The sequence below is a fragment of the Terrisporobacter mayombei genome (assembly GCF_020748465.1).
GTDB classification, from domain to species: domain Bacteria; phylum Bacillota; class Clostridia; order Peptostreptococcales; family Peptostreptococcaceae; genus Terrisporobacter; species Terrisporobacter mayombei.
In genome coordinates, this window is record NZ_JAHZMP010000001.1 from 922,608 (window position 1) to 1,304,880 (window position 382,273).

The following is a 382,273-nucleotide window of genomic DNA, read 5'->3' on the forward strand; positions in this document are numbered from 1 at the left end:
AGTAGAAATTAAGGAGGATCACAGGGATGTCATCTCAAGTGAAGCAACAGCATAATAAATTTGATTTAAAAGAAACATTAATAAAATACAAGAGCTTAGTAGGTCTACTTACTCTAATCATGGTAGTATCAATACTTAGCCCATCATTTTTAAGTACAAAAAACATATTCAATATATTAAGACAAACTTCAGTAAATGGTATAATTGCAGCAGGTATGACTTTCGTTATATTAACTGGTGGAATTGACTTATCAGTAGGTTCTATTCTTGCCATAAGTGGTGCCGTTTGTGCCTCTCTATTAGTTTCAGGTAATAATCTATTTATAGCAGTTTTAGCTGCTTTAGTAATAGGTGCTTTAGTAGGATTTTTAAATGGTTTCATAATAACTAAAGGTAAATTACAACCATTTATCGCAACTCTTGCTACAATGACAGTTCTTAGAGGTTTAACTTTAGTTTACACTGATGGTAAACCAATAACTCTTGGAAGTGGTGAATTAGCTTTAAACTTTGGTCAAATTGGTGGAGGTAAAATCCTTGGTATACCTACTCCTGCTCTAATTATGATAATAACATTTGCAATATGTGCTTATGTGCTTAAAAACACTAAAATGGGTAGATATACTTATGCTTTAGGTTCAAATGAAGAAGCAACAAGACTTTCTGGTTTAAACACAGACAAAATAAAAATATCAGTTTATACTATAAGCGGTATACTTGCTTCTATTGCAGGTATAATAATAACTTCTAGATTATTCTCTGCTCAACCTACTGCAGGTAATGGATATGAACTTGACGCCATCGCAGCTGTAGTTCTTGGAGGAACTTCTCTTACTGGTGGTAAAGGTAAAATAACTGGAACAATAGTTGGTGCATTAATAATAGGTGTCTTAAGTAATGCCTTAAATATATTAGACGTATCATCATATTATCAAATGATGGTTAAAGGTGCTGTTATATTAGTAGCTGTACTTTTAGACAGAAAAGGTAACTAGGAGGTAGTAAAAATGTCAAAAAAAGTAACTACCATAATGATATCATTAATGTTATGTACATCATTACTAGTTGGATGTAGACAAAAAAGTGTTGATAATACTAGAAAAATCGGTCTTATAGTCTCTACTTTAAACAATCCTTTCTTCGTAGATTTAAAATCTGGTATAGAAAGTGAAGCAAAAAAATTAGGATATGATGTAGTTGTTTTAGACTCTCAAAACGATCCTGCCAAAGAAGTTTCTAATATGGAAGATATATCTGTTAAAAATGTAGATGTGATTTTATTAAATCCTGTTGATTCAGACTCTGCCATAGCCTCTGTTATGGTAGCAAATAATTTAGAATTACCTGTAATTACAGTTGATAGAGCTTCTAATGGAAGTAAAGTAGTTTCTCACGTTGCTTCTGACAATGTGGAAGGCGGAAAAATGGCTGCCAAGTATTTAGCTGAAAAGCTAGGCAATAAAGGAAACATAGTAGAACTTGAAGGTATCGCTGGATCTTCCGCAACTCGTGATAGAGGTGCTGGATTTGACAATGAAATAAAAAATAGTAATTTACAAATAATAACTAAGCAAAGTGCTGATTTCGATAGAACTAAAGGTCTTTCTGTAATGGAAAACATAATTCAATCAAAAGGTGATATTAATGCTGTATTTGCTCAAAATGATGAAATGGCTCTTGGTGCCCTAAAAGCTTTACAAGATGCCAATATGAATGATGTTTTAGTTGTGGGGTTCGATGCTACTGATGATGCTGTAACATCTGTTCAAAAAGGTGATATGGCTGCAACCATAGCTCAACAACCCAAATTAATTGGAGAAACTGCAGTAAACTTAGCACACAGATTTTTATCTGGTGAAACAGTTGAGAACTTTGCTCCTGTAGAGTTAAAATTAATAGAGAAAAAATAATAATAAAAGGTCAACATATAAATATATGTTGACCTTTTATTATTATTTTTTCTCAAAAATTTGCTTCTCTTCTATCTTTATCCATCCATATCTACCTTGTTCATTCACTACCTTTATGCATTGATTACCATCATAATTATACAAAGATACTAACTTAATTTTATCACCCTTTAAGAGAGTATATGCCTTTACATCCCCTACATTTGTTTCATATACTATAGTTTCATCTTTTACTATATATTTATTTTCTTTACTAATACCTACAACTTGAGCTTCTTTTTTATCTATATTTATAAAATCACAATCAAGTTTTCTTTTGTAAACATAATTTATAAAAATAGGTTCTCCTCCAATAACTTTACTATAATGATTATAATTAGCTGAATCATCTGTCGTTCCATAAGTGATTTTCATTGTTCCATTTTTATCATCATTATTTATAATTCTTCCATTTGTTTTGAAATTATATTTTTTATTTTTATTACAATAGGTAAATATGTTTATTTTACTGTTTTCAAGCTTATCTCCTAAAATCACATATATTTCCTTTTTATTATCCATCTTATTAAAATCATATATATGTACACTTATATTATTTTCATCTTCGTATTTTTCTTGTAGTTTATTGTTTATATATAAATTTACAATAAAATTATCTTGTTTATCTTTATATGATTCTAGTTTTATTTCTTCACGCTCTCCATCCCCATTCAAATCAAAAAAATATTTTTCATCATAATTCAGATGATTTTGTGATAAATTCATTTGAAAAAAAATCTCATCTATTTTATCATAATTAAAAAATATTACTACTGCCAAAACAATTAACACTATAATCTTTTTCATCTATACCCCCTGCACACTTCGGTAACTGTTTATAAACAATTGTACACTAAAAATATATTTTATAGGTTACATATATTTTTTTTTATATATCATTGAATTTATTCCATTTTATAATTAAAAAAAGCGAAATTTCCACTGATAAAGGAAGATATATTCATTTGATAGGAATAGAGTGCACGATTATTTCTTTAATTTAGGTAGCATCGCTACGAGCTTATATTTAAGTTTGGGGTTTTATAAATATTTTTAAATGATTTGGAAGTATATTAATGAATGTTATGTAATGTTCTCTTATTAATGAAATGATTTTTTTGCAAAAAATATTATGTCCCCACAAGTCATAATTGAAAAAGTAAATAGACGTTTTCCAGATGCTATAGTAGCAACTGATGTCGGTCAGCATCAAATGTGTAGAGTTTTTGATATCACTATCATTGGCTATGAAAAAGATAGCTTAATTTTGGAATCTGTACATACAGAGTCTAGAAATGATGAAATTATTAAACTTATTTAAACTCAGTACCCACGTATAATAGTAGTACATGGGGGAAGTGTTGCAATTGGCTATATTTCTGTTTTTTAAAGATAATTTATAATTTTTATTACAGATTAAAAAGTAAATCTTTATCTTATCTTCAAATAATTAAATAAAATCCCCTTATAATATGATAATATTATAAAGGGATTTTATATTATATTAAGCAACTACTTCAGATACGTTATCTGTTGTTTCTTCTAATACTCCTAGTTTTTTCGCAACTAGTTTAGTAGTACTTGCTTGTACTATTAACGTCACAAGTATAGTCATAAATACTACTGAAGATATTATTTCATAACCTGGCACTTTCATAGCCACTATTATTCCTGATACTGCAGCTGGTATAACTCCAGTTTCTCTAACCCACATCATAAATAACTTATCTTTAAATGTCCACTGTGCTTTTCTATCAAATGCAGTAGATACTAATACCACTAGAGGTCTTCCTACAAACATTAAAACTAATACTGTTATTAATGATGGTAACCAATATTGAGCTAATGCTGATATATTTACTTGAGTACCTAGTAAGACAAATATAGACATACGACATATTGTGGCTATACTTTCTGTAAAATGTACTGTTGGTTGATAATCCGCTTCTTCCAACCAAATACCAAACATTTTTTTATTTCCTGAAATTAATCCTGCCATAAATACTGCCATATATCCACTACCATGGAACATTGTAGCTAGCTCATAAGCAAGAGTAACTGTCAACATTGACATAATCGGAGCATAAGAATGGAATATTCCCACTCTTTTATCTGAAACTAATATTATTAATAAATATCCTACTAATATTCCTACACCTATTCCTACCGCTGCTGAAATAAGTAATTCTTTAATACTGTCTACTGCTGAGAACTGACCACTCATAACTATACCTAATAATGCAGAAGATAATATAGCTCCTACTGCATCATTAAAAGCAGATTCACTTACAACAGTTTGTTTTATCTTGTCCTTTATTCTGACTTGTTTAAATACAGGTATAAGGGCTGCTGGGTCTGTTGAAGCTATAACTGCACCTAGAAGAAGAGCTGTCATCATAGGTAAATTAAATATCTTAGCTGCCACAACACCTACTACAACTGAAGATATTACAACACCTACTGTTGATAACATACCTACACTTACTTTTACCTTATTTAGTACTCTTAAATTAATTTCTTTACCACCTTCATATAATATAAATGCTGATCCAAAAGTAAGTATTAAATTATTTTCTACTGGAAAAGCCCCTATACTTAAAATATTTAAAAAGGCTGGTCCTATTATTATCCCTGATATTAAATATAGTATTACATCTGGAATTTTTAATATTTCACTTACCCTTCCCAGTGCAATACCCGTAATTATTATCATCGAAAATATTAACAATAAATTATTGGTAGCAATTGCTTCTATGCTTCCTTCCATACTATTCATCTCCACTCTCTCAATTTTGTTTTTAATCTAATAATTATCCATTATATACTCCTCATTATCATAAGTCAATGCTAGTGAGCGTTGTCGAAATATAAAATTTTTTTAACATTTTTTGAGATTTATGGAAATTTTATGATTGCTTTAATTTTTATAGAATTGCACTTAATTATTAATACACTTTTCTTTTTTTTAAACTAAAAAAGCTATAAGATTTAATCTTATAGCTTATCTTTAACAGAACTATCTTCTGCCTTTGTTATTTTGTTGTTTTCTAGATTGTCTACATTCTGGACATCTAACTGGCTCGTTATCAAATCCTTTTTCTTTGTAGAATTGTTGTTCTCCTTCTGTGAATAAGAACTCAGCTTTACAATCTTTACATATTATCTTTTTATCCATTATATTAATCCTCCTATAAAGACCATATAGCAATAATTCGTCTTTATAGGAAAAAATTATTATCTAAATTAATCTTTATTTATTCTTATTCTAAGAATAGCATATTATCTCAATAAATACAAGTATTTCATAGATTTTAAGTGTTTTTTATTTTCCTATAAAGGTAATATTATTACTGTTTAAATACTCCAAGTAACCTTAACTTACTTATCATCATAAAATATAATAAGTAGTTTAATATAAGGGGGCAAAATATGAGTATAGATAATCGAGAGCTAATTATACAAATAGGACCAGTTCCTATATCACCACCTTTAATAAGCCCAAGACCTGGTCCATCTATTTCACCATTTCCACCTGAAACAGAATCTGGAGCAGCCATATCTCCAGGTCTAGATATTCCTAAGGTAAAAATGAAATCACTGTTTTCAAATGCATTTGTAATAGTAGGATATAACGACGTTTTATATGCCGTTGCTGCTATTGCTCAACAAGGAGAAACTTTCAAAATAATTCCTATTAATAACTATCAGGTAAAACTTAGAATTGTTGGGGGACAATTTGTAAGAATCAATTATAATGGTACATTAGTTGCTGATGTTAATAAAAATAATGCTACTATTTTTAATATTTTACGAACTGGATATATGGAATTTAGTTTAATGGCACCACAAGGAAAGTACGTTAATGTAAGACAAGGAGATAATATGTCAGTTGTTAAATCAGAATATGCTAGTCCTAAAACAAAGTTTAAATTTTAAAATGCTAAATAAAAAAAGGAAGTGTAATAAGTCACACTTTCCTTTTTCTTTATTTAGCTATTGCTTTTTATTTCCTTTTTAATTTTCTTTAAAGCTTTTTTAGATCCTCTTTCTATATCCCTATCTAGCTTTCTTTTTTCAAAACTTATAAACAAACTATTTAAATCATACCCTTCAGGATATAAGTCTTTAGCTTTAAATTGTAATTTTAGTCTTCTAGCATTTATATTAATAAATTCATATTTATATAAAACTTCCACGTTGTTAAATTTGTCAATTGGCTTATACACTATACCAAAATCATTAAAATCTAATAGTTCTACCTTATCTCCCATTTCAAAATTGGGAAAGTCTATCAAAACTGAATTTTCTTTTTCAACAACTTTATTTACAATTTTATTTTCTTTTACTAAAGTGAAATCATAATTTTTATTGTCCATGTAAGTTTTGGCCTTTTGCAAAACTTTATCTTTTATTCCCATTTTTTTAGAAATAAATAGTGCATTGCTATCTTCTGATTTACCAATAACAAGCTTGTACAATGGCTCTAACGTTTCCTTATTAAACATCATTCCTGCATTTTTAAAATGAGGATGTTTATTGGCAAAATGTTTAATCTCTTCATAGTGAGTCGATGCTATCATAATACAGCCCATTTGATAAAACTCTTCAAGAAGTGCAATAGCTAAACTTGCACCTTCGTTTGGATCTGTTCCAGAACCTATTTCATCAAATAGTATCAAAGTATTTTTATTAGCTTCTCTCATAATATCCGATATATTTTTTATATGAGAAGAAAAAGTGCTAAGTGAATTTTCGATACTTTGATTGTCGCCTATATCAACAAAAACTTTTTCAAACACGCTAATTTCAGTATCTTTCATAGCTGGTATATCAAAACCACACTGTGTCATTAAAGTTAAAATACCTACAGTTTTCAAAGTTATAGTTTTTCCACCTGCATTAGGTCCTGTTATAATTAAACTTCTATATTTATTGCCTATTTCAAAATCCAAGGGCACTACATTACTTTTTAACAGAGGATGCTTTCCTTTAACAATCTTAGAATATCCATTATTATTTATATTCGGTGTAATACATTTATTATTTTGACTAAATTTAGCCTTAGCAAATACCATATCATACTGAGATACTATTTCCATATTCAACTTAATCTCTCTAATTTTGTAATAAATCAATTCTGTAAGATATGATAAAATCTTATATTCTTCTATAGATTCTTCACTCTTTAATGTAATTAACTCTAAAGAATATTTGCTTATGGATGCTGGTTCTATAAATACTGTTGAACCCTTTGAAGAAGTGTCTAAAATTGTTCCATCAACTTCATTTTTAAAAGATGATTTAATAGGTACTACAAATCTATCATCTCTCTTACTTATAATAAATTCTTGTATATACTTTTTATTAGTAGAAGATGTTAAAAATTTATTTAGCTTCTCCTTTATTCTACCTTCGCATATATCTATACTTCGTCTAATTTTCTTTAATTCTTTACTAGCTTCACTGTAAATTTTATTATTTTTAATAGAAAATTTAATTTCTTCTTCTATATTTTCGCATTCTGTTATATTTAATGCATAAGAACTTAATGTAGGCGAATAAAATTCCTTATCCAACATAAATGATTTTATCTTTCTACATCCTCTTAAGAAATCTTCACAAGAAATAAGTTCTGCAACATCTAAAATTATTCCCTTTTCTACTTTATCTATTACAGGGTATATATTAAATAATCCTTCTAATGGTACATGATTACTACTTTCTAATACTCTTCTTGCTTCTTTATTTTCCTCTAGCTTTTTCTTAACAACAGAATAATTCCCACTAGGTTCTAATTTATCTATAATACTTTTCCCAAGTGAACTTACACAGTATACTTTTACTAATTCTTTAACTTCATTTAATTGTAACTTTTCAAATGTATCTAAATTCATTTTAATCTCCTTTATTTATATATCAATCTTATATTGAAAAAGACTTCTTTATAAATAAGGATAGTATTTTGTAGTTACTCCTTATTTATAAAGAAGTTCTCCCACAATGCTCTTATTATTTTTCAAAAACAACTCTCCTTTTAATTTTTATTTACAATATTATATTATCATAAAAATAAATAAAAGTGTAGATTTTGAACTGCATACAAAATCTACACTTTTTTATTCACTTTACATTACAATCATTGTATCAATCTTAATTTTGGCAAAAATCAAATAAGCAATTTTCATCAAATTTTACAAAAACCTTATCTCCAACTTTTAGAGGGTCTATATTCTTATTAATTTCTAATTGTATTGCACTAGAATTTTCATTTTCTAAATTTTTTACATAAACTATATATGTAAACGAACTTTCAAAAACTTTTACTACGGAAAGTTCAAACAAATTTTCTCTACTAAATTGTAGATTATTTTGAACTATCCTCATATGATGAGCTCTAATGCCAATATATTTTGCTTTGTCTATTGCATAATGTGATAATGTACATTCGATTCCCCAGTCTTTGGCAAGTACTCTTTTTTCATCAATTCTATCTATTTCAGAAATATTTTTACAACCTGTAATAATTGCTTCTGTCATTGACATAGGATGCTTAAATAAATCTTTTTTAGATCTTTTATTTATCGCCAAGCCTTTATTAAATACAACTATATCATCACATATACGATAAGACTCACTTATATCATGAGTAACATATACAATATGACCTTTAAAATCATTAATAATATCGATTAATTCATTTTCCATATTACTTTTCAAATGATAATCTAATGCAGAAAATGGCTCATCTAAAATAAGTATTTCTGGATTACAAGCCAAAGCTCTAGCAAATGCTATTCTTTGCTTTTGTCCACCTGACAACTGATGAGGATATCTTTTTTCAAATCCTTCTAGTTTCATTTTAGCAAGATATTCTTTTACTATTTTATTTTTTTCCTCTTTACTAAGATTAGCTAATCCTATTTCGATGTTTTCTTTTACTGTCATATGAGGAAACAAAGCATAATTTTGAAATAAATAACCTACTTTACGTTCTTGAGGAGGAATATTTATCTTTTTTTCTGAATCAAAAAATACTCTTCCATTTAGAATTATTTTACCTTTATCTGGCTTAACAATACCTGCTATACATTTCAAAGTCATACTTTTTCCACAGCCTGACTCTCCTAAAAAACCTAAAACACCATTTTCTTGTTCTATATTAACTTTTAGAGAAAAGGAACCAAAGTCTTTTTCTATATCTACTATTAATGACATACTCTAACCCCTCTTCCCCACAATTTCTTGTTGCTTGTCAGACCATTTATTTAATATAAATATCATTACTACTGAAATAGCTACAATAGTGATTACCCAAAGCATGGCTCCTTTATAATCCATAGCTTGAACTTCAAAGAATATGGCTAAAGGCATTGTTTGAGTTTTTCCTGGTATATTTCCTGCTATCATAAGTGTAGCACCAAATTCTCCTAATGCTCTTGCAAATGATAATACTAACCCACCTATGATTCCTGGCCAAGCAAGGGGTATTGCAATTTTATAAAAAATTTTCCAATTATTAAGGCCTAGTGTCTTAGCTGCTGAAATTAAATTTACATCAATTTGCTCAAAAGCTGATCTTGCACTTCTATACATCATAGGAAATGCAACAACCGTAGCCGCAATAACAGTAGCACTCCAGGTAAAAATTATACTTTTATCCATAAGTAACAATAATTTTCCCATAGGTCCATTTTTACCAAATAAAAGAAGCAAAAAGAAACCTAATACTGTTGGAGGAAGTACAAGGGGTAAAGTAAATAAACTATCAATTAATCCTTTCCATTTTCCTTGATAATTTGCTACTAAATAAGCGCTTCCTATTCCTATAAAAAATGTTATGAATGTTGCTACTAAAGATGTCCTTATTGATATCCAAAGTGGTGTTAATCCTGCATTCATTGTACTTCCTCCAATTCTATAATCTAATTAGCTTTTTTAAATCCGTATTTTTCAAGAATAGCTTGTCCATCATCACTTAATAAGAAATTCTCAAATGCTTTAGCTTTGTCCTGTTTTTTACTTTCTTTCATTACAGCAATTGGATAATTTATAGGTGAATGAGTGTCTTTGTCTGTAGTTAAAACAATTTCTACTTTATCAGCACCTACAGTATCACTTAAATAAACAAATCCAACATCAGCATTTCCTTGTTGTACCCAAGATAAAACTTCTTTTACATCTTTAGCTAGAACAAGCTTATTTTCTACTTTATTATATAACTTTGTATTATCTAAAACTTCTTTAGCATATTTACCTGCTGGAACTGACTGCGGATCTCCTATAGCTATATGTTTTACATCATCCGATGCTATACTATCTAAATCTTTAACTGTTTTTCCTTTAGCAGCAACCAATACTAAATCATTAGTTAATAAAGTTTTATTTGTTCCCTCTAATAATAAATCCTTCTCTTCTAATGCCTTCATTTGCTTCTCACCTGCTGATATAAACACGTCACAAGCAGCACCTTGCTCTATTTGTTGTTGTAAAGATCCAGAAGATCCTAGATTAATTTCTAGTTTTACATTTGGCTCTAATTCTTTAAATTTTGTTTCTAATTCAGTCATGGCCTCTTGTAGAGATGCTGCTGCAGATATATTTAAAGTTACTGTCTCTTTACTTGTTGTATCATCCTTCTTACTTTTATCTTCACTCTTGCTAGAGCATCCAGCTACTCCTAGTGTTAATCCTAAAACTAGTCCCATTATTCCTAATTTTTTTAATACTTTCATAAATATCCCCCTTTATTGTGTTTTATTATGTTTCGTAACATTATGTCATGTTTTATAATTTATATTGTATATATTTGATACTTTTATATCAACAAGTTTATACATTTTTTAGAATATTTAGTAAAAAAAATATTTTATGTTACAATATTTCTAGGGAGGTGTTTGTTATGAATTCATCATTAAATGCAATGGAAGTTGCTCAAATGTTAAACATTACAAAAAATACAGTCTATGAAATGATAAAGAGAGGAGAGCTTCCCTCTTATAAGATTGGTAGAAAAATAAGAGTCGATAAAAGTGATGTTGAAAATTATATAAATAGCCAAAAAAATACATTTATAAGTAATTCCATGGCATCATTTGAGTCTACTATTAATATGAAACCTTCTTCTGTAAAAAGTGGCGAAATTATAATTTCTGGTCAAGATATTATTTTAGATATATTATGTAAAATGATAGAGAGTAAGACAAAAAATATAAGAACATATCGTTCTAATATAGGCAGCTATAATGGATTATACGATATGTATAATAATAAAGTTTCCATGTCATCTTGTCATCTTTGGGATAGTGAAACAGATACATATAATACTAGCTTTGTAAAAAAATTATTACCAAGTATACCTTGTATTTTAATTAATATTGCTTATCGAACACAAGGCTTTTATGTTAAAAGAGGTAATCCTAAAAATATAAAAAATTGGAATGATTTAAGCAGAAGTGGCATTACTATGATTAATAGAGAAAAAGGCTCTGGGGTTAGAGTTTTACTTGATGGTAAACTTAATTCATTTAACATATCAAATACTATAAATGGATATAAAAATGAAGAAACATCTCATCTTAGCGTAGCTAGTTGTGTTGCTAGAGGTGGCGCTGATGTGGGAATTGGTAATGAAAAAGTTTCTAAACAAGTGGATAATATTGAATTTATCCCTCTTCAGAAAGAACGTTATGATTTAGTAATAAAAAAAACTGATTTAGATAATCCTGTTTATAAATCTATTGTTTATATTTTATCTTCAAAGGAGTTCAAAGATGAACTTGAAGGTCTTGGAGGATATGATTTAAAAGATACTGGTAAAATAGTTGGACAAACATAAAATTTCAAATAATGATTTGACTCAAAATAATATTACTTTAAATTAAAAAATAATGCTCCTCTAAAGGAGCATTATTTTTATGGTTCAATTAATCCGTATTTTACCTTTATTCTATCAAGCTTTTCTATCATAGGTTTACTAAGTACAAACAAAAAAAATATTGTTGATATGGCATGAACCATATTAAATGGTATACCACTTATATATACTGATATAGCTCCTGCTTTTGTTATGTTTTTTTCTGAAAACATAATTATAGATGCAGTATCTAATAAAAAACCATATATTAAAAATGTCGAAATCCCTCCATATATACATAAAGATAGTTTTTTCTTTTTTAACATTCCTTTTTTAAATAATACTCCTGCTATAAATCCTATTATACCAAAGGCAAACATTTGCCATGGAGTCCAAGGTCCCTGTCCAAAAAAGAAATTAGACACAAGGCCAGATACAGCTCCCACTAAAAAACCAGCTTCTCCTCCAAAACAAACACCTGCTATTATTACTATAGCTACAACAGGTTTAAACTGAGGAAGCATAAAAAAGGCACCTCTTCCGGCTACTGCTATAGCTGCTAACACCGATATTACAACAAGTTCCCTAGCCTGCGGATCCCTATCTTCAAATACCATAAAAAATGGTATCATAGTTTCTACAACTATAACAAGACTGGTTATATAATAATTTTCTCTTTGATTTCCATGAAAGACCGCCCAATATATAGTAAATGGTATAGCAAGTAATATTATAAACATGGCTACAAAAGTTCTTTTACTTAATTTATAATCTTTTGCTAAAGTCCTTTTTGCAACTCTATTTCTAGCAAAATAATAACGTCTACTTCTTTTTTTTCTTTTCTCTTTTTTTTCTTCTTTTATATATATTTTCTTCTTTTTTTCTTCTATAGAATTAATATTCTCACATATATTATCTACTAAGCTAATGTTTCTAGCATTGCTTCCTTGTTCCCATTGCATAAAGTTATCACATCCTCACATGTTACAGCATTTTCAAATACCTGCCTACTCATTCTATTTGCTACAGTTGTATAGAAACTATTTCCCGAGAAAAACTTATTTGGTGTATTACTAGTTACAATACTTCCATCAAAGAAAAGAGAACATCTATGAGCATAACTTGCACAAAATTCTATATCATGAGATACCATAACTACTGTTACTTTGTTTTCTATTAATTTATTTATTATTTTAGCAAATTTAACTTTAAAATGAGCATCTAAGCCTTTTGTTGGCTCATCAAGTATTAATAACTTAGGTTCTAAAAGCAACACTTTTGCCAAAGCTGCTCTCTGCTGTTCTCCTCCACTTAAGTCATATGGATGGTGATTTAATAAATTTTCTATTTCAACTAATTTAGATATCTTTGCTATTTTATCTACCTTTTCCTTTTTACTCATTCCCAACTTAGGAAACATTTCATATAAATCTTTTTCTACTGTATTTTTCACAAATAAAGATTGAGGATCTTGAGGAAGAATAGCTATATTGTTATTAAATAGCTCTTTATTTTTATATTCTTTTATATTTTTGTCAAAGAGTTCTACTTTACCTCTATAAGGTTTGTTTATTCCGCATATTAATGAGACTGTTGTGCTTTTTCCAGTACCATTTCCTCCTACTATACAGAAAAACTCACCTTCTTTAACTTCAAAGTTTAAATCTTTTACAATGTCATTGCCATTTTTCTCATATTTAAACCAAACATCCTTCATTTTTATTGCTGCTTTATCTGAATATATATTATTATTTTCTTTATCATCTTCTACCCTTGTATATGCTACTTCTTCATTTACAAATAATTCATTAATAAAATATCGTCCCTCTTTTACAGTAATCGGTGTTTCATTTATATTTAAAGAAGAAGCTATTTTTATAGGAGATGGCATCGCCTCAAACATATCTGGCATTAACTGCTTTACCTTTCTTCCCACATTCTTTGGCTTATCATCAATAATTACTTCTCCTTCATCCATAAGTATTATTCTATCAGCCATATTAAAAACTTCTTCTAAATCATGTTCTACCATTACTATTGTAATTCCCAGTTCTTCATTAATTTTTTTTATAGTCTTTAAAAAATCACTAGCTGTTATAGGGTCTAGTTGACTAGTTGGTTCGTCCAAAATTAATACCGATGGTTGCATTGCCATAATTGAAGCCAAATTTAATAATTGCTTCTGTCCACCTGAAAGCTCTGTTACATTTTTTCTAAACCAAGTTTGTATACCAAAGAAACTGGCCATTTCAGCTACTCTAAGTCGAATTGTATTGTTATCATAACCTAAACTTTCAAGCCCAAAAGCTAATTCATGCCATACTTTATCTGTTACTATTTGATTTTCAGGACTTTGCAATACATACCCTATTTGCGATGACTGAGTTCTATCATCAACTAGATCAAGTAGTTTTCCTTGAAAATATATATCACCTTCTCTTTTTCCATAAGGTGTAAGCACTGTTTTTAAATGTCTTATTAATGTACTTTTCCCACAGCCTGACTTTCCACAAATAACTACAAATTCGCCAGATTCAATAGTTAAATTTATATTTTTTAAAGCTAGTTTTTCCATATTAGGATAAGAAAAAGCTAATTGTTCAATTCTAAATATCTCCATTTTATTTCCTCCTTAATATCAAGAATCACTGGGGTAATACATAAAAGAAAATATGCAGTATAATCAATTACGCTAAATATTGTAATAGGGACCATTTTTATAGCTGGAAAGTAAATCATAGTATTTTCTCCCCTAGAATGACCTATTAAAATTATTATTGTAAAAAAAATCATTATAGTCATTACAATTTTATCCCTATCATCAAATCTATAATTGGAAAAACTAGTTCTTCCTTTAAGACCATAACCCCTTGATTTCATTGAATCAGCTGTTTCTATCCCATTTTCCAATGCCCAAGTCATCATTATAGATAAAATTTTTATTCCATTCAGAGCCTTAGTTATTATATTTCCGTTACTAACATCTCTTCCTATGCATTTTTGTGAATTAGATATTACTTTAATTTGAGCCTTATACTTTGGTACAAATCTTAATACCATAGATATAATAAGTGATAATCCTGGTATTACTCGTCCAAATAGATATATAAATTTATCTGAACATACTACTGCATTATAGCAAGAAAACCAAAGAATCATGGATATAAACATAGTTGCTGCCGCTATCCCATAAACAATAGATTCTAGTGTTAATGGGTTTCCTGTACTAAAGTATCCAAGAATAGTTACTCCTGCATGACTAAAAGCTGGATTTATTACTGCACAAAATACTAAAAATGGTATCATATATACTATATTAAACTTTACAGCTTTTCCTCCATTTAAACAAATAGAGTAAATAAATGATGTAATAAAAGATATACCTAAAAAAACAGGATGCATAAAAAACATGCTAAATAATATTACTACTGTAAAATAATAAAAATTTACGATTGGATGATAAGATTTAAAAGAATTTATCATTTTTTATTTGCCATCCAATCACATCCAACATCTTGTCCTAAATCACAAGTATATCTCCATTTTATGCTGTCACCATTTTTTAATTTATATCTACTACATCCGTAATTAGGATACCATCCATTAACTTGATACATCCATCCACTTAGCTCTCCTCCGTCAAACTCATATAAGTTATGAATACCTTCTATATAATTACTGTTATAAATTGGAGTCATTGAGAATTCCATATGAATTTTATTAGCTTTTACTTCTCTTAATAAAACATCGAACACTGTTTCATTTATATAAAACTTAACTTTTTTAGTTTTATATATAATTCCATCTGATGGAATCATATCTCCTTTTCCATTTTCTATTGCAACCTTTCTATTTGCAGGTTTTAATAAAGTCTTACAATCTATTGACAAAGTCACATATCCTGCTACTTTACTTTTATCAACTTTATTTCCACCTTCATTCCATTCAAATGGTTTAGGTTTTCCTGCTGGAGTTGGATCTGTTAGATATTTATCCTTTCCATCTTTTCCTGGAGTTCCCTCTTCTACATTAATTCCCATTTGCTTTTTATATTCTAAACTTTGTTTTGCTTTGTCACCCTTACTATCATCACTACTTCCACCATTTGAACTATCTGAACTACTTCCATCAGTATCTGCATCTATTGCTGCTTGTTTTGGATCACTTCCTACAATATAAAATGTTCCTTCTCGATCTTGTATACTAAAGTTAATAGTTGTTTTGTCTGATGAAAAATCTACAGTAGCTGTAGTTACTTTTTCTAATTTATCTGAATTTAACTTGTATATATCAGCTGCACTACATTTTAATTTACTATTAAATATAATTGATAAAGCTGTGTTACTTTCTAAACTTGAAGTTTGTTCAAAAGAAAATCCATAAACTATATCTGATTTAGATTTTTCTTTTACTGAATCTATATTTTCACTTACTGAGTTAACTTTTAAGTTTATATCTTTAGGCTCTTTAATATCACTAGCTAAAAACATCCATTCATAAGAAAAATCTTTATTATTACCTTCAAGTAAAGCCATCTCTCCACTATCTTTTATTTTTTCAAATGTTTCTGCAGTAACTATTCCATTGTCTGGGATTTTGCTATTATCCCCAGAAGCTCCACTTCCTTCACCACCACTAACTACATTACATCCTGTAAGAGCAAAAACCATAATCAGAAATAATGATATGACTATTTTTTTTATCTGCTTCATCTTTCTCATCCCCCTCACAAATTACTCTATTTTTATATTACAGTCTTCAAATTTAATGTTTTTATTTTTTGTTGATAAACTTGAATTATCTTTGTCCCCATTAACAGTTGCAAAAACTGCATCTTTTATCTTAAAGCTTATATTTTCTCCACTTTCTACATTATCTTTTAATTTAAATTCTAATATTAAAACATTATTTTTTTCCTCTGATACTATGGATTTACTAGTGAATGATTCTTTTCCTCCTGTAGAATCCAGATACATAATATTAGCTTGCCCCCTTTTATTACTTGCTTTTACATCATATTGCCATGATGGTGAATTAGATGAGAAGGTTGATATATCTCCCTTTTTTATATCAATAAATTCAACTTTATCTTTATCAAAAGAAATAGAAAAACTTGCGCTTGAATATATGTTAGAAGGAATCTGTGACATCTTTAACTTTAATTTAAAAGCATCTTTATTATTCATAGATAAAACGCTATCTCCATCTAGTGACATTAATACTTCTTTTTTTATTTCATTATTATTATCTATATCATTTTTAGTATTTTTTTCTTGTGAGTTTATAACAACAATGTAAGAAATTCCTATTACAATTACTAAAATAGAAAGCAAAATTAATATGGTATATTTTTGTTTTTTATTCAAATCATTTAACATTTAAGATTCCTCACTTACTTTATCAGATTCTTTGTCTTTTTTATTCTCATCTTTGTATATACTAAAGACTTTATAATCTTTATTACTTACAAACTTATTTATTATGCTATCAATATCTCCATTATCAATTTTAGAATCCATTGTCACATTTGCAGCAATAATTTCTTTATCCTTGGAAATTTTCACCTTTCCATTTAGAACTGATTGTAAATTCAATATATCTTGTCCATTAACTATTTTGTCACTATTCAAATCTCCGAATATTATTTCTTCTCCTTTTTCTTTCATGAACTTATATTTTTTCATATTTATTAAATCTTCTTTTTTACTATCTTTGCTAATAAGACCTATATATGTAGGTGATTTACTTAGTTTTGATAATTCTTCACTATAATACAAACTGTTTTTTTCATCATATACTACTCCTGCTTGATCATCTCTTTTAGGGAATTCTACAACTATACATTTTTTATTTTCAGGAATTAGACCATCTTTTTCACCTTCGTAAATAATTTTGAAGTTTATAGTAGCATCTTTATTGTTTTTAGATGAATTGCTTGTGTTACCTGAAGTATTTGAACTGCCTGAACTACTTGAGTTATTACTTGATGATGAATTACTATTTGTATTACTATCCAAGTTATTATCCTGGTTTATTATTCCCCCGGAGGAATTTTGATTATTATTATCTTTGTTATTGTCTTTATCATCATTAGGTTTAACTAAATCAGAATTTTCACCAGTGGATAATGTTTCTTTTGCATCTGTCATATCATAAAGTCTGTTTTTACCATCTAAAAATCTTTGGTATGCGACTAATGCATACATTCCTTGATCAGTAGCCATTGCGTCGATTTCCATATTTTCCACATGTTTAAATCCGCCACCTTTAACATAAAATCTCATTAAGTTAGATATTAACCAGCAATCACCTTTAATAAATCTTTCATCTTTTCCTGGGTCTATTCCAAGTGCGCATAGTGCCACTATAACCTGATCAACACTTTCACTATTTGTAGTTCCCCAGCTAGAGTATCCGCCCTTATCATTTTGTAATTTTGATAATACTTTAATAGCTCTATTAATATATGGCTTAACTTTTTCTTCATTTTTATATGGTGCTAATGATTGTAAAGCCATTGCTGTAATGTCTGGGTCTGGAACTTTTCCACTAAGTGCCCATCCACCCCCATCAATTTCTTTACTTAAAATATAATCAATTAGTTTTTCTCTACTAGTTTGAACTTTTACACCATCAACTATTGGTATCTCATAATTATTAGTATCAAAAGCTATAAGAGCAAAAATAGGGCCATTTATACCTTGTTTTATTACTTTATTAAAGTCTGCCAACTTTTCAAGTAAGTTATATCCCCCAACATTTCTTGGGTCTTTTCCTATGGATGTTAAACCTAGAATAACTCTAGAGTACTCTGTATATTTCATATTATGTAAAACACCATCACATTCTTTTAGCGTTTTAACTACATTCGAATAATATTTATCATAATAAGACTGTGGTATTTTAATTCCACCTCTCGCTAAACATAATATGGACCATTCACCACTAAATGTTCCTACATTTGGATTAGGCGTATTTTTGTGAATCAATATACCTGTATTATTTATAGCCTCCTTAACACTTGGATTGGGAGTTTTTAGCGATAATGCATAAGATCCACTTAAGCAAGTAGTTACCATTACTACAAAGGTCAATATGCATATTATTTTTTTTAATATTCTATTCCTAAACAAAATCTTTCCCCCTTTTTAAAAATTTTAGAATCATTATTTCAACCTATCTAAATGGTAAATTTTATTTTATTTATATACAATAAGATAAAGTAAAGAGTATACTTAAGTTACTACAGTAGTACTACCTTGTATACTACTTCTAAATGCATTTTTATTAAAAAAGTTAGGATAAATATGATGATAAATATCCTATTATCCTAACTTAAAAATATTATTTTACTGTAATGGTTTTTTCTAATCCTAGCGTTTCAGTTTTAGTCATTTTTATAGTAATCTTAGTATTTTTCTTTTGTTTAGGTATGTCCACACTAAACTTGTTATTTTTAGATACTTTAATAGTTTCTCCTATTTGCTTTCCATTAACATATGCTCTTACTGTCGCACCATATTGTCCTTTTCCTGTAATTACCTTCGATCTAGATTTTATCGAATTTACACTTAATTTTTTACTAAATACTTTTAAAACTGTTGTTGTTTTACTTCTTGTATAATATCCTGATTTAGACATTTTTACAGTTACAGATTTGCTGGCAGCTTGTTTTGGCGCAGATATAGAGAATTTTCCTTTTGAATCTACTTTTACAGCACTTCCTATTTGTTTTCCACTTTTGTCATATGCTCGAACATAAAACCCAACATTTCCTGTACCTGTTATTTTTTTATCTCCAGATTTTACTTTGTCTACTGTGAATTTCTTTATTTCCTTTAAAACTGATTTTTTTACTTCTTCTGTTTTGTATCCTTCTTTTTTCATTTTTACAGCTATCGTTGTTCCGCCACTTAACTTGTCAGTTTTAATAGTATAAGTACCATCTTTTTTAACTGTTGATGATCCTATTAATTTAGAACCAATATATGCATGAACTTCAGCTCTAGCTTCACCTTTTCCAGCTATAGATGTTGAATTATATTTTATATTATTTATTGATAATGCTTTTTTAAACTCTTTCTCTATTGGTTTTTCTGGCTCATTTGATATTTCTAGTATAATTTGATCCAAAATATTTTTAGCATTTTTTACTTTTAAGTGTTGTTGTAATTCACTGTCCATATTAGAATAAGCCCCAGCAGCATATATTACTTTATCAATAGAAGTTTCAGTTGTTGGTCTTTCTATTTTAGAAACTAAATTTACAAAATTATCTATTTCTAATTCTTTTATTTTCTCTATTGATATATTTAATTTTTCATGTAGTTCTTTTGGTACTAAAGATTTTTGAGTTTCACTTAATTTATCAAATTCATTCTTAGCATTGTTTACTTTATTTTTTTCTACTGAGCTGAACCCACTAGTTAAATCTATTGCTTCTATTTTTTCACTTACTTTTTGTACCAATACTTTGTCTGTTGTTTCTTCTTCTACATTTGTTACTTTTATAGTTATGTTAGGCAATTCGTTTTCACAGTACTTTTTAGTGACGGCTGGTGCCAATTCAATTGGCATATTAGGATGTATAACAGATCTCCAATATGCTTCTATGTATCCATCTGATAAAGTATATTCTCCTGCTTTTGTATCTTCTGGAACTGTAAATTTAATAGTTTTTATTACTTCACTATTTGTTATTGCATTTTCAGATTTGATTTGTGAAACACCTGGCATATTAGTATTAAATATAAGATTAAATCTTTCTAATCTACTGTTACCATTGCCATCATTACTTATATCTGGTACTTCTAAGCCAGTAAATTTTATGGTAACTTCATCTCCTGCCTCAATTGTTTCTGGAGATATAGTTGCATTTATTGCTTTTTTAAGATTATCTATTGCTTGTTGTAAGTCCTTCGTTGTATTATTTATTTCATTTATTAAAGATTTCTCATTATTATAAACTTCCTTTGATATTTTTAATTGTTCTTGTAATTTTATCCAAGTCTCTTCTGTGTATTTACTTTCATCAATTGATTCTACTTCTTCTATTAAGGATTTTAATGATTCTCTCTCTTCCTTAGTAGCCGGTTCCTCTGGTCTTACCTTAACAGTTATAGAATCCGTTTTATTTGAATCTTTTGCAGTAACTGTTATTGTAACATTTCCTTCTTTTAATCCTTTTATCACTCCATTTTCATCAACAACAGCTATTTCTTCATTATCACTTGACCATGTTATAGTTTTATCTGTAGCATTTTCTGGAAGTACAGTAGCAGTTAATTTAGTCTCCTCCGTAGCTTCTATAGATATATCTTTTTCATTGATTTTTACACTTTCAACTGGTTTATATTCTGCTGATGCTACATTTATTGTAAAGTCTGGCATCGAAGAGAAATATCTTGAATTTTGTGGAGCATTTAAGTTGGGATCTCCTGAACCTTCTTGTCCTTTATCAGCCCCAAGCTCACTTCCCCACCATTCACTAAATATTTGTCCTGAATTAAATTTGTACTCTCCTGATTTATCAAAAGTTACCTTAATAGTATTTACCGTAGCTAGATCCCATTGATTACAATATCCTTTTACAGTACCTAATGAATCATTTTTATACTCAACAAAAGTACCTTTTGATGCCCAGGCTCCTGTACTTGCCCAAGTTGGATTGTATATTGTTGCTAATTTATACACTGGATGAGTTATCCCTTTAAAACTTATTTTAGCAGTATCGCCAGCTTCAAATGTAGCACCAGGTCTAGAGCTATTAACTATTGACATTTCTATTTTTCTAGCATCTACAACTTTGTAATAACTCTTAGTTCCTTTTGAATTAGTTGCTTTTATGCCTATAATGTTACTTCTATTTTTTAATTTTGCAGTATATTTACCATTTTTTTCAGTAACTACATTTCCATTACATGTTACTTCAACAGAATCAGCACCTGTGATAATTGGATTTATTTCATAGTCAACTGTTGAGCCTTCTTTATAGTAAATTGTGTCGTAAGAAGTTTCTTTAATATTTGAATTTATAGTTATTCCTGTATCACTATCTCTTACTACATCATATACAACATAAGCCGTATTAACTATTGAAGATGCTCCATAACTTCCATATGCATCATATGTAACTTTTACTATGGAAGTACCTTCTTTGACTGCTGTAACTGTTGCTTTATCTGTAGATTTTGTTGTATCTAGACTTATGCTATCACCTGATATTATTTGAAAATTAAAGTTTGGTCTTGTTACATTGTTACTTATTGGATTGTCTATTATTTGAGGTACTCTTCTTGGATATATAGTAGCTGTGCCATTAACTTTTAATTCTTTATAGTCATATTGCAACCACAAATCATTTTCGAAATCATCTGGTACATTACTTGGTACTTCTACATCTCCGCCATAGTCTGTATCTTCTTTCTCCAATGTGGTCACTGAATCATTTATTTCTTTAATGTGTTTACTTACTATTAACTCCTTGTCAGTGTCTTTGCAATTATATTGTTCATCTGAAGTTATTACTTTAGCATCTTTTATAGCTGTGTTAACTTTAGCTATAGATTGTGAAGTATAATTTCCATTTTTAATTGTATCTTTTGCATCTTCGATTAATTCTTTTAAATAATCTACAAGTGGATTATTTAATTCTTCACTTCCTACTGTTATACAATATCTTAATCTTACTGTGTCATTTACTTTTAACTTATAAGCTGATAGGCCTACATCTGGGAATACTCCATTTACTTCATATTTCCATCCGCTTCCTTGTCCATTATCAAACTCTCCATCACCTGCGATAGAAGATACATAAACAGAGTTATAAGCTTCATAATGAGTGTATTTTAACTCTATTCCTCTAGCATCTGCTTCTCTTTTTAATACATCCCAAGCAGTATCCCCTTCATACATATCAACTTCTTCCATTGACAAAGTGTCACCTTTGCCAATAGTTCTTTTTTCTATTGATAAATTCACTTTTCCTACTGGTTGTTCTTTATCAGATTCTACTGTAAAAGTTATATCTGGTAATCTTCCAAAATATCCTTCTGTTCCTATTCCTGGTATACCTGGACTCCACTCATTTGCTTTTTCATATATAGATCCATTTGTTAAATGATAAGTTCCATTTGTTAGTCCTGTTATTTCCAAAGTCTTAAGATCATAATTTTTAGAAGTTATTTTTGCTTGACTTTCTATATCTGTCTCATAAGATATTTTTGTTTCTCCTGCATAAGTCGAGTTCCATTGACCACTTACAGAACCTATAGGTGTATTAATACCCGTAAATGCTATAGTGGCTTTATCACCTTCAACTTTTATATTCACTGTAGTCTTTTTGTTTTTTAAGTTTAAAGTTTCATCCCCAGCTTTAATTTGGTTTTCTGATATAAACTCTACACTTTTACCCTTATAAGTATAATTTTCATTTTCTACATAGTAATATGTTTCATATTGATTACCATTTAAGTCGTCCTCTTTTATTTCAATAGAATTACTTTTTGATTTTGTACTATCTGCAAATACATTTGTAGGTGCGAAAGAAATTATCATCATAAATGTCATTAATACAGATAAAAATTTTGATATTATTTTGTTTTTCATTCTACTTCCCCTTGTAACTTAATTATTTTGTTTTTGTATATTTCATACTACTGAATGAACTATAAACTTTATTTCCATCAACAGTTTTATATGCTCTAACTTTGTAATAATAAGTTTTGTTTTTAGTAAGTTTACTATTTGTATATGATAATGTAGACCCCTTAGTTATTGTATTTATTTTTGAATATTTTCCAGATTTACTAGTTGCTCTATAAACTTCATATCCACTTGCATTTGTTATCTTATTCCAAGATACTTTAATTTTTTTACTTCCTGCGCTTAATTTAATACTTGGAGTTGATGGTTTTGTAGTTATTTTTTTTACATCACTAAAATTGCCATAATAAGTCCTTCCACTATCTGTTGTGTATGCTCTCACTTTATAAGAATAGCTTGTTGCTGGGCTTCTTTTTGAATTTGTATATGAAGTAGTGCTATTTTTGCTTACAGTAGATATATGGTCATAAGATTTAGTTTTAGAATTGTATCTGTAAATTCTGTATCCACTGGCTTCTGGTACTTTGTCCCAAGTAAGTTTAACTAATGAAGTTGTTGTAGAAGCTTTTACGTTTTTTACTTTTTTAGGTAAAATTTTAAATGTTACTTCTTTTCCAAATTTTTCATAATAATTTTTACCTGTTACTTTTACTTTACCTGTTCCTACTTTTTTATTATTACTATAAGATAATACATAGTCTGTTCCTGATTTTAATGTTTTATTTCCATCTTTTACTGTTACTGACGGTTTTATCTCTTTTCCTGTATATTCTTGATTTGATATTGAAGATACCGTAAATTCTTTTTTCTTTACAATTTTAAATGTAGTTTTTCCTACATAACCTTTATAATTGCCTATACCTGTTACTCTTACTGTAGCCGTTCCTATATCTTTATTATCACTATATGATAATGTATAATCTGTTCCAGATTTTAATGTTTTATTTCCATCTTTTACTGTTACAGATGGTTTTATTTCTTTTCCTGTATATTCTTGATTTAATACTGTACTAACAGATAGCATTTTAGGAGCTTCAACATTTCTTAAGGCTTTATTTAAAGTATCCAAAGCACCATCTACTTTATTTTGTTTAGATTCCATGTTTTGTAATACTTTGTACGCATTATCATAAGCTAATTTTACATCTTTATCTTGCAAAATATATTCCTTTTCATCTGAGCTATTTATTTTAGCAACAGCTGTAGTTAACTCATCTTTATTAGCTGCTTTTACTAATGCATCCGTACCACTATCACCAGACATAAATGTCGATCCTAAATCAGCGCCATACCCCCAAACAGTATATTGCCATCTCATCACATCTCCATCTTTTAATTTATATTGTCCTGATCCATAGTTAGGAAACCAATTATTTACAGCATACATCCACCCTGACATAAATGTATAATCAAACTCACCTAACCAGTCTTGCTCATCTCTTCCATAGGGCTCATCACACACATCTAAAATATATTTTGGTATTTTAGCCTCTCTTTTATCTCTATCTTTTACACTTGCTAAATAAAATGATTGTCCCACTACACCTGATTGATCACCTATACTTCCAGTATGTTTATAGCTACCTTTTCCCAAATTTTCATCTATTAGCCTCGTTATAATCTTCGCACCAGTATCCCCCTCATATATGGGAACTCTTACTGGTTCTATAATATAACCAAGTCCCAAAGTAAATTTTTCCATACTAACTGTAACGTATCCTTTTGGAGTAGAAGCTGCTTCAGCATTTTGTGGCATAGAAAAACACATAACAAAAGTTAAAATAAATGCCATTAATACTGATAACATCCTACCTATTTTAGATTTTAATCTCTCCATGAAATCACCCCTTAATAAAAATTTTCTAACTACTCATTTGATTATAGTTATTGACAAATTCCTTATCAATAAATTAACAATAAGATTACACTAAAGTTACTTTGGTAGTACTACTTACCCTTACTACTATTTATATAAATAAATCCTCCAAATATGGAGGATTTATTAAAAAGGGTAAATTTTATATTAAGCAAAATTATTTGATGACTTTTAATTATTTTACAACTATCTCTTTATATACACTTGTTGTAGCCGTTTTGCTCATTTTTATAGTGATTTTAGTATTTTTCTTTTGTTTTGGTATGCTTATTGAGTAAGTACCATTTTTACTAACCTTAACTGATTTACCTATTTGTTTTTCATTTACATAAATTCTAATCGTTGCTCCAGGTTGACCTTTGCCGCTAATTTTTGTTGATGTTGATTTAATCGAATTTGCAGTAAGTGTTTTAGAGAATACATTTAAAACTGTTGTAGTTTTTCCTTCTGTATAATATCCTGCTTTTGAAATTTTAACATTTATTTTATCATATAATTTTTGAGTAGGTATTTTAACAGAGTATTTTCCATTCTTATCTACTGTTATTTTTCCTACTTCTTTATTATTTGAGTATACTCTAACTATAGCTCCTGAAATACCTTTACCTGTTACTAATTTATCATTTGGTTTTATTCTATTTACTGTAAAAATTTTTATTTGTTTTAATACTGTTTTTGATAATTTTTGTGATATGTATCCATCCTTAATCATTTTTACAGTAATCTTTGTTCCTCCTGCTTGCTTGGGTACTTTTATAGAGTAAGTTCCATCAGCTAAAACAGTTGAGGATCCTATTAGCTTATTTCCAACATAAGCTTGTACTTTAGCACCACCTTGTCCTTTACCTGTAATTGTAGTTGCATTGTATTTAATATTATTTATAGTCATGTTATTGTCAAACTCAACTTTTAGTTGACTTACTGCGCTATTTAACTTGTCTATTTTTTCCACATAATTTTTTTGTTCTTTGCTTAATTTATCATAAGCCAATTTTACTTCTTTTACCTGCTTATAATCATTTTCTGTTATTTTTGATGGTATTTTGCTTATTAATTCGTCTACCTTAGTAGCCACTTTTAAATCTGACTCACCTTTTGATACTAAATTTTTTAAATTATTTATTTTATCTACTGTTAATGCATAATCTTGTACATCTTTACTAAGCTTATCAAAATCACTTAAAATTAATTTTGCTTCTTCCAATTGTTTTTTATTAGTAACTATTACAGAAGCATCTTTTACTTTATTATCAAATTCATCAGCTTTTTTAATTAATTCTAGATTTGCTATCACTTTGTTATAAGATTCTTTTGCTGAATTATTTGCATTAAAGTATTTTTTAGATTGAGAATTTAGTGACTCATATCTATTTATTAACATCTTCGCTTTTTCAACAGTGCTTCTATCTGATTTTAACGGTAGTTGTAAATCTAAAAAATCCTTTGTAAGTGTTGAAGCATTTTCTTTATTTACATTGTCTTTTCCTATTTCTAGAACTATCTCATCCAATGTAGCTTTTGCAGTTTTAACCTTATCATTATTTTTTGCACTATTATCCATATTTCCATGTGCGCTTATTGAAGTTACTACTTTATCCATATCTTCCTCTAATGCTGGTCTTTGAATTTTTTCAACCAAACTTACAAAGTTGCTTATTTCCAATTCTTTAATTTCTTCTAAATATTTATTTAACTTTGACACTGTTGAGTTATCTATTAATAATTTTTGATTTTCACTTAATGAGTCATACATTGATTTTGCTGATAATATGTCTGTTTTATTTTTATCACTATACCCATTACTTAAATTAATACTATTAATAGCTTTTACAACATTATCTACAAATGCTTTATTAACTGCTTTTATACTAATAATTGTATTTTCTGCATTTTTTATTTTACTTATATTGTTTGTCAAATCAGTATTTAATAGTTCTTGTTGCTCTTTTCTTAATGAATCATATGCTTTTCTTGCTTCCTTTATTGTATCTTCATCATTTAAAGTTATTTCATCTGGGATTTTTGAAATAATAGTTTTTACTTTTTCTATTTCTAAGTTACTTATTGTTTCTTCAGCTTTAAGTAATTTATCTAAATTAGTAACATATTTCTTTTGCTCATCTGTTAAAGAATTATATGCATTTCTTATTTCTTCAATTTCTTCTTTGTTCTCTAAAGTAACTTCTACTATTGTATTAATCTTTTCTATAACAGAACTTGCTGTTTCTTCATCTTCACCTATAACAGTTACTTTACAGTAAGCAGATTTTCCACCTACTTTACCATATATATTTGTAGTGCCAGACTTTTTACCAGTTACTACACCATTTTTATCTACTGTTGCTATTGAACTACTAGAAGTTGTCCAAGTGACTGTTTTATCTACTGTTGAATTTTCTGGTTCTGTAATTACAGAAAGTTTTATAGTTCCATTTATAGCTATTTTAGCTGTACTTGGATCTATAGTAACTTTTGTTATAGGTATATTTACTGTAACGCTACATTTAGCAGTAAATTCTCCTATTTGCGCTACTATATTTGTTTTTCCTGCTCCAACTGCTGTTACTAAACCATTTTTATCAACCTTCGCAATTGATTCATTCTCTGATTTCCATATTACAGTAGTATCTCCCATAGAGTCTACTGGATCAGGATTCGCAATCAATGTAGATGTTTTATCTAAATCTAAAGATAATTCATTTTTACTAAGTTTTACTCCAGTAAGTTTTGACTCAACGTTTACATTACAAGATATAGTTTGTCCATTTACATATGCATGTACTTTAGTAGTACCTACACCCATACCTTCTATTGTTCCATCTTGAGAAACTGTCGCTATTTTATCATCATCTGTAGACCAGTATATATCTTTAGGTGTAAAGCCTCCATTTATATTTAATTCTAGTTTTTTGCTTTCATTTTTTTGTAAGGTTACATCACTTAGCGACATAGAAATTACATCTGTCATATCATAAAGACTATTTTTACCTTGTAAAAATCTTTGATAAGCCACAAGTGCATACATTGCTTGATCTGTAGCCATGCCATTTGCTGTGCCATTTAATATGTGTTTAAATCCTCCACCTTCACAGTAAAATTCCATAATTGCTGTCAATAACCAATTTTTTTCTTTTATAAATCTTGTATCTGTTGTTGGGTCTATTCCTAGTTCACATAAAGCAACTATAACTTGAGCTATGCTTTCGCTATTTACAGTTCCCCAACTTGCATAACCACCATTTTCTTTTTGTATATTAGAAAGTTTAGTTAATGCTCTTTCTATAAAAGGAGCCACTTTTTCATTATCTTTATATGGTGCCAGCGCTTGGAGTGCCATAGCTGTTATATCTGGGTCCGGTGTAGTTCCAGATAATGCCCATCCTCCTGCTTCATCAGTACCAGTCTTTATTTCTTTACTTAGTATATAATCAATATATTTATCTCTTGTAGCTTGTTCTTTGCCTTCTTGTACTGTTGGTATTTCATAGCCTCTAGTGTCTAAAGCTATAAGTGCAAAAATAGGTCCATTAATTCCTTGCCATATAACTTGTTGATAATCTGCCAAAGGAGCAACCATATTATAGCCAGCTACATTTCTTGCATCCTTGCCTATGGAAGATAATGCTAATATTAACCTTGAATACTCTGTATATTTTCTCTTGTCTAATACACCATCTACACTTTTTACTTTTTCTTCTATTCTTTTGTAATAATCTCCATAATAATTTTCTGGAACACTGATATTTCCTCTTGCAAGAGAAAGAACTGTCCATTCTCCTGCACCTGTACCAAAAGCCGGTTCAGGTACTGTATTTATCATAAATTTTCCAGTAGAACTTATTGCTTCATCAACTGATGGTGATGGTTTATTTATATTATCATTTATGCCCAATTGTTTAAGTGAGCTTTCCAATAATTTCAATGCATTATCTACTTCATCTTGCGTACTTTCCATGTTTGTTAATACATTATTAGCTTTATCATATGCTTTCCTTACTTTTATATTACTTAGTAATGATAATTTATTATCTCCACTATTTATTTTTGCAACTGCTGTTGTTAACTTATCTTTATTAGATGTTTTAATAGAACCCCAAGATGAACCTAAATCTTCACCATATCCGTATACAGTAAATTGCCATCTCATTACATCTCCATTTTGTGGATTATATCCAGATACACCCACATTTGGAAATTCATTGCCTACCGTATACATCCAACCAGACATTTGAGTATAATCAAATGCACATAACCATCCCTCTTTCTTCCTTGAAGTAGGATCACTTGATAATTTTTCTAAAATATATGTTGGTATGTTTTCCGTCCTATAGTCATTGTCTCTTATACCAGAAATATAAAAAGTGTTTTCAATATCTCCTGTTGCTTGATAGTTTTCTGACCCAAGAACTCTGTCTACAACTTTAGCTCCATTATCACCTTCATAATAAGGAACTATAATAGGCTCCTGTATATAACCTAGTCCAAGTGTGAATTTCTCTATACTTAGAGTTACATACCCTTGAGGAGTTTTTCCCTCAATATAGCCTAACTTCTGATTAGTTTGATTCTCAGCACTTGCAAATACTGGACATAATACATTAAATACAAACACTAAAGACATCAATAGGGATAAAAATTTCCCTTTGAGTTTTTTCATAAAACCCATCCCCCTTTTAAATTTTATCAGTGAAATTTTTACAATATGTTGTTAAAATTGCTATATTCTGTTCTATATAAAATTATATAAAAAAAAAGACTAAAACATAGTCTAGTCTTTTTGTATTAGCATGGTAGTACTACTCGAAGTAATACCATATAAATATTTTTATTCTTTGCTTTGCAATTTTACATAAGAAATTGCTTCTTTTCTATTTCGAAGATTTAGTTTTACAAAAATATTGCTAACATGCTTTTTAACTGTACATTCTGTAATATATAATTTATTTCCAATTTCTTTATTATTACATCCATCTCCAATTAACTGCAAAACTTCATCTTCTCTTTTAGTTAGCTTGTTTCTACTATGCTTTTCTTCATGTTCAAATAATTTTTCAAGTAAATCTAAATCATAGTACTTTTTACCTTTGATTACACTATGTACAATAGAAGAAAAATCATTTTTATCAGGTATGTCTGCAACATAACCTTCTACACCATTTTTTAAAGCCCTCTTAAAAATAGCCCCTCTTTTTCTAATATCCAACACAATAACTTTTATTTGATCATTGATAGACTTTATAGATTCTATAAAACTTAATAATTCCAAATAGTCATTTCTAATATCTATTATTATCATTTCAATATTATCGTATTGCATATTGCAAATAAGTTCTAATTTTTTCACAGAAATAACTTCAATTTCATCTTCACTATTATTTAGTATATCTTCTACTACCCCAATAATAATATCCGATTCTGAAATAACCAAAACATTCATTTCGTTACACCCCTTACTAAAACACAAAAAATCAAGCAAACCGACATTTTAGTTTTAAATTTATTTCCTCAATCTTGAAAAAATTATAACCTTAACCCTAATAAATTACCTTTATAAGTTAATTATCTGTATTTATAAAGAAGTCTATCATCTAATTTAAATACTGTCAATTAAAGTAGTACTACTTTATTAACCTTAAAAAATATCTATTTAAGGTAACCAGAGCTATACTTAATCAATAATTTTAAAATATTTCATAGCATGTTCTATTCCATCTTCATCGATATGTTTTGTAACAAATGTAGCCTTTTTAAACAAATCTGGATTTCCATTACCCATAACTATACTATTTGAAGCGCTATCTAACATAGGTATATCATTATTACTATCTCCAAAAGCAAATGTATTTTCTTTATCTATATTAAAATGATTAATTAAAAAATCTATACCACTTCCTTTTGAATGTCCTTTTGGTATTAATTCTCTTGTTCCCTTTCCATGATCTATATAATCAAATGTTTCTTTTATATCTTCACAAAAATCATCTATATATTTGTTATCATCATATCTAATAAACATCTTATTAAATGTCATATTGTCTAAATCATAAGGTTTTACTGGATAATTTTGTTTTCTTAAATTAGACAATAAAAAGTCGTCTTCTGCATTTTCATTCACATATATGGCCTCTTCACCTTCTAAAACAGCATTTAGTCCATATTTTTTTAATGAGTTCAATATAATATTATGCTTTTCTTTATTAACTCTATTAACATAAAGTACTTCATCATTAACTTCTATATAAGTACCACACCCACAAACATATCCATCAAAACCTATTTCCTTTATATCGTCACCTATTAGCGATTTTGTTCTTCCTGTATTTATAAAAATTAAATGACCTTTTTCCTTTGCTCTTTTAAGTGCGTTTTTTGTACTTTCTGGTATTGTGAAAGTTTTGTGAGAAAGCAAAGTTTCATCAATATCGAAAAATAAAATTTTTCTATTTTCCATGTTATAATCCTCCCTAATGTCTTTTTATTTACATATAAAATATATCCTTAAGTTATATTTTTTTCAATTGCATTTTTCTATTACACAACTATTTTTATGATATGTAATTATTCAAGTATTAATATTTTTTAGCTAAGAAAATTTATAAAAACTTCAAATTTTGTATGTTTTTGTTGAAATATAACAAACTGTATTATAATAATATATAAATTTTTCAATATATTATAAAAAAGCCAGTATAAAACTGGCTTTTTTATTCATCTTTTATGCTATAACTAGCATCATCTATTATGTTTGGATCTTTATATACTTTTTTACCGCTTCTCTCATGGGGATCTTGAGGACCTTTATATTTAGACAACTCTTCATAAATTATACCTATCGCCCATATTATCATAAAGGCATCATCGAAAAATCCTAATGGACCAAACAAAGCCTCTGGAATGATATCTATGGAAAATACAAAGTATATTAGTGTAGCTACAAAAGAAAAGAATATTTTAGCCTTTCCTAAAAAAGATACATTTCTATCACTAAAATAATCTGCAACTTTAGGCAGATTTTTTATAAGTCCTATACCAAATCCAGCCTCTTTAAATCTTACTAATACCCTCTTAAAACTATCTAAAAACCTGTTGCCAGTATTCATAGTCTTGTTCATTATACATTCTCCTTAAGAATAAGATATTTCCACATAATTGTTTATACAATATATTAAAACAAAAATCGACTATATTCAAGGAAATTTTTTATGTATTAGTATAATTTACTCTACAATTAGCCCTATTAATCTCACTAATTCTAAACCTTGACTAGCATTTACTTTAGCCTTGTATAGTTCTGGTATTCCAATTTCTATTCCATCAATCTCACAATTAGATAAATTTACATCTTCTAAATATGTCCTTGTAAAAACCGTCTTTTTAAAATCACAATCATCAAAGTTCAAATATTTATTTTTTACTTCCATAAATACACTTGAAGCAAAAGATGAACCTTCTAAGCTTACCTTGTTCAATTTGCTAAAAGCAAAACTACTGTAGTCTCCTAAAATATTTTTAAATAAACAATCTTTTAAATTTGCATCTTCTATTTTGCATCCTACCATCTTGCAATTTACAAATTCTGTCCTAAATATACTTCCTTCTGAAAAATCAATATTTGATAAATCACATTTATCAAATATTACATCTAATAAGTCTATATATCTTAAGTTGCAGTTGTCAAAATTCACATTTTTAAAAACACAACTATCAAAAGATAACCTAGACTCATCCATAGTTGGAATATCAATATTTTCGATCAATTTATCACAGATCTTTTCATCTTCTTCTATTAATTCCAATAACTGATCTAGAGTATTTATTACCTCTAAATTAACATTAATCTTAGGCTTTTGAATTTTTTTCAACTTACTCATCTCCATTCTTAAAATTCCTCCATATCCTTTGGAAAAATAATTATTTTTATTTAATTATATTACTATTTATTTATTTCTTTACATAAAATTTTTCCATCAGCATATTTTTCTAAATATTCGCAAGCCTCATCCATATATTTATCTAACTCTTCATCACCATTAAATGAAATTATATTCATTAGAATATGCTTAGCATCTGTGGTTATCATAGCTCTTACAGAATCAGAAGTAGTACTCCCAAACTTTCCTTTATTATCATAAAATACTGGTAAATTAGCAATATTCAATTCACCCTTCCCTATACCTGCATAAGTTTCTCCTTCCTCTGCAATTGTAAAATGTATATTTCCACTTATCTTGTCTAAATCATAGGTTCCAACAGAATATGCAGAATTTAAAGAAATTAAATTATTTATATCCACCACATTATTAACCTTATATAAACCAAGTCCCCTAACTATTCTTCTATATAGTGCCTCAGAAGATAATCTATATCTAGATGGATCTTTTCCAAAGGCTTTATAAGCCACCCTAGAGTCTGCAATATTTTTTATTGTATTAATTGCCTTAACAGGCACACTATTTTCTATTTCCTTTGCTTTTTCATCAATTATATTCCATAGTTGATTATTATTCTCTGTTACATTAACATAAGCTTCAATAGAACCGATTGCTACTTTATTACATTTTTCATTAATTTTATCATCAATTATTATTTTCATTTCTTAAACCCCCTTTTCTATTTAGATATAATTATACTATAAAAATATATATTTATCATTTTTAACCAAATTTTTGTTTATATCCACATTTTTATATTTCAATAATAATATTTTCTTAATATAAATTTTTTTTATGGCCAAAATATTCCATAAGCTATGTTAAAATGATAATAGTTAAAATATTATATTAAGAGGTGTAAGTATGTTAAGTGAAAAACTAGAAAAAAGTTTAAATGATCAAATAACTTTTGAATTCTATTCTTCATATTCTTATTTAGCAATGTCTGCTTTTTGTGAGTCTTCTGACTTAAGTGGATTTGCTAATTTTTTTAGAGTTCAAGCAAAAGAAGAATTAGATCATGCCATGAAATTATATGATTATGTATTCCAAAAAGGTGGTAAAGTAGTTCTTGAGGAAATAGAACAACCTAAAAAAGAATACGATAACATGGTAGACGTATTTGAAATTGGTTTGGCTCATGAAAGAATGGTAACAAGTAGGATTTATGCTATTACTGATATAGCTACTGAAGAGAGAGAACATGCTACTATGAGTTTCTTAAAATGGTTTATTGACGAACAAGTAGAAGAAGAAAATAACTTTAATTCTTTACTAAAAAAAGTTAAAAGATGTGAAAATAATCCAGCTGCTCTTTATATGCTTGATGATGAATTAGCAAATAGAACTTACGTAGCACCTGCTACAAATTAATTTATAAAGTTACCTATAGTGGCAATCACTTTAGGTAACTTATTTTTTTTAAAATGTTAATTAATATTTTATTTAAATAAAAAAAACTTTCCAAATTAGAATATAGTATTATAATAGTGTTAAATAAATTCTAATTAAAAGGGAGTATTGATATGAATGAATTAAAAATGCAAACCATAAGTGATATGGAGAAAAATATATTAAAAGTATCTACGGAGCTATTTTTAAATCAAGGCTATGATAAAACAACTATTAGACAAATTGCTGAAGAATGTGGAATAGGAAGAGGTCATTTATATTATTACTTCAGAAAAAAGGAGGATATTTTAATTCATATCTTTAAACAAATCCTAAATAAAATTTATGATGATGTTATAGAAAGTAATGATGATAAAACAGAAGTATTGTTAAGCTATGCTATAATACAATGTGTTTACACCTATACTTTAGTTTTAAATGAAAAATTATTTAGAATTTATTTACAAGGTTCCAATATAGAAATTGTAAGAAGAGCTGCTCAAAATATTTTAATAGATTTGTGCAAGAAAAAAGCTGAAGATATGAATTACGATGTAAAAGAAAAGGATATATGTTTTAGTGTTACTATCGGATATGCCGGTGAATGTGAATTATTAAAAAGATATTATCATGGTGAAGAGGACTTTGACATAGATTCAATTGTAAGAAGTATTATCTCTACTCGTTTACTATTGCTTAATATTATAGATCATAAACAGGTAGATGAAATCGTTGATAAAGCGATGGTAGAAGCCAAAAAATTTGATTATCATGACATAATTGCAAAATTCCACTATTTTAAATTTTAAGATGAACAATGTAAAGTTGTTCATCTTTTTTAGTTTGATTTAATTGGTAAATTTTAACAAAAATAGTTGACATTGCATTGGCCACGCCCTATAATCTTGTTATGAATTTGGGCACGCCTAAAAGTGCTAATATTTTGGAGGGGTAAATATGGAAAGAATTGCAAAAAAAATTGCAAATCACAGTAAGTTAATCTTACTATTGGCAGTAATCTTATTAATTCCATCTGCATTTGGTTATTTTAACACAAATATTAACTATGATATCTTAAGTTATTTGCCAGACAATATTTCTACTACAAAAGCTGAAAAAATTTTAAAAGATGATTTTGGTTGTGGCACTCTATCCATGCTAATTGTAGAAAATATGGATGATAAAGACGTTTCTAAAGTTAAGGACAAAATTGCTAAGGTTGATGGTGTATCTGATGTACTATGGGTAGATGATTTTATGGATTTATCAGTACCTAAAGAGATTTTGCCAAAGGATATGACTGATCTTCTATACAACGGGGATAAATCTACAATGATGATAATAAAAATGGAAAAAGGCACTGGGGATATAAAAACCCAAAATGCAGTATCTTCCATAAGAAGCATCGCAGGAAAACAAGCTTTTTTAAGTGGAATGTGTGGAATTCTTAAGGATACTAAGGATTTAGCAGATAAAGAAGTTCCTTTGTATATACTAATCGGTGGTCTTTTAATTTTAATTATTTTAGGTCTTTCTTTAGAATCGACAGTTATACCAGTAATCTTTTTAACAAGTATTGCCATGGCTGTAATCTATAACTTTGGTTCAAACATTATCTTTGGAGAAATATCTTATATAACAAAGGCCTTAGCAGCCGTTCTACAACTAGGTGTTACTATGGATTATTCTATATTCTTATTCCATAGATATGAAGAGGAAAAACTAAAATTTCCAAACAATAAAAAAGATGCTATGGCACATGCAATTAAAAATACCTTTATATCTGTTATTGGAGGATCCGTTACTACTTTTGCAGGATTCTTGGCTCTATGCACTATGGACCTAGGTATAGGAAGAGATATAGGTTTAGTTATGGCAAAAGGTGTTTTTTTAGGTGTTCTTTGCACCATTACTGTTCTACCTTCTTTCTTACTTGTGTTTGATAAACAAGTTGAAAAATATAAACATAGAACCGTAATGCCAAAGTTTAATAAAGTATCGAAAATTATAGTTAAAAATTATAAGAAATTAGCCATTTTATTTGTAATCATATTTATTCCATCTTATTTTGGATATAAAAATGCTAATGTTTACTATAATTTAGATGAAAGTTTGCCAAGCAATTTTCCTTCAATTATTGCTACAAACAAAATGAAAACTGATTACAATATGGAAAGTACCAATTTTATTTTAGTAAAAGATACTGTTGCTCCAAATGACTTAAGTAAAATGATTAAGGAAATTGAAAATTTAGATGGCATTACTTCAGTTATTGGTCTTGAAAAATATATAGGCCCAAGAGTTGACCAAGGTTTCTTACCTGAAGATATTCTAAGCGAAGTAAAATCTAATGGTTATGAACAAATATTAGTCAATTCAAAATATAAAGCTGCTACTGATGAATGTAATGCTCAAATCGAGGAAATAAATAAAGTAGTTCACAAGTATGACAAAGAAGGGCTTGTAGGTGGTGAAGCACCTCTTACTTTAGATTTAATAAAAATAGCGGACTCAGACTTTACAAAAGTAAACTTCGCCTCTATTGTTGCTATATTCATTATTATTACTATATTATTTAAATCTGCTTCTCTTCCAGTAATACTAGTTTCTACTATACAGTGTGCTATATTCCTTAATTTAGGTCTTCCTTATTATACAGGAACTGTAGAACCATTTATAGCCTCTATTGTTCTTGGAACTATACAATTAGGAGCTACTATTGACTATGCTATTCTTCTTACATCTAGATTTAAAGAAGAAAGAAATGAAGGATATGAAAAATTTGAGGCTATGGAACGTTCAATAAAAAGCAGTTGTCCTTCTATTATAACTAGTGCTCTATCATTCTTTGGCGCTACTGTCGGTGTAGGATTAATTTCAAAACTTGATATGATTAGTGCTCTTTGTACTCTAATGGCGAGAGGTGCCATAGTTAGTATGTTTATAATTATTTTTATACTTCCTGCAATACTATTATTATTTGAAGGAATCGTTGTTAAAACTAGTAAAAATTTTATAACTGAAAAAGAATTATGTGAAGAAACTAATTAATAGGGGGGTTTATTAAAATGAACAATAAAGAAATAAAAAATAAATCTGTTGCTCTTGCAACTGTAGTACTGATGCTTGGTAGTTCATCTTGTGTATTTGCTGATAACAATATAAGTAAAGATGAAACTGTATACTCCATCTTAGATGAAAATGGTAATGTTAATAAAAATATAGTATCAGCTTGGATTAATAGTTCGTCTTCTCTTGGAACTATCCATGATGTAAGTTCTCTAAGCAATATAAAGAATGTTAAAGGTGATGAAAAACCTGAAATTAGTGGAGATAAAGTAACTTGGAATGTTAACGGTGATGATTTATATTATCAAGGTGAAACTAGCAAGAATTTACCTATTAATGTGAATATCAAATATGAATTAAATGGTAAAGAAGTAAATCCTCAAGATATCCAAGGAAAAAGTGGTCAATTTAAAATTACTTTATCTTTAAAAAATAATGAAAGTCGCCAAGTAACTATAAATGGAAAAAACAGAACTATTTATGTTCCTTTTATAACAGCTTCAGAAATTGTTTTAAATAGGGATAATTTTAAAGATATAAAAACAAGCACTGGAACTTTACTAGATGAAGGAAGTAATTGTGCTATTACATTTGTATCTATACCAGGTTTCAAAGAATCTCTTGATTTAGATAGTAAGTTCTCTAGTTATCTTGATTTAAAAGATGAAGTTGTTATTGAAGGGAATACTACTTCTTTTAAAACTCCAAATATAATGATTGCTGCTACAAGCGATGTATCAAAATATCTAGAAGATATAGATGATGATACTAACTTTGGTGATTTAAAAGATTCTTTAGATAAATTGCAAGAAGGTGGTAAAAGTTTAGTAGATGGCGCTAAAGAAGTTAGTAATGGTGCAAATACTTTAGATACTAATTATAAAAAATTTAATAGTGGAGTTAAAACATTAGACAATGGTATAACTACCCTTAATAATGGTTCCTCTCAACTTGTAAGCAAATTACCTGAATTAAATAATGGAGCTCAAAGTTTATCTAGTGGTCTTAATACTTTAAGCTCTTCTTCTAAAGACTTAAGTAATGGTGCTAGCAAAGTTGATTCTGGTGCTTCTAATTTATCTAGCGGTCTTAGTACTTTAAATTCTTCTTCTAAAGATTTAAATAGTGGCGCTAAACAAGTTAACGATGGAACTTCATCCCTATCTAGTGGCCTTAGCACTTTAAATTCTTCTTCTAAAGACTTAAGTGACGGTGCTAAACAAGTTAGTGATGGGGCTTCTAAATTAAATAGTAATTATTCTGATTTAGATAAAGGTATTAATTCTTCTTATAGTGGTGCTAGTGACTTAAAAAAAGGTGCTAAACAACTACAAGCTGGTGCTGACAATTTGGAAGAAGGACTAAGCAATGGTTCTAGTGGAGTAAATGACTTAATATCTTCTACAAATGTAATTAGATCTCTTGCTTCGAAAATAGAAGATATTGCTTCGAAATTAAGTGCTGGAAGTAGTAGCAAAATCCAATCTAACCTTTCATCTATAGCTGCTAGAGCATCTGAAAATGGTGACGAAAAAACATTAGCTAATGTACAAGAAATTAGTGATTCACTTAGCAAACAATCTTCAAGTATTAGTAGCGCTGCCGATGGTTTGCATAGTATTGCCAAGGGATTAAATGATTTAGCTGATAAACAAGAAAGTGGTCTAAAGTCTTTATCAAAAGGTATTGATTCTGCAATAGCTGGTGCTAAAAAACTTTCTTCTGGCTTAGGTGATCTTAATAGTGGATTATCTGATTTAAAAACTGGTTTAGGGGAAGTAAGCAAAGGTTCTAGCTCTATTTCTAGTGGACTAAAAACCATAAGTGATGGTAGTTCAAATTTAGCAAGTGGTTCTTCTCGACTTGCTAAAGGTGCTTCTGATGCTTACTCTGGTAGCAAGGATTTAACTTCTGGTGCTTCTCAACTTGCTTCAGGTTCTTCTCAACTTGCTAAAGGTGCTTCTGATGCTTACTCTGGTAGCAAAGATTTAACTTTTGGTACTTCTCAGCTTGCTTCAGGCTCTTCTAAGCTTACTAAGGGTGCTTCTGATGCTTACTCTGGTAGTAAGACTTTAGCTAATGGTACTTCTTTATTAGAATCTAGTGGCAAAGCATTAGCTGGTGGTGTAAATACATTAAAAAATGGTTCATCTGAACTTGCTAGTAATTCTGACAAGATTTTAGCTGGAATAGGAACTTTATCTAGTGGTACTGACCAACTATATTCAGGCGCTAAAAAGCTTCAAGATGAAGGTTTAAATAAACTTACTGAAGAAGGAAATACTTTAATAAGTTCTTTAGATGGAGCTATGGAAGTTAAAGACAAATTATTAGATGTTGCTGAAGGATATGATAATTTTGCTGGCATAAGTGATAGTATGGATGGTAGTGTGAAGTTTGTGATGAAAGTAAAAGCTGAAGACTCGCAGAAAGATTCCGATAAAAAAGAAGTTTCTGATACTAAAAATGATGATTCAAAAAAAGTAGATAATAGTAAAAGTTCTAGCAGTAATTTTATTGGCTGGATAAAGAGCAAGTTTAATAAATAGATATTACCATTTTACCTCTTTATGGGGAGCAAGGGAAAATAATTATAACCTTGCTCCCTTTTTAATTACATACTTTTCTCTTGTTTGTGAAAAAATGTATGTAAAAGTATAATTTATATTATAATAAATCTATGCTTTACATAAAACTAAAATTGAGGGATGGTTAAATGAATAAAGACATAATATTGAAAGAAACTAAATCATTTGTAAAAGATAAATTATATAAAGAAGGCTCTGGACATGATTGGTTTCATATAAAAAGAGTTTATAATCTGGCTACTTATATTTGTGAAAAGGAAGGCGGAGATGAATTCATTATTAAAATGACTTCTCTACTTCACGATATTGACGATTGGAAATTTAGCAATAATAATAATACAACAGAAAATTTTTTAAAATCTCTTCATGTGGATGAAGAATCTATTTCTAAAATAATAAATATAACCACTACCATGTCCTATAAAGGCGGTGTAGCAAATTCTGATCAAAACAGTCTAGAAGGAAAAATTGTTCAAGATGCTGATAGATTAGATGCTATGGGTGCAATAGGCATAGCAAGAGCTTTTACATATGGTGGCAGTAAAAATAGATTAATGTATGATCCCCATATTAAACCTAAAAATTTTCAAAACTTAGATGAAGTAAAAAATCTTGATAACCACACAATCAATCATTTTTATGAAAAACTACTTAAACTTAAAGACTTAATAAATACAGATACTGCTAAACAAATTGCTGAAGAAAGACATAGATTCATGGAAATTTATTTAGATGAATTTTATTATGAATGGAATTTTAATAAAGAAAAATAATCAATAAAAAGTCCTATAAATAATATAGGACTTTTCTTTTAATAAAATGGTTTTACTTTTTCCATTCCTCTATTTTTCATTATTTTTACAGAGTCTGCCTTAATAACTAAGTTTCCATCTTGCTCTTCTAACTTACCTACAACTTTTATCCAATCATTTTCTTTTGGTAAATCTCCATCATAATCAAATTCTAATCCACACATAGTTTCAACCTCTTTATACTCTTCATCTTCATGTTCAGAGTCATCATCATGGTTATGTTCTACTGTATCAGTTAATCTATAAACATATAAATGATTTTTATTATCTTTATTTTTTAATTTTGTAAACATACCTTCTAATTCTATGGTTTTGCCCACATATTTGCTACTGTCTAAATAAATATCATTTATATAATCAACATATACATTTTCCATTATTTTAATTATTTCTTGAGAATCTTCATTTTTATGTGTTTCAGCACTTTCACTAGATACTTTTTTATTACATCCAGTCATAATAATTATTGTGCATAAACTAATTAGTATAATACCAAATACTTTCTTCACTTATTGACCTCCAAAATATGTATTAAATATTTTGTCTTATCTTATCATGAAGAAAAAAATGTGTCAATTATTCTTCCTCAGTAGTAGCCGACTCTAATAAAAGTTTTTGCGACTTCATTTTATTACTATACATTTCACTAATAAAAGTAGATCCTAATATTAATATACCTCCAATAATTTGTAATAAACTCATACTTTCACTTAAAATTATAGATGACATAATTATTGCAGAAATGGGGTCCACATATGAGTAAATAGCCACAGTCTGACTTTCTATTTTTTGAATAACAGTAAAATATAATAAATAAGCTATCCCTGTATGAACTACACCTACTACTAATAATATAATTATTGACTGGATAGAAATACCTGATAAACTTATTTTTTCTGTAAACATCACGTAAGGTAACAGAAATATAGCTGCTACTGATAATTGTACTATGGCACTATCTCTCCCTGAGATATCCTTTAAAAATTTATTTAAAATTACCACACTTGCATAGAAACATGCGGCACTTAAACCATATAGTATTCCAACCATGTTATTTTCGCCCATACTACTTTTATCAATTCCAACAGTACAAAGCATTCCTATCATAGCTGCAACTATACAGGATACTTTTACTGAGTTTAATTTTTCTTTTAATAAAAAGGGTGATAAAAGCACTACTATTATTGGTGCTAAGTAATAACAAATTGTTGCTGTAGAAATAGTTGTATAACGATATGCTTGAAATAAAAAAATCCAGTTAAAACCTAAACATACTCCACAACATATTAATACTAATAAGTTTGATTTTATCTTTTCCTTTGATAATTTTTCCTTTGATATCATACTGAAAATTATCAAGAAAATACTTCCTACAATAGCTCTTACCAATGCTATTTGGCTGGACGTAAAATTAATATACCTAACAAATATACCAATACTCCCCCAAATTAACATGGCAATGATAAGGCCTAATTTATATTTTTTCATCTACTCTCTCCTTTTTAATTATAAGTCTTTATATATACTTTCAATATACTCTGCCACAACTTTAGATAGTAATATCCTTTTATTACTGTAAGAATGATCCGTACTCATAAAAATTTCCTTTACATTATTTTCATTATATTTATAGATTTCTTTCATTAAAGGTATGTGATGAAGTTTATTAGGTCCTACAATATCTCCTCTGGCTGCAATTATTAGAATATTTTCTTTTGACAATTGCTCTGCTTTATTTGATAATTTCCAATCATCACCATTAATTATAGTTTCTCTAATTAATGCCATTGTATCTGTATCGTTTAATGGTAAAATAGCTGTAGAAAACATATTTATCCCATCTCTTAATTCCTCTTCATTTTCCTTCATTAAACATCCTTTTAAACCAAAGTCATATGGGCTAATTGAAACGGATGCTTTTATTCTTTTATCTGTACAATTAATTAAAGTAAGAAATCCACCCATACTATGGCCAACAAGAAAAATATTATTTCTATCTATGTCATAAGTTTTTATATTGTCTTCATTAGTTACAAAATCAATTGCTTTATTTACATCTTCAATACAATTTGAAAATGTAAACTTTCCTCTTACTCCCCAACACCCCCTATAATGAAATGTAAGTACATTTAAACCACATCTTCTAAGGCTATGTGACAAATCATGATTATCTTCATATCCAGGAAATCCATGCAATAAAATCACAGTTGGATTCGGCCCCTTTTTACCTGGAGTTAGCATGATCCCAATTAATTTTTCTCCATGACTATTTATTTTAATATCATGCAAATCAGGAAAATATTCATCTCCCCATTCTACCTCTGGATCCATAAAAATCATTTTACTATTCATTTAACTCTCTCCCTCAATAACAAAACTTATTATATAAATTATAACTAATGAAAAAGATAATTGGTTTAATATTCTAAATTTTTGTGAAAGTTTTTATTTTAGTCACATCTATTAGACTTTTCACTATATAATATTATATAGAGTAATCTAAATTCTTAATTAAAGAGGACGAGTATAATGAGGAAAGTAAAAAAAATTAACATTATGGTTAAGGCTTTTTATGATATATTTGGTACACTTCCTTTGTTAATAACACTATATATATATCCATTAATCCCCAACAAGATTCCTATTCACTATTGGATGAATGGAACTATCGATAGATGGGGAAGTAAAAATGAATTATTTATTGTTCCAATAATAATTTTTTTATTATTTGTTATTTTTAAACCTAAATTCTTTTATTTAAGTTTTAATTATGAACCCGAAGATAAAATAACAAGATGGAACAACTATTATTTTTTGATAATCTTAAATATTTTAGTATATACAAATATATATATATCTTTAAACTATGAGACTTGCTTAGACAATTTTAACTTTTACAATTTCTTTGCTTGCGCTATTTGTTTTCTATTTGGATTTTATGGTAACTATATTCCTAATTGTAGTAGAATCTCTAGCTTTTCTATAAGAAATAAATATACCTTAGAAAATCATATTATTTGGCATAAAACTCATAGGTTTTGTGGGATACTTTGGTTTACTGGTAGTATAATGTTCTTTCCTATGCTTTTGTTTAACAGTAACTATTATCTTTTAGCTATTGTAATCTTAATGTTATGTATTTTTTTAATATCTCCCATTATATATATGAAATATCTTCATAAGAAATATATTAAAGGTGAGTTGAAAGATAATACTCGTAGAAAAAGAGTTCAGCATTCTCATTAATTAAAAGAGACTGTAGATAATTATAACATCTACAGTCTTTTTTAATTATTTTATGTAAAATTATAAGCTTTTTATTTATAAAACTCATAAATTTATTCTCCTTTTAATCCACATGGATAACCGCTTCCATCCCATCTTTCATGATGATAGTGAGCCATATCTTTTGCTATATATAAAAAACTTTCTCCGCTAGTTTCATTTATCATTTTTTGTAACGTTTGCCCACCTAACTATGCATGGTTTTTCATATATTCTGCTGTACACTTTACATGTTCCCCCGTGTTCTCATCTCTACATTCCACAAGTTCAGCCAAAGATAACATCATTACATCCTGTAAATGCTCTATAATGTTTACAATATATTACATTTGTACCCCTATTTTTATATGATATAACTATATAAAAATTTAATAAAAAAATCCAACCATTATTATGGAAGGATTATAGTTTTAAAGATTATTTATTATATTTTACATGAGTCCATTGTATATTATCAACATATTTATTAACTAAATCATAACACATATCTGGATGAATAGTTTCTTCTGTTGATATAGTTATAGTTGACATAGAAATAGCAAATTTAAGTGTCTCTATTAATGAAATATTTTCCATGTATCCATGAGCTATTCCTGCAACAAAAGAATCTCCAGCTCCTGTCACATTTACAACTTTAACATCGTTAGCTTTTAATTTTCCTTCTTCTACTCCATTGTTATAGTATATTCCGTCTTCATCTAATGTAATAAATACATTTTTTATTCCTAGGCCAACAAAGTATTTTCCAGCTTTTCTTACGTCTTCATCATTTTTAATTTTAAATCCACACATTATTTCAGCTTCATATCTATTTGGTTTTATAGTATGGAAATATTTTATTAAATGTTTTACACCTTCTGCTTTTGCAGCAGATACTGGATCTAATATGAATTTAGTTTCTCCACTAAAATTTTTAAGTATATGCTCTACTATGTCCGGTCTATCTGAATCTAATATCATATATTCAGAGTTTCTTATTGTTTCTGCCTTAGAGTCTATAAACTCAGTAGTAAATTTATCTATTATTTTCATATCTACTACTGCTGATACCATCTCACCTTGATGGTTAAGTATTGCCATATATGTTGGTGTATGTCCACCTTCTATAATTAAAGAATCACTCATATCGTAATTCATAAGTTTTGAATGTTCTATCATTCTATTTCCAGTTTCATCATCACCTAAGATTGATATAAACTTAGTATTAACTCCTACTCTAGACATACATTCAGCTATGTTTCTGCAAACACCCCCAAAAGAAGTCTTAACCTGACCTGGGTTAGAGTCATTGCATCTATAATTATTATCCGTAAATCCACAAATATCAAAAACTGATACTCCGAATACTAGCGCATAGGAATTTGTATTATTCATAATATAATCATAACCTTTCTAAGAAATTATTTTTATATTTTAACATATTTTTAACGTAAATTTCTACAAATTTCAACATTTTTGCAATGTATTTTTTTTACATCTTATATAAAATTATTTTTCCACCCATATAATAACTTATTAGTGACGAAAATATTACCATAATTATTACATATAAAAAAGGAGTAATAAAACTCCTTTTTTATATATTTTATTCTATTTTCCTAGAACTTTATTAAATATTTTACTTTTATAATTTCTTATTTTTTTCAAATCATAACTCTCACAGTACAGTCCAAATAGTATTAATATTAAACCTAAACTTATGGAAAAACCCTCTAAAAATCCTTTAATGAAATCTGGTAAAATAATATAAAATATATGAAGCTGACCTATTAAAAATGAAATACCACTAAAAATCAAGCCAATACAAATATATTTTTTATTACTATTCATATTTATCATCTCCTAATAAAATTTTATTTATCGCCCATTTTTTCATTCATTATCTCAAGACCTCTTTTTATCCATAGAAAAATGCCCCAGAACAATACTGCTTCAATACCAATAATTATATTCATATGTTTTATTGCTATAAATGTATATATCAACGCAAAGCTAAGCTCTACTACAAATATAAATTTACCTAATTTACACCATCTACCTAACATTTCTCTATATGAAGAATGATCTGTGTATATTTCATATTCACTGGCATCACTATTTTCATCGTATTCTTTTCTAAAGTAATTCCAACCATTATAAGTTGAATTTATATATTGCCATCCTAAATCTTCAAACATTTCTATATATCTTTTTTTCTCTAAGGATTCTCTTATAGTTTCTGGATTATAGTCTATTTTATATACATATTTTTTTGAATTGTCTTTTTCATATACACTGTGGAAACACCCTCCCTTTATAAGTTGCCATCCACCATTACTATTCTCATTTATAAAATCTTCCTCTTTTTCATAATTCCAAGCCATATATGCTCTATATGATCTTTTTAATTCTTTTCCCACTTTTATTATCCTCCTATTTTTATATCTTATTTTCTATTAACTTCGCACTGTTCAATAGCTCTTTAAGCCTTTCTATTTCACCATATAATATATCTGTTCCCTCTTTAGTTATTTCATAAGTTCTTCTTCTATCATCACTGTCATCTGCTGTTATGCTATCTCTTATCCATCCTTTTTTAATCATTTTGCTTACTGCAGTATACATTGTTCCTGACCCTATTTTCACCCTATTATTTGAAAATTTCATAGCATCTTGCATTATTCCATAACCATGATTAGGTCCTTTATATAAACAAAGTAAAATATAGTAATAACTTTCTGTTAAGGGTTCATATTTCTTTGTCATCTATCATCATTCCTTCCTTTGTTATGTTGTATGTCGATATGTCGCAATACGATATATCCAACTTATTTATATCGTATCACGACATATATCGTAGGTCAACATATTTTGGGATTTTTTCCTATATTTTCTTTTATTAATTATTCGCAATGCAAAAAGACTAGAGAGTTCACTCTAGTCTAATCACTTAAAATATATTTTTACTTTATATTTCTTTCATCTTTTCAATAATTTCACCATATAACTTATCTTTATGACTTCCTCTAATTTCATGAGCTATCAATCCATCTTTTAACCATATTACTCTATTGCAATAGCTGGCTATAGCTGGATCATGGGTTACCATTATTAAAGTTTTTTTAAGTTCAACATTTGTATTTATAAGAATATCTATTATAGTTTTACCTGTCTTTGAATCTAAATTTCCTGTAGGCTCATCAGCATAAATAATGCTTGGATCATTTATTAAAGCTCTACAAATTGCTGTTCTTTGTTTTTCACCACCTGATATATTAGATGGCTTTTTATTTAATATATGCTCTATACCAACTTTTTTAGCATAATAATTACATTTTTCAAACATAATTTCTTCTTCCTCTTTATTTATTATCATAGGAAGCATAATATTTTCCTGAACAGTTAAACTATCTAATAATCTAAATTCTTGAAATACAAATCCTATGTCATTTAATCTAATTTCTGAAATTTCATCACTGCATAAGCTTTTACTTTCCTTACCTTTATAATAAACTTCTCCATATGTAGAACAATCTATAAGACCTAATATTTTTAATAATGTGGTTTTTCCACATCCAGAGTTTCCCATAATTGCAATTCTTTCGCCTTCTTCTATTCGGAAGTTTAATCCTCTTAATACATCAACACCTCCAAAAGATTTTTTTAAATCAACTACTTTGATAATTTCCATGGCTATTTCCCTCCAATATTTCTAATTAAAAAATGAGATATAATAAAAGTCGATACACTATATATAACTAGAAAAACTAACATAATACTTATATAAATTTTTCCGCTTGATATTATTTCTAAATAAGTAAATCCACGCATATAAACTGTGGTTATAATAAATATTAAAGAAGTCACTATTGCTAATATACATGGTAAAAAAGCAAATGATGTTATTTCTCTTCTTATTATAGAATTTGACTTCTTTTTCTTTTCTCCTAAATAGCTAAGTAATTGATAACGATTTTTATAATAAGATATATTTCCAAAAGCATGTACAAAAACAATTATTATACTTGCAATTATAAATGTTAATAGTATGGATATATTAATAATTAATTTGAATATTTTTTCGCCTTGAAAACCGTCATTTAAATCTTTAGAATTATAAATATGCTTCACATTACTATCAAGATTACTTTCTTCTTTATGTGTTTTTCCATAATTACTCATATAACTTTCTAATGCTTTATCATTATTTGTATTACTATTAACTGTCATTAAATACTTGATACCATCACTAGTATTATGTTTATTCTTAAAATATTCATCAGAGAAAACCACTATATTTTCATACATTACATTTGTCAATCTTCCAAATAGTATTTCTCTTTTTTCACCGACTACCTTATAATCATTGCTAAATATAACCTTTCTTAACCCAAAAGGATAGCGTTCTCCCTCACCTATTTTAATTAATGGCTTAGATCTTATGACATAAAAATCCAATGGGTGAGCTTTATTTGATTTATCTTCTTGATATAAAATATAAATTTCTTTGTCTTTTAAATTTAATTTTTTGCCACTTATCTTTTCATAAGTGCTTTGAGAAATACCAAGATGATGCCCTATAGGAATTGTTTTATACATATCTCCATAGCCACCATCTTCTCCTCCTGGTACAGTAACTCTTACCACAGGATACAGTTCACTATTTACATCAAATTTATTTTCTATACTTTCCAGCTCACTTTTATCCTTTTCATATCCTAAACATACATAATCATAAGGATAGAGCTCTTTAGTTTCTAAAGGAAATAAAGCAGCTATTTGAAAAATACTTGTGAAAAACATTACAAAAATCAAAGTATATAATGTTAAAGAATTTTTTAAATAGGTTCTAGATTTATAAAGCGCAAGATTAAGAGGTAAAATATTTTTTAAATAGTATTTTTTATTTTTAATTTTATTAAGAATATAACCTGATCCATAATAAACAAATATTACAAATATTATTATCCAAGGATAAATTATATGTTTTGATTCAGCCCAATGAGGATCTGAATAAAATTTAAATACTACTAAAAGTAATATTGGCAATGTAAGTATTATCTTTTTATATTTTGGAAGTTTTTCTTCCATATCTGAAGATGAAATATTAGTAATGCTCCCCTCAATAGCTAAATCTTGAACTATTGCCATAATAAATCCTAAAATTACTACACATCCTATAAAAGATAACTCTGTAATAAGTACTAAATCAACATTTGGTATATTAGTATTTTGTAAATAGAATTCATATACTTTTCTAAAAACAAAAATCATTCCATTACCTAAAATAGCACCTATTACATAAGAAATTAATAAGCTTACAATTAGTAAATATCTCATGCATTTGTATATTTCTTGTTTTTTAATACCTAATAATAATAGCGTTTTAAAATCATACATTCTGTTTTGTATATAGTTTTTAAGTGAATAAAATTGAATTAATATTGTTACAATTGAAATAATAAATAATGCATTTATTACAACTGATGTAATTCCTTCAGTAATATATGCAATACTAGTTTGTTGCATATCATGTACAATAAAAAGGTTTCCTAGGAAGCCGTAAATATATGTGACTGTCAACACCGCACTTATTATAAAAACTATATAATTTTTAATATTAGCTTTAAAATCCTGTAATAAAATTTTATAAATCCATTTATTATTCTTTTTCTTCTTTATTTTTTTATTATTAGACTCTTTATTTAATCTCTTTTGTTCCTTTATTTTTTTATCTATATCTGCATCTTCATAGCTCAATTGACGGAAAATAATAATTGCTACAGCAATTATTAATCTAAGAAATAATACTATAGGTATTATTTTTACACTATTTTGTTGACCCAAAATAAATAATGCTGCATATGTAGCACAATGAACCATTATACTCCCAACTACAGATAAATATATTAATACATTCTCATATGTCACATTTTTTTTATCTTTATATACATAGATAAAATGTATTAAATATAAAAAAGATACTATTAAGTGAAATCCAAAATAAAATAATACAACTCTTTTATCCACTTCATAAAATATCATCGATGGAATTATCCATAAAAAAATGCCACAAAAAATTAACACATTAAACAAAATTTTTTTCTTCATAACTTCCTACCCTTTTTAATAAATTTTAATATTCTGTCTAAATTATTTAGCTTTATATATTTACTAACTTGATACTGTCTAATTCAATAGTATGGAATAATGTGTTAAAAGTAAAGTTAGATAATCCATTAAAATATTTTTCCATAACAAAATTTAAATTTATACAATTCTGTATATTCCAATAAAAAAGAACATAGATATATTTATTTTTATATAAACCTATCTACGCTCTTTTCCATTAAAAATTTTAACTTTTGTCTAAATACTTATTCTAATTTTTATTTTTAATTCATAATAATTCTTTTTATTTTTTTTATTTCTACACATTTATGTAAATCATCATTATTTATATATCGATTGTATATTCTTTATAAATTTGTTCCTCTTCAGAAGAATTCTCTACATCTATTTCTTTTATTTTGTATTTTACTTTTTAATTTAAAAGCTAAAAAAGTACACACTATTATAAATACTATAATTAAAACTTTTTTAGTTTTTTTATTCTTCATTAACCAATTCTCCCTTTCAATTTTATGATATTGGTCTTAGTAAATAAACAACTAATGCTGAAATAGCTATATATATTATTACTATCGCATTATAAAGAGAGAAATTGCTAGTTTCTATCATCATTAAAGCAAAAATCACATTTAATGCAGATCCTACAAATATAAGAGTAATTGCCAGTTTTTTTCCTTTAAAACAAAAGTATAACAATAAAAATGATATTGAGGCCGAGATAATTAAGCCTAGAAAAGTATTGTTAAAACCAAATGTAACACTTCCTGCTAAAGTCTCATTATTAACATTAAGCATTACAAAGTTTCCGAAAATATATGAGTATAAAGCATATATTATTAGAACTGTCTTAGCCACGATACTAAGTTGATTTTTATTTTCTATATCCATGTGTCTTTCCCCCACTTTTTTATTGTAATTAATCTATTTAAATATAAAATAATATTTTTTAGAATTACCTAAAAATTCTCCATATATTTTATCGTTCAAATTTTCTAATTTAGATATATTATCTATTTTTAAATTAGCATATTTACTTTCTTTAGCTTTTAATTTAGTTTTAAATTCAACTGCATTCACTGAATTTCCTATATGTACTTCATCTAGACTTATTTCCATTGTCTCATTACTCTTGTTCTCTATATATAATCCATACTCCGCATTATTATTAATTATAGATATATTTTTTACTGTAATCTTAAAATCTTCATTATCTATAAATACTGGCATCATATCACTAGAATATAGTTGGAAATTTTCGCTGTCTATTTTTTCAAGTCTCTTTCCATTAATTTTATATTGCATATGCTCTAACTCTTCTTTGTCTTCATTGTATTTAATGAAGGTTAGAATTTTTGAAGATTTATCATACTGAGTTTCATAAATATATCTTTTTTTATCTACCAACTCTTCTCTAGTACCTATCCAGTCTGGATAATTCCATAATCCTTCCATATCTGCTCTGTCTGCCATGGCTAGTTCATCTATGTATTCTTTTTCAACATATTCAGTTGTTACTTCACATTCTCTTCCTATACTTTTTACATAAGATTGTGCTTGCTTGTTAATATCCTTTAATAATCTATCTGTGTAATCACCATTCAAAGCTTCATTCGCTTCCTTCTTAGGAAACATTTTAAGTACAGAATCTTTGTAATCTGATCCATCTTTTGCTTCTTCACTTTCTAGATAATAATATCCAGCTTTTGTTGTTAAAAATTCTCCTTCTTTTACCTTAGAAAATTTTATTCTTATTGGTATATTATAACTTGCACTTGTCATACTAAATATGCCATTTTCAAATTGATAATGACCATAAGTTGCCATAACATAAGCTTCAACTGAATCATCATCTTCCTTCTTTCCTAATATTACATGATTTTCAACATTTAATTCCCCACTGAAATCTACACCATTCCAATTTTTTATGTAATTATCTACTATTGCTTTTGATATAGCTTGATCTAAATCCTGTAAATCATTTTTTTCTGTGGCTAACAATTCATTCCTATCTTCTTTATTTATAACCTTGCCATTAGTAAGAAGAACGCCACATAAAACAAATAAGCAAGTTATCCCTGTTAAGGCAAATATTCTTTTTTTCTTTGTAAAATATTTTGAGTTTTTAATTAACTCAACTCTCTTTTTTATAGTTTTTTTATCATCTGTCATATTCAAACCTACAGGTAATCTTCTATTCTGATTAACTTTTTCTAATACAGTAAGCATAGTAAGACCATACTTATTATGCTCTTTTTCATTTAAAACTGATAAAACTCTTTCGTCACAAGCCATCTCCATATCATTTCTCACATGTTTAAATAAATACCAAACTAAAGGATTAAACCAGTGAATACATTGTAAAACAACTAATATATTGTCAACATAAGTATCTTTACTTTTGAAATGACATAATTCATGTAAAAATATATGCTGTAATTCTTCTCTACTCAAATCAACCAAACTACTTGGTATAATAATTCTAGTCTTAAATAATCCAACTAAAGATGGTGAATTTATCATATCATCAACTACAAGGTTAATTTTTCTTTTTATATGTAATTTTTCTTTACATTCCTTTAAAGTATTTTCCAAATAATAACATTTGTAATCTTCTTTTTTTCTAATATTTTTTATAAAATGTAAATAAATTATCATGTAAGTAGTTAAAGTTAAAATTAAGCCACTTAGCCAAACAATTGGTATTATACTTTTAAAAATACTTTTTTCACTTCCAGTATTAATAGCAGAAGAACTTGAACTATTAATAATATTTTCTTGCACCGAGCTTTCACTTGAGCTACTTTCATAATCCTTATCAATAGCATAATTTATATCTTCACTGATATTCGGCATATTAACAGTATTTACATCAACTTGATTATTTATTTTAACAGGTATTTTATTAAATAAACTTAAACTACTTTCTGGCCCAAATGGAAATGCTAGCTTAATAATTAGTATCATCCATAATAAATAAGCATACTTTTTATTAATTCTATTTTTCAATAAGCTTTTTATAAGTAATATTACAACTCCCGTTATGCTACCATAAATAGTAGCATTTAATATATACCCCCATATATTGCCCATACTCCACCTCTTTTCTATTCATCCCTTAATATATCTTTTAACTCTTCAATTTCTGCTTTAGATAATTTTTTGTCCTTTACAAAACTAAGAACCATTTTATTTATTGACCCATTATAAAGTTTCTCTAAAAAAGACTTGCTTGCATAATTTTTATACTCTTCCTCGCTTATACTAGCACTGTAGATATAGGACTTTTTATTGCTTTTATCTACATTTACAAAATCCTTTGATACAAGTCTTGTTATAAGAGTTTGTATAGTTTTTGGTTTCCACTCACTTTTACCTTTTAAATTTTCTATAATTTCAGCACTTGTTGCCTCTTTAGATTTCCATAAAACTTTCATTACTTCTAATTCAGATTCAGAAATATTTTGTTTCATTGATTAACCTCCTTTTAAAACTTACATTTGTAATCTTTAATTAAATCTTACAAGTGTAATCCAAAAATGTCAACCTTTTTTTAAAAATAGGAAGTGTTAAGCTTACCTTCTATTTCATCAAGTGGAATTTCAAATTTTGGGATACCTACGTAGTAAGGTGCTATTTCATATAATTGAAAATAAATTATTAATTTGTCATTTTTTAGATAAAACCCCTGATTATCATCTATACCTTTAAAACCTTCTTTTCCTGTAAAATATAAATCCTTATTTTTTTTAATTTCTTTTTTTATATAAGTATTTATAATATTTTTATAATCTACATTATCCTTGAAAATATTGCTTAACTTTAACTCTTCCCCACTTTTTAAATTATAATTAAAAGACTTTAATACAGACATTCCATGAGCCCCACCTGTAAATTCATAAGTTAAAATTGGTATGCTTACCAAATTATTCTCATTGTAAGTTACATTATATTGGCTATAAGCTTCATATACAAACTTAGGTAAAGATGAGTGTTTATTACTAATTTCATAATCTTTTTTATATTCTTCAGATTGTTTTTCTATATTACCCTTAAAATTAGCTATATAGTTATATATCTCGTTGTTAATTTTATTTATTGATTTCATGTTTTCTTTTTCTTTATCTTTATATTTTTCTTTTATTTGAAAATAAGGATAATTGATATGTGCCTCGAAAAATTCGCTTTCTTCTTCAATTTTTTTAAGTTGAATATTATATAGATAGTTTATTTCATCTCTATCTTTTCTAAAAATTAATGGAAAAGACTCCTGTCCTACTGAAACACTTGTACTAAAAAACATAATAATTAAAACTAAAAATGATATTCTTTTTAAATTAGTCATATTAATAAATCTCCTCATATTTTTATATAAACTTATTGTTTGCAAATAAGCAAAAAAAAAATGTGAATTTAGTAAGATTTGAAATTCACATTTTTCTTATAAATAAACTTATTTTTGATCGCTATTAATCAGACCTTATTTTTGATTCACCAAGTAAAAAACCTATAGAGGTACACATAAAATCCCTAAATTGTGATAGTATAGCAGTATCTGTAGGAATATTATTTTTATATATAACTAGTATTACAACTGCTGATACTAATGTAGTAATAAGCGCTATAAATATTTGAACAGAATTTCCATTTCCATAATCATAATTTCTTATTCTTTCACATACTTCTTTATACTCATACTTATGTTTATTTTCTCCTATTCTTGTTAAAAGCTTCTTATTCATATTTTTTTTATTATTATTTTTTGTATTAGAGCTTAATATAAACCCCAAAATAGATGCTAATGAAGATCTAAATATCACTTCAATATTTTTTGATATTTGTAATGAAACTACATCTACTACTGAAAAATAAATAATTATTCCAAGTTATATAGCTCCAATAATAACTAATGATTTAGCAGCTAAATTAAGTTCATCCCAATCATGTTTTAATTCAGACTTTAAAGCCTGCACCCTATCACTCAAAATTCTCCCTCCTTTATCACTTCTTCTTAGTGAATATTATTTATATATGCACAAAAATGCACCTAAATCATTAGATTCAGGTGCATTTTAACTATTTCCATATACAAAGTCCTATTGTTCCTGCTCCAGTATGAGAACCTATACTTGGACCTATTTTAGTTTCTGTCATTTTACTAAAATTTAATTCACTATTAATTGCTTCTTTTAGTTTTTCGAATTCAATTTCATTATCCCCATGGGCAATGCCTATTCTCTTATCTTCTATATTATCTTTAACATACTCTTTTGTCATACTTATTAATTTTGATATAACTTTTTTATGACCTCTAGCTTGATCTATGTTAACTATAAATCCATCTTGCATTTGTAATATCGGCTTTATACTTAACATACTTCCTATTGCAGCCTTTGATGCTGATAACCTTCCACCCTTTTTTAGGTAGTCTAAGTTATCAACTGCAAATAAAACCAATATATTATCTCTTATTTCCTCTAATTTTTTTATTATTTCTTCTATTGATTTCCCCTCTTCATTCATTTCGCAAGCTGTAACGACTTGAGCCCCACAACCATAAGATAAATTTAAACTATCAAATATATGAATTTCTCCTTGTAAATCATTTTTTGTAATCATAGCTGATTGATATGTACCAGTAACCTTAGATGAACCACTAATATATAATATCTTTTTTCCTTGTTCCAAATATTTTTTAAATATTTCTTCAAATTGAATATAAGTAGCTTGAGATGTTTTAGGTATTTCGTCACATTCTTTTATAAGCTTATAAAACTCCTCATTTGTAAGATTTTGACCATCTTTATATTCAATATCGTTGATTATTATTGTTAAAGGAATTACTTCTATATCATATCGTTTAACTAAGTTTTCTGGAACATCAGCTAAACTATCGCATATTATTTTTAAATCACTCATTGTGCCTATTCTCCTGTCTTTATTCTATCTTATTTCTCTCTATTGCTTTAATAGACATCTGTTTTATAGTCTTAAATACTATATTTAATGTTTCAGTATCTATATCCTTTGTTATACAACTATTCCACTGTTCAAGCAAATCAGTTAATCTTCCTTGTACTTCTATACCCTTTTTTGTTAATTTTATTCTGTTAGTTCTTTTATCATTTTCATCTTTTATTCTAAAAATATATTCTTTCTCTTCTAAAGATTTAATAGCTCTTGCTGTAGCTGCCTTATCAACTATTAAAGACCTTGAAAGTTCTTCTTGACTCATATTATTCTTTCCATACATTTCCATTAAAAAAATATATTCTGATGCACCTATTCCTAAGTCTTTTGTGTTGTTGTTTATATAAGTCTGAAATTGTCTATATAAAACTGAGATACATTTTCTAATTTCTTTCATATTTAATATCCTTAATCACTTATTTTATATTTTATACCAGTGAGTTTCTAAAAGAGCTACCACTTCTTCACTATCATTTATTATTTCATGATAGGCACTAACTTTATCGTCATTATGTTTTATTTCAGTCTGCACACTTACTTTATCTCCATAAGTTAATTCTTTTTGGTATTTAATTTTAACTGAAAAAATTTTATAATTAGTCATAACATCAAAAGGTATGGTTTCTAATATCCACCCCAAATATGTAACATTTCCTACATGTAAATTCAAATCTATGTCAGAATACCTAACATTAAATTCTTTTTTATAATCAATATTTTGGCATTTTGAAAGCTTCAGTTTATTCCTTCCTATAGTAGGGTTCTTCTCCTTAACACCATATGCCATATAATGTTCATCTGGTATTGACAATGGTCTTCTTTTTTGTGCATCAACTAATATTACTAAGGTCTTCCCCTGAATAATTAAATTATTACTATCATCATATATTTTGAAATGTCTAACTGCATAAAACTTATTCATACCTTCAACGTGAGTTGTTGCCCTAAGCTTTTCCTTATATTTAACATATTTGCAAATTGTGATTTCATAATCTACTAGCATCCAGGTATGATTTTCCTTTACCATATCAGCTATAACAAAGCCATGTCTTTCGTCTTGGCTTAAACCACAATCTGCCATAAAATTCATGTAAGAAGTTAAAAAACATTCTCCTCTTGCATCTGTATCTCTATATGTAACTTCATATTCTTTAGTAAATATTTTTTCCATAGCTTATACCTTCTTCCTGTTACATAAATAATTTTATTTATCTTGTATATAATTAGTTGATATGTCAATTATTTTAATCATATTTAGTTGATATGTCAATTATTTTAAAACTTATTTCAATAAAAAGCCATAGCAAAGAGTTTAAATATTTACTACAGCTTTCATAATTATATATTATTAACTCTTAGATTTTATTTTTGCTTCACCAAGCAAAAAACCTATAGAAGTACACATTAAATCTCTAAATTGTGCTATTATGACTACATCTTTAGCAATATCAAAAACGTAAATACTTAATATTACTAGTGCAGCAATTAACGTAATTAATAAAGCTACAATAATTTGTACAGTATTTCCATCACCATAATAATACTTAATTGTTTCTTTTTTTATCTTACATTCTTCAGTAATAGCCTTTTCTCTATCCATACTAATAGTCATTTTTTCCACATAACTATTTTTATTTTTATCTTATTTCCTTTTCGTATTAGAACTTAGTATAAATCCAAATACTGAAGCAAGAGAAGTCCTAAATATCACTTCAATCCTGTTATATAAATCTATGTCTTTTGCATCACAAATAGCTATAAATATTGTAGATAATACTAAAAAAATCCAAGATAAACTAAGAGTTTGGCTGCTAAATTTAATTTATCCCAATCCATTAATAACTCTTCAATTAAAGCTTCTACCCTACAAAATTTCATAGATATCACCACCTCAAAGGTCTAAATCTACCTTACTCTTCATAATATTACATAAATAGATATTTTGTGATAAAAAAGAAGAATTGTTATAATAATAGCTATTATCTTAACAATTCTCCTAATATAATTATTCTCTTTGTTTTCCATAGAAATTAATCAATAGTGTACCTTTTCCACTATGAGCTCCTATTACAGGGCCTATCTTTGAATATATAATTTCGCCAACTTCACACTCTTTTTTCAGCATTTGCTCTAATAGCATTGCCTCATGCTCACAATCTGCATGTGAAATAATTACAGTATCGTATTTATCCGGCAAATAATTATCTTTTAATTTATTAATCATATGATGCTCACAAGTTTTAGTTCCTCTTATTTTTTCTACCAACTGAAGTTCTCCATCATTATTCATGTTCAGTAATGGTTTTATATTTAAAGCCGTTCCAAATTTAGCAGCCACAGAACTAATCCTTCCACCTCTTTTTAGATGAAATAAATCATCAACTTTATACCAGTGACATATATTTAATCTATTTTCTTCCACCCAATTATATAACTCTTCAATAGATTTGCCCTTTGACTTTTCTTTAGCTGCTAAATAAACTAAAAGCCCTTCTCCCGAAGATGCACATAATGAGTCAACGGACATTATCTTTCTATCAGGATAATCTTCTTTCAAGTTTGATATGGCTATTTGTGATGAACCATAAGTTCCACTTAAGCCTGATGAAAAACAAATGTAAAGAATATCCCTTCTTTTTTTTAATATAGGAGTAAAATATTCTATAAATCTTGCAGGCGTAATTTGAGTTGTTGTTGACATTAATCCTTCTTGTGACATATTGTAAAATAATTTACTATCTAACTCTCTTTCATCAGGATAATGTGAATACACTTTTCCATTCATTTCAAAATCCATAGTAATAACTTTAATTCCAAGTGAATCTATTACTTCTGATGGCAAATCGCTAGTAGCATCTGTAAATATTTCATACTGTGTCATATATTTTTCCCCCTTTTTTATAAATAAAGTATGTATGATTTCTAATTATATTGTAATTATAGTAGTCTTTTATTCAATTTTCAATTGCTATGCATATAAAAAAAATAGAGGTACATACCTCTACTTTTTCATAAATAGTTGATTAGTTATTGAAATCTTACAAATGTACTTCCATCTAAAGACTGTATCGCTAAAAGATTTGGTGGATTTCCAATCATATAAATAGTATATACCTTTTGGCTTTTTAGCTCAGCATTCAAAGTTAACACAGTGTCTTTTGTATCAGCAAGATTTACTGTTAAATTGTATGTCCCTGAAGGTAGTTGAGCATAACCTGTTGCATCCATAAATCCTATATCTTTAAATGCCAAATTTCCATCTACTAATACATCTACATTTGGTGCATCAGGTGACAAGTGTATAATTCTTAATCTGCTTTCATTTTCAGGTAGGTTATCTGCATTGCCTTCTATATATGCTATTAATTGAAGATCTTCAAAATTTCCTGCTACAGCTATGGTTATTACTTCTTTTTCTGGTAGTTTAATATTTTGTATAAGTATAGGAGTTTCTTTTTGCCCAGCTGGAAATACTTCTATTTTATATTCTCCCATTGGTAGTTGAACATACTCAGAAAAATTCTTGAAAGATAGGTTTTTAAAAGCAAGTCCTCCATCAATGTAAATATCTACTGAAGGTCCATTTGGAGAAGCATGAAACATCCTCACATAAGATACATCCATATCATTTCTAATAAACATAAAATTATCATCCCCCTTATATAAAACAATAAGAAATAACCTTTTATTAATAATTCTATGTTAAAGATTTTTTTTTGCTACAAAGCAAAATACATTTGACAAAATATGTAAATTGATATATTATAATATTAACAATAAGATAATTAATAATTATATTTTGAAGATATAAATGAGTCAGAAGGCTTTAACCTTCTGACTTTTTTTGTTTTCAAATATTTTTAACCCTTAGATATAGTAATTAATTAACTTAAATTGTATTCTTACTTTCCCCGAGTATGAATTATAAGTTTAAAGATGGTTTTTACCATCTTTTTTCTTGTTTATATATTTTCAAATAGATCAATAATTTCTTCTCTTGTTAGTTTTTTCAAAGATGAACTATTTTCTAAATTAGAATTTATTATATCTTCAATAAGTTCTTTTTTATAATCTTGCATAGCTATCACTTTTTCTTCTACAGTATTTTTAGAAATTAGTTTAATAACATCTACCACATTTTTTTGTCCAATTCTATGTGCCCTATCGCTAGCTTGATTTTCACTTGCTGGATTGAACCAAGGATCAAAGTGAATTACCATAGACGCACTAGTTAAATTAAGTCCTGTTCCTCCTGCTTTCAATGATATTAAAAATACCCTCTTTGTATTACTATTGTTAAATTCTTCTACTAACTTTATTCGATCCTTCGCATCTGTTTTTCCATCTAAGTAAGAGTATGAAATATTTTCTTCTTCTAATCTTTTTTCTATAATTCGAAGAACTTTTGTAAATTGAGAAAATACCAATATTTTTCTATCGCTTTCTTGTCTTATAAGGTTAATTAATATTTCTAACTTTGAATTTTTACCTTTATAGTTTTTAACAATTATTTCTGGAGCAATACTTAGCTGTCTTAACTTTGTTAAATAAGAAAAAACAGTCATATTATCTTCATTGTTTTCTAAAATTCTTTTTTTTATTAAATTTACAAAACTTCTATATGCTCTTTTATGATCCTTATCCAACTCAACATAAAATTTATGCTCTATTTTATCTGGTAATTCATTAATAACTTCTTTTTTAGTTCTTCTAAGCATAAAAGGTTTTATTAAATTTTTTAGCTGACAGTGATTTTTTTCATTATTAACAAAGATAGTTTCAAATTTCTTCTTATTATATAAATATCCTGGCATGACAAAATCAAAAATTGACCAAAGCTCCATAAGGTTATTTTCTACAGGTGTTCCTGTTAAAGCAAATTTCACATTAGCATTTACTTCTTTAATTAATTTAGTAATTATAGAATCTGGATTTTTAATATTTTGTGCCTCATCTATTATGCAATAATCAAATGTGATGTTTCTATATTTTTCCATGTCATTTTTATAAGTTCCATAACTGGTTAGTATAACATCATACTCCTTGTAGTTTTCTAATATTTTTTCCCTTTGAGTTTTACTTCCATAAGCTATCCCTAATTTAATACCTGGTGTAAATTTTTCAAATTCACTTTCCCAGTTAAATATTAAAGAAGTTGGAGTTATAACTATTGATTTTTTATTTTTTTGTGAGAGTAAAAAAGCTAAAGTTTGTACAGTTTTACCAAGTCCCATTTCATCTGCCAATATTCCACCAAAGTTATAATTTGATAAAGTATTGAAAAATTCAAATCCTTCCACTTGATAATCTCTAAGATTTGCTTTTAAGTTATCTGGTACTTTTATATTTTTATTTAATTTATTATATTTTTTTATTACGTTGTCTACATATTTTCTACCACTTATTAAAGTATCACTTTCACTTTCTAGCAATTTTCCTAAAAATATTGCTTTGTTATCTGGTATTTTTATTTTTAGAAAATCACTATAAATACCCAATACATCTATAATTTGAAATATTTTTTCTAAGTCATTATCCTTTAGGTCAATATAACTGCCATCTGGCATAAGATGATACTTATATTTATCTTTATATGAATTATATATATTGGCATATTCATTTTCATCTATTCCATCAATATGTAAACTTGCACCTAAATTTCCACCTCTAGATTGACTTAATTCAAATATTACAGTAGGGTTTAATATTACATCTCCTTCTTCAAATTCTTCTTTAGTTTTGTCTCTTAGTTTTTTTATTCCTTCAAAAACTGAAGCCACCATGTGGGGACATACTTGAGTCCCCTTATTATTAAATACATTTTGGCAATCACAGCTAAGATTAGAAATTGTCCTATTTTTAATATTTATACTTATCATAGAAGTATAGCTTCGTCTATGATGTTCATCAAATACTGTGGCATAAAACGTTGCTTCATTTCCTCTTGTATTTACATAGTTATTGCTTACATAATTTCTCTTATATGATGCAAATCCACTATTGTATTTCAACTTATCTGTATATAATCTTAATATTTCACTAAGTTTATCTATTTCCATTTTTACACCTTTTCCTTAAATATTTATTGTAATTTGTCATAAGCTAAATAGTTTATAATTTTTTATAAAAACAAAATATCATGAGATATTCCCCATGATATTTCAATTTCTATAAAATTTAAATTTCCCTACTTTAATATTCGTTAATTTAAATTATACTCTTATTATTTTAAATCATTCAAGTAGTTATTATATTCTTTTTTCTTTTGACATCTCTTTAATTCATTGTTCATATGCAAATCAAGTAATTTATTCCTTTGGTTTTTTTATTAATGCTAATACTCCTGCAATAATTAAAACTCCTGTTCCTATCCAGATCAATACTTCACCACAACTAGCAAAAGAAATGTCCCTTATACAAAAATCCAATATATTTTTCATCTTTTGACACCTCCTTTTAGCTTATTGTAAAAAATGTTTTTAATTATTTAATTTAACTCTACTATATACTATGAATTCCATAATAAAAAAATGACACCTGCATATTTTAGGTGTCATCAATTTTCATATATTATCAAAATCTTCATCATTTGCTTCATATAATTCTTCCTTATTTCTATAATGTCTATATTTTGACATTTCCTTATAAATTTTTATTCTTCCTTCATTAATATCTCCTATAGGCTTATGAGGAAGAAGACTATGACCTGGTGAAAAAGACATTCTTTCTGCCAAATCAAATCTTTTCTTAGTCGTAAATCTTTGTTTGGGAATTCTTATTTCTCCCAGCTTAATAAAAGGTGATTTATCTTCTTCCCACTCTATTGAAGCATCATTTATTGGTGTATATATATCATTTTTATAAAATTGTACCATAAAATCAAACACTGCTTCTTCCCTATATAGATGTTTTTGCATATTTTCTGTAAGATAATTTTTTCCAAGTTTTTTAGGAAGCTTACTCTTATACATGGATCTTGGCACTATACTATATTTTACTATTTTATTACCAAACATATATGGGGTAGTACTGTAATATCTAATATCTAAAGGACTTGTATCATGTTTCATATTTTTTATAATATCAGTAATTACTTTGATATTTTTATCTTTTATTAATTTTCCCATAAAGATTATAGGTCTATATTTTGTTGTATAATATATGGCGTCATAAATTAATTTTAGGGTGCCTATGGGCATGGTTTTCATACTAACTAATAGAAAATCTTGAGTAAATTTTTCATCATTTACACATTTATCTCCATAAACATTTAATAATTTTATTGAAAATCCTCTAATATCCCTATATTTATCACTTCTTATTTTAGGACTTGAGTTAGATACTCTTATAAAAGCTTTGTAATAATCTCTGTTAAAGATACCTTCTCTATACTGCAAAGGTAAATTTCTATCCACAATGAAATAGCCTTTTAGAAGCCCTAAGCATTTTGGATGAGCATCTCTTCTTGTTAAACCTTTTGTGTAATCTTTATCTAATTTTTCTTTTAATAAACATATTATTTTTAAACTTAATTCATCGTTACTATATTTTCTCAATTATTTTACTCCTTTACTAAAATTGTAAATAATACTTATTATTCCAATAATAGAAAAGAATAATTACAAAAAAAGAAGGTATTTTACCTTCCTTTCTATTTAGCTATTGCAATACTATTAAATTTAGCTTCATTATTCAAATCACTACTCTTTAGTTTTCTTGTATATATTATTATTCCAAATAAAGTGATTGCTTCTGTAATAGGTACAACAAACCATAAACTAGATCCACCAAATGCCATTGGTAAACTTAATACAAGAATGATGTTTAATAAAAACCCTCTTATAGCTGATATAAAAATGGATGGTTTTTCTTTTCCCACAGATTGAAAATAATTACAAAATAATATATTAATATTCATAATACAGAAAGCACTTAAATAAGCTCTCACTGCTGGTACCCCCATAGAAATAATATCTGCATTAGCTTTTACAAAAGCATATATTACCTCTTCTGTAAACATAAATACTACTACATATAATAAACATCCTATTGAAATAGTAGTAAACATGGCATATTTTAAAACTGTATTTACACGCTTACTTTCATTAGCACCATAGTTAGTTGCTATTATAGGTTGACTAGCCTGACCAACACCATTAAATAATGCCGTTCCAACTATTACGCAATTTGATATAATTCCATAAACTACTATTCCCATATCTCCTATATATTTTAAAATTTGAATATTGAATATAAATATTACAAATCCAGCGGCAACTTCCATTAAGAAACTAGATCCACCACAACCGACTATCCTTTTTATTCTTTTTATTGATGCTTCTTTGAAAGATAGTTTTATTCTATTTTTCTTTGGCATAAAATGAGTCAAAAGAACTGTAACTGTTATTAAACTTCCTATAACTGTTGCTAAAGCTGCACCCATCATGCCCATATTCATAGGGAATACAAAAATGTAATCTAATACTATATTTAATCCTGCTCCTACAAGTACTGATATCATAGCTAATTTCGGAGCTTTTTTATTACGGATTATTGGTGATAAAAAATTAGTTGCTATAAATACTGGCGTAAATATTGTTATACATCTCCCATATTGTAAAACTAAATCAATACTTTTTTCATTTGCTCCAAGGAAGTAAGAGATATTTTCTAAAAATATGTTTGTAAATATTGTAAATATTAGTCCTATTATTACTACTGCCACCAAGCTAGAAATAAAGTATTTATCTGACTCTTCTTTATTTCCCATCCCATCTTCCATGGAGATTAATATTCCCCCTCCAAGCCCAAACATAATACCTATACCGTTGTATACGGCAAAAAAAGGTAGGAAAATATTTAATGCAGAAATACCTTCTGCTCCAACACCTTGGCCTATTATAAGAGTATCTGCCAATATGTAAATTGCTGTTACAAGTGTAGAACATATTGATGGTATTAGATAGTGATAAAAAACTTTTTTTTCATCATCTTTTAATAAATTTAATTTTTCCATTATAACTCCTCCTATTTTATTAACAATAAAAAACCAAATAAGCATGCTAAGTATACTTATTTGGCTTGTTGTTTATATTTTATTTTTTGAACCATTAAATTATCTTGCATTGCGATTATACGTTAAATATAATTCGCCACTTGTAATGGCTCTTTTAACAAAAACTATTCTAATATATTAAATTAATAAAGTCAACCTAAATTTTCCTTGTTAATCGTTAATTTGTTTTTTTCACCTTATTAAGTACAAAAGCTCCAAATTAAAGAAAAGTAATAACTATAATATTAATAATTTAGATTCTAATCTCTTAAAGCTTTTATCTTTGCTGAAGTATTAAATCCTATGGCTAATGGTAAAAATGCTGACATTGGAATAAATACAAAACCTAAATCAACATTATTTATGATACAAAAAATTATATATGCCATTATACTCACAAGAATTAATTTTAAAAATACAAATAAGTCACCTGCTAATAGAAATGCTTGTTGTTGATTCTTTTTATTTTTTATATTCCCTATCCCCCATAAAGATGGATTTAAAAATACCATAGTAAACACTGCATATATTCCATAAGATATAGCCAATTTCCATAAGATACTTGTTTTTGATCCCATACCACCTATTTTTCCAGTAATCCCAAAAGATGTTGCTACCTCTTGTGGTATTCTCCCCCACATGACCGCCACATAAATTGATATTGCTATTAATGTAAATATTGTAAGTCCTTCAATCATTCTTTGCTTTTGTGTGAAAGCCATCTTCATATTTTCATCCCCCTCAATTTTATTTAACATACAAGTATAATTTTACATTATATTATAAGTTTTAAAAAGGTGTTTTATTACAATATTACTTTTTTATATGTTGATTTTTTAAGATTTGACTAAAAATATTTTTATAGTTTGTAAAACATAAAAAGCTAGATAGTATTATTACTACCTAGCTATATATATTAATTAATATTTCCACTATTCACAATAGGTTGAGCATCTTTATTTCCACAAAGTACTACTAATAAATTACTCACCATTGCTGCTTTTTTCTCATCATCCAATTTTACAATTTCATTTTCATTTAAAGAATTAAGAGCCATTTCTACCATACCAACAGCACCTTCTACAATTTTTTTACGTGCTGCAATAATTGCCTCAGCTTGTTGACGTTGAAGCATTGCAGCTGCAATTTCTGGAGCATAAGCTAAATGAGTTATTCTAACTTCGCACACTTCAAGTCCTGCCACATGAACTCTCGATTGTAGCTCTTCTTTTAATTTATCTGCAACTTCTTGAGAAGATCCTCTAAGTGTTTTTTCCTCTGATGCGTCATTAACGTCATAAGGATAAAGTCTTGCCACATTTCTAAGTGCCGTATCACATTGAATTGATAAATATGTTTTGTAGTTATCCACATTAAATACTGCTTTTGTAGGATTTATAACTTTCCAGATTACTACTACTCCTATCATTATAGGGTTTCCCATTTCATCATTTACTTTTTGTATCCCATTATTTAATGTTAATGTTTTAAGAGATACTTTTTTTGTTGTAGATGTTATTGTAGCTTCAGACTTATTTTCATCCTCTTTTCCCTTAGCCATTCTTAATGTTGGTGATTCATATGTTGGATTTATAGCGCTACAAAATGGATTTACAAAGTAAAAACCTTCCTTTGAAATTGTTCCATAGTAATTACCAAACAATACCAATACCATTGATTCATTAGGATTTAATATTTTTAATCCGCAAAGCATAAAAATGCCAGCTATCAAGCATATAATTCCTAGTATTGTTGGAAATACTATATCTTTAATTATAGCAAAGTAAATTGCCACTGGAAAAATCAATATTAAAATTAAGCCAATAAGTAAACCCATCCAACCACTCATAGGTTTAAGTTCTTTTTCATTAAATTTGATTCTTTCTTCTATCATAAATTTCCCCTCCTTAAAATAAAACGATATCCTGCAATCTTTCTTTGTTTTCATTATTCTTTTACAAAAAACAAGTACGCTATTGTAAAAGCAATTTGCCAAAAGGTTAATACTATCCCTGTGGCATAATGTTTTGATATAAATAATTCATATATCCATACAACTATAAATAAAATTGTAAATATAATATATAAGAATAAAATAAAATTATTGCTAGAAGATTTCTTTTTCCTTAAACTCAATCATATTGCCCCCTAAATACAAAGTAACTTAAAAGTTATGTTGCAAGATATCATTAATTATATATTATACTATATTACTTACCATCGCAAATCTGCTTTAATATGGTTTGGAGTTAAAAATAAATTTAATGCTTCTTCTATACTCCTTGTTACTATATCACTATTTATAATTAGTTTACTGCAAGTACCTTCTCCTTCAATAACTGCAACAGAAAGTTTAGATTCTTTAAACATATCTATATCATTAAAACCATTTCCAATTGTTGCAGTAACCTTTCCTCCTAACTTTTTCACTAAATCACCTTTATGCTTTCCTACACATCCTGTTGGTACTGTAATTACTTTTAAATTTACTTTTTCACACTCTTCTTGTGCCATTCCATATGTATCTGCTGTAATAACATATATATTTATTATCTTTGACAATTCAGTTAGTTGATTTTTAATATTTTCTAAAATTCTTCCATCTACAGCTATGGTTCCATTAAAATCAAAAACTAGATTCTCCAATTCCAAACTTTCTCTTCCTGGTATATCAATATTAATCATCACATCATCCCCACTTTTTATATTTTATGTCCCCATATATTGAATATATTCTTTGCTCAAAGTTTTTTTTGGAGAATTAAAAAATTCTTCTGACTTTCCTATTTCAATAATTTCTCCATTATCCATAAAAATAATATTATCACCTATTCTTTTGGCTTGAGCTAAATTATGTGTAACTATTACTATAGTATATTTATCCTTTAACTCCTTCAACATTTCTTCAATAAACATGGTATTTTTCACATCTAAGGCAGAACACGGTTCATCTAACAATATTATTTTGGGCTTAACGCTTAAACATCTTGCAATTGATAAACGTTGCTTTTGACCACCTGATAATTTTCCTGCAAACATATGAAGGTTATCTTTTACTTCATCATACAACTTAGTTTGTTTAAGTAATTCTATTTTTCTTTTTTCTATTTCTTTATTATCGTAATTATTATGATATTTTAAAGCATATGTAAGATTTTTTTCTATGGAAAAAGGAAAAATCGTAGGATTTTGAAAAACTAATCCAATTTTAGTTCTTAAACTTTGCAAAGGTATATCATTAAAATTTATTCCATCAATAATAATATTCCCTTCTATTTTCCCGCCTTCTTCTTCAATAATTCTATTAAGAGATTTTAATAATGATGATTTTCCACATCCTGACTGCCCAAGAATAACTGTTATTTCTTTTTCTTTTATACTAAAATTAATATTCTTTAATATTCTTTTTTTCCCAAAAATAACATTTAAGTTTTCAACATTTAAAACATCTTTTTCCATGATGCACCTTCTCTCCATATTCCTATTAACCTACATAAACCATTTATTATAAGTAATAATACCATTAATACAAAAGCTGTTCCATAAGCATTTTCCAAAGATAACCCTTCATTTACTAAAATATATAGATGATATGGAAGGGCCATTACAGGTGAATTAATTTCACTTGGCAAGCCAGAATATATAACTGCTCCTGTATACATTATGGGTGCTGTTGCTCCCATAGCATAAGCCATTCCTAAGGTTATACATGTTAATATATTTATCATAATATTTGGAAGAATAATTTTAAATAAAACATATGACTTAGATACTCCAAGGCATAGTGAAGCCTTCATTATTTCTTCTCCACTATCCATTAATAGCTTTATTATTCTTATAGATATGAAAGGTATTATCATAACAGAAAGCGTTATTGAAGCGCATAATAATCCTCTTTCCATTCCAAACTTACATATTAAAATTGTATAACCAACTAGTCCCAATACAATAGATGGTACGCCTGACAATCCATAAAGAAATGATAATATTATATTTTTAAATTTAATAGAAGCACAGTAAAATACTAAATATATTGAAATTGAAATTCCTAAAAAACCTCCCATTATTCCTGATAATAATCCCATAAGCAAGCTACCAACAATTGCAGGAAAAATTCCACCCTCTGTTCCAAGAGGCGATCCTTTTGGACTATCAAAAATAAAATCCACAGATATTACATTAAAACCTTTATACAATATATAAATAAAAATACCAAAAGTAATACTTATAACTAGTATTCCAGATACAAATATCCATAACTTCAATAAATAATCTCTTTTTTTCATAATTTACTCCATTCTGCTCTTAATTTTTAAGTATTTTGCTAAGGCAAAAATTATTATAAGTAAAAATATTAAAACCACATTAGCTCCATATAAGGCAGAGGAATGTAAACTACCATACTGCACTGTTCCCATTTCTAAGGCTGTCAATGAAGGTATAGTCTCTCCCCTTGAAAATAGTCTAGGCATTATTGGAGAGTTACCCATTACCATCATTACAGCCATGGTTTCTCCCATAGCTCTACCAAACGCCATCATTATGGCTGAGTAAATACTGTTTTTTATCGATGGAAGTATGACTTTCTTTATAGTATATTCTTTAGATACTCCTAAGGATAAAGACTCTATTTCAAATTTATTTTTAGCTTCATCTATGGATTCACTACAATTTGATATTATATATGGCAGTAACATAATTGCTAACAATATTCCTGCTGCAAATACACATTCTCCTGATGTCATATTAAAAAATACTTCGAAAGATTTTACTATTATTACTAAGCCGATAAATCCAAATATGACAGATGGAATACCAGCCAATAAATCTATGCACGACAATATAGTCTTTGAGATACTTTTTTTACTATAAAAACTTAAGAAAATAGCACATCCTAGCCCTATTGGAAGTGCCAAAAATACCGCTAAAAAAGAAACATATAGCGTGGCTAAAATCATAGGCAATAAAGAGTAACTTACTTCTGATTTTAAAGGATTCCATCCTCCCGAAATAATAAATCCCCTAATACCTATTTCTTTAAAGAAAGGAATGCTTTCTATTATTACACATGCAAATAAAGATATTACTATTGATAAAAACAAAAGTACTGTTAAAAACAAAACATATTTAATAAAACTGTCTTTTATATATTTCAATAAATCACCTTCTTATTATTTATTGTTAATTTAATTGTAATAAATTTTAACTAAAAAAGAGCTCAAATACAAAATAATAAGCTCTTTTTAGAAAATATTTATATTTTTTATTTATTCATTGGAATAAATCCTAATTCTTCTACAATAGCTTGTCCATCTGTCCCTAAAACATAGTCTATAAATGCTTGTTGTTCAGCAGTTGGGTCTCCACTACCTAATATTAATAAAGGTCTTTGTATTTTATAATCACCACTTAATATATTCTTTGCATTAGCTTCTACACCATCAACTTTTAATTTAGATATTTTACCTTCATTTTGATTTGCTACACCATATGAAGCATATCCTATAGCATATTCATTTTCTATTACTTTAGATACTAAAGCTCCCATAGAAGCCGCTTGTATAGCATCAGCTTTTACTTTTGTATCCCCCATTATAGCTTTTTGGAATACTTCATGAGCTCCCCCGCCGATATCTCTAGTTACTACAACTATTTCTTTATCTGGTAAAGATGAATCAACATCTTCCCAAGTTTTATACTCTCCTGAGAATATTTTTGCTATCTCTTCTGATGTTAAATTATCTTTTACTTTCAATATAGGATTTTTAGGATTAACAGCTATTGTTAATGCGTCTATACCTACTTGGTATTCTTTTTCATTTTCTATTTTTTCTTTTTCTTCGTCTTTTACTTTTCTTGCAACCATACCAAAGTTTGCTGTCTTATCAATTACAGCTTGTACACCTTGACCTGAACCACCTGCTGATACATATATTTCTATATTATCTTCTGAAAAGTCTTTATTTACCTTGTTCCAAGTTCCATAAGACTCAATAAATTCTAATGATATTTTTGACATAACTGGAGCTAAAGTTGATGAGCCTATAAACATTATTTGTGATTTGTTCTTTGATTCACTTTTATCTTCTCCTCCACTACTACAAGCAACTAATGATAACATCATAGCCATAGATATAAGTATAGCCCAAAATTTCTTTTTCATTTCTAATCCCCCTATTTACTTAAATTACTTTTAGATTTTATCCAAATTAATTCTATCATAAGTTTTATGGAAATATTTGTAATAAAAATCTTTTGTGTATTGAAATATCAAATACTTTTTATACTTTTATAGTCTTTATCTATAAATAAATTTTTATTTTTACTAATATTTGTAGATATTTTAAATTTGTAATACTATAATGTAACAAAGATATAAAATAACATACAAACTTAATAAAATTAGGAGGGGTAATATTATGATCACAAGTGAAAGAATAGAAAAATTTAGACAAAAATATGTTTCTACTAAACCAGCTATAAGTACTGAAAGAGCTAAAATTTATACTGAATCATACAAAGAAACTGAAGGGGAATCTATGTGTATAAGAAGTGCAAAAGCTTATTTAGCGACTTGTGAAAAACTTCCAATAACAATATTTGAAGATGAAATTGTGGTGGGTACCGCTGGTGAATTTAAAAGAACAGGTATACTTACTCCTGAGTTTTCATGGAAATGGGTAGATAAAGAAATGGATAAATTCTCTACTAGAAGTCAAGATCCTTATGAAATAAATGATAATCAGAGAGAATTTATGAGAAAAGAGATTTTCCCTTATTGGGATGGTAAATCTCTTGAAGATAAGTTTTTAAAAAGGGTTCCAAAAGACACTGCAAAAATATTAATTGATACGGGAATTATAGATAATGACTCAAAATGGCGCCAAGCTGTTGGTGAAGTTACTCCTGATTATGAAGATATATTATTCCCAAAAGGATATGCAAAAATAAAAGAAGAAACTTTAGAAAAAATAGAAACTTTAGATATAGCAATTCCTGAAAATATAGAAAAAATAGATTTTTATAGATCTTTAGCTATAACTTGTGATGGAATTATGACTTTAGCTAAAAGATATTCTGATTTAGCATTTGAAATGAGTAAAAATGAAGAAAATGAAACTAGAAAATCAGAATTAATAAAAATAGGAGAAGTATGTAGAAAAGTTCCTGCTAATCCTCCCCAAAGTTTTTATGAAGCAATTCAATTTGTTTGGTTTGTTCAATTAGGTGCAATCATAACTGAAAACCCTTTAGCTTTAAATCCTGGACGATTTGATCAATATATGTATCCTTATTACGAAAATGATATAAAATCAGGTCTTATTACTGAAGATGATGCTTTAGAATTAATAGAAGCTTTATGGTTAAAATTATCTGAATGGGTTTGGACAATCTCAGAAAATACATCTGGTTATTTTGCTGGATACAACCAATTCCAAAACTTAACTGTAGGCGGTAAAAAACGTGATGGCTCTGATGCAACTAACGATTTATCTTATCTTTGCTTAAAAGCAACAAAAGATATAAAAACTCATCAACCTGGTCTTAGTGTAAGAATTCATCCAGGGGTTCCAGATGATTTTATAATGGCAGTTTGTGATTTAGTTGCTGGTGGAAGTGGATTCCCTGCAATCCACTCTGATTCTTGTGGCTGCCAAATGCTTCTTCAAAATGGATATGATCCAGAAGATGCAAGAGACTGGAATAACTGCGGTTGCGTAGTACCTCATTTTAGAAAAACTGGTCAATGGACTTCTGCTGTAAACGTTAACTTCTCTGCCGCTTTAGAATATGCCATGAATCAAGGTTATTCTAGAATCACTGGAGAAAAAATGGGATTAGGTGAAAAACAAATTACTTCTTTTACTTCTTTTGAAGAATTAATGGACGCTTTCTATAAACAATTTGCTTACTTAATAAGACATTCTGTAATAGGAAGTACCATAGCTCAAACTGTTCATACTGAAGTTGTTCCAAGACCATTTTTATCAATATGTGTAGATGGATGCTTTGAAAAAGGTTTGGATTTATCTAAGGGCGGCGCAAAATATAATGTAGGTCCTGTACTTACTGGAATAGGTCTAGGTCAAGTATCAAACTGTTTAGCTATAATAAAAAAATTAGTATTTGAAGACCAAGTTACCACTTTAGATGAAATAGATAAAGCACTAAATGACAACTGGGAAGGTCATGATGAGCTAAGAAAATTAACTGATACTGTTCCTAAATACGGAAATGATAATGATTATGTGGACCAAATAGCTTTAGAAATATCAAACTTTTATTATCACCAAACAAGACAATACAAAGATATATTTGGTTCTCCATTTAACTCTGCTTTTATGGGAATATCAAATTATATTCCCACAGGTAAAATAATCGGAGCCACTCCAGATGGTAGAAAAACTGGTGCTCCCCTTACAGAAGGAGTTTCTCCTTATGCTGGAACTGATACAGATACTCCTCTTGCTGCAATGAAGTCAGCTGCTAAAATAAACCATGATCTACACTCTGGCGGTACACTACTTAACTTAAGATTAAATCATGATTTAGTTTCTACACCTAGAGGTCAAAGAAACTTAGCTTCTATGATACAATCTTACTTTGCCCTTGGAGCATTCCATGTTCAATTTAATACTGTATCAAATGAAATTTTGTTAAAAGCACAAGAAAATCCAGATGAATATAGAGATTTATTAGTTAGAGTTGCTGGATATTCTACTCAATTTGTTAACTTATCAAGAGAAATGCAAGATGCAATTATAGCTAGAAATGCTCACTCTGAGTTTTAGTTGGTGATAATAATGACTACTAGTGGAAAAGTTGTGCGTATACAAAAATTTTCAGTTAATGATGGTGATGGAATAAGAACTACTGTATTTTTAGAGGGCTGCCCTCTAAAATGCAGATGGTGCTCTAACCCTGATTCATGGAGCAAAATTGTAAAACTAGGTGTTTCAAGAGAACATTGTATAGATTGTAAAAAATGCATAAATATTTGTCAAAAAAATATTTCTTCTTTATTTAATAGAAATGAAATAAATGAAAAATGTGATTTATGCGGTGAATGTGTTAAGAACTGTCCTCAAAATGCCATAAGTCAAATGACTCATATTATGACTGTTGATAATGTTATAAAATCTATTGAAAAAGACTTAATTTTCTTTTTAAATTCAAATGGTGGAATAACATTTTCCGGTGGGGAGCCTACTTATCAACTTGAATTTTTAAGAGAGCTGGTTTATCATTTTTATAATAAAGGAATTCATACTGCCATAGAAACTTGCGGAGTTTTTAACTTTCAAAAATGTGAAGATATTTTTCAAAAGCTAGATCATATATTTGTTGATATAAAAAATATGAATAGTAATAAGCATAAAGAATACACAGGTCTTGGCAATGAATTAATCCTCGAAAATATAATAAAAATGGCTAATATAAACAAAAGTATGGTTATAAGAATTCCTGTTATTCCAGGATTTAATGATGATATTGAAAATATTACTTTTACATCGCAGTTTGTAAAGAAAAATATTAAATCACCTAAAATAGAACTTCTTCCTTATCATATGTTTGGTATAGATAAATATAAAAACTTAGGTTTGGAGGATTATATTTATAAATATAAAGTTCCAAATGATAAAGCTATGAAAAAGTTAGAGGAAGTGGTTAAAAACTGTGGTGTTGAAGTTATGAAATACAAATAGCCATAATAAATTACGGAGATGAATTTATGATGACACAAATCCCAAAAGTTGGGCAAAATTTAAGAAAAATACGAAATGATTTAGGACTAAGCTTAGATGAAGCGTCTAAATTAACTAACGTTAGTAAGCCCATGTTAGGCCAAATTGAAAGAGGTGAATCTAGTCCTACAATCTCAACTTTATGGAAGATTTCATCTGGCCTTAAAGTTAACTTCACTTCTCTTTTAGATGATAACTCTGGAGAATTAATTCTTGTAAAGAAAGAAGATGTTGAAGTAGTTCAAGAAGAAGATAGCCATATGAGACTATTTCCTATCTTCCCCTTTGATTCCAAAAGTGGAATAGATGTATTTATTATAGAATTAGATGTAGATTGTAAACATACATCTGCAACGCACAAAAATGTATTGGAAGAAATAGTAATGGTTACAGAGGGTTCCTTAGAACTTACTATTGAGGATAAGACTTTTATATTAGAAAAAGATCATTCATTAAAGTTTGATGGTGGCTTAAATCACTCTTATAAAAATTGTGGTAATAATAAAACAGTTTTTTATAATATAGAAATTTACAAGTAATATTTTGGAGTAACAATTTAAATTGTTACTCCTTTCTATATTTTAAAATCCAAATTATCATTTTATAATAATATTTAAATTTTAGGAAACAGTAGATAAATAATATGTAGATATTATAAAAATCATAGATTTAATCTAGTAAATATCTTTCGTATTTTAATAATTCTTCATATGGATTTCCATTTAAATTAAGTATTTTTGCAAAAGCAGATTCTGTTTTTATACCTTCTTTTTTTAATTTAATTATACTTTCTCTAAATTTTTCTCCATATAAATTTAATAATTTATATTCAATTATCATGTGTCTATATCCATTAGTTTTATGAGATTCTACATTTGAAGCATATATTTCTATTTCAATCTTTTCCACAATAAAATTACATACAATAATATTTTTTTCCTTATATTTAATTCTAAAATCTTCATATTTGGTAAAATTATCAAATAGTATATTCTCAAATATCTCAAAATCATCTACTTGACAAACTATATCTAAATCACTATTTTCAATATCTATATTCAATGGTATTGTTCCAACTAATATTGGCATATAATCTTTTAGTATATTAAACATATTTATTTTTGTAAGTATCTTATAACATTCCTTTTGCTTATTACTACCGTTTCTTAAATAAGACATATCCTTAAAATTTACTATATTCGCTTTATTTTTCATATATATAACCTCTTAAAATTATCTAAACTTCACCTTATCATATTAATAATAATAACATTTATTATCAATTAATATCTTAATTATTTTTTTATAGTATTTTAGTTTTTCAGATGCATATCTTTGTTCATTTATGAAAATAATAAAATTGTTACATAAATAAACAAAGGAGTGTAATGAATGAAAAAATTTATTTGTACTGTTTGTGGATATATACATGAAGGAGATGCTCCTCCTGAAATTTGTCCAATTTGTAAAGTTGGAGCTGACAAGTTCGTAGAAGCCAAAGAAGAAATGGTATGGGCAGACGAACACAGAATAGGTATTGCAAAAGATATAGACTCTGAAATAATTGAGGGTTTAAGAGCTAATTTTATGGGTGAATGTACAGAAGTTGGAATGTATATTGCTATGAGTAGACAAGCTGATAGAGAAGGGTTCCCTGAAGTTGCAGAAGCTTATAAGAGAATAGCTTGGGAAGAGGCTGAGCATGCTTCTAAATTTGCTGAAATTTTAGGTGAAGTTGTTTATCCTAGTACTAAACAAAATTTATCTGCTAGAGTTGAAGCTGAATTCGGCGCTTGTTCAGGAAAAAAAGAATTAGCTACAGCTGCTAAGAAAGCTAATTTAGATGCTATTCATGACACTGTTCATGAAATGTGTAAAGACGAAGCTCGACATGGTAGAGCTTTTAAAGGTTTATTAGATAGATATTTTTCTAAATAGGAGGTTTTGAAATGGCGAAAATTAATTGCAATGTAACTAATTGTTCTCATAATAAATCTAGTGTTTGTTATTCAAATATAGTTAATATTAAGGGTGGTAAGGCAGAAGATTCATGTAATACTTGTTGTGGAAACTTCCTTGATGAAAAAGATTATTCTACTTTAACTAATAATACAAATGCTGGTGGAGCATGTGATTCTCTAGTTTGTACAGTTCAAACTTGTGTATACAATAGAAACCTAGCTTGTACTGCTGAAACTATTAATGTAGATGGAACAAATGTTAACATATATACTGAGACAAATTGTTCTACATTTAAACATGCATAAATTATTTTCCAAAATTATATAAATAGAAAAGTGGGTAGTTATAAGACTGTCCACTTTTTTATTATTTTACTTAAAATTTAAATATTACTACAAAGCTTATTTAGCAAATTAATTAAAGTATCTGATTCTTCTTCACTAAAATTTTTTATTACTTTTTCATACCATTTTTCTTGATATCCATTAATTGATTTAAGAATTGATATACCCTCATCTGTAAGGCATAAGTCAAAAAATCTATTATCATTTAATCTTTTAATTTTTATTATATAATTCAAATCTTCTAACTTTTTTATATTTCTAGTAATAATAGCATTATCCACATTCAGTGACAGTGCTATATCTTTTAAATTACAAGTTTTATTACTTTCTATTATCATCATACAACGCCACATATTAAGGGTTAATTCATATTCAGATAATTTTGATTCTGAATGTTTAATAAAATCTCTATTTAAATCTTATAAGTATTTCCCTAGTGTTCTATATGTCAAATGCATTCCTCTTTTCTTTTTTAATTAATTTTTTCATAAATTATAGGATCACTAAAACCAAAAGTTACTTTCCCATTTTTTCTAAATACTTCACTCACATACATTTTATTATTTTCAATTTTCTCTTCTAAAGTAAATTCCATTTCTTCAGTAAACTTACTTACGCTTTTACCTCCATAAGATCCATTATTTTCTGTATATGTCATAGGATTAAATTTTGATGAAATTTTAAGTTCTTTATAATCCATAACTAAATTTTTATTATCATTTCTAAACTCTGCTTTAGGAATATCAGTTGGAATATCATAAGAAGTTAAAACTATATTATTGTTTTCATTTAGTGTAAATAAAAATAAATGAGGAAGAGTATTCTTATGGTTACCTTGCTCATAATAGCTTTCTTCTATAACAAAATATCCCTTAAAATCACTTGGTAAATTAATTATTTTGTTATTACAAATTCCATTAATGTGCTTTGCTTTAGGGTGTTTTTGCTGACCTAATTTCATTTCTTCCTTTATTTGATTTTCATTGCTAAATACTCCACATAATTCTTTTATAAATACATCTAGTTTATTCATAAAATCACTCCCTTTAATATTTGATACTGTCAAGTATATAACAATTAAATTATTAATTTCTATTTTATATCTGTATCTCTTATTTCTATTTCTGTTCCCTCTGGAGCTTTTATTTTAAATAAACTTTCACCTTCTACCTTGTAAACTATTTCTCCATTTTTAACTTTAAAATCTGTATATCCTAAATTTTTTATTCTATCATATTCTTCTTCAGCATTGTCTACTATAAATCCCATATGCACTGGCCCTGCATTTAAATTACTCCATTTGTTGAAATTATCATTACTTTTAGGTGTTTGTAATTCTATCATAAATTTATCTAATTTTAACCATGTGTTATAATCTCTTCCATGAAAATTCTTTGTTTCATTTATTACTTCAAAACCTAAAATATTTTTATAAAAGTTTAATGACTCTTTATAGTTTTCTGTTTGAATACAAACATGATGTATAATTTTTATGCTCATAATATTCTCCTCTTTCATTTAATATATTTTGAAATCATATATATATATTACACGATTATAAAAAATATAGTAACCAATATCATCTCTTGCCATAAAATGTACTACAAATATTTAATAATATATATGTATTGGAGGTTAAAACATTGAATTATGTTGATATTTTATATAATGTTAATGAAATTATTGTTGATTTAGGACTTGAAAAATCTTATAGAGAATTTTCTTGTAATCTAGATACTTATTTATTAAACAAGTATGGTGAATACTATCTAGGATTACAACTATATGAAATCAATGAAAGACAAAATCATTTCTACGTTGTGGCTAGTTATGACAATGATTATGGCTTAGGTTTGATAATCGGTGATATCCAAAAATACATTTATGATTACAAATGGAAAAACTCTGTAAAACGAATTTCTGTATTTTCATTTACTACATCAACTAGAGCTGTTCCTCCTCTTTATTAAAGTATAAAAGGCTAATCTATTTTTAGATTAGCCTTTATCATCTATTTCTCTACTTTAAACCTTTTTAATCTTAATGCATTCAATAAAACTGATGTTGAACTAAATGCCATGGCAAGAGCTGCAATTACTGGGCTTAAAAGTGGACCTCCAAATAAATATAAAACTCCTGCTGCTACTGGTATACCTATTACATTATACCCAAATGCCCAGAATAAGTTCTCTTTTATATTAGTCATTGTACTTTTACTAAGTCTTATGGCAGTAGGTACATCTAATAAATCACTTCTCATTAAAACAATGTCTGCTGATTCCATAGCCACGTCTGCACCACTGCCTATGGCTATTCCAATATCTGCTTGAGCTAAAGCTGGTGCATCATTTATACCATCACCAACCATGGCAACAAATTTACCTTCCTCTTGAAGTTTTTTAACTTCACTAGATTTATCTTGTGGTAAAACTTCTGCTAAAACTCTATCTATTCCAACTTGAGAAGCAATTGCCTGAGCTGTCTTTTTATTATCTCCAGTAATCATAGCAACTTCTATTCCCATGTTATGAAGCTTTTTAATAGCTTTTGCGCTGCTTTCTTTAACTACGTCAGCAACAGCTATTATTCCACCTATTTTATTATTAATTGCAATGTACATAGGTGTTTTTCCTTCACTTGCTAGCTTGTCAGATTTTTCTTCTAAATCTTCAAGGTCTATATTCTTATTTATCATTAACTTTTTGTTTCCAAGTAAAATATCACTTCCATTTATAACAACTTCAATACCATGACCTGGTATTGCCATAAATTTATTCAATTTATAAAATTCAAGATTTTTTTCTTCACAATCTCTAACTATAGCTTCTCCTAAAGGATGCTCTGAAGATTTTTCTGCACTTGCAGCTACTTTTAATAATTCTTCTTCTGTAATATTTCCATGTGTTATTATATTTGTAACTACTGGTTTACCTTCTGTAATTGTACCTGTTTTATCAAATACTATAGTATTAATTTTGTGAGTAGTTTCTAGAGCTTGCCCACCTTTAATCAAGATACCATTTTCTGCGCCTTTACCTGTTCCAACCATTATAGCTGTAGGTGTTGCAAGACCTAATGCACAAGGACAAGCAATAACTAAAACTGCTATAAATACTGTTAGTGAAAATACTGCTCCTTTACCTGATATAAACCAAGCAAGTCCTGCAATTATAGCTATAACTACAACAACTGGAACAAAATAACCTGCAATTATATCAGCTAATTTTGCTATCGGTGCCTTTGAACCTTGAGCATCTTCTACTAATTTAATTATTTGAGATATTGCTGTATCACTACCTACTTTTTCAGCTCTAAATCTTATAGTTCCATTTTTATTTATACTAGCACCTACTACTGAACTACCCATATTTTTTTCTACTGGTATACTTTCACCTGTCAACATTGATTCATCTACAGAAGTATGCCCTTCTATAACAGTGCCGTCTACAGGTATCTTAGAGCCTGGCTTGACTACTATAATATCTCCAACTTCAACTTCTTCTATCGAAATCTCTATTTCTTTATCATTTTTTACTATTATAGCCGTTTTAGGGCTTAGTCCCATTAATTTTTTAATAGCCTCGCCTGTTTTTCCTTTAGCACGAGTTTCAAAATATTTTCCAAGTAATACAAGAGTAATTATTACACCTGCACTTTCAAAATACATATGATGTACAGCCATTTTGTCACCATTATATACTAGATATAGTGAATATAAACTATATATAAGAGCTGCACTTGATCCTATGGTTATTAATGAATCCATAGTTGGCGCTTTGGCTATCATGGATTTAACTCCTTTAGAAAAAAAATTATTTCCTGCTATAACTATTGGTATAGTTAAGAATAATTGAGTAAGTGCAAAATTTAAGGGATTTATACTAGGGTCTATTATTTGTGGTAGCGGTAATGGTCCAATTGGTGCTGGTATCATATGCCCCATTGCTATATAAAATAATGGAACTGCAAATATAGCTGATATTATAAATTTATTAAACAAAATTTTCATTTCTTTTTCTTTTCTTAATTTATCATCATCAACTGATACTTTCTTTTCCATTTCCAAAACTTTAAATCCTGCTTTTTCAATAATATCTTTTATTTCATATAACTTTACTTTACTTGGTATATAATTTATTTTTGCTTTTTCTGTTGCTAGATTAACTTGAACATTTTTTACACCACCTAGTTTTTTAACTGCTCTTTCCACAGCTTTTACACAAGATGCGCATGTCATTCCACCTATGGGTATTATTACTTCTTTATCTTTTTCTTCTTTTGCTACTGTAAAGCCAACTTTCTCTATAGCATTTTCTATATCTTCATTTTTTACTTTTTCTTTATCATAAGATATACTCAATTTTTCTGTTGCCATATTAACACTAGCTTCAACGCTTGAGTCTAATTTTTTCACTGCTCTTTCTACGGCTTTTGCACAAGATGCACATGTCATTCCACTTATTTTTATATCATCAACATTTATTTTAGTATCCATGATCTTTCTCCTTTCATAAGTCATTTTTAGCTTTATTACCTTGCTACAATAACATACTATAATAGCTTTATGAATATTTTATGAATATAAAAATTTTTAAGCAGGAAGAGTAATTATAAATTCACTTCCTTCATTTATTTTGCTTTTAACTTCTATTTTTCCTTTATGCAAATCAATTATAGATTTGCATATGGTAAGTCCTATTCCTGTTCCTCCTGTATTTCTACACCTAGATTTATCTACTCTATAAAATCTTTCAAATATATAATCTAAACTTTCCTCTGGTATTCCTATGCCATTATCTTTTACAGTTATTTTAATAAAATCATCTTCTTTATATAATTTAATAATAATTTTCCCTTCTATTTTACAATTACAATTTGTATATCTTATAGCATTGGACATTAAATTAACTATAACTTGAGTTATTTTTTCTTTGTCAACTCTTGCTGTAAGTTCTTCCAAATCATACTCTATTTCTATATTTTTCTCAAATGCAAAACTTTGATTATTATATATAATGTTTTTAATTAATTGTTTTAAATCAACTTCACTTACCTCCAGTTTATTTTTTTCACTATCATATTTAGTAAGATTTTTCAATTGATTTACTAAGTGGTTAAGCCTAATTACTTCTTCGTTTACACTGTTTAATCTTTCTGGTGATGGTTCCCATATTCCATCAATCATTGCCTCTAAATGTGTTTGTATACTTGTTAAAGGAGTTCTAAGTTCATGAGAAATATCTGATGTTAATTTTTTTCTCATATTCTCCATTTTATATAATTCTTTTGATAGCTCATTAATAGAATTTATTAAATCATCTATTTCTACAATAGAACTTTCATATTCTAATGTTTGGTCATATCCTCCTCTTTTTATAAAGTCTGTCATTTTTGACACAACAATTATAGGCTTTGAAATTTTTTGAGATAAAAAAATAGAAATTGATATTGAAATTATAATCATAAGTAAAGATATTCCTATGATTAAGTTAGTAATATCTTGTAAGAATAATTCTCTATTTTTAGTTAAAGATTGTTTAGACAATTCCACCATATTTGAAAAATAATATATAATTTTCTTTTCAACTGATAAGTTAATACTTACAGCCATTATTAGGATGATTCCTATCATTACCATAGCTAAATAAAATATTAACTTCTTATTAAGGTTTAGTTTTTTCTTGTTAAATTCCAAATTTATACCCCACTCCATAAACTGTTTGTATTATTTTTGGTTTTTTAGTATCTTCTTCTATTTTTTGTCTTAAGTTTTTAATGTGAGCATCTATAATTCTATCAAATTTTTCATAATAATCATCTGTAACTAGCTCTAATAATTCTTCTCTTGTAAAAATTCTTTTTTGATTATTTACGAATAGCAATAGTAACTTATATTCTGTATTAGTTAAATTTACATCCTTATCTCTTATTCTAACTTCATGTGATAATGTATTAATTTCTATTTCATCATTAACTTTTATAATTTCTTCTTTTCTTATTTTTCTAAGTGCTGCCTTAACTCTTAAAACTAATTCTTTCACATTAAATGGTTTACAAACATAATCATCGCATCCCAAGTTAAATCCATCTATTTTATCTTCATCTTCAGTTTTTGCCGTTAACATTATTATATGTACTAAAGATATCTCTCTTATTTTCTCACAGATTTCCTCCCCACTTATATCCGGTAACATTCTATCTAAAATTACTAAATCAAAATCATTATTACTAAATAAACTTAATGCCTCATTACCATCATGTGCTACCAAAGTATTATAACCTTCTTTATCTAGATAAGCTTTTACAACTTCTGTTATTTTTTTTTCATCATCAACTAATAATATATTAAACATAATTCCTCCTAAAATTTCCTTATAATTTTACAATATCATAGAATTATATATTTTTTATGAATTTTTTAACTTAAGCATTACTATTCTTCATTATTTTTTCATAATTTTAAAATATAATATACATGATATAAACTTATTTTAAAATTGAGGTAAAATTATGAGTAAAATTACTAAATTCTTTCATGTCTATGGAATGAAATGTCACTCTTGTGAATTGGCAGTTGAGGAAGAAATTAATAAACTACAAGGTATCGTAAATATAGAAGCTGATCATAATAACTCTATGATCATAGTTACTTATGAAAATGAATTATGCAATGATGGTAAAATCAAATTAGCGATTAAAAATTCTGGCTTTTCATCAAACAACAATATGCTAATAAAAGTTTTAGGTTTAAGTATTGTGATAATATCTATGTTTTTCCTGGGAAATAATCCTTTAACAGGATCAAGTGCGTCTTTCATAAGTATTGAAACTTCTTTTATTATGTTATTTGTACTTGGTTTTTTTACATCATTTCATTGTGTTGGAATGTGTGGAGGTATTTTACTTACACAAACCATAAATAAAGGTGAAAATATTAATGATAAAAAATCATCTTTTAAAATTGCATTACTTTATAATAGTGGACGTATAATCTCTTATACTATTATTGGTGGAATTGTTGGGGCTCTTGGTTCCATTTTCTCAACCACTCTACAAATTCAAAGCTTTATAAAAATAATTGCTGGTGCTTTTATGATAATTTCTGGACTTCATATGGTTGGAATTAAGGTATTAAATAATATTAAGGTTCCCATATTTTTCAAAAAGAGTACTTGCGTGAATAATCATAAAAATCCATTTATAGTCGGCTATTTAAGTGGATTTTTACCATGTGGTCCCCTACAAACATTGCAACTATATGCCTTATCTAGTGGTAGCTTTATAATGGGTGCTTCCTCCATGTTCGTTTTTTCATTAGGAACACTCCCTATTATGCTATCATTTGCTTATGTTTCATCTAGAATGTGTAAATCATTCAACGAAAAAATATACAAATATGTAGGAATTTTAATTGTTATACTTGGTATTCTTATGATGAACCCCAGACTACATTTTAAATAAGCAAATAAACCGATAAAATATAATGAAATATTATCGGTTTATTTGCTTATTTAAATTATTTTTTCAACAATTAAAATTAAATCTGAAATTATTATTTGATTCAAAACTGTTAAATCAAATCCAAATTTCTTTAAAGAAATATTAATTTTATAAGGGAAATTTTCTTCTACAACCTGTAATTTAGTACCTTGAATTGTGTTACTTATTTCTTCACTTTCTTCATCATCAATACTTGGCACAATAATTGTATTGTCTATTGAAAATATTTCTTCATTATTTCCATTTATCTTAAAATCTACTCTAAATATATTTCCTTCTTTTGCATTTTCATTAAATTTAAAATTATATTTCAAAGAAACATATATAGAATAAATTCCCAATTCATTTATTGTTAAAGTATCATTAGGTCTTTGAATAACACTTGATTCAATTTTATATGATGATGTATTTATTTCAAGAGGTGCAGCTGTAAGATATAAATTTTGATTATCAGTTATTATCTGAAATAATTTTGGATCATTAACCTGAGCTATACATATATCCTTTGGTTGTAAATAACAACAATTTTTATTGTTATAAGATAGTTTTTCACATTTGCATATACATATTTTTTCACAGCCACAAGGACAAGTTTTTCCACATTTTTTACACTCCTCACAACTACTATTTTTTGAGTTATCTTTCATATCCATTTTATTATCTCCTCCCATATTTTAGTTACTATCTTATTTAACACACCTCTTCAATATTTTATTCTTTATATGTACCTTTAGTGACATTGTTAGATATATTTTTATTTATAAAAAATTTGCTATCCTCATATATACAATGCACAACCTGGCTACCACTTCAGGCAACTGAGTTCTCAAACTCCTAGAATATAAAAAAGATATAGATAAGTTTTGTAATTAAACTTATCTATATCTTTTTAATGAATTTTTTCAATTATTATATTTTCCAATATATTATCTGCATCTTCTGAATTGAAGTTCCCCGTTGAAAAAGTCATTGCATTAGCAGCAGAAATTGATACAGCATATTTTAAACTATCTACGTTTGAATATCCCCTTTCCATTGCAACTGCAAATGCAGCAACCATAGAATCTCCACACCCTACAGTGTTAACAACATTTATTTTAGGAGGTTTTCCATGATAAACACCGTCTTTACAAACTAATAATGCTCCATCCTTTCCAAGGGAAACAACAATTATCTCTATTCCCCCCTCATAAAGTTTTACTGCACTATTGATTACTTCTTCTCTATTATTTATACTAACGCCTAATAAGTTTTCTATTTCTTCACTATTAGGCTTTATCATGGTTGGTAAAGCTTTTATGCCATCTTTTAGCAAATAACCCGATGCATCTAAAATAACTTTTTTATTTTTATTTTTTATCATTTTTATTAAAGTAGCATAAATATCAGTAGGAACACCTTGAGGCACACTTCCAGAAATCGTAATAATATTACTATTATCTATTATTTTATCAAAGTCACATATAAATTTATTTATTTCATCTTCACTAATAAAAGATCCTTTTTCTAAAAGCTCTGTAGATATGTTATTCTCATCTAATATATTTATGCAATTTCTAGTTTCACTTTTCACATGGGTAAATTGATTTTTTATATTATCTTTTTTCAGTAATTCTTCAGCCAATGCTCCACAATGTCCACCTAAAAATCCAGTAGCTAAAACTTCTTCTTTACAAAGAGAAATTACCCTAGATACATTTAAACCCTTTCCTCCAGCAGTATTATTACATTCTAATATTCTAATAACCTTTCCTGACTCCACACACCCTTTTATTTGATATGTCTTATCAACAGATACATTTAAAGTTACAGTTGTAATCATTTAACTCTCTCCTTATACTTCTTCACTATCTATTAATACTTTTCCTTTGACTTGGTTATTTTTATACATTTGAAAGGCACTTGATATTTCTTTTAAAAGAATTTTTTTATAAATTAATGATTGATTAAATTTTAATTCTCCAGTTTTAAAATAATGAGCAGTTAATTCCCACTCTTTTCCTGGAAATGGAGCACTATAAGACATCCAAGATCCTGTTAAATTAAATTCTTTTCTATTCATTTGCTCCCATTCTTTCACTGAAAAATTAATTTCTTTAGTAGGCGTTCCTATAAAGCATACATTAGCTTTATTAGCTGCTAATTGAAAAGCCATTTTCATTGTTATTGTATTTCCTGCTGTTTCATAAACATAGTCGAACCCTCTATTATTTGTCAATTGTAGCGCATTTTTCATAAAATTTTCTTCTAAAGTATTTATTCCATCATCTGCACCTAAAAATTTAGCAAGTTCTAATCTTTCATTATTTATATCAAATACTACAACTTTCTTAGCTCCAAATATTTTAGCCCATTGCATTGTGAATAATCCAATTGTTCCTCCACCTAAAATTGCAACAGTTTTTCCACCTTCATAAGGTACTCTTTGTAACCCATGTAGTGCAACTGTAGCTGGCTCAAAAAATGCACCTTGCTCAAATGTAACTTCATCCTCAAATTTTACTGCATTTCTTTCTGGAACAACTACATATTCTGCAAAACTTCCAAATTCTCTCGAACCTATAAAACTATAATGCTTACAAAGAGCATGATTTCCACTTTGGCAATCTTCACACTTCATACAAGGAACTAAAGGAACACCTGCTACTCTATCTCCAACTTTTAAAGAAGTAACTCCTTTACCAATTTCTTCTATTACACCAGAAAATTCGTGACCCAACACATTAGGATAAAAATGACATGCATCTGCATTTACCCTTGGTACATCAGATCCACAAATTCCTGTATATTTTACTTTTATTAAAACTTGTCCCTCTTTTGGAATAGGTTTATTTATATCTTCAAATCTTATATCTTCTCTACCATGAACCACTCCTGCTTTCATCATAGCTATTTCCCTTCTTTCTTATGCTTTATCTATTGAACCACACATACTAATTCTATTTTTTACTAAGTCTTTAACATTTTCCATAGCAGCTTTTCCATATTTTTTTGGATCTATTGTTTCTGGATTTTCTTCTAATGTCATTTTTACGCCTTCTGTGTAAGCAATTCTTAATTCTGTTGCAAAGTTCACTTTGCAGATTCCTCTATTTATACTTTCTTTTATAGCTTCTTCTGATAATCCAGAAGCTCCATGTAAAACTAAAGGAACATCTACAAGTTCTCTTATCTCGCTTAATCTATCTAAATCTAATTTTGGAATCCCATCATAAACTCCATGAGCTGTTCCTATAGCTACTGCAAGAGAATCCACATTTGTTCTTTCCACAAATTCTCTTGCTTCTTTAGGATCTGTGTATCCTCCACATCCACCATCTAAATCATCTTCTTTTCCACCTACTTTTCCCAGTTCAGCTTCCACAGGAATAGAGGAAGGCTTACATGAATCAACAACTCTCTTTGTAATTTCTATATTTTCTTCAAAAACACTATGAGATCCATCAATCATTATTGATGTATATCCGCCTCTAAGTGCCTGCATAGCTAAATCAAAACTACTTCCATGATCTAAATGCATTGCTACTGGAACACTAGATTTTTTTGCTGCAGAACTTACATTAGATAAATAATAATCAAGACCTGCATATTTAACAGTTGATGGTGTAGTTTGCATAATTACAGGTGAATTTAATTCTTCTGCAGCTTCTATTACAGCCATAACCATTTCCATATTTTCCACATTGAAGGCACCTATAGCATATCTTCCTTTTTGTGCCTTTTTTAATATTTCTTTTGTCGTAACTAATGGCATTATACTTCCTCCTATTTATTAAATTTAAGCTTAAAAGGTATAAAAAAATATATGTTATACTAAGCAATAACTAAAATATTAGTTATCACTTAGTGATTATATATTTCTTGAGCTTAAGCTATATTTTCTTCTTTTAATGCTTTTGCACGCTCTTTAGATGTTCTAACAGCAAATACTAAGCATAGTGCATATATACCACCTACTATTAACATTCCTGGTATATTGTCTCTAGTAAATATTTCTGTGAACACATAAGTTATTGGTGCTCCACCTTGGTCTAGTGCAGCTAATTGAGATGCACCATTCATAGAGTTTGTAGTTTCTGCTAACTTTGTTACCCAAGGTATAGTTTGGTTTGCTATCCATATTGTGAAATACATTATGAATGAGCCTGAAATTATAGTTCTAAATATATTTCCTTTATGTACTGCTACTGCAATTGCTATAAAAAATCCTATTGTTGCTAAATCACCAAACGGTAAGATAACGTTTCCAGGAACAATAACAGCTATTAATATAGTAAGAGGTATAAAAATCAGTCCTGCTGTTACAACTTGCGGATCCCCTAGTAATATAGCTGGATCTAATCCTATATAGAATTCAGAGTTATCATATTTCTTAGATAATATTTCTTTTGATCTTTCTGATATTGGCATTAATCCTTCCATTATACATTTTACAACTTTAGGCATTAATACCATCACTGCTGACATTTTTACACCTAATTGTAATGATGCTGAAAAATCATAACCAGCTAAAAATCCTACTAAAGCGCCTAGTATACCACCTATTACTATTGGCTCACCAAGAACTCCAACCTTTTCTTGTAAAGAATCTGCTGTTATATCTATATCTCTTATTCCTGGTATTTTTTCTATTATCCAATCTATAACACAAGCTACGGGTGCTAAGTATGCAGATGTACCATGTGGCACTGTAAGTCCATCTAATTCAAAATAATCTGTCATTAAAGGTGCCCAAATATCACCCAATTTGTACGCTATAGCTGCATGAACTATTACTCCCAATATACCTATCCAGAAGTTACCTGTTGCTACATATGCTATTGCTCCTGTAAATGTCATGTGCCATATATTCCATATATCTATATTTACAGTTTTTGTCCATTTTAAAGCTAACATTATTATGTTCACTGCTATTGCTATTGGTATTGCTACTGTTGCTATATTAGATGCCCAAGTCATAGGTGATGCTCCAGGCCATCCTATATCAACTACGCTCATTGAAAGACCAAAGTTTTTAGACATTGCTTGTGCAGCAGGTCCAAGTTGAGCATTCATCATGTCTACTATAAGTCCAAGACCAACAAATCCAACACCGATCATTAAACCTGATCTAACTGCCTTACCAACTTTAACTCCAACACATATACTTAAAACTGCAATTACAAGTGGAAGCATAACTGATGCCCCAAGACCTATGATATAATTGATTATATCACCAAATATTCCCATGGTAATTCCTCCTTAGTTTTATATAAATATAATTTTTAGCATTGTAGTACTTCTAAAATTGCTTTCTCAGTTTTTTCTACACCTACACCTGATATAAAAGGCATTCCTGTTATTAGGGGTATACCATAATCTCTTTTTACTTTAGATGTTGTAACTATTAAACTTGCACCACTTAAGTTTGACTCTATTTCAGATATTCTAACTTGTGCTATTTCTATATCTATTCCATTTTTCTTCCCTAATTCCACTATTTTATTTGCTGCTATTGTTGATGTTGCAACAGCTCCACCACATGCTACTATCACTTTCTTTTTCATAACTATTCATTCTCCTTATTTTTTATTATTTCTATTACATCTTCTTTGTCTTTTGCATTTGATAATTGGAATAAAACATTTTTATCTTGTAAAATTCCTAATATATTCTGTAATGTTGATAAATGTTTTTGAGGATCATCCACAGCTAACATTACTACAACTTTCGTATATACTTCTTCATTATCAGTTCCCATTTGTATGAATTTAACAGGTTCTTTTAATGTAGCTATACCAATTCCTGCCTCATTAACATGTGATACATCTGTGTGAGGTATTGCTATTCCAAATCCATCAACATCTATTCCTGTTGGAAATTCTAATTCACGGTTTATAAGAGCATTTATATAACTGTCCTTGCATAAACCTTCTTTTATAAATGTGCTCCCCATCTCTTCCATTATTTCTGAGCTATCTTTAACTTCTAAATCTGGAAATATTAAATTTTCTTTTAGTTGTTCCCAAACCAACTTTTTCACCTCCCTAGATGCTATATTCATATCTTCTTATAATTTCTGATAATTCATATTCAGTTTTAGCATTTTCCATTGCTTCTTTAAATTTATCTTGACCTAACATGTTTACTAAATTGAAAAAGGCTTTTAAATGTGTATTATGGTCTATTGCGCTTAAGCAACAAACAAACTTTACTTCTTCTCCTTCTTCGCCATCACCAAACATTATAGGATTTTTTAACCTAATTAAGTTCATTCCAACTTTTTTAGTTCCAGAATCTATACCTTCATGAGGCATAGCAAATCCTTCTGATATTACTACATAAGGACCATTTTCTTCTATATTTGCAATCATGCTATCTATGTATCGTTCTTCTATGTAACCATCATCTAGCAATTTTTTTGCTGAAATTTTAATTGCATCTCTCCAATTATCACATTCCACGTCTAATTTAATGTTGGAGCTTGGTAAAAGGTGATGAAGATATGGTTTTGTATAATCCAATTCTTCATGGCTTCCATCATCAAAATAATCTAAGATTGCATCTGTGACTTTTTCAGTTAGTTCTACTGGTATTTTATCTTCAAATTCCATAAAAACTGATTTTAATTTATTCAAAAGCCCCTTTGCGGTTACTTCTTTTTTCTCAATTCTTGGTGGAATATTTCTAGCATTTCTAATTTCATCAATTTTACTTCCTAATCTTATGTAATCTTCATCTGTAAAAAGCGGAGATACTATTACATAATCACTTTTTATATTTTCTAATGGCACCGTTGATATGACCAAATCAGCATTTCTGTTATTTATGTTTTTTTCATCATGAGATGATACAATATCGACTATTTGGAAGTTATAGTGTGTCTTTAGCTTGGCTAAAAGCAATTGTGAAGTTCCTATACCTCCGTTACATACTAAAATAACGTGGAAAGCTATCTCTTGATTTTTCTTTCTTTCTATAGCTGCACAAATATGAATCGTTATATAAGCAAGCTCTATATCGTCTATTTCTTTTTGTGCATATTTCTCAATAATATCTATATGTTTTCTAGCTGCCATAATGACATTAGGATTTTTTATTACCACCGCATCTATAAATTCATTAGGTTGTAAATTACTATTTCTTGATCTAAATATGGATTCTAAATGATTAGATAAATTTTGATAAAAATCATAATCATCATTTAAGTTCATTTTTAACTCATGTGATACACCTTCTATAAATTGTCTTGTTAAAAGCTGAATTTTTACCATACTTTCATTTTCATTATCCCTTTTTAAATATCGAAGTCCATTTAATACTCTACTTAAAAACATTTCTTCATCTACTGTTGTCATAATATTGCAATATTGAGAAATATATTTGAATATATCTTGGGCCATGGAAAGCTTGGTTTTGCAAGTAATATTTTGCTTTTCTATTAATTCACCCTTTTTAAGCCTTAATATGGCTATAGTCAAATAAGACTTTAATTTTAAGTAAGATGAGTCAGTAAGATATTTTTCATGTGCATGTTCCTGCTCATTAATAATCCTATGTATTTTATCCATATCACTTTTTAACAATAGGTTTTCACTATTTATAGATGAGATTAAGTTTTTATTATCTTGATCTGATAAAATAATGCTTAATAAAAAGCTTCTTTTATCACTTTCCAATCCATCAAGTCTTAAACCTTTATTGGCATGAGATATGACAGTTAGGTTACCAATCTTTAAATATTCTTTAACCCTTCCTAAGTCATTTATTATGGTTGCTCTACTTACATAAAGGGTATCTGCAATTTTTGAAAGTGTAATATATTCTGAAGACTCTATAAGTATAATAGCTATCATTATTTTTCTTTCTTCCTTTGATAACTTATATGTATAAAAATCTCTATCAGAAATTAATTCATATGCATCTTTAATGTCATCTTTTTTTTCAATCTTACCATTACTACATAAAGATAAAAGTGAAATATTATTTTCTTTAAGAAAATCATTAATATCATTTAAATCATTTCTTATTGTCCTTTTAGATACACTAAAGTTTTCTGCCAAAGATGATATTGTTATGTCATTTCTATCTATAATTTCCAAGAGTATTTCTTTTGTTCTCTTCTTCATTTTTCTCCCCCCAATTGCTATGATTAAATTCTATCAGCATTATTAAATATAAAACAGTCAAATGTCTTTCACTGTTTATTGCAAAAAAATATAACAGTATAAATCCCTTCAAAAAAACTTGAAAAGGTTTATACTATACGTTCTATTGTAAAGTAATGTATAATTTTTATTAAGATTAAAATTGCCAAAATACTGTTTAAAAGAACATCATGATATAAAAGTAAACTTAGAAGATTTAGAATTTGCTATTGGTATGCCTGGAGATGAAGTTTTTTCAAATTTTGGTATCAGTGATAATGAATTTAGTTATAGCAAGTGGGTTAGGTATATCGATGATTATAAAGATGAAATTAAATTGTTTGATGAAATTGAGGATACTTTAGAATACTTAAGAAAAAATAACGTTATTCTTGCCATAGCCACTTCTAAAACTAGATTTGAATATGATACAACAGTTAAGCACTTCAATATTAACCATTATTTTGATTATGTAGTTTGTATAGATGAAGTTGAACATCCAAAACCAAGTGCAGATCCACTTTTAAAAATTATTCAACAGTCAAAAATCTCAGCTGAAGAAGCATTATTTGTAGGCGACACTTATTTTGATATAGAGTGTGCTAGAAATGCACAAATGGATTTTGGTTTAGCATTATGGGGAGCTCATGAAAAATGCAAATCTATGTGTAATATTCATTTTTCAACTCCGAAAGAATTGCGCAAAACTAATGCATTAGATTCTAATAATGTTTAAATTATAAACTTAGCATATAAAAAGCTGGGCATATAATAAATATGACCAGCTTTTTTTAATTGGTTCTTTCTATATTAGTTCATTATTTATATCTTTTTTCTACAAAGTCTATTATCATCCTCACAGCCTCATCTATGCCCATAAAACTAGTATCTAAACATAAATGGTAGTTCTTTGCATCTCCCCAGTAAGAGTCTGTATAATATTTATAATAAGATGCTCTTTCTTTGTCTATTTTTTTAACAACAGAAGCACTTATTTCTTCCTTTACATTATGTTCAATTATAGCTCTTTTTCTTCTAAATTCAAAGTCCCCATGAATAAATATATTAAATACATTATCAAATTCTTTTAATGCATAATTTGATGCTCTTCCTACAAATATACAAGATTTTTCACTGGCAAGTTTTTGTATTAAATTAAATTGTTTTAAAAATAGTTGGTGATTAATAGGTAAATTATTTGATCCATAGTCATATCCAAAGTAACTCAAAACTTTTAATGGTTTTTCATCATATTTCTCAAAATATTCCTTACAGTATCCACTTTCTTTGGCAACCATAGTTAGTAATTCTTTATCATAGCATGGTATATCAAAATACGCAGCTAATCTTCTTCCTATTTCTCCACCACCACTACCATACTCTCTACTAATAGTAATTACAAATTTATCTTTCATAAGTATCCCCCATTTTTAAATAAATGTTAGAGCAATAAATAACATCTTCTATATAACCTTTAGTATAGATGATAAATTATTTACTATCTTAATATTATTATATTCTTTAAAATCATTTTGTGATGTAGTTCCAGTAGTAACTCCAACAAAATCTATTTGTCCATTTTCTGCTGCTTTAGCATCTATATAACTATCTCCAACATATAATACATCTTCTTTTGTGCAATTAAAGTAATCTAGTGCTTTCATTAAACCTTCTGGATTTGGTTTATGAGTTGTCACATTTTCATAACCTATTATATAATCAACGTATTTTCTACAATCTAAGTGCTCTAGTATTTTATCTATTCTAGCTCCCATTCTACTAGAAACTATACCAACTTTTATTCCATTTTCCTTAAGAGTTCTTAGCGTATCAACAGTATCTTCAAATAAAACAGTATTTTGAATTGTAATCTCATCTGATTTAACTCTATAAATTGATACAAGTTCTTGAACCTTTTCTTCATCCTTTATTCCTGTTAGTTCTGGAAAGGCATTATCCAATGTCATACCTATAGTTTTAATAGCTTTTTCTCTATCAAAACCATCTATATTCATTGTCTCAAAAGTATGCCTAAAACATTCTACTATAGGCTTAGTTGTATCTGCTAGAGTATAATCAAAGTCAAATAAGCATAATTTATATTTCATATTTGTCCCCCTAAATTTGTCATTTATTATTAATAATATCATAAATACAAATTTATTTCTTCACATAATTAAAGAGGGCTTACACCCCCTTAATCATTTTCATGCTCCTTCCAATAGTTATCCCTCTTGGCACAATAATATTTATACATTTTTTCATTACCCAATTCTTCATAGCAACATGCAATGTCAAAAAAGAAAAATGGATTATCTCCATATAATTTTGTGATTTTCTTTAAAGTCTTAATCGCATCTTCATACTTTTTAGCTTCTATCTGACTTTGTGATTTAAGATATTGTATATATTGATCCTCTTTAATTTCCGCTTCCATTTCTTCAGCAATTTCAAAATATTTAATTGCTTCCTCATGTTCATTTATTTCTGCTAATATATCAGCTTTCAATAAGTAACTATCTGGAAATATTGGTATAAAATCAATAAGCTCATTGGATATTAATAAAGCCTTTCTGTAATTTTTTTTCTTTTTATATTCTTCACACATGGTATATAAAACATCATACTTATCTTCTAAATAATCAAAATCCTTTATGGATGAAATCATTTCAAAAGCTTCGTCTACTCTATCTATTCTTTTTTGTGCAAGGAACAAAATTGAATCATCTATACTTAATTCATCATAATATTTTTTCATCAAATTGAAATAAGATTCCTTGACTTCCTCTTCCGAAAAATCTCCTTTTATATTAAGTTCTCTAAAAATATTTTTCATCTTGCCCTCCCTTGCATATCAACTAATTTTCTTATTTTAATTATAGTACTTAATTACTAATTACAATCCATAAATTACAAATATTTTTATCTGCCAAATATATTTATAAAGCTATGAACTAATATACAAGAGTATGAGTTTTTTATCCTATACCTAAAAAAACCTATGAAAAATCCATAACTTAGCATTAGTGAGCATTTAATGAAGATAATTAATGCCATATGATTAAATCCACTTGTCATAATAATTGTATCAATATATCCAATATGATAGACAGAAAATAGAACTGTAGTCAAAAAGTAGATTTTTATTTCATCCATATTTTCCTTTTTTAAAATATTCCATATGTATGACCTAAATATAAGTTCTTCATATATAGGTGTCATTATAGCTGTATAAAGCAAAGGTAAGATGGTCTCTATTGATATTTTTGTCAAAAAAGAAGGAGATGTAAAAATTAAAAGTAATACAGCTCCAGTTACAATAACGTAATAAATTTTTGATTCTTTGTTTTTCATATAAGAGAAAATATCCAAAGAAACTTTTTCTTTTTTTGATTTATATATTACAAATAGCGTAAGTAAAAACATTATAATCATAGATATTAATACATCATTAAATTTGTTATAAGATAAAAATAAAAATGCACTTTGTTTTAGTACTATTCTACTTATCTGTAATCCAATTAGTAAAGCTACAATTTTTATCATTGTGTAAGAATTTTCATTATTATTTAATTCACTAATATTATTCATTTTATACTCCTTTGTATTAATATAAATAATCACTCACTTTAAGTTTATTATTGTTTTAAATAATAATTACATATATTCTCCTGTTTTAATTAAATTGTGTTTATTTTTAGTAAAATAATGTATAAAATGATATATTAAGGAGGGATAGATTTAATGAAAAAATTATTTCTTAATATATTAACATTCATATGTATAGTAGTAATTTGTATATCTGGTTATAAGATTTATACTACTTTAAAAGATTATAAAAAAGCTGATGATGTTTATTCTCAACTTAGAGATACAAAAGAAGATTCAAAAAATATGAGTGAAGCTACAAGGAATTTATCATCCATAAATTCAGATTATAAGTTTTGGATTAATGTTGAAGGCACAAATATTGATTATCCTGTAGTCCAAGGAAGTGACAATGATTTTTATCTAAATCATGATTATAATAAAAATTACTTACCAGCAGGCTCTATATTTCTAGACTATAGAAATAATCTTGAAACGGATTCTAACTCTGTTATTTATGGACATCATATGAGAAATTCAACCATGTTTGGACAGATGGAAAAATTTAAAGATGAGAATTTTTTTAAAAATAATAAAATCATAACTATTAAAACAAATAATACTACATACACGTATGAAATATTTGCCATGGGTGTTTATGATGCTGATTTTGGATATAATAATGTAAATTTCACCCATGAAAAAGATTTTAATGACTTTCTAAATAAAATCTTAGGTAAATCTATGTATAGCAGGGATATTGTAACTTCCAAAGATAAAATATTAACTTTATCAACTTGTAGTTATGAATATGATAATGCTAGAATAGCTATTTTTGCTGTAAAAAAATAAATATGCAATTAAAAGAGTTGTAGAAACTTCTATAACTCTTTTAATATAAGGATATTATAATTTAAGCTCTAAGTTAGCTATATTAAGAACTTCTTCTCTAAAAGTATCTATACTAATTCTATCTATAAAATCTCCTAATTTTTCACCTAGTTTGGCTGTATTTTTATAATGATAAAGTATGGTTTTAACTAAATTAAAAGCCTCCTCTTCTGATAATCCTTTAGTAACTATATCTGAACTTCTTGGATGATACCCTGCACTCCCACCAGCAGTAATATAAAAAGTGCTATCTAAATCAGCTATTACTCCTATATCTTTAGAGTATACACTTGTACATGCATTTTTACATCCTGCCACACCTATTTTAGTTCTGCATGGAAGTTCCATACCATGAAATTTCCTACTAATTTTCATTCCTATTCCAATAGTAGGGTATTTTGAACGCTTACAATAGTTTGATGGACACATTTCCACATTTTTAAGTGAATTTTGTACTTTTACAGCTGGTTCCATTCCTAATTCGTCCCATATTGCAGGTAAGTCCTCTTGTTTCAAGTTTGTAATTAAAATTCTTTGACCAGAAGTTATTTTCAAAACACCTTTGTATTTTTTAGCTACTTCTCCTATTTTTATTAAATTATCCGGAAGAATAAATCCACCTGGAATATGTGGTGTTATGGCATAAGTTCGTTTTCCATTTTTTATCTTTTGTAAATTTCCATATACACTCATTTACATATATCTCCTTTGTCTAAGTTAATTAATATTTTTAGTATACAACAATACAATTTATTTTATCTACTTTTTACTTAACTTCAATATAATAACTTACTTCAAAACTATCTCCAGCATTCAATTTGTTAATATATTTTTTATTTTTATATATCTTGTTAGAATCAACACTATCTGCCAATCCATACCAGGGCTCTATAGAAATAAATGGTGCAGTACTATTGCTATCTTTATAATATGGCGTCCATATTCCTACTAATGGAAAATCTTTGAAGTTTATATTAATATAGCATTCTTCTTTTGTAGATTTTATTGAAATCTCATCTATATTAGTATAAATGATGGCATCATTTTCAAATATACTAGGATTTAGTTTCAATATAGATAGGGAGTTTACTTCCTCTATTTCGTTATAATAAGGACCTTCTAAATTAATTCTTTGGACATTTTTTCTGCACTTAAATTCAATATAGTACTCCGATAAGTTTTCTGGTGATGAAATATTAAATGCTGGATGAGCTCCTATGGAAAAATATATATCTTGTGAATCAATATTTTGTACATTCCAAGTAATCTTAACTTTTTCCTCTACTATTGTGTATGAGATGAATAGATTAAAATTATATGGATATATTTCTCTTGTCTTTTCATTAGATGTTAACTTATAGATTATGGTATTTTCATCTTTATTTATTAAATCAAAATACATGTCTCTAGCAAATCCATGTTGGTCTATATTATATATTTCACCTTCTATTAAAGTTTTATTTTCCTTTAACTTTCCTACAATGGGAAATAGTACAGGAGACTGTCTTCCCCAATATTTTTTATATCCATTCCATAGAATTTCTTTCTTATATTTTTTTGAATATATTCTTGTTAATTCTGCTCCACTACTTTTAGTCTCTATTATTAAATTATTATTTTCTAAAATATGCATATACCCTCCAAATTTATAATTTCTTAGTATATAAAAAGCTATCTTATACAAGATAGCTTTTTTCTATTATTTAAGTTAATTATTTACTAAAAGTTTTTTCTACATAAGCTTTTATTTCTTCTGCTGTTCCAAGAGATAATACTTCCTCTGAGAATTTTTTCATGTCTTCAAAGCCTAATGAATTTATTAATTTTCTAGCAGGTAATATTGATATTGGACTCATTGAAAATTCATCTAATCCAAATCCAAGTAATATTGGTATCATTAATTGATCTCCTGCAGACTCTCCACACATTCCAGCCCATTTACCTTCTTTGTGCGCATTATCTATAACCATTTTTATAAGTCTAAGTACAGCCGGATTAAATTGGTTGTATAAGTAACTTATTTTTTGGTTCATTCTATCAACTGCACAAGTATATTGTATTAAGTCATTAGTTCCTATTGAGAAGAAATCAACATGCTTAGCAAGTACATCTGATATTACTGCCGCAGATGGAACTTCTATCATCATACCAACTTCTACGCCCTCAGAATAAGCTATTCCTTCAGCTTTCAACTGAGCTTTAACTTCTTCACAAACTTCTTTAGCTTGTAATAATTCTTCTAATGAAGATATCATTGGGAACATTATTCTTAATTTTCCATGTACACTTGCTCTATATAAAGCTCTAAGTTGAGTTACAAATATTTCTTTTCTATCTAGGCAAAGTCTTATAGCTCTGTATCCTAAGAATGGATTCATTTCTTCGTCCATTGGTAGGTAATCTAATTTTTTATCTCCACCTATATCTAATGTTCTTATAACTATTGGTTTTCCAGACATTCCTTCAAGTACTGCCTTGTAAGCATTGTATTGTTCTTCTTCACTTGGGAAATCATTTCTGTCCATGTATAAGAATTCTGTTCTATAAAGTCCTACACCTTCAGCATCATTTTTTATAAGACCTTCTACATCTCCTGGAGTACCTATGTTACCTGCAAGCTCCACATGTCTTCCATCAGTAGTTATTGAAGCCTTACCTTTTAATAATTCTAATGCTTTTTTATACTCTTCAAAATCAGTTTTTAATTTTGTATATTTAGCTATAGTTTCTTCATCTGGACTTATTATTACTTCACCAGTATCTCCATTAAATGCTACGAAATCACCGTCTTTTATTTCTTTTGTTGCATCACTAAGGCCTACTATAGCAGCTATTTCTAAAGTCCTAGACATTATAGCAGTATGAGAAGTTCTTCCTCCTATATCTGTTAAGAATCCTAAAACTTTTTTCTTATCCATTGTTGCTGTATCAGATGGTGTTAAGTCATGAGCAACTAATACTACTTCCTCAGCTAAGTCAGCTAAGTCTACAACTTTTACACCTAGTATGTGTCTAAGAACTCTATTTGTTACGTCTTTTATATCAGCAGCTCTTTCTCTCATATATTCATTGTCCATAGATTCAAACATACCTACGAACATTTCTTTTATTTCATTTAATGCAAAGTCTGCATTAACTTTTTCATCATTTATTTTACTAACAGCAGATTCAACTAATTCTGGATCTTCTAACACTAATAAATGTGCTTCAAATATTTCAGCTTCGTGCTCACCAAGTTCTGCTAAAGCCTTTTCCTTTACTTTTGTTAGCTCTTCTTTTGAAACTTCAACAGCAGTTCTTAATTTTGCTACTTCTGCTTCACAATCAGTTATTGCTTTTCTTTCTATTACTAACTGCGTATCTTCAACTACTAACGCTTTCCCCAAAACAATACCTGGAGATGCTCCTATACCCTTTAACATGTTGCTTTCCTCCTAAAGATATTATTACATTAAAACCTGGGTAATTTATACCCAGGTTTATATTGGATTATTCACCAAATCCAGATTCTACTAATTCAACTAATGCATTAACTGCTGCTTCTTCATCTGCACCAGCTGCACATATAGTTACTTCTTCACCTTTTCCAAGGCCTAAACTCATTATTCCCATTATTGATTTAGCGTTTACTACTTTACCTTTGCATTTTACTTCAACTGTTGAAGTGAATTCTGATGCTTTTTTTACAAACATACCAGCTGGTCTTGCATGTAAACCTGTTTCATTTTTGATTACTACTACCTTTTCCATTTTACAACCTCCAGGCAAATTAAAAAATTTAATTAAATAATTAGCTTATTTTTATTTATTAAAATCATAAATAATCAAATTAGTGATTATTTTCGCTAATTTACTAGTTGAGTGAGTGACAAGTAACTTGTCGTCATTCATTTGTTTATTACAAATTTGGATGACTTTATTAAAATCATAAAGTTCAACTCTATTTATATTATTTTCCTCAAGCTTTCTCTCATATATACTGTAAAAAATATCTTTGTAAGAAGAGTTTTTGTCAATATCTAAAACTTCTATAATTTTAGGTATAACATTTTCCATTAGTGTTCTACGATTTATATCCTTTTTTATATTTAATAAATAGCATAAATCATTTATAGTATCCTTACTCAAATTACAGATTTTATTAAAACAATAATCCTCATTATATTTACAGTCAAGATTGAAGAAATAATTAACTCCATCATATCTTTTATAAGCTTTCATAGTATCGAGATATCCAAGCCTTATATTTGATTCAATATGATCCTTATCTTTATTAAGAGAACCTCCCAAACATTGAGACGGTACTATAACTTTTAAATTCAAATCTTGATATCGATTTATTATCATTTTCCCAAGAAAATCATCCACTAATCTAATTACTACTATATCATCATATCCTTTTTGTGCCAACATATTAATTGGTATATTGTCTGAAAACATTCCATCTAGATAAAGTTTATCATCTAGCTTGTCCAACTGAAATATTGGTAGTGATGAACTAGCTATTAAGTAATCTATCAATCTTCCTTCTGGTATATCCTCTGTATATAGAAGTTTCGGAAATATCTTTCCATCCCAATATGCTGTGGTTATACCAAAATCAATTTTAGATTTTCTAATTTTCTCTTCATCAATTTTTTCTTCTAGTAATTTTCTAAGTGGGCTTATATCTATTCCTTGATTTTTTCTAGCTTTATTCATAAGCTCAACCACATCATGAAAGCTCCTTACCTTCATTTCAAGATTTTTGTATCTTTCATATGTATCTTCATCTATATTCATAAAGCTTTTATAATCATAATTTACCCAAATATCTTCCATAGCATCGAAATCTCCCTGAACAATAAGCGCTCCATTTAATGCTCCTATGGAAGTTCCTGCTATGCCAGTAAATTGCATTCCTAAATCTGTTAAGGCTCTATATGCACCTATTTGATAAGCGCCTTTTGTTCCCCCACCTTCTAATACAAGACCTTTTTTCATTTTATCACCTAACTTTTCATGGAGAATATATATAATATAATACATTCTCCATATTTTTTACATGTTATTTTATAGCCCCTTTAGTATTTACAACTTTTACTGACTTTAAAAATAATTTCTTTTCAATCGGTTTTAGTGATAAGTTGTTCATTATATAATTTTCTTCATCAACGAGATAAATTTTTTTATATCCTGTTTTTAAGAAAGCCATACATACTGTTCTGATATCATCTTCATCTTCGCATTCGAAAAAAGATGGAGAAACTACTAGTTTATACGATGATGATTTTTTATTTTCCATAGTTTGCTTATAAGTATTTAAAAAATTATTTGCTTCTCTTTTACTTATAAAACCACTTACATCAATATAAACTTTCTTTTCTTCTTCATTTATATTCATATTTATCACTCATCTCACCCCCAAATAATTCATTATTTTATTATATGAATCAAATTGAGTAAACTTGCTATAAGTTAAGTGATTTATTAATTAATTCGTTAACTTTATTTTGCAGGAAATGGCTTTCATTTTCAAGGTAATTAATTTCCTTATTAATGGCATTTTTTTTACCTTGCAACTTTTTATTATTTTTAATCAATTCAACTTCTTTTTTTATTGAAATTATTTTTTTACTAAGAGACTCTACTTCGCTATAATTCTCATCTTTAAATATTTTTAATTTCATTACTTTATTTGGATAATAATCATATATTTTATTTCCCATACCTTTTCCTATCATTTTAAAATATCTATCATAGATTTCACTGTTTAATATTCCCACTATATACTCATAAGAAAATACGTTTTCATATTCTTCTTTAATATAGAATGAGTATACGTCTGCACTACTAAAATTATTATTCTCATCTATGGCAAACTTGTTATTAGAACTCTTGTATGGATACATGATTTTTTTTCTTTCAAATAAACTAGTATCTCTTCCCCATTGAAGTTCATACCATTTTCTAACTTTCTTAATGCATTCTCTTCTTTTCTCCAATTTATCTCTGTAAGGTTTGAAGCAATTTTCTTCTATGTAAGGATATTTATGAATTTCCTTAATATCATTTGCATAAATTAACTTTTGATTACCTTCTTCTATTATATATTGATTTACATTTCTATTTTTTATCCATGACTTTAAGAGCTTTTCGTCAATATGTTCTATTCTTTCATCTTCAATATTTAATATAAAGGCTTTATCACAACCAGTAATTATACCTTGAAAACTTATACAAATATCTTCTAAATCATATTCACTTTTTTGCACTATTCTTTCATAAAGCATTTTGTCTTCATAATTAAGTATTATCCAATTATTCTTTAAATCTACTTGATTAATACTTATTTTTTCACATTTCTCACTATTTAATAATATTTTTAAGTCTTTTATATTTTCAATATTTGTATTGTCTCCTATTTTGTATGCAGCTAATATATTATAATTGGTTTTTTTCTCCAAAATTGCTATAAGAGGTGCTATTCCTAAATTTTTAAATATATTAACATTTTTTAAATCTATAATCTTTTTTATGTCACAATTACTCCTAAGATAACCTCTAAGAAGTTTGCCAGATGGACTTTCTAAAAAGTATCTCGGTGTAATAAGTCCTATTTTACCTTCATCACTTATTAAATCTAAAGCTTTTTTATAAAAACAAAAATACATATCAGCTTTATCTTTATAAACGTCTTTATACTCACTTAATAAAAATTTTTTATATTCCTTATCTAGCATCTTATGCCCTATATATGGTGGATTTCCTATAATATAATCAAATTTCATATTATAATTCTTTTTTAGAGCATCTTCACAACTTATGTTATTTATTGTTGCTTGATTTTCTTCATTGTGAATATATGATTTCTTTTTATTTAAGGTTTCTTTTAAAATATTTATTGCATCTTTATCTATATCTACTCCATAAATACATTTATTTATAATATGATCACTTATATTATTAATATAATTTTCACCGTATTCTTCATTTATCTCATCTATATTATTTTTTATTAATTTATATATCATATAATATGCTTCTATTAAAAAGTTCCCACATCCACAAGATAAATCTAAAATCTTAGGCTCTGGATCTTTAATTATATTATGACTTTTAAATACTTCTTCTAATATATAGTTCACAATTATTTTGGGTGTATAATAAATCCCCTTCACTTTTTTGTCATATAAAGACAAACTTTCTTCATATGACTTTGACAATTCATAGTTATCTATTTTTCTCCCCCCCTACAATCTTTATCCCCTATGTTGAAATTATAGCATATTTGTTTTTTGTATAAATATGTAAATTACAAAGTCTTAATAATTTTAAAACTCTTCTTCCATTAACGAAAGCTTTTAAGTAATAATCACTATCTAATTGTGAAATTGATACTTTACCCTGGCTAGAAGATGCATGTATAAATTGATTATTTCCTAAATAAATTCCCACACGAGAAATAACATTATCCATAACTCCTAAAGTATCAAAAAATACTAAGTCTCCAGGTCGTAGATCCTTTTTGCTAATATATGTTCCATACGCTCCCTGCTCCTTTGATGAACGTGGTAAAGATATTCTTGCTACGTTTTTGTATACATACCAAGTAAATCCAGAACAATCAAAAGTATCAGGACCTTCATCTGCCAAACATACTTTTTACCAAGTAAGCTTTTAGCATATTCAATTATATTCTCTGCACTTACTGAAATTGTTATTTGGCTAATATCTGATATTTTATTGCTTAAATAGATACTTGCAACATATCCTTCTTTGCCATTATATTTTATTTTTGATCATCCATATGATGTTGATATTACTTCTACCTCGCTTCCCTTGGATATAGTTCCTATAATAGAAGCTTTTGTTGATGAACTACTTCTAAAATTTAATACACTTACATTGACATACTTTTTCACCTTTCTACTACTTGTACTGTTCTATCACTTAAATATTCGATAGATAAAAATCCAAGTATATCTTTATATCTAACTAAAATCCATCCATCTGACTGTGGTAATATTTCAACCTGAGTATTTTTAGGTAGAGATTGTATTATTTCATAATCAGTAGAAGGCCCCTTCCTAAAATTTAAATTATCTATATTAACTATTTTTATTTTATTATTTATGCTTGCAATCATACTTTCTCTTATAACTTAATGTTATAATATTATCAACTCCTGTTGATAATTTTAATAGAAAAACTCTATTATTGTAAATATATGCATGTTTGCAATAATTTGTGTTTGTTCAAATACTATAAAAAATTTTTTTAAACAAAAAACTACCTCTAAAAATAGAGGCAGTTTTTAATTTATAATACTCTTCTAGCGTTTACAAATGCTCCATTGTAATAAGAACTCATTTGAGAAATTACAACTTTTCCTTTACTTGATGACGCATGTATAAACTCATTATTTCCTAAATATATTCCGACATGACTAACATTACCATCATTTGATCCACTTGTATCAAAGAATATTAAGTCTCCAGCTTTTAAATTACTTTTACTTACATAAGCCCCATAATTACTTTGATCCTTAGATACTCTTGGTAAACTTACATTTGCTGCATTTTTAAATGCATAGTAAGTAAATCCCGAGCAGTCAAAACTGCTAGGTCCTTGAGCTCCCCATACATAAGGCTTTCCAAGTAAAGTTTTAGCTAGAGATATAACTTTACTTACTGATGAAGATGTTGAAGTAGAGTTATCAGAAGCACTACTACTTAAATACTGGCTTGATACATATCCTGTTTTACCACTATACTTTATTTTTGACCATCCATTTGATGTCGATATTACTTCTACCTTAGTCCCACTTGATAGTGTTCCTATTACTGAATAACTTGTTGATGGCCCACTTCTAACATTTAAAGTTGAAGTATTTACATATTTTGTTGTCGTAGCACTTGATTCAGGGGCACTACTACTTAAATACTGACTTGATACATATCCTGTTTTACCATCATATTTTATTTTTGACCATCCATTTGATGTTGATATTAATTCTACCTTAGTTCCACTTGATAGTTTTCCTATTATTGAGTAACTTGTTGATGGTCCGCTTCTAAAGTTTAATGATGTAGTGTTTACATATTTTGCCTTTGTGCTTGACGTATATTTTCCAACGTAATCTCCATGAACATATCCTGTTTTATTAGAATATTTAACTTTTATCCAGGAACCGCTTTCTCCTAAATATTCTACTTTATCACCTTTGTTGAACTTTCCAATTGATGAATAACTTGTTGATGGTCCACTTCTAAAGTTTACCGTGTCTGCTGTTATAACTCTATACTCAGTATCTGCAAATGCTGTGGTCATTCCTGTATGTAACATAATTGACGATGCTACTAATCCTGTTAAAACGTATTTTTTATCAATACTCATAAATATATTATAACTTCTTACAGTTATAATTTACTCAACTCCTCTCACAGTGCTATTTTCTATATTGTCAATTTTTAAAGATAACTTTCTTAATAATTTTAAATATTATAATTAGTATTATTACAAAAATGTAAGTTTTTGTCCATAAGTTTAAATGTATTTACATTATTTACATGAGTAATCAAGTAATTTTTGGATATAATAATAGACCAACTATAAATTAGTTGGCCTATTATTATATAAATATATTATTGTTTGCCTGTGCTTCCAATTCCGCCTCTATCTTCTGCTTGAAGCCTTTCTACTTCATTAAAAGCTATCTTTGGTTGATTTTCTTGTATCCTAAATTGGCATATTCTATCATTTATTTCTATTACTGTATCTCTAAGAGCAAATGCTGGCATAAACCACCAATCATTTGATCCACAATATGTGTTATCTACTATTCCACAATGATTAGTTTGAATTATTCCAAAGTTTTTAAAAGTACTACTTCTTGGTACTATATGAGCTTCATAACCTTTAGGCAACTCCATAGCCACCCCTAAATGAATTAATTTGAATTCTCCTGCTTTTAATTCAACTTTTTCAGCAGATCTTAAATCTATCCAGTCAGACTTTCCATCTATGTATTCTAATCTTTTTATTTCATCATTAAGATATTGAATTTTTATATTTTTCATGCTGTTATCTCCTTTTAAACATATTATTTTTCATCTTATTTAAAGCACTTTTATATTTTACTACAATATATAATATTATGTAAGAGTATAAGAATTTAATTTCCAAATACTTGAGTAGTTCCAATATATATGGTAATATTGTAATGTTCAAAAGGAGGTATGAAATGAAACTTATTTTAGCAGAAAAACCATCTGTTGCTAAGACTATTGCATCCTTTTTAGGTGCAAAAACTAGGCACAACGGATATTTTGAAGGAAATGAATATATTGTCACATATGCAGTTGGACATTTAGTATCTCTGTATGATATGAAAGATTATGATAAAGATAAATATTCTGGATCATGGAAGATGGATAGTTTTCCATTTATCCCTCAAGATAGATTTAAATTTAAAGTTGAAGCTTCTAAAAAAGATCAATTTAATGTAATTAAAACCTTGTTAAATAGAAATGATGTTGAATATATAATAAATGCAACAGATAATGATAGAGAAGGTGAGCTAATATCTTTTTTAATTTTTCTTATGGCAAAAAATAAGAAGCCTGTAAAAAGAATATTAGTTAATGAGTGGACTCCTCAAGATATTACAAAAGGACTTCAAAATCTTAAAGACGATGAAGAAATGAGAAACCTACAAGCTGCTGGTTATACAAGGCTAATCACAGACTGGCTAATAGGTATAAATTTTACTTCCATAGCCACTCTTAAATATGGGAATGGTAAATTACTAAACATAGGACGTGTTATACTTCCTACTGTAAAACTAGTTTACGATAGAGACATGGAAATTAGAAACTTTGTTCCAAAAACTTATTATGAAATAGAAGGAAGTTTTAGATGTAAAAACGGTGAGTATAAAGGTAAGTTAGTTAAAAATAAAAATAGTAAATTTGATACACCTGAAGAAGCTAAAGTAATAATTGATAGTATTACTTCTAAAGAAGGTACGATAACAGATAAAAAAGTTACTACTTCTAAAGAATATTCTCCTAAATTATTCTCTCTGACTTCACTTCAAGGTTTTATAACTTCTAAATATAGTCACTTTACTTCAGATAAAGTTCTTAACGTTTGTCAGTCTTTATATGAAGGTAAAGGAAAAGGTGGATATATTACTTATCCAAGAACAGATTCTATTTATCTTGAAGAAAGTTTAGTAGATAAGACTGCTCAAACTTTAGATAAATTAAAAAAAGGTCTACCATATGAAGGTAAAATTAAATTTACAAAAACAAAAAGAGTTTTTGACTCTTCAAAAGTTGATAGCCATAGTGCCATTACACCTACTTACATAATTCCTACAAATCTAACATCAGATGAAGCTATTGTTTACAATGCTATCAAAGATAGGTTTATTGCTAACTTTATGCCACCTGCAGAGTATGAAAATACAGAAATTAAAACTGATGTGGATAAAAATATCTTCCTTACTAAAGGAAAAGTATTAAAAATTAAAGGTTATTTGGAAGTTTACAATAAGGAAGAAAAAGACGATTTACTTCCTATGATGGATAAAAATGAAGTGGTAGATGTTATTGAAGTAAAACCTATAAGCAAACAAACTACCCCTCCTAAACCATATACTGAGGATACTTTGCTTAAGGCCATGAAAAATTGTGGTAAAAATGTATCTGAAGAAGATACAGCTGTATTATCTGGTTATTCCATAGGAACTTCTGCAACTCGTGCTGATGTACTTAAGAAAATCGGTCAAGTTGGATATGTAAGTAAAAAAGGAAAATCTTATTTTATAACTGACTTAGGTCAAAATCTAGTAGAAATCTTCCCTGTTAAAGAACTATTTGACGTGGATTATACTGGTAAACTAGAAAAAAGCCTAAGTGATATTCAAAAAGGGCAGTTTACTAGAAAAGAATATTTAAACAATATAATGAGCTTTATTTGGAATAGTGTAAATCGTATTAAATATGATAGACAAAAAAAGATCTCTACAGAAAGTTTCACTTATAATGCAAAAACTAAAAAGTTTGTAAGCGATAAAAAAAATTCAACCTCTAAGAAATCTACAAAGACTGCTACCAATGCATCTAAATCAATTGAAAATACTTCCCTAGGAAAATGTCCAGTTTGTGGTGGCGATGTTATGGAAAGCGAAAAAGGATTCTTTTGCACAAATTATAATAATTGTAAATATGGTATTTTCAAAGATGATAAATACCTACAATTATTTAAAAAGAAGCCAACAAAAACTATGGTTAAAAGTTTACTTAAAAAAGGTGAGGCTAAAGTCAAGTCTATGACTGGTAAGGACGGCAATAAATTTGATGCCATACTTAAGTATGAAAAGAATGATAAGGGATATTATGGTTGGCTAATAAAAAAAGATTCATAATAAAAATAGGGGAATAAATCTCAATATTTATTCCCCTATTTTTTAATTAACTATGTAAAAATAATTACATTTCTGCATATATTTTAACTAATTCAATAGCTATATCAACAACTTTATCCATACCTTCAACACTTATATGTTCACAAGCTCCATGATAAGCTGCTCCACCAGTTCCTAAGTTTGGACAAGGAAGTCCTTTAAAACTTAATTGAGCACCGTCAGTTCCTCCACGTATAGCATCTACAGTTGGCTCTAAACCTACTGCTTTTATAGCTTTTTTAGCATTGTCTATTAAATGCATGCATGGCTCTATTTGTTCTTTCATATTTCTGTATTGTTGTTTTATAGTAAGAGTTACTACACCTTCACCGTATTTTTCATTCATAGTTTTTTCTATGTTTTGTAAAAATTCATTTCTTGCAGCAAACTTATCTGCATAATGATCTCTAACTATGTAAACTAATTTAGAATATTCAACTGAACCTATAGTTTCCATTAAATGATAAAACCCTTCATATCCTTCAGTAGTTGCTGGAGTTTCATTTGGTAACATTGAATTTATCTCCATAGCTAATAATTGAGAGTTTACCATTATATCTTTTGCACTACCTGGATGAACATTTATACCTTTTATTTCAAATGTTGCTCCTGATGCATTAAAGTTTTCATATTCTATTTGTCCTTCTAACCATCCATCTAAAGTGTATGCAAAATCAGCTCCAAATTTCTCAACATCAAAATTATGAGCTCCTGTACCTATTTCTTCATCGGGATTAAATCCTATACATATCTTTCCATGAGGTATATTCTCTTTTTGTATTATTTCTATTGCAGTCATTATTTCTGCTATACCTGCTTTATCATCTGCCCCAAGTAAAGTAGTTCCATCTGTAGTTATTAAAGTTCTTCCTTTAAAGTTTTTTAAATGTGGAAAATCTGAAACTTTTATAACTCTTCCACTCTCTCCTAAAACTATATCTTCTCCATCATAATTTTCTATGATTTGTGGGTTTACATTTTGTCCACTTATATCTTCTGCAGTATCTAAGTGAGCTATAAATCCTAATTTAGATTTGTCTTCATATCCTTTTGTTGCAGGTAAAGTTCCATAAACATAACATTTATCATCTACATGAGCATCTTCTATTCCTAGTTCTTTCATCTCTTCTACTAATAATTTAGCTAAATCAAATTGACGAGAAGTAGAAGGTACAGTTTCGCTACTACCATCACTAGTAGTCCATACTTTTACATAATTTAACATTCTTTCATAAGCTCTCATAGTTTCAATCTCCTTCTGTTGAAAAATTTATTTTAATTTAATAAAAAACTGGGTTCTGTAACAGCTCAGAACCCAGTTGTAATATTTTTATTATGATACTGTATGATAATTAAGCTACTTTGTTTTCACCATTTTCATTATCATCAGCAACTAATTTGCTTAAGTTTTTATCTAGTGCAAATAATGCTACTGCACAAACAAATAATATTACTGGTATTACAGTATAAACTGTTATCATATCAAATTGCTTTGTAAAGTTGTATATTGCTCCATGAGTTTTACCAGCTATAAATGTAGCAAAAGTCCAAACTCCCATTAATACAGCTAAGTATTTTTTTGGAGCATATTTACTTACAAATGAGTTTCCAAGTGGAGAGAAACACATCTCCCCTAAACTTAAGAAGAATCCAAATGCTATTATCCACATTATAGAAGCTTTTGCAGTTTCTGGAGCACCTATTCCTCTTGTAAATTCAGCTCCAACTAACATTAAGAATGCAACTCCTAAGAAAGCCAATCCTATACCTGTTTTCTTAAATAAAGATAAGTCACCTTGTGGTCTTTGAGATAGTTTGTACCATAAAGAACCTAAAACTGGTCCAAGAGCAATACATAAGAATGCATTTTCTGAGTCAAACCATAATAATGGCACTTGGAAGTTACCAATTGACATATCAACAAATGCTCCACCATAATCATAAACTGCTAGGTAAGTAACATACCAGAATAACCAGAATATTACTGAGAAAGTAGAAACTAAAACTATAGCCATTACTCTTTTCTTTTCCATTACAGTTAATGGTTCTTTGCTATCATTTTTAGTACTATCATCTTTTTCTTGACCAGCTAAGAATGGCTTTTTACCATGTTCTCCTAATAGCTTCCATCCTAAAACAAATATTATTGCTCCAACTATCATTATGGCTGCCGAGAATTTAAAGCATGCTGTATATCCTAAAACGCCACCTTTATTAAATAAATACATATAAGCAAATCCAAAGAAAGTTGTTCCAAAGAAACTACCTATATTTATGAAACTATATTGTGTTGAGAAGGCTGAGTCAAGTTGATCTTGATCTTTAAATAAAGTACCTGTTAATGCAGATAAATTACCTTTAAATAAACCTGTACCTAAAGCAACTAAAGCTATCATTATATTAATTCCTGATATATCTGTAGCATTAGCCCCTATAAAATAACCAGCACCCATTATTAACATTCCCGCTGGTATGGCATATCTAGCTCCTACCCATCTATCACAAACCATACCACCAAATATTGGTGCCAAGTAAGTAAATGCTACTAAGTTAGATACTGCTAAAGCTGCTTGATCTGATGTAAGTCCTAGTCCACCTGTTGCAACGCTTGCTGCAATAAATAATAACAATATTCCTTTACTTCCATAGTATGCTGATCTTTCAAACGAAAAAGCGCCTGAGCATAAATAGAAAGCTAAAGGTTTCTTTTTTGATTTAACTGTGTTTTCCATGTTGTCCCCCATATAATGTATTTTTTGTGTATCTTCCATATCAGTCATTTCCTAAGCTGTTAATAAATATGGCTGATTGTCCGTACACAGTTTTATGATAACTATCAAAGATATCTTAATAGATATCTTTGATAGATTCAAACTCCTTAAGCTTATTTCAAACTTTTATAATTATTATTTTTTTAATTTTCAATACTATATTGCTCTTGTATATTCTTTTAACCAGTTTCTTTCTTCTTCATTTAAATAAGGACTGATTGTTTCGTATACGTTTTTATGATAATCATTTAAATACGATTTTTCTCTTTCAGTCATTAAACTTGGATTAATTCCATCTAAATCTATTGGACACATAGTTATTGCATTAAATGCCATGAATTGTCCATTTATATTTTTCTCTAGCTTTTTAACAACTAGTTGGTTTTCTATACGAATTCCATGAGAACCTTCCATATAAATTCCTGGTTCATTTGTTATAACCATTCCTTCTTCGAAAGGAGTTGTTTCATGTTTTGCAGGTACAATATACCATCTGAATCCAGCTGGTCCTTCATGCACACTTAACATATATCCAACACCATGTCCTGTTCCACATTTATAGTCAATTCCCATATCCCACATTGGTCCTCTTGCAAGTATATCTAAGTTATATCCTCTACATCCATGTAAGAACTTAGCCATGGAAAGGTTTATCATACCTCTTGCTACTGCAGTATAATGTGTTTTAAATTCCTCAGATATTTCTCCCAATATGTATGTTCTTGTTACATCTGTAGTTCCCTCTAAATAATGACCTCCAGAATCTACTAAGAACATATGCTCTGCTTTTATTTTGTAATCGCTTTCTTCAGTTGCTGCATAATGCATCATAGCAGCATGTTCTTTATAACCTGCTATAGTTTCAAAACTTAAATCAAAAAATCCTTCTTGTTCTTTTCTAAGCTTTAATAGCTTTTCTGATGCACTAAGTTCACTAATTTCAATTTTACCTACGTTAGTTTTTAACCAGTACATAAATTTAGTACACGCTATGCCATCTTTTATATATGCATTTTCTATATTTTTCAATTCAGTTTCATTTTTCATTGCCTTCATTAAAACTGCAGGATTTTCTATTTCTACTTTTTTAATATTTTCTGAAATATTATTATATAAAGAATAGTTTACTCTCTCCGGATCTAGCATTATAACTTCTTTTTCATCTAATCCTTTTATGAAATCATAAACATCATTATATGGTCTTATTTCTATATTAGATTCATTAAATTCTGACTTAACAGAATCCTCAAGTTTATTCTCATTAATAAATAAATAAGCTTTATCAAGAGTTATAGCTGCATAAGCAAGCACTACTGGTGTATAACTTACATCATTTCCTCTTATATTAAATATCCATGCTACCTCATCTAAAGTTGTTACTACATGAGTTGTCGCACCATTTTCTCTCATTACATTTCTTATTCTATTTATTTTTGATTGGAAGCTTTCTCCAGCATATTTCACATCTAATGCGAAAGCCTTTTCTTCTGATAAAGCAGGTCTATCTTCCCAAATAGAATCAATAAGATCTTCGTCATACTTAATGATAACGTTTTTCTTCTCTAATTCTTCTTTAAGTTCTAATCCTTCACCAGCTGCTATCAATCTTCCGTCAAAGCCTAATTTTCCACCTATCTCTATATTTTCTATAACAAATTCATTAACAGTTGGTACTCCTTCTTCTCCCATTTTGAATAGGTCTATACCACTTCCTGCTAACTCTTTTTCAGCTTGAATAAAATATCTTCCATCAGTCCATAATCCAGCTTTCTCTTTAGTTACTACTACAGTTCCTGCTGAACCTTTAAAGCCTGAAATAAATTTTCTAGATTTAAAATATTCCCCAACATATTCACTTTGGTGATTGTCTGCAGAAGGAATAATGTAAACATCAATGTTTCTATCTTCCATTATTTCTCTAAGTGCAGATACTCTACCTGCTATATTCATATACTATCCACCCCTATATATAATATTTTGTTAAACATTTGATATTAAGTTGTCTACAAGTCATATACGTTTGAATATAATTATTTCATTTGTAATATATATTTGCATTTAACATGTCTTGTCATCTGTAATTATAATATAATCTTAGAATAATTACACTACATATTATTTTTTTTTTTTATAAATTTACAATTATTTGCCACATTACTTCTTATAACTACATGCCAACAGTAATATTATTAATTTATTAATAATTTAACGCACTTTAAATGTTTTATTTTTTTATTTTTTTAAGTTTTGAATGACTAATATTGACTTTATTAGACATGAATATTACAATAATCTTAGTTAATTTAAATAAATGAATTTTTAGATTAATTAATTTGTACTTTACAATAGGGGGATTTATTAATGGATCAAATGAAATTACAAAGAATTATTACATCAATGAAGGAAAACGATGTTCCTCAATTAATAGTAGCTGATCCAGCTTCTATATGTTATTTAACAGGCCGTATGTTAAATTGTGGCGAAAGAATGCTTGCTCTTTATCTTGATGTTGAAGGCAATCATAAGTTTTTCATAGGTAAATTATTCCCACAGTCTACTCCAATTGAAGGAGCTGAAATAGTTTACTTTGATGATATTGATGATTATGTAGGAATGTTAGCAAACTGCATGAGACAAAGCACTATAGTTGGTATAGATAAAGTTTGGCCAGCTAAGTTCTTATTACCTTTAATGAGCAAATTAAATGCTACTAAATTTATTGATGGATCATTCATAATAGATGACATTCGTCAAATTAAAAATGAAAAAGAGCAAGAATTAATGAGAGAAGCTTCGAAATTAAATGATAGCGTTATAGAAAGATTAATGCCTCTTGTTAAAGAAGGTTACACTGAATTAGAAATGGCAGACAAAATTTTAGAAATGTATCTTGAAGGTGGAGCTTCAGGTCACTCTTTTGATCCAATTATAGGATATGGTGCTAATGCTGCTGACCCTCACCACGAATCAGACAACTCTAAAGGTAAATTCGGAGATTCAGTTGTTCTTGACTTAGGTTGTGTAAAAGATGGATACTGCTCTGATATGACTAGAACAGTATTTTTAGGTGAAGTTTCTGAAAAAGGAAAAGAAGTATATGAAATAGTTAAAGAAGCTAACTTAAGAGGTATAGCTGCTAGTAAACCAGGAAATAGATTCTGTGATGTAGATAACGCTTGTCGTGACTACATAACTGAAAAAGGTTACGGAGAATACTTTACTCACAGAACTGGTCACTCTATAGGAATGGAATGCCATGAGTTCGGTGATGTATCTTCTGTAAATGAAGCTATATTAAAACCAGGTATGATATTCTCAGTTGAGCCAGGTGTTTACTTACCAGGTGAAGTTGGAGTTAGAATAGAAGACTTAGTATTAATAACTGAGGATGGTTGTGAAGTATTAAACAATGTAACTAAAGATTTAATTGTTATAAAATAAATATTACTTTAATTATTTATTATAAAATCGGAGTTCTTATGGCTCCGGTTTTTTTATGCAAATTTTTAGGCAATGACAATATCACATCTATCAAAGATATTTCATCTCTCATATGAATGTAACCAATCTTAATACTATTTTAATGCTCATCCTATAAGTCTTAATACCTTTTTAAAACATCAATTCTTATAATTGAATTATAAAAAAAGGAGGTATAAGAAATGCAAATAATAATTTGGACGATTGGTCTAGTTGCAATAATTTTATTAATTTACTATTTTGTAATTCTTATGGGAGGAGATAAACAATGACGTACACAATTTTGCAGTATTTAATTTATTTAGTAATTCTTATAGTGCTTGCCATACCGCTTGGTTCATATATAGGTAAAGTAATGAATGGAGAAAAAGTATTTTTATCAAAACTTTTATATCCATGTGAAAAATTTATTTATAAAGTAATAAAAGTTAAAAGTGATGAAGAAATGAACTGGAAAAAATATATTTGTTCTGTTTTAGTGTTTAATGGAATAGGTTTAATGTTTTTATTTTTTCTTCAGTTATTTCAAGGTCGTTTAATTGGTAATCCTCAAAAGTTACCTGGTGTACCATGGGATCTATCTTTAAATACAGCTATAAGTTTCATAACAAATACTAACTGGCAAGCCTATAGTGGTGAGTCTTCTTTAAGTTATTTAACTCAATCTATTGGCCTTACAGTTCAAAACTTTGTTTCAGCTGCAACAGGTATCGCTATATTATTTGCTTTAATTCGTGGATTTGTGAAGGTCAAGTCAAAAGGGCTTGGTAGCTACTGGGTTGATATGACTAGAATAATACTTTATGTATTGATACCTTTGAATATAGTTATTTCTATTGGACTTTTATCTCAAGGTGTTGTTCAAAACTTTAAGCCTGCTGAAACTGTTCAGCTAATTGAACCTATTGCTGTTGATAATAATGGTAATATTATTGAAAATGCAAAAATTGACTTAAAGACTAATACAGTCTCTGTTAATGGAAAAGTAATTAATAATGCAGAAATTGTAGACGAGGAAATTATTCCTCTTGGACCTGCTGCCAGTCAAATAGCAATAAAACAAACTGGTACTAATGGTGGTGGATTCTATGGTGTGAACTCTGCTCATCCTTTAGAAAATCCTACAATAATTTCTAATTTACTTGAGATGATTTCTCTTCTACTAATACCTGCAGCTTTATGCTTCACATTTGGTAGAAATGTTAAAAACAAAAAACAAGGTATTGCAATTTTTATGGCCATGTTTATAGTTCTTATAATAGCTCTTGGAGCAGTTGCTGTATGTGAACAAAATGCTACTCCTCAACTTTCACAAAATGGTGCTGTTGATATGACCACTGTAGGTCAATCTGGCGGAAATATGGAAGGTAAAGAGTCTCGTTTTGGTATAGCTGCTTCATCTACATGGGCTACATTTACTACAGCTGCTTCAAATGGTTCTGTAAATTCTATGCATGATAGTTACACTCCTATAGGTGGAATGGTAACCATGTTACTAATGCAACTTGGTGAAGTAATATTTGGTGGTGTTGGATGTGGATTGTATGGAATGTTAGCTTTTGCCATACTAACTGTATTTATTGCAGGACTTATGGTTGGTAGAACACCTGAATTTTCAGGTAAAAAAATTGAACCTTACGAAATGAAATGGTCAGTTCTTGTCTGCCTTGCTACTCCTATTGCTATATTAATTGGTAGCGGTATTGCAGCAGTTTGGCCTGGTATTACAGATAGTCTAAACAATGCTGGTACTCATGGTTTTTCTGAGATACTTTATGCCTATTCATCAGTAGGCGGAAATAACGGATCTGCTTTTGCTGGTTTTGGTGCAAATACAGTATTTTTGAATCTTACTTTAGGATTGTGTATGTTGTTTGCTAGATTTATTCCAATGATAGGCATTATGGCTATTGCTGGTAGCTTAGTTCAAAAGAAAAAAATTGCTACTACAGCAGGTACATTGTCAACTACAAATGCCATGTTTGTATTTTTATTAATTATGATTATTTTATTAATTGGTGCCCTTAGCTTTTTCCCAGCATTATCACTAGGACCAATCGCTGAATATTTCAGCTCAATCTTATAGGAGGTGACCTTAATTGAATAATAATACAAAAACTGCTCTTTCAGATAAAAACATGATTAAAAGAGCTATAAAAGATTCATTTATAAAGTTAAATCCAAAAACACAAAAGGAAAATCCTGTAATGTTATTGGTCTATATATCTGCTATATTAACTAGTTTGCTTTGGGTAGCGTCATTGTTTGGTATTAAAGATGCTTCACCTGGGTACACATTGTCTATAGCAATAATTCTTTGGTTTACAGTAATATTTGCAAATTTTGCAGAATCCATAGCTGAAGGTAGAGGTAAAGCTCAAGCAGATACTTTAAGAGCAAGTAAACATGATGTAAATGCATATAAAATTCCATCTTTAATTGAAAAAGATAATATAACTGTAGTTCCATCTGCTACTTTAAAAAAAGGCGATATAGTGATTGTTAAGGCTGATCAGCAAGTACCTGCTGATGGTGAAGTAATTGAAGGTGCTGCTTCTGTAGATGAAAGTGCTATAACTGGTGAATCTGCACCAGTTATACGTGAAGCTGGCGGAGATAGAAGTGCCGTCACAGGAGGAACTACAGTAATTTCCGACTGGATAATAATAAAGGTCTCTAACGAATCAGGAGAAAGTTTCCTTGATAAAATGATTGCTATGGTTGAAGGCGCCTCAAGAAAAAAAACGCCAAATGAAATAGCTCTTGAAATATTTCTTGTAGCTCTTTCAATAATATTTATTTTAGTTACTATGTCACTTTATACCTACTCTGATTTTGCCGCAAATCAAGCAGTAATAGATAATCCAACATCTATAACTACATTAGTAGCTTTGCTTGTCTGCTTAGCTCCAACAACAATAGGTGCTCTACTTTCTTCCATCGGTATAGCCGGTATGAGCAGATTAAATTCCGCAAATGTACTTGCAATGAGCGGCCGTGCTATAGAGGCAGCTGGAGATGTGGATACATTAATGCTTGATAAAACAGGAACTATAACACTTGGTAATCGTCAAGCCAGTGAATTTATTCCTGTAGATGGTACTTCTCCTAAAGATTTAGCTGATGCTGCACAATTATCATCTTTAGCTGACGAAACTCCAGAGGGTAGAAGTATAGTAATTCTTGCTAAAGAACAATTTAATATAAGAGGAAGAAATCTTAATGATAAAAATATTAATTTCATTTCCTTCTCTGCTAAAACTCGTATGAGTGGTGTTGATTATAATGGAGATGAAATTCGTAAAGGTGCTGTAGATGCAATAAAAGACTATGTCTCTCAATTTGGTGGCATATATAGTGATGAATGTGATGAAGTTGTAAGAAAAATATCTAACCAAGGTGGTACTCCATTAATAGTTACTAAAAATCATAAAATACTTGGGGTAATACATTTAAAAGATATTATAAAAAAAGGCGTAAAAGAAAAGTTTGCTGATTTAAGAAAAATGGGTATTAAAACAATAATGATAACTGGAGATAATCCTCTTACTGCAGCTGCCATATCTGCCGAAGCTGGAGTTGATGATTTTCTTGCAGAGGCTACACCAGAAGGAAAACTAGAATTAATCAGAGAATATCAAAGAAAAGGTCATTTAGTCGCTATGACTGGTGATGGAACAAATGATGCTCCAGCCCTTGCTCAAGCTGATGTTGCTGTTGCTATGAACTCTGGTACTCAAGCTGCAAAAGAAGCTGGTAACATGGTTGATTTAGACTCATCACCTACTAAACTTATAGATATCGTTCGTATTGGTAAACAACTTTTGATGACAAGGGGTAGTCTAACTACTTTTTCTATAGCAAATGACCTTGCAAAATATTTTGCCATAATACCTGCTCTATTTCTAGGCTTGTATCCTCAACTTTCTGCATTGAATATTATGAACCTTCACAGCCCACAAAGTGCTGTTTTATCAGCAATAATATACAATGCTTTAATAATTATTGCTTTGATTCCATTGGCATTAAATGGTGTTAAATATCGTGAGGTATCTGCTGGCAAATTACTTTCTAGAAATTTATTGGTATATGGACTTGGTGGCGTAATAACTCCATTTATATTTATAAAAATAATAGATGTGTTATTAACTTCTGTTGGCCTAGTTTAATGTAGAAGGAGGTATTAAAATGAAATCTATTTTTTCTAAAGGACTATCATCCTTTATAATTTTCACCCTACTTTGTGGGGTTATATATACAGGAGCTATAACAGGTATTGCTCAAATATTCTTTCCATCTAAAGCTAATGGTAGTATTATTGAAGCTGACGGAAAGAAATATGGTTCAGAATTAATTGCTCAGCAATATACAGATGAAAAACATATGTGGGGACGTATAATGAATATAGATACAAAAACATTTACTGATGAAAATGGTAATAAAGTATTATACTCTACTCCATCTAATTTAAGCCCTGCTAGTGATAAATATGAAAAACTTGTAAAAGAAAGAGTTGATAAAATAAACTCTTCTCATGAATATAATAAAGATCAAGCAATTCCTGTTGATTTAGTAACATGTTCTGGTAGTGGTCTGGACCCTGAAATATCTTTAGCTGCTGCCAAATATCAAGCTAAAAGAATTGCTGATAACAATAATATGACTGAGTCAGAAGTCAATGATATTATCAATAAATGTACTAATAAACCATTTTTAGGAATACTTGGTGAAAGTACAGTAAATGTACTAAAGGTGAATTTAATGATAGATGGTATACTTTCATAAATTTAAATAATAAAAAGCAAAGCTTTTAAATAAAATCGCTTTGCTTTTTATACTTTAAAATATGCATCTATTATTTATGTAAATTTAATAAATTAGAATTTAACATTATTTTAATATGAATCTTTATATAATTTTAATACAATTATATAAAACTATAATACATTAATAACAAATATTCTGTTAATATTATAGCATAATTACATTTTGAGGTACTTATTATGATAGATAGAAAAATTAATCCAGATGAAATATTAAAAAAAATAAATTATGAAGAAAGATTAAAAGGAAGAGGTCATCTTAAGATCTTTTTTGGATATGCTGCTGGTGTTGGTAAAACATACGCCATGTTAAAAGCTGCCCATAAGGCAAAAGAGTCTGGCATAGATGTAGTTATTGGATATATTGAGCCTCATGCAAGACCCGAAACAAAAGAACTTTTAAAATGTCTAGAGGTTATTCCAACACTCAATGTAAAACATAAAGACATTAGTTTGAATGAGTTCAATATTGATTTAGCCATAAAAAGAAATCCACAAGTTATATTGGTAGATGAATTAGCTCATACAAATGCTACTGGATGTCGCCATTTAAAAAGATATCAGGATATAAACGAGCTCCTAAATTTAGGATTTGATGTTTATACTACTGTTAATGTTCAACACATAGAAAGCTTAAACGATATTGTATCTTCTATAACAAAGATTACAGTTCGTGAAAGAATACCAGATTATGTCTTCGATAATGCAGATCAAGTAGAACTTGTAGATATAGAACCAGAGGAACTTATTGAAAGATTAAATGAAGGCAAAATATATGCTCCAATACAAGTTAGAAATGCATTAGTTAACTTTTTTAGTATTGAAAATTTAACTGCTTTAAGAGAAATTGCTTTAAGAAGAAGTGCCGATAGGGTTAATAAGATTTCAGAAAAAGTAAAACAAAATGACACAGCTAGTTATTTTACTGATGAGAAAATATTAGTTTGTCTCTCTTCTTCTCCTACTAATAGTAAAATTATTAGGAGTGCTGCTAGAATGGCTTCTGCATTTAGGGGTGAATTTATTGGCTTATTCGTTGAGACATCTGATCTCGATAATATGAGCGAAGAAGACAAAACTCGTTTAAGAAATAATATTCATTTAGCAGAACAACTAGGAGCTAAAATAGAAACAGTCACTGGAGATGATATAGCTTTCCAAATTGCTGAATTTGCAAGACTTGCAGGTATTTCCAAGGTAATACTTGGTAGAAGTAGTAGCAGAAGAAAATATTTTTTTGGAAAATCACCATTAACAGAAAGACTTACTTCTTATGCTCCTAACTTAGATATTTACATTATTCCTGATTCGGCATCATTTAGTTATTCTTCAAATACAAAGATTAATATTAAGTCGAAAATAACATTAAAAGATTTATTCATATCTTTTTGTGTTTTAATTTTAGCAACTATTATAAGTTTTGTATTTTCCTTTCTTGGATTTAGTGAGTCTAATATTATCACTGTATACATTTTAGGTGTTTTAATTACAGCAATACTTACTGAAAACACATTACAAAGTATTATTTCTGCATTTATAAGTGTCCTTGTATTTAATTTTTTCTTTACTGATCCAAGGTTTACTTTTAATTCTTATGATGCTGGTTATCCAGTAACCTTTGTTATTATGTTCATATCAGCATTTTTAACAGGTTCTCTTGCTTCTAAAATAAAACGTCAAGCTAATCAATCTGCTTATATGGCATATCGTACTAAGATTTTGCTTGAAACTAATCAGCTTTTACAGCAAGAAAGTAAAAAAGAAGGAATTATAAAAGTTACGGCAATACAATTGGCAAAATTATTAAATAAAAATATCATATTTTATAATTCAGAAGATAATCAACTATTAGATCCTATTATCTTTTCACCTGCTGAATACACTTGTGATACTTCTAAATTTATTACATCTAATGAAAAAGCTGTAGCTCAATGGGTATTCAAAAATAATAAACATGCTGGTGCAACTACAAACACACTAGGAAATTCTAAATGTTTGTATTTAGCAATAAGGGTTGGTAAAAGAGTTTACGGCGTAGTAGGTATTGCTTTAGAAAATTATTCTTTAGATGCTTTTGAAAATAATATTATGTTATCCATATTAGGTGAATGTGCTATTGCTTTAGAAAATAATTTTATAAGTAAGCAAAGAGAAGAAGCTGCTACTTTAGCAAAAAATGAGCAGTTAAGAGCTAATTTACTACGTTCTATTTCTCATGATTTACGAACTCCTCTCACTAGCATATTCGGTAATTCAGAAATGCTATTAAAAGACGAAGAAATTATTTCTAAAGAAAAAAGAGTTCAGCTTTATTATGATATCCATGAAGACTCTTTATGGCTAATTAATTTAGTGGAAAATTTACTTGCTGCAACAAAAATTGAAGATAATACCATGATTCTAAATATGAAGCCTGAACTTATGGAAGAAGTAATAAATGAGGCTCTTAGACATATTAAAAGAAAAAGCATAAATCACTTTATTGAAGTTACTAGCTCCCATGATATAATTTTTGCAAAAATGGATGCCAAATTAATAATACAGGTAATTATAAATATTGTAGATAATGCACTTAAATATACACCAGAAAACACTCATATTAATATTCATACACTAAAAAATAAAGATATGGTTCTAGTAAAAATTAGTGATGATGGTAATGGACTGTCTGATACAGATAAAGAAAAAATATTTGATATGTTCTACACTGTTAACAACCAAATTGTTGATAGTAAGCGTAGTTTAGGTTTAGGATTAGCTCTTTGTAAATCTATTATTTCAGCTCACGGAGGATATATATATGTAAAAGATAATAAGCCTAGTGGAACAGTATTTTCATTTACATTACCATTAGAGGAGGTGAACTTACATGAATAAACCATTAATTTTAATAATAGAAGATGATAAAGCAGTTAAGAATCTAATATCAACTACTTTAGAAACACATAATTACAATTATCATACCGCTTCAAATGGTGAGTCTGCCATATTAGATGCAACCTCTAATAATCCAGATGTTATTTTTCTTGACTTAGGACTTCCTGATATAGATGGTATTGATATTATAAAAAAAATTCGCTCCTGGTCTAGTGTGCCTATTATTGTAATAAGTTCAAGAAGTGAAGATAAGGATAAAATAGACGCTTTAGATGCTGGTGCTGATGATTTTATAACTAAACCTTTTTCTGTTGATGAACTTCTTGCAAGACTAAGAGTTACTTTGCGTAGATTAAATAACATACAATCTACTACTATAGAAAGTTCAATTTTTAATAATGGTGATTTAAAAATTGACTATGCTAGCGGATGTGTTTATAAAAATAATGAAGAATTGCATCTAACTCCAATTGAATATAAATTACTTTGTCTACTTGCTAGAAATGTTGGCAAAGTTTTAACTCATACTTATATGACAAAGGAAATTTGGGGAAGTTCTTGGGATAGTTATGTTTCTTCTTTAAGAGTTTATATGGCCACACTTAGAAAAAAAATTGAGACTGATACTTCTCACCCTCAGTATATTCAAACTCATGTGGGTGTTGGCTATAGGATGATAAAAATATAATAAAAAGGTCAAAGTACTTATACTTTGACCTTTTTTTATTATATTTTATTGTTTATCTATGTGTCTATTTTGATTTTTTCTTAATAGTTGCTTGTGCAGCTGCAAGTCTTGCTATTGGTACTCTATATGGTGAGCAAGATACATAGTTTAATCCTGTATTGTAGCAGAACTCTACTGATGTAGGGTCTCCTCCATGCTCTCCACATATTCCAAGTTTAATATTATCACCTTTTTCTTCTCTTGCTAGTGTTGTTGCCATTTTTACTAATTTACCAACACCATTTTGGTCTAATACTTGGAATGGATCTTTTTCTAAGATTTCTTCATCCACATATTGGCCTAAGAATTTTCCAGCATCATCTCTAGAATATCCAAATGTCATTTGCGTTAAATCATTTGTACCAAATGAGAAGAAATCAGCTTCTCTTGCTATCTCATCAGCTATTAAACAAGCTCTAGGTATCTCTATCATTGTACCTACAGTATATTTTAAATCTATATTGCTTTCTTCTATAATTGCATTTGCTGTTTCAACTATAATATTTTTAACTACTTTAAATTCATTTAACGCACCAACTAATGGTATCATTATTTCCGGCTCCATATTTAAACCTTCTTTATTCACTTCTATAGCAGCATTTATTATAGCTTTAGTTTGCATTACAGCTATCTCTGGATAAGTAACTGCAAGTCTACATCCTCTGTGACCAAGCATAGGGTTAAATTCAGCTAAGTCTACTATTCTTTTTTTGATTTCACTAGCCTGAATATTCATATCTTTAGCTAGCTCTTCTATTGTTTCATCATCATGTGGTAAGAATTCATGTAGTGGTGGATCTAATAATCTTATATTAACTGGTCTATCACCCATAACCTTATATATATCAACAAAATCTTGTTGTTGCATAGGTAATAACTTATCTAAAGCTTCAACTCTATCTTCCACAGTGTTTGATAATATCATTTTTCTAACAGCAGGTATTCTATCTTCATCGAAGAACATATGCTCAGTTCTACAAAGCCCTATACCTTCTGCACCAAAATCAACAGCAGCTTTGGAGTCTCTTGGATTATCTGCATTAGTTCTAACTTTCATATCTCTAACTTCATCAACCCAGTCCATTAACTTTTCAAAATTACCTGTCATAGATACTTTTGTTTTAGCTACGTCTCCTAAGTAAACAATACCTGTAGAACCATCTATAGATATAAAATCTCCTTCTCTTAGTACTAAGTTATCTTTTCTTACTTCCTTAGCTATTTCATCAACTTTTATTTCTCCACAACCAGCGACACAACATTTACCCATACCTCTAGCAACAACAGCCGCATGAGAAGTCATACCACCTCTTGCAGTAAGTATACCTTGAGAACAAATCATTCCCTCTATATCTTCTGGAGATGTTTCTTGTCTCACAAGTATTACTTTTTCTCCGTTTTTTGAAGCTTCTACAGCCTCTTCAGCTGTAAAATAGATTTTACCACTTCCAGCCCCTGGTGATGCTGGTAATCCTTTAGCTAAAACTGTAGCTTCTTTTAATGCTTTATCTTCAAACTTTGGATGTAATAATTGATCTAATTGCTTAGGTTCAACTCTCATTATAGCTTCTTCTTTAGTTATTAAACCTTCTTCAACTAAATCTACTGCCACATTTATAGCAGATGCAGCTGTTCTTTTACCATTTCTAGTTTGTAAGAAGAATAATCTACCTTTTTCTATAGTAAACTCAACATCTTGCATATCTTTATAATGATTTTCTAATGTTTTAACAGTATCTATAAACTGTTTATAAATTTCTGGCATTACTTTTTCAAGTGTAGCTATAGGCTCTGGAGTTCTTATGCCTGCAACAACATCTTCACCTTGTGCATTTATTAAGTATTCTCCTAGTAACTTATTTTCTCCTGTAGCAGGGTCTCTTGTGAAAGCAACACCTGTACCAGAAGTATCTCCCATATTACCAAATACCATTGATTGTATATTAACTGCAGTTCCTAAATCATTTGGAATGTCATTTAATCTACGATATATTATTGCTCTTGGGTTATTCCAAGATCTAAATACAGCTTCTACTGATAGCATTAATTGTTTTTTAGGATCTTGTGGGAAATCTTCTCCAACTTCTTTTTTATATATTCCCTTATATTCTTCTACTATTGATTTTAAATGGTCACATGTTAAGTCTGTATCAAATTTAAAATTATTCTCTTCTTTATATTTATCTAAAACATTTTCAAATTTATATTTTGGAACTTCCATAGCAACATCAGAGAACATTTGAATAAATCTTCTATAACTATCATATGCAAATCTGTCATTGTCAGTTGCTTTTGCCAATGCTTTAACTGTATTATCATTTAATCCAAGATTTAATATAGTATCCATCATACCTGGCATTGATATAACTGCACCTGAACGAACAGACACAAGAAGTGGATTTTCTTCACTTCCTAATTGTTTGTTTAAATCTTTTTCTAAAGAAGATAACTTTTCTTCAATTTGGTTTACAATTTCTTGTTTTATTGTTTTATTGTTTTCATAATAATCGATACATGACTCAGTTGTTATAGTAAACCCAGGAGGCACAGGAAGTCCTATTTTAGTCATTTCTGCTAAATTAGCTCCTTTTCCTCCTAATAATGATTTCATTTCTTTACTTCCTTCATTAAAGCTATAAACGTATTTAAAACTCATATCACGAATCCCCTTTGAAATATTTATTTATGCAAATCTTAAAAAGATTTTAATTAGCTGTGTGTATTTTTTTCTTTAAACCATTTTCTTTCATAATATCTATAATTAATCCAGCTGTTTCTTCTATTGCTTTATTTGCAACATTAATAACTGGACAAGATAACCTCTTCATTACTTCTTCAGAATAATCTAATTCCTCCAAAATCCTATCTAGTTTAGCGTAATTTGCACTGCTTGATAATCCAAGAGCTTTAAGTCTTGCTTGTCTTATCTCATTAAGTTTTTCTGGTGTATTAGTAAGCCCTATTATTTTTTTAGGATTTATTTCATATATTTCTTTTGGTATTGGTATTTCTGGTACTAAAGGAATATTTGCCACTTTTATATTTCTGTTTGCTAGGTACATACTAAGTGGAGTTTTTGAAGTTCTTGATATACCAACTAATACTAAATCTGCCTTTAATACTCCTCTTGGGTCTTTACCATCATCATACTTAACAGCAAACTCTATGGCTTCTATTCTTCTGAAGTATTCTTCATTCATCCTTCTGATTATACCAGGCTCTCTCTTCGGAGATGCTCCTATTTTTTCTGTTAATATATTTAATATTTGAGACATTAAGTCTACACAATGTAAATTTTCTTTTGAACAGAAACTTTCAACAATATCGCCTAAATTTTCACTTACTAAAGTATAGACAACTATAGCATTTTCATTTTTAGCACTTTCTAATATTTCAAGAAGAACTTCCTTGCTAGACACATAAGGAAATCTTCTTATGTCATAAGTTTCTTCTTTTATATCAAACTGTGATATAGCTGCCTTAGCAACTTGTTGTGCAGTCTCCCCTATTGAATCGGATATTGCATATAATATAAAACTCTCCATATTCTCCTCCTTAATTGTCTACGATCTCTAAGAATAACTTTGTAATATTTGTTTTTGATATTTTTCCTATTACCTTAATTTTATCATCTATATTTTCAACTACTGGAATAGAATCTATTTCATGCTCTATTATCTTTTTGGCTACTAAGATAACACTATCTTCTTTTTCTACTGTAATGATATTAGGAGTTCTAGTCATTATCATTCCTATAGGCATTTTATTCATATCTGCACCACCTATAGTTGCCTTTAATAAATCTTTTCTTGATACTATACCGCATAAGCTTTCATCATCATCGATGATAAAAATACTCCCCACGTCTGATAAGAACATATTTACTATTACTTCGTATAAGCTATCATCTTTTTTGGCTATTACAGGAATACTCATGATATCTTCAACCTTTTTATTTTTCATGTCGCTTCCTAATAAGTTAAGTTTATTTATTCCAGAATAAAAGTAACCTACTTTTGGTCTAGCATCTAATATTCCCGTCATTGTTAGGATAGCTAAATCTGATCTTAATGTAGCACGAGTAACATTTAACATGGAAGCAATCTGCTCACTTGTTATAGGTTCATTTTCTTTTACTATTTCTATTATCTTTTGTTGTCTCTGATTTAGTTGAATGACAATCACCTTCTTTCAATATGCTATACTTTTTCTCCGTTACACCTTATATAGTATATTATATATCTATATATGCTATTGTGTAAATAGATTTTTTCATTATTTATGATATATTTTTTAATTATTTTCATCATGTATACACTTAGTTTTTACTGTACCATTAATATTAATACACACTATATCAATTTATACATAGTATTTATGTTACACTAAATATTCTAAGCAAAAAATGCCTTCCTTTATTTTGGATTCAAAAGGAAGGCCAGTATTTTTATATAATTGTTTATTTATAAACTATCTTAGATAAATCACAAATAGTAAGCATTGTACTATAAATTTGTTTTAGTAATCCAAGTCTATTTTCTTTTATTGTTTCATCTTTATCCATTATCATTACATTATCAAATAAATTATCAACTAATGGTCTTAGTGTAGCAAAAGCATCTAAAGCTTCATTATATTTTTTATCTGCTAATAAAGTATCCACATTTAATTTTATTTCTTTAAAGCCATTATATAATTTAATTTCTGCATCTTCTTTTAATAATTCTTCTTTAACTATATCTGCAGCTGCCTTCTCTGCTAAAGTAGAAACTCTGTTGAAAGCAGTTAACATTTCAACTAACTCATCTTTTTCAAGCCATCTATTTAATTCAAGAGATCTCGTATGTATATCTGATATATCATCTAAGTTGTTATTTAATACGGCATCTATAACATCATATCTTATTCCTAAATCTTTGAATAAGTTTTTAACTCTTTCAACGAAAAATTCAACTATTTGAGAAGCTACTTCTTCTTTATTAAATTCTAAACTAGAGTAGTTATTTAGTGATGCATTTATTAAATTATTTAAGTTAACAGATAATTTTTTATCTAATAATATAGAAAGTATTCCTAAAGCTTGACGTCTTAAAGCATAAGGGTCTTGAGAACCTGATGGCTTAATTCCTATAGCAAAGAATCCTGCTATTGAATCTAGTTTATCAGCTATAGATAAAGCTATACCTGCATTAGTTTCTGGTAATATATCACCAGCAAATCTTGGTAGATAATGCTCAAATATACCTTCGCATACTTCTTCATTTTCTCCACTTACTTTTGCATAATCTTTACCCATTATACCTTGAAGTTCAGTGAATTCAAATACCATATTAGTTACAAGGTCAGCTTTACAAAGTTTTGCTGCTCTTGCAGTATTTTCAGCACTCTCAGCCATATTTAATTCATCAAGTATAACTTTAGATAATTTTTCTATTCTTAAAGTTTTATCGTAAACTGTACCAAGTTTAGCTTGGAATACAACTGTATGTAATTTGTCAACAAAGCTTTCTAAAGAATTTTTAGTATCTTCATTGTAGAAGAATAAAGCATCTGCAAGTCTTGCTCTAAGAACTTTCTCGTTACCTGCTTTAACTAAATCTATTCTATTAGAATCACCATTTCTAACAGCTATAAAGTTTGGTAATAATTTTCCATCTTTTAATACTGGGAAGTATCTTTGATGTTCTTTCATTGGTGTAGTTACAACTTCTTTTGGTAACTTAACATATTCTTCGTCAAACTCACCATAAAAAGCTGTTGGATATTCTACTAAGAATGTTATTTCTTCTAGTAAATCATCATCAAATTCAACTTCTCCACCTAAAGAGTTGGCTACTTTTATAGCCTGCTCTTTTATCATTTCTTTTCTTTTATGTTGATCTAATATTACAAAGTTCTTTTCTAACTTTTCTAAATAATCTTCTATTGAGTTTACTTCAAATTCTTTCTCTCCTAAGAATCTATGACCCTTAGTAATATTAGAAGATTTTATACCTTCCAGGTTTACATCTAATACTTCATTATTTAATAATGTAACCATCCATCTTATTGGTCTAGCAAATCTCATGTTTTTACCACCCCAACGCATTGCTTTAGGGAAAGTTACATTTTTAATAGCCTCAGGAATTATATCTTTTAATACTTCTTTAGTATCTTTTCCTTCTTGCTTAATTGTACCAAATAAGTATTCAGCATTACCTACTTGCTTAAAGTATACATTTTCTGGGTCTAAACCTTTACTTTTCATAAATCCAAGAGCAGGTTTTGTAAAGTTTCCTTCATTATCTACTGCTATTTTTTTTGCAGGCCCTTTAACTTCTTCTTCTAAGTCACTTGCTTTATCAGCTAAGTCAACTATAACAAAAGTTAATCTTCTTGGCGTTGCATACTTTTCTACTTTATTAAAATTTACTCTTTCTTCTTTAAGTAATTTACTTAAATTATTTTCTATTTGATCTAATGTAGTTTGTCCAAATCTTGATGGTAATTCTTCTACCCCAATCTCTAATAAAAGGTAATTATTCATTATTTGTCACCTTCCTTTAATAGTGGATATCCCATTTCTTCTCTTTGCTTAACATAAAGTTCAGCTACAGCTTTTGCCATATTTCTAACTCTACCTATGAATGACGCTCTTTGACTAACACCTATAGCTCCCCTAGCATCTAATGTATTAAAAGTATGAGAACATTTTAACACATAGTCATATGCTGGCACTACAAGTCCTCTTTCTATTATTCTTAATGCTTCTTTTTCATATATATCAAATAAGTTAAATAACATATCTGCATCGCACTCATCAAATGAATATGTACTATTTTCAAATTCAGCTTTTTTAAACACGTCACCATAAGTTATAGTATCGTTCCATTTTAAATCATAAACACTGTCCACATCTTGGATATACATTGCAAGTCTTTCTAGACCGTATGTTATTTCTCCAGTTTCTAACTCACACTCTATTCCTCCAACTTGTTGGAAATATGTAAATTGAGTAACTTCCATACCATCTAGCCAAACTTCCCATCCAAGTCCCCAAGCACCAACAGTAGTTGATTCCCAGTTGTCTTCAACAAATCTTATATCATGTTCTAATGGGTTGATTCCTATAGTTTCTAAGCTCTTTAAGTATAGTTCTTGTATGTTTTCTGGAGATGGCTTTAGAATAACTTGGAATTGGTGATGTTGATATAATCTATTAGGATTTTCTCCATATCTACCATCTGCAGGTCTTCTTGATGGTTCTACATAACAAACACTCCATGGCTCTGGGCCTAATGATCTTAAGATAGTGTTTGGATTCATTGTTCCTGCACCTTTTTCCACGTCATAAGGTTGCATCATGATACATCCTTGCTTAGACCAGTAACTTTGAAGTGCTAGTATCATATCTTGAAAATTCATATTAATACCTCCTAAATTTAATTTCTTAACTATTTATAGCAATAAGGCCTTTCGTATCCACGAAAGGCCTTTTAATACTTCGTTTATATTTGTAAGAATAACAAAACATAAAAAATTTGTCAATAAACTAGCTCATTATTTGTTATTCTTCATCCTTTTTTTCTCTGTAGTCATCTTTATTAAGGTCAATTATAACTTCGTCATTATTACATTCATTTTTATCTTCTGTATTTTTATTTTTCTTATCAACAGCTTGTTTTACATCTTTAGCAGCTGAACTTACCATATCTTTAATAATATTTAATTTTTCTTCGCTAAATTCACCTAAATCAACTATTGTGCCTTCATCTTCATTTTCAATTTTTATTCTATATTTTGCAAGTACTGATGCTGATAAACCTATTAATGATAATATTGGTGCAAATACTACTCCAACAACTCCTACTGTAATAGGTATATTCATTATTATTTTTCCATTTTTTTCAATAACTATACGTATAACATTGCTTTTTCTTAAAAGTTCTGTAATTTCTTCTTTTATTTTATCTGAGTCTTTTCCAAATATATCTTCAAATGATTTTTTTTCTTTATTTTCTTGTGCACCTGTAGAATTGCCTTGTAGTAAAATTATAGCATCAACCACATCTCCATCACATTTTTCAAGAGCTTCTTTTACCTGAGCATAAGTTGCTCCTGGCACTCTTTCCATCACCTGATCAATGGCTTCTATAGTTATTTTACTCATTTATTCCACTCCCTTTTTATTTAGACTTTTTAAAACATTCAATGATTTTTCATTCATATTTCCTAAATATTCATTCATGTAAATTTTTAAAATCTTATTTAGCTCATTTATTAGATATTTAGATACCTTAGCTTTAGAACATAAAAGCATATCATTTTTTAATATATAATCCATAAGTTTTGCGGTAGTTATATTTATCCTTAAGTTATGTTGGAAATTATCACTACACTTTTCACATAATATTCCACCTTCATATATATTAAATACAGGATTTTTAAAATTATTGTTATAACAGCTTACACATTTATTAACAATAGGTTTAAATCCTACATAATCTAAAAATTTGAGCTCAAAGCATAAACTCACATATTCCATGTCTATATTCTCTTCGCAAAATAAGTAAAGAGATTGAGCAAGTGATATAAATAGTCTGTTGTTAGATTGATTATCAATACTAAAATTGTCTATTAATTTTAGTATATGAGTTGCATAAGAAAAAGCCTCAAAATTATAAGATAAGTTATAAAAACTTTTTATAATTTCACTTTGGGTTACTCTATACATATTTCCTTCTTTTTTTAATGTAAAGTCAGAATATGCAAATATTTGCGAAGAGGATAATAAAGAACTTTTACTTTTCTTTGCTCCTCTAGCTATTGCAGCTATTTTTCCCAGCTTTCTAGTGTATATAGTTAATATTAAATCGCTTTCTTTATAGGTAACTGATTTAAGTACTATACCCTGGGTGTTTAATATTACCATTACTTATCTCCCTTTTATTCTTTCTTTTTAAGTAAGGCTTTGTGATTATTAATATACAAGTAAGCTTCTATACTTCCACTTTTTTTAAAAAATTGCCAACATATATGGTGCATATTATTACCCCCTTCTTACATTCTTTATAATATTTTTCGTAAGAATAGAGGAAATAATTCATATCTTTTAAAAACAATTTTTTACAGGAATATAGTTATTATTAAGAAAAATATGCATATTCCTATAAAATCAAGCATTACAGAAATTAGAGGCGCAGATACTATGGAAGTATCTATATCTAATCTCTTTAATAAAGCAGGGACAAATGCTCCAATAGTAGCCCCGAATATCATATTTATCAATATTGCCACTCCTACAAGTAAAGCAATACTTTGATTATTAATTATAATATATGTTCCAATTCCTCCTATCATTCCACATAGTACACCTGTTATTATCCCGACTAAAACTTCTTTTAGTGTATTATTTAAAGATGTCATATCTTTACTTGATAAGGTCATTATTGTTATAGATGAGGATTGCATACCTATGCTTCCCCCTAAACATAATATAACAGGTAAGAATAAAAGTATATTTACATAGGTTGAATCTGCTCCAATAAAATCTAACTTTGTTAAAAGTATTGTTGATAACAATCCCATTATTAGTATTATTATTAACCACGGCATTCTTGCTCTAACTGAAGATGTTACTTGTTGAAGTGGTGTGGAATTTTGATCTTCTGCCACATCTCTTTCATGTTCTGAAGAACCAGCCAGTTTATATAAGTCTTCACTTGCTTCTTCTTCCATAACATCTATAATATCATCTACTGTTATTATTCCTTTTAATACTCCTTGTTTATCTATTACTGGTATGGCGATTAAATCATATTTTGATACTAACCTAACAGCTTCTTCTCTATCTTCATCTACATCTATTGAAATAATATTTTCACTCATTAAATCTTCTACAATAACTGAATCTCTTGCTGTTATCAATTCTCTAAGAGATAAAACACCAACTAGTTTTTCATCGTTATCTACCACGTAGATATAATATATTGTCTCTGCATCTAAAGCATTTTTTCTCATGTGATCTATTGCTTCTTTTGCAGTCATATTTTTATTTATTTCAATATAACCAGGAGTCATTATACCACCAGCCGAATCTTCATCATATACTAATAATTCTTTAACATCATCAGCATCCTCTTTGCTTAAAAGATTCATTATTTTATGTCTTTCCTCTTCTTCTATTTCACTCAAAATATCTGTTAAATCATCTAATGACATTTGTTCTAAAATACTTCTACCATGTTCTTGATCTATATTAGATAATATTGATTTAAAGAAATCTGGACCACTTTCTTCTAGAATAGAAGCAGACATATCTATTGGCAATACTTCAAATAATTTTATTTTCATATCTTCATCTAAGTTTTCCATTACATCAAAAATATCCATAATATGATATTCTTCTAGCAATTCTATTAGATCTAATAATTTATTATTTTCAAGTAGGGATATAACATCCCTTAACAAATCCCTGGAATCTTCTTGTTTCTTATCCATATAATCCACCTTTATTTATCATTGTAACCAAAATCACTTATGTAATTTTGAGAGTTTCTCCAATTTTCTTTTACTTTTACCCATAATTGAAGATTAACTTTAGCTCCTAAAAGCAATTCCATGTCTTCTCTTGCTGACTTTCCTATTCCTTTTAGCTTTCTACCATTCTTTCCTATAATTATACCTTTATGTGAACTTCTTTCGCAACAGATAACCGCAGAAATATCTATGATGTTTTTATCTTCTCTAAATTTCATTCTTTCTATTTCTACTGCCACACCATGAGGAACTTCATCATGGACAAAGTGTAATACTTTTTCCCTAATTAGTTCAGAAACTAAAACTCTTTCTGGCTGGTCAGTTATCATATAATCTGGGAAATACTTTGGTCCTTCTTCAAGGTAACCTTCTATTACTTTTAATAACTCTTTTACATTTCTACCTTTTAATGCTGATACTGGTACTATTTCTTTGAATATACCTTCTTCATTATATAACTTCATTAAGTTAAATAAATCAACTTCTTCTATTAAATCCATTTTATTTATTACTAAAACTACAGGAGTTTTTATATTTCTTAAATCTTCCATGATTTTTTTATCTCCTGGTCCTATTTTCTTTGATTCATCAACAACAAATAATACTACATCTACATTTCTAAATGCATCTGTTGCTTGACTTACCATAAACTCACCTAACTTAGTTTTAGGTTTATGAATTCCTGGTGTATCTAAAAATACTATTTGGCAATCTTCATTTGTATAAACTGCCTGTATTGTATTTCTTGTTGTCTGAGGTTTATCGCTCATTATGGCGATTTTTTCTCCTATTACATTATTCATCAATGTAGATTTACCAACATTTGGTCTACCTACTATACTTACAAAGCCTGACTTAAACATTTATGATTCTCCTAACTTTTCTTTTGATTGTTTATATTATTGTTCATTTTTTCCTAGGTTTATATATATATTCATTTCACTAATATTTTTTATAAAAATTAAATAAACATCTAATATTATAACACATTTTAGTAAAAGTTAATTATTTTTAATTGGAAAACTAACATAGCCACTAAAATACCTAACAATGCTCCTGCAACTGCCTCCCAAAATGTATGTATCTTTCCTTCTATTCTACTTTGTGCTACTAGTAGCGCCATAACATAAGCTAAGGCTGATACTAAAGGTCTTTCAATTAACATTGTTATGGATGTAGCTACAGCAAAGGCAAGAGCTGAATGCCCACTTGGCATTCCCCCTTTTAGTGGTGTTCCTGTGGATGTTAATGCTTTTACTACTACTACAGATATTAATACCAATACAATACATATTAATGTAACATGAGGGTCTGATTTTCTTATGGTAAATATTAATGATTTGGATAAATCTGCAAATTTATCATAAAATATAAGGTAGCCAACAGCTACTGCATTTAATGCTGATATCAATACTCCTCCTGCTGCCACATCTTTTGCTATTTTAGCTAGCTTATGATATTTATCTGTAACCAAATCTACTGTATTTTCTATAGCAGTATTAAACATTTCAGCTATTATAACTAAAGAAATAGATAATATTAATATCATCATCTCCAATTTGCTTAAATCAAAACGCAAGCTTACAATTAATACTGCTACTGCTATAAAGTAATGTATTTTCATATTTCGCTCATATTTAAATGTATATAAGATACCCTGAATAGCTGCATTAAATGCTTCTATAATACTAGGGCGAGTTTTTTTATCTTTCATAAAAATTACTCCCTTGTTATACCAAGCTTATTTAAGATATGTTCTTCCTTTTCTCTCATTTCTTTGGTATTTTCATCTGTATCATGGTCGTATCCTAATAGATGGAATACACTATGACATACTAAAAAGCACACTTCTCTTTCAAAACTATGGTTGTATTCTCTACTTTGTTCAAAAGCTCTTTCTAGAGAAATTACTATATCTCCTAAAGATTCTTCTCCAAAATCTACATCAAATTCTTCATCTACTAAAAGAGGAAATGATAATACATCTGTAGGTCTATTTACTCCTCTAAAGTCTCTATTTAATTGATGTATTTCTTTATTATCAACAAATGATAAACTTACTTCGTAGTCATCATCGTAACCTTCATAATCTAAACACTCAGATATGATATCTTTTATTTTTTCTATTAACTCTTCTTTTACTTCTAATTTATCTTGTCTATTGTCTATTATTAATTCCATGCTTCCACCTTCTATTATCGTCTTATTTTTTTGTACTTTTATCTTTTCTTTTCATCTCTTGTTTTTTATTTAAATTAAAATCTTCTTTTTTCTCAAATTTTTCATAAGCTCTAATTATTCTTTGAACTAGCTCATGTCTTACAACATCTTTTTCGCTTAGTGCAATACTACCTATACCACTTACATTAGAAAGTATTTTTGTAGCTTGAACTAAACCACTTTTTTTATTGCTTGGAAGGTCCGTTTGAGTTATATCCCCAGTTACTACAGCCTTTGATCCAAAACCAAGTCTTGTTAAAAACATCTTCATTTGTTCTGGTGTAGTATTTTGAGCTTCATCTAATATGATAAATGCATTATCTAAAGTTCTACCTCTCATAAAAGCTAGTGGAGCAACTTCTATTGTTCCTCGTTCTAAGTATTTATTAAATCTATCAGGTCCTAGCATATCAAATAGAGCATCGTATAAAGGTCTTAAGTAAGGATCTACTTTGTCCTTCATATCTCCAGGTAAGAATCCCAAACTCTCTCCTGCTTCAACTGCAGGTCTAGTAAGAATTATTCTGCTTACTTCATCATTTTTAAAAGTTCTTACTGCCATAGCCACAGCTAAATAAGTTTTTCCTGTTCCTGCTGGCCCAATTCCAAAAGTTATATCATTATTTCTAATTAAATTTACATATTCCTTTTGACCTAAAGTTTTAGGTTGTACAGGATTTCCTTTTTTAGTTAAAACTATTACATCCTCTAATTCTTTTATCTTTCTTTCGCTTCCTTCAAATAATAGTTCTAAAGAGTAAGTAATACTTTGTTTATCTAAAGACTTTCCTTTGGATACTGAATCATGCAATTCATTCATTAATCTAAGTGCCAAGTCTACATTTTTTTCTTCCCCCATTAATACTATATTGCCTTCTCTGAGTATCACATCTATGTTTAGAGCATTTTCTATTAATTTTATATTTTCATCAAAATTCCCAAACAGTTCTCTTTCAAACTTCTCTTCTGACACTATAAATTTTTTTTGTATAATCAATTGAAATATTCCTCCTTAAGTGATATAGGGTTTATTGGTTTTCTTCATCTTTATTATTAGTTTTTATATCTTCTTCTTTAAATTCATTTCTTATATCATTAATAGGTCTGTTTTGTGGATTAGAACTCTTTTGTTCTCCTTCTTCTTGCTTTTTCTTTTTTAAATTAGACTTAATTATAGCTTCTGCCTCACTTTTACTTAATATATCAAGCTGAGCTATATCTTCACTTGTAGTTACCGTTACTGCATATTCTACCATACTTTTGTTTACATTATATTTATCCTTTGAATCTACTATTCTTGCTGATACTGGAATTGTATAATCTAACTCTTTTAGTACTGCTGTAGATAATTCTTCTTTTATTTTTTCAACATCTATTTTATTTTCAACCTTTTTTACTTCATAAAAAGTGCTTTCTATTATTTTCACAGGAAATGTATAATCTCCTATTTTAAGTTCATGTGTTTTATTTTCAATTTCATAGTCCTTATATTTTATTTTTCTCAATATTTTATATTTTTTATCATAGAAACTTATGGTATAAACTTTTTTCTTATTGTCAGTTCTTTGATTTTTAATATCTATGTAATTTGAAGATTTTTTTGCTTCATAAAAAGTGGTTGCCCAAACTTCTGGTAACGCTGTAGTATTAGCTCCATTGACTAAAACATCTCCCTTTTTTACTATGTCGCCTTCTTCAACAAGCGCTTCACCACTTCTAGGTACTACTTTTTCTATTATACCATCTTTTGTTGCTATAATATTACAATAATTAGAGTTTTCCTGCGAATTTTGACTTTCATCTTTTTTAGTTATATTTACAAAAATATTAGTTCCTTTAACGTTTATTGATACATAGGCAATTTGATTAAATTTACCCATTATATTGTCTCTTACAATTTTTCTATCTATGCTCTTTTTGTATACTCCTGGTTTAACTCCTTGTATGTAAAGCTCCTTCTTTAGAGCCGCTTTGTCTATTCCCTCTGGAGCTGTAATATACACATCTGTTACAAACTGTGATGTTGACATTAATATGATTAAGGAAATTATTGCACAAATAACCATTCCTCTATAAGTATATATTCTTTTAGCAATAAAAGGAATGCCTGTCTGTTTTTTAACCTTAATATTAAACTTGTTACTTCTGTGAATTTTTTTTAACTTTTTAAAATTCTCTCTATTAATATTAAATTGAATTTTAGTTTTTTCTATCCTATTTACATTGTAAACATATATTTTATTTCTTATAAGGTAATTTAAAAAGCTTTCTGTATCTAGTCCCTCTACAACAATTGTATAATATCCTCTTATGAAACCTATCACTACTATCTCCTCCTAATCAACATACTCTAGGGAGTATATAAGTCCTTTTATTCCAATTTCTTCTGTTTCTATATACTTTAATAAAAGCTTATCCCCAGTTATTTTTATTGTTTTAACCTTAGTCTTTATTTTAATTAAATTAGTGTCATAAGTTATAATTGATAAATAGTTTTCTATCTTAATAAATGTATTGCTTACTAAAGTAACTGTTGGTTGTGTTACTTTCAAATCTGGTGATATATCCATCATGAAAATCCCCTCCTCCTTGTATATTCTATTAATGTACCTCCTTAAAATTTCATGATTTTTATATCTTCATACAAAAAAAACTGAGAATACTCTCAGCATTTTTTATTTCATTTCTCTACTTATTTATGAACCATATAAAATAATTGAGAACTATAGCGTAAATCAACCAAAGAATGTATGGTATGTTTAAATAAGCTGCAATTGGTTTAATCTTATAAAACTTATAAACCATTATTAATACAAAAGCAAAAAGTAATATTAAATCTACTAATGCTGTTAATCTGAGTTGAAATCCAAAAAACAAGATAGACCATAAGAAATTTAGTCCTAGTTGAGCCCAAAAATAAAACATGGCATCTTTTATTTTTGTTTCATTTCTCCTTTGTGATAATATTATGTAAGACGATGTTCCCATTAATATGTATAACACAGTCCAAACAACAGGAAATACTATACCTGGAGGTGCAAATCCCGGTTTGATAAGTTCATGATAATATGTTATTGTATCTACTCCACTTATAGCTTGGGCTAAAATACTACTTAAGTATCCAACAAGCAATGGAATTAGCACACAGCATATATACTTTTTAACTTCTTTTACTGATATAATCAACTTCTTCCCTCTCTTTCACTTATTATTCTTATGTATTTCTATTAAATAAATATGAACAACAATAAGTGATTATGATTATTTATTTATTACAACACAAAAAAACCTAGAGATTACTCTCTAGGTTTTTATCTATTGTAAATTTTTCTTTACTAACTCATTTATTAGTTTTCCATCAGCTCTGCCTTTCACTTTAGGCATTATTGATGTCATAATTTTTTTCATATCTTTCATAGAAGTAGCTCCTACTTCAGATATAGTAGAAATTACAATTTCATTTAATTCTTCTTCGCTTAATTGTTGAGGTAGGTACTCTTTTAAAACTTCTATTTCTGCTTCTGCCTTGCTCACTAAATCTTCTCTCCCAGCTTTTGCAAACTCTTCATGAGAATCTCTAGTCTGCTTCAATTGCTTTGCAATAAGATCTACTATTTCATCGTCTCCTAATTCAACTCTATTATCAACTTCATATTGTTTAATAGAAGCTCTAATAAGAGTTATAACAGACTTCTTAATAGTATCTTTATTTTTCATAGAACATTTTAGATCTTCTTGTAACTTTTGTTTAAGGGACATTCCCCTCACCTCTTTATTTCTATTTACTATCTCTTAGCGTTTTTTCTTCTAGCTGCTTCAGCTTTTTTCTTACGTTTAACACTTGGCTTGTCATAGTGCTCTCTTTTTCTCACTTCTGACATTATGCCAGACATTGCACATTGACGTTTAAATCTTCTTAAAGCACTGTCCAATGATTCATTTTCTCTTATTCTTACTTCTGACATTCTTTTTCCCTCCCTCCGATTGCGCGAATTATGCTGGGACTGTAATCTGATTATATCTGCATCACTGCATTACAACCTCACACTTTGTTTATTATAAACTAAAATTAAACTTTTATCAAGTATTTAATTATTTATAATTTCAAATTATTTACTAAAAAATTATTTCTTATCATCTTCATAATTAGGTAATTTTTTACCTGCTAATATATGATAGTGAAGGTGTTTTACTTCTTGACCTCCGTCACTTCCACAGTTATTAATTATTCTAAACCCAGCATCACTAAAACCTTTATCTATAGCTATTTTATTTATAACAGAGTGAATGTGTGCAACAATTTCAATTTCTTTATCTGAAATATCTATTATACTATCGTAATGTTTTTTCGGAACAACTAATATATGATATGGTGCCACAGGATTTATGTCATTAAAAGCTAAAACTTTATCATCTTCATATACTTTGTCACAAGGTATATCTCCATCTATTATTTTGCAAAATAAACAATCCATTTTTCCACCTCCTCACTATTGATTATAACCCTAAAATTCTACATGTTATACTAAAATTCCTTCTACATATTCATCTTTTACTTCTGTAATTTTAACTTTCAGTATTTTTCCACAAATATCTTCATTACAATTCACAAAAGTTTTTAGGTAGTTAGGAGTTAATCCTTCATATTTATTTTCTTCAGTTTTTTGTTCAAATAATACTTCAAATTCTTTGCCCACCATTCTTGATGCAAATTTTTCAAAGTTTTCTTTATTTAACTGCAGAAGTTTTTCACTTCTTTCATGTTTAATTTGTGGAGAAATTTGATCTTTCATGTCTGCCGCTTTAGTCCCTTTTCTTGGTGAATACTTGAATATATGCATTTGTGATAACTCAATATCTTTTAGGAAATTGTAAGTTTGTTCAAACTCTTTTTCTGTTTCACCAGGGAACCCAACTATTACATCAGTAGTTATTGTTACATTAGGAATTTCTCTTCTCAATTTATCAACTATTTCTTTATATTCCTCAGTTGTATATCTTCTGTTCATTCTTTCTAATGTCTCATCACATCCACTTTGTAGTGATAAATGATAATGAGGCATTACTTTTTCCATTTTTGATACTTTATTTACAAATTCATCTGTGAATAGTATAGGTTCAACAGAACTTGTTCTTATTCTTCTTATTCCATCTATTTCATCTATTTTCTTAATTACGTCTAAAAGGACCACTTGTTCTTCTTTTAAATCTTTTCCATAAGAAGCTACATGTATACCTGTAAGTACCACTTCTTCGTACCCATTTTCAGCTAAAGTTTTAGCTTCATTTACTATGCTTTCCATATCTCTACTTCTTACTTTTCCACCTCTAGCGTAAGGTATTATACAGTAAGTACAGAATCTATCACATCCATCTTGTATTTTCATAAATGCTCTAGTTCTTCCGTTTGATTGGCTTATTTCTATATCTTCGAAAGCTCTAACCTTCATTATGTCATCAACTGTAGAAGCTTTTTTATCTCCTTCTACAACTTCTAGTTTTTTTATTTCATCAACTATAGTTCTTCTCTCATTAGTTCCCATTACAAGGTTTACTTCTTCTATTTCAAGTATTTCTTCTGGCGAAACTTGAGAATAACATCCAACAACAGCTATTATAGCATTTGGATTTTTCTTTTTCATTCTTCTTATATATTGACGCGATTTTCTATCACTCATATGCGTTACCGTACATGTGTTTATAACATAAACATCTGCATAATCTTCGCTACCAACTTGCTCATATCCATCTTCTTTGAACATTTCAAGCATAGCTTCTGTTTCATATTGATTTACTTTACAACCTAAAGTATAAAAAGCTACTTTTTTCATTATATATTTCCTCCTAAGTCACTTAGCTCATATAAAACTATGGATGAAGCAACTACAGATGCAGTTTCTGTTCTAAGTATTCTAGGTCCTAGAGAAACTACTTTTCCATCTATATTTTGAATTTTTTCAATTTCTTCTTCTTCAAATCCACCTTCTGGTCCAACAAAAATTCCAATTGTATTTGCACTAGAGTCCTTTAAACCTTCTTTTATAGAAATTGTTCTTTCATTTTCATAAGGACAAAGATTTAAATCATTATTTTTCATATCTTCTAGGGCTTCCTTAAAGGTTAAAACTCCTGTAAGTTTTGGTATTTTACCTCTTTTACTTTGCTTAGCTGCTTCGTAGATGATTCTTTCCCATCTTTCAATCTTTTTATCTTCTTTTTTATTGTCAATTTTAGTTACACTTCTTTTGGTTTGTACTAAAACTATCTCATTTACGCCTATTTCTGTTAGTTTTTGAAGTATTAACTCCATTTTGGTTCCTTTAGGCATACCTTGATATAACTTGACTTTTAAATCAGATTCGCGTTTTATATTTGCTTTTTCAATTATGTCTAATAATATACTGTCTTCATTTATTTCTTTTATTTCACAAATATACTCATTATTGTCCATATCACACACTTCTAATTTATCACTTTCTTTACATCTAAGAACTCTAGAAATATGCTTAACGTCTTCACCTTCAATAATACAAGTATTTTGTTCTAAATTAATGTTATTTTTAGGTGTGAAAAATCTATCCATAATTTCACCTACTTAAGTTTTGATACTATAGCTGACCATTCACCAAGTTTCACTATCTCAACTATTTCAAATCCATTTTTTTCTAAAGCTTCTACGACTTCATCTATCTTAGCATGAATTATTCCTGATGATATAAACACTCCATCCTCACTTAAGAATTTACTTACGTCATTAGCTAATATTTTTATTATATCGGCTATTATGTTAGCAACAATCACATCTGCTTTTCCTTCTACAACTTCAAATAAGCTACCATGTTTTACAACAACGTTGTCTGATACATTATTTAGTTCACAGTTTTCTTTAGAAACTCTCACTGCAACTTCATCTAAATCTCCTGCAACAACTTCTTTTGCACCAAGTTTAGCTGCAGCTATAGCAAGTATCCCACTTCCACATCCTATATCAAATACTCTCTTAGTTTTATCCACATATTTTTCTAATTCTCTAATACACATTGAAGTCGTTTCATGAGTCCCCGTACCGAAGGCCATTCCTGGATCTAACTCTATTATTAAATCACCTTCTTGCTTATCATAATCTTCCCAAGTAGGTTTCACTACAATTTTTTGCCCAATCTTTGTTGGTTTATAATATTTCTTCCATTCATTTGCCCAATCTGACTCATTAACATTACTTAAACATACAGTTCCTTCTCCTATGTCTAAACCGAAAGATGGTAGTAGGGATATTTTAGCTTTTATAGTTTCAACAAGTTCTAATACATTTCTCTCTTCTGGTATATATGTTTTAATTAATACACCATCTTGATTACTTTTGTTAAATACTTCTTCTTCTACATAATCCCAATCTAATTCATTTTTCTTCTGGAATAAGAAATCTTTAGGGTCTTCTATCATTACCCCTCCACATCTTTCTTCTAATAATATATTACTTATAGCTTCAACAGCTTCTGTCGTCGTTTTCACTGTTACTTCTGTCCAATTCATATGTAAACCTTCTTTCAATAATTTAATACTTTTTCATGAATTTTATTATATCATAATTATTCTCTTTTATAATATTGTTTTATACATATAATAATCATAATCACATAAAAAATCCCTCCAATGCGATATAATTGGAAGGATTTTTTATATATTTTTACTTCTTTTTTAAATTCTTAAAGAAACTATCTATTTTATCACTTAAACCTTTTTGCCTTTCATGCACCTCTTCGCCACATTCTTTAGCAAACTGTCTTACTAATTCTTTTTGTTTATCATTTAGCTTTTTAGGTATCTCAACAGTTACTTTAACATATTGATCTCCTCTAACATTAGATCTTAATTTTGGTATACCTTTACCTTTTAATCTAAATACTGTTCCTGTTTGAGTTCCCTCTGGAACTTGGTATTGTACTTTTCCATCTAATGTTGGGACTTGTATCTCATCTCCAAGAGTAGCTTGTGCAAATGTTATCGGCATTTCTAAATAAACATCATAACCTTCTCTTGTGAATAATTGATGAGCATTTACACTTACTTCAATGTATAAGTCACCTCTCGGTCCACCTCTAGTTCCAAGCTCTCCTTGGCCAGAAAGCTTAATCATTTGACCTTCATCTATACCTGCCGGTATATCAACTTCTATAGTCTTAGCTTTTCTTATACTTCCTTTTCCGTGGCATTTGCTACATGGCGAGTCTATAACTTCACCTTCACCGTTACATGTAGAACATGTTCTTGTACTTGCTATATTACCAAAAGGAGTTCTTTGAACTGATTGTACTTGACCGCTACCATTACAAGTAGGACAAGTTTTCTTTAAAGTTCCTGGTTTTGCACCACTTCCATGACATTCATCACATTCTTCACTTCTATTAATTTTAACTTGAACTTTTTTACCAAAAGCAGCTTCTTCGAAAGATATATTTATCCTTTGTCTTATATCAGCTCCACGTTCAGGCCCTCTTCTTCTTGGTCTTCCACCACCAAAGCCTCCACCAAACATATCGCCAAATATGTCTCCAAATATATCATCAAATCCACCAAATCCTTGGCCACCGAAACCTCCAGCACCACCAAATCCTTGGCCATTTACACCTTCATGACCAAATTGGTCATAATTTTTTCTCTTAGTTTCATCTGATAATACTTCATAAGCTTCATTTATCTCTTTAAATTTTTCTTCCGCTTCTTTGTCACCTGGGTTTTTATCTGGGTGATATTTCATTGCTAATTTTCTATAAGCCTTCTTTATCTCCGTTGCATCCGCACTTTTGCCCACGCCTAAGACATCATAGTAGTCTCTTTTAGTACTCAAGTTTTGTCACCACCTTTATATTACAAAACAATAGCTTGTAGAATATTAAACTACAAGCTATTATTAATTGTTTTAAACAGATTAATATCCTTAATTTATTATACACAATCTGTATGTTTTTGCAATTAAATCTTATACTTCTTTAAAATCTGCATCTACTACATCATCATTTGATTGATTTTCTTGTGCTTGTTCTCCACCTTGAGCTTCTTGCTCAGCTTGAGCTTGTTGATACATTTGCTCAGAAACTTTGTGGAATTTGTTCATTACTTCATCTATTGCAGCTTTTATTTCTTCAGCTGTAGAAGCTTCTTTCTCTTTTACTTCTTTTAATGAAGCAATAGCTGCTTCTATCGCAGATTTATCATCAGCACTTACTTTATCACCAAGTTCATTTAAAGTTTTTTCTGTTTGATATATAGTTGAATCTGCTTGGTTAAGAGCTTCTATTTTATCTTTTTTAGATTTATCAGCTTCAGCATTCATTTCAGCTTCTTTAACTTTCTTTTCTATTTCGTCTTCACTTAAGTTAGTTCCTGAAGTTATAGTAACTTTTTGCTCTTTTCCAGTTCCTAAATCTTTAGCAGTAACGTGAACTATACCGTTAGCATCTATATCGAAAGTAACTTCTATTTGAGGTATTCCTCTTGGTGCTGGTGGTATTTCAGATAATTGGAATCTACCTAAAGTAGTATTGTCGTAAGACATACTTCTTTCACCTTGAAGAACGTGTATATCAACAGCAGTTTGGTTATCTGCAGCAGTTGAGAATACTTGTGATTTCTTAGTTGGTATAGTAGTATTTCTTTCTATTATTTTAGTCATTACGTTACCCATAGTTTCTATTCCTAGAGATAATGGAGTTACGTCTAATAATAATAAGTCGTTAACTTCACCAGTTAATACACCAGCTTGTATAGCAGCACCAGCAGCAACACATTCGTCTGGGTTTATACCTTTGTGAGGTTCTTTTCCTATGAATTTCTTAACAGCATCTTGAACTGCTGGTATTCTTGTAGATCCACCTACTAGTAATACATCATCTATTTCTGATACAGAAAGACCAGCATCAGATAAAGCTCTCTTAGTTGGTTCCATAGTTTTTTCTACTAAACCATGAGTTAATTCATCAAATTTAGCTCTTGATAAATCTATATTCATATGTTTTGGCCCACTTGCTGTAGCAGTTATGAATGGCAAGTTTATATTTGTTGTCATTGTTGAAGATAGTTCTTTTTTAGCTTTTTCAGCAGCTTCTTTTAATCTTTGAAGAGCCATATTGTCTTGTCTTAAGTCAACACCTTCAGCTTTTTTGAATTCTTCAGCTAAATAATCTATTACAACTTTATCGAAGTCATCTCCACCTAATCTATTGTTACCAGCAGTAGCTAAAACTTCGAAAGTACCATCACCTATTTCAAGTATAGATACGTCGAAAGTACCTCCACCTAAGTCAAATACTAATATTTTCTTATCTTGATCTAATTTGTCCATACCGTATGCAAGAGCTGCTGCAGTTGGCTCATTTATTATTCTCTTAACTTCTAACCCTGCTATTCTACCAGCATCTTTAGTTGCTTGTCTTTGAGCATCTGTGAAGTAAGCTGGAACTGTTATAACAGCTTCTTTAACTGGTTGACCTAAGTAACTTTCAGCATCAGCTTTTAATTTTTGAAGTGTTATAGCTGATATTTCTTGTGGCGTATATGATTTTCCTTCTATATTAACTTTATAATCTGTACCCATATGAGTTTTTATAGAGGTTACTGTATTGTCAGCATTTGTAACTGCTTGTCTTTTTGCAGGCTCCCCTACTATTCTTTCTCCATCTTTTGTGAATGCAACTACCGATGGAGTAGTTCTCATACCTTCATTATTTGCTATTATTTGTGGTTCTCCATTTTCTAAAACAGCAACACATGAGTTTGTTGTTCCTAAATCTATTCCTATTACTTTTGACATAATTCATTTCCTCCTTAATTCTTCATCTATTTAAATTTTAATAATTTGTTATTTTAATTAACAAGAAACTTTAACCATTGTAGGTCTTATTACTTTTGTATTTAGCTTATAACCTTTTTGTAGTACCATTACGACTTTGTTTGCTTCTACTCCATCTACACTTTCTTGCATCACAGCTAAATGTAAATTGGGGTCAAAATCTTCATTTAATGCATTGATTTCTTCAACCTCAAATTTTTGTAAACAGTCAATTAACTGTTTATGTACAAGTTCAATACCTTTGTACATATCATCTTCTTTATCTGTACAAGCATCCATAGCTCTTTCCATGCTATCAATGACAGGTATTAATTCTGTAATTATTTTTTCATTGGCAAATATACCTACAGTTTGCTTCTCTTCTTGAGTTCTTCTCATATAGTTAGAATACTCAGCTTGGAGTCTTTTATATTTGTCCTCTTTTTCTTCTACTTGTTTTTCAAGTTCTTCTATTTTGTTATTTATTTTTTTTTCTTCTAATTTAGAGTTTATATCTGTTACATTTTCTTCACACCTAGCTTCTGTTTCTAAATTTCCTTCAGATGTTTGTGTTACTTCCTCTTCATTAGAAGTGCAATTTTCTTGTATTTTTTCATCCTGATTCATGTTATTTTCCAAGATTTACACCCCTCAGCTTAAAATTTATTTGATTTATTATTTAATAATATATTCATATAATTTATTATAGAATATATTCTAGAATAATCCATTCTTGTTGGTCCTATGAAACTTATACGCCCAATCAAATCCTCATCTACCTTATAGGTAGCTGTTACAACGCTACATTCTTGAGCTTGTTCACAATCATTGTCACTTCCAATAATAATCGTAGCATTCTCCTTTAATATTCCCTTTGACTTAACTATTTGGGCAATTGTTTCCTTTGTACCTAACATGTCTAAAAAGGACCTAGCCTTTAACACGTCATTAAATTCTGGATAATTAAAAATGTTAGTAGCCCCATTTAAAGTCATTGAAAGCTCTTCCTCAGTAGGATTTGTATTTAACATATTAAGTAATTGGTCTATTATAGATGAATATTCTCCAATCTCATATTTTATATATGCTATTAATCTATCATCTATTTCTGTTATAGTTTTGCCAGAAAGCTTTCTAGTTAAATTATCAGAAATTAAATTCAACTTAGCTTGATCTAAATCAATATTAGCACTTAAGCTGGATTTTTTTATATCGCCTTTTTCTGTAACTACTATTAACAAAATTTCACTTTCATGCATTCTAACCAATTGAATATGTTTAATTTCACTGAAAGTAGCCAAATGTTTTGTCATTGCAACAGTAGTATAATTAGTAAGTTGGGATAACATTTTTGATGTTTCATGTATTAAATCTTGAATATGATTCATATTACCATCTACACATCTTTCAATTACCTCTTTATCACTATCACTAAGTTCTATAGTGTTCATAAGAGAATTTACGTATAGCTTATAACCCTTTTCTGTAGGAACTCTTCCTGCAGATGTATAAGGTTGAACTAAATATCCTAGTTCTTCTAAGTCGGCCATTTCATTTCTAATAGTTGCTGCACTAACACCAAGGTTATATTTTTTTGATATTGTTCTAGACCCTACAGCTTCAGCTGTTTCTATATAATCTTTAACTATTGCTTTGAGGATATTCATTTTTCTTTCATTCAATTCCATTTTTAAATACCTCCTTCGCTGTTAGCACTCACTAAATCCGAGTGCTAAAAAGATTATATATATTATATACCACGTTAATTTTTTATTGTCAATAGGTTTTAAATAATTTGTTTTCTTATTTTATAAATTCTACAAAGACACTGTTCGATATTTCCCTACCTTTTTGAGTTAATATCATGCCTTCATCACTAATTTTAATCAATTTCATTTTCTTCAATTTATTAATTTCTTTTTCATATACTTCTTTAAAATTAATATTGTATTTTTCATTGAAATCCCTAAATTTTATGCCTTCATTCATTCTTAAGCCTAAAAATATACTTTCCTCTATTTTATCTTTAATACATAGTTTTTCTTCCCACTCTATAGGTTTTTTGAAACTATTTATTATATTTTCATATTTATTTAGTTCACTCAAGTTATTATATCTTGTTTCATTTAAAAATCCTGATGCTGAGGCACCTAATCCAAGGTAATTTTCACACTTCCAATATAAAATATTGTGCTTACATTCAAATCCTTCTTTTGAATAATTGGATATTTCATATTGATTATATCCATGTGATTTCAAGTAATTTATCGTATACTCATACATTTCAATATCTGTATCTTCATCTAATAATTTGAATTCTTTTCTTTCATACATCTTAAATAATTCTGTATCTTCTTCTAGTATTAAAGAATATGCAGAAATATGAGTAGGATTTAATTTTACAATTTTTTCTAGCGACTCCATCCAATCCTTTTTGCTTTGATTTGGAAGAGCATACATAAGATCAATATTTATATTTTTGAAACCAACTTCTTTTGCTTGATAGTAATTTTTTTCAAATTCTTCATATGTATGTATTCTTCCTATATATTCTAAGTGATTATTTTGCACCGCTTGTAAACCAATACTTAACCTATTCACTCCACATTCTTTCATTGTTTTTAATTTATTTAAAGTTAATGTGCCAGGATTACATTCCATGGTTATTTCTGCATTATTTTTTATATTAAAATTATTTTTTATATTATCAAACAAAAACCTTATTTCTTCCTGATTTAATATACTCGGCGTCCCCCCTCCAATAAATATTGTATCAATCTCTTTTCCTCTTATTTCTTCTTCATAAAACTTCATTTCTCTTTGCAAAGCATTTAAATATTTTCTTTTTTCATCCAAGTTTAATTTGTATGAATTAAAATCACAATATTTGCACTTTGATATACAAAAAGGAATATGTACATATAATCCCAACATTTCATCACCTCTTTTATTTTTAAGTATCTTTATATTATTACCATTACTTATTAAATTTAAAAAACCTCATTTATTTTCATAAATGAGGTTTAATATCTATTTATATTTAACTTGGTATTCTCCACGTCTTCTATAGTCTGCTCCACCAGTTATTCCTTTTGATTTATCTTTTATTATAGTTTGAATAGATCCATAAAAAACATTAGAATCATAATAAGTTACTGAGTATCCTTTTGAGGCCATTTCATTAATAGTATTATCAGAAAGCTGTCTTTCTGTTAATATTTCCGTATTATTTCTAAATACAGTTCTAGGCTCATCTATAGATTCAGATATATTCTCACCAAACTTAAGGTGGTTTAATAACACTTCAGAAATAGCTTGAGGTATAACATTACCTCCTGGAGAAGCAATCCCCATGATAAAATCTTTATCTTTTCTTATTATAGTTGGAGCTATAAATGTTCTCGATCTTTTTCCTGGTTTATAAGCATTTATAGAATTTGCATTTTTATTAAAGTGACCTACTGAATCATTTAAGAAAAATCCTCCTACCGTTACTTGAGAACCAAAAAAATCACCTAATGTATTTGTGCAAGAGACTACCATTCCATCTTTATCAGTTACAACAAAAGCTGTAGTATCTTCACTTTCATCTTCAGTTATATCTTCAATATACTTTTTCTCATATAGTTTTTTTACATAATTATCAGTTACATATTTTTGAGAATCAACATTTTCAAAATTAGGATCTGCAATATGTGCCTTTCTATTAGTGTAAGCAATGTTTACTATTTGAGACATTTTTTCTAAATAATCCGCTTCATTGGTAGCAAATTTTTGAACATCAGCATATTCGGACATTTTCAATATTTGTAGTAACGTGGCACCACCAAATGGCGCTGGAGCTGTTACAACTTCATATCCATTAAATTTACCTGTTAACGGTTTTACAATTTCCGTTTTATAAGCAGATAGATCTTCTGATTTTAGTAAGCCACCTAGTGTTAATTGTTGAGCAATCACTCCATTATAGAAAGCATTCGCTCCACCCTCTTGGATAGTTTTTAAAGTAGTTGCTAATTCCGGCTGAACTATGGTCGTTCCCTCACTCTTTGGCTGACCATTTTCATCATAGAATGTAGTCAAACTATTCATATCTGAATATCCTTTAAAAATATCAAGTCTATTATATAGATTTGTATTCATTTCAAATCCATTTTCAGCATAATCAACAGATGGCTGTATAAGTTCTTTCATTTCTTTTGTACCATAAGTACTGTTTACTTCTTCCATACCCTTTACAAAACCAGGCACACCAATACCGCTAGTTTGAGTTGCAGAACTTATAGGAGCTGTTTCTCTGTAATTAAAGAATTTGAAATCATCATCTTTGGGTGAATAAACAAGCATCGCTCCTCCTCCACCAATTCCTGAACCATAAGGTTCAACAACACCTAATACATATGATATTGCTACCGCTGCATCTGCAGCATTTCCTCCGTTTTTCAAAACGTCCATCCCAACCTTAACAGCTAAAGGATTAGACGAGCTTACTCCATACCCTTCTAGACCATCTCTTTTTAATACCTTATTCACACCTACAGTAAACATAGTCTGAATATTATCATAGAAAACTAAGCTTAAACCTAATGCAAGTGCTAACAGCACAGATGCAATTTGTTTCCATCTTGATTTTTTCAATCCATTCTCTCCTTTTTGATATTAATTTTCGTTAGTGATAAAGATTAAATTATCCCCTTTTAGAATATAATATCCAAAAACATATAACTAAAGCATAAAATTAGTGATAATATCAATAAATTAAAAAGTGTTATTTCTTTTCTATTTTTTATATAAATTTGGATTTTTTCCTTTAAAGTCAAACTTTTATCCATATTTCCATCTCCTTAAACTAATTGAGCTACATTTAAGATAACAAAAGCTGCAAAAGAAACACCTAAAGTACTTACCGTTGTAAGTTTTATGCCTTGCTTGTAGAAGCAGTTTGCGATTAAACCTGGTATAACTATTCCAACTCCCTCAAGCACTCCTAACGACATCCCCATAGACATATTTAGGCTGTCTAATGCAATTTTCAATAGCATACATACTAAAAGCATCGCTAAAAATCTTCTTCTTCCATACAATATAATAAATTTATTTAATCCAAATTCAACAATCATATAAGTTAATACACTTAACAGTAATATAACTATCAAACTCTTAGGATTATTCATCGTAAGCGCTAAATATCCAGGAACCACAAGCCCTCCTGGGTTAATTCCGAATTTTTCTTGAAATAATAAGCTTAGAGTTAAACCTAAGATTATCGCTACATATAAATCTGTCAATACCATTATAGCCTCCTAAATTTTCTAGATTACAGCTTTTTGCTTCTCACTATAATCAGTTATTGTTTCATCTTGACTCATACTTAAAAGTCTTTCTATAAATGGTTCACCCGTACCATGTATATTTCCTACACCATAAATTACTCTGTTTTTCATTAAAGGATTTATAACCTCTAATATTTCATCTGGTGTTGCATTTTCTAAATCAATATAATTTTTTACATTTGGCAACATTCCATTTTTAAATGCCGTAGCAACAGGCTCAGTTACCTCCCCTATACCAACAAGTGTATGAGTTTTAATATTCGGAAACACATCTCTTACAAAAATTTCGGTTCTATCAACTCTATCTTGTCTACAGTTCATAATAACTATTGGATCATCTGAATCATAGTCCATTTCACATATTTTTATCCAAATATTTAGTGTTGACTGTGGGTCATTTGCTGCAAATCCATTTACAAAATGACAATTTAGAGATTCTTTTCCTATTTTAGTAACTCTCATTGCCCCTGGATCTGGATGAGCATTAAGCATCCCCCTCATACATACTTCTTTATCTAAACCTAAAGCTTCTCCTACAGCTAGAGCTAAAGATGCATTATCAGGGAATACCATATAATCAAATTCAGATAAAAATTCACTACTTATTTTTGAATTATCAGCTACTATTACCTTACTATTTCTCTCCTTAGCAACTTCTTTAAAGTAATCTAGATAAGGACTTGGTATAGTAATTAAGTATCCATTATATGGTATAGTTGCTGCAAATGCTTGCGCTACTTCATTTAATGTTGGTCCTAATACATCCATATGATCTTCAAGTACATTAACTATTAAAACAATGTTAGCTTCCAACATTCTAAATTGATATACCTTTTGATAGTCTGGGTTTACTGCCATACACTCACATACTAAAGCTTCTGCTCCTAAGTCTGCCGACTTCTGTAATACCTCTAATTGCTCACCTATGTTAGCACCTTGAGGTTTTCTTATTATAGGTTCTTCTTCATCTTTGAACCAGTAAATCATTCTAGCTTCTGTTCCAGTTGTTTTTCCTACTGTCTTATACCCTGCCTCAGTTAATATGCCAGTTATTAGCCTTGTGACAGTTGATTTTCCTCTTATCCCATTTATATTCACTCTTATTGGTATTTTTTTAACATTTCTCTTTTGAGCAAGTTGTTCTCTTATACCAAGTATAAGTAGAGTGACTATACACAATACTATAATAATAATGGTTCATCCCTCCCTAATTAATCGTCATTATATGATTGTTTTCATATACTAAGGTTTCATACAAAGTACATTTTTGTTTTACACAATAGTATAAAATTTAGATTATTATCATTTCTTGTCTAACAACTAGTCAATTATATCAAAAATTATCGAATTCTAAAAGTATTTATTTCAATTTCTTAATAATAAGTTTTATTCTTCAAATCGCCATTTACACAATATTCCAAACTTTATACCCTAGTGTATAGTATTTTTAATTATATTTCAATAAATTACAAATATTAATTTGTTAAAATTTGTAAATTTCTACCATTCCATAGTCAAAATATAAAGTCAGTTAGTATATCCATTATATAAGATAGATAACTAACCACCTTTTCTTCTTTATTTATACAATTTATTCATCTAATTTAAGAACTGACATAAATGCCTTTTGTGGTACTTCCACGCTACCAATTTGTCTCATACGTTTCTTACCTTCTTTTTGTTTTTCAAGAAGTTTCTTCTTACGAGATATATCTCCTCCGTAACATTTAGCAAGTACGTCTTTTCTAAGAGCACTTATTGTTTCTCTAGCTACTATTTTATTTCCAACAGCTGCTTGTATAGGAACAGCAAATTGATGTCTTGGTATTTCATTTTTAAGTTTTTCACACATTGCCTTACCCCTCGAGTATGCTTTACTTTCATGAACGATAAAGCTAAGTGCATCAACTTGTTCTTTATTTATTAATATATCTAATTTTACAAGTTGAGAAGGAACATATCCCTTCATCTCATAATCTAGAGAGCCATATCCTCTGGTTCTAGATTTTAGTGCATCAAAGAAATCGTATACAACTTCATTTAGAGGTAAATCATAATGAAGCATAACTCTTTTCTCATCTATATATTCCATGTGTAACATTGTTCCACGTCTTTCTTGACATAGTTCCATAACTATACCAACAAAATCTTTTGGTGCTATGATATCAGCTTTTACTATTGGTTCTTCTATCATTCTTATTTCTGAAACCTCTGGTAAATTTGCAGGGTTTTGAACCATAACAACTTCTCCATCATTTTTAGTAACTCTATATATAACAGAAGGAGCTGTTGTAACTAAATTTAGATTAAATTCTCTTTCTAATCTCTCTTGTATTATTTCAAGATGTAATAATCCTAAGAATCCACATCTAAAACCAAATCCTAAGGCTGCAGAAGTTTCTGATTCAAACTCAAGCGCTGCATCATTAACTTGTAGTTTTTCTAAGCAATCTCTTACGTTTTCGTATTTTTCACCTTCGCCTGGATAAATACCACAATAAACCATTGGAGTTGCTTTTTTATATCCTTCTAAAGGTTCTTGTGTTTTATTGTTAGCATCAGTAATAGTGTCACCTACGTGACAACTTCTTATATCTTTTATACTTGCTGCAATATATCCAACATCACCAGCAGATAAACTATCTAATTCTGTTGCACCTGGAGCCATAACTCCAACTTCTGTTACTTCGAATTTCTTCTTAGTATTCATCATTTCTATAGTCATACCTTTTTTAACTTCACCTTCAAATACTCTAACATAGGCTACAACACCCTTATAAGCATCATAGTATGAATCAAATATTAAAGCTTTTAATGGTTTGTTTATATCTCCAGTAGGCGCTGGTACATTTGCAACTATATCTTCTAATACGTCTTGTATATTTAAACCACTTTTTGCTGATATTAATGGCGCTTCACTTGCATCAAGACCTATTATATCTTCAATTTCTTCTTTGACCTCGTCTGGTCTAGCACTTGGTAGGTCTATTTTATTTATTACTGGTAATATTTCTAAATCTTGATCTAGCGCTAAATATACATTCGCTAAAGTCTGTGCTTCCACTCCTTGAGCGGCATCTACTACAAGTAATGCCCCCTCACATGCTACTAAACTTCTTGATACCTCATAGTTAAAGTCCACATGACCCGGAGTATCTATAAGATTTAAATAATATTCATTTCCGTCCTTAGCCTTATATATTAACCTTACATTTTGCAGTTTGATAGTGATTCCTCTTTCTCTTTCTAAATCCATGTTATCTAATAACTGGCTTTTCATTTCTCTATCACTTACTAAACCTGTGTACTGTATTAATCTATCAGCTAAGGTAGACTTACCATGATCTATATGCGCAATTATACTGAAATTTCTAGTTCTATTTTGTTTGTCCACCTTTATTCCTCCTTAATAAGTTGTTATCATAGACTTTATTTTATAATATATCTGCTTTTATGTAAATAAGTAGTATATAACAAAAAAATAAGACTTATTTTTCAAGTCTTATTTTTTCTAATATTTTGGTTTATTTTCGAAATTTGTATTCTTTAATATCATATAAAAATTAAATGTTATAGTTTAAAATATATCCATTATATATTTTATAATATCATTTTTACTATCGTTGTCTAAGACCTCATTAATTCTATAATCTATTATTAGTATGCTACTAGTAGTAATTACTAGCATCATAAACATAAATATCATTCTACAAATTGTTTTATATTTCTTTTTAGAATACTTTTCTTTTTTAGATTTTTCTAAACGGCTCATAATTTTTACCCTAATTATTTTATATCAGAATAATACTCATCGAGTATTTCTGCTAAATATTTGCATGTAGCCTGAGCTTCTTTTGTACTTGTTGCATTATTACCTATTTCTATTAATAATCCATTGTCTGCCATATATTGATTAAATCTACCATATTGTTTTGGAACTACTGGAGAAACTAATCCTGGATATTTCTTTTCAGCTAAAGCTGTAATTTCTTCTGCCTGTTTTTTTAATTCTCCCACATTTTGATTTCTTTGACCAACTACCAAGAAAAACTTTGCAACAGTTTCTCCATTTATTTTAGTTGTATATTTATCGTGTACTGCCTTTTTCGCCTGTGCAGTACTTACACTTTGCCCATCTCTATGTAAATCTATACTTACTTTAATAGAATTATACTTAGATAGAATAGACTTCATTGTCTTAGCACTCGTTGCATAAGCATCGTTGTAAGACAAGTCATTATACTTAGTAGTATGAACTACACCCCATCCCTTTTCTGACAACTCTGTAGATAAAATACTTCCTACAGACATAACTGAATGTTCTATATCTGTTGAATGATAGTTATTCTTTGGTGAATCAGAATAAGTTTCACTACTATGAGTATGATAGATAAGCATTTGTGGCTTGTCCTTTGTTACCCTTATATCATTAGTATAATTTGAATCAATAATATTACTAGTTTCTTTTGATTCTTTCGTCTCTTTTTGTTCTGGCTTATTTTCTTCACCAACGTAAACATTAACATATTCTTTGCCATCTATATTATTTGTATTGCTTTTTATATTATCTGTAGATTTTGAGTTATCCTCATCTTCTTTGTTATCCTTATCTTCTTTGTCTATAACTTTTACTTCAGGATAAGATGACTTCACCAAATATTTTAATATATCTTCTTTATCTAATGCTTGAGAAATAGTAGGCAAAATACAAACTATTAAAAATCCAATTTTTATAGCTTTTATTTTATTTTTAATCATTAAAATTCCTCCTTATTACGAAGTTCTCCCTGGATGAAGAGATCTATTTAATCCTTCACTAATTATTATTGATAAATTTTCTATAGTTTCATCTATATCCTTAGGAGTAACAATTAAATTTTTATCATAAGGATCTAGAGAGTCTTTAATTAGTTGATATTTTTCTTCTTCCTGTAATTTTTGAAGCATTTTATAAAATACTTCACCTTTGCTAGATTGTTCCATTAAATTATCGATTGCCACGTCTAGTACATCACTAGTTAAAGTAGCTGCATCTACTACCGTTGGCACACCTATAGCTATAACATCTACTCCCAAATATTCTTTATTTAGAGCCTTTCTTTTATTACCAACTCCTCCACCTGGAGATATTCCAGCTGTAGATATTTGTATAGTAGAATTTACCCTATCCATTTTTCTTGAAGCAAGGGCATCTATGGCAACTACTCTATCTGGTTTAATAGTATCTACTATTGCTTTAACAGTTTCACTAGTTTCTATTCCAGTAATACCCATAACCCCTGGGCTCAATGCAGCAACCTCTGTAAAATCGTCATCATAATCCTTATTGTAATTTTTAAATATATGACGTGTTACAAGAGTTTTTGATACTGATTTTGGGCCTAGTGCATCAGATGTTATATTCCAGTTACCAAGTCCAATTACTAAAGTCTTCTTTTGTTCATCTAAACCAAAAATATCTTTAAGTTCATCAGTTAAATAATTTATTATTTGTTCTCTAGATTCATCGTCATCATATTTCATCAATTTACTTTCTAATGTTACGTATGTTCCAATTCCTTTATTCATTATTTGAGAACCTTGCTCATTTAATACTTCAACTTTTGTAACTATACAGTCATCAAGTTGTTTGTTTATTGTTTTAACTCCTGGTATTTCACTACTATTACCGCTTTCTTCTATTATCTCTCTTGCTTCTAGAGCTAGGTCAGTTCTAATTTTTATCATAGTTTCCTCCAGTACTCAATAAAATGATATTATTGATTATTGACATGTGTTAACATTTTAAACATTATTTATCATTTTTTATTACTTTTATGAATAAATAAATCTATTATTGTGAAATATTTTTATATGTGATAAAGTAAGTCATGCACAAAAAAAACAGTTAGCAAATTATATTTAACTAATAAATATTAACTCTTGATTTTTATATTTATTTCTGTTAAAATCTAATATGTTGACGATGAGAATAATTATATTTACGAGGAGGTGTTTTTCGTGGCAAACATAAAATCAGCTAAAAAGAGAATAAAAGTTATCGATAAGAAAACTGCTTTAAACAAAGCTAGAAAATCTCAAGTAAAAACTGCTATAAGAAGATTCGATGAAGCTGTTACTGCAGGTAATGTTGAAGAAGCTACAGCTAGATTCCAATATGCTCAAAAGAGAATATACCAAGTAGCATCTAAAGGAACAATACACAAAAACGCTGCAGCTAGAAAAGTTGCTAAATTAGCTCAAAAATTAAACGCAATGAACGCATAATAACAGTTTAATTTTTATAAATTTAAACCCTTGATTTTATCAAGGGTTTTTTATTGCGTTTATTTTAACATTATTTTACTACTTCTGCCCACAAATAAAAAAGTCTTAGCATTTTAACTAAGACTCTTAACTAATATTTCTTTGGCAGTATTTACTCACTAGTATTTCTATAGCCAAAGTATCTCTTATTAATCCATTTTTAATTTTAAAATCATTTTCTAATATAAAGTTTAACATATCTATTATAATATCATCTGAGAAGTTACGACTTTGTTTTAAGGCTTTATTAACAACAAATTGTCTCAAACTTAATTTTTCACAAATTTCATTTACAGACGTTCCATCAATTTGCAGACTTCTAACCTGTAGAACAATTTTAAATTGTCTGCTTATCATAGCAAATATTCCAAGAACAGATTCTCCTTCACTAATCATATCATTTAATATTTTTATGGCAGATGAAGAATTCTTCTCGCCCATATAATCTATAAGCTTGAAAATATCATTTTCTATTTTCTTTTGAGATAATCTATCTATAATCTCATTACTTACTTTATTTTCTTCACCTACAAAGGAGCTAATTTTAATTATTTCATTTTCCAAATCTGAGAGAGTCTTTTCACTATTTTTATCCCTATATCCTTGAGATTCAATAAAATACATAACTTGCGTGTTTTCTATTATTACCCCAAAACTTTCAAACTTTCTTTTTGTCCATTTAAATAAATCCATATCAGAAATTTTATCACAGTTAAATACAACACCTTTTTCTTGTATTTTTTTTACTATCTTCTTTCTTTTGTCCACTTCTCCGTACACGACAAATACTAAAACTGTACTTTCTGATATATTATCTAAATAATCTATAAAGAATTTTTCATCACTCTCAGAAAAATTCTTTCTTTTTCCTTTTAATAGTTCAAAATCCTTTACTATGGTAATTTTTTTATCATCCATAAAAGGTAGAGTCTCTATAGAACTTAACAATTGATCTGAAAAAACTTCTTTACCGTCTATTACATCTAAATTGAAATCAATCATAGACTCATTAAGACTTTCCTTAAAGTTTTTTATAGCATTATCAATTAAGTAATATTCTCTACCATATAAAAGATATATATTTTCAAAGTTTTTATTTTTAATATTCCTTATAATATCCTTGTAATCCATTTTCTTGCTCCTTCATAATTTTTAACTCTCTATATATCATATACGAAAAAATTAAAATGTAATAAAAAGTTACATAAAATAATTTAGGATTGTTAATTTCAATATATGCTAATTTATTCCCTGCGAGTTTGTCTAATAAATAATATACCATAATAATAATGCTTTTGCTTAAATATGCTAAAATTTTTGATATTAAAATACTAAATCTAAATAAAATTACACTAATTATACTTAAATTCATTATTATACCAATTACAGGAACAACAATAATATTCCCAATAAGAAATAATACCGGTATTCCTTCGAACACATAATATATAATTGGCAAAGTTAATATATTAGCGCTTAAACTTATGGATATAATACTTATTTTTAAATACTTATTTATTATTTTATAAAAATATATAATAGATAAAGTGGCTAAAAAAGATAATTGAAAAGATGTATTATAAATTATATAAGGATTATTTACAATCAAAAATACACCTATCAAAGATAGTGTGCATACTCCATCTCTTTTTTCTTCCAAGAATATAGCCAGATACATAATTACAACAAAAACTATGGATCTACTTATAGATGGTGAAAATCCAATCATTATACTGTATAAGATCATTACAATAGTTAAAATTATAAGTTTATAAAATTTATTAATCCCTTTTATAATTATTGCTATCATGGTACATAGTATGCCTGTATGAAGTCCAGATATAGCTATTACATGACTAGTACCAGTTTTTGAAAACATATCTTTTTCTTCTTTACTCAAGTTTTCCTTTTGACCTAAGATTAAAGAATTAATAAAATCAGATTTATCTTTATATAGATATCTAAATGTATCTCTCAAGTAAGCTTTTGTATTACCTATAAAAGTATAGAATTTACTATCTCCTTGTATTTTATAATATCTTACAGTTATAATACCTTTAAATCCCATACTTTTTACATATCTGCCATAATTAAAATCATCAAAGTTCATTTCATCTAAACTTTTAATACTTCCATTTATTTCAACTATTTTACCTATTTTTATGTCTAGCTTTTTACTGTAATCATTTACTAAGTATTTTTCTATTTTATATTGATCATATTTATCTTTTTCAATTTTGTCCTTTATCACACCTTCTATAGTTATTTTTTCTTTATCCGCCATTTCATCTAAGGATTTGTTATTTGTATAAATAAAAGATATGAACAACAAAAATATAAATAATATTAATATTGGCCTTCTCATTTTTCCTCCATAATTCTTTTTATTTATTTTTATTATCATCATCTTAAATTTTTTCAAACATATTATACTGCTCTCTTAAATAAAAAATTTGCTTAATTTAATCTATTGTATTGATGCCATGAAATTCCAAGCAACTACGTTGTTTAAATCAATCAATTAGAAAAGAAGCATATCTTCTTCTGTGAAGATACGCTTCTTTTCTAAACTTCAACAGTTTCACTTACTGCTTCATTTAAAACTATTCCTAGTCTTTTTATTCCTTCAATTATTTCATCCTCTTTACAGCTAGAATAATTTAATCTAAAGTAATTTTCCTTATTTCCACTTGGAAATAAAAACCCTCCCGGAACATAAGCAACATTATTTTCTACACATTTTTCCATAAGTTCTTGTGCATTTAATTTCTCCGGTAATTTAACCCATGTAAATAATCCTCCACTTGGATTAGTAAAGCTTACGCGCTTACCTCGATATTTTTCAGGATTTTATAAATATTCATAATAGTAGTCCTTTTTATTATTTTTTTCAACTGTTGTTTTATATTCTATATACAAAATATAATTTTATAACACAAGTTCTTAATACTTTTTTTCAAAAGATTAAATTTTCACCTAAAAAAAGACAGCCTTTCGCTGTCTTTTTACACATATTCATTTATATAATTTTCTTTTTTAACAAAAATCAAATTTAAAAATTTTATAACTTCTTTATTTTCTTCTAAGTTATTTAATAAATAGGCTTCTTTTCCATTTATATAAGAAAACGCTAGTTGAGATATAGTGTTAATATCAAACTCTACATCATAATCAAAATTTCCATCTTCCAAAGTCAACTTGTTATTTTCTAAGCTAATTTTAAATATTTTATTATTTTCCTTTATATAATTATCCTTAATAGAAATAATTATACTTGATTTATCGTTGCCTTCTATATATAAGCTTTCTAAATATTTTTTTAAATTAATAACTCTTCCCATCATAAAAGGTTTTAATTTCATATTAACAGTTCTAGGATTTGATAAAGCAAATCTTATCTTATCATCTAAAGGCGATGTTATATTTACTTTTTTACATTGAGTATTGTGATTGTATATAAATCGCAACATTCCCTTAAGGGCATTCATATTTTTATAATATAACTCTCTAACAAAAATATCGTCTCCATTTATAAAATATATTATATATCCATCACTTTCCTCATTTTTATGAATATAAATATGTCCATCTTCACTTTCTATTTCTTTAAACAAATTTTCATAGTAATCTTCATCCCTTATTACTCTTCCATTTAAATTTTCTAAGAAAGATTTTTCTATATTTATCATTTCATTAATATGATCTGAATTAGCCTTTATTAAACTGCCCGAAGATTTAAATCCACCTAAATCTTCTATATTAATTTCATACTCTATTTGATCATAACAATGCTCGTATCCATATTTTCTATACAATCTATAATCTATTGGCATCAATATTGATATAAGCTGTTCTTTTTTGTATAACTCATTTAAAGTAAAATCCATAATATGTTTCATATAGCCCCTACCCCTAGCTTCTGGCAAGGTGGATACTCCTACAACATAAGACGTCTCATATTCTTTATCATTCAATTTTATCTTATATTGATTTAATTGAAGAGAAGAGACTATATTTGTCTCTTCCTCAACTACTATTGTGTTATAATTTTTATATTTATTATTAAAATAATAATCTGTAAATTTAGGTCCATCATTAAAACAATAGTTCCAAATTTCCATTATATTATTTTGATCACATTCCCTAGCAAACCTAATCTTCATAAATCTTATACCTCTCTAACAGTATACTTTTCTACAAATCTAACGGGGTGATAAGAAAGCTTAGCCTTTCTAAGTCCTTCTATTCCTAAATCTTCTTCTCTATTTATAAATTCTGCATCACTAAACTCATTAACTAAAAATTGTTGATTTATAAATGGATATAATCCTCTTATGATTGGATTAGCTTTTTCTATATGAATTAAGGCCATATTAGGATTAATATACTCTCCCATTGTAAAAGCTTCTAATTTCCCGTCTATAAATATTCCAGCTATTTTAAGTTTATCTTTTAAAATACTGTAGTTTTCAAATAGTTTCTTAATTCCAATAAGCTCTTCTTCCATCTCTTCATCTACAGCATCATTTTCTTCTTTGTTGCTAGTCCATTCTTGTACTAGTTCTAAACAAGCATCAAAATCTTTTTCATCAAGTAATCTATATTCGTATCTTCCTTCATATTCTTTTTTGAAGTAATTTATATGATTTCTTTTTTTTACGTTCTTTCTACCCTTTAATTCTCTCATGCTTTCCCCATCATAAACATAATCGAATAGATCTCTCTCTTCAATATAATTGAATTTTCCTGGGTAATTTTCCTTTAAGAAGTCTACTACTTCCTGTGTTATCCCTCTAAAATATATCTTCTTTTGCTCTTTTTCAAAGTAATCAACAACAAATTGTATAACTCTTGGCATATCTTCTTTTTTAGCTAACGGTAATATTGAAAATGTATTTCCTTCATATTCTGCAACTATTACAGCAAATCCATCTCCTATATAGTAACCAGTTTTATATAAATGTTGCCACATATATAATGTATTGAAACAATATTCACATGCTTCATAATCTACTAAATCGAAATATGGATTAAGCATTTCTCTACATTCCATATTTATATCTTTAAAAATCATAATTTCCTCCTAATTTATTGCTATAAATTCTATGTTAAATAGTAATTTTACATTTGTATTTCATTATTAAATATTTTCGCTCAAAATTGAATTTAATATATATAATACCCTAACAATGCATATATAAACATTTTTATTTGAATTCAAATAATTTTTTAATTTTATTCATTGTATATAATATCACTTTTATCCAACGTAAACAAAAAATTTTATTTTTTTATTTTTTAAACGTATAATAACTCCTATTTTAATTAATAATTGTGAATAAAATATGAAGAGTAATTATTTGGAGGATTTATTTTTGATTAAGAAAATTAAATGTATGATTATAGTCTTACTTCTTATTTTATGTTGTGGTTGCGATAGATATAAAGAATTTCTATCTGTACATATTATAGACGTAGGACAAGGAGATTGTATTTTAATAAAAACTCCCGAAAATCAAAACATATTAGTCGATGGCGGAGATGATAATACTTATAAAATCATAAAAACTTATTTAAAATTGAATAAAATAAATAATTTAGACATAGTTATAGCCACTCACTTAGACAAGGACCACATTGGCAGCTTAGACGAAATTATTAATAATTTCGATGTAAAAAAAGTTTATACACCGAATCAAAAAGATGATTCTTCTCATTATTATGATCTTGTAAAAGCTTGCCAAAATAAAAAACTTAATCTCAATCATTTAAGTAAAGGTGATTCCATAAAAATAAACAATACTACGATTCTAAATGTACTTAGTCCTTCTTATATACAGGATAATAACAATCAAAATTCTATTGTATTTAATTTAGAATATAAGAACATGGATTTTTTATTTACAGGCGACTGCGAAGAAACTAACGAAATTGAAATGACTAATTCATTTGAACTTGAAGATGTTGATTTTTTAAAGGTTGCTCACCACGGAAGTAGTTCTTCTTCTACTGATAACTTTGTAAAGGAGGCCAGCCCTTCTATTGCAGCAATATCTTGCGGTTACAAAAACCAATATGGTCACCCTCATAAGTCAACCTTAGATACTTTAGAAAAATACGGCGCTAAAGCCATCCGTACTGACGTTAATGGTGATTTAATATTTTATAGCAATGGCTACAAGATTTTTAGCACTAAAAATTATAAATAATAACAAAATAAAGAAGCTACATTTCAAAATGTAACTTCTTTATTTTATATGATAGAAAATTTTAAAGGAAGCTTAAACAAGTCTCATTGAATATAAAGTTCTACTTTTCCTCCTTGAATATTTACTAGACTTTTTATTATGCTCAAACCTAAGCCATGACCTTCTATATTTCTTGATTTATCTCCTTGAACAAATCTTTTCCCAATTGTATTAACATTGACATCTATATAATATTTACTAATATTTTTAAATATTATTTCAACATCTTCTTCATTTTTAAAGTTACCTAAATTTATATATCTTATAAGCTGAGATTTAACTCTAGCTATTAATTCCAATGGATAAAATGGTTTTGTGATATAATCATCTGCACCTATGTTTAAACCTAGAATTTTATCACTGTATTTAGATTTGGCTGTTAACATTATTATTGGAATATTTTTTTCTTTTCTTATTTTCATAGTTGCTTCAATACCGTCCATATTAGGCATCATTATATCTATTATTACTAAGTGTATTTCTTCACTATCTATAATCTTCAAAGCTTCTTTTCATCATCTACTACTAACACATTTTGCTTGCTCATTGCGCCAACGAGATACCTTTGTCATTACTTCAGGCAACTCTCTTGCTTAAAATCCTCTTTCATCATAAAAAATATTATACATTAAAAAAAGCCCCTAAAAGGGCCTTTAATATATTATTTATTAATTAAATCATTTACAACAACTGAAGCAATTATTAGTCCTCCTACAGACGGTACAAATGAAGTACTTCCTGGGGTAACCTTTCTTCCATTCATTATTTTTTTCTTTAGCTCTTGTGGCTGTTCTTCAGAGTAAACCACTTTAAGTTTTTTAATTCTTCTATCTTTTAATTCTTTTCTCATTACTTTCGCAAGGGGACAAGTATGAGTTTTATGTATATCCGTAACTACTATTTTTGTTGGGTCTAATTTATTTCCCATTCCCATAGAAGATATTAGCTTTAATCCTTTTTTGTTACATTCTTCTACTAATAAAATTTTAGATGTAACCATATCTATTGCATCCACTACATAATCATAATTTTCTATTAGTATTTCATCTGTAGTTTCTTTATTATATTTTTTAGCTACAGCTCTTATATTTAAATCCGGATTAATATCTAGTAATCTTTCTTTCATTACATCTACTTTTAATTTTCCTACTGTTGAATGTAGAGCTGGTAGTTGCCTGTTTATATTTGTAACATCCACATCGTCAAAGTCTACTATAGTTATATTTCCAATTCCAGCACGAACTAAAGCCTCTGTAGCAAAGCTTCCTACTCCACCTACTCCAAATACTATAACATTTGATTTTTCTAATTTATCTATTCCTTCGTCTCCAACAATAAGACTTGTTCTCATGGCAAAATCTTTCATATGTACATTCTCCTTGATTTTTAAATAAATATTATTATAAATTATCTTTTATAATTTTAAAAGATAATTTATGTAATTAATTTTTAATATTACATAAATATCTCTTAATTATAATTTATTATACCTTATTTTCATATTTTGTATGAAGTCATATTAATAGAAATAAAAAGAACGAATTATCTATACAATAGTTAATTCGCTCCTTTCTATTTATCTATTTAAAGCTTCCAATCTAAGTATTTCTGCTTTATCAATTTTCTCCCAAGCAACACCTAGGTCAGTTCTTCCAAAATGTCCGTATGCTGCTGTATTTTTAAATACAGGCTTTCTAAGTTCTAAATCTCTAATTATTGCACCTGGTCTTAAATCAAAATGCTTATTTATAAGTTCAACTAAAACTTCATTGCTAACTTTACCAGTTCCAAAAGTATAAACAAATATAGATAGTGGTCTTGCCACACCTATAGCATAAGCTAGTTCTATTTCACATTTATCAGCAAGTCCTGCTGCAACTATATTTTTCGCCACATATCTTGCAGCATAAGCAGCCGATCTATCAACTTTAGTTGCATCTTTTCCTGAGAATGCTCCTCCACCATGTCTTGAATATCCACCATAAGTATCTATTATTATTTTTCTTCCTGTAAGGCCTGTATCACCTTGAGGTCCACCTATAACAAATCTTCCCGTTGGATTTATATATATTTTAGTTTCTTCATCTAATAAATTACATGGTATTACTTCTTTTATTACTTTTTCTATTAAATTTTCTCTTATTATTTCAGATTCCACATCTTCGCTATGTTGAGTAGATATAAGTATAGTGTGAACTCTAAGAGGAGTATTTCCTTCATATTCTACAGTTACCTGAGTTTTACCATCAGGTCTTAAGAAATCTAAAATTTCGTTTTTTCTAACTTCTGTTAATTTTCTTGATAATTTATGAGCTAAAGATATAGGTAGTGGCATTAATTCTTCTGTTTCGTTACATGCAAAACCAAACATTATACCTTGATCCCCTGCTCCTATAGCTTCAATTTCATCTTCACCTTGTTCACTTGTTCTATTTTCTAAAGATTCATCTACTCCCATGGCAATATCTGATGATTGTTCATCTATGGCTGTTAACACACCGCAAGTATCACAATCAAATCCATATTTCGCTCTATCATATCCTATTTCTCTTATTGTTTCTCTTACAACTTTAGGTATATCAACATATGCATTTGTGCTTATTTCTCCTGCTACCAATACAAGGCCTGTCGTAACAGTAGTTTCACAAGCAACCCTTGATAGAGGGTCCTGTTTTAAAAGTTCATCTAATATGGCATCTGATATTTGATCACATATTTTATCTGGATGTCCCTCTGTAACTGATTCTGATGTAAATAAATGTCTCGTCATTTTTCTCTCCTTATATAAGTTTATTTTTTTCTTTTTTTTCACGATTTTTTATTAAATTATGTGAGGCAACTAAAGATAATTCTCTTAGTATTTTGCATGCTACAATCGTAGATACGTTACTTCTATCATAATCAGGACTAAGTTCTACTATGTCGCAACCCACTAAATTTATATTTGAATTTTTTAGTATTTTAAATATTTGTTCAAACATTCTATATGTTATCCCTCCAGGTTCTGGTGTACCTGTTCCTGGGAATATGGATGGATCTAATACATCCAAATCTATTGTTAAATAAACATTTTTACCGCCTAATGTGGATACTATCTTCCAAAAAGTATCTATGGTATGAGTTTCCATATACGTGTGTCTTTCTCTTAAAGCAAAATCAAACTCTTCTCTTGTACCAGATCTTATTCCAAATTGAAATATTTTCCCATCACCTGTTATATCCCAAATTCTTTTTATTACTGTTGCATGAGAATTTTTGTTATTATTGTACTCTTCTCGTAAATCTGTATGAGCATCAAAATGAAGTACATATACATCATTATATTTTTCGCTAATTGCTTGAAATGCAGGAAGGATAACTAAATGTTCTCCTCCTATCATAAATGGAAATTTTTCATCATTAAGTATTTCTTTTGTACCTTCATATATTTCATTTAACACTTTATCAGTGTCACCTATACTTAACTCTAAATCACCCATATCACATATATTAAAGTCTTGTAAATCCAACCCCAATAGTGGACTATATGTTTCAAGTCCATAAAATTCCCCTCTCATGGCACTACTTGCAAATCTAGTTCCCGGTCTATTAGAAGTAGTTCCATCAAATCCAGCACCAAATACTATTACATCTGACTCTTCATAATCACATTCCATTTCCATAAACTGACCAATATTATAAAATCTATTATTTTTCATTTAGCATATCCTTTACATATTGAGGTAACATAAAAGCTCCCACATGAATATCGCTATTGTAATACTTAGTTTTTAATTCTAAAGCTTCCCATTTATCTCTTTCTTGGTCTTTTATAGGATCATATTTTTTCGATGCAAATCCAAATAACCAATGTCCAGATGGGTATGTTGGAATATGCGCTTGATAGACTTTAGCTATAGGGAATAAATTATTTATTTTTTCATAAGCTCTTTTCATTTCTCTTGCATTAAAGTCAAAATAAGGACTTTCATTTTGATTTACAAGAATTCCTTCATCAGACAATATTCTATAACAATCATTATAAAAATCAACTGAGAATAATCCTTCTCCTGGCCCTATTGGATCAGTCGAGTCAACTATTATTAAATCATAAGTTTGATCTTTAGAGTTTTTTACAAAAGCAACTCCATCTTCATAATATAAGTTAACTCTTTCATCGTCTAATTTACATGCACAAATATCTATAAACTCTCTAGATACATCTACTACCATTTTGTCTATTTCAACCATATCTATGTTTTCAATTTGAGGATATCTAGTAAGCTCTCTTACTGTTCCACCATCTCCACCACCTATAACTAATACATTTTTAATATTCATATTAGTTGCCATTGGAGTATGAACTATCATATCATGATAAATAAACTCATCTTTATAAGTTACCATCATTAATCCATCTAATGTTAAGAATTTCCCATATTCTTCACTTTCAAAAACATCTACCCTTTGAAAATTTGACTGTCCACTGAAAAGTTGTTTATCAACTTTTATGGAGAAACGTACATTTTCTGTCCACTCTTCTGTATACCAAAATTCCATAATTTCGCCTCCACTTTGTTATTTTATAACTATCTATTTTATCTATATATCTGTATTTGTATAATTTTTATTTTTATGTTAAAATATTATTTCGATTTTTATTTTATATTTTTATTTTATATTTAGGTATTAATTTGCTTATATAGCCTCAGGCTTATGGCTAATTTTGCCTAAATCTTTTTTTGCAAATTTTTGTATTTTACTTGTTAACCCTCTTGGTATTTCTGTTGATTCACTTCTTTCAGCTTCTAGTAATTCTTCTAATAATTCAAAACTTTTCCACGGATCTATATCTCCACATGTAAAGAAATCTGCTGCTGCATATCCATACTCTGGCCATGTATGTATTGTTAAGTGCGATTCAGCTATTATAACTGCACCTGATACACCCCATGGATTAAAATGGTGGAAAACTGAATCAACTATTGTTGCTTTTGCATTTAATGCCGAGTTGTTCATATACTCTTCTATAAGTTTTGGATTTGATAACATTTCCTCATTGCAGTTATAATATTCTACTAATATATGACGACCTAATGTTTCAAATTTCATATTGTTCACTTCCTTTGCTCTATTTTTCTTTTATTACCAAAATTGTATTTAGTTCTTTATCTAGCATATCTGTTAAGTGAGCATTACTACTTTTAAGAACTTTTATATAGTCTATAATTTCTCTAGTTATTATTTCTCCTGGTGATATTATAGGAATACCTGGTGGATATGCCATAATATTTTCTCCACAAATTCTATTTGTAGAATTTGCAAGATCCAAGCTTTCCTTTTCGCTATAGTATGCATCTCGTGGATTCATCTTTACAATAGGATTTATTTGCTTCATAGAAGCGCTCTTTAATATAGTTTCTTTTTTGTGCATCTTAGAAATTATATCTAAGGCCTTTATAAGTCTATCCACATCTCCCTTAGTAGTTCCTAAGGATATGAGAGCTAAAATATTATACAAATCTCCTAGCTCTAGCTGTATATCAAATTCTTGATACAAGATATCATATACTTTAAATCCAGTTATATTTAAATTTTTAACGTTTATGCAAAGTTTTGTTTCATCAAGAAGGTACATTCCTTCTCTGTTGCAACTTTTGTGGCTAATAACCTTTATTCCTGGTATTTTATTAATTTTATATTTAGCATATTGAGAAATATTCAAAGCTTTAGATAATTGCAACCTGCCCTTATTAACTAAATTATATCTAGCTCCATCAATGCTTGACATTAATAAGTACGATGCAGATGTAGATTGTAACATATTTAAAGTTTGACTAACTTTCTCTCCATGGATATTTTCTTCATTCACTAATAACACAGATGCTTGAGTTAATGCACCTCCTGTTTTATGCATACTAACTGCTGCCATATCTGCTTTTAACTTCATTGCTGAAGGTGGTAGATCATCATGAAATGGAAAATGTGCTCCATGAGCTTCATCTACTAATACTAGTACTGAATAGCTTTTACATAAGCTAATTATTTTTTCTAATTCACAACAAGCTCCATAATATGTTGGGTTTAATAAAAATATAGCTTTTATATCATTATTCTTTTCCAATTCATTTTTAACACTTAAATAACTTACATTTAAACTTATACCTAATTCTTCATCAAATTCAGGTTGAATATATACAGGTTTACCTCCACTAAGTATCAACGCATTAATAACTGACTTATGTATATTCCTAGGTAAAAGTATTTTATCATTAGGATTTATTACACTTAAAATCATAGTTTGAATCGCTTGTGTAGTTCCGTTTGTTACAAAAAAGGCTTTATCACATTCATAGGCTTGTGCTAATAGATCTTGTGATTTTTTTATAATTCCATTGGGTTTAGATACATTATCCATATATGGAGACGAATTTATATCCATTTTCATTACGTCGTCTCCTAAAAAATCATTTAATATCTTGACTCCTTTATTTTTAACATGACCAGGAACATCAAAGCACGCTATATGTCTGTTAGAATAATCTTTCAGTCCTTGTAACAAAGGTGTATTATCTTCACTCAATCTCACACTATTCTTTTCAATAATCATATTTTCTCCCCTCCTTTCAATGCAGATCACATTAACCAATTGATTATTATTTCTAATTTTATAATTTAGTTTTATTAAACTTACGAATCAAATTATATAAATATTTTTATAAAATTGCAAGAACTTTTTTTATTTTAAAACCCTCTATTTTTCAATAAATATTCAAATATATTTTAATTATGTTTATATTATTTTATTTAAAATTAAGTATAAGTAAACATACTTTTTTGAGTATCAATCCTGAAAACCTTTTAATCATTCAATTTAAGTCCTATAGTTAGTAATAGTATATTTAATATTTTTAATTATTAAATATACTATTACTAAACTTATAACTTTAAATTTATGGCATAAAAAAATATAAAAAAACCTTAAGATGGTTGTCCACCTTAAGGTTTTTATCTATTGAACAATATATATATCTATTGTTCTTTTACCCCAGTTATTACACTGGGATTCACTATTCATAAATATATCGATTTTATTACCTTTGATTCCTCCACCACAGTCTTCAGCTATAAAATACTTATCAAATTGAGGTATATATACCTTTGTTCCATATGGTATGACAGTTGGATCTACTGCTATAGTTCCCCATTTAGGAACTGTACCTGTGGCTGTTATAGTATGTCCACTGTAAGCTGTTGCTGACACTGTTACCTTCTTCCCTAAACTACTTTTCGCACTACTTGCATTTTTGCTAGCACTTTTAGCTTCTTTCTTTTCTTTTGTACCCTTTTTAATTATCTTATCCTTAGATTTTTCTATTGTATTTTCTTCTACTAAGGTTTTACTTACTAATTTACCATTTTGGTGTATAACTTCGTATATAAGCTCTTTCGTACCTTCTTTCCCTTTTTGTGATACCTCTGTTTTACCTTTTAATAAAGAATTATCTTTTTTTATAACTGTATTATAAGGTATGTCTTCTGTTTCAGTAATAGTCTTTTTTTCAACCTGTTTAACTTCTATCTTCATTCCATTCTTCAAAGAAGTATCCAAGTCTTGGCTAATTATATCGTTTTTGTCATAATCTATTTCATTTTCTTCTAGTACACCTTGTACATTTGGTTGAAATGAATTCACTTCAATTTCTTGTCCATCAACTACTAAAACAACCTCTTTATTAAAGGCAACATAATTTGCTGTTACAATCCCCATAGATAATAGTCCCGATAACATAATAGATTTTACTTTTCTATTTAGATAACTCAAACTATCTCCTCCTAAGTTTTATTTAACTTTAAATCATTTTCCAAAGTCATTTTGTAACTAAATTGTAAACTATTTTTCATCACCTGTCAACTTGACAAAAAACTTAAAAAGTGCCTACCTAGTTTTTTCAACTATTTAAGCACTCTTTCATCAAAGTTCAACAATTAACAAAAATGTTACCTTTTGTTTAAAATTATTTATATAGTTTATATTTGTAATTTTTTATTCCATTAGCAAGACTATACACATTATTAAACCCATCTAGTAGAAGAACTTTGCCCACTGTTATGCTTTGATTTCCATTAGCACAATATAGCAATATACCTTCATTTGTAATACTTCTAATATGTTCTAAGTTGTCATTTATTTCATCTGTAGAAATATTAACTGCCTCTGGTAAATGTCCTGCTAAGTAAAGTTCTTCTTCTCTTAAATCAATTATTAACTTAAACTCATTATTTTTTACCATTTCACTAATTTTTTTACTATTTAATATATTAACCTTCATAATTAACACCTTACCTCAATATAAGATATTACTTTTTTGGATAAGGTGTTACAAAAAAACATATTATTTTATATATTTGGTATTTGCCAATCGATAGGATTTTTCCCTAACCTTATAAGTATGTCATTTATTTTAGAAAAATGTTTACAACCAAAGAATCCTCTATGAGCAGATAATGGACTTGGGTGAGGAGCTTCTAAAATATAGTGTCTATTACTGTCGATAAAAACTTTTTTCTTTCTAGCATTTCCTCCCCATAATACAAAAATTACAGGCTCTTCTCTTTCATTCAATTTCTTTATTATTTCATCAGTAAATATTTCCCAACCTTTATTTTGATGAGAATTTGCCTCTCCAGCTCTAACTGTAAGAGCTGTATTTAATAATAAAACCCCTTGATCTGACCAAGGAATTAAATAACCATTGTTAGGTATAAAACATCCCAAATCATCCTTCAATTCTTTGTACATATTTAATAAAGATGGTGGAGTCTTAACTCCTGGTTGTACAGAAAAAGCCAATCCATGAGCCTGATTTTCTCCATGGTATGGATCCTGTCCTAAAATTAATACCTTTGTATCCTTATAAGATGTATGTTTTAATGCTTCGAATATATTGTACATATTTGGATATATAATCTTACTTTTATATTCTTCAATTAAGAACTCTCTCAATTTTACGTAGTAATCTTTTTCAAACTCTTCTTTTAGTAAATTATCCCAATCATTTCCTAAGTTAACCATTTTATCCTCCAATTCTTAATTTGATATAACATCTTCTTCATTTTTATCATTTTCCTTGTTCTGTGTTGTTATTTTTATATGAACCTTGTTTGGTAGACATACTATACTTTCACTTGGTTTCGTAATAAATCCAGTGTGAACACATACTTTATCTGGACAAGATGCATCTGTAATTTCAACTCCATGATCATGAATTTTAATTATGTTATATCCTTCTTCACTTTCTATCTTTATTTCTTCCTCATCATCAATACTATAAGTTTTGTATAACTTATTATCCACATATATTTCTATATTGTCTCCACTTTTAGTATTTACAAAGTAGTTAATCCCAAAAGTAGAGGCTATAACTATTAAAATTACAATTATTAATATAAAGTCTTTCTTTTTCAACCTTTTACCTCCTAATCATAAATATTATTTGTAAATATTTATGATATAATTATAAATATTAAATTAAATATAACACAAAAAATTGGAGGAATCATTATGAATAAGAAAAAACTCCCATCAATTTTAATTTTAGTTGTAGTTATAGTATTTTCTCTTTTTATGATAATTAAAAATAAAAAAGAAGATAAGTATTCAAATACCTACTATAATTTAGGAACTATAAATGAAATAACTTTATATGATATTACAAAAAAAGATGGGGATAGGATATTAAAGGAATGTGAAGCAATATTAAAAGATATAGACAATAAAATGAGTTGCCAAATAGCTTCTAGTGAAATATCTAAAATAAATAACAATGCCGGAAAAAACTATGTTAAAGTATCTGAGGATACTTACTATGTTATTAAAGAATCCATAAAATTCTCTAGTATGTCTAACGATACATTTGATATTAGTGTAGGTCCTATTATTGACTTATGGGGAATAGGTACAGAAAATGCGAGAATACCTAGCGAAAAAGAAATTAAGGATAATCTAACTTTAGTTAATTACAAAGACATACTTTTAGATGACGAGAGTAATTCTGTAAAATTAGCAAAGAAAAATATGAAAATAGATTTGGGCGGTATTGCTAAGGGTTATGCTGCAGATAAAATATACGAACATTTAAAAGAAGAAAAATTAGAGAGTGCTTTAATTAACTTAGGTGGTAATATATATGTTCTTGGCAATAAAGAAAATAATCAACCTTTTTCCATAGGAGTCCAAGACCCAACTAAACCTCGTGGCAATTCCATAGGAAATATTAAGGTTTCTAATAAATCTGTTGTTACTTCTGGAATTTATGAGAGATATTTTGAAAAAAACAATAAAATTTATCATCATATGCTAGATCCTCACACAGGATATCCTTTTGATAATAATTTAAGCAGCGTTACTATCGTTTCTGATAAATCAATTATTTGCGATGCACTATCAACTACAACATTTGGTTTAGGAGTTAAAGATGGTATAAAACTAGTAGAAAGCTTAGACGGCGTTGATGCTATTTTTATTACAAAAGATAAAAAAATATATTTAAGTAGCAATTTAAAGAATAAGTTCAACTTAACTGATAGTAGTTTCACTATTATTGATAATTAAACTTTTTATAAAAAAATTCTTCCTAGTTTTAGATTCCTAGGAAGAATTTTTTATTTACTAAAATATTATAATCTCATTTTACACATATTAAATCTTTCATGTCTTCAAACTTTTTATCTCCTATACCATTAACATTCTTAATCTCTTCAATAGATTTAAAATCACCATTTTCACTTCTGTGATTTACTATTTTATTAGCCGTAGCCTCTCCCACACCTGGCAAGGTGTCAAGCTCTTCTATTGTAGCAATATTTATGTTTATTTGAGATGCTTTCCACGATTTATTTTGATTAATATTATCATCACTTATAACCTGAGAAGTATTTTCTTTAACTACCTCTCCTATTTTAGGAATTATATAATGCATTTCATCCTGTACTTTAATAGCCATATTTACACCACTTAAATCAGCTTTTTTAGTCGTTCCTCCAACCTTCTCTACAGCTGTTGCAAGTCTATCTCCCTCATTTAAAGTTACTATTCCTGGCTTACTTACTTCACCACTAATATATACAGTTATGTTTTTATTAGTAATATTTTCTTCTTTTTTTATTTCTTTCTCTTGTGTAGTTTCTTGAAATGGCTTTTCCTCCTCTGTCAAAACGTATATATCTTCTTTTGATTGAAGCTTATCTTTAATAACCAATCCAATTGGACACATTAACAGTATAAATATAAAAACAATTATTTTCTTATTATTCACTATTTTTATCCCTCCTTAATTTAATTATTAACAAAAATATGATATACTAAAAGACGAGACTAAAATTGGGAGGTTACCTATGAAAAAGTTTTTATCTTTTTTGCTAGCATTTCTTCTTTCTATAACAACTTTTTCAGGTCCAATTTCTGTATTTGCTGATAGCAAAGATGTATCTATTTCTTCACCTAACTCTGTAGTATTAGACTACGAAACAGGTACGGTACTTTATGAGAAGAACGGAAATGGGAAAATATATCCAGCATCAACAACAAAGATATGGACTGCTTATTTAGTTATAAAAAATGTAAAAGATTTAGATGATTCAATAGAGATTGATAATGATCTTTCTGTAGACGGTTCATGTATGTATTTACAAAAAGGGGAAATATTCACTGTTAGAGAATTATTACAAGGATTGCTAGTACATTCTTCAAATGATGCCGCAGAAGTATTAGCTGAATATGTATCTGGATCTAAAGAAGCTTTTGCAGACTTAATGAACAAAGAAGCAAAGGCAATTGGGGCAAAAAATACTCATTTTAATAATCCACATGGATTACCTGACAAAGAACATTATACAACTGCTTACGATATGGCTTTAATGGCAAGAGAAGCTATGAGTAATGACCTTATTAGGGAAATAGTTAGCACAAAATCACTAACCTTTGAAAAGCGAGATACATCTACTAGCAGACGTTTTATAACAAGAACTTTCTTTAATACCAATAAGTTTTTAACTTCAACTGAAAAAATTAAATATAAAGGAAAGTCTGTAGATATAAAATACGATATAGTAGATGGAATAAAAACAGGGTATACTGATGATGCAGGAAGATGCTTATTATCAAGCGCCGTAAAAAATGATATGAGAGTCATATCAGCAGTCTATAAAGATACCGGTACCGATGTATATGCAGATTCTAGAACTCTTATAGATTATGCCTTTAATAATTACTACACTCAAACAATAATTAACAAGGCTGATTATACTAAGAGCAAAAGAGTTCTATTTACTGAAGAAAAAGAATTACTTTACGAACCTGAATCCAACTATAAAATTGTTTTAGAAAAGGGAAGTAAAGCATCTGAAAATTATAGCGCAAAAGTCAATTTGGATTATAACTTGCCTATTAAAAAAGGTGGTAAAGTAGGTACTCTTGACGTATATAACGATAAAACTTTAGAAAAAACTATAAATTTAGTAGCAAAAAATGATTTAAATAGTTTATTTGGATTTATTACAGAAAATACTACTGTAAAATATTCAATTAGACTGATTTTAGCTTTAATTTCTTTATTTATTATATTTATAATTTCTAGAATAATAAGTAAAAGAAAATCTAGAAGAAGAAGAAGAAAATCAAACAACTTTAAGAGAAAATAAAAAATAAGATGGATGATCCATCTTATTTTTTATTTTTTTAAATTTTTCTTTATACCTTTATTTAAGATATTTTCATAATCAATAAAATCATATATATCTTCATCAAAAACTGGAGAAAATCTCTGCAACTCATCTAGATACAAGTCCTCTATTGATTTATTATTATCTTCACAATAAATTACAATTCTCCCCACAATACCATGAGCATCTCTAAAAGGCACACTTTTATTTACTAAATAGTCTGCTACCTCTGTAGCATTTAAAAATCCACCTTTAACAGCTTTTTTCATATTATCTTTTCTAATTTTTAATGTAGCTATCATTCTCTCCATTATTTGAAGGCACATGGAAATAGTATTTACACTATCAAAAAAACCTTCTTTGTCTTCCTGCATGTCTTTATTATAAGCCAGTGGTAATCCCTTCATCACTGTTAATAGAGATACTAAATTACCATATACTCTTCCCGTTTTTCCTCTTATTAATTCTGCACCATCAGGATTTTTCTTCTGTGGCATTATAGAACTACCAGTTGAATATAAATCATCTAACTCAATAAATTTAAACTCTTGAGAACTCCATAGTATTAGTTCTTCACTAAGTCTACTTAGATGCATCATTATTATGGAAAAATCACTCATAAGTTCCAATAAATAATCTCTATCACTTACTCCATCCATAAAATTATCTACTGGCTTTTTAAAACCCAATATCTCACAAGTAATATTTCTATCAATATTATGAGTAGTACCAGCCAAAGCTCCACACCCTAAAGGTGATTCATCTAAAATTTCCAAAGCATTATTTAGTCTTTTACTATCTCTGTCTAGCATACTGTAATAAGCCATAAGGTGATGTTTAAAAGTAACTACTTGAGCTCTTTGTAAATGAGTATATCCAGGCATAATAATCGGATTATTGTCCGCTACTTCTTTAAGTGTATTTTTTAATTTATCTACATGCGAAATAATTTCTTTACATTTTTCCTTTGCAAATAATCTCATATCTATAGCAACCTGATCATTTCTACTTCTTCCAGTATGAAGTTTTTTACCAACATCTCCAACTCGTTCAATTAAATTTATCTCAACAAAACTATGAATATCTTCATAATTTCCGCTAAGAGACAACTTGCCGTCTTCTATATCCTTCTCTATAGATTTTAGACATTCAATTATTATTTTCCCTTCTTCTTCACTTAACAAATTAACTTTTACTTGCATATGAACATGAGCTAAACTTCCTTCAATATCCTTTTTATATAAAAGCGAGTCAAAACAAAAGGATTTATTAAATTCCTCCATTAACTTATTTTCATCACTTCTAAAACGTCCTCCCCAAAGCTTCATCTAAATTGCCCCCTTTAACACATAAATTGTCCTATTAATTTACATTTCTTATAATGGTAGCATAATTATTAATTAAGCAGTAACAACTTTTTGTAAAATCAAATCATTTATAGCCTTTGCTACCCCACTATTTCCATTTTTATCGGTTATATGATTAGCAATTTTTTTTACATCTTCTTCTGCATTTCCCATTGCCACACCTGTTCCTGCAAATTCAATCATAGATAAGTCATTATAATTGTCTCCAAAAGCCATAATTTGTTCTCTATCTATTTTTAATAGCTTTGATAGGTACTCTACAGCATTTCCTTTATGACTTCCTTCACTCATAATTTCTAAGTTTCCTTTCCATGAAGATGTAATTTCTATATTATTTACAAATTGCAAATCAGCTCTAACTTCATCTAATAAATCTTGCTTTTCTATTTCCATAACATTAAACTTTAACACATTGCTATTTTTAACATCTTCTCTTAAATCTTTTTTAAATATTATTTCAGCCTTATCAGAGAAATTTTTTTGAATAAATTCTTTCATAAATTTCTTTTCTTCTTCAGTTTCATACTTTTGAAGTATCTTTTCGTCTGTATAAACTTGATATCTAAGATTATATTCATCTATAATATCCATTATTTTCAAACATATATCTTTATCTATAAATTTAGAATATAAAACTTCATTTGTTATTGGATGTTTAATTATAGATCCATTAGAAGATATTATTGGCATTGTATCATCTAAAAAAGTCACATGTTCTTTAGCTGAATCATGAAATCTACCTGTAGCAAAGACTACTTTAATCCCCATTTTTTCTGCTTCTTTTAATGCACTCTTATTTTCCTCTGTAATTTTATGGTCTTCACCTAAGACAGTTCCATCCATATCTGTAACTATCAATTTATAATTTTTCATACTCACTCTACCTCTTTTTATTATTTAGTCACTTTATATTTTATCATATAAATAAATACCCTTAAAACAAAAAAAATATAGCATAAATATAAATAATTTATACTATATTTTCTATTCTTAATTTACTGTTGCCTCTTCACGTTCTTCCTCTTCCATTTCTAGTAAACCAAGTTTTTTAGCTACAAGCTTAGTTGTACTTCCTTGCAGTATAAGTGTTATTAATATTGTCATAAATACTATAGATGATATTATTTCACTTCCAGGCACCTTCATAGAAGTAATTATACCGCAAAGAGCTGCTGGTATAACTCCTGTTTCTCTTACCCACATCATAAATATAAGTTGATTTTTATTCCATTTTGCTTTTCTATCTACTAAAGTACATGCTAGTATACATAAAGGTCTTACTATAAAGATTAAACCTAAAACAGATATTAATGAAGGTACAAAATATTTAAACAATACATCTAGTTGAACTTGACTACCTAATATTATAAATATACACATTCTACAAATTGTACCTAAAGTTTCTGCCACACTGCAATCTGCATCATAGTGTTTTTGGCTAAGCCACAATTTAAAGTTCTGTTTATTTCCTGTTACCAAACCAACTATAAAACATGACATATATCCACTACCACCTAAATAAGTAGAAAGCTCATATGCTATTATTACAGACAATATAGATATTATAGGAGTATAGTCTTTAAATATACCTTGTGGACTATCATTAACTAAGAATAATAAAACCAGTCCTGTTATTAATCCTACTATTATTCCCACTATAATCATAATACAAAGATTATATATATTTTCCTCTACAGAAAAATGACCTCCCATAATTATGGATAAAACTGCTACTGTTAATATAGCTCCAGTAGCATCATTTAATGCAGATTCACTAATTACTGTTTGTTTTACTTTTTCATCAATTTTTACTTGGTTAAATATTGGCACAATTGTTGCTGGGTCTGTAGATGCTATTATTGAGCCTGCTAAAAGACACGTCATGAAGCTAATTTGAAAATTCAATCCTATAATTTTTGCCATTAAAAATGATGTTATAATAACGCCAAGTGTAGATAAAAGAAATACACTAATTTTTACATCTTTCAGGACTTTTAAACTAACCTCTTTCCCCCCCAAATACAAAATAAATGCTGATCCAAATGTTAATATTAATTGGTTTTCCAGTTGAAACTGAGTAATATCAATAATTTTTAGAACGGATGGCCCTAAAAAGATACCAACAATCAAAAACAATACTACATCTGGTATATTTATTAATTCACTTCCTTTGCTGCATATTATTCCTGTAATAGCTATAGTTGCAAATAGAATTAATAACTTGTTACACGCTATTGCATGAATGGATGTTTCCATGTCCCCATCTCCTTTTTCATAAGTGTTATTTTATACCATAATATTAATTATAAATAAAAAATGACCATCTGTGATGGTCATTTATGTTAAATTTATGTTATAAATTTTACTATTCAACTACTGCTATTATTTCTATTTCAACTTTAACGTCTTTTGGCAATCTAGCAACTTCAACACAAGCTCTAGCTGGTTTATTTTCTCCGAAATATTCAGCATAAACTTCATTTATTTGAGCAAACTCATTCATATCTTTTATGAATACTGTAGTTTTAACTACATGTGAGAAGTCAGCTCCTGCTTCTTTTAATATAGCTTGAAGATTTTTTAATGATTGAGCAGTTTGTGCTTTTACATCTCCTTCAACTATTTCCATTGTTTCTGGAACAAAAGGAACTTGTCCTGATATAAATAATAAGTTTCCAGCTTTAACAGCTTGAGAATATGGTCCTATTGCAGCTGGTGCATTATTAGTATGTATAACTTGATGTTTCATGTTTTTTACCTCCTAAAAAAATATATTGATTAAAAACATTTTCCTCTCTATTATACTACTCATAAAAAGAATTGTACATATGGTTTTTATAATTCTTTTTATTTTCACTTTATATATTTAAAGCAGATTCTATTTAACAACTATATTTACTAATTTTTTAAGAACAGCAATAACTTTTACTACATTTTTTCCTTCTATTGCAGTTTTAATTTTTTCACTTTCTAAAGCTACTTTTTCCATATCTTCTCTAGCTATATTAGCATCCATAGATATTTTATCTCTTAATTTTCCATTAACTTGAACTATTACTTCAACTTCATCTTGAACTAAAGCTTTTTCATCGAATTTAGGCCAGTTGATATCAAATACGCTACCTTCTTTACCTATCATAGTCCATAATTCTTCACCTACATGAGGTGTAAACGGTGCAAGTATAGTTACTATTGTTTCGATACCTTCTCTTATTATTCCATCATTTCTAGTATCTAATTCTTTGTATTTGTACATTTCGTTTATTAATTCCATTAATGCTGCTATAGCAGTATTGAATCCGAATTTTTCACTTAAATCAGCAGTAACTTTCTTAAGTGTTGAATGTATTACAAGTCTCATAGCTTTATCTTCTTTAGTTACAGCTTTAGCTTCTGCATTTGATTTTGCTACTTCAGCTAATTCATCTACCAATCTATAAACTCTGTTTAAGAATCTAAAACATCCTTCAACACCTTGCTCTGACCAGTCTAAGTCTCTTTCTGGTGGAGCCGCGAATAATACGAATAATCTAGCTGTATCTGCACCGTATTTGTTTATTATTTCTATAGGTGATACAGTATTACCTTTAGATTTACTCATTTTACTTCCATCCATTAAAACCATGCCTTGAGTTAATAAGTTTTTGAATGGTTCATCAAAGTCTAACATTCCCATTGATTTGAATGCTTTAACAAAAAATCTAGCGTAAAGTAAGTGCATTATAGCATGCTCTACTCCGCCTATATATTGATCTACTGGCATCCATTTGTTTACTAATTCCTTACTGAATGGTTCTTCAGTATTTTTGGGATCTATATATCTTAAGAAATACCAAGATGAATCAACAAATGTATCCATAGTATCAACTTCTCTTCTTGCTTCTTTCCCACAGTGTGGACAAGGAGTTGTTTTAAATGCTTGAGAAGTAGTAAGTGGAGATTCTCCTTTTCCTGTGAATTCAACATCTGTAGGAAGTAATACTGGTAAATCTTTTTTATCTACTGGCACTATTCCACAATCATCACAGTAAACAACTGGTATTGGGCATCCCCAGTATCTTTGTCTAGATAATAACCAGTCTCTAAGTCTGTAGTTAGTAGTTTTCTCTCCTCTATTGTCTTTAGCAAGTTTTTCAACTATACCTTCAAATGCATCTGAAGCATCCATTCCATTGAATTCTTCTGAGTTTATCATTTTGTTATCTTCATCTATAACAGGTATTATATCTAAATTAAATTTCTCAGCGAAATCTCTATCTCTATCATCATGAGCTGGAACTGCCATTATAGCTCCAGTGCCGTAATCAGCTAATACATAGTTTGCTATCCAAACTGGTATTTTCTTATTGTTTACTGGGTTTATAACGTATTTTCCTATGAACATACCTTCTTTTTCTACATCAGAAGCAGTTCTTTCTATTTCTGTTTTAGTATGCATTTTTGCTATGAAAGCATTAACGTCAGCTTCATACTCAGTTCCTGTAACTAATTCCCCAGCTAATTCACTTTCTGGAGCTAAAACCATGAAAGTAACACCATATGTAGTATCTGGTCTAGTAGTGTAAACTGTCATAGACTTGTCAGTTCCGTCTATATCAAATACTAATTCAGCACCATTAGATTTTCCAATCCAGTTTCTTTGCATTGTTTTAACTTTTTCTGGCCATCCATCTAAAGTATCTAAGTCATTTAATAATTCCTCAGCAAATGCAGTAGTTTTGAAATACCATTGTTCTAAGTCTTTTTTAACAACTACACTATCACATCTATCGCAAAGTCCTCCAACAACTTGCTCGTTAGCAAGAACTGTCTCACAAGATGGACACCAGTTAACGAAAGATTTTTTCTTATAAGCAAGACCTGATTCTAAGAATTTTAAAAATATTTCTTGTGTAAATCTATAATATTCTGGAGTAGAAGTGGCTACTTCTCTTTCCCAGTCGTAACTTAATCCTAATAATTTTAATTGACCTTTCATGTCCTCTATGTTTGCCATAGTCCATTTATGTGGATGTACTCCATGTTTTATAGCTGCATTTTCAGCTGGTAAACCAAATGAATCCCATCCCATTGGATGAAGTACATTGTACCCTTCCATTTTCTTAAATCTAGCAACTACGTCACCTATAGAGTAGTTTCTAACATGTCCCATATGTATGTTTCCTGATGGGTAAGGGAACATCTCTAAAGCATAATAACTTGGCTTTGAAGAATCTGTTGTGTCAGTTTTATATTGATTATTTTCTGTCCATGTTTTTTGCCATTTGTCTTCAATCTTTTTAAAATTGTAAACGCTCATGATTTACCTCCTAAGTATTTTCTGTAATAATTTCCATAAGTATTATTTTATCCAAGTTAAGAAATTCTAAAATTTCTTAATAATATTAAAAAAATCCCCGTCCTAAACTTTACGTTTAGGGACGAGGATATATTTTCGCGGTACCACCCTAATTAGTTTACAAAAGTAAACTCTCTTAGATAGTCTTTATGCCAACTACGGCCAAATAATTTTGTGTTAGCAAGTTCAAAAATAGTTTATGCTGATTCACACCAAATATCAGCTCTCTGAAATAAACAAAGTTTCCTACTACTCTAACTTATTTGATTTCAATCTTTATTTTTCTATAATATTAACATCTTTATGCTAAAGTGTCAACATCCACGTATGGAGCATCTTTCCATAGTTTTTCTAAGTTATAGAACCCTCTATTTTCTTCATCAAATACGTGAACCATTACATCACCATAATCAAGTAATATCCAATTTTGAGTTTCATATCCTTCTTTTGATCTTGGTTCTATTCCGTGCTCTGTTAAAGCATCTTGTACGTTATCTGCTATTGCTTTAACTTGTCTTGTAGAACCAGCAGTTGCTATAACAAAATAATCACATAGAGAAGATACTTTCCCTATATTTATTATTGATATATCTTGACCTAATTTATCATCAATTGCATCGTAAACAATCTTTGTCATTTGTTCAACAGTCATGTTTGTCATATTCCGTCTCCTTTCAATTTTAAACCTACCTAGTTATTATATCATAAATATTTGTATTATTACTATTATATATACAAAATTAAATATTCGCGACTCTTATTACACTCCTCTTCATCTCACAAAGAATTATCCTAGTTAGAGCTACGCAAAGTTAACTTACCTAGAATATAGTTTCTAGCTTTTACAGTTCTTGGGTGTATTAACTGGTTGTTATCTATTACAAATTTTATAGTGTTATTGAAAGATAAAATTAATGCTTCATCTAGTTTACCACTATAAGTTAGTTCTCTTAATTCTTCTACTCTTGGAAAGTTTCTACCTTCTTCTATTAAGTCCGACATATATATTATTTTTTCTAAAAGAGACATATTTTCTTTGCCTGTAGTATGATACTTTATTGCATTTATAATTTCATCATCATTAATATTAAATACATATTGTGCCACATAAGAACCTATAACACTATGAGATAGCGCTATATTATTTACTTCTAAAGGATCTAGTTCTATATTAAATTTTTCTATACAATCTTCAATTTGTTCATCTGTAAAATATTTAGCACAATCATGAACAAGTCCAGCAATCTCAGCTTGTTCTTTGTCACACTTATATATTTCACTTAACTTTACTGCACATTTTGATACATTTAGAGAATGTTTTAATCTTATCTCAGGTAACATTTCTTTTAGTGTTTTTTGTATTTCTTTTAAATCCATTTACTCAACTCCAAAATTGTATAAACCCTTTTCCTTTATATATGATTCCACACTTTCAGGTATTAAGTACCTAACTGACTTCCCTAAATTCAATTGGTCCCTAATATATGTGGATGATATATCTAAAGAAGGTACATATACATTTATAATTTTTGCATTATATTTGTTTTCTAATTTTTCTATATAGTCTTGAGCTCTAAGCAGACTTATACCCGGTCTTGTCGCTGCTATAAATGTGGCTAATTTGAAATTTTCCGCCACATCTTTCCATGCTTCTATATCACATATGGCATCTGCCCCTGTAATAAAAAATAATTCGCAAGTTGGATAAGCCTTTTTTAACTCCCTCAAAGTATCTATAGTATAAGTCTTTCCAACTTTCTTAATTTCCATATCAGAAACTAAAAAATTTTCATTTTTCACAGTGGCAAGTACTACCATTTCATAACGATCTTTTTTATCAGTTATATTCCAAAATTTATGAGGAGGATTACCAGAAGGTATGAAAATAACTTTATCTAAATTATATTTGCCTCTTATAAACTCCACCGTTGCTAGATGAGCATAATGTATAGGGTCAAATGTTCCTCCTAATATTCCTATTCTTAAATTATGAGCACTGTCCCTAAACTTTGCCATCTTCTCATTATTTTTCAATATAGATTCAATAACTATATCTTCAATCCTCATTATTATTCTCCTTTTTACTCCCTTTTTTCTATAACAATTAAGTTTATAATATAAAAACCCTTTTTTTAGTATATAATCATAAATATATATTTTTATTAACTAAATTATCTATATTTATACTTTAATTGCAAAAATTTGTTCACTATTAATATATATAATAATTTCAATTATATAACAAGTGATTTTTAACATTTCTTTAACTTTAAGCAATAAATTTAATTTAAAGGAGACAAAATATGTCTATAATAACAAAAATTGAGGTTCAAAAGAAAAACCAAGACAGAGTAAATATTTATGTTGATGAAGAATTTTTCATGGCTATTTATAAAGAGTTAGTATTTACTTTTAATTTAAAAAAAGGTGATAACATTGAGGAAGATCATCTTAGACAAATTTTAAAAGATGAAATGTTTTTAAAAGGGAAAAATAAAGCTTTAAATATTTTATCAAAAACTAGTCAATCTGAGAAAAAAATCAGAGAAAAATTAGAAAATGATTTTGAAGAAGACGTTATAGATGAAGTTCTTGATTTTTTAAAAAAGTACAATTTTATCAACGATAACGAATTAGCTTCTAAAATTGTAACTACCAACGTTAATCTAAATAAATATGGTAAAAATAAAATAAAACAAAATCTTTATAATAAAGGCATTGAAAAATCAGCCATTGATGAAGCCATTTCAGAAATTGATGTAGATGAAGAGTTTGAAAACGCTCTTTATTTGGCAGAGAAAAGATATGCACGAGTAAAAAATGAAGACCCCAAAAAAGCTTATGCTAAAGTTGCAAATCACCTTGCTTATAAGGGCTTTAATTATGATATAATTAAAAGCGTATTAAATAAGATCTTTAAAAGTGATTACAATGATGATTATTAAGATATAAGTATATACATTATACTTTAGGAGGTAATATGAAAACTGTTATAGCCATACTTTGTGTACTATTATCAATTTACAATATTAAACAATTATACAAAGAAGATAGATAAAAGGAGATTATTTAATGATCTCTTTTTTAAATAAAATATATTTTATAATATATTTTGTTAAAACTATAATTATAATTAGTAATTATTATTTTAAAATAAAAATATACATAAGGAGAATTCGTATGATAGATTTAGTTTTGCTAGGATGTGGTGGAAATGTTCCCATGCCTAATAGAAATCTTTCCTCTTTATTTATTAATTATAAAGGGAAAAAAATTTTAATAGACTGTGGTGAAGGTACTCAGGTATCTATGAAAATGAAAAATTGTGGTTTTAAAGATGTAGATTTAATTTTAATAACTCATCTCCACGGTGATCATATAATAGGCCTTATTGGCCTTTTATCTACTATGGGCAATAGCGGTAAAACAGAAGACTTAACTATTGTTGGTCCTAATGGAATTATAGAAACTATGAAGGCTATAAAAGTCATAGTTGAGTATTTACCTTATAAGTTAATAATAATAGAGAATCCAGATAAAAACTTCACCTTAGAAGATCACCATATTTTTAAAGATTTAGAAATCTCTACACTAGAGCTAGATCACTCCACTGAATGCTTAGGCTATAGCTTGTATTTCAAAAGATTTCCTAAGTTTAACGCAAAAAATGCAAAATCAAATAATGTTCCTCAACATTTGTGGAGTAGGCTACAAAAATCTAATTCTGTTTTTTATGATGGAAAAATGTATACTTCAGATATGGTTTTTGGAGATGATAGAAAAGGTATTAAAATTAGTTTTGTTACTGATACTAGATTCTTGCTTACTATACCTGACTTCATTAAAGATAGTGATTTATTTGTCTGCGAGGCCATGTATGGAGATGATATGGATATTTCTAAAGCTGTAAAAAACAAACACATGACTTTTACAGAAGCTGCTAACTTAGCAGCCTTAGGAAAAGTTAAACAACTACTTTTAACACATTTTAGCCCATCTTTAGAAAATCCTCATGAGTACTTGGAAAATGCCACAAGGATTTTTCCAAATACTATAGTTGGAGAGGACAGATTATCCTTATCTTTAAATTACGAAGATTAAAAATAGTGCTCAATATGATGAGCACTATTTTTATTGAATATTTTCCAATTCTAATACCTTATTTACACAAGGGTCTATTTTACGTATACCATACCTTATAGTATTATTCACTTCTATATCTGGAGTAACTTTTTTCTCTTCGTCACATATACCACTTTCTGTTAAATACATTGTAGATGACATTCTAACAATAATACCGCTATTATTTAGTTTAAAAAGCACGGGATCATATACATATCCATCCCCACCTGTTTGGGATCCTATTATAGTCGCAAATTTCTGTTCTTTACAAAATATAGCAAATGACTCTGCTCCAGAAAATACATCACCGTCTACTAGTAAATATATTTCCCCTTTAAAAGGCATTTTTGCTTTTCCTTTTACAACTTCTTCATTATATTCAAAATGTGTAAACATATTCGTAGCTTCTTTTGGTGCATTACTTAGCATAGGTAATTCCTTAATATCATTAAGTTTTGAGTTTCTCGCTTTTGTATAGTTTTTTATAATATTAGAAGAATTTCTAAATAAACGATATCCTCTACATTTATAATTCTTATCAGAAATATTAGATACCAAGTCTACCCAGTATTGATCATTCCCTCCCATATTTCCTCTTATATCAATAATAAGGGATTGATAATCTTCTATTTCCTTTATATAGGAACTAATTTTTTTCATATCATCGTCAATACTTCCACTTGCTGAGTTCATTTGAGGTATATACATATATCCCACTTTATCTTCAACTAAATCTTTTAGCTCTATATTTTTACCACTTCCCATTCCATATGCATTACTTTTTTCTTTATCATTATATAAGTGGTTTAAATCTTTATCATTAAAAAAATCATACCATCCTAAAGGTTCATAAACATCTTTCAACATATTAAAGTATGAAGCATCAGTAATCACTTCTGTATGCCCATTATGCAATTTTCTCATTATGGAATTTAATTCATTTGCAAAATCCTCATCTGATGATGTTTTTTCAATTCTCCTTCTAAAATCCTCTTTATTTGCTAGCCAATCATCTTTATATAGTCTTTTATTAACTTCTAAATAAGGATAACCCTCTTTGACTTCATTGTATAATTGTTCAAAATCAGCCACTTTTTCTTCTAAAGTTAAAGTACTAGTATTAGAACATCCAACTGTAATCAAACATATTAATATAGATATTATTAATATCCTCCACTTCATAAATTTTCCCCCTAGTTATACTTCCTCGCCTTCTATATACTCAAGTATATCCCCTGGCTGACAATCTAAAACTTTGCATATCTCATTTAGAGTTGTAAACCTAACAGCCTTAGCTCTGTTATTTTTCAATATAGATAAATTGGCATTAGTAATATCTATTTTTTCTGCTAAATCTTTCAGTGACATTTTCCTTTTTGCCATCATCACGTCTAAGTTAACTATAATAGTCATAATAATCTCCTATACAGTAAATTCATTTTCCTCTTTTATTGTGATAGCTTGATCAAAAGCATCAGCAATTACAAAGCATAAAAGGCCTGCTATAAAATATATAGCCATACCCGGCGTTATAAAAACACCTGGAGCTAAGTCCAAAAATCTAAGACCACTCACTCCATCTATTATTGTAAGAATATAGTCTAATATTAAATTTGCAAGTAATAAATAGCCTATATTTTTAAATTTTTTTACATTTGATTTTACAAATATATTTACTCTTGAAGTACTTACTATATCCAATAAAAAAACGATCATTATTAAATAAGTTAATCCAATAATAAATACTCCAATATAAAATACTAATGTACCTGTGTCCTTACTATTATTAAAAATAAATGGAATTCCCATAAATACTGCCATTATCAATATTAAACCCAATGCGAAGAATAACATTATTAATGAAGAACTTAATATACTTTTTGTTTTTGTTGTATTTTTTAACATAATACACACTCCCCCTTTTGTTTTTATAATATAATGATAGCAGTTATAATATCGTTTTTCAATAAATTAATATTGTATTTTAATATATTTTTATCATAAAAGATTAATATATCAAACTTTTGGTCACACAAAAATAGAGGTAGACTAATCTACCTCTATTTTTATTGTTCATCTGATTTTATTGCAATCCACGCTTTATCATACATTTTTTTAACATCCAGTGGGAAATCTTTGTAAATTTCGCATCTATTCATTATTTCTGTAGGCATATATGCATTCGGATTATTTTTTACACTTTCTGGTTGTTCTTCTCTTGCTTCTTTATTAGGAGTCGTATATCCTATTTCATCAGCTATCCTAAAGGCACTTTTCTTATCACTTACAAAGTTTATAAACTTTTCAGCACCTTCCACATTTTTAGCATTTTTAGGTATACATAAACTATCAATCCAGAAGTTTGCCCCTTCTTCAGGCACTACATAAACTAGATTAGGATATTCATCCTGTAAGTTTAATCCTTCTCCAGACCATATCATGTTTATATCTGTCTCTCCTGCTGGAATCATTGTCGTTCCGTTATCTACACCATATAACGGTTTAACCAATTTTCTTTGTTCTAATAGTAATTCTTTTGCTTCTTCTATTTCCTTTGGATTAGTTGAATTTAAAGAATACCCTAATTTCTTTAATGCTACACCTATTGTGTCTCTATATGTATCAAACATAAATATTTTGTCTTTATATTTTTCATTCCATAATATGTCCCAACTTTTTACTTCTTCTTTTATTACATCTTTATTATAAATAAGTCCTACTGTTCCGAACATATAAGGTACTGAGTATTTGTTACCTGGATCTATTTCTAAATCTAAGTATTCTTTGTCCATTTGAGATATATTGGGTATATTATCCTTGTTTATTTTCTGTATAAGCTTTTGGTCTATCATTCTTGGCATTAAAGCATCTGACACTAAAATAACATCGTATTTTCCCGCTCCACTTTTAACCTTTGAATACATAGCTTCCATATCATCAAAAGTTTCAATATTAACTCTTATATCATATTTTCTCTCAAATTCTTTTACTGTTTCATCATCTATGTTTTCACCATAGTTAAAAAAGTTTATTTCTTCAGGATAATTATCCTTTTTGCTACAACCTGTAAATAATATGCTTCCCGTTGTTAAGCATATTATTAAGGTTAATATTTTAGCTATTTTTTTCATATTTGACTTTCCTTTCATATTCTATTTTTAAGTTTATTTATGAGTTATAATACCATATTAAATATAACTTATTATAATTATATTTTAAACAATGAAGTAATAACACAAATTCTAATTTTCTTTTATTATAAATTTATAATAGTCCAACCTTATAATCTTCTTTAATTCTATTAAAGAAAACTACTTTATAACCAGAATTTAATTATTTTAATCCATATTAAAGTTATTATCTTCTGCCTTGAATGTGGTGAATTTATCTATTGAATTAATATTTTTTCACAATTTATATTTCAAGTTAAAGTACCATTTTACAGTATAGCATATTTTATATAATAATTAAATTTTAACCATTATAATAATCTTTCTAAGAATAATTATAGGCAATATTTTAAATAAAATAATAAAAAAAGCCATCATAAATGACTTTTTTAGTCAATTAGTAATAGCTTATTTTTATATACTTCTGAAATTTATTTCTTATAAGTTGTATTTCATTATATTAAAACTACTATCTTCTTTGAGATCTTTTAGTTGGTTTTCCTTTTTTAGTCATACCTTCTTCTGCTACTTTTTTAACTGAAGCTTTTTGACCTGGGAATAATATTTTTGGTTCTTCTACATTTTTTCTGTATAATGTAAATTTAAAACCTATAGCTTGAACAAATTCAGCTCTTAATGCTTTACATATAGCATTAGCTGCTTCTTTCGTATCTATACCAGCAGTTTCTAATATAGTTACTTTAACTAATTCTTTTGAGTCTAGCATTACATCTAATTGTTCTAAGAAACCTTCAGTTACACCGTCTTTTCCTATTTGAGTTATAGGCTTAAGACTATTTGCTAAAGATCTTAAATACGCTCTTTGTCTTCCGTTTAACATATTGTCACCTCTTTTATATTAAATTTTAATCATAGAATTCAAATTCTATTTCGTATATCTTAACTGTATCTCCATCTTCAATACCCATTTCTCTAAGTTTGTCAAATACACCTTGACTTTCCATAGATTTTTGGAAGAATTGAATAGATTCCATATCTTCAAAGTTAACAGAGTACATAATTCTTCTAAGTGCTTTACCTGTAACAACATATACTCCATTTTCTATTTCTACTTGTAGACCTTCTTCTTCTTCAGAATCTAATTCAGGAACATACAGTTCTTCCTCAGATACAAGTTCTATATCTTCAGCATCTTTTAATACTTGAGAAACATAAGTTATTACATCATCTATACCTTCTCTTGTTGCTGCAGACATTTTGAATACTTTATATCCTCTTTCTTCTAAAGTTGTCTTAAACTCTTCATAAACTGATTCATCTTCAAGTATATCTATTTTATTAGCTACTACAACTTGAGATCTTGTAGCTAGTTTTTCATTGTATAATTTAAGTTCACCATTTATACTATCAAAGTCTTCTAAAGCATTTCTACCTTCTAGCCCTGAAATATCAACTATATGTATTAATACTTTAGTTCTTTCAACGTGTCTTAAGAAATCATGTCCAAGACCAACACCTTCAGCTGCACCTTCTATAAGCCCTGGTATGTCAGCTAAAACAAAACTATCTCCAAATTTTGTTTGTACCACACCAAGATTTGGTGTTAAAGTTGTGAAGTGATAGTTTGCTATCTTTGGTTTAGCTGCAGTAACAACTGATAAGAATGTAGATTTACCTACGTTAGGAAATCCTAATAGTCCCACATCAGCTATCATTTTAAGCTCTAATATAACCCATTTTTCTTCACCATCAGTTCCTGATTTTGCAAAGTTCGGAGCTTGTCTTACTGCGTTTGCAAAATTGTGGTTTCCTTTTCCGCCTCTACCACCTCTTGCAACAACAGCTCTATCTCCTTCTTCTTTTAAGTCTGCTATTATTTTATTTGTAGCTTCATCTCTGATTATTGTTCCAGCTGGTACCTTTAGCACTAAATCTTCACCATTTTTACCAGCTTGTCTTTTTTTACTTCCATCTCCACCTGTAGTGGCTACATATTTTCTTTGGTATTTAAAGTCCATTAGTGTTCTTAAGTCGTTATCAACTTCAAATATAACACTAGCGCCTCTTCCTCCGTCTCCACCATCTGGCCCACCTGCAGGAACATATTTTTCTCTTCTAAATGATACTGCACCGTTTCCACCATTTCCAGCTTTGACAAATATCCTTGCCTTATCTATAAACAAAAGTGGCACCTCCTATTGGAATTTGCATTTTATTCAAATTCTCATTATTTAAAAAGAAAAGGAGTGTAAATACACTCCTCTCCCTTTATTATTCAGCAACTTGTACTGGATATATACTTACTTTTTTTCTTTTTTTGTCTTTTCTTTCGAATTTAACAGTACCGTCTATTAATGCGAATAAAGTGTCATCTCCACCTTTACCTACATTAGTTCCTGGATGTATTTTAGTACCTCTTTGTCTTACTATTATACTACCAGCAGTAACTATTTGTCCGTCATATCTTTTAACACCTAATCTTTTAGCTATAGAATCTCTACCGTTTTTAGATGATCCTACCCCTTTTTTAGATGCTAATAATTGTAAGTTCATGTTTAACATTTGGAGTCACCCCCTACTTTTTTAAGATTTTTATATTGTTTCGATAATCCTTTTGGATTGATTTCATTGCTAATTCAAAATGTTCTAGTAATAAATCAGTTTTTTCATTTAAACTTTCTTCGTGAACTAGACATTCAATAAAACCTTCTTGGCCTATTACAGAGTCGAATTTTACTTTTGCTAATGTATCTAATGAATTGATAACACCAATGGCATTAGAAGTCACAGCTGAACAAACAATATCTTGTCCTATTGGAGCAAAATCAGCATGTCCTTTTATTGTAAAACCTTTACGTCTGAATTCGTCTGTATAATGATATTTTATCTTTATCATTTTGTTAACCTACTACTAAGCGTTTATTTTTTCAACAACTATCTTAGTGTATGGTTGACGATGACCTTGTTTTCTTCTGTAGTCTTTTTTAGCTTTATACTTGTAAACTACTATTTTCTTAGCTTTTCCTTGCTCTACTACTTTAGCAGTAACAGAAGCACCTTCTACAACTGGAGCTCCAACAACTAGTTCTCCTTCTGCATTAGTACAAGCTAATACTTCGTTTAAAGTTATTTCTTCACCAGCTTGCGCTTCTAACTTTTCAACGAATAATACATCACCTTCAGCAACTTTGTATTGCTTTCCACCTGTTTTAACTATAGCGTACATTAATATACACCTCCTCGGTCTAAGAACTCGCCATCAAGGTATTTCCAATGGAAAGTTTGAACCTTTTCTGTGCGGCATTACAGTTATAAATAATACTACTTATTGAACAAAATGTCAACTAGCTTACAAAAATAATTTTATATTTTTCATAGGATATATCTTTATTTTCTTCTAACAAAATGTTCATTTCGTATTTTCCACTTATTTTATTAATTAGGCCCATGTAATTAACTTTAATTTTGCTAAGTGCTATTGGGTTAAATTCGACAGTGATATGATTATAGCATGTATGATGTTTTATTCTACTTATTTCTTTTTCCAAATCATCCATAATATAATTCATTGATTTTGTAGATGAATCTCCATTACATGAACCACATTCTTCTAAATAATATTCATTTATGGATTTTTTTTCTCTTCTTCTTGCAACTTCTACTAGTCCTAGTCTTGTAAGTCCTAATACTTCAGATTTTCTTTTATCTTTTTGCAACTCATGAGTTAAGATTTTTAATAAGCTTTCCTTATTTTTCTTTTTAATCATATCTATAAAATCAATTATGATTATTCCACCTATATCTCTAAGTTTTAACTGCCTTGCAATTTCTATACATGCCTCTTCATTAGTTTTATATACTGTATCTTCTCTATTGGAATTTCCAGTGAATTTTCCTGTGTTAACATCTATTACAGTTAAAGCTTCTGTTTTTTCTATAATTAAATAGCCACCACTTTTTAACCATACTTTTTTGTTTAGAGCTTTAGCTACTTGAATTTGTACTTTATATAAATCAAAAATATCTACATTATCAATTATTTTTAGTTTGTTTAAATAATCATTATTAATATTTTTTAGAATTCTTTTTATTTCTTCATATTTATTATTATCATTTACAACAATTTCGCTAATATCGTCATTTACATTGTCTTTTATGTATTTTGTAGATGCATCTAGATCTTTATATAAAAGTTTAGGCCCTATGCCTAACTTAAATTCTTTGCAAATTAAATCATACTTTTCTTTTAAATCAGCAAAATCTTTTTCTAATTCTTCTTCACTGCATCCATTAGCTTCTGTCCTAATTATAATTCCACAGTCTTTTCCAACAAGTTTTTTTATAATCTTTTTAAGCCTAAATCTCTCTTGTTCATCTTGTAGTCTATTAGATATGGTTATTCTATCGTTACTTGGTATATAAACTAAGTAACGACCTGATAAACTTACTTCTAAGTTTAATTTAGGACCTTTTGTACCTACTGCTTCTTTATTAATTTGAACCATAATATCCATTCCAGATTTTATATCTGAATCCTTCTTAAGAGGAAGATAAGCTAACTTTTCCATGCCTATATCTACAAAGCAGGCCTCCAGACCTGCTTTTACATTTTTAACTATTCCTCTATATATATTGGATACTAATTTATTATTTTCATTTTCATCAATTAATAATTCCACAAGTTTATCATCTTCAACTATGGCAGTTTTCTCTGATGATGCTAAAGTTTCAATTATTATTTTTTTCATTATTATCCTCACTATAATGGAGTTACTAATTCTCCTTCTTTTACTGCATAAAGATCTCTTCTTATTGTTTCAGCTTCTTTTGGATCAATATTTATATCTAAAATCTCAAGCAATATTGGTATAAGCGTATTTATGTTTAAATTAGCTTTTGAACCTGTAGCTATTATAGCTTCAAAGGTTGCTCTATTGTCATCTAATACAACCAAATCAAAAGTTTTTATTAATGGTCTTATATTACTTTCTACCAATTTACCTTTTTTATTTTTCTTAGTTATCATTATAGATTCACTTTTTATAAGCTCTAGTACTCTAGTTTTAACTAGTTCTTTGCTTAAAGGCTTATCTAAATCTATATTAAACAAATATTCTCCGTATTCTATCTCAGATGATAAGGACGGAGTCTGAGAAGTTATTTCTTCTCCTTTTATGAATTCTACACCCTTTGGAAGTTGTTCGTTTATTCTTTTTAAGAACTCTTCTACACTTATATCATCTTCTATCTCAATATCAACGTATTCTCCTTGACTTTCTACTCCTAAAGCTAAGGCATTACCATAACTCATCTTTGGATGAGGGTTAAATCCTTGAGAATAAGATAAGTTTATTTCTGCTCTTCTAAATGCTCTTTGCAAAAGCCTTTGTAAGTCAAGATGTGATATGAATATCATATCGTCTTCTTTTTTGTATTTAGCTCTAATTAACTTACTCATAATTAGCATAACCCCCTTCCTAAGTCCGTTATATTTATTCCACAACCATTACATTTATGTCTACAGTCTGGTGTTACTGCATCTTCTTTTGCTTTGTCATTTTCTCTCATTAAGAATTTTTTAGATACACCTACGTCTATGTGGTCCCATGCAAATACTTCGTCGTAGCTTCTTTCTCTATGAGCATACCAGCTTATATCTAGTCCGTTTTTCTCCATAGCTTCAGTCCATATGTCTAAATTAAAGTATTCTGACCATCCATCAAATTTAGCTCCAGCTTTGAATGCATCGTAAATAACTTTACCTATTCTTCTATCTCCTCTAGATACAACAGCTTCCATTAAACTAGTTTTTGAATCATGATAGTTATATCTTATATCTCTATTTTTTAGAGCTTTAACTAAGTATTGTTGTTTTTCTCTAACTACATCTCCTGTGTCCTGTGGATGCCATTGGAATGGAGTAAATGGCTTTGGTACAAATGTTGATGTACTTACTGTTACTCCGAATTTTCTAGATAATTTTCCGCCATGCACTTCTCTATAAGTATCTATTACATTGTATGCTAAATCTTTTATTCCATCTAAATCTTCGTATCTTTCTGTTGGAAGCCCTATCATGAAATAAAGTTTTACACTATGCCATCCCATTTCAAAAGCTTTTGTAGTAGCATTTTTTAAATCTTCTTCACTTACACCTTTATTTATAACATCTCTCATTCTTTGAGTTCCTGCTTCTGGTGCAAATGTAAGTCCTGATTTTCTAACTTGTTGTATTTTTTCCGCAATTTCCATTGTGAAGTTGTCTAGTCTAAGCGAAGGCAAAGATATACCTATGTTTTTACTTGCGTATTCTTCTATTAAAACATCTGTAAGTTCACTTAGTTTAGAATAGTCACTAGTTGAAAGTGAAGATAAAGATATTTCATCGTATCCTGTACTTTTTATTAGTTTGTCTAAAGATGATTTTAGAGTATCTATACCTTTTTCTCTTATCGGTCTATAAATCATACCAGCTTGACAGAATCTACATCCTCTAGTACATCCTCTAAATAATTCTAAAACTACTCTTTCGTGAACAGTTTCTATATATGGGACTATTAAGGCTTCTGGATATGGAACTTCATCCATATTCTTTATTATTCTTTTTCTTGGGTTAGTAGGTATTCCATCTCTATTCGGCGCCGTTTCTTTTACTGTTTTATCTTCGTTATATGTAACATCATAGAAACTAGGTATATAAACACCTTCTATTTTAGAAGCTCTCATTAAGAAATCTTCTCTAGTTGTTTTGTTTTTCTTCCACTCTTTATACTCGTTTAGTACTTCTAAATTAACTTCTTCGCCTTCTCCAAGTATTACTATGTCCACAAAATCTGCTAAAGGCTCTGAGTTGTAAGCACAAGGTCCTCCAACCATTATAAATGGATCATCTGACTTTCTATCTTTTGCAAATATTTCTATATTAGCTAAGTCTAATATGTTTAATATATTTGTATAAGAAAGTTCATATTGAAGGGTAAATGTAACAAAGTCAAAATTTGTTATAGGTTCTCTAGATTCTATTGCAAATAGAGGTATATTCTTTTCTCTTAATATTCCTTCCATATCTACTGCTGGAGAATAAACTCTTTCACAATAAACATTCTCATCGCTATTTAATACTCTATATAAGATTTGACTTCCTAAATGGCTCATTCCTACTTCATATAAATCTGGGAAACATTGTGCATATCTTATTAAACCTTCTTTGCTAGTATCTTTATGTATTGAATTTATTTCATTTCCTAAATATCTAGCTGGTTTTTCTACTTTTTTTAAAATTTTTCTAAATTCTGCTTTATCCATCTAATATTGAAACCTCCGATAAACTAATTGTAATTAACATAAATTTTATTATACACTATAAAATATTCGGTATCAAAAATTTTTACTTTAAAAATCCATATATTAACTCATTACTTATATTATCGCGTTATTATTATTCATTATACTTATTTTACAACAACTTTATCTATATAAATATTAATTTGTAAAATGTTCCTTAAAATAATATAATTTATTTAGTGAGATTATTTACACTGTTTTAGTTTTTTCTTATTTCTTGAGTAAAAATAACAAATAACTAAAATAATAATCTTAATCATATTTTTAGTTTAATTTTGAATCAAATTGGGTATATACAATTTGTGCTATGATTTTTTATATTTAGGAGGTTTGCAATGAGCAATGTTTTTGAAATTAAGCCAGATATATTTTATACTGGCGTAGTAGATAAGGATTTAGAAATATTTGATATTATAATGGAAACAAAGTATGGAACAACTTATAATTCTTACTTAATAAAAGATGAAAAAGTTGTTTTATTTGATACTGTAAAAGATTGTTTTAAAGATGAATTTTTAAGTAATTTACAAGAAGTAGTAGATATTAGAGATATTGATTGCGTGGTTGTTCATCACACTGAGCCAGATCATTCTGGTTGTTTGAAGTATATATTAGATATAAATCCAAACATAGAAGTTGTATGTACTAATGCAGCTAAATTATACTTAAGTGACCAAGTTAATAGACCATTTAATTGTACTACTGTTAAAACTGGTGACAAATTAAACATAGGTAAAAGAAATCTTGAATTTATTCAGGCTCCTTTCTTACATTGGGCAGATACAATGTTTACTTATGTTCCTGAAGACAAAATTTTATTAACTTGTGATGCTTTTGGATGTCATTACTCTCATTATGATGCAGAAGCTATCCACGGTGAAGGATATTTAGATTCAGCAAAATTATATTATGATTGCATAGTTAAGCCTTATGCAAAATATGTTTTAGATGCTGTAGACAAAGTTGTTGAATTAGGATTAGACTTTGACACTATATTAACTTCTCATGGTCCTATTCTTTCTGAAAAACCAATGGAGCAAGTTGCTAGATATGTAGAGTGGTCAAAAGAAGCTTTAGAAGCAACTAATCAATGTGAAATGGCTATATTCTACTTATCAGCTTATGCTAATACTTTTGAAATGGCTAAAAAAATACAAGAAGGTGCTCTATCTCAAGATGTTAAGGTTAAGCTATTTGACTTAGAAAAATTATCTTTAGAAGAAATGCACACTGCTGTATTAAATGCAAAAGTAGTTTTAGTTGGTTCTCCAACAATTAATAGAACAATGGTTAAGCCTATGTGGGATTTATTCTCAGCAATAGATCCAATGGCTAACAAAGGAACTATTGCCGGTGTATTTGGTTCTTATGGATGGAGTGGTGAAGGTATATCTATGGCTGAGAATATATTCAAAGCTATGTCATTTAAAGTTCCTCAACCAGCTCTTAAAAAGAAATTCTTCCCTTGTAATGATACATTCAAAGAATGTTTAGATTACGGTGTAGAATTTGCTAGTTATATTAAATAAAAAAAATTAAAAAGGTTAATGTGTTGAAAATCAGTTCTTCACATTAACCTTTTATTTTAAACTCTCTGACTTGTAGTTTTTCTTACTTCTCTAAAAGAGAACTCTCCCCTATCCAATGCTTTAATAAAAATTTCCGCACTAGCTAAGTTTGTTGCAACTGGCACATAATACACATCACAAAGTCTAATCAATGCTTGTATATCAGGCTCATGAGCCTGAGAAGTTAGTGGATCTCTTAAAAATATAACTAAATCAATATCTTGATTAACAATTAAGGAACCAATTTGCTGATCTCCACCAAGAGGCCCAGATGCCAATCTATTTATTTTTAAGTTTGTTTCATCCATAATTCTTTTACCAGTAGTTCCTGTTGCATAAATGCCATATTTCTTTAATATGTTTTCATAGGCAATACAAAAACCCACCATAGTATTTTTCATCTCATCATGTGATACTAATGCTATATTCATTTTCATATTTCCCTTGCACCTCTACTTTCTCTAGAAGTTTATTTTCTTTCTTCTCATACAAACATTTAATATTAAGCCTAAACTTGCCATAGATGTTAAAACAGAACTACCACCATAACTTATAAATGGAAGGGTCACTCCTGTTACTGGTATTAAGGATACGGTCATCCCTATATTTTGGATAATTTGGTAGGCAAACATGGAGGTTACTCCAACTGCTATCAACGCTCCGTATTCATCCTTGGATTCAGCTGAAATTTTTAACATTCTGAATAAGAAATAAGCAAATAAGCTTATTAAGGCTACCATCCCTATTACGCCTAATTCTTCTCCTACAACAGCAAATATAAAGTCACTATCTTGTATAGGTAAGAAGTCTTCTTGGTTTTGTGTTCCTTTATAAAGACCCTTTCCAGTAAATCCACCTGATCCTATCGCTATATTAGACTGCATAACCTGATAGTTTCCTTGTATGCTTGTGTCTTCTGGATGTAAGAATCCTGTTATTCTATCTTGTTGGTATGGATCTATACATAGGTATACAATAGGAAGGGCTACAACTCCAACTATTATTGCTTTTCTTAATATTTTGTAATCAATTCCAGCTGTAAATATTATTCCTGCAATTATACAACAAAATACTATAGCTGTACCTAAGTCTGGCTGTGCAATTAATAGGCCAATTATGGGCGCTGCATACATTAATAATCTTACAATATCTTTTGCATTATCCATTCTTCCTTTTTTAAGCTCTACAATTTTTGCATAACTTAATATAAATGTAAACTTAACTACTTCTGCTGTCTGTAAATCAAGTGGACCAAATGATAGAGTTGATCTAGCTCCTCCTCTAATAGCCCCTATTCCAGGGATTAGAACAATGGCTAATAATACAACACTTGCCACATACAACTCTTTGTAATATTGCCCTAAAAAGTTGTAATCAAAAATCAGTATGAACATAATCACTCCTAAACCTAAAACAAAAGCTACAGTTTGTTTCATTAGTCTAGAATAATTTCCAGTTTGATTTGCATGAGTAGCACTACTTAAGATAACAATACCAAAAGTAAATATTACAAAAAGAGTGGCTATTAACTTCCAATCTAACTGTTTCAATAACTTTAAACTATTTTTATATTTAAACAATTTATCACCGTCTTTCTGGTATAGAGATCCATATTAAAATGTCATGAACTAAATAGGGAATATACCTTAAGTATATCCCCCTTTATTAAGACTAATTTATATTTTCCTGTCTCTTAAATTCTTAAGTGGTATATTTGCAACTAAGGCAGATACTGGTCTGTCTCCATTCTCACTTCTAGTTTTAGACATCTTTATCTCTAAACCATCTTCTTCTATATCAGCGTAGTTAGATATAACTTTTAATATGTCATCTTTAATCATATTTAAAAGTTGTGGAGAGCAATCTACCCTGTCATGTACAAGAACTAATTTTAACCTTTCTTTTGCTACGTTTTTGCTAGTCTTATTTTCGCTTGAAAAAGCCTTAAAAAGATCAAACATGAACATCCCCCTATTCTATTTAGCTACGCCAAACATTTTTTTGATTTTTCCAAAGAAGTTAGTTTCTTGTTCCATTTCCATAATAGGAACATTATTACCTAGTATTCTTTGGGCAATGTTTCTATATGCTTTACCTGCATTTGATTTAGAATCAAGTATTGCTGGTTCCCCTTTATTTGTTGATACGATTATACTTTCATCATCTGGAACTATGCCAATTAAGTCTATAGCTAATATTTCAACTATATCCTGCTTGTCCATCATATCTCCACGTTTAACCATATCCTGTCTTATTCTATTAATTATCAATCTAATTTCACTAATTTCATTAGCTTCTAATAACCCAATTATTCTGTCTGCATCCCTAACAGCAGATACTTCAGGATTTGTAACAACAATAGCTCTATTTGCTCCTGCTATGGCATTTCTGAATCCTTGTTCTATTCCCGCAGGACAATCTATTATTATATAATCAAAACTTTCTTTTAGTTTTTCGCAAAGTTCAGACATTTGTTCCACAGATACTGCATTTTTATCTCTTGTTTGTGCTGCTGGTAATAAGTATAGATTTTCAAATCTCTTATCTTTTATCAATGCTTGCTTTAACTTACACGTTCCCTCAACTACATCTACTATATCATATACTATTCTGTTTTCTAGACCCATGACCACATCTAAGTTTCTAAGACCTATATCTGCATCTACCACAACAGTTCTTTTATTTTCTAAACTAAGTGCTGTGCCTAAGTTAGATACAGTTGTTGTTTTACCAACTCCACCTTTGCCTGAAGTTATAACTATGACTTCGCTCATTATACTACCCCCTATATATTTCCTTGTTTTTTAAAGTTTTAGGTAAAAAGCTTTCAATAACAATCCTGTCTTTACTCACAAAGGCTATCTCCGGAATAATTTTTTTATCATCCTTAGATTCTTCATAATCATCCTCTGGTGCCTCTGCAATATTATCTGCTATTTGCAGTATTTTAGGATTCAAATTATTTGCTATAACATAAGCCGAATTATTTCCTTTAGCTCCTGCATGAACAAATCCTCGCACTTCACCCATTACTACAATATTCCCATTAGCAACTACTTTAGCTCCAGAATTCATATTACCCATAATAACAACATTTCTAGTGGAACTAACTTGTGAACCAGGGTTCATATCACTCATTACTACAACGTCTCCATCAAAGACTACATTTTCCCCAGATCTCATAGCATCCACATACTTTGTTTCAAAAGTGTTAATATAAGTTTCTTTATCTTCTTCGACAAACTCTATATCAAATTTTGATGTAATAGATTCTTTAATCATCATCATGTAAATATCATTTAGATAGTCACAATTAATTTGATAAATTTTTGCCCCATTAAAAAATCCAACATTTTCTTCTAATCTATCTATTATACTTTTTTCTACATGTTCAAAGGGTGCTACTTTTTTAATATTAATAATAATCCCTTTTTTATTTCCTTTAAACTCTATAAGCTCTTCTGTGGAATATTCACTAAAAGACATAACAACCTCCAGAGTGATATTAGTTTATTTACTATATTCTTCATAAATATCTTAATCACCTTTTATTTTTTCAATTGTGTCGAAAAATTTATGCTATCTTCTTCTGAATTATTGTTGTCTTCTTTGTCTTTGTTGTCTGTTGTATTATTTGTATCATTAGAAGATTTACCTCTTAGACCCATGTAGTGTCCTATAATATCCTTCATAGGTAATGTTGCATAAGTCCCTGAGTTACCTTGAGGTATTACAACACATATTGCTATTTCTGGATTATCTGCTGGAGCATAAGATACTGCCCAACCAAAATCTCCATATGTTTCTTTAAATGCATCTATCTCTTCATCTGTTATTTTATGATTAAGCTCTTTTATTGCTCTTCTTAAATAAGCTGCATTTATTCTATCATTATCTTCAGGTAGTTTCTCAGAAACACCTTCCTTTAACTCTTTTTCTAGTGTTTCCTTAGTTTCATCATCAATATCTTTACTTGCTAATTGTTCTTTAATTTCATCGATTCTAGCTTTAGTTAATTCTGCTTCTCTTTCTCCTCTTAACTTATGATATACATCTAACACTTCATCTTTGTTCACATTGTATGATGATAAATGACTCATTAAATATTTGTACTCATTATCTGTTGGTATCTTTGTACTTTTTTGTGCAGTACCAGTCTTAGCTGCTATCGGTACACCAAGATCTCCTAATACTTTATTAGCAGTACCTTCAGTAACAACTCTCTTCATACCTATAATTAAATCTTTTAGGTTATCATCATCTTTAAATGCTATTTTTTCAGATTCAGGTTCTTTTATATCTACTTGGCTATAATCAGGCGATATAGACTTTTGAACAAGATAAAGTTGATTTAAAGTCCCTCCGTTTGCTATAGCAGAAATATATCTAACTATTTGTGCTGGAGTATAGGCATTTTCACCTTGTCCAATAGCTAAGTTAAAAGCATCTGATGTAGTCCATTTAGAGAAATTTAAATAAGTATATACTATTTGATCAGCTAAAGGTTCTAAATCATCTTCTTTTACTTTAAGCTCTTCTAATCTTTTTAGAACTTCAGCTTTACTTGGTGTAGTTTTTTCTTCACACCAATTTGCTATTTGCTGAATTCTTGTAGCAAATTCTTCAGGATTTTTATCCTTAGTTATGTCAGTAAAACTATTTTTCATAACTTTATTTAAATATGTTTTTAACATAGATTTTGTAGACTCAATTTTAGCTTCCTCACTAGGTACTGTACCTTTACTTTCACTACCCAAATCTTCATATAATCCTGTATAGTCATCTAAACCAAATAGTTTAGCATAATCCATTACTTGCTCTGGTCCTATTTTTGCATTAGGATTAGCTCCACCAATTCTATTTTCTCCTGTACCTATAGTGTAGAAGTAAATATTACAAGATTCTTGTATAGCTTTGTAAAGATTTACAACCCCATGATTAGCTCTACTTTTATTCCATATGGCATCACCATAAGATTTTTTTGATGAACCAGAACCCATCCAAATAACACCTGTATCATTTATACTGTATTCTGGATTTAAACCATTTTCTAAAGCTGCCATACCTGTAATCATTTTAAATGTTGAACCAGGTTGGAATACACCTTGAGTAACCAAGTTTAACAGTGGTGCTGGTGCAAGAAAGTCATTTGTGTTTTTAGGCTGTAAATCATTATAATCCTTTGAGGATATCCCAGATACAAATAAGTTTGGATCATATGATGGATAAGATGCTGAAGCTAAAACTTCGCCAGTGTTTACATCTGTAACTATAACAGCACCTGATTTTGCATTTGGATTCCCTCCTGCAACACTTACATTACCATAGTCACTTTCATAGACTCCACCATCACGTAATACTTTAAGTGTCTTTTCTAAAGCTTTTTCTGCTACTTCTTGTAAATCTTTATCAAGTGTAAGATATACTGTATCTCCTGAAACAGGCTCAGTCACCTCTAGGTTCTCTGTTATATTTCCTACAGCATCAACTTTAACTTTTTTATACCCATCCGTTCCATGTAGTTTACTTTCCTGAGTTTTTTCCACTCCAGCAAGCCCTACTATGTCATCTTTAGAATATTTTTCTTCTTTATTCTCTAGATATTGTTTTTCTTGAGTTGAAGGTATCTTCCCTAAATATCCCATAACATGAGATGCTAAATTTCCGTTAGGATACGTTCTAACAGGTTCATTAGACACAGATATTCCAGGAAGTTCAAGTGCCATCTCCTCAATTGTTGCTATTGTATTTTCACTTATATTTTTTGCTATTGTTACTGGTTTATATTTTGTATAACCCTGAGATTTTATAAGATCCCTAACTATAAGTATTTTTCTAGCTTCTTCATCACTTAAACTTGAATCTATTAAGTAGTAATCTCTTATTGCTTTAAATGCTACATCTGCATCAGGTTTAGTAGAATTTATTTTCTTTTCTTTCATCCATTTATCTACTTTATATCCTTCAATCCAGTCATTCTTTTCCCTATCTTCTGTGAATATCCATTTTGATACAAGTATTGGAGGATAATATCCTGCTTCATTTACTTTCTTCTGTAGATCTGATGGTTTTAAATTTCTATTTTCTTCTGTCAACTTTCCATCTGCTATTAATTGATCTACTAAGTAATAAAATGTTTCCTTAGCATTTAAGTCTTGTGGAATATTATTTTGTTCCTTATATTGTTTTATATTTTCATCATAAGTATAATAATATTTCCCATTTTCTATTATTATTGGAAACTCATCTGTATACTTTTCTTTATTTTTTTCTAATAAATTAATAAGTTTTAGAGAAATATTATTTCCTTCTGACTTATCTTCTTTTGTATCATTTTTTGTTAATTCATTTATTGATACTTGAACAGTAAACTGATTCTCATTTCCTGCTAATATTCTTCCATATCTATCTCTTATTTCCCCCCTAGCCGCTTTTACAGTAATTTCTTTATATGTTTTATTATCGGCTAAATCAGTATAATAATCATATTTAATTATATTCATATATAAAATTTTAATTATTATAGCTGCAAAGGCAAAAAGAAATACATTTTTTATTATCCTACATCTTTCATTAATTTTCTTTTCATCCATTAAATCACCAACTAATCTTCTTTAAGTTTTAATATTGACTTATCAAAAGCCTTATATAAGATTAAGGCTATTATACTATTTAAAATTGGTAATATTACTATACCTCTTATTATCAATCTTGTAAAAGTAAAACTATTATATACAACAATTGATGCTAATATATTAAGCACTGAACTAAATATAGTTGTTGCTAAAATTAGTGTAAATATAGTAACTTTACTTTCTTTGTATATTTTTTTTCTTGAATAACTAATTATATAACATATTAAAAAGTAAACTAAGCCGTTTATTCCAAATATCCCACCAACAGTTATATCTTTCAATAGACCTAATATGGCTCCTATAATACCAATCTCAAGTTCATCTAAATACAAAGATATAATTGTTAGAAAAATTAAAAGAAAATCTATTGTTACTCCAAATATACTTATATAATTTGTTATACTATTTTCTAATATCAGTATAGCTATTCCCAAAAGAGAAAGGTAAATTTTTTTCATTGTATATACCCCCTCTAGTTTATATTTCTTGGCTCAACGATTACTACATCGTCTATATTTTTGAAATCAACATTCGGTTTTATTATTACATATTTTAATGAGTTATTTTTATTTTCAATTACTTTTTCTACTTTACCTATTACAATTCCCTCTGGAAATAGTGCAAGGCCTGATGTTGTAACTACGTCACCTGGTAATACATCATAATTAGAATCAAACATATATCCTTGTAGCAACCCATTATCTCTATAATCTGTTTTTTCGTCTACACTTTCACCATACGTAATAATCCCCTTAAATTCAGAGTTCTTTGCTAACTTAAAACTTACTGATGATTTTGTATCTAATAAAGAAATAACCTTACAATAATTTTCAGATACTTCATATACTATACCTACTAAGCCATTACCATTCATAACTAAACTATCTTTTTTCACGCCATCTTTACTACCAGCAGATACAACAAAACTTGAATACCAATTTCCATCATTCTTGCTAACTACCTTAGCGGATAAAGTTTTAGCAACATATTTTTCATCTACAAAATTTAATGCAGTTTTTAAACTTTGTAGAGATTGAACATCATCTAATTTGCCTTGTAGATCAATTACTTCTTGCTGTAATTTGTTATTTTCTTCTTCTAAACTTTCAGCTTTTTTAGCATTTTTTTGAAAATTTATTATATTTTCAAATCCACTTTTTACAAAGGTAAATCCACTATTAATTGTACTTCCTATGGTAGATATTGTAGTCATTCCTACATTTGAACCTGTAGGGTTACTCCCACCTGTCCTTCCCATAGACATAGCTACAATTCCAATTAAAGTGATAGCAACTACGCCTGTTGCTATCACTTTAAAATTAACCTTTTTCTTGTTTTTATTATTCTTTTCAAACTTCAAGGTCAGCACCTACTTCATTACTTTTTATTGTTCATCATTAGTACTTTTTCAAATATTTCTACATCTTCTACTGATTTACCTGTACCTATAGCAACACAGTCTAGTGGATTTTCTGCTATTTTAACTGGCATTCCAGTTTCTTCTTTAACTAATTTATCAAGCCCTTTAAGTAAAGCTCCTCCTCCAGTTAACATTATTCCGTTTTCCATAATGTCTGAAGCTAATTCTGGTGGAGTTTTTTCTAATGTAGATTTTATTCCATCTACTATAGAATTAACAGGTTCTCTTAAAGCATCTCTTACTTCTGATGAAGATATTTGCATAGTTTTTGGAAGACCTGTTATTAAGTCTCTACCTCTTATTTCCATTTCAACTTCTTCGCCTTCTTTATAAGCTGAACCTATTGTAATTTTTACATTTTCAGCAGTTCTCTCACCTATCATTAAGCTGTATTCTTTTTTTACATAACTAACTATAGCTTCGTCTAATTCGTCTCCACCAAGTCTTATAGATTTAGCTGTAACTATACCACCTAATGATATTATAGCTATTTCAGAAGTACCACCACCTATATCCACTACCATGTTTCCTTCTGGTTCTTCTATTCTAAGCCCAGCTCCTATTGCAGCTGCCATTGGTTCTTCTATTAAGAATGCATCTTTAGCTCCAGCTTGTCTTGCTGCTTCTTCTATTGCTCTTTTTTCAACTTCTGTTACACCAAAAGGTACACATATAGCTATTCTTGGAGATACTACTCCTTTTTTAGCTGCAGCTTTTTGTATGAAGTAACTTAACATTGATTGAGTAACATCAAAATCAGCTATAACTCCATCTTTCATTGGTCTTATAGCTACTATGTTCCCTGGCGTTCTACCTATCATTCTTTTTGCTTCTTCACCAACTGCTAAAACTTGTTTGCTATCATCTCTTATAGCAACAACAGATGGTTCTCTTACTACTATTCCTTGTCCTTTTATATAAACTAATGTATTTGCAGTACCTAAATCGATACCCATATCCTTAGTCATTTTTCCAAATCCAAATAAAGATTTATAACCTTTTTTTTCCTTCTTTTCCTTTGCCATCTTAATACACCTTCCTTACTTTATTCTTATTAAATCAACAGATTCTCTTTAAAACTGAAATAAACTCCGTCCCCTATTATGATATGATCTATAACTTCTATGCCCATAATTTCACCACAATCTTTTAGCCTACTTGTTACGTTTTTATCTTCTTTTGAAGGCTCACAGCTTCCAGATGGATGGTTATGTAGTAAAATAATCTTATTACTACTTCTTCTTATTGCCTCTCTAAAAACTTCTCTAGGATGAACAAGGGATGAATTTAGAGTTCCCACAGAAATGTCCACATCAGTTATTATTTCATTTTTTGTATTTAAAAGAACTACCTTAAAAATTTCTTTATATTGATATCTTAAACTCTCCATATAGTATTTATATATGTCCCAAGGGTTTTTGATTTTATACTTTGCAGGCTTATATGATGCTATCCTACTAGCTAATTCTAAGGCTGCCTTAATTTGAAGTGCTTTAGTTTGTCCTATACCATTAATGCTTTTTAGCTCTTCAAACGTTAAGTCTTGTAAATATCTGATATTATCAGATTTGTCTATAATAGCTTGGCCTAGTTGAATTGCATTTGATTCTTTAGTCCCAGTTCTTATAAGTATAGCTAATAATTCTGCATCAGATAAACTATTTGCGCCATTTAGAATCATTTTTTCTCTTGGTCTTTCTTCTAATGTCATATCTCTAATTGTCATTAATGAATTAGAAGACTTTTTCAGTTGAATCAACCTCCGTAAAAAAGATTTATTTTAAAGTGATCCTTTAAGCAGTCACTTATTTTTGATATTGGAAGCCCTACTATATTAAAGTAGTCGCCTTGAATATTTTTAACTAATAGTCCTCCATACCCTTGTATTCCATAAGCTCCAGCTTTATCTAAAGACTCTTTTGTATTCAAATAATCTTTTATACATTCTTCGGATAATTCTTTAAAAGTTACTTGACTAACCTCACAATCAATAACTTTTTTGTTTAAACTTAAATTTATCAAAGCGAAACCAGTGATTACATAATGAGTTTTCCCTGACAATAACTTAATCATGTTGTATGCTTCTTCTTCGTTTTTAGGTTTTCCCAAAATTTGGCCATTTATGACAACGATTGTATCTGCACCAATTACTAGTGATTCTTTATTGTTATTTGCCACATCTAATGCTTTTTCGTATGCAAGTCTCATTACTGTTTCTTTTGGTGATTCATCTGCTTTGATAACTTCATCAACTTGACTTTCTTTTACGGAAAATCTCACCTTAGTATTTTCTAAGATTTCTCTTCTTCTAGGTGATTTCGATGCTAAGATTATATCCATTCTCTCACCTCACCTTGTACTATTATTTTGTACTAATTAAGTTTATCATTATATTGTAAAAATTTCAATGTTAATGTCGAGTCTTTTGATTACATAATTGTTATATTTATAATTTTTTTATTCTAAAATAATCAGAAAGCTTATATTATTTGATTTTAAACAAAAATAAAGGTATGGATTATTTCCATACCTTTATTTTAACCATATTTAAAATATTTTAACATCTATTTTATAACATGTCTTATTAGTTAGTTGCTTTAATCTCTTCATCAACTAAACTCATTGCACCCTTTTTACATTTTGGTAAACATAAATGGCACCCTTTACATTTATCTTGATCAATTTTGTGTGGTTGTTTCTTTTCGCCTTCTATTGCACCAAATTTACATGCTCTTGCACAAGCAGTACATCCTATACATTTTTCTTCGTCTATAGTAACTTTTCTTCTGTCACTTATATCTCCTGATATAACTTTTGTTGGACATTTTGCTACACAGACTTTACAACCTATACACTTTTCTTGATCTATTACTGCAAGCTTATTATCTATAATTATAGCTTCAACTGGGCAAACTTTAGCACAAGCTCCACATCCAATACATCCAGCTGAACATTTTACTTTTACTGCTTTACCAAATTCATGGCTATTACATTTTACAAATACTTCTTTACTAGCTGGCTTTTCTACTATTAACGCCTTTGGACATGCTTCTTTACATTTACCACAATTTACACATTTTTCTTCATCTATTACTGCTACACCATTTTCTATTTTAATAGCATCAAATTTACATACAGAGACACAAGTTCCAAATCCTAAACATCCTGCACTACAAGCTTTTGAGCCACCTATTAAAGCTGCTGCTGCTCTACAATCTTTTAATCCTTGATGTTCATATTTATCTTTTGCTTTGTCACAAGTACCGCTACATTTTACTGCTGCTACCATTTTTTCTGAACTATCTACTGCTACACCCATTATTTCTCCAACTTTGGCAGCAACTGCTGCTCCACCAACTGGACATCCGTTAACTGGTGCATCTCCTTTAGCTATTGCTGCAGCTAATCCTCCACATCCTGGGAATCCACAACCACCACAGTTAGCTCCTGGAAGTACTTCAAGTATTTTTTCTTCTTTTTCATCTACTTCAACTGCAAATTTTTTAGATGCATAGGCTAATATTGCTCCGAAGATTAATCCTAATCCACCTAAAATTATAATTGCTTTAATTATGCTCACAAAATCACCCCCTGTTTTATAGTTTTATTAATCCTGTAAATCCTAAGAAAGCTATTGACATTAACGCTGCTGATATCAACGCTATCGGATATCCCTGGAATGATTCTGGTATATCTGCTAATTCTAGTCTTTCTCTTATTCCTGCGAACAACACTATTGCAAGTGTAAAACCAACACCTGCACCTGCACCATTTATTAACGTCTCAACTATATTGTAGTTGTTTTGTACGTTAACTAATGCTATACCTAGCACAGCACAGTTTGTTGTTATAAGTGGTAAATACACACCTAATGCTTGATATAATGAAGGACTTGATTTTTTTATAAACATTTCAACAAATTGAACTATCGATGCTATTACTAGTATAAACGCTATTGTTTGTAAATATCCTGAAGTACCTGTTAAATCTAACAATTTTTGTATAAAGAAAGTTATTACAGATGCTAAAGCTAGAACGAAAGTAACTGCTACCCCCATCCCTGCAGCTGTATCAACTTTTTTAGAAACACCTAAAAATGGACATATACCTAAGAATTGTGATGTTATAACATTATTGACAAGCACAATACTTAGAAATAATAATATATAATTCATATGACTTCCCCCTTAATTACGCTTTTTTCTTTACTACTTTATTAAATAGTGCCATTAAGAATCCTAAAGTTAAGAATGCACCTGGAGGTAGTATAAATAATAAAGCTGGCTCATAAGAAGCTCCTAATATAGCAAAGCCAAATATTGTTCCTGCTCCTAAGATTTCTCTAACTGCCCCTAATATTGTAAGAGCTAAAGTGAATCCAAGACCCATTGCCATTCCGTCAACTGCTGATTCTACTGGCCCATTTTTTGATGCATATGCTTCTGCACGAGCAAGTATTATACAGTTAACAACTATTAATGGAATATATAATCCAAGCGCCTTATCTAACGAAGGCACAAATGCTTTTAAAACCATTTGCACTATTGTAACGAATGTTGCTATTACAACTACAAATGCTGGTATTCTTATTTTATCTGGTATTACTTTTCTAAGTAGTGATATAGCTATATTTGAACACGCCAAAACTACAGCCGTTGAAAGACCCATACCCATACCATTTATGGCAGAACTTGTTACAGCTAGAGTTGGACACATACCTATAACTTGAACAAAGGTTGGATTCTCGTCTATAATACCATTTTTAAATATTTTTCCTAGACTCATATTATTGTCCCCCTATCCTATTTATTAATGCTATCATATACTGCTACTGCTGCATTAACTCCAGTTGTTACAGCTGTAGATGTAATAGTAGCTCCTGATATTGCTTGTATTTCTGTCTCTCCTGGAGTTCCACTTTTTATAACACTAAGTTCTGTTGCTGGTTTTCCTGAAAATTGTCCATAAAAAGCTTCCTCTTTTGCCTTAGCACCAAGTCCTGGTGTTTCAGTCATATTACCTATATTAATACCTGATATAGTTCCATCAGATTTTATACCTACCATAATTTCTATACTTCCACCATAACCACCTGGAAGTGCTTTTATAGTATAACCTGCCACATCAGATCCATTTAAACCTTCGTAAACTTCTACAATTTCTACACTACCATCGCTTTTATATTTTGATTTATCTAAAGCTTTAAAATCACTTACTCCTGGTAATACAGTTTGTCTTGCTTCATTATTAGCTTGTTCATTTCTTTGAGCTATTATTGGCTCAGTTATTTGGTTTGTTCCTGCTAATAAACCGGCAGCTATGGCACATATTACAAATAAGTTTAATCCTAATTTTAATATATTATTCACTCTTAGCCACCTCCCCAAATACTCTGTTATTAACATATTTATCTATTAATGGTGTGGCAACGTTCGCTAATAATATTGAGTATGAACATCCTTCTGGATAACCACCATATAACCTTATTACTGTTGCAATAACACCAGCTAAAATAGCATAAATAATTTGTCCTTTTTTCGTCATAGGCGACGTTGTATAGTCAGTTAACATGAAGAATGCACCTAACATAACACCACCTGCTAATATTTGGAACATTGCAAACTCAAAACTAAATCCACCTAATAAGAAACTTAATATAAATATTGTACCTAAATAACATACTGGCATTATATAAGAAATAATTCCCTTATAAATTAAATAAGCTCCTCCTAGAAGTATTAGTATTGCACATGTTTCACCTATACTTCCTCCTATATTACCTAAAGCCATATCTAAAAGTGATACTCCATTTTGTTTTAATGGTTCAAGTCCAGCTGCTCCAGATTTTAGGAAACTAAGTGGTGTTGCAGTAGATACTGCGTCTAAACTATTCATAGTTACCCAGTTTACACCAGTTTTAGTCCAAGCAGTCATTGCTACTGGAAATGATGCTAGTAAGAAAGCTCTACCTGCAAGAGCTGGGTTAACAAAGTTATTCCCAATTCCGCCAAATACCATTTTTACAACTATAATAGCAAATGCGCCACCTAATATGCACATCCACCATGGAAGTGCAGCAGGAACGTTAAATGCAAGTAATAATCCTGTTACCACTGCAGAAAAATCTCCCACAGCACTTTTTTGTTTAGTTATTTTTTGACATAAAAATTCTGACCCAACTGTACCCAGTATACAAAAGAACATTACGAATAAAGCATTAATTCTAAAAAAATACACTGCAGCAAGTGCTGCTGGCACAAGGGCAAGTACTACTTGTTTCATTATATAAGACGTATCTTCATTGCTTCTAATATGAGGTGATGATGATACAATAAACTTGTTTTCCATATTTTTTCCCCCTAACTACTATTTGCTAGCCGCTTGTTGTTTTCTTCTCATAGCTTGAATTTGTCTTTTAGCATTTCTTATTGATTCTACTAATGGTCTTCTTGCTGGACATATAAATGAGCAAGATCCACATTCTATACAATCAAGAGCTCTATGTTCGGCTGCTCTTTCAAAGTCACCTTTTAAAGAATTCGCACTTATATATAAAGGTTGTAAAAATGCTGGACATACATCTGTACATCTACCACATCTTAAACAGTTACTTGGTTCATCTATCTTAGCTTCTTCTTCAGATATACATAGAATTCCAGAAGAACCTTTATTAGTAACTACATTTGTTGTATATTGAGTCATACCCATCATAGGTCCACCCATTATAAATTTACCTACTTTTACATCTTCCTTAAATCCGCCACATTGATCAATTATTTCAGAAACTACTGTACCTACTTTTGTTATTAAGTTTGCCGGCTCTTTTATGCAACTTCCTGTTACTGTTGTAATTCTTTCTATTAAAGGCAATCCAGTTTTAATAGTTTTTGCTATTTGAGCAGCTGTTCCAACGTTGTCAACAACAGCTCCTGCAGCTGCTGGTAATGCTCCTGATGGAACTTCTCTTCCTGTACAAGCATATATTAATTGTTTTTCTGCTCCTTGAGGATATTTAACTTCTAGGCCAACTACTTCCACATCGTTAAATCCTTTAGCAGCATTTGTTATAGCTTCTATAGCGTCTGGCTTGTTAACTTCAATACCTATATATCCTTTTTTAACGTTTAGAGCCTTCATTATTACTCTAATACCAAAGACTACGTCTTCAGGATTTTCTACCATAAGTCTATGGTCAGCTGTAAGATATGGTTCACATTCCGCCCCATTTAAAATAACAACATCAATATTTGCATCTGGTGGTGGTGAAAGCTTAACATGAGTTGGGAATGTTGCTCCACCCATTCCAACTATACCTGCTTCTTGGACATATTTGATTATATCCTTTGAGTCCAATGTTTCTAGCTCACCTTTTGGTCCTATACTTTCATCTAATTCTTCTTTAAAGTCATTTTCGATCACAACACAAAGACCTTTTCCTCCTGGAATTTCATGTTCTTCTATACTAATAACTTTTCCTGAAACAGATGAATGTATATAAGTTGATACAAATCCTTGAGGTTCACCAATTTTTTGTCCTTTTTTTACCTCTTGTCCTACTTCAACTATAGGTTTTGCTGGCGCACCTATATGTTGTTGTAGAGGTATATAGACTACTTTTGGAGCCTCTGCTTTTTTTAAAGCTATTTGATTTGTATACTCTTTATTATATGAAGGATGTATTCCTCCTTTAAATGTTAAGAGCTTCATTTTACTACCTCCCCAAACTGTTTTTAACTTTTATGCTATTAACTATAGTATACTATAAAATTTTTAAAAGTTAATAATTGTTAAAAAAATATCCCAATTTACTAATTAGGATAATCATTTTAAACCGTTATTAATATATCAATTTAAAAAATTAAGAATTTATAAATCATTCCATTTTGGCATGTTTCATTTTTATTACATAAAAAAAGGTTGATATAACAACCTTTTTTTATGTTAACTATTTCATTGATTGTACAAATAAGTAATACTGTTGAACTGAAGATAATAACAAACCTTGACTCACATAACCTTTATTTTCATTGGCATTTTTTGATGAAGTCAAAATGTTATTTTGTGTGTCATCTATGTAAGAAATTAAATTATTTTTAAATTTATCCATTTTTGAATAATCAATTTTTTGTGTATTTTTTTTCAAATTTTCTAGTATTGTCTTTCGATTTGTTAAAATTTCATTGTAAGTGGCTAAATCATTTTTGTTTCCATCCCAATATTGACCTTCTTTTTGATAATTTTCAATCAAATCATTTAAACCACTTGCTATATCTTTCATATAAGAATATCTATCTGTATATTCTAAAGATAGCATTGGTACTTCTATTTTTGTTAAAAAAGAGTCAGAAAAGTATGTTCTTGTCTTTTCCAAGCTATTTCTCACCTTACCTTCATCAAAAGAAGAGTACACTTGAAGCTTTTCAGATTTATCTATTGTCATACTTGATGATGGAATTTTATATTGATTCATAACTTCTTCTATTTTTTTCAAATCATTTTTATCTTCTAAAGATGCTACCTGTATTGTATAAACTACCATCTCATTTACACTTGCTACCTGTGAATTTTCTTGCTTTTCATCTTCATCACCTTTTTCCACTTCTTTCAACTGTGACTCAATATTTGATGAAGTAATAACATTACTTTTGTCAAATATATTTTTAAGCCCATTCCATATTGATGCATTTTTTATTGCACTTACTACGTTGACCTTTCCTAACTTGTCCATAAAATCCTTGTCCTTTAAATTTATGTATGTATAAGCCCCCACAATACATAAACATAAGGTAACAGTTATTACTCTCGTTCCATTAAACTTTTTTCTTTTATTGAAATTTTTGTAAAATTTTCTTTTGCTCATAAGTTGCCCCCTCCTAAATGGTTTTTACTAATATATATTTAGAAGATGTCCAATTTATGATATTAATTTACTTATAAATAATTATTATTAAAAAAAACTATGAATTTAGATATTCTCTAACTTCATAGTTTTTTAGCATTATTAAAATCTTCTTGCTCCTAGTAATACTTTTCCATAATATCCCGATAAAGAGTCTATTTTCACCTTATCTGGCCTTGTTTGAGAACCACTGGCATGAATAAATTGGTTATTTCCAATATATATACCCACATGTGAAGTTCTTCCAGGTGTAACTGTAGCAAAGTGTAATAAATCTCCCTTTTTCAAGTTACTTGTTCCTACAGCAGTTCCTACTGTTGCTTGTTCATAAGAAATTCTCGGTAAGTATACCCCCCTCGCATGAAGATATACATAACTTGTAAATCCTGAACAGTCAAATGAATTTGGACCATTTCCACCCCATACATAAGGTTTGCCTAGCTGAGCCTTAGCAAGATTTACTACTGCTTCATCTTTAGATTCACTTGATGTATTATCACCTGGTAATTCTGTTGTAAGATTTATATACTTAGAACTTACCCATCCAGTAATATTAGAACTTGTTTTTATTTGGTTCCAAGAATTAGAACTATTAGTTATGGTTACTACTTCTCCTTTTTTTAAAACGGTTTTAACAGAGTAGTTTGTTCCTGGTCCACTTCTCACATTTAAGCTACCTGCAGATTTTCCATAAGTATCCGTCTTTGATATATAAGAAGATGAAGCCCATCCTATGGTATCATTTGATAATTTTACTTTGTACCAACCATTTGATTCACTTAATAGAAGTACCACTTGACCAGGTTTTAAATAGGTTTTAACAGAATAATTTGTACCTGGACCGCTTCTTACATTTAAGTTTACACTACTGGTTACTTTTCCATTTAAATTCACTTCTGATTCTATAGTATCTTCAGGTTTACTTGAATCATTATTAGAGTTATTAGAAATATTATCCATTGTCTCATCAACATAAGATCCATATATCCAACCACTAGTTCCATTAGATAATTGTATTTTGTACCAACCATTTGATTTATCAGTTATTTTATGTATTGTTCCATTTTTGACAGTAGTTTTAATCTCATAGGATTTTCCTGGACCACTTCTTACATTTAATCTAACTTTACATTTAATTTTTGCATTTAGACTAGCGCTTTCTATTTGAATATATTTATCACTGACCCATCCAGTGCCCTTATTAGGTAACTGAACTTTTAACCAACCATCACTTTTTTCTAATATTGCGACAACATCACCTTTATATAAGCAACTTTTTATGCTAGTATCTGTCCCTGGTCCACTTCTTACATTTAATGCACTAACTGCAACTGTTCCTTTTTCCTGTGCATTAACACTAGACTGACCTAAAGATAATGCTAGCGTTCCAACTCCTATAGCTGCAATTACTTTTGTATTCACAGTTATCTCCCCCAAATTTTATCATTCTATTTTTTCTTTGGTAATATTTCTACCCAGTAATTATCTGGATCTGCTATGAAGTATATTCCCATAGCTTTATTTTCAAAACATATACATCCCATTTCTTTATGGAACTCGTAAGCTTTGTCAAAATCTTCTACTTCTAATGCTAAATGGAATTCGTTATCACCTAAATTGTATGGTCTTTCCCAATCTCTTAGCCAAGTTAATTCTAGATTATGAGATGTTACTCCATCACCTAAATATACTATAACAAAACTTCCATCTTCTGAATTTATACGTCTAACTTCCTTTAAACCTAATGCTTTTTCATAAAATTCTAAACTTTTTTCTAAATTTAGTACGTTAAAGTTATTGTGGCAAAATGTGAATTTCATATTATTTCCTCCTTATGTATTACAATACCCTGTATTTGTGTAATTATATATTGTTACATTTTTTTGTACATTACTACAATATTTTATTATTATATTCTCAATTTTGCAATAATCGGATAATGGTCTGACAATTTTTTTATAATAACTCGATAATTTATTGGTACAATATCTTGTGACACAAAAACATAATCTATTCTTTCTATACCCAAAGAAAAGGTAAGAGTGTTTGATTTATCTAATTTTTTAGCTACATCTATACAGTTACTATCAAGATTTATATCTGCAGCATTAAAATCTCCTGCAATAATATAAGGTTCATCACCAAGTCCATCTATAAACGTTTGTAATTCTTTTAATTGTTCTGCTTGTTCTTCTTTATTTGTTCCTAAGTGGACATTAATTATATTTACATTCTTTCCCCTAACATCAATAACTGTATGTAACATACCCCTTTGCTCCTTAGAGCTACTCAGGTATACATGATTTTGTCTAATTATTCTATATTTCGAATAAGTTACCAAACCGTAATTCGAGTTTAGATTTACTACATTTGCACCAAAGTGAGAGTTCATTCCCAATTCTTCCTTTAGACTGCTCACTTGAAATCCTACCTTTGCAGATTCATTTACTTCTTGTAAACAAATTATATCCGCATCACAATTTTTCAAAAAATCTATAATATCAAAAAGAGTCGGAAACATATCCTTGTCTACTCCACTATGTATATTGTAACTTACAATTTTTATATTAGTATTTAAACTACCTTCACCTTTGTTAACATTGCTTACTACTGCACTAGAAATTATAATTAATATTAATAAAAAAAGTTTTTTTAATTTAATATATGACCAACTCCTTTTACACAACTTATTATATATTCTTATCCAAAAATTAAAGACGCCAATAGCGCCTTTAACTTTAATGGTTTTTCTTTGCAACCTTCTCTTTTATTATATAATTAATGACCTTTTTTCTTATATCTTCTGCAGAATCTTCTTCCACTATTTTTATATTTAGAAGTTTTGCTATTGATTTCATATCACCTCTAGTTTTTGATTTATAACTTTCTATTAAATCCTTTTTTATTTTTTCAGGCTCTAACACATATTCTTGACTATTTCTTTTATAAAAAACATATTTTTTAGAGTATGACCCCCTATTGCCATAAATATGCTTTGAAACCTTTTTTAATATTTGATTGTAAGAATTCTTTTTATTTACATCTACTCCCAAGTAGTTAGCAAACTTTATTAACTCTCCTTTTGACTTAAATAGTTCTTGATTTCTAATAATTTTTGCTACTGAAACCATATTTTCTTGATATGCACCATGTTTTAATACTTTTAAATACGTTTTTTGAATATTTGAGTCTTTGCTTATTTTTTTTATATAATCATTTATGATTTTATCTATATTTCCCTCAAAGTATTTTTGTGCTCCTTTTTGAGATACATAATTTTCAAGTTCTTTGCGGGCCATATCAAGTATCATATCTTTCAAATCATCTTTATAATATCTAGATTCCATGATACCTCCCCCTTATTATCAACAATTTTATACTTATTTATTATATTCAAGTAATTTAAAATTGGTGAATTGGCTAAATATTTTCTATTTATGGTTTAATTAATTATATGATTTTTATTTAAAATTATTAAATTGTTTTAAATTTATGTATAAACTATTTTGTTTTGGTAAAACTAGTACTATAAAATCAAACATACTCAATCTCCCCCATTTAGGCTTCTATTTTCCCCATAAATAGAAGCCTTTTTTTACTTAAAACAAAAGTACCTTACATAGTTAAGTTAAGCTAAATTTAACTAGATAAGGTACTTTATTATTTTATATAGAATCCTGTAAGCTTCATATCTTTATTGTAACTTATAGTAAATTGGGCATTTCCATTTTCAAATTTAGATATAATTACAACTGTAGCTTGATCCCCATTTCCTACTACTGCTTCTTTATCAATAGAATCAAATTTTCCTAAATCTTTAGCCATAGGCTCCCAAACTTCTTTTATTTTGTCTGTTACTCCTGCATCTATTAATTCTTGCCCTGACATTTCTTTTATTTTGTCATATTCCTCATTACATAACATTTGAATAACTTTTTCTGTAGTAGTCTTTAACTCTTCTTCATTAAAATCACCACTTAATTTATTTGAAGAGCATCCTGCTAGAATTGCGCAACCTAAAGTTATCATTAAAAATAATCTTAATTTTTTCATTTTATTCCTCCTCAATATTTTTATTTTATATTCTCTAATTTAGTAAATTTCAATTTTAATCTATATATTAAGTATAAAAATCCTAATCCCCAAATTAGTACATATATTTCCATACCTATAGTTCCCATATTAAATATTTGTGGTAAAATACCGATTCCTGCGTCTATTATTCCATGAAGTATAACAGCAGCAAACAAGTAAGTAATTTTATTTAGTCTTACTGAGTACAATACAATCATTGAAAGACCTACATGTACACTTAGTACAAATAACCTTTCCATTCCCATCATAAAAGCATTTATTGTACTCAATCCTGAAGTTTCAAGTAAATTAGGACTAAACAAAAGTGCCACTGCATTTATTCCTACTATAAGTAAGGCCTCCACAGCCCAATGTCCAAAACCAAAGCTTAATCCATCATCATATTTTTGATTATTTTTCAGGAAATATTTGAATCCTATATATCGTCCTACTTCTTCAAAAATGCCGGCAGTTAATCCTAAAAAAATACTATACAAATAAGGATTTAAACTTAACCTCATGTACCAAAGTTTATTTGGTAAGACATAGGATAATAATGGTAATCTTAATATAACTTGAGATATAAAAAACACAAAAACACCTATTAAAAAAGGTTTTAATCTTTGTTTTTTATAAATTATATAGTAAATAAACATTAATATTGGAGTCAAAAATGAAATTACAACACTTAGCACTAATCCTATTTTAGTTCCTATTTCAATCACTTTATTCACTTCCCAATTCTTAATTTGGAATTACAATATTAACTTTAAATTCATGTTCATCAAAATCAATTACTAAGCTGCCTTCATATTTTTCTAAAGTTTTTCTTATATTTTCTAAACCTAATCCATCATGATCAGCCTTAGTACTTTTAATTTTTTTATTTTTCATAATTGGTTTTTCTTTCATAGAATTTACTATATTTATAACTATAAAATCATTAAATTTGTTAAGATGAAATTTTATGTAACTATTATCCTCTGCTTTTTTTGCTGCTTCAATAGAATTATCTAAAATATTTGAAAATATTGTGGTAATATCTATTTCTCTTATAAAATCAAGATTTAACTCTCCTATTTTACAATCAAAATATATATTAGCATTCTTTATAATATGATATTTGTCATTTAAAATAATATTTAATATTCTATTGCTTGTATAATACTTTTGATTTAGTTCATTTAGCATTAAATGAATATCATTTGTATATTTTTTTGCCAAATATTCTTCCTTATTTTCATATAATCTTTCTATGGATTGTAAGTGATTTCTTACATCGTGAATTAGTTTTCGAGATTCTTTATATTTATTTTCCAAATTGTCATAATACTTGTGCTGTAATTCACTTTGTTGGTGATATAATTTAACTTCATTTTGCAAAGTATTATTCTTTGATACAGTATCAAAAATATGAGTTACATATATATTTAAAATTAGTATTAAAACTACGTTTACCACTAACAAAATACTTTCCACAAATCCAGTATATATTTGTAACAAGAAAACCAATGTCATTATATAAATTACACTAAATAGAGGAATAACCAAAAAAGTAAAACTTTGAATCTTACTTATAATTTTTGCTTCACGTCTATTTATAAAGTTTGTAAAAAGTTTTATATAAACATATTCTAAAATTCTAATTAAAAATACGACGGTTATTTGCAAATAAGCTAAACTGGAAAAATAAAATCCACCATAAGATATGACAAAAGATATAAAAAAACTAACTAGCAAATCTACAAATAAAAAACAAAGAGCAAATATACAGTAATATAGTAAATAAAGTTTCGAATCATTATATAAAAAATATCCTATTAGCAATATTCCACTTAGAAATGTAATCATATTTACTAAAACACTTCCTGATGAGGCGCTAAATAATAAGGCAATATTAAATAATATAAATGCAAATATATAAATCATCTTTTTTCTATATATATTTCTATCTACCTTTTTCATAAAATCAAAACAAGCATAAACAATAAACAAACTTCCTATAATTGGCAATATTAAATATGCAACTACGTCAATATAACTATTAATCTCCACTACCCCCTTATCTGTTTCTCAATATGATTACTAAGATAAATATTGAGAGCATTTCTAAATTCGCTGGATTTTTTTTGCGATAAAGGTATTATACTTTCGTCCATCATGTAAATATCATAACCTTTGATGGATTTTACATTATACAAATTTACTACAAAGCTTTTATGGGGCATTTCAAAACCTAAGTCTTTCATTTTATCACTTATCGCTGAAATTTTATCTCTTATAATATAAGTTTTTTCACTTGTTTTCATGAGTATCTTTCTAGATATATATTCAAAGTAATATATTTTCTTTATGTCTACTCTTACCAATTCACCTTCTGTAATAAAGTCTATCAAACACTCTTCATCCTCTTTCATATAAGATAACGCTTCATCAAGTTGTTCATGAAGATTTTTTTCTTTAATTGGTTTTATCAAATAGCCAAAAGCGTGAACACTAAAAGCAGAATATGTGTAGTCTGTGTAATTTGTTACATAAATTATTTTTACTTTTTTATCGTAAATTCTAATTTTTTTAGCTGTTTCTATACCATTAATACCATTCATATCTATGTCTAAAAATATAATGTCAAACGTTTCTTCACTTTCTAGTAACTCTTCTCCATTTTTATATGAGTAGATTTGTAAATCTTTTATCTTATAACTTTCTATTATTTCCTTTGTATGATTAAGGATGATTACATCATCATCACAAATAGCTATTTTAATCATTAATAATTCCCTCTCCCCTTGCTTATTTTCATTATATCTTCTTAAAGAGTATAATATCAATAACTCTGCATAAGGTATAGTTTTTTATTCATAAGTTACGGTTAAATTGTCAATTAAAAAATCCCTTAGTTATAAAAACCAAGGGATCACATTTCCTTTATTATCAGTATAATATCTTAAAAATATATACATCTGATATCCTTATATTACTTTATATTGTTAAAAAGATGGTGGCGTAACTGCAAATATTACCTGACATTCTTTATTACTCATATTTTCCCATTTATGTTGAGTAAGTGTTGGAATCTTAACACTATCTCCACAATTCAACTCTATAACTGTATTCATCATATAAAGATTTACTTTCCCATTTATTACATAAGCAACTTCTTCGCCTTTATGACTAAATTGCTCATTTGATGAGGATTCATTTGGTGGTATTGTCATAAGAACGAATTCTATATCACCTTGTAAATTAGGGGTAAGCAACTCATAAGCCAAATTCTCACCATCTTTAAATACCATTTTTTTCCTTTTATTTTTCCTTACTACTAAATTTTCTGTATGGCTATCATTAATAAAAAAATTAAACAAAGGTATATTTAAGGCGTTGGAAATTTGCTTAATTGTATTTAATGATGGGTTTGCAGTTCCTTTTTCTATTTGACTAAGTAAAGAAGATGTTACACCTGTAAGATTTGCTAACTCCTTTATAGTTAATCCTTTTCTTTTTCTATATTCACAAATTTTTTTTGAAATTTCTACATCATTCATTGATTTTACCTCGTTTTTATTTATTATAAAAAGATCTATTGAATAATTATATCAATTATAAATATAATATGCAATTATCTTAAATTATATTTAATTTTTTTCGTTTTTATTAAATTTAATTGACATTATATTTTTTGTATAGTATATTTTAAATAGAATTAAATATTTCAAACAAAAATTTAATTTAATTAAACAGAAAGGTTGATTTATTATGATAAATTCAAGCACATGGGCAGAAATAAATTTAGAAAATATAAAATACAATGTAAATAGCGTAAAAAGTGCATTAAAAGATAACACTAAGCTTTGTTGTGTAATAAAGGCAAACGCTTACGGGCATGGTGGCGTAGAGGTTGCTAAATTCTTAGAAAAGGAAAATGTAGATTTCTTTTCTGTTGCTAGATTAGAAGAAGGTTTAGAGCTTTCTCAAAATAATATAAAAACTCCTATTTTATGTATGGGTTATATTGATAGTTGTAAAATACAACATGCTATAGATAATAATATAAGAATCACAGTATATTCACTTGAAATGGCTAAAAATATTAATAACTTTGCTAAGAAAATAAATAAAAAAGCTTATGTTCATATTAAGTTAGATACAGGTATGAGTAGAATAGGATTCTTAGTAAACGAAGATTCTATTAATGATATAAAAAGAATATTCAATTTTGAAAATATAATTGTTGAAGGTATTTATACTCACTTTGCAAAAGCTGATGAAGCTAATAAAGATGCTACTTTCAATCAAATTTCAAAATATAATAAAGTTATAGAAGCATTAGAATCTGATAATTTAAACGTTCCTATAAGACATGTTTCTAATAGTGCTGCCATACTAGATTTAAGAGATTGTGATTTTAATATGGTTAGATTAGGTGTTTCACTATATGGATGTTATCCATCAGATGATGTTAGTAGAGAAATAGATTTAAAAACTTGCCTTGAATTGAAAACTAAAATAAGCAATATCAAAACTATAGAAAAAGGAACTAGTGTTAGTTATGGAGGTACTTATACAGTTGATAAAGACACTAAAATAGCTACTATACCTGTTGGCTACGCTGATGGATTCCCTAGAACTCAAAAAAATCCAAAGGCATTTGTAAATGGTAGGTTAGTTAATATTGTTGGTAGAATCTGTATGGATCAAACCATGTTAGAAATACCAGATGACCTTGATGTAAATATGGAAGATGAAGTTATTTTAATTGGAGATATTGATGGTATACGAATCGGTAATATTTCTCAAAATGTAGATACTATAGATCATGAAGTTCTATGTAATATAAATAGAAGAGTAAATAGAGTTTATTTAAGCAATGATGATAAATATACAGTAAGTTACGCCCTCTAAAATAATTAACATATAAAAATCAGCTTTGCTCTACTTGAGCTAGCTGATATTATAAAGAAAATACCTAGAGAACTTCTCTAGGTATTTTCTTTATAATATCAGCTAAAAATTATTTATTTGCATAATATATATTTTTAGTTGAATTATTTTAATTTACTTTTTATATGTTGTGCTACTTTAACATCTTCTCTTTTTATGTGATTAATTATCCAATTGCCGACTTTATTATTGATTTCTCCCACCAAAACAATATTTGAACCCTCTGCTAAAAGTTTTTTATGTATATTTTCAACTTGTTCTACAAAATATTTATGATATTTTTTATGATTATTGTAATCAGGGTAATTATATTTTATTTGTAAAGCCTCTTCATGAGCAAAATGTGTTTTTGTATAAGAAGATAAAAATTTCACTGTTCTTTCTAATTCAGTTCTACCTTTCCCCTTGCTACAAGCGTCTAACAAATCATTAATTGCTTTTATTAATTCTTTGTGCTCATTATCAATTTGCATATTCCCTGTTAGTAAATCATCGGACCATTTATATGCCATTTCTCTCCCTCTCAATCTACAATTATTTTGTCAAATGTTACCAAAATAATAGCATTATATTATAATAAAGTCAATTATAAGTCATAAAGTTGCCCTCTTTTACATTATAATTACAGCTACTAAAAATTCAATCTCCAAAAACTATAATATTAATATACTCACTATTTATATATTAATATTATCAATGCATTTTTAATGTAAATTATAAAATAAAAAACTATTTTGAATTTTACCCAAAGGAAATACATTCAAAATAGTTTTCATAATGACTAATTTTTATCTAAATATTTTTATATTCTCTATTAATCAGCTATTACTTTTATCCAACCTTCTGGTGCTTCAATTTTACCCATTTGTATTCCTGTTAATGTATCATATAATTTTTTACAAATTGGTCCCATTTCAGTTGTTCCATTTGGGAAGCATATTACTTCATCCTTATAAGTTACCTTTCCAACAGGTGATAATACTGCTGCTGTTCCACATAAAGCACATTCTGCAAAATCCTTTAATTCTTCCACATGTACTTCTCTTTCTTCCACTTCTAGTCCAAGATATTCTTTTGCAACGTGCATTAAAGAACGACGTGTTATTGATGGTAGTATAGTATCAGATTTTGGTGTAACTATCTTTTCATCCTTTGTTATAAATATAAAGTTTGCTCCACCTGTTTCTTCAACTTTTGTTCTTGTTTCAGCATCTAAATACATGTTTTCATCAAATCCATTTTCATGAGCAACTTGAAGTGCATGTAAACTCATAGCATAGTTTAAGCCAGCTTTTACATGACCTGTACCATGTGGTGCTGCTCTATCAAAATCACTTACGCATATACTAAGTGGCTTAACTCCTCCCTTAAAGTATGGCCCAACAGGCGTTGTGAATGCTCTGAATTGGAATTTAGTATCTGGTTTTACCCCTATTACTGATCCACTTCCAAATATATATGGTCTTATATATAATGTTCCTCCACTTCCAAATGGTGGTACAAAATCAATATTAGCCAATACAACCTGCTCTATAGCATCTAAGAATTTTTCCTGTGGTATTATCGGCATATGCAGTCTTCTTGCTGAATCTGCTAAACGTTCAGCATTAAGGTCCGGTCTAAATATAACTACCTTTCCCTCCTCTGTTCTGTAAGCTTTTAAACCTTCAAAACAAGTTTGTGCATACTGTAAAACCCCTGCACATTCATTAATTACAACATTTGAATCTTCTGTTAAAATTCCTTCATCCCAAGTTCCATGCTCATAATTAGATACATATCTTTTAGCAGTTTGTCTGTAATCAAACCCTAAGTTTTTCCAGTCTAGATTTATTTTTCCCATGTTACCCCTCCTAAATCTATTTTTAAAGTCCTTTATATTATAATACACCTAGCCTTTTAATACAATTCTATAGATTTTTAAAAATAGAAAAAGGAATATTATATAAATATTCCTTTTTATCAGATATAAATTATTTTATTTGTATCAATTTATTTTATTTTTAATTTATTCTACGCTTATTAAGTTAAAACCTAAATCCTCTATTAATTCTTTAACTTTTTCAATATCTACACTATCCTCCATATTAACAATAGCATACTTTCCATCTAAATTAACTTCTAAGACCTCTACTCCCGTAATATCTTCTGTTAGAACATCTTTTAAATTTGCCACACAGTGGCTACATCTCATTCCTTCAATAGATAACTTTCTTTCCATGTAGTTTTTCCTCCTGTTAATTAGTTTATTTACTCATTTGTAAGTTCGAAATTCCTTTATAAATATCAAAATCGTTAGGATGAATAGTTCCTTCAAGTCTCTTATTAGATACTACAAAATTATCTAATATTCCTAAAGATATAAACGAAGCTTTTTCAGCCACATATTTTTGAATTTGGTCATATATCTTTTTTGTTTCATCATCTGATTTAGAATTCCCTAAGGATTTAATATAAGTTGATAATTCCTTATCTTTTATATTACATGCTTCTAATATACCTCTAGCATCTGGAATACTTGATAAAGAGTAACCAACTACTGCTAAATCATAGTCTTTAGAATCGATAGCTTTCGTTAAATCTTTTTCATTTAATTCTTTTACCACACTTTTAATTCCTATTGAGGCTAAATTTTGTCTTATGATATTTGCAACCTTTATTCTTTCACCATTACTGTCAGATACTACTATATTTAATTCTACTTGATTTAACATTGCTTTCATTTCTTTTTTTGAAATCTCTGAGTTAGCTGATATACCAGTAGAATTATCTTCTATTATACCTTGTGAGCTTTGTTTACTTGATTCAGCTTGTTTTTGAGATTCTAAAGATTCATTCACTGATTTAAGTCCTTCAGTTAAATATTCTATTGCCTTCTCTTTATTAAATGCTAATTTATCAATATCTTTATTATAATATTTGCTATTTGTGTTAAGTGGGAAATATGATAAGGTTGCATTTCCTACATAAGCTTCTTTTAAAAGTTTCTCTCTATCTATGGCAGATATTATAGCTTTTCTAAAACTCACATTGTTTAAAAATTCATTATTGTAATTAAACATAACCATTTCATAATCTCTACCTTCGTAGTTAGTTATATTAAATTCTTTCTTTTTCTCGAACTTACTTAATTCTGATAAATCTATACTTGCAATATCACTGTCTAATGCAAGTACCATCTGTGTTTGAGATTCCTTATCAGGAACTAATTTTACAAATATCTGTTTTCTATTTTCTGGTAGATTCCCAAAATATTCTTCATTTCTCTCAAGAATAATATATTTTCTATCCACATAATCCTTTATTTTATAAGGTCCGTTTCCTAAAAGGTTGTATTTATACTGGCTTACCTCATCGGTTTTTAGGTTACCTAGTCTTTCCTTTGAAACAATAGGGAACGTTAATTTATCTATTGCAAAAGGATCATTTTCTTTCAAATTAATAGTAAAATTTTTGCTGTCACTTATATGTATTGATTCAATATTTTTTACTAAGTCTGCATAAGGACTATCATTAGTTTTTTTGATTAAATCCACAGTAAAGCTAACATCGCTAGAAGTTACCTCCTTGTTATCATGCCAAGCAGCATCAGAATTTAATTTAATATTTATACTTTTTCCATCTGAAGACTTTGTATATTTTTCAACTAACCTTTGCTCCACGTTGTAATTTTCATCAATTTCGAATAAACCATCATAAATCAAATTCATTATATATCCTACTGACTTATCTTTGTTTAGTATAGGGTTTATAGTAGTTGGAAATAACATCGTCAAATGAATGTAATTAGATTCTTGAATATTTAATTCATTTATCTCGTCATTATTATTTTTATTTTCTTTTTCTTTAGCACATCCTACAGTTCCCAGAACTATGGTTAAAACTACGGCTAGAAGTTTTATTAATTTTTTCTTCATTAGTTCCTTCCTTCCTTGCTGTATAACATATTATATTGCTCATAATTTTTCTTTACTTTAATTACATATTTATCAGTTTCAGAAAAAGGTATAGTATGTAAGTTTTCTCCGTCCTTACTAAACTCTTCATCTGACAGCCATTTTCTTACATTTCCAGAACCACCATTATATGCTGCAACGACTAAGTCAGTTTTTCCGAATTCTTTATATAAGGTGTTAAGATACCAACAACCTATTCTTATGTTAGTTTCTGGATCATAAACATCTATATCATCATTTAACTCTAACTCTTCTATTGCCCAATCTCTTGTAATATCTGCAATTTGCATCAAACCTTTTGCACCTCTACGTGATAGTGCTTCTTCATTAAATTTACTTTCTGCTTTTATAATACTATAAACTAAATTTTCATCTAGATTATATTCCCCTGCATATTTTTGCACATATACAGAGTACTTTCTTGGGTAGAGTAATGTTTTTATTCTGCCCCCTTCTAGATAAATTGCTCCGCCTAAGATTATAATAACAGATAAAATTATAATACTCTTCTTATACACTCCAATTCTCCTTTATATAATTCAAAAATATAAAAGCCTTTTTCTTCAACTCGTCAATTGTACCTGAATTATCTATTATATAATCTGCATATTTCGCCTTATTTTCTTGACTCATTTGAGATTTTATTCTACTAAGTGCCTCCTCAGTAGAACAATTATCTCTATTTTTTATTCTTTCAATTTGTATATCTTCATTACAAGTAACTACTAGTAATTTATCAACAAAATTTAAATAATCTGACTCAACAAGTAGCGCTGCATCTAGTATTACTATTTTTTTATTCTGCTTTTTATACTCATCAATTTGATTACTTACATTTTGTCTTATTACTGGATGAGTTAATTTGTTAAGTTGAATTAATTTTTTGTCATCATTAAAAACTATTTTTCCTAAAGCCTTTCTATTTAAAGAACCATCATGATTTTTTATATCATTTCCGAAAGTATCATATACTTTCTTAAGTAAATTTTCATCATTATAAATTTGTCGTGCAATAATATCTGCATCAACTATATCTATATTTTCCTCAATAAATATTGTAGACAAGCTACTTTTTCCACAGCCAATATTCCCAGTTAACCCTAAAATAAGCATACTTTCACCTACTTAGTTTCATACCATGAATTGCCAACATTTAAATCCACATCTAGATGTACTTGTAAATTAACTGCCGATTCCATTTCTTCTTTTACTATTTTGCATACTTTATCTATTTCTTCTTCCACTGCCTCAACTATAAGTTCATCGTGTACTTGTAATATTAGTTTTGATTTAAGTTGCTCATCTTTTAATCTATTATATACATTAACCATAGCTATTTTTATGATATCAGCTGCGCTTCCTTGAATAGGAGCATTCATGGCAAATCTTTCACCTTGTTTTCTCACCATAAAATTACTTGAATTTATTTCTGGTATATATCTTCTTCTATTAAACTCAGTTAATACATAACCTTTTTCTTTTGCCTGTTCAATAACTTTGTCCATAAAATACTTTATTCTAGAGTAATTTGCAAAATAACTTTCTATATAAGCCTTAGCTTTTGCCACAGGTATATTTAAATCTTGTGATAAACCAAAATCTGTTTTACCATAAACTATACCAAAGTTTATAGCTTTAGCTTCACTTCTTTGTGTAGAGTTAACTTCATTTACATCTACATTGAATATTTGTGATGCTGTTTTTGAGTGAATATCTATATGATTTTGGAATGCTTCTATCATATGCTCGTCACCACTCATATGAGCTAATACTCTAAGTTCTACTTGAGAGTAATCTGCATCTACTAGTTTTGAGTTTTCATCAGCAATAAATACTTTTCTTATTTCTCTACCCATTTCTGTTTTAACAGGTATATTTTGTAGATTTGGCTCCGTAGATGATATTCTTCCTGTAGTTGTTATTGTTTGATTAAATGAAGAATGAATTCTACCACTTATCGGATTGATTATGTTACTTAATCCTTCCACATATGTTGAGTTTAGCTTAACTATTTGTCTATATTCAGTAATTTTGTCTATTATTTCATGTTTATCTCTAAGCTTTTCTAATACATCTGCATTTGTAGAGTATCCTGTTTTAGTTTTCTTAATTACTGGTAATTCTAGCTTTTCAAATAATATGACTCCCAATTGTTTTGGTGAATTTATATTGAATTTTTCTCCAGCAAGTAAGAATATTTCTTCTTCTAGGTTTGCAATTATATTTTTAAACTTATCTCCAAGCTCTCTTAATTGATTTTTATCAACTGCAACACCATAATATTCCATAGATCCTAATACTTCTACCAATGACATTTCCACATCATAAAATAAGTATTCCATTTCCATATCTTTAAATGCTTTCTCCATAATTGGATATACATTATAAACGATATTTATCATTTCTCCAAAGTATGTACTTAATTCGTCCATATCTAAGTCTTGGAACTTCTTGGCTTTAGCACCTTTTCCTAATATTTCTTCTTCAGATTTTATCTTTTTAGTTAAATATTTCATTGCTATATCACTACATTCATAAGAAGTAGATGATTTTGAATCTATTAAATATTCTCCTATAGCTATATCAAAGAAAATATTATTCATTTCCATATTGTATGGCTTTAAAGCTAGATAATCGTCTTTTAAATTGTAACCTATTTTTTTAATTTCTTCATTGGAAATTATATCTTTTATTAATTCTAATTCTTCACCATTTAAGTAATATATATCACTTCCATTTGAACTCACAAATACATATAGTATATTCTTATCTAATATATTGCCTACTTTTTTTACAATTTTTATAAATAGCTTATTCGTTTTTTCAAGCTCTTTTTTAAATTCTTCCACATTATCTAAATGATTAATATTTAAATTTATCTTTTCTTCTACAGCAGATTCTTCACTTCCACCATCCATAGATAGCACTTGTTTTATTAATGTATTAAATCCAAATTTTTTGAACTCTTCTATTACTGCATTTTTATCATAATCTCCAAAAGATAGTTCATCTAAGCTTACTTCAATAGGTACATCTCTTATAATTGTAGCAAGTTTTTTACTAAATACAGCTTGCTCTTTGTTTTCTTCTATTTTTTTCTTAACGCTTCCTTTTAGCTTATCAGTGTTTTCTATTAAATTTTCAACTGAAGAAAACTCTTTTATAAGTTTTATACCTGTTTTTTCTCCTATACCTGGAACCCCTGGTATATTGTCTGATTTATCTCCCATTAATCCTTTTAAATCTATAAATTGTGTAGGAGTCATTTCATATCTTTCTATAACTGAATCATAGTTGTATTCTTCCACTTCTCCAACACCTTTTTTAGTGATTAATGTAGTTGTTTTGTTTGATGCAAGTTGTATAGCATCTTTATCTCCTGTAACTATGTATACTTTAAAGTCGTTATCTTCTCCCATTTTTGAAACTGTACCGATTAAGTCATCAGCTTCATATCCTGCCATTTCCATTCTATGAATATTAAAAGTATCTAATAATTCTTTTAAGGGCTCTAATTGTTGACCAAGTTCATCAGGCATTTTCTTTCTTCCTGCTTTGTAGTCAGTAAATTCCTTATGTCTAAATGTTGGCGCTTTCATATCGAAGGCAACACTTATATGAGTTGGTTTATAATCATCTATTATTTTAAATAACATTCTAGTAAAACCATATATAGCATTAGTTTTTAATCCATCACTGTTGCTCATGTCTGGTAATGCATAAAATGCTCTATTTATTATCGAGTTTCCATCTATAATTATTAATCTTTTGTCCAAGTTTATCACTCCTATATTTTTCAATATTATATATTTATATATCTTATTATATACCCATATATTATTATTTAATAATACCACAATAATCAAATTATATTAAGGTGTTTAATAAGAAAATCACCTTATATTCATAATTATCAATCATACATTTTTCATGTGCACTGTTATATATACTTTACCTTTTTAAGTATCTTAAAACATTTTTATTATAATTAAATATTCCTTTAGACTTGATTTTAATTCAATCCTTTGTTATAATCTAGTAATAATACGCCGGATTGGTGGAATGGCAGACGCGACGGACTCAAAATCCGTTGGTAGCAATACCGTGTGGGTTCGAGTCCCACATCCGGCACCAATGAAAAAGTAGTTACTAAGAATTTTTCTTTAGTAACTACTTTTTTTATTAAAAAAATGAAATTTGATTATCAATATAACTATGCTGAATAGCCTCTTTAACAATATCACCTTCCATAGAATCTCCAATCAAAAACGGTGAGTTTTTATTATGCTTTCTAAAGTTATCCCTAACAATATCTTTACTATAATTAGCGTAACAATACAAACATCCATGGTAACAAGTATTGTACATACCTATATCGTTGCCAAGCAAGCAGTCACAACTTTCTCTACTTCCCTTTTTCTTAGGTACTTTCAAATTGCTATGTATTGCCCTCTCCAGTACAGGTTGTGTCATACATCCACTACAGTCCACACCAAATTTAGATAATTCATATCCTTCTGCACAAGTTTTTATCTTTATATTATTTTTATTTCCAATAGTCACAAATTCTTTTGCTATAATTTCACGTTCTTCTTTTGATACTTCTCTAACTCCATGAAAATTACGCTTTGTTTTTTCATATAAATCTACAAAACTTATAATACATTCCTGAGTGTATCCAGAAAGACTAGTTGCTATTTTTCCAAAGTTTTCTATATGGCTATTCAAGCTATATTTCTCTGAAATAAAAATAGGATCATATCTCCATGTAATTTTCTCTAGACCTATTATTGGTGATAATTTTTTAAAACTTTCCATTACTTTTTCTTTATTTGGTACATTAGGTTCTATATCTTTATCATAAGGTGTAATTGTAACAAACCAAAACTGGCTAAATCCCTTCAATTCACCTAATCGAGAAATTATAGGTTCCGGATTTTTGGTACAAAAGCAAATACAATCTACCACATCTGGAGATAGTCTATATTTTGTAACTTGACTTGGATAGTATGGATTTCTAGCATAAACATATCCTTCTTTTATTCTATTATAAAACCAATCACTAAAATAAGCTGGTATATCTGTTCTATTTCCTGTATTAATAATCATAAATTGCTTCTTTCCTCCATACTTTCCTTATGATATTCTTTTATTTCTAGTTATCCCTACTTACACTTCATAATCTATTTGTTTTGAATTAAATTTACAAATGCTTGATGAACTCCTGTACTTGCTAAACCTGAAAACATGCCACCTAATATTACATCTGCAGTTACACTCTTATTTATCCATATGTTCAATATGCAACCTGTTACTGCCATTATTAATGGTATGTACTTATTTGGTATAAAGTTTAAGCTACTTTTTATTATATAACCTAAACACAGACATATACCAACAATTACTAAAACTAAATAATCATTTAAAAATCCTAAGTCCATAGTATTCCCTCCTTAAATTTTTCCTCATAATATATTACTATTCTAAAAACTAAAAAAGACTAAAGAAATTAATTTCCTTTAGTCTTTTGAATATTTACTTTATTTTTATGCTAGTTTGTCTCATCTTCAATTTTAAATTGAGATGCAACTGCTCGAAGATCTTCTGCTTGCTTAGATAAATCATTACTTGCTGCTGAACTCTCCTCAGATGTTGATACATTTGTTTGTACAACATTACTTATTTCTTCAATACCCTCTAATGTTTGTTTTAGAGCTGTAGCTTGCTCAGAAGATTCATCAGATATCTCATCTATTAATTTTACTGATTCAGATACACCTTGCAGTACCTCTACAAGCATTTCTCCTGTTTTATTAGCTATTTTATTTCCATTTTCTACAGCCTTAATAGACTCTTCAATTAAGTGAGTAGTTTCTTTTGCTGCATCTGCTGATTTTGTTGCTAGATTTCTTACTTCATCAGCCACGACTGCAAATCCTTTACCTGCTTCTCCAGCTCTAGATGCTTCTACTGCTGCATTTAAAGCTAATATATTAGTTTGGAATGCAATATCTTCAATAACTTTTATTACTTTACCTATTTCTGAAGATTTATTATTTATTTCAGTTATTGCTTCCATCATTTTTTGCATTTGATCATTACTTAAATTTGAAAGTTCTCCAACAGACTTAATTTGATCAGCAGCACCTAATGCATTTTCTGCATTTTTTGATACTCTATCAGATAAATCATTTACTGTAGATGTAAGTTCTTCTGTTGTATTTGCTTGATAAAGAGCTCCATCTGCAAGAACCTGTGATGCAGTAGCTATTTCTCTTGAACCTAGTGCCACATTTTCTGAGGCTTCTACAATTTGACCTATAGTATGTTTAAATATCTCAGAAAGTTGTATTAATGAATCTTTAATTTTTTCAAACTCTCCATCGTAAGATTGTTTTAAATCTATATTTAAATCTCCAGCTGAGAATCTATTCAATGACTCTGATATTTCGTCTATATAAACAATATACTCATTTAATCTTGTAACTAGTTTTTTCATTGATTGAGCTAATTTACCTGTTTCATCTTTATTATCAATATCAATTTCAGCATCTAGATTACCCTCAGCTAACTCTTCAGTAACTTCCATAAGTTTTTGAATTGGTGATACTATACTTTTTGTAACAAAGTATATTACTACTAAAAGAATTAAAATAGCTATTCCATAAGTAATAGACATTTCTTTTTGCTGTTTTTTTACTGATGCATTATAACGATCTTCACTTATACTAAAAATAGTTTTTAAACCAGCATCTCTTGTTGAATTTACAATTCCATAACGTGTTTGTCCATTCTCAGTATATTCTATAACTTTTTTACTAGGATTTTCTATTTCTTTTACCATAGTATCATCAAATCCTATTTGACTAACATCTTTAAGCAACTTATCACTATCTTCACTTGCTAGCACTTGTCCTGATCTAGATACAAGCATAGTATATGCATCTTTTCCAAAGTCTGTTTCTGTAGATACTATTTTCTTACTTAAATCGTTAAGTGGAATATCTACAGCTGCTACACCAACGATTTCTTTTCCATCTAAACTATATACTGGTGCTGCAAATGATACTATCATATTTCCAGAAATAACATCCTCAAATGGATCAGTTATTATATAACCATTTTTTATATCTTCTTGATTTGAAAACCAGTATTTTTTTGATTTCAAATCAAAATCTTTATCTGAAATCCAGTTAGTACCATCAAACGCTAATGTGTCCTTAGCAGAGCAAACATATGCCGTTGATATTTGTGTATCGTTTTCCGCCACAAATCCCAAATACTTATATGAATCTTTAAATGAAGATTTATCTTTATAGTTCTCTCTAGTAGCTTCAGTCAATACTTGTCTTACAGACGTATTCCCTGCCATCTGAACTACCATTGTCTTGTATTTTGTGAAATACTCATCAATATTAACTGACAATTTATCTGTAGTTAGTGTTGAGATAGTTTCTTGAGAATCACTAACCGTATGAAGTGTATTTTTTATTGAAAGTCCACCTGAGATAATCATTGCTAAAATTGCTACTCCACCAATCATTACTAAAATTTTCGTCTTTATGCTTTTCATTTGCCTGTTCCCCCTCCTCGGTTTTACCTGCTTTAATTAATTATTTGTAATATAACATTGACTTGCACTTCAAATAAATTCCAAATATTGTATATTATCTCCAAAGAAGTTATACGGTTAAATTTGTAAAAACTTTAACACTTTAAATACAAAAAATCACTTACTTCTAAAAGTAAGTGATTTTTCTATTTAAATATTAGTTTTTACCATATCTACAAAGTATTTATGTACCCTATTATCATCAGTTAATTCTGGATGAAAAGAAGTTACAAACATATTATTTTCTTTTGCAGCAACTATATTTTTATCTACTACTGATAATACTTCTACCTTATCTCCAACAGATTCTATATAAGGAGCTCTTATAAATACCATGTGAATATCATCACCAATACCTTTGATATCAGACTTCGTATGGAAACTTCCTAGCTGTCTTCCATAGGCATTTCTTCTCACTTCAATATCCATAGTAGACAAATGTTTTGTATCATCTTCATAAATACTTTTAGCAAGTATAATCATACCTGCACATGTTCCCCACACAGGCAACCCACTTTCTATTTTTGCTTTTAAATCATTATATAGATCTAAATTTCTAATTAATTTTCCCATAGTAGTACTCTCTCCACCAGGTATAACTAGCCCATCAATATCTTCTAAATCTTCTTTATTCCTAATTTCTACAGTATCAACATTTAAACTTTTTAATATGTTTATATGCTCTTCATAAGCACCTTGCATGGCAAGTACTCCAATTTTCATATTACCAACCCCTAGCTGCTAATAATTCTTTATCTTCTAAAGTATTCACCGCCACACCGCTCATAGCTCCACCTAAATCTTCTGATATTTGTGCTAAAACTTTAGGATTATTATAATTTGTAACAGCTTTTACTATGGCTTCTGCTCTTTTTTGAGGATTGTCTGATTTGAATATTCCTGATCCTACAAATACACCATCACAACCTAGTTGCATCATTAATGCTGCATCTGCTGGAGTTGCAATTCCTCCTGCTGCAAAGTTTACTACTGGAAGCTTATTATTTTCATGAACATATTTAACCAAATCGTATGGTGCTCCCATTTCTTTAGCTGCATTCATTAATTCTTCTTCACCCATAGATACTATTTTTCTAATTTGAGAAGTTACCGTTCTCATATGTTTAACTGCTTCAACCACATCTCCAGTTCCTGCTTCACCTTTTGTTCTTATCATCGATGCACCCTCACCAATTCTTCTAAGAGCTTCTCCTAAGTTTCTTGCTCCACAAACAAAGGGAACTTCAAATTTAGTTTTTTCTATATGATAAACATTATCTGCTGGTGTTAAAACTTCACTTTCATCTATAAAATCTATTTCTAAAGCTTCAAGTATTTGTGCTTCTACAAAATGTCCTATTCTTACTTTTGCCATAACTGGTATACTTACAGCTTCTTGTATTTCTTTTATCATTTTAGGATCTGACATTCTTGCCACTCCACCTTCTTTTCTTATATCAAATGGAACTCTTTCTAATGCCATAACTGCACATGCTCCTGCATTTTGTGCTATTGTTGCCTCTTCTGGATTAGTTACATCCATTATTACTCCACCTTTTAACATTTGTGCTAAATTTTTATTTAATACTTCTCTGCTCATTAATTGTACCCCCCTTATTGTTTTTCTTTTATAAGAAAATAGTAGTACAATTTTAATTGTACTACAATAAAAGTTTAATTTTTTATGATTTTACGTAAATTGTACCGATACATTTTCCAATAGAAAAAGCTAGAAAGTGTATTAATTTAAATACATATTCTAGCCCTAATTTATATCTTATATTCTATCTTCCAACCAATAATGTATATCTTCCAGTACCTTATCTTTATCAAATTCATTCATAATTTCATGATAAAGACCTGGATATATTTTTAAACTCTTATCTAAAGAAGATATATGTTCGTAAAGAATTTGTGAATCTTCTGATGAAACTATTTTATCATCTTCACCATGTAATATGTACACTGGATATTCAAATTGACTCATATTTTCATATATATATTTTACTGCCTTGTAACATTCCTTATATATCTTTCCCACTGTTACATGACATACTAAAGGATCCTTTTCGTAATCATCTACTACTCTTTTATCAGTACAAATTAAATTCCCTAAAGCATTTGGTATTTGTTCATCATCTTCTACATCTTTATTACTTTCTAGTAACTTTGCTTTATCAATAGTAACTCCTGCTGATAAAATTATACCATCTACTGTGTCTTTATAATCTATTCCATATACTGTACTTATCATTCCACCCATACTATGCCCTAGTACAAAAACCTTTTTATCATCATTTTCATTTTTAGCCATATATACAATTTCATTAACATCCTGTGCAAAATTTTTATAAGTTTCTATATATGTTCTTATTCCTTCAGATTTTCCGTGCCCTTGATTATCAAATCTATAAACACTATATCCCCAATCATTGAATTTAGATACGACATAATCATATCTTCCTAAATGTTCTGCCAATCCATGCACTATTACTATTATAGCCTTTGGATCTTCCACTAAATTTTTTTGTACATAAAGTTCTATATTATTCTTATTTCTAAACATCACACTTTCATTCAAAACTTTTTCTTGTCCCATGTTTTACCCCCATTTTTAGTAAATTAAGAATAATGTTTTGTATAATCTATTATGATAATATATCCTCAAGTTCAGTATATCAAAACTCATTTTTTATAACTATAATTTAATATTAAGTTTCATAAGTATACAGTATTTTTTCTAATTTACTTCCAATAAAAAACTACTAAGCCATAAAACTTAGTAGTTTTTCCTCTTTTAAACAGTACTTACTCCTCTAGACTTACTCTATTCTCATATTTCCTATTTCTGATAAACAATATTAAATCAATTAATACCATCGTTGTATTTAAAATATATAGATATTAAAAATAAACTACTTTTCCCATTTGTAAACTTAGACTTATAAGATTTATATAGAAAATGGCCAAGCTGCCCCAAAACAAAGTAACATTATTGCTTCATAAATACTCATCATTAATTATTATAAACGCCTTTAATAGTTACGCTTTTTAATATGTGACCTTCCATTTTTCTAAACATTTCATTTGGATAAAAACCATTTTCTAAGTCCAGTAATGTGTCTAGGGCATATACTGTTAATTCATAAATATGCGGTTTATCAGGTGGAGCCATTCCTCCATAGTAACAAGCATATTCTTTGGGAACTTTACCTCCCTGGATACTTATCCAGCTATTTAATCCTTGAACAAAGTCAGTATTATTTTTACTTGCATTTTCTAATATTTCATTTGTTGTAATATTTGCTACTGACCAGTGTATCCAAGAAAATCCGCCACTTACTGGTATAGCATCTTTGTCTTCTAAAAATACGGCATAAGATCTAGTTCTTATTGGTGCATATTCTACTTTTATAGGCAAAGAATAAGTTGGTATGCCAAACTCATTAACTTCACCTCTCTTGCCATACTTATCTTCAATAACCCCATTAACTATTCCTTTACTTTTAACTATCATTAAATCATCTCCTTAAAATCTTTATATGATTTAATGATATTCTTGCCATTGAAATATTACAATTACTTACTTTTTCGTGGGTATGCTATAGTAGTCCTAATTCTTTCAATTTTTACTCCTAATAATATTTAGACTTTAATGTTATCTTAACAATTTCTGGTTTGCAGTTAATTCTAACAAGTACCTTAGACCCTCCAAGGCCTTTTGTAACTATCATAGTAGAATCATTTTTATCAAATCTTCCTAAATCATATTTAGGAAAAAAATGCCTGTTTGGTGATAGCAAACCTCCTACAACAGGAAGTCTAATTATTCCTCCATGTACATGACCAGCTAAAATAAGATCTGCACCCCATTTTTCATAATCATCAAAATAAAAAGGTGTATGAGCTAATAAAATATTATACTCATTTTTGTTTATCATTGGTAAACTGTTTTGTAAAAAGTTCTCATCTAAATTTGGACTTTTATCCTTATCAAATAAGTATTTATAACATTTAAAAGGTATTGTTACTCCATAAAGATTTATATGACTATTTCCTTTTTTTATCTGAATTTTTTCATTATCTAAGTGAATAGCCGATAATTCATGTAACTTTTTAAAATAATCTTTATATAACTCTTTATATCTTTTTACTAAAGCTTTTTGTTCATGATTGCCAGTAATATAATAAACCTTATATTTATTTGTTAGATTTATCAACAAATCTAATGATACCTGAAAATTTTTATTTTCTCCGTCTATTATATCTCCTGTAATAAGTACTACTTGAGGATTTATTTGATCAATCTTATTAATTAAACTAATATTGTTTTTACCAAAGGACTTATTATGTAGGTCACTAATTTGAACGATAACATAATCATTAAACCCCTGTGGTATTTTTTTATTTTCTATAATGTAATTAACTATTTCTAATTTACTCATTTTTATTATTTTCACCTACAATTTTTCTTATTATAAAAAAGTTATAGATTTCATTAAAATCTATAACTTTTTCATTATTAATTATCTAGCATTATATTTTTTATTTCATTTATAACTTCTTTTTTATTATCAAGAATTTTAATTTCTGATATCTTATTGTCTTTTGTAAATATGGCTAGTAGCTTATCTTCATTATCTAAATTATAAATATTTATAGATTTTTCCACTTCGTCATATAAGTATGCATCATAAGATGATTGTTTATTTCCTACTATTGTTGAAATTTCACTAGAATCAGCACCAATAAAATTATTTAATTTTTTCATATCTAAGTCTGACATTTTAACTATATCTCCATCAGTATAACAATCTATAAGTATTTTAGATTTGTTTATATTTCTAGTTATATTAGGCCTAGAATAATCAACTATTTGCGCATTTTTTACTACTTTATCTTTTAGATGTAGATATAGGGAGGTACTATTAGTATTCTCATCTGATACATTCTTCATATAAACTAAATTTATATCTTCTAAATTTTCTACATCATCTAGTGTGTCTAAACTGTCTATCTTACTTTTATCTATCCAATATGCAGTAGCATTGGGCTCTCCCAAATTACTTAAGACATAATCGTAATCTTTGTTTTTTATTTCATTTACATCATTTTGAACTTTAGTCATAGTTTTTTGTTTAGTTGCTTCATCTGGCAAAGTTATGCCTTCATTTTGGACTTGATAATTGGAGCATCCCGTAAAAAGCATGGTTAAAATAATCAATGCAGATAATGATCTTTTAAGGTTCATAAATTAATCCTCCTTGTACCAAGTATAGGTAAATCTTTTATTTTGTCTCACATAGATGATTTTTATCATTTTTTCTTATTTTTTAAATTATAACCTATAATTAACGGGAATTCATAACAAATATCATTTTGTAATTTTTTTGTAATACAAATTATATCCCTGTATTTTTCTTATTATTAATATAACAAAAATTTCCTTAACAATCAACAACTCATATAGTTACTATAAGTTTTATCTATTATTATGCAAAGCTGTATATGTTTTATTTACTGTGATTTAAACCTACTTATCAAAAAGTTAAATTTTTTTAATTTTAATAAAAAATCCTTCTACTTTATATAAAATAGAAGGATTTAAATTTTATAGATTTATATTTAAGAAAGCCTTATAGCCTCTATACATTTCAAATATATCTGCTTTTGAAGCAACTTCGTAAGGTGCATGCATACTAAGTAATCCTACACCACAATCTAAAACTTCAGCACCGTAATTAGCTAATATATAAGCTACAGTACCTCCGCCTCCTTGGTCAACTTTTCCAAGCTCTCCTGTTTGCCATACTACATTTTCTTTGTTAAATATTCTTCTTACTTCACAAACAAACTCTGCATTAGCATCACTTGTGCCACTTTTTCCTCTTGAACCAGAGTACTTCATTATAGCAACACCTTTACCCATATGAGCTGAGTTAGTCTTTTCGTATGCTGAAGAGAAGTTTGGATCATAAGCTGCGTTAACATCTCCAGATAATATTCTCGATCTTGACATAGCTCTTTTTATTTTTAAGTCAGAATAATTTCCTTGTAAGTTTATTAATTCTGCCACAGTATTTTCAAAGAATTTCGAATGCATTCCTGTATTACCATAAGAACCTGTTTCTTCTTTATCAACACATAATGTAACTGCTGTATATTCTGGTTTTTCAGTTTCAAATATAGCTTTTACACCTGCAAAGGCACATACTCTGTCATCTTGTCCATAAGAAATAACCATTGATTTATCTATTCCTAAATCTTTAGCTTTTCCTGCTGGAACTATTTCTATTTCAGCACTTAAAAAATCTTCTTCAGTAATTCCATATTTTTCGTTTAATAACTTTAACATATTATATTTTACAGTTGCATTTTCTTCTTCATCAAAAGGAATACTTCCTATTAGTACGTTTAAATCTTCTCCACCAATAGCTTCACTCATTTTCTTTTGATTTTGTTCTGATGATAAATGAGGCAATAAGTCATTTATGCAAAATACTGGATCTTCTTCATCGTCACCTATAGCTATATCAACTTTAGTACCATCTTGTAAAATTGCTACTCCATATAATGCAAGAGGCATGGATACCCATTGATATTTTTTAATTCCACCATAATAATGAGTTTTGAAATACGCCATATTATCATCTTCATATAATGGATTTTGTTTTAAATCTAGTCTTGGTGAATCTATATGAGAAGCAATTATCTTCATACCTTCTTCTATATCTTTTTCACCAATTACAAATAAAGCTACACCCTTATCTTTATTTTCTGCAAAAATTTTATCTCCAGATTCTATTTTACCCTTTTTTATTACTTCTTCTATAGATATAAATCCTTGTGATGATGCTAGTCTAATAATCTCTCTAGCGCAAAGTCTTTCTGTTTTACTTTTATTTAAGAAATCAATATATTCTTTTGAGTATGACATAACATTTTCCATATTATTCATTTCTTTTATAACTTTCCAACCATTTGCAAATTCATATTTTAAATCCATATTGAACTCCTTATTTATATATTTTAGTAAAGCTAGTTTTGATTTTTCTTCATTAATTCATCGTACTCTTCTTGACTATGTACGACTTTTACATTTTCAAGTCTAGACTTAAAGTGCGCTCTAAAATTTTCTAAGTATTCTTTTCTTAATACTTCTCTTTCTGCTAACTCTTCTTTTGTTAATCCTTCTTCTTTATTTTTTTTAGCTAAAAAATTTATTCTGTCTAATTTCTTTTGATCAAACATTTTTTCCTCCTAGTATTTTCACTTATTAATAAAATATTTTATTACTTCTTATAGCTTCTCCATTTTTATAAGATGTAATAAACTCTTCTAAATTATTTTCTATTATAGTTATTCCCTTTTCTATATCCTCAATTGCTTCATTTGCTATGTTAATTCTAAAAAATCTATCATCCATTATATTATCAAAAAAATAAGTTCCTGGTGTAATACAAACTCCTTTTTCTAACATGAAGTTGTAGAAAATTTGAGATGAATATCCTCTTGGTAATTCAATAAAGAAGTTTAGTCCACCTTGAGATTTATATATTTTTAGCTTGTCTCCTAATTTTTCTTCTAATAAAATTTTTGTTTTTCTATATTTTTTAGTATAAACTTTATCTATGTTTTTTAGATATTCTTCCCAATTGAAATACTTCATATAATAGTACATAGACTTTTGTATAAGTCCTGGTGTAGATATATCTGATGAATATTTTGCCCAGAGTATTTTCTTTTGCAGTTCTCTTGGTATATCAACTATCCCAATTCTAAGACCTGGCATAAGTATTTTGGAAAAAGATTTAATATAAATAACTCTATTTTTCATATCATAACTTTTAAGCGGTCTATTATCTTTACTATCAAAAATAAAGTCACTTATAAAGTCGTCTTCTAAAATATAAAAATCATATTCTTCACTTAGTTCTATGAGCTTCTTTTTCTTATATTCACTATATGATATTCCACTTGGATTTTGAAAGTTAGGCATAACATATATTAATTTAGGTTTTATTTTTTCTAATTTAAGCTTTAATATACCTATATCTATACCATCGTCAAGCATAGGAATAGTAATTATTTTTGCACCTCTACTCTTGAATACTTCTAAGGCGCCGTTGTAAGTTGGTTCTTCCACAAATACCACATCTGAATAATTTATAAGACCTTTACAAACTATATCTATGCCTTGTTGGGCACCTGAAATTATCTGTATATTATCCTTATTAGTATTTATTCTTTTCTTTTTTAAATATGTACTTAATTCTTCTCTTAATTCTTCAGAACCTTTTCCTTCGTCGTATTCAAAAATAGACGCTCCGTCATTTTCCAATGCCATATTTATAGCTGATTTAAAATTATCTAAAGGAAATACATCCTTCGATGGATTACCACTATCAAAGTGTATCATATCCTTATAATTTTCCAAGTTAACTTCTTTATTTACCTTTATAGAAGAAACAAAAGTTCCACTACCTATTATCTTATATACATAGCCTTCTTTTTCCAACAACTCGTATACTTTAACAATAGTAGCATTATTGACACTTATAAAATCTGCTAACTTTCTAATTGGTGGCAGTTTTTCATGTTCCTTTATTTCTTCCCCAACAATCATCTCTTTTATATGATTATAAATTTGAATATATTTACTATTATTATCATCTAATTCTAATTTGTATTTATCCATTTAATCACCACTTACTTATTTTTAGATTTATTGATGTTTAAATATGTATTTGTTATCATTAATATATATAATACCAAATTTTTTATGAAAGGGGAAATAATAATGTTCTACGACTATCACATGCATTGTAACTTCTCTCCAGATAGTAAAACTCCCATAGAAAAAATGATCGAAACTTCTATTAACTTAGGTTTAGAGGAAATATGTTTTACAGATCATATGGACTATGATGTAAATCAAACAGATAAATTTGTTGTAAATTACGAAAAATATTTACATAAACTAGAATCAATGCAGAAAAAATACGAAAACAAAATAAAAATAAAAAAAGGAATTGAATTAGGATTACAACCTCATCTTATAGACCGATATAATGATGATATGAAAAATCATAAATTTGACTTTATATTATGCTCTCAACATGCCATAAATAAAAATGATTTATACTACGACGAATATTTTAAAGATAAAAATCAAAATGATGCCTATGAAGTCTATTACAAGACTTTATATGATATAGTTAAAAACTTTAATAGCTATAGTGTTTTAGGTCATCTAGATTTGGTAAAAAGGTATGGAAATTATGATAATCTTCTTGGAGATAGCTTATTTATGGATATTATAGAATCCATATTAAAAGAAGCCATTTATAATGGTAAAGGAATAGAAGTAAATACTTCTTGCTTTAGATATAACCTGCCTGACTTAACACCTTCAAGAAACATAATATCTCTTTACAAAGAATTAGGTGGAGAGATTATTACTACAGGTTCTGATGCTCATTCTCCAACTTTTATTTCTTGTAAATTTGATTATATCTACTCTTATCTAAAAGATTTAGGATTCAAATACATTTCTACTTTTGATAATTTAAAACCAAATTTTATAAAATTATAATTATTTTTTCACCTCCACAAGAATACATTTTTAGTATGTGGAGGTGATTTTTTTGAGAATTCCTAATTTGGTTTTATCAACAATAATATTGTTCATATCAAATCTAATAGTAAGAATATTAGGTTTTTTATATAAAATATTTCTATCACGGGTCATGGGAGATGTGGGCCTTGGAATATATCATATGGTCTTCAACTTCTTAATGATTTGTATTGCTCTGACCACCACAGGTATTCCCACTGCCCTTTCTTGCTTGGTTGCAAAGGAAAGTGCTTTAAAGGATAAAAAAGATGCAAATATATTTTTTATATCCACTTTATATGTGGCCTTCTTTATATCCTTGTTGATTTCATTGTTAGTATCTTTTAATAGTACATATTTGTCTTTTAAACTTTTGCAGGATGAAAATTTAAACTTATTTATTCTTTCCATATGTCCAGCCATAGTTATAATTACTATTTCAAACGTGTTAAGAGGATATTTTTATGGAATAAAAAAAGTTATAGTTCCTGCTGTAGGTCAGATTATTGAACAAGTTACAAGAATTTTATTTGTATTTTTATTAGCAATGTACATAAGTGATAAGGCTATGATTTGTTACATAACACTTCTTGGTATTTCCATTGGTGAAGCCACTAATGTGATTTATATGAGTATATGTCTTTACAAAGAATCATCCTTATACAATAAATTTACTATAAGACTTAGAGATTTTTATTATTCTTCTATGGAGACTTTAAAAATGGCTCTACCTATTACATGTAATAAAATGTCTTCTGTTGTTTTGCAGTCAGTAAGTTCTATGATGGTACCTTCCAGATTAGTTTTATCTGGAATATCTTATACACAATCCATAGGACTTTATGGGGTCGTTTGTGGTATGGTAATGCCATTTGTATATCTTCCTTTTACAATAGGCTCAGCTCTTGTAGTAAATTTAATTCCAAGCATCTCTCAAGAGGTTGCTTTAAATAAAATTAGAAATGTAAAAATAAAAATATACTATGCTGTTGCTTTAACTGTGGGTGTAGGTATTCTATCCGCTTTATTTTTTTATTTTTTCGGAGAAGAATTATGTTTAATAGTTTTTAACAATAAGACTGCTGGTATTTATTTAAAATCCATGTTTCTAGCTCCTCTTTTTCTTAGCTTAAATCAAACTTTATCAGGAATACTTCACTCCATAAGAAAAGAGATTATATCTAGCGTAAATACCATAATTGGTATGGTTATTCAGGTTATTGCTATTTATTTCTTATTGCCTATACCTAGTTTAAATATGTATGCCTATATTTATGCTATAACTGCAACATCTATCTTTACAACTCTTCTTCACAGTATAGTTTTAATAAAAGCATTGAAAAAAATGTAAAGAAAGTAGGTGAGACTTTGATTAATAATATAAAGCCATTTTATGTTTACGAAGAAAATAATTCCTTATTTATAAAAAATATTAATGAAAAAATAGATAAAATTTCAAATAACATTATTTTATATTGTGCAAATTTTGATGCTAATAATCTTATTCATATTTGCTCCATTGATACAAAAGGTAGGCTAATTCACTTTATGTACAAAGATGGTAAGACAAGACGAAGATACCTTTGTAAAGTCTGTAATAATACAAATAACTTAAAAAATATGAGACTTTTTATTATTCAAAATAATTTAAATGTGTTTTTAGTGGAAGAATCTACTATAAAAGGCGGTTGCTATAGACTATATCATTATAATTTTAGTCCGAGCAATTATAATCTTCATAAATACAAGATTAATAATATTGTTAAAAATGATGAATATATTTATAGATTAGATATTGATGATATGAGCAATATGATTTTTACCTATGATACTGTACAAAATAATAATAGATCTGAAGTTAATACTAAAACTTTAGTTTTTAATTATACTAATAAAAAATGGATGCCAACTCATAACTTACCTAGAGACTCTACATCTTTTTCTAACTTTAAATCTACCTCAACTATTAAAGATGATATATTTGAGTATTGCTATAGTATCCTTTACAAAAGTTAATATATTAAAAAATTATATTTATTTAAAAATCAAATGAATTGTAATTTCCTTACAATTAAAAGAGGGCTATCATTATATGATAGCCCTCTTTGTTAGTAGAATAAAGATATTCGGTTAATCCTTTGTCTAATCATTTGTTATATATTTTAATTCTCTAAATTATTCACCACAATCTGGGAATTTACAAACATTTGCAAAAGTATCTACCACTCTTGGTCTAAAGTTTCTTTCAGCTAGAACTACTATTTGATCTCCTAATAAAGCACTTACTGTTTCTTCAACACATAGTATTAGATCTATTCCACTTGGTATTGTGAACTCGAAACAATCGAAGTCGAAATCACAATCACGGTCACGGTCACGGTCACGGTCACGGTCACGGTCACGGTCACGGTCACGGTCATGATCTCTATCACAGTCACAATCACAGTCAAAATCACAGTCATGATGTCTGTCATGGTCTCTATCACAGTCAAAGTCAAAGCAATCTTCTGCAGAAATAAATGCGTTAGATATACAGTCAACTGTTAACTTAGTTAAATAATCTTGTCTTAATGTTATTGATCTACCACTAGATGGAACACATAAATTAGAAGCTAGTGTGTTAAATCTAAATTCAACACAATCTACTCTACACAATTGTCCATTACCTCTTTTTACTGCTGGGAATGCAAGAGCAACTATTTTAGTACATCCACAATGTCCTCTTATTTCTAGAACTAAGTCCTCTACTCTTACAGCTAATCCTCTTTCTCTAAATAATACATTCTGTCCTTTATTTTGTGCACAACAAGTAGCATTTCTTCTTGGGCATACTATAGATTCAAATACTGTATCACAAGGTGAATTGTTTTCAACTGGAGTTACTATAAAATCATCTACAGTTATATCTCCAGGACATATCTCAAGCTCTTCAAAATTCACACAAACCTCGTCAACTATAACTTTTGCTAATCCTCTAGATGGTACATTACCTCTTACTTCTATAACTTCAAAATCAAAGAATAAAGTTTGTCCATTTGGTCCCTTAGCATCTGTAAATGCTCTAAATTGTATTGAGTCAAATATTCTATTTGTTTCTATAGCTACTGGAGACGCGTTTTTTGTTGAAAAAGTTGGTCTTATTCCATTACAGCATTCTTCTCTACATGGATTTTCTGTACATTCTTGAGATATAACCTCACATTCTTTACATTCTTCATGTTTTTTACATTCTTCATGTTTTTTACATTCAAAATGACATTCACAGTCATGTTTTTCATGTTTTTCATTGCATTTATTCTTATGTGATTCCATATCATTGTTACACTTACATCCTCTGTCAAATTCATCTACTTCTACTGTTGATACTGATTCTATTTCTTCCCTTTCAGGACAATTACTCATTGTAGACATTTGTTTATTATGCATTGTAGACATTTGTTTATTATTCATCTTTCTTTTATTCTTTTTTAAATCTTGCATTTTTTATTATCCTCCCTTATTGATATTGATAAAAATGTCCTGGCTTTGTAAGCCTAATAAATAATATGCTTTTTGATGAATAAGTGTTACATAACTATACATGTACATAAAAAAAGTAGAATATAATTTTTTTTTGTAAATATATTATAATATGGATGTTTTTAGGAGGTTAAAAATGAGCTTTATAAATGAATGCTATGCTATAATTAGAAGAAGCACTAAGGATATGTTTTATATATCCCTTAATAATGATGGACTTTATTATAACTATTATGATACCCATAACAATTTAGTTCATAGAAATAAATTAATAAGCGATATTGATATAAATTTCACCAGATATTCCTTTTCAATTGATAATGATGATAATATTTACTGTATTTACTGTGATAAATCTCTACAAATATTAGAATGTAAAAATAACTCTAAAATCTTTACCCAAAAAGAATCTATAACTTATAATTTCAAGAAATTTGGATTAGCCTTTCCTTATGTAAAATATATACATAATAACGCTCATATTTTTTACTATGTATTTAATAATAGTTCTAATAATACTTGCGCTCTTTTCCATCACTATAAAAACAATGATTATTGGATAGAAAATAAAGTTGATTTTATTAACCATTTAGTATTAGATAGCTTTACTGTGCTCTGGAATGAATCCGTACCAACTATATTTTATCTCAAATTAGTAAATGGTTGTGAAGAGATCTTTGCATCAAGATTTAACTTAGGTACTTTTTGTTGGAGTGATCCTATACAAATTACAAACTCTTGTAAAAATAAAATCTATTTAGACATTATTAGAGACAGTATGAATTTTTATCATTTATGTTTTTGTGAATATATAAAAAATGGCTATGTTGTAAAACACATAAGTGGTTACCTTAATGAAAATAAATTTAATATTGAGTCCTCTTCGTATTTAAGTGAACCTTCCACTTGTATGTATCCTTCCTTAGTTAAAACAGATAGCGCTCTTTTTGTATCTTGGGTAAACTTTAACAAATTATTTACTTCTAGCTCCAATAGCTTAGGTAAAACTTGGTCTCAACCTATTATAGATGAATTTTCTACAGAAGATGATTTTATTAGATCTGCATTTTATTCTAATTATGAAAAAGATTTGAAATATAATGTGAGTCATGTTTTTTCAACTCTCAATGATGTGGGTATTTTGGGAATTTAGCATTTAAAAATTAAAAATTTACAAAATAAAAATGTTGCTAAAATAGCAACATTTTTTTATTCCCAAGGCACCGTTGGTCCCATAAATTCAGACCCGAGAATCTCCCAGGTGGGTGACCTGCTCACAAGTTTAAATTCCTTTATATAAATATAATGGCATCTTACTATTGCAAGACCCGATCTCCCGTATAGTGCATGTCGGTTGAATTTAAAGGATACCTATCGTATGTCCCAGGAGTTTTTTCTTTTTTATTTATATTTATTATAATACAAAAGTTGAAATAATTAAAGTAGTTTATTCTGTAAAAGTTTTTAATTTTAAGATATTTTTACAATATCTTCTAATTTGACTTATGTAAGTATCCAAATGTTATCTAAAACACTGTATTTCATCACATTTGTTTTTTCCTTCTGTTCCTACTTTTTTTAGATTTACTTTTGCTATATTTTTTATTATTTGTCATAGCTTTGTTTGATTCTAAATATTCATCATAATCATCTGCTGAATTTTCCTCTTCTACATCTTCTACGTCATCTTCTTCTACTTCTACATACTCATATTCTTTTTCTTCTTCCTCTTCATCATCATCTAAACTTCTCAATAAACTTCCTAATAATTTCAAGTTGCTAATACTTCCTAAATTGTTAATATCTGCAAGAGAGCTTAAACTAAATCCTCCACCTTCTTCTCCATCTGGTAAAAATAGCTCTGCAAATAAATCTATCATTTTTTTCATTTCAAGAGCTTTTTCCACAGATTGTTTTTTCTTTTCAGGAAAAACTTCTATTATTTCTTTAATCATCATATTTTTCTTATCTTCTTCATCCATACTTCTGAAAAATTCACTTTCATCTCCTTCGCTCAATATATTAATGTCATTTAATTTTTTTATTCCTTTTACTAAATCAAGAACACTTTCCAACTTTATCAGTATATTTCTTTCCTCTTTATTCATATACTTCTTTGTTCTTGTTATTATTTCCATTCCTCTATCTAAATCTTCTTCGCTTAGATCCATTAAATTGATACCTTTGTTAACGTCCGTAATATCAAATTTTAAAATATTTTTAATAGGATCATTCTTTCTCTCTCTAGTAGGATCTTTACTTCGTGTTTTCTTTTTAATTTTTTTAACTTTTCTAACTGTTGGACCACTTCTTTTATTTTGATTACTTTTAACATTTGGCTCAATAACATCCACTTTTGTCGACTCCTCTGCAGGCTTATTTGATTTATTTTTATTATCAAATAATGATACATTACCATTACTTAATACCATCATTGCAAGTATTAACAGTAAATTGTTCACACAAGTCACCCCTTAATATTACTACCCCTTCTTAATAAAATATGAATCCAAATCATATGTGTTACATTTTTAATATACTAGCACATATATATTTTTTTATAAGGATTTATTTATCTTAATTAATCCAACTACCTTATTTACAAATTACTTCTATATATTAATACTATGAGAAAAATTCCATATATATTATAGAAAGTAATTTTTTCTTTGAAAGTTGATATACTAAACCTTATACATAATATTTTATTTGGAGGTAGTAGCTATGCCTGGAACTTATGCGCATTATACTTTTGGAAAAAAAGTTTTAGAGCAAGTAGATGATGAAATTTCGAAGATTATTTTTAAAAATATAGAACTATTTTTTATAGGGCTTCATGGTCCAGATATTTTCTTTTACTACAAACCAATACTCTATCACAATCCCACAAATAAATTAGGGCATGATGTTCACTACGAAAAAGCAAATGTATTTTTTGAAAAATCAAGAAGTATAATAGAAAAATCTAAGGAGCGAGAAAAATCCTTAGCTTACACATTTGGATTTTTGTGCCATTTCATGTTAGACAGTGAGTGTCACCCTTATATAAATAAAATAATTAAAGAAGAGAAATTATCCCATACTGAAGTCGAATCTGAATTCGATAAATTATTAATATACAAGGAAGGTAAAAATCCTTTTGACATAGACTTAACTACTCATATTCATGCAGATAGTACTTTTGCAGAGATTATATCACCATTTTTTAATACTTCTACTTCTAAAATAACAAGAGCCATTAACTCCATGAAATTTTATAATTCTATTTTTAATACTCCAAATAAGTTAAGTAGATTTATTATTTTTTCTGGACTTAAAATTGTAGCCCTTTATAATAAATTACATGGCATATTTTTTAACTTAAATGAAAATCCTAAATGCAAAAATATATGTGTAAACATTGAATTTTTATATGATAACTCTATTAACAAAGCTGCTAGTATGCTAGAAGATTTTTATTTATCTATTAAAAATAATTCTCCTTTCCCAGAAAGGTTAAATAGAGATTTCGAATAGATATAAATAAGCTTTTGTAATTTATATATAAATTTTCTTGATTTTTTATTTTTTTTCTATATAATTAAGTTAACCATTTATTTTAATAGGTTAACCTAAACAATAATTATTCAGGAGGATTATTATGAAACTTTCAACTAAAGAACTTATAGTCTGTGCTCTTTTTGCTTCTATAATATCAATTTTAGCTCAAATTTCAATACCATTACCTTTTACAACAGTTCCGATTACTATGCAAATTTTCGCTGTCGCTGTAACAGGATTAATTCTAGGACCTAAATCAGGTGCTATTTCTGTTTTAATTTATTTATTACTAGGCGGAATAGGCCTACCTGTATTTGCTCAATTTTCAGGAGGATTCGGGGCTTTATTTGGACCAACAGGAGGATATTTATTAGGTCTCCCTTTAATGGTTTATATAGTAGGTTTTGGCAAAGATAAATCTTCATCACCCATAATAATCTTCTTATCTTTAATAATAGGATTAATTAGTGTGTATATAACAGGAACTTTAATGTTTGCTGCAATTACTGGAAATACAATTTACCAAAGTATACTATATTGCGTAGCTCCTTTCGCTTTTGTAGATTTAATAAAATTAGTATTGGCTTACATTGTAGGATTATCTGTTTCAAAAAGAGTATCATTTAATCCTACATTTTAATAAGAATTAATTTAATTAAAATTTATATATTTAAAAAAGACTGTATCCACTTACAGTCTTTTTTTATTATTTATTAATATACTTATATTAAAGATTTATTTTAGAAAGATTTTAGAAGAGTAACACTATTAAAACTCTTATGCATATATTAAATAATAGGTTAATTAACACTACGTTAAATATACAATATTTGAACATATAATTTACAAATCTAAGTAAAAAGTAATATGGAAAGGAGTTTGCTATGAAAAAAGTAGATCCAAAAACCCTTGAAAAGTTCGCTAAAGAAAAAAATATTGATAAAAACAAAGTTGAAAAAATAGCTGAAGGTTATAAAGGAAAGTCAGAGGATGAACTTATTGATGAGCTTGTAAAAATCGGTAAAAACTTAAAAGGTAAAGATGAAGTAGTCTCTAAATTCAAAAATTTCTTAGATCCGCAACAACAAGAGAAGCTTGATACTATAATGAATAAAATAACAAACGCAGAAGTACAAGAAAAAGTTAAGAAAAATACTAAAAAGACTAAGTCTATTAATAAAAATACTCAAATTGAAGAAAGCACACCTACTCCTAAGAAAAAGGTTAAAAAAGTTAAAAAGGTTAAAAAATCATCTAATAGAGATAGTTCATCAGAAAATTAATTTATCAACTAATAGAAAAATCCAACAATTTTATATTGTTGGATTTTTCTATGCTATTCAATTAGTTTATTAGTTACATCTTCAATATTAATTATTCCACTTTCATAAGTAACTTTTATTTTAATAGAACCTAATTTATTATTATAAGCTTCTTTTGGTATATTAGCTTCGTAATGGTTGTTTTCATCAACAAATTCATTATTTTCATCATACATAGGTTCTTTATTATATTCGCATTTATAAGTTTTTTCTTTATTATCATTAAGCATTATCTCAATGCTTTTTATTTTATTTGCATGAGATTCTTCTTCTGCCTCGTCTTCAATATAAGGATAAGCACTAAAATATATACCATCATTATTGTAACTCCAGTTTACATTAGGTGATGTAGGCATAAATAAATATTTCTCCAAATCTTCCACATCACTACTTTCAGCTTTATCTCCCTTAATTACAATTTTATATTTATAGTCATTATCATATGATAAGTCAAAGTTTCCAACATAAGATAGTTCCCTCTCTTTTTTCAACTCTAACTCCTGCCAATTTTTAGCGTTTTCACTCTTATACATGAATATAACTTTTGGATTTCCTTTTAACTCACTTAGTTCTGCTCTAACAGTTAAATCATACCCTTTGTCAGTGTTTTTATTTAATTTAAAACTTACATCTTTAGTCAAATGTGATTTTCCCAATTCTTCCTCTAATGTGGATTGTATTTCACTGCTTAATTTACTGCCTAATAATATTACTTCTTCTTCTAATGATGTATTTGTACTTTTTATATTTTCTAAATCTTCTTTTATAGTTTTCAAACTATAACTTTGATAAATTAATATTATAGAAAATATTATCAAAACTCCAGGCATTATATATCTCTTCATTTAATTCCCCCTTATATCCCTAAAGCCTATTACTATTCCAATACAATTATATACATAACATTAAGATTATACCAAGTTACATAGTTGTAACTTAGAATAGAATAACATAAAAACCCATCCCTAAATTCAGGATGGGTTCTATAAATTATTCTATTGCACTGTGTATCTTATTTAATATTTTATCTCTCATTTCTTTTCCTTGTTCTAACATTTCTGCACAACTGTCAGCATATTTTTTTGCAAGTTCTTTATTCTCTAAACTCATAAGATTAACTTTAACATTTAATATGGCACCTTCAAGCCCTGTACAAAGCATCAATGTTCCCACACCAATGTCAGTAATGGCATTTCTGTTTCCATTGTCTACTAAAAATTCTAACTCCTTTATTGCATCTAATGATAATGCAGCAGTCTTGTATGGAACCTTTATAGAGTATAATGTTGCATCAGCCATAGCTTGTTGTCTTTCTGTTATTTGTTTAAAAGTATCCTTTGGCATTTTTAAAGCTTTCATAAATTCATTGAAAGACTGAGTATCTTCATCCACAAGTCTACTCATTTCTTCTCTTATTTTTCCCAGTTTATCAAACCTAACTTCAAATTCTTCTTTCACAGCATCATCTAAAGCTTCGTATTTCTTTTTCCCAAAACTTAGATGAGCCATCATTCTAGAAAGACCAATACCTATATCAGAAGCAAGAGCAGCCACTGAACCACCGCCTGGTGCTGGCGAATTTGAGTCTACTTCATTTGTAAAGTTTGTCACTGTCATATCTATTAATTTCATATACATCCCCCTGAAAAATTTCCATGTTCATGCTTTTGGAAATTTTTTAATAAACTACATGCTTGTTTTTAACCACAAGTCTCCCTTCTTTATAAACCCTATCTATATGGTTTATTCCAAAGTGATACATTAAGTATTCCACATTTGGTGCATCGAATACAGCAATATCAGCTTTTTTACCTACTTCAATAGAACCTATTTCCGTTGCTCTATCTACGCAGTGAGCTGCATTTATTGTTACTGCTGTTAATACTTCATTTGGCGTCATTTTTAAGTTTAAGCATCCAAGTTGCATCACAAATTGTAAATTTTCACTTGGACAACTTCCTGGATTATAATCACTTGATAAGCTTATTGGAACATTTAGATCAATCATCTTTCTACCATCTGCAGAAGGTTTATTTAAATTAAATGATGTTCCTGGAAGAATATTTGCTATTACACCTTTTTCAGCCATGTCTTTTAGACCTTGTTCACTGGCAGCCATTAAATGATCTGCTGAAGTACAACCAAGTTTAGCAGCAAGCTCTGCCCCACCTATAGGAACAATCTCATCAGCATGGATCTTTAATTTATAGCCCATTTCCTTTGCTTTGCTAAGTATGTAGTCACTTTCTTCCACTGAAAATACTCCTTCTTCGCAAAATACATCGCAAAATTCGGCTAAGCCCAGTTCTTTCACTTTTGGCATAATTTCTTCCACCAATAGTTTAATATATGCTTCACTGTTTGACTTATATTCCACTGGCACTGCATGTGCTCCTAAAAATGTATGCACTAAGTCCACAGGATGATCTTTATCTAATTTATGAGCCACTTGAAGTTGCTTAACTTCCGTTTCAAGCTCTAGACCATATCCACTCTTTTCTTCCACTGTAGTTACACCAAACTCTAACATTCTATCTAAGCTTTTTTCCGCTTTGTCATATAATTCATCAAAGGTAGCTTTCTTTGTAGAATTTACTGTACTTAAGATACCTCCACCTTCTTGTAAAATCTGAATATAAGGAACACCATTTAGTTTTTGGGAAAATTCATTTTCCCTAGAACCCCCATGAACTAAATGAGTGTGAGAATCAACAAGACCAGGAGTTACAAGCATTCCACTTGCATCATCTATTACAGTATTTTCTCCTACTAGCTCTTTATAATCTTCACCAGTTCCTACTTTAAAAATTTTGCCTTCAACTACTGCAATATAAGCATTTTCCAATATTGTTAGTTCATTCATTTCCTTTCCTGTTTTAGGTAAAAATGAGCCTTCCATAGTAACTAACTTTTCTATATTTTTTATAATTAAATCCATTTTCATTTTAATCTACTCCATTTAACTAGATTATAGTACTTTGTCTAAAGAGAAGTTTTCCAGACCTAAATAATAAGCTGCTGTATCTATTAAAGCTTCCATTGGGCAAAGTCCTACGATTTCACTTCCTGTAACATTTACACCATATCTTCTAGCTTCCATTTTTACTGCTTCAAAAGCTCTGTATATGGCAGTTTTGCTATAATCAGTTAAGTTCATAGTAACTTGAGTTATATTTCTCTCAGGTACTTCTACTGGTCCTGCTTTTATATATCTATACCCACCACTAGAATGTCTTATAGTTTTTGCAATCTTACTTGCTATTTCTATATTTGGCGTGTCTAGGTTTATGTTATATGCTATAAGAGGCTTTCTAGCTCCTATTGCTATGGCACCAGCAGCTGGATGTTTTTTAGCAGGCCCAAAATCTGGCTCCCAAGCTGGATCTTTTAATTTTTCATCTAAACCTTCGTACTCTCCTTTTCTAACAACAGCCAAATTTTCTCTTTCAGGTTTTGTTGCAGAAGCTTCATAAAGAAATACTGGTATATTGTAAGATTCTCCTACCATTTCGCCTAATTCTTTTGAAAGAGAAACTGCATCCTCCATAGTCATTCCTTTTATTGGAATAAATGGACAAACATCACAAGCTCCAAATCTAGAGTGTTGTCCTTTGTGATTGTTCATATCTATAACTTCTGATGCCACACCTATTGCTTTAAAAACTGCATTTTTTACAGCTTGTGGCTCACCTATTACAGTAACTACTACTCTATTATAGTCTTTGTCTGCTTCATAGTTTAATAGTTTAACCCCTGGAACACCTCTTAATGGGCTTACTATCTTTTCTATTTTATCTAAGTCTACACCTTCACTAAAATTTGGTACGCATTGTACTATTGCCATGTTTTTTTCCCCCTATTTACGATAATTATTTTAGTTAATATTTTATATATTTATAAGCAAAGTCTATACTTGTAGTAATAAACTGCATAGACCTTGCCTTATAAACCTAATTAATTTTAAGTAAGATTTATATACTCAGTGGATAAAATTTTTATTCAAATATTTTATCTCCAACTAAATCCTCAATCATTTCATCATCTGCTATAAATGGAAGTGTTAGATGATCTTTTCCTTCACACATTTTGTTGTATTCCATAACTGTAGTTATAGAGTTTTCATTTCTAGCCCAAGCACGTCTAGCAACTCCACTCATAACATCCCAAGGCATAGAAGTTCTTAGTATATCATCAACTCGCTGAGATCCATCAAGAACCATACCAAAACCACCATTTATAGATTTACCTATTCCTACTCCTCCACCATTGTGAAGAGCTACTAAACTCATTCCTCTAGCGCAATTTCCTGCAAAACAATGAGTAGCCATATCAGCCATTATATTACTTCCATCTTTTATATTAGAAGTTTCTCTAAATGGAGAATCTGTTCCTGATACGTCATGATGATCTCTACCCATCATAACCGGTCCTATTTCTCCACGTCTTACCATATCATTAAATTTAAGAGCTATATTAGTTCTACCCATAGCATCTTGATATAATATTCTTGCTTGTGTTCCCACAACAAGATTGTTTTTAACTGCATCTCTTATCCATATCCAGTTATCTCTATCTTGATATCTTCTTTCTGGGTCTATACAGCTCATAGCTGCTTCATCTGTTTTAACTAAATCTTCATGCTTACCACTTAAACAAACCCATCTAAATGGACCATATCCAAAGTCAAACAATTGAGGTCCTAATATATCTTCTACATATGATGGGAATATAAATCCATCTTTTTCATCTACACCATTTTTAGAAATTTCTTTGCATCCAGCATCATAAACAGCCTTCATAAAACTATTACCATAATCAAAGAAGTAAACTCCTCTATCATGTAAAATCTTAATTAATTCAAAGTGTTTTCTTAAAGTTTCATCTACTAAATGAGCAAATTTTTGTAGGTCATGAGCTAGTAGTTCTGTTCTTTCTTCAAAACTAATTCCAACAGGACAATAGCCTCCATCATAAACTGCATGACAAGAAGTTTGGTCTGATAATAAATCTATATGAATATTTTCATCTACTGCATATTCAAGCAAATCAACTATATTACCATGGAAAGCTATGGCACAAGGTTCTTTTGCATCCATTTTTTCCTTAGCAAGTTTAAAAGCATCTTCTGGAGAATTGCTCACTTCACTTACCCATCCTTGATCAAATCTAGTTTTTATTCTAGATATATCAACTTCTGCAACTATTCCAACACCGCCTGCTATTTCTACAGCTCTACCTTGGGCACCACTCATTCCTCCCAAGCCCGAAGTAACAAACAGTCTTCCTTTTAAATCTTGATCTTGAGATATACCAAGTTTTAATCTTCCTGCATTTAATATAGTTGAATAAGTTCCATGAACTATACCCTGTGGCCCTATATACATCCATCCACCTGCAGTCATTTGACCATAGTTTGCCACACCTATAGCAGCTGCTCTTTTCCAGTCATCTAAATTATCGAACATACCTATCATAAGCGAGTTTGTAAGTATAACTCTAGGTGCATCTGGTTTAGATTTGAAAAGTCCTACAGGATGACCAGATTGTATAACTAAAGTTTGATCTTCTGTTAAAACTTCTAAATATTTTTTTACAAGTTGGTATTGCATCCAGTTTTGGAATACTTGACCTGTTTCTCCATAAGTTACAAGTTCATAAGGATAAAGTGCCACATCAAAATCTAAGTTGTTATCTATCATAACTTGAAAAGCTTTTCCATCTGTACATTTTCCTTTATACTCATCTATTGGCTTTCCATAAAGCTTTCCTTCTGGTCTAAATCTATAACCATAGATTCTTCCATAAGTCATCAATTCATCTAAAAACTCTGGTGCTAGATCTTCATGATACTCCTCTGGTATATATCTTAAAGCATTTCTTAAAGCTAATTTTATATCAGCATTACTTAATTTTGCTTCTCTTCTTGGAGCTCTTCTTATACCCTTTTCAAATGTAGGTATTTCCTTTGGTATATCTGTTAGTTTAATCGTCATAGCATTTTTAATATCTTCATTATTAAAATTCAAAGCTTTTTCCATTTTGATTTCCCCTTTAACCTTTAAAAAATTTATTTTTTAATTATAAGTAATTTATAATTACCTTATCTTCTTTTGAATTATAAATTTTCTGACAACTGTCCTTTTAGTTCTATATCTTCAAATAATAATATTTCTTGTTCTAAAGCTTCTTCAACAGCTTCAACTAGTAAGTTGTCTTTTATCAGGTCTTCACAAATATTTATATCTTTGTACATTATTCTATCTTTATCTATAAATGGAGTATGCTCTCTCACAATATTGTAAGCAGCTTCTGTACCTGCTCCTAATTTTTTCTTACCTCTTAAGTCTATTGCTTGAACACTTGTTAGTATTTCCATTGCAATAACTTTTCTCACATTATCCATAATATCTCTAGCTTTTCTAGCTGCTATTGTTCCCATAGAAACATGATCTTCTTGATTTGCAGAAGAAGGAATAGAGTCCACACTTGCTGGATGAGCTAGAACTTTATTTTCTGAAACAAGTGATGCGGCAGAATACTGAACTATCATAAATCCAGAGTTTAAACCACCATGATTAACTAAAAATGCTGGTAAACCATAACTTAAAGCTGGATTTACCATTTTTTCTAATCTTCTTTCTGCTATATTTGCCATTTCTGCTAAAGCAATTCCAAGGAAATCAAAACTTAAAGCCATAGGTTGTCCATGGAAGTTACCACCAGAAATTATTTTTTGATCTTCTCCTGGGAATATTATTGGATTGTCTGTAACTGAGTTCATTTCTATTTCTAATTTATTTTTTACATATTCTAAGGCATCTTTGCTAGCTCCATGAATTTGTGGTGAACATCTTAGAGAATATGCATCTTGAGTTCTAAGTTGTCCTTGTTTTGTCACCATTTCACTACCTTCAACCATAGTTAACACATTTTTTGCAGTATTAAATTGTCCTTTGTGAGGTCTGACTAAATTAACTCTTTCATCCATGGCGCAAGTTATACCATTTAATGCTTCCATTGTTAAGCATAAAGATATATCAGCAGTTTTCATTAAATTTAGTGCATCATGAATAGTTATTGCACCAACTGCAGTCATACATTGAGTACCATTTATTAATGCTAAACCTTCTTTTGCACCTAAGTATTCAAGAGGTTTAACTCCCGCTTTTTCCATAGCATCTTTAGATTCCATTCTTTTACCTTCATAAATTGCTTCACCAAGGCCTAACATAGTAAGTACCATATGAGAAAGTGGGGCCAAGTCTCCTGATGAACCAAGGGATCCTTTTTCTGGAACTATTGGGTGGACTCCTTTATTTAGCATAGAAGTTAACACTTCTAAAGTTTCACATCTTGCACCCGAGTATCCCTTAGATAAAGCATTTGCTCTAAGTAACATCATAGCTCTTACAATTTCTTCGCTTAAGGGATTTCCCACACCACATGAATGAGACATTATAAGATTAGTTTGTAATTGTCTGCACTCATCTTTTGATATTGCTACGTCAGAAAACTTACCAAATCCAGTAGTTATTCCATAAGATATTTGGCCTGCATCTACTATGTTGTCAACTATTTGTCTAGAAATTTTTACTTTTTCTAAAGCCTCTTTACTTATTTCTACAGGAAAATCATATCTAGCAACATTTACTAAATCATCTAATGTAAGACTATTACCATCGATTATTATTTTCTTCATATAAACCTCCCCAAAAACCTATAATTAAATTTTATTGTTTATACTGCATACTAAAAATTGTTAAAAAATATTTATTCTAAATATTCTACATATTCCGAGGAGTATCCTTCCATATATTACCATAATGTTTTTATTTAAAATATAAATTAAAATATATAGAAAAAAATATACTTCTATCATTTAGATAATACCCTATAAAAAATTTACATTTTATTTTGTCAAATATATGGTTAGAAGCTGAAATTTACATAAAAAAGGGTGTATCAAAAAAGATACACCCTTGGGTTTTAATATTTAATTTCTATTTTTTTGTAACAGATTCTCTTTCCATAATTTGATATGGTAATTCTATTTTCTTTTCTTCCACAGGTTCACCATTTATTATTTTAATTAAAGCTCTTATTGAAACTGCCCCCATATCGAATAATGGTTGATAAACTGTTGTCAATTTTGGTCTATAGATTTTTGCAAGTTTTGTATCGTTAAATCCAGCCACAGAAATATCTTCTGGAACACTATAACCTGAATCGAAAATTGCATTTATTGCTCCAACAGCTGCTTCATCACCTGTAACAAAAACTGCTGATGGTATTATTTTTTCATCTATAAGCTCTTTCATTGAGTTATATCCGCCCTCATAATCAGTATTTCCATACTTAATTAGTTCATCTCTAACTGATATATTGTTATCTTTTAGAGCAGCTTCATAACCTTTTCTTCTTTCTATTTCTAGTATAGTATCTTCCTTACTAGTCATAATTAATGATATATCTTTGTGATTACACTCAATTAGATACTTAGTCATGTCGTAAGTAGCTTTTTCGTTGCTTGTACTTACAGTATAAATGTCATAATCTCTTGCTGTTTTACTTATGTACACTGCAGGAATACGACTTTCTTTCATAAAGTTTACATGATCTTCATCTAATATCCAAGATAGCATAACTATCCCTTCAACTTGTTTAGTCTTAAGTAATCTTATACTATCTAGTTCTTGCTCTTTATCTGAATAAGTATTAACTAAAAGTATATCGTAGTCATACATCTTAGCAACCGCTTCTATTCCGTTCAATATTTCATTAACAAAAGAGTCTGACACTTCCGGAACTATGACTCCTATTAATTTACTTTTTTTAGTAACTAAACTTCTAGCAAGAGGATTAGGTACGTAACCTGTTTCTTTAATTACTTCTAAAACTCTTTGTTTAACTTCGTCCGTTACTGGTTTTGAATCATTTATAACTCTTGAAACTGTTGATATGGATACACCAGCCAGTTTTGCAACATCTTTTATCGTTACGTTAGTTTTCATTTCGTGCCTCCTATTATTACTATCAGTACGATTTTTTTGTCTAATCTCTTCATTTTAACATAACTTGCGTATTTTATAAATACATATTATAATTTATTTCTATGCCAAAATGCTAAAAATCTTTTTGTTATAATTATCAACTTATACTTATTATTTACATTTAATTTATTAATATTTAAAATCTCATTAATTAAAAAGTATAATAAGGCAAAAAATATAAAAAATACTACTAGGAGGAGTACATTATGAACAAAAAATTAATAATCTCAAAAACATCTACCTTTATTTTTGTAGTAGTTTTTGTAGTTATATTTAAACTAATATTTGGTGAAGAAAATACTTTAATTGGTGTTTCTACCATAACGGCCACACTAATGTTTTTAGAACGAGATTTAACATTGTCTCCTGTACGAAGTGCTATTAAACTTATACTTATAAATTTATTGATTGGTATTAGCTCTTATTTAGTAATTTCCAACATGTATTTAGGAATTATAGTCAACTTTTTTACCCTATTTATAATCAGTTATAATTTTTGCTACAATTTGAGAAATCCACTATATATACCATTTACATTGCAATATATATTTTTATTATCAAATCCTGTAGATAACAAAGGATTTCTTATTAGAATTTTTGCCTTAATTTCTGGAGCTTTAGTTATTGTGCTTGCTCAAATTTTAGTCAATAATAATAAATTATCAAAATCAGGAAATAAATTATTAGAAAACGTATGCGATTCTATAATAAATAAAATTGAATATAAAGAACAGTCTGATTTAGTTGATGATGGTATAGAAAAAGTCAATCACTCTATAGATGCTTTTAGAACTATGGTTTATGACAAAAGAGAACATAACTATTATCTAACAGAAGAAGGTCGGCTAAAATTAAATTTATCAGTGGCATTGGAAAACATACATACCATGATTCATGACACTAATTTAAACATTATAGATGAAGATATATTAAAGACTTTAGAATTTTTAATAAAAGAAGTCAAAATACTTCTTAGTAATTCTGATGATAATATTAATGAAAATAATGTTCCCATTTACATGGAAAAACTATTAAAAATCTGTGAAAAAAAAGATATAAATGATTTATTAAATCTACAATTGCTAGATAGTATGATTTTATTATCTGATACTATAAAGTCTTTAGAATTGCTAGATAAAAAACAGTATAATCTTGTAAATAGATCCCACGAGATATCTGAACTTTTCTCAGATAGTAAAATAAAATCATTCCTTACAGATAGAAAATCTATAAGGTTTTGCTATGCTATAAGAGTTGCAATTTGTATAAGTATTGGTTCATTTATTATGCAATATTTTAATTTATCTGAAGGTAGATGGATTTTATTTACTTTATTCTCTTTAATAAATCCTTTATATGAAGTATCAAAATCTAAAACTAAGGATAGGATATTTGCTACATTAATTGGTGCTATTGTTATATTTGCATTATTTAGTATTTTCAAAGATCCAACAGCAAGAATGTTAATAGTACTTACAGCTGGGTATCTAAATGGATATGCTACTGAATATAAATACGCTACTATATTTGTTACGATTTCTGCCATAGGTTCAGCTGCTTTAGTTGGAAGTGTAGAAGTCCTTACAATAAATAGAATTTTATTTGTTTTTGTTGGTGCAGCTATTGCCATATTCGCTAACAAATATATTTTTCCTTACAAAGTAAAAGACTCTATGATGCAACTTAAAAATATGTATCATGAAACTATTATATGTATGCTTAAAGAAGTACAAAATTTAATAGAGGGAAATAAGCAACCTACAACTATGAAAAATCTAATTGTTTTAACTTCTTTAATAGATGTAAAAGCAAGGGCTAATGAAAAAATAGCAAACTCACCACATTATAGTCAAATAATTAGTGAAAGAAGATTTTTGACTACAAGTATTTATGAACTTTATATGTTGATATTGAGAGGTCAAATAAAATGCCAAAGTCAAAAGGAAATTTTAAATGATTTAAATGGTTTAATTTATTACTCTAATAAAGATATCAGTTCAAAAATCACTCATATTGAGCAAGGCATAAGTGTTTCAAAAGATATTAGCACTAAAATAATATTAAGTAGTATTATGGTCATATTAAGAGAGTTAAGTCATTTAAGTGAATTAAATAAATCAATATAATTAAAAAAATCTTAAGCTATTTTTAGCTTAAGATTTTTTATTTGCTAATACTTAATCATTTGATCTTGTTATTCTTCTTGATTCAAATATAGATAAGGCAATGCATAGTAAAAGTGGAATAATAGTAACTATAAGATTTTTTCCAAAGCTAATATTTGTAAAACTTTCTATTATAGAAGGAATATAAAATATAAATGACATCATTAAATACCATACACCTATTTTTCTTGATACAACAAAAGATAATACAAATAGTGCTCCGATTATTATACTTACTATTGTTTTATTAATAACTATAGATTGTTCCATATTTCTCCCTAATAATCCTACAATAACTAAAAAACATATATTCATAAATAATAAAACAAATACTCCTATAGTAAACTTTCTATCCTTAAATGCAAATTTTCTAGCTAAGATAATTAATAAAATAGTAATAACTATATAGTCTAATGGACTTAATATTGCTTCCATAATTGACATGGTAACTATACCATTTTTTATTCCACTTAAAAATATCCACGTTCCAAAGCCTAGAATAAACATTAACGCTGTTTCTATTAATTCTTTTTTACTAAAAGACAATTCCTGAGCTACAGATTTTGCATATTCCTCAGGTGAATTCCCAAAAATATCTTCCACACTTTTACCTTCTTGCTCTCCAAGCATTAAATGCTCTTCTGCTTCAGCTATAAACTCCTTAATTTCACTTTCACATTTTCCCGTACTTATTAAATACATATTTAAATTTAATATGAACTCTTCCCCTTCTTTAGATATTGTATAATTATAGTTTTTGCTCATAACCTACTCCTCCTTACTTCCCTTCCAACAATTTATTTACGCTAGTGGATATATCTTGCCATATTCCTATAAAATCAACTAACTGTTCCTGACCTTTATCCGTTAAAGAGTAATACTTCCTCTTCGGCCCACTTTCTGATGATTTAGTAGTTGTTGTAACTAACCCTTCTTTTTTCATCCTTATTAATAATGGGTATATACTCCCTTCACTAACCATATTGAATCCATATAACTCTAATTTTTGGGTCATTTCATAACCGTATACTTCTTCTTCTGATATAACAGCCAACAAACATCCTTCTAAAATGCCCTTTAACATTTGCGTTGAATTCATTTTATACCTCCTATATTGTAATGCAAGATAGCTAGGTAACTTGTATTACAACCTACTCTATTTATAATATACTCCACTCTACCTTGTTTTGCAACATAGTTATAATAATTTTATTATTTTTTTGCTTAATACTAAAAAAAGCAGAAGATAATGATTTGATCTCCTGCTTTATATATGTCTATTTTAATACGGTTTTATTATATTCTATTAAGTAACTCTCCATTAAATCTTCTAGCCCTTCTTTTGTAAAAATCTCTATTGGATCAACATACTTTTCTTTTATTGCTAAATTAATATAAGATGAACATAGTTCTGATACTGCATATCCAAAAGCTTGAGTAAATCTTCTTGCTAGAGAATTATTTATGCCTATAGATATAATAGTAACACCTCCAGGTATTAATCTTAATATTTTTCCTCCATCTATAGAAAATTAACTTAACTTAAGCTATTGCGTGAGCACTAAAATTTATATGGCCAATGAGATGATTTCGTTATCACTTCAGGCAACTATATTGCTCAAATAAGTTCTTTAGACATATTATTCTATAAATGTTTATAAATACCTTTACTTGTATAATTTATTTTACATCATTTCTTTTCTTCCTCACAGACCTCTTCTTTAGTTAAGATTTTTTTTCTAGATATTATCATATTGCACTCCTGGCAATAATAGCTTATACTTCCTCATCCATCTAAAACTTCTAGTTTGCTTTTACAATGTGGGCAATAATATTCTTTCATTATAAATATCTCTCCTTATTTTTCATCTATCGTTTCATAACTTATTTTTCCTCAATATTATTACTATAATACAAAAATTATTATACCCTATTACATATTGATCTAAATTTGTATTTTAATATATAAAAAAGACTCTGAAAACATCTTTTTATATGTTTCAAAGTCTTTTATTTTTAATAAATACTAATTTAATTCATCACTACATTCTTTCACTATAATTTGATACACATCTTGATAAGGTCTATTATGTTTTTTACACATTTCTATTACACTCTCATACTCTGGATAAATTCTTTTTCCTCTAGATAAGTGACAAACTTTTACTACTACTTCTCCTAGTGAAGTTTGCACTTTTTTAATTTTTCTTTTTAAGATACTTCTTTCCATTTTTTGTTTTCTAATTCCAATAGTTGTAGTTTCTTCAAAAATAATATCTTCTAATTTAGCTACATCTTCTTCCTTACAAACAACATTTAATTGATAAGCAGGACGATTTTTTTTCATAAATACTGGCATATAGTGAACATCTCTAGCTCCTGCTTTATATAAACGTTCCATTACATATCCTAAAGCTTCTCCTGAACAATCATCTATATTACTTTCCAACTTTACAATAAAATCGTTGTATTCACTTTCGTCTTCTATAAGCATAGCTCTCAATATACTTGGTCTTTCGTATGTTCTTTTGCCTGCTCCTAAACCTATTTTTTTAATAGAAAATTCCCCAGGAAGCTTATCTTCAGTTTTGATAGCTGCCACAATAGCTGCACCTGTAGGTGTTACTAACTCTGCTTCTATATTTGTAAGGCGAAGCTTTAGATTATTATTTGCTACAATTTTAGAAACTGCTGGAACTGGAACTGGTATTACTCCATGTTGACAACGAATAAATCCACATCCTTCGTATAGGACTGGTACAACTACTTCTTCGATTTCTAAATTATCTAAACAAACTGCTACAGCTATTATATCTACTATAGAATCTACTGCTCCAACCTCATGAAAATGCACTTCATCTATGCTAACTCCATGGGCTGCTGCTTCTGCTTCTCCTAATATATTAAAAATATTTACTGCAATTTGTTTTGCATTACTTGTAATATTAGCTTTTTCAATAATAGAAATTACATCTGATAATCCACGATGTTCATGATGATCATTATGTTCATGAGAATGTGCCTCTTCGTGATTATGATTGTGATGGTGATGATTGTGAGCATGATCATGGTCATGGTGATGTTCATGGTGAGCATCATGACTGTGGTCATCTTCACCATAAAGGTAGTTCATATCATGGTCGTGATTTTCATGTTTATGGTCTAAAATCACATTAAAATCACAAGCATCTAATCCACTTTTTATTACTCTACTTATTTCTGTTTTAAAACCATCAACTGGTAAACTTTCTAAAGCTTTATTTAAAACTTCTTCACTAGCCCCCAAATCCAATAAAGCTGCAACCGTCATATCTCCACTAATTCCACTGTAACATTCTAAATATAATTTATTACTCATTGTCTTCCCCCTAGTTTGTTAATCTATATTGTCATTTTATAATTTTTTTAGATTTTTTTCCACTTTTTTATTCATAAAGTTCTAATTCATTGGCAATTTCTTTTAAATATGTTGTTATTGGAAGATGTTGTGGACAAACATTTTCACATTGCTTACATTCTATACATTCAGATGCATTTCTATGTTTTTCTTTTAAGTTTTCATAACACACCAATGAAAAGTTAAGTTGCAATGATCCAAATCTTTTAAGGTTATTATAAATTGAAAAACATTCTGGTATTGCAATATTTTTAGGACAATTTTCTGTACAGTAATGACATGATGTACAAGGAATTGCTATACTTGACTTTATTATAGCTCCTGCCTTTTCAATAATTTTTTCTTCTCTTTCATTCAATAGTTGAAATTCCTTCATATAACTTATATTATCTTGAAGTTGCTCATTATTGCTCATTCCACTTAATACAACCATTACATTATCAAGGGATGCTGCATATCTTATTGCCCAGGATGCTGTGGAAAGTTGACTATTCTCTTCTTTAAATAAATTCTCTGCATCTGGTGAAATATTTGCTAAAGATCCACCTTTAATTGGTTCCATAACAATTACAGTCTTATTGTGTTTTTTAGCCACCTCATAACATTTTTTTGATTGAACAATATCATCTTCCCAATCTATATAATTAATTTGTAGTTGTACATATTCCATTTCTGGATGATTTGTAAGTATTTTATCAAGGACCTCTGCACTATCATGAAAAGAAAAACCAATATGTTTGATTTTGCCTTCTGATTTTTTTTCTTTAATAAATTCGAAAGCACCCATTTCTTCTGATAATAAATATGTTTGATCTCCTATTCCATGTAGCCAGTAATAATCAAAATATTCTACTCCACATTTTATCAACTGCTCATTAAATATTTTAGGAATCTGAGACTTTTCATTTATCATAAACATTGGTAATTTATCTGTTATAGTATAAGCGTCCCTTGGATATCGTTTTACTACTGCTTCTCTAAATGCTATTTCACTATTTCCATTATGATAAGGATATGCTGTATCAAAATAAGTAAATCCATTTTTTATATATTCATCTACCATAGAAGTAAACTTGACCATATCAATACTCCCCTGATCATATTCATCAATAAGTGGCAAACGCATAAGACCAAATCCTAATTTTTTAGTTTCCATTATACTACCCCCAATTGCTTATTTTTTATTCTCCGTATTATAAATAGTATTCATTTAAGTTATATACAATTCAAAATATATCTTTAAAAATAAACATGGGTAAATCACCTAACTACTTAGTAGCTAGGCTCTTTAAATTTATTGATTTTTTTCTCTTAATTCTTTTTCGTTCATTATTAAACCTTTTTCATATAAATCAATTTTATAATCTAAACGCTCTAATGTTTTATTCATTTCTTCTATTTTTTCAGCTAAAGCTTTACGTTGATCTACTAGTAATGATTTTCTCTCATCAATAGTTGAATCTCCTTGCTGAAACATAGTAACATAGTCTATTAAGACTTCTATTGGAAGACCTGCTCCCCTCATACATTTTATAAACTCAACCCAGTTGCAATCTTCCTGAGTGTAGTCTCTTACACCGCTTTTATTTCGATTTACTGTTGGTATTAGACCCACTCTTTCATAATATCTTAAAGTATCTGCTGATAATCCATATTTTTTACTTACTTCAGTAATTGTCATAAGCATGTTCCTTTCATATTCTTATAATTTACGTATTTTATAGGCTTTCTAGTTCTTCTAGTTTATCGGCCTCTAAATTTTCACTATTTTAACTTTATAATAACCCTTGGAGTATACTCCAAGTCAAGTCAAATTTTATATTAAATAATAAAAATCCAATTGAGCTACACATCAAGTCTTTAATTAAAGATATACTTTGTTTGTTTCCTAAATTATTAGTTAGTAACAGAATATTTAAAACAGATATACATATTCCCAATGCTATAACTATTTAAACTAAAGAGAAAACCAAATACGGAAGCTAGAGTTGATCTAAATACTACTTTTAAGGAATTTTTAACTCCATAACTTCCATCACTAAAAAAGCAATTAATATTACCACCATAATTAGTGCTTTAAAAGATATATTAAGTTCATCCCAATCATGCTTAAATTCTTTAATTAGAAGATCTTTTCTATTACAATCTTTATTTGACATAATATATCCTTGAGTTAACTCTAAGTCAAGGATTTTATATTAAAAAAGAGAGTGCAAATTACTCTACACTCTCTCATTGCTATACTAAATATTTATTAATTATTTTATCTAGATCTTCTGTATTACTTTTTATAAATTCTTCGTATGTTGTTTTTGAATTGTCTATCTCCATAGCTAAATCATATAAAAACTTAGGAATATCTTCTCTTATTATATCTCCAACTTTTTTACCTAAAACTGTTCCATCTTTTCCATGTCTTCCATCCATATGAAGCTCAAATGCTTCTTTTGAAACATCATTGACTCTTTTTTTCTTACCAGCAAAGCCAAGGGCTCCTATTTGATGTGTTCCACATGAATTGTTGCAACCAGAAATACGAATTGATGGTAATACATCTTTTTCTAAAACTTTTGATTTAAAATATTCTAATATTTCATTTAGTAAGTATTGACTATGAGCAATACCTATTTGGCATGTTGGTACACCTATACATGCTGTACTTTGAGCTAATAAAGTTTCTCCACCTAAGTTTTGAGTAAGCTCTATTAATTCTTTCGTTTCATTTCCATTTAAGTTTCTTATATATATACCTTCACTCATTGATAATCTTATTTCAACTTCTTCTACATTTTCTATATTTTCAATTATAGATTTCAAAGTATCTAATTTTAAAATTCCTCCAACTGGATGGAAGTAAACTGTATATAATCCTTCTTGTTTTTGTTCTATTAATCTAGGATGAACTAAATCTGCTTTTATACCTTTTTTATTGTATTCTTTTTTATTTACAATTAAATCTAAATGTTCTTTTTTCATAACCTCAGCTAAATGCTTGTTATAACACTCTATTAATGCCTCTTCACCCATTCTAGCTTGTATATATCTAGTACGAGCTTTATTTTTATTTGAGTAATCACCTTCTGCAATAAATAAATTAGTTATAGCTTCTACATGGTACAATACTTCCTCAGGCTCTATTAACTCACCAAATTCAACTGATTTAAGAGGATTATTTCCAAGTCCTCCTGCTAAATAAACTTTAAAAAATTCTTTGTCATCTTTTTTAGTAGCTATAAATCCTAAATCTGCTATTTGAGCATTACCTCTGTCACTTTCGCTGCTTGAAAAGGATACTTTTAGCTTTCTAGGTAATTTGTAAGTAGTTATTTTTTTCATAAAATGCTCATTTACTGCCTTAGCATATTCAGTTACATCAAAAGCTTCTTCTTTATCCACACCACTTAGGGGTGAAATAGACACATTTCTTGGGAAGTTTCCTCCTCCACCTCTTGTATATATGTTGTGTTGAAGTGCTTCTTCCATTGTGTCGCAAACTTCGTCTATACTTAGTCCATGTAATTGAACAGCTTGACGTGTAGTAGTATGTACACTATCTAAATTTCTTTCATTGGCAAATTTATAAATTAATTTTAGTTGCTCAACATTTAAAATTCCAGATGGTATTCTAAGTCTTATCATAAACTCTTCTCCACCACGATGTGCATACACACCCATTCCACCTGAAGTACCCTTAAATTCTAAGGCAGATATTTCTTTTCTTTCAAATCTGTGACCTATTGATCTAAAATCAGCTATTTCAGCTAATAAATTTTCTTTTAAATTATTCATTATACGCTCTCCCTCTCATAGTCCAGTTCATTTCAATTAGTAAATTATACCATAATATTCGATATATTTAGACATGAAAAAGGCCATTTATACATTGGAAATTCTAATGATTGTTATAAGTTTTACCTATCATTAATTTTGTGTAAAATTCAAAAAGTAAGGATGATAATTGAAAATTATCATCCTTACTTTTTATATACTAGGAATTTAAGCAACGTAGTTGACTGAAGCGACAGCGAAGGCACCTCGTTTGCGATATGAGCAAAGCGAATTTTTATATTAATTCATCGTATAAGTTTTTAACTGTTGGATAGATTTTTTTAAACTTATTATATCTTACTTCATATTTTTCTACTAATTCTTTTTCTGGTTCTATAGTCTCTGTTACTTTTACTAATTTATTAACTGCATCTTCAATACTTTCAAATTCATTACAAGCTACAGCTGCAAGTATGGCACCACCTAAAGCTGGACCTTCTTCACTTTCTATCATATCAACTTTTAAATTAAGTACGTTTGAAATAATTTTCTTCCAAAGAGAGCTTTTTGCTCCACCACCACAAATTTTTGTTCTTTCTATATTTATACCTAATGATTTTGCCACTTCTAATGAATCTCTAAGAGCAAAGGCAACACCTTCTAAAATTGCTTGAGTCATCTCACTTCTAGAAGTATCCATGCTCATTCCTATAAATGTTCCTCTTGCATTTGGGTTATTGTGAGGAGATCTTTCACCCATTAAATATGGTAAGAAGTAAACATTATTTTCGCCAAGTTTAGTAATATCTTCTTGCTCCTTAGCATAATCCTTTGTATTTAAAATTTCTTCACTCCACCATTTGTTACAAGACGCTGCACTTAACATACATCCCATTAGATGATAATTACCGTCAGCATGATCAAAAGAATGTAGAGCATTATTTGAATCCACTCCAAACTTCTTAGAAGATATAAATATAGTTCCTGATGTTCCAAGAGATATATTACATCTTCCATCGCCCACAGTACCTGTGCCTATGGCTGCTGCTGCATTGTCTCCAGCACCTGCTACAACTTTTACTGTATTTAGTATTTCTAACTCTTTTGCTATTTCATCTGCTACATTACCTACAATTTCATAGCTTTCGTACACTTTTGCCAATTGTTCTTCTTTTATTCCACAGATATCTATCATTTCTTTTGACCAACATCTATTTTCCACATCAAATATTAACATTCCCGAAGCATCTGACACGTCTGTACAGTGAACACCACTTAATTTATAAGCTATATAATCCTTAGGTAACATTATTTTTTTAATTTTTTCAAAGTTTTGTGGCTCTTTATTTTTCACCCATAAAATCTTAGGCGCAGTAAATCCTGTGAAAGATATGTTTGCTGTATATTTTGATAAAGTTTCTTTTCCTATTACTTCATTTAAATAATCACATTCTTCTTTTGTTCTTCCATCGTTCCAAAGAAGAGCTGGTCTTATTACATCATCATTTTCATCTAAAATAACAAGTCCATGCATTTGCCCACCAAAGCTGATTCCAGCTACTTGGCTTTTATCTATATCTTTTATTAATTCTTTTAAACCTACCATAGTTTGTGCATACCAATCTTCTGGATTTTGCTCAGACCATCCTGGATTAGGAAAATATAGTGGATATTCTTTTGATACAATATTGCATATGTTTCCACTACCATCCATTAAAAGTAATTTTACTGCTGAAGTTCCCAAATCTATACCTATATAATACATAAGCATCCCCCTGCATATTATTTCCTCAAATTTTACGTTTTTATTATTAGTTAGAAAAAAGGTTGTAGTAAAGAAAGCAGAAGCCATTATTTATTACAACCTTTAAAATACTTTACTATTTAGTTTCCATTATGTATTGGTTTAATCTACTTTCTAATAATTCTTGTCTTCCTGAAGCATTTGGAGTTACTCCATTTTCTAGAACATAAGCTTCTAATTCTTTGAATCCAACTGTTCCATCTATTATATCTTTTCCTAAACCTTCTTTATAAGAAGCATATCTTCTTTCTTTGAAATCTTCAAATACTTTATCTTCTATTAATCTAGCCGCAACTTTTAACCCTCTAGCAAAAGCATCCATACCTGCTATATAAGAATAGAATAAATCAGATTCTTCAAAAGAAGCTCTACGAACTTTTGAGTCAAAGTTTAATCCACCTTTGTCAAATCCACCATCTAATAATATTTCATACATAGCTAAAGTAGTTTCATATACGTTTGTTGGGAATTGATCTGTATCCCATCCTAACATTAAGTCTCCTTGATTAGCATCAACACTTCCTAATACTCCATTTATTCTACATTGATTTAATTCATGTTGGAAAGTATGCCCCGCAAGTGTAGCATGGTTAGCTTCTATATTTAATTTAAAGTCATCTTGTAAGTTATATTTTCTTAAGAATGCTAATACTGTAGCAGTATCAAAATCATATTGATGTTTAGTTGGCTCTTTTGGTTTTGGTTCTATTAATAATTGTCCTTCAAATCCTATTTCTTTCTTATAATCTACTGCCATTTGTAATAATCTACCTAAGTTGTCTAATTCTAATCCAGTATCAGTGTTTAGAAGTGTTTCATATCCTTCTCTTCCACCCCAGAATACATAGTTAACTCCACCTAATTCCTTAGTTACATCCATAGCTTTTTTGATTTGAGCTGCGGCATAAGCAAATACTGTTGCATTGCAAGAAGTTCCAGCACCGTGAACGAATTTATCATCACCAAATGCATTTGTAGTTCCCCATAAACACTTGATTCCTGTTCTTCTCATTTCTTCTTTTATTACTTCAACTATTTCATCAAGGTTAGCATTAGTTTCAGCTAAAGTCTTTCCTCTTGGAGCTACGTCCACATCGTGGAAGCAGAAGAATGGTATTTGCATTTTCTCCATAAATTCAAATGATGCATGTACTCTTTCTTTTGCTATTTCCAAAGCGTCTTCTCTTTGATCCCAAGGTCTGTGCATAGTTGCTCCACCGAATGGGTCATTTCCCATATATGTTAATGTATGCCAGTAACTCATAGCAAATCTACAGTGCTCTTTCATTGTTTTACCCATCACTACTTCATCTGGATTATAGTATTTGAAAGCTAAAGGATTTTTACTTGTTGGCCCTTCATAATTTACTTTTTCAATTCCTTTAAAATATGTTTTTGTTTCTACTATTGTACTCATTGTTAACATTCCTCCATTTGTTTATTGATTGAACTAATTAAATTTACTATTTCTTAATTTATCCTATATATCTTCTTTATGTGCTAAAATAATATTAAACATTATATTTAGTAAAAGGAGATTAACATGCCTGCTGCAAGTCAAGAATTAATTAGAAATATTAATAACAATCTTATACTTGAGTCTATTTTAAATTATGGTCCCATATCTCGTGCAGATCTTTCTAAGAAGCTGAATTTGACTAAGGCCACTATTTCTGCAATTGTACAAGATTTGATTGATCATTCTTTAGTAGTTGAAATCGGAAGTAAAGATACTCACGTAGGTCGTAAGCCTATACTTTTATGCTTCAACCAAAAATGTGCTTATGCTATTTCCATAGATTTAAACGCAGAATATATTGCTGTATACCTTTCAGATTTAAAAGGTGAGAAAATATACTCTTCTCGTTATAAAAATAATTTGGATTCTGCAACACTTTTAGAAAAACTTAAAGCCATAATAAAGCATATTATAACTTTAGTTCCTGATTCAAAATATGGTGTTGTGGGAATCACTATTGGTATTCATGGTATTACATTTAATAATGAAGTTATATTTACACCTTATTACAATTTAACTGAACTAGATATAGCTTCTGATCTAAATAAAACTTTTAATATTCCTGTATATATAGAAAATGAGGCTAATCTATCTGTTATAGGCGAAAAAACTTTCTTCAATGATTATTCCAACATAGTAAATATAAGTATACATACGGGAGTTGGTCTCGGTCTAATTATAGATAATAAACTTTATACAGGTTATAGTGGCTTTGCCGGTGAATTTGGTCACTCTATTGTTGTTCCAAATGGAAAGCCTTGTCCCTGTGGTAATAATGGTTGCTTAGAGCAATATGTATCTGAAACATCACTTCTTCGACATTACTCTCAACTAAAAGGTTCAGAGATAAAAGATATTGATGTTCTAATTTCAGATTATTTATATGGAGATATAGAAGCTAATCAAGTTATTAAATCTTTCATTAATTATATGTCTATAGCCGTAAATAATATTTTAACTACTTTCAACCCTCATATTATTATCATAAACAGTGCCATAACTACTTATCTTCCAAACATAATAGAAAAGATAAAAAATAGTATGAACAGTCGAATGTCTAAATATATAAACATAGTTCCAACAACACTTCAAAATAATTCAATTTTATTAGGCGGTGTTTACATTGTTAGTAAAAACTTCCTTAAAATTGATAACTTTGTTCTAAGTAGCAAATATGATTAATCATATTTGCTACTTAGATTCTTTTCTCTTCTTAGATATAACATCAAATGCTACTGCTGCAAGTAAAACTAAACCTTTTACTGCTTTTTGCATATTGGCATCTATACCCATGATTGACATACCATTATTTAATACACCCATGAATATGGCACCTATTACTGCTCCACCAACTGTTCCTGTTCCACCATAAGCTGATGCTCCACCTATAAAACAAGCTCCTATTGCATCTAGTTCGTAACTCATACCTGCTGTAGGTGCAGAAGAGTTGAAACGAGCAACACACATTAAAGCAGCTACTGCACTCAAAAATGCCATATTTACATAAGATTTAAATAATACTTTATTTGTATCTATACCACTTAATTTTGCAGCTTTTTCATTTCCACCAACTGCATATAAATATCTACCATTAACAGTTCTTGATGTGTAGTATGAGTAAATAAGTACTACTGCTGCTAATAATACTAATATAGTTGGTATACCTTTATGATTTGCTAACTTGTATCCTGCAAATAATATTAATGCACAAATTACTACTAATCTAGTTAAAAGTTGTGCCGCACTTCCTGTACTATAACCTTTTTTAATTCTATTTTTTCTACTTACAAGTTCAGTACATACTAAAATAGCACAAACTGCTATAGCTACTATCATACACATAATGTTGATTTGCCCACCAAAAGGATCCGGTATATAACTATTAAATAGGTTTAAGTATTCTTCTGGGAATGGTGAAATAGTTAATCCACCTAATATCATTAAGGCAACACCTCTCCAAAGCAACATTCCTGATAATGTTACTATGAATGCTGGTATTCTAACATATGCAATCCAGAATCCTTGCCATATACCTATCAATATACCCACAGCTAAACATATGGCAATAGCTAAATATACATTCATACCTTTTGTTACTATTAATGTTCCTGCCAATGCTCCAACTAAAGCTACTATAGAACCAACAGATAAGTCTATATTACCACCTGTTAATATACACATTAACATCCCAACAGCAAGTATAACAACATAACCATTTTGAGATATTAAGTTTGTCATATTTCTTGGTGCTAGAAGTGTTCCCCCAGTTTCAAATTGGAAAAACAACGTAACTATAACCAAGGCTATCAGCATGGTATTCTTTTTCATAAAAACTTTCAATTTGTCCATACTATTAAATTCTTTTGCTTTTTCCATAATTCTACACTCCTTGACTTGATTTCAAAATACATGACATTATAAGTTCTTGGTCCGCTTCTTCTTTGTTAAGCTCTCCCACAATTTTACCTTCATTCATAACGTAAATACGGTCACTCATTCCTAGTACCTCTGGTAATTCAGACGAAATCATAATTACTGATTTTCCTGCTGCAACCAGATTATTTATTATACAGTAAATCTCATATTTTGCTCCTACGTCTATACCACGAGTTGGTTCATCAAGTATTAGAACATCCGGATCTGCAAACATCCACTTACTTAGTAGCACTTTCTGTTGATTTCCTCCACTAAGATTACCTACGTTTTGTTCTATAGAAGGGCACTTTGTTTTTAACTTTTGTTTGTATTCTTCTGCTACTTTAACTTCTTCATCTTTGTTTATAACGTTGTGTTTACTAATTTTATCCATTCTTGCCATAGTTGTATTAACTCTAATAGGATTTGATAAAATTAGACCATTTCCTTTTCTATCTTCTGACACATATGCTAATTTATTGTAAATAGCATCTTTTACAGTATTTAATTTGACTTCTTTTCCATTAATAAAAATTTGTCCATTAATATTTGTACCATAACTTTTTCCAAAAACACTCATGGCAAGTTCTGTTCTACCAGCTCCCATAAGTCCTGATATTCCTACAACTTCACCTTTACGTACATTTATAGAAACATTATCTACAACTTTACGTTGTGAAAATTGTTCATGATATACGTTCCAGTTTTTCACCTCAAAACAAACATCTCCAATTTCAATATTTTCTCTTGCTGGGAATCTATTAGTTAAATCTCTACCAACCATTCCTTTAATTATTCTTTCTTCACTAAAATCATCTACTTTTTTATCCAAAGTCTCTATAGTAGATCCATCACGAATAATTGTTATTTTGTCGGCAACATAAGATATTTCATTCAATTTATGTGAGATTATTATAGAAGTCATTCCTTTTTTCTTGAACTCCAATAATAAATCTAATAATTTTTGCGATTCTTGTTCATTCAATGATGCTGTTGGCTCATCTAATATAAGAAGTTTAACACGCTTTGATAAAGCCTTTGCTATTTCAACTAACTGTTGTTTTCCTACACCTATATCTTTTATTAAAGTTTGTGAAGATTCTTGAAGTCCTACAACTTCTAATAATCCTTCTGCATCGGAATAAGTTTTATTCCAATCTATTGCCATTTTTTTACCTTGTTCATTTCCTAAAAATATGTTTTCTCCTATACTCATATAAGGTACTAATGCTAGCTCTTGATGTATAATTACTATACCTTTTTTCTCGCTATCTTTTATTTCTTTAAAATTACAAACTTCACCTTTGTAAACTATATCTCCATCATAACTACCATAAGGATACACACCACTTAGTACATTCATTAGAGTAGATTTACCAGCTCCATTTTCTCCAACTAAAGCATGAATTTCTCCTTCCTCAACTTGAAGGTTTACATTATCTAAAGCTTTAACTCCAGGAAATTCCTTGGTAATATTCCTCATTTCTAATATTATTTCAGCCAATTACCTCTCCCCTTTAACTTGCAAGGGTAAATATAATTTCTTATATTTACCCTATTTGATTTTTATAAACTAATTTATAAAGCTATTATTTTAATTGATCTTCAGTGTAGTATCCTGAATCTATTAATAACTCTTTGTAATTTTCTTTATCTGCGAATACTGGCTCACATAAGTAAGTTGGTACTATGCCTTTTCCATTGTCATAAGATTTTTCATCATTTACATCTACTTTTTCACCTGACATTATTTGATCAACCATTTTAACAACTTGAGTTGCTAATTTACGAGTATCTTTGAATACTGACATTGATTGAGTTCCGTTTAATATATTTTTTACAGAAGTTATATCACAGTCTTGTCCTGTTAATACAGGGAAGTTATTTTTTGTATATCCAGCAGCTTTTAAAGCATTTGTTATACCATTTGCAACAGAGTCATTAGAGGATAATACAACATCTACTTTCTTGTTTCCTGTGTAATTAGCTGTTAATATGTTATCCATTCTCTTTTGAGATTCTTCTGTTGACCAGTTTGGAGTAGCAACTTCTTCAAATTTTGTTTGTTTAGATTGAACAACTAGTTTTCCATCATCTATATATTTTTGTAATACATCCATTGCTCCACCAAAGAAGAAGTGACAGTTGTTATCATCAGAAGAACCAGTGAATAATTCTAAGTTAAAAGGACCTTTTTCTTTATCTAATTTTAAAGTATCAACTATGTATTGACCTTGTATTTGACCAACTTTGTGGTTGTCAAATGTAGCATAATAAGATACTGCATCTGTATCCATTATTAAACGGTCATATGCTATAACAGGTATTTCTTCATTTTTAGCTTCTTGTAAAACTGTACTTAAAGAACCGCCGTCTATAGATGCTACAACTAAAAGTTTACATCCACCAGTTATCATATTTTCAATTTGAGAAACTTGAGTAGCTATATCATTATTTGCATATTGTAAGTCTACCTCGTATCCAGCTTCTTCTAATTCTTTTTTCATATTTTCACCGTCTTGGTTCCAACGTTGTAAATCTTTTGTAGGCATAGCAACACCTATTTTACCACCTTCTTTTTTGTCTCCTGATCCTGAACCAGAACTAGAACATGCAGTTAGTGATAATACTAGCATCACACTCATTGATAATGCTAATATTTTCCCAAAAATTTTTTTCATCAGTGCTTTCCCCCTAAATTTTTTAATATTTTATAATAATAGGCTATTTTATTTGACTAATAACTAATTTAAAATATCTTTTCATTATTAAAACAACCTATTTTATACTTATTTATTTGTTTATAAATTTATAAATAGTAGTACTCTCATACTTATCTCCTGCTTTTAAAATAGGAGATTTAAAATTTTCATTGTTAATTGAATCTGGGAAATATTGAGTCTCTAAACAAATGCCACATCTATCTTCATATACTGTATTGTCTTTTCCTAGAGGCCCTCCAGAAATAAAGTTTCCTGCATAAAACTGTACCCCTTCACTGTCTGAATATACTTCCATAGCAATATTTGTGTTTTCATCATAAAGTTCTGCTATTTTTTCTATACCTTCTTCTTTCTTATCTATCACAAAGTTATGGTCGTAACCACCACAAAATAATAGCTGATCATAATTTTCATTAATTTGAGAATTTATTTTTTTAGAAATTATGAAATCCATTGGTGTTCCTTTCACCGATTTAATTTCACCTGTTGGTATGGCTTCACTATCTTTTACTGGTGTAAAATATTTCGAATTTATCCATAGTTGTTGATTAGTTGCATCTTTACTCTTATGTCCTGATAAATTAAAATAACTGTGATTAGTTAAATTTACGACAGTATCTTTGTCACTTATTCCCTTATAGGATAATTTTAGTTCATTATCTTCTGTTAAAGTGTATCTGACTTTTACTGTTAAGTTACCTGGAAATCCTTGATTTTTATCTAAGTTAAAATATGTAAACTCAACATAATTCTCTTCTTCGTTCATATGATAGTTCCATACAGCCTTATGAAACCCTTTTCCGCCACTATGCAAATTATTGTTATTATCATTTTGTTCTAAATTGTACTCTATATCATTTAAAGTAAAGCATGCATTATTTATACGATTGCAGTTAGGCCCAATAGTTGAACCAAAGAATTTCGGATTTGAAATATAATTTTTTAAATCGTCGTATCCAAGAACCACATCTATTTTTTCATTGTTCTTTGGAATAGCAAGACTTATTAATGTAGCTCCATAATTAGTAACTACAGCTTCCATATTGTTAATATTTTTCAATTTAAATGTGAAAACGCTATCCCCGACATTAGTCGAGCCAAAGTGCATTTTTTCTATATTCATATCATTCTCCTTTAAAATAGTTATTTTCTACATCTTATTATCAAAACATTTCACATTCTTGCTACTTAGTTTATCGACTAAACTAAGTCTTTATATCTACATTGTAAAAACTTTCTAATAATTTGTCAAATTTTTCTTCAACATATTATAAGAAACTTTTTGAGTAATTTTGTAAAAATAAGTGAATATCTAATTTACATAGTTATAATTTAATTTTTAAATTTCATTCCAATGAAAAAAGATGCTTTTATCATAATTTCTATAAAAGCATCTCTCTTAATTTCTTATTTAATTTTTCTCTGCACTTTTTATAGCACTAAAAATATTATTGTAGAATTTTAATTCTTTAGAACTATCTATATGTAATCCATCAGAAGTACTATTAAGATATCCTTTACTATCAACAAAATCTTTTGTAGCATCTATTAGTTTAACATTTGATTTTGTTGAACAAAAGTCTTTTAGTTGTTTATTATACTTATTAATAGCTTTGTTGTGACTTGTTGGGCTATTTTCTGTAAAGTTTTTCCCCACAGGAAATACTTTTTGTACATATATAGTTTTGTCTGGATATTTTGCAACAAGTTGATTTATAAGAGCCTTTGTATCTACAATGTTTGTGGAAGTAGTCACGCCATTTACTCCTATTAATAAAGATACACTATCAATACTATTTTTGTCAGGCATTTCATCTACTTTGTCTAACCAATAAGATGGTCTACTTCCCCCTTGAGCATGAACATAAACCATTTCATTTTTACTCTTTATAGTCTTTTCCATTCTTGCAGTAAAAGAATCCCCAACAAATAAAAAGTCATTTAGATTCTTTCTATTGGATGAGTTAGAATTACTTAATTTTACATATGTACTACTAACATAAGCATCTGAATCTTTATATCTAATTTTATACCATCCATTTGATTGTTTTTTTATTATTTGAACTCTAGATCCTTTGTTTAATGTTCCTAATTTAGTCGATGATGTGGAAGCACTTTTTCTCACATTTACAGATGTTGTGCTAATAGTTCCTCTGCTAGTAACTTTAATACTTGGAGTAAGCTTTATGTAATTTCCTTTTACATAGGCATAAGAGTTTTTATATTTTATTTTGTACCAGTTTGTTGAAGTGGCTCTTACAATATCCACATTTGTGTCTTTTGGTAAATAACCTAGAACTTTTGAACTTGTTGAGCAACTTTCTCTTACTGTTAATTTTGTTGCATTATAAACTATTCCTGTATTTAATACATTATCTATACTTTTTGTTTTGCTAAGTTTTATAAAATTTTTACCCACATATGCATAAGAGTTTTTGTATTTTATTTTGTACCATCCATTATTAGTTTTTTCTACTATTTCTACCTTGTCACCAGTGTAAAGGCTACCTAAATATTTTCCACTGGCTGAATTTTTACTTCTTACACTAACTCCATCTATAGTTGCTTTTCCCGTATCAATTACTTTTACAGTAGCTTTTTCTGATGATGCTTTTATGTTGCTTATTTCATTTGCATCAATTGTTGCTACACAAAAAAAACTACTTATCATAGTTCCTGTTAAAAAAGTAACTAAATACTTTTTAAATTTTTTATTTATCATTTTTATCCTCCATATTGCTACCTTATAGGTATATATTACCTTTATTTAAAATAAATACAACCAATTTCCCGAAAATTAAATTTCTTCAATATAAAAAACCTTCAATGAATTAATTTCAATGAAGGCTATTTTATCTATTTTATTTTAGACATATTTTCCTTTACTACACTACAAGAATCTTTAAACTCTTTTAACTCTTCTTCTGTTAAATTAAGTTCGTATTTATCTTCTACTCCATTTTTTCCTACAACTACTGGAATACTTATGTATAATCCTTCTTCTCCATATTCACCTTCTAGTAATGTTGATGCAGTTGTTACAAATTTTTCATCATGATAAATTCCTTTTATAAATCTAGCTGCTGTGGATGCTATACCAAACTCTGTGCATTTTTTACCTTCATAAGTAAACCATCCACCTTTTATTGTTCTATATGTTATATCTTTTTTATCTAAATTTCCGAAAGTTTCTGGTCTTTCTTTTTCCAATTCACTTAGAGGTTTTCCACCTAAATTTACAGCTGACCAAGGAATCATTTGAGAGTCTCCATGTTCTCCTAAAGAATACCCTATAATAGACTTATGATCTATTCCTGTAGACTGGGCCATTACATTTCTAAATCTAGAACTATCAAGACCAGTTCCTGTACCAAAAACTTGATTGTGAGGAAGTCCTGTAACCTTTTGTATATGATAAGCTATTATATCGCATGGATTTGTAATATTTATTATTATGCCGTTAAATCCAGCATCCATCACTTTTTTAATATATGAATCAACCATATCCACACTCTGTTGAAGTTCATCTAATCTATCTCTAGACTCTGAAATTTTTCCTACACTATTTACTATTATGTCACAGTCTCCTAAATCCTCATATTCTCCTGCAATTACATTTATTCTATGTGGTAGATATGTTGTAGCATCTAATAAATCATGTCTTTCACTAATGGCTTTTTGATTATTTATATCAACTAAAACAAGTTCATCTACTAGACCTTGAGTTACTAGTGAAAAAGCTACATGTGCTCCAACATGACCAACACCAATTATCCCAACTTTTCTTAATTTTATTTCCATTTATATTGTCCCCCTTTATAAAATGTAAATTTTTACAATATCTTAAATGTTTAAGTTAATGATATCACAGTTGTATACAGTATAGTTTTTGTTTTTTATTTTTGATCATTAAATTATTTAATACTTGCTGAAGATTTGTAACTCTTTGATAGGCGCTGTACACCTGGAACGGTTATTTTGCAACTTGCACTTGTTCCATTTGGCAAAGTAGCTTTAATTGTTGCTTCTCCTGTACCTACTGCTAACACCATTCCTTCTTTTGATATTTTCGCCACATTTTTATTGATCGAGGTCCATTTTATATTACTATTATTCAAATTAGCATAAACATAAGGCCAACCTTGATTTAAGTTTTTTACATAAAGTTTTTTGCTACTTCCTTTTTTAAGAGATAATTTTTTTTCATTTATAGATATCTTTGTATTATTTCTTAAAGTATTTATGGATTTAGTTACTTTTTTATTACTAGGTTTAGTTGGCGTAGTTGATTTTACATTTGTAAACACTTGTGTAAAATAAAGACTTCCATTATGTTTAAACACACCTATTCCTATAGATTTGAACTTTGAATTTAAAATGTTCTTTTTATGCCCTGATGACTTCATCCAGCTATTCATAACACTTTTTGCATCACTATAATTTGCTGCAATATTTTCTCCTGCAAAGTTATATCCTATTTTTGATAATTCTTCAATAGAAAAACAAGAAGCACCATTTGGTCTTGTGTGTGAATAATAAATACTAAGCTCTGCTGACCTTTTCATTGCACCTTTCATAAGAGTTTTATTCATTGTTAAAGGTGGTACTCCCGCAGCTTTTCTTTCTTTATTTACTATTTTTAAAATTTTATAAGCTTCATCATAAAGCTCTTGTCCGCTTACAGATAAACTCACAGTATTTTCAGCTGCTTGTACCATACTAACTTTTTGGAAATTACATATTATCAATGATAAAGATAATAAAACACATGCTATTTTGTTAATTAATTTATTTATAATAATCCCCCCCATTTTAGACTTATATTAATATAATAAACTATCTTACTTACAGAACTAAAGTAATTATAATAATTAAATTTCCAATTAAACGGTTATATGAGTAAATGCATTAAAAAAACTATTTTGAACTTTGCTCAAAGGCAAATCTATTCAAAATAGTTTTCATAAATATCAGTTTCTAAATCTATTAATTTTAAGTCATATTTTATTACAAAGCTTTAAAAGCCCATAAATTTTTAGCTTCTTTCAAAAATATGTTTATATCCCAAGTTTTTTTACTTTTCAATTTACTGTCTGGATCATTCACTATTATTTTATTGTTGCTATCCACTCCTGTTAATACAATATAATGTCCTGATGTTGTAAATTCTCCAGGCCCCATACTGACTATTATTGGTTGTCCTTTTCTTAAAGTTTGTAATATTGATTCTTCACTTAAAGATATTTCCCTACCTGCTATACCAAACTTTCGAGCACCCTGTGTCATCAGATCCCAACTTGTCCCTACTCCTTCTACTAAATATCCCTTGTCATTGCTATAATCAGCTACTACTTTAGGATTGATATTCGTATTTCCAGTAAGTCCTACAGCTACCATTGCTATAGATGTTGTTCCACATCCATTAATAGCTATAAAATCTGAACCATATTTCTCATAGCCCCATCTTTTGTCCCATTGAATAAATAGGGGTATTTCACCTTTTTTATAATCTTTTCTGACAGAAGCTTTTATTTTACTGTAACCTTTATAGTCAGTATAATCTGCAACAAAATTTAAAGCTTCTTCTTTTTTCGATGCTAATTCTAAAAGCTCTCTAGGATATGATTGTACATTTTCTAAAATCTTATATGCTTTTGGATTATTTTTACCATTTTCTAATATTAGTTTTAAAACATCATCATTAGACTGTTTTACTTTTTCTGATATTGCTTCCATATTTTTATTCATAGCAACTTGATCATAATCGCTACTATATGCTTTTATTGTTTTTCCAGCTATTTTAGATAATGCTATTACAAATACTATGGATAATAGAATTACAAATGCTGTTTTTTTCTTATGCATTCTTCCTCTCATAATAATCCTTACCTTACCTTTTCTTCTTTTCAAAAAAATATATTATTTGTTTCAAAGTTGTAAATTTTTTAAATATTGTTATATATTTAATGGATACCTACTCTGCTACGTAACTGCTATATACGATTAAAAAATCCTATAGGTAGATTTATTTAAATCTATTTACAGGATTTTTCAAATGAGTTTTATGATAAAGTTCTGAACTCATATCCATTATCTTTAAAGTATTTTATTACATCTGGTAAAGCTTTAGCTGTTTCTTCTTTTCCATAAGTATCATGCATTAAAAGAACTACCATTTCTTTTCCTTTTGAAGTTTTAATAGTATAATCAAGTAATTCTTGAGCATTTTTTCTTTTTCCTTCAGCGTCTGCACTTAGAGATGTCCAGTCAATAGATACCATATTATTTTCGTCTAAATACTTATCTAAAGGTTCCATACCCTTCCAAGACATATATCCTCCTGGGCATCTTATTACTCTTGTTGAGAAGTATTTACCTAAAATATCTTGTAATAACTTATCATTTTTATCAAAGTCTTCTTTAAATGCTTTCATATCTAAAGTTCTACCTGGGTATAACTTTTTAACATCATGAGTATATGAATGATTTGCTATGGCATGACCTTCATTAAATTCTCTCTTTACAAGATCTTTTGCCTCTTGTCCACCATTTTCTATGTTTTGTCCAGTTAAGAAGAATGTTGCTTTTACATCTTCTTTCTTTAAAGTATCTAATACTTTTGGTGTATTAGTTTTAGATGTACCATCATCAAAAGTTAAAAATACTATTTTTTTACCATCATTAGTATAATCATACTTACTTAATTTTTCTGCTACTTTCTTTGCATCGTAAGAGTATTTTTCACCTTCATGACTAACACCAACTACATACTTTTTCTTTTCTTCTTCTTCTTTTCTTTTTTCTTCTGCTATTCTTGCTTGTTCTGCTTTAATATGTCTTTGATTATCCACATATGCCAATGTCCTATTTAATACCCCAAATACAGTTAATCCTGCTACTAAGACTACCAGCGCCTTTTTCTTATTTATTCTTCTATTCCTCATAAATCTCAACTCCTACCTCTATTAGTTCTAAGCCATATTTTATCGCTTTTGATGTTTTCACGTAACAATTTGTCGACATATATAAGTATAAACCAGTTGTGTATTGTCATTCAATAGATTTTTTGTTACAAATCTGATATAAAAAATTTTATTTTTTTCTAAAACTTTTTAAAATGCCAGGTGTAGGAGTTATCCACAATTTATTAAGTTTTCTTAATAAATGCTCAAACAAAAAAAAGGGCATTTCTGCCCTTTAAAATATTTAACTTATATTAATTTCAATACTTCATTTACTTCATAAGTTGCTTAGTAACCTCTTTAGGAATAGTAAATTCTACTAAACCAGAAGCTCCTGGCGCAACTTCATATTTATCAAAACATATAACTATTTCATTCTTATCGTTTATATAAAAACCTTGATCTTTCTTGATTTTAGTAAAAATATCCATCTCATCATCAATCCAGTAAACGTCATTCGGATCCTTTTTAGTTCTTTCTCTCATCTGGCTTTTAATATTTTCGCTTATAACATTTACATAGTCGCTTCCTTTAAACATCCCTTCCAATGTTAAAACTGTTTGATTTTTCTTGTCTATATTGTAAAACTTTCTCGTTGTGCTAGATGAACCTTGAGCATAGTAATTATAAATTACCAATGATAAAACATTATCATTTTCATTTATTACTTCGTACCAAGACTTGGCATATTCTCTACCTTCCACACCTAACTCTTCTAGATCTTTTACGTCTTTTAAATAATCCTCATATAATTTTTTGCCTTCAGCTTCAAACTTTTTATTTAATTTATATTCTAAGTCCTTGTCTTTTAAACCTTCTATTTTTGGTACATCAATAGAAACATCATATCCATTTTTGTTTACTCTATAATTCTTGAAATTCATAACTTTTATTATATTTCCTATTACAGGTATATTTTCAAGAGTGTTTGCAAAAGCTGGACTTAAATTAACAGCACCAATTATTACACATATTGATGCAGCAACAGTAGACCATTTAGCTATTCTACTTTTTTTATTTCTATTTGTATTTAAAGCATCATTTACTACATCATTCAATTTATCTGGGATTTCTATATTGTTATAGTTTTGTTTTAAATCTTCTATTTTTTTATTTTTTTTCAAAACCTTCACTCCTCTTCATCAATGAGATCTATTTTCAATTTTGATAATCCGTTATAAAGTCTTGTTTTTATGGTGTTTTCATTTTCATTTAGTATCTGGGCTATATCTCCTATTTTCATATCTTCAAAATATCTTAGTACGATCACAATCCTATACTTTTCAGGTAATCTCTCCAAAGCCTCTTGTAAGTCTATATCTTCGTATGTATCATACCCTATTGCTTTTTCCTCTTGTAGATCATCACTTATTGCCACATACTTTTTATTTTTTCTAATATAATCTATTGCACAATTTGATACTATTTGATAAATCCAAGATTTAATGCTATCTATGTTTTTGAGAGTGTTTATATTAACTAATGATTTACAGACAGCATCATGCACTATATCCAGTGCATCATCTTTATTTTTTACATAGCTGTAAGCAAACCTATATAAAGATTCTTTATTTTCAACTATATATTTCTTTATTTGTTTTTCTTTTTTTCTTTCTACTAAGCTTAGTAATTTCATTTCATTTGTTCACCTCTCATATATTAGACGTTTTATATAATTTAAAAAGTTTTGAAAATTATCTACTTTATAATAATTTTTTTATTACTATACTCATTATCTCTTAATACAATAAAAAAGACCACCTCATTATTGAAGTAATCCTCTTTATTTTATACAGTCTTTAATTATTTACTATATTTCATATATTTAGGTATAGCACCTCTTACTCCACCTGTTGGGTCTATTACATCTCCATTAAATCTAGGCATTAAATGTATATGAACATGAAAGACTGTTTGACCGCCCGCTTCATTTACATTTACGCCCACATTATATCCATTTGGACTATATTTTTCATCTAAAAATTCTTTTCCCTGATCTACTAAATCGAAGATTGCTTCTCTTTCTTCTTTTGTAATGTCAAAGAAGTTTGCAACGTGACGCTTTGGTATTACTAGCATATGACCTGGCGTTGCCGGAAATTTATCAAAAATAGCATAAGCAAGGTCATTTTCCAATACATAATCTTTTATTTCACAAAATATACAGCTCATTTTACTTACTCCTTGCTCTTTATTATTTCTACCTTTTGCTTAACATCTTAATAAAAACAGCTATATAGATAGCTGTTTTTTTAATTTATTTCCTGTTACATTATTTATTTCTGAGTCTGGCACATTATTTCCACTATCTCCTCCATTGTCTCCATCTGGCGGAGGGTTAGGTGTTGGTGTTTCTTCTCCTCCAGTATTTGAGTTATCATCTCCTGGATTAGAAGGTTCTCCATTATTATCATCGGATGGTGGTTTTACTGTATTGTTATTATTACCATTGTTGTTACCATTATTATTTCCAGTATTATTATTATTATTGTTGTTGTGATTATTGTTGTTGTGATTATTGTTGTTGTGATTATTATTGTAATTATTATCTATATTATTGCTACTATTACTATTTTCATCTGAATAATAATCATTTTGATATGTATCTACATTGTTAGATTGAGTATCTTCTGCATCAGTTGCTTCAACTTCTGTATTTTCTTCTACTTCTACAGGTTCTTCTTCAACAGGCTCTTCTTTTACTACATTTGTAGTTTGTTCACTTCTACTACTTTCTTTATTATCCTTATTAAGTAGTTCAATACCTTTTACACCTATTGCTAAAACTAGAAAAATAGCTGCACAAGCACATACTTTCTTTATTAATCCTCTTTTCTTTGATGTAGAATCATGTTTTTCTAAATATTCTCCTTCTACACTTGAATCACTTTCATCTAATACTTTTTCAACGTCTATCGGTAGGCTCTCTAGACAAGCATTCACATCTAATAATAACTCATTTAAATTTTCATATATGTATTTTGACTTATCTGTAGTCGCACTATATATAATACTAAATACCTCTTCATTATCAATATTTTTCTTTAGTTTTCTTTTACTAAAATCAAAATCTCTAGTTATTAATGTGTATAAAATAATACCTATAGAATAAATGTCTTCTTCTTTTCCAGCCTCAAAATCCTCTTCATCGATAAGTTTTCCTGACTCATCGTATTTTTGCTCTAAATATGATAGTACATCAACTTTCACAACACCTTCTGAATTTATAAATATGTTTTCTGTATCTAGATTTTCATGACTTAATGATTTATGGTGAAACTCTTTTAAAGCTTCTGCCACTTGCTTAATTATATCTAGACTTTGTCTATAAGTATGTTTGCTAAATACTACTTTGTTCCATAAACTTCTGCTTTCAAAATACTCTGTTTCCACGTAGTAATAAATATAATTATTTTCTACAAAACTAGATATATCATTTAATCCTATCAGATTTTCATGTTTTAAATCTTTTAACATATTTATTTTTTCTGTTATATCTTTGATATATCTTTTATTATTGCTTTCTTTCCTTAGAACTTTTATACGTACTTTTTGCTGTGTTTCATTATTTATAGCCACATATACTTCAGCAGAATCATCTTTTTCTACTAGCTGGATATCGGTGTATTTATTCCTGAAATCTTCCATATATTATTCCTCCATAATTTAATTCCATTTTTACCCAATAACAATTAACTTAATTATACAAAATTTGTAAATAATTATCTATATTTGTAGCTGATTTTTTTATATTATTGTCACTTTTTAGAGTAATAAAAGAGTGTATTATTTTTTAATACACTCTTTACAGTCATAATTGATATTTATTTGTACTATAAATCTAATTTCTTTTCTATATTGTAATAAGAATTAGTAACCTTGGCGATTAGTCTATCACTATCATCCCATATATCTATGTCATAAACTAGAATCTTCTTTCCAAATTTGATTTCCTTGGCAATAGCTATTAGCTTTTTAGATTCTATAGCAGGATTTAAATAAGTAATATTACTTGAAGTAGTTGCTACGTAGTTACCTCTAGACCATGCAGCTGTTCCTCCCACTGTATCTGCCAAAGTAAAAATACATCCTCCATGAACAGATTTTCCAGGATTTAAGTGACTTTTATTTATATCAATTTCTCCCTTTGCATAACCTTTTGAGATTGATATTATTTTTATACCTATCTCCTTTGCAAATCCATCTAAACTATTTCTGTGTTCTATCATTTTTTTGTAATTTACTTTATCTATAATATCTAGTTTTTCCAATTTATTTTGCCCCCTTAATATGCTATTTTCAATAATTTTTATAAATATTTTACCATAGTATTATAATATCTCTCTTATTAAAAAATATAAATAGAAATTCTTATTTATATTTTGCTTTTCAAAATAAAAAAACAGCTATATTAATAGCTGTTTTTTACAATAACAATAATGTTATTTTTATACAATTCCAAAACCAGCTAATGCTATACAAATTAACATTACTGATATAAGTATTGTTGTAGTTTTTACTTTTTTACCAAGTAACCAATACATAACTCCGAATATTATGGCCGGAAGCATACATGGCATAATTTGATCTAAGTATGTTTGAATTGGCTCTGCCCACTTCCCACTACCAACATTTATACTAAGTTCTAGCATAACATTTGATGCTGTCATACCTCCAATAACCATAAGTCCTAGCATTGATGTAGCTTCCATTATTTGAGAAACTATGTTTGATCCACTTACATCTTTGAAGAACTGTGTTCCATATTTAAATCCTTTGTCTAAACAAATATAACGTATTATGAAGTGAGGTATGTTTATAATTAATAGGAATAATATTGGTCCCATTATGTTACCTTGTGATGCTAAGGCTATACCTACACCTGCAGCTATAAGTTTTAAAGTTCCCCAGAAGAATGAATCTCCTATTCCCGATACAGGTCCCATTAAACTTGATTTAACTGCATTTATACCATTTTCATCAAAGTTTTCATTCTTTGCATTTTCTTCTTCCATAGCTCCTGAAATACCTACTAATAAAGTACTTAGGTGGGGAGTAACTGACATAAATTCAAGATGTCTTTTTAATGCTTTAGATGTTTTTTCCTTGTCACCTTTGTATAGTCTACGAATAATTGGTGCCATTGTATATGCATATGCTAAGTTTTGCATACGTTCATAGTTCCATGATGAATCTACTGTTAAAGATCTTCTAAAACATTTCCAAAAATCTTTTCTAGTTATTTGACTTTCTGTTGAAATTGTCTCTGGCTTTTTAGAATTCGTTGTCATCTACTATTACCTCCTTATTCCCTGAATTATAGTTTACATATATTAAAGCTATTGCTAATCCAAATAAAGCAACTCCTGTTACTGTTATTTTTAAATATGCTACCATTATAAATCCTAATAAAAGAAAGGCTACCGTTTTTTTGTTTAACATCATTCTAGCTAACATGGCAAAACCTATAGCTGGTATTACTCCTGCAGCAACATCCATTCCATGTATAACAAATTCAGGAATATAAGAAAGTATTTTTTCTATTGCTGGAACTCCTAAAGAGAAACCAAAGCCTACTATTAATGCTAAAATTATTTTATTACCTATACCAAATATTATTTGCATACGTTCTACGCCTTCGATATCTCCTTCTTCAGCATAACGGTCTGCAATATGAGATCCCCATGTAAGAACTACTGTCATAAGGAAATTATCAATTAAAAGTACTAATGTTGCTATTGGTACTGCAAGTACTACTGCTGAAGATACTTCTTGTCCAGTTAATATTACAAATGCTGTTGCTATAATTGAACCAGAAACGAAATCTGGTGGATTACTTGCTCCAACTGGGAATGCTCCCATAAATACTAGCTCTAACGTAGACCCTATTACTATACCTGTATGCAAATCGCCTAATGCTAAACCAACAAGTGGTGCTACAACTATTGGTCTATTGTGCATAGTAGAACCTACGTAACTATGCATGTATGCAAAGAAAGCGATAAGAGTAATTAAAACAACTTGTGTTATTTGCATATCTATCTCCCCCTAATAAGTATTTATATTAATTTCATTACATCTGTGCTATCATCATCTGGAACTAATTGTACAAATACACTTCTTCCTTCTTCTGATAACTCTTTTATCATTTTTATATCATCTTGTGATACATTTACAGCTTTTGATATGTTCTTTCTATCATCTCCTGATTTTGTTCCTCCTAGATTTATTGCTGTTATAGTTGGAACTTTTTTAGCTAGACGATAAACATCTTCCACTGATTCACAAAGTATTAATAAATTGTATTTGTCTGTAACTCCTGAATTAAGAGCTTTTGCTGAATCTTCTATACTTTTCATTACTAACTTAACATTTGATGGCTTAGCCATTCTAAGTCCTGCCATTCTTAAATCATCTTTTAATAATCCATCACTTGCTATTAAGATACAATCTGTACTTAAAAATTTTGTCCAAGTAAATGCTACTTGTCCGTGTATAAGTCTGTGGTCAACCCTTACTAATTTAATCATTATAGTTCCTCCCTCATCTTTTTGATTTCATCCATAAATGTTTTAACATGATTTGCACTTACATCTCCAGTATCTTTAAATGTATCTTTAAAGTAACTTCCTACTATTGCAATATCACCTACTTCAAGCTGTTTTTTTGCATTTTCTAGAGTAACTCCAGCAGCAATTACTAATGGAAAATCTCCTAAGTTTTTTCTGAATAATTCTATTTTCTCCATAGAAGTTTCTTCTCCAGTAGCATTTTCTGTAACAGCAATAGCATCACATCTAGTCATACCTATTTGTAAATCTTCTTCTACAGTTTTTTCTGATAAAATAGGTTGATATTTGAAACGCACTCCACCTATTAAATAAGCTTTGCAGTTTCCTCTATATAATTTAAAGAATTCTTCTAAAGTAGCTTCATCTCTTGGTTTAACGTGACCTACTACTGAGTCTACTTGGATGTAACTTGCATTATATCTATTTGCTAATTCAAATCCCATGGCATCAACATTTAAACAGTTAACTCCATAAGGTATTGATAAATTTGATGTTGATACATACTCTAAAATTCTTTCTAAGTCATAGTAATTACCGTAGTAATTTTCTAACATTATTCCGTCTACACCGTTTTCCTCAAATATACGAATTTCTTCTTTAGCTCTTTCAAATATCTCTTCTGAAGTATCTCCTTTTAAATGAACCATAGCTATAATTGGCTTCTTATTTTTAAAAACTGATAAAATCCCCTTTGTCTCTCCCATTTAAAACACCTCTTCTTCTTCATTAATCTCAATTGTCACATTTGTAACCCCAGCTTTTGATTCTTCTACTAATTGTTTTACATCTTCATCACTTAGTGAATCTGAGAATCTTGTAAGTAATTCTAATAACATATTTAAATTCATCCCAGAGAAAAGCTTAACATTTGGGTAAATTGTTAATCTTAACATTGCAGTACAAACACTTGCGCCATATAAGTCTGATAAAATCACATATTCTGTTTCTTTGTCATTCGCAACTATATCTTCAATACTTTTTACATATTCTGCAGCGTTTTCTCCAGGATATAAACTATATGAAGTGACGCAACTTGCTAAATCACCTACTATCATTTTTGCTGAATCTAATAGACCTTTTGAAAAATCTCCATGAGATGCTAATAAAATTTTCCTCATTTTTGTTCCCCTCTCGTTGTAAAATTATATATTTGCTGAAACTGCATATTTATATTTATCACTTCTAATGTATTGCTCATTATAATAAAGTACTTCATCATTTTCTGCATATACTAACTGACGTACTTTTAATAAAGGCATATTTGTAGCACATTTTAGAAGATCTGAGTATTCCTTGTTTGAGTACTTAACTTCAAACACATCCTCCACACGCTTAGGTTGAGTACTGATATTTTTTGATATAGTTTCCATTAAAGATGCATCTTCTAAGTCTTCTTTAAGTAAAAACATATACTCCATTCTAAAATAGTCAATTTCAAATATGACAGGCACATCATCTATTAATCTAAGTCTTTTTATGCAGATTACTTTATCATCTTGTTCTATATTTAAAGCTTCACTTGCAGCTTTGTTTGCTTTTTCTATTGAAGTTGTAATAATTCTTGTACTAGGTTTTGCATTTATACGATGGCATGAATTTGTGAAACTATTGCCTGCGCATAAAGCCTCTACTCTTGCTGGAATTGTTACATACGTTCCTTTACCACGCTTTTTGCATAAAATTTCTTCTTCCACAAGCTGCTTAAGAGCATTTCTTACAGTTATACGACTTACATTAAACTCTTTACATAAGTCACCTTCTGATGGAAGCTTGTCCCCCGGTTTGTATATACCAACTGTAATTTGCTTTCTTATATTGTCATAAAGCTGCTGATATAAAGGAATAAATGAATTAACTTCTAAGTCTTTTTCATGTTTTTGTTTTTCTTCATTCATTGGCAACACCTCCTTATTTTTATAACATTATATAACAAGTTTCTTATTACATGTTATAACAAGTTGAAAACGTTGTCAATTTAATGTTTTTATTATATATATAATATTTTTAATATAAAAAGTGAACTGTTATATTAAAAGGACTTCTGGACTTAAAATGTATTGAGATGAGAGTAAAATAAGTTTAAACAAAGAAAAAGGAGCACCCCTTTAGATGATTTTTAATCACTTTGAAGCACTCCTTATTAATATTCAAATTATAATTAATTGTCACTTTCTATTAAACTTTTCATGGTGTTCTTATTCGTAGGTTTCAGAAAACTACACAGCCAATGTTAGCGTTTCTGCACATCTCATAAATATTTTTATGTTCTTTTTCGTTAAAAACCTCATGATATTTGTTTACTCAAATGGATATTCTTGAGCTAACATCATAATTCATTTTCATAACACAACTGTCCGCAAGCAGCGCTAATTTCAGAACCAAATTGTGTTCTAACAGTTGCGCTAATACCAGCTTTCTTTAGTGTACTGCAAAATTGCTTGATAGCACTTGAAGGCTGAAATTTAAAAGTTGTTTTGTCTGTAGAATTGTAAGGTATCAAGTCAATGTGATATAAATGCTCCCATGAACCGCGATTTTTCAATAAACCTATAACTGCCTCTGCATGTTCTTTCGAATCATTAATTCCTTCAAGCATAATATAAGCAATAAACACTCGTCGTCCCGTATGAATGATATGTTCATCTAATGTCTTCATTACCTCATTCAATGGAAATCTTTTATTTATAGGCATTAAATCGCTTCGTTGACTTTCAAATGGTGAATGAAGTGAAAAAGCCAGATTCACTTGTGGAAATTCTTTGGTCAATCTTTGAATTCCTGGTATAATTCCAATTGTTGAAATAGTAATTCTTCGTTGACTTAACCCAAATAAATTTTGATCAGTTAAAATTTTTACTGCGTCAAATAACTCCGGATTTGCAAAAGCCTCACCCATTCCCATAAATGAAATACTATTCAATCTATGGTCATTAAAATAGAAATAAAGCAATTGGTCAGTTATCTCATCAGCAGTAAGATTGCGCTTAAATCCAGCACTTCCCGTTGCGCAAAAACGACATCCAAAACCACAACCACATTGGGAGGAAATACAAAACGATTCCCACCCCTGTTTATACTTTAGTCCAACAGCTTCTATTCTTTCTCCATCAGTCAATTCGAATAACAATTTTTGAGCTTGTTTAGAATCTTGTGAAAAAACAGGTATTACACTAGATACATTATTTCCAAACTCATTTACTAAAGCTATCCTTAACGCTTTTGGTAGTATATGCATATCATCAAAATTATCTATTCTTTGATGAAAAATAGCTTCTGTAAGCTGATCGTATCTATAATCAGGTAATTTTAAATTTGATACTATTTGTTTTATTCTTCCATACTTCGTTTTTGTCTGTTTCATGTAGGCTTCCTCCTCACTATTAATAGTTAAGAAGCAAAGCCAGTATAATTAGCGACTTATACTACTCCATGCAAGCGCCGCCCAAAACATCTGGCTTTGCATGGAGCCTGTTGTGTGTTACTTTTATATTCTCATTAAACATATTAATTACCACTTCTACCCTTATAATTTTATTATTTTTGTTGCAACACTTTCACAAAATGCGCTATCATGCTCAACAAACAAGATTGTAACCCCATGTTCAATTAGCAATTTTTCAATCTGCATACGAGATATGACATCAATAAAATTCAATGGTTCATCCCAAATATACAAATGTGCCTGTTCACACAAACTTGCGGCAAGCAATACCTTTTTCTTCTGTCCTCCACTAAAATCTTCGATATTCTTTTCAAACTGTCCTCTTGAAAAATCAAGTTTTCTAAGCATCGATTTAAATAAGCTCTCGTCAATACAGTGTTTACCTGCATACTCAGATAAGTTACCATATAAATCTGAAGTATCTTGTGAAACATATGAAATTATTAACTTATTATTCTTTCTTACAATTCCACTATGGGGGATGTCTTCTCCATAAATTAATTTCAATATACTTGATTTTCCGCTGCCATTCTTTCCTTGGATAGCAATTTTTTCACCTTGCTCTATAGCGAAGCTTACTCCTTCACAGACAATTCTATCATCATATTCAATTGTAACATCTGTAAGTTCTACAAGCTTTTTATCATGAAAAGTAAGCGGTACTATTTTTAAACTTTCATTAGATTCAATATTTTTAAGAAGCTTTGATTTTTCCTCAATCATGTTTTGTTGTCTAGCATCTATATTTTTAGCACGCTTCATCATTTTTGCAGCTTTATGTCCAACATATCCTTTATCTAATTTGCTCCCAGAATTAGTAGTTCCATACTTGCTGCTTTCAACACTATCTGACCACGTAGATGTACGTTTTGCCGAGCTGGAAAGTCTGTTAATATCCTTTTTCAATTTTTCGTTTTCTGCTAGCTCAAAACCATCTTGTAATTCTTTGTTTCTCCACCATGAAGAAAAATTTCCTTTTTGTATTTCAATATTAGTTTTATTAATAGACAAGATATGGTCAACACAATTATCCAAAAAAGACCTATCATGTGAAATCAGAATAAATCCTTTCTTTTTTTTCAAGTAATTACTTAGTTTTTGCCTAGCTTCAGCATCCAAATGATTGGTAGGCTCATCAATAAGTAAGAAAGAGCTCTCCTTCAAAAACATAGCAGCCAACAATGCTTTGGTCTGCTCTCCTTTAGAAATTGTATAAAACTGTCTATATAAAGCATCGTAGTCCATATCTAACAAAGATAATTCTTTTGCTATTTCCCAATCCATTGAATTTGGACTAATCTCCCTTATGACATCTATGGTTAAATTGCTTTGCTCCTGAACCTCATAAGGAAAATATTCAAAAGTCACATCAGCTGAAATGTTTCCATTATATTCGTATTTCCCAAGCAAAAGATTTAGAAAAGTAGTCTTTCCTCTTCCGTTTCTTCCAGTAAAGCCTAATTTCCAATCAGTATCAATTTGAAAACTTACATTTTCAAAAATATTATCATAGCTACCTTCATAAGCAAAGGTTAGGTTTGTAACATTTATTAAAGACATATTTTTGTCCTCCTCTGTATTTAATAGTATAAATAACAAAGTCGGAACAATAGGCGACCTTGTTATTACTCCATATAAGTGTCACCTGCAGTATCCGACTCTATATGGAGATTATCATGTGTTAGCAAAGTGTCTTTATTTATCATAATATTATTTATCCTCCTTATTCGAATTATTTATAAAAAAGTAAGAGCCTCAAGAATTAATTATTCTTACGGCTCTTAGATATACGTAGTTAAGCTAATCATTATAGCATAACACAAGTGTATATATTAAGAGAAAAAAGAATAACTTTCTTGCATAAGTACAACAAAACAAACAGAACACACCTGTTTATTTTTGTATTATATGTACTTTAAAAATTAGCAAGAAAAATTAATCATTTTTTCACCTCAAATTTCAAATTTTTTATCATTGTACTATTATACGTCCAAAAAGTCAATAAATAGTGAATCAAGAATAAACTTTTCGTAAATCTTCCTTGGCTTAAGTGTTCTATGCTGTATTAGATAACATACTTAAATAAATGGGCAGTATTATATGTTAACTTATAAATTTAAATCCCCTCAATATGATTTATAACATCATATTGAGGGGATTTATATCTGAACTAGAAATAAATTATTATTTTGTTCTTAAATTTTCATTTTCTACTTTATCTACATTATAGTTAGCTAATAATGCTTTTGCTGCTGTTCTATCAGATTGAGATTGCATTTCAATTACAGAGTTTACTACTACATCTACAGAGTTATATAACCACTTAGGATTTATAGTTTCTATCTTATCACCTTTAGTATGATAATATTGATCAAGTGTACCATCTTGATCTAATGTATATCCTATAAACGTAGATGGTATACCTACTGATTCAAATGGTGCATGATCACTAGATGTACTATGTAAATCTTTAGTTGCAGACATATTTAAATGACCTAGTTGGCTAGCTATTTTCTTAGTCAAATCAGTAACTTCATGGCTTGAGTTTTTATCAGAATTCCACATTACCATATTATTACCAACACCAACCATATCTAAATTGATCATAGATTTCACCTTATTTACTCTTCCTGAATCTTGTAAACTCTTAACATATTCTTTTGCTCCTACAAGACCTATTTCTTCTGCACCAAAGTTAACAAACTCTATATTGTATTTCAATTGGCTAGCTATTTCTGGTCTAGACAATACTCTTGCAGCTTCTATTATTGAAACTGTTCCTGAACCATTATCATTTGCACCAGGAGTTTGTACACAATCCATATGAGCGCCTATTACTATTGTTTGTGCAGTTCTTGGATTTTTAGCTGCTGGTATAGAAGCAATTACATTGTAAGAATAACTATCAGTTTCTACTGATGTTTTTACTTCCATAGAAACTTCTAACTTTTCTCCATTTGCTAATTTAGATGCTAATGCCTCTCCATCTGCTAAAGTCATTGAAGTTGATGGAATTCTCTTTGAGCTATATTCACCTAAAGTACCATTTAAATCTCCACTAGCATTATTATAAATAATAACACCCGCTGCCCCTTTAGCTCCTGCATTATCTACTTTTTCAGCGAAAGATAAATCTCCTCTTTTAATAAGAGCTATTTTACCTTTTACATTATTTATTTCATCTGGTTTTCCTAGACCACAATTTACTAATTCACCTTTAAGTACACCAGTTGTTGCATTAGAGTATGTAAGTGTTTTTGAACTTATTTCTTTATTTCCAACTTTTACAGTTGAACCTTCAGACATAAATCCATCTATTCCATTTATTAGTTGTTTTCTAGGTTTAAGTCCCATAGCTTTATATTGTTCTACTATATAATTAGCTGCATCATGTTCTCCTTCAAATCCAGTTACTCTTGCATTATCTTTCCCTGCGAATACTTCTAAATCTTTCATCATATTATCTACGCTTATTAAATTCTCATGATCTGTATCAACAGTTTCATATATAGCTGAACCTATTAATTTTATAGTTCTTTCTAGTCTTTCTTGACTAGCATGCTCTGTATGATCAGTTGGTTTATGATAGTATGGCTCTAAAGCAGATCTTGGGTCATATAGCTTTTCTGGATCACCGTTTATAAATAATGCTGATGGTATACCTACACTATCAAAAGATACGTGATCTGAAGATCCCATTGCAACTAAACTTCCATCTTTTTTAACTTCATGCTTTCCATCATAACTTGTAAAGCTTGTACTATTACTTTCTAATCTTTTCCCTGCTTCTTTAACTGCGTCTGTAACTACGTTTTCAACACCTTTGTTTGTATATACTGCTAATTCTGAGCAATCCTTATAATTAGTAGCAACCATGTCCAAGTTAAAGTTTCCTATACTTCTATCTAATTCGTCTTTAGTTAAAGTTTTTACATAAGCTGCAGAACCTCTTAGACCAACTTCTTCTGCTCCACAAGCTATAAATCTTATTTCTCTATCTGTATCTAAGTCTTTTATAGCATTTGCAATTTCAATCATTGCAGCCACACCTGAAGCATTATCATTTGCACCAGGAGCTTTCGCTACACTATCAAGGTGAGCACTTATATATACTATTTCATCAGTATTCGCACTATCTTTTCCTCTTGCGTCTTGTTTAGCAACTACATTCCAAGAAGTTGTAGATGGTGATTTGCCTACCTCTAAAGATAGAGTTACTGATTCGCCTTTGTCTAATTTTTCAAGTATAGATAAACCAGCTTGTCTTTCTATTCCTACTGCTGGTACAGATACATCTCCTACTGATCCTGTAGAAATTCCACTAGTATTATTGTACATTACTACTGCTATAGCTCCTGCATTAGCTGCATTTGTAACCTTATCTACAAAAGTTACAGTTCCTCTTTCAACAAATGCTATTTTTCCTTTAACATCAACCTTTGCAAAATCTTCTTCACTTCCTAGGTTACAATTTACTATTTCACTACTTATCTTTCCATTTGTAACTTTGGAACCTGTAAATGATTCTGAATTTATAACTTCTTGTCCTAATTTTAAAGAAGAAGTTCCTTTTCCTGTAGCATAGCTAAATTCTTGAATTTCTGAATCATAACCTAATTTGTCAAATTGTTTTTTGATATATTGTGCAGCTTGGTACTCCTCGTTTGTACCTACAATTCTTGGCCCTATAGTGTCTGACAAGTATCTTATGTGGTTAAAAGCCCTACTTCCATCAACTGAATTTAAAAACTTATTTTGCTCAGAACATATAACCCCACTCAAATTCTTTTTGTCTGTTTGTGCATTAGATATACCCGAGGATGCAGCAATCAGCATCAATACCATAGATGTAGATAATATTTTATTGCTTAGTTTAAACAATATAATTCCCCCTTTTATATATTTTTTAAATATATAAAAAAATAAAAACACTTATCCAGCATATTTGCCTTTAATTATTTTCTACATCATTATCTATTTTTTCTATATTATTTTCTTCATTAAGTACCCTAACATTTTCTTTATTTACATATTTATCACTTTCATTATTACTTTCAACTTTGCTATTAAGCTCTGCTTCTAATTCTTTTATATATTTTTCTTTCTCACCTAAAGATTTTTCTAAATCTTTTATTTTACTGTTTGAATCATTGTATAATTCATTATATTTACCTAATAATTCATCTCTATTTTCTTTTAAATCCTCATATTTTTCTATAATAGTATCCAAAGTGTTATGAATATCACTTATATTATCAAACCTAAAAGTCTCATAAGTGTAAAATACGCCTCCCATAGATATAGTTCCTGCTACTAAACCAGCTATGATTTTTTCTTTTATCATCACTAATCCCCCTTATTATCTTTATAGATTTGATACTAAGTCCGTAATATTAATTAATCTAAAGTTGGTAAACTATCTACATCAACTAATTCATCTTGGATATCTTCAAGTCTTTGTTCTGTATATTTTTTTAATTTTCCTACTGCATCATTAGCTTTTATAACTTCCCCATTAGCTTCTTTTAAAGCTGTTTCTGTATCACTTAAATTTTTATTACTATCAGCCAATTGACCTTTTAAGCCTGATATTTCTTCTTTTAATTTTGTTAACTGCTCATGTTTTATTTCTAACATTTCATCATATTTTACTAATTCAGCATCTAACCAAGCAATTTCTGACTCTGCATCTGCTAATGCTTCCTTTAACTCAGCTATTTGTGCTTTTAATGCTTCATTTTCTTTCTTCATCTGCCCAATAGTTGTATTTTCTAACTTTTCTATTTCTGCTTTTAATTTTGCTTTTTCAGCTTCTAAAGCTGCCTTTTGTCCTTCTAATTCAGTTTTCTTCTTTTCAAAATTTGATATTTCTTCTTTAGCCTTCTTGTATAAATCATTATATTTTTGTAATAATTTACTTTCGTTGTCCTTATAAGTTGTCTCCATTGCTGATACATTAGATTTAACATCTTCTACTGCTTGTCCATCAAACTTTTTTACCCCTATAACTATGCTTCCTGCTAAAGCCGTCACTAACAATCCTGTTGCTATTTTTGACATTGCCATTTTAAATTCCCCCTTATACCCTCTTATATTTTTTAATACATATTTTTTTATATTTTAAAAATAGAATATAATATGTATTAAACTCTTAGTTAAGATTATATTGTATGAATATTCAGAAATCAATAAGATTTCTTACTTTTTTTATTTAATTACAAATACTTAAGTTTACATTACAAAAGCACACATTTTTTGATATATTTTTTATAATTTAATTCAACAGTATTATTTTGTTATGGCAAAAATTAATGAATAAAGTATATTATATCCCACCATTTCTACATAAAGATTGATTAATTATTTTAAAGTATATTAGTTAAATTAGTCGCTTATGCATTAAAATTTGAAAAAATAAGAGCCATACCAAAATGGATGACTCTTATTTTACAATAATTTATTCTATACTCTATTTGATTTTAAAACGCGTATCTTCCTTAAACTTTTTACGTCCTGGGTTTCCTTCTACTCTCCAAATTTTCTTGTTTTTCAAATCATAAACTACAGACCAAACAGTATCTGCATTAGTTTTTCTATTGTATTGACACATAAATCCGTACTTACCGGATAATATATCCATAGCAAAATCTACAGAATATTTATGACCATTCTCTGTTAAAGCATATCTAGCAGTTTCGTATCTATCCTTAGATCGCCAATCATCTATTGGTGGGTTTTTGTACTCACTCATTTCTGGACTATTAAAGTTATTTACTGCTGATACAAAATTCTCTTTTTCTTTTGGTGTAATTACTACTACATTCTCTGGATTGCATTCCACCACAACTATATGGCCACCTTTGTCTGCAATTGTAATAGTCTGAGCAGATGCTAGTGGAAAGTTGTGAATTGCCTCAATTGCTTCAGCTGTAGTTTTGCATTTTTCAAGAAGATATCTTACAAGAACTCCTGCATTAAAACCTGGCTTTCTTATTTTAGGATATACAAAAGTTAAACCTACTGCCAATCCTTCTTCATTAACACCATCTTCCATTTGAACAAAAGCTGTAGTATTTCCATTGAAAGCATAGGAGTTGTCTAAATTGTAAAGACAGTTCATATATAGCTTTTCTAAACTTACTAAGAAGTCACTATTTCTTCCAAATAAAATTTCTTCTCCATTATTTATGGCAAAACAAGTACATTTATTGTCAAACTCAAAACAATACATGCTAAATAACATTCCACAAAGATATTCAAAAGAAACTTGGTTCCCCTTTGCAATTCCTCTGACCTCATCTACTATTTCTGGGTAAAGTTTTTCAAAGATTGCTTTGCACTCTTTTCCAAAGCTAATTTTCTCTTTATTTACATCAAATGTGGGGCAATAATCTAGTTTCTTTCCATTTTTATTGACTAGTGCTCCCCACTTATAACCTGCCTCATAATGTGTTCCTTTAAATCTTCCATGATACATATTTTCTTCTCCAATTCATATATAAAATTCACTTGCCTGAGCCAGTATGTTGACAAATCATTTTGCTATTGCTTCAGGCATCTACTTTATTTAAATTGGGCTCCGGAACCCTAATTTCATTGTATTTGAATAAAAATTTATAAGCAAGAACTATATAAATTTGATAATAACTCTCAAAATAATTAACTAAAAATATACTTCAAATTTATCTTATTTATGGTATCTTATTGTATGAGGTGATATTTTGAAAAAGACAATTAAAGTAGTTGCTGCCATAATAGAAAACGAAAATAATGAAATATTGTGTGCTCTTAGATCTCCAGATATGAGCATTCCCAACCAATGGGAGTTTCCTGGTGGAAAAGTTGAAGAAGGAGAAACTTTATTTGAAGCTATAGAAAGAGAAATTCAAGAAGAGTTAAGCTGCACAGTAAAAGCTGTTGATGAGTTTGACGAGAATACTCATGAATATGAAAAAGTTATAGTAAATCTTATAGGTATTAAGTGTAAATTAGTGGAAGGTACTCCTGTGGCTAGGGAGCATTCTAAACTGGTTTATCTGAAAAAAGAAAATCTAAATTCCTTAGTATGGGCTCCTGCTGATGTGCCTATTGTGGAAAATCTTATAAAAAAATAGAGGACAAACTGCCCTCTATTTTTTTATGTCTAAATCTTTAAAATATTCGTCAGATAATTATAAAAAAAATGTTTTTAAAATTGTGTCTATTCGTTCAAGAAAATACATTTTATGATATGTCCCTCTGATACAATTGTCTTTAGATAGTAGTAATAAATAAGTGCTACTAAATAATTATTAAGGGGAGATTGAGTTGAAAAAAACAAAAAGACTTGTTTCACTACTTGCTGCTTTTGCAATGTCAGTACCAATGATATCCTTTGCAGCACCAAATGAAAACGCATTAAAAGCTTTTGACCAAAAAATTATTACAAAGGTAGATTCTGACAAAGCACTAAAACATATTAAGTATTTAAGTGAATCTATTGGACCAAGAGTAGCTGGTACTAATGAGGAAAAAAAGGCATCAGACTACATTAAATCTCAGTTTGAAAGTTATGGATATGATGTGCAGGTTCAAAATTTTGGTATTAATAATGTAGTCTCGCAGCTAACAGTTGAAAACTTAAAAGATGTTTTATTCAGAGTAAATACAGCTACTGGTTCAGGATATACTGACAAAAATGGAATAAAAGGGCAAGTGGTTGATTGTGGTTTTGGAAGTGATGTATCAAACTTCCCAGCAAAAGTAAAGGGTAATGTAGCACTTATACAAAGAGGGGAAATTTCATTTGCAGAAAAAGCAAAGAACGCAGAAGAAGCAGGTGCAATAGCTGTTATAATGTATAATAATGTAAGCGGCAACGTAAACCCTACTTTAGGAGATTACAAATTAAATATACCTTACTTATCTATATCTTTAGAAGATGGTCAAAAAATAAAAGATGAGATGACAAAAAACAGTGTTAATGTTTCTATAAAATCAAATCTTTTAACAAGTTCACAAAATATAATTGCAACTAGAACACCTAAAAAGGTTAAAAACCCTGAAATAGTTTATGTTACAGCTCATTATGATAGTGTACCTTATGCTCCAGGTGCTAACGATAACGCATCAGGCACATCTATGTTATTAGAATTGGCTAAAATATTAAAATCTTATCCTATAGATAAAGAAATAAGATTTATTGCTTGTGGTGCTGAAGAAATAGGCTTAAATGGATCTAAATATTATGTTTCTCAATTAACTAAGGATGAATTAGATAGAAGTTGTGCAAATTTCAACATGGATATGATCGCAACTAGTGCTGAATCTTGTGATATATTATATGCAGACACTATAGATGGTAAAGAAAATTTAGTTACTGAATCAATGGCAGCATCTGGATACAGATTAGGTAATCAAGTTTTATCCATTGGCAAGGGTTCATCTTCTGACCATGCTCCATTTGGTGAAGCTGGAATACCATCAGCTTGCTTTATATGGGGAGATAAAGATGGTAATTTAGAAAAGTACTATCATACTCCACAGGATACTATAGAAATTAATCTAAGTACAGATAAACTTCAACAAGTAGGAGAATTGGTAGGAGCAGCTCTTTATGATGTAGTAAGAAAAGACACTCCTAATATAGAAAGAAGTGCTGTAAGAAATCCTAAACCAGTAGTAAAAAAATACGATTTAAATATAGCGAAATAGATAATTCCATATAAAGTAAATATAAGCAAAAATCAACTATTTTCAACTATGCTTATTAGGGAATATGTGAGTTGAAATCTTATAAAGTCAAAGCATTAGAATAACTTAACTTATTTTCAATAAAACGCTTTACAATTATATGGAAATGTTTTACTATTTAATTATAAATGATAATTATATTATGAAAATATAGAAAAGTCAGAAGGCTTATACCTTCTGACTTTTTTGTTTTTTAACCCTTATAAGAAGTTAGCTTTATTTATCATAAGATTTATGATTTACATAATATTCTACTTTCCCCGAGTATGAATTATGTTATTAAAAGGTGGCGTTGCCATCTTTTTTTATTGTAGACTTTCAGATATTAGCTATATTAACATCACCGTATTACTTAATCTAATGTACGATCTAAGGTATATCATTGCATTGGATTCCCTAATTGTTATTAGGTTTTCTTATCATACAATATTGTGTTAACTTTTCATATTGTTGTTCTTTTACTACTTCAAAACCAAAATGTTTATATATATGAACATTAGTAGTATTTTGTGTTTCCAAGGTTACGACTATATTTTCTTTGTCTGCCTCTTCAAAAACACTTTTTATTATTTTCTTAGCTAGTCCTTTATTTCTGTGTTTTTCGTCCACAACTATTAGGTCTATGTGTATAAATTCGCCTTTTACAAATTCCTCTATCCATGCTGATGAATTGTTGTGTATGGCTTTTCCAAATCTTATAAATTCTTTTATTGATATATGCTTCGCCATTGATATAAGTTTTGTTGAATATTTTATTAAGTTATATAGTTGGGTTGATTTTTTTATATTATGCTTATTGTAGAATATGTATCCTATGGCCTGGGCATCTTTTGATGGTGATACTATGGTTCCTGTTGGGTACATATTTGTGTAGCAATAAAAAAATTCTTCCAGTGCTTTTAATCTTGTTTTGTCATTTGGCAGTATGTAAGTGTATAGTGTGTCATCATAAAATTCTTTTGCTAGTATTTTTGATATCTCTCTTCTTGATATACTCAAATCTTTTTCTGTATATAAAATAGTTCCAACTCCTTATTGTGTTTTTGTTCTTTGTAATTTCAATTGTATGGTATATTACATTTTTTCTTGCCATTTGTATTGATAAATGTAATTTCATGGTGATATCTTTTTTGTTACACCCTTGTTGAAGCCTCTCATAATCTACTAAATATAATCGATATAATTTCTAGGGAAATACTCCTCATTTAGATAATTTTCTTTTCCCAAACTTTGCACAGATGAAAATACTATATCTTTATCTATATCTTTTGTAGAATTCATAAATAATCCCATATTATATAATCTTCATTATAATTTCTCTTACTTGTAGTTACCGCTTCAGCAACTTTAGTAACTATATCTTCATTTTTATAAAATTTATCTATTCTAACATTTTTAAAACTTTCATAAGCTAGTTTTTAAGATTTTTTCTCTATGAGCTATAAATAAAACTGTTTTAAACTCCTTACTATCAAAGTCTGTTAGGTAAGTTTTTCCTATTCCTGTTACAGCTACTACAAGTGCTTTATCATTACCTTCTTCCCTAGTTTTCTTCAACGTCTCTATCTGAGTAACATTTGATTCAAATAACTCTTTAATTGTGATAATTGATAATTCACTTTTAATTATTACAATTTTTTCTCCTCTTGCTAACATTAGACATTTCATGCCTTATCTTTATCTATTAACTGTATTCAAAATATATTCTTTATCCAACCAAAAGCATTTTTTTACAAGCTTTCTTCCATCTGGTAATTCATAAGTATCTTCACTATCTCTAGCATGAGGCCTTGTATGACACACCCCATTAAACTTAGGTCCTGGCAAGTTATCAAATGATTTATTTCCCCTAACTTCTAACTGTACACCTTCTTTAATGACTCTTACAGTCTCTTCCCAAGTATCTTTAACATATGTATCTAACACACTTATTGGCATATTCCATAATTTAATTTTATCTAATCTAAGGACATTATTTTCATCGTATCTAAACACAACAAATAAATACTTCTGTTCTTCAAATAAATTTCTTAAACTTGAATTTCCCCAATCTTCCTCTATTATTTCTTTATATTTAAATGTCGGAAAAGACATATGCTCTTTAATCTTTCCATTCTTTTCAATTCTTATAGTTTTAAATTTAATATTAGCTTTCGCAAACTCATCTACTTTGCTTAAATCAGTAGTAGTTAACCCAAGTATTTTACTCACAAGCATTTGGACATGATTTTTAGCTAATTTACTTTTTCCATTATAAAAATTTATTCCTAAATTTTCACTTATTTCATCCACACTTTTACCGTAAAATACTCTAAATTTACTCTCTAGTAATTGCTCAATGGTCATCTTAGTACCCTTTAAGATACTAACAACTTCATCATCTTCAACGCCTAATCTTTTTCTAATTAAAGATGTCATATATGAAGATTTCAACGAAAATGCTCTTTGCATTGCTAATTCTCCTGAAAAAGGTTGCTTTCTAACTGAACTTCTATTAGCACCTTTTGGACAAGCTGCCAAGTAGTTTGTATCACCCTCTGATAAGTCATGAGCTTTTCCGTTTTTAATTTTATTAACTATAGTGTTCCAGTCATCTTTTATAACAACTAAATCTTCTTCTGAAAACTCATGAAGCATTATGTCCTTAACTGCATAATCTTTTTTCTCTAACTCCTTTTTCCACTGGTAGAATACTAATAAAAGCTTATTATTCTTCTCCCAAAATGAACTTTTATAAAAATCCTTTTGGTATTCTTCCATATAATTTATAATATTTAAAACTAATCTTTCTTTAGCTGATATAGTCTTATTTTTATTCACTTTAAAGGGCGTAACCTTCAATTCAACACCAACATGAGAAAAGTCTGCCTCAGCTCTAGAATTTATATCATATCCAAAGTAACTTTCCTCTATTATTTGACCTAAATTACCTTTACCTTTGTTATCTCCTAACCTTTCATTGGTATCGATTTCACCAAATCTCTTTCCTATCAATCCATTAGCATACTCCATGATTGAATCTATAGATTTTTCATTATAATTCAACTTAAATTCCCCCATAATTCTAACATTAATTACTATATCCTACTTTTTTCAAGAGTATATCAAAATTGTTACACCCTTTGACTAATATATTAATTTTCAACATCTTAATACTTTTATATCTTCTAATAACATTATAACATCATATAACATAAAAATTTTCTTTCTTCACATAAAAAAAGTATATGATTTTCAATCATATACTTTTTACTATTTATTTAGTTATAGCAACTTCATCATTTATACTATTATTATTTTCTTCTTTAATTATTTCTTTTATAGAATTCCCCATCTTAGTAACTAATCCAACAACTAACGCATTACCCATGCAGAAATATCTAAACTTCTGTGGCATTCCAGAATTAGTCCAATTATCATCGAAACCATTAATTCTTTCAGCTTCCATTGGAGTTATTAATCTCAACCTTCCTGTTTGTGAATCTTCCACAACATGGCTACTTCTATTTACTGATGATTCACTTGTAAGCATCGTTCTTGCAGGTCTATCAATTGGATCTGGAAAAGCTAATGGCCCTTCACTAAAAACATACTTATGGCCTGTTTTACTAGTTCTTTCAATTTTCTTCGCACCTTTTAGATACTTCCATTTTTCAAGTTTTTCTTCATCACTGTCTAAATAGAACGTCTCATCTACATCTGTTTCAAGTAAATCTCTTAATAATGTAAATTTACCATTATATAAAGGTGTTGTTTGTTCAGTATAAATCCTTCCATTAGTCATAATACCTGAGTTTCTAAAGTCCATCTTGAAAGTATCTGATACGTCCACTATGTCATCATATTCCATTATACATCCTTCACCATCAACTTTTTTACTTTCTATTGGAAAGTTCACTTGTCCATTTTCATCAACTAAATTAGTTGATTCTATTGGAAATTGTTGAACAAAAAATCCATCTTGGTGTAGCCAATTTCTAAGATTTGTTTCATCTACTTTATTTGCATAAGCTGTATTATTTTTAAATGCAAAAATAAATACTCTTCTTCTTCTTTGCCCAAATCCATATTCAGCCGCATTTATAACTCTCCATTCAACTGAATATCCTAAGTCATTTAAACAAGCAAGCATAACACCAAAGTCTCTCCCCCTTTGATTAGATGGAGATTTCAATAATCTATCTACATTTTCAAGTAATATAAATCTAGTTTGCTTTACTTTCAGTATTTCTCTAATTTGCCACCATAAAACACCCTTTACACCTTGTATTCCTTTAGCTCCCGTTCTCGCTACTGAATAATCTTGACAAGGAAATCCTCCAACTAATAAATCATGGTCAGGTATTTCTTTTTTATCTACTCCAGCTATATCTATATTAATATGATTTTCTTTCCCAAAATGGCTTACATAACAATCGTAAGCATGTTGCGATTTTTTTCCCGGTTCCCATTGATTTGCCCACACAAATTTATAATCATTTGATGACTTTTCAAGACCTAATCTGAATCCGCCAACTCCAGCGAATAATTCACATACTCTTATCACTTTCTGCCTCCTCTGTATAGACTTATCCTATCATTATACTATATATTTTTATTTTTGGGAAGATCAAAATTCAAGTATTATTATCTATTACTTGTAAAAATTCTATTATTTATTAACAACTAAAATATATCCAATTGAGTACATAAGTAGTTTTACTAATGTAACAACTCTTAACAATAAGATATAAATTAAAGCTATTATTATGGATAAAAATCCCTAAACGTAACTAGTTATAATAAAATAACTAGATGACTCTATATTTGTAATTTTTGTTTCTACACATAACTAAATATTCCAATATATACACAAATTTGTGTATACATTGATACTTTATTCATTTTCTAATACATCATAAAAATATCTCTTCTTTTATCTTACATTGTTTAATGTTTAATAAATTTATAAAATTATTCTCAACAAAAATGTAACGGTCTTTCAAGTCTTAATCCTTATCCAAAATCCATCAATATCCCCATACATACCTTCACATCTATTCTCAACACTTTGCCAAAATAACACCCCAGCCTTTAGCTATAATTGCCATAACTCCTTCAAATCATTGATTATCTGCATTGCTCTAACACTTTCATGACTATTATCGTTTTTATCAGGATGAAAATTTCTAGCCAAAGCCTTATACATCTTTTTCAATATCTTTTTGTCGTCTTCATCATAATCGGAATTTTTCCTTGAACTGTCTTTGTAGTTACTACCCTGTTTTTCTTGGTAGCTACTTTTCTTAGAATTGTATTTGTAGTTACTATGATTTTTTCTTTGGTAACTACCTGTAAAGTAATCTTGCTCTTCATAGATCTGCTTTATTTTCTTTAGGTTTTCTGCATTCCTCAAATTTAGAAATACATCGTAGCAATAATCAAAATTACCTACTCCATATTTATTTTCAAACTCTGTCTTAGCTTTTCTATACCTTTGCAAAATTTCCTCCACCTCCATAGAAGACTTATACTCCTCAGTATTTTTGTATTCCTGGTTTATTTTTTCTTGCAGAGGGTTTAATTTGCAACATACCAAGCTATAAATTTCCTCACCTGTCATGTTTAGTTCTTGGTATAAATTATTTATTTTATCCACCACAAAATCGTAGTACCCATAATCTACGAAATCGTAATACCCAATGGTGCAAACGCTATATTGTCTCTTTTTCACCTTGTTGTTTTCCCTGTAGCTGCTGTGCAATGTGACTTTGTATGCTGTTTTCACTGATCGTTGAAATTTTTCCTCGGAATGAGTGTAGGAGTAAAATTCCTGGTTATTGATTTTACAAGCATTCACTACTAATCCCTCGCTCTTCCCTTTGCTGGAAGTTTTTCTCTCACGTTCTTGAACAACACAATACAATTCATCACATCCTTTGGGTTTATTTTAATTTTCGTTGGGACAACATATTCGGTGCTCCTCAAGTTGGAAAAATAACTATTTGGCATTTTCCACGTATTAGCAGCATTTTGGGATAATTATCCAAAATTCAAATTTTATTTTTAAGTTAATTATAATCAACTTTTTCAAAAAGTCTAGTAATTTTTCATAATTTTTTAAAATTAATCACACACTCACCCAGAAAATCTTTTTTAGCTAAAATCTGTCTCTGTATCTAATTCTAAATCTTACTCTTACTCTATATCTATATCTAACTCTATAGTTACATTTTTGTTTCATATTTATTACATAGCGTTACATGGTGTTTCAAGAATATTACACGGTGTTTTATCTCCATATTTCATCCCGTTTCAAAATAATAAATTTAATTATTTCCAGTCATTATCTCATTCATATTTTTTAAACACAAATAAAAAATTTCTATTATTAATATAGCATTTTAAATTTTTATGATTTATTAATATATTTTTCTGCATTAATTTTCGACATTAATTTTTATCATTTTTTAACTCAAAAAAGGCCATCACAAAAATGTGACGACCTTAAAAATATTCTAAGCTTTATTCTACTTCCACACTCTTTTTGCCCCTATTAGTTCCTGAGCATAACCATATAATGATACAGGTGACATTACTATTTGGTAGCAAAGTATAAATATAAAAAACCCTATAGTATTTTTTCTTACTTTAAGATTTAAGTTTTTAAATACAACGTGTGTTTGATAATAATATAAAATATAAAAACTTATCAGTGTTAAAGGAAATACTAACAACATCATAGGCCCTACTATATAATATTTTTGGAAGAATACTGCTAATATTACTCCTGGTATCCAGAAGAATGTATAACTAAGATCCATATATGGTATAAACAAATCTATGCCTGTCAAAAATTTATAATATATGGAAGGTTGTTGCCATGGTTTTACTTCTCTCAACCCTTCTATCATCCCCCTTGCCCAACGAGAACGTTGCTTGGCAAAGTGAGATAGTTTTGTAGGCACATCTGTAAACGCCACTGCATGGGGTTCAAAGTAAACTCTATAACCTTGCTTTAACATTTTCCAAGTTAACACAATATCTTCTCCAATTGCATCAGACCAACCACCCACATTTTGCACTACAGATGTTTTGTATAATGAAAATGCACCTTGGGCGACTAGTGTCCCTTGGTACAATCCTTGCATTCTCTTAATAGATGCAATACTTAAAAAATAATCCCATTCTTGTATTTTAGCTAATAAATTTTCTCTACTATTTCTTACTAACATGGAACCTGCAACAGCACAAACGTCATCTGGTGCTGAGTTAGATCTAGAAATCAAATAATTTACTGCCTTATTATGAATAAGAGTATCTGCATCAAGTGTAATTACATACTTAGTTTTTACATAATTTAATCCATGATTTAATGCATTAAACTTTCCTGGAGTATTTTCATGCAACAGTAAAATATCCATGCCCATCTCTTTCTTTGCTCTTTCCACTTCAGCACATGTGTTATCATTGGAATTATTGTTTATTACTATGGTATGAATTTTACCCTTGTACTCTTGCTCTTTTATATATTTCAATGTGTTAAAAATTCCAGCTTCTTCATTGTATGCAGCTACCAAAATAGTTACTTCATCTTCAGGATGAGTCACCTTAAACTTAGGCTGTTTATCTAAAAGTAAGCTTGATACTAAAAATGCATTCATAAATCCTGGAATATAAGCTATCCCTGCTATAATAAATACTGCTAAAGAAACTGAGTAGGTTACCTCAGATAAGTCCGAAATCCATCGTCTAGATACATAATAGGAGAAAATCACCCATAATGTACTTATAACTAAACTTATACTAAATTTATATTTAATAGGTATATATAATCTTGATTTAGTTGAATTTTCGTCTTTTTCTTCATGTTCTATAACTCTTTTCGAGAGCTTAATATCATTTTCCATATTCTATCAAATTCCCCCTTATATCTAAATTAACTATATAATAATAGCATCTAATTTTTAATATTCAAATGTAGCTTTTACCAATAAAAAAGACTCTTCTGAGCCTTTCTATTGATTATTTATTGTCGTATCCATCTACTACCATATCTATTTTACCTGTTTCAGGAGAAATCACTAATCCATGTATAATAATGTCATCTGGTACTAGAGGATGATTTTTAATAAGACTTACACTATCTTGTATAGACTGTTCCACTGATTCAAATCCATGCAACCATCCCTTTACATCTATGCCTGCATTTGAAAGGGTGTCTATGGTTTTACTAGGTATACCTCTATTTAATACTTTATTTAATAAATCATCTGTATCTAAATTACACATACCGCATCCATGATGCCCCACTACCAATACTTCTTCTACATCAAACTCATATATGGCTACTACTATACTTCTCATAATACTTCCAAATGGATGCATTATAGCTGCCCCAGCATTTTTTACTATTTTTGCATCTCCATTTCTAAGATTCATAGACTTTGGTAGCAAATCTGTCAATCTAGTGTCCATACATGATAGTATTACGACCTTTTTATCAGGCCTACTCGAAGTTTCATATTGTTTATATTCTTTGTTTTCCACAAATTTTTCATTGTATTTCAATATTTCATCTAACTTTCCACGACTCGCTATCATAATATTATCCTCCTATGGAATATATCTTGCCTATGCTTTTTATTGTGAACTCTGGGCTCTTTTTCAAATTGCAAGATTTACATTCATAATTATACAATTTTCGTAATATTATAGCCTATTTTATTCTGTATTTCTACAATTAAATAAATAATATAATCTCCTTATAATTAAAAAGGGAATTACAAACTTGTAATACCCCTATATCATACATATTAATCTGCAAAAACAGTATTTTCTACTTTCCATTGCAACATCTTTATATAAAGCCAGAATCCATATATTCCTAAGGTAATAATAGTCAGTATTAACCATTTTATATAATGTAAAAATAAACTTCCTCCACTACCTATAAATTTAAGTCTTCTTCCTTCAATCACCGTGTGTTTAGCTTCCCATCTGTATTTTATACACATAGCCCAAGGTGTAGCTATTCCAAGTGTAAGGATTGTTATAGCCCATGCTAATATATTAACTCCTATAAGTCCTATAAGTCCTAGAAGTCCGCCTTCAAATCTTGATCTCATATTGTCTCTCCTATCATTAATTTTTAAGTTATAATTAATATATTTTATCACAAGAATGAATTAAGTAAATGACTATTTTTTAGCAAAAAAGAGTTACCCAGGTAAAAGGGCAACTCTTTACAAACTATACTCTAACTATATAATTTTCTTTCCTTAGCTTCAGGATACTCACAGTCTCTATATCCTAGTATACAATGACCTATTCCCACATAGTCACCTTCAATGCCCCACTTTTTAAGTAACTCCTGACCTCTTTCACTTTCAAAAACTTCCTTAGCTCTGTGAATCCAGCAAGAGTCTACACCCACTGCATGAGCTGCATTCATAATATTTCCCATTACAAGTGATCCATCTTCCACATATGTAGGTATGCATCCTCTATCAGCAAATACAACTACAACAGTTGGCGCTCCATAGAAAGGGTCTGTATTTGTATCTGTTCCCATAACTTCAGCGTTCATTTTTGATAATTCTTTAATTATCTCTTCATCTTGTACTACTACCATAAGTGGTGATTGTTGTCCCATTCCTGTTGGTGCATAAGTTCCTGCTTCTAATATTAGGTTTAACTGTTCATCAGTAATTTGATCTTTTTTATATTTTCTTATGCTTCTTCTTTCTTTCAATACCTTCAATGTTTCATTCATAATTAACACCTCCAAGTAACTCTATTTATATAGTAGCACGAAATAATTACCAAATAGCCACATGGCCATCGCATCTTTTTTCTGTGGCGCAAACATAGGACTCAGTTTCAGTATTCTTTAATATAATTTGTCCTTTGCCCATATTTGTGAAGTCTTCCATGACTTTAATATGGTGACCTTTTTCTATAAGACCTTGCACAATTTCTTCATTCATATCTCTTTCAACTTCAATCTCTTTATTTTTTATCCATTGCCAACGAGGTGCATCTAAAGCTTCTTGAGGATTCATATTAAAATCAATTAAATTAGTAATTACCTGCAACTGTCCCTGAGGTTGCATAAATGCACCCATTACTCCAAAGGCCCCTACTGCTTCATTATTCTTGCATAAAAATCCTGGGATAATTGTGTGATATGGCTTCTTAAATGGTTTTACAACGTTAATATGGTTTTTATTTAAGCTAAAGTTGTTTCCCCTATTGTGAAGAGCTATTCCTGTGTTTGGAACTACTAGCCCTGACCCAAATTCTGTGTAATTACTTTGTATATATGACACCATATTTCCATCTTTATCACCACTGCACAAATATACAGTTCCTGGTGAATAAGGATCTCCACATATAGGTTCAACTGCCTTATCTCCTATTAAACTTCTTCTTTTCTCTGCATAATCTTCATTTAATAGTTCTTCAACTTTCACTTCCATTTCTTTTATATCTGTTACATAAGTTTTACTGTCAGCAAAAGCAAGTTTTAAACTTTCTATAGTTTTATGATAATTATCTACATGTTCTTTATCACTATCTAAATTAAGTCCTTTCAATATATTTAGAGCCATAAGCACTGTTATTCCATGACCATTTGGTGGTATTTCAAAAACCTTATATCCTTTGTACTCTGTACTAATTGGTTCTACCCACAGAGGATAAAATTTTTCCAAGTCACTTTTTCTAATAAATCCATTGTACTTTCTAGAAAACTCATCTATTTTATCTGCTAAACTTCCTCTATAAAAACTTTCGCTGTTGCTTCTTCCTATTTCCTCAAGAGTTGCTGCCATTCCTTCGCACCTAAAAATTTCTCCAGCCTTAGGTGCTCTTCCTATTTTCCCAAAAGTTTCAAACCAATATTTATATTCTTCCCCCTGTAAGTTTTCTTCGTATTCATCATAAACTTTCTGCCATAAATTTGATACAGTTTGTCCCACAGCATATCCATTTCTAGCATAATCTATAGCACTTTCCAAACATTCTAACAAACTTAACTTTCCATATTTTTTATTAAGCTCTGCCCATGCAGCAGGTATTCCAGGAACTGTCACAGCACCAAATCCATACTTAGGCATAGAGCCCATCCCCTCATATTCTTCCAACTTCATTTTCTCCGGTGCAAATCCGCTGGAATTCAATCCATAAAGCTTTTTTTCCTTCTCAATCCATACTAGTGCATAAGCGTCCCCACCAATTCCACATCCTGTAGGCTCAACAACTGTGAGACAAGCTGCCGTAGCTATGGCTGCATCTACTGCATTGCCACCTTTTTTTAAAATTTCCAATCCTGCCTGAGCCGCAATTGGTGTTGATGTTGCCACTGCTCCATTTTTTCCATAAACTACATTTCTTATGGAATTATATCTATTATTTATTGAAGTTAAATTCATATTTTTCCCCCCCAGTTATAATATTAATTTACTACATATATATATTGTATATTATATAACAATTAATTATATTGTTTTATCCTCAAATTGACTGTTGACAATCTTTTTAAATAAACTATAATGAACTTAAAAGTAAATATTTGCTAGGGGTGCCTTTATTGGCTGAGAGGTTTTGCCGACCCTTGTACCTGATCTGGATAATACCAGCGTAGGAAAGCTATATACACTTTATTTCTATAAAGAGTATCAGGGATTAAATTTGATTGTATATGCTATGCCTACGGGTGTAGCATTTTTTTATTATGTAATTATAAAAAGGAGGAATAATAATGGTTATAGCAGACGTGGCAGTAATGCCTCTTAGACCTTATACAGATGAGGATGGGATGTACAAAGTAGTAGATGCTTGCATCGAAAAAGTAAAGGAAAGTGGTCTTAAATATGAAATTGGTGCCATGAGTACAACATTTGAAGGGGAATTTGATGAAGTTTTTGATTTAATAAAAGTAATGCACAAAATACCTTTTCAGCTAGGATGCGAAAGAGTCATCACAGTTGCTAGGGTTGACGAGAAAGCTGGAGGCTTAACAATTGAGAACAAACTTAGAAATCACAGATAAGATTAAAAACTATATTTACCCACTTATAACATTTATAAGTATTATTTTAATATGGCAATTTATTGTGGTAAGCAATGATATACCTCAATACATTATGCCTGCACCAAGTGAAATAATAAAAATTTTTAGCACAGATTTTGCAAACTTGCAAATGCATGCTTTAGTTACTTTAAATGAATCTGTTTTAGGATTTATTTATTCCATATTATTGGCATTAGCAATAGGTACTATTATGGACTTTGTTCCATTTATAAAGAAATGTTTCTATCCTATAATGCTAGTATCTCAAATGATACCAACAATAACTATAGCTCCACTACTTATAATATGGTTTGGATTTGATTCATTACCAAAAATAATCATGGTAATGACTACTTGTTTCTTCCCCATATTAATAAATTTTGTGGATGGTATGGAAAATATAGATAAAGACTATATAAATCTATTCAAAACTATGGATGCCAACAAACTAAATACATTTATTCATTTAAAACTTCCCATGTCTTTGGAAAGCTTATTTACAGGCTTAAAAATCTCTGCTACTTATGCCTTTGTCGCTGCAACAGTTGCTGAGTGGCTAGGTGGAAGTGTGGGGCTTGGTGTTTATATGGTAAGAGCAAAAAGTGCATATGCTTTAGACAAAGTATTTGCATCAACAATTTTAGTAATAATCTTTAGTTTAATATTTGTAATGGGTATAAATATTTTAAAGAAAATAACATTAAAACATAAGTACAAAGGAGAGTAAAATGAAGTTTAAAAAAAGCATATCATTAATGACAGCTGCACTACTTACTGTAGGTTTAGTGACTGGTTGCTCAAAGAAAAGTACTGAAAAAAAAGAAGGAAACTCAGATTTACAAAAGGTTACTGTAGTTCTTGACTGGACTCCAAACACTAACCATACAGGATTATACGTTGCTTTAGATAAAGGATATTACAAAGAACAAGGTTTAGACGTGGAAATAGTTCAACCAGCTGATGGTAGTTCTACTACTCTAGTTGCCACAGGAAAAGCTGATTTTGGTGTAAGTTATCAAGAAGATGTTACTTATGCAAAAACTAGTGAAGATCCACTTCCAATAAAATCTATAGCTGCGATTATACAACATAATACTTCTGGATTTGCATCTCCAGCAAGTAAAAAAATTAAAACTGTAAAAGATTTTGAAAATAAAACTTACGGTGGATGGGGATCAGAATCAGAAAAAGCTACATTAAATGCAATTATGACTAACAACGGTGCTGATTTTAGCAAAATCAAAATAGTAGATATAGGTAAAGACGACTTCTTCACAGCTACTAAAGGTGACATAGATATAGCTAATATTTTCGAAGGTTGGACAGGTGTAGAGGCAAAACTTCGTGGCGAAGATATAAACTTTGTAGCCACTAAGGATTTAGACAAAAGATTAGACTACTACACTCCTCTTCTAATAACTAGTGACAAAATAATAAATGAAAATCCAGACCTTGCTAAGAAGTTTTTAGTTGCAACAAGCAAAGGATACCAAGATTGTGTTAAAAACCCTGAAGAAAGTGCAAAAATATTATTAAAACATGCTCCTGAAATAAACGAAGACTTAGCTATTGAAAGTCAAAAGTATTTAGCTGATAAATATATAGATGATGCTTCTAAGTGGGGAGAAATGAAAGATAGTGTTTGGAATAATTACACTGATTTCATGAAAGAATATAAATTAATAAACAAGGATATGAAAGCAAGTGATGCATATACAAATGAATTCTTACCAAACTAATAATAAAAAGATTATTATTAGTAATTTATCAAAAAAATACAAAGATAATATTATTTTAAAAGATATTGATTTACACGTTTATGATGAAGAGATTGTTTCCATCATAGGACCTAGTGGTTGTGGTAAAAGTACTATTTTCAACATACTTTCCAACTTAACAACCTCAGACTCTGGTGAAGTAGATATTAATGGTCGTTTCAGCTATATGTACCAAAAAGACCTTCTACTTCCTTACAAAAACATAATGGACAATGTTTCTCTTCCTTTAATATTAAAAGGTGAAAAAAAGAAAAAAAGTAAAGAAACAGTTAAGCCTTACTTCTCCACTTTTGGTTTAGAAGGCTACGAGAATAAATATCCTCATGAACTTTCTGGTGGTATGAGACAAAGAGCCAACTTTATGAGAACTTTTGTTAACTCTAGCGATATTATGCTTTTAGATGAGCCTTTTGGAGCATTAGATTCCATAACAAGATCTTCAATGCAAAATTGGCTACTAGACATAAAGAAGGAAATTAAGTCTACCATATTGCTTATTACTCACGATATTGATGAGGCAATAATTTTGTCAGATAGAATTTATATTTTATCAAATAAACCTGCTGTAGTTACTAAGGAAGTTTTTGTAGACAAACGTATCTACAATAAAAATAATCTGGAAAACATGGCTAAACTTAAGAAAGAAATTTTAAGTTATTTATAAATGTATATAGATTTTCATAGTCATATAGACTTCTACAAAGACGTTGAATTGCAAAAGGTTTATGATGATATAAATAAAAACAATATAAAAGTGATCTCCTGTGCTATGGATGAAGAAAGTTACAAGAAAAATCTTGGCTTTTCTAAGGTGTGTTCCAATATTGTACCTACTTTTGGTATACATCCTTGGAAAGTTACTAATGTAGTTACTAACCTGGATCTCTATGATAACTACATAAAAAGTAGCAAAATCATAGGTGAAGTTGGTCTAGATTTTCACTGGGTGGAAGATAAGTTAACTTATGAACCTCAAATTGAAGTTTTTAAACATTTTGTAAAAAAGGCTAAAACTTATGATAAATTCTTAAACATCCATACTAAAGGCGCAGAAGAATTAATTTATGATATTTTACATGAAGAAAATATGTTGGAAAAGTCCATAATTCACTGGTATAGTGGAGATTTATCTACCTTAAATAAATTTATAGATGCTAAATCTTATTTCACTTTAAGCATAGATATAAATACTTCACAAAAAAGCCAAGAAATTGCCAGGCTAGTCCCTGTTGATCGCATTCTAGCAGAAACAGATGGTCCTACTGCTTTGGAGTGGGTTACTGGAGTTTATGGTATGCCTAGTGAAATTATAAATGTATATGATGGAATATGTAATACAAAAGATATTTCTATGGATGAATTAAAATATAATATTGAACATAATTACAATATTATTCTTAAGTAAATTAATGCTTATGTAAAAAATAAAGTATGTAAGTTGAATAAAATTATCAACTTACATACTTTTTTATTGAAAATATTTCTATTATTTATTCTCTATAGGAGTATATATTTTAATATTCTCTAGATTTTATATTTCTTTTAAAGGTGTAATAAGTACCTGCAAAATAGCACATATATATGAATATCATCAAAATCATGGCTATTATAATATTAATTACAAATGCCTTATCCCCTATATAAGAATTAATTACGTCAGAATTTAAAATATAATAATTAAATATAAATATTACAAATCCAATTAAAGCTATAAATATGGGAATTACAAAATATATGGATATTTGTTTTAAAATTATTTTATTAATATCTTCATCCTCCACTCCCAATTTTTTAAGTACATTGAACCTACTTCTATGTTCTATGGAATCAGAAAGTTGCTGAAGGGCAAGAACCGTTAAACTAATCATAAGTAAAACTGTACCTAAATATATTCCTAAAATCCTCATAGCTAAAGTTGCATTTAATATATTATTAGTTTCAAAGGATTTCACTCTAGCTTCAATTAAATATTCAGTTATATCTTCATTTTTATTATTATATTTTTTAGTTAAATTCTCATTATTACTTTTAAACAAGTTATAAATATAGTTATCTTTAAATTCTATAATTTTCTCAAAATCTACTTCATTCTTTGTATTAACTAATAAATTAGTACTTGCAAGAGTTAAATTTTCACATAACTTGTCTGGTAGTACTATAATATGATCTGAGTGAATATTATAAATTCCCTCTCCAAAAGATTCAGTATAATAGCCAGTGTCACTAATATTTAAATTTTTTCCACCTACATTTATGGTTGAATTTTTCTTTATGGATTTTTTTATATCATCTTCATTTATTATTTTTTGCCACTGAGTAGTAAATTCATTATCCTTTAGCTCAATTTCCTTATAACCCAACATACTTCTTAGCTTGTTAAAATCACTTAATTTCACTGCAACTATAGGTATATTATTTTCATCTCTTATATAAAAGTCTTCTTTATTCAAAAAATATTTTTCCACCTGACAATATTCTTCAACATCATAATTATTATCATCTAAGTATTTTATAACTTCATTATAATTTATTTTAGGTATGTCCTTAATATCCTCTAAACTTGTATTTTTATCAAATCTATAACTATATTCATTTCTCACATCTATATCAAAAGGTACTCTATAATCCAAATAACCTAAGCTCCATTGACTCATTACAAGAGTTAGCATAAAACTAATAGCTGCACCTAGAAATGTTATGCAGATGGTAGCCATTAGTATTGGCGCTGTTTTTATTTTTGATACTATTGATCCTATTAGAAAAAGATTTGTATTTTCGTATTTAAAATTAATACATCTCTCTTTTATATAAATGATTATATATGCTATAGAATAAAACAGTAAATATGTAGCTATTATAAAACTTACTAAAGATATTACTTGAAAAATCAATCCGTTTTTATAATCCACAGCTGAGTAGCCATTATTGTTAATAAGTTTATAAGTACAGTATCCTCCAACACTATATAAAATTACTGACAATCCAAAAACTACTGCATAAAACTTACCACTTCTTTTAAATTGAAACTCTGTTTTCTTCTCCACATTCATCATATTAATAAGCTTTAATTTTTTTAAAACTCTAATATTATAAACTCCAATTATACAAAACATGGATATGAAAAATATAAAAGTTATAGCAACAGTATCCATATACAGCCTAAAGTTAAATACTACCTCTTGTTTTGCTGTAATCAAAACTATTGCAGTTACTACTTGTGAAAACAAAGTCCCTATACATATTCCGCATATTATAGCCATTACACCAACTATTAATGTCTCAATAAAAAACATTAAAGCCACACTTTTTTGTTCACTGCCAAGTAATATATATGTAGCAAATTCTCTTTGTCTTCTTTTCATCATATATTTATTTACATAACCAACTAGAATTATTAATACTCCTGTTATTACATAAGTTGAATATTTTAATATTGTTTTTAAAACCTCAAACTTATAGGATTTTTCTGTTATAAGTTCATAACTTGAGCTTGATAAAGACATAAAAGCATAAAATAAACTTACACAAATTGTTATAGTTATAAAATATATTAAGTAGTCTTTAATTGATTTCTTTGCATTTCCCAGTGCTAATTTAACGTACATCCCTAACGTCACCACCTAACAATGCAACCACATCTAATATTTGATTGAAAAATTGCTTACGAGTATTTTTACCTTTTACTAGTTCAGTAAAAATCTTTCCATCTTTAATAAATAAAATCCTATCACAATAACTTGCTGTAAATGAATCATGAGTTACCATTAATATTGTAGCTCCTAAATCTTTATTCATATTTGAAATCATCTCTATAAGCATTTGTGCTGATCTAGAATCTAGTGCCCCTGTTGGTTCGTCGGCTAAAATAATCTTTGGATTTGTTATTAATGCTCTTGCACAAGCAGTTCTTTGTTTTTGCCCTCCAGACACTTCATAAGGATATTTAGAAAGTAAATCTTCAATCCCCAACTCTTTTGCCACATTTAGAACTTTTTCATCTATCTCTGTTTTTTTAGTTCTATTAATTGTAAGGGCCAGTGCAATATTTTCATGTATAGTTAAAGTATCTAATAAATTAAAATCTTGAAAAATAAATCCCAAATTTTCTCTTCTAAACTTTGCTATATTCTTGGGAGTTATTTCTGTTAAATCTTGCTTATCTAAATAAATATGACCAGAGCTAACTTCATCTATAGTGGCAATGGTATTTAGCAATGTTGTCTTTCCTGAACCTGATGGCCCCATAACCCCTATAAATTCTCCTCTTTCTACGTTAAAACTTATATCATCTATTGCCTTAACTATATTTCCTTTGTTACCATAATATTTTTCTATGTTTTCTATTTTTAATATTTCACTCATCAATATCACCTCCCCTTTATCTTACCTTATTTTGTTATTAGCTGATTCGATGTAATGTTACTTTAACGTTACGATGTTGTCACTTAAGCTTTATTACATAAAAAAAGGAACTTAAGTAAGATCCTTTTTTTCAAATTTACAAAAGCTTCCCTTTGGAAAAGTAATAATAACTTCTGTATATTTATTTTCTTCAGAGCTTATGGATATTAATAGTCCCAGCTTATCACATAGTTTCTTACACAAATATAATCCAATTCCTGTTGATTTACTGTTTACTCGTCCTTTATTACCTGTAAATCCTTTTTCAAATACACGATTTATTTCATTTTCTGGTATTCCTATACCGTTATCTTCTATAATTAGTTGGATTCCATTTTTAATATCCATAGCGTATATTTTTATAATTGGTGATTCATTTTTTCTGTATTTTGCAGAGTTAACTAGGATTTGATTTATTATAAACTCTAACCACTTGCTGTCACAATAAATATTTTTGTTTATATCTTTAATTTCAATATCTATACTATTTAATATCAATAGTTGCTTGTTTTTTATAATAACCCTATTTACACATTCTTCTAAGGATATTTCTTTAATAAGATAATCTTTTTCCACATCTTCACTTCTTGCATAAAATAAAGCTTGCTCAACATAAGCATCTATATTTTCTAACTGTTGTAGTACTGCTCTGGAAGTAGCTGTTTTGTTGTTTTCTTCTATTAATTTAATGAATGATATGGGCGTTTTAACTTCGTGTATCCACTGTTCTATGTATTCTTTATAATCTTTACGTTGTTTTTGTATTTTATTAATTTCTTCTCTCATAGACTTGCTAGATTTTTTTAATAAATAATAATATGGAACAGCATCCACATATGGAGGCAAATCTATAATCTCACTAATTAAATATTTCTTATCTAGATTATCTGTTGATTTGAAAACTTCATTAAAATATGTATTTCTCTTTTTATATTCAAATGTAAAAAACAATGTAAGTATTATAATCCACGAAATCACAATAACCTTTATACTTTCAAAAGTATTTCCAATACTGAACAAGAAAACTACAAGTGTTATTAATGAAATAACATTTATGAATATTACACTAATTTTACTTTTTAAGTATTCTTTTAAACTCATATTATGTATCCCTGGCCTCTTTTAGTTTTTATAAAATCACTTAGACCTATTTCTTCTATCTTATTTCTTATTCTTGTTATATTAACAGTCAAAGTATTATCATTTACAAATAAAGAACTATCCCATAAATATTCCATAATATCCACTCTTGATACTATCTTTCCTTTGTTGTTAAGTAAGTAGTGTAAAATCTTCAATTCATTTTTAGTGAGCTCAACAGTCTTTCCATCATGCTCTAAAGTGCTTGATAATATGTTAAGTTTTAAGCCCTTATATTCCATAATATCCATGGATTTATCATTAGGATAAGCTCTTTTTAATAATGAAGATATCCTAGCTAAAAGTATTTGAGTGTTATATGGCTTTGTTATAAAGTCATCTCCCCCTAAAGTAATTCCCATAAGTTCATCTACATTTGTATCTCTACTTGTAATAAATATTATTGGCACCTTTGAAAAGCTTCTTATTTCTGTACAAATTTTAAATCCATCTTCATTTGGCAAGTTTATATCCAATAATATTAAATCTTGATTGTTCTTTTCCACTTGGGAAGATATATGATTAAATTCTTTTATCTTTGTTACTAAGTAACCATTGTTAAATAACATGTTCCCCAGTTCATTTTGTAATTGTTCATTGTCGTCTATTATCATTATATTAAACATTTCTAATATCCCCACTTTAAATTTTTATAATTCTTTTATTCAAATTATTATATTAATATATTACTTCTTCTTATAATAAAAATAAAGTCTCATCTCCTATCTTATAAAGTCTCATACATTCAACCAAACGATACACCATACCCCAATACTTACTTATTTTAATTTCCTATTTTTGTATCTTTATGTAACTTTTTGTAATATTAACTAATAATATAAATCAGTGGATTAATAAATCTACTAATTTAATTAAAAAAGGGTGATTTTATATGGCTATTTATAAAATGTCTGAATTATCAGTTACAGCTCCTGCTGAAGGAAGTGCAGGTGTGATTATAACATCCAATCCAACATTAACTAATGAAACTTATTCTTTAGCTAGTGGTGTTGTTAAGGAAGGTAGTGTTGCTATTGAGGGTGCTGCTGTAGTACTAGTAGAGATAATTGCTTCTCCAGCTAGTTCTAAAAATGTTGCAATCGCTTATACTGATGTAAAAGGCAAATTCGGTATTCCTTACGAATTCAGCACTAACTCTGGAACAACTTATCAGCTAGATGTTTATACTCCAAACACATTATCTTAATAACTTCTAGTTTAGATTAATAATATGGAGGTAGCTTAAGTCTATGGAGACAAAAATTATTGATGGAAAAGAATATACTAAAGTTGGTATAAAAGAATTAAGTATAAATGGTGAAAAAAGTAAGAATTCATTTTCTTTAAATGATGTAAATGGTCAAGGTGAAATTTCTTTTAATATTCAAATTGATTATGAGTCAGAAAATAATCCAGCTTCCTTCACCACAGACTCCTCAGATAATGAATTAAAATAATTAAAAATTATGGGTTAGGCTTTTTATAGCCTGATCCATAATAATAGGAGTTGCTATGAGCTATAAAGTAATAACTTATACTATAAAAAAAGAGGAAATTAAGGATAACATCTTAATAAATAAAAAATTTATTTTAGAAAAAGAAATTAAATCTATTATAATTGGTACTGTTTCAAATAAAGAAGGTAAAATTATTGATGGATGTGCAGTTGTTTTACAGGAGTACAATAGCCATGAAGACCAAATCATAGATAAAAGTATTGTATATACAAATGAAGAAGGGCATTTTGGATTTTCTCTAGTTTTAAAAAAAGATAAAAATTATAGAGTCATTGTCTATGCCCCAAATAGTCTGATTTAATGGAGAATTGTATATGGGAACTTATAAAGATACTATGAACGTAAAAATTAATCAAGGCGAATTAGTTAGCAAAGTATCTGTGTTAAAAAAACAGATGGGTTCCGTAGTTATAGGTACTGTTTTATTTAGTAATTATAGACCTGTAAATGGTGCTACTGCTGTTTTATTCTACATTGATACAGCTACTAAGGAACGAATTCCATTGTCTTACACCTTTACTGACAGAGATGGTCAATTTATATTCACCTTGAAAAATACAAATTGTGACTATGTAATAAATATAGTCTATAATGAGGAAGCATAATTTTCATGAAATCCACATAAAAAGAGTAAGGCTACATACCTTACTCTTTTTATCTATTTTAATATTTGTAATGTTATTGTTCTAACTCCCCAGTTTCTGCAAGCAGACTGTGAGTTCATATATATATCTACTTTATTTCCTTTTATTCCACCACCACAATCTTCAGCGGTGAAAACTTTATCTAATTCTTTTATATAAACTTTAGTTCCATAAGGAATTACCTTTGGATCTACAGCTAATGTTCCATACTTTGCTTTTGTTCCTGTTGCTGTGTATCCTCCTCCTGTATATGCATAAGCTTTAACAGTAAGTTTTTTTGCAACATTCATTGATGATCCTGACGAATTTGATGAACTCGTTTTGTTTATATAGTCCTCGTGAGACCATCCAGTCTCATCACCATCAAATTGTACTTTGTGCCAATCACCTGAAGAAGATAATACTTTTACCTTTTCTCCCTTGCTAAGTTTATCTACAACTCTATATTTTTTTGATGCTCCAGTTCTCACGTTTACATTAGATTTTACTGTAGCATTTGTAGTTGTTAAGTATTTCTTGCTAGACCATCCAGTTTCGTTACCAGATAGTTGTACTCTGTACCATCCATTTTTTGAAGATAATACTTTTGCTACTTTTCCTTTTTTAAGTTTATCTATTGATTTATATTTAGTTGATGCTCCTGTTCTAACATTTACACTTCCCGTTGCCATTACATAAGTAGTAGCTGCATCAACATTTATAGGCTTAGCCATACCTACCATTATCGCTAACGACGATAAAAGTGCTGTCGCTTTTAAAGTTTTTTTAAACATACATCTTCCCCCTATATTAATTTTCAGGACTCTATTTCACATTAAAAATTATTTCTGTCTCTGTTTTCTCTGTAACTTTATATATGTATTATATTACATTTCTGTAACTTTTTAAAGGGGGTTACAGTAAAAAATTTACAAATAAGTAACATAGTTCAATAAATGTTCTTATTTACCACCGCTATACACTAGTATTTTCAATGCATTCACTTGACGACGATTTTTTTCAAAAAAAATTTTATTTTTACCATTTTGTAACCTTTTGATTAATATATAATTTGCATTTTTTGTATCAAAATTATAAATAGCTAGACCGAAATATTTCATATTTCAATCTAGCTATTTTATCTATATATTTAATTATTTTTGCTTACAGTATTCATCAATAGAATCAGCCACTTTTTTACCATGAGCCACAGCTTCTACTACTGTTCTTGCTCCTGTAACAACGTCACCAGATGCAAAAACACCTTCTTTTGTTGTATGTCCAATATCATCTATAACAAGTAAACCATGTCTATTTGTTTCTAGATTTTCTGTATTTGAAACAATATTGTTTTTTGGACTTTGACTAACAGCAATTATTACAGAATCAGCTTCCATTAGCTTTTCTGAATCTTCCACATTGACCATTTTAGTTTTTCCATCTTCTTCAACAAACTTTGTATCAATAAATACAACTCCTTCGTCTACTATTTCCACAGGAGATTTAAACAATTCAAATTTAACTCCTTCTTCTTTTGCATCCTCTATTTCTGCATTTGTAGCTGTCATATGTTCAAAATCTTTTCTATAAACAACAGTAACTTCTTTTGCACCATAGTACCTTGCAGTTCTTGCTGCATCCATTGCCACATTTCCAGCTCCTATAATTATAACTTTGTCACCTAATCTAAATGACCTTGGTGATTTTAAGTAGTTAATAGCATAGTGAACATCACCTAGGCTTTCACCTTTTATTCTAAGCGGTTTTGGATTCCATACTCCAGTACCTATAAATATTGCCTTATATCCATCTTCTAATAATTTGTCTAAAGTTAAAACTGGCCCAACTAAGGCATTGTATCTAATTTTCACATTTAAATCTAAAAGTCTTTTTTCTATATTGTCTAATACTTCTCTTGATAATCTAAAATCAGGTATTCCATATCTAAGTACTCCACCTATGGCTTCGTTCTTCTCAAATATAGTAATTTTGTATCCTCTTTTAGCTAAATTAAATGCTAAAGTAATTCCTGCAGGTCCTGAACCTACAATTGCTATTCTATCTTCTAGTTTTTTGTTTTGTGTAAATTTTGCATTTTTTAAATATTCACTAGATATATGAGTCTCTAGCTCATGAAACTTCACTGGTTTATCCTTTATTCCTTTAATACAATTTCCTAAACATTGATCTTCATGAGGGCATATAACTCCACACACTGCTGATAAAGGATTATTCTCAAATAATATTCGTCCTGCTTCTTCTATATTCCCAGCTTTGTAAAGTTCTATTATTTCTGGAATTGGCGTTTCTACAGGACAATTTGCCTTACATCTTGGCTTTTTACAACCCAAACATCTGCTTACTTCCTCTTGCAGTTCATTTATGTCTATTTTTCTCATAACCATCCTCCTGATGAATTTTGTGTATGTAAAACTTCTACCTAATTATTTTACTTGTATTATTCTTATTTTGCAAAAAATAAAAATAATAAATACCCTCTTTTTCACATATATATTAAAATACCCATATTATTTTAACTAAAACGCTCATGTACAATAGTAAAAGCTACCCAAAATTATCTCTGGGTAGCTTTTTTCTTTAATATATTATCCGAAATCTATAAAACTTATAACAGTTGATCTAGACCTTGTTTTAAATCATCTATAATGTCCTTTACATCTTCCAATCCAACAGAAATTCTAACTAAGCCGTCACTTATTCCTGCTGCTTCTCTTTCTTCCTTAGAATATGGCGAATGTGTCATAGAGGCTGCATGTTCCACTAGAGTTTCTGCATCTCCCAAACTTACTGCCAATATGCAAAGATGAAGACTGTTCATTAATTTCTTACCAGCTTCTACTCCACCTTTTACTTCAAATGCCATTATTCCTCCAAACTGACTCATTTGCTTTTTAGCTAACTCATGACCTTCAAAACTTTCAAGTCCTGGATAGTAAACTTTCTCTACTACAGGGTGTGATTCTAAGAATTTTGCAACTTCCATAGCATTGGAACAATGTCTATCCATTCTTAGTTGAAGTGTTTTCATTCCTCTTATCATTAAAAATGCATCATTAGGACTTAATACACTTCCCGTCATATCTTTTATACCAAACATTTTAACTTGAGTTATATAGTCTTCTCTACCAACAACTATTCCTGCTATAACATCACCATGCCCATTTATATATTTTGTTGCAGAGTGAACCACTATGTCTGCTCCAAGTTCAAGTGGTCTTTGTAAATAAGGTGAGCAGAAAGTGTTGTCTACCATAACTTGACATCCTTCTACTTCATGAGCAATCTTACTTACTGCCTCTATATCTGTAATTAACATAGTTGGATTTGCTGGAGTTTCTAAATAAACTACCTTTGTATTTTCTTTCATTGCTTTTCTAACATCTTCTGGATCTGTAACATCAACAAAATCAACTTCCACACCATATCTTGTTAACCCATGATTAAGTAGTGCAAAAGTACATCCATATAAAGTGTTTGATGCCACCACATGATCCCCTGCTTTTAAAAGCGTCCATAGAGCTGAAGATATTGCTCCCATTCCTGAAGACATGGCAGCTGCTGCTTCTCCGCCTTCTAACATGGCTATTTTATCTTCTAATACTTTTGTTGTTGGATTTCCAAGTCGTGAATAAATATATCCACCTTCTTCTCCTGCGAATCTTCTCCCACCTTGCTCGGCAGAGTCAAAATAGAATGTTGATGTTTGATAGATTGGAGTTGCCAATGTTCCTGGTGTGTTTTCTGTAGTTCCTGCGTGAATTGCCTTAGTTGCAAAGCCCATTTTTTTTAATGAATCATTGTTCATAACGAAGTACCCCCTAATTTAATCAATAAAAATTTATTATGATAAGATTAATTATTATGTACTTATCTTAATTATATTTCTTTATACATTTTCATACAACTGAATCTTAATAATTTTGCTATTTTATTCACATATATTAATGCTCTTTTTATACAATCACAAAAAAATTAGCGTTAACTTATAAAATATAAGTTAACGCTAATCCTTGTTTATTTATCTCTTAAGTTTAATTGTGAATTAAATTAGCATTCATCGTCTAAAAATCCGCCACAACTTACTGCTATTAGTAGTAATATTAAAAATGGTATCCAAGCACATATATCTATGTCTACCCAACTTTCACCAAATGCTAAGAATAAGAAGAATAGTACTATTATCCACCATCCTCCAAACATTCCTTCTTCGCAACCACAGCCACCAAATAGTCTGTCTAACATTATTTTGTCCCCCTACTTATTATGATTAGTCGTATATCAATTCTTGATTAGTCTAGAAGCAGTCACCACAGCTACAAAGTATTAATAGTATAATTAAGAATGGGATCCAAGCCATTATATCTATGTCTACCCAGCTTTCACCAAATGCTAAGAATAAGAAGAATAATACTATTATCCACCAAGCTCCTGCTCCAAAGAATCCTTCGCCTCCAAATAATCTGTCTAACATTGTTGTATACCTCCTGTTGATATATATATTTTTATTATATTTATCGAGCTATCGCTCTTAACATATAATATGCAAATTTAATTATTTGTGATAATATTTTTTATCTTTGACTTAGTAAAAATTTTTATCTTTTTATTAACACTTTTAGTTTATGATGAACTACTGGAAAAGATCTTTTTATATCTCTGCAGTAGTCCACCTTAAACTAGGTATTACCTCTGCCCTTTAATTAACAGCTACAGTTACAGTCATAGTCCATATTATTTTCAATACAGCCACAATCATCACCAATACTGCAAGAGCAAACAATTAGTAGTAAAATTAAAAATGGGATCCAGTCTGTAATGCAAATCTCAGCCCAGCATTCTTGAAAAGCTAAAAATAAAAAGAATAGGATTATGATCCACCAGCCTGTTCCTCCCAAACCATCAAACATTCTAGTCAAACTACTATTCATGTAATTACCTCCCTTTAACATAAAAGAGATTACCTAGCTTATGTAAGTACTTCAGTTGATAGTTGGCAAAACTCTTCTATTCTATAATATGATTGAAAAATAAAAGTGTTCCCTATAATCTTAAAAAGTTAAAATTCTCTTTAAATTTTCATATGAAACAGTCTTTATATATGATAAAATACTTAAAACAAACTTTTACTTGGAGGGATTAAAATACTCACATTAGATAAATTCATGAGAATATTTTTAAAAGAATATTTAATTAAATACAAGGAAATTACTGATGAAATTACAATAGATACAAGAACTGAAGATCAATATAATTCTGATAAAAAATTGCAATATAACATCCCTATTATTAATAGAATCCAATATGATTTTATTCACAAATATTTAATTATTGCAGAAATAGTTATAATATATGGACTACTAAAAAATCTAAAAAAAATAAAATCAGATTTGTTGAGAATATCTAATAACAAAAAATCAAAAATTGTTATTGCCTGTTCGAAAGGAAGACTTAGAAGTCCTACACTATGGGTATATGCAAAATATCTTGGTATAAATGCAAAAGTTCTAGATGGTGGTGTAGCGTCTATTGAATCAAGTGAAATTATTATGTAAAAATCAAAGCTATGAATTGGAGATATAAATCTCTTCTTCATAGCTTTTTACTTTATTAGCAACAGCAGTCATCCTCTTGTAGGAAGAATAATAACATTACGATTAATATTATCCATATTATTGCTGAGTCTTCACAGAATATGAACTCTAGTAAATCGTCTCCCACCATAAATATTAAAAATATAACTATTATTGGTAGTAACCATCCTCCAAAACACCCACAATCAAAACCGCCAAAGAATCTAGAAAGGTTAGTATTTTCTGACATAATATCTTCTCCTTTTTGATATTTAATAAGCTTATTGCTTATTTACTTTAAAATATGATTTTATTGGCTATTTTGTTACAATTTTTCGCCAAAATATTAATTTTACAAAATTAATGTATTTCTATTTTAAAAAAATTTCTATCTATTTGATTTTTATAATTTAAATACCAACATGTCATTTTCCCAATACTGAAAAATCCCCTGAGATAAATTAATCTCAAGGGATTTATATTATTCGTTATTTAATACTGGTGATAGTGATGTATCATTAAAAAATGTATTAGCATTGTATAAATACAATACTTCATTTACATTTTCTTGTTGCATCAAGTTATCTATATCTTCGTAGTAGTATCTTGGGTCAACTACGATTATCTTACTAAAGTCTTTAACTAAAAATGGTATAAAGCTATTAGCATAAGAATCTTTAAATATTAGTAAAGTCTTATTATTGTTAGTATCTGTTTTTATTTTTACTAAAGGATGATTTCCTTTAAGGAAAACTTCATAATCATCTTTTTTATCCAATGCTTCACTACTGTAAAGTGTGGCTGTTCTTTCTTGTTCTTCTGCATAATTTACTATCACATGCTGTGAATCTTCTTTTGCAGGTAAATAAATATTTACCTTATCCCCTTCTTTCACATCATATCCACTTTTTGATGATAATGCTCCAAAGAAGTCGTTAGAAACCATTTGTTGTGTGTAGTAATCATCTAGCGTTTCTTCAAGTTGCATAGATTTTGCTAATTCTTTATATGAATAAAATGCCCCTAAAGATGTCCAGTGATGATCTGTTTTATAGTAAATATATTCATTTCTATGATCATACATAGCTTTATAGTTGTCTACAAATGACATACTTGGTGGTAGTTTATCTTTGTAGGATTGTAAATAAGCTTCTTGGTCCATAACTGGTGCATCCATAGGAAGCTTGTCTTTTAAAATATTTACTGCCGTTGGAGATATTAACATGTATTGTTTCACGTTTTTATATCTAGTAGAGAAATTATTTATAGCTTGCAGATTTTCTTTCACTGCTTCCTCATTAGGTTTATTAAAATTTTCTATTAAATATCCGTCTTCTCCTAAGAAAACTCCATTAGATTCTTTTTTACCTAATAATTTATCAATGTTTATCTTAACATTTGTAAAGAAATCTCTTCCTATAAATTGATCCACCACATAATCTTCAAACTTAGAAGTAAATCTTCCTTCTAATAATTTATCAACTGAAAACTTTGGCTTTCCTGCCAACATTCTATTTTCTGTTTCTGAAAAAGTCTTATCCTTTGTTATTATATTAGCTCCAACAAATAATACTAAAAAAAGTATAAATAATAATGCTGAAGTTTTATAATATTGTCTTTGTTTATTTTTTTTGTTCATATTTAATTACGTCCTTTCCTAGAATCTAAAGTATAGGAACGGATTATAAGTTTCATTTACTAAATAAGCCGTAGCTAAAAATAAAATTACCATATATGCTATTAAAGACGTATTCATATATCCTGACTTTGATTTTACAACTGTTCTGTCTAAAATATTTTTTATAATAGGCGTAGAGCATATTGCTAAAATCACAAACATTATTGCGTTTGTGTATAAATAGTAAATTCCTGCACTATCCATAAGCACATGATTTCCAGATCCAAACATTGCTTTTAAATATTCCATAGCATAAGATAAGTTTGGACTTGCAAAGAATACCCATCCTACCATAACTAATAACATGGTATAAATATGTTTTATAAATGCTGGTACTCCTTTTAATATATTTGCAAATACCATTTTTTCTAATAAAAGAATTACACCGTAATATAATCCCCATACTATAAAGTTCCAACTTGCTCCATGCCAAAGTCCTGTTAAAAACCATACGGCAAATATATTTCTTATTTGTTTTCCAAGGCTAACTCTATTTCCTCCTAAAGGTATATAAATATACTCTCTAAACCAAGAACCTAAAGATATATGCCATCTTCTCCAAAATTCTGTTACACTTGTTGAAATATATGGGAAGTTAAAGTTTTCTATAAAGTCAAACCCGAACATATTGCCTAAACCTATAGCCATATCTGAATAACCACTAAAGTCAAAGTATATTTGGAAAGTATAGGCTATTATTCCTATCCAAGCTGTTAATACTGACATACTGCCAAGATCCATGGCACTTATTGTTGTCCATATGATTCCTATGTTATTGGCAAGTAGTACTTTCTTTCCTAAACCTTGGATAAAACGTTCCACACCTTGTCCAAACTTTTCGAGAGATTCTTCTCTATCATTTAATTGTTCTTCTATAGTTTCATACTGAACTATAGGTCCTGCCACTAGTTGTGGGAACATAGTAACATAAGCGCCAAAAGAAATAAGACTTCTTTGCACATTAACTTTTCCTAAGTACACATCTACAATATAAGATAATACTTGGAATGTGTAGAATGATATTCCCACTGGTAAAGCCAATTCATTAAAAGGAATATTAATTGAAAAAATACTATTAATATTTCCTATTATAAATCCTACATATTTAAAGAATACTAAAATCCCTACATTCACTATAAGTGTAAATATAAAAAATTGCTTTGCTTTCTTTCTATTTCTTTTATACTTATTTATTTTCAGTGCCATAATGTAGTCAAATATAATTGTTCCTATCATAAGGAATATGTATACAGGTTCTCCCCATGCATAAAATACTAAACTTGTTAGTAATAATACTGCATTTTTTAATTTCCTTGGTGAAATATAATAAATTAAAAGTGAAATTGGTAAAAACGTAAATAAAAAAACTATACTACTGAATACTATTTTAATCGCCTCCTCTGAAATGCTACTGCTTAATACTATCTAAAAATGCTTCTTCTATTTGCTGGGCATTTTCAGAGATAGCAAAAAACACAAAATTTCCCTCTGATTTTAATTCATAATTATCAACTAAAGCACATTGCTCTGGACCATATCCCGAAAAACTTTGTAGCTGATAGTTAACTCTTGAATCAATACTATCTTCTAAGGATTCAATTTGAAATTTATCTTTTACCTTCACTATTAATACTTCACTTACATCCATTGTCGACTCTGGTGTATATAAAATTACACCATCGTAATCATTGGCATTTAATTTATAAAAACGTTTAAGAGATTTACTGTCTCCTTTTTTCATTTTGTCAAACTTTACTTCCTGTTTCATCTCAGTTTCTATTTGGTCCACACTTTTCTCTTTATTAACTCCACAACCAGCTGTAATTACAGTAGTTATTAAAAGTGTAGTCATTAGCAACTTCTTTTTTAAATTGATTTTCATCTCTGTCTCCTTCCTTACAAGTTAGCCTTTTGCACTAACAACTCAACCCATCTTTTATTAAATCCAGGTTTGAAATGTATTCCATCGCTCTCATATGAGCTTTCATCCACTATTGATGAGGTATCTATATAAGTAACACCTAATTCATTACACATATTTACGATAGCTGCATTAAACAATGGTACATTTTTTAAGGCTGGAGATTTACTTACTGCTTTATTATTAACTGGAAATATTGAGTTTACATAAATTTTTGTATTTGGTAATTTACTTTGAATATCTTTTATTACTTTTTCATATTCCTTTATAAAATCTGAAATATTGCCATATACTTGCACATCATTTAATCCATAAGTTAAGAAAGTATTTGTTGGAGCCAAATTAATAGCTTTATTTATATCTCCTTCTTTTTGTGCACTTATAAGGTTCCTTCCTTTATAGGCAACTACTGGTGAACTATCTAAAATTCCATAAGACACTATGGATTCTGCTCTAGAATCTCCCAATATAACAGAGCTTGAGAATTTATCTATAAGATTAATTTTTTCATTATTATTTTCTTGATTTATGTTAACTCCTTGCAAACTAGATTGCACAAGGTTAATTTTTTCTTCTGATTGTGATACATCTTTTTTTTCTAATTCTTTTATTTTTTCAATTCCTTTGGTAACTTGTGCCTCTTCTATTTTTTTTTGGTTATTAAGAGCGTTAATACTGTCACTAAAATTCATCAGGCCTACTACGGCTGCTAGTGATATTGCTGAAATCGCCCATACTCTCTTTTTAATGATAATTCCCCCTTGCTGTTAACTTAGTTTTCTTACAAATATTATTATAACATTATAATATTACATAAAAAACAATTATTAATAGGTAAAATTTACAAAATAATGCTTTTTTCGACAGGAACAAAATATGTAATCTAAATTCATAATATTTTTCTGGAGGTGTATTAATATCAAGTGTTATCTATTAAATGTTCAATACAAGACTATTTATAATCAAAACTAATGTTATTCTTTTTTTATAAGTCATATCTCTTATATTTAATAATACTAAATATATTTTTATTATAATTAGTGTTTTCATATATAACTTTATTGCCACATTAAGTATAAAACAAAGTATCTACCTCATTCAATATACTTTTTGTTACAACTTTGATATCTAAAATTTCAATTTTTTTAAAACTTTTTTTAATATATATTACATGAATTATCCACAAGTAAAATAACTCACAATTTCCTTATAAATAAAAAATAACCCATTTTAGATACAAATTAAATTCATATCTAAAATAGGTTATTAATTTTCTTTTAATTAGCAACAGCAATTATCATCGAAGTTGAATAATAGTAATATAATTAAAATCACCCAAATCCATATACTGTCATCATCAAATATATCATCAAATATGTTCGTAGCTAAAAGTAAAAATACGATAGCTATTACTATTAATAGTCCTCCATTAAATCCACAATCGTCCCCGCCAAAAAATCTTGATAAAGTATCCTCTAACTTCGCCATGTCACTCCCCCCTTAAAGTCAAATGGTTATCTTACTATATACTAATATATGTTTTCAAACACAAATAAGTTACTTCAATAAAGTTTTTATTCATCAGCGTATCCAGCTCATCTTGGCTTTCATTATTTGCTTTAAATACTAATTTTAAGCATTCCTCTCTATCTTCTTCATTATCCTCACTTATCATATCTATTAGTAATTCTATAGCTGAAGTTTTGATTACTTTATATTTGTCAAATAAAAAAGAAGTATGTGAATTTTCCATTCCCTTTTTTATCTTCATTAATCTAGATATATATTCCCCTTTTTTATCATCAACTTTACCCTTATTTTCCATAACTTCTTGCAAGATAGCATTACTCTCAGTAACATAATCTTTTATTTTATTCATATCTATAAGCAATGAGTTATAAAATAGACAACCAAGAATTATAAAAAAAGCTGTAATTGACGATAATAATAATCCTATGTTTTTCATTACTCTTCCTCCTAAAGTTATTATCTATATTAAATTTATATTCATTATTTTAAAACTTTAGGACTTTTTTTGATTATATATTGAAAAATTGACCATATTATATTAAACTACAATTAAATTTTAAATTATGTTGGAGGTTACAATGTTTGAAAAAATTAGAGATATAATAGTTGAACAACTAGGTTTAGATGGTAAGGATGGATTATCTATGGAAACATCTCTTAAAGAAGATCTAGATGCTGATTCTTTAGACGCTGTTGAAGTTATAATGGCTTTAGAAGAAGGGTTTGATATAGAAATACCAGACGAAGACGCTGAGAACTTCAAAACTATAGGAGACATAGTAGGATATATAGAAAATCGCTAATACATAAAAGGGATGTTCATCGAACATCCCTTTTCCATATGTCTAAGCCCATTTTTGTAAAATATTTTTCATGAAATCTTTTATATCCATTTCATAAACTTTATTTAATGTAGATCCACTAAATACTTCTTCAGGCAATCCATATTCAACTTCTTTTCCATCTTTAAGTATAAGTACTTTATCAGCAAAGTATTGAACTAAATTTAAATCATGTAATACACCAACAACTATTTTATTATTGTTTTTTACCCAATCATCTAGATTCTCCAATAACTCTATTTGATGCTTAAAGTCTAAGTGATTAGTAGGCTCATCAAGTAAAATTACATCTGGGTTTTGAGCAAATACTCTTGCTAAAAAAACTCTTTGAAGCTGCCCACCTGACAATTCAGTAATCATCTTATCTTTTAATTCATATATGCCAACTTTTTTCATACTATCAATTATTATTTCAGTATCTTTGGAAGATAATCTGACAAATGCGCCTTTTGAATAGGCATATCTTCCTAGTGATACAGTATCATAAACAGTATAAGGAAAATATAGTTGAGTTATTTGACTCATCAAACCTATCTTTTTAGCAAGCTCCAATCTGTTAATCTCACTTACTTCCTTACCATCTATTTTTACATTACCTTTGTATTCAAGAATATTGGCAATGGATTTTAAAAGTGTACTCTTACCACATCCATTTGGTCCCACAATACAAAGATTCTCTCCTCTTTTTACTTTAAAATTAATATTTTTAATTATTTCTTTTTTATCATACCCTGTATATAAATTTTCTACTTCTAACATTTAATATCACCTAGCTTTTTTAAAATATATATGAGCAAAGAATGGTGCTCCTATTAAAGCTGTTACTGCCCCAACAGGTAGTTCTATTGGTGAAAATACAGTTCTGGCTATTAAGTCCGTTACAACCATCAAGCATCCACCAAATAAAAATGACATAGGAACCACATATTTATGATTTGAACCAAATATTTTCCTTACAATATGAGGTGCAATTAAATCAACAAATCCTATAATTCCACTTAAAGCTACTGAACCTCCAGTCAAAACAGCACAATACACAAATAACTTTATTTTCGCTTTTTGTGTATCAACTCCAACTAATTTAGCTTGCTCTTCGCCAAAAGTAAGTATATCCATTTCCTTTGTAAATCTAAGAACTCCTAACATTCCTATAATAAAGAAAGGTGTAATAAGAACAACATATGACCAGCTCTTCATGGCAAAACTGCCCATCTGCCATAGTGCAATACTTTCTAAATCCTCAGTAAAAAATGCTATCAATGTAGTTAACAAAGCATTTACAAATAAAGAAAATACCATTCCTGCTAAAATAATTGTATTGTTTGACATGGTTTTATCTATTTTAGATGCAAAGGTTATAACTATAAATACAGTAGCTAAACCTGAAATAAATCCTACTAAAGGTAGGGTAAACCCTTGTAAAAATGGTATTGATATACCTGAAACTATTACTAATCCTGCACCAAGAGACGCTCCTGAAGATACACCTAATGTATATGGTGATGCCAGCTCATTTTTTAATACAGACTGAATTACAGCACCACTTACAGCTAGACATCCTCCAACTATAAATGCTAATAATACCCTTGGTAATCTTATTTTCCAAACTATAGATATTTGTGGAGATGTTATGCTTTCATTAAGTGGTAAATTGAAAATTTTATTTAATATAATTGATATAGTATCTAAAATGCTAATATGGGAACTTCCATTGGAAGCTCCCATACTTATAATAAAAAATGCAATTAATACACTTAATAATATTTTCTTTCTATTTTTATTTTCCATATACATCTGGATATATAGCCTTAGCCATTTCATCTAAAGCTTTTATTATATTTTGGTTCCCACGAGCAGATGAGTTTGAATCTATATAGTAGACATCTCCATCTTTAATTGCTTTTATATTTTCCCATCCATTACGTGATGATATTTCTTTTGTTGGATTTTTTACATAATTAACGTTTGTTAATATTACATCTGGATTAGCATCTAATATTGCTTCTTCTGTCGGAGCAAACCAACTTTTTTCATTTTTAAACACATTTTCTGCTCCGATTACTTCAACCATCTCATTTAAAAATGTACTGTGACCAAAAGTAAATAGATTCGGTGCTGGACCTATTTCAAAGTATACTTTCTTTTTACCTTTAATAGTTTTACCTAACTCTTCATACTTAGATATTTTTTCTTTCATATCAGTGATTATCTCTTCACCTTTTTTATCTTCATTTACTAAGGAGGCTATAAATTCTATATCTTTGTATATTCCTTCTATACTATCACTACTTGGTATATAAACTACTGGTATACCAGCTTCCACTATTGCTTTGTATGGATCTTCTGCAGAACCTATTTTGTTATATCCTGATGCTATTATTATATCTGGCTCTAGCGCTATTATTGCTTCCGCATCTGGTTTATTCATATCCATTTTAGGAATATCTTTATTTAATCCTTCTATTCCTTCTGAATAATTATCTACTGCAACTAATTTGTTTGCTAAACCAAGGCCTACTAAAACTTCTGTATTAGATGGTGCTGTCGTTATTATTTTTTCCAATTTGGTTGGTACTTTGACTTCATTTCCTTCTCTGTCAGTTACAGTTGTCTCTTTGTTGCTGCTACATCCTACAGCAAACATTAATACAAAACTTGTTATAATTGCTAATAATTTTTTCTTCATGTCTTTTCCTCCTATAAATTGTCATAAAAAAAGCCTAACCAAAAGGTTAGGCAAATATATACATAGATTTTAAACATAAATGCTTTGTTATATTAAAAGTCAAAACATAATGTTTCATAATGTAATATTTTCTTCACCCCGAAGAAACTACTTTATGATTTTAGGCAGGTCTCCTGACTTAGCTTCATTCTACTCCTCACCTTCCCATGGTTATACCACAGTGGATTAATGAGTTTCGTTCACATTACAGTAACGGGGGCTGTAGAGGAATCACACCTCTTTCCCTTTTAATCTATTGTAAATAGAACCTTAAAATCTCATGTATTCAATTTTTTCATTTTTTTATTATAACATATTTTGTAATTTATTCAATTTTTTTTATTTTGTATAATTTCATTTTTCATCTAAAATTAAGCCCATTTTTGTAAAATATTCACCATAAAATTCTTTATATCCATTCCATAAATATCATTTAATAATTTGTCTTTTAAAACATTTTCTGGTGTTCCGTAAGAAACTTCTTCTCCATCTTTAATCATAAGTACTTTGTCTGCAAAATATTGTACTAGATTTAAATCATGTAGTACACCTATTACAATTTTATTGTTATTTCTTACCCATTCATTAAGATTTTCCAAAAGATCTATTTGATTTTTAAAATCAAGATGATTTGTTGGCTCATCTAGTAAAATTATATCTGGATCTTGTGCAAATACTCTGGCTAAAAATACTCTTTGTAATTGACCTCCTGATAATTCTGTAATCATCTTATCTTTAAGATCATATACGCCTACTTTATTCATGCTATCTACAATTATTTGTTTATCTTCATAAGAGAGCTTTGAAAAAGCTCCCTTTGAATAAGCATATCTTCCCAGAGATACAGTATCATAAACAGTATATGGAAAATATAATTGAGATATTTGGCTCATAAGCCCAACTTTTTTTGCTAATTCCACTCTACTAAGCATAAATGATTCTTTATTATCTATTTTTATACTTCCTTTATAATCAATAATATTAGCTATAGATTTTAATAATGTACTTTTGCCACATCCATTAGGACCAACTATACATAGGTTTTCTCCATTTTTTACATTAAAACTGATATTCTTAATTATATCTTTTCCATCATAACCACAATAAAGGTTTTTAACTTCTAACATTTAATATCAACTTCCTTTTTTAAAATATACATAGGCAAAAAATGGTGCGCCTATTAAAGCTGTAACTGCCCCCACTGGCAATTCTATTGGTGCAAACAATGTTCTGGAGATTAAGTCTGCTATTACCATTAGTCCTCCTCCAAATAAAAATGACATAGGTATAACATATTTATGATTTGAACCAAAGGCCTTTCTTACTACATGAGGCGCAATTAAATCCACGAATCCAATAGTCCCACTAAGTGCTACAGATCCACCTGTTAATATTGCACAGTAAACAAATAATTTTCTCTTTACCTTATATGTGTCCACACCTACAGCCTTGGCTTGTTCTTCTCCAAATGTGAGAATATCCATTTCTTTTGTATACTTAAATACACCTAACATTCCAACTAAGAAAAATGGCAATATTAATCCTACGTAAGTCCATCCTCTCATGGCAAAACTACCCATTTGCCAAAGAGCTATACTTTTTAAATCATTACTAAAAAATGCCGTCAAAGTAGTTAGTAATGCATTTACAAATAAGGATAAAACCATACCTACAAGAACCACTGTATTATTTGACATAGTCTTATCTATTTTTGTTGAAAACACAATCACAGAAAACATGGTAATTAATCCAAAAATAAATCCTATAAATGGTAATGTAAACCCACCTATTAAAGGTATTGATATTCCTGTAACTATTATAATTCCCGCTCCCAAAGAAGCTCCTGAAGATACTCCTAAAGTATATGGTGATGCCAATTCATTTTTTAGTATGGATTGAACTACTGCTCCACTAGTTGCTAAACAACCTCCAACTAAAAATGCTAATAATACTCTTGGTAATCTAAGCTTCCATATTATAGAAATATCTTTTGATGTAACATTTTCTGATAAAGGTAAATTTAAAGTTTTATTACCTATTATAGACAATGTGTCAAATATACTTATATCAGAACTTCCTATGGATGTTCCTAACCAAATAATTGCAAGTAATATAATTATACTTATGACTATCTTTTTTCTATTTTTTATATTCATCTGGGTATACGGCTTTAGCCATTTCCTTTAAAGCTTTTATTATATTTTGAGTTGGGCGAGAAGATGAATCTGCATCAATATAATAAACTTCATTATTTTTCACAGCCTTAATATTTTCCCATCCATCACGAGATTTTATTTCTTTTTCTGGATTTTTTACATAATTAACTGTAGTTAATATTACATCTGGGTTGGCATCTATTACAGATTCTTCACTAGGTGATATCCATGATTTTTGATCTTTAAATATATTTTCTGCTCCTATAAGTTCAATCATTTCATTTAAAAATGTTGAGTTACCAATACTATATAAACTAGGTGCTGGACCTATTTCAACATATACTTTCTTTTTATCTTTTATAGTTTTTCCAACTTTAGCTATTTTTTCTATTTCACTTTTCATATTAGAAACTATTTCTTCACCTTTATCTTTTTTATCAACTATAGAAGCAATAAACTCTATATCTTTGTAAATTCCATCTATACTATCACTGCTAGGTATGTAAACTACAGGTATTCCCACATCGCTAAGAGATTTGAATGGATCATCTGAAGACCCTGCTTTATTATAACCTGAAGCTATAACAATATCCGGCTCTAATTCAATTATTGCCTCTGCATCTGGTGAAGTAAAATCCATTTTCTTTGCATCTTTATTTACACCTTCTATACCTTCTGAATATGTGTCCATACATACAATTTTATCCCCTACACCTAAGCCTGCTAATATTTCTGTATTAGAAGGTGCTGTAGATACTATTTTTTCAATATTCGTCGGTATATTAACTTCATTTCCTTCTCTGTCTGTTACAGTCTTCTCTTTATTGTTACTACATGCTACTGTAAAAAGCATTATTAAGCATAATAACAATGGTAATAATTTTTTCTTCATAAGTTTTTCCCCCATTAAATTTAGAATAAAAAAAGCCTAACCATAAGGCTAGGCTCCTATATCTGTATTTTGACATCACATGTCTTTTAAGATACTTCCTTCACCCCGAAGAAATTTACTTTTTAATTTAGGCAGGTTTCCTGACTTAGTATCAATCTACTCCTCACCTTCCCATGGTTTTAATCACAGTGGTATTTTGAGTTTCGTCCACATTACAGTAACGGGGGCTGTAGAGGAATTTCACCTCTTTCCCTATTAATCTTTAAGAACCTAAATTTATATAAAATTGTTTCTTAATATATTGTAGCATATTAAAAGTTAGTTTTTATAAATTTAAAAACTAATATTGGTATTTTAATTATTTCTCTTCATAAAAACTTACATTTTTTATTATTATATCAACTGTGCCATCTTCATTTTGTCTAACACTATATTTCATAGGATCTTCAAAATCCACAAGATTCCCTTTTATATCAAATCCATTGTCTGTTTTTATACTTCTTTTCTTAAGTTTTTTCTCAACCCATTTTTTGTCTATATTAAAATTAGTTTCAATTCCTCTGTCTACCATTAACTCTTTGAAACTTTCCTTTAAGTTCTCATCATCTATTGATTTTTCCACAAATTGTTCTATATCTACTTCTTCTTTTTCCTTTAAAGTGTAGTTTAATAGACTTCTCACATCTTCTGCTTTTTTAATATTATTACCCATAGCATTTGTTATCCAGTTGTCTGCAGTATTTTTAAAAGTTTTTGTATTAAACTTATCATCTGTAACTTTTTCGGCGTTTAAAAACTCAGTAATAAATCTTGATTTTTTTTCCGGATCTTCTTCTTTTTCTGAATCTTTATCTAATAATCTTAAATGGAATTCATCATTTATTCCATTAATTCCAACTAATGCACATTGTTTTTGTCTTCCTGTGTCTGGAATTCCTATTTCATTGCTTATTATTTGTATATTGAATTTTTCATCTAATAATTCTATAGAGTGAGTGTATAGTTTCTTATAATCTAATTTTACTATTCCCACATATTTTTCATCTTTCACACTATATAAACACATTGCCAAGTCACATGAGTCTATATCTTCATACTTTTTCATTATATCAAATAAATATGAAGCTATTTCTTTTGAATTATGAACGAAAGTATCATCATCATAGATTATTTGCTCACAACAATTTTTTATTATATTATCATTATAATCTTTAAATACTGCCTTTCTTAAATCGTCATCTTTTATTGCTCTATTAATTATTTTTTCGAAAAACTTATCTACCTCTATATTGTTTTTTCCTTCAAAATCGTTTAATATTGGGCCTTCACTATTTCTATCAAGAACATGAATAATATACTTATGTATAACCATATCTAATAACCTCCATGAATTTTTTATTTTAATTTTTCTATTAATTCTTCCATATCTTTTGGAAGTGGTGCATTAAACTCTAAGTCTTCTCTAGTTCTTGGTTGTTTAAACTTTAAACTAAAAGCATGCAATGCTTGCCTATTAATTAAGTTTTCATCCACATATCCGTATAACTCATCACCTATAATTCCATGACCTATATGATTTAAATGAACTCGTATTTGATGAGTTCTTCCTGTTTCTAGTTTTAGTTTTAAAACTGTAGCATCTTTTAATCTTTGTACTACTTCAAAATGTGTTACTGATGGCTGCCCATCTTCATGAACAATCCTCTTTATACTATCATCAGGTCTATATATTGGCTCATTTATAGTTCCAAAATCTTCTTTAACCACACCTTTTACTACAGCTATATACATTTTCTCAACGTTATCTTCTTTCATATCTGATGATAAAACAAATTGAGCATAAGGATTTTTCGCCACTATAACTAAGCCTGATGTGTTCATATCAAGTCTGTTTACAAATCTTATTTTTACATTTTCATCTTTTTCAACTATATAATGTGTGACACCATTGGCAATAGTATCTTCAAAGTGGCTCTTTGTTGGATGTACTACCATAAATGGTGGTTTATTTACCATTATTATATCAAAATCATCATATAAAATAGGTAATTTTAAATCTTGTGGCTTAAAATCTGCCATATCTTCTTCAATTTTAACTTCAATTAAATCACCTTTGTTTATTTTATCTGCTGGTCTAATATATTTATTATTTACTTTTACAGTTTTATATCTTTTCATTTTCGATAAAGATCTTACTGAAAAGTTTAGCTTATCTAATAATACTTCTTTTAAAGTTAAATTTTCATCTTCATTTATATATGAAATAATATTATATTTTTGATCTTCTTTTCTAAACATATGCTCACCTACTTTTACTTAATATTATTTATCTTACCATAATTTCATATATTTATATAAGTAAAAGAAAAAAATCACACCATAATTTGTGTGATTTTATAATATTTAATAAAGTTTATTTTACTTCTTCCATTTCTTCATATCCTTTGCAAACATCTATCCAATTCTCTGAATGAGAAAATCTTACTAGCTCATCACAAGTTAGTTCTATGGATGAATTGCTACTTCCTGCTGCTGGGAAAATTGTGTCAAATCTCTTCATAGAAACATCTAAGTATACTTTTACTTGATTATCTTTAATGGCAAAAGGGCATACACCGCCTATACCATGACCTATGTATTCTAATACTTCCTCTGGTGTCAACATTTTAGCTTTATGTCCAAATTCGCTTTTAAATTTCTTATTGTCAATTTTAGCATCACCTGCTGTTACAATTAATATGGCATTGTCACCTTCTTTATTTTTAAAGGAAAGTGTCTTTGCAATTCTAGCTGGAATAACTCCCACTGCCTCTGCTGCCAATTCAACTGTCGCTGAAGATAACTCATGTTCCATAATATCATTATCTTTATTGTACTCTTTAAAAAATTCTCTAACTTTTTCTACCGACATAATTTTACACCTCCATTTACAACATTTCCCTATAATTATTCCCAAAATAAGTATATCATATAAAATTATTTAAAGAATAAAATTCCATATTTTTTAAATTATTAAAATAAATAGAGGTTTTTATCTCTTTTTGTATAAATATTTACATTACAACATGTTTTTATGTCGGAGAATATTTCCTTAATTTACATATATTTGATATAATACAACTAATAAATGAGGTGAAAAAATGGGGAGAATTATAACAATAAATTCTAATAAAGTACAAAAATCTCTTGAGACTAGAGATATTTTACATAAAAAATTAATTGAAGTTGGATTTTATGTTGACTATGAATATAACCCTAAATCAGAATTAATAATATCTATAGGTGGAGATGGTTGTTTTTTGCAAACTATTCGAGATTATAATCTTCCAAGCATACCTTTAGTAGGAATTAATACTGGGCATTTAGGTTTTTTTCCAGATATAACTCCAAAGGATATAGACGCTTTTATTCAATCTTATTTGCAAGAAGATTATGTAACTCAAGAATTGCCTCTTCTTCAAACTAAAGTTACTACTTGCGATGGATGTTTTAATATTTTTGGCATAAATGAAGCTGTTGTTAAGGGCGATAAATCCAGAGCTATTCATCTAAAATTAGATATAAACAATAAGCGTGTACAGAACTTTAGTGGAGATGGTTTAATAATATCAACATCTGCTGGTTCTACTGCTTATAATTATGCCGTAGGTGGTAGTATTGTTGACACCAGTTTAAACGTTATTCAAGTTGCACCCATATCACCAATAAACACAAATGCTTATAGATGTTTCACATCAAGCATAATATGTTCACATGATTCCGTTGTTAATGTATCTCCGGAATGTGAATTTGAAAATTCTACCCTAGTCGTGGTAGATGGTTTAGAGTATAATTTTAAAGAAATAGATAATATAAGTCTTTCCATATCAGATAGAAAAATCAAACTCCTTAGAACATCAAATTATGAGTTTTGGAGTAGGGTGTGTGAGAAATTCTTATAAATTATAGGAGGAAAGAATATGAAAATTGGAGTACTTAGTGACACTCATGGAAGTTTACCTTACTTAGAAAAAGCATTGGATACATTGTCAGACTGTGATATATTACTTCATCTTGGTGATGTATTGTACCATGGACCTAGAAATGATCTTCCTGAGGGATATAACCCAAAAGCTGTAATAGAAATAGTAAATAAATTAGAAAATATTACAATAGCTAGAGGTAACTGTGATGCTGATGTGGATCAAATGGTTATAAAGCATCCAATTGAATCTCCTTTTGTACATAAAAAAATAGATAACATCAGTGTACTTATGGATCACGGGTATCAATCATCAAGAGAAGATATAATAAGTAAAGCTAGAGAATTAGGTGTAGATATACTTATTCAAGGTCATACTCATGTAAAAGAATTATCTGTAGATAGAGATATTATAATTCTAAATCCAGGTAGTACTGCTATACCAAAAGATGGTACTCATTCTGTGGCAACAATAGAAATATTAAATGATGACAACATGGAAGATGAATTTGAATTAGAAATTAATCTAATAGATATAAATACAAAAGAAATAATTGAAATCGATAATTCTGATTGCGAATAAAAAAGGCTAACTTTGAAGTTAGCCTTTTTTTATAGTATATCTACTTTTTCTAATATATCATGCATAACTAATAATCCTAAAAAGAAGATTATTCCCAGTATTCCTGCTACTTGTATACCCACAAATATTGCTATTATTGTAAGCAATGGACTTATCCCAACATTTACAGATACTAACTTTGGCTCTAATATTTGTCTAAGTATTGATAATGCTATAAATACTATTGCTATTCCTATGGAAACAAAGTAGTTCTCTATAACAAAGTAATAAATTATAACTGGAACAAATATTACAATTATACCTAAGAAAGGTATTAAATCTAGTAAAGCACCTATTATAGCCAAAGGTAATCCATAAGGAATCTTAAATATTGAGAAACTTATCCATATCACTAAAAATGTAATACTCATTAAAATTGTATATGCTTTTATGTACCCTTTTATTGAAGACATTATTTCATTTTTTACTCTACGTACTTTTATTTTTGTATCATCTGTAAAAATATTTAGAAAAGCATTTTCTATTTTATCAAAATCCTTAGCTATAAAATATGTAGACATAAATAATGTTATTATTATAAGTACTACTGTTGGCAGAGATGTTGCTAAATCTATTATCTTAGCTAACATTGTCTTAGCTATATCAGCAAGGTTCTTTCCATAGTTTGCTACTAAACTTGGAATGTCTATACTGTTGTTGGATATTCCCTGGAAATAGTTTACATATTTATCTAGGTTACTTACCCAATCATTTATCATTGTTCCCAAATATGAATAACTATTGCTATCTATGTTATTTAAAAATGAAACTAGTTGTTGACTTCCTTTTACTAGTAAAAATGAAGCTAAAAATATAACTAAACCAACACCTAATAAACTTAAAAATAAAGTTGATATTCCTTTATTTACTTTAAATTTTCTTTTTAATTTTTCAGATATAGGGTTTATAATAACCGCTAACAAACCTGCTATAAAGAACGGGGCTATATATCCAAAAGTTTTTACAACTAGTAAAAATAGTAGTAAATATATAACGAAAAATATTACATTGTTTTTTAACTTATATAAAAATGATCTATTCAATACAGACACACACATCATTCCCTTCTCTATCTTTGATTATATGCTCAATATAATCTTTATATACAAAATTCACGTTGCTTTAAAATACAAATAAAACACTGTTTAAAACAGTGCTTTATTCGCTATAACATTATTCTGATTTTCTTTATTCTATTTTTGTCTACTGACTCTATATTAAATTTAACTCTATCTACTTCTATAACTTCATTTTCTTCTGGTATGTGTTTGATATATCCTATAATATATCCTCCTATAGAGTCAAATTCTTCAGATTCTAAGTTAATATTTAAAACTTCATTTACGTCGCTAATTTTAGTACTTCCTTCAACAAGGAACTCATTAGAACTAATTACTTCTATTTCATCTTCTTCCTCGTCAAATTCATCTTCTATGTCGCCGACTATAACTTCTACTAAATCTTCTATTGTTATTAAACCTGCTGTACCACCATATTCATCTACTACAATGGCCATTTGGCTTTTATCTTTTTTCATTTCTTCAAGAAGTTGAGTAATTTTCTTAAATTCATAAGTAAAGAAAGGATCTCTAATATATTTTTTTATATCAAAATTAGCTATTTCTTCATCATTTAAGAATATTACATCTTTTATATTTAATATACCTATAATATCGTCAATTGTCTCTTCATATACAGGCATTCTACTTAACTTTTCTGTTTTAAATAATTCAATTATTTCTTCATAACTATCTTCTGCATCAATAGCTACAATATCTAGTCTTTGAACCATAGCTTCTTTTGCTTGCATATCACCAAATTCAAAAACATTATTGATTATTTCTCTTTCTTCCATTTCTAATAAGCCTTCTTCATGACTTACATTTACCATGGTTTTTAACTCTTCTTCTGTAATAAACGGTCTTACACCATGATCATCTACGCCAAAAATTTTAAATATTATTTTTGTAATAACATTAAATATTGCCACTACTGGCTTTAATATTATCATAAAAATTTTAATTGGTTTAGCAACCATTAATGCTACTTTTTCAGGAGTACTAGCTGATATAGTTTTTGGTGTTATTTCTCCAAAAACTAATACTAATACAGTCATTAAAGCTGTTGCTGCTGCCACACCTTGTGATCCCCATATACTTATAAATAATGAAGTAGATATAGATGTTGCTGCTATATTAACTATGTTATTTCCTATTAATATGGATGTAAGCAATCTATTAGAATTCTCGATTAAAGAACCTACTAATTTCGCTCCTCTAACTCCATCTTCCTCCATATGTCTTATTTTTATTCTGCTAAGTGACATTAATGCTGTCTCAGATGCAGAGAAAAATGCTGACCCCATTAATAAAACTACTAATAAAACTATTTGAACCAAACTACCGGTCGAACTATCCAACCTTTACCACTCTCCTACATATATATATTTTATATTATTAAGTATTATAGCATAATTTAACATCGTTTTAAATTAATTAATTTCATTAAAGCGCCATTGTAAATATTATATCCATTTTGTCCCTTATTAATTTAAACTTATCATAAATAAATCAATAACAAAAATATTCTGAAAAAATTATACTGAAAAAAAAGTTTTTTTTATCATTTTGTGTCATTTTATGAATATTTACATATATTAAAATTAAGAAAGGCTAATACAGAGTCTTTCTTACAACAATAATATTTTGTTGTTACTCCTTTGTTGATATTTATTTCTGAGCTTCGTAAAAAAATGTATAAAATTCTAAAAAACGGAAAGAATTATATATGAGAGCGGAAATTATATATCTCTCCCCCTAATAAGTATATATTTTTTAAGGCATCTACTATTCCCCCAGTAGGTGCCTCCTTTTTTTACTATGAAAAAACCGACCCTTTAGGGCCGGTTTTAATCTAACTATATTCTATTTTCACTCTAGATCCTTTTCCTACATCACATGGACTAACCAAAAGTTTTACCGGTACTCTATTTTTTAATTCCTCCACATGTGAAATTATACCTATACTTAGTTGATCATTATGAAGATTTTCTAAAGACTCCATAACTACATCTAGCAATTCTACATCTAAAGATCCAAAACCTTCATCTAAGAAGAAGAACTCTAAAGGACTGCTTCCTTTTAATTGTATTTGAGAAGACAATGCCAATGCTAAAGACAATGATGTTAAGAATGTTTCTCCTCCTGATAGTGAATCAACACTTCTTCTTTGTCCTCCATTCATATTATCTCTCATTATAAAGTTTAGATTTTCATCTATTTCTAGTGCATATCTACCTCTAGTTATAGAGCCTAATCTTTTTGATGCTTCTAGTGCAATATATTTAAGTTGATTCGTTGCCACGTATTCTACAAACTTATTTCCCATTATTAATTTACTTATTTCATCTAATAAAGATAATTCATGTTCAACTTTTTTAACTTCTTTAGTTAATTCTTTTATTGATAATAAAGATTTTTCAATATTTTTAAGCTCATTTTCCTTTGAACCAATATTTTTTCTTAAATTAGCTATCTCATTTTTTAATGAATTAATTGAAATATGAAGATTTTCAAAGTCTTCAGGTTTTATACTTCTTCCATTTAATTTTTTATTTAAATCAGATATCTTTACTATTAAGTATTTAGTCTCTTCATCAAAATGTTCTATTTCACCTTTGTACTTATCTTTTTCTTCTTTTGGTAAAATAGATTTTTCCACAGAATTAACTGAGTCGAATTTATTGTCTATTAATAACGTTGTTAATGTTTGATTTTTACTTTCTAATTGTTTTTTAGCTTGAGATAAAATACCATCTTTACTACTTATTAATTTTGTATTTTCATCAAAATCATGCTTTTTATTAGTTAGCTCTTCATGTAGTTGTTTTTCATTATTTGTTATTCTGTCGATATTATCTATAGTAGATTGTAATAGTTTTGCTGGTGAAACACCCTTAGCAATTTTGTTCAATTCTTCTTCCTTATTTTTTACTTCTTTATATTTAGTATCTCTAAGTTGAATCAAGTTAGAAAGTTTCTTGTCAATTTCATTAAATAAACTATCTTTTTCTTTAAGTTCTTTATCTAAAGTTTCTTTTTCTTTATTTAAAATTGACATTTCCTTATTTAACTTTTCAATTTTCTTTTCATTTTCTCCAATTTCTTTTACCTTAGACCCTAAATCATTCACTTTAATTTTAGATTTTAATCCTAAGCATTCTAAATTAAGATTGTCGTACTTTTTATTTAAATTATCTATTTTTTCTTTTAATTCAGTACTTAATTTTCTATCTAAATTTAAGTTTTCTTTTATTTTTACTTCTTCTTTTTCCACATCATATTTTAAATCTTTTATTTTGTATATTTCTTCAACTGTCTTGTTTTTATCGTCTTCCCAAGACAATACTTTTTCTTCTAATATTCTTAGTTCTTTTTGTTTTATGTCTATTTCTTTTTCCAATGAAGAAGAATTATAATCGCCTAATTTACCTGATAACTCGCTTAAAGTTTTTCTTTTTATACTTTCAAATGAATTAATTTCTGTATTCTTTAAAGCTAATTCATCATAATTTTGTTTTTCTTTATTGTATTCATCTTCTAGTTTTTTAATATTCTCTTCAATTAATTTTGCTTCTTCAAAATTAGCACTAGTATAAATTTTTTCATGATGAGTAGATCCACAAACAGGACAAGGCTCGTTTTCTTTTAATTCTTCTCTTAAATAAGCCGCCATATTTTTATATATTAGGCTTTCTTGTTCCTCTTTTAATTCTTCTATGGCTTTATTTATTCTTTGTAATTTTTCGCTACATTCATTTAAATATCTTTTATTTTCAAATTTATTTTTTTCATTTTTGTTTAAATCATCTTTAATAGAATTAATTTGTTTTTCATAATCTTTCGTATTTTCCAATCTTGATTTTAAATTATGTAGATACTCTTTTTCACTTGATATTATCTTGTTATCCCCAGGACAACTTCTATTTAAAGTTTCCTGATGATCTGAAAGTTTTTTTAGTTTTTCATTTACTGATGATTTATTCTTTTCCACATCAATATTTTTAAACTTTAAATCTTCTATTCTTTTACTTACATCCTTTAATAATTTATTATTTTCTTCTTTTTCTACACTTAATTTTTTCAACTCTTCTTCTTTATTGTAAGCCTCAAATATATTTTCTTTTAACTCTGTACTTATGCTTAATGATTCAATATTTTTATTATTCTCTTGAATTTTTTTATATTTACTATTAACTTGATTTTGTAAATCAATTATTAACTTTTCTAAATTTTCTTTTTCCTTATTATCTATATCAATTTCTTTTTTTAGTTCTTTAATATCATTATTTAAAGCTTCTATTTTTTCTTCTAAGTCTATTCCTCTTTGAAGTTTACTTTTTTCTTCAATTAATAAAGGTATTTTTTCATTTTTTTCTTTCTTTGCTTCTTCATATCGTATGGATAATAAATCTATTTCTTTTTTAATATTGATTATAATTCCTTCTAATTTTTTTACTTCATTAGAATTTTCATATATATCTTTTTCTAATATTTTTATATCGTTTATATGAGGAATAATAATTTCTCCTCTTTCACTTCTTTCAATTCCTTCTCTTTTTATATTAATTTCTTTTTCTTTTAAATCTATTTGCGATTTTCTATCTATATATCTTTGTAAAGAGTTTTGATCTTCAAATATTATTTTATTTTCTTCAAATTCTTTTTCAGATTTTAATAAATCTTCATTTTTAATTTTTTCTAGATTTTTAGCTTGTAAAAGTTCTTCTCTTATTCCCTCACATACTTCTTCTGTAATTCCTTCATGTTGACTAAGTTTACCATTTATGCTAGTTAAATCTTCTTTTGCTGTATTTCTTCTTATCTTAACCTTAGTTGAAAGTTTTTCCCCGTATTTTTCAAGATTAAATATTCTCTCAAGCATTTTTCTTCTATCTCTATCTTGTAGTTTTAAAAACTCACTAAACTTACCTTGGGGTAAAACTACAGATCTTGTAAAGTCATCAGAAGTTAATCCTATAATATCTTGAATTTTACTTTTCACTTCTCCAACCTTGTCAGCAAGTACATTTATGTCTCCGTTGTCTTTTATTTCTCCCAAAAGCACTCTTGACGTTTTAGTACCTCCTGCTGGTGTATTTTTTATAGTTCTCTCAACAAAATATCTTTTTCTATTATTTTTGCTTCCTATTTCAAATTCATAATTTACAATTGCTTTTTCACAACTAGAATTTATATAATCAGTAGTATCCCTAGAAATATCTCCATATAAAGCTATAGTTATGGCATCTAATATAGTAGATTTACCGCTTCCTGTATTACCAAAAATACCAAACAAGCCTCTTGATGTTAGCTTTTCAAAATCTATAGTTTGCTTATCAGTATAACTATTTAACCCCGTTAGCTCTAATTTAATTGGTTTCATCGTCTTCACCCTCTTCGCTTACTATGTTTAAAAATAAGTCCATAAGCTCTCCCCTTGGCTCACATTTTTCTTTGAATTTATAAAAATCACTAAATAATTGAGCCATGGATTTTTCCTTTAAGTCGATTTCTTCTGCCTCACATTCAAAAGTAATTATTGGCTTTATCTCAATAATATCTCTTAAATAGGATTTCATTTTCTTTATATTTTCTTGACTTATAACTTCATCTGTTTTTATCTCAAAGTAAGACCATATATCTCTATCTTTATTTTCTTCGCATACTCTTAAGGCTTCTTCTATTCCATCACATTTGAAAACCTCAATAGGTTTATAATTATTAAAGTATATAGTTTCTATTTTAGGTTCTTCATTTGCATGTATCTCTACTACATTTGCTCCCTTGGCATAAATTCTCTCTTTTACACTATATTGTAGTGGTGATCCTGAATAATATACATTTAATCTTTCAGATGCTTTTTGTGGCTTATGTAAATGTCCTAAAGCTGTGTATTGAGCTTTTTGTGGTAAATCACGCTTATCAACTACAAGACTTCCTCCCAGTTGTATTTGTCTTTCTGAGTCAGATGGATCTCCTCCACATACAAATAAATGAGATACAGCTATATTTATGTTACCTTCTTCAAAGTTTTCTTCTAAATTTCTAAAGATATCACCTATTTTGTTAGAGTAGGTTCTTTGTAGTTCTTCTTCACTCTCCACATCTTTAATTGCATCATTTAATCTTTTTTCACTTGGATAAGGTAATGTAATTACAGTTACTTTCTCTCCCTTAATGTTTAATTTTAAACATCCCTCACTGGCTTTCACTATTTCATAACCTTTATATTTTTCCTCAGTTGCACTACTTAATGGATATCCTAAAATTATAATCCCTTGCTCTTTTGCAAGAGGTGATACAGCAGATAATCTTTCTGGATTATCGTGATTACCTGCTATAATTAGCACACATCTATTTCCATCATCAGCTAACCTACTAACTGTTTTATAAAATAAGGTTTCTGCCCCAGCTGGAGGATTTGAAGTATCATACACATCTCCAGCAATAATAACCATATCTATGTTGTTTTCTTCAACAATTTTTATAAAATCGTTGCAAAACTTTTCTTGTTCCTCTAATCTTGAATGACCTTCTAGATTTTTACCTATATGCCAATCTGATGTATGAATAAATTTCATGGCTCCTCCTTTAATTTTTTATAATTTAACTTCTTCATCTATATTAAATAGATATAAATACTTTTCTTTAACTTTTTTACCCGTAAGCTTATTTAAAGCCTCTGCATATAAGTCTAGCTGCTTTTCATATCTATTTATTATCTCTTGTTTATTACCTTCATCTATATAGTCTGTTTTATAGTCTACTATTACTATTTCATCATCTTCTTCAAAGTATAAGTCGATGATACCTCTAAGCATTAGACTCTCCTCTTCATAGGTTACCCTATTATTTTGAATATCTTCATTATTTAGATAAATATCGTTCATTTTAATCTGAGAATAAATACTTTGTTCTCTTTTTATTAGATGTGATGATAATGCTCTTTTTCCTATATTAGATTTGAAGAATTTATATATTTTAAAAGGATTAATAACTAGTGATTGTTTTTCACTTATTATTTCTCTTTTAATTAAATCTTTAATTTGAGCTTTTATTTCATCTATTGTATTTATTTTATCTAAATCAAGAACTTCCATAACTAAATGGACTATTGTACCCCTTTCCTGAGGGCTTATTTTATTCTTTGCTTCACTTTCTTGGATAAATAATGGCCTTTTTAAAGTTATTTTTTCTTCATATAAAGACTCTGAGTAGTCTTCTTCATGAATATTTTGCATTTTTTTAATTTCTGATACAGATATACTGGCAGAAACTTTTACACTTTCTTTGTAAGGATATGAATAATTTAACTTTTCACTTATTTCTTCCTTATAATCAGCTTCTGTACTTTTTTCTTCCATTTCTTTTAGTAAAGTTTCTATATTAGCTTCTTCTTCTTTTTCTTCAAGTATTACGTCTTCTTTTTCCCAGGTATCTAAAGACCACCTAGAGTCATGATTAGATTGTGATAAAGTTTCTATATCGTAGGCTTTTCTTATTTCCTTAAAGTCTTTATGTTTTAATACAGAAGGCATAATCCAATCTAGATAATTTCTAGCTTTTAGCACATCGTACTGAGAAACTGGGTTATTGCCGTCTAAGTTTTTGCCCCACTTATGTAGTGTTCCAGGTATATCTTTTACTGCTCCAGTTAATATAAGTTTCTCTTTTGCTCTTGTTAAAGCAACATATAAAATCCTCATTTCTTCTGAAAGATTTTCTAAATTCATCTTATATTTCAAAGCTTCTTTTGCAATACTTGGATAAGAAATACGTCTATCTATATCTACAAGCTGTGGCCCAAAGCCTAATTCATAGTGATATAACATATCCTTTTTAAAATCCATTGTGTTAAAGTTTTTACTCATAGCAGAACAGAACACTATTGGAAACTCTAGCCCTTTACTTTTATGTATAGACATTATTCTTACAACATTGGCATTTTCACCAAGAGTTTTAGCACTTCCCATATCTGAGTTGGATTTTTTTATTTTATTTATAAAGTTTATAAAATTAAAAATTCCCTTAAAACTTGTTTCTTCAAACTGTTTTGCTCTTTCAAATAAAATCTTTAAGTTAGCTTGTCTTTGACTTCCACTTGGAAGTGCTCCAATATAAGCATAATAGCCACTTTTCATGTATAAATGCCATAAAAATTCATCCGTACTCATATATAAAGATTTTTCTTTATATTTTTTTAATTCTCTTAAAAAACTTCTACATTTTTCTCTTATTTCCTTCTTTCCATCATCTTCACTTTCGCTAATTAATTTTATACATTCATAAAGATTTGTATTGTTATTTTCCAATCTAATATCTATAAAATCTTCTGGTGTAAATGAAGTACAAGGAAGTATTGGTGATTTCAAAACACATAATAAAGGAATGTCTTGCATAGGATTATCTATTATTCTTAAAAATGCCATTACTGTTTTAATTTCTATAGTATCGAAATATCCCATGCCTGTATCTGCATAAGTAGGTATTCCCATGTTTATTAATTCATCAGCAAATACTGGTGCCCATGCAGATGTGGCTCTTAGTAAAATCACTATATCTTTAAAATCTACAACTCTATAATCATCCAACTTTTTATCATATACTTTATGTATATTTCCTTCTTCACCTGGAGACATTAAATTTTTGATTATTTTTCCAACCATACGAGCTTCCAATTGTATATTGTCTAACTCTTCTTCTAGTTGTTCTTCTTCATTTTGACTTTCTTCAGTAGTTTTTTGAGCTTTTTCCATTAGATGGATTTCTGTAGGCCCTCCCACAATTACTTTTTCTTCTAAGTTTTCTTTAAAAGAAGCTCCCAAATTTAAGGCTTCATCTTCTGTATATTCAATTTCACCTATGTTTTTACTCATAATATTTTCAAAAACATAGTTACAACTGTCTATAACTTCTTTTCTACTTCTGAAGTTTTTATAAAGCATTATTTTTCTATTTTTTTCACCTTTTTTCGTACCATAAGTAGCGTACTTGTCTAAGAAAATTTCTGGCTTAGCTTGTCTAAATCTATAGATACTTTGCTTAACATCTCCAACCATAAATCTGTTTGGAGCTTTAGTTTTTGCTATAGTTGAAAGTAAAACTTCTTGTACAAAGTTGGAATCTTGATACTCATCTATGAATATTTCATAAAACTTATCTCTGTACTCTATGGCTATATCACTTCCTATAGCTTTACCATGCTCATCTTCTAAAAAGTCTCCATTTTCATCTTTTTTTATTAATATGTCTAGAGCAAAATGCTCAATATCATTAAAATCGATTATGCCTTTTTCTCTTTTTCTTTCACTATATAACTCAATAAATCTTTTAAGTATTTTACTTAAAGAACCTACTACAGGATGTAACATTTCTATTTCCTTGTTTAAATCAGAAATATTTTTGTTAAACGTGGAACTTTGTATAGACTCTAAAGATTTCTTTGCATCATCTCTAATTTTCTTAGCTTTATCTTTAGCATCTTTTATATACTCTTCCGTTCCCTTAGGAATTCTTTTTACTCCTTTTGCATAGTTTTCAAATTCAAGAGAGATAGCTGCTTTATATGCTTCTTCCCAATCTTCGTCACAACTATCCAATAATCTTTTTATCATTTTATACTCTATTTTTAATTTATCGGCAAAAGTTTCTAATTCTTCAATACTTTCCACCATTTCTAGCGCTTTATCAAAGTTTTTGACTATACCATTAACTTGAATTTTTATAGTATCTAAAATAATTTTTGCCCATTTTGATGTAGAAAAATCAAAATCATCACTTATATTAAAATCATTTACACTCTCTTCTAACCATTCCATTGGATAAGGTGAAGACATTACAAAAGAGTAAATACTAAGTACCATTTGTTGTAAATTAGTATCGCCTCTTTTTTCACTGTAACTTTCCACTAATTTATAAAAATCGTCTTCTTTTTCTTCATAAAATTCTTCAAAAATTTCTTCTATTGTTTCCAACTTTAAAATAGTACATTCTGTTTCGTCTCCTATTCTAAAGTTAGGGTCCAAGTCGATTTTATGGAAGTTTGATTTAATAACCTCCAAACAGAATGAGTGTATTGTTGTTATACTTGCCTTATTTAAAAGTACCAACTGATTTTGTAAATGACTATCTTCTGGGTTTTTCTCCAATGCCTTACCTATAGCATCTCCAATTCTCTCTCTCATTTCCGCCGCTGCTGCATTGGTGAAGGTAACTACTAGTAAGCTATCTATATCTACAGGTTTTTCTTTATTTGTTATTATTTGTATTATTCTTTCAACTAATACTGCTGTTTTTCCCGAACCAGCAGCAGCTGCTACTAGCAGATTACAGTCTCTACTATCTATTACTGCTTGTTGTTCATCAGTCCATTTTGGTGAGCTCACTATTTCTTAACCTCCTTCTCCATTAGTTTTATTACTTCTTCATCACTTTTATCATTAAGGATTGTATACATGTTTCCTTTTATTGAAGGATCAAACTGGCAGATTGATGAGTAAGTACAAAAATCACAAGATGTCCCATTTTTATTTTTACATGGAATTATACTTATATCTCCTTCTACCATTCTTTCACAAAGATCTTTTACTTCGTATTTTACATATTCTCTTAATATATCAAACTCTGGCTCTGTAACTCCTTTAGTATATCTGCCTATATTTCCATTTTTGTCAAAGTTAGCTGGTATAACTAAAGATGTTTTTCTTTCTCCTTCTTTAAGGGACATATCCATTTCTCCGATTATGTCAACATCTTTTAATACTAATCCGTTCATTCTAAGTTTCTTTAATATTTCTTCATTTATTACAGCATCTTTTTGATCTTCATTGCTTCTTACAATAGGGTTATCAACTCTGTTGTAAAGTATAGCTGCTGGTTTTAAGTTTGATTTTTTATGTCTATCACTGTCTATAATTGCATCTAAATAAACTAATAACTGTAATTGTAAGCCATAATAAACTTCTGTTAAGTTGATGGATTTATCTCCTGATTTATAGTCTATAATACGGATATACTTGCTGTCGCCTTTCTCCAATTCATCTATTCTATCTATTTGACCGACTAAAGTTACTTCTTGACCATCATTTAATACTAATTTTATCGGTGGATATTTCCCATTTTTTCTAAAGCTAACTTCGTAGTCAACAGGTTCAAAGTTTCCTTGTTTTATTTGCATGGAAATAATACTAATTGCAGAAACTAGCATTTTTTTCAATCTATATGCCAAATACTTGTATCTTTCAGAAGAATTTAAAATAAATCCTGGTATTTTGCTTACCATTTCATCTACAATAAGAGATACTCTACTTCTAATATAATCTTCATCTATTTCATGCCAGTTTAATTTGTCTTTGTTTAAAGATTTAGAGAAAATATCAAGTATATTATGTATAAATGAACCTAAATCTGGTGCTGTGAAAGAATACTCTTTTCTTTCCTGTGCTTTTAGTCCATATTGAATAAAATATGAGAATGGACACTGAGCATATCTTTCTAGCTTGGAAATACTTAAGTTTTTATTTTCATATAATTGTTTAATTTTTTCTCTTTCTACTTTTTCAACTTGGTTAGTATAGCTTAACCCCCTTACTACTTTCTCCAACTTATTCTTATATTCTTCATCACCTAGGAAATATCTATATAAATCTAAATAAACTTCGTTGATATCCCCTCTAATTTCAAATTCCTTAATAGCATTTATTAACTCATTGAAAGTAGGTGCTTTTACTGTTATATTGTCTAAAGCTGTATCTGTAGAGTTATCCAAATCTTTTAGTACATAACTTTTTGTGTTAATATTAGGGAATATTTTTTTAAGTCTAGATACAATTATTGAAGGCCTTAATGTCTTTCCTTCATGATCTGATATGGGATAACTTATTGTTAAGTTTTCACTTGTATAAGTTAATGCCTTGTAAACTAAAAATTGCTCTTCATAAGTTTTTGTCTTACTATCTATATCAACTTCTATTCCTTTTTCACCTAAAGAATTTCTGTCTTTATCACTTAAAAGTCCACTTTCTTTTGATATTAGTGGGAATATACCATCAGTAGTTCCTATTAAATAAAGGTGCTTTGTGTTGGAGTTTTTCATTCTGTCTACAGAACTTACTAAAACTTGGTCCATGCTTGGAGGTACAAGACCTAGCTCATATTCATCAAATCCAAGACTTATCACCTTCATAAATTTATCTAAAGATATTTTTTCATCACCCATTAACTCTACCATTTGGTCAAGTATATCCACTACTATTTGCCAAACTTGTGAGTATTCCTTAGCAATTTCCAGGTCGCCTTTTTCATTGAAATTATTAATTAAAGATTCTAAAGTTTCTTCTATATTAATATCCAATAAAAACTCATACACATAAGTACAGATTTCTCTTACAGTTTTATTTTTCTTATCAAGTTTATTTTGTAATTTTATAATTGGTTCTAATATTTGATTTCTAGTTTCATTGATTCTCTCTTTTTGTTCCAAATCAAATTCACTTTCTTCTGCCAAATAATTTTGATTAACTTTATACTCCCATTTTTCTTCAAACCACTTTTTGCCTGTAATTCCGTTTTGAAGTACATAATTTTCAAGTAAGCTTATATCTTCATCACTTACACCTATAAGACCACTCTTTAAATATCTAAACATAGTCTCATAAGAATATCTTCTGTTTCTCATTTCTAATGCAGAAAGAATTAATACTATAATAGGATTACTCTTTGCCTCTCTTTTTGAGTCTATAAAGTTGGGAATTTCATATTCTTTAAAAATTGAGCGCACTAAAAAATCATATCTATTTAAATCTCTAGTAGCCACAGTTATATCTTTATATCTTGCTTTTTTATCTCTAACTAAATGAACAATATCCTTTGCCACTTGCTCTACTTCATCATATAAATTATTAAACTCTTTAATTCTTACATGTTTCGTTTCTTTTTCATATTTTCTATAAGGATATGCATGATAAAAAGCTTCTAAATGTTGTAATTCTTCATTTCCATTAAATCTTTTTACATTTTCTGCATTTAAATTTATATTTGTATGAATTTTTACACTTTCTTCTGCTGCAATTTTATATAACTTTTCATAAGTATATTTAGTTCTTGAGAAAGCATCATTTTTTGAATATGTAAATTGAGTTAAAGAATCTATAGTTAAGGAAATATAAACTTCTTTAGCTTGTTTTAATAATTCTTTTAAAATACTGTACTGATTTGGTGTAAAGCCAGTAAATTCATCTATATAAATGTAAGCATCTTTAAAATAATCACATTGTTGTAATTTTGAACTTAAGGATGTTAATAGATCTTGAGAATCCACGTAATTTTCATGTAGATTTTTTTCAAATTCTCCATAGATCTTAGCAATATCCATTAATTTATATCTTAAAGTTTCATTTTCTATTTCTCCTGCTATATTTTCTAAAGCATCTGGTGATACATTGTATTGTTTTAATTCTGATATCATATCTGTTATGGATCCTACAAAACCAGATTGTGTAGAAGATCTTCCATATACTTTTAGCTCATTACTAATTTTATCTATGGATTTATATATAATCATAGCCTTACCACTAGAGTTAATATTTACATCAGTAAGTCCACCTACTTTTGAAAATACTATACTACTCATGGTTTTAAAACTTAGCACTCTACTTCTTAAATATTTGTCCTTTTCTTCTCCTTGGAAAAGTTTAGACATATTTTTTTCCATCTCAAATGAGTATTGCTCTGGAACTAAAAGAATTACAGGACTAGTTTCATTGTCTTGCACTCTTTTTTTTATTTCATTTAGCATAAAGGTTGTTTTTCCTATTCCACCTCTACCTAATACAAATCTAAGACCCATAAATGTCTTCCTCCAAAATTTCATAATTTACAGCTTCACTGTTACAAAGCTTATTAAACTCACAGTATTTACAGTGGTTTGTATTTTTATTTATATTGTTTTCATTATTAAAATCTGAATTTTCTATATTATCAATAATATTTAAAATCTTCATTTTATTTTCTTCATGAAATTTATCATTGTATTTTATAATCACTGGTTTGTTTTCTAGTGCTGGCTGATAATAATTCATACTTATATTCTCAATTTTATAACTTGGATAAAAGTTTTTTCTTATTATCTCTTCAGTTAAAAACATATAAACCATACTTTGCATTCTATTAAGTGCATTTTTATATGTAATTTCTTGGTTTTCAGTTTTCCAATCCCAAAGACTTATTTTATCCTTCTCTATTATAACTAAGTCAACTTTTGCCACAACTTTTCGTCCATTTAAATTTAAATTCATTTCATATTCTGGCAAATATATATTACATTCTTTAATTGGCAACAAATCTTTTATTTTATTTATCCATTTATTAAAATTTTTATCTTCAAATTCTCCTATAGGAATATTGGAGAAATATCTTTCACACAATAAGTGAAAATCTCGTCCATATCTTAAGCTGTCATAATATTCCCTACTGCCTAAATCATCATGTTTCCAATTTATATTATCTATATATTTATATTTAAACTTAAAAGGACATGATTTATAAGTATTTAGAGAATTCTGGCTATATGTAAAATATTTTAATTTCTCATTCATTTAATCATTCTCCTTTCTTATCTATAATACTTTTTAATATGTTCAAATACATAGATGGGTTTTGCTTTCTCTTATCTAAAGAAGAATTTTTTGCACTGGCAGACAAAATTAGCATTTCTTTTGCTCTTGTTATTCCCACATATAGAAGTCTTATTTTTTCTTTTACAAGATTTTCTTTAATTTCTTTTGAATAATTTTTATTTACTTCACCATTTAAGACAAAATCTATTTCTGATTTTATATTTGCTTCTGGATTTTTGTATTTTTCTTTAAGATACCACTTATCACATTGAAATTTTTGGTAGATATTGTCCGGGAAATTAAACTCTGTCATTCCCAATAAAAATACACAATCCCACTCTAATCCCTTTGCTTTGTGATAATTGCACACAGTTATACTTCCAGGTAATGGCTCGTATCCATTGATTTCACTAACAACTTCTATTATATAACTAAAAACTCTATTTTTTCTGTCGCTTAGCAAGTTATATATTTGTTGTAGATTTATACTGTTGTTTTCTGCTACTAAATACTTAACATAAAAGGCCAAATAATCTACTATTGCTATTTCTTCTTTTTCAATTGTCATACTGTCTCCAATGAAAAGAATCAGCTTGTCTATTCTAGTTAAAGGATATTCTATAATATTTTTCAAATTTTGTATTCCATATAAAAAACTTTGATATAAATCACTTTCTGTGTCTATTATTATATCTTTTGAGCATTCATCATCATATAATAGATTTTCCACATTTAAATGGTCTTTTCTTAATAATTGTATAAAATCTTTTTTTCCTTCTTTATTATCGGTCTTTATATAAACTTTATCTAATACTTCTATTAATTTTTCTTTGTCGTCACAATTGAGTATAAAATCTATTATTAATGCAATATTATCTATTACTCTTCTTTTTCTAAGAGAATTAGGTCCTAGCTCTTCAAATTCCAAATCTTCTTTTATAAGTTCTTTTGCAACTAAATTTACGTGATCATTGTATGGTACTAATATACCTATACTTTTATCTGGGTATTTTTTATTAATATTTCTCACAAACTTTACAGTATTCTCTATTTCCTCGTCAAAGGTTTCATAATATTTATAGCTAATTTGATATTTCTCAGGCTGAGGATTTTCTTTGTATCCCTTATTTTTAGGAACTGTTTTAATATCCATATCTTCCAGAGCATCCTTACACTCTGTCTGTAAATTTTGAGTTACATATCTTACTAATTCATTGGCAAGATTTATTACATCTTTTGAGCTTCTATTTGACATATCCATTCTGTAACAGCAGTCACTGTTTTCTATAAAATTTTTAAAAAATTTTGGATCTGATGAAGAAAAAGTTCCTGTTATACTTTGATTTATATCCCCAACTCTTACAAGATTATTATGCTCTTCACAAATAAGTCCTATTATCTTTCCTTGAATTTCATTTGAATCCTGACACTCATCTTCAAACACATATTGGTATTTATTTTGATATTTTCTTTTTAAATCTTCATCAATACTTAAGGCTTTATGTGCCAAAATTAACATATCATCATAATCTAATAATCCATTTGCTTTTAATTTTTTTTCATACTCAGTATATATAGGAAGAATTATTTTTAAAATCCCCCTACGATTTTCTTTCATATATTCATTTAGTTTTTGTGGAGTAATATCTTTGTATTTAAGTTCACTTATGGTATTTTGAACTAGATCATAAAACCCCTTATCCCAAGCCTCTAACTGTCTATCTGCCCACATTTGATCTTTTTGCTCTTTCACAAAAAATCTAAATGCTTTTTCTCCCCCATTTAACTTGAAATTATTAATACAGTCACCAAGAATCATAGTTTTTTGCAAATCATCAGCTATATTAAAGTCTTCATTTAACATAACTATCTCCGGCTTTTCTTTTATAATTTTCACAGCCAAAGAGTGTATGGTCATTACTTCATAATAATTTTTATCTTCTATATTTTTATCTTCAAGAATTTTCTTTATTCTAACCTTAAAGTTGTTCACCGCACTATTCATATAAGTTAAAATAAGTATCTTTCCTTTACCCTGTCTATTTTCTTCCAAAAGTTTTGCTACTAAATTTGTAACTATAAAAGTTTTACCAGCCCCTGGCACTGCAGGAACTGCCATTTTTCCACCTTCATACTGAATTATAGGAAGCTGGTCCTCTCTGTAATTTATCTTACTCATTAGTTATTTCTCCTTTATTCAAAAGCTTTAATAAAAGACCATATAGCATACTTTCCTGCATAAATCCATTTACACTATACTCACTTTTAAAAGCATATATTTTCTCACTATTTAATAGTAAGTTATAGATTAAATTATATAGATAGTACTTTTTGTTCCTGTCTTCCATTTCATCACTATAAATTTCTTTTTCATTGAAAGATTTTCTAAGAACTAAAGGATTTGCAATGTCTTTTTCTATTTTCATATTCCAAGCATTACTTCCTACATCTATCCATAATTGTATTTGTCTATTTATATTTGAACTTATATATGTGTAAGGCGTTGTAATAATTACTTTATCACTATTTTTCATATCTTCAATATCTGCAGAGACATAATAATCATTTATATTATCTTTTAAACACTTTACAAATACTTCATATTTTTCTTTCTCTTCTATATTTAATTCCTCTAGTATTTCACTAAAAATATCACCTTGTCTTATAATATCTTTGCAAAAGTCCACATTTTTCTTACCATCTTTAAGGTGAAGCATTTTTTCTATATAAAATTGTAATAAAAACTCACTTATCCTCAAATTATCTTTTTCTTTGTTTTTAATATATTCAATCAAGCTTTTATATTGTTCATTTTCATGTCTTTTATTAAACATTTTTATAGCTCTTATCTTATTTATATCAAATAATACTTCTATAAAATTTATGTACTCCTCTTCTTTTATTAAATATTGTAAATTGTAGAAAATACAAGTCGCCACAACTAAAGCATTGGCATAAGGATGATCAATAATTTTATTATCTAGTTTGGTGTTAGCTACTTTTATCTTCTTATACTTTAATTTATTACATATTTTGTAATCTAAAATAGAGTTATTTATAGGTGAAATTATAACAATATCTCTTAGATTTTTTCCTTCATTTATTAATTGTAAAAGTTTTTCTGTCACACCTTCTATCATTTCATCATATAAGTGATACCCATCTTCCAGTTTGATACTTTGATTTTCTTTATACAAAGATTTAATACTTATTGTTTCTAAATCATATGATTTTTTTTGAAAATATTCTTTTACTATGTTTTCTTCTATATAAGATATATCCACATTTTTAAATGAAGAGTAATCTTTACTTTTATCATAAAAAATATATCCACACTCTACCTCATTTAAAAGTTCGCCAATTAAGTCACATTCACTAGCACTGCCATTTTCTAAACTGTCTACAATTAAGTATCTATATTCTTTTTTCAATCTTTTTCTGTAATCTTCATTATTTAATAAATAATTATTGTATAAATATACAGCTATAGAATTATCAATTATACCATTTGATAATAAGGTCTCCATATAAAAATCTATAACTTCCTGCATTTGACTATAAGAATATCTATTTAAATCATTTCTATTTTTCTTAGAATCATATATTTTTTGTCCTATATTATTAATATCTATATTGTTAAAACAGCCTTTACTTAGATTATCTAATATATTTCTGCATATACTTTTATTTGTACCCACTATATCTTCAAAGTAATTTTCTTCTTCTCTTGTCTTGTTTATATATTTCGTGATAATATACTCACTTAAGCTTTGAGAGATAAAAGAAGGGCTTGTTTTATTTGCTTTTATTTTGTCACAATTATTTTCTATCATTGGCCAGTATTTTATTAGCTCCCTTTGGACAAAGTGACTGTATGTGGTAATTCTTAATTCTTCACTAAAGGGAATATTTATTGTTCTCATATAACTTAATTTAGTAATTCCATTTGGTACTAAAAAAAGTATATCTTTTGATTTATAATTATTTTCTTTTACTATGTTTTCATATATGTTAATTATTTTTTCTTTCTTTTTATTTAAATCAACTTCTTGGAATAAATATTTCATCTAATCACCTTTTTTCTAAAGATTTCATTTTTATCTATCTATAATTATATAATATTTTCTATTTTTTTACTCAACTTAGCAAAGTAAATTTACATTCTTTGCATATCAAAAAATAAAAAAGTCTATGTTCTAATATAATAATTAAAACATAGACTTTTTCTATTGCACACTTTGTTTAATTTTATTCTTTTTTTCATCTAATTTTACTAGCATTACCTTAACCACTGTCCATAATGTTATTACCGCTATAACAAATATAATACCTCTTTCAACAGTAATTGCACCTGCTATAACACCCATAAGCATACAAATTAACCAATCTATTGGACTATATCTAAACTCTGAATATTTCATATGGTGTCTTTTATCATATGCATATGTACCTAGTCCAAATAAAATAAAAAATACTCCCACTACAGTTCTTACAATTTCAATTGTATCCATAATGTACCCTCCATATTTTTTACTATTATTGCTTACATATATAGTAGCAGATTTCTTTCAGATAGCTATATATTCCAAAGAAATTAATTAGGTTATAAACTTTAATTTGTTTGTTTTATCATTTCAATGAAAGGTTTAAGTCTTGTAATTATCAATAAGGTCATTTAGTACTTGAAATTCTTTTGTTATCTAGTTTAATATTAACCACTAGTGCAAATGCGATTACACCATACATTATAAATGTTCTAAAACATTTTCCTAAGGCAACGTTATCAAAGAAGTTTTGACCTGCTAAAGGAGATAATACAAATAATATATGTAAAATCACAGTTCCATAAAGAGTATTTTTTACAGATGCTCTTTTTATCGAAGCTCCTCCTGCAAGTAAAGCCGCGCAACTCATAACATCTGTGTTTAAATATTCTGTCTAAATTGTATTGAAATACACATTCCAATAAGTCCTGCAATAATACCTATAGATAAACAAAAGTTCATACCTACACCTGAATTTATCATAGGAATCATTGCAAGTACCAATACCCCATTCATTACAATTTTACAAATTAACGACTACATATCCATATTTAATTTATAAGCTATTATAATTAATAGAAATAAAAATACACTAATTATTATGTGAGGCTTCTTGATTTTCATAATATTCTCCCTCCCCAGTATAAGCTAGAGTAAACTCTTCATCGCTACTGTTTGGATGTAGTATATTAGATAACCTTCCTTCACATAAATCTGCCACTCTATCACTTATTCTTTTTAATTCCTCTAATTCACTGGAAATTACCACTACTGTAATATTGTTTTTTTCATTCATTTTAAGCATCATATTCAAAATTTTTTCTTTTGCACCTATATCAACTCCACAAGTAGGTTCTAAAAGAAATAAAATTTTAAGGTTCATACACAAAACTCTAGCTATACAAATCTTTTGTTGATTTCATCCACTTAGTTGCATAACTTCCTGATTTTTGTCTACGCATTTTATCTCTAATCTTTCTATATAGCTTTTAACTGTATCATTGATTTTTTCTTTGTCTTTTATCTTAAATAATTTCATCTTCCATAATTACAATGCCTTCAGATGGAAATAATCCCATAATTCCATATCATAATGCTAACTTGACGTGGCCTGATAAAGAAGTAATTACTAATATTTCGCCTTCTTTTATATCTAAGTTAATTCCCCCTAAACTCTTCTCCTGGCATGTTTACAAAGAAATTTTTCATCGTAAATATATTTTCATTTTTATTTTTTTACTATCTCTCTTAGTTTTAATAACTTCATAACCTATCATAATTATTATTAAAACTATAAATATATATAATTATATGCATATAGTCTATAAATAGGTGTTATATATAGATTTTCTCTATATGCAGAAGTATTGGAATGGTATTTATAATCAGTTACCAATGTATCTTGAAGGTAGACTATAAAGTGCAAATTAATTTATACCTTCGTTAAGTAATGAAAGATAAGAGAGGTTGATGCCTCTCTCTTTAATTAGAATCTTCTTGAACTGTATTTAGTTCTTCACTTATACTTTCAGTGCTAGATTTTTTATTAATATCTTCCATGATATTACTATCTTCACTAATTTTAATTGAAGAAAATACTTTGCCATCTTTTAGTGTTAAAAGTACTCGTGAGCCATTAATGGTAATTATTTTAGTTTCTATTTTTTCTTTAGTTTCCTCAGGTTCTTTAGAAATATTATCCCCATTACTTTCTACTGTATTTTTCTTATATATAGAAGTTTTTGAATCATTTTTTTTAGTTTCATTGTTGTTTTTTAAATTTATAGAATCATTACTTAGTTTATAATTATTCTTATAATTACTAGCTCCTATACTATTTACTTTCATGTGTAATCCCCCTTATGTATACTCTTTATAAATAATAACATTAAAAAGAAGTATTAATATACCTTGAATCAATTAGCAAGAATAGATATGAGATTATTTAAATTTATATCAATTCTTTAAACAACCTTAAAGCATTTTTATAAAATACTTTCTCTATATCTTCTTCTCTAAAACCTGACTTCTTCATTTCATCATAAATTAACTGCATTTTTGATGAATTTTCAAATTCTAAAGGACAATCTATACCATCAAAATCACTACCAATTCCCACACAATCTATCCCACTAACATTAGAGATATATTTAATATGATTAATAATATCCTCAATCTTACTAATATCACTAGATTTATAATTATTATTTAAAAATGAAGAATAGAAGTTTACACCTATAAGTCCGCCTCTTTCTCCTATTTTTTTTATCATATCATCAGTCAAATTTCTTTGATGAGAACATACATTTCTGGCATTGGAATGGCTGGCAATAAAAGGCTTGCTGGTATTATTATAGACATCATAAATTCCATCATCTGATAGGTGAGAAACATCTATAATGATTCCTAAACTCTCCATCTCATTTATAAATTTAAATCCTTTTTCTTTTAGACCTTTTCTTTCATTTTTTTCTTTATCATAAAAACAACCATTTGGATAAGCTAATTCATTTTCATAATTCCACGTTAAAGTCATCATTCTTACACCTAGTCTATAAAAATCTCTAAGTAATGATAAATTACCCTTGCAAACTCCACCTTCTTCTATGGATAATAATGCTGACATCTTATTGTTTTCAATATTAGTTAATATATCTTTATAAGTATAAGCTATTCCAATATCATCTTTATTTTTTTCAATTTCATCATAAAGTAAATCTATATAACTAAGGCAAGATTCTAAAGGCTTATTATTACTTCTCAAATCTACATAGGATGCAAAAACTTGAAGCATATAATCACCTTTCTTCATTTTTTCTATATCTAAATGTAATCTATTTTGTTTTAAATTTATATTTTCTCCACTTTCTCGAATATCATATAATTGTGATATAGTATCACAATGAAAATCAACTATCTTCATTTATTTCCTCCCAAGAACATCTCCTTGTATTTATTATTTTTAATCTATTTTATTATATAAATCATAAGTAATATCCTGCATAAGTCTTTCATACTCAGGCACATTCACGTTGTTTCCGCAAAAACATACTATGAATGGCTCCTTAGCAAATACTATCCCCACATCATGTGTTATATTAGTATCTTCTCCTGTTTTATGAGCAATCTCAATTTTAGGTTTCATACTATGCAAGAAAAAAGGCATTTTTCCATTTATCCTTTGATTTTTTAAAATACTTATCATTTCTTCACTAGATTTTTCATCAATTAACTCTTTATTATACATTTTCTCTAGTAAATATGCCACATCACTTGCACTTATATAATTTTCTAATCCTAATACTGCCTTTTCATTATCAAACATTTTACGATTAAGAACTGTATTTTTTAGTCCTATTTCTTTTATGGTTTTATTAATATTATCAATTCCTAATTTATCAATTAACATATTTGTAGCATAATTATCACTAACAATTATCATAAGTACGTACAGATCTTCCAGTGTTACCTTCAAGTCTTCTCTCATATAATTTAAGGCTCCACAAGATGGTACCTTATCTTTTTCACAAGTTATAAAAAATTCTTCTTTTTTTATCTTACCTTCTTTTATTTGCTTAAAAGCTTCTACTAAAACTGTAAGTTTTATAACGCTGGCCGCCAACATAATTTTCTCTTCATTATATCCGACAGTATTATTTGTTGCTAAATTTTTATAATAAAAAGATACATCACCCTGTATGCTTTTTAATTTATTAATTACATTCTCCATAATAACGCCCCCTATTTAATTATATCATTAATATTATTCTAATCTATATAACACCATAAATACACTGTCATTAAATCAATTATGATATAATTTAATTACCATATTTTAAAATTACTTAAGGAGGATTTATGTTTAAAGATATTAAAAAGAAAAAAAGAGAATTGAATAAGGAAAGTACAATAGAAGTATTAAAAAATGGAAGAGAAGGAATATTATCTACTATAAGTGAAAATGGATATCCTTATGGTATCGCTGTAAATTACGTTTATCATAACAATTGTATATATTTCCACTGCTCTAATAGCGGTCACAAATTAGAAAATATATCTAAAAATAATAAAGTTTCTTTCTTTGTAAATTCTGATATAACAATTCTTCCAAAGGATTTTACTACTCATTACAAAAGTGTAGTAATATTTGGACATGCCTCTATAGTTAATGATAAAGAAAAAAGAGATGCAATTATTGCAATAGGAGAAAAATATTCTCATCCTCACATGGAGGAAGGTATAAAATACATAGATAAAGCACTCAATGCATTCACTGTAGTAAAAATCGAAATTGATCATATAACTGGTAAATACAGCGACGAAACTAATTAAATAAAAAATAGACTAAAATTCCTAACATACATGGAACTTTAGTCTATTTACTTTTTTATTGATTAAGTTTATTATGGTCTAATTATATTAGTAGCTCCTGCCAATTCTTCAACTATAGAATACATATTAGTTACCTTACCAACTTGTAATTTATCTTGTAAATTATAGAAGTTTAAGCAAGTTCCACAACTTAATATTTCAACACCATTTTCTTCTAGTGCTTTTAAATCTTCTAATGAATCTGAGCCTTCAGATGATAGTTTTACACCGCTATTATATAATAAAACAGCTTTTGGATATTTATCTAATTGAGTTATAGCATATACAAATCCTTTAATAAGAACTTTTCCTAACTCTTCATCACCTTCGCCCATTTTATCACTACTTAATACTACCACCATTTTTTCTTCTTTTTCAACTGTACATACAACTTCTTCAGTTGTTTTATTTTCAACAACTTCGCCACATTGAACTTTTATAACAAAGTGGTTTTCACTTACTTTTTCAAAAGTAGATTCTAAACTTTTTTGACTAACCATTTTTGTTACATTCTGTACAGCTATTTCATTGTCTACACTTACTTCCACAACAGCCGACTCAGTTAATGCATCTATTGCTTTTTTGGCTTTAACAACTGGTATAGGACAATTATCTCCTATTGCATTTACTTTTACTATATTCATTCTTGCGCCTCCTAAATATTGCTTAACTACATCTTTTTATTTAAATCCAATAATAGCAGCTCCTAAAGCTCCTACTATTTGAGCATCCTCTGCTATAAATATTTCTTTATTTAAATTGTTTTTTAACATTTTAACTAGCTCTTTACTTTGTGCCAAACCTCCAGTAAAAGCTATTGTATCTTCTATTCTGGCCTTATTTAATATAGATACTCCTTTATTTGCAATAGATTTTAATATACCTGCTGCTATATTTTCCTTAGGGATATCTTGTGCCAAAAGACTTACTATCTCTGATTCTGCAAACACAGTACACATACTAGAAATATTTTCAGGAGTTGCATCTTTCGCCAAATCATCAATATTTTCTATATCGCTTCCCAGCTTATTAGAAGTAACCTCTAAAAACTTACCTGTACCTGCTGCACATTTGTCATTCATTATAAAGTTAACAACATTTCCGTTGTCATCAATATTTATAACCTTACTATCTTGTCCACCTATATCTAATATTGTTCTAATATTCTTATCTAAAAAGAAAATTCCCTTTGTATGACAAGTTATTTCTGTAACTGTTTTATCAACAAAGTCCATACTAACTCGTCCATAACCAGTTCCTATTACTCTTTTTATTCTACTACTGTCAATTCCATCTATCAAGACCTCATAAGCTTCCTTTGATGTTTTCTTAGGACTCCAGCCAGTTGGTACAATAACCTTTTTTACTATTTTTTCTCCATCAAATAATACAGCTTTTGTTGCGACAGACCCTGAATCTATGCCAATACTATACATCTTCACTAAACTAACAACCTTCCTATTCTCCGATTATTTGTATAAATAACTTTTACTAATTTTATTTACATAAACAAATATTATTTTTATATCTAACACATAATTAATTTCTTTTCTTCAATCATCTCTATAAATGCTTCAAATCTTGTTCTTAATTGTTCTGTGTCTGACTGAGAATAATCAGTTTCAATAGCCATATAATGAATATTTTTATCATTAACTACAAACTCTTTTATTCTATTTCCTTCCACATTAAATGGATGGCATGATTGAAGAGCCACATCTATAACACCATCAATCTTAAACTCTTCTATTAAGTCTTCTAACAATTCTATTCTCTTGTCATTATTCATCATACAAGCACACCCTATATTTAAATACTTTTTAGCTATAGCATCATAAACATCTGGATTACTTTCATCCACTAATTCTCTATTATTTCTTATAGATGAACATAGTTCATAAGCAACTATTGATCCACCAGATTCTTCTATTGTATTAATAATTTTATTTGTACATCCACCAATGGGAGATCCTGTAATTAAGATTCTAGGTGCATCTTTTTTTACTGGAGATTCTCCTCTTTCATATCTTGCTTTTGTATCATCAATTACTTTTCTTAATTCTTCTTTTAATGCATCTCTATCAAACTTAAATTGAGCTTGATAAGATACTTGGTACAATTCCATTCCTGTTAAAGCTGAAGGCTCTAATTTTCCTAAATCATAGTACTCATTTAATAGTCTTCTTTCTTCATTTTTATCTTTAATAGCTTCTCTTATATCATCTTCACTTATGACAGTGTTTAATTCTTTTTCTAATACTTCTTTTAATAAAATTATTTCATCTTTCCAAAGATTAAACTCATGCTTTCCAGTTGCTCTATTAGGCATTTGCATTATATGAGTTGGTTTTACTTTACCTAATTCTTCATACATCTTTTTCTTTCCATCACAAGTTGTTTCCCCAATAAGTAAATCAGAAAAATAGAAATATGGACATGTATCAGTTATTGCATGACCATAACTTGATTTTATTAAAGGACATAGATTTCTTGGCAGTATTTTTTCCGCTTCTGGAATCGCTTCCTCACTTACTCCACATACTCCTACTGGAACAGCCTTTGCAGCGATAGGTAACTCCGATGGCGTAAAGCAACAAAATGTTCCTACCATTTTTCTTCCGCTATCTTTAACTTCTTTAGCTGCTAAAAATCCATCTTTTCTTGCTTGCGCAAAACTTTCAAATTGACTTGGTAAATTACTCATTTATATCCCCCTAAAATAATAAATTAGATTATATTCTTCAGTTTAAATCATCTTCATAGTACCAAATCTAAATATAAAAAACTATATTTATTAAAATTATTTATACTATTTGCTTATTTATTATTTTTTTCTATAAATAAATTAAATTTAAAGCTTAATTACTATTTTATTGAAAATAAAAAAAGATAAACTTTTATAAAATAAAAGTCTATCTTTTTACATAAAAAAATTACGTGGCTACGTGCTACTCTCCCAGGGGGTCGCCCCCCAAGTACCATCGCCGCTCAAGAGCTTAACTTCTGTGTTCGGAATGGGAACAGGTGTATCCTCTTTGCTATAATAACCACATAATCTTTATTAAAAATTACATATCGCCAACGATATACCTTCGCTATCGCTTCAGGTAAATCCGTTGCTAAAAGTATTAACTTTTGTTAGTACTTTCAAAACTGCTAACATTTAATGTTTCCATTATATTTTTTGGTCAAGTCCTCGACCTATTAGTATCAGTAAGCTACATATGTTACCACACTTCCACCTCTGACCTATCAACCATGTAGTCTTCATGGGGTCTTAACCTTACGGTGGGAAATCTTATCTTGAAGTAGGCTTCGCGCTTAGATGCTTTCAGCGCTTATCCTTTCCGTACTTAGCTAC

The 382,273-nt window shown here is 28.7% G+C and carries 364 protein-coding genes, 1 tRNA gene, 2 rRNA genes, 1 other RNA gene, 1 pseudogene, 3 riboswitches and 1 other annotated feature (1 of these 373 running past the window's edge); of the genes and pseudogenes, 62 read left to right on the forward strand and 307 right to left on the reverse strand.

Annotated elements, in window-relative coordinates; genetic code table 11:
* The 3 genes in view from rbsA to rbsB are tightly spaced (at most 12 nt apart) and all read left to right on the forward strand, a layout consistent with a single transcriptional unit that may run on beyond the window.
* Positions 1-55, forward strand: the end of a protein-coding gene (rbsA, locus tag K0039_RS04455) for a ribose ABC transporter ATP-binding protein RbsA (RefSeq protein WP_265589404.1). Its footprint begins 1,469 nt before the window's first position; only the last 55 of its 1,524 coding nucleotides appear in the window; its start codon lies beyond the left edge, outside the window; the stop codon is at positions 53-55.
* Entirely contained in the window at positions 27-995 is a 969-nt protein-coding gene (rbsC, locus tag K0039_RS04460) for a ribose ABC transporter permease (protein ID WP_228103828.1), read from the forward strand. The genes rbsA and rbsC overlap by 29 nt, the downstream gene beginning before the upstream one ends.
* A 12-nt stretch (positions 996-1,007) precedes the next feature.
* The gene (gene rbsB, locus K0039_RS04465; RefSeq protein WP_228103829.1) at positions 1,008-1,910 is read left to right on the forward strand and encodes a ribose ABC transporter substrate-binding protein RbsB; all 903 of its coding nucleotides are present in this window, start codon (positions 1,008-1,010) and stop codon (positions 1,908-1,910) included.
* A 42-nt stretch (positions 1,911-1,952) separates the two neighbouring features.
* Here rbsB and K0039_RS04470 read toward each other — a convergent pair whose 3' ends face one another.
* Positions 1,953-2,756: a hypothetical protein gene (locus K0039_RS04470; protein ID WP_228103830.1), complete on the reverse strand. Its 804-nt coding sequence runs from the start codon at positions 2,754-2,756 to the stop codon at positions 1,953-1,955.
* Positions 2,757-3,081: 325 nt separating this feature from the next.
* On the opposite strand from K0039_RS04470, the gene K0039_RS04475 reads away from it, so the two are divergent.
* Positions 3,082-3,270: a hypothetical protein gene (locus K0039_RS04475; RefSeq protein ID WP_228103831.1), complete on the forward strand. Its 189-nt coding sequence runs from the start codon at positions 3,082-3,084 to the stop codon at positions 3,268-3,270.
* Between the two features lie 183 nt (positions 3,271-3,453).
* On the opposite strand, the gene K0039_RS04480 is transcribed toward K0039_RS04475, so the two are convergent.
* Together K0039_RS04480 and K0039_RS04485 are read right to left on the reverse strand one after the other, a co-directional pair.
* Positions 3,454-4,716: a cation:proton antiporter gene (locus tag K0039_RS04480; RefSeq protein ID WP_228103832.1), complete on the reverse strand. Its 1,263-nt coding sequence runs from the start codon at positions 4,714-4,716 to the stop codon at positions 3,454-3,456.
* 249 nt (positions 4,717-4,965) lie between these two features.
* Positions 4,966-5,124 (reverse strand): zinc-ribbon domain-containing protein, encoded by a 159-nt coding sequence (locus K0039_RS04485; protein WP_018589958.1) that lies wholly within the window; start codon positions 5,122-5,124, stop codon positions 4,966-4,968.
* A 254-nt stretch (positions 5,125-5,378) separates the two neighbouring features.
* On the opposite strand from K0039_RS04485, the gene K0039_RS04490 reads away from it, so the two are divergent.
* Positions 5,379-5,885, forward strand: coding sequence for a fascin domain-containing protein (locus K0039_RS04490; protein ID WP_228103833.1), 507 nt, complete (start codon positions 5,379-5,381; stop codon positions 5,883-5,885).
* A 53-nt stretch (positions 5,886-5,938) separates the two neighbouring features.
* Here the strand turns inward: K0039_RS04490 and K0039_RS04495 are convergent, their stop codons facing one another.
* From K0039_RS04495 to modA, 4 genes are all read right to left on the reverse strand, one after another.
* Positions 5,939-7,843, reverse strand: a complete 1,905-nt coding sequence (locus K0039_RS04495) for an endonuclease MutS2 (RefSeq protein ID WP_228103834.1) — start codon at positions 7,841-7,843, stop codon at positions 5,939-5,941.
* Between the two features lie 256 nt (positions 7,844-8,099).
* Complete coding sequence (locus tag K0039_RS04500) at positions 8,100-9,164, reverse strand: sulfate/molybdate ABC transporter ATP-binding protein (RefSeq protein WP_228103835.1); 1,065 nt, start codon at positions 9,162-9,164, stop codon at positions 8,100-8,102.
* Positions 9,165-9,167: 3 nt separating this feature from the next.
* Entirely contained in the window at positions 9,168-9,848 is a 681-nt protein-coding gene (gene modB, locus K0039_RS04505; RefSeq protein ID WP_228103836.1) for a molybdate ABC transporter permease subunit, read from the reverse strand.
* A 23-nt stretch (positions 9,849-9,871) separates the two neighbouring features.
* Positions 9,872-10,681 carry a molybdate ABC transporter substrate-binding protein gene (modA, locus tag K0039_RS04510; protein ID WP_228103837.1) on the reverse strand — a complete coding sequence of 270 codons (810 nt, stop codon included), beginning with the start codon at positions 10,679-10,681 and terminating at the stop codon, positions 9,872-9,874.
* Between the two features lie 167 nt (positions 10,682-10,848).
* Between modA and K0039_RS04515 the strand changes: the two genes are divergently transcribed.
* Entirely contained in the window at positions 10,849-11,784 is a 936-nt protein-coding gene (locus tag K0039_RS04515; RefSeq protein WP_228103838.1) for a helix-turn-helix transcriptional regulator, read from the forward strand.
* 77 nt (positions 11,785-11,861) lie between these two features.
* Here the strand turns inward: K0039_RS04515 and K0039_RS04520 are convergent, their stop codons facing one another.
* The 14 genes from K0039_RS04520 to K0039_RS04585 form a co-directional block, all read right to left on the reverse strand.
* Positions 11,862-12,764 carry an ECF transporter S component gene (locus K0039_RS04520; protein WP_228103839.1) on the reverse strand — a complete coding sequence of 301 codons (903 nt, stop codon included), beginning with the start codon at positions 12,762-12,764 and terminating at the stop codon, positions 11,862-11,864.
* Entirely contained in the window at positions 12,722-14,422 is a 1,701-nt protein-coding gene (locus tag K0039_RS04525; protein ID WP_228103840.1) for an ABC transporter ATP-binding protein, read from the reverse strand. The genes K0039_RS04520 and K0039_RS04525 overlap by 43 nt, the downstream gene beginning before the upstream one ends.
* Positions 14,395-15,285, reverse strand: a complete 891-nt coding sequence (locus tag K0039_RS04530) for an energy-coupling factor transporter transmembrane component T (protein ID WP_228103841.1) — start codon at positions 15,283-15,285, stop codon at positions 14,395-14,397. The genes K0039_RS04525 and K0039_RS04530 overlap by 28 nt, the downstream gene beginning before the upstream one ends.
* The gene (locus K0039_RS04535) at positions 15,282-16,514 is read right to left on the reverse strand and encodes a DUF4430 domain-containing protein (RefSeq protein ID WP_228103842.1); all 1,233 of its coding nucleotides are present in this window, start codon (positions 16,512-16,514) and stop codon (positions 15,282-15,284) included. The genes K0039_RS04530 and K0039_RS04535 overlap by 4 nt, the downstream gene beginning before the upstream one ends.
* A 21-nt stretch (positions 16,515-16,535) precedes the next feature.
* Entirely contained in the window at positions 16,536-17,180 is a 645-nt protein-coding gene (locus K0039_RS04540; RefSeq protein WP_228103843.1) for a cohesin domain-containing protein, read from the reverse strand.
* Positions 17,181-18,935 (reverse strand): hypothetical protein, encoded by a 1,755-nt coding sequence (locus K0039_RS04545; RefSeq protein ID WP_228103844.1) that lies wholly within the window; start codon positions 18,933-18,935, stop codon positions 17,181-17,183.
* Positions 18,936-19,146: 211 nt separating this feature from the next.
* Entirely contained in the window at positions 19,147-23,409 is a 4,263-nt protein-coding gene (locus tag K0039_RS04550; RefSeq protein WP_228103845.1) for an Ig-like domain-containing protein, read from the reverse strand.
* Between the two features lie 22 nt (positions 23,410-23,431).
* Complete coding sequence (locus tag K0039_RS04555; RefSeq protein WP_228103846.1) at positions 23,432-25,243, reverse strand: DUF4430 domain-containing protein; 1,812 nt, start codon at positions 25,241-25,243, stop codon at positions 23,432-23,434.
* A 214-nt stretch (positions 25,244-25,457) separates the two neighbouring features.
* Positions 25,458-29,939 (reverse strand): Ig-like domain-containing protein, encoded by a 4,482-nt coding sequence (locus tag K0039_RS04560; RefSeq protein WP_228103847.1) that lies wholly within the window; start codon positions 29,937-29,939, stop codon positions 25,458-25,460.
* A gap of 168 nt (positions 29,940-30,107) precedes the next feature.
* On the reverse strand, positions 30,108-30,719 hold the full coding sequence (locus K0039_RS04565) for a response regulator transcription factor (RefSeq protein ID WP_228103848.1): 612 nt from the start codon (positions 30,717-30,719) through the stop codon (positions 30,108-30,110).
* Positions 30,720-30,950: 231 nt separating this feature from the next.
* Entirely contained in the window at positions 30,951-31,733 is a 783-nt protein-coding gene (locus tag K0039_RS04570; RefSeq protein WP_228103849.1) for a Cof-type HAD-IIB family hydrolase, read from the reverse strand.
* A 253-nt stretch (positions 31,734-31,986) separates the two neighbouring features.
* Positions 31,987-32,394: a YkvA family protein gene (locus tag K0039_RS04575; protein ID WP_228103850.1), complete on the reverse strand. Its 408-nt coding sequence runs from the start codon at positions 32,392-32,394 to the stop codon at positions 31,987-31,989.
* 105 nt (positions 32,395-32,499) lie between these two features.
* Positions 32,500-33,159, reverse strand: coding sequence for a pentapeptide repeat-containing protein (locus K0039_RS04580; protein WP_228103851.1), 660 nt, complete (start codon positions 33,157-33,159; stop codon positions 32,500-32,502).
* Positions 33,160-33,215: 56 nt separating this feature from the next.
* Positions 33,216-33,875, reverse strand: a complete 660-nt coding sequence (locus K0039_RS04585) for a B3/B4 domain-containing protein (RefSeq protein ID WP_228103852.1) — start codon at positions 33,873-33,875, stop codon at positions 33,216-33,218.
* 202 nt (positions 33,876-34,077) lie between these two features.
* Between K0039_RS04585 and K0039_RS04590 the strand changes: the two genes are divergently transcribed.
* The 5 genes from K0039_RS04590 to K0039_RS04610 all read left to right on the forward strand — a co-directional run bounded on the left by K0039_RS04590 (position 34,078) and on the right by K0039_RS04610 (position 41,035).
* Positions 34,078-34,587: a ferritin gene (locus tag K0039_RS04590; RefSeq protein ID WP_228103853.1), complete on the forward strand. Its 510-nt coding sequence runs from the start codon at positions 34,078-34,080 to the stop codon at positions 34,585-34,587.
* A gap of 152 nt (positions 34,588-34,739) precedes the next feature.
* Positions 34,740-35,414, forward strand: a complete 675-nt coding sequence (locus K0039_RS04595; RefSeq protein ID WP_228103854.1) for a TetR/AcrR family transcriptional regulator — start codon at positions 34,740-34,742, stop codon at positions 35,412-35,414.
* Positions 35,415-35,562: 148 nt separating this feature from the next.
* Complete coding sequence (locus tag K0039_RS04600) at positions 35,563-37,656, forward strand: efflux RND transporter permease subunit (protein WP_228103855.1); 2,094 nt, start codon at positions 35,563-35,565, stop codon at positions 37,654-37,656.
* Between the two features lie 17 nt (positions 37,657-37,673).
* Complete coding sequence (locus K0039_RS04605; protein ID WP_228103856.1) at positions 37,674-40,223, forward strand: hypothetical protein; 2,550 nt, start codon at positions 37,674-37,676, stop codon at positions 40,221-40,223.
* A gap of 167 nt (positions 40,224-40,390) precedes the next feature.
* Positions 40,391-41,035 carry an HD domain-containing protein gene (locus tag K0039_RS04610; protein WP_228103857.1) on the forward strand — a complete coding sequence of 215 codons (645 nt, stop codon included), beginning with the start codon at positions 40,391-40,393 and terminating at the stop codon, positions 41,033-41,035.
* Positions 41,036-41,073: 38 nt separating this feature from the next.
* On the opposite strand, the gene K0039_RS04615 is transcribed toward K0039_RS04610, so the two are convergent.
* From K0039_RS04615 to K0039_RS04625, 3 genes are all read right to left on the reverse strand, one after another.
* Positions 41,074-41,583, reverse strand: a complete 510-nt coding sequence (locus K0039_RS04615; RefSeq protein WP_228103858.1) for a TIGR03943 family putative permease subunit — start codon at positions 41,581-41,583, stop codon at positions 41,074-41,076.
* 67 nt (positions 41,584-41,650) lie between these two features.
* The gene (locus K0039_RS04620; protein WP_228103859.1) at positions 41,651-42,562 is read right to left on the reverse strand and encodes a DMT family transporter; all 912 of its coding nucleotides are present in this window, start codon (positions 42,560-42,562) and stop codon (positions 41,651-41,653) included.
* A gap of 18 nt (positions 42,563-42,580) precedes the next feature.
* Entirely contained in the window at positions 42,581-43,426 is an 846-nt protein-coding gene (locus K0039_RS04625) for an alpha/beta hydrolase family protein (protein ID WP_228103860.1), read from the reverse strand.
* 204 nt (positions 43,427-43,630) lie between these two features.
* Between K0039_RS04625 and K0039_RS23825 the strand changes: the two genes are divergently transcribed.
* Entirely contained in the window at positions 43,631-44,320 is a 690-nt protein-coding gene (locus tag K0039_RS23825) for a DUF1648 domain-containing protein (RefSeq protein ID WP_369123846.1), read from the forward strand.
* A 92-nt stretch (positions 44,321-44,412) separates the two neighbouring features.
* Here K0039_RS23825 and K0039_RS04630 read toward each other — a convergent pair whose 3' ends face one another.
* The 31 genes from K0039_RS04630 to K0039_RS04770 all read right to left on the reverse strand — a co-directional run bounded on the left by K0039_RS04630 (position 44,413) and on the right by K0039_RS04770 (position 71,655).
* On the reverse strand, positions 44,413-44,526 hold the full coding sequence (locus tag K0039_RS04630) for an HD domain-containing phosphohydrolase (RefSeq protein WP_228103861.1): 114 nt from the start codon (positions 44,524-44,526) through the stop codon (positions 44,413-44,415).
* A gap of 250 nt (positions 44,527-44,776) precedes the next feature.
* Positions 44,777-45,733 (reverse strand): carbohydrate kinase family protein, encoded by a 957-nt coding sequence (locus K0039_RS04635; RefSeq protein ID WP_228103862.1) that lies wholly within the window; start codon positions 45,731-45,733, stop codon positions 44,777-44,779.
* Between the two features lie 216 nt (positions 45,734-45,949).
* Entirely contained in the window at positions 45,950-46,189 is a 240-nt protein-coding gene (locus K0039_RS04640) for a hypothetical protein (RefSeq protein WP_228103863.1), read from the reverse strand.
* Between the two features lie 23 nt (positions 46,190-46,212).
* On the reverse strand, positions 46,213-46,758 hold the full coding sequence (locus K0039_RS04645) for a DUF2812 domain-containing protein (RefSeq protein WP_228103864.1): 546 nt from the start codon (positions 46,756-46,758) through the stop codon (positions 46,213-46,215).
* Between the two features lie 19 nt (positions 46,759-46,777).
* On the reverse strand, positions 46,778-47,104 hold the full coding sequence (locus K0039_RS04650) for a PadR family transcriptional regulator (RefSeq protein WP_228103865.1): 327 nt from the start codon (positions 47,102-47,104) through the stop codon (positions 46,778-46,780).
* A gap of 202 nt (positions 47,105-47,306) precedes the next feature.
* The gene (locus tag K0039_RS04655) at positions 47,307-48,029 is read right to left on the reverse strand and encodes an ABC transporter ATP-binding protein (RefSeq protein WP_228103866.1); all 723 of its coding nucleotides are present in this window, start codon (positions 48,027-48,029) and stop codon (positions 47,307-47,309) included.
* A 2-nt stretch (positions 48,030-48,031) separates the two neighbouring features.
* Positions 48,032-50,449, reverse strand: a complete 2,418-nt coding sequence (locus K0039_RS04660; protein ID WP_228103867.1) for an FtsX-like permease family protein — start codon at positions 50,447-50,449, stop codon at positions 48,032-48,034.
* 386 nt (positions 50,450-50,835) lie between these two features.
* Positions 50,836-50,958, reverse strand: coding sequence for a hypothetical protein (locus K0039_RS21930; RefSeq protein ID WP_265589405.1), 123 nt, complete (start codon positions 50,956-50,958; stop codon positions 50,836-50,838).
* 22 nt (positions 50,959-50,980) lie between these two features.
* Positions 50,981-51,358 carry a hypothetical protein gene (locus tag K0039_RS04665; RefSeq protein ID WP_228103868.1) on the reverse strand — a complete coding sequence of 126 codons (378 nt, stop codon included), beginning with the start codon at positions 51,356-51,358 and terminating at the stop codon, positions 50,981-50,983.
* Positions 51,359-51,391: 33 nt separating this feature from the next.
* The gene (locus K0039_RS04670) at positions 51,392-53,560 is read right to left on the reverse strand and encodes a M56 family metallopeptidase (RefSeq protein ID WP_228103869.1); all 2,169 of its coding nucleotides are present in this window, start codon (positions 53,558-53,560) and stop codon (positions 51,392-51,394) included.
* A 14-nt stretch (positions 53,561-53,574) separates the two neighbouring features.
* On the reverse strand, positions 53,575-53,940 hold the full coding sequence (locus K0039_RS04675; protein ID WP_228103870.1) for a BlaI/MecI/CopY family transcriptional regulator: 366 nt from the start codon (positions 53,938-53,940) through the stop codon (positions 53,575-53,577).
* Positions 53,941-54,020: 80 nt separating this feature from the next.
* Complete coding sequence (locus K0039_RS04680) at positions 54,021-54,812, reverse strand: DUF3298 and DUF4163 domain-containing protein (RefSeq protein ID WP_228103871.1); 792 nt, start codon at positions 54,810-54,812, stop codon at positions 54,021-54,023.
* Between the two features lie 124 nt (positions 54,813-54,936).
* Positions 54,937-55,209, reverse strand: a complete 273-nt coding sequence (locus K0039_RS04685; protein WP_228103872.1) for a hypothetical protein — start codon at positions 55,207-55,209, stop codon at positions 54,937-54,939.
* A 334-nt stretch (positions 55,210-55,543) separates the two neighbouring features.
* The gene (locus K0039_RS04690; RefSeq protein ID WP_228103873.1) at positions 55,544-56,386 is read right to left on the reverse strand and encodes a DegV family protein; all 843 of its coding nucleotides are present in this window, start codon (positions 56,384-56,386) and stop codon (positions 55,544-55,546) included.
* A 19-nt stretch (positions 56,387-56,405) separates the two neighbouring features.
* Positions 56,406-56,834, reverse strand: coding sequence for a MarR family winged helix-turn-helix transcriptional regulator (locus K0039_RS04695; protein ID WP_228103874.1), 429 nt, complete (start codon positions 56,832-56,834; stop codon positions 56,406-56,408).
* Positions 56,835-56,858: 24 nt separating this feature from the next.
* Positions 56,859-57,608 carry an acyl-[acyl-carrier-protein] thioesterase gene (locus tag K0039_RS04700; protein ID WP_228103875.1) on the reverse strand — a complete coding sequence of 250 codons (750 nt, stop codon included), beginning with the start codon at positions 57,606-57,608 and terminating at the stop codon, positions 56,859-56,861.
* Positions 57,609-57,785: 177 nt separating this feature from the next.
* A complete protein-coding gene (locus K0039_RS04705) occupies positions 57,786-58,037 on the reverse strand; it encodes a hypothetical protein (protein ID WP_228103876.1) in 252 nt (83 codons plus the stop codon).
* Between the two features lie 405 nt (positions 58,038-58,442).
* Complete coding sequence (locus K0039_RS04710) at positions 58,443-59,318, reverse strand: DegV family protein (protein WP_228103877.1); 876 nt, start codon at positions 59,316-59,318, stop codon at positions 58,443-58,445.
* Between the two features lie 146 nt (positions 59,319-59,464).
* Entirely contained in the window at positions 59,465-60,079 is a 615-nt protein-coding gene (locus tag K0039_RS04715) for a DUF4397 domain-containing protein (protein WP_228103878.1), read from the reverse strand.
* 320 nt (positions 60,080-60,399) lie between these two features.
* Positions 60,400-62,496 carry a DEAD/DEAH box helicase gene (locus K0039_RS04720; RefSeq protein ID WP_228103879.1) on the reverse strand — a complete coding sequence of 699 codons (2,097 nt, stop codon included), beginning with the start codon at positions 62,494-62,496 and terminating at the stop codon, positions 60,400-60,402.
* A 249-nt stretch (positions 62,497-62,745) separates the two neighbouring features.
* The gene (locus tag K0039_RS21935) at positions 62,746-62,877 is read right to left on the reverse strand and encodes a hypothetical protein (RefSeq protein ID WP_265589406.1); all 132 of its coding nucleotides are present in this window, start codon (positions 62,875-62,877) and stop codon (positions 62,746-62,748) included.
* A gap of 123 nt (positions 62,878-63,000) precedes the next feature.
* Complete coding sequence (locus K0039_RS04725; protein ID WP_228103880.1) at positions 63,001-63,993, reverse strand: catalase family protein; 993 nt, start codon at positions 63,991-63,993, stop codon at positions 63,001-63,003.
* 95 nt (positions 63,994-64,088) lie between these two features.
* Entirely contained in the window at positions 64,089-65,453 is a 1,365-nt protein-coding gene (locus K0039_RS04730) for an MATE family efflux transporter (protein WP_228103881.1), read from the reverse strand.
* A 299-nt stretch (positions 65,454-65,752) separates the two neighbouring features.
* Positions 65,753-66,220 (reverse strand): DUF1648 domain-containing protein, encoded by a 468-nt coding sequence (locus K0039_RS04735; RefSeq protein WP_228103882.1) that lies wholly within the window; start codon positions 66,218-66,220, stop codon positions 65,753-65,755.
* Positions 66,221-66,408: 188 nt separating this feature from the next.
* The gene (locus K0039_RS04740) at positions 66,409-67,386 is read right to left on the reverse strand and encodes an SPFH domain-containing protein (RefSeq protein ID WP_228103883.1); all 978 of its coding nucleotides are present in this window, start codon (positions 67,384-67,386) and stop codon (positions 66,409-66,411) included.
* Between the two features lie 53 nt (positions 67,387-67,439).
* Complete coding sequence (locus tag K0039_RS04745; RefSeq protein WP_228103884.1) at positions 67,440-67,628, reverse strand: hypothetical protein; 189 nt, start codon at positions 67,626-67,628, stop codon at positions 67,440-67,442.
* A gap of 78 nt (positions 67,629-67,706) precedes the next feature.
* A complete protein-coding gene (locus K0039_RS04750; RefSeq protein ID WP_228103885.1) occupies positions 67,707-68,177 on the reverse strand; it encodes an HAD family hydrolase in 471 nt (156 codons plus the stop codon).
* A 24-nt stretch (positions 68,178-68,201) separates the two neighbouring features.
* Positions 68,202-68,951 carry a phosphate ABC transporter ATP-binding protein gene (locus K0039_RS04755; protein ID WP_228103886.1) on the reverse strand — a complete coding sequence of 250 codons (750 nt, stop codon included), beginning with the start codon at positions 68,949-68,951 and terminating at the stop codon, positions 68,202-68,204.
* Positions 68,933-69,778 (reverse strand): PstA family ABC transporter permease, encoded by an 846-nt coding sequence (locus K0039_RS04760; protein ID WP_228103887.1) that lies wholly within the window; start codon positions 69,776-69,778, stop codon positions 68,933-68,935. The genes K0039_RS04755 and K0039_RS04760 overlap by 19 nt, the downstream gene beginning before the upstream one ends.
* A 3-nt stretch (positions 69,779-69,781) precedes the next feature.
* Positions 69,782-70,648 (reverse strand): phosphate ABC transporter permease subunit PstC, encoded by an 867-nt coding sequence (gene pstC / locus K0039_RS04765; protein WP_228103888.1) that lies wholly within the window; start codon positions 70,646-70,648, stop codon positions 69,782-69,784.
* Positions 70,649-70,755: 107 nt separating this feature from the next.
* Complete coding sequence (locus tag K0039_RS04770) at positions 70,756-71,655, reverse strand: phosphate ABC transporter substrate-binding protein (protein WP_228103889.1); 900 nt, start codon at positions 71,653-71,655, stop codon at positions 70,756-70,758.
* A 256-nt stretch (positions 71,656-71,911) separates the two neighbouring features.
* Between K0039_RS04770 and K0039_RS04775 the strand changes: the two genes are divergently transcribed.
* The 3 genes from K0039_RS04775 to K0039_RS04785 are packed head-to-tail and all read left to right on the forward strand — an operon-like array spanning position 71,912 to position 75,777.
* A complete protein-coding gene (locus tag K0039_RS04775; RefSeq protein ID WP_228103890.1) occupies positions 71,912-74,284 on the forward strand; it encodes a glycyl radical protein in 2,373 nt (790 codons plus the stop codon).
* A gap of 12 nt (positions 74,285-74,296) precedes the next feature.
* Complete coding sequence (locus K0039_RS04780) at positions 74,297-75,199, forward strand: glycyl-radical enzyme activating protein (RefSeq protein WP_228103891.1); 903 nt, start codon at positions 74,297-74,299, stop codon at positions 75,197-75,199.
* 26 nt (positions 75,200-75,225) lie between these two features.
* Positions 75,226-75,777 (forward strand): helix-turn-helix domain-containing protein, encoded by a 552-nt coding sequence (locus K0039_RS04785; protein WP_228103892.1) that lies wholly within the window; start codon positions 75,226-75,228, stop codon positions 75,775-75,777.
* A 130-nt stretch (positions 75,778-75,907) separates the two neighbouring features.
* Here K0039_RS04785 and K0039_RS04790 read toward each other — a convergent pair whose 3' ends face one another.
* Positions 75,908-76,453, reverse strand: a complete 546-nt coding sequence (locus tag K0039_RS04790; protein ID WP_228103893.1) for a DUF4269 domain-containing protein — start codon at positions 76,451-76,453, stop codon at positions 75,908-75,910.
* A 177-nt stretch (positions 76,454-76,630) separates the two neighbouring features.
* On the opposite strand from K0039_RS04790, the gene K0039_RS04795 reads away from it, so the two are divergent.
* Together K0039_RS04795 and K0039_RS04800 are read left to right on the forward strand one after the other, a co-directional pair.
* Positions 76,631-77,176 carry an NADH peroxidase gene (locus K0039_RS04795; RefSeq protein ID WP_228103894.1) on the forward strand — a complete coding sequence of 182 codons (546 nt, stop codon included), beginning with the start codon at positions 76,631-76,633 and terminating at the stop codon, positions 77,174-77,176.
* Between the two features lie 11 nt (positions 77,177-77,187).
* Entirely contained in the window at positions 77,188-77,505 is a 318-nt protein-coding gene (locus K0039_RS04800) for a DUF1540 domain-containing protein (protein ID WP_228103895.1), read from the forward strand.
* Positions 77,506-77,582: 77 nt separating this feature from the next.
* On the opposite strand, the gene K0039_RS04805 is transcribed toward K0039_RS04800, so the two are convergent.
* From K0039_RS04805 to K0039_RS04815, 3 genes are all read right to left on the reverse strand, one after another.
* Positions 77,583-77,945, reverse strand: coding sequence for a MarR family winged helix-turn-helix transcriptional regulator (locus K0039_RS04805; RefSeq protein WP_438948074.1), 363 nt, complete (start codon positions 77,943-77,945; stop codon positions 77,583-77,585).
* Positions 77,946-78,016: 71 nt separating this feature from the next.
* Entirely contained in the window at positions 78,017-78,577 is a 561-nt protein-coding gene (locus K0039_RS04810; protein WP_228103897.1) for a hypothetical protein, read from the reverse strand.
* A 59-nt stretch (positions 78,578-78,636) separates the two neighbouring features.
* A complete protein-coding gene (locus tag K0039_RS04815; RefSeq protein WP_228103898.1) occupies positions 78,637-79,044 on the reverse strand; it encodes a VOC family protein in 408 nt (135 codons plus the stop codon).
* Between the two features lie 143 nt (positions 79,045-79,187).
* On the opposite strand from K0039_RS04815, the gene K0039_RS04820 reads away from it, so the two are divergent.
* The gene (locus tag K0039_RS04820) at positions 79,188-79,514 is read left to right on the forward strand and encodes a hypothetical protein (RefSeq protein ID WP_228103899.1); all 327 of its coding nucleotides are present in this window, start codon (positions 79,188-79,190) and stop codon (positions 79,512-79,514) included.
* 41 nt (positions 79,515-79,555) lie between these two features.
* Here K0039_RS04820 and K0039_RS04825 read toward each other — a convergent pair whose 3' ends face one another.
* From K0039_RS04825 to K0039_RS04835, 3 genes are all read right to left on the reverse strand, one after another.
* Positions 79,556-82,039 (reverse strand): heavy metal translocating P-type ATPase, encoded by a 2,484-nt coding sequence (locus tag K0039_RS04825; protein WP_228103900.1) that lies wholly within the window; start codon positions 82,037-82,039, stop codon positions 79,556-79,558.
* Between the two features lie 96 nt (positions 82,040-82,135).
* Positions 82,136-83,239 carry a sensor histidine kinase gene (locus K0039_RS04830; RefSeq protein WP_228103901.1) on the reverse strand — a complete coding sequence of 368 codons (1,104 nt, stop codon included), beginning with the start codon at positions 83,237-83,239 and terminating at the stop codon, positions 82,136-82,138.
* Entirely contained in the window at positions 83,229-83,897 is a 669-nt protein-coding gene (locus tag K0039_RS04835) for a response regulator transcription factor (RefSeq protein ID WP_228103902.1), read from the reverse strand. Before K0039_RS04835 ends, K0039_RS04830 begins: the two co-directional genes overlap by 11 nt.
* A gap of 157 nt (positions 83,898-84,054) precedes the next feature.
* Here K0039_RS04835 and K0039_RS04840 point away from each other — a divergent pair, with 157 nt between their 5' ends.
* On the forward strand, positions 84,055-85,005 hold the full coding sequence (locus K0039_RS04840; protein WP_228103903.1) for an urease accessory protein UreH domain-containing protein: 951 nt from the start codon (positions 84,055-84,057) through the stop codon (positions 85,003-85,005).
* Between the two features lie 50 nt (positions 85,006-85,055).
* On the opposite strand, the gene K0039_RS04845 is transcribed toward K0039_RS04840, so the two are convergent.
* The 8 genes from K0039_RS04845 to K0039_RS04880 all read right to left on the reverse strand — a co-directional run bounded on the left by K0039_RS04845 (position 85,056) and on the right by K0039_RS04880 (position 93,152).
* Positions 85,056-85,697 carry a hypothetical protein gene (locus K0039_RS04845; protein ID WP_228103904.1) on the reverse strand — a complete coding sequence of 214 codons (642 nt, stop codon included), beginning with the start codon at positions 85,695-85,697 and terminating at the stop codon, positions 85,056-85,058.
* A gap of 236 nt (positions 85,698-85,933) precedes the next feature.
* On the reverse strand, positions 85,934-86,866 hold the full coding sequence (pfkB, locus tag K0039_RS04850; protein ID WP_228103905.1) for a 1-phosphofructokinase: 933 nt from the start codon (positions 86,864-86,866) through the stop codon (positions 85,934-85,936).
* A gap of 12 nt (positions 86,867-86,878) precedes the next feature.
* Positions 86,879-87,931: a galactitol-1-phosphate 5-dehydrogenase gene (locus K0039_RS04855; protein ID WP_331476687.1), complete on the reverse strand. Its 1,053-nt coding sequence runs from the start codon at positions 87,929-87,931 to the stop codon at positions 86,879-86,881.
* Between the two features lie 18 nt (positions 87,932-87,949).
* The gene (gene fba, locus K0039_RS04860) at positions 87,950-88,798 is read right to left on the reverse strand and encodes a class II fructose-1,6-bisphosphate aldolase (protein ID WP_228103906.1); all 849 of its coding nucleotides are present in this window, start codon (positions 88,796-88,798) and stop codon (positions 87,950-87,952) included.
* Between the two features lie 113 nt (positions 88,799-88,911).
* Positions 88,912-90,273 (reverse strand): PTS galactitol transporter subunit IIC, encoded by a 1,362-nt coding sequence (locus K0039_RS04865; protein ID WP_228103907.1) that lies wholly within the window; start codon positions 90,271-90,273, stop codon positions 88,912-88,914.
* Between the two features lie 35 nt (positions 90,274-90,308).
* Entirely contained in the window at positions 90,309-90,590 is a 282-nt protein-coding gene (gene gatB / locus K0039_RS04870) for a PTS galactitol transporter subunit IIB (protein WP_228103908.1), read from the reverse strand.
* Between the two features lie 2 nt (positions 90,591-90,592).
* Positions 90,593-91,057: a PTS sugar transporter subunit IIA gene (locus K0039_RS04875; protein WP_228103909.1), complete on the reverse strand. Its 465-nt coding sequence runs from the start codon at positions 91,055-91,057 to the stop codon at positions 90,593-90,595.
* Positions 91,058-91,070: 13 nt separating this feature from the next.
* The gene (locus tag K0039_RS04880) at positions 91,071-93,152 is read right to left on the reverse strand and encodes a BglG family transcription antiterminator (protein ID WP_228103910.1); all 2,082 of its coding nucleotides are present in this window, start codon (positions 93,150-93,152) and stop codon (positions 91,071-91,073) included.
* A 181-nt stretch (positions 93,153-93,333) separates the two neighbouring features.
* On the opposite strand from K0039_RS04880, the gene K0039_RS04885 reads away from it, so the two are divergent.
* Positions 93,334-93,906, forward strand: a complete 573-nt coding sequence (locus K0039_RS04885; RefSeq protein ID WP_228103911.1) for an HAD family hydrolase — start codon at positions 93,334-93,336, stop codon at positions 93,904-93,906.
* Positions 93,907-93,988: 82 nt separating this feature from the next.
* Here the strand turns inward: K0039_RS04885 and K0039_RS04890 are convergent, their stop codons facing one another.
* The 4 genes from K0039_RS04890 to K0039_RS04905 form a co-directional block, all read right to left on the reverse strand.
* Complete coding sequence (locus K0039_RS04890) at positions 93,989-94,585, reverse strand: cytidylate kinase-like family protein (RefSeq protein WP_228103912.1); 597 nt, start codon at positions 94,583-94,585, stop codon at positions 93,989-93,991.
* Positions 94,586-94,633: 48 nt separating this feature from the next.
* Positions 94,634-95,278 carry an HAD family hydrolase gene (locus K0039_RS04895; protein WP_228103913.1) on the reverse strand — a complete coding sequence of 215 codons (645 nt, stop codon included), beginning with the start codon at positions 95,276-95,278 and terminating at the stop codon, positions 94,634-94,636.
* Positions 95,279-95,367: 89 nt separating this feature from the next.
* Complete coding sequence (locus K0039_RS04900) at positions 95,368-96,006, reverse strand: tetratricopeptide repeat protein (RefSeq protein WP_228103914.1); 639 nt, start codon at positions 96,004-96,006, stop codon at positions 95,368-95,370.
* Between the two features lie 86 nt (positions 96,007-96,092).
* A complete protein-coding gene (locus tag K0039_RS04905; protein WP_228103915.1) occupies positions 96,093-96,761 on the reverse strand; it encodes a CPBP family intramembrane glutamic endopeptidase in 669 nt (222 codons plus the stop codon).
* A 153-nt stretch (positions 96,762-96,914) separates the two neighbouring features.
* Between K0039_RS04905 and srtB the strand changes: the two genes are divergently transcribed.
* A complete protein-coding gene (gene srtB, locus K0039_RS04910) occupies positions 96,915-97,610 on the forward strand; it encodes a class B sortase (RefSeq protein WP_228103916.1) in 696 nt (231 codons plus the stop codon).
* A 54-nt stretch (positions 97,611-97,664) separates the two neighbouring features.
* On the opposite strand, the gene K0039_RS04915 is transcribed toward srtB, so the two are convergent.
* From K0039_RS04915 to K0039_RS04970, 12 genes are all read right to left on the reverse strand, one after another.
* The gene (locus K0039_RS04915; protein ID WP_228103917.1) at positions 97,665-98,342 is read right to left on the reverse strand and encodes a ferredoxin-like domain-containing protein; all 678 of its coding nucleotides are present in this window, start codon (positions 98,340-98,342) and stop codon (positions 97,665-97,667) included.
* Positions 98,343-98,415: 73 nt separating this feature from the next.
* Positions 98,416-99,282, reverse strand: coding sequence for an aldose 1-epimerase family protein (locus K0039_RS04920; RefSeq protein ID WP_228103918.1), 867 nt, complete (start codon positions 99,280-99,282; stop codon positions 98,416-98,418).
* Positions 99,283-99,361: 79 nt separating this feature from the next.
* Entirely contained in the window at positions 99,362-101,071 is a 1,710-nt protein-coding gene (ptsP, locus tag K0039_RS04925) for a phosphoenolpyruvate--protein phosphotransferase (protein ID WP_228103919.1), read from the reverse strand.
* 67 nt (positions 101,072-101,138) lie between these two features.
* Positions 101,139-101,399: an HPr family phosphocarrier protein gene (locus tag K0039_RS04930; protein ID WP_018591429.1), complete on the reverse strand. Its 261-nt coding sequence runs from the start codon at positions 101,397-101,399 to the stop codon at positions 101,139-101,141.
* 51 nt (positions 101,400-101,450) lie between these two features.
* Positions 101,451-102,632, reverse strand: a complete 1,182-nt coding sequence (locus K0039_RS04935) for a patatin-like phospholipase family protein (RefSeq protein ID WP_228103920.1) — start codon at positions 102,630-102,632, stop codon at positions 101,451-101,453.
* Positions 102,633-102,696: 64 nt separating this feature from the next.
* On the reverse strand, positions 102,697-103,041 hold the full coding sequence (locus tag K0039_RS04940) for a hypothetical protein (protein WP_228103921.1): 345 nt from the start codon (positions 103,039-103,041) through the stop codon (positions 102,697-102,699).
* 58 nt (positions 103,042-103,099) lie between these two features.
* The gene (locus K0039_RS04945) at positions 103,100-104,776 is read right to left on the reverse strand and encodes an Eco57I restriction-modification methylase domain-containing protein (protein WP_228103922.1); all 1,677 of its coding nucleotides are present in this window, start codon (positions 104,774-104,776) and stop codon (positions 103,100-103,102) included.
* Between the two features lie 121 nt (positions 104,777-104,897).
* Entirely contained in the window at positions 104,898-105,284 is a 387-nt protein-coding gene (locus K0039_RS04950) for a C40 family peptidase (RefSeq protein WP_228103923.1), read from the reverse strand.
* Positions 105,285-105,430: 146 nt separating this feature from the next.
* Positions 105,431-105,553 (reverse strand): SH3 domain-containing protein, encoded by a 123-nt coding sequence (locus tag K0039_RS04955; protein WP_228103924.1) that lies wholly within the window; start codon positions 105,551-105,553, stop codon positions 105,431-105,433.
* The gene (locus tag K0039_RS04960; protein WP_228103925.1) at positions 105,550-105,777 is read right to left on the reverse strand and encodes an SH3 domain-containing protein; all 228 of its coding nucleotides are present in this window, start codon (positions 105,775-105,777) and stop codon (positions 105,550-105,552) included. The genes K0039_RS04955 and K0039_RS04960 overlap by 4 nt, the downstream gene beginning before the upstream one ends.
* A gap of 173 nt (positions 105,778-105,950) precedes the next feature.
* Positions 105,951-107,027 carry a C40 family peptidase gene (locus tag K0039_RS04965; RefSeq protein ID WP_228103926.1) on the reverse strand — a complete coding sequence of 359 codons (1,077 nt, stop codon included), beginning with the start codon at positions 107,025-107,027 and terminating at the stop codon, positions 105,951-105,953.
* 248 nt (positions 107,028-107,275) lie between these two features.
* Positions 107,276-107,710: a dUTP diphosphatase gene (locus tag K0039_RS04970; protein WP_228103927.1), complete on the reverse strand. Its 435-nt coding sequence runs from the start codon at positions 107,708-107,710 to the stop codon at positions 107,276-107,278.
* 164 nt (positions 107,711-107,874) lie between these two features.
* Here K0039_RS04970 and K0039_RS04975 point away from each other — a divergent pair, with 164 nt between their 5' ends.
* Positions 107,875-110,064, forward strand: coding sequence for a type IA DNA topoisomerase (locus K0039_RS04975; protein WP_228103928.1), 2,190 nt, complete (start codon positions 107,875-107,877; stop codon positions 110,062-110,064).
* Positions 110,065-110,128: 64 nt separating this feature from the next.
* Here K0039_RS04975 and pepT read toward each other — a convergent pair whose 3' ends face one another.
* The 3 genes from pepT to K0039_RS04990 all read right to left on the reverse strand — a co-directional run bounded on the left by pepT (position 110,129) and on the right by K0039_RS04990 (position 114,824).
* The gene (gene pepT / locus K0039_RS04980) at positions 110,129-111,346 is read right to left on the reverse strand and encodes a peptidase T (protein WP_228103929.1); all 1,218 of its coding nucleotides are present in this window, start codon (positions 111,344-111,346) and stop codon (positions 110,129-110,131) included.
* A gap of 109 nt (positions 111,347-111,455) precedes the next feature.
* The gene (locus tag K0039_RS04985; RefSeq protein ID WP_228103930.1) at positions 111,456-112,835 is read right to left on the reverse strand and encodes a peptide MFS transporter; all 1,380 of its coding nucleotides are present in this window, start codon (positions 112,833-112,835) and stop codon (positions 111,456-111,458) included.
* A gap of 195 nt (positions 112,836-113,030) precedes the next feature.
* Positions 113,031-114,824 carry an aminopeptidase P family protein gene (locus K0039_RS04990; protein WP_228103931.1) on the reverse strand — a complete coding sequence of 598 codons (1,794 nt, stop codon included), beginning with the start codon at positions 114,822-114,824 and terminating at the stop codon, positions 113,031-113,033.
* A 411-nt stretch (positions 114,825-115,235) separates the two neighbouring features.
* On the opposite strand from K0039_RS04990, the gene K0039_RS04995 reads away from it, so the two are divergent.
* The 6 genes from K0039_RS04995 to K0039_RS05020 all read left to right on the forward strand — a co-directional run bounded on the left by K0039_RS04995 (position 115,236) and on the right by K0039_RS05020 (position 124,742).
* Positions 115,236-116,315, forward strand: coding sequence for a M24 family metallopeptidase (locus tag K0039_RS04995; protein WP_228103932.1), 1,080 nt, complete (start codon positions 115,236-115,238; stop codon positions 116,313-116,315).
* Positions 116,316-116,622: 307 nt separating this feature from the next.
* Positions 116,623-118,440, forward strand: coding sequence for a potassium-transporting ATPase subunit KdpA (gene kdpA / locus K0039_RS05000; RefSeq protein WP_228103933.1), 1,818 nt, complete (start codon positions 116,623-116,625; stop codon positions 118,438-118,440).
* Between the two features lie 13 nt (positions 118,441-118,453).
* Positions 118,454-120,523, forward strand: a complete 2,070-nt coding sequence (kdpB, locus tag K0039_RS05005) for a potassium-transporting ATPase subunit KdpB (RefSeq protein ID WP_228103934.1) — start codon at positions 118,454-118,456, stop codon at positions 120,521-120,523.
* A 19-nt stretch (positions 120,524-120,542) separates the two neighbouring features.
* Positions 120,543-121,139 carry a potassium-transporting ATPase subunit KdpC gene (gene kdpC / locus K0039_RS05010; protein WP_228103935.1) on the forward strand — a complete coding sequence of 199 codons (597 nt, stop codon included), beginning with the start codon at positions 120,543-120,545 and terminating at the stop codon, positions 121,137-121,139.
* Between the two features lie 218 nt (positions 121,140-121,357).
* Entirely contained in the window at positions 121,358-124,054 is a 2,697-nt protein-coding gene (locus tag K0039_RS05015) for an ATP-binding protein (RefSeq protein ID WP_228103936.1), read from the forward strand.
* The gene (locus K0039_RS05020; RefSeq protein WP_228103937.1) at positions 124,047-124,742 is read left to right on the forward strand and encodes a response regulator; all 696 of its coding nucleotides are present in this window, start codon (positions 124,047-124,049) and stop codon (positions 124,740-124,742) included. The genes K0039_RS05015 and K0039_RS05020 overlap by 8 nt, the downstream gene beginning before the upstream one ends.
* A 64-nt stretch (positions 124,743-124,806) precedes the next feature.
* Here K0039_RS05020 and ppdK read toward each other — a convergent pair whose 3' ends face one another.
* The 33 genes from ppdK to gpr all read right to left on the reverse strand — a co-directional run bounded on the left by ppdK (position 124,807) and on the right by gpr (position 159,407).
* Complete coding sequence (gene ppdK / locus K0039_RS05025) at positions 124,807-127,437, reverse strand: pyruvate, phosphate dikinase (protein WP_228103938.1); 2,631 nt, start codon at positions 127,435-127,437, stop codon at positions 124,807-124,809.
* Positions 127,438-127,486: 49 nt separating this feature from the next.
* Positions 127,487-128,326: a pyruvate, water dikinase regulatory protein gene (locus tag K0039_RS05030; RefSeq protein WP_228103939.1), complete on the reverse strand. Its 840-nt coding sequence runs from the start codon at positions 128,324-128,326 to the stop codon at positions 127,487-127,489.
* Positions 128,327-128,336: 10 nt separating this feature from the next.
* Positions 128,337-128,966 (reverse strand): transcriptional regulator CcpN, encoded by a 630-nt coding sequence (gene ccpN / locus K0039_RS05035; RefSeq protein WP_228103940.1) that lies wholly within the window; start codon positions 128,964-128,966, stop codon positions 128,337-128,339.
* A 274-nt stretch (positions 128,967-129,240) separates the two neighbouring features.
* A complete protein-coding gene (glyS, locus tag K0039_RS05040) occupies positions 129,241-131,307 on the reverse strand; it encodes a glycine--tRNA ligase subunit beta (protein WP_228103941.1) in 2,067 nt (688 codons plus the stop codon).
* Entirely contained in the window at positions 131,307-132,185 is an 879-nt protein-coding gene (glyQ, locus tag K0039_RS05045) for a glycine--tRNA ligase subunit alpha (protein ID WP_228103942.1), read from the reverse strand. The genes glyS and glyQ overlap by 1 nt, the downstream gene beginning before the upstream one ends.
* A gap of 142 nt (positions 132,186-132,327) precedes the next feature.
* On the reverse strand, positions 132,328-132,930 hold the full coding sequence (locus tag K0039_RS05050) for a DUF4342 domain-containing protein (protein ID WP_228103943.1): 603 nt from the start codon (positions 132,928-132,930) through the stop codon (positions 132,328-132,330).
* Entirely contained in the window at positions 132,931-133,692 is a 762-nt protein-coding gene (gene recO / locus K0039_RS05055; RefSeq protein WP_228103944.1) for a DNA repair protein RecO, read from the reverse strand.
* 194 nt (positions 133,693-133,886) lie between these two features.
* Entirely contained in the window at positions 133,887-135,260 is a 1,374-nt protein-coding gene (gene mgtE / locus K0039_RS05060) for a magnesium transporter (protein ID WP_228103945.1), read from the reverse strand.
* 11 nt (positions 135,261-135,271) lie between these two features.
* On the reverse strand, positions 135,272-136,162 hold the full coding sequence (gene era, locus K0039_RS05065; RefSeq protein WP_228103946.1) for a GTPase Era: 891 nt from the start codon (positions 136,160-136,162) through the stop codon (positions 135,272-135,274).
* A gap of 128 nt (positions 136,163-136,290) precedes the next feature.
* Positions 136,291-137,013 carry a diacylglycerol kinase gene (locus K0039_RS05070; protein WP_228103947.1) on the reverse strand — a complete coding sequence of 241 codons (723 nt, stop codon included), beginning with the start codon at positions 137,011-137,013 and terminating at the stop codon, positions 136,291-136,293.
* A 5-nt stretch (positions 137,014-137,018) separates the two neighbouring features.
* Positions 137,019-137,480, reverse strand: a complete 462-nt coding sequence (gene ybeY / locus K0039_RS05075) for an rRNA maturation RNase YbeY (protein WP_228103948.1) — start codon at positions 137,478-137,480, stop codon at positions 137,019-137,021.
* Between the two features lie 22 nt (positions 137,481-137,502).
* The gene (locus K0039_RS05080) at positions 137,503-138,516 is read right to left on the reverse strand and encodes a PhoH family protein (protein WP_228103949.1); all 1,014 of its coding nucleotides are present in this window, start codon (positions 138,514-138,516) and stop codon (positions 137,503-137,505) included.
* Positions 138,517-138,547: 31 nt separating this feature from the next.
* Positions 138,548-139,843 carry a sporulation protein YqfD gene (gene yqfD / locus K0039_RS05085; protein WP_228103950.1) on the reverse strand — a complete coding sequence of 432 codons (1,296 nt, stop codon included), beginning with the start codon at positions 139,841-139,843 and terminating at the stop codon, positions 138,548-138,550.
* A 12-nt stretch (positions 139,844-139,855) separates the two neighbouring features.
* Entirely contained in the window at positions 139,856-140,092 is a 237-nt protein-coding gene (locus K0039_RS05090; protein ID WP_228103951.1) for a YabP/YqfC family sporulation protein, read from the reverse strand.
* A gap of 115 nt (positions 140,093-140,207) precedes the next feature.
* Positions 140,208-140,705 carry a TspO/MBR family protein gene (locus K0039_RS05095; RefSeq protein WP_228103952.1) on the reverse strand — a complete coding sequence of 166 codons (498 nt, stop codon included), beginning with the start codon at positions 140,703-140,705 and terminating at the stop codon, positions 140,208-140,210.
* 129 nt (positions 140,706-140,834) lie between these two features.
* Positions 140,835-141,278 (reverse strand): GatB/YqeY domain-containing protein, encoded by a 444-nt coding sequence (locus tag K0039_RS05100; protein WP_228103953.1) that lies wholly within the window; start codon positions 141,276-141,278, stop codon positions 140,835-140,837.
* A 26-nt stretch (positions 141,279-141,304) separates the two neighbouring features.
* On the reverse strand, positions 141,305-141,484 hold the full coding sequence (gene rpsU, locus K0039_RS05105) for a 30S ribosomal protein S21 (protein WP_228103954.1): 180 nt from the start codon (positions 141,482-141,484) through the stop codon (positions 141,305-141,307).
* A gap of 159 nt (positions 141,485-141,643) precedes the next feature.
* Positions 141,644-141,994 carry a histidine triad nucleotide-binding protein gene (locus K0039_RS05110; RefSeq protein WP_228103955.1) on the reverse strand — a complete coding sequence of 117 codons (351 nt, stop codon included), beginning with the start codon at positions 141,992-141,994 and terminating at the stop codon, positions 141,644-141,646.
* Between the two features lie 45 nt (positions 141,995-142,039).
* On the reverse strand, positions 142,040-143,350 hold the full coding sequence (mtaB, locus tag K0039_RS05115; protein ID WP_228103956.1) for a tRNA (N(6)-L-threonylcarbamoyladenosine(37)-C(2))-methylthiotransferase MtaB: 1,311 nt from the start codon (positions 143,348-143,350) through the stop codon (positions 142,040-142,042).
* Positions 143,350-144,102: an RsmE family RNA methyltransferase gene (locus K0039_RS05120; RefSeq protein ID WP_228103957.1), complete on the reverse strand. Its 753-nt coding sequence runs from the start codon at positions 144,100-144,102 to the stop codon at positions 143,350-143,352. Before K0039_RS05120 ends, mtaB begins: the two co-directional genes overlap by 1 nt.
* An 8-nt stretch (positions 144,103-144,110) precedes the next feature.
* Positions 144,111-145,052, reverse strand: coding sequence for a 50S ribosomal protein L11 methyltransferase (prmA, locus tag K0039_RS05125; RefSeq protein WP_228103958.1), 942 nt, complete (start codon positions 145,050-145,052; stop codon positions 144,111-144,113).
* A 154-nt stretch (positions 145,053-145,206) separates the two neighbouring features.
* On the reverse strand, positions 145,207-146,367 hold the full coding sequence (gene dnaJ / locus K0039_RS05130) for a molecular chaperone DnaJ (RefSeq protein WP_228103959.1): 1,161 nt from the start codon (positions 146,365-146,367) through the stop codon (positions 145,207-145,209).
* Positions 146,368-146,499: 132 nt separating this feature from the next.
* Entirely contained in the window at positions 146,500-148,329 is a 1,830-nt protein-coding gene (dnaK, locus tag K0039_RS05135) for a molecular chaperone DnaK (protein ID WP_228103960.1), read from the reverse strand.
* 57 nt (positions 148,330-148,386) lie between these two features.
* Positions 148,387-148,986 (reverse strand): nucleotide exchange factor GrpE, encoded by a 600-nt coding sequence (gene grpE / locus K0039_RS05140; protein WP_331476689.1) that lies wholly within the window; start codon positions 148,984-148,986, stop codon positions 148,387-148,389.
* Positions 148,987-149,003: 17 nt separating this feature from the next.
* The gene (hrcA, locus tag K0039_RS05145) at positions 149,004-150,035 is read right to left on the reverse strand and encodes a heat-inducible transcriptional repressor HrcA (RefSeq protein WP_228103961.1); all 1,032 of its coding nucleotides are present in this window, start codon (positions 150,033-150,035) and stop codon (positions 149,004-149,006) included.
* Between the two features lie 115 nt (positions 150,036-150,150).
* Positions 150,151-151,281, reverse strand: coding sequence for a radical SAM family heme chaperone HemW (hemW, locus tag K0039_RS05150; protein WP_228103962.1), 1,131 nt, complete (start codon positions 151,279-151,281; stop codon positions 150,151-150,153).
* Between the two features lie 96 nt (positions 151,282-151,377).
* A complete protein-coding gene (locus K0039_RS05155) occupies positions 151,378-152,985 on the reverse strand; it encodes a gamma-glutamyltransferase family protein (protein ID WP_228103963.1) in 1,608 nt (535 codons plus the stop codon).
* Between the two features lie 206 nt (positions 152,986-153,191).
* Positions 153,192-153,641: a poly-gamma-glutamate biosynthesis protein PgsC gene (gene pgsC / locus K0039_RS05160; protein ID WP_228103964.1), complete on the reverse strand. Its 450-nt coding sequence runs from the start codon at positions 153,639-153,641 to the stop codon at positions 153,192-153,194.
* Positions 153,642-153,659: 18 nt separating this feature from the next.
* On the reverse strand, positions 153,660-154,859 hold the full coding sequence (gene pgsB / locus K0039_RS05165) for a poly-gamma-glutamate synthase PgsB (RefSeq protein WP_265589408.1): 1,200 nt from the start codon (positions 154,857-154,859) through the stop codon (positions 153,660-153,662).
* A gap of 412 nt (positions 154,860-155,271) precedes the next feature.
* A complete protein-coding gene (lepA, locus tag K0039_RS05170; protein WP_331476690.1) occupies positions 155,272-157,074 on the reverse strand; it encodes a translation elongation factor 4 in 1,803 nt (600 codons plus the stop codon).
* Positions 157,075-157,257: 183 nt separating this feature from the next.
* Positions 157,258-157,452 carry a hypothetical protein gene (locus tag K0039_RS05175; protein WP_228103965.1) on the reverse strand — a complete coding sequence of 65 codons (195 nt, stop codon included), beginning with the start codon at positions 157,450-157,452 and terminating at the stop codon, positions 157,258-157,260.
* A gap of 14 nt (positions 157,453-157,466) precedes the next feature.
* Entirely contained in the window at positions 157,467-158,438 is a 972-nt protein-coding gene (gene spoIIP, locus K0039_RS05180; RefSeq protein ID WP_228103966.1) for a stage II sporulation protein P, read from the reverse strand.
* A gap of 15 nt (positions 158,439-158,453) precedes the next feature.
* Positions 158,454-159,407 (reverse strand): GPR endopeptidase, encoded by a 954-nt coding sequence (gene gpr, locus K0039_RS05185; protein ID WP_228103967.1) that lies wholly within the window; start codon positions 159,405-159,407, stop codon positions 158,454-158,456.
* Between the two features lie 273 nt (positions 159,408-159,680).
* Between gpr and rpsT the strand changes: the two genes are divergently transcribed.
* Positions 159,681-159,947 (forward strand): 30S ribosomal protein S20, encoded by a 267-nt coding sequence (gene rpsT / locus K0039_RS05190; RefSeq protein ID WP_228103968.1) that lies wholly within the window; start codon positions 159,681-159,683, stop codon positions 159,945-159,947.
* 126 nt (positions 159,948-160,073) lie between these two features.
* Here the strand turns inward: rpsT and holA are convergent, their stop codons facing one another.
* From holA to K0039_RS05215, 5 genes are all read right to left on the reverse strand, one after another.
* Entirely contained in the window at positions 160,074-161,117 is a 1,044-nt protein-coding gene (holA, locus tag K0039_RS05195) for a DNA polymerase III subunit delta (RefSeq protein WP_228103969.1), read from the reverse strand.
* Positions 161,086-162,351: a ComEC/Rec2 family competence protein gene (locus tag K0039_RS05200; protein ID WP_228103970.1), complete on the reverse strand. Its 1,266-nt coding sequence runs from the start codon at positions 162,349-162,351 to the stop codon at positions 161,086-161,088. The genes holA and K0039_RS05200 overlap by 32 nt, the downstream gene beginning before the upstream one ends.
* Positions 162,352-162,551: 200 nt before the next feature.
* The gene (locus K0039_RS05205) at positions 162,552-162,734 is read right to left on the reverse strand and encodes a hypothetical protein (protein ID WP_228103971.1); all 183 of its coding nucleotides are present in this window, start codon (positions 162,732-162,734) and stop codon (positions 162,552-162,554) included.
* Positions 162,735-162,991: 257 nt separating this feature from the next.
* Entirely contained in the window at positions 162,992-164,149 is a 1,158-nt protein-coding gene (locus K0039_RS05210) for a GNAT family N-acetyltransferase (RefSeq protein ID WP_228103972.1), read from the reverse strand.
* 5 nt (positions 164,150-164,154) lie between these two features.
* Positions 164,155-165,060, reverse strand: a complete 906-nt coding sequence (locus K0039_RS05215; protein WP_228103973.1) for a DUF2156 domain-containing protein — start codon at positions 165,058-165,060, stop codon at positions 164,155-164,157.
* A 301-nt stretch (positions 165,061-165,361) separates the two neighbouring features.
* Between K0039_RS05215 and K0039_RS05220 the strand changes: the two genes are divergently transcribed.
* On the forward strand, positions 165,362-166,195 hold the full coding sequence (locus tag K0039_RS05220) for a ComEC/Rec2 family competence protein (protein WP_306665635.1): 834 nt from the start codon (positions 165,362-165,364) through the stop codon (positions 166,193-166,195).
* A 260-nt stretch (positions 166,196-166,455) separates the two neighbouring features.
* On the opposite strand, the pseudogene K0039_RS22790 reads toward K0039_RS05220, so the two are convergent.
* The 11 genes and pseudogenes from K0039_RS22790 to K0039_RS05275 all read right to left on the reverse strand — a co-directional run.
* Positions 166,456-166,743, reverse strand: a pseudogene (locus K0039_RS22790) (response regulator transcription factor); the annotation flags it as partial.
* 152 nt (positions 166,744-166,895) lie between these two features.
* Complete coding sequence (locus K0039_RS05230) at positions 166,896-167,600, reverse strand: tRNA threonylcarbamoyladenosine dehydratase (protein WP_228103974.1); 705 nt, start codon at positions 167,598-167,600, stop codon at positions 166,896-166,898.
* Between the two features lie 210 nt (positions 167,601-167,810).
* The gene (gene metK / locus K0039_RS05235) at positions 167,811-169,004 is read right to left on the reverse strand and encodes a methionine adenosyltransferase (protein WP_228103975.1); all 1,194 of its coding nucleotides are present in this window, start codon (positions 169,002-169,004) and stop codon (positions 167,811-167,813) included.
* A gap of 10 nt (positions 169,005-169,014) precedes the next feature.
* Positions 169,015-169,932, reverse strand: a complete 918-nt coding sequence (speB, locus tag K0039_RS05240) for an agmatinase (RefSeq protein ID WP_228103976.1) — start codon at positions 169,930-169,932, stop codon at positions 169,015-169,017.
* Positions 169,922-170,773 carry a polyamine aminopropyltransferase gene (gene speE / locus K0039_RS05245; RefSeq protein ID WP_228103977.1) on the reverse strand — a complete coding sequence of 284 codons (852 nt, stop codon included), beginning with the start codon at positions 170,771-170,773 and terminating at the stop codon, positions 169,922-169,924. Before speE ends, speB begins: the two co-directional genes overlap by 11 nt.
* A 138-nt stretch (positions 170,774-170,911) precedes the next feature.
* Positions 170,912-171,325: an adenosylmethionine decarboxylase gene (gene speD / locus K0039_RS05250; protein ID WP_018591503.1), complete on the reverse strand. Its 414-nt coding sequence runs from the start codon at positions 171,323-171,325 to the stop codon at positions 170,912-170,914.
* A 19-nt stretch (positions 171,326-171,344) separates the two neighbouring features.
* On the reverse strand, positions 171,345-172,823 hold the full coding sequence (locus K0039_RS05255; RefSeq protein ID WP_228103978.1) for an aminotransferase class I/II-fold pyridoxal phosphate-dependent enzyme: 1,479 nt from the start codon (positions 172,821-172,823) through the stop codon (positions 171,345-171,347).
* 402 nt (positions 172,824-173,225) lie between these two features.
* Positions 173,226-174,038: a resuscitation-promoting factor gene (locus K0039_RS05260; RefSeq protein WP_228103979.1), complete on the reverse strand. Its 813-nt coding sequence runs from the start codon at positions 174,036-174,038 to the stop codon at positions 173,226-173,228.
* Between the two features lie 193 nt (positions 174,039-174,231).
* Positions 174,232-174,546: a rhodanese-like domain-containing protein gene (locus K0039_RS05265; protein ID WP_228103980.1), complete on the reverse strand. Its 315-nt coding sequence runs from the start codon at positions 174,544-174,546 to the stop codon at positions 174,232-174,234.
* Between the two features lie 68 nt (positions 174,547-174,614).
* Positions 174,615-175,289, reverse strand: coding sequence for a uracil-DNA glycosylase (locus K0039_RS05270; RefSeq protein WP_228103981.1), 675 nt, complete (start codon positions 175,287-175,289; stop codon positions 174,615-174,617).
* 15 nt (positions 175,290-175,304) lie between these two features.
* A complete protein-coding gene (locus K0039_RS05275; protein WP_228103982.1) occupies positions 175,305-175,682 on the reverse strand; it encodes a NusG domain II-containing protein in 378 nt (125 codons plus the stop codon).
* 96 nt (positions 175,683-175,778) lie between these two features.
* Here K0039_RS05275 and K0039_RS05280 point away from each other — a divergent pair, with 96 nt between their 5' ends.
* Positions 175,779-176,828 carry an FAD:protein FMN transferase gene (locus K0039_RS05280; RefSeq protein WP_228103983.1) on the forward strand — a complete coding sequence of 350 codons (1,050 nt, stop codon included), beginning with the start codon at positions 175,779-175,781 and terminating at the stop codon, positions 176,826-176,828.
* A gap of 73 nt (positions 176,829-176,901) precedes the next feature.
* On the opposite strand, the gene K0039_RS05285 is transcribed toward K0039_RS05280, so the two are convergent.
* Positions 176,902-177,531, reverse strand: a complete 630-nt coding sequence (locus K0039_RS05285; RefSeq protein ID WP_228103984.1) for a helix-hairpin-helix domain-containing protein — start codon at positions 177,529-177,531, stop codon at positions 176,902-176,904.
* A 79-nt stretch (positions 177,532-177,610) separates the two neighbouring features.
* Here K0039_RS05285 and K0039_RS05290 point away from each other — a divergent pair, with 79 nt between their 5' ends.
* Entirely contained in the window at positions 177,611-178,915 is a 1,305-nt protein-coding gene (locus K0039_RS05290; RefSeq protein WP_228103985.1) for a D-alanyl-D-alanine carboxypeptidase family protein, read from the forward strand.
* Positions 178,916-178,944: 29 nt separating this feature from the next.
* Here the strand turns inward: K0039_RS05290 and argH are convergent, their stop codons facing one another.
* From argH to nadD, 8 genes are all read right to left on the reverse strand, one after another.
* Positions 178,945-180,264: an argininosuccinate lyase gene (gene argH / locus K0039_RS05295; protein ID WP_228103986.1), complete on the reverse strand. Its 1,320-nt coding sequence runs from the start codon at positions 180,262-180,264 to the stop codon at positions 178,945-178,947.
* A gap of 72 nt (positions 180,265-180,336) precedes the next feature.
* Positions 180,337-181,176 (reverse strand): Cof-type HAD-IIB family hydrolase, encoded by an 840-nt coding sequence (locus K0039_RS05300; RefSeq protein ID WP_228103987.1) that lies wholly within the window; start codon positions 181,174-181,176, stop codon positions 180,337-180,339.
* Between the two features lie 117 nt (positions 181,177-181,293).
* A complete protein-coding gene (locus K0039_RS05305; RefSeq protein ID WP_228103988.1) occupies positions 181,294-182,559 on the reverse strand; it encodes a cation:proton antiporter in 1,266 nt (421 codons plus the stop codon).
* Positions 182,560-182,668: 109 nt separating this feature from the next.
* Positions 182,669-183,052: a RidA family protein gene (locus K0039_RS05310; RefSeq protein ID WP_018591515.1), complete on the reverse strand. Its 384-nt coding sequence runs from the start codon at positions 183,050-183,052 to the stop codon at positions 182,669-182,671.
* Between the two features lie 129 nt (positions 183,053-183,181).
* Positions 183,182-185,602 carry a leucine--tRNA ligase gene (gene leuS, locus K0039_RS05315; RefSeq protein WP_228103989.1) on the reverse strand — a complete coding sequence of 807 codons (2,421 nt, stop codon included), beginning with the start codon at positions 185,600-185,602 and terminating at the stop codon, positions 183,182-183,184.
* 114 nt (positions 185,603-185,716) lie between these two features.
* Positions 185,717-185,906: a binding site (T-box leader), on the reverse strand.
* 36 nt (positions 185,907-185,942) lie between these two features.
* A complete protein-coding gene (gene rsfS / locus K0039_RS05320; RefSeq protein WP_026255137.1) occupies positions 185,943-186,293 on the reverse strand; it encodes a ribosome silencing factor in 351 nt (116 codons plus the stop codon).
* A 140-nt stretch (positions 186,294-186,433) separates the two neighbouring features.
* Complete coding sequence (gene yqeK, locus K0039_RS05325) at positions 186,434-187,018, reverse strand: bis(5'-nucleosyl)-tetraphosphatase (symmetrical) YqeK (RefSeq protein ID WP_228103990.1); 585 nt, start codon at positions 187,016-187,018, stop codon at positions 186,434-186,436.
* Entirely contained in the window at positions 187,019-187,708 is a 690-nt protein-coding gene (gene nadD, locus K0039_RS05330; protein WP_331476692.1) for a nicotinate-nucleotide adenylyltransferase, read from the reverse strand. It lies immediately after the preceding gene.
* Between the two features lie 236 nt (positions 187,709-187,944).
* Here nadD and recX point away from each other — a divergent pair, with 236 nt between their 5' ends.
* Positions 187,945-188,586 (forward strand): recombination regulator RecX, encoded by a 642-nt coding sequence (gene recX, locus K0039_RS05335; protein ID WP_228103991.1) that lies wholly within the window; start codon positions 187,945-187,947, stop codon positions 188,584-188,586.
* A gap of 235 nt (positions 188,587-188,821) precedes the next feature.
* The gene (locus K0039_RS05340) at positions 188,822-189,742 is read left to right on the forward strand and encodes a ribonuclease Z (RefSeq protein ID WP_228103992.1); all 921 of its coding nucleotides are present in this window, start codon (positions 188,822-188,824) and stop codon (positions 189,740-189,742) included.
* A 30-nt stretch (positions 189,743-189,772) separates the two neighbouring features.
* Here K0039_RS05340 and K0039_RS05345 read toward each other — a convergent pair whose 3' ends face one another.
* From K0039_RS05345 to K0039_RS05400, 12 genes are all read right to left on the reverse strand, one after another.
* Positions 189,773-190,945 (reverse strand): S41 family peptidase, encoded by a 1,173-nt coding sequence (locus K0039_RS05345; protein ID WP_228103993.1) that lies wholly within the window; start codon positions 190,943-190,945, stop codon positions 189,773-189,775.
* Between the two features lie 15 nt (positions 190,946-190,960).
* Positions 190,961-191,176, reverse strand: coding sequence for a helix-turn-helix domain-containing protein (locus tag K0039_RS05350; protein WP_228103994.1), 216 nt, complete (start codon positions 191,174-191,176; stop codon positions 190,961-190,963).
* Positions 191,177-191,185: 9 nt separating this feature from the next.
* The gene (locus tag K0039_RS05355; RefSeq protein ID WP_228103995.1) at positions 191,186-191,668 is read right to left on the reverse strand and encodes a DUF2975 domain-containing protein; all 483 of its coding nucleotides are present in this window, start codon (positions 191,666-191,668) and stop codon (positions 191,186-191,188) included.
* 161 nt (positions 191,669-191,829) lie between these two features.
* A complete protein-coding gene (locus K0039_RS05360; RefSeq protein ID WP_228103996.1) occupies positions 191,830-192,894 on the reverse strand; it encodes an ABC transporter substrate-binding protein in 1,065 nt (354 codons plus the stop codon).
* A 508-nt stretch (positions 192,895-193,402) separates the two neighbouring features.
* On the reverse strand, positions 193,403-193,774 hold the full coding sequence (locus K0039_RS05365; RefSeq protein WP_228103997.1) for a YhbY family RNA-binding protein: 372 nt from the start codon (positions 193,772-193,774) through the stop codon (positions 193,403-193,405).
* A 25-nt stretch (positions 193,775-193,799) separates the two neighbouring features.
* Positions 193,800-195,077 carry a GTPase ObgE gene (gene obgE / locus K0039_RS05370; RefSeq protein WP_228103998.1) on the reverse strand — a complete coding sequence of 426 codons (1,278 nt, stop codon included), beginning with the start codon at positions 195,075-195,077 and terminating at the stop codon, positions 193,800-193,802.
* Positions 195,078-195,165: 88 nt separating this feature from the next.
* The gene (rpmA, locus tag K0039_RS05375; RefSeq protein WP_018591528.1) at positions 195,166-195,456 is read right to left on the reverse strand and encodes a 50S ribosomal protein L27; all 291 of its coding nucleotides are present in this window, start codon (positions 195,454-195,456) and stop codon (positions 195,166-195,168) included.
* A 13-nt stretch (positions 195,457-195,469) separates the two neighbouring features.
* Positions 195,470-195,790 carry a ribosomal-processing cysteine protease Prp gene (locus K0039_RS05380; RefSeq protein WP_228103999.1) on the reverse strand — a complete coding sequence of 107 codons (321 nt, stop codon included), beginning with the start codon at positions 195,788-195,790 and terminating at the stop codon, positions 195,470-195,472.
* Between the two features lie 15 nt (positions 195,791-195,805).
* On the reverse strand, positions 195,806-196,120 hold the full coding sequence (gene rplU / locus K0039_RS05385) for a 50S ribosomal protein L21 (protein ID WP_228104000.1): 315 nt from the start codon (positions 196,118-196,120) through the stop codon (positions 195,806-195,808).
* A gap of 118 nt (positions 196,121-196,238) precedes the next feature.
* Positions 196,239-197,642, reverse strand: a complete 1,404-nt coding sequence (locus tag K0039_RS05390) for an Rne/Rng family ribonuclease (protein ID WP_228104001.1) — start codon at positions 197,640-197,642, stop codon at positions 196,239-196,241.
* 11 nt (positions 197,643-197,653) lie between these two features.
* Positions 197,654-198,352: a TIGR03936 family radical SAM-associated protein gene (locus tag K0039_RS05395; RefSeq protein WP_228104002.1), complete on the reverse strand. Its 699-nt coding sequence runs from the start codon at positions 198,350-198,352 to the stop codon at positions 197,654-197,656.
* A 2-nt stretch (positions 198,353-198,354) separates the two neighbouring features.
* Positions 198,355-200,199, reverse strand: a complete 1,845-nt coding sequence (locus K0039_RS05400) for a TIGR03960 family B12-binding radical SAM protein (protein WP_228104003.1) — start codon at positions 200,197-200,199, stop codon at positions 198,355-198,357.
* A gap of 374 nt (positions 200,200-200,573) precedes the next feature.
* On the opposite strand from K0039_RS05400, the gene K0039_RS05405 reads away from it, so the two are divergent.
* The gene (locus tag K0039_RS05405; protein ID WP_228104004.1) at positions 200,574-201,767 is read left to right on the forward strand and encodes an FprA family A-type flavoprotein; all 1,194 of its coding nucleotides are present in this window, start codon (positions 200,574-200,576) and stop codon (positions 201,765-201,767) included.
* 56 nt (positions 201,768-201,823) lie between these two features.
* On the opposite strand, the gene mgsA is transcribed toward K0039_RS05405, so the two are convergent.
* The 27 genes from mgsA to K0039_RS05540 form a co-directional block, all read right to left on the reverse strand.
* Positions 201,824-202,237: a methylglyoxal synthase gene (mgsA, locus tag K0039_RS05410; protein ID WP_228104196.1), complete on the reverse strand. Its 414-nt coding sequence runs from the start codon at positions 202,235-202,237 to the stop codon at positions 201,824-201,826.
* Between the two features lie 30 nt (positions 202,238-202,267).
* Positions 202,268-203,386 carry a rod shape-determining protein RodA gene (gene rodA, locus K0039_RS05415; protein WP_228104005.1) on the reverse strand — a complete coding sequence of 373 codons (1,119 nt, stop codon included), beginning with the start codon at positions 203,384-203,386 and terminating at the stop codon, positions 202,268-202,270.
* 96 nt (positions 203,387-203,482) lie between these two features.
* Positions 203,483-203,767: a cell division topological specificity factor MinE gene (gene minE / locus K0039_RS05420; RefSeq protein WP_228104006.1), complete on the reverse strand. Its 285-nt coding sequence runs from the start codon at positions 203,765-203,767 to the stop codon at positions 203,483-203,485.
* Positions 203,768-203,782: 15 nt separating this feature from the next.
* The gene (gene minD, locus K0039_RS05425; RefSeq protein WP_228104007.1) at positions 203,783-204,580 is read right to left on the reverse strand and encodes a septum site-determining protein MinD; all 798 of its coding nucleotides are present in this window, start codon (positions 204,578-204,580) and stop codon (positions 203,783-203,785) included.
* Positions 204,581-204,584: 4 nt separating this feature from the next.
* The gene (locus K0039_RS05430) at positions 204,585-205,292 is read right to left on the reverse strand and encodes a septum site-determining protein MinC (protein ID WP_228104008.1); all 708 of its coding nucleotides are present in this window, start codon (positions 205,290-205,292) and stop codon (positions 204,585-204,587) included.
* 62 nt (positions 205,293-205,354) lie between these two features.
* On the reverse strand, positions 205,355-208,399 hold the full coding sequence (locus K0039_RS05435) for a penicillin-binding transpeptidase domain-containing protein (protein WP_228104009.1): 3,045 nt from the start codon (positions 208,397-208,399) through the stop codon (positions 205,355-205,357).
* Between the two features lie 11 nt (positions 208,400-208,410).
* Positions 208,411-208,899, reverse strand: coding sequence for a rod shape-determining protein MreD (mreD, locus tag K0039_RS05440; RefSeq protein ID WP_228104010.1), 489 nt, complete (start codon positions 208,897-208,899; stop codon positions 208,411-208,413).
* 14 nt (positions 208,900-208,913) lie between these two features.
* Entirely contained in the window at positions 208,914-209,810 is an 897-nt protein-coding gene (mreC, locus tag K0039_RS05445; protein ID WP_228104011.1) for a rod shape-determining protein MreC, read from the reverse strand.
* 8 nt (positions 209,811-209,818) lie between these two features.
* Positions 209,819-210,886: a rod shape-determining protein gene (locus K0039_RS05450; RefSeq protein ID WP_272491542.1), complete on the reverse strand. Its 1,068-nt coding sequence runs from the start codon at positions 210,884-210,886 to the stop codon at positions 209,819-209,821.
* Positions 210,887-210,915: 29 nt separating this feature from the next.
* Positions 210,916-211,572 carry a RadC family protein gene (gene radC, locus K0039_RS05455; RefSeq protein ID WP_228104198.1) on the reverse strand — a complete coding sequence of 219 codons (657 nt, stop codon included), beginning with the start codon at positions 211,570-211,572 and terminating at the stop codon, positions 210,916-210,918.
* Positions 211,573-211,616: 44 nt separating this feature from the next.
* A complete protein-coding gene (locus tag K0039_RS05460; protein ID WP_228104012.1) occupies positions 211,617-212,201 on the reverse strand; it encodes a Maf family protein in 585 nt (194 codons plus the stop codon).
* Between the two features lie 244 nt (positions 212,202-212,445).
* The gene (locus tag K0039_RS05465; RefSeq protein ID WP_228104013.1) at positions 212,446-213,441 is read right to left on the reverse strand and encodes an RnfABCDGE type electron transport complex subunit B; all 996 of its coding nucleotides are present in this window, start codon (positions 213,439-213,441) and stop codon (positions 212,446-212,448) included.
* 16 nt (positions 213,442-213,457) lie between these two features.
* Positions 213,458-214,036, reverse strand: a complete 579-nt coding sequence (rsxA, locus tag K0039_RS05470; protein WP_228104014.1) for an electron transport complex subunit RsxA — start codon at positions 214,034-214,036, stop codon at positions 213,458-213,460.
* Positions 214,037-214,052: 16 nt separating this feature from the next.
* Positions 214,053-214,646: an electron transport complex subunit RsxE gene (gene rsxE / locus K0039_RS05475; RefSeq protein ID WP_228104015.1), complete on the reverse strand. Its 594-nt coding sequence runs from the start codon at positions 214,644-214,646 to the stop codon at positions 214,053-214,055.
* 17 nt (positions 214,647-214,663) lie between these two features.
* Positions 214,664-215,230 carry an RnfABCDGE type electron transport complex subunit G gene (locus K0039_RS05480; RefSeq protein WP_228104016.1) on the reverse strand — a complete coding sequence of 189 codons (567 nt, stop codon included), beginning with the start codon at positions 215,228-215,230 and terminating at the stop codon, positions 214,664-214,666.
* On the reverse strand, positions 215,223-216,209 hold the full coding sequence (locus K0039_RS05485) for an RnfABCDGE type electron transport complex subunit D (RefSeq protein ID WP_228104017.1): 987 nt from the start codon (positions 216,207-216,209) through the stop codon (positions 215,223-215,225). Before K0039_RS05485 ends, K0039_RS05480 begins: the two co-directional genes overlap by 8 nt.
* A gap of 18 nt (positions 216,210-216,227) precedes the next feature.
* The gene (rsxC, locus tag K0039_RS05490; RefSeq protein ID WP_228104018.1) at positions 216,228-217,568 is read right to left on the reverse strand and encodes an electron transport complex subunit RsxC; all 1,341 of its coding nucleotides are present in this window, start codon (positions 217,566-217,568) and stop codon (positions 216,228-216,230) included.
* 238 nt (positions 217,569-217,806) lie between these two features.
* Positions 217,807-218,721: a hypothetical protein gene (locus K0039_RS05495; RefSeq protein WP_228104019.1), complete on the reverse strand. Its 915-nt coding sequence runs from the start codon at positions 218,719-218,721 to the stop codon at positions 217,807-217,809.
* Positions 218,722-218,862: 141 nt separating this feature from the next.
* The gene (locus K0039_RS05500; RefSeq protein ID WP_228104020.1) at positions 218,863-220,182 is read right to left on the reverse strand and encodes a C40 family peptidase; all 1,320 of its coding nucleotides are present in this window, start codon (positions 220,180-220,182) and stop codon (positions 218,863-218,865) included.
* Positions 220,183-220,208: 26 nt separating this feature from the next.
* A complete protein-coding gene (locus K0039_RS05505) occupies positions 220,209-220,580 on the reverse strand; it encodes a VOC family protein (protein WP_228104021.1) in 372 nt (123 codons plus the stop codon).
* An 89-nt stretch (positions 220,581-220,669) separates the two neighbouring features.
* Entirely contained in the window at positions 220,670-221,518 is an 849-nt protein-coding gene (locus K0039_RS05510; protein WP_228104022.1) for an endonuclease/exonuclease/phosphatase family protein, read from the reverse strand.
* A complete protein-coding gene (locus K0039_RS05515) occupies positions 221,499-222,107 on the reverse strand; it encodes a hypothetical protein (RefSeq protein ID WP_228104023.1) in 609 nt (202 codons plus the stop codon). Before K0039_RS05515 ends, K0039_RS05510 begins: the two co-directional genes overlap by 20 nt.
* Positions 222,108-222,420: 313 nt before the next feature.
* On the reverse strand, positions 222,421-222,813 hold the full coding sequence (locus K0039_RS05520) for a DUF3887 domain-containing protein (protein WP_228104024.1): 393 nt from the start codon (positions 222,811-222,813) through the stop codon (positions 222,421-222,423).
* 20 nt (positions 222,814-222,833) lie between these two features.
* Positions 222,834-223,559, reverse strand: a complete 726-nt coding sequence (locus tag K0039_RS05525; protein ID WP_228104025.1) for a YhfC family intramembrane metalloprotease — start codon at positions 223,557-223,559, stop codon at positions 222,834-222,836.
* Positions 223,560-223,578: 19 nt separating this feature from the next.
* The gene (locus K0039_RS22155) at positions 223,579-224,889 is read right to left on the reverse strand and encodes a sensor histidine kinase (RefSeq protein ID WP_228104026.1); all 1,311 of its coding nucleotides are present in this window, start codon (positions 224,887-224,889) and stop codon (positions 223,579-223,581) included.
* A complete protein-coding gene (locus tag K0039_RS05535; protein ID WP_228104027.1) occupies positions 224,889-225,605 on the reverse strand; it encodes a LytR/AlgR family response regulator transcription factor in 717 nt (238 codons plus the stop codon). Before K0039_RS05535 ends, K0039_RS22155 begins: the two co-directional genes overlap by 1 nt.
* Before the next feature lie 219 nt (positions 225,606-225,824).
* On the reverse strand, positions 225,825-226,379 hold the full coding sequence (locus K0039_RS05540) for a helix-turn-helix domain-containing protein (RefSeq protein ID WP_228104028.1): 555 nt from the start codon (positions 226,377-226,379) through the stop codon (positions 225,825-225,827).
* 211 nt (positions 226,380-226,590) lie between these two features.
* Here K0039_RS05540 and alr point away from each other — a divergent pair, with 211 nt between their 5' ends.
* On the forward strand, positions 226,591-227,736 hold the full coding sequence (alr, locus tag K0039_RS05545; protein WP_228104029.1) for an alanine racemase: 1,146 nt from the start codon (positions 226,591-226,593) through the stop codon (positions 227,734-227,736).
* A gap of 143 nt (positions 227,737-227,879) precedes the next feature.
* Here alr and K0039_RS05550 read toward each other — a convergent pair whose 3' ends face one another.
* From K0039_RS05550 to polA, 7 genes are all read right to left on the reverse strand, one after another.
* Complete coding sequence (locus K0039_RS05550) at positions 227,880-228,287, reverse strand: bacteriohemerythrin (RefSeq protein ID WP_228104030.1); 408 nt, start codon at positions 228,285-228,287, stop codon at positions 227,880-227,882.
* 302 nt (positions 228,288-228,589) lie between these two features.
* The gene (locus tag K0039_RS05555; RefSeq protein WP_228104031.1) at positions 228,590-229,618 is read right to left on the reverse strand and encodes a branched-chain amino acid aminotransferase; all 1,029 of its coding nucleotides are present in this window, start codon (positions 229,616-229,618) and stop codon (positions 228,590-228,592) included.
* A 165-nt stretch (positions 229,619-229,783) separates the two neighbouring features.
* Positions 229,784-229,996, reverse strand: coding sequence for a heavy-metal-associated domain-containing protein (locus K0039_RS05560; RefSeq protein WP_228104032.1), 213 nt, complete (start codon positions 229,994-229,996; stop codon positions 229,784-229,786).
* Positions 229,997-230,021: 25 nt separating this feature from the next.
* Positions 230,022-231,692, reverse strand: coding sequence for an ABC transporter substrate-binding protein (locus tag K0039_RS05565; protein ID WP_228104033.1), 1,671 nt, complete (start codon positions 231,690-231,692; stop codon positions 230,022-230,024).
* Positions 231,692-232,249: a lytic transglycosylase domain-containing protein gene (locus tag K0039_RS05570; protein ID WP_228104034.1), complete on the reverse strand. Its 558-nt coding sequence runs from the start codon at positions 232,247-232,249 to the stop codon at positions 231,692-231,694. The genes K0039_RS05565 and K0039_RS05570 overlap by 1 nt, the downstream gene beginning before the upstream one ends.
* Positions 232,242-232,844, reverse strand: a complete 603-nt coding sequence (gene coaE / locus K0039_RS05575) for a dephospho-CoA kinase (protein WP_228104035.1) — start codon at positions 232,842-232,844, stop codon at positions 232,242-232,244. Before coaE ends, K0039_RS05570 begins: the two co-directional genes overlap by 8 nt.
* An 8-nt stretch (positions 232,845-232,852) precedes the next feature.
* Positions 232,853-235,507 (reverse strand): DNA polymerase I, encoded by a 2,655-nt coding sequence (polA, locus tag K0039_RS05580; RefSeq protein ID WP_228104036.1) that lies wholly within the window; start codon positions 235,505-235,507, stop codon positions 232,853-232,855.
* 272 nt (positions 235,508-235,779) lie between these two features.
* On the opposite strand from polA, the gene K0039_RS05585 reads away from it, so the two are divergent.
* Positions 235,780-235,865, forward strand: a tRNA-Leu gene (locus K0039_RS05585).
* 48 nt (positions 235,866-235,913) lie between these two features.
* On the opposite strand, the gene K0039_RS05590 is transcribed toward K0039_RS05585, so the two are convergent.
* The 12 genes from K0039_RS05590 to pdxR all read right to left on the reverse strand — a co-directional run bounded on the left by K0039_RS05590 (position 235,914) and on the right by pdxR (position 248,041).
* A complete protein-coding gene (locus K0039_RS05590) occupies positions 235,914-236,840 on the reverse strand; it encodes a DUF1848 domain-containing protein (protein ID WP_228104037.1) in 927 nt (308 codons plus the stop codon).
* 74 nt (positions 236,841-236,914) lie between these two features.
* The gene (locus K0039_RS05595) at positions 236,915-237,172 is read right to left on the reverse strand and encodes a phage holin family protein (RefSeq protein WP_018591571.1); all 258 of its coding nucleotides are present in this window, start codon (positions 237,170-237,172) and stop codon (positions 236,915-236,917) included.
* Positions 237,173-237,282: 110 nt separating this feature from the next.
* Entirely contained in the window at positions 237,283-239,304 is a 2,022-nt protein-coding gene (locus tag K0039_RS05600) for a methyl-accepting chemotaxis protein (RefSeq protein WP_228104038.1), read from the reverse strand.
* A gap of 189 nt (positions 239,305-239,493) precedes the next feature.
* A complete protein-coding gene (gene pdxT, locus K0039_RS05605; protein WP_228104039.1) occupies positions 239,494-240,066 on the reverse strand; it encodes a pyridoxal 5'-phosphate synthase glutaminase subunit PdxT in 573 nt (190 codons plus the stop codon).
* Between the two features lies 1 nt (position 240,067).
* Positions 240,068-240,943, reverse strand: coding sequence for a pyridoxal 5'-phosphate synthase lyase subunit PdxS (gene pdxS, locus K0039_RS05610; protein WP_228104040.1), 876 nt, complete (start codon positions 240,941-240,943; stop codon positions 240,068-240,070).
* Positions 240,944-241,120: 177 nt separating this feature from the next.
* Entirely contained in the window at positions 241,121-241,942 is an 822-nt protein-coding gene (locus K0039_RS05615; RefSeq protein ID WP_228104041.1) for an alpha/beta hydrolase, read from the reverse strand.
* Between the two features lie 417 nt (positions 241,943-242,359).
* Positions 242,360-242,860, reverse strand: a complete 501-nt coding sequence (locus K0039_RS05620) for a YbhB/YbcL family Raf kinase inhibitor-like protein (RefSeq protein WP_228104042.1) — start codon at positions 242,858-242,860, stop codon at positions 242,360-242,362.
* A gap of 118 nt (positions 242,861-242,978) precedes the next feature.
* Positions 242,979-243,788, reverse strand: coding sequence for a metallophosphoesterase (locus K0039_RS05625; protein ID WP_228104043.1), 810 nt, complete (start codon positions 243,786-243,788; stop codon positions 242,979-242,981).
* A gap of 77 nt (positions 243,789-243,865) precedes the next feature.
* Complete coding sequence (locus K0039_RS05630) at positions 243,866-244,594, reverse strand: hypothetical protein (protein ID WP_228104044.1); 729 nt, start codon at positions 244,592-244,594, stop codon at positions 243,866-243,868.
* A gap of 360 nt (positions 244,595-244,954) precedes the next feature.
* Positions 244,955-246,349: an aminopeptidase gene (locus K0039_RS05635; RefSeq protein ID WP_228104045.1), complete on the reverse strand. Its 1,395-nt coding sequence runs from the start codon at positions 246,347-246,349 to the stop codon at positions 244,955-244,957.
* 32 nt (positions 246,350-246,381) lie between these two features.
* A complete protein-coding gene (locus K0039_RS05640; RefSeq protein WP_228104046.1) occupies positions 246,382-246,594 on the reverse strand; it encodes a DUF896 domain-containing protein in 213 nt (70 codons plus the stop codon).
* A 25-nt stretch (positions 246,595-246,619) separates the two neighbouring features.
* Positions 246,620-248,041: a MocR-like pyridoxine biosynthesis transcription factor PdxR gene (gene pdxR / locus K0039_RS05645; RefSeq protein WP_228104047.1), complete on the reverse strand. Its 1,422-nt coding sequence runs from the start codon at positions 248,039-248,041 to the stop codon at positions 246,620-246,622.
* Between the two features lie 102 nt (positions 248,042-248,143).
* On the opposite strand from pdxR, the gene K0039_RS05650 reads away from it, so the two are divergent.
* The 3 genes from K0039_RS05650 to K0039_RS05660 are packed head-to-tail and all read left to right on the forward strand — an operon-like array spanning position 248,144 to position 250,975.
* Positions 248,144-248,938, forward strand: a complete 795-nt coding sequence (locus K0039_RS05650; RefSeq protein ID WP_228104048.1) for a histidinol-phosphatase HisJ family protein — start codon at positions 248,144-248,146, stop codon at positions 248,936-248,938.
* A gap of 52 nt (positions 248,939-248,990) precedes the next feature.
* Complete coding sequence (locus K0039_RS05655; RefSeq protein ID WP_228104049.1) at positions 248,991-250,310, forward strand: polysaccharide biosynthesis protein; 1,320 nt, start codon at positions 248,991-248,993, stop codon at positions 250,308-250,310.
* Positions 250,311-250,327: 17 nt separating this feature from the next.
* A complete protein-coding gene (locus tag K0039_RS05660; protein ID WP_228104050.1) occupies positions 250,328-250,975 on the forward strand; it encodes a hypothetical protein in 648 nt (215 codons plus the stop codon).
* 159 nt (positions 250,976-251,134) lie between these two features.
* Here the strand turns inward: K0039_RS05660 and K0039_RS05665 are convergent, their stop codons facing one another.
* Positions 251,135-252,439 (reverse strand): exosporium morphogenetic protein CdeC, encoded by a 1,305-nt coding sequence (locus K0039_RS05665; RefSeq protein WP_228104051.1) that lies wholly within the window; start codon positions 252,437-252,439, stop codon positions 251,135-251,137.
* A 175-nt stretch (positions 252,440-252,614) separates the two neighbouring features.
* Between K0039_RS05665 and K0039_RS05670 the strand changes: the two genes are divergently transcribed.
* On the forward strand, positions 252,615-253,631 hold the full coding sequence (locus K0039_RS05670; protein ID WP_228104052.1) for a hypothetical protein: 1,017 nt from the start codon (positions 252,615-252,617) through the stop codon (positions 253,629-253,631).
* A gap of 60 nt (positions 253,632-253,691) precedes the next feature.
* Here K0039_RS05670 and ssrS read toward each other — a convergent pair.
* Positions 253,692-253,867: non-coding RNA, 6S RNA (gene ssrS, locus K0039_RS05675), on the reverse strand.
* Positions 253,868-254,022: 155 nt separating this feature from the next.
* On the reverse strand, positions 254,023-254,940 hold the full coding sequence (locus K0039_RS05680) for a hypothetical protein (RefSeq protein WP_228104053.1): 918 nt from the start codon (positions 254,938-254,940) through the stop codon (positions 254,023-254,025).
* Between the two features lie 262 nt (positions 254,941-255,202).
* Between K0039_RS05680 and K0039_RS05685 the strand changes: the two genes are divergently transcribed.
* The 3 genes from K0039_RS05685 to K0039_RS05695 all read left to right on the forward strand — a co-directional run bounded on the left by K0039_RS05685 (position 255,203) and on the right by K0039_RS05695 (position 257,301).
* A complete protein-coding gene (locus tag K0039_RS05685) occupies positions 255,203-255,994 on the forward strand; it encodes a zinc dependent phospholipase C family protein (protein WP_228104054.1) in 792 nt (263 codons plus the stop codon).
* Positions 255,995-256,118: 124 nt separating this feature from the next.
* Complete coding sequence (locus K0039_RS05690) at positions 256,119-256,658, forward strand: biotin transporter BioY (RefSeq protein WP_228104055.1); 540 nt, start codon at positions 256,119-256,121, stop codon at positions 256,656-256,658.
* A 244-nt stretch (positions 256,659-256,902) separates the two neighbouring features.
* Positions 256,903-257,301, forward strand: a complete 399-nt coding sequence (locus K0039_RS05695) for a hypothetical protein (RefSeq protein ID WP_228104056.1) — start codon at positions 256,903-256,905, stop codon at positions 257,299-257,301.
* A gap of 53 nt (positions 257,302-257,354) precedes the next feature.
* Here the strand turns inward: K0039_RS05695 and K0039_RS05700 are convergent, their stop codons facing one another.
* The 7 genes from K0039_RS05700 to K0039_RS05730 form a co-directional block, all read right to left on the reverse strand.
* Entirely contained in the window at positions 257,355-258,185 is an 831-nt protein-coding gene (locus K0039_RS05700; RefSeq protein ID WP_228104057.1) for a hypothetical protein, read from the reverse strand.
* Positions 258,186-258,330: 145 nt separating this feature from the next.
* Positions 258,331-258,972, reverse strand: a complete 642-nt coding sequence (locus K0039_RS05705; RefSeq protein WP_228104058.1) for a cyclodeaminase/cyclohydrolase family protein — start codon at positions 258,970-258,972, stop codon at positions 258,331-258,333.
* Positions 258,973-259,018: 46 nt separating this feature from the next.
* Positions 259,019-260,284: an imidazolonepropionase gene (hutI, locus tag K0039_RS05710; protein ID WP_228104059.1), complete on the reverse strand. Its 1,266-nt coding sequence runs from the start codon at positions 260,282-260,284 to the stop codon at positions 259,019-259,021.
* Positions 260,285-260,308: 24 nt separating this feature from the next.
* Entirely contained in the window at positions 260,309-261,184 is an 876-nt protein-coding gene (gene ftcD / locus K0039_RS05715) for a glutamate formimidoyltransferase (RefSeq protein WP_228104060.1), read from the reverse strand.
* A gap of 151 nt (positions 261,185-261,335) precedes the next feature.
* Positions 261,336-263,378 carry a urocanate hydratase gene (gene hutU, locus K0039_RS05720; protein WP_228104061.1) on the reverse strand — a complete coding sequence of 681 codons (2,043 nt, stop codon included), beginning with the start codon at positions 263,376-263,378 and terminating at the stop codon, positions 261,336-261,338.
* Between the two features lie 77 nt (positions 263,379-263,455).
* Complete coding sequence (hutH, locus tag K0039_RS05725) at positions 263,456-265,039, reverse strand: histidine ammonia-lyase (protein ID WP_228104062.1); 1,584 nt, start codon at positions 265,037-265,039, stop codon at positions 263,456-263,458.
* Positions 265,040-265,340: 301 nt separating this feature from the next.
* The gene (locus K0039_RS05730) at positions 265,341-266,351 is read right to left on the reverse strand and encodes a LacI family DNA-binding transcriptional regulator (protein WP_228104063.1); all 1,011 of its coding nucleotides are present in this window, start codon (positions 266,349-266,351) and stop codon (positions 265,341-265,343) included.
* A 245-nt stretch (positions 266,352-266,596) separates the two neighbouring features.
* On the opposite strand from K0039_RS05730, the gene K0039_RS05735 reads away from it, so the two are divergent.
* A complete protein-coding gene (locus tag K0039_RS05735; protein ID WP_228104064.1) occupies positions 266,597-268,516 on the forward strand; it encodes an FUSC family protein in 1,920 nt (639 codons plus the stop codon).
* A 51-nt stretch (positions 268,517-268,567) separates the two neighbouring features.
* Here K0039_RS05735 and K0039_RS05740 read toward each other — a convergent pair whose 3' ends face one another.
* From K0039_RS05740 to xylA, 9 genes are all read right to left on the reverse strand, one after another.
* A complete protein-coding gene (locus K0039_RS05740; protein ID WP_228104065.1) occupies positions 268,568-269,320 on the reverse strand; it encodes a hypothetical protein in 753 nt (250 codons plus the stop codon).
* 13 nt (positions 269,321-269,333) lie between these two features.
* Complete coding sequence (locus tag K0039_RS05745) at positions 269,334-269,654, reverse strand: PadR family transcriptional regulator (RefSeq protein WP_228104066.1); 321 nt, start codon at positions 269,652-269,654, stop codon at positions 269,334-269,336.
* Positions 269,655-270,581: 927 nt separating this feature from the next.
* Positions 270,582-271,913: a nickel pincer cofactor biosynthesis protein LarC gene (gene larC, locus K0039_RS05750; RefSeq protein ID WP_228104067.1), complete on the reverse strand. Its 1,332-nt coding sequence runs from the start codon at positions 271,911-271,913 to the stop codon at positions 270,582-270,584.
* A 67-nt stretch (positions 271,914-271,980) separates the two neighbouring features.
* A complete protein-coding gene (locus K0039_RS05755) occupies positions 271,981-273,108 on the reverse strand; it encodes an aldo/keto reductase (RefSeq protein ID WP_228104068.1) in 1,128 nt (375 codons plus the stop codon).
* Between the two features lie 138 nt (positions 273,109-273,246).
* Complete coding sequence (locus K0039_RS05760) at positions 273,247-273,633, reverse strand: MerR family transcriptional regulator (protein ID WP_228104069.1); 387 nt, start codon at positions 273,631-273,633, stop codon at positions 273,247-273,249.
* Positions 273,634-273,958: 325 nt separating this feature from the next.
* Complete coding sequence (locus tag K0039_RS05765; protein WP_228104070.1) at positions 273,959-274,111, reverse strand: hypothetical protein; 153 nt, start codon at positions 274,109-274,111, stop codon at positions 273,959-273,961.
* 79 nt (positions 274,112-274,190) lie between these two features.
* Positions 274,191-275,741: a nitrite/sulfite reductase gene (locus tag K0039_RS05770; protein WP_228104071.1), complete on the reverse strand. Its 1,551-nt coding sequence runs from the start codon at positions 275,739-275,741 to the stop codon at positions 274,191-274,193.
* Positions 275,742-276,015: 274 nt separating this feature from the next.
* Entirely contained in the window at positions 276,016-277,485 is a 1,470-nt protein-coding gene (gene xylB / locus K0039_RS05775; RefSeq protein ID WP_228104072.1) for a xylulokinase, read from the reverse strand.
* A gap of 115 nt (positions 277,486-277,600) precedes the next feature.
* Entirely contained in the window at positions 277,601-278,941 is a 1,341-nt protein-coding gene (xylA, locus tag K0039_RS05780) for a xylose isomerase (RefSeq protein ID WP_228104073.1), read from the reverse strand.
* 126 nt (positions 278,942-279,067) lie between these two features.
* On the opposite strand from xylA, the gene K0039_RS05785 reads away from it, so the two are divergent.
* Positions 279,068-280,225: an ROK family transcriptional regulator gene (locus tag K0039_RS05785; RefSeq protein WP_228104074.1), complete on the forward strand. Its 1,158-nt coding sequence runs from the start codon at positions 279,068-279,070 to the stop codon at positions 280,223-280,225.
* A gap of 9 nt (positions 280,226-280,234) precedes the next feature.
* Here the strand turns inward: K0039_RS05785 and mmsB are convergent, their stop codons facing one another.
* The 26 genes from mmsB to K0039_RS05915 all read right to left on the reverse strand — a co-directional run bounded on the left by mmsB (position 280,235) and on the right by K0039_RS05915 (position 308,634).
* Positions 280,235-281,419, reverse strand: a complete 1,185-nt coding sequence (gene mmsB / locus K0039_RS05790; protein ID WP_331476700.1) for a multiple monosaccharide ABC transporter permease — start codon at positions 281,417-281,419, stop codon at positions 280,235-280,237.
* A 4-nt stretch (positions 281,420-281,423) separates the two neighbouring features.
* The gene (gene mmsA / locus K0039_RS05795; RefSeq protein WP_228104075.1) at positions 281,424-282,962 is read right to left on the reverse strand and encodes a multiple monosaccharide ABC transporter ATP-binding protein; all 1,539 of its coding nucleotides are present in this window, start codon (positions 282,960-282,962) and stop codon (positions 281,424-281,426) included.
* 85 nt (positions 282,963-283,047) lie between these two features.
* The gene (chvE, locus tag K0039_RS05800; protein WP_265589411.1) at positions 283,048-284,139 is read right to left on the reverse strand and encodes a multiple monosaccharide ABC transporter substrate-binding protein; all 1,092 of its coding nucleotides are present in this window, start codon (positions 284,137-284,139) and stop codon (positions 283,048-283,050) included.
* 112 nt (positions 284,140-284,251) lie between these two features.
* Positions 284,252-285,304 (reverse strand): aldose epimerase family protein, encoded by a 1,053-nt coding sequence (locus tag K0039_RS05805; RefSeq protein WP_228104076.1) that lies wholly within the window; start codon positions 285,302-285,304, stop codon positions 284,252-284,254.
* 288 nt (positions 285,305-285,592) lie between these two features.
* Positions 285,593-286,903 (reverse strand): SH3 domain-containing protein, encoded by a 1,311-nt coding sequence (locus K0039_RS05810; protein ID WP_228104077.1) that lies wholly within the window; start codon positions 286,901-286,903, stop codon positions 285,593-285,595.
* A 134-nt stretch (positions 286,904-287,037) separates the two neighbouring features.
* Positions 287,038-287,982 (reverse strand): L-lactate dehydrogenase, encoded by a 945-nt coding sequence (locus K0039_RS05815; protein WP_228104078.1) that lies wholly within the window; start codon positions 287,980-287,982, stop codon positions 287,038-287,040.
* Positions 287,983-288,095: 113 nt separating this feature from the next.
* Positions 288,096-288,992 carry a CAP domain-containing protein gene (locus K0039_RS05820; protein ID WP_228104079.1) on the reverse strand — a complete coding sequence of 299 codons (897 nt, stop codon included), beginning with the start codon at positions 288,990-288,992 and terminating at the stop codon, positions 288,096-288,098.
* 196 nt (positions 288,993-289,188) lie between these two features.
* Positions 289,189-290,046: a C39 family peptidase gene (locus K0039_RS05825; RefSeq protein WP_228104080.1), complete on the reverse strand. Its 858-nt coding sequence runs from the start codon at positions 290,044-290,046 to the stop codon at positions 289,189-289,191.
* Positions 290,047-290,243: 197 nt separating this feature from the next.
* Complete coding sequence (locus K0039_RS05830) at positions 290,244-291,125, reverse strand: polysaccharide deacetylase family protein (RefSeq protein WP_228104081.1); 882 nt, start codon at positions 291,123-291,125, stop codon at positions 290,244-290,246.
* 290 nt (positions 291,126-291,415) lie between these two features.
* Entirely contained in the window at positions 291,416-292,267 is an 852-nt protein-coding gene (rsiV, locus tag K0039_RS05835) for an anti-sigma-V factor RsiV (RefSeq protein ID WP_228104082.1), read from the reverse strand.
* A gap of 5 nt (positions 292,268-292,272) precedes the next feature.
* On the reverse strand, positions 292,273-292,779 hold the full coding sequence (gene sigV, locus K0039_RS05840) for an RNA polymerase sigma factor SigV (RefSeq protein ID WP_228104083.1): 507 nt from the start codon (positions 292,777-292,779) through the stop codon (positions 292,273-292,275).
* Positions 292,780-292,946: 167 nt separating this feature from the next.
* Entirely contained in the window at positions 292,947-293,315 is a 369-nt protein-coding gene (locus tag K0039_RS05845; RefSeq protein WP_228104084.1) for an HIT family protein, read from the reverse strand.
* A 60-nt stretch (positions 293,316-293,375) separates the two neighbouring features.
* Positions 293,376-294,791, reverse strand: a complete 1,416-nt coding sequence (locus K0039_RS05850) for a protein kinase domain-containing protein (protein WP_228104085.1) — start codon at positions 294,789-294,791, stop codon at positions 293,376-293,378.
* A 185-nt stretch (positions 294,792-294,976) separates the two neighbouring features.
* Complete coding sequence (locus tag K0039_RS05855; RefSeq protein WP_228104086.1) at positions 294,977-295,414, reverse strand: PaaI family thioesterase; 438 nt, start codon at positions 295,412-295,414, stop codon at positions 294,977-294,979.
* 177 nt (positions 295,415-295,591) lie between these two features.
* The gene (locus K0039_RS05860; protein ID WP_228104087.1) at positions 295,592-296,434 is read right to left on the reverse strand and encodes a PTS system mannose/fructose/sorbose family transporter subunit IID; all 843 of its coding nucleotides are present in this window, start codon (positions 296,432-296,434) and stop codon (positions 295,592-295,594) included.
* Positions 296,418-297,179, reverse strand: coding sequence for a PTS mannose/fructose/sorbose/N-acetylgalactosamine transporter subunit IIC (locus K0039_RS05865; protein WP_228104088.1), 762 nt, complete (start codon positions 297,177-297,179; stop codon positions 296,418-296,420). Before K0039_RS05865 ends, K0039_RS05860 begins: the two co-directional genes overlap by 17 nt.
* A 23-nt stretch (positions 297,180-297,202) precedes the next feature.
* Complete coding sequence (locus K0039_RS05870; protein ID WP_228104089.1) at positions 297,203-297,673, reverse strand: PTS sugar transporter subunit IIB; 471 nt, start codon at positions 297,671-297,673, stop codon at positions 297,203-297,205.
* Entirely contained in the window at positions 297,673-298,419 is a 747-nt protein-coding gene (locus tag K0039_RS05875) for a BtpA/SgcQ family protein (RefSeq protein WP_228104090.1), read from the reverse strand. The genes K0039_RS05870 and K0039_RS05875 overlap by 1 nt, the downstream gene beginning before the upstream one ends.
* Positions 298,420-298,833, reverse strand: a complete 414-nt coding sequence (locus K0039_RS05880) for a PTS sugar transporter subunit IIA (protein WP_228104091.1) — start codon at positions 298,831-298,833, stop codon at positions 298,420-298,422.
* A 24-nt stretch (positions 298,834-298,857) separates the two neighbouring features.
* The gene (locus K0039_RS05885; protein ID WP_228104092.1) at positions 298,858-299,610 is read right to left on the reverse strand and encodes a GntR family transcriptional regulator; all 753 of its coding nucleotides are present in this window, start codon (positions 299,608-299,610) and stop codon (positions 298,858-298,860) included.
* A gap of 431 nt (positions 299,611-300,041) precedes the next feature.
* The gene (locus K0039_RS05890) at positions 300,042-301,076 is read right to left on the reverse strand and encodes a Cfr family 23S rRNA (adenine(2503)-C(8))-methyltransferase (protein WP_228104093.1); all 1,035 of its coding nucleotides are present in this window, start codon (positions 301,074-301,076) and stop codon (positions 300,042-300,044) included.
* A 162-nt stretch (positions 301,077-301,238) separates the two neighbouring features.
* Positions 301,239-302,717, reverse strand: a complete 1,479-nt coding sequence (locus K0039_RS05895; RefSeq protein WP_228104094.1) for an Lsa family ABC-F type ribosomal protection protein — start codon at positions 302,715-302,717, stop codon at positions 301,239-301,241.
* A 624-nt stretch (positions 302,718-303,341) separates the two neighbouring features.
* The gene (locus tag K0039_RS05900) at positions 303,342-306,038 is read right to left on the reverse strand and encodes a M20/M25/M40 family metallo-hydrolase (RefSeq protein WP_228104095.1); all 2,697 of its coding nucleotides are present in this window, start codon (positions 306,036-306,038) and stop codon (positions 303,342-303,344) included.
* A gap of 70 nt (positions 306,039-306,108) precedes the next feature.
* Positions 306,109-306,501, reverse strand: a complete 393-nt coding sequence (locus K0039_RS05905) for a hypothetical protein (RefSeq protein WP_228104096.1) — start codon at positions 306,499-306,501, stop codon at positions 306,109-306,111.
* 53 nt (positions 306,502-306,554) lie between these two features.
* Complete coding sequence (locus K0039_RS05910) at positions 306,555-307,223, reverse strand: hypothetical protein (RefSeq protein ID WP_228104097.1); 669 nt, start codon at positions 307,221-307,223, stop codon at positions 306,555-306,557.
* Between the two features lie 403 nt (positions 307,224-307,626).
* The gene (locus tag K0039_RS05915; RefSeq protein WP_228104098.1) at positions 307,627-308,634 is read right to left on the reverse strand and encodes a C45 family autoproteolytic acyltransferase/hydrolase; all 1,008 of its coding nucleotides are present in this window, start codon (positions 308,632-308,634) and stop codon (positions 307,627-307,629) included.
* Between the two features lie 244 nt (positions 308,635-308,878).
* Here K0039_RS05915 and K0039_RS05920 point away from each other — a divergent pair, with 244 nt between their 5' ends.
* Entirely contained in the window at positions 308,879-309,271 is a 393-nt protein-coding gene (locus K0039_RS05920; protein WP_228104099.1) for a (deoxy)nucleoside triphosphate pyrophosphohydrolase, read from the forward strand.
* A gap of 193 nt (positions 309,272-309,464) precedes the next feature.
* On the forward strand, positions 309,465-310,850 hold the full coding sequence (locus K0039_RS05925; protein ID WP_228104100.1) for a M28 family peptidase: 1,386 nt from the start codon (positions 309,465-309,467) through the stop codon (positions 310,848-310,850).
* A 435-nt stretch (positions 310,851-311,285) separates the two neighbouring features.
* Here K0039_RS05925 and K0039_RS05930 read toward each other — a convergent pair whose 3' ends face one another.
* The 10 genes from K0039_RS05930 to ggt all read right to left on the reverse strand — a co-directional run bounded on the left by K0039_RS05930 (position 311,286) and on the right by ggt (position 322,303).
* The gene (locus K0039_RS05930) at positions 311,286-311,888 is read right to left on the reverse strand and encodes a GNAT family N-acetyltransferase (protein WP_228104101.1); all 603 of its coding nucleotides are present in this window, start codon (positions 311,886-311,888) and stop codon (positions 311,286-311,288) included.
* Between the two features lie 405 nt (positions 311,889-312,293).
* Positions 312,294-312,557 (reverse strand): DEAD/DEAH box helicase family protein, encoded by a 264-nt coding sequence (locus tag K0039_RS22420; RefSeq protein WP_331476703.1) that lies wholly within the window; start codon positions 312,555-312,557, stop codon positions 312,294-312,296.
* A gap of 9 nt (positions 312,558-312,566) precedes the next feature.
* A complete protein-coding gene (locus tag K0039_RS05940) occupies positions 312,567-313,934 on the reverse strand; it encodes a Sau3AI family type II restriction endonuclease (RefSeq protein WP_228104102.1) in 1,368 nt (455 codons plus the stop codon).
* 211 nt (positions 313,935-314,145) lie between these two features.
* Positions 314,146-315,435 (reverse strand): DNA (cytosine-5-)-methyltransferase, encoded by a 1,290-nt coding sequence (gene dcm, locus K0039_RS05945; protein WP_331476704.1) that lies wholly within the window; start codon positions 315,433-315,435, stop codon positions 314,146-314,148.
* A gap of 531 nt (positions 315,436-315,966) precedes the next feature.
* Entirely contained in the window at positions 315,967-316,602 is a 636-nt protein-coding gene (locus K0039_RS05950) for a J domain-containing protein (RefSeq protein WP_228104103.1), read from the reverse strand.
* A gap of 796 nt (positions 316,603-317,398) precedes the next feature.
* Positions 317,399-318,778, reverse strand: coding sequence for a glycosyltransferase family 2 protein (locus tag K0039_RS05955; RefSeq protein ID WP_228104104.1), 1,380 nt, complete (start codon positions 318,776-318,778; stop codon positions 317,399-317,401).
* A gap of 115 nt (positions 318,779-318,893) precedes the next feature.
* Positions 318,894-319,472, reverse strand: coding sequence for a beta-class carbonic anhydrase (locus tag K0039_RS05960; protein WP_228104105.1), 579 nt, complete (start codon positions 319,470-319,472; stop codon positions 318,894-318,896).
* A gap of 212 nt (positions 319,473-319,684) precedes the next feature.
* Positions 319,685-319,996, reverse strand: coding sequence for a DUF898 family protein (locus K0039_RS05965; RefSeq protein WP_228104106.1), 312 nt, complete (start codon positions 319,994-319,996; stop codon positions 319,685-319,687).
* A 131-nt stretch (positions 319,997-320,127) separates the two neighbouring features.
* Positions 320,128-320,643 carry a nitroreductase gene (locus K0039_RS05970; protein ID WP_228104107.1) on the reverse strand — a complete coding sequence of 172 codons (516 nt, stop codon included), beginning with the start codon at positions 320,641-320,643 and terminating at the stop codon, positions 320,128-320,130.
* 46 nt (positions 320,644-320,689) lie between these two features.
* Entirely contained in the window at positions 320,690-322,303 is a 1,614-nt protein-coding gene (gene ggt, locus K0039_RS05975) for a gamma-glutamyltransferase (protein ID WP_228104108.1), read from the reverse strand.
* A gap of 135 nt (positions 322,304-322,438) precedes the next feature.
* A riboswitch (TPP riboswitch) is annotated at positions 322,439-322,535 on the forward strand.
* A 97-nt stretch (positions 322,536-322,632) separates the two neighbouring features.
* On the opposite strand from ggt, the gene K0039_RS05980 reads away from it, so the two are divergent.
* From K0039_RS05980 to K0039_RS06000, 5 genes are read left to right on the forward strand one after another with little or no spacing between them, the layout of a single operon-like run.
* The gene (locus tag K0039_RS05980; RefSeq protein ID WP_228104109.1) at positions 322,633-322,923 is read left to right on the forward strand and encodes an MTH1187 family thiamine-binding protein; all 291 of its coding nucleotides are present in this window, start codon (positions 322,633-322,635) and stop codon (positions 322,921-322,923) included.
* Positions 322,895-323,671: an ABC transporter permease gene (locus tag K0039_RS05985; protein ID WP_228104110.1), complete on the forward strand. Its 777-nt coding sequence runs from the start codon at positions 322,895-322,897 to the stop codon at positions 323,669-323,671. The genes K0039_RS05980 and K0039_RS05985 overlap by 29 nt, the downstream gene beginning before the upstream one ends.
* 1 nt (position 323,672) lies before the next feature.
* The gene (locus K0039_RS05990; protein WP_228104111.1) at positions 323,673-324,683 is read left to right on the forward strand and encodes an ABC transporter substrate-binding protein; all 1,011 of its coding nucleotides are present in this window, start codon (positions 323,673-323,675) and stop codon (positions 324,681-324,683) included.
* Positions 324,664-325,386 carry an ABC transporter ATP-binding protein gene (locus tag K0039_RS05995; protein ID WP_228104112.1) on the forward strand — a complete coding sequence of 241 codons (723 nt, stop codon included), beginning with the start codon at positions 324,664-324,666 and terminating at the stop codon, positions 325,384-325,386. The genes K0039_RS05990 and K0039_RS05995 overlap by 20 nt, the downstream gene beginning before the upstream one ends.
* Positions 325,387-326,127 carry a TatD family hydrolase gene (locus K0039_RS06000; protein WP_228104113.1) on the forward strand — a complete coding sequence of 247 codons (741 nt, stop codon included), beginning with the start codon at positions 325,387-325,389 and terminating at the stop codon, positions 326,125-326,127. It begins immediately after the preceding gene.
* Between the two features lie 109 nt (positions 326,128-326,236).
* Here the strand turns inward: K0039_RS06000 and K0039_RS06005 are convergent, their stop codons facing one another.
* From K0039_RS06005 to K0039_RS06020, 4 genes are all read right to left on the reverse strand, one after another.
* Positions 326,237-328,327 (reverse strand): ABC transporter permease, encoded by a 2,091-nt coding sequence (locus K0039_RS06005; protein WP_228104114.1) that lies wholly within the window; start codon positions 328,325-328,327, stop codon positions 326,237-326,239.
* A complete protein-coding gene (locus K0039_RS06010; RefSeq protein WP_228104115.1) occupies positions 328,317-329,084 on the reverse strand; it encodes an ABC transporter ATP-binding protein in 768 nt (255 codons plus the stop codon). The genes K0039_RS06005 and K0039_RS06010 overlap by 11 nt, the downstream gene beginning before the upstream one ends.
* A 111-nt stretch (positions 329,085-329,195) precedes the next feature.
* Positions 329,196-330,224 carry a sensor histidine kinase gene (locus tag K0039_RS06015; protein WP_228104116.1) on the reverse strand — a complete coding sequence of 343 codons (1,029 nt, stop codon included), beginning with the start codon at positions 330,222-330,224 and terminating at the stop codon, positions 329,196-329,198.
* Positions 330,221-330,889 (reverse strand): response regulator transcription factor, encoded by a 669-nt coding sequence (locus K0039_RS06020; RefSeq protein WP_228104117.1) that lies wholly within the window; start codon positions 330,887-330,889, stop codon positions 330,221-330,223. The genes K0039_RS06015 and K0039_RS06020 overlap by 4 nt, the downstream gene beginning before the upstream one ends.
* Positions 330,890-331,155: 266 nt before the next feature.
* Here K0039_RS06020 and K0039_RS06025 point away from each other — a divergent pair, with 266 nt between their 5' ends.
* The 4 genes from K0039_RS06025 to K0039_RS06040 are packed head-to-tail and all read left to right on the forward strand — an operon-like array spanning position 331,156 to position 332,385.
* On the forward strand, positions 331,156-331,470 hold the full coding sequence (locus K0039_RS06025) for a hypothetical protein (RefSeq protein WP_228104118.1): 315 nt from the start codon (positions 331,156-331,158) through the stop codon (positions 331,468-331,470).
* Between the two features lie 43 nt (positions 331,471-331,513).
* Entirely contained in the window at positions 331,514-331,720 is a 207-nt protein-coding gene (locus K0039_RS06030; RefSeq protein WP_228104119.1) for a hypothetical protein, read from the forward strand.
* Between the two features lie 55 nt (positions 331,721-331,775).
* Entirely contained in the window at positions 331,776-332,081 is a 306-nt protein-coding gene (locus tag K0039_RS06035; protein ID WP_228104120.1) for a hypothetical protein, read from the forward strand.
* A gap of 13 nt (positions 332,082-332,094) precedes the next feature.
* A complete protein-coding gene (locus K0039_RS06040; RefSeq protein ID WP_228104121.1) occupies positions 332,095-332,385 on the forward strand; it encodes a hypothetical protein in 291 nt (96 codons plus the stop codon).
* 53 nt (positions 332,386-332,438) lie between these two features.
* Here the strand turns inward: K0039_RS06040 and K0039_RS06045 are convergent, their stop codons facing one another.
* From K0039_RS06045 to K0039_RS06070, 6 genes are all read right to left on the reverse strand, one after another.
* Positions 332,439-333,197 carry an SH3 domain-containing protein gene (locus K0039_RS06045; protein WP_228104122.1) on the reverse strand — a complete coding sequence of 253 codons (759 nt, stop codon included), beginning with the start codon at positions 333,195-333,197 and terminating at the stop codon, positions 332,439-332,441.
* Positions 333,198-333,557: 360 nt separating this feature from the next.
* Positions 333,558-334,802: an NAD(P)-dependent oxidoreductase gene (locus K0039_RS06050; protein WP_228104123.1), complete on the reverse strand. Its 1,245-nt coding sequence runs from the start codon at positions 334,800-334,802 to the stop codon at positions 333,558-333,560.
* 227 nt (positions 334,803-335,029) lie between these two features.
* Positions 335,030-336,229, reverse strand: a complete 1,200-nt coding sequence (gene megL / locus K0039_RS06055) for a methionine gamma-lyase (protein WP_228104124.1) — start codon at positions 336,227-336,229, stop codon at positions 335,030-335,032.
* Between the two features lie 242 nt (positions 336,230-336,471).
* Positions 336,472-336,666 (reverse strand): hypothetical protein, encoded by a 195-nt coding sequence (locus tag K0039_RS06060; protein WP_228104125.1) that lies wholly within the window; start codon positions 336,664-336,666, stop codon positions 336,472-336,474.
* A 52-nt stretch (positions 336,667-336,718) separates the two neighbouring features.
* The gene (locus tag K0039_RS06065) at positions 336,719-336,895 is read right to left on the reverse strand and encodes a hypothetical protein (RefSeq protein ID WP_228104126.1); all 177 of its coding nucleotides are present in this window, start codon (positions 336,893-336,895) and stop codon (positions 336,719-336,721) included.
* Between the two features lie 229 nt (positions 336,896-337,124).
* On the reverse strand, positions 337,125-337,352 hold the full coding sequence (locus K0039_RS06070) for a hypothetical protein (protein WP_228104127.1): 228 nt from the start codon (positions 337,350-337,352) through the stop codon (positions 337,125-337,127).
* Positions 337,353-337,586: 234 nt separating this feature from the next.
* On the opposite strand from K0039_RS06070, the gene K0039_RS06075 reads away from it, so the two are divergent.
* Positions 337,587-337,976, forward strand: coding sequence for a rhodanese-like domain-containing protein (locus K0039_RS06075; RefSeq protein ID WP_228104128.1), 390 nt, complete (start codon positions 337,587-337,589; stop codon positions 337,974-337,976).
* Between the two features lie 55 nt (positions 337,977-338,031).
* On the opposite strand, the gene K0039_RS06080 is transcribed toward K0039_RS06075, so the two are convergent.
* From K0039_RS06080 to K0039_RS06110, 7 genes are all read right to left on the reverse strand, one after another.
* Positions 338,032-338,244 (reverse strand): hypothetical protein, encoded by a 213-nt coding sequence (locus K0039_RS06080; protein WP_018591673.1) that lies wholly within the window; start codon positions 338,242-338,244, stop codon positions 338,032-338,034.
* A 231-nt stretch (positions 338,245-338,475) separates the two neighbouring features.
* Positions 338,476-339,633, reverse strand: coding sequence for a DHHW family protein (locus K0039_RS06085; protein WP_228104129.1), 1,158 nt, complete (start codon positions 339,631-339,633; stop codon positions 338,476-338,478).
* Positions 339,634-339,651: 18 nt separating this feature from the next.
* Positions 339,652-340,908, reverse strand: coding sequence for an MBOAT family O-acyltransferase (locus K0039_RS06090; protein ID WP_265589412.1), 1,257 nt, complete (start codon positions 340,906-340,908; stop codon positions 339,652-339,654).
* A gap of 172 nt (positions 340,909-341,080) precedes the next feature.
* Positions 341,081-341,554 (reverse strand): DUF4358 domain-containing protein, encoded by a 474-nt coding sequence (locus K0039_RS06095; protein ID WP_228104130.1) that lies wholly within the window; start codon positions 341,552-341,554, stop codon positions 341,081-341,083.
* Between the two features lie 14 nt (positions 341,555-341,568).
* Positions 341,569-342,285 carry a GDSL-type esterase/lipase family protein gene (locus tag K0039_RS06100; RefSeq protein ID WP_228104131.1) on the reverse strand — a complete coding sequence of 239 codons (717 nt, stop codon included), beginning with the start codon at positions 342,283-342,285 and terminating at the stop codon, positions 341,569-341,571.
* 589 nt (positions 342,286-342,874) lie between these two features.
* Positions 342,875-343,081, reverse strand: a complete 207-nt coding sequence (locus K0039_RS06105; protein ID WP_074914310.1) for a hypothetical protein — start codon at positions 343,079-343,081, stop codon at positions 342,875-342,877.
* A gap of 34 nt (positions 343,082-343,115) precedes the next feature.
* A complete protein-coding gene (locus K0039_RS06110; RefSeq protein WP_228104132.1) occupies positions 343,116-343,559 on the reverse strand; it encodes a hypothetical protein in 444 nt (147 codons plus the stop codon).
* A 142-nt stretch (positions 343,560-343,701) separates the two neighbouring features.
* Here K0039_RS06110 and acpP point away from each other — a divergent pair, with 142 nt between their 5' ends.
* Entirely contained in the window at positions 343,702-343,926 is a 225-nt protein-coding gene (acpP, locus tag K0039_RS06115) for an acyl carrier protein (protein WP_228104133.1), read from the forward strand.
* A gap of 42 nt (positions 343,927-343,968) precedes the next feature.
* Here the strand turns inward: acpP and K0039_RS06120 are convergent, their stop codons facing one another.
* The 9 genes from K0039_RS06120 to K0039_RS06160 form a co-directional block, all read right to left on the reverse strand.
* Positions 343,969-344,724 carry an ABC transporter ATP-binding protein gene (locus tag K0039_RS06120; protein WP_228104134.1) on the reverse strand — a complete coding sequence of 252 codons (756 nt, stop codon included), beginning with the start codon at positions 344,722-344,724 and terminating at the stop codon, positions 343,969-343,971.
* 6 nt (positions 344,725-344,730) lie between these two features.
* Positions 344,731-345,753 carry a FecCD family ABC transporter permease gene (locus tag K0039_RS06125; RefSeq protein ID WP_228104135.1) on the reverse strand — a complete coding sequence of 341 codons (1,023 nt, stop codon included), beginning with the start codon at positions 345,751-345,753 and terminating at the stop codon, positions 344,731-344,733.
* Positions 345,743-346,651, reverse strand: a complete 909-nt coding sequence (locus tag K0039_RS06130) for an ABC transporter substrate-binding protein (RefSeq protein WP_228104136.1) — start codon at positions 346,649-346,651, stop codon at positions 345,743-345,745. Before K0039_RS06130 ends, K0039_RS06125 begins: the two co-directional genes overlap by 11 nt.
* Before the next feature lie 146 nt (positions 346,652-346,797).
* Positions 346,798-346,978: riboswitch (cobalamin riboswitch) on the reverse strand.
* A gap of 83 nt (positions 346,979-347,061) precedes the next feature.
* On the reverse strand, positions 347,062-347,817 hold the full coding sequence (locus K0039_RS06135; RefSeq protein WP_228104137.1) for an ABC transporter ATP-binding protein: 756 nt from the start codon (positions 347,815-347,817) through the stop codon (positions 347,062-347,064).
* A gap of 6 nt (positions 347,818-347,823) precedes the next feature.
* A complete protein-coding gene (locus K0039_RS06140) occupies positions 347,824-348,846 on the reverse strand; it encodes a FecCD family ABC transporter permease (RefSeq protein ID WP_228104138.1) in 1,023 nt (340 codons plus the stop codon).
* The gene (locus K0039_RS06145; protein ID WP_228104139.1) at positions 348,830-349,738 is read right to left on the reverse strand and encodes an ABC transporter substrate-binding protein; all 909 of its coding nucleotides are present in this window, start codon (positions 349,736-349,738) and stop codon (positions 348,830-348,832) included. Before K0039_RS06145 ends, K0039_RS06140 begins: the two co-directional genes overlap by 17 nt.
* Positions 349,739-349,851: 113 nt before the next feature.
* Positions 349,852-350,027: riboswitch (cobalamin riboswitch) on the reverse strand.
* 69 nt (positions 350,028-350,096) lie between these two features.
* On the reverse strand, positions 350,097-351,110 hold the full coding sequence (locus K0039_RS06150) for a nucleoid-associated protein (protein WP_228104140.1): 1,014 nt from the start codon (positions 351,108-351,110) through the stop codon (positions 350,097-350,099).
* A 23-nt stretch (positions 351,111-351,133) separates the two neighbouring features.
* The gene (locus K0039_RS06155) at positions 351,134-352,036 is read right to left on the reverse strand and encodes an RluA family pseudouridine synthase (protein ID WP_228104141.1); all 903 of its coding nucleotides are present in this window, start codon (positions 352,034-352,036) and stop codon (positions 351,134-351,136) included.
* Positions 352,037-352,151: 115 nt separating this feature from the next.
* Positions 352,152-352,649, reverse strand: coding sequence for a YbaK/EbsC family protein (locus K0039_RS06160; RefSeq protein WP_228104142.1), 498 nt, complete (start codon positions 352,647-352,649; stop codon positions 352,152-352,154).
* 229 nt (positions 352,650-352,878) lie between these two features.
* Between K0039_RS06160 and K0039_RS06165 the strand changes: the two genes are divergently transcribed.
* Together K0039_RS06165 and yfcE are read left to right on the forward strand one after the other, a co-directional pair.
* Positions 352,879-353,679, forward strand: coding sequence for an NAD(+)/NADH kinase (locus K0039_RS06165; protein ID WP_228104143.1), 801 nt, complete (start codon positions 352,879-352,881; stop codon positions 353,677-353,679).
* Positions 353,680-353,697: 18 nt separating this feature from the next.
* Positions 353,698-354,282: a phosphodiesterase gene (gene yfcE / locus K0039_RS06170; RefSeq protein ID WP_228104144.1), complete on the forward strand. Its 585-nt coding sequence runs from the start codon at positions 353,698-353,700 to the stop codon at positions 354,280-354,282.
* Positions 354,283-354,311: 29 nt separating this feature from the next.
* On the opposite strand, the gene ytvI is transcribed toward yfcE, so the two are convergent.
* From ytvI to K0039_RS06245, 16 genes are all read right to left on the reverse strand, one after another.
* A complete protein-coding gene (gene ytvI, locus K0039_RS06175; protein ID WP_228104145.1) occupies positions 354,312-355,379 on the reverse strand; it encodes a sporulation integral membrane protein YtvI in 1,068 nt (355 codons plus the stop codon).
* 107 nt (positions 355,380-355,486) lie between these two features.
* Positions 355,487-356,740 carry an HlyC/CorC family transporter gene (locus K0039_RS06180; RefSeq protein ID WP_228104146.1) on the reverse strand — a complete coding sequence of 418 codons (1,254 nt, stop codon included), beginning with the start codon at positions 356,738-356,740 and terminating at the stop codon, positions 355,487-355,489.
* Between the two features lie 494 nt (positions 356,741-357,234).
* Positions 357,235-360,765, reverse strand: coding sequence for an AAA family ATPase (locus K0039_RS06185; protein ID WP_228104147.1), 3,531 nt, complete (start codon positions 360,763-360,765; stop codon positions 357,235-357,237).
* On the reverse strand, positions 360,752-361,963 hold the full coding sequence (locus tag K0039_RS06190; RefSeq protein WP_228104148.1) for an exonuclease SbcCD subunit D: 1,212 nt from the start codon (positions 361,961-361,963) through the stop codon (positions 360,752-360,754). Before K0039_RS06190 ends, K0039_RS06185 begins: the two co-directional genes overlap by 14 nt.
* A gap of 18 nt (positions 361,964-361,981) precedes the next feature.
* Entirely contained in the window at positions 361,982-365,767 is a 3,786-nt protein-coding gene (addA, locus tag K0039_RS06195; protein ID WP_228104149.1) for a helicase-exonuclease AddAB subunit AddA, read from the reverse strand.
* The gene (gene addB / locus K0039_RS06200) at positions 365,767-369,228 is read right to left on the reverse strand and encodes a helicase-exonuclease AddAB subunit AddB (RefSeq protein ID WP_228104150.1); all 3,462 of its coding nucleotides are present in this window, start codon (positions 369,226-369,228) and stop codon (positions 365,767-365,769) included. Before addB ends, addA begins: the two co-directional genes overlap by 1 nt.
* The gene (locus K0039_RS06205) at positions 369,218-369,976 is read right to left on the reverse strand and encodes a PD-(D/E)XK nuclease family protein (protein ID WP_228104151.1); all 759 of its coding nucleotides are present in this window, start codon (positions 369,974-369,976) and stop codon (positions 369,218-369,220) included. The genes addB and K0039_RS06205 overlap by 11 nt, the downstream gene beginning before the upstream one ends.
* A 4-nt stretch (positions 369,977-369,980) precedes the next feature.
* The gene (locus tag K0039_RS06210; protein ID WP_228104152.1) at positions 369,981-372,176 is read right to left on the reverse strand and encodes an ATP-dependent helicase; all 2,196 of its coding nucleotides are present in this window, start codon (positions 372,174-372,176) and stop codon (positions 369,981-369,983) included.
* Positions 372,169-374,064 (reverse strand): hypothetical protein, encoded by a 1,896-nt coding sequence (locus K0039_RS06215; protein WP_228104153.1) that lies wholly within the window; start codon positions 374,062-374,064, stop codon positions 372,169-372,171. The genes K0039_RS06210 and K0039_RS06215 overlap by 8 nt, the downstream gene beginning before the upstream one ends.
* Positions 374,065-374,223: 159 nt before the next feature.
* Positions 374,224-374,508 (reverse strand): hypothetical protein, encoded by a 285-nt coding sequence (locus K0039_RS06220; protein ID WP_228104154.1) that lies wholly within the window; start codon positions 374,506-374,508, stop codon positions 374,224-374,226.
* A 160-nt stretch (positions 374,509-374,668) separates the two neighbouring features.
* Positions 374,669-374,911, reverse strand: a complete 243-nt coding sequence (locus tag K0039_RS06225) for a hypothetical protein (RefSeq protein ID WP_228104155.1) — start codon at positions 374,909-374,911, stop codon at positions 374,669-374,671.
* Positions 374,912-374,922: 11 nt separating this feature from the next.
* Positions 374,923-375,057, reverse strand: a complete 135-nt coding sequence (locus tag K0039_RS21945; RefSeq protein ID WP_265589413.1) for a hypothetical protein — start codon at positions 375,055-375,057, stop codon at positions 374,923-374,925.
* A 76-nt stretch (positions 375,058-375,133) separates the two neighbouring features.
* The gene (locus K0039_RS06230) at positions 375,134-375,424 is read right to left on the reverse strand and encodes a hypothetical protein (protein WP_228104156.1); all 291 of its coding nucleotides are present in this window, start codon (positions 375,422-375,424) and stop codon (positions 375,134-375,136) included.
* Between the two features lie 599 nt (positions 375,425-376,023).
* Entirely contained in the window at positions 376,024-376,389 is a 366-nt protein-coding gene (locus K0039_RS06235; protein ID WP_228104157.1) for a hypothetical protein, read from the reverse strand.
* Positions 376,390-376,492: 103 nt separating this feature from the next.
* Complete coding sequence (locus K0039_RS06240) at positions 376,493-377,464, reverse strand: dipeptidase (RefSeq protein ID WP_228104158.1); 972 nt, start codon at positions 377,462-377,464, stop codon at positions 376,493-376,495.
* Positions 377,465-377,503: 39 nt separating this feature from the next.
* Positions 377,504-378,271, reverse strand: coding sequence for a serine hydrolase (locus tag K0039_RS06245; protein ID WP_228104159.1), 768 nt, complete (start codon positions 378,269-378,271; stop codon positions 377,504-377,506).
* A gap of 128 nt (positions 378,272-378,399) precedes the next feature.
* Here K0039_RS06245 and K0039_RS06250 point away from each other — a divergent pair, with 128 nt between their 5' ends.
* Entirely contained in the window at positions 378,400-378,873 is a 474-nt protein-coding gene (locus K0039_RS06250; protein WP_228104160.1) for a pyridoxamine 5'-phosphate oxidase family protein, read from the forward strand.
* Positions 378,874-378,944: 71 nt separating this feature from the next.
* On the opposite strand, the gene yedF is transcribed toward K0039_RS06250, so the two are convergent.
* From yedF to K0039_RS06275, 5 genes are all read right to left on the reverse strand, one after another.
* A complete protein-coding gene (gene yedF, locus K0039_RS06255) occupies positions 378,945-379,556 on the reverse strand; it encodes a sulfurtransferase-like selenium metabolism protein YedF (protein WP_228104161.1) in 612 nt (203 codons plus the stop codon).
* A 36-nt stretch (positions 379,557-379,592) separates the two neighbouring features.
* Entirely contained in the window at positions 379,593-380,348 is a 756-nt protein-coding gene (locus tag K0039_RS06260; protein WP_228104203.1) for an acyl-CoA dehydratase activase, read from the reverse strand.
* A gap of 92 nt (positions 380,349-380,440) precedes the next feature.
* Positions 380,441-381,616, reverse strand: a complete 1,176-nt coding sequence (locus K0039_RS06265) for a double-cubane-cluster-containing anaerobic reductase (protein ID WP_228104162.1) — start codon at positions 381,614-381,616, stop codon at positions 380,441-380,443.
* Positions 381,617-381,847: 231 nt separating this feature from the next.
* Positions 381,848-381,964 (reverse strand): 5S ribosomal RNA (gene rrf, locus K0039_RS06270).
* A 132-nt stretch (positions 381,965-382,096) separates the two neighbouring features.
* Positions 382,097-382,273, reverse strand: a 23S ribosomal RNA gene (locus K0039_RS06275); the annotation flags it as partial.

Coding starts and splice junctions, on each gene's coding strand:
- rbsC (WP_228103828.1), top strand. CDS start 27: ATGTCATCTCAAGTGAAGCAACAGCATAATAAATTTGATTTAAAAGAA.
- rbsB (WP_228103829.1), top strand. CDS start 1,008: ATGTCAAAAAAAGTAACTACCATAATGATATCATTAATGTTATGTACA.
- K0039_RS04470 (WP_228103830.1), bottom strand. CDS start 2,756: ATGAAAAAGATTATAGTGTTAATTGTTTTGGCAGTAGTAATATTTTTT.
- K0039_RS04475 (WP_228103831.1), top strand. CDS start 3,082: ATGTCCCCACAAGTCATAATTGAAAAAGTAAATAGACGTTTTCCAGAT.
- K0039_RS04480 (WP_228103832.1), bottom strand. CDS start 4,716: ATGGAAGGAAGCATAGAAGCAATTGCTACCAATAATTTATTGTTAATA.
- K0039_RS04485 (WP_018589958.1), bottom strand. CDS start 5,124: ATGGATAAAAAGATAATATGTAAAGATTGTAAAGCTGAGTTCTTATTC.
- K0039_RS04490 (WP_228103833.1), top strand. CDS start 5,379: ATGAGTATAGATAATCGAGAGCTAATTATACAAATAGGACCAGTTCCT.
- K0039_RS04495 (WP_228103834.1), bottom strand. CDS start 7,843: ATGAATTTAGATACATTTGAAAAGTTACAATTAAATGAAGTTAAAGAA.
- K0039_RS04500 (WP_228103835.1), bottom strand. CDS start 9,164: ATGTCATTAATAGTAGATATAGAAAAAGACTTTGGTTCCTTTTCTCTA.
- modB (WP_228103836.1), bottom strand. CDS start 9,848: ATGAATGCAGGATTAACACCACTTTGGATATCAATAAGGACATCTTTA.
- modA (WP_228103837.1), bottom strand. CDS start 10,681: ATGAAAGTATTAAAAAAATTAGGAATAATGGGACTAGTTTTAGGATTA.
- K0039_RS04515 (WP_228103838.1), top strand. CDS start 10,849: ATGAATTCATCATTAAATGCAATGGAAGTTGCTCAAATGTTAAACATT.
- K0039_RS04520 (WP_228103839.1), bottom strand. CDS start 12,764: ATGCAATGGGAACAAGGAAGCAATGCTAGAAACATTAGCTTAGTAGAT.
- K0039_RS04525 (WP_228103840.1), bottom strand. CDS start 14,422: ATGGAGATATTTAGAATTGAACAATTAGCTTTTTCTTATCCTAATATG.
- K0039_RS04530 (WP_228103841.1), bottom strand. CDS start 15,285: ATGATAAATTCTTTTAAATCTTATCATCCAATCGTAAATTTTTATTAT.
- K0039_RS04535 (WP_228103842.1), bottom strand. CDS start 16,514: ATGAAGCAGATAAAAAAAATAGTCATATCATTATTTCTGATTATGGTT.
- K0039_RS04540 (WP_228103843.1), bottom strand. CDS start 17,180: ATGTTAAATGATTTGAATAAAAAACAAAAATATACCATATTAATTTTG.
- K0039_RS04550 (WP_228103845.1), bottom strand. CDS start 23,409: ATGAAAAACAAAATAATATCAAAATTTTTATCTGTATTAATGACATTT.
- K0039_RS04555 (WP_228103846.1), bottom strand. CDS start 25,243: ATGGAGAGATTAAAATCTAAAATAGGTAGGATGTTATCAGTATTAATG.
- K0039_RS04560 (WP_228103847.1), bottom strand. CDS start 29,939: ATGAAAAAACTCAAAGGGAAATTTTTATCCCTATTGATGTCTTTAGTG.
- K0039_RS04565 (WP_228103848.1), bottom strand. CDS start 30,719: ATGAATGTTTTGGTTATTTCAGAATCGGATATTATTATTGGGGTAGTA.
- K0039_RS04570 (WP_228103849.1), bottom strand. CDS start 31,733: ATGGAAAATAGAAAAATTTTATTTTTCGATATTGATGAAACTTTGCTT.
- K0039_RS04575 (WP_228103850.1), bottom strand. CDS start 32,394: ATGAACAAGACTATGAATACTGGCAACAGGTTTTTAGATAGTTTTAAG.
- K0039_RS04580 (WP_228103851.1), bottom strand. CDS start 33,159: ATGGAGATGAGTAAGTTGAAAAAAATTCAAAAGCCTAAGATTAATGTT.
- K0039_RS04585 (WP_228103852.1), bottom strand. CDS start 33,875: ATGAAAATAATAATTGATGATAAAATTAATGAAAAATGTAATAAAGTA.
- K0039_RS04590 (WP_228103853.1), top strand. CDS start 34,078: ATGTTAAGTGAAAAACTAGAAAAAAGTTTAAATGATCAAATAACTTTT.
- K0039_RS04595 (WP_228103854.1), top strand. CDS start 34,740: ATGAATGAATTAAAAATGCAAACCATAAGTGATATGGAGAAAAATATA.
- K0039_RS04600 (WP_228103855.1), top strand. CDS start 35,563: ATGGAAAGAATTGCAAAAAAAATTGCAAATCACAGTAAGTTAATCTTA.
- K0039_RS04605 (WP_228103856.1), top strand. CDS start 37,674: ATGAACAATAAAGAAATAAAAAATAAATCTGTTGCTCTTGCAACTGTA.
- K0039_RS04610 (WP_228103857.1), top strand. CDS start 40,391: ATGAATAAAGACATAATATTGAAAGAAACTAAATCATTTGTAAAAGAT.
- K0039_RS04620 (WP_228103859.1), bottom strand. CDS start 42,562: ATGAAAAAATATAAATTAGGCCTTATCATTGCCATGTTAATTTGGGGG.
- K0039_RS04625 (WP_228103860.1), bottom strand. CDS start 43,426: ATGAATAGTAAAATGATTTTTATGGATCCAGAGGTAGAATGGGGAGAT.
- K0039_RS23825 (WP_369123846.1), top strand. CDS start 43,631: ATGGTTAAGGCTTTTTATGATATATTTGGTACACTTCCTTTGTTAATA.
- K0039_RS04630 (WP_228103861.1), bottom strand. CDS start 44,526: ATGATAAATGAAACTAGCGGAGAAAGTTTTTTATATATAGCAAAAGAT.
- K0039_RS04635 (WP_228103862.1), bottom strand. CDS start 45,733: ATGAATAATACAAATTCCTATGCGCTAGTATTCGGAGTATCAGTTTTT.
- K0039_RS04640 (WP_228103863.1), bottom strand. CDS start 46,189: ATGAATAGTAATAAAAAATATATTTGTATTGGCTTGATTTTTAGTGGT.
- K0039_RS04650 (WP_228103865.1), bottom strand. CDS start 47,104: ATGACAAAGAAATATGAACCCTTAACAGAAAGTTATTACTATATTTTA.
- K0039_RS04655 (WP_228103866.1), bottom strand. CDS start 48,029: ATGGAAATTATCAAAGTAGTTGATTTAAAAAAATCTTTTGGAGGTGTT.
- K0039_RS04660 (WP_228103867.1), bottom strand. CDS start 50,449: ATGAAGAAAAAAATTTTGTTTAATGTGTTAATTTTTTGTGGCATTTTT.
- K0039_RS21930 (WP_265589405.1), bottom strand. CDS start 50,958: ATGAAGAATAAAAAAACTAAAAAAGTTTTAATTATAGTATTTATAATA.
- K0039_RS04665 (WP_228103868.1), bottom strand. CDS start 51,358: ATGGATATAGAAAATAAAAATCAACTTAGTATCGTGGCTAAGACAGTT.
- K0039_RS04670 (WP_228103869.1), bottom strand. CDS start 53,560: ATGGGCAATATATGGGGGTATATATTAAATGCTACTATTTATGGTAGC.
- K0039_RS04675 (WP_228103870.1), bottom strand. CDS start 53,940: ATGAAACAAAATATTTCTGAATCTGAATTAGAAGTAATGAAAGTTTTA.
- K0039_RS04680 (WP_228103871.1), bottom strand. CDS start 54,812: ATGACTAATTTAAAAAGAATATCATTTTTAGTTTTAATTATTATGTTT.
- K0039_RS04685 (WP_228103872.1), bottom strand. CDS start 55,209: ATGAATAAGAAGCTTTTAACAAGAATAGGAGAAAATAAACATAAGTAT.
- K0039_RS04690 (WP_228103873.1), bottom strand. CDS start 56,386: ATGAGTGATTTAAAAATAATATGCGATAGTTTAGCTGATGTTCCAGAA.
- K0039_RS04695 (WP_228103874.1), bottom strand. CDS start 56,834: ATGAAAGAAATTAGAAAATGTATCTCAGTTTTATATAGACAATTTCAG.
- K0039_RS04700 (WP_228103875.1), bottom strand. CDS start 57,608: ATGGAAAAAATATTTACTAAAGAATATGAAGTTACATATAGAGATACA.
- K0039_RS04705 (WP_228103876.1), bottom strand. CDS start 58,037: ATGGATAGAGAAAAGGCTATTACTGAAGAATGTAAGATAAAAAAAGAA.
- K0039_RS04710 (WP_228103877.1), bottom strand. CDS start 59,318: ATGACACAGTATGAAATATTTACAGATGCTACTAGCGATTTGCCATCA.
- K0039_RS04715 (WP_228103878.1), bottom strand. CDS start 60,079: ATGTTTATTAGAAATGATATGGATGTATCTTATGTGAGGATGTTTCAT.
- K0039_RS04720 (WP_228103879.1), bottom strand. CDS start 62,496: ATGGAAATAGATAAACTTAGTGAAATATTAAGATTATATACAGATAAG.
- K0039_RS21935 (WP_265589406.1), bottom strand. CDS start 62,877: ATGAAAAATATATTGGATTTTTGTATAAGGGACATTTCTTTTGCTAGT.
- K0039_RS04730 (WP_228103881.1), bottom strand. CDS start 65,453: ATGGAAAAATTAAATTTATTAAAAGATGATGAAAAAAAAGTTTTTTAT.
- K0039_RS04735 (WP_228103882.1), bottom strand. CDS start 66,220: ATGAAGATGGCTTTCACACAAAAGCAAAGAATGATTGAAGGACTTACA.
- K0039_RS04740 (WP_228103883.1), bottom strand. CDS start 67,386: ATGATAGAAGAAAGAATCAAATTTAATGAAAAAGAACTTAAACCTATG.
- K0039_RS04750 (WP_228103885.1), bottom strand. CDS start 68,177: ATGATTAATATTGATATACCAGGAAGAGAAAGTTTGGAATTGGAGAAT.
- K0039_RS04755 (WP_228103886.1), bottom strand. CDS start 68,951: ATGGAAAAAGATGTTTTAAATGTTGAAAACTTAAATGTTATTTTTGGG.
- K0039_RS04760 (WP_228103887.1), bottom strand. CDS start 69,778: ATGAAAAAAAGAGATTATTTATTGAAGTTATGGATATTTGTATCTGGA.
- K0039_RS04770 (WP_228103889.1), bottom strand. CDS start 71,655: ATGAAAAAGAAATTTTGGGCTATACTTATATCTATGGCTATGATGTTA.
- K0039_RS04775 (WP_228103890.1), top strand. CDS start 71,912: ATGATCACAAGTGAAAGAATAGAAAAATTTAGACAAAAATATGTTTCT.
- K0039_RS04780 (WP_228103891.1), top strand. CDS start 74,297: ATGACTACTAGTGGAAAAGTTGTGCGTATACAAAAATTTTCAGTTAAT.
- K0039_RS04785 (WP_228103892.1), top strand. CDS start 75,226: ATGATGACACAAATCCCAAAAGTTGGGCAAAATTTAAGAAAAATACGA.
- K0039_RS04790 (WP_228103893.1), bottom strand. CDS start 76,453: ATGAAAAATAAAGCGAATATAGTAAATTTTAAGGATATGTCTTATTTA.
- K0039_RS04795 (WP_228103894.1), top strand. CDS start 76,631: ATGAAAAAATTTATTTGTACTGTTTGTGGATATATACATGAAGGAGAT.
- K0039_RS04800 (WP_228103895.1), top strand. CDS start 77,188: ATGGCGAAAATTAATTGCAATGTAACTAATTGTTCTCATAATAAATCT.
- K0039_RS04810 (WP_228103897.1), bottom strand. CDS start 78,577: ATGAATAAACTAGATGTATTTATAAAAGAATTATGTGGAGTATTTAGC.
- K0039_RS04815 (WP_228103898.1), bottom strand. CDS start 79,044: ATGAGCATAAAAATTATACATCATGTTTGTATTCAAACAGAAAACTAT.
- K0039_RS04825 (WP_228103900.1), bottom strand. CDS start 82,039: ATGGATACTAAAATAAATGTTGATGATATAAAAATAAGTGGAATGACA.
- K0039_RS04835 (WP_228103902.1), bottom strand. CDS start 83,897: ATGTTTAATATATTATTAGTTGATGATGAAAAAAAAATAACAGAAGTT.
- K0039_RS04840 (WP_228103903.1), top strand. CDS start 84,055: ATGAGTAAAATTACTAAATTCTTTCATGTCTATGGAATGAAATGTCAC.
- K0039_RS04845 (WP_228103904.1), bottom strand. CDS start 85,697: ATGGATATGAAAGATAACTCAAAAAATAGTAGTTGTGAGGAGTGTAAA.
- pfkB (WP_228103905.1), bottom strand. CDS start 86,866: ATGATTACAACTGTAACTTTAAATGTATCTGTTGATAAGACATATCAA.
- K0039_RS04855 (WP_331476687.1), bottom strand. CDS start 87,931: ATGATGAAAGCAGGAGTGGTTCATGGTAGAGAAGATATAAGATTTGAA.
- fba (WP_228103906.1), bottom strand. CDS start 88,798: ATGCCATTAGTTACGACAAAAGAAATATTAAAAAAGGCACAAAAAGGA.
- K0039_RS04865 (WP_228103907.1), bottom strand. CDS start 90,273: ATGGGAATATTTGGTGATATAATCAATTATATCATAGGTCTTGGGGCA.
- gatB (WP_228103908.1), bottom strand. CDS start 90,590: ATGAAAAAGAAAGTGATAGTAGCATGTGGTGGAGCTGTTGCAACATCA.
- K0039_RS04880 (WP_228103910.1), bottom strand. CDS start 93,152: ATGAAGAAGAGAACAAAAGAAATACTCTTGGAAATTATAGATAGAAAT.
- K0039_RS04890 (WP_228103912.1), bottom strand. CDS start 94,585: ATGAAAGATAAATTTGTAATTACTATTAGTAGAGAGTATGGTAGTGGT.
- K0039_RS04895 (WP_228103913.1), bottom strand. CDS start 95,278: ATGAAATATAAATTATGCTTATTTGACTTTGATTATACTCTAGCAGAT.
- K0039_RS04900 (WP_228103914.1), bottom strand. CDS start 96,006: ATGAAAAATATTTTTAGAGAACTTAATATAAAAGGAGATTTTTCGGAA.
- K0039_RS04905 (WP_228103915.1), bottom strand. CDS start 96,761: ATGAATAATATTAGTGAATTAAATAATAATGAAAATTCTTACACAATG.
- srtB (WP_228103916.1), top strand. CDS start 96,915: ATGAAAAAATTATTTCTTAATATATTAACATTCATATGTATAGTAGTA.
- K0039_RS04915 (WP_228103917.1), bottom strand. CDS start 98,342: ATGAGTGTATATGGAAATTTACAAAAGATAAAAAATGGAAAACGAACT.
- K0039_RS04920 (WP_228103918.1), bottom strand. CDS start 99,282: ATGCATATTTTAGAAAATAATAATTTAATAATAGAGACTAAAAGTAGT.
- ptsP (WP_228103919.1), bottom strand. CDS start 101,071: ATGTTAAAGGGTATAGGAGCATCTCCAGGTATTGTTTTGGGGAAAGCG.
- K0039_RS04930 (WP_018591429.1), bottom strand. CDS start 101,399: ATGGAAAAGGTAGTAGTAATCAAAAATGAAACAGGTTTACATGCAAGA.
- K0039_RS04935 (WP_228103920.1), bottom strand. CDS start 102,632: ATGAAAAAAGGTCTTGTATTAGAAGGTGGGGGAACAAAAGGCGCTTAT.
- K0039_RS04960 (WP_228103925.1), bottom strand. CDS start 105,777: ATGATTGCAAGCATAAATAATAAAATAAAAATAGTTAATATAGATAAT.
- K0039_RS04965 (WP_228103926.1), bottom strand. CDS start 107,027: ATGAGTATTGATAAAAAATACGTTTTAACAGGATTAGTAGCATCGTCA.
- K0039_RS04970 (WP_228103927.1), bottom strand. CDS start 107,710: ATGAAAAATATAAAAATTCAATATCTTAATGATGAAATAAAAAGATTA.
- K0039_RS04975 (WP_228103928.1), top strand. CDS start 107,875: ATGAAACTTATTTTAGCAGAAAAACCATCTGTTGCTAAGACTATTGCA.
- pepT (WP_228103929.1), bottom strand. CDS start 111,346: ATGAGAGCTTATGAAAGAATGTTAAATTATGTAAAAGTATGGACTACT.
- K0039_RS04985 (WP_228103930.1), bottom strand. CDS start 112,835: ATGGAAAACACAGTTAAATCAAAAAAGAAACCTTTAGCTTTCTATTTA.
- K0039_RS04990 (WP_228103931.1), bottom strand. CDS start 114,824: ATGAATATAGCAGGTAGAGTATCTGCACTTAGAGAAATAATGGAAGAT.
- K0039_RS04995 (WP_228103932.1), top strand. CDS start 115,236: ATGGATCAAATGAAATTACAAAGAATTATTACATCAATGAAGGAAAAC.
- kdpA (WP_228103933.1), top strand. CDS start 116,623: ATGACGTACACAATTTTGCAGTATTTAATTTATTTAGTAATTCTTATA.
- kdpC (WP_228103935.1), top strand. CDS start 120,543: ATGAAATCTATTTTTTCTAAAGGACTATCATCCTTTATAATTTTCACC.
- K0039_RS05015 (WP_228103936.1), top strand. CDS start 121,358: ATGATAGATAGAAAAATTAATCCAGATGAAATATTAAAAAAAATAAAT.
- K0039_RS05020 (WP_228103937.1), top strand. CDS start 124,047: ATGAATAAACCATTAATTTTAATAATAGAAGATGATAAAGCAGTTAAG.
- ppdK (WP_228103938.1), bottom strand. CDS start 127,437: ATGAGTTTTAAATACGTTTATAGCTTTAATGAAGGAAGTAAAGAAATG.
- K0039_RS05030 (WP_228103939.1), bottom strand. CDS start 128,326: ATGGAGAGTTTTATATTATATGCAATATCCGATTCAATAGGGGAGACT.
- glyS (WP_228103941.1), bottom strand. CDS start 131,307: ATGAATAATTACCTTTTATTAGAGATTGGGGTAGAAGAATTACCATCA.
- glyQ (WP_228103942.1), bottom strand. CDS start 132,185: ATGAATTTTCAAGATATGATACTAGCACTTCAAAGTTACTGGTCTAAG.
- K0039_RS05050 (WP_228103943.1), bottom strand. CDS start 132,930: ATGAGTAAAATAACTATAGAAGCCATTGATCAGGTGATGGAAAGAGTG.
- recO (WP_228103944.1), bottom strand. CDS start 133,692: ATGGTAATATTAAACACCCAGGGTATAGTACTTAAATCAGTTACCTAT.
- mgtE (WP_228103945.1), bottom strand. CDS start 135,260: ATGGATAAGAAACAAGAAGATTCCAGGGATTTGTTAAGGGATGTTATA.
- era (WP_228103946.1), bottom strand. CDS start 136,162: ATGTTTAAGTCAGGCTTTGTAAGTATAGTAGGTAGACCAAATGTTGGT.
- K0039_RS05070 (WP_228103947.1), bottom strand. CDS start 137,013: ATGAAAGATAAAAAAACTCGCCCTAGTATTATAGAAGCATTTAATGCA.
- ybeY (WP_228103948.1), bottom strand. CDS start 137,480: ATGGAATTAATAATAGACAATAGACAAGATAAATTAGAAGTAAAAGAA.
- K0039_RS05090 (WP_228103951.1), bottom strand. CDS start 140,092: ATGATGGATATATCACCAGATTTGAAAGTAACACAACCAACAGTTACT.
- K0039_RS05100 (WP_228103953.1), bottom strand. CDS start 141,278: ATGTCCCTTAAACAAAAGTTACAAGAAGATCTAAAATGTTCTATGAAA.
- rpsU (WP_228103954.1), bottom strand. CDS start 141,484: ATGTCAGAAGTAAGAATAAGAGAAAATGAATCATTGGACAGTGCTTTA.
- K0039_RS05110 (WP_228103955.1), bottom strand. CDS start 141,994: ATGGATTGTTTATTTTGCAAAATAATAGATGGAGATATACCTTGTGAC.
- mtaB (WP_228103956.1), bottom strand. CDS start 143,350: ATGAAAAAAGTAGCTTTTTATACTTTAGGTTGTAAAGTAAATCAATAT.
- K0039_RS05120 (WP_228103957.1), bottom strand. CDS start 144,102: ATGGATAGATTTTTCACACCTAAAAATAACATTAATTTAGAACAAAAT.
- prmA (WP_228103958.1), bottom strand. CDS start 145,052: ATGAATTGGACAGAAGTAACAGTGAAAACGACGACAGAAGCTGTTGAA.
- dnaK (WP_228103960.1), bottom strand. CDS start 148,329: ATGTCAAAAGTAATAGGAATAGATTTAGGAACAACAAACTCATGTGTT.
- hrcA (WP_228103961.1), bottom strand. CDS start 150,035: ATGGAATTGAATGAAAGAAAAATGAATATCCTCAAAGCAATAGTTAAA.
- hemW (WP_228103962.1), bottom strand. CDS start 151,281: ATGTTGGGATTATATGTACATATTCCTTTTTGTATATCAAAGTGCAAA.
- pgsC (WP_228103964.1), bottom strand. CDS start 153,641: ATGGTATTGACAGATTTATATGTAGCGATAATCTTAGGTTTAACTCTA.
- K0039_RS05175 (WP_228103965.1), bottom strand. CDS start 157,452: ATGAGCCGTTTAGAAAAATCTAAAAAAGAAAAGTATTCTAAAAAGAAA.
- spoIIP (WP_228103966.1), bottom strand. CDS start 158,438: ATGATTAAAAATAAAATAAAAGCTATAAAAATTGGATTTTTAATAGTT.
- gpr (WP_228103967.1), bottom strand. CDS start 159,407: ATGATAAAAATTAGAACTGACCTAGCTCTAGAAGCAAGAGAGATAATA.
- holA (WP_228103969.1), bottom strand. CDS start 161,117: ATGGATTACAAGGATATTATAAGGAATATTAAAAATAAAAACTTTGAA.
- K0039_RS05200 (WP_228103970.1), bottom strand. CDS start 162,351: ATGAGAAGGCCAATATTAATATTATTTATATTTTTGTTGTTCATATCT.
- K0039_RS05205 (WP_228103971.1), bottom strand. CDS start 162,734: ATGGAAAAATGTGTAGAAAATAATGTTGCTTATGTTCCGGGAGGGTTT.
- K0039_RS05210 (WP_228103972.1), bottom strand. CDS start 164,149: ATGAAGATTAGGTTTGCTAGGGAATGTGATCAAAATAATATAATGGAA.
- K0039_RS05215 (WP_228103973.1), bottom strand. CDS start 165,060: ATGATTTTTAAAGATATAAATATGGAATGTAGAGAAATGCTTAATCCA.
- K0039_RS05230 (WP_228103974.1), bottom strand. CDS start 167,600: ATGAAAGATTTTGCCATGAGAACAAGTCTTATTGTTGGAGACGAAGGA.
- metK (WP_228103975.1), bottom strand. CDS start 169,004: ATGACGAGACATTTATTTACATCAGAATCAGTTACAGAGGGACATCCA.
- speB (WP_228103976.1), bottom strand. CDS start 169,932: ATGAAAAATAATAGATTTTATAATATTGGTCAGTTTATGGAAATGGAA.
- speE (WP_228103977.1), bottom strand. CDS start 170,773: ATGGAATTTTGGTATACAGAAGAGTGGACAGAAAATGTACGTTTCTCC.
- speD (WP_018591503.1), bottom strand. CDS start 171,325: ATGAAATTTGAAACATTAGGTCGTCATATATTAGTAGAATATTATAAC.
- K0039_RS05255 (WP_228103978.1), bottom strand. CDS start 172,823: ATGATTATTGAAAAGAATAGTGTGAGATTGAGTGAAGATAATACACCT.
- K0039_RS05265 (WP_228103980.1), bottom strand. CDS start 174,546: ATGAAGGTTAATATATTAAATAGTAAAAAAATTAGTGAAATGGTAAAA.
- K0039_RS05270 (WP_228103981.1), bottom strand. CDS start 175,289: ATGGTTAACTTAGGAAATGATTGGGATAATTTACTAAAAGAAGAGTTT.
- K0039_RS05280 (WP_228103983.1), top strand. CDS start 175,779: ATGAATAAGAAAAAACTCCCATCAATTTTAATTTTAGTTGTAGTTATA.
- K0039_RS05290 (WP_228103985.1), top strand. CDS start 177,611: ATGAAAAAGTTTTTATCTTTTTTGCTAGCATTTCTTCTTTCTATAACA.
- argH (WP_228103986.1), bottom strand. CDS start 180,264: ATGAAGCTTTGGGGAGGACGTTTTAGAAGTGATGAAAATAAGTTAATG.
- K0039_RS05300 (WP_228103987.1), bottom strand. CDS start 181,176: ATGAAAAATTATAAATTGATAGTTACAGATATGGATGGAACTGTCTTA.
- K0039_RS05305 (WP_228103988.1), bottom strand. CDS start 182,559: ATGGAAACATCCATTCATGCAATAGCGTGTAACAAGTTATTAATTCTA.
- K0039_RS05310 (WP_018591515.1), bottom strand. CDS start 183,052: ATGAAACATCAAGTTATACATACTAATAATGCACCAGCTGCAATAGGA.
- leuS (WP_228103989.1), bottom strand. CDS start 185,602: ATGAGCGTTTACAATTTTAAAAAGATTGAAGACAAATGGCAAAAAACA.
- rsfS (WP_026255137.1), bottom strand. CDS start 186,293: ATGACTGTTGAACAAATGACAAAGATTGTTTACGATGCAATTGATGAT.
- yqeK (WP_228103990.1), bottom strand. CDS start 187,018: ATGGATTTAAAAGAAATACAAAAAACACTAAAAGAAATGTTACCTGAG.
- nadD (WP_331476692.1), bottom strand. CDS start 187,708: ATGAGGATTGAAGATATAGTTATTGAATCTATATTGAAAAATAATGAG.
- recX (WP_228103991.1), top strand. CDS start 187,945: ATGTCTATAATAACAAAAATTGAGGTTCAAAAGAAAAACCAAGACAGA.
- K0039_RS05340 (WP_228103992.1), top strand. CDS start 188,822: ATGATAGATTTAGTTTTGCTAGGATGTGGTGGAAATGTTCCCATGCCT.
- K0039_RS05345 (WP_228103993.1), bottom strand. CDS start 190,945: ATGAAGTGGAGGATATTAATAATATCTATATTAATATGTTTGATTACA.
- K0039_RS05350 (WP_228103994.1), bottom strand. CDS start 191,176: ATGACTATTATAGTTAACTTAGACGTGATGATGGCAAAAAGGAAAATG.
- K0039_RS05355 (WP_228103995.1), bottom strand. CDS start 191,668: ATGTTAAAAAATACAACAAAAACAAAAAGTATATTAAGTTCTTCATTA.
- K0039_RS05360 (WP_228103996.1), bottom strand. CDS start 192,894: ATGAAAAAAATAGCTAAAATATTAACCTTAATAATATGCTTAACAACG.
- K0039_RS05365 (WP_228103997.1), bottom strand. CDS start 193,774: ATGTTAAACGGAAGACAAAGAGCGTATTTAAGATCTTTAGCAAATAGT.
- rpmA (WP_018591528.1), bottom strand. CDS start 195,456: ATGTTAAACATGAACTTACAATTATTAGCATCTAAAAAAGGGGTAGGA.
- K0039_RS05380 (WP_228103999.1), bottom strand. CDS start 195,790: ATGATAAAGATAAAATATCATTATACAGACGAATTCAGACGTAAAGGT.
- rplU (WP_228104000.1), bottom strand. CDS start 196,120: ATGTACGCTATAGTTAAAACAGGTGGAAAGCAATACAAAGTTGCTGAA.
- K0039_RS05390 (WP_228104001.1), bottom strand. CDS start 197,642: ATGAAAAAAATAATAATTGAAACTTTAGCATCATCAGAGAAAACTGCC.
- K0039_RS05395 (WP_228104002.1), bottom strand. CDS start 198,352: ATGAGTAAGTTAATTAGAGCTAAATACAAAAAAGAAGACGATATGATA.
- K0039_RS05400 (WP_228104003.1), bottom strand. CDS start 200,199: ATGGATAAAGCAGAATTTAGAAAAATTTTAAAAAAAGTAGAAAAACCA.
- K0039_RS05405 (WP_228104004.1), top strand. CDS start 200,574: ATGAGCAATGTTTTTGAAATTAAGCCAGATATATTTTATACTGGCGTA.
- mgsA (WP_228104196.1), bottom strand. CDS start 202,237: ATGAATATAGCATTAGTATCACATGATGAGATGAAAAATACTATGGTG.
- minE (WP_228104006.1), bottom strand. CDS start 203,767: ATGTTTGATCTTTTTAAGGCTTTTTCAAGCGAAAATAAGACTAGCAAA.
- minD (WP_228104007.1), bottom strand. CDS start 204,580: ATGAGCGAAGTCATAGTTATAACTTCAGGCAAAGGTGGAGTTGGTAAA.
- K0039_RS05430 (WP_228104008.1), bottom strand. CDS start 205,292: ATGTCTTTTAGTGAATATTCCACAGAAGAGCTTATAGAGTTTAAAGGA.
- K0039_RS05435 (WP_228104009.1), bottom strand. CDS start 208,399: ATGGATGAAAAGAAAATTAATGAAAGATGTAGGATAATAAAAAATGTA.
- mreD (WP_228104010.1), bottom strand. CDS start 208,899: ATGAAAAAAATTTACCTTTCTCTTTTGGGAATAGCTATACTGATATTA.
- K0039_RS05450 (WP_272491542.1), bottom strand. CDS start 210,886: ATGGCAAAGGAAAAGAAGGAAAAAAAAGGTTATAAATCTTTATTTGGA.
- radC (WP_228104198.1), bottom strand. CDS start 211,572: ATGACATTAGAAGAAAGACCAAGAGAAAAAATGATTCTAAATGGCGCA.
- K0039_RS05460 (WP_228104012.1), bottom strand. CDS start 212,201: ATGGATATAATCTTAGCATCGAAATCACCTAGAAGAAGAGAAATCTTA.
- rsxA (WP_228104014.1), bottom strand. CDS start 214,036: ATGAATTATATATTATTATTTCTAAGTATTGTGCTTGTCAATAATGTT.
- rsxE (WP_228104015.1), bottom strand. CDS start 214,646: ATGAGTCTAGGAAAAATATTTAAAAATGGTATTATAGACGAGAATCCA.
- K0039_RS05485 (WP_228104017.1), bottom strand. CDS start 216,209: ATGGAAAACAAGTTTATTGTATCATCATCACCTCATATTAGAAGCAAT.
- rsxC (WP_228104018.1), bottom strand. CDS start 217,568: ATGAAGCTCTTAACATTTAAAGGAGGAATACATCCTTCATATAATAAA.
- K0039_RS05495 (WP_228104019.1), bottom strand. CDS start 218,721: ATGAGCAAAAGAAAATTTTACAAAAATTTCAATAAAAGAAAAAAGTTT.
- K0039_RS05505 (WP_228104021.1), bottom strand. CDS start 220,580: ATGAAATTCACATTTTGCCACAATAACTTTAACGTACTAAATTTAGAA.
- K0039_RS05515 (WP_228104023.1), bottom strand. CDS start 222,107: ATGGAATCTAGATATTATAAAGATGATTTGAAAGATATGATACTTGAT.
- K0039_RS05520 (WP_228104024.1), bottom strand. CDS start 222,813: ATGAAAAAATTAAGATTATTTTTAATGATAACTTTAGGTTGCGCAATT.
- K0039_RS05535 (WP_228104027.1), bottom strand. CDS start 225,605: ATGATTAAAATAGCTATTTGTGATGATGATGTAATCATCCTTAATCAT.
- K0039_RS05540 (WP_228104028.1), bottom strand. CDS start 226,379: ATGAATGATGTAGAAATTTCAAAAAAAATTTGTGAATATAGAAAAAGA.
- alr (WP_228104029.1), top strand. CDS start 226,591: ATGATAAATTCAAGCACATGGGCAGAAATAAATTTAGAAAATATAAAA.
- K0039_RS05550 (WP_228104030.1), bottom strand. CDS start 228,287: ATGGCATATAAATGGTCCGATGATTTACTAACAGGGAATATGCAAATT.
- K0039_RS05555 (WP_228104031.1), bottom strand. CDS start 229,618: ATGGGAAAAATAAATCTAGACTGGAAAAACTTAGGGTTTGATTACAGA.
- K0039_RS05560 (WP_228104032.1), bottom strand. CDS start 229,996: ATGGAAAGAAAGTTATCTATTGAAGGAATGAGATGTAGCCACTGTGTG.
- K0039_RS05565 (WP_228104033.1), bottom strand. CDS start 231,692: ATGAAGAAAAAATTAATAAAACTTCTAGCCGTAGTTTTAACCATAGTT.
- coaE (WP_228104035.1), bottom strand. CDS start 232,844: ATGCTTATTTTAGGGTTAACTGGGAATATTGGCTGTGGAAAAAGTAGC.
- K0039_RS05590 (WP_228104037.1), bottom strand. CDS start 236,840: ATGATTATTAATACAGGAAATAGAACAGATATACCAGCTTATTTTAGT.
- K0039_RS05595 (WP_018591571.1), bottom strand. CDS start 237,172: ATGGACTTAGGATTTTTAAATGATTATTTAGTTTTAGTAATTGTTGGT.
- K0039_RS05600 (WP_228104038.1), bottom strand. CDS start 239,304: ATGAAAAGCATAAAGACGAAAATTTTAGTAATGATTGGTGGAGTAGCA.
- pdxT (WP_228104039.1), bottom strand. CDS start 240,066: ATGAAAATTGGAGTACTTGCCATGCAAGGTGCTTATGAAGAGCATATA.
- pdxS (WP_228104040.1), bottom strand. CDS start 240,943: ATGAGCAGAGAAGTATTAAATAAAAATTTAGCACAAATGTTAAAAGGT.
- K0039_RS05615 (WP_228104041.1), bottom strand. CDS start 241,942: ATGGGACAAGAAAAAGTTTTGAATGAAAGTGTGATGTTTAGAAATAAG.
- K0039_RS05620 (WP_228104042.1), bottom strand. CDS start 242,860: ATGATAGTTAAAAGTAAAGGAATAGTTAATGGGGTTATTGAAGATAAG.
- K0039_RS05625 (WP_228104043.1), bottom strand. CDS start 243,788: ATGAGTAAATTAGAAATAGTTAATTACATTATAGAAAATAAAAAAATA.
- K0039_RS05630 (WP_228104044.1), bottom strand. CDS start 244,594: ATGAACCTTAAAAGATCATTATCTGCATTGATTATTTTAACCATGCTT.
- K0039_RS05635 (WP_228104045.1), bottom strand. CDS start 246,349: ATGGATTTAAAATATGAATTTGCAAATGGTTGGAAAGTTATAAAAGAA.
- K0039_RS05640 (WP_228104046.1), bottom strand. CDS start 246,594: ATGTTTGATCAAAAGAAATTAGACAGAATAAATTTTTTAGCTAAAAAA.
- pdxR (WP_228104047.1), bottom strand. CDS start 248,041: ATGGATAAATACAAATTAGAATTAGATGATAATAATAGTAAATATATT.
- K0039_RS05650 (WP_228104048.1), top strand. CDS start 248,144: ATGTTCTACGACTATCACATGCATTGTAACTTCTCTCCAGATAGTAAA.
- K0039_RS05665 (WP_228104051.1), bottom strand. CDS start 252,439: ATGCAAGATTTAAAAAAGAATAAAAGAAAGATGAATAATAAACAAATG.
- K0039_RS05670 (WP_228104052.1), top strand. CDS start 252,615: ATGAGCTTTATAAATGAATGCTATGCTATAATTAGAAGAAGCACTAAG.
- K0039_RS05685 (WP_228104054.1), top strand. CDS start 255,203: ATGCCTGGAACTTATGCGCATTATACTTTTGGAAAAAAAGTTTTAGAG.
- K0039_RS05690 (WP_228104055.1), top strand. CDS start 256,119: ATGAAACTTTCAACTAAAGAACTTATAGTCTGTGCTCTTTTTGCTTCT.
- K0039_RS05695 (WP_228104056.1), top strand. CDS start 256,903: ATGAAAAAAGTAGATCCAAAAACCCTTGAAAAGTTCGCTAAAGAAAAA.
- K0039_RS05700 (WP_228104057.1), bottom strand. CDS start 258,185: ATGAAGAGATATATAATGCCTGGAGTTTTGATAATATTTTCTATAATA.
- K0039_RS05705 (WP_228104058.1), bottom strand. CDS start 258,972: ATGAAATTAATAGATATGACAGTGACAAACTTTACAAATGAAGTAGAC.
- hutI (WP_228104059.1), bottom strand. CDS start 260,284: ATGAAAATGGATTTAATTATAAAAAATATAGAAAAGTTAGTTACTATG.
- ftcD (WP_228104060.1), bottom strand. CDS start 261,184: ATGGCAATAGTACAATGCGTACCAAATTTTAGTGAAGGTGTAGACTTA.
- hutU (WP_228104061.1), bottom strand. CDS start 263,378: ATGGAAAAAGCTTTGAATTTTAATAATGAAGATATTAAAAATGCTATG.
- hutH (WP_228104062.1), bottom strand. CDS start 265,039: ATGAAGAAAATAATAATCGATGGTAATAGTCTTACATTAGATGATTTA.
- K0039_RS05730 (WP_228104063.1), bottom strand. CDS start 266,351: ATGAAAACTAACGTAACGATAAAAGATGTTGCAAAACTGGCTGGTGTA.
- K0039_RS05735 (WP_228104064.1), top strand. CDS start 266,597: ATGAACAAAAAATTAATAATCTCAAAAACATCTACCTTTATTTTTGTA.
- K0039_RS05740 (WP_228104065.1), bottom strand. CDS start 269,320: ATGAGCAAAAACTATAATTATACAATATCTAAAGAAGGGGAAGAGTTC.
- K0039_RS05745 (WP_228104066.1), bottom strand. CDS start 269,654: ATGAATTCAACGCAAATGTTAAAGGGCATTTTAGAAGGATGTTTGTTG.
- larC (WP_228104067.1), bottom strand. CDS start 271,913: ATGAGTAATAAATTATATTTAGAATGTTACAGTGGAATTAGTGGAGAT.
- K0039_RS05755 (WP_228104068.1), bottom strand. CDS start 273,108: ATGGAAACTAAAAAATTAGGATTTGGTCTTATGCGTTTGCCACTTATT.
- K0039_RS05760 (WP_228104069.1), bottom strand. CDS start 273,633: ATGACAATTACTGAAGTAAGTAAAAAATATGGATTATCAGCAGATACT.
- K0039_RS05765 (WP_228104070.1), bottom strand. CDS start 274,111: ATGTCAAATAAAGATTGTAATAGAAAAGATCTTCTAATTAAAGAATTT.
- K0039_RS05770 (WP_228104071.1), bottom strand. CDS start 275,741: ATGAATAATTTAAAAGAAAATTTATTAGCTGAAATAGCTGATTTTAGA.
- xylB (WP_228104072.1), bottom strand. CDS start 277,485: ATGTATTATATAGGTATAGATTTGGGAACTTCAGCAGTAAAATTACTT.
- xylA (WP_228104073.1), bottom strand. CDS start 278,941: ATGAGTACAATAGTAGAAACAAAAACATATTTTAAAGGAATTGAAAAA.
- K0039_RS05785 (WP_228104074.1), top strand. CDS start 279,068: ATGCCTGCTGCAAGTCAAGAATTAATTAGAAATATTAATAACAATCTT.
- mmsB (WP_331476700.1), bottom strand. CDS start 281,419: ATGGAAAAAGCAAAAGAATTTAATAGTATGGACAAATTGAAAGTTTTT.
- chvE (WP_265589411.1), bottom strand. CDS start 284,139: ATGAAAAAAATTTTTGGGAAAATATTAGCATTATCAATGAGTGTGATG.
- K0039_RS05805 (WP_228104076.1), bottom strand. CDS start 285,304: ATGAATATAGAAAAAATGCACTTTGGCTCGACTAATGTCGGGGATAGC.
- K0039_RS05810 (WP_228104077.1), bottom strand. CDS start 286,903: ATGATAAATAAAAAATTTAAAAAGTATTTAGTTACTTTTTTAACAGGA.
- K0039_RS05815 (WP_228104078.1), bottom strand. CDS start 287,982: ATGGAAATAAAATTAAGAAAAGTTGGGATAATTGGTGTTGGTCATGTT.
- K0039_RS05820 (WP_228104079.1), bottom strand. CDS start 288,992: ATGGGGGGGATTATTATAAATAAATTAATTAACAAAATAGCATGTGTT.
- K0039_RS05825 (WP_228104080.1), bottom strand. CDS start 290,046: ATGCATAAGAAAAAAACAGCATTTGTAATTCTATTATCCATAGTATTT.
- K0039_RS05830 (WP_228104081.1), bottom strand. CDS start 291,125: ATGAGGAATAGAAGAATAAATAAGAAAAAGGCGCTGGTAGTCTTAGTA.
- sigV (WP_228104083.1), bottom strand. CDS start 292,779: ATGAAATTACTAAGCTTAGTAGAAAGAAAAAAAGAAAAACAAATAAAG.
- K0039_RS05845 (WP_228104084.1), bottom strand. CDS start 293,315: ATGAGCTGTATATTTTGTGAAATAAAAGATTATGTATTGGAAAATGAC.
- K0039_RS05850 (WP_228104085.1), bottom strand. CDS start 294,791: ATGGAAGATTTCAGGAATAAATACACCGATATCCAGCTAGTAGAAAAA.
- K0039_RS05860 (WP_228104087.1), bottom strand. CDS start 296,434: ATGACAACGAATTCTAAAAAGCCAGAGACAATTTCAACAGAAAGTCAA.
- K0039_RS05865 (WP_228104088.1), bottom strand. CDS start 297,179: ATGCAAATAACACAAGTTGTTTTAATTACTCTTATCGCTTTCTTTGCA.
- K0039_RS05870 (WP_228104089.1), bottom strand. CDS start 297,673: ATGATTAAATTAGTAAGGGTTGACCACAGACTTATACACGGACAAGTA.
- K0039_RS05875 (WP_228104090.1), bottom strand. CDS start 298,419: ATGGGAGAGACAAAGGGGATTTTATCAGTTTTTAAAAATAAGAAGCCA.
- K0039_RS05880 (WP_228104091.1), bottom strand. CDS start 298,833: ATGAGGAAAATTTTATTAGCATCTCATGGAGATTTTTCAAAAGGTCTA.
- K0039_RS05885 (WP_228104092.1), bottom strand. CDS start 299,610: ATGAATGAAGAAAAACAAAAACATGAAAAAGACTTAGAAGTTAATTCA.
- K0039_RS05890 (WP_228104093.1), bottom strand. CDS start 301,076: ATGAAACAGACAAAAACGAAGTATGGAAGAATAAAACAAATAGTATCA.
- K0039_RS05895 (WP_228104094.1), bottom strand. CDS start 302,717: ATGTCTTTAATAAATGTTACAAACCTAACCTTTGCTTATGAAGGTAGC.
- K0039_RS05905 (WP_228104096.1), bottom strand. CDS start 306,501: ATGATAAAAGAAAAAATCATAGCTGGTTTAGTAGCAGGAACTATATCT.
- K0039_RS05910 (WP_228104097.1), bottom strand. CDS start 307,223: ATGGCAATGTCAAAAATAGCAACAGGATTGTTAGTGACGGCTTTAGCA.
- K0039_RS05915 (WP_228104098.1), bottom strand. CDS start 308,634: ATGTATCATGGAAGATTTAAAGGAACACATTATGAGGCAGGTTATAAG.
- K0039_RS22420 (WP_331476703.1), bottom strand. CDS start 312,557: ATGAAATGTCTAATGTTAGCAAGAGGAGAAAAAATTGTAATAATTAAA.
- K0039_RS05955 (WP_228104104.1), bottom strand. CDS start 318,778: ATGGAAAATGATATTAAGCTCTCGAAAAGAGTTATAGAACATGAAGAA.
- K0039_RS05960 (WP_228104105.1), bottom strand. CDS start 319,472: ATGATAGCGAGTCGTGGAAAGTTAGATGAAATATTGAAATACAATGAA.
- K0039_RS05965 (WP_228104106.1), bottom strand. CDS start 319,996: ATGAGATCAAGATTTGAAGGCGGACTTCTAGGACTTATAGGACTTATA.
- K0039_RS05970 (WP_228104107.1), bottom strand. CDS start 320,643: ATGAATGAAACATTGAAGGTATTGAAAGAAAGAAGAAGCATAAGAAAA.
- ggt (WP_228104108.1), bottom strand. CDS start 322,303: ATGAATTTAACTTCAATAAATAATAGATATAATTCCATAAGAAATGTA.
- K0039_RS05980 (WP_228104109.1), top strand. CDS start 322,633: ATGGTTATAGCAGACGTGGCAGTAATGCCTCTTAGACCTTATACAGAT.
- K0039_RS05990 (WP_228104111.1), top strand. CDS start 323,673: ATGAAGTTTAAAAAAAGCATATCATTAATGACAGCTGCACTACTTACT.
- K0039_RS05995 (WP_228104112.1), top strand. CDS start 324,664: ATGAATTCTTACCAAACTAATAATAAAAAGATTATTATTAGTAATTTA.
- K0039_RS06000 (WP_228104113.1), top strand. CDS start 325,387: ATGTATATAGATTTTCATAGTCATATAGACTTCTACAAAGACGTTGAA.
- K0039_RS06005 (WP_228104114.1), bottom strand. CDS start 328,327: ATGTACGTTAAATTAGCACTGGGAAATGCAAAGAAATCAATTAAAGAC.
- K0039_RS06010 (WP_228104115.1), bottom strand. CDS start 329,084: ATGAGTGAAATATTAAAAATAGAAAACATAGAAAAATATTATGGTAAC.
- K0039_RS06015 (WP_228104116.1), bottom strand. CDS start 330,224: ATGAGTTTAAAAGAATACTTAAAAAGTAAAATTAGTGTAATATTCATA.
- K0039_RS06020 (WP_228104117.1), bottom strand. CDS start 330,889: ATGTTTAATATAATGATAATAGACGACAATGAACAATTACAAAATGAA.
- K0039_RS06025 (WP_228104118.1), top strand. CDS start 331,156: ATGGCTATTTATAAAATGTCTGAATTATCAGTTACAGCTCCTGCTGAA.
- K0039_RS06030 (WP_228104119.1), top strand. CDS start 331,514: ATGGAGACAAAAATTATTGATGGAAAAGAATATACTAAAGTTGGTATA.
- K0039_RS06035 (WP_228104120.1), top strand. CDS start 331,776: ATGAGCTATAAAGTAATAACTTATACTATAAAAAAAGAGGAAATTAAG.
- K0039_RS06040 (WP_228104121.1), top strand. CDS start 332,095: ATGGGAACTTATAAAGATACTATGAACGTAAAAATTAATCAAGGCGAA.
- K0039_RS06045 (WP_228104122.1), bottom strand. CDS start 333,197: ATGTTTAAAAAAACTTTAAAAGCGACAGCACTTTTATCGTCGTTAGCG.
- K0039_RS06050 (WP_228104123.1), bottom strand. CDS start 334,802: ATGAGAAAAATAGACATAAATGAACTGCAAGAGGAAGTAAGCAGATGT.
- megL (WP_228104124.1), bottom strand. CDS start 336,229: ATGAACAATGATTCATTAAAAAAAATGGGCTTTGCAACTAAGGCAATT.
- K0039_RS06060 (WP_228104125.1), bottom strand. CDS start 336,666: ATGTTAGACAGACTATTTGGTGGCTGTGGTTGCGAAGAAGGAATGTTT.
- K0039_RS06065 (WP_228104126.1), bottom strand. CDS start 336,895: ATGTTAGACAGATTATTTGGAGGCGAAGGATTCTTTGGAGCAGGAGCT.
- K0039_RS06070 (WP_228104127.1), bottom strand. CDS start 337,352: ATGAATAGTAGTTTGACTAGAATGTTTGATGGTTTGGGAGGAACAGGC.
- K0039_RS06075 (WP_228104128.1), top strand. CDS start 337,587: ATGAGAATATTTTTAAAAGAATATTTAATTAAATACAAGGAAATTACT.
- K0039_RS06080 (WP_018591673.1), bottom strand. CDS start 338,244: ATGTCAGAAAATACTAACCTTTCTAGATTCTTTGGCGGTTTTGATTGT.
- K0039_RS06085 (WP_228104129.1), bottom strand. CDS start 339,633: ATGAACAAAAAAAATAAACAAAGACAATATTATAAAACTTCAGCATTA.
- K0039_RS06090 (WP_265589412.1), bottom strand. CDS start 340,908: ATGATAGGAACAATTATATTTGACTACATTATGGCACTGAAAATAAAT.
- K0039_RS06095 (WP_228104130.1), bottom strand. CDS start 341,554: ATGAAAATCAATTTAAAAAAGAAGTTGCTAATGACTACACTTTTAATA.
- K0039_RS06100 (WP_228104131.1), bottom strand. CDS start 342,285: ATGAATTTTAGTGACAGTATTAACGCTCTTAATAACCAAAAAAAAATA.
- K0039_RS06105 (WP_074914310.1), bottom strand. CDS start 343,081: ATGGCGAAGTTAGAGGATACTTTATCAAGATTTTTTGGCGGGGACGAT.
- K0039_RS06110 (WP_228104132.1), bottom strand. CDS start 343,559: ATGAAAAACATAGGATTATTATTATCGTCAATTACAGCTTTTTTTATA.
- acpP (WP_228104133.1), top strand. CDS start 343,702: ATGTTTGAAAAAATTAGAGATATAATAGTTGAACAACTAGGTTTAGAT.
- K0039_RS06120 (WP_228104134.1), bottom strand. CDS start 344,724: ATGTTAGAAGTAGAAAATTTATATACAGGGTATGATAAAAAAGAAATA.
- K0039_RS06125 (WP_228104135.1), bottom strand. CDS start 345,753: ATGGAAAATAAAAATAGAAAGAAAATATTATTAAGTGTATTAATTGCA.
- K0039_RS06130 (WP_228104136.1), bottom strand. CDS start 346,651: ATGAAGAAAAAATTATTAGCAATTATAACAAGTTTTGTATTAATGTTT.
- K0039_RS06135 (WP_228104137.1), bottom strand. CDS start 347,817: ATGTTAGAAGTTAAAAACCTTTATTGTGGTTATGATGGAAAAGATATA.
- K0039_RS06140 (WP_228104138.1), bottom strand. CDS start 348,846: ATGAATATAAAAAATAGAAAAAAGATAGTCATAAGTATAATTATATTA.
- K0039_RS06145 (WP_228104139.1), bottom strand. CDS start 349,738: ATGAAGAAAAAATTATTACCATTGTTATTATGCTTAATAATGCTTTTT.
- K0039_RS06150 (WP_228104140.1), bottom strand. CDS start 351,110: ATGGTTATACATAAGTATATTATTCATGTTCTTGATAGAAATAGTGAA.
- K0039_RS06155 (WP_228104141.1), bottom strand. CDS start 352,036: ATGTTTAGAAAAGAAGATCAAAAATATAATATTATTTCATATATAAAT.
- K0039_RS06160 (WP_228104142.1), bottom strand. CDS start 352,649: ATGTCGGTAGAAAAAGTTAGAGAATTTTTTAAAGAGTACAATAAAGAT.
- K0039_RS06165 (WP_228104143.1), top strand. CDS start 352,879: ATGGGGAGAATTATAACAATAAATTCTAATAAAGTACAAAAATCTCTT.
- yfcE (WP_228104144.1), top strand. CDS start 353,698: ATGAAAATTGGAGTACTTAGTGACACTCATGGAAGTTTACCTTACTTA.
- ytvI (WP_228104145.1), bottom strand. CDS start 355,379: ATGTGTGTGTCTGTATTGAATAGATCATTTTTATATAAGTTAAAAAAC.
- K0039_RS06185 (WP_228104147.1), bottom strand. CDS start 360,765: ATGAAACCAATTAAATTAGAGCTAACGGGGTTAAATAGTTATACTGAT.
- K0039_RS06190 (WP_228104148.1), bottom strand. CDS start 361,963: ATGAAATTTATTCATACATCAGATTGGCATATAGGTAAAAATCTAGAA.
- addB (WP_228104150.1), bottom strand. CDS start 369,228: ATGGGTCTTAGATTTGTATTAGGTAGAGGTGGAATAGGAAAAACAACC.
- K0039_RS06205 (WP_228104151.1), bottom strand. CDS start 369,976: ATGAATGAGAAATTAAAATATTTTACATATAGCCAGAATTCTCTAAAT.
- K0039_RS06210 (WP_228104152.1), bottom strand. CDS start 372,176: ATGAGTAAGATAAATTACAGAGAGGACCAGCTTCCTATAATTCAGTAT.
- K0039_RS06215 (WP_228104153.1), bottom strand. CDS start 374,064: ATGAAATATTTATTCCAAGAAGTTGATTTAAATAAAAAGAAAGAAAAA.
- K0039_RS06220 (WP_228104154.1), bottom strand. CDS start 374,508: ATGGATACAATTGAAATTGTAAGAACTGTAGTGGGAGTATTTTTTATT.
- K0039_RS06225 (WP_228104155.1), bottom strand. CDS start 374,911: ATGAGTTGCGCGGCTTTACTTGCAGGAGGAGCTTCGATAAAAAGAGCA.
- K0039_RS21945 (WP_265589413.1), bottom strand. CDS start 375,057: ATGAATGGGGTATTGGTACTTGCAATGATTCCTATGATAAATTCAGGT.
- K0039_RS06230 (WP_228104156.1), bottom strand. CDS start 375,424: ATGAACCTTAAAATTTTATTTCTTTTAGAACCTACTTGTGGAGTTGAT.
- K0039_RS06235 (WP_228104157.1), bottom strand. CDS start 376,389: ATGAAAGTAAATAGTATAGGAGCTAGTAATTATAAGAATAATTATAAA.
- K0039_RS06240 (WP_228104158.1), bottom strand. CDS start 377,464: ATGAAGATAGTTGATTTTCATTGTGATACTATATCACAATTATATGAT.
- K0039_RS06245 (WP_228104159.1), bottom strand. CDS start 378,271: ATGGAGAATGTAATTAATAAATTAAAAAGCATACAGGGTGATGTATCT.
- K0039_RS06250 (WP_228104160.1), top strand. CDS start 378,400: ATGTTTAAAGATATTAAAAAGAAAAAAAGAGAATTGAATAAGGAAAGT.
- yedF (WP_228104161.1), bottom strand. CDS start 379,556: ATGAATATAGTAAAAGTAAATGCAATAGGAGATAATTGTCCTATACCA.
- K0039_RS06260 (WP_228104203.1), bottom strand. CDS start 380,348: ATGTATAGTATTGGCATAGATTCAGGGTCTGTCGCAACAAAAGCTGTA.
- K0039_RS06265 (WP_228104162.1), bottom strand. CDS start 381,616: ATGAGTAATTTACCAAGTCAATTTGAAAGTTTTGCGCAAGCAAGAAAA.